At 36.6% G+C, this 372,304-nt stretch carries 304 protein-coding genes and 3 tRNA genes; 143 read left to right on the forward strand and 164 right to left on the reverse strand.

What is annotated here, in order from left to right:
• Positions 1 to 186: 186 nt before the first annotated feature.
• From ABJH90_RS14065 to ABJH90_RS14085, 5 genes are all read left to right on the forward strand, one after another.
• Complete coding sequence (locus tag ABJH90_RS14065; RefSeq protein ID WP_348140412.1) at positions 187 to 846, forward strand: DUF6090 family protein; 660 nt, start codon at positions 187 to 189, stop codon at positions 844 to 846.
• Between the two features lie 336 nt (positions 847 to 1,182).
• Entirely contained in the window at positions 1,183 to 2,007 is an 825-nt protein-coding gene (locus ABJH90_RS14070; protein WP_348140414.1) for a hypothetical protein, read from the forward strand.
• Positions 2,008 to 2,566: 559 nt separating this feature from the next.
• Positions 2,567 to 3,388 (forward strand): DUF6090 family protein, encoded by an 822-nt coding sequence (locus ABJH90_RS14075; protein ID WP_348140416.1) that lies wholly within the window; start codon positions 2,567 to 2,569, stop codon positions 3,386 to 3,388.
• Between the two features lie 212 nt (positions 3,389 to 3,600).
• A complete protein-coding gene (locus tag ABJH90_RS14080; protein WP_348140418.1) occupies positions 3,601 to 4,338 on the forward strand; it encodes a DUF6090 family protein in 738 nt (245 codons plus the stop codon).
• Between the two features lie 122 nt (positions 4,339 to 4,460).
• Positions 4,461 to 4,697: a hypothetical protein gene (locus ABJH90_RS14085; protein WP_348140420.1), complete on the forward strand. Its 237-nt coding sequence runs from the start codon at positions 4,461 to 4,463 to the stop codon at positions 4,695 to 4,697.
• Positions 4,698 to 4,790: 93 nt separating this feature from the next.
• Here ABJH90_RS14085 and ABJH90_RS14090 read toward each other — a convergent pair whose 3' ends face one another.
• From ABJH90_RS14090 to ABJH90_RS14100, 3 genes are all read right to left on the reverse strand, one after another.
• A complete protein-coding gene (locus tag ABJH90_RS14090) occupies positions 4,791 to 5,309 on the reverse strand; it encodes a hypothetical protein (protein WP_348140422.1) in 519 nt (172 codons plus the stop codon).
• Between the two features lie 623 nt (positions 5,310 to 5,932).
• Positions 5,933 to 7,450 (reverse strand): hypothetical protein, encoded by a 1,518-nt coding sequence (locus ABJH90_RS14095; RefSeq protein WP_348140424.1) that lies wholly within the window; start codon positions 7,448 to 7,450, stop codon positions 5,933 to 5,935.
• Between the two features lie 550 nt (positions 7,451 to 8,000).
• Positions 8,001 to 9,455 carry a hypothetical protein gene (locus ABJH90_RS14100; protein WP_348140426.1) on the reverse strand — a complete coding sequence of 485 codons (1,455 nt, stop codon included), beginning with the start codon at positions 9,453 to 9,455 and terminating at the stop codon, positions 8,001 to 8,003.
• Between the two features lie 379 nt (positions 9,456 to 9,834).
• On the opposite strand from ABJH90_RS14100, the gene ABJH90_RS14105 reads away from it, so the two are divergent.
• From ABJH90_RS14105 to ABJH90_RS14135, 7 genes are all read left to right on the forward strand, one after another.
• Positions 9,835 to 10,041, forward strand: coding sequence for a hypothetical protein (locus ABJH90_RS14105; RefSeq protein ID WP_348140428.1), 207 nt, complete (start codon positions 9,835 to 9,837; stop codon positions 10,039 to 10,041).
• A gap of 91 nt (positions 10,042 to 10,132) precedes the next feature.
• Positions 10,133 to 10,648 carry a hypothetical protein gene (locus tag ABJH90_RS14110; protein ID WP_348140430.1) on the forward strand — a complete coding sequence of 172 codons (516 nt, stop codon included), beginning with the start codon at positions 10,133 to 10,135 and terminating at the stop codon, positions 10,646 to 10,648.
• A gap of 397 nt (positions 10,649 to 11,045) precedes the next feature.
• Positions 11,046 to 11,831 (forward strand): DUF6090 family protein, encoded by a 786-nt coding sequence (locus tag ABJH90_RS14115; RefSeq protein ID WP_348140432.1) that lies wholly within the window; start codon positions 11,046 to 11,048, stop codon positions 11,829 to 11,831.
• A gap of 96 nt (positions 11,832 to 11,927) precedes the next feature.
• Positions 11,928 to 12,680: a DUF6090 family protein gene (locus tag ABJH90_RS14120; protein ID WP_348140434.1), complete on the forward strand. Its 753-nt coding sequence runs from the start codon at positions 11,928 to 11,930 to the stop codon at positions 12,678 to 12,680.
• Positions 12,670 to 12,807, forward strand: a complete 138-nt coding sequence (locus ABJH90_RS14125; RefSeq protein WP_348141004.1) for a hypothetical protein — start codon at positions 12,670 to 12,672, stop codon at positions 12,805 to 12,807. Before ABJH90_RS14120 ends, ABJH90_RS14125 begins: the two co-directional genes overlap by 11 nt.
• A 94-nt stretch (positions 12,808 to 12,901) precedes the next feature.
• Positions 12,902 to 13,384, forward strand: coding sequence for a hypothetical protein (locus ABJH90_RS14130; protein ID WP_348140436.1), 483 nt, complete (start codon positions 12,902 to 12,904; stop codon positions 13,382 to 13,384).
• Positions 13,385 to 13,578: 194 nt separating this feature from the next.
• Positions 13,579 to 14,373, forward strand: coding sequence for a DUF6090 family protein (locus tag ABJH90_RS14135; RefSeq protein WP_348140438.1), 795 nt, complete (start codon positions 13,579 to 13,581; stop codon positions 14,371 to 14,373).
• A 171-nt stretch (positions 14,374 to 14,544) separates the two neighbouring features.
• Here ABJH90_RS14135 and ABJH90_RS14140 read toward each other — a convergent pair whose 3' ends face one another.
• Positions 14,545 to 15,978, reverse strand: a complete 1,434-nt coding sequence (locus tag ABJH90_RS14140) for a right-handed parallel beta-helix repeat-containing protein (protein WP_348140440.1) — start codon at positions 15,976 to 15,978, stop codon at positions 14,545 to 14,547.
• 636 nt (positions 15,979 to 16,614) lie between these two features.
• Between ABJH90_RS14140 and ABJH90_RS14145 the strand changes: the two genes are divergently transcribed.
• The 7 genes from ABJH90_RS14145 (at position 16,615) to ABJH90_RS14175 (ending at position 23,627) form a co-directional block, all read left to right on the forward strand.
• A complete protein-coding gene (locus ABJH90_RS14145; RefSeq protein ID WP_348140442.1) occupies positions 16,615 to 17,019 on the forward strand; it encodes a DUF6694 family lipoprotein in 405 nt (134 codons plus the stop codon).
• Positions 17,020 to 17,305: 286 nt separating this feature from the next.
• Positions 17,306 to 17,989: a DUF6090 family protein gene (locus tag ABJH90_RS14150; protein ID WP_348140444.1), complete on the forward strand. Its 684-nt coding sequence runs from the start codon at positions 17,306 to 17,308 to the stop codon at positions 17,987 to 17,989.
• A gap of 59 nt (positions 17,990 to 18,048) precedes the next feature.
• Positions 18,049 to 19,035 (forward strand): alpha/beta hydrolase, encoded by a 987-nt coding sequence (locus tag ABJH90_RS14155; RefSeq protein WP_348140446.1) that lies wholly within the window; start codon positions 18,049 to 18,051, stop codon positions 19,033 to 19,035.
• A 193-nt stretch (positions 19,036 to 19,228) separates the two neighbouring features.
• Complete coding sequence (locus ABJH90_RS14160) at positions 19,229 to 20,161, forward strand: alpha/beta hydrolase (RefSeq protein WP_348140448.1); 933 nt, start codon at positions 19,229 to 19,231, stop codon at positions 20,159 to 20,161.
• A gap of 198 nt (positions 20,162 to 20,359) precedes the next feature.
• Positions 20,360 to 20,824 (forward strand): (2Fe-2S)-binding protein, encoded by a 465-nt coding sequence (locus ABJH90_RS14165; RefSeq protein WP_348140450.1) that lies wholly within the window; start codon positions 20,360 to 20,362, stop codon positions 20,822 to 20,824.
• Between the two features lie 98 nt (positions 20,825 to 20,922).
• A complete protein-coding gene (locus tag ABJH90_RS14170) occupies positions 20,923 to 23,010 on the forward strand; it encodes a molybdopterin cofactor-binding domain-containing protein (protein ID WP_348140452.1) in 2,088 nt (695 codons plus the stop codon).
• Between the two features lie 137 nt (positions 23,011 to 23,147).
• Positions 23,148 to 23,627: a cupin domain-containing protein gene (locus ABJH90_RS14175; RefSeq protein WP_348140454.1), complete on the forward strand. Its 480-nt coding sequence runs from the start codon at positions 23,148 to 23,150 to the stop codon at positions 23,625 to 23,627.
• Between the two features lie 55 nt (positions 23,628 to 23,682).
• Here ABJH90_RS14175 and ABJH90_RS14180 read toward each other — a convergent pair whose 3' ends face one another.
• The gene (locus ABJH90_RS14180; protein WP_348140456.1) at positions 23,683 to 24,042 is read right to left on the reverse strand and encodes a hypothetical protein; all 360 of its coding nucleotides are present in this window, start codon (positions 24,040 to 24,042) and stop codon (positions 23,683 to 23,685) included.
• Between the two features lie 669 nt (positions 24,043 to 24,711).
• Here ABJH90_RS14180 and ABJH90_RS14185 point away from each other — a divergent pair.
• Positions 24,712 to 25,449, forward strand: a complete 738-nt coding sequence (locus ABJH90_RS14185) for a DUF6090 family protein (RefSeq protein WP_348140458.1) — start codon at positions 24,712 to 24,714, stop codon at positions 25,447 to 25,449.
• A gap of 324 nt (positions 25,450 to 25,773) precedes the next feature.
• On the opposite strand, the gene ABJH90_RS14190 is transcribed toward ABJH90_RS14185, so the two are convergent.
• A tRNA-Asn gene (locus ABJH90_RS14190) sits at positions 25,774 to 25,847 on the reverse strand.
• 297 nt (positions 25,848 to 26,144) lie between these two features.
• A complete protein-coding gene (gene rseP, locus ABJH90_RS14195; protein ID WP_348140460.1) occupies positions 26,145 to 27,497 on the reverse strand; it encodes an RIP metalloprotease RseP in 1,353 nt (450 codons plus the stop codon).
• 162 nt (positions 27,498 to 27,659) lie between these two features.
• Between rseP and ABJH90_RS14200 the strand changes: the two genes are divergently transcribed.
• The 3 genes from ABJH90_RS14200 (at position 27,660) to feoB (ending at position 30,933) form a co-directional block, all read left to right on the forward strand.
• Positions 27,660 to 28,334: an SCO family protein gene (locus ABJH90_RS14200; RefSeq protein ID WP_348140462.1), complete on the forward strand. Its 675-nt coding sequence runs from the start codon at positions 27,660 to 27,662 to the stop codon at positions 28,332 to 28,334.
• Between the two features lie 131 nt (positions 28,335 to 28,465).
• Positions 28,466 to 28,711: a FeoA family protein gene (locus ABJH90_RS14205; RefSeq protein ID WP_348140465.1), complete on the forward strand. Its 246-nt coding sequence runs from the start codon at positions 28,466 to 28,468 to the stop codon at positions 28,709 to 28,711.
• Positions 28,708 to 30,933: a ferrous iron transport protein B gene (feoB, locus tag ABJH90_RS14210; RefSeq protein ID WP_348140467.1), complete on the forward strand. Its 2,226-nt coding sequence runs from the start codon at positions 28,708 to 28,710 to the stop codon at positions 30,931 to 30,933. The genes ABJH90_RS14205 and feoB overlap by 4 nt, the downstream gene beginning before the upstream one ends.
• 153 nt (positions 30,934 to 31,086) lie before the next feature.
• On the opposite strand, the gene ABJH90_RS14215 is transcribed toward feoB, so the two are convergent.
• From ABJH90_RS14215 to ABJH90_RS14230, 4 genes are all read right to left on the reverse strand, one after another.
• Positions 31,087 to 31,479, reverse strand: a complete 393-nt coding sequence (locus tag ABJH90_RS14215) for a DUF423 domain-containing protein (protein ID WP_348140469.1) — start codon at positions 31,477 to 31,479, stop codon at positions 31,087 to 31,089.
• Positions 31,480 to 31,654: 175 nt separating this feature from the next.
• Positions 31,655 to 32,062 (reverse strand): DUF2141 domain-containing protein, encoded by a 408-nt coding sequence (locus ABJH90_RS14220; protein ID WP_348140471.1) that lies wholly within the window; start codon positions 32,060 to 32,062, stop codon positions 31,655 to 31,657.
• A 38-nt stretch (positions 32,063 to 32,100) separates the two neighbouring features.
• Positions 32,101 to 32,541, reverse strand: coding sequence for a hypothetical protein (locus ABJH90_RS14225; protein WP_348140473.1), 441 nt, complete (start codon positions 32,539 to 32,541; stop codon positions 32,101 to 32,103).
• A gap of 3 nt (positions 32,542 to 32,544) precedes the next feature.
• Positions 32,545 to 34,590 (reverse strand): S9 family peptidase, encoded by a 2,046-nt coding sequence (locus ABJH90_RS14230; protein ID WP_348140475.1) that lies wholly within the window; start codon positions 34,588 to 34,590, stop codon positions 32,545 to 32,547.
• 220 nt (positions 34,591 to 34,810) lie between these two features.
• Here ABJH90_RS14230 and ppk2 (ABJH90_RS14235) point away from each other — a divergent pair, with 220 nt between their 5' ends.
• From ppk2 (ABJH90_RS14235) to ABJH90_RS14255, 5 genes are all read left to right on the forward strand, one after another.
• Complete coding sequence (ppk2, locus tag ABJH90_RS14235; RefSeq protein WP_348140477.1) at positions 34,811 to 35,656, forward strand: polyphosphate kinase 2; 846 nt, start codon at positions 34,811 to 34,813, stop codon at positions 35,654 to 35,656.
• Between the two features lie 3 nt (positions 35,657 to 35,659).
• On the forward strand, positions 35,660 to 36,469 hold the full coding sequence (ppk2, locus tag ABJH90_RS14240; RefSeq protein ID WP_348140479.1) for a polyphosphate kinase 2: 810 nt from the start codon (positions 35,660 to 35,662) through the stop codon (positions 36,467 to 36,469).
• Between the two features lie 39 nt (positions 36,470 to 36,508).
• A complete protein-coding gene (locus ABJH90_RS14245; protein WP_348140481.1) occupies positions 36,509 to 36,913 on the forward strand; it encodes a hypothetical protein in 405 nt (134 codons plus the stop codon).
• A 79-nt stretch (positions 36,914 to 36,992) separates the two neighbouring features.
• On the forward strand, positions 36,993 to 41,330 hold the full coding sequence (locus tag ABJH90_RS14250; RefSeq protein ID WP_348140483.1) for a CusA/CzcA family heavy metal efflux RND transporter: 4,338 nt from the start codon (positions 36,993 to 36,995) through the stop codon (positions 41,328 to 41,330).
• 10 nt (positions 41,331 to 41,340) lie between these two features.
• Positions 41,341 to 42,486, forward strand: coding sequence for an efflux RND transporter periplasmic adaptor subunit (locus ABJH90_RS14255; protein ID WP_348140485.1), 1,146 nt, complete (start codon positions 41,341 to 41,343; stop codon positions 42,484 to 42,486).
• Between the two features lie 32 nt (positions 42,487 to 42,518).
• Here ABJH90_RS14255 and ABJH90_RS14260 read toward each other — a convergent pair whose 3' ends face one another.
• On the reverse strand, positions 42,519 to 43,334 hold the full coding sequence (locus ABJH90_RS14260) for a ZIP family metal transporter (protein ID WP_348140994.1): 816 nt from the start codon (positions 43,332 to 43,334) through the stop codon (positions 42,519 to 42,521).
• Entirely contained in the window at positions 43,334 to 43,993 is a 660-nt protein-coding gene (locus ABJH90_RS14265; RefSeq protein ID WP_348140487.1) for a metal-dependent transcriptional regulator, read from the reverse strand. The genes ABJH90_RS14260 and ABJH90_RS14265 overlap by 1 nt, the downstream gene beginning before the upstream one ends.
• A 77-nt stretch (positions 43,994 to 44,070) precedes the next feature.
• On the opposite strand from ABJH90_RS14265, the gene ABJH90_RS14270 reads away from it, so the two are divergent.
• Both ABJH90_RS14270 and ABJH90_RS14275 read left to right on the forward strand, forming a co-directional pair.
• Positions 44,071 to 46,374, forward strand: a complete 2,304-nt coding sequence (locus ABJH90_RS14270) for a TonB-dependent receptor (RefSeq protein ID WP_348140489.1) — start codon at positions 44,071 to 44,073, stop codon at positions 46,372 to 46,374.
• 36 nt (positions 46,375 to 46,410) lie between these two features.
• Positions 46,411 to 47,571, forward strand: a complete 1,161-nt coding sequence (locus tag ABJH90_RS14275; protein WP_348140491.1) for a lycopene cyclase family protein — start codon at positions 46,411 to 46,413, stop codon at positions 47,569 to 47,571.
• On the opposite strand, the gene ABJH90_RS14280 is transcribed toward ABJH90_RS14275, so the two are convergent.
• On the reverse strand, positions 47,568 to 48,542 hold the full coding sequence (locus tag ABJH90_RS14280; RefSeq protein ID WP_348140493.1) for a polyprenyl synthetase family protein: 975 nt from the start codon (positions 48,540 to 48,542) through the stop codon (positions 47,568 to 47,570). The two genes, ABJH90_RS14275 and ABJH90_RS14280, sit on opposite strands and share 4 nt — an antisense overlap.
• Before the next feature lie 167 nt (positions 48,543 to 48,709).
• Between ABJH90_RS14280 and ABJH90_RS14285 the strand changes: the two genes are divergently transcribed.
• The 4 genes from ABJH90_RS14285 to ABJH90_RS14300 are packed head-to-tail and all read left to right on the forward strand — an operon-like array spanning position 48,710 to position 55,357.
• A complete protein-coding gene (locus tag ABJH90_RS14285) occupies positions 48,710 to 49,315 on the forward strand; it encodes a TetR/AcrR family transcriptional regulator (protein WP_348140495.1) in 606 nt (201 codons plus the stop codon).
• Positions 49,316 to 50,650: a TolC family protein gene (locus ABJH90_RS14290; RefSeq protein WP_348140497.1), complete on the forward strand. Its 1,335-nt coding sequence runs from the start codon at positions 49,316 to 49,318 to the stop codon at positions 50,648 to 50,650.
• A 26-nt stretch (positions 50,651 to 50,676) separates the two neighbouring features.
• Positions 50,677 to 51,846: an efflux RND transporter periplasmic adaptor subunit gene (locus ABJH90_RS14295; RefSeq protein ID WP_348140499.1), complete on the forward strand. Its 1,170-nt coding sequence runs from the start codon at positions 50,677 to 50,679 to the stop codon at positions 51,844 to 51,846.
• Between the two features lie 4 nt (positions 51,847 to 51,850).
• Positions 51,851 to 55,357: an efflux RND transporter permease subunit gene (locus tag ABJH90_RS14300; protein ID WP_348140501.1), complete on the forward strand. Its 3,507-nt coding sequence runs from the start codon at positions 51,851 to 51,853 to the stop codon at positions 55,355 to 55,357.
• A gap of 76 nt (positions 55,358 to 55,433) precedes the next feature.
• Here the strand turns inward: ABJH90_RS14300 and ABJH90_RS14305 are convergent, their stop codons facing one another.
• Together ABJH90_RS14305 and ABJH90_RS14310 are read right to left on the reverse strand one after the other, a co-directional pair.
• On the reverse strand, positions 55,434 to 56,765 hold the full coding sequence (locus tag ABJH90_RS14305; protein WP_348140503.1) for a RagB/SusD family nutrient uptake outer membrane protein: 1,332 nt from the start codon (positions 56,763 to 56,765) through the stop codon (positions 55,434 to 55,436).
• 10 nt (positions 56,766 to 56,775) lie between these two features.
• Complete coding sequence (locus ABJH90_RS14310) at positions 56,776 to 59,724, reverse strand: SusC/RagA family TonB-linked outer membrane protein (protein ID WP_348140505.1); 2,949 nt, start codon at positions 59,722 to 59,724, stop codon at positions 56,776 to 56,778.
• Between the two features lie 193 nt (positions 59,725 to 59,917).
• Here ABJH90_RS14310 and aspS point away from each other — a divergent pair, with 193 nt between their 5' ends.
• The 4 genes from aspS (at position 59,918) to ABJH90_RS14330 (ending at position 64,062) form a co-directional block, all read left to right on the forward strand.
• Positions 59,918 to 61,672: an aspartate--tRNA ligase gene (gene aspS / locus ABJH90_RS14315; RefSeq protein ID WP_348140508.1), complete on the forward strand. Its 1,755-nt coding sequence runs from the start codon at positions 59,918 to 59,920 to the stop codon at positions 61,670 to 61,672.
• 55 nt (positions 61,673 to 61,727) lie between these two features.
• Positions 61,728 to 63,524: a chloride channel protein gene (locus ABJH90_RS14320; protein ID WP_348140510.1), complete on the forward strand. Its 1,797-nt coding sequence runs from the start codon at positions 61,728 to 61,730 to the stop codon at positions 63,522 to 63,524.
• Entirely contained in the window at positions 63,514 to 63,777 is a 264-nt protein-coding gene (locus ABJH90_RS14325) for a hypothetical protein (RefSeq protein WP_348140512.1), read from the forward strand. Before ABJH90_RS14320 ends, ABJH90_RS14325 begins: the two co-directional genes overlap by 11 nt.
• Positions 63,778 to 63,867: 90 nt before the next feature.
• Positions 63,868 to 64,062 (forward strand): cold-shock protein, encoded by a 195-nt coding sequence (locus ABJH90_RS14330; protein ID WP_299159973.1) that lies wholly within the window; start codon positions 63,868 to 63,870, stop codon positions 64,060 to 64,062.
• A 59-nt stretch (positions 64,063 to 64,121) separates the two neighbouring features.
• On the opposite strand, the gene ABJH90_RS14335 is transcribed toward ABJH90_RS14330, so the two are convergent.
• Positions 64,122 to 64,571 (reverse strand): nucleoside deaminase, encoded by a 450-nt coding sequence (locus ABJH90_RS14335; protein WP_348140996.1) that lies wholly within the window; start codon positions 64,569 to 64,571, stop codon positions 64,122 to 64,124.
• A gap of 74 nt (positions 64,572 to 64,645) precedes the next feature.
• On the opposite strand from ABJH90_RS14335, the gene ABJH90_RS14340 reads away from it, so the two are divergent.
• Positions 64,646 to 66,415, forward strand: coding sequence for a 1-deoxy-D-xylulose-5-phosphate synthase (locus tag ABJH90_RS14340; RefSeq protein ID WP_348140514.1), 1,770 nt, complete (start codon positions 64,646 to 64,648; stop codon positions 66,413 to 66,415).
• Between the two features lies 1 nt (position 66,416).
• The gene (locus ABJH90_RS14345; RefSeq protein ID WP_348140516.1) at positions 66,417 to 67,511 is read left to right on the forward strand and encodes a DUF3078 domain-containing protein; all 1,095 of its coding nucleotides are present in this window, start codon (positions 66,417 to 66,419) and stop codon (positions 67,509 to 67,511) included.
• On the opposite strand, the gene dgt is transcribed toward ABJH90_RS14345, so the two are convergent.
• Complete coding sequence (gene dgt, locus ABJH90_RS14350; RefSeq protein WP_348140518.1) at positions 67,508 to 68,851, reverse strand: dGTP triphosphohydrolase; 1,344 nt, start codon at positions 68,849 to 68,851, stop codon at positions 67,508 to 67,510. The genes ABJH90_RS14345 and dgt overlap by 4 nt on opposite strands.
• A 195-nt stretch (positions 68,852 to 69,046) precedes the next feature.
• On the opposite strand from dgt, the gene ABJH90_RS14355 reads away from it, so the two are divergent.
• Together ABJH90_RS14355 and ABJH90_RS14360 are read left to right on the forward strand one after the other, a co-directional pair.
• Entirely contained in the window at positions 69,047 to 70,249 is a 1,203-nt protein-coding gene (locus ABJH90_RS14355) for a porin (protein ID WP_348140520.1), read from the forward strand.
• A gap of 76 nt (positions 70,250 to 70,325) precedes the next feature.
• Positions 70,326 to 72,614: an inorganic phosphate transporter gene (locus ABJH90_RS14360; protein ID WP_348140522.1), complete on the forward strand. Its 2,289-nt coding sequence runs from the start codon at positions 70,326 to 70,328 to the stop codon at positions 72,612 to 72,614.
• 68 nt (positions 72,615 to 72,682) lie between these two features.
• Here the strand turns inward: ABJH90_RS14360 and ABJH90_RS14365 are convergent, their stop codons facing one another.
• Positions 72,683 to 74,467: a Na/Pi cotransporter family protein gene (locus ABJH90_RS14365; RefSeq protein WP_348140524.1), complete on the reverse strand. Its 1,785-nt coding sequence runs from the start codon at positions 74,465 to 74,467 to the stop codon at positions 72,683 to 72,685.
• A 101-nt stretch (positions 74,468 to 74,568) separates the two neighbouring features.
• Between ABJH90_RS14365 and ABJH90_RS14370 the strand changes: the two genes are divergently transcribed.
• The 4 genes from ABJH90_RS14370 to ABJH90_RS14385 all read left to right on the forward strand — a co-directional run bounded on the left by ABJH90_RS14370 (position 74,569) and on the right by ABJH90_RS14385 (position 77,704).
• On the forward strand, positions 74,569 to 75,294 hold the full coding sequence (locus tag ABJH90_RS14370; RefSeq protein ID WP_348140526.1) for a DUF6503 family protein: 726 nt from the start codon (positions 74,569 to 74,571) through the stop codon (positions 75,292 to 75,294).
• A gap of 82 nt (positions 75,295 to 75,376) precedes the next feature.
• Positions 75,377 to 76,351 (forward strand): CAP domain-containing protein, encoded by a 975-nt coding sequence (locus ABJH90_RS14375; RefSeq protein ID WP_348140528.1) that lies wholly within the window; start codon positions 75,377 to 75,379, stop codon positions 76,349 to 76,351.
• Positions 76,352 to 76,449: 98 nt separating this feature from the next.
• Positions 76,450 to 76,956, forward strand: coding sequence for a nicotinate-nucleotide adenylyltransferase (locus ABJH90_RS14380; RefSeq protein ID WP_348140530.1), 507 nt, complete (start codon positions 76,450 to 76,452; stop codon positions 76,954 to 76,956).
• A 241-nt stretch (positions 76,957 to 77,197) separates the two neighbouring features.
• Positions 77,198 to 77,704, forward strand: coding sequence for a nicotinate-nucleotide adenylyltransferase (locus tag ABJH90_RS14385; protein ID WP_348140532.1), 507 nt, complete (start codon positions 77,198 to 77,200; stop codon positions 77,702 to 77,704).
• 93 nt (positions 77,705 to 77,797) lie between these two features.
• Here the strand turns inward: ABJH90_RS14385 and nadD are convergent, their stop codons facing one another.
• The 5 genes from nadD to ABJH90_RS14410 form a co-directional block, all read right to left on the reverse strand.
• Positions 77,798 to 78,382, reverse strand: coding sequence for a nicotinate (nicotinamide) nucleotide adenylyltransferase (gene nadD / locus ABJH90_RS14390; RefSeq protein ID WP_348140534.1), 585 nt, complete (start codon positions 78,380 to 78,382; stop codon positions 77,798 to 77,800).
• Positions 78,383 to 78,464: 82 nt separating this feature from the next.
• Positions 78,465 to 79,046: a guanylate kinase gene (gmk, locus tag ABJH90_RS14395; protein ID WP_348140536.1), complete on the reverse strand. Its 582-nt coding sequence runs from the start codon at positions 79,044 to 79,046 to the stop codon at positions 78,465 to 78,467.
• Entirely contained in the window at positions 79,046 to 79,903 is an 858-nt protein-coding gene (locus ABJH90_RS14400; protein ID WP_348140538.1) for a YicC/YloC family endoribonuclease, read from the reverse strand. Before ABJH90_RS14400 ends, gmk begins: the two co-directional genes overlap by 1 nt.
• A 68-nt stretch (positions 79,904 to 79,971) precedes the next feature.
• Complete coding sequence (locus tag ABJH90_RS14405; RefSeq protein ID WP_348140540.1) at positions 79,972 to 80,784, reverse strand: DUF1080 domain-containing protein; 813 nt, start codon at positions 80,782 to 80,784, stop codon at positions 79,972 to 79,974.
• Positions 80,785 to 80,943: 159 nt separating this feature from the next.
• Positions 80,944 to 81,996 (reverse strand): sugar phosphate isomerase/epimerase, encoded by a 1,053-nt coding sequence (locus tag ABJH90_RS14410; RefSeq protein ID WP_348140542.1) that lies wholly within the window; start codon positions 81,994 to 81,996, stop codon positions 80,944 to 80,946.
• A 150-nt stretch (positions 81,997 to 82,146) separates the two neighbouring features.
• On the opposite strand from ABJH90_RS14410, the gene ABJH90_RS14415 reads away from it, so the two are divergent.
• The 3 genes from ABJH90_RS14415 (at position 82,147) to ABJH90_RS14425 (ending at position 87,613) form a co-directional block, all read left to right on the forward strand.
• The gene (locus ABJH90_RS14415; RefSeq protein WP_348140544.1) at positions 82,147 to 83,850 is read left to right on the forward strand and encodes a GMC family oxidoreductase; all 1,704 of its coding nucleotides are present in this window, start codon (positions 82,147 to 82,149) and stop codon (positions 83,848 to 83,850) included.
• Between the two features lie 18 nt (positions 83,851 to 83,868).
• A complete protein-coding gene (locus tag ABJH90_RS14420) occupies positions 83,869 to 84,333 on the forward strand; it encodes an ASCH domain-containing protein (RefSeq protein ID WP_348140546.1) in 465 nt (154 codons plus the stop codon).
• 67 nt (positions 84,334 to 84,400) lie between these two features.
• On the forward strand, positions 84,401 to 87,613 hold the full coding sequence (locus tag ABJH90_RS14425; protein WP_348140548.1) for a glycoside hydrolase family 2 TIM barrel-domain containing protein: 3,213 nt from the start codon (positions 84,401 to 84,403) through the stop codon (positions 87,611 to 87,613).
• 31 nt (positions 87,614 to 87,644) lie between these two features.
• On the opposite strand, the gene ABJH90_RS14430 is transcribed toward ABJH90_RS14425, so the two are convergent.
• The 4 genes from ABJH90_RS14430 to ABJH90_RS14445 form a co-directional block, all read right to left on the reverse strand.
• Complete coding sequence (locus ABJH90_RS14430) at positions 87,645 to 88,781, reverse strand: Gfo/Idh/MocA family oxidoreductase (RefSeq protein WP_348140550.1); 1,137 nt, start codon at positions 88,779 to 88,781, stop codon at positions 87,645 to 87,647.
• A gap of 128 nt (positions 88,782 to 88,909) precedes the next feature.
• Positions 88,910 to 90,139, reverse strand: a complete 1,230-nt coding sequence (locus tag ABJH90_RS14435) for a nucleoside permease (protein ID WP_348140552.1) — start codon at positions 90,137 to 90,139, stop codon at positions 88,910 to 88,912.
• An 11-nt stretch (positions 90,140 to 90,150) separates the two neighbouring features.
• Complete coding sequence (locus ABJH90_RS14440) at positions 90,151 to 90,594, reverse strand: DinB family protein (RefSeq protein WP_348140554.1); 444 nt, start codon at positions 90,592 to 90,594, stop codon at positions 90,151 to 90,153.
• Between the two features lie 16 nt (positions 90,595 to 90,610).
• The gene (locus ABJH90_RS14445; RefSeq protein ID WP_348140556.1) at positions 90,611 to 91,615 is read right to left on the reverse strand and encodes a sugar phosphate isomerase/epimerase family protein; all 1,005 of its coding nucleotides are present in this window, start codon (positions 91,613 to 91,615) and stop codon (positions 90,611 to 90,613) included.
• A 236-nt stretch (positions 91,616 to 91,851) separates the two neighbouring features.
• Here ABJH90_RS14445 and ABJH90_RS14450 point away from each other — a divergent pair, with 236 nt between their 5' ends.
• From ABJH90_RS14450 to ABJH90_RS14460, 3 genes are all read left to right on the forward strand, one after another.
• Positions 91,852 to 93,570, forward strand: coding sequence for a GMC family oxidoreductase (locus ABJH90_RS14450; RefSeq protein WP_348140558.1), 1,719 nt, complete (start codon positions 91,852 to 91,854; stop codon positions 93,568 to 93,570).
• Positions 93,570 to 94,217 (forward strand): gluconate 2-dehydrogenase subunit 3 family protein, encoded by a 648-nt coding sequence (locus ABJH90_RS14455; protein ID WP_348140560.1) that lies wholly within the window; start codon positions 93,570 to 93,572, stop codon positions 94,215 to 94,217. Before ABJH90_RS14450 ends, ABJH90_RS14455 begins: the two co-directional genes overlap by 1 nt.
• 63 nt (positions 94,218 to 94,280) lie before the next feature.
• Entirely contained in the window at positions 94,281 to 95,147 is an 867-nt protein-coding gene (locus ABJH90_RS14460; RefSeq protein ID WP_348140998.1) for a TIM barrel protein, read from the forward strand.
• A gap of 594 nt (positions 95,148 to 95,741) precedes the next feature.
• On the opposite strand, the gene ABJH90_RS14465 is transcribed toward ABJH90_RS14460, so the two are convergent.
• From ABJH90_RS14465 to ABJH90_RS14480, 4 genes are all read right to left on the reverse strand, one after another.
• Positions 95,742 to 98,219: a ribonucleoside-diphosphate reductase subunit alpha gene (locus tag ABJH90_RS14465; protein ID WP_348140562.1), complete on the reverse strand. Its 2,478-nt coding sequence runs from the start codon at positions 98,217 to 98,219 to the stop codon at positions 95,742 to 95,744.
• A gap of 115 nt (positions 98,220 to 98,334) precedes the next feature.
• Positions 98,335 to 99,321, reverse strand: a complete 987-nt coding sequence (locus ABJH90_RS14470) for a ribonucleotide-diphosphate reductase subunit beta (RefSeq protein ID WP_348140564.1) — start codon at positions 99,319 to 99,321, stop codon at positions 98,335 to 98,337.
• 836 nt (positions 99,322 to 100,157) lie between these two features.
• Positions 100,158 to 100,706 (reverse strand): hypothetical protein, encoded by a 549-nt coding sequence (locus ABJH90_RS14475; protein WP_348140565.1) that lies wholly within the window; start codon positions 100,704 to 100,706, stop codon positions 100,158 to 100,160.
• Between the two features lie 19 nt (positions 100,707 to 100,725).
• On the reverse strand, positions 100,726 to 100,899 hold the full coding sequence (locus tag ABJH90_RS14480) for a hypothetical protein (protein WP_348140567.1): 174 nt from the start codon (positions 100,897 to 100,899) through the stop codon (positions 100,726 to 100,728).
• 370 nt (positions 100,900 to 101,269) lie between these two features.
• Between ABJH90_RS14480 and ABJH90_RS14485 the strand changes: the two genes are divergently transcribed.
• Both ABJH90_RS14485 and ABJH90_RS14490 read left to right on the forward strand, forming a co-directional pair.
• On the forward strand, positions 101,270 to 102,004 hold the full coding sequence (locus ABJH90_RS14485) for a LytTR family DNA-binding domain-containing protein (protein WP_348140569.1): 735 nt from the start codon (positions 101,270 to 101,272) through the stop codon (positions 102,002 to 102,004).
• A gap of 24 nt (positions 102,005 to 102,028) precedes the next feature.
• The gene (locus tag ABJH90_RS14490) at positions 102,029 to 103,990 is read left to right on the forward strand and encodes a tetratricopeptide repeat protein (RefSeq protein ID WP_348140571.1); all 1,962 of its coding nucleotides are present in this window, start codon (positions 102,029 to 102,031) and stop codon (positions 103,988 to 103,990) included.
• On the opposite strand, the gene ABJH90_RS14495 is transcribed toward ABJH90_RS14490, so the two are convergent.
• Complete coding sequence (locus tag ABJH90_RS14495; protein ID WP_348140573.1) at positions 103,983 to 104,552, reverse strand: DUF3109 family protein; 570 nt, start codon at positions 104,550 to 104,552, stop codon at positions 103,983 to 103,985. The genes ABJH90_RS14490 and ABJH90_RS14495 overlap by 8 nt on opposite strands.
• A 123-nt stretch (positions 104,553 to 104,675) precedes the next feature.
• Here ABJH90_RS14495 and ABJH90_RS14500 point away from each other — a divergent pair, with 123 nt between their 5' ends.
• Positions 104,676 to 105,248 (forward strand): MarC family protein, encoded by a 573-nt coding sequence (locus ABJH90_RS14500; RefSeq protein WP_348140575.1) that lies wholly within the window; start codon positions 104,676 to 104,678, stop codon positions 105,246 to 105,248.
• A gap of 46 nt (positions 105,249 to 105,294) precedes the next feature.
• On the forward strand, positions 105,295 to 105,498 hold the full coding sequence (locus ABJH90_RS14505; RefSeq protein ID WP_348140577.1) for a hypothetical protein: 204 nt from the start codon (positions 105,295 to 105,297) through the stop codon (positions 105,496 to 105,498).
• On the opposite strand, the gene ABJH90_RS14510 is transcribed toward ABJH90_RS14505, so the two are convergent.
• The 4 genes from ABJH90_RS14510 to ABJH90_RS14525 form a co-directional block, all read right to left on the reverse strand.
• The gene (locus ABJH90_RS14510) at positions 105,495 to 107,117 is read right to left on the reverse strand and encodes a S41 family peptidase (RefSeq protein ID WP_348140579.1); all 1,623 of its coding nucleotides are present in this window, start codon (positions 107,115 to 107,117) and stop codon (positions 105,495 to 105,497) included. The genes ABJH90_RS14505 and ABJH90_RS14510 overlap by 4 nt on opposite strands.
• Before the next feature lie 16 nt (positions 107,118 to 107,133).
• Positions 107,134 to 107,571 carry a dCMP deaminase family protein gene (locus ABJH90_RS14515; RefSeq protein ID WP_348140581.1) on the reverse strand — a complete coding sequence of 146 codons (438 nt, stop codon included), beginning with the start codon at positions 107,569 to 107,571 and terminating at the stop codon, positions 107,134 to 107,136.
• A gap of 183 nt (positions 107,572 to 107,754) precedes the next feature.
• Positions 107,755 to 108,339, reverse strand: a complete 585-nt coding sequence (locus ABJH90_RS14520) for a HupE/UreJ family protein (protein ID WP_348140583.1) — start codon at positions 108,337 to 108,339, stop codon at positions 107,755 to 107,757.
• A 79-nt stretch (positions 108,340 to 108,418) separates the two neighbouring features.
• Complete coding sequence (locus tag ABJH90_RS14525) at positions 108,419 to 109,150, reverse strand: TerB family tellurite resistance protein (RefSeq protein WP_348140585.1); 732 nt, start codon at positions 109,148 to 109,150, stop codon at positions 108,419 to 108,421.
• Positions 109,151 to 109,279: 129 nt separating this feature from the next.
• Between ABJH90_RS14525 and ABJH90_RS14530 the strand changes: the two genes are divergently transcribed.
• From ABJH90_RS14530 to ABJH90_RS14540, 3 genes are all read left to right on the forward strand, one after another.
• Positions 109,280 to 109,690: a BrxA/BrxB family bacilliredoxin gene (locus tag ABJH90_RS14530; RefSeq protein ID WP_348140587.1), complete on the forward strand. Its 411-nt coding sequence runs from the start codon at positions 109,280 to 109,282 to the stop codon at positions 109,688 to 109,690.
• A 150-nt stretch (positions 109,691 to 109,840) separates the two neighbouring features.
• Positions 109,841 to 110,575: a lysophospholipid acyltransferase family protein gene (locus ABJH90_RS14535; RefSeq protein ID WP_348140589.1), complete on the forward strand. Its 735-nt coding sequence runs from the start codon at positions 109,841 to 109,843 to the stop codon at positions 110,573 to 110,575.
• The gene (locus tag ABJH90_RS14540; RefSeq protein ID WP_348140591.1) at positions 110,575 to 111,234 is read left to right on the forward strand and encodes an HD domain-containing protein; all 660 of its coding nucleotides are present in this window, start codon (positions 110,575 to 110,577) and stop codon (positions 111,232 to 111,234) included. Before ABJH90_RS14535 ends, ABJH90_RS14540 begins: the two co-directional genes overlap by 1 nt.
• Positions 111,235 to 111,434: 200 nt before the next feature.
• Here the strand turns inward: ABJH90_RS14540 and ABJH90_RS14545 are convergent, their stop codons facing one another.
• The 7 genes from ABJH90_RS14545 to ABJH90_RS14575 all read right to left on the reverse strand — a co-directional run bounded on the left by ABJH90_RS14545 (position 111,435) and on the right by ABJH90_RS14575 (position 123,314).
• On the reverse strand, positions 111,435 to 112,511 hold the full coding sequence (locus ABJH90_RS14545) for a PA0069 family radical SAM protein (protein ID WP_348140593.1): 1,077 nt from the start codon (positions 112,509 to 112,511) through the stop codon (positions 111,435 to 111,437).
• A 47-nt stretch (positions 112,512 to 112,558) separates the two neighbouring features.
• On the reverse strand, positions 112,559 to 114,109 hold the full coding sequence (locus tag ABJH90_RS14550) for a hypothetical protein (protein WP_348140595.1): 1,551 nt from the start codon (positions 114,107 to 114,109) through the stop codon (positions 112,559 to 112,561).
• 24 nt (positions 114,110 to 114,133) lie between these two features.
• Positions 114,134 to 114,916 carry an enoyl-CoA hydratase-related protein gene (locus tag ABJH90_RS14555; protein WP_348140597.1) on the reverse strand — a complete coding sequence of 261 codons (783 nt, stop codon included), beginning with the start codon at positions 114,914 to 114,916 and terminating at the stop codon, positions 114,134 to 114,136.
• A 14-nt stretch (positions 114,917 to 114,930) separates the two neighbouring features.
• Positions 114,931 to 116,346 (reverse strand): ATP-binding protein, encoded by a 1,416-nt coding sequence (locus ABJH90_RS14560; RefSeq protein ID WP_348140599.1) that lies wholly within the window; start codon positions 116,344 to 116,346, stop codon positions 114,931 to 114,933.
• A gap of 117 nt (positions 116,347 to 116,463) precedes the next feature.
• Entirely contained in the window at positions 116,464 to 117,015 is a 552-nt protein-coding gene (locus ABJH90_RS14565) for a CopD family protein (RefSeq protein ID WP_348140601.1), read from the reverse strand.
• Positions 117,015 to 120,149: a glycosyl hydrolase gene (locus ABJH90_RS14570; RefSeq protein ID WP_348140603.1), complete on the reverse strand. Its 3,135-nt coding sequence runs from the start codon at positions 120,147 to 120,149 to the stop codon at positions 117,015 to 117,017. The genes ABJH90_RS14565 and ABJH90_RS14570 overlap by 1 nt, the downstream gene beginning before the upstream one ends.
• 27 nt (positions 120,150 to 120,176) lie before the next feature.
• A complete protein-coding gene (locus ABJH90_RS14575) occupies positions 120,177 to 123,314 on the reverse strand; it encodes a glycosyl hydrolase (protein WP_348140605.1) in 3,138 nt (1,045 codons plus the stop codon).
• Between the two features lie 289 nt (positions 123,315 to 123,603).
• Between ABJH90_RS14575 and ABJH90_RS14580 the strand changes: the two genes are divergently transcribed.
• Both ABJH90_RS14580 and ABJH90_RS14585 read left to right on the forward strand, forming a co-directional pair.
• Positions 123,604 to 124,491, forward strand: a complete 888-nt coding sequence (locus ABJH90_RS14580) for a bestrophin family ion channel (protein WP_348140607.1) — start codon at positions 123,604 to 123,606, stop codon at positions 124,489 to 124,491.
• A gap of 34 nt (positions 124,492 to 124,525) precedes the next feature.
• Positions 124,526 to 125,995 (forward strand): glycoside hydrolase family 30 beta sandwich domain-containing protein, encoded by a 1,470-nt coding sequence (locus tag ABJH90_RS14585; RefSeq protein ID WP_348140609.1) that lies wholly within the window; start codon positions 124,526 to 124,528, stop codon positions 125,993 to 125,995.
• A 6-nt stretch (positions 125,996 to 126,001) separates the two neighbouring features.
• Here the strand turns inward: ABJH90_RS14585 and ABJH90_RS14590 are convergent, their stop codons facing one another.
• Positions 126,002 to 127,378 carry an MATE family efflux transporter gene (locus ABJH90_RS14590; protein ID WP_348140611.1) on the reverse strand — a complete coding sequence of 459 codons (1,377 nt, stop codon included), beginning with the start codon at positions 127,376 to 127,378 and terminating at the stop codon, positions 126,002 to 126,004.
• Positions 127,379 to 127,466: 88 nt separating this feature from the next.
• The gene (gene hemH, locus ABJH90_RS14595; protein ID WP_348140613.1) at positions 127,467 to 128,498 is read right to left on the reverse strand and encodes a ferrochelatase; all 1,032 of its coding nucleotides are present in this window, start codon (positions 128,496 to 128,498) and stop codon (positions 127,467 to 127,469) included.
• Between the two features lie 210 nt (positions 128,499 to 128,708).
• Here hemH and ABJH90_RS14600 point away from each other — a divergent pair, with 210 nt between their 5' ends.
• Both ABJH90_RS14600 and ABJH90_RS14605 read left to right on the forward strand, forming a co-directional pair.
• The gene (locus ABJH90_RS14600) at positions 128,709 to 132,233 is read left to right on the forward strand and encodes a TraB/GumN family protein (RefSeq protein ID WP_348140615.1); all 3,525 of its coding nucleotides are present in this window, start codon (positions 128,709 to 128,711) and stop codon (positions 132,231 to 132,233) included.
• Between the two features lie 30 nt (positions 132,234 to 132,263).
• Positions 132,264 to 133,100 carry an N-acetylmuramoyl-L-alanine amidase-like domain-containing protein gene (locus ABJH90_RS14605; protein WP_348140617.1) on the forward strand — a complete coding sequence of 279 codons (837 nt, stop codon included), beginning with the start codon at positions 132,264 to 132,266 and terminating at the stop codon, positions 133,098 to 133,100.
• A gap of 164 nt (positions 133,101 to 133,264) precedes the next feature.
• Here the strand turns inward: ABJH90_RS14605 and ABJH90_RS14610 are convergent, their stop codons facing one another.
• Both ABJH90_RS14610 and ABJH90_RS14615 read right to left on the reverse strand, forming a co-directional pair.
• Positions 133,265 to 134,032 carry a ThuA domain-containing protein gene (locus ABJH90_RS14610; protein WP_348140619.1) on the reverse strand — a complete coding sequence of 256 codons (768 nt, stop codon included), beginning with the start codon at positions 134,030 to 134,032 and terminating at the stop codon, positions 133,265 to 133,267.
• Between the two features lie 51 nt (positions 134,033 to 134,083).
• Complete coding sequence (locus ABJH90_RS14615; RefSeq protein ID WP_348140621.1) at positions 134,084 to 134,986, reverse strand: AraC family transcriptional regulator; 903 nt, start codon at positions 134,984 to 134,986, stop codon at positions 134,084 to 134,086.
• A gap of 187 nt (positions 134,987 to 135,173) precedes the next feature.
• On the opposite strand from ABJH90_RS14615, the gene hemA reads away from it, so the two are divergent.
• From hemA to ABJH90_RS14670, 11 genes are read left to right on the forward strand one after another with little or no spacing between them, the layout of a single operon-like run.
• Positions 135,174 to 136,430, forward strand: coding sequence for a glutamyl-tRNA reductase (hemA, locus tag ABJH90_RS14620; protein WP_348140623.1), 1,257 nt, complete (start codon positions 135,174 to 135,176; stop codon positions 136,428 to 136,430).
• A complete protein-coding gene (gene hemC, locus ABJH90_RS14625) occupies positions 136,427 to 137,341 on the forward strand; it encodes a hydroxymethylbilane synthase (RefSeq protein ID WP_348140625.1) in 915 nt (304 codons plus the stop codon). The genes hemA and hemC overlap by 4 nt, the downstream gene beginning before the upstream one ends.
• Positions 137,338 to 138,018, forward strand: coding sequence for a uroporphyrinogen-III synthase (locus ABJH90_RS14630; RefSeq protein ID WP_348140627.1), 681 nt, complete (start codon positions 137,338 to 137,340; stop codon positions 138,016 to 138,018). Before hemC ends, ABJH90_RS14630 begins: the two co-directional genes overlap by 4 nt.
• A gap of 1 nt (position 138,019) precedes the next feature.
• The gene (gene hemE / locus ABJH90_RS14635; RefSeq protein WP_348140629.1) at positions 138,020 to 139,048 is read left to right on the forward strand and encodes a uroporphyrinogen decarboxylase; all 1,029 of its coding nucleotides are present in this window, start codon (positions 138,020 to 138,022) and stop codon (positions 139,046 to 139,048) included.
• 39 nt (positions 139,049 to 139,087) lie between these two features.
• A complete protein-coding gene (locus ABJH90_RS14640; protein ID WP_348140631.1) occupies positions 139,088 to 139,627 on the forward strand; it encodes a GNAT family N-acetyltransferase in 540 nt (179 codons plus the stop codon).
• The gene (gene hemF / locus ABJH90_RS14645) at positions 139,617 to 140,519 is read left to right on the forward strand and encodes an oxygen-dependent coproporphyrinogen oxidase (RefSeq protein ID WP_348140633.1); all 903 of its coding nucleotides are present in this window, start codon (positions 139,617 to 139,619) and stop codon (positions 140,517 to 140,519) included. The genes ABJH90_RS14640 and hemF overlap by 11 nt, the downstream gene beginning before the upstream one ends.
• A 39-nt stretch (positions 140,520 to 140,558) precedes the next feature.
• Positions 140,559 to 141,347: a PhzF family phenazine biosynthesis protein gene (locus ABJH90_RS14650; protein ID WP_348140635.1), complete on the forward strand. Its 789-nt coding sequence runs from the start codon at positions 140,559 to 140,561 to the stop codon at positions 141,345 to 141,347.
• A gap of 41 nt (positions 141,348 to 141,388) precedes the next feature.
• A complete protein-coding gene (hemB, locus tag ABJH90_RS14655; protein ID WP_348140637.1) occupies positions 141,389 to 142,378 on the forward strand; it encodes a porphobilinogen synthase in 990 nt (329 codons plus the stop codon).
• 32 nt (positions 142,379 to 142,410) lie between these two features.
• The gene (locus tag ABJH90_RS14660) at positions 142,411 to 143,754 is read left to right on the forward strand and encodes a serine hydrolase (RefSeq protein WP_348140639.1); all 1,344 of its coding nucleotides are present in this window, start codon (positions 142,411 to 142,413) and stop codon (positions 143,752 to 143,754) included.
• Between the two features lie 54 nt (positions 143,755 to 143,808).
• A complete protein-coding gene (locus ABJH90_RS14665; RefSeq protein ID WP_348140640.1) occupies positions 143,809 to 144,912 on the forward strand; it encodes a hemolysin family protein in 1,104 nt (367 codons plus the stop codon).
• Positions 144,913 to 144,915: 3 nt separating this feature from the next.
• On the forward strand, positions 144,916 to 145,389 hold the full coding sequence (locus ABJH90_RS14670) for a methylated-DNA--[protein]-cysteine S-methyltransferase (protein ID WP_348140642.1): 474 nt from the start codon (positions 144,916 to 144,918) through the stop codon (positions 145,387 to 145,389).
• Positions 145,390 to 145,548: 159 nt separating this feature from the next.
• Here ABJH90_RS14670 and ABJH90_RS14675 read toward each other — a convergent pair whose 3' ends face one another.
• The gene (locus tag ABJH90_RS14675) at positions 145,549 to 146,685 is read right to left on the reverse strand and encodes a hypothetical protein (protein ID WP_348140644.1); all 1,137 of its coding nucleotides are present in this window, start codon (positions 146,683 to 146,685) and stop codon (positions 145,549 to 145,551) included.
• Positions 146,686 to 146,792: 107 nt separating this feature from the next.
• Positions 146,793 to 146,990 (reverse strand): hypothetical protein, encoded by a 198-nt coding sequence (locus ABJH90_RS14680; protein ID WP_348140646.1) that lies wholly within the window; start codon positions 146,988 to 146,990, stop codon positions 146,793 to 146,795.
• Between the two features lie 257 nt (positions 146,991 to 147,247).
• On the opposite strand from ABJH90_RS14680, the gene ABJH90_RS14685 reads away from it, so the two are divergent.
• Complete coding sequence (locus ABJH90_RS14685; protein WP_348140648.1) at positions 147,248 to 147,961, forward strand: 3'-5' exonuclease; 714 nt, start codon at positions 147,248 to 147,250, stop codon at positions 147,959 to 147,961.
• Between the two features lie 29 nt (positions 147,962 to 147,990).
• Here ABJH90_RS14685 and ABJH90_RS14690 read toward each other — a convergent pair whose 3' ends face one another.
• On the reverse strand, positions 147,991 to 148,962 hold the full coding sequence (locus tag ABJH90_RS14690) for an endonuclease/exonuclease/phosphatase family protein (RefSeq protein WP_348140650.1): 972 nt from the start codon (positions 148,960 to 148,962) through the stop codon (positions 147,991 to 147,993).
• A 76-nt stretch (positions 148,963 to 149,038) separates the two neighbouring features.
• Between ABJH90_RS14690 and hflX the strand changes: the two genes are divergently transcribed.
• Entirely contained in the window at positions 149,039 to 150,250 is a 1,212-nt protein-coding gene (hflX, locus tag ABJH90_RS14695) for a GTPase HflX (protein ID WP_348140652.1), read from the forward strand.
• A 763-nt stretch (positions 150,251 to 151,013) separates the two neighbouring features.
• Here hflX and ABJH90_RS14700 read toward each other — a convergent pair.
• From ABJH90_RS14700 to ABJH90_RS14750, 11 genes are all read right to left on the reverse strand, one after another.
• A complete protein-coding gene (locus ABJH90_RS14700) occupies positions 151,014 to 151,940 on the reverse strand; it encodes a DUF3078 domain-containing protein (RefSeq protein ID WP_348140654.1) in 927 nt (308 codons plus the stop codon).
• Between the two features lie 66 nt (positions 151,941 to 152,006).
• Positions 152,007 to 152,510, reverse strand: a complete 504-nt coding sequence (locus ABJH90_RS14705; protein ID WP_348140656.1) for a DUF2480 family protein — start codon at positions 152,508 to 152,510, stop codon at positions 152,007 to 152,009.
• A gap of 29 nt (positions 152,511 to 152,539) precedes the next feature.
• Positions 152,540 to 152,866, reverse strand: a complete 327-nt coding sequence (locus tag ABJH90_RS14710) for a DUF59 domain-containing protein (RefSeq protein WP_348140658.1) — start codon at positions 152,864 to 152,866, stop codon at positions 152,540 to 152,542.
• Positions 152,867 to 152,884: 18 nt separating this feature from the next.
• Positions 152,885 to 153,307, reverse strand: coding sequence for a SufE family protein (locus tag ABJH90_RS14715; protein ID WP_348140660.1), 423 nt, complete (start codon positions 153,305 to 153,307; stop codon positions 152,885 to 152,887).
• Positions 153,308 to 153,381: 74 nt separating this feature from the next.
• Positions 153,382 to 154,608 carry a cysteine desulfurase gene (locus tag ABJH90_RS14720; protein WP_348140662.1) on the reverse strand — a complete coding sequence of 409 codons (1,227 nt, stop codon included), beginning with the start codon at positions 154,606 to 154,608 and terminating at the stop codon, positions 153,382 to 153,384.
• Positions 154,609 to 154,640: 32 nt separating this feature from the next.
• Positions 154,641 to 155,957, reverse strand: coding sequence for a Fe-S cluster assembly protein SufD (gene sufD / locus ABJH90_RS14725; RefSeq protein WP_348140664.1), 1,317 nt, complete (start codon positions 155,955 to 155,957; stop codon positions 154,641 to 154,643).
• Between the two features lie 70 nt (positions 155,958 to 156,027).
• Positions 156,028 to 156,780: a Fe-S cluster assembly ATPase SufC gene (gene sufC, locus ABJH90_RS14730; RefSeq protein WP_348140666.1), complete on the reverse strand. Its 753-nt coding sequence runs from the start codon at positions 156,778 to 156,780 to the stop codon at positions 156,028 to 156,030.
• 120 nt (positions 156,781 to 156,900) lie between these two features.
• A complete protein-coding gene (gene sufB / locus ABJH90_RS14735; protein WP_348140668.1) occupies positions 156,901 to 158,346 on the reverse strand; it encodes a Fe-S cluster assembly protein SufB in 1,446 nt (481 codons plus the stop codon).
• 34 nt (positions 158,347 to 158,380) lie between these two features.
• Entirely contained in the window at positions 158,381 to 158,710 is a 330-nt protein-coding gene (locus tag ABJH90_RS14740) for an iron-sulfur cluster assembly accessory protein (RefSeq protein ID WP_297704416.1), read from the reverse strand.
• Positions 158,711 to 158,909: 199 nt separating this feature from the next.
• Positions 158,910 to 160,256, reverse strand: coding sequence for a hypothetical protein (locus tag ABJH90_RS14745; protein ID WP_348140670.1), 1,347 nt, complete (start codon positions 160,254 to 160,256; stop codon positions 158,910 to 158,912).
• 7 nt (positions 160,257 to 160,263) lie between these two features.
• Positions 160,264 to 161,505: a choice-of-anchor B family protein gene (locus ABJH90_RS14750; protein WP_348140672.1), complete on the reverse strand. Its 1,242-nt coding sequence runs from the start codon at positions 161,503 to 161,505 to the stop codon at positions 160,264 to 160,266.
• 70 nt (positions 161,506 to 161,575) lie between these two features.
• Between ABJH90_RS14750 and thiL the strand changes: the two genes are divergently transcribed.
• Entirely contained in the window at positions 161,576 to 162,625 is a 1,050-nt protein-coding gene (thiL, locus tag ABJH90_RS14755; protein WP_348140674.1) for a thiamine-phosphate kinase, read from the forward strand.
• On the opposite strand, the gene ABJH90_RS14760 is transcribed toward thiL, so the two are convergent.
• Positions 162,626 to 162,844, reverse strand: a complete 219-nt coding sequence (locus ABJH90_RS14760) for a hypothetical protein (protein WP_297796787.1) — start codon at positions 162,842 to 162,844, stop codon at positions 162,626 to 162,628. It lies immediately after the preceding gene.
• Between the two features lie 263 nt (positions 162,845 to 163,107).
• On the opposite strand from ABJH90_RS14760, the gene brnQ reads away from it, so the two are divergent.
• On the forward strand, positions 163,108 to 164,397 hold the full coding sequence (gene brnQ, locus ABJH90_RS14765) for a branched-chain amino acid transport system II carrier protein (RefSeq protein ID WP_348140676.1): 1,290 nt from the start codon (positions 163,108 to 163,110) through the stop codon (positions 164,395 to 164,397).
• A gap of 49 nt (positions 164,398 to 164,446) precedes the next feature.
• Here the strand turns inward: brnQ and ABJH90_RS14770 are convergent, their stop codons facing one another.
• Positions 164,447 to 165,739, reverse strand: coding sequence for an aminopeptidase P family protein (locus tag ABJH90_RS14770; protein WP_348140678.1), 1,293 nt, complete (start codon positions 165,737 to 165,739; stop codon positions 164,447 to 164,449).
• Positions 165,740 to 165,927: 188 nt separating this feature from the next.
• Between ABJH90_RS14770 and ABJH90_RS14775 the strand changes: the two genes are divergently transcribed.
• The 6 genes from ABJH90_RS14775 to ABJH90_RS14800 all read left to right on the forward strand — a co-directional run bounded on the left by ABJH90_RS14775 (position 165,928) and on the right by ABJH90_RS14800 (position 174,067).
• Entirely contained in the window at positions 165,928 to 168,777 is a 2,850-nt protein-coding gene (locus tag ABJH90_RS14775) for a glycosyl hydrolase (protein WP_348140680.1), read from the forward strand.
• An 11-nt stretch (positions 168,778 to 168,788) separates the two neighbouring features.
• Complete coding sequence (locus tag ABJH90_RS14780; protein ID WP_348140682.1) at positions 168,789 to 169,193, forward strand: DUF2721 domain-containing protein; 405 nt, start codon at positions 168,789 to 168,791, stop codon at positions 169,191 to 169,193.
• A gap of 184 nt (positions 169,194 to 169,377) precedes the next feature.
• Positions 169,378 to 170,046 (forward strand): succinate dehydrogenase cytochrome b subunit, encoded by a 669-nt coding sequence (locus ABJH90_RS14785; RefSeq protein WP_348140684.1) that lies wholly within the window; start codon positions 169,378 to 169,380, stop codon positions 170,044 to 170,046.
• Positions 170,047 to 170,048: 2 nt separating this feature from the next.
• The gene (locus ABJH90_RS14790) at positions 170,049 to 172,052 is read left to right on the forward strand and encodes a fumarate reductase/succinate dehydrogenase flavoprotein subunit (protein WP_348140685.1); all 2,004 of its coding nucleotides are present in this window, start codon (positions 170,049 to 170,051) and stop codon (positions 172,050 to 172,052) included.
• Between the two features lie 6 nt (positions 172,053 to 172,058).
• Complete coding sequence (locus ABJH90_RS14795) at positions 172,059 to 172,805, forward strand: succinate dehydrogenase/fumarate reductase iron-sulfur subunit (protein WP_348140687.1); 747 nt, start codon at positions 172,059 to 172,061, stop codon at positions 172,803 to 172,805.
• 104 nt (positions 172,806 to 172,909) lie between these two features.
• Positions 172,910 to 174,067, forward strand: a complete 1,158-nt coding sequence (locus tag ABJH90_RS14800) for a methionine aminotransferase (RefSeq protein WP_348140689.1) — start codon at positions 172,910 to 172,912, stop codon at positions 174,065 to 174,067.
• 40 nt (positions 174,068 to 174,107) lie between these two features.
• Here the strand turns inward: ABJH90_RS14800 and ABJH90_RS14805 are convergent, their stop codons facing one another.
• The 8 genes from ABJH90_RS14805 to ABJH90_RS14840 form a co-directional block, all read right to left on the reverse strand.
• A complete protein-coding gene (locus tag ABJH90_RS14805; RefSeq protein ID WP_348140691.1) occupies positions 174,108 to 175,265 on the reverse strand; it encodes a serine hydrolase in 1,158 nt (385 codons plus the stop codon).
• Positions 175,266 to 175,276: 11 nt separating this feature from the next.
• Positions 175,277 to 175,807, reverse strand: a complete 531-nt coding sequence (locus ABJH90_RS14810; protein WP_348140693.1) for a GNAT family N-acetyltransferase — start codon at positions 175,805 to 175,807, stop codon at positions 175,277 to 175,279.
• A gap of 350 nt (positions 175,808 to 176,157) precedes the next feature.
• Positions 176,158 to 176,811, reverse strand: coding sequence for a 3-oxoacid CoA-transferase subunit B (locus ABJH90_RS14815; RefSeq protein WP_348140695.1), 654 nt, complete (start codon positions 176,809 to 176,811; stop codon positions 176,158 to 176,160).
• Positions 176,812 to 176,831: 20 nt separating this feature from the next.
• A complete protein-coding gene (locus ABJH90_RS14820) occupies positions 176,832 to 177,533 on the reverse strand; it encodes a CoA transferase subunit A (RefSeq protein ID WP_348140697.1) in 702 nt (233 codons plus the stop codon).
• 128 nt (positions 177,534 to 177,661) lie between these two features.
• Positions 177,662 to 180,004: a transglycosylase domain-containing protein gene (locus ABJH90_RS14825; protein WP_348140699.1), complete on the reverse strand. Its 2,343-nt coding sequence runs from the start codon at positions 180,002 to 180,004 to the stop codon at positions 177,662 to 177,664.
• Between the two features lie 3 nt (positions 180,005 to 180,007).
• The gene (locus ABJH90_RS14830) at positions 180,008 to 180,490 is read right to left on the reverse strand and encodes a gliding motility lipoprotein GldH (protein WP_348140701.1); all 483 of its coding nucleotides are present in this window, start codon (positions 180,488 to 180,490) and stop codon (positions 180,008 to 180,010) included.
• Complete coding sequence (ricT, locus tag ABJH90_RS14835; protein ID WP_348140702.1) at positions 180,483 to 181,646, reverse strand: regulatory iron-sulfur-containing complex subunit RicT; 1,164 nt, start codon at positions 181,644 to 181,646, stop codon at positions 180,483 to 180,485. Before ricT ends, ABJH90_RS14830 begins: the two co-directional genes overlap by 8 nt.
• Before the next feature lie 215 nt (positions 181,647 to 181,861).
• A complete protein-coding gene (locus tag ABJH90_RS14840; RefSeq protein ID WP_348140704.1) occupies positions 181,862 to 182,893 on the reverse strand; it encodes a rhodanese-related sulfurtransferase in 1,032 nt (343 codons plus the stop codon).
• A 383-nt stretch (positions 182,894 to 183,276) separates the two neighbouring features.
• Between ABJH90_RS14840 and recA the strand changes: the two genes are divergently transcribed.
• From recA to ABJH90_RS14860, 4 genes are all read left to right on the forward strand, one after another.
• Positions 183,277 to 184,284 (forward strand): recombinase RecA, encoded by a 1,008-nt coding sequence (gene recA, locus ABJH90_RS14845; protein ID WP_348140706.1) that lies wholly within the window; start codon positions 183,277 to 183,279, stop codon positions 184,282 to 184,284.
• A gap of 91 nt (positions 184,285 to 184,375) precedes the next feature.
• A complete protein-coding gene (locus ABJH90_RS14850; protein WP_348140708.1) occupies positions 184,376 to 184,792 on the forward strand; it encodes a hypothetical protein in 417 nt (138 codons plus the stop codon).
• A gap of 35 nt (positions 184,793 to 184,827) precedes the next feature.
• Complete coding sequence (locus tag ABJH90_RS14855) at positions 184,828 to 185,358, forward strand: sigma-70 family RNA polymerase sigma factor (RefSeq protein ID WP_348140709.1); 531 nt, start codon at positions 184,828 to 184,830, stop codon at positions 185,356 to 185,358.
• An 11-nt stretch (positions 185,359 to 185,369) separates the two neighbouring features.
• Positions 185,370 to 186,932, forward strand: coding sequence for a hypothetical protein (locus ABJH90_RS14860; RefSeq protein WP_348140711.1), 1,563 nt, complete (start codon positions 185,370 to 185,372; stop codon positions 186,930 to 186,932).
• 127 nt (positions 186,933 to 187,059) lie between these two features.
• Here the strand turns inward: ABJH90_RS14860 and ABJH90_RS14865 are convergent, their stop codons facing one another.
• The gene (locus ABJH90_RS14865) at positions 187,060 to 187,800 is read right to left on the reverse strand and encodes a lysophospholipid acyltransferase family protein (protein ID WP_348140713.1); all 741 of its coding nucleotides are present in this window, start codon (positions 187,798 to 187,800) and stop codon (positions 187,060 to 187,062) included.
• Between the two features lie 69 nt (positions 187,801 to 187,869).
• Between ABJH90_RS14865 and trpS the strand changes: the two genes are divergently transcribed.
• Complete coding sequence (trpS, locus tag ABJH90_RS14870; protein WP_348140715.1) at positions 187,870 to 188,838, forward strand: tryptophan--tRNA ligase; 969 nt, start codon at positions 187,870 to 187,872, stop codon at positions 188,836 to 188,838.
• Positions 188,839 to 188,997: 159 nt separating this feature from the next.
• Here trpS and dprA read toward each other — a convergent pair whose 3' ends face one another.
• Positions 188,998 to 190,101: a DNA-processing protein DprA gene (dprA, locus tag ABJH90_RS14875; protein ID WP_348140717.1), complete on the reverse strand. Its 1,104-nt coding sequence runs from the start codon at positions 190,099 to 190,101 to the stop codon at positions 188,998 to 189,000.
• Positions 190,102 to 190,206: 105 nt separating this feature from the next.
• On the opposite strand from dprA, the gene ABJH90_RS14880 reads away from it, so the two are divergent.
• Positions 190,207 to 191,151, forward strand: a complete 945-nt coding sequence (locus ABJH90_RS14880) for an SPOR domain-containing protein (RefSeq protein WP_348140719.1) — start codon at positions 190,207 to 190,209, stop codon at positions 191,149 to 191,151.
• A gap of 51 nt (positions 191,152 to 191,202) precedes the next feature.
• The gene (locus tag ABJH90_RS14885; RefSeq protein WP_348140721.1) at positions 191,203 to 191,718 is read left to right on the forward strand and encodes an acyl-CoA thioesterase; all 516 of its coding nucleotides are present in this window, start codon (positions 191,203 to 191,205) and stop codon (positions 191,716 to 191,718) included.
• A gap of 21 nt (positions 191,719 to 191,739) precedes the next feature.
• Here ABJH90_RS14885 and ABJH90_RS14890 read toward each other — a convergent pair whose 3' ends face one another.
• The 19 genes from ABJH90_RS14890 to ABJH90_RS14980 all read right to left on the reverse strand — a co-directional run bounded on the left by ABJH90_RS14890 (position 191,740) and on the right by ABJH90_RS14980 (position 209,449).
• Entirely contained in the window at positions 191,740 to 192,576 is an 837-nt protein-coding gene (locus ABJH90_RS14890) for an aldo/keto reductase (protein WP_348140723.1), read from the reverse strand.
• A 13-nt stretch (positions 192,577 to 192,589) separates the two neighbouring features.
• Entirely contained in the window at positions 192,590 to 193,819 is a 1,230-nt protein-coding gene (locus tag ABJH90_RS14895) for a peptidoglycan DD-metalloendopeptidase family protein (RefSeq protein ID WP_348140725.1), read from the reverse strand.
• A 1-nt stretch (position 193,820) separates the two neighbouring features.
• Positions 193,821 to 194,606 carry a DUF4292 domain-containing protein gene (locus tag ABJH90_RS14900; protein WP_348140727.1) on the reverse strand — a complete coding sequence of 262 codons (786 nt, stop codon included), beginning with the start codon at positions 194,604 to 194,606 and terminating at the stop codon, positions 193,821 to 193,823.
• A 4-nt stretch (positions 194,607 to 194,610) separates the two neighbouring features.
• A complete protein-coding gene (locus ABJH90_RS14905; RefSeq protein WP_348140729.1) occupies positions 194,611 to 195,528 on the reverse strand; it encodes a hypothetical protein in 918 nt (305 codons plus the stop codon).
• Between the two features lie 38 nt (positions 195,529 to 195,566).
• The gene (dut, locus tag ABJH90_RS14910) at positions 195,567 to 196,001 is read right to left on the reverse strand and encodes a dUTP diphosphatase (RefSeq protein ID WP_348140731.1); all 435 of its coding nucleotides are present in this window, start codon (positions 195,999 to 196,001) and stop codon (positions 195,567 to 195,569) included.
• Between the two features lie 13 nt (positions 196,002 to 196,014).
• On the reverse strand, positions 196,015 to 197,487 hold the full coding sequence (locus tag ABJH90_RS14915; protein WP_348140733.1) for an oligosaccharide flippase family protein: 1,473 nt from the start codon (positions 197,485 to 197,487) through the stop codon (positions 196,015 to 196,017).
• Positions 197,488 to 197,553: 66 nt separating this feature from the next.
• Positions 197,554 to 198,066, reverse strand: a complete 513-nt coding sequence (locus ABJH90_RS14920; RefSeq protein ID WP_348140735.1) for a hypothetical protein — start codon at positions 198,064 to 198,066, stop codon at positions 197,554 to 197,556.
• Positions 198,067 to 198,217: 151 nt separating this feature from the next.
• Positions 198,218 to 199,078: an ATP synthase F1 subunit gamma gene (gene atpG / locus ABJH90_RS14925; protein WP_348140737.1), complete on the reverse strand. Its 861-nt coding sequence runs from the start codon at positions 199,076 to 199,078 to the stop codon at positions 198,218 to 198,220.
• 23 nt (positions 199,079 to 199,101) lie between these two features.
• Positions 199,102 to 200,682 carry a F0F1 ATP synthase subunit alpha gene (gene atpA / locus ABJH90_RS14930; RefSeq protein ID WP_348140739.1) on the reverse strand — a complete coding sequence of 527 codons (1,581 nt, stop codon included), beginning with the start codon at positions 200,680 to 200,682 and terminating at the stop codon, positions 199,102 to 199,104.
• A 60-nt stretch (positions 200,683 to 200,742) separates the two neighbouring features.
• Positions 200,743 to 201,282, reverse strand: coding sequence for an ATP synthase F1 subunit delta (gene atpH, locus ABJH90_RS14935; RefSeq protein WP_348140741.1), 540 nt, complete (start codon positions 201,280 to 201,282; stop codon positions 200,743 to 200,745).
• 6 nt (positions 201,283 to 201,288) lie between these two features.
• On the reverse strand, positions 201,289 to 201,789 hold the full coding sequence (locus tag ABJH90_RS14940) for a F0F1 ATP synthase subunit B (RefSeq protein ID WP_348140742.1): 501 nt from the start codon (positions 201,787 to 201,789) through the stop codon (positions 201,289 to 201,291).
• Between the two features lie 78 nt (positions 201,790 to 201,867).
• Positions 201,868 to 202,068, reverse strand: coding sequence for an ATP synthase F0 subunit C (gene atpE / locus ABJH90_RS14945; protein ID WP_019670925.1), 201 nt, complete (start codon positions 202,066 to 202,068; stop codon positions 201,868 to 201,870).
• Between the two features lie 31 nt (positions 202,069 to 202,099).
• Positions 202,100 to 203,212 (reverse strand): F0F1 ATP synthase subunit A, encoded by a 1,113-nt coding sequence (gene atpB, locus ABJH90_RS14950; protein ID WP_348140744.1) that lies wholly within the window; start codon positions 203,210 to 203,212, stop codon positions 202,100 to 202,102.
• A 111-nt stretch (positions 203,213 to 203,323) separates the two neighbouring features.
• Positions 203,324 to 203,716, reverse strand: coding sequence for a hypothetical protein (locus tag ABJH90_RS14955; protein WP_348140746.1), 393 nt, complete (start codon positions 203,714 to 203,716; stop codon positions 203,324 to 203,326).
• Between the two features lies 1 nt (position 203,717).
• Positions 203,718 to 203,933, reverse strand: coding sequence for an AtpZ/AtpI family protein (locus ABJH90_RS14960; RefSeq protein WP_348140748.1), 216 nt, complete (start codon positions 203,931 to 203,933; stop codon positions 203,718 to 203,720).
• Between the two features lie 97 nt (positions 203,934 to 204,030).
• A complete protein-coding gene (locus ABJH90_RS14965) occupies positions 204,031 to 204,522 on the reverse strand; it encodes a polymer-forming cytoskeletal protein (protein ID WP_348140750.1) in 492 nt (163 codons plus the stop codon).
• 5 nt (positions 204,523 to 204,527) lie between these two features.
• Positions 204,528 to 207,089, reverse strand: coding sequence for a hypothetical protein (locus tag ABJH90_RS14970; RefSeq protein WP_348140752.1), 2,562 nt, complete (start codon positions 207,087 to 207,089; stop codon positions 204,528 to 204,530).
• 175 nt (positions 207,090 to 207,264) lie between these two features.
• Positions 207,265 to 207,960, reverse strand: coding sequence for an ABC transporter ATP-binding protein (locus ABJH90_RS14975; RefSeq protein WP_348140754.1), 696 nt, complete (start codon positions 207,958 to 207,960; stop codon positions 207,265 to 207,267).
• A gap of 16 nt (positions 207,961 to 207,976) precedes the next feature.
• Positions 207,977 to 209,449: a DUF5687 family protein gene (locus ABJH90_RS14980; RefSeq protein ID WP_348140756.1), complete on the reverse strand. Its 1,473-nt coding sequence runs from the start codon at positions 209,447 to 209,449 to the stop codon at positions 207,977 to 207,979.
• 122 nt (positions 209,450 to 209,571) lie between these two features.
• On the opposite strand from ABJH90_RS14980, the gene ABJH90_RS14985 reads away from it, so the two are divergent.
• Entirely contained in the window at positions 209,572 to 210,621 is a 1,050-nt protein-coding gene (locus ABJH90_RS14985; RefSeq protein ID WP_348140758.1) for a ferredoxin--NADP reductase, read from the forward strand.
• Between the two features lie 733 nt (positions 210,622 to 211,354).
• A complete protein-coding gene (locus tag ABJH90_RS14990; RefSeq protein ID WP_348140760.1) occupies positions 211,355 to 211,972 on the forward strand; it encodes a TetR/AcrR family transcriptional regulator in 618 nt (205 codons plus the stop codon).
• A gap of 4 nt (positions 211,973 to 211,976) precedes the next feature.
• Here the strand turns inward: ABJH90_RS14990 and ABJH90_RS14995 are convergent, their stop codons facing one another.
• The 3 genes from ABJH90_RS14995 to ABJH90_RS15005 are packed head-to-tail and all read right to left on the reverse strand — an operon-like array spanning position 211,977 to position 214,578.
• Positions 211,977 to 213,026, reverse strand: coding sequence for a glycosyltransferase family 9 protein (locus tag ABJH90_RS14995; protein ID WP_348140762.1), 1,050 nt, complete (start codon positions 213,024 to 213,026; stop codon positions 211,977 to 211,979).
• Positions 213,013 to 213,615, reverse strand: coding sequence for a DUF4254 domain-containing protein (locus ABJH90_RS15000; protein ID WP_348140764.1), 603 nt, complete (start codon positions 213,613 to 213,615; stop codon positions 213,013 to 213,015). Before ABJH90_RS15000 ends, ABJH90_RS14995 begins: the two co-directional genes overlap by 14 nt.
• A gap of 30 nt (positions 213,616 to 213,645) precedes the next feature.
• Positions 213,646 to 214,578, reverse strand: a complete 933-nt coding sequence (locus ABJH90_RS15005) for a DUF6427 family protein (RefSeq protein WP_348140766.1) — start codon at positions 214,576 to 214,578, stop codon at positions 213,646 to 213,648.
• A 39-nt stretch (positions 214,579 to 214,617) separates the two neighbouring features.
• Here ABJH90_RS15005 and ABJH90_RS15010 point away from each other — a divergent pair, with 39 nt between their 5' ends.
• Positions 214,618 to 214,839: a uracil phosphoribosyltransferase gene (locus ABJH90_RS15010; RefSeq protein ID WP_348140768.1), complete on the forward strand. Its 222-nt coding sequence runs from the start codon at positions 214,618 to 214,620 to the stop codon at positions 214,837 to 214,839.
• Between the two features lie 64 nt (positions 214,840 to 214,903).
• Here the strand turns inward: ABJH90_RS15010 and purD are convergent, their stop codons facing one another.
• From purD to ABJH90_RS15110, 20 genes are all read right to left on the reverse strand, one after another.
• Complete coding sequence (gene purD / locus ABJH90_RS15015) at positions 214,904 to 216,175, reverse strand: phosphoribosylamine--glycine ligase (protein ID WP_348140770.1); 1,272 nt, start codon at positions 216,173 to 216,175, stop codon at positions 214,904 to 214,906.
• Between the two features lie 52 nt (positions 216,176 to 216,227).
• Positions 216,228 to 217,199 (reverse strand): UDP-glucuronic acid decarboxylase family protein, encoded by a 972-nt coding sequence (locus ABJH90_RS15020; RefSeq protein ID WP_348140772.1) that lies wholly within the window; start codon positions 217,197 to 217,199, stop codon positions 216,228 to 216,230.
• A gap of 31 nt (positions 217,200 to 217,230) precedes the next feature.
• The gene (locus ABJH90_RS15025) at positions 217,231 to 218,583 is read right to left on the reverse strand and encodes an exopolysaccharide biosynthesis polyprenyl glycosylphosphotransferase (RefSeq protein ID WP_348140774.1); all 1,353 of its coding nucleotides are present in this window, start codon (positions 218,581 to 218,583) and stop codon (positions 217,231 to 217,233) included.
• Between the two features lie 133 nt (positions 218,584 to 218,716).
• On the reverse strand, positions 218,717 to 219,412 hold the full coding sequence (locus ABJH90_RS15030) for a WecB/TagA/CpsF family glycosyltransferase (RefSeq protein WP_348319833.1): 696 nt from the start codon (positions 219,410 to 219,412) through the stop codon (positions 218,717 to 218,719).
• A 52-nt stretch (positions 219,413 to 219,464) separates the two neighbouring features.
• A complete protein-coding gene (locus tag ABJH90_RS15035; protein WP_348140778.1) occupies positions 219,465 to 220,661 on the reverse strand; it encodes an O-antigen ligase family protein in 1,197 nt (398 codons plus the stop codon).
• A complete protein-coding gene (locus tag ABJH90_RS15040) occupies positions 220,639 to 221,250 on the reverse strand; it encodes an O-antigen ligase family protein (RefSeq protein WP_348140780.1) in 612 nt (203 codons plus the stop codon). Before ABJH90_RS15040 ends, ABJH90_RS15035 begins: the two co-directional genes overlap by 23 nt.
• 494 nt (positions 221,251 to 221,744) lie before the next feature.
• Positions 221,745 to 222,608, reverse strand: a complete 864-nt coding sequence (locus ABJH90_RS15045; RefSeq protein WP_348140782.1) for a glycosyltransferase family 2 protein — start codon at positions 222,606 to 222,608, stop codon at positions 221,745 to 221,747.
• Positions 222,601 to 223,083: a hypothetical protein gene (locus tag ABJH90_RS15050; protein WP_348140784.1), complete on the reverse strand. Its 483-nt coding sequence runs from the start codon at positions 223,081 to 223,083 to the stop codon at positions 222,601 to 222,603. Before ABJH90_RS15050 ends, ABJH90_RS15045 begins: the two co-directional genes overlap by 8 nt.
• Entirely contained in the window at positions 223,076 to 224,014 is a 939-nt protein-coding gene (locus ABJH90_RS15055; RefSeq protein WP_348140786.1) for a sulfotransferase domain-containing protein, read from the reverse strand. Before ABJH90_RS15055 ends, ABJH90_RS15050 begins: the two co-directional genes overlap by 8 nt.
• A gap of 12 nt (positions 224,015 to 224,026) precedes the next feature.
• Positions 224,027 to 225,325, reverse strand: a complete 1,299-nt coding sequence (locus ABJH90_RS15060) for a flippase (protein WP_348140788.1) — start codon at positions 225,323 to 225,325, stop codon at positions 224,027 to 224,029.
• Between the two features lie 33 nt (positions 225,326 to 225,358).
• Positions 225,359 to 226,846 carry a hypothetical protein gene (locus ABJH90_RS15065; protein ID WP_348140790.1) on the reverse strand — a complete coding sequence of 496 codons (1,488 nt, stop codon included), beginning with the start codon at positions 226,844 to 226,846 and terminating at the stop codon, positions 225,359 to 225,361.
• Position 226,847: 1 nt separating this feature from the next.
• The gene (locus ABJH90_RS15070; protein WP_348140792.1) at positions 226,848 to 228,317 is read right to left on the reverse strand and encodes an MBOAT family O-acyltransferase; all 1,470 of its coding nucleotides are present in this window, start codon (positions 228,315 to 228,317) and stop codon (positions 226,848 to 226,850) included.
• A gap of 321 nt (positions 228,318 to 228,638) precedes the next feature.
• On the reverse strand, positions 228,639 to 229,418 hold the full coding sequence (rfbD, locus tag ABJH90_RS15075; RefSeq protein ID WP_348140794.1) for a dTDP-4-dehydrorhamnose reductase: 780 nt from the start codon (positions 229,416 to 229,418) through the stop codon (positions 228,639 to 228,641).
• On the reverse strand, positions 229,415 to 229,960 hold the full coding sequence (gene rfbC / locus ABJH90_RS15080) for a dTDP-4-dehydrorhamnose 3,5-epimerase (RefSeq protein WP_348140796.1): 546 nt from the start codon (positions 229,958 to 229,960) through the stop codon (positions 229,415 to 229,417). Before rfbC ends, rfbD begins: the two co-directional genes overlap by 4 nt.
• A 27-nt stretch (positions 229,961 to 229,987) precedes the next feature.
• Positions 229,988 to 230,842 carry a glucose-1-phosphate thymidylyltransferase RfbA gene (rfbA, locus tag ABJH90_RS15085; protein ID WP_348140798.1) on the reverse strand — a complete coding sequence of 285 codons (855 nt, stop codon included), beginning with the start codon at positions 230,840 to 230,842 and terminating at the stop codon, positions 229,988 to 229,990.
• A gap of 11 nt (positions 230,843 to 230,853) precedes the next feature.
• A complete protein-coding gene (gene rfbB, locus ABJH90_RS15090; protein WP_348141000.1) occupies positions 230,854 to 231,918 on the reverse strand; it encodes a dTDP-glucose 4,6-dehydratase in 1,065 nt (354 codons plus the stop codon).
• Positions 231,919 to 231,996: 78 nt separating this feature from the next.
• The gene (locus tag ABJH90_RS15095; RefSeq protein ID WP_348140800.1) at positions 231,997 to 232,992 is read right to left on the reverse strand and encodes a hypothetical protein; all 996 of its coding nucleotides are present in this window, start codon (positions 232,990 to 232,992) and stop codon (positions 231,997 to 231,999) included.
• Between the two features lie 6 nt (positions 232,993 to 232,998).
• A complete protein-coding gene (locus ABJH90_RS15100) occupies positions 232,999 to 234,684 on the reverse strand; it encodes a hypothetical protein (RefSeq protein WP_348140802.1) in 1,686 nt (561 codons plus the stop codon).
• 107 nt (positions 234,685 to 234,791) lie between these two features.
• Positions 234,792 to 236,288 carry a GH3 auxin-responsive promoter family protein gene (locus ABJH90_RS15105; protein WP_348140804.1) on the reverse strand — a complete coding sequence of 499 codons (1,497 nt, stop codon included), beginning with the start codon at positions 236,286 to 236,288 and terminating at the stop codon, positions 234,792 to 234,794.
• Between the two features lie 5 nt (positions 236,289 to 236,293).
• The gene (locus tag ABJH90_RS15110; protein WP_348140806.1) at positions 236,294 to 237,163 is read right to left on the reverse strand and encodes a M23 family metallopeptidase; all 870 of its coding nucleotides are present in this window, start codon (positions 237,161 to 237,163) and stop codon (positions 236,294 to 236,296) included.
• Positions 237,164 to 237,363: 200 nt separating this feature from the next.
• Here ABJH90_RS15110 and ABJH90_RS15115 point away from each other — a divergent pair, with 200 nt between their 5' ends.
• The 4 genes from ABJH90_RS15115 (at position 237,364) to ABJH90_RS15130 (ending at position 241,638) form a co-directional block, all read left to right on the forward strand.
• Entirely contained in the window at positions 237,364 to 237,549 is a 186-nt protein-coding gene (locus ABJH90_RS15115) for a twin-arginine translocase TatA/TatE family subunit (protein WP_348140808.1), read from the forward strand.
• A 388-nt stretch (positions 237,550 to 237,937) separates the two neighbouring features.
• Complete coding sequence (locus tag ABJH90_RS15120; protein WP_348140810.1) at positions 237,938 to 240,841, forward strand: OmpA family protein; 2,904 nt, start codon at positions 237,938 to 237,940, stop codon at positions 240,839 to 240,841.
• A gap of 212 nt (positions 240,842 to 241,053) precedes the next feature.
• Positions 241,054 to 241,224, forward strand: a complete 171-nt coding sequence (locus tag ABJH90_RS15125) for a DUF6747 family protein (protein WP_348140812.1) — start codon at positions 241,054 to 241,056, stop codon at positions 241,222 to 241,224.
• A gap of 243 nt (positions 241,225 to 241,467) precedes the next feature.
• Complete coding sequence (locus ABJH90_RS15130) at positions 241,468 to 241,638, forward strand: DUF6747 family protein (RefSeq protein WP_348140814.1); 171 nt, start codon at positions 241,468 to 241,470, stop codon at positions 241,636 to 241,638.
• An 81-nt stretch (positions 241,639 to 241,719) separates the two neighbouring features.
• On the opposite strand, the gene ABJH90_RS15135 is transcribed toward ABJH90_RS15130, so the two are convergent.
• The 3 genes from ABJH90_RS15135 to ABJH90_RS15145 all read right to left on the reverse strand — a co-directional run bounded on the left by ABJH90_RS15135 (position 241,720) and on the right by ABJH90_RS15145 (position 245,656).
• Positions 241,720 to 242,700, reverse strand: coding sequence for a DUF4837 family protein (locus ABJH90_RS15135; RefSeq protein WP_348140816.1), 981 nt, complete (start codon positions 242,698 to 242,700; stop codon positions 241,720 to 241,722).
• Between the two features lie 10 nt (positions 242,701 to 242,710).
• Positions 242,711 to 244,345: a LysM peptidoglycan-binding domain-containing protein gene (locus ABJH90_RS15140; RefSeq protein WP_348140818.1), complete on the reverse strand. Its 1,635-nt coding sequence runs from the start codon at positions 244,343 to 244,345 to the stop codon at positions 242,711 to 242,713.
• A gap of 117 nt (positions 244,346 to 244,462) precedes the next feature.
• Positions 244,463 to 245,656, reverse strand: a complete 1,194-nt coding sequence (locus ABJH90_RS15145; protein WP_348140819.1) for a phosphoglycerate kinase — start codon at positions 245,654 to 245,656, stop codon at positions 244,463 to 244,465.
• 107 nt (positions 245,657 to 245,763) lie between these two features.
• On the opposite strand from ABJH90_RS15145, the gene ABJH90_RS15150 reads away from it, so the two are divergent.
• A complete protein-coding gene (locus ABJH90_RS15150) occupies positions 245,764 to 246,921 on the forward strand; it encodes a DNA polymerase III subunit delta' (protein ID WP_348140821.1) in 1,158 nt (385 codons plus the stop codon).
• A gap of 48 nt (positions 246,922 to 246,969) precedes the next feature.
• Positions 246,970 to 247,368 (forward strand): DoxX family protein, encoded by a 399-nt coding sequence (locus ABJH90_RS15155; protein WP_348140823.1) that lies wholly within the window; start codon positions 246,970 to 246,972, stop codon positions 247,366 to 247,368.
• A 93-nt stretch (positions 247,369 to 247,461) separates the two neighbouring features.
• Here the strand turns inward: ABJH90_RS15155 and ABJH90_RS15160 are convergent, their stop codons facing one another.
• From ABJH90_RS15160 to ABJH90_RS15180, 5 genes are all read right to left on the reverse strand, one after another.
• Entirely contained in the window at positions 247,462 to 247,968 is a 507-nt protein-coding gene (locus tag ABJH90_RS15160; protein ID WP_348140825.1) for an OmpH family outer membrane protein, read from the reverse strand.
• A gap of 277 nt (positions 247,969 to 248,245) precedes the next feature.
• The gene (locus ABJH90_RS15165) at positions 248,246 to 249,073 is read right to left on the reverse strand and encodes a class I SAM-dependent methyltransferase (RefSeq protein WP_348140827.1); all 828 of its coding nucleotides are present in this window, start codon (positions 249,071 to 249,073) and stop codon (positions 248,246 to 248,248) included.
• A gap of 243 nt (positions 249,074 to 249,316) precedes the next feature.
• Positions 249,317 to 251,185: a tRNA uridine-5-carboxymethylaminomethyl(34) synthesis enzyme MnmG gene (mnmG, locus tag ABJH90_RS15170; RefSeq protein WP_348140829.1), complete on the reverse strand. Its 1,869-nt coding sequence runs from the start codon at positions 251,183 to 251,185 to the stop codon at positions 249,317 to 249,319.
• A gap of 7 nt (positions 251,186 to 251,192) precedes the next feature.
• Positions 251,193 to 251,612, reverse strand: coding sequence for an rRNA maturation RNase YbeY (gene ybeY, locus ABJH90_RS15175; RefSeq protein WP_348140831.1), 420 nt, complete (start codon positions 251,610 to 251,612; stop codon positions 251,193 to 251,195).
• The gene (locus ABJH90_RS15180) at positions 251,605 to 255,036 is read right to left on the reverse strand and encodes a hypothetical protein (RefSeq protein WP_348140833.1); all 3,432 of its coding nucleotides are present in this window, start codon (positions 255,034 to 255,036) and stop codon (positions 251,605 to 251,607) included. Before ABJH90_RS15180 ends, ybeY begins: the two co-directional genes overlap by 8 nt.
• Positions 255,037 to 255,109: 73 nt before the next feature.
• On the opposite strand from ABJH90_RS15180, the gene ABJH90_RS15185 reads away from it, so the two are divergent.
• The 3 genes from ABJH90_RS15185 (at position 255,110) to ABJH90_RS15195 (ending at position 258,727) form a co-directional block, all read left to right on the forward strand.
• The gene (locus ABJH90_RS15185; protein WP_348140835.1) at positions 255,110 to 256,159 is read left to right on the forward strand and encodes an alkane 1-monooxygenase; all 1,050 of its coding nucleotides are present in this window, start codon (positions 255,110 to 255,112) and stop codon (positions 256,157 to 256,159) included.
• A 53-nt stretch (positions 256,160 to 256,212) separates the two neighbouring features.
• Positions 256,213 to 257,736 (forward strand): glutamate--tRNA ligase, encoded by a 1,524-nt coding sequence (gene gltX, locus ABJH90_RS15190; RefSeq protein WP_348140837.1) that lies wholly within the window; start codon positions 256,213 to 256,215, stop codon positions 257,734 to 257,736.
• A gap of 70 nt (positions 257,737 to 257,806) precedes the next feature.
• The gene (locus tag ABJH90_RS15195) at positions 257,807 to 258,727 is read left to right on the forward strand and encodes an SPFH domain-containing protein (protein WP_348140839.1); all 921 of its coding nucleotides are present in this window, start codon (positions 257,807 to 257,809) and stop codon (positions 258,725 to 258,727) included.
• A gap of 260 nt (positions 258,728 to 258,987) precedes the next feature.
• Here ABJH90_RS15195 and ABJH90_RS15200 read toward each other — a convergent pair whose 3' ends face one another.
• Entirely contained in the window at positions 258,988 to 260,682 is a 1,695-nt protein-coding gene (locus ABJH90_RS15200) for a glutamine--tRNA ligase/YqeY domain fusion protein (protein ID WP_348140841.1), read from the reverse strand.
• A 286-nt stretch (positions 260,683 to 260,968) separates the two neighbouring features.
• Between ABJH90_RS15200 and ABJH90_RS15205 the strand changes: the two genes are divergently transcribed.
• The 6 genes from ABJH90_RS15205 (at position 260,969) to ABJH90_RS15230 (ending at position 280,363) form a co-directional block, all read left to right on the forward strand.
• Positions 260,969 to 263,224, forward strand: a complete 2,256-nt coding sequence (locus ABJH90_RS15205) for a gliding motility-associated C-terminal domain-containing protein (protein WP_348140843.1) — start codon at positions 260,969 to 260,971, stop codon at positions 263,222 to 263,224.
• Between the two features lie 8 nt (positions 263,225 to 263,232).
• The gene (locus tag ABJH90_RS15210) at positions 263,233 to 265,242 is read left to right on the forward strand and encodes a type IX secretion system membrane protein PorP/SprF (RefSeq protein WP_348140845.1); all 2,010 of its coding nucleotides are present in this window, start codon (positions 263,233 to 263,235) and stop codon (positions 265,240 to 265,242) included.
• The gene (locus ABJH90_RS15215) at positions 265,243 to 278,877 is read left to right on the forward strand and encodes a T9SS type B sorting domain-containing protein (RefSeq protein WP_348140847.1); all 13,635 of its coding nucleotides are present in this window, start codon (positions 265,243 to 265,245) and stop codon (positions 278,875 to 278,877) included.
• A gap of 20 nt (positions 278,878 to 278,897) precedes the next feature.
• A complete protein-coding gene (locus ABJH90_RS15220) occupies positions 278,898 to 279,839 on the forward strand; it encodes a type IX secretion system membrane protein PorP/SprF (RefSeq protein ID WP_348140849.1) in 942 nt (313 codons plus the stop codon).
• A 45-nt stretch (positions 279,840 to 279,884) separates the two neighbouring features.
• Entirely contained in the window at positions 279,885 to 280,244 is a 360-nt protein-coding gene (gene folB / locus ABJH90_RS15225; RefSeq protein ID WP_348140851.1) for a dihydroneopterin aldolase, read from the forward strand.
• Between the two features lie 45 nt (positions 280,245 to 280,289).
• Positions 280,290 to 280,363: transfer RNA gene (locus tag ABJH90_RS15230), tRNA-Cys, on the forward strand.
• A 42-nt stretch (positions 280,364 to 280,405) separates the two neighbouring features.
• Here ABJH90_RS15230 and ABJH90_RS15235 read toward each other — a convergent pair.
• The 3 genes from ABJH90_RS15235 to rnr are packed head-to-tail and all read right to left on the reverse strand — an operon-like array spanning position 280,406 to position 284,016.
• Positions 280,406 to 281,071: a LysE family translocator gene (locus ABJH90_RS15235; protein WP_348140853.1), complete on the reverse strand. Its 666-nt coding sequence runs from the start codon at positions 281,069 to 281,071 to the stop codon at positions 280,406 to 280,408.
• Positions 281,072 to 281,088: 17 nt separating this feature from the next.
• Positions 281,089 to 281,769: a head GIN domain-containing protein gene (locus ABJH90_RS15240; RefSeq protein WP_348140855.1), complete on the reverse strand. Its 681-nt coding sequence runs from the start codon at positions 281,767 to 281,769 to the stop codon at positions 281,089 to 281,091.
• 57 nt (positions 281,770 to 281,826) lie between these two features.
• Complete coding sequence (rnr, locus tag ABJH90_RS15245; protein ID WP_348140857.1) at positions 281,827 to 284,016, reverse strand: ribonuclease R; 2,190 nt, start codon at positions 284,014 to 284,016, stop codon at positions 281,827 to 281,829.
• A 614-nt stretch (positions 284,017 to 284,630) separates the two neighbouring features.
• Here rnr and rpiB point away from each other — a divergent pair.
• From rpiB to ABJH90_RS15260, 3 genes are read left to right on the forward strand one after another with little or no spacing between them, the layout of a single operon-like run.
• Entirely contained in the window at positions 284,631 to 285,062 is a 432-nt protein-coding gene (gene rpiB / locus ABJH90_RS15250) for a ribose 5-phosphate isomerase B (protein ID WP_348140859.1), read from the forward strand.
• A 9-nt stretch (positions 285,063 to 285,071) separates the two neighbouring features.
• Positions 285,072 to 285,995 carry a cation diffusion facilitator family transporter gene (locus tag ABJH90_RS15255; RefSeq protein ID WP_348140861.1) on the forward strand — a complete coding sequence of 308 codons (924 nt, stop codon included), beginning with the start codon at positions 285,072 to 285,074 and terminating at the stop codon, positions 285,993 to 285,995.
• 3 nt (positions 285,996 to 285,998) lie between these two features.
• Positions 285,999 to 286,439, forward strand: coding sequence for a GNAT family N-acetyltransferase (locus tag ABJH90_RS15260; protein WP_348140863.1), 441 nt, complete (start codon positions 285,999 to 286,001; stop codon positions 286,437 to 286,439).
• A 42-nt stretch (positions 286,440 to 286,481) separates the two neighbouring features.
• Here the strand turns inward: ABJH90_RS15260 and ABJH90_RS15265 are convergent, their stop codons facing one another.
• From ABJH90_RS15265 to rnpA, 11 genes are all read right to left on the reverse strand, one after another.
• Positions 286,482 to 287,999: a hypothetical protein gene (locus tag ABJH90_RS15265; protein WP_348140865.1), complete on the reverse strand. Its 1,518-nt coding sequence runs from the start codon at positions 287,997 to 287,999 to the stop codon at positions 286,482 to 286,484.
• Between the two features lie 123 nt (positions 288,000 to 288,122).
• Complete coding sequence (locus ABJH90_RS15270) at positions 288,123 to 289,601, reverse strand: acyl-CoA synthetase (protein WP_348140867.1); 1,479 nt, start codon at positions 289,599 to 289,601, stop codon at positions 288,123 to 288,125.
• 54 nt (positions 289,602 to 289,655) lie between these two features.
• Entirely contained in the window at positions 289,656 to 290,717 is a 1,062-nt protein-coding gene (locus tag ABJH90_RS15275; protein WP_348140869.1) for a Gfo/Idh/MocA family oxidoreductase, read from the reverse strand.
• A gap of 116 nt (positions 290,718 to 290,833) precedes the next feature.
• The gene (locus tag ABJH90_RS15280; RefSeq protein WP_348140871.1) at positions 290,834 to 292,942 is read right to left on the reverse strand and encodes a PQQ-binding-like beta-propeller repeat protein; all 2,109 of its coding nucleotides are present in this window, start codon (positions 292,940 to 292,942) and stop codon (positions 290,834 to 290,836) included.
• An 85-nt stretch (positions 292,943 to 293,027) separates the two neighbouring features.
• Complete coding sequence (locus ABJH90_RS15285; RefSeq protein ID WP_348140873.1) at positions 293,028 to 293,888, reverse strand: fructosamine kinase family protein; 861 nt, start codon at positions 293,886 to 293,888, stop codon at positions 293,028 to 293,030.
• A gap of 35 nt (positions 293,889 to 293,923) precedes the next feature.
• Positions 293,924 to 295,567, reverse strand: a complete 1,644-nt coding sequence (glgP, locus tag ABJH90_RS15290) for an alpha-glucan family phosphorylase (protein ID WP_348140875.1) — start codon at positions 295,565 to 295,567, stop codon at positions 293,924 to 293,926.
• An 89-nt stretch (positions 295,568 to 295,656) separates the two neighbouring features.
• Positions 295,657 to 296,439 (reverse strand): SDR family NAD(P)-dependent oxidoreductase, encoded by a 783-nt coding sequence (locus ABJH90_RS15295; protein ID WP_348140877.1) that lies wholly within the window; start codon positions 296,437 to 296,439, stop codon positions 295,657 to 295,659.
• The gene (locus tag ABJH90_RS15300; RefSeq protein WP_348140879.1) at positions 296,436 to 297,317 is read right to left on the reverse strand and encodes an SMP-30/gluconolactonase/LRE family protein; all 882 of its coding nucleotides are present in this window, start codon (positions 297,315 to 297,317) and stop codon (positions 296,436 to 296,438) included. Before ABJH90_RS15300 ends, ABJH90_RS15295 begins: the two co-directional genes overlap by 4 nt.
• Positions 297,318 to 297,330: 13 nt before the next feature.
• A complete protein-coding gene (locus ABJH90_RS15305) occupies positions 297,331 to 298,176 on the reverse strand; it encodes a fumarylacetoacetate hydrolase family protein (RefSeq protein WP_348140881.1) in 846 nt (281 codons plus the stop codon).
• Positions 298,177 to 298,449: 273 nt separating this feature from the next.
• Positions 298,450 to 300,078, reverse strand: coding sequence for a S41 family peptidase (locus tag ABJH90_RS15310; protein WP_348140883.1), 1,629 nt, complete (start codon positions 300,076 to 300,078; stop codon positions 298,450 to 298,452).
• On the reverse strand, positions 300,059 to 300,448 hold the full coding sequence (rnpA, locus tag ABJH90_RS15315; RefSeq protein ID WP_348140885.1) for a ribonuclease P protein component: 390 nt from the start codon (positions 300,446 to 300,448) through the stop codon (positions 300,059 to 300,061). Before rnpA ends, ABJH90_RS15310 begins: the two co-directional genes overlap by 20 nt.
• A gap of 128 nt (positions 300,449 to 300,576) precedes the next feature.
• Here rnpA and ABJH90_RS15320 point away from each other — a divergent pair, with 128 nt between their 5' ends.
• Positions 300,577 to 302,427 carry a CBS domain-containing protein gene (locus ABJH90_RS15320; protein ID WP_348140887.1) on the forward strand — a complete coding sequence of 617 codons (1,851 nt, stop codon included), beginning with the start codon at positions 300,577 to 300,579 and terminating at the stop codon, positions 302,425 to 302,427.
• 3 nt (positions 302,428 to 302,430) lie between these two features.
• Positions 302,431 to 303,636, forward strand: a complete 1,206-nt coding sequence (locus ABJH90_RS15325; protein ID WP_348140889.1) for a succinylglutamate desuccinylase/aspartoacylase family protein — start codon at positions 302,431 to 302,433, stop codon at positions 303,634 to 303,636.
• Positions 303,637 to 303,673: 37 nt separating this feature from the next.
• Here ABJH90_RS15325 and ABJH90_RS15330 read toward each other — a convergent pair whose 3' ends face one another.
• The 6 genes from ABJH90_RS15330 to ABJH90_RS15355 form a co-directional block, all read right to left on the reverse strand.
• The gene (locus tag ABJH90_RS15330) at positions 303,674 to 305,539 is read right to left on the reverse strand and encodes a M1 family metallopeptidase (RefSeq protein WP_348140891.1); all 1,866 of its coding nucleotides are present in this window, start codon (positions 305,537 to 305,539) and stop codon (positions 303,674 to 303,676) included.
• Positions 305,540 to 305,551: 12 nt separating this feature from the next.
• On the reverse strand, positions 305,552 to 307,180 hold the full coding sequence (locus ABJH90_RS15335) for a S8 family peptidase (protein WP_348140893.1): 1,629 nt from the start codon (positions 307,178 to 307,180) through the stop codon (positions 305,552 to 305,554).
• A gap of 13 nt (positions 307,181 to 307,193) precedes the next feature.
• Positions 307,194 to 308,090: an SMP-30/gluconolactonase/LRE family protein gene (locus ABJH90_RS15340; RefSeq protein WP_348140895.1), complete on the reverse strand. Its 897-nt coding sequence runs from the start codon at positions 308,088 to 308,090 to the stop codon at positions 307,194 to 307,196.
• Complete coding sequence (locus ABJH90_RS15345) at positions 308,074 to 308,934, reverse strand: MBL fold metallo-hydrolase (protein ID WP_348140897.1); 861 nt, start codon at positions 308,932 to 308,934, stop codon at positions 308,074 to 308,076. The genes ABJH90_RS15340 and ABJH90_RS15345 overlap by 17 nt, the downstream gene beginning before the upstream one ends.
• A gap of 73 nt (positions 308,935 to 309,007) precedes the next feature.
• The gene (locus ABJH90_RS15350) at positions 309,008 to 311,233 is read right to left on the reverse strand and encodes a SulP family inorganic anion transporter (protein WP_348140899.1); all 2,226 of its coding nucleotides are present in this window, start codon (positions 311,231 to 311,233) and stop codon (positions 309,008 to 309,010) included.
• On the reverse strand, positions 311,230 to 312,093 hold the full coding sequence (locus tag ABJH90_RS15355) for a universal stress protein (RefSeq protein ID WP_348140901.1): 864 nt from the start codon (positions 312,091 to 312,093) through the stop codon (positions 311,230 to 311,232). The genes ABJH90_RS15350 and ABJH90_RS15355 overlap by 4 nt, the downstream gene beginning before the upstream one ends.
• A gap of 185 nt (positions 312,094 to 312,278) precedes the next feature.
• On the opposite strand from ABJH90_RS15355, the gene ABJH90_RS15360 reads away from it, so the two are divergent.
• On the forward strand, positions 312,279 to 314,114 hold the full coding sequence (locus tag ABJH90_RS15360) for a sodium:proton antiporter (RefSeq protein WP_348319839.1): 1,836 nt from the start codon (positions 312,279 to 312,281) through the stop codon (positions 314,112 to 314,114).
• 24 nt (positions 314,115 to 314,138) lie between these two features.
• Here ABJH90_RS15360 and lepA read toward each other — a convergent pair whose 3' ends face one another.
• Both lepA and ABJH90_RS15370 read right to left on the reverse strand, forming a co-directional pair.
• Positions 314,139 to 315,935 (reverse strand): translation elongation factor 4, encoded by a 1,797-nt coding sequence (lepA, locus tag ABJH90_RS15365; protein WP_348140905.1) that lies wholly within the window; start codon positions 315,933 to 315,935, stop codon positions 314,139 to 314,141.
• A gap of 52 nt (positions 315,936 to 315,987) precedes the next feature.
• Positions 315,988 to 317,094 (reverse strand): hypothetical protein, encoded by a 1,107-nt coding sequence (locus tag ABJH90_RS15370; protein ID WP_348140907.1) that lies wholly within the window; start codon positions 317,092 to 317,094, stop codon positions 315,988 to 315,990.
• A gap of 38 nt (positions 317,095 to 317,132) precedes the next feature.
• Between ABJH90_RS15370 and ABJH90_RS15375 the strand changes: the two genes are divergently transcribed.
• The 3 genes from ABJH90_RS15375 to dusB all read left to right on the forward strand — a co-directional run bounded on the left by ABJH90_RS15375 (position 317,133) and on the right by dusB (position 321,949).
• A complete protein-coding gene (locus ABJH90_RS15375; RefSeq protein WP_348140909.1) occupies positions 317,133 to 318,356 on the forward strand; it encodes a M28 family peptidase in 1,224 nt (407 codons plus the stop codon).
• A 135-nt stretch (positions 318,357 to 318,491) separates the two neighbouring features.
• Positions 318,492 to 320,903 carry an outer membrane beta-barrel family protein gene (locus ABJH90_RS15380; protein ID WP_348140911.1) on the forward strand — a complete coding sequence of 804 codons (2,412 nt, stop codon included), beginning with the start codon at positions 318,492 to 318,494 and terminating at the stop codon, positions 320,901 to 320,903.
• Positions 320,904 to 320,956: 53 nt separating this feature from the next.
• Positions 320,957 to 321,949, forward strand: coding sequence for a tRNA dihydrouridine synthase DusB (gene dusB, locus ABJH90_RS15385; protein ID WP_348140913.1), 993 nt, complete (start codon positions 320,957 to 320,959; stop codon positions 321,947 to 321,949).
• Here the strand turns inward: dusB and ABJH90_RS15390 are convergent, their stop codons facing one another.
• Together ABJH90_RS15390 and rbfA are read right to left on the reverse strand one after the other, a co-directional pair.
• Positions 321,950 to 323,155 (reverse strand): FtsX-like permease family protein, encoded by a 1,206-nt coding sequence (locus tag ABJH90_RS15390; RefSeq protein ID WP_348140915.1) that lies wholly within the window; start codon positions 323,153 to 323,155, stop codon positions 321,950 to 321,952.
• 164 nt (positions 323,156 to 323,319) lie between these two features.
• The gene (rbfA, locus tag ABJH90_RS15395; protein ID WP_348140917.1) at positions 323,320 to 323,712 is read right to left on the reverse strand and encodes a 30S ribosome-binding factor RbfA; all 393 of its coding nucleotides are present in this window, start codon (positions 323,710 to 323,712) and stop codon (positions 323,320 to 323,322) included.
• Between the two features lie 60 nt (positions 323,713 to 323,772).
• Between rbfA and mce the strand changes: the two genes are divergently transcribed.
• A complete protein-coding gene (mce, locus tag ABJH90_RS15400) occupies positions 323,773 to 324,174 on the forward strand; it encodes a methylmalonyl-CoA epimerase (RefSeq protein ID WP_348140919.1) in 402 nt (133 codons plus the stop codon).
• Positions 324,175 to 324,884: 710 nt separating this feature from the next.
• On the opposite strand, the gene ABJH90_RS15405 is transcribed toward mce, so the two are convergent.
• The 3 genes from ABJH90_RS15405 to ABJH90_RS15415 form a co-directional block, all read right to left on the reverse strand.
• The gene (locus tag ABJH90_RS15405; RefSeq protein ID WP_348140921.1) at positions 324,885 to 325,403 is read right to left on the reverse strand and encodes a hypothetical protein; all 519 of its coding nucleotides are present in this window, start codon (positions 325,401 to 325,403) and stop codon (positions 324,885 to 324,887) included.
• 54 nt (positions 325,404 to 325,457) lie between these two features.
• Complete coding sequence (locus tag ABJH90_RS15410) at positions 325,458 to 325,817, reverse strand: DUF779 domain-containing protein (protein ID WP_348140923.1); 360 nt, start codon at positions 325,815 to 325,817, stop codon at positions 325,458 to 325,460.
• 64 nt (positions 325,818 to 325,881) lie between these two features.
• Entirely contained in the window at positions 325,882 to 327,381 is a 1,500-nt protein-coding gene (locus ABJH90_RS15415) for an aldehyde dehydrogenase family protein (RefSeq protein ID WP_348140925.1), read from the reverse strand.
• A gap of 490 nt (positions 327,382 to 327,871) precedes the next feature.
• On the opposite strand from ABJH90_RS15415, the gene ABJH90_RS15420 reads away from it, so the two are divergent.
• From ABJH90_RS15420 to ABJH90_RS15485, 14 genes are all read left to right on the forward strand, one after another.
• Complete coding sequence (locus tag ABJH90_RS15420) at positions 327,872 to 328,102, forward strand: hypothetical protein (protein WP_348140927.1); 231 nt, start codon at positions 327,872 to 327,874, stop codon at positions 328,100 to 328,102.
• A 267-nt stretch (positions 328,103 to 328,369) separates the two neighbouring features.
• Positions 328,370 to 329,632: a phage integrase SAM-like domain-containing protein gene (locus ABJH90_RS15425; protein ID WP_348140929.1), complete on the forward strand. Its 1,263-nt coding sequence runs from the start codon at positions 328,370 to 328,372 to the stop codon at positions 329,630 to 329,632.
• A gap of 60 nt (positions 329,633 to 329,692) precedes the next feature.
• Positions 329,693 to 330,574: a hypothetical protein gene (locus tag ABJH90_RS15430; RefSeq protein ID WP_348140931.1), complete on the forward strand. Its 882-nt coding sequence runs from the start codon at positions 329,693 to 329,695 to the stop codon at positions 330,572 to 330,574.
• A 68-nt stretch (positions 330,575 to 330,642) separates the two neighbouring features.
• Positions 330,643 to 330,927, forward strand: a complete 285-nt coding sequence (locus tag ABJH90_RS15435) for a helix-turn-helix domain-containing protein (protein WP_348140933.1) — start codon at positions 330,643 to 330,645, stop codon at positions 330,925 to 330,927.
• Between the two features lie 5 nt (positions 330,928 to 330,932).
• Positions 330,933 to 333,176: a VapE domain-containing protein gene (locus tag ABJH90_RS15440; RefSeq protein WP_348140935.1), complete on the forward strand. Its 2,244-nt coding sequence runs from the start codon at positions 330,933 to 330,935 to the stop codon at positions 333,174 to 333,176.
• Between the two features lie 1,071 nt (positions 333,177 to 334,247).
• Complete coding sequence (locus tag ABJH90_RS15445) at positions 334,248 to 335,210, forward strand: hypothetical protein (protein ID WP_348140936.1); 963 nt, start codon at positions 334,248 to 334,250, stop codon at positions 335,208 to 335,210.
• Between the two features lie 12 nt (positions 335,211 to 335,222).
• The gene (locus tag ABJH90_RS15450; protein WP_348140938.1) at positions 335,223 to 336,518 is read left to right on the forward strand and encodes a patatin-like phospholipase family protein; all 1,296 of its coding nucleotides are present in this window, start codon (positions 335,223 to 335,225) and stop codon (positions 336,516 to 336,518) included.
• Between the two features lies 1 nt (position 336,519).
• The gene (locus tag ABJH90_RS15455) at positions 336,520 to 337,506 is read left to right on the forward strand and encodes a hypothetical protein (RefSeq protein WP_348140940.1); all 987 of its coding nucleotides are present in this window, start codon (positions 336,520 to 336,522) and stop codon (positions 337,504 to 337,506) included.
• Positions 337,503 to 339,623, forward strand: a complete 2,121-nt coding sequence (locus tag ABJH90_RS15460; RefSeq protein WP_348140942.1) for a class I SAM-dependent DNA methyltransferase — start codon at positions 337,503 to 337,505, stop codon at positions 339,621 to 339,623. Before ABJH90_RS15455 ends, ABJH90_RS15460 begins: the two co-directional genes overlap by 4 nt.
• A 4-nt stretch (positions 339,624 to 339,627) precedes the next feature.
• Positions 339,628 to 340,920 carry a restriction endonuclease subunit S gene (locus ABJH90_RS15465; protein WP_348140944.1) on the forward strand — a complete coding sequence of 431 codons (1,293 nt, stop codon included), beginning with the start codon at positions 339,628 to 339,630 and terminating at the stop codon, positions 340,918 to 340,920.
• Positions 340,921 to 340,922: 2 nt separating this feature from the next.
• Positions 340,923 to 344,921 carry an AAA family ATPase gene (locus ABJH90_RS15470; RefSeq protein WP_348140946.1) on the forward strand — a complete coding sequence of 1,333 codons (3,999 nt, stop codon included), beginning with the start codon at positions 340,923 to 340,925 and terminating at the stop codon, positions 344,919 to 344,921.
• 1 nt (position 344,922) lies between these two features.
• The gene (locus ABJH90_RS15475; protein ID WP_348140948.1) at positions 344,923 to 348,210 is read left to right on the forward strand and encodes a type I restriction endonuclease subunit R; all 3,288 of its coding nucleotides are present in this window, start codon (positions 344,923 to 344,925) and stop codon (positions 348,208 to 348,210) included.
• A gap of 95 nt (positions 348,211 to 348,305) precedes the next feature.
• Positions 348,306 to 348,467, forward strand: a complete 162-nt coding sequence (locus ABJH90_RS15480) for a hypothetical protein (RefSeq protein WP_348140950.1) — start codon at positions 348,306 to 348,308, stop codon at positions 348,465 to 348,467.
• A gap of 103 nt (positions 348,468 to 348,570) precedes the next feature.
• Positions 348,571 to 348,756, forward strand: a complete 186-nt coding sequence (locus ABJH90_RS15485) for a hypothetical protein (protein ID WP_348141002.1) — start codon at positions 348,571 to 348,573, stop codon at positions 348,754 to 348,756.
• Positions 348,757 to 348,913: 157 nt separating this feature from the next.
• On the opposite strand, the gene ABJH90_RS15490 is transcribed toward ABJH90_RS15485, so the two are convergent.
• From ABJH90_RS15490 to ABJH90_RS15515, 6 genes are all read right to left on the reverse strand, one after another.
• Positions 348,914 to 349,300 (reverse strand): hypothetical protein, encoded by a 387-nt coding sequence (locus tag ABJH90_RS15490; protein WP_348140952.1) that lies wholly within the window; start codon positions 349,298 to 349,300, stop codon positions 348,914 to 348,916.
• A gap of 101 nt (positions 349,301 to 349,401) precedes the next feature.
• A complete protein-coding gene (locus ABJH90_RS15495) occupies positions 349,402 to 350,526 on the reverse strand; it encodes a hypothetical protein (RefSeq protein WP_348338116.1) in 1,125 nt (374 codons plus the stop codon).
• A 23-nt stretch (positions 350,527 to 350,549) separates the two neighbouring features.
• Entirely contained in the window at positions 350,550 to 351,935 is a 1,386-nt protein-coding gene (locus ABJH90_RS15500; protein ID WP_348140956.1) for a phospholipase D-like domain-containing protein, read from the reverse strand.
• Between the two features lie 382 nt (positions 351,936 to 352,317).
• A tRNA-Ile gene (locus ABJH90_RS15505) sits at positions 352,318 to 352,391 on the reverse strand.
• 220 nt (positions 352,392 to 352,611) lie between these two features.
• Entirely contained in the window at positions 352,612 to 353,388 is a 777-nt protein-coding gene (locus tag ABJH90_RS15510; protein WP_348140958.1) for a DUF6090 family protein, read from the reverse strand.
• A 231-nt stretch (positions 353,389 to 353,619) separates the two neighbouring features.
• The gene (locus tag ABJH90_RS15515; RefSeq protein WP_348140960.1) at positions 353,620 to 354,489 is read right to left on the reverse strand and encodes a DUF1080 domain-containing protein; all 870 of its coding nucleotides are present in this window, start codon (positions 354,487 to 354,489) and stop codon (positions 353,620 to 353,622) included.
• Positions 354,490 to 354,993: 504 nt separating this feature from the next.
• On the opposite strand from ABJH90_RS15515, the gene ABJH90_RS15520 reads away from it, so the two are divergent.
• On the forward strand, positions 354,994 to 356,265 hold the full coding sequence (locus ABJH90_RS15520) for a hypothetical protein (RefSeq protein ID WP_348140962.1): 1,272 nt from the start codon (positions 354,994 to 354,996) through the stop codon (positions 356,263 to 356,265).
• A gap of 296 nt (positions 356,266 to 356,561) precedes the next feature.
• Here ABJH90_RS15520 and ABJH90_RS15525 read toward each other — a convergent pair whose 3' ends face one another.
• Together ABJH90_RS15525 and ABJH90_RS15530 are read right to left on the reverse strand one after the other, a co-directional pair.
• On the reverse strand, positions 356,562 to 357,641 hold the full coding sequence (locus ABJH90_RS15525; RefSeq protein ID WP_348140964.1) for a hypothetical protein: 1,080 nt from the start codon (positions 357,639 to 357,641) through the stop codon (positions 356,562 to 356,564).
• Between the two features lie 134 nt (positions 357,642 to 357,775).
• Entirely contained in the window at positions 357,776 to 358,066 is a 291-nt protein-coding gene (locus ABJH90_RS15530; RefSeq protein WP_348140966.1) for a DUF2892 domain-containing protein, read from the reverse strand.
• A 445-nt stretch (positions 358,067 to 358,511) separates the two neighbouring features.
• Between ABJH90_RS15530 and ABJH90_RS15535 the strand changes: the two genes are divergently transcribed.
• Both ABJH90_RS15535 and ABJH90_RS15540 read left to right on the forward strand, forming a co-directional pair.
• Positions 358,512 to 358,718 (forward strand): hypothetical protein, encoded by a 207-nt coding sequence (locus ABJH90_RS15535; RefSeq protein WP_348140968.1) that lies wholly within the window; start codon positions 358,512 to 358,514, stop codon positions 358,716 to 358,718.
• Positions 358,719 to 358,804: 86 nt separating this feature from the next.
• Positions 358,805 to 359,572 (forward strand): HNH endonuclease, encoded by a 768-nt coding sequence (locus tag ABJH90_RS15540; protein WP_348140970.1) that lies wholly within the window; start codon positions 358,805 to 358,807, stop codon positions 359,570 to 359,572.
• Positions 359,573 to 360,047: 475 nt separating this feature from the next.
• Here ABJH90_RS15540 and ABJH90_RS15545 read toward each other — a convergent pair whose 3' ends face one another.
• Together ABJH90_RS15545 and ABJH90_RS15550 are read right to left on the reverse strand one after the other, a co-directional pair.
• A complete protein-coding gene (locus ABJH90_RS15545; protein WP_348140972.1) occupies positions 360,048 to 360,638 on the reverse strand; it encodes a hypothetical protein in 591 nt (196 codons plus the stop codon).
• 3 nt (positions 360,639 to 360,641) lie between these two features.
• Positions 360,642 to 361,538, reverse strand: coding sequence for a nucleotidyltransferase (locus ABJH90_RS15550; protein WP_348140974.1), 897 nt, complete (start codon positions 361,536 to 361,538; stop codon positions 360,642 to 360,644).
• Positions 361,539 to 362,060: 522 nt separating this feature from the next.
• Here ABJH90_RS15550 and ABJH90_RS15555 point away from each other — a divergent pair.
• The 4 genes from ABJH90_RS15555 to ABJH90_RS15570 all read left to right on the forward strand — a co-directional run bounded on the left by ABJH90_RS15555 (position 362,061) and on the right by ABJH90_RS15570 (position 364,974).
• On the forward strand, positions 362,061 to 362,585 hold the full coding sequence (locus ABJH90_RS15555) for a hypothetical protein (RefSeq protein ID WP_348140976.1): 525 nt from the start codon (positions 362,061 to 362,063) through the stop codon (positions 362,583 to 362,585).
• 103 nt (positions 362,586 to 362,688) lie between these two features.
• On the forward strand, positions 362,689 to 363,765 hold the full coding sequence (locus tag ABJH90_RS15560) for a nuclease-related domain-containing protein (RefSeq protein ID WP_348140978.1): 1,077 nt from the start codon (positions 362,689 to 362,691) through the stop codon (positions 363,763 to 363,765).
• Positions 363,766 to 364,115: 350 nt separating this feature from the next.
• A complete protein-coding gene (locus ABJH90_RS15565) occupies positions 364,116 to 364,382 on the forward strand; it encodes a hypothetical protein (RefSeq protein WP_348140980.1) in 267 nt (88 codons plus the stop codon).
• Positions 364,375 to 364,974 carry a hypothetical protein gene (locus tag ABJH90_RS15570; RefSeq protein ID WP_348140982.1) on the forward strand — a complete coding sequence of 200 codons (600 nt, stop codon included), beginning with the start codon at positions 364,375 to 364,377 and terminating at the stop codon, positions 364,972 to 364,974. The genes ABJH90_RS15565 and ABJH90_RS15570 overlap by 8 nt, the downstream gene beginning before the upstream one ends.
• A 429-nt stretch (positions 364,975 to 365,403) precedes the next feature.
• Here the strand turns inward: ABJH90_RS15570 and ABJH90_RS15575 are convergent, their stop codons facing one another.
• A complete protein-coding gene (locus ABJH90_RS15575; protein WP_348140984.1) occupies positions 365,404 to 367,362 on the reverse strand; it encodes a tetratricopeptide repeat protein in 1,959 nt (652 codons plus the stop codon).
• 666 nt (positions 367,363 to 368,028) lie between these two features.
• Between ABJH90_RS15575 and ABJH90_RS15580 the strand changes: the two genes are divergently transcribed.
• The 3 genes from ABJH90_RS15580 (at position 368,029) to ABJH90_RS15590 (ending at position 370,776) form a co-directional block, all read left to right on the forward strand.
• Positions 368,029 to 368,454, forward strand: coding sequence for a VOC family protein (locus ABJH90_RS15580; RefSeq protein WP_348140986.1), 426 nt, complete (start codon positions 368,029 to 368,031; stop codon positions 368,452 to 368,454).
• Between the two features lie 148 nt (positions 368,455 to 368,602).
• Positions 368,603 to 369,181 (forward strand): gluconate 2-dehydrogenase subunit 3 family protein, encoded by a 579-nt coding sequence (locus ABJH90_RS15585; protein WP_348140988.1) that lies wholly within the window; start codon positions 368,603 to 368,605, stop codon positions 369,179 to 369,181.
• Between the two features lie 5 nt (positions 369,182 to 369,186).
• On the forward strand, positions 369,187 to 370,776 hold the full coding sequence (locus ABJH90_RS15590) for a GMC family oxidoreductase (protein ID WP_348140990.1): 1,590 nt from the start codon (positions 369,187 to 369,189) through the stop codon (positions 370,774 to 370,776).
• An 835-nt stretch (positions 370,777 to 371,611) separates the two neighbouring features.
• On the opposite strand, the gene ABJH90_RS15595 is transcribed toward ABJH90_RS15590, so the two are convergent.
• Positions 371,612 to 372,082 (reverse strand): DUF6090 family protein, encoded by a 471-nt coding sequence (locus tag ABJH90_RS15595; RefSeq protein WP_348140992.1) that lies wholly within the window; start codon positions 372,080 to 372,082, stop codon positions 371,612 to 371,614.
• Positions 372,083 to 372,304: the final 222 nt, after the last annotated feature.

Genomic DNA, 372,304 nt, shown 5'->3' on the forward strand with positions numbered 1-372,304 from the left:
GAAATAAAAGATGATTTACACATGTCAGAGGAGGGATATATAGAAATGGGTAAACGTTTTGCCAACGCATCAATCCAGGTAATTAAAAGTGACAAGCAATAACAAAGGAAAACATACTAAACGATGATCAACTTTTTTAGAAAAATCCGCAAACAACTCGCAGACGATAACAAGCCTTTAAAATACATGAGGTATGCTATTGGGGAGATTGTATTGGTGGTAGTTGGGATATTGATTGCACTTCAAGTGAATAATTGGAATGAACTTCGAAAAGCCAATAAAAATGAAATTAAGTTATTGGTTGAAATAAAAAATTCATTATACACTAACAAGGCGGCAATAAAATATAGAGTCGAGGAATACAAAATATTGAATGCTAAAGGGAGATTATTAGAGAGGCACTTGAGGGCAAAATTAGCTTATAGTGACACATTACCTCGATACTTGTTATTACCCCTGTACAGTTTTTCTTACGGTTTTTCGTATTCAGAATACGAGAATTTAAAAAGTGAAGGATTTAATAACATAACTAATGACTCAATAAGATTGAACATTATAAAACTTTACGATGAAGAATTTGGATGGCATTCAGACCAAGAAATTAAAATATCTAATATATTGGCCAATAGTATAACACCCCAACTTTTAAAAGGCTTTCAGTTATCTTCAAGAGGATTGGAGCCTAATGATTATCAACAAGTATTAAATTCATCAGAATACTCTAATACACTTTCATTCATAATGTATATGGCAAATTATTTTAAAAACAGGTGTGAAGTTACCATCAAAGAAGTAGATCTTTTAATAAATGCAATTGAAATAGAAATAGAAAAAAGAAAAAAATAACAAAAGGCTGAAAAGTTTACCACCCACAAAAACATCTGTCATGGTATGGTGCGAACAATGGTATCAGGAAAAATGCCCTTAAAATAAATCATTATCATGTCATTGTTTTGGAAAATCCTTCAAAACGAAGATTTTGTATGAAATGGGGCCTTTACTTTATTCCGTTCGAATAACCGATCATTTCACAGCACTTCCCACAGATGAGGATAGAATTAAACGGTAAGTAATAAATTATGATATAGGATTACTTACTTGGTAAGTCAATAGTTTACAAATCATTAGAATAAAATATTTCAGTACCTTGTTAAGGGAATCACCAACCAACCACTACTACACATGATCAACTTCTTTAGAAAAATCCGCAAGAAACTGGCAGACGATAACAAGCCTTTGAAATACATGAGGTATGCTATCGGGGAGATTGTATTGGTGGTAGTTGGGATATTGATTGCACTACAGGTTAATAAACATCAGGACCATTTAGAAGCCCGCTCCAGGGAATGTGAATACATTAAAGGACTCATTACGGATCTGACTACAGAAAAGATGTTCTTAGAGTCCTATTTAGAGTTTGACCAGGAAGTAATCAATAATGCCGAGGCCATCCTTCAGGGATATTATGACAGAGCTGGTTTTACGATTGACACCATCTTTTCTAAGCGCCTAAGTATATTAAACAACCGGAGTACATTTCGAAAACATAATAGCACCTACAGGGAGCTGTTGGCAACGGGAGGGTTAAACCTACTTTTGGATCAGACATTGAAACAACAAATAATGCTTTATTTTCAAACGGTCGACCAGTATGAGACCGTCATTCGGCAAAACAATGAATACATAGATAACCATTTTGCCCCATTAGCATTACAGGTAGGTACGCATTATGTGCCAAACCATCAGTTAAAATGGAGTCAGAAAATTTTGGAAAAAGGGTACATCAAACCAATATTCAACAAACCCGCTGATTTTGAATTTACTTTTTTCAAACATATCACAAATTATTTAAATGATCCGATCCAGGAACTGGAGTTAGTAAACCAGATTCAATATAGGTACCGCATTAGCGCCGTACACCTTTCTATAGTAGATGAACTTTTGGATAGTAACCTGGTATTGCTGGAGGACCTCAAAAAGGCCATAAACTACTGTGATCGAGACTAGGTCCTTTTAGATGTAATATTCCATTGAAAAGTAAAAGAAGATGTTAAAGAGGAAGAATGTATTAATAATCCATCTTTTTCAAGTTCTGATAGTTCAGATATAACCTATAGTTCCCCCGCTAGCGGGAGCATCAGGTCTTTTATAAATTCCAAATCCCCCAGCTAGCACTAGTTTTCCGCTTGTGTTTCACATTATTTAAGCCGAACCTTGTCATCCAAAATGTAATGAAGGAGGGCTTGTCATCCAAAATGTAATGAAGGACGAAACAAGAACCAGAAGGCAAATCTCAAATTACAAGCACCAAATAACAAAGTATCCTTTAGTGCGGGTAGAAATTGAGATTTGCGATTTGGAATTTCAATCTTTTGCTCTCCTTGTTGGAAGAGCAAAGCGATCTAACGCAGCCTTGCCGTCCACAATAAAATAATGGCAGTATGACTTTAAAGATGAACAGTAGGTTACTGTTTTTTCCCAAGGCAGGTTCTTAGATATAGTAATCGGTTTAAAACTTTTCCAGATAATTCCTTACCTTAGGAAGAACAACCAACTTTTACTTCTAATGATTGGCTTCTTCAGAAAAATCCGTAAAAAATTAGCCGATGACAACAGGCCTTTGAAATACCTAATATATGCACTTGGCGAGATAGTACTTGTTGTAATTGGTATTTTAATTGCTTTACAAATAAACAATTGGGATATAAAAAAAAATCAACAAGAAAAAATTAAAGAATATGCCAAATTATATATTCAAGATTTAGAAGAGGATATTTTAACAATCGAGACCAATTGGAAGATGATGATAAATGTTTCTAATAAAATTGATAGTCTTGCTCAATCTGTTCAAAATAAAAAAATAGAAGAAATTTCAAATATTGATTTTCTATGCATGACATGGAATATATTATATAGACCATATAAGTGGAATAGGTCGACTATTGATCAAATGAAAAGTTCTGGAAGTCTACAGTATATTGAAGATGTTTCAATTTCAAAAAAAATTAGAGAATATGAAGCTTTTACTTATCATATAGATGGGGATTATTTAAATGACAAAGCTAAATCTGAACATGCGCTAAACCTAATTTCACAAGTAGTCAATAGTAATTATATTAATATTATAGAGTTGCGAAAAAATGTCCTTGTAAAAATTAATAATCCAGATTTGAATGAATTTCATTTATATTCAGAACCAGAATATCTTAAATCTAAAACTTATAATTTGAGGTTAATTACTAATGATATAAAAGATATTGATAAAGTAATTAATAGTCTCATTAGACTTCAGGTGTATTATGATATTAGATGTAACGTTGAACTGCCTGAATTAACCTCTGATGCAGAAGAATTAATTACTTTATTGAAGGAAACATATTTAGAATAAGAAATATTAATAATCCAAAAAAACAAAGGCTAACAATATATCCTATGAAAAATCATAGTTTTCGGGACGAAATCATAGCCGAGCCATTCCCCAACCACTAAAACATCTGTCACTCTATCAAATGTGGTGGTCTTAAAATTCTACATGATTAGACTAATTTGAAGTCGCTTGTAATAATTCCCTATCTTAGGAAGAACAACCAACCACCACTTATGATTAACTTCTTCCGTAAAATTCGTAAAAAACTAGCTGATGATAATAAGCCATTAAAATATGCGCGTTATGCTATAGGTGAGATTGTATTGGTGGTGGTTGGTATTTTAATAGCAGTTCAATTAAACAACCTAAATGAATATAGAAAACAAAAACTAGTTGAAATTGACATTTTAGATGGAATTAGAAACGATATTCTAAAAGACACAATCGATTTAAACTTTAATATTCGTCAATACAAAATTCTCATAACAAACGATAGTTTACTGCTTAATCTTTTAATTAACAAAAAAGTAAAAAGTAAAAATCTTGTAAGAAATTTAAATTTTAGCATTAATAATGACTATAGAATATTATTGCACGATTCCCATTTTCAAGAAGGCATACAAAAGGGTTTGTCCATTATTTCTAATGAATCCCTAAGGGACGAAATTAATAGACTCTACCAATTCGAATATGCGGGATTAAAAATGGCAGAAAATAATTTGGAAGTTTTTGACCATGGTAAACTTTTGAGACATGAAATAGGACAATATTTTGGGTATGATTCTACCGGAATAATCATGAGTAAAACAGCATATGAAAAATTGTTATCTAATAATAATTCACTTTACTACATTGAAAAAGGAAGAGAATCTAAAGCAACTTTATTAAAAATTCATGAGACTACTTTAGAATTTGCATTAAAAATTGCAGACAGGATTAAAAAAGAGGTTGCCAGTTTAAAAGAAAAATAACCAAAGGTTAACAAAGACCAACCACTACTACTTCTGTTGCTCTCTATAATGTGGAGGGCTTTTTTTAAATGCTCTTTCTTATCCTGCATTATAGTTGCACTGTACATAATTAATTTAGGACAATGACTCTCTACGAATACAAAATGCTATCAGAAGATGAGCAGTACGACACAGTATTCTCTAAAGGTAAGTTCCTGGATATTGTTATAGAAGGTAATTCTAAGTACGTTCTGTATGCAATAGATATGTTCTTTGTTGAGGTTATTTGGGATATAGAACAGGATGAAATAATAGGAAAAGGAGTATTCAAAGAAGGAAGTAGTCTGGACAAGTACAGTAATGTTCCGAAGGAGATTTAATTAGTCTTTTTTTATATACCTCATTAAACCTAAGTTGAGAAATGAAGACACTTATTTGTTTTGATATGATGCTATTATTCTAGTTATATAATTTTACTTTTTAGAACTAAGAATTTCATAACCATCTAATTCTTCAAGTGAATTATTTTGACCAATAATTTTTTGATTTTTTGATTTTCTGTAGTCTACCCAAATTTTATGTAGTCTAAAAATTGTCCTGTAATATTCACCATATGAAGCCAGTTCCGATTTTTGGACATATTCATGATGTACCAGGCTAAAAAAAGTATATCCAAAACTATTATTGACCGTATCAAATGATATTACATTTTTATCTAACAGATAGTAGATGGACTCATAGAACCCCAGTAAACTGACTATCTTATTTTTGTCTTTCTTGTTGAGGTTTTTATCTCTTATTTCATATGGATTGATTTTGCTGAAAAGCTGACTATGACTCCTAAATTGCTCAAAAATTTCTACAATAAATTGCGCATCATTTATTTCCTTGTTTTTCTTTAGTTGATACCAAATTGCAATAAGACCAATTATGGCTGCTATCCCACCTAATATGGTAAAAAGTTGTCCCAAATAATTAATATCTATCCGCATTGAAGTTCTATTTTAGTGTTTCTTAGGAATTATTCTTCAGAACATTTGTTTTACTTCTGTAACAAATGCAGACAACTAATGTATGAATTAATACCTCGAAATCATATAAGATCTATTTGAGGCCATCCAAATTTGTTCAATTATACTATGGGATGTAAAGAGGTGTATTTATTGGGATACCCTAAATTCGTAATATCAAGGTATTCCTTTATATCATAGAGCTTCTTTAGGCCTTCCTGAAATTGGTTAGAGAATAAAATAGTAAGAGGAGCATTGATAATGAAGGAGTTACAGAAATGTAGCTCCTTTTTTTGTGCCTAATGTTTACAACTACGTTTACAACGATGCTTATTTCCTCCTCTTTTTAGTGCATATTTACTTAAAATGAACATTTAATGTGATATGGATTTCTTATACCTGTGTTATCTGGTGTGATAAAATCTAGCAAAGCGATTTATCCACAATAAAAAACTCCCCAAAAATTGAGGAGTCTTTATTACAAAATAAAAGATTTAGTATCAACAAACTTTTGAATATGCAATTATATTATCCCTAATGCAATAATCTGTATATGGTTTGAAGATAATTGTTTCAATTGGACTTGTCATCCATTTGGTCTATGTTCATTGATCTGTGTTACCTCTGATGCTCATTATCGCATTCTTTAAGTCAATCTTCTGCCTCATCGCAGCCTTGACTGTCTGACCCAGATTTGATCCACCCTGGTTGTTCACGCCAGTTAGTGTATTACCTGTACCGTCATCAACAACGTTGTTATTAAGGTTCCCGCTTCCTACAACAGTGCAATTGCTCGTGCCAGAGCCAAGCCATATCGGTGCTATCCCTGGCAACCAATCCCAGTGTTGTGTGTCCCAACCATTCAAGTTATTGCCAACTACCGTCAAACCGTTATTTCCACCAATTTCCCAAAAATCAACTCCCAAATACATCGCCGCAGGGCCTCTGCCTGTGAATGTATTGTTAGTGATAACAGGATTGCTCGCACCATTCATGAAGAGTGGTCCCCAGAGCGCATTGTCCTCGCTGTGAATCTTATTATGCGAGAGGACAATGGTATTAGTGCTGCCTTCATCCCATATCTCGAAACCAGCAAAAATTGATCCTGGCGGATGATCTACGACCTCACAATGACTGGCAGAGAGTATGCCAGAATAGTTCCCATCGTAAGACACCCCTGGACAACGAGTCGCATTCAAACGTGATACTTTGAACGATGTATTTACGTTATTAACAAACCACCCGCCAATTGTGCTGAGACCTATTAGATTGACTCTTTCTACTGTGACTGTTGAGTTCAGTTGGTCAAATATCGCAAGTTTAGAATAACCATTTTCGGTGATAAAATCTGAATCTGAAACTCTTATCGTACCAGTATTTTCACTATATGTGAAATCCCGGTAATATCTGTTTCCCTCGACTCTGCCTCCCTGGCCACCAGCTATGAAAATAGGATCTGCCACCCTATTTACTTCACCATCACCAATCACAGCAATATCTAGGACTTCCACATCTCTAAAGGCCGGCAAGGCTATAAACTCTTTCACAGCAGGATCCGGATATGTTACTGCATACCTTGTATCTATGAATATACCATGCCAGGAACCGAATAGATTAGCGCTATCTTCTAGGTAAAATTCTGGAATTTCCCCTGTTACTACCAAGGTGAACCCTTCCAGGGTTAAATGGACCTTGTCTGCCATCGTTGCCCCTCTGTCTTTTAGATTGAATTCAAAAGCTACAGCCCATAAAGCTAATCCGGCATTCTCAAAACCATGTTCAATGACTTTAATGGTTGTGGCGTCCTTTCCAGCTCCTTTGAATGTTCCGACGAAGTCCCAAGGAGCGATAGTTCGTTCAATAAAGAATGTGCCTGGAGTCATTTTGACAGTACTGCCATCGCCTGCTGTCGTAGCCTGTTCAAATGCTGCCATGATACTATTTGCATCCGTGATTCCAGTTTCATCTCCGCTGGGTGTAATAGTGAAAACCTGTCCATTATTAGCTTTAAGAGTAGTCCCAATAATGTAATCTTCCTGATAAGAGGCAGGGTCGGTAACCTCCTCTTTTTCACAGGATAAAAAAGCAAAAATTAGTACGAGTAAAAGAGTTAGCTTTTTCATTTTGATAGTCATTTAGTTAGTAATTAAAGAAGAGTTGAAAGGGGATGGTGTTCAGCGGGTTTATGAATAAATAATCACTGCCTGTGCTTAAAGCGCTTTAAATTAGCTCTTTATACCAATTCCTGTCAATGACGTACATCATGTAGATGGTAAAAAGAAAGCCTAGAAGGAATAGGGTTATGTTTCTGTGCGTCGTTCTTTGAACATTGTGGTAGAATCTACTAAAAAAGCAACCAGATATGTTGTTTTTGAACCCAATAAGGAACAGAAGGAGATAGCCTGCATAAATACAGTAATGTTCCCAAGGAGATTTAACTAACAATATTCTGCCCCTCCCCCCCTCAATGGTACATACAGCAAATGTGAATATATGCACACAATTTTTTCCCGTTTTGACTTTCACCTTGGGATTAAGAAGCATGATTTAAGCCGATTTAAGAGTATTACTGAACTAAAAGACAACTAATCTTGTTTAAGGAAGATTTTTCAAATTAATCTTTTATAATTATGCCTTTGTAAAGATTAACTATTAAATGGTGTTATTCCCTGTCTATTCACAATTGAACGGACATTCATTCAGAACCACATTATTAACTCCAAAATCCCCTATAAGACCTTTGCCACAGAAAAAAAAGTCCGAAGTTTCTGAACTAAAGGATATATCATAACATATATCAAACGAACATACAGATTTGAAACCAGAGAAATTATTACATGCGACTGTAACGCCAGAAATAGATGAGGTTCCTGTCCATCTATTTATCGAAATCCCTTTTCCCCCAGTTCCTTTTATATGGTTATTAGAAATAACTATATCATGACCATAAGCATTCTCACCAAACTTAAACCATAGGGCTTGGCGAGAGAGAAAAGTCGTAGAATCATTATTTATCCTAATTTGATTATTGTCAATAAATAATGACCCTTGTTCATCAAAAATTAACAAATCGATAACCGCTTGTTCTCCATACAAGTTGTTATTTATTACATCGACTTTATAATTATTATTAAATGGTCCTAATAAAAGAGAAGTCCTGCGCCCATTTGTAGAAATCTCGTTATTAGATATTATCCCTGATTGATCAACAAAAAATAATCCTCCCCCAGAACCTGTCGCTGGAGTGTAATTAAGATTAGCTTTTATAATATTATTATCTACCAAAGTATTTGCAGGATTATTTACCAAAAATATATAGCCACCATACCTTATAAATTCATTATTAGTAATCTCTATGGAATTATTTACTCCAACTAAACTAATAGGATTTTGAAGAATATTGTCAAAAAAACAATTTTCGACTAGAATGCTCCCAAGACCTCCATGAATCGACTTGATAGCTGCACCATTTTTAAAATTGATATTTTCAAATGATACACTAGGTCTATCTTCGATGTAAAATGCGATTGATTGGTTTACACCACTAACTATTTCATTTCTCAAGGCTCCATTAATGGTCGTTTTAAAATTTCCTGTATTTTCTCCTATGTAGGAAATATTGCCCCCCTGCCCCATAGAAGCTCCTAATATTCGGACATTGGCAGGAAATCCACCGCCTTGGACTATTTCATCTGAAAACTTAAATGCCGTACGTTGCATATTTAAATTTCTAGATTTTAAAATTATCGTGGCATCCACACCTAGTAATCCTAAAGAGTCTGTTACATGTTGAATATTTATTTCATCAATGGGTACTTCACCAGTTGGATAAACTTCAACAACTGTCTTACCAGATTTTTCACTCAAATCGGATCGATGTTTGATATATTTAGAATCGATGTTTTTAACAATTTTACTTTGATTGGATTTATTATGTGAGTTGATAATTTTAGCGATTTCTAATTCCTCAGAAACCAAACTTTGTACTATCTCTTGGCGGTCAGAAACTAGTGATTGATTACTTTCGATTTCATTTGATTGAACATGTGTTTCCTTTTCGCATGAAAATAGAATCGCTAATAAAAGGCCAAACAATAAAAAAAGGTTACGACTTATCTTGGTTTCCATATCCCTGGGTTTTAAGATTGTTAAATATTATAATGGTCACAAAGAAGAGGGACTAACTGCAATTATTCTTTATAAGATACCAATTCTACTTGATTAATTGGTTGATAATAGGATGAATGTCAATATATTATGTGCAAATACCCCGTTTTATTTATCAGGCATACAAAATTGTTCTTTGATGCCCCTAAATGTCAAATTCTATAACTGCACATATACGCACACAATTTTTTCCCGTTTTGACTTTCACCTTGGGATTAAGAAGCATGATTTAAGTAACTTTCCATATTACCAATCAACTCAATGCATCATAGCATCGGAAAAGGTACATCCACAATATTTAATAATTCATTACCTTAGGAAGAACAACCAACCAATTCCTATGATCGGTTTCTTTAGAAAAATTCGTAAACAACTCGCAGACGATAACAAGCCTTTAAAATACATGAGGTATGCCATTGGAGAGATTGTACTGGTAGTAGTTAGAAAGGTCAAAAAACTGGTTAATAAGACAAGGACAATTACGAAAATAATATTGGGCATAACTGTGTCGTTATTGTTGGAAAAACACAAAAAAAGCAATTTTTAACTGCATTTGAAAATATACTCTAGACCAACCTGGAATGGCGAGAAGTCCCTCATATCAACTTACATATACTGTATTTTATTATATTCATAGAATGGAAAACTTCACACTAAAAAAAGGTTACAGGTTAATAGAAAGGACCATTCAACAAGCTCTTGGATGGACGTACGAAGACTACCATGAACAATTCCTTAAAGATACGGCAGATACGTCCTGGCTAAGAGAAAAGGACTGGTTTTGGGGTCTGCTCAATAGACTTGTCATAGAGACCAAAGGCAATCCAATGGTTCACCATCATCAGGCGGTTTTTGTCAACCTATTTGAAGGGAAGCCAGGTACTCCCTATGACAAACTATGCATTGAAGCAGGTTTACTTAATGATATAGTACAGCAAAAAGATGTGTCTATTGCACTTGTCACAGAAATTGTCACAAATGGTGCCCGTGGATGTAGTTATGCCCTAAAGGTTCATGGTAAGAAATACCCCATTGACATTAACAACCTCAACCCAGCAGAGCTGGCAGGAGAGAAATGTACCTGGGACAGGTGTCTTTGCTTCTATTCGGTTTTACCCAAGCGAGACCAGGACGGTGACCTTATTTGGAAGTAGTTTTGCAGGTTCTATGAGCTAGATTAAAAGACCAAGTTGGATGAGATTTGGGTTTTAGTTATTACATTTAAATAAATTAAGGAAGGAATTAATCAATCTTTTTCAACTTGAAAGCACTACTCAAATATTCAGTTATCTGATTTAAAACTGAATCATTAATGATTTTTTTTTGATTCTTCGGACAAACCGTAGAAAGATTAAGGGTTTCCAAACTATATATATAAAATTATCCCCGAGATTTAGGACAATGACCCTCTACGAATACAAAATGCTATCAGAAGATGACCAATGGAATACAGTATTTGCCAAAGGCATGTTTATGGATAAAGTAATCGGTTTAAAACTTTAATAGATTATTCACTATCTTGGATAGGTAACCACCAACCACTTCCTTTTAATGATCAACTTCTTCAGAAAAATCCGCAAGAAACTCGCTGACGATAACAAATTCTTCAAATACTCCAGATATGCCATTGGGGAGATTTTTCTTGTGGTAATTGGTATTCTGATTGCTTTGAGTATCAATAATTGGAATAATAATAGGTTAAAAAAGGAACAATTAAACACATTTCTCGTAAGACTTACCGAGGACCTCCAATCTGATAAGTTAACGCTTAATGGAAAAAGTAATTATTACCAAAAGCGTACTTCGAGACACAACCACATAATAAAAATATGTGGATTTGATCCCGTAAATATTACGGAGTATTTTCAAATAGAGAAGGAAACTGAAATAAACGATTGGCAATGGCAAGGACCATATCCTGAAGATTTTGATATTCAATTTTTTGTGAATATAATTACATACAGTGGTCATGTTCTTCTTTTTAAATCAAATAACAGCACGGTAATTGAAATGAAAAACACCGGGATTTATTCAGAAATTAAGAATGCTAACTTAAAGAAAGAATTAGATGCATATTATAATGAAATTGTGGATTTTGATACAAATCATATTGATCTGGCCAAAAATTGGTTACACACCATGATAGATGAAGGGTTATATCCACAGGACATAAGTAAAATGGACGACCCTAAAGAATTGCTTACCAAAAACCCCAGAAGAGTTAGTATACTAAAATATTTAATCCAAGAATACAGTTGGAAATCTTTTTATAGCCGACAACTCGCTCAGAGGATCGATTCAATAATCCCAAAACTGGAAAAAGAAATTAATAGGTAATCTTAGCGGCCTTATAAGTTAAATATGATTCGACTGATTTAAAGTCGCTTATAATAATTCCTTACCTTAGGAATAACAACCAGTCACTTCCTTCCAATGATCAACTTCTTCCGTAGAATCCGTAAAAAACTAGCTGATGACAACAAGCCTTTAAAATATGCCCGTTATGCTATTGGGGAGATTTTACTTGTGGTTATTGGGATATTGATTGCTTTAAGTATTAATAATTGGAATGAGCAAAGAAAAGACCAGATTAAAGAAAAAGCGACCCTTTATAAATTTCTGCAAGATTTAAAATCAGATTCAACATATTACCAAGTTAATTTAGGCAAGATTTTATCTATTGACTCTTTGCATAAAGAATTATATCTCGTTGGGTTTAAAGAAAAAGAAGTTATAGAACATTCCAATCCAAGCTATATAAGACGGTCTCTTGTTTATGACCCTTTGGCCAAAGAGAATGATCCTAACATTGCTAATAAAATTAACAATGATAAAATTAGGGGGGAGATCCAAATTTATTTTAGAAGTATGAGTTCAGTTACGGAAGCTGAAAAAGAACATGAAAGTGTTGTTTTTAAAATCCGTGACTTTATAAGGCGTCATAAAATGCATGATGTTCAATACTGGTTTGATAGTAGAAAGTTAGAAGCTTCAAGTGGAAGAGAAGCTGAAAAATTAATTAATGAATCTAATTTAGTTATGTTGTCTAAAAATGAGGATTTTCAGCAGTTGCTTTTTGAATCTTCATTAAAGTCAAACGAAATGAAACAAACATTTACAAAACTCATTGGCGATAATACAAGACTCATAACTAAGATTAAAAAATATTTAGACGATGATGATTAAGTTCTTTAGTAAAATACGCTATAACCTTATGAATCAAAACAAAACAGGCAAATACCTTAAATACGCCATTGGTGAAATTGTACTTGTGGTTATAGGGATTTTAATCGCATTGAGCATTAAAAATTGAAATGAAGGTAAAAAATAGCGAAAGGCTAACAACATACATAAGTCATTAAAATGGCTCATAAACTGGGCCATTAGGCTCAATTTAATAAACACTAATGATGAAATTTGATCGTTCAAATCGATGGCTAGTTCTAGCTGCCAATTTTGCAGTAGTAATGGGTATTATATTATTGGTTATTGAACTAAATCAAAACCAAAAAATGATGAAATCACAGGTTAGAAATGATCTGTCGGCTAAAATCGTTGACATAATGATTCAAATTGCGGCCGATGATGATCTTGTAAACATCAGGATAAAGGGAGATGCTGGAGATTCACTTAAACTTGAAGAAGTTCAGCGATACGAACACCTATGCTTGGCCTTTTTTAGATATTGGGAAAATGTACATTATCAATATAGAAATGGCCTGTACGATGAAGGGGAATTTGAATACCAAATGAAAACAATAATGGGTGCTTATACAAATTCAGGAATGAGAGATGTTTGGTGCGATAAACAATATCTGTTTGCTAAGGAGTTTAGAGAGGACGTAAATGAGAGAATGAAAAGATTAGGTTATCAATGTGAACAATTTTAGAATAGATAACTAAACATAGCCTAACAATAAATAAACGCCATTTAAAACGGTCGTATATCAAGGTCGTTAGCCTTCATTATGACCAACCATATTTAAATGATAAAATTCTTTAGAGGGCCGAACGGAAAGCAAAGGTCTGGTAGACCTTTGATAGTGAGGAGCCAGCTGAAGCGAGGGCATTAAACAAAAAAAGCATGATCAAATTTTTTAGGCGTATTCGGCAACAATTATTAACTGAAAGTAAGTTCGGTAAATATCTTCTTTATGCCATTGGAGAGATTGTGCTTGTCGTAATAGGGATTTTGATTGCATTGCAATTAAATAATCTGAATGAACGTAATAAATCTGAAGCTAAGGAAATCGAAATTCTTAATGATTTTAAAGCAAGTCTTGAGGTAGACTTATTAAATATCAATCGAGCAATAAAACGTGGAGAACAGACAAAGGCCTCGATGGAAATAATATTAACTCATTTAGAGACTAATTTACCCTATTCAGATTCCCTAAAATATCATTTTGGGGAAACTAATGACACCTGGACGGCTCAAATTAACAGAAGCGTGTTCGAATCATTAAAATCAGAAGGCTTAACTCTCATTTCGAACAAAGGATTAAGACAGCGATTAGTACGGCTTTATGACGAACTGATAATAGGACAAAAAGAGCGAAATAATAGATATAGAGATTTGGTAGATGAAGGTTCGGCAAAAATTCTCATTACAAGATTTGATGAGATGTGGAAAAGTAATTATGAGAGTTGGGTAGTAGAAAATGACTTTGCCGATGAAAATTTTACAACGGATGGTTTAATAGGCGAAATGACGCCTATTAATTATGAAAAACTTAAAAATGACCAAGAGTATCTTTACTTTTTAAAAAGTCTTAAAAACAGGAGATTTTGGCATATGGAAATAGAAAATATAAGTGTCAAAAAAGCTATCATAAGTTTATTGAAAAATATTGAGGTCGAATTAGAGAAAATAAAATAACGAAAGGCTAACAACATATATAAGCAATTAAAACAGCTCATATACAAGACCATTATACCAAAAATGAAAAATCTTTGGACAAGTACAGTAATGTTCCGAAGGAGATATAAAAAACTCCCCAAAATATGAGGAGCCTTTAAATACTTAATTTTTCAACGACCTTTTAAGTCTTCATTGTCTTTTCGTACGATTCATCATCTCTTCCCTGGTCTCTACCTCTTGTCTCATGGCATCTCTCACATCCTTCCCTATATTCAGTCGAATATTGTTTACACCATTAAAGATATTGTTCTTTGGAACCAAGTTAGCAAATTCTTCAGGTGGAATCAATTCACCATATCCAGGTACAGTTAACGGATTGCCATCCTCATCAGAGAGAGGGTTATGATTTAAGTCATAAGCTGGTTCATCAAAGATGTTCGTATGGTTGTTTCCGCCAACAACAAGGGAGTTAACTACGAAAGGCCCGAGCCAAATACGGGCTGTACCCAAACCCCATGGATCGGGAACGATCTCCCAACCAGCCAAATGATTTTGAATTAATGTCATACTACCGGGATTCCAACCAAATGCATTTAATTTTATTGGAGCAGCCCCTTTTCCAGTAATTGTATTGTTGTTAATCACCGCAGTTTCCACACCATCAGTGAAAATTGGCCCCCACGTCCAATAATTCCCAACTTCATTGTAGTGGAAGCTATTGTCAGAGATAACAGCGGAGACCATACTGTTGCTTCCCCACAACTCCACACCCGCATACCATGGGGGGTTATAGCCTTTTAAATTAATAACGCTGTTGGTCAACTTAACATTTGAAACCGTGTTCTCCTGAGCTCTGAAATAAATACCCGTCGATTCATTTGTCTCAATGTGGGATACATTTAGTGTAGTACTACCACAACCCGCAACCGCAACACCACTCGTATAATAGAGCCGGGCAAAGGGGTTACGATAAGTCCTAAGATAAATGTTAGTAAACGTCACTTTTTCCGCCTGACTGCCACCAATATTTATTATTGGGTCGGCAAGGTTTAAGAATGCGCTACCGTACACAGAGTTCTCAAAATCGCAGCCGGTAATATTATGGATGCCACCTCCGTCACCATTCTGGACGAAAAGGTACCTCATATCTGTATCTGGTGGGCTTTGCCAATCTCCATGGTGATTCAGCACCCCTTTGAAATGGACATTCTTGATGTCTGTTCCGACTAGTTCATTTAGCCCATATTCTTGTGACCCTGCTTCGATGTAAGCATAAAGCCCACTAACACCGCCAGGGTGAAAATAGGGATCTCTGTCAACAAGGTCTAACTCGGATTCAAATGTCAAGTCTTTCACGCCTAAGTACTCCTGAGCAAACATGAGGAGATCGGCGTAATCAATCAACCAACTTTTCTCTTTAATTTGTAGAGGCTCAAAACTCACGCCCTCCGGACCTCTTACGCCTTTCAGGATCGTAACACCTTTGCCCGCTCCCTGGATAGTCCCATTAAATAGAGCTCTACTAAAGGAAGGATGTGTCGGATTAGATAGATTCTGTCTTCCTATAGTACCATGTATCTTGAATGTACCAGGGCCCAGATAAAGAGTTCCGCCGTTATTCAAACTTGAGTGCTGAAGAGCTGCTTGTAGATTTTCAGTGTCTAGGGTTGAATTTCCTGTTGGTATAAGCGGGTTATTAATGTCATGCGGATGGTTATTAAGATCATTATTTTTAGATGATACTTGGTATTGTTTACTTTTTAAAGTTTCGGTAATTTCATCTTTCTGGCAATTTTGCATCATAAATGCAAACCCAATTAGTAGTGCAAATAAGCACCATTGATATAGTTTAATTTTCATAACAGTGTATTTTTAGTGGTTAAATTATCAAGCTATGGTTCAATTTATTGGACAATAAATGAAGTAGTTGAGTAATAGTTGCATAAGGTAACACCCAGACCGTATTTTGTCAATGATATTTATCAGTTTAAAATTCTATAAGCTTATTTAAATCTGCAATCATTAACAGCCTTATACTCATATCAATATGATAAAAATCATTGAAATTTAGTTTTCTGTTTATTACTATGACATTAAATGACTAAGATCCTTTACTAGCAAAATTTTTGAATTGTTCAACAAACTAAATGCTATTTCTCAATGCAATAAATAACTCTTGACATAACAATTCTTCGTTAAGGCACTAATCAGGAATTGACATTATTTTCAAGGCGATATTCTAAACTCAAAAATCATCTTATGAAATACAACTATTTTTATGTACTCATATTATTGTTACTTTTTATTTCGTGCGCTAAAAAGATAGACAGCACTAGTGATGAAAGTTATCAAACCTCAATTGAGAATCTTAAAAAGTCTTTAAGTGATGAAGAAAAAATTAAGTTTGAGGAATCCTTGCAAAAGATAGCCCTGGAAAACGTAGAATCTTTAGCTGATTTGTCTAATGCGGAAAAATTTATTGAAGATGTAAGAACTAAGTTGGATGGGATGTCTTATGAAGATGTAATTAAAGAGGGTGAGAGAATCCAAAAAATCATTGATGAAAAAAATAGGGAACAGGCAAAACTGGAAATAGAGGAACTTTATGAAAAAATGGATAGTTCCACAAAGGATGTATTATTTGAAGTACGGCTATTTTATTAATTACTTCGAAAGTTTGTTGACAAAATCGAAAACGTTGATTAATCACATCGATGAGGAACTTGCTGAAGGTAAATAATTAACTACCTAAGTAAGGTAACCGCCAATAACTACTACTGCTGTCACTCTCTACAATGTGGTTGAAGATATAGTGTAAGCTTGGAGGTTGGAAGTACGAGGTTCGCATTTCGTACTTCGTATCTAGCGCATAATACTTCTTTGCACTGACGGTAAAACCTCATAAATTAATTCACTACCTTATAGAGGATCAACCAAGTATTCTAGTTATATGATTGGCTTCTTCCGTAAAATTCGCAAACAACTCGCTGATGATAACAAGCCTTTAAAGTATGCCCGTTATGCCATTGGAGAAATTGCATTGGTGGTTGTAGGTATCTTGATTGCTTTGAGTATTAATAATTGGAATGAAGAAAGAAAAGAGAAAGATATTATTGAAAATTTTCTCGGTCGTGTAAGACTAGATCTTGCTGGTGATAAGGCGGAGCTTGTCAGAATAATAAATATCCAGAAAGGTAACAAACAGAATATTGAGTTTTTGCTTAAGTCGTTAGAAATTGGATCTCAAACAGACAAAATCATACTTGACTCCATGTTCATCTCAATTTATAATGGGAATCCCACTTTTTTTCCTGTCGTCGGAACCTATCATTCTGCTCTTTCATCAGGAACTTTAAGACTGATACGAAACGATATATTACTTACTAAAATAGTCAGTCTATATGACTCCTATAATAGACTCGATTATAATGGTAAGACTCTGGACAATAAATGGTACAAGATGAATGAGAAGTACAAATTTGAGCTGAGGACTAAACAACTAAAATCCATGTCAATAAATGAAATCACTGAACTCAAGGATGATCTAAATTGGTATTATATTACAGTTAAATTCTACATTGATCGATGTACTCAAACACTTGAATTGATTAATGAAATGTTGGAGCAAGAATAAAAAACGACCACAAACAAGGTCGTTGTAACCAATTAAAAAATTAAGACAATAACTCAGGCATGAAATATTTCCTTCTTTTAAATTTATTGATTTGGACGAGCTTCAGCTTCGCTCAGACAGATTTACAATTGGTCAACATTGGTGACTTCACAACAACTGATGGGAATGTCATAAAAGATTGTAAAGTTGGGTATAAGACCGTAGGAAAGTTAAACCCTGATAAGAACAACGTCGTTTTAATACCTACTTGGTTTGGTGAATCAAGTGAGAACATAGTTAGTTCAGGAGCGTTATACAATGTATTGGATACAACTGGATTATATGTTATAATAGTTGATGCCTTAACAGCTGGAATTTCTTCTTCGCCATCAATCACAGCTAATTTTCCAAAAGTTTCAATCCGAGATATGGTTAATTCTCAACATGATTTACTTGTCAATCACCTAAAAATTGATCATGTGTATGCTGTTATGAGTTTTTCCATGGGTGCTATGCAAACATTTGAATGGCTGGTTGCATATCCTGAATTTATGGATAAAGCAATTCCAATGCTTGGCACCCCAAAACAATCGTTTTATGATATTTTATTATGGCAAACACAGGCAGATTTAATCAATGAAGCAGGCATAGATGAAGAGGATATCAACCTTGCCATGAAAAGAGCTTACGACATTTTTAATATAAATATACGTACACCATCTTTCTTCGTAAGTACTAAAAGCCTAGACAGTCTTGACGTGTACAAAAATGAAATACATTCTAATATGATAAGCTCAAAAGATTACTTGGCTCAAGTGAATGCTATGATTCAGCATGATATATACAAAAGTTCTAAAAGTAATCCTGATACTATAAAAAATGTGGTGAAAGCCGATGTACTTATAATAATCAATCTGCATGACCATGCGGTAAATCCTACAAGTTCAATTGCTTTTTCAAAAGTATTGGGTTGCAGATTAGTTGAACTTACAAGTGACTATGGTCATACATCTTTTTTTTATGAAAGTAAAAAAGTCAAAAAAGCAGTATCAGATTTTTTAGAATAATGATGAATGTTTTTTACATAAAGAACTGGTTACAACAAAAGATAAAAATGCATTAAAACGCATTTTATCAAAGACATTGTAAGCAACCGTGACAAAGACCTATTAATCATTGTTGCTCAAATGTTATTTATATTCAATAGTTCTAAATATAATACTTATGAAGTTTCAATTATTTAAAATAAAACCCTTCGTTATGAAAAAAAATCTATTCTCATCAGGTGTTTTATTACTGATGCTATTTTGTTTGTGCACATGTGGTAACCGCAAGTCAAAGGAAGACAAAGACCATGTTATCTCAGAATTGAAAACCGTATTTATCAATGGTGAAAGTATTCATTACATTGACAAGGGGAAAGGAGATCCCATAATATTAGTTCATGGGGGATTGGGAGATTACCGAACCTGGGGTGCACAAATGGATACGTTTGCCCAAAACCACCGAGCAATTGCTTACAGTCGGCGCTTTGCTTATCCCAACAACCAAATAATAGGCGATTCATCAGATTATTCGGGTATTTCTCATGAAAAAGACCTTGCTGAATTAGTAAAATCGCTTAACCTGGGGCCGGTTCATCTTGTGGGACACTCTGGGGGTGGCCGCGTAGCGTTACTAACTACCTTGGATCATCCTGAACTAGTGCGCAGCCTCACACTTGGGGAACCAGCTCTCATGTCGATGCTGGAGAATGTTCCAGGTGGTGACACAATGCCGAATAAACTTGGAAAAGCTTGGGAGCTTATGACTGAAGAATTTAAAAACAACAACAACGAAAAAGCGGTAACAATATTTATTGGTGCGGTAACAGATGATAGCTTGTATTTCTCGAAGCTTCCTAAACGGGACCAGAAAATTATGATGGATAATACGCTAGATTTCAGGGAATCTCCTATTAGAAAAAGTTCCCGTCGGAGCATTACCTGTGATGATCTCAAGAAAATAAAAGCACCTGTATTATTGTTGAAAGGGGATATATCACCTTTGTTTTTAACTTCTATGGTGGATGAATTGGATCGATGTTTAAGGGATAAGGAACTTGTGACACTTCCCAACACTTCGCATGGATTGCCATTTGAAAATCCGGCTGAGTTTAATAAAATAGTACTTGGGTATATAAATAAGCATTAATGCGGATTGACTTCTGGATTTAATATAGGCAGCTTACAACATTATATATAAGTCATTCCGGCAGAATTATTTTGTTAATTTTGATAGCGGACTGCCGGCACGCCTTATATACCAGCGTTAGACTTCATTTTAGTACACTATTGCTCGAGATTTGTTATCTTAGATAAGATTTTATTAAACCTATTTACCATATGGCATATGGGCAAATTCACCTTTAACATTAACCGTCGTAATTATACCGTAGATGTTGACCCTCAAATGCCCCTCCTTTGGGTAATCAGGGATTACATCGGGTTGACTGGCACCAAATATGGCTGCGGTATTGCACAATGTGGAGCCTGTGTGGTTCATGTTGATGGCAAGCCGATACGCTCCTGCGTCCAACCAGCGGCCCGTGTTTCGGGTAAAAAGATCACTACGATTGAAGGCATTTCTGAGAATAATGATCACCCGGTGCAAAACGCCTGGATTGATGCCCAGGTTCCGCAATGCGGCTACTGCCATTCCGGTCAGATAATGACCGCGGTAGCCTTACTTGATGATAATCCTAATCCGAGTGAGGAAGAGATCAACACCGCCATGAGTGGCGTTTTGTGTCGTTGTGGCACCTATCCACGCATAAAAAAAGCTTTGAACATCCTCCTCAAAAGAAGTAAGTCATGATGGATAAGCCAGACCCCCAAACCATTTCCCGCTGGATGGAACCCGGGTATTTCACCAGGAGGGATTTCATCAAGCTCAGCACTATTTCCGGTGCGTTTTTGGCGTTGGGGATCATTCCTGGTTGCAATAATAACAGACCAGGCGTTATTAACCTCATCAATTATGACCCACCAAAATATCAGGGAACCCAGCTGAACCCTTTTATTTTTATTGACTCATCTGGACAAGTCACGCTGGTCAGTCACCGGCCGGATGTGGGTAACGGGGTATACCAGGCCATGCCCATGTTGTTGGCCGAAGAACTGGAGGTGGATATGAATGATGTAAACGTTATTCAGGCCAACACCGACAAAATCCTATACGGAGGCCAGAGTATTGGAGGAAGCAATAGTATTCGGCGTTCATGGCTGCCATCCAGGCAGATGGGTGCAGCAGCACGGGAAATGCTAATCACCTGTGCCGCGGAAAAGTGGGGAGTAAAAAAAGAGGAATGTTTTGCCTCAAGAGGTAGGGTAGTACATCGGCCCACTAAAAGAAAGGCCCACTACGGAGAATTAGTGGCGGCGGCAAGCAAATTAAGCCCACCGGAAGACCCGCCATTAAAGGCGATCAAAGACTTCAAGGTCATCGGTAAAAGCCTGCAACGAAAGGAAATTCCTTCCAAAACCAATGGTTCGGCCATTTACGGACTGGACTTAAGGATAGATGGCATGCTATATGCCTCAATTGAGCGCTCTTCGGTATTCCACGGAAAGGTAAGAACCTTCAATGCTGAAGAAGTCCTCGCCATTCCTGCAGTGAGGCATGTGGTCAAGACGGAGATGGTGGTCTCAATGAAAATCAGGGAAGGTGTGGCTGTGGTAGCTGATAATTACTGGGCTGCACTGCAGGGTAGAAAGGCCCTCAAAGTGGAGTGGGAGAATGGGGAGGCGGAAAGTTGGGACACCGACAGGATCGTGGCCCAATACAAAGAAGACACAATGCAGGAAGGGCAAAATCATCAAAGGGCTGGCAATTTCAATAAAGCCTTTAACATAGCGGCCCGTACAATGGAAGCGGAATATGAATTGCCTATGCAGTCACATGCTCCAATCGAACCACTCAATGTCGTTGCTGATGTACGACATGATAGCTGTACTGTCTGGGGTCCCATTCAGGCACCAAACTGGGTCCGTGAGGATCTGGCGGCCTTTCTACAGTTGTCCTTGGAAAAAGTAAAGGTACACCCCACCACCATCGGTGGCGGTTTTGGTCGCAAATTGTACACGGATTTTCCCAATGAAGCCGCTTTTCTCTCCCAAAAGATCAAGGCGCCGGTGAAAGTGATATGGACCAGAGAGGACGAGATGACCCAGGGCCCGTTCCGGCCAGGTTCGATAAACGTGCTTAAATGTGGTTTTGATGCCACCTCTCATTTGTCGGCCTTCGGTCACAAAGTTGTAACCACCGATTATTACGCACCGAAACATAATAAATACATTTTGGATGGGGTCATTACCCATGCCTATGATTTTCCCAACCTCTCGTATGACGCTGTAAATTCAAAAGTTCCGATTCCCTATATTTGGATGCGGGGGGTCTGGTGCTCCACCAATGGCTTCGCCCATGAGTGCTTTATAGATGAAGTGGCCCATGAATTGGGACTAGACCCATTGGATTTTCGGCTTGAACACCTCAGGCACGCTTCCAGGTTCACAGCTGTTCTTGAAGAGTTATCCAAGCTGACCGGATGGAGAACCGCTAAAAAACAAAATACAGGGAAGGGTATCGCAATCCTCAGGTTACGTGATAGTATAGTGGGCCATGTTGCCGAATTGTCTCACGATGAGAATAGTAGAATAGCAATTGACAAAATTACGGCAGTGGTAGATTGCGGAATTGTGGTCAATCCCGACATTGTAAAGCAACAAATCGAAGGCGCTATTGTGATGGGATTGTCTACGTCCTTCAAAAACGAGATTACCATATCCGAGGGAAAGGTGGAACAGAATAATTTTGATACTTATCACCTTATGCGTTATGATGAATGTCCGGAGATTGAGGTGCATATCATGCCCAGTGAGGAAGATCCCGGAGGTGTTGGAGAGGTAGGCATGCCAGGGGCAGCGCCGGCTGTAGCCAATGCCTTTTTTGATCTGACAGGCGAAAGAATCAGAAAATTACCGTTTGATCTAAATCCAGTTTAGAACAATAGAATTGAAACGAAGGCTAACAAAAAATAAACAGCATTAAAACGCATTTTACACTAAACGTTGCAAGTAATTCTAACCCATAATATATTATTATATATATTAATTAACTTGATACCTTAAAATCCAACAAAATGAAAACTACTAGAATTAAACAATGCACAAAAAACATGATTACACTTGCCTTTGTTTTTTTAGCAATTGGTTTGAATGCTCAAAGTAATGGTCTTTCTGACACAGAAACTTCTTTTTCCACAACTATTGATAATAAAGATTTGAAATGGTTACCTGCTCCAGATTTCTTTCCAGATTGTTCCTTTACAATACTTCATGGCGATATGTCTAAACCTAATTTAGATTTTTTCTTTAAAATAGAACCTAATACCGAAGTTGTGAATCATACACATAATTCACCTGAACGCATGATTTTAATTTCAGGAGATTTGGAAGTGCAATACCAAGGAGAAAAACCTATAGTATTAAAAGCCGGCTCTTATGCTTATGGTCCTGCAGGAAAGCCGCATAAAGCAAAATGTCTAGATAATGGCCCTTGTGTTTTATTTGTCGCTATGGTAGACCCTTTTGATGCAGTTCCTATTACAAAAAAAGAATAAGATAGTTTGTAAAATCACTATCATTAATAAAGCAACTACTTATCCTCTCTTTAAATCAACTTTTGATTCCCAATAAATATTTGATCAACCACACAACATAAAGAATAATAGATATTGGAATGCATGAAATTACTATAATGATCGACAATAATGCACGAAATAAATCACCATGCTTATCAAAAAATATCTCTTCAGGGTCTGCTTCAAATGCCAGTTGGCAATGGTTAGGACCATCTATTGGCCAGAACGTAAAATTGATTACCTGTTCAAGCGTTTTCCAGAACCATTTCGTAAAACTTCTGTTGACCTGAGAGAAATAACCAACCCTGGCAGAAATTGTATTGTCGGGATTCCCACCACAAATTGCATTACCCAGTTGATCTACTGAGACCAAGACGTTATGAAAATAGCCCATTGTTCTTTTCCGTTGTATTCTCGCATAGGTCTAAATCGAAAATAATATACAAGGACATTAATGTACAAAAATCAGTTATGTGTTAACTATGTGAAAACCATAGAATTATTAAGGTTTTTATTAAGATTATAATCTATTCATTTTATATCTTGATAGACTGAAATAGTGTCTTTCAATCGAACATTATTGGTTCCTCCTCAGATTGTTGAAATATTTAGCGAAATCAGGCTAATTGATTTTCTAACAAAAAACAAACATATTATGATTGTCAGGGTAGGTACGTTCAATTTAAACAACCCCTCTTTCAATTCTTGTGTAGGGAGGTTTTCTATCAACTCAGTAAGCCTCTTATTTAACACTTTCATACTCCTTAAAAAAGCCTAAACTTAATTTTTTGAAAAGGTTAAAAAGCCCCCCTGGGTCTAAATAATCGAGTTTTCTTTTAAGGGGGTAATGCTTGATATTATGTTGACCATTCCAATCACATGATTGTATAACATAGTGTACATTTTAAGCCGTTTTAAGGCCCTTTCTCAGTTATATGATAAAATACGCACATAACTACTTTATAAGGCATATGGGGCTCTATATAACCATAGTTATCCAGCAAATTGATTGCCTATTCTATAATTCATTACCTTAGAAAGGACAACCAACTTCTTCCTTACAATGATCAACTTCTTTCGTAAAATCCGCAAACAACTGGCTGATGATAACAAGCCTTTAAAGTACGCCCGTTATGCCATTGGAGAAATTGCACTTGTTGTAATTGGAATTTTGATTGCTTTGAGTATTAATAATTGGAATCAGTTCCGGAGCGAAAGAAAATTGGAATTGAAGGTTTTAAAAGATCTGAGGGCAGAAATAATTACAAATAATCATAAAATCAATGATGCAATAGTACGGAAAGAAGTCCTTTATAAACCCCTTGCAAAATATATGAAATTAATGGATGAAGGCAAGGTTGAATATATTGATTTTCTTGAAATTCATAAAAAAAACTTCTTCTCTGGTCAAATTAAGCCATCCTTTGGAGTGATTAATTCATTTATTTCATCGGGTGATGTCAATTTAATTTCTAATGACTCTTTGAAGTATATGCTTACGGATTGGAAAGATTATATAGCACGATTCACGGCAATTGAATTTGCTTCTTTTAACGGACACAGAAGATTTAACGAGTATTTTGACAAGCGCTTCCCTGCTTTGGAGAATAAGTATCACAATTTATCTTCTGAAGATCTGAGAAATAGATTTGAGAAAATCTATAATGATGTTGAATATGGTAACAGATTGCTAGTGGTTCGAGAACATTTTGAAAAAATAATAAACTTTGGACAAAACACAAATGTGCATATTGACGGCATGATTAAACTTATCGATAAGGAAATTGTAAAGTTAGATTGAACCAATCCCGACTATCTATCAATAAATACAAGAATACAAAACACTATCAGAAGATGAGCAATGGGACACTGTATTCTCAAAAGGTAAGTTCCTGGATATTGTTTTAGAAGGTAATTCTAAGTATGTTCTATACGCCCTAGACAAGTTCTTTGTTGAGGTGGAGTGGAACATCGATACAGACGAGATAGTTTGTAAGGGAGAGTTTAAATACGGTGATAGCCTAGATAGGTATAGTAAGTCCCTTAAATTGGATTTGTGTTACAATTGTGTAACAAGTATAAAACAAAAAAGGATTACATTTCTGTAACCCTTTGATTATCAATGCTCCCCCTCTTGGACTCGAACCAAGGACCCTCTGATTAACAGTCAGATGCTCTAACCAACTGAGCTAAGGAGGAATATTTACTTATATTTATTTTTTAATTTAGAAATCAATTCAGGATATTCCTTTAAATTCTGAACTAAGTAAATAAACATAATGCAAATCAAAAAAATTATGAACGTCTCCCGAAACTCTAACCTCCCGATAGCTATCGGGATGAGCTAAGGAGGAATATGTTTATTTTAAAGTCTTTTTTTTGACTTAAATCTCTTTGTTTTAGTGGGCAAGCCCTCCGTAGCAACACCCCGTGGTGCAAAGGAGGGTGCAAATATAATAGTTTCTTTCAAATAGCCCAACAAAAAAAAACGGTTTTCTACTTAGAGAGCCATTTATATATATCATTGCCATTGGCAAATAACAATAGTGCGATTAATAGAAAGAATCCAATCATTTGCGCGTATTCTAAAAACTTATCACTGGGCTTTCTGCCCGTTACCATCTCATACAATAAAAAGGTAACATGACCCCCATCTAAAGCGGGGATAGGCAAAATATTCATAAAAGCCAAAATGATGGATATCAAGGCCGTAGTTGACCAAAATGCCGGCCAGTTCCAGGTATCCGGAAACATACCCCCAATAGCAGCAAAACCTCCAACGCCCTTATAGGCTCCTGTTTCCGGGTTGAATATTTTCTTAAGCTGCTTTACATAACTGGTAAGTGTTGTAACCCCTTTATCAATTCCGGCGGGGATTGATTCTGCAAAGGTATATTTCCTGGTCTCTAACCTAAAATAGCCCATCTTCTCCATCTGGTCAAAGGGCAGGGCCCCCGTAGTAACTCCAATAGTGGCTGAGTCACTAATTACAACAGGTATCTGTTCTTCGCGCCCATCCCGACTAACTATAAGATCTACTTTTTGACCTGTATAACGCTCTATGGCAGGTTTGGCTTCATCAAAATAGGTTATTCTTTGATCTCCAATACTAACTATTTGGTCCTTTACTTGTAATCCAGAATCCTTGTTCGCTGATTCATCGGGTATGCCACCTACAATAAAAGGCAGCCTCGGGCTAATAAATCTTATTTTATCCTCGTCTTCCAATAATGTGGCTATGAAATCTACCGGAATCTCTTTTTCTATAGTGGTTCCATCTCTTTCAATAGTGATCGTATTCCCATTTATAATTTCCCCCAGTAAACTATCAAAATTTTTCACTTCTTCGCCATCAATGGCTACAATCTGATCTCCTGTTTGCACTCCTAGTTCATCACCAATATTCTTTTCGGTTACCCAAATGCCATCCTTTAAACTATTCATGGGTATGTATTGGTCACCATAAGAATAGGCCATTCCAATATAGATGATAACTGCCAGAATAAAGTTTACCGTAACACCTCCAAGCATGATAATGAGTCGCTGCCAGGCCGGTTTAGACCTGAACTCCCAGGACTTAGGTTCTTCAGCCATTTGGGCCGTATCCATGCTCTCATCAATCATGCCGGCTATCTTAACATAACCTCCCAGTGGCAGCCATCCGATCCCATAAACAGTTTCTCCAATTTTCTTCTTAAAAAGGGAAAATTTAATATCAAAGAAAAGATAAAATTTCTCTACCCGCGTCTTGAATATTTTAGCCGGGATAAAATGCCCTAACTCATGAAGGACGATTAAAAGTGAAAGACTCAGAAAAAACTGTATGGTCTTTATTAGTATAGGACTCATCTATAGGTTTTATAAGTAAAGCGCACAAAAGTACACTTTTACAAGGTCTTATAAAAAGAAACTATGGCCCCGGGCAGAGATTTAAGAAAGTTTTAGCAGCAAACCCATATCAAAGTTTTTGAATGCTAGCATTTGCTGCTGTACCTTAGCAAAAAATGGCGAATGCTTTCTTTCTTTAGTAAATACAAATTTTTTGGAATCGTGCTCCTTATGCTTTCTATGATTATCATTTATTTGTTTTACAATGCATTGCAACCTAAAAATGTTCTCCCAATTTATCAACCCGCAGATTTTAATTCGGAATTGGTAGATAGTACCCTGGTACATGTAAAAAAATACCACACCATCGCCAACTTTTCGCTTACCAACCAAAATGGCGAAACCATAACGCAGGATTTTTATAGAAATAAAATATATGTGGCCGACTTCTTCTTTACCACCTGCCCTACTATATGCCCGGTAATGACGGAAAATATGGTCTATTTACAGTCGCAGATCGCAAATGATAATGATGTGCTGTTATTATCGCATTCAGTTACACCAGATATAGATTCTGTTGCACAACTTAAAAAATACTCTTTAGAAAAAGGGGTTATAGACAAAAAGTGGAATTTGGTGACCGGGGAGAAAAAACAAATTTATGAACTTGCGAGAAAGTCTTATCTGGCGGTAAAAGATGATGGTGACGGTGGCCCATTTGATATGATACATACAGAAAATTTTATTTTGATCGATAAAGAGCGTAGAATAAGAGGTACTTATGATGGCACCAAGAAAGAGGAAATGGAAAAATTACTGCAGGATCTGGAAGTTTTAAAAATGTCTTACCTTAACTGAAGTGTCAATTCGCGCTGAAACAAATCTTCTCAATGGAAGAAATTTCATGTTTTTCTTTTTTTGACATTTGCCCTGATACCTCATCTTTTTCCATTATTTTTGTCCTTACTTATAATGAATCTAAATAAAAATTGATTACAACCGTTGCACATTTAAAGCGTGGTGAAAGGGGAATTATTAAAGAATTTACCAGGGGTATGCTGCCTATTAAATTACTGGAACTAGGGTGCCTTCCCGGAAATGAGGTAGAATTGATTCAAATAGCTCCTTTAAAGGATCCTTTGTACATAAATGTCAATGGATCTCATATTGCTATCAGAAGATCCATTGCCCTTCAAATAGAGTTGGATCTCATTGAAGATAAAGCCACACTATGAGCAAAAATATTAATGTAGCGCTTATAGGCAATCCAAATACAGGAAAGACCTCCGTTTTTAATCAATTAACCGGTCTTAATCAAAAAGTAGGTAATTACCCGGGGATTACTGTTGAGAAAAAAGAAGGTGTCTGTAAATTACCACGAGGCGTTAAAGCTCATATTCTGGACCTGCCTGGCACTTATAGTCTAAATACGACTTCCCTGGACGAAAGTGTTGTAGTAGAATTACTTCTTAACAAGAACGACAGGGATTTCCCCGATGTGGCAGTGGTTATAAGTGATGTTGAAAATTTAAAGAGAAATCTGCTTGTTTTCACTCAAATAAAAGACCTAAATATCCCCACAATTTTGGTCATCAATATGTCTGACCGGATGCCTAAAAAGGGTATTACCCTGGATGTATCTATCCTTGAAGAAAAATTAAATACCAAAATAGCTCTTGTAAGTACAAGGCAAGGTACCGGGATAGAGCGAATTCGCCAGTTGATTGCCGATTATAAAAATTTGTCTGTCAGACCCAATATCGATTCCACAGTAATAGCGCCGGAATATTTTGAAAGATTGCAACGGACATTTCCTAATGAAAATCTTTACAAATTATGGCTTGTAATTACACAGGACGTCAATTTTATGCCTATTGAGAAAAAGGCGGTACAAGATACATCTTCATTTACAACCAAGACTAAGGCAGAATTGAAAAGACTGCAGCAAAAGGAGACCATTCTCCGGTATCAATTTATAAACGGCGTATTAAAAGAGACCTATAAAGTAGACAGGAATGCCGCCAAGGGATTCAGAGCTACTGTCGATAGGATCTTAACTCATAAGATATTTGGTTACTTAATTTTCCTTGTCATTTTATTGACCATTTTTCAGGCAATTTACGATTGGAGTAGTATTCCAATGGATTTTATTGACGAGCAGTTCGCTGCCGCGAGCAATTGGATAAAAACTACCATGCCGCCGGGAATGTTCACTAATCTTTTAGCCGAAGGTATTCTTGCCGGTATTGGAGGAATAGTGATTTTTATCCCTCAGATCGCCTTTTTATTTCTGTTTATTGCGCTATTGGAGGAGTCTGGCTATATGAGCCGGGTAGTATTCCTTATGGACCGTATAATGCGGCCATTTGGTTTAAGTGGGAAAAGTGTGGTTCCTTTAATTTCCGGTACGGCCTGTGCAATTCCCGCCGTGATGGCCACTCGTAATATTGAAAACTGGAAGGAACGTCTTATTACCATTTTAGTAACCCCTTTTGTGACCTGTTCTGCCAGGCTCCCGGTATATCTCATCATTATTGCACTGGTTATTCCCGAAGGTAGAATTGTAGGTCTGAGTTATCAGGCACTCACACTAACATTGCTGTACTTAATAGGGTTTGGAGCCGCAATTGTATCTGCTATGATCCTCAACAAAGTTCTCAACATAAAGAGCAGCTCATTTTTTATGGTAGAAATGCCTAGTTATAAGTTGCCTCTTTTAAAGAATGTGGCTTATACGGTTATTGAAAAGACCAAAAGTTTTGTGTACGGTGCGGGTAAAATTATCCTTGCAATTTCAATAATCTTGTGGTTTTTGGGTTCCAATGGGTACTCCTACAACTTTAAAAATGCCGATGAGATAATTAATGAGAAAATTGATGCTGAAGGTTTAACCAGGTTCAATACTACCAGCATTCAAAATGAATTGAGTGACTATGAATCGTTTTTAAGGGATAGCACAACCCAAATTACTAATAACGCATTAAGGGATTCATTAAGTCAAAAGGAACTAAATCTTTTTCAAAAAGCACGTAAACAGGAAATTGCAGGCTTCAAACTTGAAAATTCTTATATAGGGAATATTGGTAAAGCAATTGAACCAGCAGTAGCACCTTTAGGCTACGACTGGAAGATTGGTATTGCAGTACTCACTTCTTTTGCGGCACGGGAAGTTTTTGTCGGAACTTTGGCTACTATCTATAGTGTGGGCAACGACGAGGAGGATACTATTAAACACAGGATGGCTATGGAAATAAATCCCGCTACCAAAAAACCCTTATTTGATCTGGCTTCCGGTATTTCATTGCTCCTTTTTTATGCCTTTGCTATGCAGTGCATGAGTACGCTAGCCATTGTAAAACGCGAGACTAATAGCTGGCGATGGCCTATGGCTCAATTAGTATTTATGAGCGTTTTTGCGTATATTGTAGCTTTAATTGCCTATCAGGTTTTGAAATAAAATGAGTGTAATACAACCCATATTGGTTTATCTGACTTTAGCCATTGCCATATTTTATATAGCGAAGAAGTACTTCCTGCCTAAGCGTTTATTTTCTTCCAAAAAAACGACTAAAGGTTTATGTGAACAGGGTAATTGCGGATGCCATTAAGATTAAACCATATTGGCAATAAAAGAATAAAAAAGCAAACCCCAACCTATTATCAAAAGTAATCCTCCCAAAGGAGTAATAGGCCCTAAAAATTTCAAGGATTTCCCTTTTGACGCGCCAATAGATAGTGCATATATGCTAAAGGAAAAAAGGAAAGTGCCTAATATAAAGCAGTAGGCCATATTTTTCTCCAAAGTTGTGGTAAAACCCAGGTTGAAACCCAGAATAAGCAAAAGAATGGCATGATACATCTGGTACTTTACACCTGTATCAAAACTTTTGAGCTGTGCTTCCGAGAGAGATTTCTTTAAGGCATGGGCACCAAATGCACCAAAAACCACAGCAAGCAATCCCAGTAAAGCACCTAGTAATTGAACAATTAGTATAGTCTCCATATAATTTTTAAATATACAGATAGTCCGGGAATACTTCAAAGGGTTATTTATTCAATAAATGAAAAAAATATTCTCCTTTTCTATTTTTTATTTTAGTCTCGTCCTTGTGTGATTGCGCTAATAGAACTGTGGTTTCACACTAATTGGCCTGAAAAGAAATATGAAGTAAATTTTATTAAAGAGATACCTGAATTTCTTTATCTCCCTCTACTTTGAATGAGCATTCACTGTATTTTGGAGGCCCGAATGTTTTCATCTTACCAATAGAAAAACAAATTGGTTCTTTTGGAATTCCAATCCAGTTAGTATCTAATTCGTCATCACCATCTTCATCATGAAAAATTGCTAACGCATATTCCCCATCAGGTAAATCATCAATTATTACCCATGTATTCCCCAATTGTGCTTTACTGCTACCCCCCGAAAACATTTTATCTGAATCCAAAAAACTATCCGAACTGTCGTATACTGCAACAAGTACACTGCCGTTATTGCTTTTAACCCCAGTTACGTCTACCGAAAGTTTGTTCTGAGAAAACAACATAAAAGGCAAAAGCAGTAGATTTAAGAAAAGTAATTTCATTAGAATAAATTATTTGTTTTGTACTAGAAAACTCTGATTTACTGAATTAATTGTATCTCTTGGGTATCTATTTTTTCTTCGAGGTAAAGATATAATTCTTTTGTTTTAACAGAATCAGACAAATTAATAAAAAGCAGAAGGGAATCGTTGTATGTTAATCTGATCTTTTGATGGTGTAAGTTGTCTACATAAACATAAACAAGTTTTTCTTCATTCAGAGAATCTTTAAAAATTCCTTTTTCCTTTTCCCATGCCGAAAAACCATTTTTACGATCCAAAGAGGGAATTTTGCTTACCATTGATACTTCATTCATGGTCTTAAATGGTAACTCCATATAATACACCCCGGATAAAATCTCGATTCTATCCGCTTTCTTCCATATCCAATTTTTATAGTGTGCCAAAAAGCTTAATAAACAGACAATTATAGTTAGGACTATAAGTATATTCCAAAACCAATGCCTTTTTTTGCCTTTCATAACCTATTCATTTTCAGTTTCTTGCCTGTATTTCTCAAACCATGCCAGGGTATTTGCAATTTTTGTAATTAAATTACTGGGCTTATTTGCAATACCATGACCAGCACCGGGGATCTCCACCAACACGGTTTCTATTTTCCTTAATTTTAAGGCGTGATAGAGCTGCTTGGCTTCACTTGGAGGTGTTCTTAAATCTTCCATTCCTACCATTACCATTGTTGGGGTTTCTATATTACCAACGAGAGACAAGGGAGAAAATTTCCAGTAACCTTCAAAATTTTCCCAGGGCTGTCCGGGATATCGAGAATTGGCATACCCGAAGTAATTATCCGCAACAAGTGTCTTGCTTATCCAGTTCATCACCGGTTTGGCAACTACGGCAGCCTTGAACCTGTTGTTTTTACCTATTATCCAAGCCGTCATTATACCACCGGCACTTCCCCCGGTAACATACAGTTGATCTTCATGAGCAATTCCCTTTTTGATACAATAATCTACCCCATCCATGACATCACTATAATCGTCACCCGGATAATTATTGTATAAGAGATTGCCAAATTCTTCACCATAACTTGTACTTCCCCTGGCATTGGGATAAAAAACTATATAACCCGCCGCTGCATATAGCTGCATCTCTGCAGAAAACCTGTCACCATAATTAAGAACTGGTCCTCCATGATTTTCAATCAGAAACGGATATTTTTTGTTCTTGTCAAAATGCGGCGGATAGACCACCCAGCCTTGTAGTTCTCTTTCATCCACAGAGGAGTTGTACCAAACTTCTTCAACACTTCCCAAAGCCCTATAGTCAAAAAGTGCCTTATTCAGAGATGTAATCCTGGTTGTTCTTTTAGACTTCGCATTCATTACTGCAAGCTCGGCCGGGTAATCAGGTCTGCTATGTGTATAGGCGATGGCGCCATTCTTGGAAACGCTGAAAGATCCACCGGCATAAGGTCGCCCAATTGAAGTACCTCCCAGGTTATCTGCCAGTTTTGAAATCTCTCCGTCCAATGAAATATAACCAACCTTGGTGTTTCCCTTATCATCATATGAAATATAGAGACCCGTATTCTTTTCATCCCAAATCATACTGTTAATACTCCTATCCAAAGTTGCAGATAAAACTCTACTATTCGTACCGTCATTATTCATGATTTGCAATTTTCGAACCTGATACGTTTGTACTTTATCCTCGTATCCCAAATATGCAATATACCTGCCATTCGGGGATACAATTGGATTATTATCTGGCCCCTTCCTTTCTGTTAAAGCCTTTATGCCGCCCGTTGCAACCTCCACTTCATAAATCTCACTGTTCCGAAAATCATATTCCCAGTTCTTCGTTCTGTTTCCAGAAAAAAATATTTTAACCCCATCTGCAGACCATGAAAGCTTTCCTCTATGGTGATAATCATCTGAAGTAATCTGTCTAACTGCTCCGCCATGAGACGGAATTACAAAGATGTGATTAAAGCCCGGTTTTATATAGCCCCGTCCATCTGCCTCATGATATAGCCGATCTGTAATTCTTGGTTTTTCAGCCCACTTCGCCCCTTCCGGTTTCTTGGGGATTTTTGCAATTACCGGAGGATCTTTTTCAACATTCATAGAAAATGCCAATTGGTCGCCCTTGGGTGACCATGTTAATGAACTTGGGCTAAATGGAAGTTGACTAATTTTTGCCAGCTTACCACTATCCAACCAATACATATAAATCTCAGAACCTTCACTGGTTGTACTAATAAATGCTATCCTATCTCCACTTGGAGACCATCGGGGACTGTGTTCACTCCCTTCCCGAGAGCTAAGTTTTTGATGTCCCGAGCCATCAGAATTAATAATCCAAAGGTTACCATCAGCCTTATCTTTCATAATATCAAAACCCATCCTTCTATAAATTATCCGGGAACTATTTGGTGCTATTTGTGGATCAGAAACATATTCAAGTTTAAATACATCCAAATAGCTAAATTTTTGTTTTTGCGTGTAAACTTGGGATCCTATCAATAATAAAATAATAACATAAAATAACTTCTTGTGAATCATAGTACTGGAATTTGAAATAAGCATTAAACTTAAACATTAACATGTGGCAAAGCAATATAAATGCTTCCATTTATTTCTGGAATCAATCTGTAAGAAAAACAGTCCTAAAAGTGATAAAATTTTAGGTCAAAATTAGTATCTTTATAGTTACGTCAAAATTTTAAGAGGCAACCAACCCTTTTGCTTTTATATTAATTCCTATACTTAATACTAGTGCCCAATGTTTTTACCTGAAGATCTAACAAGTGTTAAAAAGAGAAAGGATTTGATTTCTATTGCTGGGCAAAAAGGCATGGATATTTCTAAGGTAATTAACGCACTTCGGTATGAGGAAGAACTGAGGCTTTTACAGATAGAATTAGTAAACTTACAGCGTTGGGTAATTAAAAAAAAACTGAGAGTCGCCATACTTTTTGAAGGCAGGGATGCAGCAGGAAAAGGAGGTGCTATTAAACGTTTTACCGAACACCTTAATCCAAGATCAATGAGAGTTGTTGCGCTTTCTAAACCCACCGACGTAGAACAGGGACAATGGTATTTTAGGAGATATATTAAAGAGCTTCCAAATCCCGGAGAGATTGTTTTTTTCGACAGGAGTTGGTACAACAGGGCAGTGGTTGAACCCGTTATGGGATTTTGCAATAAACATGATTACGAACAATTTATGGTCCAGGTTCCGGGATTTGAACATATGCTTTATGAAGATGGTGTTCAACTCGTTAAGTTTTGGTTTTCTATTTCTAAAAAAGAGCAAAAAAAACGGATAGAAAGTCGGTTATTAAATCCTTTAAAAAAATGGAAATTCAGTCCGGTGGATAAAAAAGGACAGGCCTTGTGGGATAAATACAGCTATTATAAAGAACAAATGTTCTCCAAAACGCATACCACATTCAGCCCTTGGATTATAGTAAAAGCCAATAACAAAAAAACTGCCCGTCTTGAGAGTATCCGTTATGTACTTTCCAGGTTTGATTATACGAGAAAAACAAAACACAAAACAAGCATATTACCGGATCCTAACATAATTCTCAGGTATTACAGGCATATTGAACAAATTGATATATAGAAAATGACTACTAAGGACACCAAACATATTCAACTTAGTGAAGATGAAATTTCATTGCTTAACTCCCCCAATGGATTGAAAAATCTATTATCTGATAAAAAGACTAATATTGAAAAATCCTTGCGATTAACGAAGCACGAACTGAAAATCAAAGAGCTTCAGACAGAGCTAATAAAACTTCAAAATTGGGTAATATCAAAAAATAAGAAAATAGTAGTAATATTTGAAGGCCGCGATGCAGCGGGAAAAGGCGGAGCAATAAGAAGAATCACGGCATATATTAATCCCAGGCAATACAGGATCATTGCCTTACCCAAACCAACTGTTGAAGAAAGAGGGCAATGGTATTTTCAGCGCTATGTAAACAAACTACCAAAACCTGGTGAAATGGTCTTTTTTGATCGAAGCTGGTATAACCGTGCTGTTGTTGAGCCAGTAAATGGTTTTTGCACAAAGCCGCAGTACCAAAGTTTTATGCAGCAGGTAAATAGTTTTGAAAGAATGATCATGGATTCTGACACTTATTTAATAAAATTCTATTTTTCAATTACCAAAGAGCAACAAGCATTTCGGTTTAAGGAAATTAAATCCGATCCGCTAAAAAAGTGGAAAATGACCGCGGTAGACGAAAAAGCGCAGGAGTTGTGGGACGAATACACTGCTTTTAAGGTAAAAATGTTTGAGCATACAGATTTAAAAGATTCTCCATGGATAATTATAGATGCCAACAAAAAAACAGATGCGAGAATTAAAGCCTTAAGTTATATAATAGATACTATCCCTTATGAAATTGTAGAGGAAGAGGAGGTTTAATTAGAATATTTTAGATTATCGTATCTTTACTTAAGGATTATGATGGTAAAACTAGTTTCCATATCGGCTTCTTTCCTTATTCTGATACAGAGTTTGAACATTTGTATCAGAGATTTAGTTGATCTTAGTGAATTTATAGAACATGCCACATTTCATTCTGAGAAATATGGAGATAACTTGTTTGTCTTTATCTCCAAGCATTATGGTGAGCTTGAAGCAGATCACAATAAAAAACATCAGGAAGAAAAACAAGAACACGAAGAATTGCCATTTCAGCACCAATCCCATATGGCGTTGCTTTCCGCTTTCATGTTAAAGGATTTACAAGCATATCAAATTAAACCAGTTGACGATTTGGTAGGTTCAGACACAAATTTCTTTTATCAGGCTTCATATTCTAATTGCGAGAAAGAAGCCCCTTTCCAACCCCCCCGCGCGGTATAATTCATCTTGGTTTATTTTTTTCGCAGGCATAATTTTCATTACCAATTATGCATGATTATCAATCATTATTCCATGGATTATGTTATCACGTATTATAGAATTCAGTATTAAGAAGAAGTTTATTATCCTCTTATTCACCCTAATTTTAATTGGATTTGGGCTGTATTCCCTAACCCAGATATCCATTGGTGCCGTTCCGGATGTTACTAATAATCAGGTTCAGGTAATTACCACTTCGAGAAGTCTTTCTACCCAAGACATGGAGCAGTTTATTACCTATCCTGTCGAGCTTGAAATGGCGAATTTACCCGGTGTCCTGGAAATCAGGTCTATTTCTAAATTTGGGTTATCGGTTGTGACCATTGTCTTTGAAGATAAAATGGGAACATATCTGCCCCGTCAGTTAATTGCCGAAAAGATTCAATCAGCCTCAGAGAAAATCCCTGAAGGTTTCGGTAGCCCGGAAATGGGGCCAATTACTACGGGACTAGGAGAAATCTATCAGTATATCCTTGATGTAAAACCGGGATATAAAGGAAAATATTCGACTGCAGACTTAAGAACTATTCAGGACTGGGTGGTAAAAAGACAACTCTCGGGTATTCCCGGGGTTGTTGAAGTTAATACCTGGGGAGGCTTTTTAAAACAATATGAAGTTGCAATTAGTACGGAAAAACTAAACGCGATGGAAATCACCGCAAAAGAGGTTATTAGTGCCCTGGAATTGAACAATAGTGTTACAGGTGGTGGTTATATCGAAAAAGTAAATCAGGCTTATTTTATTCGTGGTGAAGGCTTAGCCACTTCTTTGGAAGACATTGAAAACATTGTAGTGAAAAATGAGAATTCAGTCCCAATCTATATAAAAGATGTGGCTAAAGTTGGTTTCGGAAGTGCCACACGTTTTGGAGCTATCACAGCCAATGGTGAGGGTGAAAAGGTTTTGGGGCAGGTAATGATGCTTAAAGATGCAAACTCCAAACAGGTAATTGATGCCGTTAAAGAACGAGTTTCTTCAATCTCAAAAACATTACCTGAAGGGGTACAAATCAACGCCTTCCTGGATAGAAGTGAGCTTATAAATAAAACAACCTTTACGGTGACTGAAAATTTGATTTTTGGCTGTCTGATCGTAATTTTTGTTGTGGTCCTGCTATTGGGCAATTTACGTTCAGGTTTAGTGGTAGCCTCCGTAATTCCGCTCAGTTTACTTTTTGCTATTTTTATGATGTACCTTTTTAATGTAGACGCAAATTTGATGAGCTTAGGCGCCATCGACTTTGGAATAATTATAGATGGGGCTGTAATTATAGTTGAATTCATTGCATTTCAAATCACTGGAAAACGCGATGAGATGAGTAAATTATCTCGTTCTGAAAAATTAAAATTCACAGATAAAATAACTTACCAAGGGGCGTCTAAGATGATGAACTCCGCAATTTTTGGTCAGTTTATCATCCTGATCGTTTTTATACCAATTCTTTCTCTCAGCGGAGTTGAAGGTAAAATGTTTCGGCCAATGGCGTTAGCTTTTAGTTTCGCCCTTATTGGTGCAATGATCTTATGTTTTACCTATGTTCCGGTAGTATCATCATTGTTTCTGAAATCTTCAGATCCTTCTAAAAAGAACATTTCATTTTATATAATGCGATGGCTCAATGAATCTTTTGCCCCTACAATCCACTGGGCATTTAAAAGAAAAAAAATAGTATTAGGTCTTGCGGCGATGGTTTTATTAGTGACAATACCCTTTTTTGTTTCTCTGGGAGGTGAATTTGTTCCCACATTGGATGAAGGTGATTTTGTAATACAACCTGTTTTAAAAACCGGGACATCACTCAGTAAAACAGTAGAAACGACAACCCAAATAGAGCAAATTCTGATGAATAATTTTCCTGAAGTAAAGCAGGTAGTAACTAGAATTGGCGCAGCGGAAGTTCCAACCGACCCAATGTCTATGGAAGAAAGTGATGTCATTATAATTTTAAATTCAAAAAAAGAATGGGTATCGGCTGATTCTAAGGATGAACTGGCTAATAAATTCAAAGAGGCACTTTCAATACTACCCGGCATAGAAGTAGAATTTACTCAGCCCATTGAAATGAGGTTTAATGAATTAATAACAGGTGTTAAGGCAGATATTGCCATAAAAATCTTTGGTGAAGATTTGGAAATTCTTAGCAAAATAGGCAATCAAATAAAATCGTTAATTGAAAATGTGAACGGGGCTGCTGATATAACTGTCGAAAAAATTGTTGGCCTTCCTCAAATGAACGTCAGATACAACCGTGAAAAAATTGCACGTTATGGCCTGAATATCAAGGAACTGAATGATATGATTGCCATGGGATTTGCCGGGAAAAAAGTGGGTAGTGTTTACGAAGGCGAAAAGCGGTTTGATTTAGTGGTTCGCCTCAATAATGAAAACAGACAGGATATTGACAATCTTAAGAATTTATTTGTTGATCTCCCTTCCAATGGTAAGATTCCCCTGAGTGAGCTTGCTGAAATCTCCTATCAAAAAGGAGCTGCCAAAATATCTCGGGATGACACCAAAAGGAGAATCGTGGTAGGCATTAATGTCCGTAACCGCGATTTACAGTCGGTGGTAGATGATGTCCAAAACTTAATAACTGACCATATAACGCTACCTGCCGGATATTCCATAAGTTATGGCGGGCAATTTGAAAATCTGCAAAGTGCGAAATCAAGATTAATGGTGGCGGTACCTATTGCTCTGGCATTAATTTTTGTCTTGCTTTATCTGGCTTTTAAATCCATTAAAGAAACGTTGATGATTTTTACGGCGATTCCCCTGTCTGCTGTTGGTGGGGTACTTTTATTATGGATGAGAGACTTACCCTTTAGTATTTCTGCAGGGGTAGGTTTTATTGCCCTTTTTGGTATTGCCGTTCTCAATGGTATTGTATTAATAGAACATTTTAAAGAATTAAAACTAGAAAAATTTGAAAGCATGGAAGCGCTAATTATTCAGGGCACAAAAGACCGGTTAAGGGCTGTATTACTAACTGCATCTGCAGCCGCATTGGGGTTCCTGCCAATGGCAATATCCACAAATGTTGGAGCTGAAGTACAACGTCCTTTAGCAACCGTTGTGATAGGCGGCCTGGTAAGTGCCACCTTTTTGACACTAATTGTGCTCCCGGTATTATATAGCATATTTAATAAACCAGGAAAACTTGAACTAAAAAGACTTCTAAAAAAGAATAATTCTAATGCGCTTCTTATCGCAGCAATACTTTTTACACCTGTTTTAAGTGCACAGGAAAGTGGTTTAAGCCTTGACGGATTAATGGCAATTGCATTGGAAAACAATGCAGGCCTCAAAGCAGATTCATTAAAGGTTAACGAGTCTGACGCCATGATATCGAGTGCTTTCAGCTTTGACAAGACTCGGGTTTATTACGAGTATGACGAAAATAACCTTGCCTTCAATGGTGAACCCATAAACGTTTTTGGCGTGCAACAGGATTTTCTTTTCCCAACAGTTTATTTCTCGAAAAAGAAAGTAAATAAGGCCGGTTATAATTTAGAATCCAGTGCGTATGAAATCCAAAAGAAAAGATTGAAAAAGGAGGTCACAGCCAGATTTTATGACTATCAATATGCAAAAGAGAAGGAATTTATTTATAAACAAATAGATAGTCTTTTTAGAGATTTTGCGACTATCGCCGAACGCCGTTTTGAACTTGGAGAAACCAATTACCTGGAAAAAATAACCACTCAGTCCAGACAAAAACAGATCCAAATTAAATTAGATGAAGCCGAACAAGATGTTGTCTTGGCCTATGTAAATTTAACTAAAATAGTACAGGTTGAGGACAGCATTAATATTAGAATGGCCGCACAAAAGAAGGTTACATTGAGCCCTGTAGGGTTGGAAAATAGTATAGAATTAGAATATTATTCTAATAGAGTAAATCTTTTTGATAATCAACGTAAATATGAAAAACAACTTTTATTACCTGATCTGAGTTTGAGCTATTTTCTGGGATCAAACAGCAATCTGAATCAAAATTTATATGGCTATTATCTGGGTCTTAAAATTCCATTGTTGTTTTTTGGTCAATCTTCCAAAATTAAGGCATCCTCCATTGCCCGTGATATTGCAGTTGAACAATCAAAGGAGTATGAAGTTCAATTAAATAATGAATATATGGCCCTTAATGCCAAATTAATTAAGCAGGAAAAGGCCTTAAAATATTATGAAGAAGAGGGCACAGTTATATCTGATGAAATTTTAAAAACGGCTACCCTGAGTTTCAAAAATGGTGAAATCAACTATTTCCAGTATATCCTTAGTCTTGAAAATGCCTATGAGATTAAACTGGATTACTTAAATAGTCTTAATGAATACAATCAAACCGTTATTGCCATTAACTATCTAACTTATTAAAAACTAAGTCATGAAACGTATTTTATATTATTTCATTCAATTCATATTTGTAATCAGTATTTTGAACTGTAAAAATGTAGAGCCTGTACATAGAACAGACGTTCAGGAGGATCTAAATCCTGAAGATACCGTTATTGAACTTTCTAATAAACAATTTGAAGAAAACGCCATGACAATGGGTAGTCTGGAAGAAAAATCTTTCCCTGAATTGGTTCAGGCCAATGGATTAATTGATGTGCCTCCGGCTAACAGAGCAGTAGTGAGTGCAACTATGGGCGGTTATATTAAAAATACGCATTTATTAATCGGAGATCGGGTAACCAAAGGGCAAGCATTGGTAACTATTGAAAATCCGGATTTTGTATCATTGCAACAAGAATATTTAGAGATAAAGGAACAATTGACCTATTTGAAATCTGAATATGAGCGCCAACAAATATTGATTAAAGAAAACATTTCATCACAAAAAAGTTTTTTAAAAGCTGAAAGCGACTATAAAAAAGCAGAAGCGACTTACAAGGGGCTTCGAAAACAATTAGATCTGCTCAAAATTTCCCCTTCAGATGTTGAAAAGGGGCTTATAAGTACTACCTCCACATTAAATGCCCCCATTAGTGGCAGCATTACCGAGGTTAATGTATCTCTGGGGATGTATGTTTCGCCTGCAACACCTATCATTGAAATTGTAGATAATGACCATATCCATTTAGAATTGTCTGTTTTTGAAAAAGATATAATGAAGCTTCATAAAGGACAGGAAATTACCTTTGAAATACCGGAAGCATCATCCGAAGTATATGCTGCAGAGGTCTATTTAATAAGCACATCCATAGAAGAAAACAGAACGGTAAAAGTACATGGTCATCTTAAAGATCTTGAAAAGCATAATTTTCTGACAGGAATGTTCGTCCACGCAACTATAATTATTTCAGATAATGTGGCCATGAGTATTCCTTCGGAGGCAATTGTATCCAGTGAGGGCACATCATACCTCCTATTACTGGAATCTAAAAAAGAAGAAGTGTATAATTTTAAACCGGTTAAAGTTGAAATAGGAGATGTATATAATGGCTACACCTCCATAAAGAATGCAAATGCCTTTCCTGCCGATTCAAAGTTTTTAACGAAGGGTGCATTTACATTAATGGGCGAATGATGAAAAGCATAAAAAATTTATAGAAGCGTAAATTAACTTAATCCCACATCTAAGGCCATCATAATAATAAAGCCTCCAATAAAGCCCATTGTGGCTATATCGGTGTATTTGTCCTGCTGTGTCTCAGGGATTACCTCTTCCACAACCACAAAGATCATGGCTCCGGCCGCAAACGATAAGGCATAAGGGAGAATTGGTTCGAAAGTAAGAACTGCCCATGCGCCCAAAACTGCAGCTATGGGCTCTACCATAGCAGATGCTTGTCCGTAAGTAAAACTTTTAAGTCGACTCAGCCCTTGCCTTCTTAAAGGCATAGCCACTGCAAAACCTTCGGGAAAATTTTGCAGGCCAATACCAAGTGCCAAAGCTACTGCTCCACCTATATTGGCTCCTTCAAAACCGGCGGCAACTCCTCCAAAGAGTACCCCAACGGCAAGTCCTTCCGGAATATTATGCAAGGTTATGGCCAGGGTAAGCAGCGTTGTTCTGTGCCAGGGTGTTTTTATTCCTTCACTCTCTTTAAAATTAATATGTATGTGTGGTAAAATCTTGTCCAATCCATAAATAAAAACTGCACCAAGTAAAAATCCCACCGCCGCCGGTATAACCTTAACAAAACCTTCGCCAGGGCTCATTTCTATACCGGGAGCCAGAAGACTCCAAAAACTGGCAGCTACCATAACGCCTCCGGTAAAGCCCAGCATTCCATCAAGTACGGCCCTGTTCATAGTCTTAAAAAAAAAGACCAGACCGGCACCTAATGCTGTAAGAGCCCACGTAAAAAGGGTTGCGTAAAAGGCAGCTAGAATAGGATTGATTGATTCAAAATAACTAATGACATTCTCTATCATAACTTGATCTTTTTAACGTATAAGTTAGAAGCTATTTGCTGGGAAAGATGTAATTCTCTTTTGTCAATAAGAATGCGTAATGAATTATCAAACTCTTCTTTTTCCACAATCTTTATTTTATTTCCAAGCGCTATATTGTTTTTATCGAGGAACCTCAAGAACACAGCAGATGAATCTTTTACACCTACACATATTGCCGAGGAACCTATGGGAATTTGACTTAATAGTTGATTATCATGCTCCATAAACTCCCCATTTTTACCGGGAATTGGATCTCCGTGCGGATCAAATTTTGGAAAACTTAGTAATTCATCAAGCTTATCAATTAGTTTTTCACTTTCAATATGCTCTAGTTGTTCAGCTATTTCATGTACTTCATCCCAGGTGAAATCTAATTTTTCTACTAAAAATACTTCCCATAATCGATGTTTTCTTATAATCGATAAGGCAGTCTTAGTGCCAAGGGTTGTCAGTGATACCCCCTGATACTTTTTGTAATGCACCAGTCCCTTTTCTGATAATTTTTTCATCATATCGGTTACTGACGAAGGTTTGGTTTCCATCTTTTCTGCCACGGCATTGGTTGAAATAACTTCTACCCCTTCACTACCAAGATGGAATATGGCCTTAATATAATTCTCTTCAGAATGGGTCATAAAAAACATTTTAACAAAAATACATTTTTATTTGTAAAAACATATTTTTAGATTTGTCTAAATTATAAATTTGGCATATGAAATATATTGCCATGCATTTTTCTTTAAGGATAGTCCTATTAGTCATAGCAAGTATAATGGGGATATCCAATATGTACTCTCAGCGGAATACTATAAAAGGTATTATTTTAGAGGGGAATTTACCTGTGCCTTTTGCCAATATATACCTTCAGGGAACAAATTTTGGCACATCTTCAGATAGGAATGGTGAGTTTACTATAAATAATATTCCCGATGGCTCCTATAAAATCAAAGCTTCTTCCATGGGGTATACCAACTTTTACCAAAAAGTAAATTTGGCTAATAATGAAGTGCTGGTGCTTAACATATTGCTTGAAAATTCATCAGAGCAATTAGATGAAACGGTGGTTACAGGCACTTTAAAACCAGTAAAAAGATTGGAAAGTCCTGTGCCCGTGGAAGTTTATAAACCTGCATTCTTTAAAAAAAATCCTGCTCCCAGTATTTTTGAATCCCTACAAAACGTGAATGGCGTACGACCCCAGATTAACTGCAATGTCTGCAATACGGGAGATATCCACATTAACGGCCTCGAAGGGCCATATACACTTGTTTTAATTGACGGAATGCCTATTGTAAGCGGTTTAGGAACCGTTTATGGCCTTTCTGGAATACCCAATTCCCTTATAGAACAAATTGAAATTGTTAAAGGACCCGCTTCCACCTTATATGGGAGCGAAGCCGTAGGCGGACTTATTAATATAATTACTAAAAATACACTAAGTGCTCCCACATTTGCCGCAGACAATTTTATGAGTGGCTGGGGTGAGTACAACCTGGATATTGGATCCAAAATTGAAATTGGAAATAATTCCAACTTATTGTTAGGCTTAAACTATTTCAAATACGACAACCCAATCGATGACAATGGAGATAATTTCACAGATCTAACTCTTCAGGATCGCATATCTTTCTTCCAAAAATGGAGTTTAAATAGGGAGTATAACCGAATTTTTTCATTGGCTGGCCGGTTTTTTTATGAAGACAGATGGGGAGGTGAAATGCAATGGACACCTGAATTCAGAGGCGGAGACGAAATATATGGTGAAAGCATCTACACAAGAAGGTGGGAAATACTGGGAAAGTATCAGTTGCCTCTAAAAGAAAATATCCTGCTTTCTGTTTCTTATAACGACCATAGTCAAAATTCTGTGTACGGTACAGTTCCTTATCTAGCAGATCAGCGTATTGGTTTTGGGCAATTAACCTGGGATAAGGTTTTGGCAAAGCACGATCTCCTATTTGGAAGCGCAATAAAATACAATTATTATGATGACAATACCCCTGCAACTTCCGGATTAGCCAGGAATGAAGCAGACATAGTTTGGATCCCCAGTCTTTTTGTTCAGGATGAGATAAATTTTTCCAAAAAACATTCCTTACTAACAGGTATTCGTTATGATTATGATAAAAGACACGGTTCAATTTTCACTCCAAGATTAGCCTATAAATGGAAATTTACAGATAACGATATAATCCGATTAAATGCTGGCACCGGATTCCGCGTCGTAAATCTTTTTACTGAGGAACACGCTGCTCTAACCGGTGCCAGGGAGGTAATCATTGCCGAAGAACTAAAACCAGAACGCTCGGTAAATATTAATTTCAACTATCTTAAAAAAATATATAGCAACGATGGGACATATATCGGTTTGGATGCCTCAGCTTTTTATACTTATTTCAACAATGTTATTCTTCCCGATTATGATACAGATCCCGATTTAATAATCTACAAAAATTTAGATGGTAAATCAGTTTCCAAAGGGATAAGTGCAAATTTGGATCTGGCATTCCCAGCCGGATTGAAAATACTTTTAGGAGCTACGTTTATGGACGTAAGTAACACACAAAACGGTATCACCCAACGGCAAATCCTAACCGAAAGCTTTAGCGGAACCTGGAGCATATCTTACGCCTTCAGAGCTCTAAATCTTATTTTTGATTACACAGGGAATTTATATGGGCCAATGCGTTTGCCTCTTTTGAGCGAGCTCGATCCCAGACAAGAATATTCTCCCACCTGGAGTATTCAAAATATTCAATTTACTTATTCCGGTGTGAAAGATTTTGAATTTTATGGAGGTATAAAAAACTTACTGGACTGGACTCCTAATAGGGGCAATCCATTTATTATAGCAAGGGCCAATGACCCCTTCGATAAAAATGTTCAATTCGACAATTCAGGTAACGCCATCCCTACAGCAGACAACCCATATGGCCTTACTTTCGACCCTACCTATGTGTATGGCCCTAATCAAGGAATGAGAGGATTTATAGGAATGCGCTACCGTTTGAATTAAAGGACAGGGTTACTTAAGTTGTTATTTGTACTTTTGATGTTTTTCATATTTGTGCAGACAGAATACGACTATATTATAATTGGTGCTGGTGCAGCTGGTTTAATGCTAGCTGAAGCCCTTGGAAACGATCCTTATTTTAAGGACAAAACTGTTTTATTAGTCGACAAGGATGCTAAAAAAACCAATGATCGCACATGGTGCTTTTGGGAAAAATGTGCAGGTGATTTTGATCAAATTATCAATAAAAGCTGGAGCCAAATTCAATTTGAAGGGGAAAACTATGAGGCAAATCATGAGATAGCTCCTTATACCTATAAGATGTTGCGTGGGCTCGATTTTTATAGCAACTATTTGAATCGCATTCAGGCTTATGAAAATATTACATTTTCACAAGCTCTGGTTACCGGAATAGTCGATCATAAAAGCCATGTGCAGGTAACTACTGAAAATGGAAATTACTGCGCTGAACAAGTATTCAATAGTATTTTTGATTATAAGTCGCTTTATCAACAAACCAAATACCCTGTTTTACAACAGCACTTTATCGGATGGTTTATTAAATCTGATAAGCCTGTTTTTAATCCGGAAAAGGCCACTTTTATGGATTTTTCAGTCCCTCAAAAAGGCAACACCCGGTTTATGTATGTTTTGCCATTTTCAGAAACCGAGGGTTTGGTTGAGTATACTCTGTTTTCTGCCGATACGTTGCCCGAAGAAGAGTATGAAAATGCCATTAAAAATTATATTAAAGAAAAACTTAATTGTACCCAATACGAGATAATAGAAAAAGAAAGGGGAAATATTCCAATGACCTGCTATAATTTTTCTGGACACAACAGCCCGAATATTTTACAGATAGGTATAGCAGGCGGCTGGGCGAAGGCCAGCACAGGGTATACCTTTATGAGCACAAACAAGAAAATCAAAGAGCTATTGGCTTTTCTTAAAAAAAACAAACCTCTAAATTCCTTTACTACCAAAAACCGTTATTGGTATTATGATTTGCTTTTATTAGATATCCTCTATAAAGATAACAGCAAGGGAAGGCATATTTTTGAGTCTCTTTTTAAGGGTAGCAGACCCCAACTCATTTTTAAATTTTTAGACGAGGATACCAATATAAAAGAAGATCTTCAGATTATTTCAAGTTGTCCCAAATCCTATTTTACTAAAGCACTATTTAACAGGTTATTCTAAACCTCCCTGTTCATGAGCTTATTGCCAAACTCTTTTAATATTTCCTTCTTATTTTCAGGAGTTTCTATAGATTCCAGTAATTGGAAGGCTTGCTTTGTATAGTGCTTAATCTCCTTTTTAATTAATTCTGCTGCACCACTCTGTATATAAATTGCCTTTACGGTTTCTATTTTGTCTTTCGGGTTAGCTGGTTTAATTGAAAAAAGATCTTTCAATTCATTTATTTGGTCTTCTGTACCTATTTCGATTGACTTAAGATAAAGAAATGTTTTTTTGTTTTCAATTATGTCCCCGCCAACCTGTTTTCCAAAAGTCTCGGGATCACCAAAGGCATCCAGATAATCATCCTGTAGTTGAAAGGCTATTCCAAGGTTAATTCCATAATCATAAATTGCATCCTGAGAATTCAATGAAGCATTGGAAATAATAGCACCCATTTTCAAGGCGGCAGCAACCAATACAGCCGTTTTATAGGTTATCATTTTAAGATAATCCGGGATGGTAACATCCTCACATGCTTCAAAGTCCATATCATATTGCTGTCCTTCACAAACTTCAATCGCCGTTTTACTAAAGACTTTTAATAATGATTTAAACAACTCTGGAGGATAGTTTTCAAAATATTGATAAGAGTTAATTAGCATCACGTCTCCAGACAAAATGCCAGTATTAATATCCCACTTTTTATGCACTGTCTTTTCTCCTCTTCTTAGAGGTGCAGCATCCATAATATCATCATGTACCAATGAAAAGTTATGAAAAATCTCAATAGCCAGGGCAGCATCCATGGCTTCCTCATAATTTCCGCCAAAAACATCAGTGCTGATAAGAGTTAATATTGGCCTGAGTCTCTTACCTCCTAAATCCATAATATATGTTATTGGTTCATATAAATTAAGCGGGGCTTTGGATATTAGCTTCTTCTCCAGATAGTTATTAAAACCACTCCTGAAAAATTCGATGTCTAGCATTTCTGGTTTTTTTCCAAAAATACATTAAATGCTGGCATTGAAGCATATTTATGTAAACTTCCTGTTAAGAAAAAATGACTTTAAGCGGAGGGTTTGTTAAAAAAATGTAAAACTTTGGAAACTTTTTATGTTTTTATAGTTTCCTATATATATATTTGACCCTGATTATGAAAGAAAAAATATTAACTAAAGCAACGGATCTCTTTTTAAATCTTGGATTTAAGAGCGTAACTATGGACGACCTTGCTCAGGCAATGGGTATTTCCAAAAAAACCATTTATTCCAATTTTGAAAATAAAACTAAGTTGGTGGAAGCCTGTACAATGCATGTATTTGATTCAGTTTCCTGTGGAATTGATGAAATATGTTTACTTAAAAAGAACCCAATTGAAGAGCTCTATGAGATTAAAAGACTGGTGATGCAGCATTTAAATGATGAGAAAACCTCTCCTCAATATCAGCTTCAAAAATACTATCCCAGAATTTTTAGTACCCTTCGAAATAAACAATTTGATATGATGCATGATTGTGTTGTAAATAATGTGAAGAAAGGTATTGATGAAGGGATTTACAGGGATAATCTGAACATAGAATTTGTCGCAAGAATTTACTTTTCAGGAGTCTCCAGCATCAAGGATAGTCGCCTTTTCCCCGTGGCCAAATTTCCGGTGGTAAATCTCATGGACGACTATTTGGAATATCATCTCCGGGGAATTGTCACACCTAAAGGAAGAAAAATACTAAACAACATAATCAACTCAAATCAGGATTAAATGAAAGTTCAATTTTTAACATTCTTAGCATTCATATCTGTTAGTTGGTCTTTTTGCCAGGAACGGCCCAATATCTTTTCATTGGAAGAGGCCATCACTTATGCGTTGGAATATAACTACAGTGTTATTAATGCTGATAGAGAGATATTAGATGCTCGAAAACAAAAATGGGAGGTTATTGCTACCGGCTTACCTCAAATTGACGGTGATATTAGCTACCAAAATCAATTAAAACAACCAGTATCACTTATCCCCGGTGAATTTGTGGGGGGAGAACCGGGATCTTTTCTCCCTGTCGTATTTGGACAACAAAATCAGGTAAATGCCACTGCCACCCTTCGTCAGCAAATATTTGATGGCTCTTATATTGTAGGCGTGCAGGCCACCGAAGCCTTTCTTAGATATAGTCAAAACAACAAGGAGAAAACAGATCTGGAAATAAGGAAAGCTGTCATAGAGGCATATGGTAATGTTTTGCTAGCCCAGGAAACAGTTGCTATCCTGGAGAACAATAAGGCAACCCTGGACAAAAATCTCTTTGAAACTGAAAAACTCTTTGAAAACGGCCTTGGAGATGAAGAAAGTGTTGAACAATTACAAATTACCTTGTCATCCATTATTAGCGCATTAAAAAATGCAATCCGATTTGAAGATATTACCCTGCAAATGTTGAATTTAATAATGGGGCTTCCTATTGAAAACCAAACGGAATTAACTGAAAATCTGGATGATCTGGTATTAAAACAAATTGATTTTAACCTCCTGGATTCACAATTCTTTATGGAAAATAATGTAGATTATAAGTTAGTCGCCAACCTAAATGAACAAAGGTATTATGAACTAAAGCTGGCGAAAAGTAAAGCTTTGCCGTCACTTAATGCATTTGTAAATTATGGAACATCTGCTTTTAGCAATACTTTTAGTTTTTTTGGAAATGAACAACAATGGTATGGATCATCTATTTTGGGTTTCGATTTGAAAATTCCCATTTTCAGTTCGCTCAATAGAAGTGCAACTACCCAAAGAGCTAAAATTGCCTATGACCAGGCAAAAACGCAACTGACGGAAACCGAAGAACAGATAAGGCTTCAACTTGAGCGGGCTAAAAGCGACTACATTTTCTCTATTGAGGACTATGAAACTACCAAAAACAATCTCAATCTTGCAGAGCGCATTGAAAAGAAAAACCAAACAAAATATTTTGAAGGCCTGGCTACCAGTTTTGAATTAAGACAGGCACAAATACAACTTTATACCGCACAGCAGGATTATCTGGAGTCTATGGTAGAAGTTATCAATAGAAAAACAGAATTGGAAACCGTTCTTAACAATTAAACCATCAACTTACAAACTCAAATAAAATGAAAAATATTTTTTTAATACTTCTTATTTCAATGGTTTTCGCAGCATGTGGAAATGGAACTGTCCAATCCGTTGAAACCTTGATAACTGAGGGGGATTTAGAGGCAATTAAATTAAAAAAACAAGAACTAACTGAAAAACAAAAAATATTGAACGCAGAACTTAGACTTCTGGATTCTGTCATCAATTTGAAGGATAGTAATTCAAAATTAGCCTTGGTGTCAACCTTCAAAACAGATGAGCAAGCTTTTCAACATTATCTGGATCTGCAAGGGAATGTCATGACCAAACAGAACGTATTGATCTATCCTGAAATGACGGGAACTTTGCTTAAGGTATATGTGAAAGAAGGTCAAAAGGTCAATAAAGGTCAGCTTTTAGCTACCATTGATGACGGTGGAATGAGTAGTCAACTCGAACAATTAAAAACCCAGGCTGCACTTGCTAAAACTACATTTGAACGCCAAAAAAGACTTTGGGAGCAAAAAATTGGATCTGAAATTCAATATCTGCAGGCTGAAACAAATTATCTGGCAGTTGAGAATTCTGTTAAACAAGCGCAAAGTCAGTTGTCAAAGGCAAATGTAAGAGCTCCTTTTTCGGGAATTATTGATGATGTTATTCAGGAACAGGGAACCGTTGTTTCCCCTGGTAGTGGACAAGCAGTGTTTCGTATTGTAAACCTTTCGGACATGTATATTGAAGTGGATGTTCCAGAAAGTTATTTAAAAGGAGTAACTGTAGGCAAGGAGGTAAAGGTCTATTTCCCTGTACTGGGCGACAGCATTACTTCCGTAATACGGCAAACTGGTAATTTCATAAATCCAACTAACAGATCCTTTCGAGTGGAAATAGCAGTGCCTAATAAAAAGAGAAATATAAAGCCAAATCTTACAGCTCGGGTACAGATAAACAATTACAGTAGTGACAATGCGATTCTAATTCCACAGAGTGTGATTTCTGAAAATGCCCAAGGGGAACAATATGTTTATCTCGCCACAGAGGCTGATTCTAATGACATGGCAATAGCAAAAAAACAGATTATAAATACAGGTCAATCGCAGGGAGACTTCGTAGAAGTATTAGCCGGAATTACACCTGGCTCACAAGTAATATTGGAAGGCGCACGCAATGTCAGGGAAAACCAGCAAGTAAAAATAATTCGATAGTCTTATGAGCAAACAACATAAAAACACAAATAAGGAATTTAGATTGTCTTCCTGGGCTATCGATAACCCATCGGTCATTTACGTAATGATTGGCATCTTTTTATTCATTGGATTGTCTTCTTATTTTTCAATGCCGAGAGAAGATTTTCCTGAAGTAAAAGAAACCAAAATTTATATTAGTAGTGTTTACCCTGGAAATACAGCAGAAGATATAGAGCGGCTGCTTACGGATCCTCTGGAAGACAGGCTAAAAAATGTGAGTAATCTGGTGGAAATCACATCTACTTCACAAGAAGATTATTCAATGATCGTAGTAGAATTTGATGAAGATATTTCTGTTGAAAATGCTAAACAAAAAGTAAAGGACGAAGTTGATAGTGAAAAGGCCGGAGAAGACTGGCCTATTTTCAATGGAGCTAAAGTAGAGCCTGACGTTTTTGACCTTAACATATCTGAATCATATCCTATTATGAATGTCAACCTGAAAGGGGATTATCCTGTTGATAAATTAAAGGAATTTGGAGAGTATCTCGAAGATGAAATAGAAGATTTACCAGAGATTAAAGGTGTAGATATCAGGGGGGCTCAGGAAAAAGAAGTAGAAGTAGCTGTTGATATTTATAAAATGATGGCGGCCAAGGTTAGTTTTGATGATGTTATACAAGCCATAAATAATGGGAACATGACCATGTCTGCAGGGAATTTAAATACCAGTGGACAGCGCCGTACAATTCGAATTTTAGGCGAAATTGAAGATCCAAGTGAACTTGAAAGCTTTGTTGTTAAATCGGAAAAAAATGCAGCTGTTTATTTAAAGGATATTGCTGTGGTTTCATTCAAGGAAGAAGAGAAAACCACCTATGCCAGAGAACGAGGTAGTAGTGTTGTTATGCTTGATATTAAAAAACGTGCGGGTAAAAACGCAATCACTGCCGCAGAGGAGATCAAAGGAATTGTGAAGAATGCAAGAGAGAACTATTTTCCTCCTGACCTGGATGTAAGTATTGCCAATGATTCCTCGAGCCGAACTTTAAATCAGGTTGATGACCTGGTTAACAATATAATTTTTGGGATCATATTGGTGGTCACCGTTTTAATGTTCTTTTTAGGTTTTCGCAACGCCTTGTTTGTTGGTTTTGCAATCCCTATGTCTATGTTCATGTCTTTTATGGTCCTGTCGGCCTTGGGATATACGCTGAATACAATGATATTATTTGGACTTATTATGGGACTGGGAATGTTGGTGGACAACGGTATTGTGGTTGTTGAAAATGTCTACCGGCTCATGGAAGCAGAGGGAATGTCTCGTACTGAAGCTGCCAAAAAAGGTGTTGGAGAAATAGCATTTCCCATAATTATTTCTACTGTCACCACAGTTGCTGCCTTCGTACCACTAGGGCTTTGGCCCGGTATTATGGGTGAGTTTATGATCTTCTTCCCAATTACACTATCCGTGGTTCTTGGCTCTTCATTATTCGTGGCCATTTTTATGAACTCTATGCTGGTGTCCCAGTTTATGGAGGTCGGAGATAAAGAACTTACATTAAAGCAACTTGTACGCCTTAGTATTATTCTGGGCGGGTTTGGGCTCTTTATTCTCATTTTCGGTGGAACCATGCGCGGATTGGGTTCATTAATGATTGTAGTGGGAATATTATTCTGGTTTTACAAATACGGACTTAAAAAAGCCGCTTTAAAATTTCAGGAAAAATATTTATCCCGATTTGAAAATTGGTACGAGAATCGTTTGAGGAGTGCTCTAAAGGGAAGAAATGTATACACTTACTTTGGTTTTACGGTGTTGTTGTTGATAACAGCCTTTATTGCTTTTGGCATCTCGCTTGGAAGCGGTCGAACAAAAGTGGAATTTTTTCCGGACAACACCCCTAACGAGATTTATGTTTATATAGAGTACCCTCAAGGTACGGCTATTGAAAAAACCAATGAAATAACAAAAAATATCGAAAAAAGAGTTTATGCCATCGCCGATGATGCAAAATATATGGATGGTGAAAATAATTTTCTGGTGGCATCCAGTGTTTCGCAGGTGGGAAAGGGTGCTGAAAACCCATTTACTGAGGGGGGCTCAGCTGCAGAAATGCCCCACAGGGGTAAAATTACCATTTCTATGAAAGAGTACAAGTTCAGAGGTGGCAGAGATACAGAAGCACTTCGCAAAGAGATTCAGGATGGTTTAAAAGATATATACCCCGGGATTGCCATTTCTGTAGAAAAAGACCAGGTTGCTCCCCCATCGGGCTATCCGATAAATATTGAAATCGAAGGGAAGGATTATGATGTTTTAATAAATACCGCAGAGCAAATGCGAAATTTCCTCAATACAAAAAATATTGAAGGAATAGAAGAGTTAAAGATAGATGTCAATACCGGAAAACCCAGTATGCAGGTAACTGTAGATAGGGCAAAAGCCGGTGAACTCGGCGTGTCCGTAGGACAGGTTGGCATGCAGTTAAGGCGTTCACTCTTTGGAGACAAAGCCGGTATTTATAAAGAAGGTGGTGAAGATTATGATATTAATGTTCGCTTTAATAAAGACCTTAGATATAATACCAGTGCTCTGTTCAATCAGAATGTAATTTTCAGGGACCAGGCAACAGGCCAGATAAAAGAAATTCCTGTTTCGGCCGTGGCATCTCAGAGAAATACATCTAGTTTTAGTGCGATAAAACACAAGGACACAAAACGTGTTGTGACACTATATTCGGGACTTAGACCAGGATTTACTGATGCCGGAGCAATTGTAGCCGAGATAAAAAAGGAAATGGAAGAATATACAGGAATTCCAGCCAATGTAAAGATAGATTATACCGGGCAGATTGAGGAGCAGAATAAACAGATGAATTTTTTAGTTGGTGCCTTCTTTTCAGGACTTGGTTTAATAATGTTAATTCTTGTATTCCAATTCGGAGGCGTCTCTAAACCAACCATTATAATGACGGCTATTTTCCTGAGTTTTATTGGCGTTTTTGGCGGATTAATGATAACGGGCTGGCCTTTTGTAATAATGATGACCATGATGGGTATTATATCTTTAGCAGGTATTGTGGTCAATAATGGCGTTGTTCTCTTAGATTATACCCAAATACTTATAGATCGAAAAAAGGTTTCTCTGGGCATGACAGATAAGGAATTATTAACAAGAGATCAAGTCACAGAATTAATTGTAAAAGGCGGGAAGGCCAGAATGCGGCCTGTATTGCTCACTGCAATTACCACAGTTCTTGGGTTAATTCCCTTAGCCATTGGCCTTAATATTGATTTCTTTTCGTTATTTACAAACTTTGATCCTAAGATCTACATAGGGGGAGATAACGTAATATTTTGGGGACCTCTAGCGTGGACGGTTATTTTTGGACTAATTGTAGCTACCTTCCTTACACTAATAATAGTACCGGTTCTTTTTAATATAGTTTATAGAATTAAGATTAAACTCAAAGGAGGAGCCAAAAAGACACCTTTAAAAAAGAAAGATTTAGAGATAGCTGCATAGACCTTTATAGGGTATTCTTCAATAAAAAACCCCGCAAAATGCGGGGTTTTATGCTTTAGTCGATCTGAACTAACAACTATTCATTTTCAGAAAGTGGTACAGGTAAAACATTATATACCTGATCTCCTGCCCTATCTATAGGCAAAGTGCTGGACAATCCGTAACGTCTAAGATCGAACATTCTATGGTTTTCAGACCACAATGAATATCTTCTTTGATTCAATAGTTCTGTAGTTAGAGCATCAGCTGTTTGTGCTCCCGCATAATTTGGGAGAGATGCAGAAGTACGAATCGTATTTAAAGCGTCTTCAGCATCCTGCAGATTATTTGCCAAAATGCTTGCTTCTGCATATAGCAGTATCAACTCCTCGTTCCGAAGGATTTCAACATCTGATACATTAGTAGCATATAAACGCGTTTCATGTGTTCCTGTAAGCCCATCCTGGGTGCTGGGATCTGGTCGGGGTGCAGCCTTGGATGCTACACGGGTATCCCCTGCTTCAGCTTCATTAATCCAACTATCATGTACAATAATCTGATCCCCGTTGTTCACATTTTCTGGGGTAGATGGAACCCTGAACACAGGATTTGCCTGGTCTCCCCCACCCAAGCCAAAAATATGGTTGGGACCCAGATCTAAAGCACCGCCAAGATCAAAATAAGACCCGGTAAGTGCGGTTAATGCAGATGTCCCATCACCAGCATATACAGCAGCCAAAGCGGCTACCGCTCTGTTAAATTGAGTAAAAGTAGCCGGAGTATCAAATCCGCTAAAACCACTACTTAATGGAAAGGCAAAACTACCGCCTGTACTTGAAAGATTTCCCTGGGCCTCGTCTAACAAAGCACGGATTTGTGCTAATGCCTCGTTAAAATCTAATATTGGGCCTAGATTATCGGGGTCGGCTACATCTAATCTGGCCCTGTCATAGGATTTTAAAATCTGGATTAATTCATAGGCCTGCATTGTTTTTGCAAACCCAATATATCCATTAGATTCTGCGTCTGTAACAAATTCGGTATTAGAGGCAGCTTCTATCAATAAATTCGCATTCTTTGTGGCACGGTAATTACCATTCCATTGTTGCGTACTGTAAAATGAATTGTTGTCTAAGGGGATACCGTCTTTTCCCAAAAGATCTCCTGTATTTCGGGGATCGGCATCAAATAAATACAATTCACGCGCCATAGTACCACTGGCAGTTACTTCTGTTCCCAACCCATTCCTGATAGTAGATTCTATTCCTACTACCAGTTCGTTCAATTGTCCTTTTGAAGCATTTTGTTGTACTCCACTGACACTCGGTCCGTCAGGATCTTGTACTTCATCTATTGTGCATGAGTATACTATTACTAAAATAGAAAAGGTCCATGCTAACGTAGTTATCTTTTTGATAATATTTTTCATCGTCAATTTTTTAAAAGTTAACATTCAGGTGAAAGTAGAATTGCCTTGAACTGGGAAAGGGAGTTACCTCTATTCCACTGGAAAGTCCGGCACCACCATTAACGGACACTTCAGGATCATAACTACTATAATCTGTTATGGTAAAAATATTTCTGCCTGAGAACCCAAATTTTACCCCCTCCACGGTTTCACCAAAAATATTGTTCACAGTTTGAGTTGGCAATCTATAATAGATTGCGGCTTCCCTCAAGCGTACATAACCTGCCGGTTCTACAAATCGCAATGCATTAGCAGGTGTGGCTAATCGCGCCTGACCTTCAGCAGTTTCCAAATCCGGGGTCACGCCTCCCAAATCTGTCAGGAAAGTAGAAAGGTTGAGATTCTCACCACCTTGTTTCCATTGAAGAAGAAACAATACATCAAACTGTTTAAACAATGTCAGGTTGTTACTGAATGCCATCTGAAAATCTGGCTCAACATTTCCAACTTGTGTTTGAACACCATCAATATTTCCAACCAATTGGGTTACCGGTTTTCCTTCTTCTATAAAGAAGGTTCCTAAACCAAGTCCAAAACCTGCCCCAGGCTGGGGAAAGGCTGGCACATCTAAACGAGTAATTTCAGATCGGTTTAGATAAAATAGCACCCCTGTATTCCATCTAACGTTCTGATTGCTCAGTACATCCCATTTTAAGCCCAATTCTACCCCTTTATTCCTAAGATCCGCCAGGTTCGTGGTTTCCTGAGTAAATCCTGTTGAGGCAGGGAGTGCTCTGGTAAGAATTAAATCCTTAACTTGTTTATTGTAATATGTGGCCTCAAAAGTAATACGATTTTGGAACAGGCCTAGATCAAATCCCATTTCAATTTCCTTAGCGGTTTCCGGTTCAACATCCGGGTCCCCCTTAGCTGCTAAACCCTCACCAGAGATTCCAACAGATTGTCCAATATTACCGCCAATATTATTTGCTCCAAAACTGGTAAAAGTGGCTCCAAAACCTGCCGGATTACCAGTTTCTCCATAAGCAATTCTAAGCTTTAATTGACTTATATCCTCAACGCCCCAAAAATCAAAATTATTAAAGTTTACGGCCAAAGACGCTTTTGGAAAGCCATAGAATTTATTTGGATCCCCGTTCCTGCTTGATTTATCCATACGATATCCCAAAGTGGCAATAAACTGATCCTTATAATTTCCTTCCACCTGGGCAAAGAAACCGAAGTCTTCCTCTTCTGTCCTATTCTGATCTATAACCTGGTTGACGGATTGATCCACACTTGTTTGACCCGCTGCAAGCAGTGAGCCTCTGCTATTAACCAAATTAGACTCCTGGCTCAGATACGTTAAACCTGCCTGAGAAGTTAAACCTAAGTCCCCTCCCATAGCATCATGATCCCATACGGCAATGGCTTGTGTATTAAATTGTGTAAAGTTATTCTTACCTACAGCGACAAAACCACCTTGACCACCAATTTGAGCCTGATGTGTTTCGGGGACATAAACATTAGTCTCGTTAGCCAAATAATCAAATCCACCGCTTAAAACTAATTTTACACGGTTTACATCGGTCGTTAAAATATTAGTATTTAAGGCCAGTCCCTGAACTATGCGATTGTTAGTATCATCATTTCTTGCATTGTCTCTTACAAAAATTGGATTCCCCGGATAATTGGGATTATTTGGATAGTTACCATTGGCATCAGGAAACAAATTATTCCATGGCCGGGTGAACGCCAAAGTATAACCATAACTAAGTCCGCCTTCGTTTTCATTACCGGTAAAACTTCGACTGGAATTACTTCTGGTGAAATTGGTAGTAGTGGTAAAATCAAAAACATCAGAAATTCTGTGTTCTAAATTTGTACGAAGTGAAAGACGGTCAAAGCCGGTATTTTTGATAATACCATCCTCGTCTCTATAAGCACCTCCTACATAGAACTTGGTTTTTTCATTTCCCCCTGTCGCATTCAACCTTGTTTCTGTAATAAAACCTGTTTCACCATAGATAATGTCTTCAAAATTATAAAGGCTGCCCCGTTCGGCAATTGTTGCGTCAAATTTGGCCCTTTCGCCGGCATCAAATGTCGCTTCCACAGAATCTCCGGTCCAGGGTCTTATTCCCAGAGGATTAGCAATTTTATTGCTGCCTAAATCCTGGCTAAAACTTATTTTTGTTTTCCCACTTTTACCTCGTTTTGTAGTAATTATGATTACCCCGGCATTTCCTCTTTGTCCATAGATTGCAGCGGCAGAAGATCCTTTTAAAACTTCGACGTTCTGAATATCGTTTGGATCCAGATCTGCTAAACGGTTGCTGGAATTTTCTTCATTCTCCCTGTTTGCACCTGAGGCAAACCTTAAACCGGAGGGCACCTCCACATTGTTATAGTAAACACCGTCAACTATAATAAGAGGCTGGTTGTTTCCATTGATAGAAGAAACACCCCTAAGCCTTAAGGCAAATCCACCACCGGGAGCTCCGGAGGATGCTGTAATATTCACCCCTGGCACTTTGCCATATAAGGCCCCGTCTACCGTAGACTGGCTTGTTGTGCCCACCAATTCCTGCGTGGAAACTGTGGAAACGGCATTCGCCAAATTTTCTCGTTTTACTGAGGTTGCTAAACCGGTAATAACTACCTCGTCCAGACCAGTAGCTGATTCTGCTAAAGTGACATTCAGTGTTGTTGCATCCGTTATCCTAATTTCTCTGGTTTCGAACCCCAAAGAGGAAAAAACCAAGGTTGCCGGAAAATTGTTGACAGTAATTTCATAATTCCCATCAAAATCGCTCGTAGTTCCTGTTGTGGTACCTTTTATTACAACGTTTACCCCTGGTAAGGGAGTACCATCCAATTCATCCTGGATATATCCACGGACAGTTGCCTGCGAAAACGCCAAAAACGGCAGCGCAAGAAAAAGCCACAGAAATACCTTTTTAAGTAGAGTTTTTTTCATGTTCAGTGGTGTTTAGTATTAGCTATTATTCTTTCAAGGTAGTAAAGAAAAGGTGTTTATAAAATTTTTTTTAAGTTTTTTTTAACAAACCTATCTTTAGAAAAATGCATAATATACCAGAAAACACGACCTAATGATATGGGGGTGCAAGCATATCTTCTTACATTTGCGGCTGTAATACAAGGCACTTAAAATGTATAGAAGTCATACTTGTGGTGAATTAAGATCATCACACATAAATAAGGAAGTCACTTTGTCTGGTTGGGTGCAAAAAACAAGAGACAAAGGGTTTGTGGTCTGGGCAGATCTACGGGATCGATATGGCATTACCCAACTGGTATTTGATGAAGAGCGAAGTGATCCTGAAATATTAGAAAAAGCCAGGGTTTTAGGTCGCGAATTTGTATTACAGGTACAGGGTACTGTAATTGAACGATCTTCTAAAAATTCCAATATCCCTACAGGAGAAATTGAAATATTGGTTACAAAACTTCAGGTATTAAACGAATCCTTATTACCTCCATTTACAATTGAAGACAAAACTGATGGAGGTGAGGACCTGAGAATGAAATATCGCTATCTGGATATTCGAAGAAATCCGGTCAAAGAAAATCTAATTTTTCGTAGTAAAGTTACGATCGAAGTGAGAAATTATCTTTCCAAACAAGGGTTTATCGAAGTGGAAACTCCTTATTTAATAAAATCAACTCCGGAAGGGGCACGCGATTTTGTAGTTCCAAGCAGGATGAATGAAGGACAATTCTATGCCTTGCCACAATCTCCTCAGACCTTTAAACAACTACTAATGGTAGGTGGGTTGGATAAATATTTTCAGATAGTAAAATGCTTTAGAGATGAAGATTTGCGCGCTGACCGACAACCAGAATTCACACAAATAGATTGTGAAATGGCCTTTGTAGAACAGGATGATATACTACTGACTTTTGAAGGACTTGCCAGACATCTGCTTCTTGAAATTAACGGAGTAGAGACAGGGGAATTCCCCAGGCTGACTTATGACGAAGCGATGAAAAGATTTGGCAATGACAAACCGGACATCCGTTTTGGTATGGAATTTGGCGAATTAAACGAAGTAGCCAAGCACAAAGATTTTAATGTATTTAATTCCTCTGAGTTGGTTGTTGGAATTGCCGTACCCGGAGCCGCATCCTATTCGAGAAAAGAAATAGATCAACTCATAGATTGGATGCGCCGGCCACAGGTGGGAGCAAAAGGTATGGTGTATGTAAAATGCAATGAGGATGGTAGTTATAAATCGTCTGTTGACAAATTTTATGGGCAGGAAGACCTATCTGCATGGGCCAAAATAACAGGGGCTAAAGCAGGGGATCTTATTTGTATTCTTTCTGGAAACATAACCGAAACCAGAACTCAATTAAGTATTTTACGAATGGAAATGGCAGAACGTCTGGGACTTAGAAATCCAAAAGAATTTGCTCCGTTATGGGTTGTCGATTTTCCATTACTGGAATTAGATGATGAAACAGGTAACTACCACGCAATGCATCACCCATTTACTTCTCCCAAACCAGGACAGTTAGAATTGCTGGAAACGGATCCGGCTGCGGTAAGAGCTAATGCATATGATTTGGTATTAAATGGAAATGAAATTGGAGGTGGATCAATCAGAATACACAACAAAGAAATCCAGTCAACCATGTTCAGGCATCTTGGTTTTACAAAGGAAGAGGCAAAGGCCCAGTTTGGATTTTTAATGGATGCTTTTCAATATGGCGCTCCTCCACATGGAGGAATTGCGTTTGGACTAGACAGGCTAGTGGCCATTCTTGGAGGTCAAGAAACTATAAGAGATTTTATTGCATTTCCAAAAAATAATAGCGGAAGGGATGTCATGATTGATGCGCCTGCATTTATTGATGAAGCACAATTGAAGGAACTGAATTTAAAATTAGATATTCAATCTTAATTCCAAACTCATATAAAAGCGGCATTTTTAATACCTTTAAACGTATAATCAAATAATGCCCAACCGAATCACAATCTTATTTACCAGGTTTCTTAAATGGAGGTACAAACATATCTCCAATAAAACCTTTACCCAGCTAATGAGCGTTGTTGTTGGGTTTTTAGCCGGGCTTGCTGCGGTTACACTTAAAAACATAACCTACTTTTTAGAGTCTCTTTTAGAAACAGGTATAGTCTTTTCCAACAACCAATTATATTTTGTAACCCCAATTATTGGCCTTACTCTGGTTTATCTGTACGTAAAATTTGTTCATAAGGAAAAGTTGGAGCACGCTATTTCATCTGTTCTTTTTGCTTTGTCAAAAAAGAAAGGGATAATTAGTGCAAAGAAAATATTTTTGCCTTTGGTAACTGCCCCTTTAACGGTTGGTTTTGGGGGTTCTGTTGGGCTTTTAGGCCCTGCCGTCGCTTCAGGAGCGGCAATAAGCTCTAATGTTGCCAGATTATTACATATTAATGCCAAAACAAGATCTCTTCTTATTGCCTGTGCCTCAGCCGGAGCTATTTCCTCTATTTTCCAATCCCCGATAGCAGCCATTATTTTTGCCGTAGAAGTTTTTAGTCTAGACCTAACTATGATCTCTATGCTTCCCCTATTGTTAGCCTCTATTTCAGGGGTTCTTACTTCCTATTTCTTTCTTGGTGATGAATCTTTGTTTAGTTTTTCTATAACAGAAAAATTTGAAATAAAAGACACTTTTTTCTATATTTTTTTGGGAGTAGGTACGGCTATTTCCTCTATTTATTTTACAAAAATGTATTTTGCCATACTTGCCTTTTTTGAAAGATTCAAGAGTCCAAAATATAAACTTTTAGTTGGTGGATTGGCCATTGGTATTATGCTCTATTTTATTCCTCCGCTTTATGGTGAAGGGTTTGGTTTTATTAATAATCTTTTGGACGGAGAACATATAGCCGCACTGGGTAAAACACCTTTTGACAACTACACCAATAATATCTGGGTAGTAATAGCCCTTCTTTTCGGGATTACAATTTTCAAAGCTGTTGCAATGACCACAACTTTTGCTGCAGGAGGTTCGGGAGGTATATTTATTCCCACTATGGTCATGGGAAGTGCTTTGGGAAATGTGGTAGCTAAGGTCATCAATAATTTGGGATTTGGGCTTTATGTGAATGAAAGCAACTTTACTCTAATTGGTATGGCCGGGCTTATAGCCGGAGTGCTACACGCACCTTTAACCGCTATCTTCTTAATTGCTGAAATAACAGGTGGTTACGAACTTTTTGTGCCGCTGATGATTACTTCCGCAATTTCCTTTCTTCTAACTAAAAATGCAATTGATTATACCATTTATACGCGTGAATTGGCCAAACAAGGTGCTCTTATCACGCATAATAAAGATCAAGCCGTACTTACTTTAATGCATCTCGATGAGATTATAGAACAGGATTTTAAGACCATTAGACAGGAAATGACTCTTGGTGAATTGGTTTATCAGACAGTTGCAAAATCTACACGAAATATATTTCCAGTTATTGATGCAAATGATGCTCTTGTTGGTATAGTTTCATTGGATGACATTCGGGAATTTATGTTTGACACCTCCATCTATGAGAAAATAAAGGTTGAATCCATTATGCACAACGCCCCTGAATTAATCTTTTATGAAACAGATTCAATGCGCGAAGTAATGCGGAAATTTCAGGATAGTAGTGCCTGGAACCTTCCGGTAATAAAAGATGACAAATATTTAGGTTTCATCTCCAAATCCAAGTTGTTAACTGCTTATAGAAGGAAGTTGATTAATTTTACTCAGGAAGATGCCAATTAAACTCAAACACATCGTATTTTTAATCGTTCTAGCGTCACTGGGAGCAATAATATATGGTTTTTCTCTGGAAGAAGAACATTCTCAGGTAGCCAATAAATATATTGGATTTGGTACTGTAGGGCTTTTTTTAATAGCAATGCCCCTATTTCTTATAAAGGAGAGTAAAAATAGAAAAGTAAAGGACTATATGCTTACAGAAGAAAATATTCGGAAAATGCAAGGTAAAGGTCCTAAAAAGTCTGAAAATCAATAAATTTGGTCGAATTTTACCTTTTCTTTAAAGAGGTCTGCCCAAAAAATCATACTTTCGTATGGTAATTTTTTTATTTTAATACTTATTTTAATGACAGGAACTGTAAAATTTTTCAATGAATCCAAGGGATACGGGTTCATTACCAACGACGACACCGGGAAGGACATCTTTGTTCATGCCACAGCATTGAACGGAGTGGAATTAAACGAAGGCGACAAAGTAGAATACGAAGAAGAAGAAGGAAGAAAGGGCATGGTTGCGGCACAAGTGCAAGTAATCGGATAACAATATTTTATTTTGAATTATTACAATCCCTGATGATATATCAGGGATTTTTTTTGACCCTAATTTAAACCGCGTTTCTGAATAAAAAATTGTTTTAAAATTTCTGAACATTCCTCTTCTAAAATACCCCCTGAGATAGTAGCTTTTGGATGTAATTGCCCTCCTAAAGCAGAAAAACCCCTTTGAGGATCATAAGCTCCAAATACAATCTTTGGAATTTGACTCCAAAAAAGTGCGCCAGCACACATTTGACATGGTTCCAGAGTTACATATAAGGTACAATCATGTAAATATTTGCCTCCTAAAAAGTTAGCGGCAGCGGTAATTGCCTGCATTTCTGCGTGCGCGGTTACATCATTAAGTTGTTCTGTCAAATTATGTGCACGGGCAATTATTCTATCCTGTACCACAATTACCGCCCCAATAGGAACTTCATCCTTCTCAAAAGCTGTTTCTGCCTCCTGCAATGCCCTTTTCATAAAATAAGCATCATCAAATTTAATATCAATTGCCATAATACTGCAATATTATGAATAGATGTGATTATTACAAAAAATGAATTATAGTACATTTGCTACTTCGTATGAAACTATTGAATACAATTAATTATCCTTCTGATCTTCGCAAATTAAAAGCGAGTGAATTACCTCTTCTTGCAAAGGAATTAAGGGAATTTATTATAGATATAGTAGCTGTCAAAGAAGGGCATTTGGGAGCAAGTCTGGGTGTAGTTGAATTAACACTGGCTATTCACTATGTATTCAATACGCCTTCTGACAAACTAATTTGGGATGTTGGTCACCAGGCATATGGTCACAAAATCATCACTGGACGCAAAGAGGTCTTTGATACTAACAGGCAACTGGGGGGAATAAGTGGGTTTCCTAGCAGAAGTGAAAGTGAGTATGATCCGTTTGGTACCGGTCACAGTTCTACCTCAATCTCTGCAATTCTTGGAATGGCGATTGCATCAAAATTAAATGGAGATGATAAAAGACAACATATTGCTGTTATTGGTGATGCGTCTATTGCAAGCGGGATGGCATTTGAAGGATTAAATCATGCCGGGGTTACAGATACTAATGTCCTTATTGTACTTAATGACAATGCTATTGGTATCGACCCTAGTGTAGGTGCTCTTAAAAAATATCTGACCAATGTAAAAAAGGGCACAGCAAAAGATGAAAATATTTTTGAATGCCTGAACTTTGATTACACCGGGCCCATTGATGGTCATGACTTCAATATCTTGATAAAAGAGTTAGAACGATTGAAAACAGTAAAAGGCCCTAAATTACTTCATGTTATTACCACCAAAGGAAAGGGTTTAAAAAAAGCAGAAGAAAATCAGGTTACCTATCATGCTCCCGGAAAATTCAATAATCAAACAGGTGATTTAATAACAACTCAGGCCGAAGATCACCCTCCTAAATACCAGGACGTATTTGGTCAGACACTTGTTGAACTGGCTTTAAAAAATGATAAAATTATTGGTATAACACCTGCAATGCCCACCGGGAGTTCTTTAAAGTTTATGATGGAGCAGATTCCGGAAAGAGCTTTTGATGTTGGTATCGCTGAGCAACATGCGGTTACTATGGCCGCAGGAATGGCTGCTGAAGGATTACTGCCATTTTGCGCCATTTATTCTACATTTTTACAAAGGGCTTACGATCAGGTAATTCACGATGTAGCTTTACAGAATCTTCCGGTGGCCTTCTTTCTGGACAGATCGGGATTAGTCGGACAAGATGGTGCTACTCATCATGGAGTTTATGATCTGGCCTATTTACGCTGTATCCCAAATCTCATTATCTTTTCACCATTGAATGAGCCGGAACTCCGCAATATAATGTATACCGTTCAAAAAGGTCTTTCCGGACCTATTGCTATTCGCTATCCAAGGGGACGTGCAACAACAAATCATTGGAAACAACCTTTTCAAAAAATGAAAATCGGTGTCGGAGAAGAGTTGATAAAAGGAAATAAGATTGCAGTACTATCCATAGGACACATCGGGAACACAATTTCCACGCTTATTAAGGGCCTGAATATGCCGGGAAAAATTGGCCACTATAATATGCGGTTTGTTAAGCCCCTGGATGAGAAATTATTGCGTTTTATTTTTGATACCTATGAACATATCATAACAGTAGAAGATGGTTGTAAAATAGGAGGATTTGGCAGTGCCGTAGTAGAATTTGGAAATTCTTTAAATAACCCCCTTCCTATTTCAGTCTTTGGAATAGATGATGTTTTCATTGAACACGGCACAGTAGATCAACTACATATAAAGTCACATATTGATGCCTTGTCGATTAAAAAATGTATCAAAGAATTATTGGAATTATAGTATGACAAGAAGATTAGTTTTATTTGGGTTGTTGTTATACTCCTCTTATGCATACCTTCAGGACAGCATTCCCGCGCAAACAGCCATTGATACCACAAAAATTGATACCATTGTCATTAGGGCCACCCAATACAAAGTTAAGGCTGTGCCCAGAGGGGTGCGTTTTATTAATCCTGTTATTTCCTTTAATCAGACCAAAGTACTACTTGAACCCTATAAACCCTTCAAAATCCCTTCCTTTTGGACAAAGAAAAATGAATTGGGATTAAATATAAATCAAGTGGCTTTTGTTAATTGGAATGCAGGTGGTGAAAATGCAGTTTCCGGTACAACTAGTTTGGAATTTGTAAGAAACTACAAATTTAGGCACATAAAATGGAATAATGAGTTAATCCTCAAATTTGGTATTAATGCTCAGGAAGGCAGGGAGGTAAGGAAAACGGAGGATGTTATCAGGCTTACCTCTACTTTTGGCTATCGGAAGGATACCTTAAACAAATGGTATTATACAATAAATACGAGATTTAATACCCAATTTGCAGACGGTTTTAATTACCCGGACACAGACAATCCCATCTCCAGATTTATGGCTCCGGGTTATTTATACTTTGGAGGAGGCCCTTCCTTCGTTCCTGACGGTAAAAATTTTATCCTATATTTATCTCCGACAACGTTTAAATCAACTTTCGTTCTAGACCAAACACTTGCCAATCAGGGCGCTTTTGGAGTTAGAAGAGCAGAATATGATTCAGAAGGGAATATCATAAGAGAAGGTAATAAAAAGTTTATTGAATTCGGGGTCCTGGTTACGAATACCTGGGAGAAAGAGATAACAACCAATATAATTATGAAGCATCGTCTAGGTCTATTCACAGATTATATCAGGCGTTTTGGGAACATTGATGTCGATTGGGAATTGAATTTTACATTTAAGGTGAACAGTTTGTTTGAAGCTAATTTGGGAACCCATGTTATTTATGATGATGATATTCGTTTTGACCAGGTAATTTCAGACACTGGCAATATAATTGACCCGGGAGTCCCCAAAATCCAGTTCAGACAGGTTTTGGCAATTGGATTAGCCTATAATTTTTAAAGTTGTTTCCCGCTTATTTTATTATGTATGTGCACTGCTGCACCATCCGAGAGACTAGCCACATAACAACATGCATTTAACAAAACCGAATAGAAGGAGCCTTCAGTATTTCTGTAGGCATGTGGCAAGGTTTCTATTAGTAGCTTATCATAGTTGGTGGGCTTTCCTTCTTTCTGTCTGACCAGAGCTCCGGTATAAACCTCCAAAATATCAGAGATGATCTTATATCCTGCAATTTCCTTTTCTATCACTCCCGGGGAACGATATATTTTATTTATACTTAACTGAATTATATCTTCAATCTGAGCCTTGTAATGGCTACGATCCAGCAGGGCGATATCAAAGTCCCCTTCGAGAATAGCTTCCTCGCTTTCAATAAAAATGGATACCGCATCACTTATCAGGGTATTAATAGCTAATGCCCTCAGATAGCTGAGCCTGTCGGCCATAATAGTCAATGAATTATACTTTTTGGTGTTAATCGTGTCTTTAACAAGTTTTATCAAATACTCCAAAGCATACTCTTCCGAGATCAATCCCAGGTTAATCCCATCTTCAAAATCAATTATCGTATAACAAATATCATCGGCGGCTTCAACCAAATAAGTCAGTGGATGTCTTGAATAGGCAATGTCAGCCCCTTCACTTGTACGATGAAGTCCCAATTCCTCGGCCACCTCTTTAAAGAACTCCTTTTCTGACTGAAAAAACCCAAATTTTTTATCTGCAATATGAGTAGTTGGTTTTTTCGGTAAAGATTCCTTTGGATATTTCATAAAGGCCCCTAAAGTGGCATAACTCAATCGGAGTCCGCCAAGGACCCCCTCCCGTGATTCGGTGAGTAGCTTAAAACCATTTGCATTGCCTTCAAAATCAATAATATCCTGGTACTCCTTCGGTGATAAAACCGATTCGTACTTTTTACCTTTGCCATGTTTAAAGAATTCTCCTATCGCCTTTTCTCCACTATGACCAAATGGTGGATTCCCAATATCATGAGCCAGGGCTGCCGCAGCTACTATTGCCCCAAAATCTCCAAATTTATATCCGAGCTCATCTTTTAAGGATGGATGGTTTTTTAATATTTTTTCACCGGCAATCCTTCCAAGGCTTCGGCCTACTACCGAAACTTCAAGACTATGTGTTAAGCGGGTATGGACAAAATCTGTCTTTGAAAGGGGAATTACCTGAGTCTTGTCTTGGAGACTCCTGAAAGCGCTGGAAAAAATCACCCTGTCATAATCAACCTCAAATCCTAAACGGGTCTCGTTTTGCTCATATCTAAGCCTTTTATGAGTATCGCCAAAACGCCTTAAAGAGAGAAGTTGTTCCCAGTTCATAAGTCTTAAATTAGGCTGGAAAGATACAGTTTTTTATAGGCGATTAAGCACCTAAATATTCAATTTTTCATTGATTTATGAACCCTAACAACTGCCTTTGGCCAAGGCATTTTTTTTATACCCTAATTTAATGTTGAGTTAACATTTGATTAACAGTGATGTAAGTTCTTTGTAAGCGACAAAAACTAATAAGAAATGAAATCAAAGTTACTATCCTTTACGTTTATTGTATTCATGTTTTTTACGGCAATATCACAAGAAACCAATGCACCTATCTTTGGTAAGGGTATTTTAAATTTAGTAGGTAAGGACAGCACCTGGAGTATGAAAGTTGGTGCCCGAGCTCAAATTTTAACCAGAGTATCTTTAATTAAAGGGCCAGACGGTCTGACAGATTCCCAAGGAAGTTTTTCTATACGCAGAGCACGTGTAAAATTGGATGGATTTATGTTAAGTCCTAGACTTAAATATAAAATAGAATTGAGTTTATCCAACAGAGATGTTGCGGGCCTCACAGAAAATAATGAGGTTGAAACTCTTATTCTTCGCGACGTAGTTATTAAGTGGAATTTTTATCGAAATTTCGAATTCTGGGCTGGCCTTACCAAACTCCCTGGCAATGTAGAACGTGTAATATCCTCAGGAAATTTGCAATTGGTAAACAGGTCACTTTTGAATGCGGGTTTTAATATTGATCGTGATTTGGGCATACAGATAAGACATCATCATAATTTATCGGATACTTTTCTAATGCGAGAAAAACTTGCTATCTCACAGGGAGAAGGAAGGAATGTAGTACTTGGCAATTATGGTGGTTTACAATATACCGGAAGGCTGGAATTCCTGCCATTAGGCAATTTCAAAAACAAAGGAGATTATGTAGGGGCCGATCTTGAAAGGGAACAGACTCCTAAATTGATGGTCGGGGTAACTTATGATATTAATGATCGTGCTGTTAAAACCAGAAGTAATCAGGGAATATTTATGCAAAATGATGTTGGGTTTTATAAAACAACTATAAGTACCTTATTTGTAGATGCAATGTTCAAATACAAAGGATTCTCGTTTATGGGAGAATATGCTAACAGAGACGCAAAAGATCCTATAGCTAAAAACTCTGACGGCACCGAGACGGGCGATGTTGTTAGGGTTGGAAATGGAGTAAACCTACAGGCAGGTTATCTATTACCCAAGAATTGGGAGATAGCCGCAAGATATTCAGATATTAATTTTGATCAGGAAATCACAGGCAGGAATCTTGTAGATCAATATACATTAGGACTTTCAAAGTATATCGTAGGTCATAAATTAAAAGTGCAGTCAGATTTTAGTTACCTTTCAGAACGGGGCGGAGTGGATTCGGTATTGGGAAGATTACAGTTGGAATTCCATTTTTGATATAAATAATAACCTTTAGATAACACGTTAAAAAATCTTACTTTAGATATTTACGAATTAATATTTCTCGAATATTATGGATAATATTTACTTAATAATGATAATTGCCTTGGCAGCTTTGGCCATTGCAGATTTGGTAGTTGGTGTAAGTAACGATGCCGTAAACTTTTTAAATTCAGCTATTGGTTCCAAGGCCATCTCCTTTAGAACTATTATGATTGTAGCAAGTTTGGGTATTGCCTGTGGAGCGATATTTTCAAGTGGGATGATGGAAGTTGCCAGGAAGGGAATTTTTAACCCTGGAGAGTTCTACTTTAATGAGATTATGTTCATTTTCATGGCCGTTATGATAACGGATATCCTGTTATTGGATTTCTTTAATACACTGGGGATGCCTACATCCACTACGGTTTCTATTGTATTTGAATTGTTAGGTGCTGCGGTAGCCATGTCTATGATAAAAATAGGTGCAGACGGCGGAAGTTTTTCAGATATCGTAAATTACATTAATACATCTAAAGCCTTTCAGATAATTATGGGAATATTGTTATCTGTTGTGGTCGCATTTTCAATAGGGGCCTTAGTCCAGTGGGTTTCACGTCTTTTGTTGTCATTTGATTTTGAAAAAAAATCCAAGTGGGTTGGTGCAATATTTGGTGGGGTAGCTTTATCTGCGATTACGTATTTCATATTCATGAAAGGTATTAAAGGAACTCCTTATGCCGGTCAAACCTTTGATCTTATCGGGGGAGTCAAAATTTCAGAATTCCTTGAAAATCAGGTGTTCTCAATTATAGTTGTGAGTTTTATTTTCTGGTCCTTTTTATCTTATATTTTGATAAAGTTGGCGAAAATAAATATTTACAAATTGATTATTGGTGTTGGAACATTCGCATTGGCGCTGGCTTTTGCAGGTAATGATCTTGTAAACTTTATAGGTGTACCTATTGCTGCATATCAGTCTTATGAAGCATGGACAGCTTCCGGAGCAGCTGCAACTGAATTTAGTATGGAAGTATTAGCCTCAAAAGTTCCTACACCTACAGTATTACTTTTTATTTCAGGTATGATAATGGTCGTCACGCTATGGTTTTCAAAAAAAGCCCGATATGTGGCAGATACTGAGATTAATCTCGCAAGAGAGGGAGAAGCCAGAGAACGGTTTAAACCTAATAATTTGTCGAGAGGTCTAGTAAGGTTTACCATATTAGCATCCAGATATACGGAAACGGTATTGCCAAATTCCCTGCTTGAAAGAATTAACAAGCAATTTAAAAAACGTACTCTTGCCCTGTCAAAAGGGAAAATACATGAATATGCCGCTTTTGATATGGTTAGAGCTGCTGTAAATCTTATGGTTGCAGGAATCCTGATTTCAATTGCCACTTCCTATAAATTACCCTTATCTACTACCTATGTAACCTTTATGGTAGCTATGGGAACCTCGCTTGCAGATCGTGCATGGGGTAGCGAAAGTGCAGTTTACAGGGTAGCAGGGGTATTGAATGTGATCGGTGGTTGGTTTGCAACAGCCATTATTGCATTCCTGGCTGCTGGCACAATCCTGGCGATTATTAGTTTTGGTAAAGGAGCTGCAATTGCGGTATTATTATTCGTCGCTATATTATTATTGGCTAGAAACTACATTTCCTATAAAAGAAAAGCTAAAGCAATTCGCGCTGAAGACAGATTGATAAGATCAGAAAGCAGTTCCATACAGGGTGTAATTGAAGAAAGTGCTCAAAATATTTCTAACGTTCTAAAAAGAAGCAGTAAACTATACAGAAATAGTATAGATGGTTTGGCCAAACAAAACCTGGACATCTTAAAAAAGAATAAGAAAAATGTGGTTAAATTATCTTCAGAAATAGATGACTTACGAGATAATTTATTTTACTTCATCAAAAAACTTGATGAGAGTAGTATAGAGGCAAGTAATTTTTATATAAATATTTTGGGCTATTTAACAGATATTGCACAATCTCTTGAATACATTACAAAAATAACCCATAAACATGTAAACAATAATCACAAAAAATTAAAGTACAATCAGGTTAAAGAACTCACTGAAATAAATCATGAACTGGATTCGCTTCTTGGCCGTTCCAAAAAGGCATTTGACAATCGTTCTTTTGAAGAAATAGGACAAATATTAGACAGAAAGGAAGAATTATATAAAATTGTTTCTCTTAAAGTTGAAAAACAAGTGCAAAGAACCCGATCTGAAGAATCCAGTCCCAAAAACACCACCTTATATTTTTCATTGCTTTTAGAAACGAAAGATTTGATGACGGCCACTATTAATCTGCTCGAATTATATTATGAGATGTACGATCGTAGTGTGGATTTTGCCGAGGCAGACTAGCAATCGAATATAAATCAAAAAATGCAGCTTTTAATTGTCCTCTCGAATCCAATTTTTGGTGCATTTTCCTATGTTAGGACTAACGCGTCCTTCTCTTTTTTGTCTGTATCCTTGGTCTCGTCTGAAGACGTTTCAGAATGTCCATAGAGTATTTCGGCAACTTCGATAAGTTCTTTTATAAGACTGTTCAGATTATCAGTATCATTCACAAGAGAAGAAGCCATATCTGTTGTTATTAAGTCTTTTCTAATTAGCCTGTCAATTTCCAGATTGCTTTTATGTATATTCTCTTTCGCTTGTCGTCTTAACTCAAGTAGCTTTTGATGATATTTCTCTTTTTCTTTTTCCGTACGGAATAAATAGATAACCCGTAATACTTTAACAACCTTTTGCCGGAACGTATTATACACTTTTTTGATGTTTTTATTATCCGAAGCTAAATATTTGGAAACATTATTTCCCAATTCAAGCACATCGCGAATTATTTCAACCATTTTCCTATTAGCCACTTTAAGTTCCATAATTTGATTGTTTTGTGCATCAGTTAATTTCAGGTTACTTTGGGCATGTACGGCAAACTTTATTATTTCTCCATAAATAGTTTTTACTTTTCTCAAATACAATGCCCGTACATCCGTTTTAAAATCCTTCGTAGATTTTTTGACCACAGTTTTCGGTTTAACATCTGATATTATATCTTCCCGGTGAATATTTAACGCATGTGCCACGATTTCAAAAATGGCATTCTTATATAAGTATTTGGTTTCCTTAATAAGAGAGGCAATTGCAGTTTCCGGATAAAGAAGCATTTTCCTATCCAAATATTTTGGTTCTTCAATGGCCTTTTCCGGATCAAGTTTCTCTGGAACCATTTTTTCTACCAATCGGGCAATGGGTTTAATAAACCAAACCAATAAAAATGTATTCAGAACATTGAATACCGTATGGAATAAGGAAATAGCAACTGGTACAGCCGCAGCACTTACAAATGGAGATGCAGAGCCCAATTTCTGTACCATCCAGCTTATTAACTGTAAAAATGGATAGAACAAAGCCAGCATCCAGATTACACCCAAAACATTAAATATAAAATGGGCCCTTGCCGTTCTTTTTGCCTGGTAATTGCCTACAATTGCCGCAATATTTGCCGTTATGGTCGTGCCAATATTCTCTCCCAAGACCATGGCTGCTGCCATCTCAAAAGGGATCCAGCCCTGTGCGGTCATAATCAGTGTTAGTGCCATTGTAGCACTGGAAGATTGGATGATGAGGGTAAGAATGGTGCCAATTAATAAAAAAAGAATTACCGACAAAAATCCCGCATTCGTGTACCTTGAAAGAAATTCCAGGATTTGGGGATTATCATTAATATTAGGCATGGCTTCCTTTAAAAACTGTAATCCAATAAACAAAATGGCAAATCCTATGATAAATCCTCCCCAATTTTTTGTATTCTCTTTCTTTGAAAACGTAAATAAAAACCCAAAACCCACTAAAGGGAGGGCTATGGCACTCATGCTTACCTTAAAACCCAGGAGTGTTATCAACCATGCCGTAATGGTAGTACCTATATTGGCTCCCATAATTACACTTATGGCCTCAGGCAAGGTTAGTAAAGAAGCATTTGAAAAGCTTACCACCATAAGCGTAGTGGCGGAGGAAGATTGTATTACAGATGTAATGAGAAACCCGGTTGCTATACCTAAAAACCTGTTAGAAGTCATGGCTGCAAGAATAGACCGCATTTTATTCCCGGCCAGCCTTAACAAGGCATCGCTCATTACTTTCATCCCAAAGAGGAATAACCCCAGGGAGCCGATCAATTGTAAAATATCTGTAAAACCAAATTCCATATATCTACAGCTTGTCTATTTTTTAAATTTAAGTAAACTAATAGTTAATTCTAGTTAAATTTAAGATATTGTAATTCTTTGTAATAAGAAAATAATAAATCATGACAAAAGCTTTCTTAGTGTTATTGTGCACTTTGAGTACAACTATTCAATTTGGGCAGGATCTTGCTCCTAATCAACTGCTTAACAAAGCGATTGCCTATCACGATCCACAAGGAAATTGGGATAATTTTAAAGGGCAACTTTTCATTACTATGGAGACCCCTAATAGCAGCGATAGGTTAAGTGAGATAACCATTGATCTGCCTCAACAATATTTTAAATTAGTCGCTAAAAAAGACAACATAATTACAGAGCAAATAATAAATAAGGGAAATTGCAAACTGTTACTTAATGGTTCTGAAACCATATCCGAGGATGAAACTAAAAAACACAGATTAACATGTGAACGTGGCCAGACTATGAAGAACTATTACACCTATTTATACGGACTTCCAATGAAATTAAAAAACCCGGGAACCTTGTTAGATCCAAAAGTATACCGGAAAACATTTAAAGGCAAAATCTATGAAGTGATTAAGGTAACCTATGACGAAGCTGTAGGGAAAGACACCTGGTATTTCTATTTTGATCCGGCAACTTATGCCCTCGAAGTCTATCAGTTTTACCACGATGAAGAAAAAAATGATGGTGAATACATAATTCTTAGTGGTCTGGAAGATATTAACGGGATTAAAATTCCAAAAACAAGGGCATGGTACTACAATAAAGATGATAAATATTTAGGTACGGATATCCTTACTAAAACATCTACATTAATTGAATAAATAAGATGCTTGTTCCGTTCATCGAAAAATAAATACCATTTTGGTAGTGACTGCGTTATTTGGAAAGCAATAAGTCATTACTATGAAATTCCCCTCTTCTTTGTCGGCCTATTATTTCCTGTTTGGTTTTAGCTTGCTCTTCTTTATAGCTTCATGCAGTGTAGACGCATTAGAGCAAGATGGCATCCAACAGATAGAAACCGAGCAAGAAGTACCAATTGACAATGTTGCCCGCTTAGAGGCAAAAAATCTTTATTCTGATTATTACCTGGCTTCTCAAACCTCCGGATCAGACAGTTCATGGACTGGCGACGAGCCTGCCTGTAACCCAGGAAACGTTCCGGAACTCACCAGGGCTAAAATACTGCAGCGACTAGATTACTACAGAAAGGCGGTAGGTTTAAATAATATAATTTCAGAGAACATGTCGAAAAGTGATAAAGCCCAATTGGCAGCTTTAATTATGAATGCTAATGATCAGCTAGACCACGACCCACCTTCATCATGGAAATGTTACACTACTGAAGGTAAAGAAGGTGCAGGGAATTCACTTCTGACCATGACAAAAAATGCGGAGGCTATTGATTCCTATATTAGAGACCAGGGTGCAGATAATGGCCCCGTAGGCCATAGGAGATGGTTGTTATGGCCTCGATTACAAGAAATAGGTATTGGCAACACAAATAGGTCCAATGCCGTATGGGTACTGGGAAATTCAGGTACTCCGCCGTCTGACGCCCCTGAATTTGTCTCGTGGCCACCTGAGGGATATGTCCCAAATCGACTTGTTTTTCCAAGATGGTCATTCTCAATTGCTGGGGCAAATTTCTCTTCTACCACAATTTCAATGCAGGATGCAAATAGCAATACTATAAATCTTCAAATTGAGGCATTAAGCAATTCTTACGGAGACCCTACCGTTGTTTGGATACCTGAAAACATAAATACCAATGTGACTGCCGATACCTCCTATACAATTACCCTTAAAGATGTGGCGATTAACGGGGTATTAATGGATTATTCCTACCAGGTTACCGTATTTGATCCCAATAATTGAACTGACCAAGATCATTTCATAAGAATATAAGCTTTTATACTTTTAACCAGAGTTACGCCACAAAGCGTAAAATTTATCAACATCTAAAATCTGGAATTATGAAAAAATTTATTCTAAGTTTATTGGTCATTGGCCTAGCTAGCCAGGTATATTCACAAATTACCAAAGTAGAAGAGCTATCTGAAGTTGTAGTTACAGCAGTAAATTACAAGTATTTAAATCAAACCGATAACAAAGTGGCAGCAGTACCTGTTCAAATGCTGCAACGTAAAGTTGCCGCCTATGACGTAACAACAAAGGATTATTACCAGGATGATTATGATTTCTATACCGTAGAATTCTATATCCCCGATGGTAAAATAGTAGCCGCTTATGATACTGATGGCAAGATTTTAAGGACCATTGAAAAATTTGATAACATAAAACTACCAACCGCTGTTTCTAAAGCATTGTTAGAGCGTTTCCCAAACTGGGATATAGTAAGTGATGTTTATCGGGTTACCTATTCAGATAAAAAGGGTGCCAAAAAGCATTATAAACTCAAATTGAAAAATGGGGATAAAACAATGAGGGTTAAGGTAAACGAAGATGGTGAGTTTCTGTAGATAGTAGCTTAACTCATTCTGATTATGGTTGCCAATATAAGGTAACTGTAATCCCGAAATAAAAGGTTCTGTCCCGGATATGGATTGAATCTTTTATTTTTGGCAGTTTTCTAGAGCAATTCAAATACCAAAGCAAATTCTAACCGATAGAATTCATTTTAAGAGAATAAGAGAGCGCATATCTTCATTACAATAGAACCAAAATGAAGTTGCTATTTAATAACATTTAAAATCTAATATCATGAAAAAATTTATTTTAAGCTTATTGGCTATAGGTCTATTTAGCTTCGTGTATTCGCAAGAAGCTAAGTTAGAGGAGCTATCTGAAGTTGTAGTTGAAGCTGTGAATTACAAGTATTTAAATACAACAGATAACAAAGCAGCGGCAGTGCCTGTTAAAATGTTGGAACGTAAGGCGGCTGCTTATGATGTAACTACCAAGGATTATTATCAGGACAATTATGATTATTACTCTGTTTCATTTGTAATTCCAGATGGGAAATTAGTTGCTGTTTATGGTCCCGATGGTAAAATTCTAAGAACCATTGAAAAATTCACTAACATTCAATTACCGGACGCCGTAAGAACGGCGCTACAGGATAGATTCCCAAGTTGGGAAATTGTCAAGGATGTTTATCGAATTAGATATGAGGATAGAAAAGGTGCCTTAAAAAATTATAAGGTTAAGTTACAAAATGGGGATAAAACAATGAGAGTGATGATGAGTGAAGAAGGAGAATTTCTATAATTCTTGCTGCATTAGTAGTTAAAGTTTACCCCTGATGTTGCTAAGTTGGAAGGGCTCGGTGTCTTGAACATCGGGCCTTTCTTATATTTGTTATTATCTATAAAAATTCATGTCATCCAAATAAGTCCATACCGCATCTGGTACCATTGGTCTTATATTCTTACCCAACTTATGTTGTTTGCGAATAAATGTAGACGAGATTTCCATAATGGGTGCATTTACCGAATGAATTCTTGGATGCCCTCTAAATTGGTGATCCGAAGATCCATCAGAAATTCGGGGATAAACATAGATGTCATGATTTTCCAATATCACTTCAAAATTTTTCCACTTATGGAATCCCTTTAAATTATCCTCTCCCATTATCAGGCAAAATTGGTTGTCATTTCCAAACTTCTCTCCTAAATGAACCAACGTATTTATGGTATAATTTGGTTGAGGTAAATCAAATTCTATTTTGCTTGCCTTAAGTTTAGGATAATTATTTACTGCTTCAAACACCATTTGGTAGCGATGGTTATTATCCAGTAAGGTCTTCTTAACTTTAAAAGGACTCTGTGGTGTTATCACAAACCATACCTCATCCAAATCAGAAAACTCAACCAAGTAATTGGCAATTATTAAATGTCCAATATGTATTGGGTTAAATGTCCCGAAATAAAGACCAATTTTTTTCATTAAGAATGGCTATATTCTATTTGTATTATTATATAACAGGAGAATTTGTCTAACCCATGACACGGCCTTTTCCGGGCCGGAGCTACTTTCTCTCTATCCCAATAAAATTTGCAACTAAATTATATGCCTCATTAAGTGCAGTATCCAAATCGTAGTTTTTTATTACTTTATCAAACTGCGGAGAGGTAGCTAATTCCACCGAAGCTTTTGCAATACGCATATTAATTTTATCCTCACTCTCTGTACTGCGCTTCTTAAGTCTTATTTTTAGTTCGTCTACACTTGGTGGTTTTACAAATACTGCCAGCGTCTTATTGGGATATTTCTTTTTAATCCGTAAGCCACCTGCAACATCAATGTCAAATATTACATTCTTACCTTCCGCCCATAAACGCTCCACTTCACTTTTTAATGTCCCATAAAAATTATCTCGATATACTTCCTCCCATTCCAGGAAATCATCATTTTTTATATGACTTTTAAATTCATTTATAGATATAAAATAGTAGTTTACCCCATGTTCTTCTGCACCCCTTTTTGGTCTTGAAGTGGCGGAAACGGAAAATGCCAGATTTAGTTCCTCCTGCTTCAACAAATGTTCCACAATCGTTGTTTTACCGCTTCCTGAAGGAGCGGCAAAAATAATAAGTTTACCTCCCTTCATTAAAGTACATTGAGCATTTGTTCTTTGATCTTTTCCAACTCGTCCTTCATTTGTACTACCAGCTGTTGCATAGGCGCGTAATTAGCCTTCGAACCTATTGTATTTATTTCCCGCCCAATTTCCTGACTGATAAAACCCAGTTTTTTACCATTGGAATCAGCAGATTTCATTGTCTCAATAAAATAGTCTAAATGGTTATCCAATCGCACTTTCTCTTCTGTAATATCATATTTTTCCAGGTAATAAATCAGTTCTTGTTCAAAACGGTTAGCGTCTACTTCAGTCTTTAGATCGGCTACCGCCTTTTCCAATCGCTCACGAATTGTGGATAACCTATCCGGGTCCATTTGAACTACATTTTTCAAAAGGCCTTTTATGGAAGAGATTCTCGCCATAAAATCTTTTTCAAGCACTAGGCCTTCTTCCGACCGAAAATCATTTATCTCTTTTAAAGCATTCTCCAATGTATCCTGTATGATTTTATATTCGGAGTCATCAATATCTTCCCGATCGGTTTTAAGAGCATCAGGCAATCTTAGAGCCATTTCCATTAATCTTATGTCATCCCCTTCTGCGATTGACCTAAGCTGTTTCATATATTGTCTTAATACGCCTTCATTTACTACTGAGGTGGTTTCGTTTCCAGTAATTTCCACGTATAAACCAAAATCTATTTTTCCCCTGATCAACGAGCTTGCAATTGTCTTTCTCAGTTGCAATTCTTTTTCCCGATAGGCCGAAGGCATGCGGGCATTGATATCCAGGCTTTTACTGTTAAGGGATTTTAATTCAATGGTGATTTTTTTAGATGGAAGCTGCACCATATGCTTCCCGAACCCCGTCATGGATTGGATCATAAATTGTCTTTAATTTTCGTAAAGGTACTAAAATCTCAAAGTGAATTTTTAGTGTACAGGCAATTTTACTATAATTCCCTAATCCATATATTTCTGAAGCTAACACGGCTATTATCGCCATGATCCTGAAGCATCAAGGGCCCTTTGCCGTGAGACGGATTTTTTGGCCATCCTGTGTAAGGAGTAGTTCCTTTAATCTCTACATGATCCTGTACAAGTACCCCATTGTGAATTACTGTAATGGTTCCAGATTTAATTTTACCCCCTTCTGAATTAAACTCGGGGGCGCGATAGATAATATCATAGGTATTCCATTCCCCGGTAGGCACAGAAGCTTTCGCCAGAGGCACATGTTGTTTGTAAATTGAGCCTACCTGGCCATTTACATAAGTGTCATTATCATTATTATCTAAAACCTGAACTTCGTACAGGCCCGATAAAAATATCCCACTATTTCCACGGTTCTGGCCATCCCTTTGCACTTCAGCTGGAGACTTCCATTCAATATGTAACTGCACATCCCCAAATTTTTTTTTGGTCTGTATATTACCTGTTGTATCTTTTACTGTCATACTGCCATCATCATTCAGATGCCAAACTACAGCAGAACTATCATTAACCATCTCCCATTTATCAAAATCGCTACCATCAAAAAGAATAATAGCATCACTAGGGGCCCCGTTATTTCCTTTTGGGTTTACTGTGGGTGGAACGGGTTCATAGAATTCTGTCTGCTCCGGTTCTGTAGGTTCTTCCCCCATGTATTCCTTGTAGACTATTACCTCATCAGTAGTGTCTTCATGAAGCCTTGGCGCATCATGAGATCTCTCTTTACAACCTATAGTCAAAAGTATAAGTAACAACAAATAGTATCGATTCATAATTATAGTTCTTTTATCTTAATATTTCTATAGCCTATACTTATCATTTCGCCATGATCCTGCAATGCGATCTTCCCGCTTTGGTGCTTTCTCCTTACAACCGATTAAAAGGCGGGTAAATAAAATGATACTTAGTATATTTTTCTTATTCGTATTGTTTTAAATTCCCAATATTTTTTTGAGCATTTCTTTATCAACAGCACCCCCCGCAAAATCATCGAATGTTTTTTCCGTAGCTTCAATGATATGATCCTGTATAAAGATAGCTCCTTCACGGGCTCCCTGTTCCGGGCTTTTTATACAGCATTCCCATTCCATCACCGCCCATACATCACATCCGTACTGGGTAAGTTTCGAAAAAATGGTTTTGAAATCGATCTGTCCGTCTCCAAGAGAACGGTACCGACCTGCACGTTCGCCCCAATCATTATAGCCTCCAAAAGCTCCTTTTTTACCGGTGGGGTTAAATTCAGAATCCTTAACATGAAAAGATTTAATAAATTCGTGATAATGGTCTATATAGGTAATATAATCTAGTTGTTGTAACACAAAATGGCTGGGGTCATAAAGTATATTTACCCTCTTATGATTCCCTGTCGCCTTCAGGAATCGCTCAAAAGTATCCCCGTCGTGAAGGTCTTCTCCGGGGTGAATTTCATAACATACATCAACCCCTTCCTCATCATAATGATCCAATATTGGCAGCCATCTTTTTGCCAGTTCTTCAAATCCCATTTCCACCAATCCGGGTGGTCGCTGAGGCCATGGATGCCATGTGTGCCATAATAAAGCTCCGGAAAATGTGGCATGCGCACTTATTCCTAATCTTCGACTTGCGGTAGCCGCCTTTTTAACAACATCTATTGCCCATTCCGTACGCGCTTTTGGATTATTTTTTACAGCATCCGGAGCAAAATTATCAAACATAAGATCATAAGCGGGGTTTACAGCCACCAACTGCCCTTGCAAGTGAGTAGACAGTTCAGTAATCTCTAATCCGTAGGAATTAATGGTCCCCTTTAGTTCATCGCAGTAGGTCTGACTTTCAGCTGCCTTGTCCAAATCAATTAAAAAGTTTTCCCAGGTGGGTATTTGAACCCCTTTATATCCTAAGTCGGACGCCCATTTACACATGCCGTCCAGCGAATTAAACGGGGCTTTACTATCTACGAATTGTGCTAAAAAAACAGCGGGTCCTTTAATTGTTTTCATGGTATGTTTCTTATTTGTTAATCAAATTTGCATTTTATTAAGTTTCAAAAATTAAATCCTATATTTAATGGGTAAAAATTCAACTATTATTTCTTCACTTGGGAAGTGTTAAATATAGCGATTACATCAGAATTAATGTAAAAATATAGCATGAATCAGAAGGAGAAATATGACGCCATTGTTGTAGGTACCGGTATAAGCGGAGGATGGGCTGCCAAAGAATTATGTGAAAAAGGTCTAAAAACTCTGGTCCTTGAACGAGGACACATGGTAAAGCATATTAAAGATTATCCCACCATGAATATGGACACATGGGACCTTCCTAACAATAATGAGTTATCCAGAGAAGACCGGAAAAAATATCACAAGCAACGGAGAGTAAACTGGGCACCTAAAGAAGATGTAAAACATTTTTTTGTGAACGATTTGGAGCATCCTTATGTGGAGACAAAACGTTTTGACTGGATTCGTGGTTACCATGTAGGAGGACGTTCTTTAACATGGGGGCGTCAGAGTTACCGATGGAGTGATCTTGACTTCGATGCCAATCTAAAAGAAAACATTGGGGTAGACTGGCCGGTGCGTTACAAGGATATCGCTCCGTGGTATGATAAAGTAGAAGAGTATATAGGGGTTAGTGGAGAAAAATTGGATTTAAGCCATCTCCCCGATGGTAAGTTTCATCCACCAATGGCTCTAATGTGCCCCGAGGAAGATCTAAAAAATATACTATCTGAGAAATTCGATGATGGCCGGTTACTCACAATAGGGCGTGTGGCGAATATTACTGATAAAGAGGGTAATATAGAAGGTAGAACTCCCTGCCTGTTTAGAAACAGATGTTGGCGTGGATGCCCTTTCGGTGGCTATTTCAGTAGTAATTCTTCTACTCTACCCGCTGCCGAACGAACAGGAAACATGACCTTACGGCCAAATTCTATCGTTTATGAAATTATCTATGACGATAATACCAAAAGAGCAACAGGAGTCAGGGTTATTGACAGTGAGACTCATGAAAATTTTGAATTTGAAGCAAAGGTGATCTTCTTATGTGCCTCTTCAATGGCCTCAGTGGGAATTCTTCTGCAATCGAAATCAGAACGTTTTCCAAATGGCATAGGTAATAATCATGACCAATTAGGCAGAAATATAATGGACCATCACTATCAATTAGGTGCTTCTGCTAAAGTAGAAGGACATCTGGATAAATATTATAAAGGCAGGCGACCAAATGGGTTTTATATTCCGCGCTTTGTAAATATGGATGCAAAGACCTCAAAGAAAGAATACCTGAGGGGTTTTGGTTACCAGGGAGGAGCCAGTAGAGAGGACTGGACGGCTTCGGTAGCAGAACTCAATTACGGTAAAAAACTAAAAGAGGCAGTATTAAAGCCCGGAAATTGGGAAATCGGTGCTACCGGATTTGGCGAAATGCTCCCCTACCATGACAACAGAGTTACTTTGAGTAAAACCGAAAAAGATCAGTGGGGATTACCACAATTAGACTTTGATGTTGAATTTAAAGAAAATGAATATAAAATGCGGGAAGATATTATCAAACAGATTACGGAAATGTTTAATGCTGCAGGGTTTAAAGACATAAAACCTTATGAAAGAAGTACCGGCCCGGGTCTTGGCATACATGAAATGGGTGGGGCGCGCATGGGATGGAATCCAAGAACGTCTGTGGTTAATAAACATAATCAGGTTCATGACGTGCCTAATATTTATGTGACAGATGGTGCGTTTATGACATCTGCCAGCTGTGTTAATCCATCGCTTACTTATATGGCTTTTACCGCCAGGGCAGTCCATCATGCGGCAAAAGAGATAAATGGAGATAAATTTTCTTAAACCAAAAGTGTATATAGTATGAAAAATGCATCAGCTAGAAATTTATGGGGAGACTATTTAGATAATCACCTTGAGTACGCATTTTCACATGAACCCAAAGTAACACATATTGGTGAAAATGAAAAAGAAGTAAAGGAAACACTTAATTTAATCCTATCAGGAAAAAAAAGAGCTACTTCTCATTCCTTATTAGGGCTTCAATATAGAAAAGAACCGCTTCCCAAGATTGGAGATTTTACCGTACTCACAGATTGGAAAGGAAATGCCAAATGTGTTTTAAGAACAGTGGCCGTTCGGCTTAAACCATTCTTTAGTATTAGGGAATCTTATTCAAAAATTGAAGGTGAAGGTGATTCTTCCATAGCATACTGGAAAAATAAACACTGGGATTTTTATACCAGAGAACTGGAAACTTATGGACGAGTCCCAAGAGAAAGTATGATCGTTGTATGTGAATATTTTGAAAAAGTATTTGAAAGATAGACAACTACGTCTTTCTTCTTAGAAGTTTGTTTATCTTGGAGAATCCATTTTTTAAACGAACACATTCATGCACATTTTAGAGTCCAATAAGAAAAGTTATAGGTTTTCTGCAACTCTAATAGGTCTCTTCCTTTTCTTGGTTACAAACGCCCAGGTCCCAAAATGGGAAAATGCTGAATGGGAGAATCCTGAAATATTTCAAATTAATCGAGAAGCGCCAACAGCTTCTTTTTACCGGTATGAATCCGTTAAGAAGGCACTGGAAAATGAAAGTTGGGAGAACTCTGCTTTTTATCAATCTTTAAATGGAAATTGGGATTTCAAATATGTTGAAAGTGTTCCTGAAAGGCCTATTGATTTTTTTAATTCTGATTTTGATACTTCCGCCTGGGACAAAATCTCTGTTCCCTCTAACTGGGAACTGGAAGGATATGGTATTCCTATATATACCAATATAGTTTATCCGTTCCCCAAAAACCCTCCTTATATTCCCCATGATGAAAATCCTGTAGGAAGCTACAAACGTAATTTTGAAATTCCCCAAAATTGGACCGGAAAAAACATATATCTACACTTTGAAGGTGTAAGTGGCGCTACATTCGTTTGGATAAATGGAAAAGAGGTCGGTTATAGTGAAGGCAGTAAAACACCTGCTGAATTTGATATTACGCAATACATTCAAAATGGGAAAAATTCGCTGGCTGTCCAGGTATTGCGCTGGTCTGACGCCAGCTATATGGAAGATCAAGATTTTTGGCGTCTCAGTGGTATAGACCGTAATGTTTACCTATATGCCACAAATAGAACAACCCTTAAAGACTATAGGGCCATTGCGGATTTAGAAAATAACTATACTGATGGTAAGCTCAACCTTAATTTACAGATCAATACTTCTGACAAAAAAGCCAAAGGATATCAAATACAGCTAAAGTTATTAGATGGTGATACCGAAATCTATGAAGAAACAAAAAAAATTGACCTTACAGAAGGGAACAATACACTAAACTTTGCTAAGAAGATACCATATATAAAAACTTGGTGCGCTGAAAAACCTTACCTCTACACCTTATTATTTGTAGTCAAGAATAAAAAAGGAATGGTTACCGAAGCTATAAGTTCAAAAATAGGTTTCCGAAAAGTAGAAATTAAAAACAACCAATTTTTGGTCAATGGCCAACCTGTACTTATCAAAGGAGTAAACTTACACGATCATGATGAAGAAACGGGACACGTTATTAGTGAAGAACTTACACTAAAAGACATGGAAGTGATGAAACGTAATAATATAAATGCGATTCGTTGTAGTCACTATCCCAAGAACCCATTCTTTTACAGGATGGCGGATAAATATGGATTTTATATTGTAGATGAAGCCAATATAGAAATCCACGGAATGGGTACTACCAATCAAGGCCTTGATAGAAACGAAGCGGCCAAAAAAATTCACCCAGGCTATAGACCGGAATGGAAAGCCATGCACCTGGACCGTACTATTCGCATGTTCGAGCGTGATAAAAACTATACCTCCATTGTTATTTGGTCCCTGGGAAATGAAGCGGGTAATGGTCAAAACCTTGAGGCCACCTACGCTTGGTTAAAAGCCCATGACTCTACAAGACCAGTGCAATATGAAGGTGCAACAAAGTATGCGAATTCTGATATACAGGCACCTATGTACGCCACGATAGAAACGAGCATAGCCTATGCCGAAAACAATCCAAAACGTCCCTTTATACAATGTGAATATGTGCATGCGATGGGGAATAGCGTTGGCAACTTTCAGGATTATTGGGATGCCATAGAAAAGTATGATGTATTACAAGGCGGATTTATATGGGATTGGGTAGATCAAGGCCTCAAAACCAAAAATGAGGATGGCGTTGAATTTTACGCTTTTGGTGGGGATCTTGGTGGACAAGATCTTCAAAACGATGATAATTTTTGCTTAAATGGAATCGTAAACCCCAATCGGTCTGCACATCCCTCCTTATATGAGGTGAAAAAAGTTTACCAATACGTGAAATTTGACTCTAAAAATCCAAAATCAGGGAAAATTAGCCTGACCAATAAATATGATTTTACAAATCTCTCGGAATACGATTTTTCCTGGAGGTTGATGGAAAATGGAATTCAGATAGCTAAGGGCAACCTACCTGAGGTAGATATAGTTCCTTATGCATCAAAAGAAATACAGCTGGAACTTCCTGAACTTCCAAACACAAAATCAGAATATTTTTTAAACATTTTTGCCACAACCAAAACAGCTACCCCTTTAATCCCCGAGCATTTTTTAATAGCCTATGAACAATTTCAATTAACCGATTACACACCCGCTATTTTTGAGAATAATATAGAAGGATTATCAGTAAGGAAAGAAAATAACACAATCAAAGTCTTTGGAAATGGATTTGAAATTGGCTTCAACAGCGCTGATGGTACCCTTGTTACATTGGATTACGGTCAAGGTAACATTATTAAAAATGGACAGCGCGTAAATTTCTGGCGTGCACCGACCGACAATGATTTTGGCTACAAGATGCCCATGAAACTAAAAAAGTGGAAGGAAGCTACCGATAATCAAAAACTAGTCGCTTTACAGCTGAACCCCAATGGAGGGAACAAAGTAATGGATGTAGTAAAATTGACCGACAATCCTTTTAAGGTCAAAAATGAATTACAGTTGATCGCTACCTATGCATTGCCCTCAGTTGAAGGGCAAGCAGCTATAACATATAGTATCAACTACAAAGGGGAAATATTGATAAGTACTCAGCTAACGGGTATTGATGAAACCCTTCCCATTTTACCGCGATTTGGCAATAATTTTGTTATCGATAACGCCTATGAAAATGTAACTTGGTATGGCAGAGGAGCCCATGAAAACTACCAGGACCGAAAAACTTCGGCCTTAGTGGGATTGTACGAGGCAAAAGTCGAAGATTTATATTATGAATATATTCGTCCACAAGAAAATGGTAATCGCACCGATGTGCGCACACTTTCTTTTACCAATGACAACGGAAAGGGAATTTTAATTACGGCCCCTACTACTTTTGGGTTTAGCGCACATCACCAATACAATTCGGATTTTGATGAAGGAGAAGAGAAACAGCAACGCCACACATTTGATATTCCAAAACGAGATCTGATAAACATCAATATAGACCAAAGCCAAATGGGAGTTGGGGGAGATAATAGTTGGGGGCTAATGCCACATAAAGAATATCAAATACCTGCTGCCAATCTATCGTTCATATATATGATACGGCCAATACAATAAAAGAAAAAGCTATATTATGGTGTAGTAATGATTATTCCATATTCACCCAAACATTACCCTCTTTATTAGATTCAACAGTGGCTTCAATAAAATTTAACCCCCGAACACCATCTAACATAGTTGGGAATTCGCCATCATTATAATCTTCTCCACGAATAGCCCGGGCAGCTCCTAAATAAATATTAGCCATAGAATCGAAAATTCCTTCAGGATGTCCTGGTGGTAATTTTGTTCCATCAAGAGATAGCTTAGAATTATATTCATGACCCGGCTTATATATTTGGGTTGGTTCTGTATCACTCAACTTATAGAGAAAATTAGGTCTTTCCTGTTCCCATACAAAAGCGGCTTTATCACCATAAATTCTAATTGCCAATCCGTTTTCTTCACCAGTGGCAACCTGACTTCCCCTAATGACACCCTTAACATGTTCTCCCATCCGCAATAATACAGTACCGTCTACATCCATTTTGTTATCATCATAGAGGTAATTGAAATCAGACAAAAGAGAGTTTACTCTTAAACCTGTAGTGTATTCAATAAGATTAAAAGCATGCACTCCTATGTCTCCCATACATGAGCTTATTCCTGCCTTTTTTGGATCCAGTCTCCAGACAGTTGAGCGTTTTTCTTTGTCGTGGATAATGGTATTAATCCATCCCTGATAGTATCTGGCATCCACTTTATGAATCTTGCCTAAAGCCCCTTCCTTGATCATCTCACGCATTTGACGCACCATAGGATAGCCTGTGTATGTATGTGTTACAGCAAAAACCGTCCCCGCCTTTTTATGAGCCTCCTGTAAAATTTTTGCTTCTTCCAAAGTAGTCGTCATTGGTTTTTCGCAGATCACATTAAATCCGTTGTCCAATAGTTTCTTAGCCATTGGAAAATGCAGGAAATTTGGCGTAAGAATCGAACAAACCTGTATTCTTTCTTCTTTAGGCAGTTTTAATTCCTCCTCAATAAGGGTGTCAAAATCCTTATAGATCCTATTTGTTGGAACATCAATTTCTTTTGCAAATTCCATGTTCAATTCAAAAACGGGATTAAAAACTGCGCCCACTATTTGGTAATTATCATTTATTTGTGAAGCTACTCTGTGTAATACCCCAATGAGAGAATCTCCTCCTCCGCCTATTATTCCTAATCTAATTTTTTTTGCCATTTTATTTTATCATTTTTATAGTTCTCAACTCCTTATTCACTATTAAACCTATATAAAACACACCATTTTCTCCGGAACCATAATATCTTGCATAAACCGATATAACTGGTTCAATTTATATAAAATATCTAAGATTTATAGGCAATTCTCTCGTTTTTAAACAAGAACGCAAACAATATAGAAACGCCAAGTGCAAATGCTGCAGGAAACATCCAGATCATTTCCCAATTATGTGAGACATCTTGCAGAGTAAAATAATCCGTTATTCTTCCCGCTATCCAGAAACCCATTAACATCCCAACTCCATACGTAGCCAGGGTAATCAATCCCTGGGCTGCACTTTTATATTTTGGCCCCGCTTTACTATCGGTATATATCTGACCGGACACAAAAAAGAAATCATAACAAATCCCATGTAAAGCAATCCCGAGAAGGAGAAGGAATGAAAATTCTCCGGCGCTTCCGTAAGCAAAACAGATATAGCGAACCGTCCATGCCAACATGGCTACAATCATTGTATTTTTAAAGCCAAACCTTTTAAAAAAGTATGGTAAAAGAAGTATAAACAGAATCTCTGATATTTGACCAATGGTCATTTTACCTGCCGGGTTTGAGACCCCAATTTCTCCCAGGAATTGTCCGGCATGCTGATAGTAAAATGCCAAAGGAATACAAATTAATACGGAAGCCAGAAAAAACACTAAAAAATTTCTGTCTTTCAAAAGGTTTAAGGCTTCCAAGCCAACAATATCCGCTATCCTAATTTTTCTTTTTCCTGTTATTGAAGGAGGTGTTTTTGGTAGTGTAAAACTAAAAAATCCCAATATACCGGATGCTACTGCAGTCATTAAGAAAGTATTTCTAAGATAGCCATTGGCTAAACCTTCCATAGAGTCCCAATGAAACAAATAACTAATAGCTAAACCAGCTGCAATCCAACCTAAGGTTCCAAAAACGCGAACAAAGGAGAACTGTTTTGCCGGGTTATCCATCTGATTAAAGGAAACTGAATTAACCAGGGCTAAGGTTGGCATGTACAATATCATGTAACCTAAAATATAAGGGTAAAACCCGCTAAAATTTGTTGCATTAGCCATCTGAACCATTAAAATTGCCCCAATAAGATGAAGTACTCCTAAAATCTTTTCTGCATTAAAATAGCGATCTGCAATGAGTCCGATAATAAATGGAGCAATAATTGCACCCCAGGATTGTGTAGAATAAGCCATGGCAATTTCAGGATCACTTGCCTCCAAACTATTAGGTAAATAAATACCCATAGTAACATACCAACTACCCCAAATAAAAAACTCCAAGAACATCATTACTGAAAGTTGAACCTGAATCTTTTTATTCATTAAGTTTTCCGCTAGCGTTTATAAAAAATATAGTCCAATGAGAGAGGTTCCAGTTCATTATCCCTAAAATTCATTGCCATTTGAGACCTGTGATGTGTAGAATGGTTTATAATATGAAATAATATATCCTGTAAGGTACTTGTGAAAAGCCTTCCTTCTTCATTATCAAAGTCTATCCTTACTTCAAAATCTGTTGCATTCGTGGTTATTTCAAAAGAACTTCGCTGGTTTTCGTAATGAATATCCCCCCAATTTTTAATAGGGTGAATCTGCCAAATCTTATAATCAGCAGGTTTTCCAAGAATTCTTGCGTTCCATATATTATGTGCATTAAGGATATGGCTGAATAACAATATGCTTTTCTCCGGGACCTTATCGAGCTTAATGCACTCCTCGATAAGCTTTTTATTGCAATAAAAATTGTAATCAAAAAGTTGATTAAAAAAAACTTTCATAGGCCATTATGAATGGTTAGGTAACTTCTTTAGATGCTTTAAGCAGTAAATCTCTTGTGGCTATTATCCCTTCTTCTTCGGTTAATTCACTTCCCTCGTATTCCACACCAACATAACCCGTATAACCTGCATCCTTAACAATTTGCAGCATATGAACATAGTCTATTTCAGTCTCATTTCCATTTGCATCAAAATCGTGTGATTTAGCGCTAACTGCCTTGGCATGCACCATTAGTTCCTTTACTCCTTTATAAATATCGTAATTCTCTGCACAGCCAGCAGTGTAATCTTTAGGGTCTTTTCTTTTTATACAGAAATTACCAAAATCAGGTAAGGTGCCACAATTTGACATATTAACCTTGGTCATCACCTCCGTTAGCATAGCGGCATTTGATGAAAGTCCTCCGTGATTTTCCACAAGTATATTTATATTTTTAGTCTTTGCATATGTCGAAAGCTGGGAAAGACCGTCAATTGAATTGGCTTTCCATTCAATTGGATCGGTGCTCCCCGCGAGATTTACTCTAATTGAGTGGCAACCCATAGAGGCGGCAGCATCAACCCACTTATAATGATTTTCAACAGCTTTTTTACGTTCTTCGGGGTCAGAAGTTGCCAGGTCTCCTTGTCCATCGATCATTATCAAGACATTCTTTAAACCGTGTTTTTCAGCTTCTGCGTTAGATTTATCAACAAAAGATTGCATAGCCTCCTTTGAATAATTAGCAGGCTTTAACTCTTTGTCATATAGCTGGCTTACATACTCCAATCCTTCAAATCCCCAATTCTTTGCTTTTGCAGCAAAAGTATAGGGATCAACACCGTCATTATGGATCATGTTGTGAATAGACCATTGTGCCAGGGATAATTTAAAAAAAGGGGCTGTGGTCTTGAAGGCATCTTTTTCAACATTATCTTCTTCTTTTACAACTTTCTTTTCATCCTTGCAGGAATAAATTCCAAGTAGAGAAAAGCCTATACCGGCCTGGGTGCTGTTTCTAATGAATCTTCTTCTTTTCATAAGTCCTTTTATTTTGGATAGCTAACAGTTTTTAGTATCCTTTGGTTAGTACTATTTTTAATATGAAATTCAATAGTTTGATTCGTAATAACTGTTGATCAACCCGTATTGAATAAACTTTTTTATATTCTCAGCTCACATAGTTTTTTAATGCAGACTCCATGAGTTAATATGCCATTAAATGTAGAAAATTAATTTTATATTTGATACTTTTAGCGAGTAAACAATAGTACTAGATGAGTAAATTTTATTACAATGAAGAACAGGACTCGTATGATGCGATTGTTGTAGGAACTGGTATTAGCGGTGGTTGGGCAGCAAAAGAATTGTGTGAGAAAGGACTAAAGACACTGGTTCTGGAACGAGGGCGAATGGTGAAGCATCGTGAAGACTATCCTACCGCAAATATGGATACCTGGGACTTTCCAAATAACGGGGAACTGCCCCCGGAAGAAGCAGGGAAACAGTTAAAACAAGGGCGTACAGGATATACCGTTAAAGCTCAACATAATTTTTGGTTCGTCAATGACATAGAACATCCCTATAATGAAACTAAACGATTCGACTGGATGCGTGGCTACCACGTGGGTGGGAGATCGTTACTCTGGGGGCGGCATAGCTACCGCTGGAGTGATCTGGATTTTGAAGCTAATAAAAATGATGGCCTTGCCGTAGACTGGCCGGTCCGATATAAGGATATAGCACCTTGGTATAGTAAAGTTGAAACTTATATAGGAGTAACAGGGGAAAGTTTAGGACTTCCACAATTGCCAGACAGTGAGTTTGAGCCCATGATGGAACTGAACTGCATAGAACAACATGTACGTGAAGGGGTAGCCGATAATTTTGGAGGTCGTGTGATCACCGCTGGTCGAGTGGCCCATATTAATAGTGCTAAACAATTTGACGGGGACGGAAGAACCCGTTGTCAATTTAGAAACAGATGTATCCGGGGATGCCCTTTTGGCGCCTATTTTAGTAGTAACTCATCTACCTTACCGGCAGCAGAAGCCACTGGAAATATGACCCTAAGACCCGATTCTATTGTTCATGAAGTTATGTACGATCCTGATACCAAAAAAGCAACCGGCGTAAAAGTTATAGACAGGGTTACCAAAGAAACCTTTGAATTTAAGGCAAAGGTGATATTCCTCTGTGCATCTGCCATAGCATCCACATCAATTTTGATGCAATCAAAATCGGATCGGTTCCCCAACGGAATGGGCAATGATTCCGATCAGTTAGGCAGAAATATTATGGACCATCATCTGGGGGTAGGCGCCGCAGGAAAATATGATGGTTATGAGGACAAATTTTACAAGGGAAGAAAACCCAATGGTATCTATGTGCCGCGTTTCAGGAATATTGGCGGGGATTCTAATATGAAAGAATTTATACGCGGATATGGTTATCAGGGAAGTGGCAGCAGGGGTAATTGGGAAGATGCCGTTTCCGAATTATCGCATGGAAAAGACCTTAAAGAGGCTATCTTAAAACCAGGTGGCTGGACCTTTGGGATGGGTGGTTTTGGCGAAGTATTGCCCTATGAAGATAATCGTATGACACTAGATTATAACAAATTGGATGGTTGGGGATTGCCAACGGTAACATTTGATGCAGAGTTGAAAGAAAACGAGTTGAAGATGCGGGAAGACATGAAAGAACAGGCATATGAAATGCTAACAAAATCAGGGCTCCGAGACGTTAAAGCTTATGACAGGCAAGGGGCTCTTGGATTAGGTATCCACGAAATGGGAACTGCACGGATGGGTAGAGATCCCAAAACCTCCGTCCTTAATGGGTACAATCAGGTACATGACGTTAAAAATGTATATGTGACAGATGGGGCATTTATGACCTCAGCCTCCTGTGTAAACCCTTCATTGACTTATATGGCATTTACGGCAAGAGCTGCTAACCATGCTGCCGAACAACTTAAAAAAGGATTATTATAATGGATAGAAGAGTAGCGTTAAAAAATATGGGACTTGCCTTGGGTTATACAGTAGCTACCCCAACATTATTAGGCCTGGTTCAAGGATGTAAGGATACGAATACCATTGACTGGAAACCTGATTTTTTTACCAAAGAACAGGGAAACGTACTTTACAATTTAGTAGATATCATCCTCCCCAAAACGGATACGCCATCGGCCTCTGAAGTGAACGTACATGTATTCATAGATCGTTTTACGAACGAGGTAATGGAAGATGGACAACAAGCGATGATTAAAGTGTCTTTTGAAAAATTCATTGAGACGGCCTTAGAGGAATCCGGCAAAAAGAAAGTAAATGATTTAACTTCTGAAGACCTGGAACCCGTCTTAGTAGCTGCCCTGCAAATCAGGGAAGAAGATGAGATAAAGAATTCGGAACTGACTATTAAAAATACTTCGGCATTGGCTAAAGGAGAAAATGAGGCGTTGGCTGATGAAGTGGTCAGCTATTCCTTTTCAAAGAATCTACGCGATATGACGATTTGGGGCTATAAAACTTCTGAATACGTTGGAGAGGAAGTGCTTGCATACTTGCCAGTACCGGGAGAATATATCGGATGTGGTGATGTTAATGAACTCACAGGGGGAAAAGATTGGTCCCTATAACTTAACAAATTGAAAAGAAGAAGTTTTATAATTAAATCGGCTTGTGCTGCAAGTACCCTTTCCCTGACAGGGTTTTCTGCTTTAGGTTCTATTTCTAAAGCACCTTTAAAGCATGCCTTTCATCTGAAATATGCCCCACATCTTGGAATGTTTAAACATAGTGCTGGTGAAGACCCAATTGCACAACTTAATTTCATGGCAGAAGAGGGTTTCACTGCTTTTGAGGACAATGGAATGATGCAACGCTCGGTTGCTTTACAGGAAAAAATGGCCAATACCATGGCAGTCCGTAACATTGAAATGGGTGTTTTTGTAGCTCATAAAATTTATTGGACAGAACCAAATCTGGCATCAGGGGATAATGAGAAACGAGAAGAGTTCTTAGATTATATAAAGAAAGCCATTATTGTGGCCAAGCGTGTAAATGCGAAATGGATGACTGTAGTCCCCGGTCATGTGGATCTCAGATTATCCATGGGTTACCAAACAGCGAATGTCATTGAATCGCTTAAACAAGCCAGTGCCCTATTAGAGCCACATAATTTAACTATGGTCCTGGAACCATTGAATTTCAGAAACCACCCCGGCCTATTTCTTACAGGTTCTCCCCAGGCTTATGAAATCTGCAAGGCAGTAAATTCTCCCTCATGCAAAATACTTTTTGATATTTATCATCAACAAATCCAGGAAGGAAATCTGATCCCTAATATTGAGGCCTGCTGGGATGAAATTGCTTATTTTCAAATTGGGGATAACCCTGGTAGAAATGAACCTACTACGGGGGAAATAAATTATAAAAACGTTTTTAAATTCATTCATCAAAAAGGGTATAACGGGGTTATGGGGATGGAACACGGAAATTCTCTGCCCAATAAAGAAGGTGAATTAGCTGTCATAAATGCCTATAAAACGGTGGATGCTTTTATGTAAACTTCCCTGCTTTTTTGATATTTCCATAAGCTATACTTTTAGGGCAAGTCTCATTAATCCTATGAATATGTAAATTGGTTGCTATTTGGGAATGAAGTTGTTGATTTTAACATTTTTTATGTGTTTTTTTTTCAATTTGATAATCTGAATGCCATTTTAATGCGTATATAAGATTGTTAGAAGTTTTATTATTCCCCTAGCAATGGACAACTATTTTATCCTTTTAGTAATTTACACAGCATTGATTCTTATTTCGTACAATGTTGTGAGACCTATTTTCAAAAAATAGAATAAAAAACCTTTTTATTATTTTAAAACTAAGGTTTTATAGGAGTCCTTACCCCCAAATTTAAAATCTCTCATTGCATTAAATCTGTTATCTTGTTATCTAAACAGGTACTACTGACTGTTCTTAAACGGATAGTCGATTTATTCTGTATATAGGTAATTCCAATCCATAAAAAAACACCTGTTGATAGGTCTTAGAAATGGGGTAGACCTACCCGAGGTGTCTTTTAATCAATAAACACTATTTACACTATAACTGAAACGGTATAGTATACTCAGCCAATTGCATTTCAGTATAGGTTACGTTCATGAACCGCACATCAGACAATCATCATCTGCTTGTCCTTCCTTGGAGCGTGCGATCAATTCCTTCATTTCAGCTTGTGACATTGGTTCTACATCTGTTTCCTGTTGCTTTACAGGGGTGGTTTCAACCGGTAATATCACTGCAGCTTCTGGCGTTGCAGCGGCAACTTCCGCCTCCGCAGCTACGCTAATTGGGATCTCTTTTTTCTTGGTGTTATCCAGAGTAAACTTAATAGCATCTACCGCAGCCTTCGTGCGCAGGTAATACATTCCTGTTTTAAGACCACTCTTCCAGGCATAAAAATGCATAGAAGTAAGTTTTCCATAATTAGCATTCTCCATAAAGAGGTTTAAGGATTGGCTTTGGTCTATGAAATACCCTCGTTGCCTGGACATATCAATAATGTCTTTCATACTCAATTCCCAAACAGTTTTATAAAGCTCTTTAATATTCTCCGGAATATTATCAATATGTTGAATGGAACCATTGGCACGCATCAATTCCTGTTTGAGATTCTCATTCCATAATCCCAGTTTAACAAGATCCTCCAACAGATGCTTGTTCACCACAATAAATTCACCCGAAAGTACTCTTCGAGTATAAATATTAGACGTATAGGGTTCAAAGCATTCATTATTGCCCAAGATCTGTGAAGTAGAAGCTGTAGGCATTGGCGCAACTAAAAGAGAATTACGCACCCCGTGCTTTTCTATTTTCTTTCGCAAATTATCCCAATCCCATCTGCCGGATAATTCATCGTCATTAATACCCCAAAGGTTATGTTGAAATTGACCCTGGGAAATAGGTGATCCCTCATATGTTGAATAAGCTCCCTCCTCTTTTGCCTGTTCCATAGAAGCAGTAACGGCGGCATAGTAAAGAGTTTCAAAAATATCCTGATTTAGTTGCTTGGCTTCATCACTTGTAAAAGGTAAGCGTAACATTATAAAAGCATCTGCCAAACCCTGTACCCCCAAACCTATAGGCCGGTGGCGCATATTTGAATTTCTGGCCTCTTCAACCGGGTAATAGTTTCGATCTATTACTCTATTGAGGTTTTTGGTTACTCGTTTGGTAACTTTAAAGAGTTCCTTATGATCAAATTCCCCATTTTTTATAAACATTGGTAATGCAATAGATGCGAGATTACAAACCGCAACTTCATCAGGTGAAGTATATTCCAATATTTCTGTGCACAAATTGGAAGAACGGATTGTACCCAAATTCTTTTGATTGCTCTTCCTGTTCGCGGCATCTTTATACAACATATATGGGGTTCCGGTCTCTATCTGTGATTCCAGAATTTTCTCCCATAATTCACGTGCCCTGATAGTTTTTCGGCCTTTTCCTGCCGCTTCATAACCAGTGTATAATGTTTCAAATTCCTCACTGTGATTGGTGAATAAGCCAGGGCATTCATTAGGGCACATTAATGTCCATTCCGCATCGGCTTCCACTCTTTTCATAAAAAGATCAGGTACCCACATAGCATAGAAAAGGTCTCTTGCCCTCATTTCCTCTTTCCCGTGATTTTTTTTAAGGTCTAAAAAATCAAAAATATCCGCATGCCATGGTTCAACATATATTGCAAAACTCCCTTTGCGCTTTCCCCCTCCCTGATCAACATAACGGGCTGTATCGTTAAACACCTGCAACATGGGTACAATACCGTTAGATGTACCATTTGTTCCGGCAATATAAGATCCTGTTGCTCGTACATTGTGTATTGACAACCCTATACCACCCGCAGATTGAGAAATTTTAGCGGTCTGCTTCAGCGTATCATAAATACCATCTATACTGTCATCTTTCATTGCCAGTAAGAAACATGAAGACATTTGTGGCTTAGGAGTACCTGAATTGAATAATGTAGGAGTTGCATGTGTAAAGTACTTCTTAGACATGAGTTCATAAGTCTCTATTGCCGATTCCAAATCATTAAGATGAATACCTACGGCCACACGCATTAGCATATGTTGTGGTCTTTCTGCTATTTTCCCATTTAATTTTAGGAGGTAAGAGCGTTCCAGAGTTTTAAAGCCAAAATAATCATACCCAAAATCTCTATTGTAAATTATAGTTGAATCTAACTTATCGGCATTTTCAGAAATAACCTTAAAGACTTCATCAGATAATAAAGGGGCTTCTTTTCCGGTTCTGGGATTTACATATTCATATAAATCCTTCATTGTTTCATAAAAAGACTTTTTTGTGTTCTTATGTAAATTAGAGACAGAAATTCGGGCAGCCAATTTAGCGTAATCCGGGTGTGCTGTAGTTAATGTGGCTGCAATTTCCGCCGCCAGATTATCAAGTTCGGATGTGGTTACACCATCATATAGACCTTCAATTACCCTCATGGCAACTTTTACAGGATCTACCAGGTCGTTAAGACCATAACAAAGCTTACGTACTCTGGCCGTGATCTTATCGAACATCATCGGCTCTTTTCTTCCATCTCTTTTTACTACATACATGTGGTTCTAATTGTTTTAAGTGCTATGTTGGTTATTGAAAGCTTATATAAGCGAAATACTATTTAAATGATATAAAACCCTTGTGGAAATAGGGTAAAATTCGGTGTTCTATACTTTAGAAATCAGCATCGAAACTGATCTTTTGAGCATCTACGTCTTTATCTTTGTTAAGAACACCAGCCTTTTGATATTCGGAAACACGTTTCTCAAAGAAGTTGGTTTTCCCCTGCAGAGAAATCATATCCATAAAATCAAACGGATTGGTAGCGTTGTAAACCTTATCACATTCTAATTCAACCAATAACCTATCGGTTACAAATTCCAGATACTGCGTCATGAGTTTCGCATTCATGCCAATAAGGCTAACAGGAAGTGATTCAGTAATAAACTCCCGTTCAATATTTAAGGCATCTACAAGTATTTCTGTGATTCGTTTTTTTGGAACCTTATTAACCAGGTGTTTATTGTGAAGATGTACGGCATAATCACAATGCATTCCCTCATCTCTCGATATCAGTTCATTAGAGAAAGTAAGACCCGGCATTAAACCTCTCTTCTTTAACCAGAAGATAGAACAAAAAGCCCCGGAAAAAAAGATTCCTTCAACTGCCGCAAAAGCAATTAATCTCTCTGCAAAGCTTGGTGAATCAATCCATTTTAAAGCCCAATCTGCCTTTTTCTTTATGGCTGGAAAATTTTCTATTGCTTTAAACAAAATTCCTTTTTCCTTTTCATCTTTAACATAGGTATCTATCAATAAGGAATAAGTTTCAGAATGGATATTTTCCATCATAATCTGAAATCCATAAAAGAATTTAGCTTCCGAATATTGTACTTCATTCACAAAATTCTCCGCAAGATTTTCATTTACTATTCCATCTGAAGCTGCAAAAAATGCCAGGATATGCTTAATGAAATACTTCTCATCATCACTCAGTTTATTGTTCCAGTCTGTTAAGTCTTCGTGAAGATCTATCTCCTCTGCAGTCCAAAAACAAGCCTCACATTTTTTGTACCATTCCCACAAATCATGGTGTTGTATGGGAAATATCACAAATCTATCGTCGTTTTCCTGTAAAATGGGCTCAAGGGCTGCAGTCATGTTTTTTATTTTTATTAGTGTTAATGTAGGATGGAATTTCCTAAGTGTTGGGGCTAACAAAGATTCAAAAATGTTATCAAATTGTAAAGGAGGTTTTATTAAATACTACCCAAAGTTTTTAACACCGTATGTTGAAATCTAGGTTCGCCAGTGATGTTTGCTGCCTTTTTAGAAAAGTAAATTTTAGGAAAAAATTATGTCATTATGGGGCGGAAAAAATTAAACCAAAAAGTATAATAAAACATACTTCTTGGTTTATTAAATAAGTCAACTAAAACATTAATGATTTAATCCCTTGCTGTTAAGCTAACTACAAAAAATGAAGGGTTTTAATTTAGCTCAGAAGTAATTTGGTATTACTAATAGCTCATTTATACCATTGGCCCCTCGATATAAATATCTTTGTTGTAAAAATGAAAAGATTTTGCATTATCCAGCTTTTTTCAAAAAATTAAGCCTCCTGCTAGGACAATACAAGGTAAAAAGCAGACTAGCAAATTAATACTTACAAAAAATACCGCCAAACCGTACGACTCAATAGATGTTTAAAATTTAATTACCGCTTGGGTCTGCTGATCTAGGTAGTTCCCCCGAAACCTAAAAATCGAGCAAATTTCATGACCAACATGATTGGTATGGTTATCCAATTAGCAATTACATCTATGGTCCTGCATTTAAGCAGCGGTATTTCTATAAAGATATACCTACCTCGAGTCGTACATAATGGTTTGACAGTTTTATTAATACTTAAAAACTAAAACTGCTATTATTCTTCAATGAACTTAATTTCGATATGCAAATTTATTTCTATAAAATCAAATAATTAGCACCAAATGCTATTTTTTTAAGGCAATGAAATTACCTGTAATTTCAAAGCTCCCTTCATTAGGATTTTCAAAAACCACATCTATACTGCCTTTTAATTTTTTGTCATCAAGATTATCAATAGTAATGCTACCATTTTTTGTGAAAAATGGTAATTCCCCGAATTCATTTATGTTGGCAAAACCAAAAACCCCATCAAAATAATTAAGGAAACCTCCAATATTCTCAGAGATTTTATGCCGGCCATGGCCTATTTTCATTGATTGGTATTGTTTAGAAAGAAAAAATTCCAGTGAATGCCCGGGAACCTCCTGATTATCATTTAGGGTTAATTTTAAAATGGTATACTCTTTCCCTTTTGGAGAACACTTTTTTGTAGTTTCAAAATTTATTATCCCCTCAAGTTTTAACTGCCTTTCCCCCGCAATATTTAGCACATAACTGCCCGCTGCTAACATCTTCTTATCAGGCTTTTCTTCAATTGAACTACTGGAAGTGAAAATTAAGGCCAAAATAACCCATAGACCAAGCTTGAGGGATTTGATTACAATATGTGGCATGGTAGTTACTTTTATGTTTTTACTCCGTACATAATTCTGCTATTTCGGCCTGTTCTTCAGCCAAAAGATGATCAATATTATTTCCGGCAAGTGCAACCTCATCTACAAGTACTGAGCGTTCATTATTATCCGTTAAAACTGCAAGCAGTATAACTAAGATTAAAAGGGTGAAAAATATAACACATTTTTTCATTAGTGCTCTTTACTTTACAAGTGTGCAATAGTACTCGTTTATGAAATATTTACTAAAGCCAAAGTATGCGTTAACAAACAACCCACACAGTCAATTTGTATAATTGGTATGGAATTATGTATAAATTGCCTTACAAATACCATTTTTAAATAACTTTTTTTGACCTTTCTGTTGTGAATTTGTTATAAATCTAACATTCTGTTTTTTCCTTAAAAAAACAAAGATTATAGTCGTCTAAAATTTTCCTAAGAATGCAATCTTTAAGTGTTTTAGGGCTGGTCATACGCCTATTTAATCTATCTATACAAATTTCAACAAGTCTTACTAGTAGTACTCCTAATTTTGTAACTTACAAGAATATACTAAGGTAATGTTGCAAGCTGTTATTGTAGATGATGAAAAAAAAGCACTTCAAAGTCTTTCATGGGAATTGGAGAATTTCAGCGATGAAATAAATGTTGTTGCTTCCTTTACCGATCCCTTTGAAGCATTAAGTTATCTTAGCCATAACACCCCGGACTGCTTGTTTTTAGATATTGAAATGCCCACCATGGACGGGTTTCAATTCATTCAAAAATTAAGTAATAAGGATTTTCCTGTCGTGATTACTACGGCCTACAATCAATATGCCATAAAAGCACTTAAGAATGAGGCTATTGATTATCTTTTAAAACCTATTGATACGGACGACTTAAAAGATACTATTGTAAAAATTAAAAAGTTTAATGCGAAAAATTATACTTCTGATAGATTGGAAAAAATTCTACTGAATTTTAATTCTAATGAAAAGCATAAAAAAATTACTTTTAATACCGACGGGAAATTAGTATTCCTGGAAAGTGAGCAGATCTTATATGCCGAATCTGACGGCAATTACAGTACTATTTACCTTGCAGATGGACACAAGATAGTACTTACTAAAAAGTTAAAAGAAGTTAATGAACTTCTGCCCAGCGATACCTTTTTCAGGATTCATAACTCCTATATAATTAATCTTACAAAAATTAAGGAGTTTCTCAAAACTGATGGATATGTTGTGCTTCAATCCGATCATAAAATACCCGTTTCCCGTCAAAAAAAGTCTGATTTTTTGGATTTGTTATAATCAATTGGAGAATTACTTATGTTAATGAGCTTTAAAATCCCCTATATACCTTCCTTTTTTGCTAATTATTCTTTGCTTTTTTGTGTTATTATCATACTTCTTATAGATGAGGCCAATGCGCAGGGTTACTCCAAAAGTTTCAAAGAAACAACTGAAAGTCTTATCTCCAAGGCCCCAGAGACTTACAATGATTTGGAGATTGAGCTTAAGACAGTCCGACGCGATACTAGTTTAATGCGCTATTTTGCCAATGCTTCAGCTAAGGAAAATTACCTTATAGGTAAGTCCTATGCATTTAATCAATTGGGCATATCTTACAGGGATTACGCGCTCTATGAAAAATCCGTTAAACTGCACCAAATGGCTTTAGAAGCTGCCGAAGTAAGTAACAATACAGAATTTCAAATTTACAGTTTAACCATGCTAAGTGCCGTATATAGGCAAACGGAGGCTATACCCTCAGCCTTAGACTGTGCCCAGAAGGCTATAGGACTAGCGGAGTATATGGAAAGGCCTAATGAGGATATAAAAAGGAGCTTAAATTTTTCTTTGAACAGCATAGGCCATATATATAGAACTTTAGGTCAATATGATCTTGCTGTTGGCAATTTCAAGAAATCAATAAAGCTTGAGGCCGAATTGGGTAATACCCTGGGGCTTGCCATGAATTATATAGCTATTGGAGAATGCCTTGAGGCTCAAAGTAAGCTGGAAGAAGCATTACAAAATTATGAAAAATCTTCAGTCTTCAACGAAAATATTGGTTCAAAAAGAGTTAGCGTCCTGTCAAATCTTGGAATTGCACATGTATACGTTCATCAGGGCAAAAACAAGGAAGCGCTTAAAATTTTTGAATCCATTCTTGGGGCATCCGAAGAGCTGGGAGATATGAAAATCATCTCTGAAGTTTATTTAAATATAGGTTGGGCTCAGATGCAAAATAATCAGTTTGATGATGCTCAATACAATTTAAATAAAGGGTTAGAAATAGCTAAGGAATATAATCTGCTTAGTTCCATGGAAGAGGCCTACTCGTACTTATCCGATTTATGGGAATATCAAGATGATTTCAAAAAATCTAAAGAATTCTTTATAGAGGCAGAAAGAATGGAAGCAAGAATATCAAATGATCGCAATAAGCTCTATGTAGCCGATATAATCTCCCGTTCTGAGACGGAAAAAAAGAACAATCAGATAGAAGTACTTGCAAAAGAGAACGAAATTATAAACTTAAAGCTTCGAAGAAATCAAAATACCTTATTGATTGGCACTTTATTATTCGCTTTATTTACGCTAATGCTATATATTTTGTACAGACAAAGCCAGCTTAAAAAAGATAAGAAGGTGCTCACCCTGGAGCAATCTATTCTTCGCAGCCAGATGAATCCTCATTTTTTATTTAATTCACTAAACTCAATAAAGCTCTATATCATAAACAATGAAAAAAAGAACGCTGTCCATTACCTAAATAAGTTTTCAAAATTAGTGCGTAAAATACTTGAGGCCTCTTCACTTAAGGAAATACCTTTGGCTGAAGAGTTAGAAACGGTAGAATTGTATATGACAATTGAAAATATTCGTTTTTCCAATGAAATACAGTTTAAAATAATCATAGATGAAGGTAATGATCCCCATATAGTTAAAATTCCTTCTCTTATTCTTCAACCCTTTTTAGAAAACGCTCTATGGCATGGTCTCTCTTCAAAAGATGGTGACAAATCCATTTTATTATATATAAGTAAAGGGAAAAACGGTTATATAGATATTTCTATAACCGATAATGGAGTGGGAAGAGAAGTTGCCGAAAAGCTCAAAGAAAGTAAGGTTCTAAAAAGAAAATCAGTCGGGATCGATATTACCAAAGAACGTTTAGCTAATTTTTCCAAGGATTATAAAAATACGTTTGAGATGGAAATTGTGGACCTTTATGATAAGCAGGAAGCAGCCTGTGGAACTAAGGTAATTTTACATATTCCTATTATTTAGAATTATTCACGGCTATTTTTTCCAATTCCTGATACCATTCTTTGCCAAATTTTCTAATCAGTGCCTCTTTTACAAACTTATAAATGGGGATTTTCAATTCTTCTCCCAAAGAACATGCCGGATCGCAGATTTCCCATTTATGATAATTAACTGCTGTAAGCTGCTCATATTCTGTAATTCTTACCGGATATAAATGACAGGAGACAGGTTTTCTCCATTTTGTCGCTCCATTGTTATAAGCTTCTTCCAGGCCACATTTTGCGATCCCTTTTTCTGAGTAAATTACATATGCACATTCTTCTTTATTAATCAAAGGTGTTTCCCATTCGCCATCTGCACCCTTTATAAAGGCTCCTTGTTCTTCTATGGCTGAAACTCCTTCAGCCGTAAGGAAAGGCTTAACATCAGCATAAATATCAACTAAAATTTCAGTCTCCTTATCTTCCAATGGAGCTCCCGCCTCGCCGTCTACACAGCAGGCGCCCTTGCATGCAGATAAATTACATACAAATTCCTTTTCCAAAATTTCGTCAGAGATAATGGCTTTACCAATTTCAAACATCGTGTAGCATTAAGCTCGTAAAGATACTTTATTGAGTTTTACAACCATAAAATATTTGGCCTTCCGTGATCTAAAAACCTTTGGTATACGTAAATTTGCCAGCTTATTTAATTTGATGGTCCAATGAATTTTAACTTAAGAGAAATAGCCTCGGCAAGTATGATCCTTTTTGCTGTAATAGATATAGTAGGCAGTGTCCCTATAATTATCAGTCTTCGAAATAAAGTTGGGCATATACAATCCGGGAAGGCTACCATTGTTGCAGCGATTATTATGATAGCCTTTTTATTTATTGGTGAAGAAATTCTAAAGCTAATAGGGATAGATGTAAATTCGTTTGCGGTGGCGGGTGCCTTTGTTTTGTTCTTTTTAGCTATTGAAATGATTTTGGGGATAGTACTTTATAAAGATGATGCCCCTGAAAGTGCTTCAATAGTTCCCATTGCCTTTCCTCTTATTGCCGGTGCAGGTACTATGACTGCTCTTCTTTCTTTAAGAGCAGAATTTCGTGTAGAGAACATTATTGTTGCTATTATTATAAATATTATTTTTGTATATATAGTTTTAAAATCGTCAAAGTCAATTGAAAGGGTACTTGGAAATAACGGGATTAATATAATCCGGAAAGTCTTTGGAGTAATTTTATTAGCAATAGCAGTTAAGCTATTTACTTCAAATATTAACCAACTTTTTTAGAATAGATTGTTGAGAGAAAAGAGCGTAAAAAACCAGAAAAACTAAAATGAATAAAACATTCAGCATTGTATTAATAATCCTGGCACTTGTACTTATTACTTACAATGTTACGCTTATTGATTTTGATGAGCCCCTGAAAGGAAATAGTATTGTGGCTTTAATAGGGATTGTGGCGTCTCTATGCGCTATTTTACTGTTAATAATATATCTTACTTCCAAAAAAATTCAGAAAAAAATAGAGGATAATTAATTGCTAAATTCAATCTGCTCTTTTCCTTTTTCTTGGATTGTGGGTCGATCCAATTCCAGAACTTTTTGTAGCATACTGTCTGAAGTTGACTTTATCTTTGCGTTAAGGTTTGAGGTAAATAACTGCTCAGCTAAAGCACCTTTCAAATAGAGTTTTATCTTATCCTCAAAATCATAGAAATTTATTTTAATGTTTCGATCTATTGAGTAGTCTACGAACTTCTCAAAAGCTATGTCATCCATATTAAAATCCCGGACAAATTCTGCTTCGGTATAATTGGAATATCTATTTCTGTCTTCCTCTAAATGCTCAAATATAAACCTGGACATAAAACCAAGACTCTCCAGGCTTTCAACAGCTTCTTCTTCATTAGTACCAATTGGCACGAAAATATCAGGAATTATGCCTCCCCCTCCATAAACCACTTTACCCTTAGGAGTGGTGAACTTTAAAGAATCTGCTACTTTGATACTATCTACAGAAATCAGCTCGCCGTTATGATAGCGATCTGTAAATTTTTGATAATAGTCTTTATTCCCATTTTTATAAGTCTTTTGAATAGAACGACCTGTAGGCGTGTAATATCTCGATACGGTCAGGCGCACAGCTGAGCCGTCGCCCAGTTCCATTTCACGTTGAACCAATCCTTTACCGAAAGATCTGCGGCCAATTATTGTTCCTATATCATTGTCCTGCAAGGCTCCTGCAATTATTTCACTGGCAGAGGCAGAGCGTTCATTAATTAAAACATAGACTGGTTTATCCTCAAAACTGCCCTTTTTTGTAGCAAAAGTTTTATCTATTTTCCCTTTTTTGTTTTTTGTATATAGGATTAACTTACCATCCTGTAAAAATTCGTCAGCCAACTGTTCTGCAATTCCCAGATAACCTCCAGGATTATCCCTTAAATCAAGAGTTAGCTTTTTTGCGCCTTGACGCTGCAATATTCGCAGTGCCATATTAAATTCTTTATAGGTAGATTCGGCAAACCTATTTATTTTAATATATCCCATTTCAGGGGTAAGCATATAATATGCGTGAACGCTTTTTATTGGTATCCGGTCTCGTTTAAGATTTACCTTAAACAGTTTATTCTCTGATTTACGATAAACCTGAAGTTGAACTGCCGAACCATTTAGTCCTTTCAATCTATCTACAATAACGTCACTTGGTAATCTCTTGCCATAAAGGGTATCTGTGCCTGCCATCAGTATTCGGTCTCCTGCCTTAATACCTTTTAGGAAACTAGGACCCTTTTCTACAGTTCGTATTACAGTGATAGTATCCTTATACATATAAAAATTTATCCCTATGCCAACAAAATCCCCCTTCATATTTTCAGCTACCCGGGTCATTTCACTTTTGGGAATATAAACAGAATGAGGATCCAATTTATCCAGAATGTTATTTACAGTAATATCTACTATACTATCTGTATTAATATCATCAACATACTCATAATCAATATAATCTATAAGTCTGTTAAGCTTATCTTTTTTAGAATTAGTTGTAAATAATTTCTCTGGTGTATCGTTAAAATGAAGTTTCCCACCCACAAAGATTCCAAGCGACAAAGCCAGGGCTACGATTGTTGGCCATATATAATAATGCTTCTTCATTTAGTTCAATAATAATTTAAACAGCGCTTTCAATTGTAGGGAGGTGCTGCAATTCGACCCCTGCTCTTTTTAGAAATTCTAATCCTGAATTATCTTTATACTCAATTTGATATACCACACGTTTTATGCCAGATTGGTGAATAAGCTTACTGCATTCCCGACAGGGCGATAGCGTTATATACAGAGTGGCACCTTCACATGACTGAGTTGAAGCGGCCACCTTGGAAAGGGCATTTGCTTCGGCATGTAGAACATACCATTTGGTATATCCTTCATCGTCCTCACAAAAATTTTCAAATCCGGTAGGTGTGCCATTATACCCATCCGAGATAATCATCCTCTTCTTAACCACAATAGCTCCGACCTGTTTGCGCTTACAATAGGATAATTTACCCCATTCATGAGCCATTCTCAAATAAGCTTTGTCGTATTTTTCCTGTTTACTTTGTTTCACCAAACAGAATCTTTGTATGCCCCATGTTAGTTCTGGTAAAGTACTAAGATACCTGCTTTGGAAAAGTTCCACAACCTTAAACGGTTAATTTTTAATTAAAACCGTTGTCTGGTATATAAAACCATGGAAAATGTGCCTTTTACACTTTCTACAGTTAAAAGGACAAAATAAACTGGATATCTGCTACCACGGCCAGCTATTTATCAGCATAGGTATGGTAAATAAAACAATTGCCGAAGAAATAAGTACTGTGAATACTGATCGCTTCATACCGAACTTATTTTGCATTATAAAGGCCAGCGTTAGTATTGAAAAAATTATTATGATCTGGGAAATTTCTATTCCGCTGGCAAAACCCAACAAAGGCCCAATTTTTTCCTCTTCTTCACTCACCAACATATTGAAATAATTAGAAAATCCAAATCCATGTATTATGCCAAAAAAAGTTGTGGCAAATTCAAGTAGGTATGTCTTGTTTTTCCCTGGGACAAAAAAAACCTGCGCTATATTAAAAAAGGCAGTCAACAAGATGGTTAACGGAATTAAGAATTCAATTAATTCTACATCAACATTAATAATGTCATAGGCAGAGAATATTAGGGAAAGGCAATGAGCGATGGTAAATAATGTAGCTAAAACAACTACTTTCTTCCAATGCTTAAAAGTAAAAGGAGCCGTAAGGGCAGATAGAAATAATACATGATCATAAGCTCCCAAATCCAAAACATGGTTAATTCCAAGTTTGCAATAAAACCAAAAATCATACATGCAAAATTCTTTTAAAAATAATTGGGTTTAAAATAAAAAGATGGTCTTATTCAGGCAATTCCGTCATTCTGCTTAAGCACTATATCCCCCTTTCATTCTGAATCTGCTCATAGGCTCTCTGAACTTCCTTGAACTTTTCCTCTGCACCTTTTTTAATGGCCTCATTGTCTGTGATCACCTTATCCGGATGATACTTTTTCGCCATTTTGCGATACGCCTTTTTAACTTCATCGTCTGAAACCCCTTTTTCTATTTCTAATATTTTATAAGCATTGTCCGCAGATTTGATAAACATAGCCTTTATGCTTTCAAAATCTTGCCTTCCAACCCTGAGGTATCCAGCTATTTCCTTTATTTTTTCAATCTCGAGATTGCTTACGGCCCCATCGGCTTGTGCTATCCCAAAAAGAAAATGCAACAATTGTAATCGCACCTCATAGCGTGTTCTCTGATTCAGGTATGTACAGATGCGCTGAGCCGATATCTCTCTGCTTTTTATAACCTCATTAAATGTCCTAAAAATTGCATTGGCTTTTTCCTTTCCATATGTGCTGAGAAAATATTGCCTTACATAGTCCAGTTCACGTTGACTCACTTGTCCATCTGCCTTAATAACAATAGAACACAATGAAAGAAGATTTAGTTCAAAGTCTGCAGGCGACACCTTTTGTCTCGTGTAATCGCTGAAGACATTTCTTGGACGGGAACCGCGACTAACACTATCTATAAAACTTCCAATCAAAAAACCCAGAACAGCACCCCGAAAACCGTAAAGAAAATAACCCAAAATTGCGGCGAACCACTTAATCATAACAGCAATAAAATTTGCGCAAATATAAAATAATATGGATGAATACCTTACTTAAAGAATGGTTAAGCTTTGTGATTAGGTTATTTCAATTTCACTATCTTTGCCATTAATTCAAGTAAAAAAATGCTTATGTATCCTGAAGAATTAGTTAAACCAATGAGAGCAGACCTGTCGTCAGTCGGGTTTGAAGAATTATATACAGCAGATGAAGTTGAAAATGCCATAAAACAACAGGGTACTACCCTGGTAGTGGTTAATTCTGTATGTGGCTGTGCTGCTGCGAATGCCAGGCCTGCTGCAAAATTAAGCCTGGAAAATGAAAAAAAGCCAGATCATCTTATCACTGTTTTTGCGGGGGTAGATACCGAGGCCGTAGATGCAGCTAGAAATCTTATGATTCCATTTCCTCCTTCATCACCTAGTATGGCCTTATTTAAAAATGGTGAATTGGTACATATGATTGAAAGGCACCATATTGAAGGAAGACCTGCAGAATTAATTTCTGAGAATTTAATGGAAGCTTACGAGGAATTCTGCTAAAATTAGAAGGGTCAATTATTACAATTTCCCTCGGTTTTATTGAAGATTTCATTTGTGTTCATAAAACTTGATTTGACCTAAAAACTTTTTAGTTTGTATAAAAATTTGTAAAAAACCGCATCTATAGGAGCGGTTTTTTATTTTTGTGTCATGCAAAAAATATTGGCTTATCCGCTTACAGTATTATATTTTATCTTTTTTGGAATAGTCCTGCTTGTTTTTCATCCTATTCAATGGGTTTGCCTTAATCTATTTGGATATAATGCCCATAAAAAAAGTGTATGTATCCTCAATTTATTATTATTAAGGTGCACCCATGTTCTCGGGACCAGGTATACTTTTACCAATCCCTTCAAAATTCCTAAAGACAGGCCTCTTATTATTGTTTCGAACCACCAAAGCATGAATGATATCCCGCCTATAATATGGTATATGCGCGCACATCACCCTAAATTTGTGAGCAAAATAGAACTGGGGAAAGGCATTCCCAGCGTTTCCTATAATCTTAGACATGGTGGATCTGTACTTATCGATAGAAAGGATGCTAAACAAGCCCTTATGGAAATATCTAAACTTGGCCGTTATATAGAAAAATACAACAGAAGCGCGGTCATTTTTCCTGAAGGTACAAGAAGCCGGAACGGACATCCAAAAAAATTCCAAACAACGGGCTTAAAAATTCTTATGAAACAAGCGCCCTCTGCATTAATAGTTCCTATAAGTATCAATAATTCATGGAAAATGCTTCGTTACGGAAAATTTCCATACGGGATTGGATCACATTTAAACTTTAAGGTTCATCAGCCGCTCAATAATAGTGGAAATCCAGATGAGTTGATTGAAAAAGTAGAACAAGCAATAACCAGTGGTGTAACTTCTTTTTAATGAATCGGAAAGCAATTTTAGAAAAGACCAAAAACTTTGTCAAACTAAGATTTAAAGGGGCTGAGGGAGGTCATGATTGGCATCATACAAAAAGGGTTTTGGCAAATTCTATTCATATAGCTAAAAAAGAAAATGCTAATTTATTTGTGGTTCAGTTGGCGGCACTTTTACATGATATTGCAGATTCTAAGTTTTATAAAGGGGACGAAACTCTGGGGCCAAAAATAGCTTCTGAATTCTTGAAAGAACACAATGTGGATCAATTAAGCAGGGAGCACATCATAAAAATTATAGAGAATGTATCATTTAAAAATAGTCTGTCCAACACAGGTAAGTCCTTTAATTCTATTGAACTACAGATAGTACAGGATGCGGACAGATTAGATGCGATTGGGGCCATAGGCATTGCACGGGCGTTTAACTATGGTGGTTTTAAAAACAGGGAACTCTATAATCCTGAAATTACCCCAAATTTGACGATGAGCAAGGAAGAGTATAAGAAGTCCAGTGCACCTACAATCAATCACTTTTATGAAAAACTACTACTTTTAAAAGAAAAGATGAATACGTCTACCGGTAAAAAACTCGCAGAAAAACGGCACGACTTTATGCTCAGTTACCTGGACCAATTCTATCAGGAATGGGAAGGTTTAAAATAACATAGTCTTCATTTAAGTTCATACTTTTATCTGAAATAACCCAACACCTTCACACTACAAGGATACGTCTTGTTTTTTCGCATATTAAAACCTTGTTTTAAAATCATACTCCACTGTGAAAAGAAGAATATTTGTCAAAAAAGTAGCTTCATCTTCTACTGCTTCTAATCCCCAAAAACTCCAGAAAATTACATAAAAGTTTAATTGAACAGCTTCCATTGGCCGTGCTTATATTCTTCGTGTAATTCCCTGTTTAATTTGGGAAATGATTTTCCTTTATAATATCTCAATTTAGCCAATTTGGCCATTTCCTGTATTTGGAGGGCAATATTGCCTTCTCCCTTACTTCGCAAACCAAATCTGCTGTCATTTAATGTTCCCCCATGGCATGATGCTATAAGGCTCAATACCCTTTCTGCCCTGTCAGGCATGACTTTCCTGATCCAATCTGTAAAAATAAGACCAATGGCACCATTCAATCTTACTATAGTATAAGCAAAAGAAGAGGCGCCATGTTCAGCAGCAACTTTTGCTAAATTTATAATTTCATGACTATTTATTGCCGGAATAATTGGTGCCAGCATGGCATTAACCGGGATTTTGTTTTCAGCTAGAGTGGCAATTGTTTCAAGACGCTTTTTAATAGTAGTTGTCCTGGGCTCTAAAATTCTTCGGGTATTTTCCGAAAGTGAAGTAATTGAGATGTTTACTCCAACCAGTCCGTGATAATTCAATTCCTTTAACAAGTCCATATCCCTTAAGATCAAAGAATTCTTGGTAATGATGCCTACAGGATGGCGGTACCTTAAAAATACCTCCAGGCAAGCTCTTGTAATTTTAAATTCCTGCTCTGCGGGTTGGTAACAATCTGTATTTCCCGAAAGCACAATGGTGGCAGCCTTCCATTTAGCACTTTTTAGTTTGGTCTCAAGAAGCCTTGCAGCATCTTTCTTTACCAAAATCTTTTGTTCAAAATCTAAACCCGCGCTTAAGCCCCAATATTCGTGCGTATTTCTGGCATAGCAATAGATACAACCATGTTCACAGCCCTGATAAGGATTCATCGAGTATTCCATCCCGACGTCCGGACTGGTAACTTTATTTACAATTGTTTTAGGGAAAACAGGCAAGTATTGTGTTTTCCTTTGTGTGCCCTCTTCACCTTCTTTTCTGCAAAATTCAAGAAAATCTTGCTGTATTTCGTGTATGTGTTTAAGAAATTTGTTTGGAGTATTTTGCTGTGCTCCTCTTCCTTTAATAAAATTGTTATGTTTCAATATGTGGATTTATTCCAAATTTATGGAATATTTCCTATTGAAGCAATTTAATTAATAGAGACATTCACTAATTGTTTTTTGGTTCCTCTTTTAGCATAAAACAAAACCGCGTTATCATTGAAGTCCATTAGAGGTTTTGAAACCATAAGCGGCAAGCGAGCTTCTTTATCATCAATAATTTTTTCATAACTCATTTTACCATGTTTGTCTAATTGGATTACAAAGACATTTCTATTCCGACTATAGCCCTGTTTAAAAATTATACGTTCATTATTGAGTAATTGAGGGTTTTCAGCCGAGCTACTTATAAAAAAGTAAGTGTTATCATTTTTGGTATAGGAACAATAAGATGCATAGGCCCCGTCACCCTGTGTTACTTCAGATTTATTAATATTTCTTGCCCAAAGCATTTCACCTTTTAGATTGATCTTCGCACTCACTATATCATTATGATGATAACGTTCCACCCGTAGTCTGCCTCCACTAGAATTTGCCTGTACACTTGATGTAACAAAATACTCCTCTGCATTAAAGAGTATTTCGTCATCCCGTGTAAAGCTTACATTTTTAAATACCAGGTTCTTTACATGCTCTGCGTCCTCCTTTCCAAACTTGTCTGACATAAACTGATTTGAAAAAGGATTGTATTTCCTTATTTGGACTTCTAGTGTTATAGGGTCTAATTTAAAATAACCCAACCCATTATACCTGTTATCCTTTCGATCAGCATAAAACCCAACACAAATAAGATTCCCTTTTCGAAGAATAGGTTTTAGTGCTTCAGAGTATTTACCAGAACTGTCAAAGTTTTGTGTAATGGCGCCTTGTTTTGACAGCATAATAAGTTCATACTGAAATTTACGTTCCAAGGCAGCAATTCTTTTCTTCTTAAAATAAGCCTTTCCAATAATGTATGCACGTTCCATGTTTGGGGAGACTACTATATTTTCAAAAGCATAATTCTTATCTTCTATTTCTTTAGAAAAATCTTGTTCGAATATCTTTTTAAGCGAAGCATTAAATAAATAAATATTGTGTTTATTAATCTTTCCCTTCTTAAAATGTGTGCTAATTATAAATGCGCTTTTATCATCGTTAAATAAGGCAGTTGTAGTAAAACCAGACGAAAAATTTCTATTGTAATAGTTGCGGTCATATGGTTGTTTTACCTGATCTGACCGAATTGAGAGTAACTTCTCCTGGGTAAAATTAAAATCTGATATTGGACTTCGGTGAACTATATAATCATATGACATAGTTTCCAAATTATAATCCAAAAACAGTAAATATAATTGTCCGTTTTTTAAGTAACCCTCTATAAGATCAGGTCCCTTTAATTTATAATTATATTCTGAGACCAGTTCAAGATCTTTATTATAATGCTCTATAAAATAACCCTTAGGTTTCAGGATCATTCCCGTATAGTACGATCTTACCAAAACAGTTCCACCAGTTCCATCCTCAGAAATGGAGACTAAATTGGAATACTTATATCTGTCGTTATACTTTTCTCCAAAATCATAGGAAATAGGCATGTTTTGCGCGTAGATAAAGCTTGCAGTAAAAACTGCAAAAAATATGATAAAACGAATTTTCATGATAGATAATGAATTTTAAGCTCATCAGGTTCCGGGAAATTCTGCTTTTCTTTTTTCTAAAAAGGCAGTAGTGCCTTCTTTAAAATCGGCTGTTCCAAAACAGCTTCCAAATGCATTTATCTCGGTTTCAAACCCTTTCGCATTACTCTTAAAACCCGCATTTACGGCTTTTATTGCATAAGAAATTGCAACAGGAGAGTTATTCGTTATTCTGCCTGCTATTTTAAGACATAGTGGTAAAAGTTCTTCTTGAGGAACCACATAATTTACCAGACCATAGGATAAGGCTTTTTCTGCGTCAATCATTCCGGCTGAAAGTATGAGTTCCATCGCTCTGCCTTTTCCAATTAATTGGGGTAAGCGTTGCGTTCCACCATAACCCGGAATCACCCCAAGAGAAACTTCAGGCAGGCCCATTTTGGCATTATTACTGGCTATTCTGAAATGACAGGCCATGGCTAATTCAAGTCCGCCGCCAAGCGCAAAACCGTTTATAGCCGCGATGACTGGAGTAGATAAGTTCTCTACAAGGTTAAAAAGAGCCTGCTGCCCTTTTGTTGCAAGTTCTTTGCCTTCCTTTACGGTATAGTTTGAGAACTCTGAAATATCCGCCCCGGCTACAAACGCCTTTTCACCACTCCCGGTGATTATAATGGCTCGTATCATCTTATTCTTGCCCAGAGTCTTAAATGCTTTACTTAAGTCCTTGATCGTTGCTCTGTTTAACGCATTTAATTTTTTTGGCCTGTTAATAATAATTGTAGCAACGCTACTTTTAATCTCTATCAGGATATTTTCAAATTTCATATTTGATTATTTTATTAATTTTTTGCTCCTTTTGGAAACATAACAGTGAATACGGTTCCTTTACCAGGCTGAGAAGTAAAATCAATAGTTCCGTTATAAGTTTCAACAATATTCTTCACCATGCCAAGACCTAAGCCCATCCCACTGGTTTTAGTTGTAAACTTGGGTTCAAACACTTTATCTTTAAAGCCATCCTGAATTCCAATACCATTGTCCGCCACAGATATTTTTACTTTATCTCCCTGTGAAACCACCGAAACTAATATTCTTGGTGATTCTACTTCTGGAACGGCTTGTATTGCATTCTTCACCAAATTGGTAATTACACGTACCAATTGGGTGCGGTCTAGCTTGGCAATAATTTCCTCTTCATCTGCCATAAAATGAATGTATTTTTCATTAAAAATGTCCAATGCCAGTTTAACTATTTTTACGACATTTAAATTTTCATTCTGTTGAGCAGGCATTTCCGCAAAGCTTGAAAAAGCGGAAGCAATACTGCTCATGGTATCTATTTGTTGAATCAAAGTCCTGGAATATTCCTTTACTTTGGTTTGTACATCAGGATCTTCAGGATTAAATTTTCTTTCAAAACTTTGAACACTTAATCGCATAGGAGTAAGTGGATTTTTAATTTCGTGAGCTACCTGCTTGGCCATCTCGCGCCAAGCCTGTTCTCTTTCACTCCGCGCTAGTTTGGCCGCGCTTATTTCTAATTCATCAATCATATCATTATATGAATTAATAAGTTTACCTATTTCGTGACCTGGATTTTCAATAAGGATTTTTTCATTTCTTTTCGTTAGGTCCGTTTGTGTAATCTTATCAGAAATGGTTTGTAATGAACGGGTTATGTATTTTGAAATAAAATAAGCAAGTACAATGGCAATGAGCAACATAAAAAGATAGACGACAGATAGCCGAATTAAGAACTCCCTAAGTTCCATGTCGTTAAGAGTGTTATCCTCAAAATATGGCAAATTTAATATGCCAATTGGTTTAAATTTATCATCGTTTATGTAGGTATATGAAGCCTGATATTTATCCCCCGCAGCAGTATCGTCGAGTATATAACGCTTGTCCACTGTATTAGATAACATATTAATTATTTCCGCTCCCAAGTGAAGAGATATGGAATCATTTCTGAATCTAGGTTTTGAGCTCTTGATTAAATTCCCCTGAAGGTCATAAATATTGAAATTAACATTTTGGACATCAGCAATCCGATAAATTTCATCTTTAAATATCAGCGCTAGATTTTCTGTAGTTACCGGGTAAGTGGTTTCCTGTAAAGTATAAGCTATGCTTTGTTTTATCTGACCCTCCTTCCGTTCCAAACGGACCTGGTGATAATCTTTAGATTGCTCCCTATATTGGTATATAGTAACCCCAGCTATTAATACTGATGCTATAACCACCAGTAAAATCATAGCGACAAAAATTTGGGATCTAAGGGATAACTTTTTAAGCAAGGACTCCTGATTTGAGTTTAAAGATAGCAATAATCAAGCCAAAGCAGCCTATCAAATTCTTCAAATTCAAGTAGATTAAGCGGTGGGATTCTTGTCTCTAATTCTCTTGTACAAACGAATACCAAGCATCAGAAGAATACCAAGGACAATAATCCCCAATACACCAAATATCCAATTGAAAGTACCCTTTAATATGACCAAAAAAGTAACCGCAAAAAGTATCACAGTAGCGCCTTCATTCCAAATACGCATAAAATTTGAAGTATACTTTATTTCATCTCGCTGTAATTGAAGGTATATTAAATGTGTTTTCCAGTGATAAGCAATTAGCAATACTACAAAGAACAATTTAATAAGCATCCATGGTTGATCTAACCAGGCTGGTATTAACAATAGCAACCAGATGGCAAATATTGTACACAAAAAAGCTGAAGGCCACGTAATTATATACCATAACCGTTTTGTCATAAGCTTAAGTTGATCAGAAAGTATTTCCTTATCAGGAGAAGGCTTATCGGCTGCTTCAATATGATAAATGAACAATCGGGGTATATAAAATAAGCCTGCAAACCATGTTACAACAAATATCAGATGCAATGCTTTTATATAATTGTAGTATTCCCCCATTATTTCCTATATCTAATTGCCCCTATACCAGCTTCCCATAATTTATTATTAAAATCCGGAAGTTCTTTCTCTAAAAATTCATCTCCACGGATTTTCAACTGCTCCCATTCTTTGTCCAATTCATTTTTGCGAAGCCTGCATGATGTATTAACTCTAGGTATTGTACTGTTAGTTTCGTTTATTAGAAATAAATACTCTGCTGTAAATTTATTTGGAAAGTTTTCCACATCGTCATAGGCCTTGGATTTACGTTGTATCATATCTTCATCCCATGCGTTCAATTTCTTATAGAGAGTCATCCCAGCCTTCCTAAGAGTATTATCTTCAAGGTTATTTATGATATCTTTAAGTTGCGTCTTAGCACTAAATAGAGTATTTATCAATAAGTGCATTTGGGTAACATTTAGTTCCATTTCCGTCATAAATGCATCGTAAGCGGCATATTGACCCTCCTGAGTTTCGAAACCTGGTGTTTCAAGAATTTTAGCTGTGGTACTTGCTGTTTTTTCTCCTTGTTGTAATTTTAAAGTATAGCTTCCGGGCGGTACCTTATGCCCCCTGAAGTTAGCTTCAATATATACATCAGGGATACCCGGAATTATCGGATAAAGCATGTCCCATACAAATCTGTTTAGTCCTATTTCTGTAGAAAGAAGGGGGGCCGGAGGTGGTCCTCCACCGTTATGCTTTTTATAATTTGGATCTTTTTTAGAACTAAACTTTCGAATAAGCATTCCCTTGTCGTTAAGAATTTCCAGAGAAATTTCCGTAGAATCAGAGCTCTTGGGTAATTCATAATACAGTACCACCCCATTAGCGGGGTTGACTCCGGAAAAAGGATTCGTTCCTTTAAAACTATCCGAACTCTTATTTAAAGGGCTTTGCCAGGAACCATTATAAGCATCCTCAGGCTGCATTATTTTTAAATCCCCATTTTGAGTTTTGTGCTGGCCAAGTGCGCCGAGGTCATCTAAAATCCAAAAAGATCTTCCTGAAGTGGCTACGATCAAATCGCCCTGATGTACCATCAGATCCGTAATAGGTGTTATGGGTAAATTTAGCTGAAACGGCTCCCATAAGGTTCCTCCATTCCAGGAAATATAGATCCCTTTTTCTGTGCCGGCATAAAGAAGATTTTTACGTGAAGCATCTTCCCGAACAACTCTGGTAAAGGAACCGTAAGGTATTCCGGAACTAATATTTGTCCAGCTTTTACCATAATCATTGGTTTTGTATAATGCAGGAGTGTAATCATTAAACTTATATCGGGTAGTTGCTATGTAAGCAGTAGCCGGGTCATGTGGAGAAACTTCAATAGCATTAACCAAACATTCTTTTAGACCCCTGGGCGTAACGTTTTCCCAGGTACCCCCACCATCCTTTGTTAAATGAACAAGCCCATCATCACTCCCTGTCCATAATACTCCCTTTTCATGGGGCGATTCAATAATATGAGCTATTGTTCCATAATTTTCAGCACCTACTGCCTCAACGGTATAAGGACCTCCTCCTTTACCCTGTTTGTCGTCCATATTGCGTGTTAGGTCTGGAGATATTTCCTCCCAGTTGAGCCCTTTATCCCTTGTTCGTAAAACCAATTGGGCACAATGATAAAAAGTGTCGGGTTCATGTTGAGATTTTATTATTGGGGCACTCCAGTTATATAGGTATTTCATATCCCTAGCAGCTCTACCTAAATACTGAATAGGGGCTGCCATTATTTTTGTTTCTGACTTGGTATCCATATCAAGTATTTCGATAGTCCCTAAATAATTGCCCCCCATAACGTACCTGGGATTATCAGGATTAAATGCCAGAAAAGCACTTTCACCACCAGCTGCATAAGTCCAATCGCGTTCAGAAATTTCCCCCCGGCCTAATGAAAGACTGGCAATTTTTACAGAGGAATTGTCTTGTTGCCCGCCATAGATGTTATACGGAAAAAGCCTGTCAGCATTTATACGGTAGATCTGAGCGGTAGGCATAATATCCTGAGTTGACCATGATTTTCCATGATCAAAAGTTATAGCAGCTCCCCCATCGTTGGCTATAACCATGTTTTTTGAATTATCGGGATTAATCCAGAGATCATGGTAATCTCCATGAGTACCCGTGATCAATTCCCATGTTTTACCTCCGTCAATAGATCGTAAAGCCTGAGCGCTCATGACATAAACCGTATTTTCATCATTAGGATCCGGAAACACTTCAATATAATACCAGGCTCGTTGCACCAATCTGTTATCACCACTTACCATCGTCCAGGAATTTCCGGCATTCTCAGACACAAACAATCCTCCTTTATCTTGCTCAGAATCACTTTCAATTAATGCATAAACCTTATTAGAATTGGCCGGGCTTACGCCGATAGCCATCTTACCTTTTTCGGCAGGCAGGCCTTCATGTATTTCGAACCAATTTTCTCCTCCATCAACAGATTTATACAGCCCGCTTCCAGGCCCCCCACTAATAACTATATTTGGTTTCCTTTGATGCTGCCACATTGCGGCGTAAAGCACCTCAGGTGTATTGGGATCCATCGAGAGTTCTGAACATCCGGTAAGTGTATTTACAAATAATACTTTCTCCCAGCTATCTCCGCCATCAGTAGATTTATAAATTCCGCGTTCTTCATTAGGTGCATAAAGTGCTCCCTGAGCGGCGACATATACAATATCCGGATTGTTAGGGTGAATTACAATACGTGAGATATGCTGAGTTTTACTCAACCCCATCTTATTCCATGTTTTCCCTGCATCCGTAGATTTATAAACTCCATCTCCATACGAGGTCATAACACCTCTTGGTGCGTGTTCACCCATACCACAGTAAACAACATTTGGGTCAGAGGCCGAGACAGCAACTGCACCTACAGAACCAGTTTCAAAAAACCCATCAGAAATATTCTCCCAACGTTGACCGGCATCGGAAGTCTTCCAAAGACCGCCTCCTGTAGTACCCATATAATAAGTTAAAGGATCTCCTATAACTCCAACCGAAGTAACGGACCTTCCTCCACGAAATGGTCCTATATTGCGATACTTAAGTGGTTCAAAATAAGTCTCTGCATCCTGAGCAAGGCCCAGGCTAACAGTGAATACAAGAACAAGTCCGACATAAATTTGTTTCATCATAATAGTATTGGTTCTTTTTATAAAGTTCTATTCTTCTATAAACAAGTAATTCAGGTTTAAATCATTAAACGCTTTATTAAATTCTTTGATTTCTTTATCAACCATTCTGTTAAATGCGCTGAGTTGTGCGTTGATCTTTGCGGTTAATTCATTTTTTACAGCAATATCCTGCTCAGTTGGGGGGAAGTCATCTATAGAGACCAAACTATTCAAATGTGCCAGCTTGTTAGTGAGCCGGATTGGAAAGTTCAAAGGATCCTGTCCACTGCGGTTTTTAGTTTGATATAGCGCCTTTTCAATCTCTTCAAATCCCTTTTTCATTTCCTTAGCTTTTTCCACTAAATCCTCAGTTGTGGAATTTCCTTTATACTGTTTCATAAAAGCATCTAATTGGGAAGTGATTTTACGTATCTTTTTAATGGATTGATGTGCATTATCAACTGTAGAATTTATATCGCTGATAAAATCGTATTGCTTTTGCATATCATCTACTGAAACTTCAGCTCTGGGATCAGCCAAAACGGAAAAAGTTTCGGATATACTTGTGCCATTTCTGTTTAAATATACTTTATAGGATCCCGGTACTGCCTTTGCCCCCGCCAGATTGGCCCACCATAATATCATACCATCCAGTTTTTCTGCGCCTTTGCCCCGTGTATCCCAAACATGGGTATTTCCTTTATTTTTAACTTTTAACTTTTTATCCTTTTTTTCACTATAAGTGCTAAAATTAGCCAGAGTATCGCCAGACATAGACATGTAAGTTATTGAAATGCTATCTTTCTTATCCCAGTCATTTAGATAAAAATGAGTCACTACGCCCCCCGGATGGTTTTGTCCTTCTGTTTTTGAAGGTTTACTGGCTGCCTGCCCTTTGGTCCTGTAGGCGGCTTTAGGTTTATAAAGTATTGTAGCGGCATTTTTTTTCGCAGTATCAAGTTGATGAAGCACCGTAAGATCATCAATTATCCATAAACTGCGCCCCTGGGTTGCTACAATAAGATTATCATCCTTGATAGTAAGATCCGTTACAGGAACTATAGGTAAATTAAGTTGAAAAGCCTGCCAGTTTTGCCCATCATTAAAACTAATATACATCCCGGTTTCTGTTCCCGCATATAGGAGACCCTTTCTTTTTGGGTCTTCCCGAAGAACTCGCGTAAAATGTTCGTTATTTATACCGTTCGTTATTTTTATCCAGGTTTTTCCAAAATCATTGGTCTTGTACAAGTACGGTTCAAAGTCGCCCAACTTATAGCGCGTAGCTGCTACATAACAAGTGCCCTCATCAAAAGCAGACGGCTCAATACTGTTTATCATACTCCATTCGGGCATGCCGGAAGGTGTGACATTTTCCCAACTTTCACCCCCGTTGCGTGATACATGAATAAGTCCGTCATCACTCCCCACCCAAAGCAGACCTTCTTTTAGTGGACTTTCATTTGCTGCAAAAATGGTACAATAATACTCCACTCCGGTATTGTCCTGTGTAATTGGTCCGCCGCTAGATAGAAGTTTATCAGGATCATTTCTGGTTAAATCCCCACTCAATAGTTTCCAGCTCTGTCCCTCGTTCTCACTCACATGTACGTGATTGGAAAAGGTATATAATTTCTTTGGATTATGTTTGCTAAAAATAATAGGGAAATTCCATTGAAAACGGTATTTCATTCCTTCAGCTCCATATCCCATTGGATTATCGGGCCAAACATTCACTCCGCGAACAGTTCCGGTCTTGTGATTTACCCTTGTTAAAAATCCTCCGTAGCTTCCTCCGTAAACAATATCATTGTTTAAAGGGTCTACAGCAATGTGTGCTGATTCACCTCCGGCCGTTTCTTCCCAATCATCTTCACTAATACTTCCACCATCACTGCGATGTTTAATACGTATTGTCGAATTATCCTGTTGCGCAGCATAGATTCGAAAAGGAAAATCATTATCGGTTGTAACCCTGTAAAACTGAGCTGTAGGTTGATTGTAATACGTACTCCAGGTTTCACCTCCATCATAAGAAATCTGAGCTCCTCCATCATCTCCAATTATCATACGTTTAGAATTTTCAGGCGCGATCCACAAATCGTGATGATCCCCATGGGGTGCATTGAAGGTGTTAAAAGACTTTCCGCCGTCTGTAGATTTATGGTAACGTACATTCAAAACATACACAACATCTTCATCCTCCGTATCGGCATATAATCGGGTATAATACCAAGCTCTTTGTCTTAGCTTTCTTTCACTGTTAACCTGTGTCCATATTTTACCGCCGTCTTCACTTCTATAAAGACCACCTTTTTCCTTTTGTTCAACAATGGCCCATACGCGTTCAGAATTTTTAGGTGATACGGTTACACCAATAATTCCCAAAGTATCTGTTGGGAACCCTTCGTTTTTTGAAATTTCACTCCAGGTTTCTCCACTATCTGTGCTTTTCCATAAAGCAGAGCCATCTCCACCGCTGCTTAGGCTGTAAGGCGTCCTTTTTGCCCTCCATGTAGATGTATACAAAATTCGCGGATTGTTAGGATCCATAACCAGGTCAACCGCTCCTGCTTGTTCATTTACAAAAAGGGTGTTACGCCAGGTAGTACCCCCATCTGTACTCTTGTAAATACCACGGTCCCGAGTTGGTTTATAAATATTTCCTAATACTGCAGCATACAAAATATCCGGGTTATCTGGATGTATTCGAATACGAGGTACATGTCTGCTTTTTTTCAGACCTGCGGACTTCCATGTCTTACCTGCGTCCTCAGTTTTCCAGACACCATAACCAGAAGATACATTCCCCCGTAAAGTTTTTTCACCACCGCCAACGTAAATTACGTTGGGATCACTTTTCGCGACTTCCACTGCACCTATACTGCCTCCAAAAAACCCATCTGAAATATTTTCCCAACTCCTGCCACCATCTGTTGTTTTCCAAACACCCCCTCCTGCAGCTCCAAAATAAAAAAGATTGGGTTCTCCCGGAACTCCGGTTACGGCCGCAGATCGTCCACCGCGAAAAGGGCCTGCCAATCTATATTCAAGGCTTGAATATAATGCTTCAGGGTATTCAATTTGGGTATTAGAATTAGCACGCCTTTTTTGAGCGTAGGTTAGAGAGATAAAAGAAAAAACAGCCAAAATTAAAAGTCCGGCTTTAACAGTATTCATCTTCATATTATTCTTATTTGAATTAGTCTGGCTAAATGTAGGAAAAAAGTAGCGAATTTAGAATGGAATATCCGAGTAGATGATTCTATTTGATCAAACCAATTATATTTACTTTTTAGGTGTTGAATGGACCTAATTAGAAGCGTTTTGAACGCTTCGTGCAGAAATATTCCCTAATTTTACTATTGAGAATTTATTGGAAAATTCAACAAATAAAGCAAGCTAATCTAAATACCATATGCTCGTGTTTCCTAGATTAAGAAAGAAAACAAGAATACCTATAAAGAAATAATCAATGATATTAGAAAAGAGAATACCATTAAAATATTGGTTTAAAGAAATAAAATGGGACCTGCTCATTGTAAGTGTCTTTTCGGTAATTATTTATTTTATTAAGCTTTATTTAATTGACCTGGATATTCCATTAAGTATAGGGGCATTTTTAGGAACAGCTATTGCCTTATTATTATCTTTTAAACTTTCGCAATCCTACGATCGTTGGTGGGAAGCCCGAAAAATTTGGGGTGCTATAGTTAATGATTCAAGGACTTTAGTGATACAGCTAAAACAGTTCTGTAAAGAATCCGATAACAGTATTGTGAAAACTATGGCGTATAGACAAATTGCTTGGTGTTACACACTAGGGCGGCATTTGCGAAAACAGGATGTGCTTGGTAATTTGGAAGACTTTATTTCTGAGGATGAAATAATATTTATAAAGCAAAAAAATCATGTCCCTCTGACTTTACTGGACCATCATGGGCAAAATGTAAGATCCCTCCATAGGGAAAATTTACTCAATGATTTCCAACAAATACAGTTAGATTCTACCATTTTGAAATTTACGGCCTCTATGGGCATGGCTGAGCGAATAAAAAATACAGTGTTTCCCAGAACGTACAGAAATGTTCTACACTTTTTTATTTATATTTTTTTGTTATTGTTATCATTGGCACTTGAAAATATCTATGGGTTTTTGGAGATTCCATTGTTAGTTTTAATTTCCATTCCTTTTTTTATGCTCGAGAAAATTGCATTTGTCATTCAGGACCCTTTCGAAAATAAACCTACAGATACGGCTATGACCAGCATTGCACGTAACATTGAGATCAATATTAAGGAGCTTCTAGGGGAAAAAGAATTTCCTGAGCCTTTAAAGAATAGTGGGTTTTATATTATGTGAATGTATTCTAATTCTCTTATAAAATGTAAGTCATATGTTTTTATACTTATTTAAAAAGTTAGCCCAACCAATTAATTTTCTTAGTCAAAAGTATTCTATAATTGGAATTTTTGTTGTTCTAGGTGTTCTCTTAAGCTGTAAGGAACAGTCTGGTTTAAAAGATACCGTATCAACAGCAAAAATATATCTCACCTCACTCGACCAATCCCAATTATTAAACGAGGTCGAAATTAAGAAGAGTGATATCTCAGTAACCACTTCTGTAGGATCGACAATTAACCTGGACCCTTCTGTCTCTTACCAGATAATGGATGGTTTCGGATATACGCTTACTGGTGGTAGCGCAATGCATTTACAAAAGATGACTGCCCTCTCCAGAAGCAAGATAATAGAAGAACTTTTTGGTAAAGGTGCTAAAAGTATTGGTGTGAGTTATTTAAGAGTAAGTATTGGCGCCTCGGATCTGGACGAATATCCCTGGTCCTACAACGACCTCTCATCAGGTAAATCCGATCCTGATCTCGAACATTTTACAATGGCCTACGATACACTTTATCTGATACCAACTTTAAAGGAAATACTTAAAACATCACCCCAAATAAAAATTATGGGCTCGCCCTGGTCGCCTCCCGCATGGATGAAAGATAATAAAGATACACGGGGTGGCAGCCTGATAAAAGAATACTATCCTGCCTATGCCAATTATTTTGTAAAATACATAAAAGCAATGGAAGCTGAAGGTATCCCAATTGATGCTATTACTGTTCAAAATGAACCTTTGCATCCGGGTAATAATCCAAGCTTATTAATGCTAGCTAAGGATCAGGGAGAATTTGTAAAAAATCATTTGGGTCCTGCTTTTAAAAAAAATGGAATTAAAACTAAAATAATCCTGTATGACCATAATGCAGACAGGCCAGACTATCCTATTTCTATCCTGGACGATCCAGAAACTGCACAATATGTAGACGGTTCAGCATTTCATTTATATGGAGGCACTATAGATGCCCTCTCCAAAGTTCATAATGCACATCCTGAGAAACATCTCTATTTTACTGAACAATGGATAGGTGCTCCCGGTAATTTTGAAGAGAATCTTAGTTGGCATATAGAAAATCTTATTATTGGAGCACCCAGGAATTGGAGCCGAAACGTATTACAATGGAATCTTGCAGCTGATGAAAATCAACAACCTCATACAGATCGAGGTGGCTGTACCCGTTGTCTTGGAGCTATTACTATAAAAGGTGATAGTATCATTAGAAATCCGGGCTACTATATTATTGCCCATGCTTCAAAATTTGTGCCTCCTGGTTCTGTTAGAATAAATTCTAACCAGGAGGAGAATTTACTTAATGTGGCCTATAGCACTCCAGAAAATAAAACAGTAGTAATTTTACAAAATAAGAAAAATGAGACTATTACTGTTGAGCTCAATAAAGAAGAAGAAAAGTTAATAATCACTTTAGGCAGTAAGGACATAGCTACATTGGTTTGGGAATAATAAATCTCAGACTAGTACCTTTTTTACTTCTTTTCTTAAATAAAATCCGGTAACCAGTGTAGCTAATACATCCGCAATTGGGAATGAAATCCAAACACCCAATTCGCCTAAATAATTTGGTAAAGTCAGGATTAAAGGAATGAAGAAGAATCCCTGCCTGGTTAATGTAAGTAGTAAAGCGGGAACCGCTTTCCCGACAGCCTGAAAGTATGCGGCCCCTATTAGTTGCAGGGCAATAACAGGTGTCGCGGCAAAAACCCATCGCATTGCAGAAGGAGCATGTTCCAATACAAAGGCATTTGTTGCAATTTCAAGGGCTGGCATATTTGGCTTATCACTTAAAAATAAAGATGTGATCTCTGCAGGAAAAATCATAAGGACCACAAAGACCAGAGTAGCTAAAATGGCAGCGTAGATGATAGCTGTTTTAATTGACTCCCTTACCCTATCATATTTCTGTGCCCCATAATTATAGCCTGCAATAGGAAGGAATCCCTGGGTAACACCAAATACAGGGAATAGTGCAAACATTAGCATTCTTGCAATAATGGCATAGACAGCTACCATTGGTTCTCCTCCCAGGGCAAATAAAATATTGTTCATAAGCAAATATGTGATACTTGTTACCGCCTGCCGCGAGAGGGTAACAAATCCCAGACTTCCTATTTCTCGTAAAATATCTTTATCTAATCCGAAATGTGACCAATTAATTTTTAATTCAGAGTTTTTTGATCTGAAGAAATAAAAAATATAGGCAAAACACATAAAATAACTAGTCGTAGTTGCCCAGGCTGCACCCGCCATTCCCCAATCAAAGACATAAATGAATATGTAGTCTAATAAGAGGTTGCCTATTGATGGAATAATCATAGCAATCATAGCAAACTTAGGTTTCCCTTCAGCGCGAATAACTGTATTGCCCATCATACAAAGAGCTAAAAAAGGTACTCCGTATAAAACTATGATATAATAAATCTTTGCCGGATCAAATATGGCCCCCTTACCCCCAAATGCAGGAATTAAACTATCTACATAGTAGAGACCTAAAACCACCATAGCAATGGTGACCAATAAAGTTAGCGTAATCTGATTCCCAAAGGTTTTAAGTGCCTTCTCTTTATGATCTGCGCCAAGAGCGCGAGAAATAATACTGCTTCCCCCAATCCCAATTGCCATTCCCAATGCCGCAATAAAAAATGAAACTGGTAGAACTACATTAATGGCCGCTATAGCAATAGAACCAATCCAGTTACCGACGAATATAGTATCTACCAATATATTGAGGGACATCACAAGAATGCCTATCGAAGCGGGTACTGCTTGTCTAATAAGGAGTTTTCCAATGGGTTCCGTCCCTAATTGATCTGCGGAGACTTTCGCCATTATTGTGCACTAATTATGAAATTAAACATATACTGTTTAGATGATTTCATCCTTTACAAGTCCAATGATAATAAATGAATGCCAGGCATTAAACCGGAAGTATTTCATTTTCATGCCAATTATTTATCCATTCCGCCATTAGAGCCACCCAGGAATCACTTTCATTTAAGCAAGGAATATGAATATAGTCCTCACCGCCCGCTTCCATGAATTGTTCTTTGCCTTCCATAGCAATTTCTTCAAGAGTCTCGAGGCAATCACTTACAAAAGCAGGTGTAATCACGGCTAGCTTCTTAATTCCGGCTTTCGCCAGACGTTCAAATTCAAAATCTGTATAGGGTTTTAACCATGGATCACCGGCTAAACGCGATTGGAAAGAAGAACTCACTTTGTCTTCGTTCAGATTTAACTCCGCCTTTACTAATTCTGTGGTATCATAACACTGATGTCTATAACACGTATTGTGTGCAACCGAGTTTATCTGGCAACAACTTCCATCTATTTTACAATGGAATTTAGTTGGATCTGACTTTCTTATGTGTCGTTCCGGAATACCGTGATAAGAAAATAATATATGATCATAATCAAAGTTCTCTAGTCCCTTCAAAATTCGTTCAGAAAGTACTTTTATGTAATCCGGATTTTTATAAAACGCCGGTAAGGTAGTAATTCTTAGTTCCGGATAATTCGCCTGCTGTTCCTGCATTGTTTTAACTACAACAGTCTCATAGGAAGACATGGCATAGTGAGGGTAAAGCGGTACCAGTAATATTTCACTCACTCCTTTGTCTTTTAATTCCTTTAAGGCATTCTTAATACTCATTGAACCATAGCGCATCCCGAGGGCAACAGGAAGTTCTGTTTGCTGCCGGACTTTTGATGCAAAGCGTTCTGAAATTACTATTAAAGGAGATCCTTCTTCCCACCATATCTTAGCATATGCCCTTGCCGATTTCTTTGGACGTGTTTGGAGAATAATTCCTCGAACAATCAGGTTACGCAGCCAATTTGGTACATCAATCACGCGCTCATCCATCAAAAACTCGTCCAGATATGGTTTTACTTCTTTTGCAGTAGGACCATCAGGAGATCCTAAATTCACTAGTAATACACCCTTCATAATTCTTTTTTAAGCTACTTTTTTTAACAATGCAAAAATACTACTTGGAATGAAACTCCGTTAAAATATGGTGAATACTTTTCTGATGTCCTTATAAGTAATCCCTATTGAGCTAACCACTCCAAGCGGGAATTAGTTAAAAATTGCACTGGAATCAGAAAATATTTTTACCTCGTAATAATTACACGGGGATCCAAACAAACCAAAATAATGCGCTTAACCTTTGTAATCATTTGCTTTGCTTTATCACTGATGGGTTATTCCCAGTCGGAGAAAAGCTTACTATGGGAAATATCCGGTAACGGCTTAGAAACATCTTCCTATTTATACGGTACCATGCACGTTAGTAAAAAGATTGCTTTCCGATTAGACGATGTCTTTTATGAAGCCCTTGATAAAAGTGAAGTAGTCGCTCTCGAATCTGATCCTGAAACCTGGTTGGAAAGTGAAGAACGTTTTGGTTCAAGTTCTCAGAAAGAAGGATATGGTTTCACCACCAAAGGATTTTATACACATTCCTTCGCTTTGCAGCATCCACGAAAAAAAGATCTTGCATCTTACCTGGCATTTGAAGAAAGGTTAGTAAACAGTATCCTTTACAGAACCAATGAATATTCACAAAATTTTGAGGAGGACACCTATTTGGATATGTTCATCTATCAGGCAGGAAGTCGGTTTAACAAGCCTATCCTTGCGCTGGAGAAACTGGAGGAGTCAGCAGCACTGGTAGGAAGGGCTGGCCTGAATTCTATGAAAATGAAACCGGATGAATGGCTTCAAAAACGAATGCAACAACAAGATCTGATGTTTTTAATGCAGGATGCATATAGAGAGCGTAATTTAAGCTTATTAGATTCTATTGATAAAGCGATGTATACTGATCATTATCTAAAAAATATGCTCTATATCCGCAATGAGAACATGGCGAGAAGTTTAGATTCTGCAATGCAAAAAGCCAAAGTTTTTGCAGGAATTGGAGCAGCTCATTTACCAGGTGTGCATGGTGTAATTGCATTATTACAAGAAAAAGGATATGTTGTACAACCCCTTGTTTCTGAAGCTACGGAAAAAGGTCAAAAACTCAAAGACAAATTCGTTAAGAAAATAAGGGAACATTCTTATAACACTTTTGGGCCAGATGATAATTTCTTTACCATTTCACTCCCCAATAAATTATATCCAATTTCCGAAAGAATTACTACGGTTTACGTTTCACCAGATTTGGCAAATGGAAGTTATTTAATGGTAAACAGGATACCCACATATGCCAGTTTGAAAGCGGGAGGAGATTACACTTTGGGGGATATTGAACAATTATTATTTGAAAACATACCAGGAACCATTTTAAGTAAAACACCTATTATAAACAAGAGGTATAAAGGCCTGGATATTAGAAACAAATTAAAGAATGGTGATCATCAGCGATACCAAATTTACATAACCCCGCTGGAGATACTTATTTTTAAAATGGGAGGAGAAGGTGATTACGTCATTAATTATTCCGATATAATATTTAATAGCCTCAAGTTTAAGGCACCTAATGAAGGGAGTAAGCTCATTTCTTCAGTTTACAAGGACTTTGAGATATCCATGCCAGGACTTCATAAATTTACAAACGCATCAAGAGGAGGTAGTCGCAGCATTGAAGGATATGACCACGTAACCAATTCTTATTATTTCCTTAAGAAGACTACCCTTAACGATCTAAATTTTATTGAGGAAGACACATTTGAACTTAAACAAATTCAAAAACGAATATACCAGGACCTTAAGCTTAAACCAAAATACAATTCTTTTGAAAATAAATCTCTTACTTCCAAAGCTGTTTGGGATTCAGTAACGGGTCAGAATTTATATCTGAAAACAATAATAAAAAGGGGCGATTATTATTTGCTAGGCGCGCGTACCAACAGTGAAATAAACGCAAAGGATTTCTTTAAATCTTTTAAGATTAGAGAAGTATCTTATCCCGAAACATTCAAAAAGGTGGTCGATACTGCTATGCATTTTAGTACGGTTACATCTATAGATCCTCCGAAATTTGTTGAAAACAGCAATTACCAGTTCAGTAATAAGAAAAAAACAAAAGCATATAGTCCCTATTCCAAAAAGACAATTTATCAAAACAAAAATAATGAGGCAATTGAGATAGAGATAACAAAATCACATGACTATCTCACCTTTTCCAATATCGATTCTATTTGGGTTTTACGGAAAAAACAATATTCTGATAAACAATTTAATATTCAAAATGAGGAAACCAAAACATCAGGTGATGGTTACCACGAATTACAATTCGTAATAACCGATACTGCCAGTACAAGGGGTATTCTAATTAAAAATATCATTCGGGGTGGATTATTCTACCAGTTAAAGGCAGTAGTCGATACCATTTCAGAACCCAGTCCGTTTGTAAGTGCCTTTTTTGACAATTTTAAACCGGAAGGCGAGCCTATAGGAAGAGATCTTCTTGAAGATAAAACAGCAGATTTCTTTGCTGCACTAAGAGAAAATGACAGTATAGTCATAAAAGGTTATAGATATCTTTTGTTTGATGAACGCCATATAGATTCATTAACCTACTATATTTCACAATACTCCTTTGATGAGGACAAAAAGCATATACAATCTTACCTCATAAACAAATTAGGAGAATTGCAGCATCAAAAGGTTATTCCCTTCATGAAGGATTTATATGCCAAATCATATAATAATTCTAGTGCCCAAATTAAAATTCTGCAGTCCATTGCCAGGAAAAAAACTGAAGCCTCCGCGAGTCTATTGCTTGATCTTATGTCACAAGATTTGCCTCTGGTTTCTAATACGGCGGAGATCAAGAGTATTTTTAAACCGTATGAAGACAGTTTGGAATTAGCAAAAAGATTATATCCCGAGTTGCTTGAATACAGTTCAATTACCGAATACAAAGCGCCTATTTTTTCACTTCTGGCACAGCTAAAAAAAGAAGATCTCGTAAAACCCGCGCAATATAAAAAATACAGAGGCCGGCTTTTAAATGATGCTAAAATTCTCTTGAAAAGGCATCTCGGTGAACAAAATAACAATCAATTAAAAACAAGGCAGGCAAACTATATCAGGCTCAGAAATAATAAAATCCTGGAAGATTATGTTGTTTTACTATATCCCTTTTCCGAAGAAAAAGAAATGGGTCAATTTTTTAACAGACTCCTTTTAGTAAAAGATCCACAAATTCGAAGCACCTATGTTACACAGCTTGCATTAGATGAGAAAAGTATACCTGCTGCAGTGATCAATTCTATGGCCTATGATATTAATAGCAGGCTTTTGTTGTATACCAAGTTAATACACCAAGGGAAATCTGACATTTTTCCACATCAATACAGTTCTGAACAATCCTTGGCTGAAGCCCTCATTTATAAGGACAGAAGATTTGACAGTAATAAAGATAAGGTTATATACCTAGGTGACAGGTCTGTTAATTATATGAGTAACCCCTATACCGCGTATTATTTTAAGACACAAAATAGCCAGGATTATCATAAGAATTTTAAAGTCCATATTGTGGTATTTGCAGATGACACCCTCTTCAATTCAGTTCCATACTATATTAATGACGGATTGCGGATGGCAGATACGGATACTGAGGAGGAGGCAATCAACTTTGTGACTGAAACCTTTTTATTAAAAGATCGAAAAAGGGCTATAGCTTACAGGCCAAACCAGTATCGTGGTTATGGAAGTTTTGGCTTCTAAATTGTACTTTTGTTTTATATGCAAATGGACATGAAATTATTTTCTTTATTTTTTTTCTTTTTATTATCTCTTACTATTAGTGCCCAACAGCTTATTTGTACAGATCAAGACAAAAAAGCATTTGATATTAAGATTAGAGAAATTCAAAATTTAAAACAATCAGATTTTGGCAATACAATGGTCGCCGTTGGTGAAACATTTCTAGGAACCCCTTATGTAGCCAAAACATTGGAAGTAGGAGAATCTGAATCTTTGGTTATAAATTTACAAGGGATGGATTGTACTACCTATGTGGAGAATGTTTTGGCCTTTAGTACTTTGTTAATTGAGGATAAAATGAATTTTGATTCATTCGCCAATACTCTTGAAAACATTAGATATAAAGATGGTGAATTAGATGGTTATGCTTCCCGATTACATTATTTTTCTGAATGGATCGTTAACAACCAAAAGAAAAGATTGTTGGAAGATATAACTTCAGAAATAGGGGGCACGGAAATAAAGAAAGACATTAATTTTATGAGTACTCACAGGGATTTGTATCCCTTCTTGCAGGACGAAGAAAATTTCAAAAAAATTAAGGCTACAGAAAACTATCTTAACCACCAATCTATTTGCATTTTGCCCCAGGATCAGATTGAAGCTAATGAAAATAAAATAATGAATGGCGATATTATTGCTCTAACCACTTCTATTACAGGGCTTGATATCACCCATACAGGTATTGCCATTAGAGAAAAAGATGGCCGCATTCACTTACTGCATGCTTCTTCTTCAGGAAAGGTTGAAGTATCTGAATTACCATTAGTAGAATATTTGAAAAAGATTAAAAAAAATACCGGGATAATGGTTGCAAGGCCATTATAAATATTGTGGTTCAGAGATCCGGAACCACAGCTTTGTAACTAGTCCTATTTACTAATGTATTCTTAGTAGATTACTATGGGTACCAAACCCAAAATATAATTATAATTCCTTAGATCCTTAACTATTCAAAAAACTGATTATTGGGTTCTTCAAAAGAATGTTGTTTACCTCCCCAGACAATAATTTATTCCTCCCACTAAGTGTTTCTGAAAGTCGGGTTCGTCATAAGACTCCTCGGTATGGCCTCCACCGGTATAAAAAACGCGACCTCCATCAAATTCATGATACCATGCAATGGGATGGTTATCTCCGTTTGTGCCTCCTTCATATGAAGTTTCATCCAAGTAGATAAGCACCTCCATATCCGGATTTATATTTTTATAATTATACCATTCATCATTGCGCTCCCAAGTATCATTTAAATGAGAAGTAGATAAATGCTGTCTGTTTACGACGTTCATTTTGGCCACTCTTACATTGGGGTCATTTGGATGGCTGGTAAAATATGCCCCTACCAACTTACCATACCATGGCCAGTCATATTCAGTGTCACTGGCGGCGTGAATTCCCATGTAATTACCTCCATTGTTAATATAATTCTTAAATGCCTGCTCCTGATCCGCGCCCAATACGTCCATAGTTGTACTTAAGAAAAGAATCAAATCATATTTTTTTAAATTGGTGTCATTAAATTGTAATGAATCTTCAGTTTGTGTAATTGAAAAACTGTTCTCTTTCCCTAAAATTTTGAGCGTTTCTACTCCTTTTTCAATAGACTTGTGCCTATAGCCCATGGTTTTTGTAAATACAAGGATTTGAGCCATTTCTTCTTTTTTGACTTCAATATTTTCTTCTTGCATTTGCGGTTGAGAAGATCCTGTAAATGAGATGCAAAAAAGCAAAAAGGCAATAAATTTTACGTGTGTTTTCATAAGTGTTTTTTATAGATGTTTAAAGATCGAGAATTCTTCCGAATGATACTACTAATTCCCTAATGACATTAAATATTTCTTTGGGGTTGTCCCGTATTTCTTCTTAAAAGATGAGATAAAATGACTAGAAGTACTATATCCTATCCTATGTCCTACTTCGTTTACATTATACTCGCCAGATTCTAGCATTTTACGTGCGAAATCCATTTTATAGTCGAATAAAAAACTGAATACTGGTTCTCCATACACTTGCTTAAAACCCTCCTTTAGTTTTTTAAGTGAGAGGCCAATCTCTTCCGATAACTGTGTCAGGGTAGGCGGTTCTGCCATACGGCTTATCATGATTTCTTTAGCCTGTTTTATTCGTTTTATATTATCCTCATCCACCAAAAAGGGGCATTGTTCTAAATCTGCATCTTCACTTTTGTTGAAATACAACGAAATTAATTCATATACTTTGGCTTTAACATAAAGTGCCTTAATTGAAGGATGGAGATTATAATTAATTATTTGGCTAAGTATAATTGCAATTGCAGGAGTAACCCCTTCCTGGGAATAATATTTTTTTTCCTTATTCTCATTGCTCAAAAAGGGAATATAGTCCGCTTCTTTTGAAAAAAGAGAATGAAACCTTCGGATGGTCATAATAACTGATACCATCCATGACATGGGATTAAGTTCCAAATTTAACGGGAGGTCTAACTGCGTATTATACAACAGTAAAGAATTCTCTTCGGACACCTCCAAGGCATAATGGCTATCATTAAAAATAAATTTTCCATTCCCTTTTAAACAAAAGTGGAATTGAATAAAGCTGCTATCAATATCCCGGGTAACTTTTTGAATCTCAGGGCCTTCATTTTGAATTTTTAACACATAAAAATCATCATCAATCAAGACTTCGGCAAAAGAACCTTGAGCGATATTTTTGGAATCTGTTTGATGTGAATTCATACTTATTCTATTTAGAAACATTCTAAATAGAATGTTTATCAACAGCTGTTAGGGCTATAAAAGTACAGGTTTTTCACGTATTTCTGATAAATTGGCTATAAAAAAACTTAAAGCGATATATATTGTACCTCCAGCGTTATTTTTATTAAGTGGATGCCGCTATTTTTGTGAGCTATATTGATAATGCATGAAGAGGTATCATATCTCCAAACATAATTCTTTTTATACCGTTGGGTTGAGTTATAAAAATGCCGACGCCGTATTAAGAGGGAAATTTAGCTTGGACCAGGAAGCAGCCGATGCGCTTTTAATGGAAGCGAAGGTAATTGGTGTTGATGGACTTCTTATTACTTCCACTTGTAATCGGACAGAATTGCACGGCTTTGCACAGCACCCCTTTCAGTTAATTAAATTACTTTGTGATCATTCACAGGGAACGGTAGAAGAATTTCAGGAAGTGGCCTATGTATTAAAAAATTATGAGGCAATTAACCATTTGTTTCTTGTAGGAACAGGATTAGACAGCCAGATTCTGGGCGACTTTGAAATAATAAGTCAATTAAAACGCAGCTTTTACCACTCCAAAAAACATGATCTTACAAATCACTTTTTGGAACGCCTGATTAATTCGGTCATTCAAGCCAGTAAGCGAATTAAAAATGAAACAGAAATCTCAACCGGGGCTACCTCAGTAGCCTTTGCTTCTGTTCAGTATATTCTAAAAAACGTTTCCAATATTGCAGAAAAGAATATTTTACTTTTTGGTACGGGTAAAATAGGCAGAAATACTTGTGAAAACCTTGTCAAACATACAAATCATTCTCATATAACCCTTATTAACCGAACCAAGGATAAAGCCGAAAAAATTGCGGGAAAGTTTAATCTTGTAGTAAAAGATCATGGAGATTTGCAAACAGAAATCCGTAATGCAGATGTCCTAATTGTGGCTACCGGAGCTAATTCTCCTACTATCTCGAAAGAACTTATTTATACCAACAAACCACTGTTGATCCTGGATTTGTCAATTCCGAAAAATGTTGCAGATAATGTATTAGAATTAAAAGATGTATCTGTATTACACCTGGATCATCTATCTCAAATAACAGATGAAACTCTTGAACGCAGAAAACAATTTATTCCTCAAGCCGAATCTATTATAGATGAAGTGAAATCAGATTTTAGCCAGTGGCTGGAAACCAGAAAATTTGCTCCGGTTATAAAAGCGCTTAAAAAGAAACTAAAATCAATGAAAGAAGAAGAACTGGATTTTCAGTCTAAAAAGCTCTCTGATTTCAATTCAGAACATGCCGATATCATAACCGAAAGAATCATACAGAAGATTACTAAACAGTTTGCCAACCATCTAAAGGAATCTGAAAATGATGCTGATGATAGTTTGCAACTAATACAAAAAGTCTTTCAACTAGAATTAAACTCCCGATGAATAAGGTCATTCGTATTGGTACCCGCGATAGTGAACTAGCACTATGGCAGGCAAATGACGTAAAGAAAAAACTTGACAAGCTGGGGTATTCCACACAATTAATACCTGTAAAATCGGATGGGGATCTGGAGTTGAATCAACCGCTTTATTCCATGGGTATTACAGGAATTTTTACAAAAACTTTGGATGTAGCAATGCTTACTGATAAAATTGATATTGCTGTACATTCAATGAAAGATGTACCTACCATTTTCCCAAAGGGCATTGTGCAGGCAGCCGTTCTGAAACGTGCAAACTACAGGGATATATTGGTACACAAAGGTCTGGATTTTCTAAATACCGAAGGAATTATTGCTACTGGCAGTTTAAGAAGAAAATCACAATGGTTACATCGCTATCCGCTTCATGAGGTTGTTGGTCTACGAGGAAATGTAAACACCCGATTGAAAAAACTAGAAGATAATTCCTGGGATGCTGCAATTTTTGCGGCGGCCGGCCTTGAACGATTAAATAAAGTTCCGGAAAACTATACGGAACTTCAATGGATGGTACCGGCACCTGCTCAAGGTGTTATGATGATTGCAGCCAAAAAGGAAGATCAGTTTTGTATTGAGTCGCTTACCTCTTTAAATCATAAAACCACAGAACTCTGCTCGCAGGTTGAACGTGAGTTTTTAAAGGAATTAGAAGGTGGCTGTACGGCACCAATAGGCGCTTTAGCTATTATTGAAAACGACTTTTTACTTTTTAAGGGTATATTATTGTCTCTTGATGGGCAACACACTGTTAGCATTGAGAAGAAAATTAGATCAGCAGATGCGGCAGATTTTGGTAAATCCTGCGCGCAAGAAGTCCTATTTAACGGGGGGAAGGAATTGATGCGGGATATAAAAATCCGGATGAGCCAATGAAAAATATACTTTCTACAAAACTCCTCACTCCTGATCAAAAAACAATTCTTAATGACGCTGGGATTCTATTTCAGGAATACGAAGCCATAAAAATCGATTTCCAAGAATTTCAGTTAGCCGGCGATTTTGATTATTACATTTTTACCAGTCAGAACGCGGTTAGGGCATTTATAAATCATAATTCCAATTTTCATAAAAAAAAGGAATTGGGAAGGGAGTGCTTTTGTGTAGGGGTTAAGACTAAGTTACTTTTAGAAGAAAACGGCTATAAAGTGGTAAAAATGACCCATAATGCGGCTGAATTAGGCCGTTTTATAGCAAAAAGCCATAAAAATGGATCATTTTTATTCTTTTGCGGAAATAGAAGAAATGATGACTTACCTGATATTTTGACAAAGGATAAGATTCATTTTGAGGAAATTGTAGTATACAAAACGGAATTAACACCTTTGCATTTTTCAGAATCCTATGATGGCATATTGTTTTTTAGTCCAAGCGGGGTAAAGAGTTTTATTTTGGCTAATGAGGTGGGTAATAGTACCGTATTCTGCATAGGAAATACCACTGCAGAAGAGGCTTTTTTATATACTGATTCTATAATAGTTGCAGATATTCCAGTTGTAGAAGATCTGTTGAAAAAGGTCGCATTGCATTATAATTTGAGCATTAAGAAATAATATGAGTATAAAAAACGATTTATTTTTAAGAGCATTACAAGGTGAAACTGTCGAGCGTCCCCCTGTTTGGATGATGAGGCAGGCAGGTAGATACCTGCCCGAATTTCTGGAGATTAAGGAAAAATATGATTTCTTCACTAGATGTCAGACCCCGGAATTAGCTTCTGAAATTACAGTCCAACCTATTCGTCGATTTGGAATGGATGCCGCCATCCTTTTTAGCGATATTCTTGTTATACCTCAAGCTATGCAAATTGAAGTGCAAATGAAACCCGATTTTGGACCCTATTTGCCCAAGCCTATTCGCTCTCAAAAAGATGTGGATCGCGTTTTAGTACCCGATGTTAATGAAGAATTGAATTATGTAATGCAGGCTATTGCCGCAACTAAGGAGAAATTGCAAAATGAGATTCCTCTAATTGGTTTCGCAGGTTCTCCATGGACTATTTTATGTTATTGCGTACAGGGGCAAGGCAGTAAAACCTTTGATAAAGCCAAAGAATTCTGTTTTACACAACCAACAGCTGCTCATAACTTATTGCAGAAAATTACTGACACCACTATCTCCTATTTGAAAGCCAAAGTAAAAGCAGGCGTAAATGCAGTTCAGATATTCGATTCATGGGGTGGCATGCTTTCACCCGATGACTACAAAGAATTTTCATGGTATTATATCCAGCAGATTATAGATGCCCTAAAGGAGGAAACGCAGGTAATTGTCTTTGGCAAAGGTTGTTGGTTTGCATTAGGCGATATGGCGAAATCCGGTGCAGCTGCACTTGGAGTGGATTGGACTTGTTCGGCCCGAAATGCCAGATATTTGACAGGAGGGAAAATAACCCTCCAGGGAAATTTTGATCCTTCCCGCCTATTGTCTCCCCCTGAGGTCATTAAAAAAATGGTCACCCAAATGATTAATGATTTTGGAAAGGATAAATATGTAGTTAATTTGGGCCATGGGATTTTGCCCAATGTCCCTGTGGAAAATGCCAAGGCTTTTATTGATGCCGTTAAAGCATATGGGCAATAGCACAAATTTATTCAACACTTAGATGGAACCTATTAATGGATGTCGGATAGCTTTTTAAATAAACCATTTATTGTTGAGCCATTAGTAACGGAAGATGCTTCTAGTTTACATAGGTTAATGACGTCAAATAAAAAGGATTTTCAACGCTTTTTCCCGATTACACTATCCCAAAATGAGACTATTGAGGCCTCTGAAAAGTATATTCTTAGTAAAAGTGAAGCTTTAAGATCAAAATCAGAGTATACTTTTGGTATAAAAACAGATAATGCTGTTGTGGGTTTGATTATCTTAAAAAAAGTGAATTGGGAACTTAGGCGGGGTGAAATAGCCTATTGTATTGATAAAATATATCAAGGTAAAGGTTGGATTACCCGAGTCGTAAAAGAAATCAGTGCTTTTGCATTCACTGATCTCGGCTTAAAAACCCTGGAAATTATTGTATACAGGGAAAATAAAGCCAGTGTTAGAGTAGCTGAAAAATGCGGGTTTGAATGGAAAAAAACATTTTTAAAAGGCTATACACCCCGAAATGAAGAACCCATTGATATGGAATTATATGAAAGATCATATGAAAAATAAATTCTACAGTTACATTGAAGAACTTCAAGACACAATTACTTCCAGATTAGAAGAAATAGATGGTTCTGCTAAATTTCGTGAAGATATTTGGAAACGTCCGGAAGGTGGTGGAGGCAGGACCAGAGTAATAGAAGATGGTTCGGTTTTTGAAAAGGGTGGAGTAAACATTTCTGCTGTTCATGGTGCACTTCCTAAAAGTATGCAAACCTATTTTGGTGTAAAGGATGCAGATTTTTATGCTTGCGGTCTAAGTCTGGTGCTCCACCCGGGAAATCCGATGGTTCCAACTGTGCACGCCAACTGGCGCTATTTTGAAATGTATGATAAAAAGGGTGCATTGGTAGATCAATGGTTTGGGGGAGGTCTCGATCTTACACCATATTATTTATTTGAGGAAGATGTTAAGCACTTTCATTCAGTTTGTAAATCATCTTGTGATACCCATGATCCAAATTTTTATAAAATCTACAAAAAGAAATGTGATGAATATTTCTGGAACAGTCATCGTGGAGAAGCACGAGGAGTAGGAGGTTTATTTTTTGATTACTGCAAAGTTTCCGATAATATGAGCATTGAGGATTGGTATAACTTTGTCACCGAGGTTGGAGATAGGTTCCTGGAAGCATATATACCAATTGTTATAAAAAGAAAGCCTCTCGGATATAGCAATAAACAAAGGGATTGGCAAGAAATTCGCCGAGGTCGTTATGTTGAATTTAATCTGGTTCATGACAAGGGTACACTTTTTGGATTAAAGACTAATGGCCGTATTGAAAGTATTCTTATGAGCTTACCCCCACATGTTCAATGGCAGTATGACCATCATCCGGAAAAAGGTAGTGAGGAGGCCAGATTAATTAAAGTATTAGAGAATCCAAAATCATGGATTTGACATCTTTTAATTGTAATTTAGAAGCCAAGCCCTCTAAAAATGCTACAAAAAATATTTCAAATAGATGCCTTTACAGATCGGTTATATTCCGGTAATCCTGCTGCTGTTTGCATCTTGGAAAACTGGATAGAAGATAGCATAATGCAAAAAATTGCCATGGAAAATAATCTTGCTGAAACCGCCTTTGCCGTTAAAGAAGGTTCTCAATATATTATTAGATGGTTTACACCTGAGTTGGAAGTAGATTTGTGCGGGCATGCAACATTGGCAACTGCTTTCGTCCTATTTAACAATTATAATCTGAATGACTCTTATATTGAATTTTTTTCGCCTAGAAGCGGAAAACTGTTGGTAGAAAAAGGTGAAAATGAATTATTAATACTGGACTTCCCTACAGATGAAATTAAATCTATAAAACCAATCCAGGCTCTTGTCGAAGCAATTGGTAAGACTCCGGTGTGCACGCTAAAAGGAAAGACCGACTATCTCCTTATTTATAATTCACAGAAAGACATTGAACAATTGAACCCAAATTTCTTTCTTCTTAATCAACTAGATGCCCGAGGGGTAATTGTTTCCGCCCCTGGAGAGAGTGTAGATTTTGTATCGCGTTTTTTTGCTCCCCAATGCGGAGTCAATGAAGATCCTGTTACCGGTTCAGCCCATACCAGCCTAATACCCTATTGGTCTAAGGTTCTCGGGAAATCTGAGCTTGCAGCCAAACAGTTATCTAAAAGAGGGGGTGATATTTATTGCGAATTCCTTGACAAACGGGTTAAAATTGCAGGGAGGGCGGTTCCATATTTAAAAGGTGAGATTATTATTTAGAATATATTCATTTCTGTTACCTTTAACTTAAAATAAAACCAATGTATCCACTTCGAAGAAATAGAAGATTACGAGCAAACAATGCGGTCAGACATTTGGTTCGTGAAACAATTTTAACCCCTAGTGATTTTTTAGTTCCATTATTTGTTGTTGAAGGCCATGGAATTAAGGAAGAAATTCCTTCAATGCCCAATTATTATAGATTGAGCCTAGATAACTTGGGTAAAGAAGTAAAAGAACTCTGGAAAATGGGCCTATGTGCTGTTCTGCTTTTTGTAAAAGTGCCCGAATCACTAAAGGATAATAAAGGAACAGAAGCTCTAAATGAACATGGTTTAATGCAGCGTGCAATTAACTCGGTAAAAAGCGCTTGTCCTGATATGCTGGTTATGACAGATGTTGCACTTGACCCTTATTCATCATATGGGCATGATGGAATTGTGGCTAATGGCCAGATTCTTAATGATGAGACAAGTGAGATATTGGCACAAATGAGTATTTCACATGCAGAGGCAGGTGCAGACTTTGTAGCTCCCAGCGATATGATGGACGGTAGGATACAAATTATCAGAGAAGCTTTGGAGGATGAGGAATTAACCAATACAGGAATCATGTCTTATTGCGCCAAGTATGCAAGTGGATTTTATGGCCCATTCCGTGATGCTTTGGAATCAGCTCCTGTAGACAAGGCCAATGTTCCTGCAGATAAGCAGACCTACCAGATGGATCCGGCCAATAGGATAGAAGCTATTAAAGAAGCCCATATGGATGTTGACGAGGGTGCTGACATTATTATGGTAAAACCGGGAATTTGTTATCTGGACATTGTAAGAGAAATAAAAGATGAAGTAGAAGTGCCCGTGGCAGTATACCAGGTTTCGGGAGAATATTCAATGCTTAAGGCTGCCGCAGAAAAAGGTTGGCTGGATCATGATGCCGTTATGATGGAACAATTGATCTCAATAAAACGGGCCGGTGCAGATATCATTGCCAGCTATTTTGCAAGAGAAGCAGTAAAACTAATGGGCTAGTAATCTTACTAGCCTCACTTTACCATAGTTCTATGGGAAGATTTCCTATATCTTATTATCAATTTTATTTTTTAATACTATTTGGTATATTATCTTTTTTGTCTTATGCACAGGATAGTTCTAGAGAAAATTCTGGCAATCAATTCGACCAAATAACTAATAGGTTTATACCAATAGATCTGATTTCAGAGGAAACGGACCATAAAGTTGATTCTATTATTATTAATGGCATAAAGAGCCAAGCTTTTCCCGGTGCCCAGATTTTAGTTGCGAAAAAAGGTGAAATCATATTTCATAAAACTTATGGTTTTTATACTTACGACAGTATTCAACCAGTAGCCCTGAATGCCATCTATGACCTTGCATCAGTAACAAAAATTACAGGCCCCTTGCTTGCTTTAATGAAACTATATGACGAAGGAAAACTTGATCTGGATATGCCTTTTAGTCGCTATTGGAAACCCTGGAAACATATAAAAAACAAAAATGAACTAAGCCTTCGCGAGATACTTTCACATCAGGCTGGATTGAAGCCTTATATAGTTTTTCTAAATGAAGTTCAAAAAAATGGGCGAACAAAACGAAAATTTGTCCATTCCGAGCCTTCGCCAAGATTTCAAAATCAGGCTTATGAGAATCTTTATGTAAAAAATAAGTTTATTTCAAAAATGCACAGGAAAATTAATAGATCCAAGGTGAGTGAAGATAAAATTTATCTATATTCCGGGCTGGCATTTTTAATATTTCCGCAGCTCGTTTCACAACTTAGCGGCGAGTCTTACGAGTATTACTTACAAAAAAACTTCTATCTGCCAATGGGGGCTGCTACACTTGGGTTTAAGCCCAAAACAAAGAAATATCCTAATGCTATTGTCCCAACCGAAATGGATACTGTTTTCAGGAAAGGTATTGTAAAAGGTTGGGTTCACGATGAAAATGCCGCTCTTATGGGAGGAATCTCTGGTAATGCAGGCCTTTTTGGGACAGCCAGAGACCTGTTTATATTAATGCAGATGTATCAGAATTACGGTATTTATGATGGCCACAGGTATCTTTCCGAAGCTACCCTAAAAGAATTTACAAAAGTACAGTATTCTGAGAATGACAACAGGCGTGGTCTTGGTTTTGACAAGCCCCTCCTAAATAATAGGGAATTGCCCATATCCGAGGCCTATCCGGCGATGGATGCAAGCATGGATAGCTTTGGACATAGCGGTTTTACAGGAACCTTTATATGGGCCGACCCAATAAACCAATTGGTATTTATTTTCTTATCTAATAGGGTTTACCCCACTCGCGACAATCGAAATTTATACGAGTTGAATATCCGAACACAATTACATCAGTTGTTTTATGAGGATGAGGGGCATCAATAAATAATCAAAATAGTAAATCATATTATTAGTATTTTAGTGTTCTAATCAATATTTATGGAATTATTACTTTTTTATGCTTCTGTGTCTATCTTTTTTTCTTTTTTGTGTTCCATTTTAGAAGCAGTTTTATTAAGTGTAACGCCAACTTTTATTAATGTTAAGAAAAAAGAAGGGAAGCATTATGCTGTTACACTGGAAGAATTGAAAAAAGATGTGGACCAACCACTTATAGCTATCCTTACGCTAAATACAATTGCACATACTGTTGGTGCAATACTGGTAGGCGTTCAGGCTAAGGTAGCATATCAGGAAATATATGGGAGCACTACCCGTAGCCTTTTTGGTATCGCATATACTGAAGAAGTCATGGTAGGAGTTGTATCTACGATCATGACGATACTAATACTTGTACTCTCAGAGATCATACCAAAAACAATTGGTGCTACCTATTGGAAAAAACTAGCCAATTTTACAGCAAAGGCTCTAAGAATAATGGTTCTGGCCTTAAAATGGACCGGCTTACTATGGGTGCTTCAGTTATTTACGCGACTTATTGGTAAAAAAGAAGTTCATGGCAGTGTCCTGAGCAGAGAAGATTTCACTGCAATGGCAGATATTGCTCATGAAGAAGGTGTTTTTCAGGAATCAGAATCGAAAGTGATTAAAAATCTTCTGAAATTTGATGAAATCTATGCAAAGGACGTCATGACACCTCGTGCTGTCATGAAGTTAGCCGAAGAATCTATGTCTATCAAAGACTTTTTTGAGGAAAACCCAAAACTACGGTTCTCGAGGATTCCTATATATGGCGAGAGCGTAGACATAATTACCGGTTATGTTCTTAAAGACAATGTTTTAGAAGAGATTATCCATGAAAACGGAGATATTCCTTTATCAGAAATTAAAAGGGACTTGTTAGTTACTAAAAGGAATACCCCTATACCACAACTATTTGAAACTTTGATTGCGAAAAGAGAGCATATTGCTCTGGTTGTCGATGAATATGGCTCCGTTAGTGGGCTAGTTACCATGGAGGATGTCATAGAAACCTTATTAGGGCTCGAAATAATGGATGAAAGCGATAATGTTGAAGATTTGCAGCATCTGGCCAGGAAAAAGTGGGAAGACAGAGCTAAAAAAACGGGTATAATTGAATAAAAAATGGCTACTGCATATATTAGTACCCCTTTGGGGAGTGCAAAACTTGAAGGAGATGAAAATGGGCTTACCTCTGTTACCGTGCTCGAAAGAGATGAATCCGAAAGCAAAATAATCCCTGAAGTCCTCGTGGATGCGTCATATCAACTAAATGAGTACTTTAAAGGTGAACGACAGAATTTTAACCTCTTGATAAATCCGGAAGGTACCGAATTTCAAAAAAAGGTTTGGACCTCATTATTAGAAATACCTTACGGAAAAACCATGTCTTATTTGGAACTTTCAAAGAAACTTGGTGATGTAAAAGCTATTCGCGCGGTTGCTTCAGCTAATGGAAAAAACCCTTTATGGATAATTATCCCCTGCCACAGGGTAATTGGTTCTGATGGTTCATTAACAGGTTATGCCGGTGGTTTGCACCGCAAAAAATGGCTGTTAAACCACGAGAGTCCCTCCAGGCAACAATCCTTATTCTAATTCTCCAAACCAGTTGGTTTGTATAAGCATAATTCCAAAATCGAAATTGGTGCTAATAGGATTTTTGTCGTAGATTTTATTCCTATTATCTACTTAAGTAAAAAAAAGGGTTTATTGCAATGATTATTAAACAAACCAGATAGTTGGTTCCCTACTTTTTTAATTTTCAACAAAACGAGTCGGTGCAAATTCCAAATTAGTGTTTCTCAATAACCCACCTTCTTCGGAAATAACAATTATTCCGCCTTCCAGGATTTCTTCATCTACTAACTTGGCGTAACCCATGAGAAATGTATTGCTTATTTCATTATAGTCAAAAGCTGTAAGTTCAATATCCAATCCAACCTCATCCTGAACTTGTTGTACAATGGACGGCATATCAATTACTCTATTTTCTTTTGTAATAAAATCATAAGTGGCCGGCCCAAAAGGGATATTGGAAGGCTGTGCATAAAGATTGAGATAATATAGTTTCTCATTTACGATACTGGCCTCAGACTGAATAGGCCCGGCAAAGAAATACCTGTTTATTGAGAAGAGGTCTTCCTGTATTACTTCCAAGGTCCGTAAATCATAAAGCGTTAATTCATAATCAGACGCCGAATTCCCACTGATAATAATCAACTCTCCTTCTTTATTAATCAAAATACTTGGTACCGATTTTCCAAAATCAAAAGTTCTTATTAAATCATTACTTTCAGTATCTAAGACAGAAAGTTTATAGTTGGACTGCTGATCCAGAAAAGTAATTAATAGCCGGTCATCATAATATAAAGGTTCAAAAACATCATTTACGTTAAATTCCACAATTAAATCTATCTCCTGATCAGTAGCCAGATTAATAGTCCTTATTCCATAATTTGCAGATCCTACAGGGCTGAAATATCCCAGAAAAAGTTTATTTTCCGAATTAGCTCCCCAGATAACTGATCTATCATTTGATATGGTATAAAACTCATTTAGAAAAGTACTCTGCCCAGTTACATAATTTCTTTGTACTGCAGAAAAACTGCTGGCTGCATAGCTGAAAAAAGTGAGAAGGTCTGAAACCTGTCTCAAAGTAAGGTACTCTCTGTTAATATTGCTTTCTGTCGTTAGGTTGAATAACTCACCTTCATCAAGAGTTCCATCGTAGTTAAACTGAAAAACACTTTGAAAATTCTCCCCTATTACCGTGTAATTGGGCATTTGAACTTCAGAAACCATATCGGATTGGTTGTCGTCATTGGCACAACTCAGAAAAAGTATACCAATAATACAGAGGTGGAGAACCCACCGGAACCTATAAAATTTCATGCAGCTTTTTTTTTAAAGATACATAATATCTAGTAGGTTGAGGATAACAGTAAAAGCAAGTTGATTACCAATATGATTTACAGTCAGGATTGGGGTTACGGTTAAAATTAATTATTGGAAATTGCGTCATCTGCTTTGATGTCTTGCGAAACACCTAAAACATTCTCTTCCCCTGGTGTAATAATATCCAAATCACCTTCATTGTCTGAGTCATCATTAGTGCAGGATACAACAAAACAAAGAGAAAATACAAAAGCCAGTGAAAGCAGCTTTTTAGTAACATTTATATAGAATTGCGGTTTCATATCAATAATGATTTGTAATACTATTTAGGGATATTAAAACGTTTTTATGTTCTTTTTATTGAATGTTGGGATTGTAATTCGATGAACTGCAACCATTTTGCAATAACAACTCCTATCTTGGATCAAACTGCTAAGCAAGGAAGGATTACAGGTTCTGAATATTGTTGTTATCTTTAGTTGAATAGAACCAAAGAGCAACAATTTTATATAAGGGTGTATTCAATTTGAAATTGAAGTTAATTTAATAGTTATTTGGGATGATACAGAAACTAAATCTTGAACATATCCTTTTTTTAGACATCGAAACTGTTCCTGAAGTAGCCGAATATGCTCAATTAGATGATTACAAGAAAGAGCTATGGGAACACAAATCACAGTATCAACGCAAAGATGAGTTGACTGCTGAAGAATTTTATGAAAGGGCAGGGATATGGGCAGAATTTGGTAAAATAATATGTATCTCAGTAGGGTATTTTTCATTTAAAGATGATGTTCGTAATTTCAGGGTTACTACATTTAAGGGTGATGAAGTAAAGATTTTAAAAGACTTTATACGATTGCTAAACGAACATTATAGCCGTCCAAAAAACCTGCTTTGTGCACATAATGGTAAGGAATTTGATTTTCCGTATATAGCGCGCAGATTAATTATTAAGGGAATGTCACTCCCATATAAGTTAGATCTTTTTGGTAAAAAACCCTGGGAAGTGCCTCATTTAGATACAATGGAGCTATGGAAATTTGGAGATTTCAAGCATTACACCTCCTTAAAACTTATGGCCAATGTTCTGGGTATTCCCTCTCCCAAAGAAGATATTGATGGTAGTATGGTCAGAGCTGTTTATTATGAAGAAGGTGATTTGGATCGCATTGTAGCTTATTGTGAATTAGATGTTATCACTTTAGCACAAGTCTTTCTAAGATTGCGAAATGAGCAGTTGTTGCGGGAGGATGAAATCATTCATGTTTAGAATTCTTTTTTAAATATCCCCAATCAGTATTAATTGAATTTTAATTGAATATAAACAGGGAAGTGGTCACTGTATCCTCCTTTATACTTTTGCCCTACATACGTTCTAAATGGGTTTCCAGCATATTTGCCATCCCATTCTTTAAGCTGATGGTCGTCAAAAATATTAGCATGCGCAAAACTATGGGTGCCTTTTTCATAATTGAAAAAACTATGAGAGACCAGAATCTGATCAAAAAGTGACCAGGTTCTTCTATAGTTTGCACTACCTCTTTCCGGAGTCCATAGTTTTTCCAATGGATTGTACAGCAATTTAGATTCTACCAAAGTCTGAACACTCTGGGCATCCGGACCATCATTAAAATCTCCCATGACAATATAATTTGGATTTGAATAATTTTTTTCAATTCCAGTCATATAATCCCTAATGGTCTCGGCAGCTTTAATTCTTTTGTAATCCGTTTCTACATCTCCATTTCTGCGTGATGGCCAGTGATTAACAAAAACATGAATTTCCTCTCCGTTCAAAACACCGTGAATATAGAGTATGTCTCTGGTGGTGTCTCTTTCACCTTCAGGATTGAAAATCAGCAAAGGAATAGGTGTCGAATGTAAGACCCTAAAATTCGATTTCAAAAATACCAAAGCCGTATCTATTCCTCTTTCATCCGGAGAATCATAATGAACGTAATCGTAATCCTCATTTTTTAAAGCCCCGGTGGAAATCAGGTCCTTAATAACCTCTTTGTTCTCAACCTCTGCTATACCCACAAGTACTGGTGGTTTGTTAGTGGATTTAATCCCTATTCTGGAAATGGTATTGGCAAGTTTGAGTAACTTCTTTTTATACCGCCTTTTGGTCCATTTTTTCTTTCCCTTTGGGGTAAAATCTATATCAAGTGTATTTTGATCATCTCCTACATCAAAAAGATTCTCCAGGTTATAGAAGGCGATGGTATGAACATTTTTGAGTTTATTTCTTTTCAGAAATGAAAAAATCATGAATTTTTTATTTGGTTTCCAAAATTACGAAAATCACTTGGTTCCAATTACTTAGATTTGCACTATAATTTATCAGATGTTAGAGAAGCAGAATACAGAATATGAAAAAGCAATTCTGGTGGGTGTTATTAACAGACAGCAGAATGAAAAGAAAGTACAGGAATATCTTGATGAACTGGAATTTCTTACTTATACAGCAGGCGGCGAAGTATTGAAACGTTTTGTTCAACGAGTCGATGTACCCAACCCAAAAACATTTATTGGCAGTGGTAAAATTCAGGAAATAGAGGCATATGTAGACGAAAACGAAATTGGGTCTGTCATATTTGATGATGAGCTTTCAGCCGTTCAGCAGCGTAATATTGAGAAAATACTGCGTTGTAAAATTCTGGACAGAACAGGATTAATACTTGACATTTTTGCACAAAGAGCCAAAACCAGCTATGCCCGTACACAAGTAGAGCTCGCGCAATATGAATATTTATTACCTCGGCTGACCGGATTATGGACGCATCTTGAAAGGCAAAGAGGAGGTATTGGAATGAGAGGTCCTGGAGAAACGGAAATTGAAACAGACCGTCGGATAGTCAGAGATAGAATAGCGCTTCTAAAAAAGAAATTAACCAAAATTGACCGCCAAATGGGTACCCAACGCGGAAACCGTGGAGCCCTGGTGCGTGTAGCCTTGGTAGGGTATACCAATGTAGGCAAATCAACACTTATGAACGTTATAAGTAAAAGTCAGGTTTTTGCTGAAGACAAATTGTTTGCCACGCTAGACACAACTGTTAGAAAAGTGGTGCTGGGAAATTTACCCTTTTTGTTAAGCGATACCGTTGGGTTTATACGTAAACTACCTACACAATTAGTAGAGAGTTTTAAAAGTACCTTAGATGAGGTTAGAGAAGCAGATCTTTTGCTTCATATCGTAGATATTTCACATCCGAATTTTGAAGATCATATTAATTCTGTGAATCAAATATTGAACGAGATTGACTCTTCTGATAAGAAAACAATAATGGTCTTTAACAAAATTGATCTTTACGAGCAGGAAATTTTAGAAGATGATGATTTGGTGACGGTAAGGAGTTCTAAGCACTTTACAATTGAAGAATGGAAACATACCTGGATGCAACAATTGGGTGAAAATGCAATCTTTATTTCTGCTCTGAAAAAGGAGAATCTGGAGGAGTTCCGTAAAAAAGTATACAATGCGGTAAGGGAAATACATATTTCGCGATTCCCCTATAATAATTTCCTCTATCCTGAACACCTGGATGGATATTAATTAAAGTCTATTACTTTTTAGATTATCCATCTGAAATTGTAAGTGAATTATGCCTCTGCAAATCATAGGCATCAAGTCATTCATCTGACAACTGATACACTTCGTATTTTTCACAACAATATAACTCTACTTCACAACAATAATTTAGAAATTCTAAAGAAGCGAACTACATTTACATTGTAATTAAGTGTTAGTGTTTAACCCCAAATCAAAGCATAACTTAATTTAAGTGTTATTCTTCCCGATGTTAATCGGGATGATCGAAACCCAAATCGGCACTTAACCAAAGTATTAGATTAACAAACCAAGTTTTACAAACCTACTTTTCTAACAAAGCCCCGACGGAAACGCCGGGGTTTTTTTGTTTATTAATAGTATGAGTATTAATATCCTGGAAATAACAATCAAAAACTTTCGTCTATATACTCTAAAAGTCTAAATAATTAATGCCGTAAGATTCTTTCATTAAAAGTTTAAAATGCATTTCACCGAAGTAAATAAACCACTCATATTTTTCACAACATTCAGAGATGGATTCACAACATATTTTATGATCAAAAGTTTGTTCAACCTATCTTTACGTAGTAATTAAGTGATAGTGTTCAACCCCAAATCTAACCCTGAACTTAATTTAAAGTGCTCGATTCCCCAAATCGACTCTTAACCAAAATACTAATTGACAAACCAAATTTTACCAACCTACTTAACTAAAAAACCCCGACAGATCTGCCGGGGTTTTTTAGTTGTGAATATTCAGACCGTGTTAAAACTTATAGCTTAACCCTATCGTATAGTATGTCTGAAGGTCGTTATCGATATTATCAAAAGTAGCAGTTGGGTCTCCTAATGTAGTAAGGGCATAGTTAAGAGCCTCTTGTTTATTATCCCTCAGACCAAAATCAAATCCAATTCCTATCATTTTCCATAAGGTATAACTGAAGGAGTTCGTCCAGGTCCAGTTAGACAAATTAGAACTCTCATAACTTTGGAACATAGACAGGTTTGTTTTAAAATTGATTGCACCTAAGTCTTTACTGTAATCAGCAACGATCTTTGCTCCCAAAGAGGACTCGAAAATTGAGTCTCCACTGCTAAAAACAAAGTTGTAGTTTAATGGATGGATCACTATAAAAAGATCTTTAGCAGGAGTCCAGGTCGCACCCACACCAAGATCCAGATACCCCGGATCGTTAAAGTTACTTAAAATGGTAGTTCTGTATTCTACAAGGCCTGAGATAGCAAATTTTTCGCTTAATTTTCGTCCGTATAATGATGAAATATTAAATATATCTGTCGCCTGTCTAAAGCCATCTCGATCATCAGGATCATCCTTATCATCAAATTTTACCCAATTAAGATTTAGAGTTAGTGCACTCCTCCAGAAGTATTTACTTTCGTTCCTATTGGCAAAACCATTAACTGTAAACCCTAATGTTCCTGCTGAATTATTAGGGGTCTCTTGAGCATACCAATTATTGAATCCGGAAAAACTACCTCCAATTGTACCAAATGCCCCAACTTTCCATCCGGGTAGCGCATCTATCTGAGCCTGAATAGCATCTGCCCTACCTTGAATTGCGGCTATAGAGTCAGTTTTGCTGGCCTTCGCTGCTTGCAATTCCTCCTTAGTTTGTGAAAAGGAATATACGGTACTGGCTAACATAGCCAGTATCAACAATATTTTTTTCATAATGTCTAGATTTTATTTAGAAGGGCAAATGTAAGGATTATTGGGAAAATTTAACATAAATGAATTCTATTTCCTTTTATACAAAGGCACGGAAGAACAAGCCTCTCCATACATGATACTTTTAGCTACTGGTTGAAGCTTAATGGTAGCCCATAGATAGGCATTTGGTGGAATCGGTTTATTGCTACAGCCCTTAATTATTACAGGTTTATCTTTAAAGTCGGAGACTTCAAGATTTTCAATTATTGATTGAAAAACAGTTGTTTCCAGATCTTCCAAAGAGCCTAAAACCACTTTCTTTACATAGGGCTGCAATTTTGTGGAGATTAGCATAAAAGCCCATCCTGGTATTATGGCATCTGAAGAGCAGTTAAGAGCGACATAGGCATCTTTATATTGCTCCCAATTATGCGAAGCTATTTGGTTCCTAAATTCCTTCTCTTTAAGTATAAGACTCTCAAACAGCCAGTCCTTTATGTCTATTTGTAACCTGCTCCCTTGAGGATAGTATTCTTCCAAATCAAGGGTTACCAGTTTACTTTGGGCTACACGATTAACTATTTCAGACATACTTCAGAAGATTTACTTTAAGTACTAAATTAAAGAAGTCCCAACTCCAGTTTGGCTTCTTCGCTCATTAGATCCTGGGTCCAGGGAGGATCAAAGGTAATTTCAACTTCCGCATCTTTAACAAGATCCAGAGATTTTACCCTTTCTTCTACCTCAACAGGCAAAGTTTCGGCCACTGGGCAGTTGGGTGAGGTAAGCGTCATCAATATTTTTACATCCTTGTCCTCATTGACAAAAACATCATAGATTAATCCCAATTCATAAATATCTACTGGAATCTCAGGATCATAAATTGTCTTGAGAACAGTCACTATTTTCTCGCCAAGTTCTCGCGTATTTACCGCTGCTTCACTCATATCTATCGGATTAATTATTTAATTCAATTGTGTTTGGTATGCAATGGCATATAATTTCAATTGCTTTATCATACTTACCAACCCATTCGCCCGGGTTGGAGATAAATGATCTTTAAGACCTATTTTATCAATAAAATCTGTATTTGCCCCTATAATATCTATCGGTTTTTGATTACTAAAGACTCTAATTAAAATTGCAATAATACCTTTAGTAATAATAGCATCACTATCGGCTGTAAAAACAAGTTTGTCCTCCTCCAGTTCTGCATGCACCCAAACCTTACTCTGGCAACCTTTGATTATATTGTCTTCTGTTTTATACTGCTCTTCAATTAATGGAAGTGATTTCCCTAATTCTATCATATATTCATAGCGCTGCATCCAGTCATCAAACATGGAAAACTCTTCTACAATTTCATTTTGAATTTCTTCAATACTCATAAAAAGGATTTCGGCTAAAATACAATAAGTATTAGTGGTTTTCAACAGTTTGGGAAAATGATAACACGCTCTGTCTAGGTTAGCATTTGCTTAGCCTTTTTTATTCCTTCCACAAGAATGTCCACTTCCTCTTTAGTATTATAAAAGCTAAAACTTGCCCTAATAGTTCCTGGAATCTTATAGTAATCCATAATTGGTTGCGCACAGTGATGCCCTGTTCTTACTGCGATTCCTAATTTATCCAGAATCGTACCTATGTCATATGGATGAATGCCTTCTAGATTAAAGGAAATGACTGATGTTTTATGCCTGGAAGTTCCGTATATCTTTAGCCCCTTGATCGAAGTAAGTTCCTTAGTGGCATATTCCAGGAGCTCTTTTTCATAACTGGCTATTGCCCGGTAACCCAAAGAATTTATATAATCGAGCGCTGCTCCAAAAGCTATTCCACCACATATATTTGGAGTCCCCGCCTCAAACTTGTGAGGCAGATTAGCATAAGTTGTTTTTTCAAAGGTGACCTCTGCTATCATCTCTCCTCCACCCTGATATGGTGGTAATTTCGTGAGCCATTCTTCCTTTCCATATAAAATACCTACCCCAGTTGGTCCACAAATTTTATGTGCAGAAATTGTGTAAAAATCAACATTCAACTTTTGAACATCTATTTTAATATGGGGAGCTGCCTGAGCACCATCAATAAGAACTGCTGCTCCGACTTTATGTGCCAATAAAATAATTTGTTCTATTGGATTTATTGTGCCCAAAGCATTAGACACATGATTACAAACCACCAATTTAGTACACTTCGAAAGCAGCCTATTGTATTCCTCCATAATGATGTCGCCCTCATGGTTCATTGGAATTACTTTTAAGATAGCGCCTGTTCGATCACATAGCATTTGCCAAGGAACTATATTGGAATGGTGTTCCATGGCAGATACCAGTATCTCATCTCCTTTTTTTAGAAATGATGTAAAACCATTAGCCACCAGGTTAATGCTGTCTGTAGTTCCTGAAGTAAAAATAATTTCATGTGGTTCGGCCGCATTTATATGTTTTTGAACCTTTATACGTGCATTTTCATAAGCATCTGTAGCCTCCTGAGATAAGGTATGCACCCCTCTGTGAATGTTAGCATTATAACGAGAATAATAATCTACAATACTATTTATGACTTGTTTTGGTGTCTGTGAAGTAGCCGCATTATCCAGGTAAACTAATGGATATCCATTAACTTTCCTTTTGAGAATAGGAAAATCCTTGCGAATAGTTTCAATATCCAATTTGGTTATAATCATAAGACCAGAGCTATTTATAGCTAAACTAAATATTAAAGGTCAAATCCCAGCTGAACACCTAATTTCTTGGCAATCAGCCTATTAATTCTCATTTTTAATTCAGGAATTCGAACACTTTCCAACACATTATTGGCAAACGCATACATCAAGAGTGCCGCAGCTTCTTTTTTTGGTATTCCTCTGGTTTGCAGATAAAAGAGTGCCTCTTCATCTAATTGTCCAATAGTGCAACCATGAGAACATTTTACATCATCTGCAAAGATCTCCAGTTGTGGTTTAGTATTGATAGTAGCCTTGTCGCTTATCAAAATATTATTGTTCTGTTGAAAAGCATTGGTCTTTTGAGCAATCTTATCCACTATAATTTTGCCATTGAATACCCCTATAGACTTTTCTCCATAAATTCCTTTGTAATCCTGATGGCTTTCGCAATTAGGTTCTCTGTGATGTACCAGGGTATGATGATCTACATGCTGTTTTTCACCGAGTATAGTTACCCCTTTCATGGTAGAATCAATATATTCTCCATTCTGGTAATAATTAAGATTATTCCTGGTTAACTTTCCACCAAAGGAAAAGGTATGAACTTTCACTACACTATTGCTCTTTTGAGAAATGTAGGTATTATCTATTAAGGATGCATTTTTAACGTCGTTTTGAACTTTGTAATAATCTACAATAGCATTCTTTGCAGCAAAAATCTCAGTAACACAATTTGTTAATACTTCATTGGAAGTAAGACTTTGATGCCGCTCAATAATCTGAAGTTCGGCATTTTCTTCTGCAATAATTAAATTGCGCGGTTGCAGTAACAATGCAGCTTCATTACCCGTGGCAAAATGCAATATTTCTATTGGCTTTTTGGGCATTTTATTTTTGGGGATATAAATATAAGCCCCCTCTTTACTAAATGCTGTATTTAGTGTTGTTAGTGATTCATCTTTTGAGGCTACCTTATTAAAGTAAACATCTATTATCTGCTTATACATTGGTTTGCTCAGGGCGGCACTCATAAGGCATATATCTACCCCGTCATGTGTGGTTTCAGAAAGGAATGAACTATATACACCATCAATGAATACTATCTTATAAGTATCTATCTCATGCAGAAAATACCGCTTAACATCCTTGTATTCCAGGGCATTTATCTGTTTTGGAAAGATGCTGAAATCTATCTTTTGTAAACTGTTTAAAGAGGTGTATTTCCAGGCCTCCTGTTTTCTGTCAGGAAAACCTTTAAGTTCGAAGTTCTTAATTGCCTCCGAGCGTATATCATGAACCGGATGATCCACATCTACATTGTTCTCAAATGCCAGGAACGAAGAAACCAGTTTATCCTTTAAATCCATAATTTTGTTTTCTGTTTATTGTCATTATAAAACAATTCGCTTTCAAATAATCAATTGATTCAACTGAATATTAAACAACCGATTCATTTTTTAACCAATCGTAGCCCTTATCCTCCAATTCCAATGCTAATTCTTTGGTGCCTGATTTTACAATTTTACCGTCGTGTATAACATGTACAAAATCTGGAATAATATATTCCAACAATCGCTGGTAATGAGTAATAACTATAATAGCGTTGTCTTTGCCCCTAAGTTTATTCACCCCATTGGCTACAATTCGCAAGGCATCAATATCCAGACCGGAATCTGTTTCATCCAAAATAGCGAGTTTTGGTTCTAACATTGCCATTTGAAAAATTTCATTTCGTTTTTTTTCTCCACCTGAAAATCCTTCATTTAAAGAGCGAGATAAAAACTTTCTGTCAATTTCCAGCAACTCGGATTTCTCACGGATAAGTTTCAACATTTGGTTAGCAGGCATGTCTTCTAATCCGCGTGCTTTCCTGGACTCATTTATTGCTGTTTTCATAAAATTGGTTACGGAAACCCCAGGTATCTCAACAGGGTACTGAAACGAAAGAAAAATTCCTTTGTGCGCTCTTTCTTCAGGAGAAGTATCTTCCAGATCTACACCATCCAATTCTATATTCCCTTCTGTAATTTCAAATTCTTCTTTTCCGGCAATTACTGAGGCAAGGGTGCTTTTCCCCGAACCATTAGGGCCCATAATAGCATGTACCTCTCCTGCCTTTACTTCCAGGTTTATTCCGTTTAATATTTCATTACCTTCTACACCTGCGTGCAGATTATTTACTTTTAACATACTCTCTTTAGTTTAAATATTCAGGTGCTTTTGGCATTTTATTAAAGTCGTCCTTTTGATGTTCCAAATATACCTTAGCCCTCTTTTCCTTAGCCAAAGTTTCAAATTTTTTCATAGTAATTAACCTACTGAACCTTCAAGGCTGATTTCCAATAATTTTTGGGCTTCAACGGCAAATTCCATGGGAAGTTTGTTAAGTACTTCCTTGCTAAAACCGTTTACAATTAGGGCAATAGCTTTTTCCGTTTCTATTCCTCTCTGATTGCAATAAAAAATCTGATCTTCTCCTATTTTACTGGTAGTGGCTTCGTGTTCAATCTGTGCCGTTTTATTCTTTACTTCTATATATGGGAAAGTATGTGCCCCACAGTCATTTCCCATCAGCAAAGAGTCACATTGCGAAAAATTCCTGGCATTCTTGGCCCTGCTGTTCACCTGTACCAATCCTCTGTAGCTGTTTTGTGACTTCCCGGCGGAAATCCCTTTAGAAATAATGGTGCTTTTGGTGTTTTTCCCTAAATGGATCATTTTAGTTCCCGTATCTGCCTGCTGATAATTATTTGTTACTGCGATGGAATAGAATTCACCTATAGAATTATCTCCTTTTAAAACACAGGATGGGTACTTCCAGGTAATAGCTGATCCGGTTTCTACCTGTGTCCAGGAAATCTTGGCGTTTTTCTCACACAACCCTCTTTTTGTAACAAAATTATATACTCCTCCTTTACCTTCTTTATCACCAGGGAACCAGTTTTGAACCGTGGAATATTTTATTTCCGCATTATCCAGTGCGATAAGTTCCACCACGGCAGCGTGTAATTGGTTTTCATCTCTCGATGGTGCCGTACAACCTTCCAGATAACTCACATAACTTCCCTCATCAGCAATAACCAGAGTGCGTTCAAATTGTCCGGTGCCAGCCTGATTTATTCTAAAATAAGTCGACAATTCCATAGGACATCTTACCCCTTTTGGGATGTAACAAAAAGATCCGTCAGAGAATACTGCAGAATTTAAGGCGGCATAGAAATTATCTTTTTGTGGTACTACAGTACCGAGGTGCTTTTTAACTAATTCCGGATGTTCTTTTATTGCTTCGGAAATAGAGCAAAAGATAATTCCTTTTTCTGCCAGTGTTTTTTTGAAAGTAGTTGCAACAGAAACTGAATCCATAACAATATCCACTGCTACACCGGCAAGTTTTTTCTGTTCATCCAGGGAAATTCCCAGTTTTTTAAATGTATCCAATAATTCAGGATCTACTTCGTCTAAACTTTCGTACTTCGGTTTTTTATTAGGTGCCGAATAATATGAAATATTTTGAAAATCAGGTTTTTTATAGTGGATATTAGCCCATTCGGGCTCTATCATTTCCTTCCAGGCACGGAAAGCTTCCAGGCGCCAGGAAGTCATCCACTCCGGTTCCTCCTTCTTTTTAGAAATAGCGATAACAATATCTTCATTTAACCCTTTTGGAAAGGTGTCAGACTCAATATCGGTATAGAAACCATATTCATATTCTTTGGTTTCCAGTTCTTTTTTTAATTCTTCTTCGGTATATGCCATAGGCCACTAAATCCCTCACAGGGACCCCATATATTTATAATGAAAAACTCTCACCACAGCCACATGTGCGCTGTGCATTAGGATTATTAAAAACGAATCCCTTACCATTGAGCCCTCCGGAATACTCCAGAGTTGTGCCCACCAGATAGAGAAAACTCTTCTTATCTACTATGATGCGTACAGCATTATCTTCAAAAACCTTATCGGCCTCATCAACTTTATTGTCAAAATTTAATTCATAGGATAAACCGCTGCAACCTCCACTTTTCACACCAACCCTAACAAAATCCTTTTCAGCATCAAAACCTTCCTCTGTCATGAGTAAGGTAACCCGCTGTTTTGCTGTTTCTGATACTTTAATCATCTTTTATCCTTATTTGGTATTATTCTAAATAGTTTACAAATATAGGGTATAGTTAGGGTTTTATCATAATTACTAACATTATAATAACGTATAAAACCATAGAGGTTATCTATTGACTTTTAGATAAACAGGTGAAACGGATAGATAAAAAAGGATGATTATAGCCAGGCTTTTGAGGTGAGCCTTTAACCGATAATTTTTATTTGATTTTTATAATTACAAGGTCTGAAAGTCCTTTATTTATGAGGTTTGGGAAATCATCACTGGAACTTTCACCAACCAGAAGTATACTCTTATCAAGATTTTCAACCGCATCAAAACCATAATCCAGATTTGACCCTCCAAAAGTGCCCTGCCAGATCAAATTTCCATCAGGGTCTGTTTTTATGAGCCAAATGTCGTTTTCTCCCTGATTTTCTTCAGCATCCCCATCAATACTTTTTGAATTTCCGGTAATAATAAATCCACCGTCGTATGTAGTACTTACCCCCTGGGCGGCATCGAACTGCGAACCTCCAAAGGTTTTTTCCCATAACAGCTTACCGTTATCATCTATTTTTATAAGCCACACATCAGATTCTCCATGATTTATCGAAATATCCTTATCAGTGCTAAACGTGTTCCCGGTAACCACATAACCCCCATCATATGTTTTGGCAATATCATAAGCGACTTCAATGCCCGAACCACCAAAGGAACGCTCCCATATTAATTCGCCTGCAGCTGTTAATTTAATCACCCAAAAGTCGTAGCTGCCCTTGGTATTTGAAATATCATAATCATCACTTTCAGAAAACCCTGCCATTACAAAACTCCCATCGTCCGCTTCAATAACCGCATGCGCTCTATCATTGTTGGTGCCTCCGTAGTAACTCCTCCATTCTAAATTGCCATTGGCATCTATCTTGGTTCCCCAAAATTCCCCCACACCATGTCTGGTAAGATAATCACCCTTGTAATAAGTGCCATCGTCAAGGGCGGCTGTAATATCCAAAAAACCTGCGAAGAAAAATCCTCCATCAGCAGTTTGTAATAAATCATATGAATGATCATGGCCCGAAAATCCAAAACTTTTTTCCCATTCAATAACCCCTGATTCATCCAGTTTTAAAATCCAGTTATCATGGAATCCTTCGTTCTTACTTCCATCCCCATCATCGCTCATGGCGTAACCCGTAACGGCATAGCCACCATCTGAGGTCTGGATTATTGACTGCCCACGGTCATCCTTACTACCCCCATAAGTATTACTCCATGCTACATCTCCTTCCTCGTCTAACTTTAAAACCCAATAGTCATTTACTGGAATAGACTTGTCTGCAAGATCTCCATCGGTACTTTTTGAATAACCGAGAATTGCATATCCGCCATCGTTCGTATGAATTACTGATTGTGCCGTTTCTTCGTCTGTGCCGCCGAAACTCTTTACCCAATCAATCTCACCCAAAAACACGGCCTGGTCATAGCCGTTATCCTTAATTACAGAATCGTCATCTGAACATGAAAAGAAAAACAGCGCTATGGCTACTATTATAATGTTTTTCACAACTATTCTAATTTGACTTTTTAATAACAAAGAGACCGGAATTGATATCATTCACAATAATCTTTTCACTTTCAAAATAAGGATAAACACTCCATACGCCTTCAAAAGCGGCAGTGTTATTAGTCGGATAGGAATCAAAAAAACCTTCTTCTACAATACTTTGCCCGTCTATGCCTGAAATATCAAGAATTCGGACCCCAGCAGTATAATTTGCGAGATAAAAAATATCTCCTTTTACATAGCCGTTATGATCAATTGCAGCAGTTTCTCCTAAATATGTTGTGTGTAAGATTGGATTGTCAAGATCAGAAAGATCAAAGACCAGGGTACGCGAATCAAAACCAAGTTGGATCTCATCTAATTCATCTCCCAAAATAAAATAGCGTTGGTCTTCAGAAAACCACCCCTGATGTGTATATCCTATATTAGTGTATTGAAAAGTACTGATCTGCATGGGATTATCTTTGTCTGTGATATCCACAATAGCAACTTGATTTTCATTCGCCCCTATGAAAATTTCCTGTCCGGTATAATCAGCGTCAGGGCCATTATAGCTAACAACCTGTGCATCATGCGAGTACCCGTTGGCACCATAACCCCCTGCAGCGATAGGGTTTTTGGGGTCCTGAATATTAATGAAGTGTGCTCCTCCGTTAAAAGTTTCAGTACCAACCGCATACGCATATCCGCTTACTTCATTGATAACAATATTATGCGCATTTCCAAAACCAGTATAGCGGGTATCTGCCACAAAAGTTTCCGGAGCATTCACAACATTTCTCAATTTGGTTAAATCAAAAACCTGCATCCCATGACCGCCGGCCTCCGAGACAATAAATGCATGGTCCTGGTAAACTTTTATGTCTCTCCAGGAACTGGATACAGTTGCTGAAGGTAATTTTCCAAGATAAATTAGTTGTTCAGTATCCGTTATATCAACAAAAGCAGTTCCATTATTCACTCCAACCAAAGCGTATTCCTTCCCGGTAGTGATGTCTGTCCAACCCCAAATGTCATTTGCTGAAGAAGCACTGAAATCTGCCAGGGAAATCCGACCCAGAAAATCATAACCATTACACGGATAAATACCTGCCATACCATTATTACATGGCATAAAACCTGTTTGCGGGTTTTCAACAATATCATCATCCATCATCATGGAATCACCATCATCAGCGGAAGAATCATCGCTATTAGAGCAACCTGCCAGAAATAGCAGGCATGGGAAAAGTAGGAGTGTTTTTTTCATTGGGCAAAAAATAATAATTCTTTTTCGCTATAAAGATAATATATTATTCGCATCCGCTTATTTTTGTACCATGCTTGAAGATAAGAACCAGGAGAAAACCTCACTAGAACAATTGGGTGAATTTGGATTGATAGATCATCTGACCAAGAACTTTAAATTGCAACATAAATCATCTATTAAGGGAATTGGTGATGATGCCGCAGTGCTTGACCTAGCAGACAGAAAGACTCTTGTCTCCACAGATTTATTAATTGAGGGTATTCATTTTGATCTCAGCTATATGCCGCTAAAACACTTGGGGTATAAAGCTGTAATAGTTAATTTATCTGATATTTATGCGATGAATGCAACAGCTACTCAGATTACTGTGTCTGTAGCGGTCTCCAATCGATTTCCTTTGGAGGCTTTGGAAGAATTCTACAAGGGTATTGCACTGGCATGTGAGCTTTACAAAATAGATCTGGTTGGGGGAGATACTACCTCTTCTACTACAGGAATGATCATAAGTATCACGGCAATAGGAGAGGCAGCCCAGGAAGATATTGTTTATAGGAGTGAAGCAAAACCAAATGATCTCCTGGTGGTTAGTGGTGACCTGGGAGCTGCATATATGGGGTTGCAGGTTTTAAAACGTGAAAAGGAAGTATTTAAGGTTAATCCAAATAATCAGCCAGATCTGTCTGTATATAGTTATATTATTGAACGGCAATTAAAGCCAGAGGCCAGAAAAGATATCGTTGAGTTATTAAAAAAACTGAATATTCAACCTACCTCTATGATTGATATTAGTGATGGGCTTTCTTCTGAAATTCTTCATTTGTGTAAACAGAGTGATGTTGGATGTAATCTTTATGAAGATAAAATTCCATTAGATCCAACAGTAATTTCAGCATGTGAAGAATTTAAACTGGATAGCACTTTGGTTGCTTTAAGCGGGGGGGAAGATTATGAGTTGTTGTTCACTATTGATCAAAAAAAATTCCCGGAATTAAAGGGCAATCCTAACTTTACTGTTGTGGGGCACATAACAGATAAGAATGAAGGTGCACACTTAATATCCAGGAATAATTCTAAAATTCCACTTACCGCTCAGGGGTGGAATTCATTTGCCAAAGCATAATTAAGCTACTTGTTGGGTAGTCCTATGTCTTTTTTGGTATAAGTCTTCCAAGGTATCATTGATCTCCTGAAGTTCAGGTGTTAAAACGGAAAGATTTCCGCTTACATCTGTTGTGACTTCTTTGCCACAGTGAACACACTTATATTCTTTTATGTGCAAGGTTACTTTCTTGGATACGGAATAGTGGTGGCCAAAAATATTACAAAATATTTTTTTCATAATGTAGGTTTTAGGTCTGCATTGGTAGGGTTTGGGGATCCTTAATATGCATTAATAAACTTTCAGTAAAAGTTAATGAGATTTAAAATTCAAATAACTTAATTTCAGAACGCATCTACCTCGCATTTTATTGAGTATCCCCTATAAATTTTATGCTTTTTTCGATGAACGTCTCTTTTTACGACCAATTGTAAGTTTATGAGGATGAATTTTGTTTTAGATTTAGTCCTTTTTTCATTTATCTTTCACGTTTTATAAATTCTATGATTAGAATAAAGGAGACGCTGGTAACAGCTTTTGCGCTTTTCTCACTTTTCTTTGGGGCAGGAAATCTTATTTTACCTCCTCAACTCGGATTTAAAGCCGGGGAATTATGGTGGCTTGTTGCTTTTGGGTTTGCTGTCTCAGCCGTTTTAATCCCAATATTTGGAATACTGGGTCATGCCAAACTGCAGGGAACAATGTTTGATTTTGCTTCTAAGGTATCATCTTCTTTTAGCTTGATTTTTTGCTTTATTATTTATGGTGTATCAATATCCTTACCTTCACCAAGAACGGCTTCCGTCACCCACGAAATTGGTATTGCTCCTTTACTTGATAATTCCAGTCTAAGTACAAGTATTGTATATTTTGTTTTAGTATTCATTTTTGTTATGAACCGCTCAAAAATATTGGACATAATAGGGAAATACTTAACCCCTGCAATTATTCTAATCCTCTTATCTATTATGGGCATAACACTATTTTCATTCCCATTAGATTTTGGAACGAACACTTTTAACAATCCTGTTATAGAAGGAATTTTGGAAGGTTACCAGACCTTTGATGCTATCGGTGCCATTGTAGTGGGAGGGGTTATTATAACTTCTATTAACCTTAAGAATAAAGAAGCTTCTTATGAGAGTAAAAAAGCTTTGATTTTCAGGGCCGGTTGGCTGGCGGGATTTGGTTTAATAATGATATATGCCGGATTAATTTTTACAGGAGCGGTGATGCATGGACATTTTGATCCAGCAATTTCACGTACTTCACTTATCACCGGAATAAGTAAAATTACTCTGGGTTCTAACGCTAACTTATTTTTTGGCATATTAGTAAGCCTGGCTTGTTTTACGACTGCGGTAGGAATTGTAGTAGGTACGGCAGATTTTGTAAAATCGCGTTTTCCAAAATCAAACAAAGCATATTTGATTACTGCTCTGATCAGTTGTTTTCTTGGAGTGTTAATGGGGCAATTTAATGTAGATTATATCATCGCCATTGCATTGCCAATTCTAATGTTTGTTTATCCAATTACAATTGTTTTAATCCTCCTCAATGTGATTCCTGAAAAATTTGGTTCCCCAAAAGTTTTCAGAACGGTTGTATTCACGACTATCCTTTTTAGTGTCCCTGATTTTTTAGGAAGTATTGGTTTAGGCAATGAAATAGAATCCATTACAAGATGGATTCCCCTTAGTAAATTAAGTATGGGCTGGGTATTACCTGCTTTGGTTGTTTTCATTTTTGCCAATATCAGGGAAAGAGGATTGTCCAAAACTTCCGGTTTTTAGTTCATATCGCTATCCCCTATTTGAGATAATCTGAAACTAGTTTTTTCCATTACTTATTCATAAGATTTTCAATCTCTTCAACTTCAATCGGGATATTTCGCATTAGATTAAATGGAGCTTCTTTTTCTGTAATAACTACATCATCTTCCAAACGGATACCCATCTTCTCATCTGGAATATAAATCCCTGGCTCTACAGTAAAGACCATATTCGATTTCATTGGTGCTTTTAATTCTCCATAATCATGCGTGTCTAATCCCATATGGTGACTCGTGCCGTGCATGAAGTATTTTTTATAAGCGGGCCAATCCTTATTCTCATTTTGTATATCGGCTTTATCAAGTAATCCCAAACCAACAAGTTCAGAAGTCATTATTTTGCCAACCTCTTTATGATAGTCTGCCCATAAAGTCCCGGGGACTAACATATTCGTAGCTTCATTTTTGACCCGAAGTACCGCTTCATATACCTGGCGCTGCCTATCAGTAAATTTACCATTTACAGGAATGGTCCGGGTCATATCACTTGCGTAATTTGCATATTCAGCTCCTACATCCATCAGGATTAGGTCGCCATCTTTACATTGATTGTTGTTTTCTATGTAATGCAAAACGTTTGCATTATTGCCTGAAGCTATTATTGGAGTATAAGCAAATCCTTTAGAACGATTACGTATAAATTCGTGAAGATATTCAGCTTCCAATTCATACTCCCAAATACCAGGTTTCAAAAAATTTAATACGCGACGGAAACCCTTTTCTGTTATATCGCACGCAAGCTGGATAAGTTTAATTTCCTCAGCCTCCTTTACGCCCCTTATCTGTTGTAAAATGGGATTGCTCTTTGCTACACGGTGCGCTGGAAAATCATTCTTACATTTTAAAATAAAACGGTCCTCCCTGGTTTGAGTCTCTACAGACTGTCTATAGTGTTCATTGGTATTAAAATAAACACATTCAGCTTCGGTCATCAGACCAAAAAATACCTTGTCAAAATCTGATAACCAATGTACAGATTCTATACCCGATACGGCAGTTGCCTGGTCCTTATCTAACTTCGCTCCTTCCCAGATTGCTATGTGTTCGTTAGTTTCCCTAACAAATAATATCTCCCTGCTTTTTTTATCAATCGCATCTGGAAAAAGCAAAAGGATGGATTCTTCCTGATCTACACCACTGAGGTATAAAATATCTCTATGCTGTTGAAAGGGCATGGTGCTGTCAGCGCTAATTGGGTAGATGTCGTTGGAATTAAAAATCGCAATACTCTTTGGCTTCATTTGAGCCATGAATTTTTCCCGATTCTTTTTAAACAGTCCGCTATTTATTTGTTCATATTTCATAAAAGAAAGTACTTTTCTCAAAAATAAGCATAAGCATGTTTACTTCAAAAAGGTAGACCATATTAAGAAGTATGCAGACTCGAATAATTCCTCAGTAAATCATTAAATGAACGGAAATCTATTATTATATTCTTGTCCGCACAACCACAAATTCATATTTTCACACACCAATATTTATTTTCAAACCGATGAAATATAATCTGCCACTAATTGCATTTTTTACTTTTTTTATAAGTATCGTTCAATCCATAACAGGTCAATCCAATAATATAGAGGAAGCCCTGATGCTCAAAAAGCAAATGGAGGCTAATTCTCTGGTTAAAAATATTCCTTTCTCAAGTATTGGCCCTACAATAATGAGTGGAAGAGTTGTAGATATTGATGTAAATCCTGATGATCCTACCGAATTTTATGTTGCCTATGCCTCGGGCGGCCTTTGGTATACAAATAATAACGGCACCACATTTTCACCTGTAATGGATAATTCCGCCACACAAAATATTGGGGATATCGCAATAGATTGGGGTTCCGGGACCATATGGGTAGGAACTGGTGAGAACAATGCTTCACGTTCCTCCTATGCCGGTATCGGTCTCCTGAAATCTACTGATAAGGGCAAATCCTGGGAAAACAAAGGGCTTTCAGATTCCCAGCATATCGGCAGGATTGTGATAAATCCCAATAACCCCAACGAATTGGTTGTGGGTGTAACCGGCAATTTGTACACTAACAATCAGGAGCGTGGAATTTATAAAACTTCAGATGGAGGTTCCAGCTGGGAAAAGACCCTTTTTATAAATGACGCCACAGGCATTATCGACCTGGCTTTTGTCCCTGGAAATTTTAATATTATTTATGCGGCTGCCTGGGAAAAAGATCGAAAAGCCTGGAATTTTAAAGGTAACGGTAGTGGTTCTGGAATTTATAAGAGTATAGATGGTGGCTCTGGCTGGACCAAGATAAGTGGTGGGAACAGTGGATTCCCTTCCGGCGAAAATGTTGGGCGTATTGGATTGGCGGTATATGATGAGAATACTTTGTACGCAGTCCTGGACAGTCAATTTCGAAGAACAAAGACGGAAATTGATCCTGAAGAATCTGACGGACTCACTAAAGATCAATTTAAAAGCATGAGTGTCGAAACTTTTTTAAAATTGGATAATAAGGAACTTGATAAGTACCTGAAAAGAAACGGGTTTCAGGAAAAATACAAGGCTGAGAATGTAAAACAACTTATTAAAAGTGGTACGGCAAAACCTCAGGATCTTGCCAGCTACCTTGAAAATGCGAATTCCTTACTATTTGATACCCCGGTTGTGGGGGCTGAGGTATATAAAAGCGAAGATGGAGGGTTAACCTGGAAAAAAAGAAATGAAAAATACCTTGATGATCTTTTTTACAGCTATGGATATTATTTTGCACAGATCAGAGTAGCTGCCACTGATAAAAATAAGATTTATTTGGGAGGTGTTCCTATAATAAAGTCTGACGATGGTGGTAAAACCTTCACTTCAATTAATGGGGAAAATGTACATGCAGACCATCACGCACTTTGGGTAAATCCTCAAAAACCTGGACACCTAATTAATGGAAACGATGGTGGAGTAAATATCTCATATGATGACGGAGCTAATTGGATCAAAAATAATACCCCTGCCGTAGGTCAGTTCTACGCTATTAATATTGACAATGAGAAACCTTATAATGTATATGGCGGGCTTCAGGATAATGGTGTGTGGAGAGGAGCCCACAATTCTGTGGAGAATAGCGAATGGCGGCAGAAAGGACGTTATCCCTGGAAAATGATTCTGGGTGGTGACGGAATGCAAGTCCAGATAGATAAAAGGAATTCAGATATTGTTTACACCGGATTTCAGTTTGGTAATTATTATCGCCTTAATTTAAATGCAGATAAAACCACTCGTATACAACCCAAACATGACTTAGGTGAGCAGCCTTACCGCTTTAACTGGCAGACACCAATACTGCTGTCTGCACATAATCAGGATATTCTTTACCTGGGGAGTAATAAAATTCACCGTTCACTAAATCAGGGCGACGCCTGGGAAGTTATTTCAGACGACCTTACGCTGGGAGGGAAAAAAGGGAATGTGGCATATGGTACTTTAACAACAATCAGTGAATCTCCCTTAAAATTTGGTTTGATTTACACTGGCAGTGATGACGGTCTCGTGCATCTATCTAAAAACAATGGCGGCAACTGGGATTTGATATCAAGTGAGCTACCACAAAATCTCTGGGTCAGCAGGGTCGCTGCCTCCAAACATAAAAAAGAACGGATATACGTTACCCTTAATGGTTACCGCAATGATGATTTTACACCTTATGTTTATATGAGCAATGACTACGGTAATTCATGGAAAAATATTGCTTCCAAGCTTCCGGCTTCACCAATAAATGTAATAATTGAAGATCCCGAAAATGAAAATCTCTTATTTATAGGTACAGACAACGGACTATACCTGTCAGTTAATCAAGGTAATTCCTGGGAACTATTTCAAAACGGAATTCCCAATGTTGCTGTACACGATTTGGTAATTCAACCAGAAGCTAAAGACCTTTTGGTAGGGACCCATGGTAGAAGTATCTATAAGGCAAATATTTCGTGTTTACAGGAAATGAACGAGAAAATCCTCACCAAGGAATTGCATGTTTTTAAGCCAGATAACTTAAAACACTCTCAAAGATGGGGTAATCCTTATAGCTCCTGGTCAAAACCAAATACTCCCGGATTGGACATAATATTTTATTCGAAAAAATCATCGAATTACTCAGCAAAAGTTTTTTCTTCAGATAAAACGCTTGTGAGTGAGTCCGAGTTTAAGGCAGACAAAGGTTTAAATATTATGTCTTTTGATGTCTCATTTTCCAAGAAAGGCAAACTGGATTATTTGAAAAAAAATAAGGTGAAACTTAAAACGGCCAAAGATGGTAAAACCTATTTACCTATTGGTGCCTATGAGGTAGAAATTTCCTCGGCTGCAGCCAGTCAAAAAATTAATTTTAAAATTGAATAACCCTAATTAATATGCAATTAACACTAAGTATCCCGGCACTTTTATTTCCAGCCATTTCGCTAAGTATGTTGGCTTATAATGCCCGATATTTGGCAATAGCAGCACTCATTCGTCAATTACATAAACAATATCAGGAAAAGGCATCCCGCGTCTTGGGAATACAGGTGCGTCAATTAGAAAGACGACTTAAAATTATAAAGAACATGCAGGCTGTTGCAATACTGAGTTTCCTGTTCAGCGCCATTACTATGTTTCTCATCTACATAGAACAAGATTTCTGGGCCAACCTCATCTTTGGTATTAGTCTTCTTGCTCTTATGATTTCTTTAGTTTTATCCTTGGTTGAGGTACAACTCTCTACAAACTCCCTTACGACCCAGTTGGCAGATATGGGAGATAAAAATGAGAAAGAATAATATTAATCATAATCCATAAATTCATTTTAGTCCTAGTTATTCTGGGTTTATGGCGGTTTTCTCAATGAAAGTGAATCAAACTCTTTGTGTTTGCTTAAAATCAATCTAAATACCATTCTAATAGGTCTGGAAATTTGTTAATGATTTACTCTTGACTTAAATTTGGTCAACTAAACTTTAACTAATGAGTTCACTGATTAAATCGTCCATAGCCCGGAAAGTGGTAATGGCACTTTCGGGTCTTTTTTTGGTATTGTTTTTGGCACTTCATGTAACCATTAATTTAACCTCTGTAATTTCCCCCGACACTTTTAACCAATGGTCCCATTTTATGGGCTATAATGGACTGGTACAATACATAATGCAGCCAGTGTTAATTATTGGTGTTATTGTACATTTTGTAATGGGAATAGTTCTTGAGTTTCAAAATATGCAGGCACGGTCAATTAAATACACCAAATACAAAGGAGCTGCCAACGCTCCATGGGTTTCACGTAACATGATAATAACTGGTCTGGTTATCCTTGCTTTTCTGGGGTTACACTTTTATGACTTTTGGATTCATGAAATGACCTACAAATATATAGAGGCCAGCCCTGAAGACCCTACACGTTATTATACGGAAACTGTTGAGAAATTTGCTCCCATATGGAGAACTGTTCTTTATATTGTTTCTTTCGGATTACTCAGCCTTCATTTATGGCATGGCTTTGCCTCATCTTTTCAAAGTATGGGTTTAAACAATAAATACACCCCATCTATTAAATCATTTACCAAAATCTATGCGGTAGTAATTCCTTTGGTATTTGTCTTTATTGCTATATATCATCATCTTAACCCTATAACTCATTAATTATGGGCATTCTTGATTCAAAAATTCCATCGGGGCCTTTGGCTGAGAAATGGACAAAATATAAAAATGAAATAGATTTAGTAAATCCTGCTAATAAGCGTAATATTGATATTATCGTTGTAGGTACTGGTCTGGCCGGCGGTTCTGCTGCCGCTTCTTTCGCAGAATTGGGATACAATGTTAAAACATTTTGTTACCAGGATTCACCGAGAAGGGCACACTCAATTGCCGCGCAGGGTGGAATAAATGCTTCTAAAAATTATCAAGGCGACGGTGACAGCGATTACAGACTATTTTATGATACAGTAAAAGGTGGTGACTATAGGTCGCGCGAAGCTAATGTTTATCGTTTGGCCGAAGTGTCTGGTAATATTATTGACCAATGCGTTTCCCAGGGTGTGCCATTTGCCCGTGATTATGGCGGACTATTAGATAACAGATCCTTCGGTGGAGTTTTAGTTTCCAGAACCTTTTATGCCAAAGGACAAACAGGGCAACAATTATTATTAGGGGCATATGCCGCGATGAACCGGCAGATACATCGTGGAAAGATTAAGTCACATACAAGGCATGAAATGCTGGATTTGGTAATTGTGGATGGAAAAGCAAGAGGAATTATTACTAGAAATCTCATTACAGGTGAAATTGACCGTCATTCTGCACATGCAGTTGTAATAGCTACCGGGGGATACGGCAATTTATTTTTTCTCTCTACCTATGCCATGGGTGCTAATGTAATGGCCGCCTGGCGTACACATCGCAGAGGTGCTTTTATGTCTAACCCGTGTTTTACACAAATTCATCCAACTTGTATTCCGGTATCAGGAGAACATCAATCCAAACTTACCTTAATGTCGGAATCTTTAAGGAACGATGGCCGAATATGGGTGCCAAAAAGATTAGAAGATGCTCAGGCAATTCGAGAAGGTAAATTAAAGCCTACGCAATTAAAAGAAGAAGACAGGGATTACTATTTAGAACGCAGATACCCGGCTTTTGGGAATCTTGTACCACGGGATGTTGCTTCAAGGGCTGCGAAAGAACGTTGTGATGCGGGATATGGAGTAAATAAAACTGGAGAAGCGGTATATCTGGATTTTGATGCTGCAATAATGCGATATGGAAGTGAAAAAGCACTCACATCTGGCCTTAAAAATGCGGACGATGCCCATATAAGAAAACTTGGAGAAGAGGTTGTTGAAGCGAAATATGGAAATCTATTCCAGATGTATGAAAAAATTGTGGATGAAAATCCATACAAGACCCCAATGATGATTTATCCTGCGGTACATTATACGATGGGAGGTCTATGGGTTGATTACAATTTGCAGACTACCATTCCCGGATGTTATGCAGCAGGAGAGGCCAATTTCAGTGATCATGGAGCAAACAGGCTTGGAGCATCCGCGTTAATGCAAGGTTTGGCTGATGGTTACTTTGTTTTACCATATACTATTGGTGATTTCTTAGCCGACGATATCCGTACAGGCCCTATACCAACAGATTCTGTAGAATTTGATAAGACCGAGAAAGACGTTTTGGATAAGATCAATAAATTAATGTCCGCTAAGGGAACTCATTCTGTTGATTATTATCACAAAAAGCTTGGTAAAATCATGTGGAATAAATGTGGTATGTCTCGTAATGCTAAAGGATTAAAAGAAGCCGTTGAAGAAATTGCTGCTTTAAGGAAGGATTTTTGGGAAAATGTAAAAGTACCTGGAGCTGCAGATGACAAAAATCAGGAATTAGAAAAAGCAGGTCGTGTGTCAGATTTCCTGGAACTTGGGGAACTTTTTGCCATGGATGCCTTGGAACGTAAAGAGTCTTGTGGGGGTCACTTTAGAGAAGAATATCAAACTCCTGAAGGGGAAGCTTTACGTGACGACGAAAATTTCAAGTTTGTGTCGGCCTGGGAATATAAAGGAGAGCCAAAAGACGCCAAATTGCATAAAGAGAATTTGATTTATGAAAACATTGAATTAAAGACTCGTTCCTATAAATAATAAGCTATGAAGATTTATCTTAAAATATGGCGTCAAAAAGATGCTTCCTCAAAAGGAAAAATAGTAGACTACACCATGAATGGTGTTGAAGGCGATATGTCCTTCCTGGAAATGCTGGATATATTAAACGAAGATTTAATTTCGAAAGGCGAGGTGCCTATTGAGTTTGATCATGATTGCCGAGAAGGTATTTGCGGGACATGCTCTCTTCAAATTAATGGACGTCCGCATGGTCCGGACAGACTTATCACAGTATGTCAACTCCACATGCGAAGTTTTAAAGATGGGGATACCATAGTAATCGAACCTTTTAGAGCTAAAGCCTTTCCGGTAATCAAAGATTTGATTGTGGATAGAAATGCATTTGAACGTATTCAACAGGCTGGTGGTTTTATTTCTGTAAACACTTCGGGTAATACAGTTGATGCGAATAATATCCCTATTAGGAAAGAGAACGCCGATAAAGCTTTTAATGCGGCGGCGTGTATTGGTTGTGGAGCATGTGTTGCGGCTTGTAAAAATGCCAGCGCTATGCTATTCACTTCAGCCAAAGTATCACAGTTTGCCTTATTACCACAAGGACGAATTGAAGCAGCAGAACGCGTACAGAACATGGTACGCCAGATGGATCTGGAAGGTTTTGGAAATTGCACAAATACTGGTGCCTGTGAGATAGAATGCCCAAAAGGTATTTCTTTGGAGAATATTGCCAGAATGAATAGAGAGTATTTAGGTGCCTCCATAAAAGGTTAATAGAAAATTGTACATATTTCTAAAATCCCGGGTAGTATTATCCGGGATTTTTAATTGCAATATCTCCAACTCTTTTTTGCTATTTTTACCATAACTATAATGCTATGAAGTCGTCTGCACACAATATTACTTCCAAATTGCCAAAGCTGCCTGAATCTATATTTACTACCATGAGCAGGCTCTCAAAAGAGCACAATGCTATTAACATATCACAGGGTTTTCCCAATTTTGAACCAGATCCTGTTCTTATTCAATTGGTTGCAAAAGCAATGAAAGACGGTTATAATCAATATGCTCCTTTAGGTGGTATCTATTCTCTTAAAGAGGTAATTGCTGAAAAGATTGCGCTTTTATATGGAACTAATTACCATCCACAGTCTGAAATAACCATTACAGTAGGAGCAACACAGGCTATTTTTACCGCTATTTCAGCAATGGTTTGGCCAAATGACGAAGTTATTGTTCTTAAACCGGCCTATGATTGTTATGAACCAGCTATTAAAGCAAATGGTGGTATTCCTGTATTAATTCAATTAACGGGCAAGGACTATTCCATAGATTGGGATGTATTTAAAGCACATCTTAATGACAAAACCAGGATGGTCATTATTAATACACCACATAATCCCAGCGGGATGGTATTTTCAAGTTCCGATATGTTAATGCTCCAAAGTTGCCTAAAAGACACAAATATCATTTTGTTAAGTGATGAAGTTTACGAGCATATAGTATTTGATAGTAACTCCCATGAGAGTGCTTCCAAATACCCGGATTTGGCATCACGAAGTTTTGTTTGTGCCTCATTTGGTAAAACTTTTCATGCAACCGGTTGGAAAATGGGTTATTGCGCGGCACCGGCAGAACTAATGAAAGAATTCCAGAAAATTCATGAGTTCAATGTGTTTTGTGTAAATCATCCATTTCAGCGAGCACTGGCTGAATATCTGAAGCAACCAGCTCACTATTTGGAATTAGGTCCATTTTATCAGGAAAAGCGTGATTTGTTTTTATCTGCAATCAAAAACTCAAGATTCAAATTTAGTCCTACTCAGGGGACATATTTTCAACTATTGGATTTTTCAGAAATCAGTAATGAAAGTGATATTGCTTTTACCGAAAGACTCGCTAAAGAATCCGGTATTGCCTGTATCCCAATTTCAGTTTTTAATAAAGATCTTGTAGATAATAAACAGATTCGGATTTGTTTTGCAAAAACCACGGAAACGCTCTTAAAGGCGGCTGAAATCATCATAACAATCTAGCTGATCCCTTATCAAATTATCTTTGGTCTATACATTTATTCTATTCCATTGCATCCTGAAGTAGGCCCATTAAACTTGCAATTTTCGAGGGTTCCAGCCATCTTGTGATCACTACCAGGTTATTAGCCCTGTCAATAACAATAAAATTCCCGCCAAAACCGGCGGCATAGTAGATGTCTTCTGAAAGTGCCTCCCAATGGCGATCTCCTTTATTGTTAAGCCACCACATATGACCATAGTTAGGATTTGGTGCCGAAGGTGTGGTTGCTTCTTTTATCCAGGCCTCGCTAAGAAGTTGTTCTGAGTTCCATTTTCCATTATTTAGAAATAGTAAACCAAAACGGGCCATGTCCTCAGCGCTTATAAAAATTCCTGCTCCTGAATGACCACCCCCTGTAACAGATTTCATTTTTATTCCGTCAATCACTGTCCAGGCGTTGTCGTAGCCAAACCAGCGCCATGTAGTTGAAGCTCCAATTTTATCCATTACATACTCTTTGAGTACTACAGGAACAGGTTTTCGCCAAACGTGAGTTAATGCATAAGCCAGCACATTTACACGCACATCATTATATTCCATAACCGTGCCGGGTTCATTGAGTTCTCTAAATTTCCAATCATTTAAGCCTCCCTCTTTTGGCGGCCTGTCTGCCCAGTCCTTGCCTCCCCATAACTCACCAGACCAATCTGAATTTTGTTGTAGTAAATGCTTCCAGCTAATTTTGCTGTTGTGTTCCCCTGCAAATGTGCCATCCCAGATATAGGAGGAAACTTTATCATCTGTACTTTCAATTAGATGATTATCTACAGCAAGACCTGCAACGGTAGACAAAAAACTTTTAGTCACACTAAAAGTCATGTCAACACGTTTAATATCTCCCCATTTTTGAACAATGTAACCGTTTTTCAATATTATACCTGCCGGACCACCTCGTTTTTTAGTAGGTCCTAAAATTTGATGAAATGGTTCTCGTTCAAATCCTTTTAAAATTGCAATCCGCAAATCTCTTGACCCCGAATATTCATTGTTTTTTGCAAAATCTACTGCTTCATTGAGTTTCTTTTCATTAAAATTAAAAGTAGATGGCGACCTTTCCTGCCATTTAGCATTTCTTTCAGGAAAATAATAAGCTTGCTGACCAATAGCAGGATTTATTGAAAATATTAAGATAGCGAGGACAAGAGTTTTTATATACATTGTTTATATTATTATTTTTTCAAGTTAGTCAAATTCAGCTTCATTAGCCAGTCCATTTGTTTATCTCTGCCTATATAATAAGGATGTCTTCCAAACTTTATAAATCCATTCTTTTCATAAAATCTAATGGCATTGCCGTTTTTCTCCCACACTCCGAGCCATAAGTAGCTCTTATTTTTTTTGGTTGCAATATCTTTAATATGATTTAGCATCCAATGTCCAATTTGGTTTCCCTGAAATGTACTTTTTACGTAAATCCTTTCTAATTCAATTGCATTTTCATCCCTTATATCACTTTGTGCTTCATTTTCATTTAATTTGAAATATCCCAAAACCTCATTTTTCGATAAAACCAAATAAAAAGATGTCTGTGGGTCTACCATTTCGCATAAAAACTGTTCTTTAGAAAAAGCCTTTTTCATATAAGCTTTAAAATCATCAGGGTTATTGTCCTCTGCAAAGGCATCAATAAATGTCTTTCTGGAAATCGAAATAAGTCTATCTAAATCGGAATTAGTACATTTTGATAAATGAAGTTTCATACCGGAGTGAAATATCATCTAAAATAAAAAAAGGAGTAAAACATATTGCTTTACTCCTTTAAATATTTTGTGATTATGTGCTAAAACATAAACAGTTTTCTGGTCAACATTACTATACCGCTAAAAAAGTCGTTTCGGTATACCTGGATTTCTTCTTCAATAGGTCTGTGGTTAATTTGTGCGTCCATAACTTTTGGAATTTTAATAAAATAAGATTTGGGGTTTAATAAATAAAGTATAAAGATAATGTGTGAGACTCAAGCTTCTAAAAATATGTTGTGAAGTATCTCTAAATTGTTGTGAAAAAAGTAACTGATTTCTATTTATCGATAAAGTGTTTATTATGATCGTTAAACGGTCATCTCCGGAATATCCCCTTCAACAATTAATGTCCCTTCTGTTGCCTTTTTTATAGTATCAACTGTTACACCGGGAGCCCTTTCGAGTAATTGGAATCCCTTTGAAGTAACCTCCAGAACCCCAAGATTGGTAACCACTTTTTTTACACAACCAACACCGGTAAGGGGTAGCGAACATTTTTTTAACAGTTTTGATTCTCCTGCTTTATTTGTATGCATCATGGCCACAATTATATTCTCTGCAGATGCAACAAGATCCATTGCTCCGCCCATACCCTTTACCATTTTTCCGGGTATTTTCCAATTAGCAATATCTCCATTTTCAGCAACTTCCATAGCTCCAAGAATAGTAAGATCAACGTGTTTTCCACGGATCATTCCAAAGCTAGTTGCAGAGTCAAAAAAAGAAGCTCCAGGTAAGGTGGTAATGGTTTGCTTGCCCGCATTAATTATATCCGCATCTTCTTCACCTTCATAGGGAAATGGACCCATCCCTAAAACGCCATTTTCACTTTGAAATTCCACACTAATATCATCATTGACATAATTAGCCACAAGGGTTGGAATACCAATTCCAAGATTGACATAATATCCATCTTTTACTTCCCTTGCAATTCTTTTTGCGATACCAATTTTATCCAGCATAATATGATCCTTAAATAGTATTAGTTCTTAGATCGCACAGTTCGTTGTTCTATTCTCTTCTCATAGTGTTCTCCCTGGAAGATTCGTTGTACAAATATACCGGGGATATGTATTTCATTTGGATCAAGACCCCCGGCAGGTACTAGTTCTTCAACTTCTGCTACTGTTATCTTAGCGCCACCACACATACAAGGATTAAAATTTCGTGCAGTCCCTTTGAAAATCAAATTCCCGGCTTCATCACCCTTCCAGGCCTTAACGAATGAAAAGTCAGCATCATATGCGTGTTCAAGAACATACATTTTGCCATTAAATTCTCGTGTTTCTTTGCCTTCTGCTACTTCTGTCCCGTAACCTGCAGGTGTATAAAACGCTGGAAAACCACTTTGCGCTGCCCTGCACTTCTCAGCAAGGGTTCCTTGAGGTGTTAATTCAACATCTAATTCCCCACTTAACATCTGCCGTTCAAATTCGTCATTTTCACCAACATATGAGGAGATCATTTTTTTGATCTGATGTTTCTGCAGTAATAAGCCCAGACCAAAATCATCAACCCCTGCATTATTGCTAATACAGGTAATATCATTTACTCCCAGGCGAACAAGCTCCGAAATTGCATTTTCAGGTATCCCACATAGCCCAAAACCGCCCAGCATAAAGGTCATTCCGTCTTCCACTCCTAGTAACGCGTCCTTTACATTGGCCACTGTTTTACGTATCATAAGTACTAAATAAGATAATTATAAATATTATTTCCTATAACTACTAAAATACATTTTTAAATAAAAAAATCCCGCTAAAAAGCGGGATTAGTTTAATTCGTTAAATCTTTTAAAATAAAAAATTATTACTAAAAATCGAGATCGTCAAGGTCATCTTCAAGATTATCTTTTCCCGGGGTTTCTTCATTTTCTTTCGAGCAGTCCACATTAATAGTAAGTTCTTCGGGTTTTGGAAATTCCTCCATAGAAATTCCCAATTCCTCATTTGCATAATTACTTTTCATATATAAAGCCCATATAGGTAATGCCATCGAAGCTCCCTGACCATAAGATATAGTCTTAAAATGTGTAGCCCTATCTTCGCCACCAACCCATACACCGGTCACCAGATTGGGCACCATTCCCATAAACCAACCATCACTTTGGTTCTGTGTTGTTCCTGTTTTACCGGCAATGGGATTTGTGAATTCATAAGGATACCCGGTGATAATTTCTTTATATACCGTTTGGTCTTTATTGCCGGAATGCCTTAATCTTGTTCCTGAGCCACCTTGTGTGACCCCTTCCATTAAATTCACCATTGCATAAGCCACTTCTTTACTAAGCACATCCTTAGTTTCCGGAACGTATTCATAGAGAACTGTACCATTCTTATCTTCTATTCGGGTTACCATTACCGGTTTTACATAAACACCCTGATTTACAAAAGTTCCATAAGCACCTACCATTTCATATACATTAAAATCCGGGGTCCCTAAGGCAATTGAAGGTACTTCAAGAATTTCCCCCGTTAAACCGAGATCTTTTACAATAGCTACAACAGGTTTAGGTCCTACTCTGTCAATTAACTGAGCGGTAACCGAATTTACCGAGTTGGCAAGCCCGCGTTTTAAAGTATACATCTTTCCGGAATATTTTCCATCAGCATTCTTGGGGCACCATGGTTCAGGGTTTCCGTGTTTCCCTGCTTCAATACAATACTGACTATCCGGAAGTGAATCACAGGGTGATAATCTTAATTGATCAATCGCGGCAGCATAAACGAATGGTTTAAACGTTGAGCCGGCCTGTCTTGCTCCCTGAATTACATTGTCATATTGAAAGTGTTTATAGTTAAGTCCACCTACCCAGGCCCTAACATGTCCTGTTTGTGGTTCCATCGACATCATTGCAGCCCTTAAAAAGGTTTTATAATACCTTATGGAGTCTAATGGAGTCATAATCGTATCCTTCTCCCGTATGTCACTATTCCAATCAAATACTGTCATTTCGGTTTTTTCCGTAAATGATGCCCTGATCTCTTTTTCAGATACACCATTGGCCTTCATGATACGCCAGCGTTCCGAAGTTCTCATGGCACGCTCAATGATTCCGTTTGTCTCTTCAGAATTCAGCTCCAAAAACGGGGCCGTTGCATTTCTATCTGGCGTATTTTGATGGAAAAACTCTTTTTGAAGTCGTTTCATATGTTCCATCACGGCATCCTCGGCGTTTTTCTGCATTCGGTAATCGACGGTGGTATAAACTTTAAGCCCGTCTAAATAAATATTCCACCGATCTCTTTCGCCTTCTTCTGCAGGTTTGGGATTTTTATCAATCCAATCGTTAAGAAATCTTTGTAAATACATTCTAAAATAGGTGGCGAGGCCATCCCGATGAGATTCCGGGGTGAAATTTATGTCCATTTTTAAGGCCCGTAATGAATCGCTTTCCTTTTCTGAAATAAAATCATATTTCTCCATTTGACCCAATACGGTGTTGCGTCGATTCAATACTAATTCTTCTCTTCTCATGGGATTATATAACGAAGAATTTTTTAGCATCCCAACCAGTACAGCAGACTCCTCAGTCTTTAACTCAATGGGTTCTTTTCCAAAATAAATTCTTGATGCGGAGCGTATTCCGTCCGCATTATTGATAAAATCATAGGTGTTTAAATACATGGCAATAATCTCTTCTTTTGTGTATTGCCTTTCCAGACGTATTGCTATAACCCATTCCTTAACTTTTTGGATAATTCTGCCAGGGACACCGCCAGATATCCTTTTAGTAAAAAGTAGTTTGGATAATTGTTGCGAAATAGTACTTGCCCCGCCTCGTTTTCCAAGGAATACTATTGCTCTTATTGTACCTATAGCATCTATTCCTGAATGCTCGTAATATCTTGCATCTTCTGTTGCAACCAGAGCCTGAACCAAATTCTCCGGCAATTCATCATAGGACACGGGAGTTCTGTTATCATCTAAATAAAACTTTCCAAGGGTTTGACCATCTGAAGAGATGATCTCGGTGGCCAAATTTGTCTGTGGATTCTCCAGTCGTTCAAAAGTTGGCATTTCTCCCAAAGCTCCCCAGGAAGCCAAAAGAAATATTAAAAATATCAAAAAAAGGCCTGAAGCAAACAGAATCCAAAACCATTTAATAAACTTAGAAAAGTTGGAAGAAACCTTCTTTTTCCGGGCTTTTGCCATAACTTATTTACGCTTTTCAATTAAGAAACCAACATCAGTGATGCCTTCTAGTTCCATGATCCCATCTGCGTTGCCATTTTTGCGCATAGCATGGGAAATTTGTAAAGTATATACGCCCTTAACGGGAAAAATGATGTTTTCCTTATACCAAAGTTTATTTTCTTTAATACTTCCATATCCTTTCCCTAGCCATTTACCATCCGGCATAGCCATCTCATACTCCATGGTATCCCTTTGTATATCACCATTAGGGTATTTCAAATCTGCTATTAAAAATAGATTACTGTAAGGGAAAGATTCATCATTTCTTATAGAAATAAAAATGTCATTCGCGCTAATCGTGTCATTTTCTGTGAAGCTAAATTCCTTAGCGTCGCTTTTAGACCATATTCCGCCGGGATTTGCCTGAAATTCAGAATGAGTCAGCTTATCATTACATGCCAAAATCAATAAAATCGAAATTGAAAAGAAAATTCTTTTAGGCATTTTTGGCAGGTCTTTTTCTGTTATTCCTTCTTTTTTTATTCTTGTTCCCCTTGTTTCTTCGTTTTGGGCGGTCAAACCTTGTAAGGCTGTCCTGCCCTACAACATTTTCAAAAATCAACTTTTCTTCTTCAATATTTTCAACCGCAAACTCCTCAAGGCTGGCTACTGGTTTTTTTGCTTTATTCTTATCCAGTATCTCCTGAACTTGCTCTTTGGTCAGTACATGCCAGTTAGAGGCGTCTTCTTTATAGGAGAACCATAGCAACCCTTTAAAAATGTCTGTTTTTTGACAAAAAGCTACTCCTTTTTCAGTGAATAATTTGCTTTCCTGAGAAGGGAAATCTTCCAATGCCTCTAAATATAGATCCAGTTCATAGTTCAAACAACACTTTAGCTTACCACATTGGCCTGCTAATTTTTGCGGATTAAGTGAAAGTTGTTGATACCTTGCTGCAGAAGTACTTACTGAACGGAAATCCGACAACCAGGTAGAGCAGCACAATTCCCTTCCGCAGGAACCAATGCCTCCTAAACGTTGTGCTTCTTGTCTATAACCAATTTGTCTCATTTCAATGCGAATGCCAAAGGCCTTCGCCATATCCTTAATCAATTGTCTAAAATCAACGCGTTCTTCTGCTGTATAGTAGAAAGTAGCTTTAGATCCATCTCCCTGAAATTCAACATCAGAGATCTTCATCTGTAATTTTAGCAAAATAGCCATTTCACGGGCACGCTTTTTTATCTCTTCCTCCTTGTCCCGGCACCTCTGCCATTTGTCAATATCCTTTTGAGTTGCTTTGCGATACACTTTAGGGATTTCCTCTTCAGAATCGGAAACTTTTTTTCGCTTCATCTGCACCTTTACTAATTCTCCGATTAAGGTTACAAGACCAATGTCATGACCAGATTTAGCCTGTGTTGCCACAATATCACCAATGGATAAGGACAGATTTTCTGTGTTCCTGAAAAACTCTTTCCTGCTATTTTTAAACCGAATTTCAACACAATCAAATGGCTGAGAACCACTTGGCAGGGACATATTGGAAAGCCAGTCAAAGACGGTCAATTTATTGCAGCTATCTGTGCCGCATGTTCCATTATCTTTGCATCCACGTGGCTGCCCATCCTTGCCGGTTGAACAAGTGTTACAACCCATATTTTATATCTTGGTTTAGCAAAAACAAAAGTTGGATTTGCCAAAATAGGTTCATAAATAATTATTGAAGGTAAAGATAGTACTTTTTTACTGTGATGGAAAGCGGTAATTATTGTGCAAAATAATCGATCTTCTTATTCTAAGGTGATGTAATAAGGTCTAGATAATGAACTCCAAAAACTTCTAAAATTAATGCCCCTTAACTATGAACAGCTTTACTTTTTAAATTTTAATACGTCCGATCTTCCTTTTTTGAAAATTTTATTACTAACCTCTTTTCCTTTTCTAAGCCTTTTCTGCTCTTCAAAAGGAAGTTCATGAATTTCTTTGCAATGGTCTGAACAACAATTGTTCATTTTAGCCGCACATGCCTCACATTGAATGAAAAGTAGATGGCAAGCTTCATTAGCACAGTTAACATGGGTATCAAATGATTTACCGCATTGATGACATTGGGCTATGATATCTTCTGTTATTCGCTCACCTCTCCTGTGATCAAATACAAAATTCTTTCCAAGAAATTTATTTTCAAGATTCTTCTGTCTAACCTGACGGGTATATTCTATAATTCCTCCTTCAAGCTGAAATACATTTTTGAACCCTTTATGTTTATAGTAGGCACTCGCCTTTTCACATCGGATACCTCCAGTGCAATACATTACCAGGTTCTTGTTTTCCTTGTAGTCTGATAAATCTTTTTCTATTATATCCAATGAGTCTCTAAAAGTATCAACATCTGGTGTGATTGCATTTTTAAAATGTCCAATTTCACTTTCATAGTGATTTCGCATATCAACCAAAACTGTATTTGGGTCGTCAATCAATTCATTAAAATGTGTGGCATCAAGATGTATCCCTTTGTTCGTTACATCGAAAGTGGCATCATTCAAACCATCCGCGACAATTTTTTTCCGAACCTTAATCTTGAGTTTTAAAAAGGACTTATTATACTGTTCTATGGCTATATTCAGTCGAACATTTTCAAGAAATATGATGCTGTCCAAATGTGAATTGAATTTCTTAAAATTATCGGCCGGCACAGACAATTGGGCGTTAATGCCTTCTGGAGCTACATAAATTCTTCCCAGGACATCAAGTTCGCTCCAATGAATGAATAAGTGATTCCTAAATAATTTTGGATTGAGAATATGTGCGTACTTGTAAAAAGAAATAGTCAGACGTTCCTGCCCGGCCTCTTCAATAAGAGTTTCCCTTTCTTTAGCACTTAATGTATTGTACAGTTGCATGCTATACCAACTTATTAAGTTTAAGAATGTATTAGAATGCAAAATTAAACATATTCCGCTTTAGCACAAGAGAAAAACCAATTGATTTTGAGGCTAATAGTCATATCTGGGAGGTTACTCATGCCCGTATTAAATAAAAAAAAAGAGTCTTGAAAATTCAAGACTCTTTAAGGACCACTCCTTGGTAATTTTCTTTTTCACAGATTAACCTGATAGGATGCGGTCACCATTGGCCCAAAGTTCCTTGGAACCATGGAATATTTTGTGTTTAAGTACGAACACTTAACTGGGAGATGCGGGAATACTAAAAAGGTTGCTTTTGACATTGTTATATGAAAAAAGAAATGGTAATTTAGCTCTCCTAATTTTATAGAAAATCACAAATGGCTAACGATAAAGAAGCGAAACTTAAGGCATTAAAACTAACATTAGATAAACTGGACAAAACCTATGGCAAGGGGGCCGTTATGAAAATGGGAGACTATGTTGTTGAGGATGTAGAAGTTATACCTTCAGGTTCGCTCGGCTTGGATATTGCCCTCGGAGTAGGTGGATATCCTCGGGGAAGAGTTGTAGAAATATACGGCCCGGAATCTTCCGGAAAAACCACGCTCGCTTTGCATGCAATAGCCGAGGCTCAAAAAAACGGTGGTATTGCGGCATTTATTGATGCAGAACATGCATTTGATAGATTTTACGCCAAAAATTTAGGTGTCGATATTGATAACCTTATCATTTCACAACCAGATCATGGGGAACAGGGTCTAGAAATTGCAGATAACCTAATTCGCTCAGGGGCAATAGATATAGTTATCATAGATTCGGTAGCAGCATTAACGCCAAAAAGTGAAATTGAAGGTGAGATGGGAGATTCTAAAATGGGTTTACATGCCAGATTAATGTCGCAGGCTCTTCGAAAATTAACAGGCTCTATAAGTAAAACACATTGTACTGTAGTCTTCATTAATCAGTTAAGGGAAAAAATAGGTGTAATGTTTGGAAATCCTGAAACCACTACTGGGGGTAACGCTCTAAAGTTCTATGCCTCTGTAAGATTGGATATTCGCAGATCTACGCAAATAAAAGATTCAGAAGGCGCTGTACTGGGTAATAAAACAAGGGTGAAGGTTGTCAAAAATAAAGTGGCTTCTCCTTTTAAAACTGCAGAGTTTGACATAATGTACGGTGAAGGAATATCTAAGGTTGGTGAAATTCTGGATCTTGGAGTGCAGTATGAAATTATCAAAAAAAGTGGATCCTGGTTCAGTTACGGAGACACAAAACTTGGACAGGGAAGAGATGCAGTAAAATCGCTTTTGCAAGATAATCCAGAACTCCTGGAAGAATTAGAAGGTAAAATAAAAGAAGCCATTAGCACTGTAAAGGCATAGTTTAAACAGGCTCATTTTCTTTATTATTCGGTTTTCTAAGCAACCATTAGCTGATATTATCATCTTGTACTATAGATTTTAATAGCTGATTATGAAAAGAATAGTTTCCCTGATTTTCGTAGTATTCGCATTTGTTTTGTCTTCTTGTAGTTTGAGCGATGACCAACCTAATTATTACTTTATTCCATTACAAGTTGTAAGTGCCGAATTACCTGTATCATTTAGTTTGCATGAGAAATATGAAATTAACGTAACTTATGTGTTGCCTAATGGATGTGTTTCTTTTGAAGGTTTTGAAGTAAGCCCCATTGCAGAAACAACGAGAAATGTAGTTCCTATAGGATCGCAGTTTGATGATCCGGAATGTGTAGATGGAATGGCCGAAGTAGAAGGTTCATTTAACTTTATCTGTCTTTATACAGATACCTACCTCTTTAGGTTTTGGACGGGTGAAGATGAAAACGGCGACCAGGAATATTTGGAAATAGAAGTTCCTGTAACCCAATAATCTACTATTTTAGGTCTGTTAATCTAACCAATATTTTGAGTCTGAAAGAACTCATACATAATTGTAAAAGAGGAGATAGAAGTGCGCAGGAACAATTGTATAGAAATTATGCAAAAATATTGTTCGGTATCTGTCTGAAATATTCGCGCAATAAAACGGAGGCTGAAGATAATCTGCACGATAGCTTTATGACCATATTCGATAAGATTGGTCAGTATAAGTTTAAAGGTTCTTTTGAAGGTTGGATAAAGCGGATTACTGTAAATACCGTACTTCAGAAATATAGAAAAGAGGAATATCTGAAAGTAGTAACAGATAATGTCGCAGAAGATTCCGAGGTTGATTCAGAATATTTGGACATTGAACTCCGCACCCTCCTGCGTTATATACAGGAACTTCCTAATAAATATAGACTCACCTTTAATATGTATGTCCTTGATGGGTTTACGCACAAAGAGATAAGTGAACAATTAGGAACATCAGAAGGGACTTCAAAATCAAATCTGGCCAGGGCCAGGATGATTTTAAAAGAAAAAATAAAGAAAGAAAACAAAAATATTGCTTAATTACCTAAGCCATGAAAAAAGAAAACATTGATAAATTGTACCAGGAGAAGTTGAAAAACTTCAACGAGGTTCCGGACGAAAAAGTTTGGAATGCAATTTCGAACTCTCTGGATAAAAAGAAAAAGTCGCGCCCAATTATTCCTATTTGGTGGAAATTGGGGGGAGTAGCGGCAATTTTTGCCCTATTGTTGTACGTTTTTATCCCTTTTGAAAACGATCAAAATACGGATCAAATAATTACTGATGTTGAAAGTGCTCCTTCTTTGGATAATTCAAGGGCAGATGATGTTGAAACTCTTTTGCCGGCAGACAATAATGAAGAAGATAATAATGTGGTAAACTCTTCTGAGGTAACAAAAGATTCAGGAAATCCAAAACCTGTTCGTGGGGCTGATATGTTCAAAAATAGAACGCAAGATATTGAGGCCGCAATTACTACGTCATCTGAGACTTCAAATTCAAAGACAGAACGAAATACCGATAATTTTCAAACTACAGACCCTGAAACGGAAATTACATCTGTTCGTTCAGAAAATACCCCAAACGAGCTTACGGAAAATGAAGTAACCGAAATAATTAAGGAACAGCGGAATCCTGAAAATGACAATTCTGAAATTGCCGCCAATATCAATTCACCGGTCAAAGACCCTGTGGTTGCAGTTCAAGAGAAAACTAATTCTGATGATCTCGAAAACGATACTCCTTTAAAAGAAGCCGCTATCGCCGCTGGAGCGAGCAATTTGGTGAAGGAAAAAGAGCAGGAAAATCCAAAATCTGATATGGGTAAAAAGTCTATTTTCGATGAAATTGAGAAATCTCAGGAAACTGAAGTGGCCCAAAATAATGGTAATAAATGGTCTGTTGGGCCCAGTATTGCACCGGTTTATTTTGATTCATTTGGGAATGGTTCACCAATACATTCAAATTTTGTGTCGAATTCCAAAAGCGGTAATGTTAATTTTAGTTACGGATTGATGGTTTCGTATGATATTAGTAAAAAGTTGAGTATCCGCTCAGGGCTGCACAAAGTAGATTATGGTTATGATACAAATGAAATATCTTTTTCGGCCTCACTTACCGCATCCACTAACGATCAAATAAACAATATAAATTATGCGCCCACTTCAAAAAATTTGGTTGTAAGGAATATTGAGGACAATAAAATATCAGAGCAGGCAAGTAGCCTGGAATTTGCAGTGCAGAGCCCTGCCCGGGACGGCAGAATGATTCAGGATTTTGGTTATTTAGAATTGCCCTTAGAGATAAATTATGCCTTGCTTGACCGTAAATTTGGGATAAACGTTATAGGTGGGTTAAGCTCGCTTTTTCTTGTGGATAATTCAGTCGTTCTTGAGGCAAATGGAAATACGGTTGAGATGGGTGAGGCAAATAATATTAATGATGTCAATTTAAGTACAAATATTGGTTTTGGTTTGAATTATAAGTTTTCACCCACCTTACAATTAAACCTGGAACCTATGTTTAAATATCAATTAAACACATTTACAGAAACATCGGGCAATTTTCAACCATTCTCTATAGGGATTTATACAGGTCTGAATTTTAAATTTTAGTACCTCTACTGATTGATACTTTTATCAACTGTATATTTGAAATGGGAATATTACTTCAGCAGCCTAAATATATATGCTCTATACTTTTAAACCGTTTGGTATATAATTTATAATCCATTATTCCCTGTTAGCAGGATTCGCTTAGCTCCTTTAGAATAACGGTTCTAACTTGTTCCCGTAATTCCGATTTTTGATTTTCTATTAATCCTTCGGTTTTGAAAAAGGAATGAACCTTCACTCTGGCAATCCCCGGACCTCCGCTATAAAATGTGAATGGAAAACGGTTTTTGTTGTCATAAAAAGTAATTGGAACTACGGGGATATTATGGGCTATTGCCATTTTAAAGGCACCATCCTTAAATTCATCGAGTATTATATTCTCCTCAGGTACACCGCCTTCGGGAAAAATACAAATACTGAGGCCTTGATTTAATCTTTTCTGTGCTCTTCTATATACAGCTGTCCTGCTTCTGCTGTCTTCCCTGTCAACCAGAATACAAACACGCTTATAAAAAAATCCAAAAACAGGAATGTTAACCAACTCTTTTTTACCTACAAAGACAAATGGGTTCTTACTTGTTTTTAACATCATCATAATATCCAGCATACTGGTATGATTTGCTACCAACATATAGCTTTGACCCTTTTCTAACCTTTGCTCGCAAGATATTCTTGGAAAACAAAACATCCCATAAATAATAGTATTTGCCCATAAATTACGTGCCAGCCAAAAAAATTGCGGATAAGTCCTTTCTGAAAGGGTTGTTAAGAGAAGCAGAGGGGAAAAAACAAAAATTGGAAGACTAACGAGGATATAAAACCAAATACGATAGAGAATGTGCCCTAAATTTTGCAGAGGTAAGCGCATAAATCAAAAATAACAATTTTAGCAGGGTAATCGTATTTCTTTTACTTTTGCTTCTGTAATTTAAAATTAATGGCAAGAATATTAACTGGTATACAAAGTACAGGAGTTCCACACTTAGGAAATATACTCGGAGCGATTATACCTGCAATCAATATGGCAAAAGATCGTAAAAATGATTCTTTTCTGTTTATTGCTGATATGCATTCGCTTACTCAAATAAAAAATGGCGATGAGCTGAGACATAACACCTACGCAACTGCTGCCACCTGGTTAGCATTCGGGCTCGATGTAGAAAGTACGGTGTTTTACAGACAGAGTGATGTACCGCAAGTAACACAATTGGCATGGTATTTAAGCTGTTTTTATCCTTATCAACGTCTTACCTTAGCCCATTCATTCAAAGACAAAGCGGACAGGCTTGAAGATATTAACGCAGGGTTATTTACCTATCCCATGTTAATGGCTGCAGATATTTTGCTATATGATGCTAATATTGTCCCAGTTGGTAAAGATCAGTTACAACATATAGAAATGACACGAGATGTTGCATCGCGTTTCCAGACGCAAATGGGTGAGACTTTTACAATGCCGGAGGCTCAGGTCCAAAAAGATACCATGTATATTCCAGGGACAGATGGGGCGAAAATGAGCAAAAGTAAGGGTAATCTCATAAATATTTTTCAGCCCGACAAAAAACTGCGTAAACAGGTGATGAGTATTGTAACGGACAGCAAATCTCTTGAAGAACCCAAAGACCCGGAAACGGATACCACTTTTTCATTATACCAAATTTTAGCTTCTGATGCCCAGATTTCTAAAATGCGGTCTAATTACTTAAATGGAAATTATGGCTATGGGCATGCCAAACAAGCTTTGTACGAATTAATAATTGAAAAATTTAAATCTCCCCGAGATAAATTCAATTATTATATGAATCATCTCAATGAGGTGGATGACGCTTTATCAATAGGTGCTGAAAAAGCTAAAAAAGTAGCCGATACAGTTCTGGAAAGAGTTAGGAATAAAGTAGGATACTAAAATTTTGTTAACCAACTACCTGGTTTGTAACTAAGCTTTTTACTCAAAGAGCAAAAGTTAATCTGCAGTTTTATTAGTGTATTTTATCGATGAACACCCTAAATAGGTGTCTTCAGCGTCATAAATCCAGCACAAACAAACTACCTGGTCTGATTTAAACTAAATAGCTTCATACTTTTTCCCGGGTAAAGGCCGTATCATTCCTTTCATTTCCATGTTCAAAAGACTGGATACTGTCTTAAATACAGGTAATTGACATTCCAGGGCAATTTGATCTAACAATTGACGCCCGTCTTTCTGTAAGAAAGAGTAGATTATCCTTTCATTATCATCTAATTCTACAAAAAGTTGCTTTTGCACAGCGACAGTTTTATGGTCTTCCAATTGCCAATCCATTAAATAAATCAGATCTGCCGCTGAGGTTAGCATATGTGCCTTTTGACCCTTAATAAGATTATTACATCCTAAACTATATTTATCTTTTGCTCGCCCGGGTACAGCAAATACATCACGATTATAGCTGTTTGCGATATCTGCAGTTATAAGACTGCCTCCCTTTTCTGCAGATTCGATAACGATTGTAGCCTCGCTTATCCCTGCAATAATTCTATTTCTTTTTAGAAAATTTTCCCGATCGGGGTTACTTGAACTCCAAAATTCAGTCAAAAAACCTCCGTTTTTAGTAATATCTTCAACATATTTAAGGTGTGCTTTTGGATATATTTGATTTAGTCCATGCGCCACGCAGGAAATGGTCTGAAGTCCGTTTTTTAAAGCTGCTCGCTGTGCGCAAATATCAATTCCATATGCAAAGCCACTTATTATAACAGGATCTAAGGGCGCTATATCCTCAATAAATTTTTCACAGAAAGCCCTGCCATAACTCGTGCTATTCCGAGTTCCCACTATACTTATGAGTTTTTTATTCTCAAGCTTAATGTTGCCCTTTTTAAAGAGTAAGATTGGACCATCTAAGCAGTGTTTTAGATAGGCAGGATAATTGGCATCCATAAAGTATGAATAGGATATCCCATTTTTAAGAATAAATTCATATTCTACTTCTGCCGCATAAAGATGTTTTTTGTTGTGTAATCCGCCTAAGGCCACAGATCCAATTCCTGCAATTTTTTCAAGTTGTTTCCTTTTATCCGTAAAAACCGCAATTGGACTGCCACAATGAGCTACCAGCTTTTTAGCCGTAATATCGCCGATATGAGGGATATTTTGCAATCTTAGAACTGCAATTAACTCATCCTTAGTCATTTATAAATATTTTCAAGTTATTCACAAATTACATAAAATATTATGTTAATAAAAAATTCTTTCCTCTAGTTTGAAGCCCTCAAATTTTTCTTCATCTTTGTGTTTATGGGAATTGAGCATTACATTCAAGAACTTTTATACCGATACAACTGCGTTGTAGTTCCTGATTTTGGTGCTTTTCTAACGCAAATGAAATCTGCGGTACTTCTAAAGTCAACAAATACCTTTTACCCTCCATCAAAACGAATATCATTCAATGAACAATTGTCCTCAAATGATGGTTTATTGGTTTCATACATGGCCAATGCGGAAAACAAGTCATATGAGGAGATATTAAAGCAAACCCTGGATGTTACCAAAGCCTGGAGAAAAGAATTACATGCAGGAGAAAGGCTAAAAATATCGTCTATAGGTGAATTATGGTTAAACAGGGAAGGTAAATTACAATTTCAACCGTCAAATGAGGTAAATTACCTTACCTCTTCTTTTGGTCTTTCATCTTTTGTGTCTCCAGGGGTTACACGTGAAAATCTTAAGGAACAAGTAGTTGAGTTAGAAGAAAAGATACCCTTTATTATTACGCCAGAACAACGGGAAAGAAATTCTTTCAGGCCCTATTTTAAATATGCTGCCATAATATTACTAGCCCTAGCAACGGGTATGACAGCTTATAGGTTTTATGGTGAAACACTTAACAAAAAGCAACTCGTTCTGGAGGAAGCACAAACCCTTGTGTCTAAAAATATTCAGGAAGCAACATTCTTTAACTCAAAACCACTTGAATTGCCTGAACTTAAACTCCACGTGACTAAGAAAAGTAAGGGTAATCACCACATAATTGCAGGGGCATTTAGAATTCGGGAAAATGCTGATAAGAAAGTTACACAATTGCGTAACAAAGGCTATAACGCAACATATCTTGGCGTTAATAGTTATGGTTTACATCAGGTTACTTTCGGCAGTTACGAAAATCCGGAAGAAGCTTTAATCTTTCTAAAGAAAGTAAAGCGTACAGAATCACAAGACGCCTGGATGTTGTCTACAAAATAGTTTCTTTCTTTTTCTTCAATGCAATTGCTGCGTATCTTTGAAAAAAAAATTATGCAGCCAAAAACACCCAATGATTCAAGAACAATAATGACGGATATGGTTTTGCCCAGCGAAACTAATCCATTGAATAATCTTTTTGGTGGTGAGCTATTAGCGCGTATGGACAGGGCTGCCAGTATAGCTGCAAGAAGACACAGCCGCCGCATTACAGTTACAGCATCTGTTAATCACGTAGCGTTTAACCGTTCTGTTCCACTGGGCAGTGTGGTTACGGTTGAGGCTAAAATATCCCGGACCTTTAGAACTTCAATGGAAGTTTATATTGATGTCTGGATGGAAGATAGATTTAGCGGGGAAAGCACCAAAGCCAATGAAGCCATTTATACTTTTGTTGCAGTGGACGAAACTGGAAAACCAACTGAAGTGCCGCCTATAACCCCCGAAACAGCGCTGGAATCTGAACGTTTTGAGGGCGCATTGAGAAGAAAACAACTTAGTTTGGTCCTGGCTGGTAAAATGAAACCAAATGAGGCTACTGAACTCAGGGCATTATTCATGAAAGAATAAATTCATTCTGAGCTTTATTATTTAGAAATCGAAATTGTCAGGATCCGGGCCATACCGTTGATCCCTATTCAGACTGTCCAAACTAGCCATATCTTCTGAAGTTAACTCAAAATCGAAAATATCAGCATTTGCCAAAATTCTATCCCGCTTAGATGATTTAGGAATAGTAATAACTCCTTTTTGCAAATCCCAGCGCAAGACTATTTGAGCAATAGTCTTATCGTATTTATTTGCAAGTTCTTTAAAGATGTCTATTCCGAAAATCCTGCCTTGCATCATTGGAGACCAGGCTTCATATTGAATATTTTTATCTGAACAAAAGTCTATAAGGTTTTGTTGCACCAAATATGGATGAAATTCCATCTGATTTACCATAGGAACTATCTTTGCTGTGCCCATTAAATCCTCCAGGTGATGTTGCATAAAGTTACTTACTCCTATTGCTCTAATTCGTTTCTGCCTATAAAGATGTTCCATAGCTTTCCAGGTGTCCTTATATTTTCCCGCAACCGGCCAATGTACCAAATAAAGATCTAAATATTCTAATTCAAGTCTGTTAAGGCTTTTGTCAAAAGCCTTAAGCGTATTATCATAGCCCTGGTCTGAATTCCAAACTTTACTCACAACAAAAATATCTTCCCTGGGCACATTACTTTCCTTTATTCCCACGCCTACCCCTTCTTCGTTATTATATATAGATGCAGTATCTATATGACGATATCCGGTCTCTAATGCCCATTTTACTGCGTTTATTACTTCATCCCCGTCTTCAGAAAGATAAACCCCCAAACCGAAATACGGCATTTTAACTCCATTGTGCAATGTAAAAGTCCCCTTAATATCAGTTATTGATCCCATATCCTATTTATTATTAAAGTCGGTAAATCCACTCCTCAGGATTTAATCTTGTAGCATCCTTGTAGAGGTAAAATTTTAGTTGAGTCAGACCATTATACCGATTAGTATATATCTTCCCCAGCTCTTCTTTTAAGCTTACTTTATCGCCCTTTTTTACATACAAGTCAGAAAGATTGTAATAGGTGCTTATGAAGTTCCCGTGTTTGATCTGAACGCCTTTATTACCTCCCGGTACGGACAAAATTGCAATTACTTCCCCTTCAAAAACGGCTCGGGCAATAGCGCCTTCATCCGTTGCGATAATTACTCCATTACTCTGATGTTTAATCCCGGGATATACAGCATCTTTGTATATGCCAAAACCTTGTTGTTTAATCCCCTTTTCAACCGGCCAGATAAGTTTTCCTTTGTTTGCGGAAAAATTATTTGCCACCAGGGTCGCTTCCGGTGTTAAAACAAACTTATTTGATCTTGCACTTTTTCCCGCCTTCTTATTCGAGGCAACTATAGCGCTTCGGATTAATCGTTCTATTTGTTGATCAATTTTTCGCGCTTCCTGTTTTTTCTTCTTAATCGCGGAGGCATAATTACTCTCATTTTGCCGAATTGACTTTAATAGATTTTTTTGAGCTTTTATCTCATTAAGTAATTCCCCTTTAGCCTTTAAATTCTGGGCCAACAAAACCTCCTTGTCTTTTCGTTGGTTAGTTAAATCATTATTTAGTTGAGTAAGTTCTTCTGTTTTCCTGACAATATCCTCCCCCTGTTCTTTTCTAAACTGAGTATATTGTTTCATATATTGTAATCTTTTAAAGGCCTGAAAAAAATCTTCCGAAGACAAGAGAAACATTAGCCTGCTTTGCTGGGATCTATTCCGATATGATTTTTGGATCATTATGGCATATTCTTCTTTCAAGGCATCTAAATCTTCCCGAAGCTTGGAAATATTTCGAATATTGGCATTTATTTGCCTGTTAAGAAGGTTAGCTTGCTGATTAGTAACACGGATCAATTGCTGCCTAACGTTAATCTTCTGATCCAGCACCTCCATTTGATCCAGAACAGTTCCTTTTTGTTTTTTTTCTGCAAATAACAGTCTGTTTATATCCTCAATTTCCTTTTGCAGCTGTTCTCTCCTGGTTTCCAGGGCTTTTTGCTCATTGGTTTGCCCATATGCATTTGAACCCAGTAGCGCTAAAATAACAAATAGTATATATGCAGGATATTGCTTTGCAATTCTCATTTTACTTCAAAACTATTTCTTCAAATCCTTTTGGTATTTTATAGGGAAAATTCAATGTTCTATTCAATTCAATATTTCTAAATTGTATGGCAATATTGGTGATTTGGTCAATATCAATTGCTGTGATCTGAATAGCCTCAGGTAAGATTCTGTTATTTTTTTCCTGATACGATTTGTAATAAATCTCTAATAGTCTCTTATTCCAGGGTTGAGATAACTGCTGTGTAGCGATTTTAAAATTCTTTGGTTCAATTAAGAATAGAGTTTTGAACAGATCACCCATATTTTTAGGCTTAAGCTCGTAATATTCCTCCGTAGCAAGAGAAATATATTTCTCTGTCCGTAAATCAAATAATGCCTCCCCTAGTAATAAATTCTGTACTTTGTTAAAATCTAAGTCGGTTCCCAATAGCTTGCTCAAATAAGTGAAGTCTCCATCAAAATACTCATTTTGAAGTTTATTATAGAAAGTTACTCTTTTAGGGGTGATTAATGCCTTTACAACGCCCAGAGGGGCACTCATCCAAATTGCTTTCCCTTTTTCAATTCTTAGGCTCACATTAAAACTTTGAACGGCTCCACCATCAGTATACTGAACTTTCATCCTCCCGCTTATAGTCTTGAACTCTAATTGGTTTTTATAATGATTTTTGATAATTGCCTTGGTGGTAAGCCTTTCATCCACTTTGCCTGCTGAAACTACCTTACTTGATTTGCAAGAGAAAGAAAGCATTGCCAAAACGGTAATTATGATCCATCTATTCCAACTATAGGTATTATATTTCATTAGATCAGGAGCCAGATTTGATTTTACTAAGATACATATTTGCCTTTGATGAGTTTCCTAAAATTGTATATGCATTGGCTAACTCTCTGTATATATTATTACCAAGTTCAATATCGTCGATAAGAAAATCCAAAGCATTTTCCAATTCACTTATTGCTTCTTTCTGTTTTCCATTTCTATTTAGGCCCATCCCTTTTGCGTAATAAAAATAAGGCTGGGATGGAAATTCCTCCAAAGCCGCATCTGCTTTGATAATTAAGGAAGTATAATTCTTAATACGTATTAATTCACCTATTTCTTCCTTAAACTTCAAAAGAGGGTTCAGGTCCGTACTTTGGGCAGAAGGAGCTTGTTTTATTTCATCAACACTCTTAGGGCTATCCAAAGAATCTTTGATCTTACGTGAAAGTGTTTCCTTAAACGAAGAGTCTTTCAATTCTTTCAAAATATCTAAAGACTCCTGATAACTCTTTCTTTGGAAGTAAATCAGGGCCAGGTTTTTTTTAAGTTTACTATTGTCAAAAGAAATTTGCTCTTTAATTATCTCTATGTTATTACCCTGTTTTTGCAAAATCTCCACTACGACATCTAAATACCAAAAGTTATCAGGTTCTGAATTTAATGCATCTATCCCGTATTGCTGAGCCACTACATATTGCTTATTTGCTAAATATGATTTAGCTAGCTCAAAGTCAACAACATTGTATGTGCTATCCAGGTTTTTACATTTAAGAAAAAGGTTAATGGCCTTATCATAGTTCTCAATCCCTTTTTGCATTAATGCTTCAAAAAATGTTTCCTGAAATTCGTCTGTATAATCTTCCAAAAATACTTCAGAGCTTTCTTCTTCCTGGGCATAACTCAGCTGAGAGAAAATAAATATTCCCGAAATATAAATAACCCATTTAAGCCCAAACTTCATATTATACGACTACATAAATCCAAACCAATAAAGGCTTTTTATTTTATTCCTGTACTTCCAAAACCACCTTCACCTCTGGAGGTTTCAGTTAAAATTTCTGTTTCTAGCCATTCAACCCGTTCATGTGCTGAGATCACTAATTGTGCTATGCGTTCTCCATTGACAATGGTAAATTCTTCTTTGGATAAATTCACAAGAATCACGCCAATCTCTCCTCTGTAATCTGCATCTATTGTCCCTGGCGCATTAAGCACTGTTATTCCTTTTTTAGCCGCCAAACCGCTTCGCGGTCTTACTTGTGCTTCATATCCGACAGGAATTTCCAAAAATAATCCGGTTTTAACCACAGCCCTTTCTAGTGGTTGTAACGTAATTGATTCAGATATATTGGCCCGGAGATCCATCCCGGCCGAAGCTGGCGATTCATATTCCGGGATAGAGTGATCTGATTTATTGATAATTTTTACTTTCATTTTATCTGTTATTTTATTTGCCCTTTATACCTCTCAAAAATATTCTTTTAAGTGTTTCATTTTCCATTTTATAGAGTAAGATTAAAAATACTAAAAGCAAGGCACTACCTATTATCAAATTTCTGTCGAACACATAAAAAGAAAGCATTGCAAACAGGATTGATAATCCTAAGTAAAAAGTTATTTTTCTAAAGTTATATGGAATGGGATAGTACTTTTTGCCTAAGAAATAAGAGATTAGCATCATGCTTCCATAGGCCGCCAGGGTAGCAAATGCCGAAGCATAGTACCCCCAGTCTGGAATAAATAAATAATTAACCCCAATTGTAATTAATGCCCCTACAACAGAAATATAAGCGCCGAATTGCGTTCTGTCTGTCACTTTATACCAAACTGAAAGATTGTGGTAAATCCCCAGGCAAAAGCTCGCTAATACTATCACCGGTACTATGGGCATAGCCTCCCAATATGCCTGGTCCTGAATAAAAATAACCTTTAAAACATCTGCAAATACCACAACCGTTAATAATATTACACTTCCCAGGACAACAAAATAATTTGTGATTTGGGCATAGGCACGCTGGGGATGTTCAGAAGAGGAATGGCTAAAGAAAAAAGGTTCTATCCCAAGACGAAATGCCGTGGCAAAAAGAGTCATAAAAAGCGCCAGTTTATAACAAGCAGAATATTTACCCATTTCACTCTTAGCAATATCCTGTGGTAATAAATCCGCAAGCAATATTCTATCAAAAACCTCATTTATTGTAAAAGCAATTCCGGCAATCATTACGGGCATTCCATACTTTAACATCTTAAGCCATAGTGCTTTGTCAAAAGTTATGGGCCTTTTAGTATAAAGATTACCCATCATAATTAAGGTAATTCCGCTAGCTATTAAATTAGAAATTAATATGTATGATATTTCAAAATCAGGTATGTATATGGCATTCAATAAGCTTTCTGGATTCGCATTGGACAGACCCGGAAGCAAAAGGAGGAAAAAGATATTCAACCCCAAATTCACAACCACATTCACCGTTTTCACCATCGCGTAGCGCATGGGTCTTTCATTTGCCCGAAGCCATGCAAAAGGAATGATCGCAAGTGCATCCAGGGCCAGAATAAATATGACATACTTAATATAGCGCTGTTCTACATTTAACAACTCAGCCATTTGGTTTTGCAACAACAAGGCCAGAATCGTAAATAATAAGGTGCTAACTCCCAAAGAAATTAATGAAGTGGTAACCACTTTATTTTTATCATCTTCACCATTGAAGAACCTAAAAAAGGCAGTTTCCATGCCATAAGCCAGGATCACATTAAAGATTGCAAACCATGAAAAAATTAATGTCACCTCTCCATATGATCCCGGGGGCATAACTTTGGTATAAATAGGAACCAAAATAAAGGACAGCATACGAGGCAACACAGTAGCCAAACCATAAATGAATGTTTGCTTAAAAAGTTTTTTAACTAAACTCAATGGCTTTTAGATTTGGGCTTAAAATTAAGTATTTAAACCCATGGAACAAAGTCTGTCGTTTGGCGTTCACTGATATATAAGCGAAGGTTTCTTCTTTATTCCCGTGATTTTAAAATAGGCTACTTTACTATTTTGCGGATCTTCTGTGATAATTTTATAACTAACAACTGCTTCATCTTTGTCCAAATCAAATGGAAAATCTGCATTTTCTCTTTTTATTGAACCAGGTGGTTGATTACCTACTTCCTCTTTAGGATCTGAATGCATTATAATGTCTGGTTTTTTGTCCTCTCTAGTGTCTTTATAATTGCAGATAATCTTCATGTTTTCTCCTTTCTCTTTTATCTCTGCTTCCAATACATGTCCCTTGAAAAACACTTCTAAAAATTCTATTTCATTACCGGCCCCTACATCAACTGATAATTGCAAAATAAAACCCGTGCCACTTTCTTCCCTGCCACCTGCATATTGCTGGTATGAAGGATTATTTATGCTGAAAGGGGGGTCAGTAGTTAATTTCTTTTGAGAGGAACATCCGTAAAGGCTAAAAACAGCAAGTATTATTAATGTGTTTTTCATAATTCTCTTTTATTTAAGCTTTCGTAAAGATATAAAACCAAATTTGGTGCCAAAAAAGTTAGGTCAGCATCTATGTTAATCTTGCCAATAAATAATCCCGCTTAAAGCGGGATTATTATAGTTTATTCAATTAATAAAAACTGATAAATAGCTAATTGTTCAATGCTTCCGCTCCACCTACTATTTCAAGGATTTCACTGGTAATAGCGGCCTGACGAGCCTGATTATAAGTCAATTTTAACTGATCTCTTAATTCAGTGGCATTATCAGTGGCCTTATGCATTGCGGTCATCCTTGCTCCATGTTCACTTGCAAATGAATCTCTTATTGACTTGAACAACTGCGTTTTTAACGACTTAGGAATAAGTTCTTCTACTATAGCTGCTTTTGTGGGCTCAAAAATATAGTCCGTTGAGGTATTTGAATCCTGTTCCATAGGCAATATTGGCAAGAATTGCTCAGTGGTGACTATTTGTGTAGCCGCATTTTTGAATTTATTATATACTATTTCAATTTTGTCAAAGGACTCATCAGTATATAATTGCATTAATTCTTCAGCTATTTCTGCTGCATTATCAAAAGTAAGTTCATCATAGATTTTGCTATGGTCAGAAACAACATCATGTCTTTTGCCAATAAGGTCGTGTGCCTTCTTCCCTATTGTTATAAAATGAACTTTCTTACCCGCATAATTGTCTTTATGCATTGATAGGCAGTGTTTAATTATATTTGAATTAAATGCCCCACACAGTCCTCTGTTAGACGTAATTGCTACAATAAGAACATTATTCACATCTCTCTGGTCTGTATATTTACTTCCAGTATCACTATCTATACTTCCACTAAAATTTTGCAGCAATTCTGTAAGCTTATTGGCATAGGGGCGCATGGCAGTAATGGCGTCCTGAGCTTTTTTTAGCTTGGCAGCAGACACCATTTTCATGGCGCTTGTTATCTGCATGGTAGAGGATACCGATACTATTCTATTCCGTATTTCCTTTAAATTTGCCATTTTTTAAATTGTGAACTCAGAGATTAGTCTTGATATTTACCCACCAGATCTTTACAAACAGAAGTCAAGGTATCTATTACCTCATCGGTTAATTTACCGGCTTTCAAAGTATCTAATACATCTCGGTGTTTAGCATTTAGAAATTCTAAATAGTCTTTTTCAAACTCCTTCACTTTGTTAACCGGGACATCTCTTAATAGGTTTTTAGAGCCAGCATAAATAATAGCCACCTGATCTTCAACTGTAAAAGGGTCTGCTTGAGCCTGCTTTAAAATTTCCACATTACGCCTACCCTTTTCAATTACATTTAAAGTAGCTGCATCCAGGTCAGATCCAAATTTTGAAAATGCTTCCAATTCCCTGAATTGTGCCTGATCCAGTTTTAATGTCCCTGCTACTTTTTTCATAGACTTAATCTGAGCATTACCTCCAACCCGCGATACAGATATCCCCACATTAATCGCCGGGCGTACTCCTTGATTAAACAAATCCTGCTCCAGAAATATTTGCCCGTCTGTTATGGAAATAACATTGGTAGGAATATATGCTGATACGTCACCTGCCTGAGTTTCAATAATTGGTAAGGCCGTTAAAGATCCACCCCCTTTTACCATAGGCTTCAAAACTTCTGGTAAATCATTCATGTTCTGCGCTATAGCATCATCATCTATCACTTTGGCAGCCCGCTCTAACAATCTTGAATGTAAATAGAAAACATCCCCAGGATAAGCTTCACGTCCCGGAGGTCTTCTTAACAAAAGTGATACTTCACGATATGCCACGGCCTGTTTAGAAAGATCATCATAAATAATTAATGCAGGTCGGCCTGTATCTCTAAAATATTCACCAATAGCTGCACCTGCAAAAGGTGCATACACTTGCATTGGAGCCGGTTCAGAAGCATTAGCTGCTACAATAGTTGTATAAGCCAAAGCGCCTTTGTCCTCCAGGGTCTTTGCAATAGCAGCAATAGTTGAGGCTTTTTGCCCAATTGCTACATAAATACAGTAGACAGGTTCTCCGGCATCATAAAATTCTTTCTGATTTATAATAGTGTCTATACAAACGGTTGTTTTACCTGTTTGACGATCGCCAATAACCAATTCGCGCTGACCTCTTCCTACTGGTATCATAGCATCTACCGCTTTAACACCAGTTTGTAATGGTTCATATACAGGCTGGCGGAAAATAACCCCTGGAGCTTTTCGTTCCAGTGGCATTTCATAAAGTTCTCCGGAAATGGCTCCTTTTCCATCGATTGGATTGCCAAGAGTGTTTACAACCCGACCTACAATGCCTTCTCCCACTTTTATGGAAGCAATACGCTGGGTACGTTTTACAACAGCACCTTCCTTAATTTCTCTTGAGGGTGCCAATAGTACAACTCCAACATTATCTTCTTCAAGATTCAGAACAATACCTTCCAAACCACCTTCAAATTCAACTAATTCACCATATTCAGCATTAGATAGACCATATACCCTGGCTATCCCATCACCCACTTGTAATACGGTACCTATCTCATCTAATGAAGCTTTAGCTTCAAATCCAGATAATTGTTTTTTTAATATTGCAGATACTTCTGCGGCTTTTACTCCTGCCATTTTATTTCAGATCTAAGATGATAAAAAGGAATTAACTCCTTTTACATTCGTAATTTCTATTTAAATACTATTTGTAAATTCTCTCTTTAAATTATTTAATTTATTGGAGATACTCGCATTATATTGTAAATCCCCGATTCGCAATATAAAACCTCCTATTATACTTGCATCTATTATATTTTCCAAGGTGACTTTATTACTCGTTATTTTCTCAACTTGTGCAAGAATCTTCTTTTCCAAGGATGGCGTTAAAGGCACCGCGGTAGTGACTAAAGCTACATTCTCTCCCTTTAAATTATCATTAAGCCTAATATATTTTTTGGCAACTTCATTTAATAAGCCTATCCGTTTTTTTGAGACAAGTAAAGAGAAGAGTTCCTTGGTCAAATCATTGACATTCTTAAAAATCTCCTTTAGAACTTGATTTTTTGATGAGCCCTCAAGAATTGGGCTTTGCAGCATTTCTTTGAGCTCATCGCTATCAGAAATGGTTTGCACTATATTACGCATATCCTCATCAATTGAGTCCATAACTTTTTTCTCAATTGCAAAGTTTAAAGTAGCTTTTGCGTAACGTAGGGCTGCTCTTGATTCGCTCATTATAACTTAATTCAATTTAATATCACCAAGCATGTCATCAACCAGCTTCAACTGCTTTTCTTTATTGGACAATTGCTCTTTGATCACTTTTTCGGCAATTTCAACAGAGAGTTGGGCAACCTGGTTTTTTATATCTGCAACGGCAGCTTTTTTCTCGCTTTCAATAGTGGCTTGTGCCTGTTTTATTAATTTATCCCCTTCAGCTTGAGCCAGATCCTTAGCATCAGTGACAATTTTGTCTTTTATTTCCCTTGCTTCTTTTAAGAGGGTTTCGCGTTCCGCCCTGGCTTCCTTTAATAATTTCTCATTATCTGCAGTTAAATTCTGCATTTCCTTTTTAGCTTCTTCCGCAGAAGCCAATGCATTTTTAATTCCCTCTTCGCGGTCATTTATTGCATTCAGAATTGGATTCCATGCATATTTCCATAATAAAAATACCAATGCCACAAACAGCAAAGTTTGCCAAAAGAACAAGCCTAACGAAAAATCTTCTATTAATTTCTCCATACCTATTAAATCTTAATCGTTCAATTTTTGAATTAAACTAATGGTGGTAACCAACCGTTACCACCATTAGTTATCTTTCTAGTTTTCTGCAGTTGCAAAAAGTGCAGCAAAACCAATACCTTCAATAAGCGCTGCAACAATAAGCATCGCTGTTTGAATTTTTCCGTAAGCTTCAGGTTGACGCGCAATCGCTTCCATAGCCTGGCCACCGATTCTTCCGATACCCACTCCTACACCGATTACAATTAATCCTGCACCTACAATTCTTGGAATTGTCATAGTATATATAATTAAAAATTAAACATTCAAATTAATGTGCCTCTGCATGCTCATGTTCCTCAGAAGCAAAACCAAAATACAATGCCGACAACATTGTAAAAATATATGCCTGTAATAAGGCCACCAGAATTTCAATTAATGAAATGGCAAATGCAAGTCCAAAGGACAACGAACTGCCAATCCAATTTTTAAAAAGGAACATTAGTCCAATTAAGCTCATAATAACAATATGTCCTGCCTGCATGTTGGCATATAGACGTATTAATAATGAAAATGGTTTTATAAATATTCCTAAAACTTCAATCGGAATTAATATAACATATAAAGGAATTTTAGCGTACCATGGCATTGAATCTCCCAGTGGATCAAATAAGTGTTTCCAGTAGGTCTTTGTCCCTGTTAAATTGGTAATCAAAAAAGTCAGAATTGCCAATGCAGTTGTTATTGCAATATTACCCGTTACGTTAACCCCTAAGGGTGTGAGGCCAAACATATTCAAAAACCAAATAAAGAAGAAAATAGTAAGTAGAAAAGGCATATATTTCTTATACTTTCTTTCTCCTATTGTGGCAATTGCAATATCATCTCGTATATATAAAATTATTGGTTCAAAAAACCTTCCCACACCTTTGGCGATTCCTCCATTTTTAGAATACGATTTGGCTAATCCTCCAAATAAAAGAAGCATTAAAAAGCCCGTAATCACTATCATCATGACACTTTTGGTTATCGAAAAATCTAAAGGTTTTATATTGGAAGCATGGTGTTCAGCATCATAATTAATAGTCCCAGTCTCGTCTGTTTTATAAATTTTACCGTGATATAATTTGTAATGATTATCTCCTGAGGTGGCTACTTCTTCTCCATGATGGAATTTGGAAGATGAAAAAAGTACCAGACCATTATCCCAAAGAATAACAGGTAATGGAAATCCAACATGATGTTGCTCTCCCTCACTATCGGAATAGGAAAACAAGGAGAAATCATGAGAATCCTTAAGGTGGTGTTGTATATACTCGTCTATTTCTGTTTTCAGGTCGGTTTTGGATTCTTCTTCACTTATCTCCGCTGCCTTTGCGAATATCGTCACACTGAAGAATATTGTGAAAACCAGAAAGAATTTTACCAAAAGAGGATTTCGCATATCACTTATAAAAATGGGTCTCTAAAAATCCGTGCAAATGTAAGCTATTCTCTTAAAAAGAAAAAAGCATTTAGAATTTTATTTTTCCCCTGAAAACAGGTGATAGCGATTCTATTGATGATCAATTTCCCGCATTAGTTTGATTAGTGCAAAAGTCTCTATGAGCAGACATGTAAAATACGGTATAAAAAAAATGAAAAATTCAACTTTTGTGAGCTTACCATCCAACATAAAAATTGGATCAAAAATCAGGAAGTAGATAACGAATTTTAAAGTGCTTCCGAACATAAATAAAAATCCGAGATTTTTATTTTTCTTTTCAGAAAAATAGAGCAGCGCCGAGTATATCCCCAAAGCCATTGCAAAGTTTATCAAATAGCCCAGGAGCAGGAGGCGATAATCCAAATCCAGGTTTCGAGCGAACAAAAATCCGGCGTGTAGTATGCCAACAATCAAAAGCGTACCAAGTAGCAGGCCCGAAAAAGTGATAATTTTTTTATTCAAATCAGGAGTTCAATTTTTTGGTTTGCTGTATTACCAAATACATTGAAATGGCAACTGCAAATAAAGTAAGAATTATGGTATAAGTATTATTTTCGTTCTGATACTTCAAATCGAGCCATTGGCCTAACCTGGCTCCTAAATATATAATAACTCCCATTTGAACGGCTATTCCGGTAAGACTTAGCCAGTATTTAACTTCCTTTTTCCCTTTCGCCATTTTAATTGAAATATCTATAAGACTATTGCAAGCACAAAAGACCTAAGCGTTTCTAGAAGTTTAGGCTGGGCTCAATGGAAAACAAAAAATGGGGCGATCAGGAAACCTTAGCTGGTTCACTTTTACTGCCAGATCCACTAGCAACACCAGATTTATAGCTCGCGCCTGAACCTGAATCCGTCGAACTTGCTGTTGCAGTCTTAATTGTGTCATTCGAACTTATTCCTCCTTTACCCTTCATTGTACATGATGCATTAAATGTAGCACCTGGTTCAACTGCCAGTTTAGCAACAGTTACTGTACCTTCAATAACGGCAGATGCCTTTAGCGCCAATAAATTTGACACTTGCAGTTCCCCGTTAAAACTTCCTTCAATATCGGCATTTACACATTCTACTTTGCCGTGAATGTAGCCGCCTTTGCCAATTACAACCTTTCCGGAGGTTTTTACGTTACCATCTAGTTTACCATCTATCCTAAAGTCGGCTTCGGATATTATGTCGCCTTTTATTTTCGTATTCTTTTCAATTCTGTTGGGTTGTCCGCCTATTTCGTTCATAGTTCTAGGTTTTTTGTTATCAGAAAACATCTTGTTTATGGTTTTGGGGTTAAAACTTGATTTTTATATTCTTGTAAGTTTTTATGTATTTGAATGATTTTATAGTTGGAAGATAAAATTACAAAATTCTCATTAGCAATTCGGTAATCCTTGTTTTTATTTAGGAGTTCTACATAACCTAAAGCGTAGTCTTTTGATTTAAATCCATGAACAACTATAAATTCCATCTCCAGGTTATAAATATCTTTAGAAACGAGATTATTATACTTTAAATCCCCGATAGATTTCTCCAATACTTTTTTTAGTGCCAACGCCTTATCGTCATTCTGTCTTTTAAATGGAAATATGACTTTCCAATTAGCCGTTCCTTTTGATTCAATTTCTAATGAGAAGTCCTTTGGCTCCAATTTGGGTAACTGTTCGGCAATCATTTGTTGTGCCTTTTTACCTTCAGGATTATTCGGATAATTCAGTGCTACATAATTGAGGGCTTCCTTAAAATCGTCATAGCCTTGAAGTCTGCCTATGGCACTGGCCTTTAGCATCTCAAATTTTGGCACGATAGGATCTCCGGTATACAAATTTATGTTGGCTTCGGCGCCTGTTATAACAGTTAAATAATCTTGATTTTCATATAGTTTATAAAGTTGAGCGTATTTGGCATCAGGACTATCTTCTGAGCCTGCTAAAACTGCTTTTGGATTTACTAAAATTTCAGCATACCGCGAATCGGGAAAGCTTTGGATAATATTTTGTTTCATACTTTCGGCAAGTGGACTGCCAGATTCCTCATATATCTTGTACAAGTTATACATGGATGGAAGTACCAGGCGTTCTTCTGGCTCTGACTTCAAAACAGTCTCCAATTTGCCTGCAGCCAAAAGGTTTTCCTTAAATTTCTCCTTATAAATTAATCCCAACTGGTAGTTTGCAAAATTTCTTTCCAATTTAAGACTATCTATAACTGCAATATCGGTGGGTATCTGATCCAAATAATATTCTACTGAATATTTCTGTTCTTCCGTCATTTCTTCTCCAGCGTCAATACCACCATCAGCAATGAGCGGATCCCTTATGCCTTCTGTAAGTTGCTTTGTATTTCTATTGCTCCAACGCCAGTCATCTTCCAATACCCGGTCTCCCCATCTGGTTTTAAAGTCGTTTTTTCCATACCCCAGGCTAGTAATATTGTAAAAGTAAAATTTACCTTTATTCTGTTTCCCGCCCTTTGTTTCTGCAAAAGCTGCAAAACCAGCATTAGCCTGGTTTTCCTTTTTTAATGCGGCTTCTTCCTCAGCCAACTTCAATTTGGCAATATAATTTTCGAAAAATGCTAATTGATCTATTTTTGGAAGATTATAAAGCGTTATTACGCTGTCGGCATATTGAACCACATCTTCATACTTAATAACATCTTCCAGATTATCTAATTTTTTCTTAATAGCCCTGAATTTTTTTGTATTCTCAGGTAAGTTAGACAGAACACTATCATAATAATTCCCTGCAATTTTGTAGTCATTTCCATCGAAATTGTACTCTGCAAGATTTTCATAATTAAGCGCATTCAACTGTGGTGAATTTTGTGTTGCTCTTAAAGACTTATTATAATATACAATTCCCAGGCTGTCTGACCCAGTAGCCATATAATATTCAGCCTTCTGATTGTATATCTTATCTAAAAATGGTCTGTTTTCTCTATTTTCTTCAAGATTAACCAGCTCTTCAAGTAACTCTTCCTTATTCTCCTCAGTTATTTCCGTATTTTGAATTTGATGTAAATGCGCATTAATCATATACACCCGGGGGGATTTTCTATTTAATTCGATGATCTTTCCAAATGCATAATTTGCACTATCTCTATGTCCTAACTGATTAAATAGTTGTCCAATAATAAAATAATACCTCCCTTTCTCTGGTTGCTTTTTGGTATATGCAGAAGCTATTTTAAGTTCCTGAATGGCGGTATCGGGGGCTTTCAAGTTTATATAAGCCTGTGCCATCATTGCATGAGTGTCTGCGTATTCCTGATCGCTAAGTTGTTCGAACTTCAAGAGGCGCCTTAAATTTTTTAGCGCTAGTTCCTCGTTATTCAGTCTAATATTTGTTTTTTCTCTCCAAATTGTAGCTTCATTCAGCTTATCACTTTGGGTATATTTTCTTAAAATATAATTAAACGCCTCAATTGCTGGTATATACCGCTGGTCGAAGTATCTGGCTTTACCCAAAAGCAGAAAAGCCTCATCTGTTTGTGGGTTGCGCTCTTCATCTTTTATGTCCATACTATGCTTTTGAATAGCCTTGGTGGCTTTTTCCTCAGCAATAATAAAGTTTGGATTGTTGTTTTCAGAATCGAGTCTTATTTCATCCTTTACCTGCAAGCGTTCAACAGGTAAAACTTCCCAATAATTATCCAGATAAGACATATTGAGAGTCTCTCTCCCTTCGTCAAATGCAATATTGCCATTGTACAAGACATTGTACTTGGTATTCATCGCATGCCAATTGCGGTTTACAAAAGTGTCTTTCTTGGTAGAACAAGCGTTAAAAAGTATGCCCCCAAGAACACCAGCCAGAATAAATTTTAAACGTAGCTTCAAAATTGTTGGTATTCTATGTAATCTAAACTTAAAAACATTGAGATTATTATGCCACAGGACTTGAAAAGACAGGAATAATATGGATCCGGGTCTAAAATGTTACAACGGAATTGTATTTAACCAAAAGGGTTCTCTGAAAGAAAAGAAAAAAAACATCATGAAAGATGCAATAATCTTAGCCTCCAAAAAACAACTCAAGTTCTTTTAAGGTCTCTGTTGAGGTCTGAATATCTTTGACTATTTCTCCCTTATTTAATACCACAATACGTTCACAAACTTCTGTTACATGGATGAGGTCATGACTGGAAACTAATACTGTAACTTCCCTATCCTGACCCAGTTTTTTGATAATTGCTTTGAGTCTTATCTGAGTAGTGGGATCTAAATTCGCAAAAGGCTCATCCAATATGATAACCTGGGGTTCTCCAATAAAAGAAGCTACTATCCCCACCTTTTTTTGATTCCCTTTTGACAAATCGCGTAAATACTTTTTCTGGCCCAAAATCTCCCCATGAAAGAAGTCCTCAAAGTTGGCTAAAAGTTCATTAACATCTGTTTTAGATTGTCCTCTTAACTCTCCAATGAAATAGAAATACTCTTCAGGAGTAAGGTATCCAATTAAAAATGTTTCGTCTATAAATGCCGAGGTAAATGGTTTCCATGCTTCACTTATATTTACTTGTACCTCATTGTTAATTACTTTACCGGTTGTGGGCTGAATTAGGTCTAAAAGCAAGCTGAAGAAAGTAGTTTTGCCCGCACCATTATTGCCAACCAGGCCGAAACTTTGGCCTTTGGGTATATCCAAGCTTTCAATATTTAATACCGTTTGATCTCCGTAGATTTTGGTAAGGTTTTGTGAGTAAATCATTTCAATATATAATTTATCAGGCTTTCTGTTTATAAGCCAAAAGGGTTTTATATTTTTCTTTTTTATATATGTTTTCAATCTTTTTGAATACCACATTCTTAAAGGCAAAGCCTAATATCCCGGTTAGGGCAACAAATATGTATCCTGCCGTTGGATTAATCAAGTAATGGCCTAACCCATATATGGCTAAGGGCAATAATAATTTTGGTAATGTCAGAAGAAGTGTTTTTACATTAAAGGCTTGCTTATCTCCAAAAGCTTTTTTGTTAGAAGTCAAATCAATTGGAGTTTTAATATATGCCCCACCCCATAAAACCAGATAAGAGTTTACCCCAATATTGTAAATTGCACCAACAATAATTGCCAAATAAGCATCCCAGCCAAAATAAAGATAGAATACAGATAAGATTGTGCTAATTATAGTGGCAATTATAATCAGATACCATTTAGAAGAAAGATATTCTTTGTATTGTATGTTTTGACTCATCATAAGAGGATAATATGAACTATCCCAGCTTGGTACGAACTGACCAAAACTAAAGAGGAAGCCTCCGGAAACAAAGATGCCTGCAAAAATCTTCCAAACAGGGTTCTCATAAGCCTCAATGCTATTTGTAAAAAACAATAGCCCATAAAAAAGGAATATAAAACTCATGATTACTGTGGTTTTAGACCGTTTATTCCTCTTTATTAGTTTAATATCGTTTTTAAGAAAAGTTCCTAAGTTTCCAAATCGATTTAACCAGGTATAATCTTCAGATTTTGCAATATCGTGTTTAGTGGCTAAACCGGCATCCAGATACATATTCCTTTTAAAATAGTTAAAAGCCCCATAATACAGCCCAATTAAGGCTCCCCAGGAAATTAAAGAAGTCCAGGGAAGTTCATAAAACAAATTAAAAATGGGAGAAGTGTAACCCGTGATATCAAACCATTCATAATACTGACAAATAGCCAAAATTGCCAAAATTGCCACTAAAGGATAAAAAACGCTATCCTTATTATTCATCATGATATTGATGAAATTATTACAATAAAATAGGGCCATGATTCCCAAATGCCAACCTATGACCCCTGCGGGATTATATCCTTCAATAATAAGAACGATGGAAAATGGTACAAAGAAAAAAGCGTGAGCCCAATTAAAAAAAGAAAAAATAGTCTTTCCAAGGGAGTATGAAACCACCTGGCTTTTTTTAAAGGGTAGATAAAGCAAAGGTTTGATGTTCAAAATAGGCATCTTTTGTAGCATATAGCGAATATAGATGTCCATCACCAGGTAATAAATAATATATTTATTTACAAACTTCAGTGGATCTCCCAGCCCATTTTTCTCAATAATAAAATAGGATCCAACCCCTAATGCGAGAAATATGGCAATAAAATACAAGGCCCCAAAAATCATTAAAATCTTAAATGCCACATTTGTTTTAAAAGAAGCTGCCCTGAAGAATGATTTCCATTGCAGCTTAAAAAAGTGTTTGAACATGAAGGCTGGTGTTTTTTTGTTCAGAAAGTTAGTTGGTTAAATTTGTCCTTTGTTACAAAGAGAAGCTAATTTCTCACTATAAATCCAAAGCATTCCTTAATTTTGCAAAAATTTTTTTACTGATGAGTGATTTTTATTCCCTGACTATAGACAAGATATCCCGATTAACCCCGAATTCGGTTGCCGTAAGTTTCGTTATCCCTGAAGAGCTGGAAAATAAATTTGCTTTTGAGGCCGGCCAGTATATTACAATTAAGCACAAAGTAGACGGAGAAGAAGTTAGGCGTGCATATTCTATTTCCTCAAGTCCTAAAGACAAACAAATTACCATAGGTATTAAAAAAGTACCCGAAGGGCGCTTTTCCACATATGCCAATACATCACTCCAAGAAGGAGACCAATTACTGGTTATGCCTCCTGAGGGGCGCTTTGTTTATAAAACTTCTAATAAAAAGGGAAATATCTGTGCTTTTGCCTCAGGAAGTGGAATTACACCTATTATGAGTATTGCCAGAACTGTTTTGGAAAGTCATCCTGAAAATACTTTTGTATTGGTATATGGTAATCAAAATAAATCCGAAGCCATGTTCCACAACGAGATATTAGAACTCGCAAATACCTATAAAGATCGGTTTACTGTGCAGTTTGTATACAGCAGGGCCCGTGAAGAGGATTCACTGTTTGGAAGAATTGATACCTCTGTTATAAATTTTATTCTTAAAAATAAATTTAAAGAAATCCATTTCAACACATTCTACCTTTGTGGTCCTGAGGCAATGATAAACCTTAGCTGCGATACATTAAAAGCAAATGGAATAGCTGAGGATTCCATTTATTTTGAACTCTTTACTACCAGCGAAAATGAAGAATCTGAAACCGTAAATCTTGAAGGTAAAACAACCGTAGAAGTTTTATTGGATGATGAAGTATACTCCTTTAGTATGGATAAAAAATCTTCTGTCTTAGATGCAGTCCTGGATGAAGATATAGATGCCCCATATTCTTGTCAGGGAGGTGTTTGCAGTACATGTATTGCAAGAATTACCGAAGGCGAGGCTAAAATGGACAAAAACCAGATTCTTACGGATAGCGAAATTTCAGAAGGGCTAATTCTTACCTGCCAGGCTCATCCGGTAACGGCTACCTTGAAGATAGACTATGACGATGTTTAATTTAATAGCTGTAGTTGTTAACACTTTTCAATAAACCATAGGCTGGTCTATAGTTATTTAGGTGTTATGAATTTTCAATATCATCATTAATAACTGAAATGAAGGGTCCTGATACTTGTCAAGACTACTTGTTAGTTATTTTCTATCTGAAAGCAAGCCTAGAATATAAATAGGGTCGCTTTTTTATTTAAAAATCACATAAGACAAACCCGCTTTTTAGAAACTATGTAGTTTGTTTTAATTGTTTTTTTTGAATAGCTGTTCAAAAAAATGCGTTTAATCCTCAAGAGCTAACCATAAATCTAATTTTACAAATTATTAACTCCATTTTTCTATGACTATTATAAACTAAACGGTTTGTTCGGTTCATTTTAGGTTGCAGGTAATCTTGAAGTGATCTTAAAGAGAATATCAACCTCCAAAAATACCCTATTCGGGAATAGTTCCTTAAAAATCACTAGTCCAAATCGATAGATTATTGCTTATTTATTGGTCGCTTTTTTTAGTTTTTAAAACAAAAAAAGGTCTAAACAACAAATAAAATACCGTTGGTCGATATTTTTTACCGACTAAGTGGTCGGTAAAAATCAGGGCAGGTAATGCCGTTTATCGGAAATTTAACATTTTAACGAATTTTTAAAGTCATACATCCTTTAATATTCACCTTCCTGGGGTTTCAAGGGTTCTTTGTTTATAGACTTAACGGTCTGTTTAACCCTTAAACCCAAATCTAATGGATAAGAATTTAAAACGCATGGCCACCATGCACCGGATGCAAGTTGCTGGATTAGAGTTGTTTTATAAGAATGGCTATTATAATACCAGTATAGATGATATTTTAAAGTCCCTTTCTCTTTCTAAAGGAGCCTTTTACTATCATTTTCAATCTAAAGAAGATTTTTTCGTAAGTATTGTTCAAAACTTAATTGTTCGTAAAGTATATAGTATGCTTATTGAACCAATAGAAGGTAAGGAAAATCCCTTCCCTGTCATTGAAAAATGTTTTGAAAATGCCTTGGAAACAGCAGAGCATAATGATATGGACTACGGTTTTATACTGAGTAATTTTATTTCAGAATTTAACCGAAGAAATACTGTTATTTCTAATTACTTAATGGATATTTATAAAGTTTGGGAAGTTAATTTAATTACCTTACTTCAAAAAGGAAAGTCTGATGGTTATGTAGATAGACATGTAGACAGCGAAGGTGTTGCAACATATTTAATTTCCTCATACATGGGTGTAAGAACTTTAATGGTGCAGGGTAATTGCAGAAATTTGCGATACAAATACATGCAACAATTGAGGCAATATTTCAATTCATTAACTCAAAAGGAGGCCGTACAATAAAAAACTACCTGGTGTCAAGTAGGGCGGAAATCCGGTTAATAATAGTTTCAGGTACTATTGTGGACATGACATTATCATATCCCTCGGGCATATTGTTTCCATAAATGGAAGTTGGAATTAATGGATACTTTGTTCTGTCTGAGAGAAGATTGTTTTCTGGTGCCTGACGAAAAGGAGAAAAACCGGCATAAGGATGTGTAACTCCCCATAAGGTAACAGTAGGCACATTAAATAGTGCAGCCAGATGGCCATTCCCGCTATCCATTGACACCATGAGGTCCAAATTGGAGATTAAAGCCAATTCTTCCTCGAAAGATAGGATATCAATAGTGTTTATACAATTTTTACACGTATCTGACCATTGTTGCAATTGTTTCTTTTCTAATTTCCCGCCTCCAAAAAAAATAATTTTATACTTATTGGTATTATTTAGTGATAAAATAATTTCTTGCATGAGACTATGAGGATAGGTTTTACCTGGGTAAGCAGCAAAAGGAGCGATGCCCACCCACTTTAGGTTATCTGGGCCGACCAATTCAAGTACTCTTTCAGGTAATACTCGTTTTGATAGAGTTTTTGCGCTTTCCAGAGTTATTGGGAATCCAAGTTTATAAAAAACATCGGCATAGCGTTGGAAAGTAGTTTTTAAAGGCTTGAAGACCTTATTTTTATACGCAGTCAATGCCCTTTTCTCTTTTCTGCCCTTATCAATTTGTATAACAGGAATGTTGCTTGACATAAAGAACCCCTTCAAAATGGAACTTCTTAGCACATTGTGAAGATCGGCCACGGCATCAATTCCCAGTGTCTTCAATTCCTTAAATAATCTCCACAAGCCCATAATTCCTTTATGATTACCATCAACGTCAGCTTCATAGACATGAACATTTGATAATGTGCTAAACAATGGGCTAAAAAAGGCTCTTGTAAGTACTGTAATTTGTAAATCGGGATGTTGTGCAGTAAGTGCGCTTATAACAGGAACAGTCATTGCCACATCTCCCATGGCCGACAAACGAATAACTAAAAGGTGTTTGTATTTATTTTTGCCCACGCAAAACCGGATTTAACTCCTCATCATTGTACATTTTCATTTGCCTGTAGGTCTTCATAAAAATGACACCTCGTTCAATATCAGAAAGCAATTGATCGATTGCCGTAGACAAGTCTTCTTTTTGTTCAAGTAACACTTTTAACTTCTGACCACATTTTTTAAGGTGTTCCTCAGATGCATCAGTTCGTGCGGCCTCTTCCTGCATGTGATAGATTTTTAGCGCCAAAATTGAAAGGCGATCAATGGCCCAGGCCGGACTTTCGGTATTGATTCTGGCATCCGGAATTGTTTGTACCGACTGATATTTATTTAAAAAATAACTATCAATATATTCCACTAAATCAGTTCTGTCCTGATTGCTGGCGTCTATTTTTCGCTTTAATTGCAATGCTTTTACAGGATCTATTTCAGGATCTCTTATTATATCCTCATAATGCCATTGAACCGTGTCAATCCAATTCTTTCTATATAGGAGGTGGTCAATATCCGCTTCAGGATATGGGTTATTAAATGGCTGATTCACATCATCCTTTATGTGATAATTATTAATACTTTCTTCAAATATCCTAAAGGCTGAATTACTGAACATAGTGGCTTAAATTTGATACAAATATACCCATTATTTCAGAATCATTTCTGTCAATAAAACTAGAAAGGGGGTTACTATGGAAACTATAAGAACTATTTCCTTAAGAGTAGCTCTTTTGATTAATTCGACATATTTCGCGAGAAAAATAGCTCCCGGAAAAAAGGTAATTAACACCGGATAAGTATCATTTGTTGTTTTGAAAAAAGTAACTATCAACCCAAGGGCAAGTGAGATGGCGATAAGACGCATAGTTATTATTTTACCCACACCTAATTTGCCCATTTTAATAAATGCCAAAGCCGCGGTTATAATAGTTATTATCGCATAAATAGCAAGTTTGGTGCTATTCATCCAATATGCTAATATGTCGACCTTGAAGGAAAATTGATAATGATTCTTCAAAAAGTTCAGATTATCAGTTATAATCAGAAAACACAACACGATAATTCCTATAGCCAAAATGCCAGTCAGAGGAACTAACCAATTTTTAATATTCTTGGGCTCGTAGAAATAAATAGCAATGCAGACCAAAATGAGATATATAATTGCCCAATCGTAAAAAAGGCTTGCAATAAGGGTCCAGATTGTAGCATCAAATATCTTGAGTTTAATATTCTTCAAAGATTTTAGACTAATAAGCCTTCTTATCGCCAATAAGAGGAAGAAACTACAAAACACACCATTGTCATCAAGTAAAACTTCAGGAAAAACAACAATTAATAAAGCATAATAAAGAATGGCAAATGAATTTGTTGCCGTAATTTGATTTCGTTTTACAATAAAATCAACTATAAAAACACTAAATAACAGAACCCCCAGGACAACAAATTTAATCACCAGTTGTTCTGGTTCATAGTGGTTCTCGTATAGTACAAAATGGACAAACCAATAGAATAAGAACAAAAAACCAAGAAGAAGAATAAAGTTTATCGGTTTTGTTTTTCCAAAAATGCCTGATATCATCCTGGGTTTTTATATTTTTGTAATGTAAATATAACCAAGATGAGAGCATTTTTTGAGGGCATAGAAGATTTATTCGTAAATGTACTTTTCTGGCCTTATGATTTTTTTCGATTTATTTCTAACTGGTGGACCTCCAATACTGTAAACTGGATATTTGTAATACTGGGAGCAATAGCAATGATATATTGGCTAATGCAGCTGAAAAAGTTTGACGATAGCGGAGAAGAGGATAAAAGTATTACTTCCCATTCGTACTTATAACAACCAATTTTAGGGTTTATTTGATTGCGTTAATAAAATCATTAACCCTGATAACTGTTGATTTTTAAAGATCAAATCCCAGATCTTTTCTGTAGTACATATTATCAAAGTGAATTTTATCAATATTTTGATAAGATTTTCTAAGTCCCTCCCTAAAATCTCTCCCAAAGGAGGTAATAGCGATAACCCGGCCGCCATTAGTCAGGATTTTTTGATCTTTAAGTTGGGTTCCTGCATGGAAGACAATGGACTCATCTACCTGGTCTATCCCTCTAATTTCTATCCCCTTTTTATAAGCCTGTGGGTAACCTCCTGAAACCAACATGACAGTGGTAGCCGTTCTTTCATCAATTTCCAGTTCAATGGAATTCAGTTTGCCATTGGCTACTGCATTAAACAATTCAACCAGGTCGTTTTTAATTCTTGGAATTACAACTTCAGTTTCGGGATCTCCAAGTCGCACATTATACTCAATGACAAAAGGATCCTCTCCCACTTTTATTAAACCAATAAAAATAAATCCTTTGTATGGCAAATCGTCACTATGTAAACCTTTTATGGTTGGTTTAATAATGCGTTTATGTACTTTTTCTAAGAATTCCTGGGAAACAAAAGGAACGGGTGAAATGGCTCCCATGCCTCCTGTATTTAATCCAGTGTCTCCCTCTCCAATGCGCTTATAATCTTTAGCCATTGGTAAAATTTTATAATTTTCTCCATCAGTTAAGACAAAACAACTAAGTTCTATTCCGGATAAAAACTCTTCTATTACTACCACTGAGCTTGCAGCGCCAAACTTTGCACTGATAAGCATATCCCGAAGCTCGTTTTTAGCTTCCTCCAGGTCATGAAGTATTAGGACGCCCTTACCGGCAGCCAGGCCATCAGCTTTAAGAACATAGGGTGGCTTTAGAGATTCCAAAAAAAGGAGTCCTTCTTTAAAGTTATCAGAGGTAAAACTCTTGTAAGAAGCTGTTGGAATTTTATGCCTCATCATAAATTTTTTGGCATACTCCTTACTTCCTTCCAGGGTAGCCGCCATTTTTCTTGGACCAATCACAGAAATGTGCTTTAGAGAAGCTTCCTGAAGAAAAAAATCATGTATTCCATTCACCAAGGGATCCTCGGGCCCGACAATAACCATGTCTATCCCCTCCTTTTGCACAAGTGACTTTATTGCTTCAAAATCATTCACATTTATCGGAACATTACTTGCTATAGCGTCAGTTCCAGCATTTCCCGGAGCGACAAATAATTTATTTAATTTGGGGCTTTGCTTGAGTTTCCATGCAAGGGTATGCTCTCTGCCTCCCCCGCCAATGATAAGTATATTCATAGGTTAAAAGTATAGCTAAAGTAAATGTGTGCTAAATTATCATTCATATTATTTAAGAAAATTCGCGATGTTCCTTATTTTTTAATTCTTCAGGAGATAAGGAACTAAAGTATTCATAGACTCTTTTTAAGCCTTCAGATCTCTCCACTTTAGGCTCCCAGTTTAAAATTTTCCTGGCCCGGGTAATATCTGGTTGTCGCTGCGTAGGATCATCTTTAGGTAGTGGTTTATGAATTATTTTTTGATCGGTTCCCGTTAGTTTTATGATTTCCTGAGCGAACTCCATAATTGTGGTCTCATGCGGATTTCCAATATTGATAGGATCTGTATAATCGCTCATAAGTAATTTATAGATCCCCTCAACCTGATCATCTATATAGCAAAAAGAACGGGTTTGCTTGCCATCTCCAAAAACGGTAAGATCCTCGCCCCGCAGTGCCTGTCCCATAAAGGCAGGGACCACACGACCGTCGTTCAATCGCATTCTTGAGCCATAGGTGTTAAATATCCTAACAATCCGGGTATCAACGCCGTGAAAGCGATGGTAAGCCATAGTGATGGATTCCATAAAACGTTTTGCTTCATCGTAAACACCTCTGGGACCAACAGGACTGACATTGCCAAAATAATCTTCATTTTGAGGATGTACCAATGGATCTCCATATACTTCAGAGGTAGAGGCAACAAGAATAGTGGCGTTCTTTTCTTTTGCCAACCCAAGAAGATTAAGGGTTCCTAATGAGCCTACTTTTAATGTTTCAATTGGAATTTTCAGGTAGTCTATTGGGCTTGCAGGAGAAGCAAAGTGCAAAATATAATCCAATTTACCAGGAATATGAACAAAAGTTGTTACATCATGATGGTAAAACTCAAATTGTTCCAGAGGAAATAAATGTTCAATATTTTTTAGGTCTCCTGTAATAAGATTATCCATGGCAATTACATAGTAACCTTCTTTGATAAACCGGTCACATAAATGCGATCCCAAAAATCCTGCAGCGCCGGTAATTAATACTTTTTTCATTATTTTATTTTATTAATTACTATTTTCCATATTAATACGCCTTCTCTTCTCCTGAAATTCCATTTAATACAGTTTGAATGATAATTTTAATATCCAGAAAAAAAGACCAGTTCTCAATGTAAAAAATATCAAATTTTATTCTGTTCAGGATGTCACTATCTTTTTCTATTTCTCCCCTATAGCCGCGAACTTGTGCTAATCCCGTAATACCGGGCTTAACGAAATGACGCAACATGTATTTATTCACTCTGTTAGCATATTCATCTGTATGTTTTATCATATGCGGGCGAGGTCCTACCACAGACATATTTCCAAAAAGCACATTATAAAATTGGGGTAATTCATCAATACTGGTCTTCCTCAGAAACTTTCCAATCTTAGTCACCCGCATATCATTCTTCCCCGCTTGTTTCATATCAGCCGATGTGTTCAGTGCCATTGATCTGAATTTGAAACAGGTAAATTCCTTATTGTCATAACCAGTTCTTTTTTGCACAAAAAAGACCGGCCCTCTTGATTCCAGAGTAATTATTAACGCTAAAATAGGTGCAATCCAAATTAAGATTCCAAAAATTACTATTAAGGAAAATACGATATCAAAAATTCTTTTTATTAAGGCGTTGATAGGATTGTGTAAGGGAATATCACGTAAAGAAAGTATGGGGAGGTAATCGTAATATTCAAACTTCAGTTTTTTCGAAAAGATATTTTTATTGTCAGGTAAAAATTTAAGTGTTTTTAGATTATTGTCCGCAAAGTCAATAAAATCTGAAAGCTCCTCGTTTTTTAATTCTGAAACCGAGCAGTATATTTCATCTATATTTTGCTCTACAATATAAAGGAAACAAGCGTGTATATCAAAGTTGGTTTCTCTGGGGCAAAATTGCTTCTTAAATTCATAGCCATATTCAGTTCTTTCGTTAAAAACATTTATAAGCTGTTCTGTTTTTTTGTTCTTCCCAATAACTACAACATTTCTTGTATTTCCTTTGATTTTTTGGCGATATTTCAACAAAAGGAAATATCCAATAAACTTAATGGTAGATATTGTAAGGAATACAAAAACCGCATATTTGGCCAAGGCTAACCTACTCATATTGGGTTGTTTAAAAAACCCAATAAATGCATATAATATTAAAAAGAAGAAGAAAAACTGTCTGAAAAGTAAAATTAAAATTTGAGTTACCTTAGTATATCTGTATATGACATAAAATTTCGTGATAAGTGCTATAATAATCCAAGCCAATGAAATATAGGCATGAAAACGTATTGGGCTTTGTAAATTAATCGGCAATAAATATGCAAAAATATTTATTATCAATAAATCTATTCCATATGAAATGGGAGAAATTAAACCTGAATATCGGTGTTGGTTACCAAACATTAATTATAAGCTGTACAATTGTGATATAATCTAAGTATAAAGATAATTTTAAAAATTAAAAAACAGATAAAACCGAATTAATGATTAAAATTCAGCTAGTTAAATATAAAATTGAATTGGAATATTTTTTGAGTTAATTTTTTGAAAAGACTTCTTTAAATACCATTACTATAAACTTACTGTTCCCTACCAAATAACGTTTCCACATACGCTTAGGTTCTTGGGTAAAGCGATAAAACCATTCCAGTCCTAACTTTTGCATCCATGAGGGTGCTCGTTTTACCTTCCCCGAAACCACATCAAAACTACCGCCAACCCCCATAACAAAATTTACTTTTGCTAATAAGGTTTTGTTCTCGTATAGAAAATTTTCCTTAGTAGGAGAACTTATGGCTACAAATAGAATATTGGCCTTGCTCTCGGCTATCTCTTTGGCTATAGTTTGCTCCTCTTCTTTCTCAAAATAGCCATTTCTATATCCAGCTATAATACTTGATGAATATTTTTTGGAATAGATTTCCACTATTTTTTTTACTGTTTCTTCTTTAGCTCCAAAAAAGAATATCTTGTAATTCTTTCTAAAAGCTAAACTTACTAAATTGTCCATCAAGTCTATCCCTGCAACCCTCTCTTTTAATGGTTTTCCTAACAACCTTGAAGCCCAAACTACTGACTGCCCATCTGCATTTATCAAATCGCTCTCATTAACACTTTGGCGTAATTGCAAATCCTTTTGCATCATCACAATTTTACCTGCATTTACTACCACATGATGAATTTGTTTAGCTGATTCAATTGATTCCTCAATTTTCTCAAGCGATTCTTTCATGCTTAAATTATCAATATTGGTATTAAGTATCTTTATCCTCTGCATTTAGAAACTATCTTTTCTCCGTTTTACTCTCACTAATGAGGCTATAAATAAGTAAGTTGCTGAAAAAAGTGTAGAAAGTAATCCCCTTATGAACATCCAAAATAGATTCAGTTAACCCCACCCCAAAAATGACGCCTATAAAAGCAAACAACAAAACATCTCTTTTCATAATTGAAATGTAGGCAGGAAAGATAAAAATTGAAATAATACAAATACTACCACCTAAAAATCCATTTCTTGCCAAATTGCTTAATATTTGATTATGAGGGTTATATCTATATTTATATCCCATTGTGAAGTTCATCCTTTTGTATTCCAGGACCAACTCATCGGTCAAATCCCCAGTGCCAGTTCCAAATAATGGGCTTCTTTTTATTATTTTAGTAGAAGCCTCTAACATTCCAAAGCGAGATGAAATGCTTTCGTAATTATCCTTGTCAAAGCCAATTTTATTGATTTCTTCAATCTGTTTAAATTTCTGTTTCAAGCCCGGTGAAGAAAATAATGCTGTCAAAGTTATAATGACAGTTGCGAACACCAAAAATATTCTCTTCGTTCTTGATTCCACTAATAATAATATTGAAATTACTAAGGAAACAAATGACAATAAAAACACAATTCTAGAGGCTGTTAAAATAGATGATATAATAAAGAAAATTGCAAAAACCGCTAAAAGTTTCGATTTGTTTTTTTTATATGTCAAAATACTAATCCAAAAGGCAAGCAAATTAAACATTCCAAGGTAAGTCGAATGATAGATTTCATTTTGTACTATCATATAAAACCTCTCTCCAAAATTAAAATAGTAAATAAATAAATAGGTTAGGTATAGATCAATAATTACTACAAAAATCAAAAAAGAATTAAATACAAGCGACTTTTTCACAAATTTTCCCAAGCTTAAAAATATAACAGGAAATGCAATGAAGCTTAAGTTTCTTGTAATAAAGCTTAGACCTGAACTTAAATTTTGGGTGTTAAATAATCCTAACGAATATATCAGTAAAGGAACCGTTAAGACTAAAACAAAATACTTGTTTGGAATAGTTCTCAGGCCATTATAAAACAAATGACACAAGGCTATTACCAATAGGCCTATAATGACCATACTGCTGTAATTTAACTTTACAGGTAGAATGGTAAATCCCAAAAAAAGGATTACTAAAATATTAGTTGATATCTTAAGTATTTCTCTTATACTCATAAATCCAAATCATTAAAAACGCCAGATTAAAAGGAAAATTTACAATGGCATTGCCAAAGAATAGTGGGATAATTATTAGAATAATTAAATTAAAGTTTTTGTTAGTTAAGTAATAAACTCGCATAATTAATCCCATAAATAAAATCAGTCCTAAAATCCCATATTCGACAAATATTTTTAGAAAATCATTATGGGGATCTTTATACATAAATTCGTAAGGCATATTGCCTTTTGTTAATGAATCAACACCTAAACCAAAGAAAATTTTATACAGAGGTTCTGCTAAAAATGAGATCATAATTTCTAACCAGTATACAATTCTCCAAATAAATGACCCGTAACCACCAGCTTTAAAAGATTCTGCACGTTCTTTTAAAAAGTCCCAATTCAAATAATTAATTGTGTCTATTTGACTTGAGATTTTTTCGGAAAAATTTAAAACCAGAATAGTCAAACCAATGAAAACAAATAATAGTATAAGCTTTTTTACAGAAGAAATCTTTTTTGATTGGATCAAACTATATGCCCATAAGCTGAGCAGCACCAGCATAGCACCTGAAGATTTTGTGAGAATCAGGGAAACAAACAATAGGGCAAGAAATAAATACCTCCACCTAGAAGTAAAAGGCTTATAGAACAACAAAAAATAAATACACATGACCAGGATATAAGCCAAATGATTCGCGTGACTGAATATGTTTTGATATCTACCCAATTCTAAAAATTGGTAAATCCCTATGGGAATACACAAAGCGAAATATACTATTAACACCTTAAAACTTTTGGCAATATCACCCTTGCCAAAATGGGATATCATAATTGCAAACATTAAGTAACTTACATAGCGGGCAATTCCCTTAATTGAATAGACTTCAAAAGAAAGGTATAATACAGAGTGCAAAAGAAAAAAAGCGATTACCGTTGCGACCAAACCAAAATATAGTTTGATTACACCATTTAATTCCATTTTGGAATTTCTAAAATATGATAAATAAAAAAGTGTGGTTATGGGTATTAAAACATAGAGTGCCTGATGAAATACTGCCGCAAAAAGAAAACATATAATTATATAAATTACTTTCACTATTCAAATTTCCTAATTATCTTATTATATAAATAAAATTTAAAGTACTTCTTAAGTTTCTCATCTTCAATTTGGGGTTTTTGATGAAGCATACTTTTAAAATAGCCGGCAAAATATTCAAATCCCATCTTAAATTCTCCTTTCATCGCTGCAAAATAAAAAGCCTTTAAGATTACGTAAATTAACGTGTGTCCCCTATAATAAGCATGATATCCCTTGTTATAAGAATTCGCAATCCTTACATTCACTTCTCTTGAGGTTACTCTGGCACTCTTGATAGTTTCTGTCTTCCACCCTTTCAAATGAGCCCGGGCTAAGGAAACTGTATCAGCGGTGTGTGCAATTTGATAGCCAGATTCCTCCAGACATTTTTTTTTCCAAACTCTGCATCCTCCGCGTACAAAATTTTTATTGGCAATATGCAATTTTCCTTCCTGGGTATAAATTAAACCACTGGTGATACCAATCTCGGTATGATCATTTAAAAACTTTGTGAGCTTTTCATAGTATTCTTTTTCCGGAAAAATATCACTATCTAATATACCTATAAAATCAAGAGAGTTATACAAATCTAGTTCCTCTAAATAATTCATCCCGGTTTTGATAATTGTTGCATACTTTTTTCCAACCCTGTAAGATGTATCATCAAAGTTTAAATTAACCACCTTGAAAAGTTCAACATTTTTAACCGATTCTATTTTTTCAAGATATTCTTTGCTTCCGTCAGTACTATCGTTTTCGACAATAATAAGACATGTGATAGGTATTGTTTGACTTTCAATATGACTTATGAATCTGTCAATATTACCCATTTCATCTTTCAGAGGAGTTATTAAAGCTATAGCGTTAGAACTTTTAGTCATTATATGTAATTATGTTATTTATTTTAAGAAGTTCTCCAACAATCTGTTTCCCGGGATCGTTGGTTTGATAAAAAAATAGATCCATTTGTTTTATCTTATCCTGAGGCACGTCTATTACTCTAACCAGATAATTATATTCATTTACGGTGATGAGTTGTGGTTTAAAATCAAAATTTTTCTTTAATATCTTTTTGCCTTGTTTAATTTGAATTTTGACTCCCAGTATATGATCATTTAGAAAATCCTGATTAACAGGTCCATCAAGTTTTAGGACTAAAGTTTTCTTATTTTCCTTTTGATCTCTTATTATGCCTATTTCCTTTACTTTAATATTCCCTCCAAAGGAAAAATTAACTTCTTTTTTATTGCTAAGTATGTCCAAACCACGTTCAAGGTATAACTCAGTCTTTGTTTTTAGTTTACAAGAGCTTAGAATTAAAAAAATAACTAACACATGCAAACTATACTTAGGCATTTTTCCAATTTTTGATTTCATCCCTTTGAAGAAGATCATATAAGCTATCTATCTCACTGGAATAGAATTCAATTAATTTCTTTTTAGTATCTAAATCTAATTCTTGTCTCACCAGGGCTCTTTCCATGATTTTGTTGCTGAAATACTTTCGAATACGTTGAGGTAAAACTTTCTTTACTTTCTTTAAAGACTGCGCATTAACATTAATTTCCCAAAGTTTACCAAATATATTATTCTTAGGAACACCAGACGGATTATAAATTCGATTTGTGTCTATTTTGAAGTTGGGTATTCCTATAAAACTACTAAGGTCGTTAATTAACTCCTGAGGAGAATTCTTTAAATCTTCCTGTAAGTATATTTTTACATCATTAAAATACTCCTGATAACTTTCAATCTGTTTTGTGTAAAATCCAAAATCTAGATAATTATAATAAAAACTCCAGTTATTTGTCAATCTTCTTTTTACAGTTTCTTCGTCAATAGCCTCTAAAAATTTTAAATCTTCATTGAAATTTTTCCGATTATGCCAATATTGAGACCATGCCCTTTCTACTGGGTTTCTAAGGATAATAACAATCTTAATGTCCTTAGCTTTCTCACCATAAATTTTCTTAATATTTTTTATTGCAATTTCATGTTTATATAAATAGGAAGTTGATGCGTCACCTATTTTTTGATTGTTTTTAACCTTGCTAAGATCTCCCGCATACTCCTCTAAATTTGAGACAATAGTGGGCAAGTAACTAGGGCTTTGAAAATTAGGAGGGTTATTATAGAAGGTGAAAAAATGAGATTCTTTTTCTCTTGGAAAAAGAACATTTCTACTGCTTTCTAAATGGTAATACATAGATGTTGTTCCACTTTTTGCAGCACCTACAATCAAAAAATCGGGTAAATTAACCTCCTTGTTTTCAAATGTTAATTTCATTTATTTAATTTTTTAAAATGGGGAATAGTAACTTTTAATTTTGAGTTTACGTTTAAGATAAACAGCACCTATTATATTCCAACTCGAGATGCTGACAACGGTAGCAATTGCTGCCCCAAGGATACCATAAATTGGCACTAAAGTGAAATTTAGCGTGATGTTTAAAATTAAGGCTATCAGAACAATGTTTTGATAAACTTTTTGGTGTCCTGTCATTTGCATAATGACCCCAACAGATCCTGACATACTATTAATCAATTGACCTACGCATAATATAATCAAAATACCAGCCCCAGAGATGAATTCAGCACCAAAAATGCCCAAAATCCATTCACGACATATAAGAATAGCCGATACGATGGCCAGAGTGGAAAAAAAGTTCAATCGTGTTGTAAAATGAATCAATTTATGAAACTGTTTTTGATTTCCATCATTATGACTACTTGCCAGTTTGGGCGCTAAAATTGAATTAATTGCTTGTAAAGTAAAGCTGGTTAAAGTAGCTACTTTAAGTGCAACATTATAGATTCCAATCTTGTCTACAGATTCATAGATTCCCAACACAAAAGTATCTGACCAACCTAACAGAACTAAAATGGTTGAGGACAGCATCATTGGCAATGCTTCTCTGAGAAACACCCACGAATTTTTAGCAGAATCAAAAGAAATTTTCTGAAAGCTCTGTACAGAAAGATATAAAGACAGAACAAACAAAGTGCTGATGCCAAAAAAATGAGCCTTAATGGCGTTTATTGGAGAGTCCGTAATTGCCCACAAGATCAAAAAAAACAGAACAGTAAAAAAAAATCTGCCCGGATTGTTAAGAAAAGCAAACCATTTATTATTTTTTCTGGCCCTTAATAATCCTGCGCATACCAGTGTGCCAGACCATACAGGTATTGCTAGTACAGTCCAAATAAAATAAGGTTCTAACTGAGGTTTTCCAAATATATCATAAATGATATAATCCTTGAGTAAAAATACTACAATGGCAATTATTGATGATCCTAAGAAAGATTTCAATAATACCTTATAAAATAACCCAGTATCATTAAGATTCGCATCGGAAGAGTAGTATCTAACTAAATTAACATCGAGGCCAAACCTTCCCATAATACCTCCAAACAAGAATATTGAAAAACATAGTGATATTAAACCTAATGTTGCAGCACCGTAATATTTAGCTACTAAAAAAGTAAACAAGTACCCCATGAATAGGCCTATGGTTCTTATGGACAAAAAAGAAAATCCTTTTAAAAGGATTTCTTTACTATCAACATCATTAAGAGCGTTCTGAACTTTCTTTTTCATACCCTATTCTTATTTGGCACCTCTGTATTGTCCTTAATTTGAAATTTTAACCCCCACTGTCTTTTGGAAAATTGTTGGTCGAGATTCCTTTAATTCCAGGTGGTCAATTTTCAGAACCTGAGTTGCCGGGATGGTATCACCAACCAATATCTTCAGGTCATTAATCTCCGTAAATGGGCAATCTGCCAGTACAACTTTAAATTCCTTTCCTTTATACCTAAATCCTGTGTAAGTGCTATTCTGTTTCATCTCGGGTAGGAATGCCCTCTGCGCATATTTATTTCCAATAATCCTGTTGCTTACAGATGGCGGGATATTTCGGGTTTCATATAAAGGCATCTCATATACAAGATTAAACTGAATGTCTTTTAGGCTATCCCCTGCCAATACAATTTCTAACCTTTCATACGCATCCTTGAAGACGGCAATTTCATGAATCCCTGTTTTCTTCCTAATACCATTATTCACTATCCTTTTATGCCCAAGAGCATATTCAAAACTAGTGTCGATATGGTAATATCTGTTCGCCATCAGCTTTTCATCCTTAACGGTTTGAGGGTCCTCCAGGGCTTCATAATGCTCTTTTATATAGTTAGCAAGATGTTCTGACACCTTTAAGGCGCCACTGCTATTCAGGTGGCTAATATCGGCAAAATCATAGAGGTGCAGATTTAATTCGTCCCATAGGTCATTGTAATCTATATAAGCAACCCCTTTTTCCTTACAATGGGCTTTGATCAATTCCAGATACGTATAGTATTTGTTATTCATATACCTCCTGTGGATAGGAGCGCTCACAAAAATCAAAGGAACATTCTTTTCTTTAAAAAGCCCGATTACATTATCGATTACTTCCTTCTGTCCTTCGCTCAGTTTTTGACTTTGAATGATTTGAGGGGTAGCAAATGTCTCCTTGCCACTGGTGTTCTTTACCCAACTTTTCTTGTCAAAGTACATTTGGGTCTTAAAGCCCTGGTAGTAGTCATCATTCCTTTTTAGAAAGAACCCCGGCATAAAGAACCGATCTTTCCAAAGTGCGTGTTCCCTTATTGCAGGAAACACATTTAATACGTTTTGTCTTCCGTATAATCTATTATGTACTTCAATCTTGCCTAAAGAGATGTCCATATAGTCCAGCGTACTGTACTGAAAAGATGCCACGCGTTCATTAAATGGAGGTTCCATAATGGTGGATTGGAAAATATCAACCACACCCAACCTGATATTTCTCTTGGTAATTGCCTCCTCAATGACGGGAAGCGTAACCATTAAATTTTGTACAGGCGCCCCGTAATTGAAGGACTTCGCTTTGATTTCATTTTCAAATACCCTCGGGTCAAACGCGGTATATGCATGTGAAGACCCAAAAAAAGCAATGGCAATGTCCTCCCGGTCACTCCGATGTTCCTTACTTTTTATCGATTGCAGATTTTCCTTGTTCAGGAAAAACCTACTGGAAAACGCAATAAGTCCAAGGACTAAAACCGAAAAAAATATAGCCTTAACAAAAAACTTGAGCATCCTAAAATTGAAAATAAATGAATTCCGTTGGAGCCATATCCCCGTAGACTCCAAATACGAGAATAACAAACACAATGCAAACATACACAAAGTATCTAAAAACCATGTTTTGAGAGGACAACCATTGCAAGGCCGCTTTCTTTTTATGAAAGATATCAAATAACAATAATACAGCAATAGCCACAATGGCAACCCAAAATTCTACCTTATCCAACCCTAGCTTAAACAAACCGCCATAGTAAAGACCTTCATAGTTGTCTACAAGGGAATTTGAAATGATAGAAAAGGCATCTTTCAGGCTGTTCGCCCTGAAAAAGACCCAGGATATACACACGATAAGAAAAGTAATCCCTGCGAATACCAGTTTGTTGGAAAAGCTATCCCTTTTTACCCTAAGCGTATTATAGGTATAGGTCCTAAGGGGAATTAATGCCTTTTCAAGCATAATGATCAACCCATGGATGGCGCCCCAAATTATAAAGGTCATGGCCGCCCCATGCCAGAGGCCACTGATCAAGAAAACGGCAAATAGGTTAAAATATGTCCTTACTTCCCCTTTCCTGTTGCCCCCTAAAGGGATATACACGTAATCCCTGAACCAGGTGGACAATGAAATATGCCACCTGCGCCAAAACTCCGTGATGGATTTAGAGAAATACGGGCTGTCAAAATTCTTCATGAGATCAAAGCCCATGGTGCGGCCAATCCCTATGGCAATGTCCGAATAGCCAGAAAAATCACAATAAATTTGAAAGGCGAAAAATACAGTCGCCACTATGGTTTCATACCCGTGGTACTCCGAAGGATTATTGTACACCTGATTGACCAGGATAGCGACACGGTCTGCAATCACCATTTTCTTGAACAACCCAAAAGCCATTAACAGCAAGCCGCTTTTTACCAACTCATAGTTAAACCTGTAGGTTTTGTAAAACTGGGGTAATAAATGCGACGCCCTTTCAATGGGGCCGGCTACCAATTGGGGGAAAAAGGCCACAAATGTAAAAAAAGACAGTATGTCTTTGGTTGGTTTAAGTTGATTCCTGTATATGTCTATGGTATAGCTCAATGTTTGAAAGGTGTAAAAGCTAATGCCTACTGGCAATACGATATTCAAGGTGCTGACTTCTATGGATTTGCCGAACAAGCTGAAGGAATCTACAAAGGTTTCTATAAAAAAGTTGGTGTATTTGAAGTAGCATAAAAAGCCCAGGTTCACCAATAAGCTAAGCCCTAGCAATAATTTCCTGCGTTTGTAATTGTTGGTTTGAGGCAATTGATAGCCCACCACGTAATCTACCAAGGAGCTGATGACAATCAAAAACAAAAAACGCCAATCCCACCAACCGTAAAAAAAGTAACTTGCAGCTAGCAAGAAAATGTTTCTAGCCGTTTTATTTTTTGCGACTATCCAATAAAAGGCAAAGACCAGTGGAAAAAATATGGCAAAATCCAGAGAGTTAAATAGCATATGTTACTGTTAAGCAGGTCCAAATTCCTTATAGAATTCCTGTTTGGTTCTCCGGAGGTAATTCAGCATAAAGGGTTGCGTGGTCGAAAATCCTTTTAAAAAGTTTTCATTACTGTCAACATCGCTAAAAATGTTTTTTTCTTTATTTGTCAAAACAATAATTACTAATTAGTTCATTACTCCGCAAAAATCAAGAATAATCTTGTCCAGGGCAGGTTTTAACTCTTTAAACTCCTTATGAGCAATTAGTTAAGTAATAATCTCAGCTCGCATGGTGGCTTCTGGCTCTGTTCCAAATGTATTTAGTCTATATCTCGATATTTAACTGGTTTTTAGAACACTATTTCGTGGCCTTGCCGCAAAAGTACGATAATTCTTAGCTTTTTCAATTTTGCTGGTTGCCTCCAGATTGTTTTCTTTTAATATCATTTTTGCGAAATCATACCACGTCATAGCTTTCCCATCTGTAAAATGATAAATGCCATATTCTGTATTCTGAGAAGCAATCAAATTCAAAATATATTTTGCCAAATTATTTGCATTCGTTGGACATCCCGTTTGTTCATCTGTAATATATAGGACCTTCTCTGTTTGGGCTTTATTTAAAATAGTTTTATAAAAATTGTTCCCATACTCAGAATAAAGCCACGAGGTCCTGATAATGTAATATTTATCTAAAATTTCTTGGATAGAACTTTCCCCAGCTAACTTTGACTTTCCGTATTGATTAATCGGGTTAGGAGTATCCTTAATTGTATAGCCCTCCTCTTTTTCACCATCAAAAACATAATCTGTAGATATATGTATTAAAACTACATCGTGTTTTTTGCAGGCCAACGAAAGATTTTTAACCGCAAGTGCATTAAGTTCAAATGCTGGTGCAGGTGTTTTTTCTGCCTGCTCTACATTGGTATAGGCTGCACAATTAATGCAGTAGTTGTAATTCTCAGATTGAAATACTTTATTTATATTTTTGGTGTCGGTAATATCCAATCCTTTGGAGTCCAAGAATTTAAATTCCAAAAAATCAAAATTATTAGCGATTTTCTGTAAACATTTTCCCAATTGCCCTTCAGAACCTGTTACCAAAACACTTATCATAATCGCAGATTTTGATATAGGGGCAGAACTTTGTCTTTTTCTGATAGAATTAATTGGTCTTTTGGAAATTCCCAGTCAATTCCAAGATCCGGGTCATCATATATTATTCCCCCTTCTGATTCTTTATTATAATACTGATCACATTTATAAACAAATACCGTATTATCATCAACTGCCAAAAAACCATGTGCAAGTCCTTTTGGAATAAACAGCATTTTTTTATTCAATTCTGATAATCTAATTTTTAAGTATTTACCAAAAGAACTACTTTCTTTCCTAATATCAACGACTACATCTATAACTTCTCCTCTTGTTACACGAACTAGTTTACTTTGTGCAGCAGGCCCCGTTTGGAAATGCAAACCCCTTAATACGCCCTTAGAAGAAATAGAATGGTTGTCCTGAACAAAATCTATAGACATTCCTAGATAATCCTCCAAAGCCCTTTTATTATAAGATTCAAAAAAAGCCCCTCTATTATCTTTAAAAATAGTTGGTTCTAAAACTATACAGCCTTCAATATTAGTATTTGTAATTGTCAATTTTGATGGTTTTTTTGCCTTATAATATTAAACCTGCATCAAATATTCCCCATATCCACTTTTCAATAGAGGCTGTGCTAATTTATGCAGTTGTTCCTTTGAAATATACCCCTGTTCATGAGCTACTTCCTCAACTGCAGCACTTTTTACCTCTTTTCGTTCTTCTATTACCTCAACAAACTGTGCTGCCTGCATCAAAGATTGAAATGTTCCGGTATCTAGCCAAGCGGTTCCTCTGTCCAAAATACTTACACGTAATTTTCGTCTTTTCAGATACACTTTATTGACGTCCGTTATTTCCAATTCGCCTCTTGCGCTCAAAAGAATACTCTTGGCAATATCCACTACGTCGTTGTCATAAAAATATATGCCAGGTACAGCATGGTTAGATTTAGGCTCCGAAGGTTTTTCTTCGATACTGATAGCCTTACCTTCTGAATTAAATTCGACTACTCCATAACGCTCCGGATCATGTACTCGATACGCATATATGATTCCTCCATCCGGATCATTATTAGATTGTAACAACTTTGCCAATCCAGAACCATAAAAGATATTATCTCCTAGAATCAGTGCCACTTTTTCCTGCCCAATAAAATCTGCTCCTATAATAAAAGCTTCGGCAAGGCCGTTAGGCATTTCTTGTACCGCATAGGAAAAAGAACATCCATATTTCTTACCGTCCCCTAATAATTCCTTAAAAAGCGGTAGATCTTTAGGGGTAGAAATTATTAAAATTTCTTGAATTCCCGCATACATAAGAGTAGATAAGGGGTAATAAATCATTGGTTTATCGTAAATAGGCATGAGTTGCTTACTAACTGATAAAGTCAATGGATGTAATCGCGTTCCAGAACCTCCCGCTAAAGTTATTCCTTTCATTTGCTTATAAGTTATTGGGAGACATTTCTTTGCTTATACATTTTTTCATAATACTCCATATAGTCCCCGGAAGTAACATGATCCAGCCATTCCTGGTTTTTCAGATACCAATCAATAGTTAATTCCAGGCCTTCCTCAAAAGTTACTGATGGTTTCCATCCAAGTTCATTGTTTATTTTTCTGGCATCTATGGCATATCTTAAATCATGTCCCGGCCTATCTTTTACGTAAGTAATTAGTTTTTCTGAAGTTCCGTCCGGCCTGTTTAATTTTTGATCCATCAACTTGCAAAGAAGTTTAACTAACTCAATATTTTGCCATTCATTAAAACCTCCAATGTTGTACGTCTCCCGGTTTTTACCTTTATGGAAAACCAGGTCGATTGCTGCAGCATGATCTTTTACAAATAACCAATCACGGGTGTATTTTCCATCCCCATAAACAGGCAAAGGCCTATTCTCAATGATGTTATTGATGAAAAGAGGAATGAGTTTTTCAGGAAAATGATTTGGGCCGTAATTGTTAGAGCAATTGGTGATCACATAATGCAGCCCATAGGTTTCTCCATATGCCCTTACAAAGTGGTCTGAACTCGCCTTTGACGCAGAATAAGGCGAATTAGGATCGTATGGTGTGTTTTCGGTAAATAAGCCTTCCGAGCCTAAAGACCCGTATACTTCATCTGTGCTAATATGATAAAAACGTCTGTTGTTTTTCTTATCCTTCCAAAGATCCCTGGAGGCATTTAATAAATTTACGGTGCCTATAATATTAGTGCGAACAAAAGCCAAAGGATCCGTTATGGAACGATCTACATGAGATTCCGCCGCCAGGTGTATCACACCGTCAAACTTGTATTTGTCAAAGATCTTTTTTATAAATTGTTCATCCAGAATGTCTCCTTTCAGAAAGGAGTAATTGGGATAGTCTTCCACATCCTTGAGGTTTTCCAAATTCCCGGCATATGTTAATGCGTCTAAATTATAAATATTGTAGTGTGGATATCCTTTTACAAATCTACGAACAACATGTGAGCCAATAAATCCAGCCCCGCCTGTTATTAATAAATTCATAATTTTAAGTTTTTAATTTTGGAACCTGGTTAAGAGTTTTAATCAATATATATGCATATCTACCCGAATAGCGTCTACTAATTATTGAATTTCTTTTGCCTTTTTGTTGAGAAATTTGATTATATCGATCAAAAAGAAAATAGCAATAAAAATTAGTGGAAGTAGAACTATCCTTTTTCCAAAAAAGGAATTTTGTTCCAATTGTGGCTCTCCAAAGTAAATGATACTAATAGCGTTTTTTTGTTCCTGCAGTTCTATTTTTTTTCTTTCTATGTCCCGAATAAGATTGCTTTTCAATCGAAAGAGTTCAGTTATATTCGATTGTTTCTCATTGTCTACTATAATTCGCTGTTCAACAAATGGACTTTCTGTACTGGCCATTTTATCCGAATATCTGGTAATTAATTCATCTATCTGGACCAAGAGGCTTTCATCTTGCCTTATTCGTGTTTGTGCATTTTCCTGATTTATTTTGATCAATTCACTATAGTAATTATTAGAATTGATATACTCCACAACCTTCTGTGTAAATACTGGTCCGTTCTTTGGATCTTTATAGGTAAATGTAATTCTATGTTCGAGAGAACTCTTACTTAGGAATTCAGATCTAATAATGTCGGAAAAAAATTCTTCATCCTTAAATTTCTCCAGAAGCTCCAAATATTCAAGATTGTCATCAGAGCTGGTTTCGCCCACGATTTGATCTATCGTAATATCATAGCCCTTTAAGTCTGTCGATATAAAGCCGATTTTATTAAAAAAAGTAGTATCCCCAGCCTTTATTTTGGCCTGAATTTCTTTCACTACATCATATAAATAATCCTTACTTTCCAAATTGGGTTTTACAATCACCTCTGTTTTAAGCTTATCAGTCACGATTTGATTTAACCCAAATCCAAGAATTGCGCCAGCTACAGCCAAACCAAATAAAATCAGGAAGTTCTTCTTAATATAGAGGAAACTGCGCAAAAACCAATTGAACAAATTCTTAAAACCTCTACCAATCATATTAAATAATTGCCCCAAATCTATTTCATCATTTGACGAGGTATCATTAGTTGTTTGATTATCAGCCATATTTAGTTAGGAATTAAAAATTTGCTTTAGAATTTTGTCTGTTATAAGGTAGGTAGGTTTTACACCGGTAGTTCCCAGGCCTCCTGAGGCCAGCGTACTTCCAGATTCTAACGGATTATCTGACGCGTAATATGCATATCTTACTTTGACTTTTTCCCTGATGCTTTTCCTAATCTTGGAGGCAGCCTGAATGGCTTTTTGATAGTGCACCCCTTCCATCTCCAGCCCAATAGCATGCCAGGTTGACTCGTGAAAAAATCTAAGAATATCCTTATTTTGCAGGGAAGTTCCTAATACAGTTACCATGGTCCCCTGAAGAACTTTTAAGCCATTCCCTTCAAAATCGTTGGCGCTAAGTTCATTGTTAAAGGGGTAGTTATCCGCTGTACCTTCAAAAATATGGGCAGAAGGAATCATTAAATCTCCTTTACCCCCCTCAAGAATACCTGCTTTCCCCATTATTGAAATTGAAGCCACGTCTAAAAAAATGTTTTCACCATTTTCTAAAACATAAGGTTTTAGAAGTTCATCTATAGTTTCGTATGCCTGCTCCCCAAAGGCATAATCCATTACAAATATAACAGGTTTTTTGTCATCAGGAAGGTCTGTATTAAGTTCATAGCAACTGGCGTCCTGACCCAATTTCGCCATATCAAATATCTGAACATCAATATTCGTTCCTGAGCTGTCTTCCAAAGTAATCATACCGTTACGTTTTGCTGTGGCAATTACTTTATTGCGTAAAGCAATATTATCGGTGGAACTTAGAGCTTCATAAATCTCAAGGGATCCGTTTGAAGGAAACTCTTTGCTAAGCGCTTTTCTGGCATATAAAGAATTTACCACGCTATGCATATTGGCACTAATAATATGAATTGGTCTTTTTAGTAAATTGTATTTTTTTAAGGTTTTCTTTATGGTTTTGGCCCATATTTCACCGTGAATATGATGTCCCAGTCTATCCCTTAACATACTGCTAAACGTAATCACTCTTTTCTCGCCACCTGTTTCTTCCTCAATAGATAACTTACCTAACCAGTACAGAATCTTCAAAAACCGTTCAGGCTCTTTCTTTGTTGCCAGTTTTTCATATACTTCCAATACCTCAACAAATGATCTTCCCAGGATGTTTGCAGTATGAATTAATGCAGTTTCTTTTTCCTCCTGAGTAAGTTTAGTTTTGGTAGCTGCTTTTTCCAATTTTTTCCAATCACGAATAGTCTTATTTGTGTCTTCAATTAATACTCGTTGGCATATCTTATCGGCTTCTATATACAAAAAAGTAAGATGCGTAAGGATGTCATAAATATCTGAGCGACCTCTTGTAATCTCAACATTCATCTGCTCATTATCTATTCGATAGCAGTTTCTTCTCCTCTTGGGGGGGATAATTGGCTTAAAGTGAGATTTTCCATAACCTTCATCTGAGGTAAGATTAATATATCTGCACTGCTCTATTCCGGAAGGTAATCGTTCCAATACATAAACAAGCCCATTAAGTTCGGCCTTCTCTTCAGCAAGTGAACCATAAATCTCCGGATGTAAGGATAAAAGGGCATTTCTCAAAGTTTCTCCCGAAACCCCGGTAGGTTTATAAAAGCCTCTGTTGAATAAATGACGCATAGTAATATACATCCGCTCAATAGCATTTGTAGACTCCTGTGCTCTGGTATTATCTTTAATTATCTCCATAGACTTTAGCAAAATTACATTTAAAATTTTATGATTTAACTGGGTCTATGAAATTAAGTCTAATCGTGTGGTTAAAGCACTTCTTCCTAAAACCAAAATTACTGTTCTTATTCTTGCTGTAATGCTAACTTTTCTGCCACTGACCTATCATTAGAAAGGCGTTGTACTTTATTTTGACCTCCTAATTTTCCGATAGATTTCATAAACTTTTGAAAACCACCTTTTTTAATGGAAGTTACCTTTAATCGCTGAAGTATTTTACCATCAATAAGGTCAAAATAATAACTATTTTGTTCTTGTAGGGATGTATCAAGAGTCTCAATAAATTTAGACAGATCTGAAGGTTTTCGTTCAAATTCGATAAACCACTCGTGGTATGGAAGTTCATCCTCTTCAGGTGTAATTTGCGGTGCTACAGTAAACTCGTTGATAGAAGCATCACATGCATCAACGGCCTTTTGCATTGCAACTTCAACCTCTTTTGCAATAACATGTTCCCCAAAAGCAGATATAAAGTGTTTTATGCGACCGGTAACGACAATTTTATAAGGCTTTATTGAAATAAACCGAACGGTATCTCCAAGGTTGTACCCCCATAGACCTGCATTGGTAGAAATTATCATTACATAGTTCGTATTTAATTCTACCTCACCAATCGTAAGCCTTTTTGGCTGATCATCAAAAAATTCATCAGCCTTAACAAATTCATAGAAGATGCCTGAGTCCAGCAATAACAACATTCCCTCTTCCTTTTGCGTGTTCTGATACGCAAAAAATCCCTCACTCGCCGGAAATAATTCAATGCTATCTACTCTGCGGCCTATAAGCTCTTCAAACTTCGCCCTATAAGGTTCATAATTGACTCCTCCATAAATAAATAGTTTAAAATTTTTGAACAGGATTCCTACATTTTTTTCGCTTGTAGATTTTAATTTTTCAAAATACATCTGAACCCATGAAGGTATGCCCGCAATCAATGTCATATCTTCATTTATTGTTTCCTCAACAATCTTTTCTACCTTGGTTTCCCAGTCCTCAATACAATTTGTTTCCCAGCTGGGTAAGCGGTTTTTTTGAAGGTAGTTGGGCACATAATGCGCAGAAATGCCTGATAATCTTCCCAGTTTAATCCCGTTCTTTTCTTGTAATACGGGACTTCCCTGTAGAAATATCCACTTTCCATCAACAAAATCAGAATTTCCGGTTTCATGGATATAATTCAGTATTGCATTCCTTGAGGCAAGAACCTGTTCTTTAATAGATTCGGAAGTAATAGGAATATATTTGGCGCCTGAGGTGGTTCCTGACGTTTTTGCAAAATAGATCGGCTTTCCGGGCCAAAGAACATTTTCCTTGCCCGCCACAGCTTGATCTACATACTCCCTCAAAGCTTCATAATCTCTTATTGGGACTTCATTTATAAATTCGGAGTGGCTATTTATTTGTTTAAAATTATGATCAATTCCAAATTTGGTGTTTTGAGCCTTTCGTATGATATGTTTGAAGACCTTTTCCTGACTTTTTAAAGGTTCCCTGGCCCACCTGGCCGTCTTACTGGCTATGTATTTTGCAAAAATTCTGGCGGCTAAAGATTTAAATGACATCTTTCCTAGTTAAAATCAATATAATCAGCCGGGTTTACCGGATTACCTTTGTTCCATAGCTCAAAATGTAAATGAGGTCCGGTAGTTAATTCTCCGGTGTTTCCCACAGAGGCAATAACCTCTCCGGCCCTAACAAAGTCTCCCTGGTTCTTGTTCAACGAGCCGTTGTGTTTATAGACTGAAAGTATTCCGTTTTTATGCTCCATAATTATGACATAACCTGTTTCAGTTGTCCATTCTGAAAAAATTACTGTTCCAGCAGCTACTGCTTTGACGGGAGTATCTTTAAGAGCAACTATATCTACAGCATAGTGCTTGTTTTGAGCATCATATTCCTGAGAAATTGTGCCGCTTACAGGTGAAAACAGCACAAGGCCCTCACCTTCTTTATTGCTTTCAAAAAGATTGTACTTATCCTCTAATGCCACTTCTGCTCTCAGAATGGAGTCCTCTCTGATAGGAGAAAGATCAACAGTGGAGGGATCAATTTTAAATTGTTCAAAAAGGGAGTCTCTATTAATTTGATTGTTTTCAATATCCCCTCGCAGGACCATACGGATATTATTTAAATACTTATTGGTATAATTTAATACTGTAATCAGAGAATCTGTCTTATATGTTAATTCCGTTGCCTGTCTTTTTAGCTTAGTCGAAGAATAACCAGGTATATATTCTCTTAAAGGAGTAAACGCAATGAGTAAAGTTGTTAGTCCGATAAGCCCGATAATAAACAGGGATCCGGTAACAAATACATTGAGTCTGCTAAGCTTAAAAGAAATCTTTTCCTCAAAAGTACTTTCGTTAAGTATCACCAGTCGATACTTATGAAGAAGCTTTCTCCGAATTTCTTTTCTCTTTTTTCCTTTTTTAGCCATAAAACACAAAGATAAACTTCGATTTGAATTAAGCAGTAAATACCTTTTAAATTTATAGTCTTCTACATTTCAGACTACGTTTAATTTACGGATTGGAAACATTTTTTGACTTTTACAATTTAAAATAGATCTTCCCGTTACTATTAACAATAATATAAGTACTTTTTTAGTACCTTTGTAATCCATTAAATTATAAAATTATGGTATCATTAATGACCTTTTTAGCAATAGGTCCCTGGCAAATAGCCATAATCGTCATGGTTGTTTTACTTTTATTCGGGGGCAAAAAAATACCTGAATTAATGAGAGGTTTGGGGAGTGGAATTAAAGAATTTAAAGATGCCTCTAAAGAAGACGATCAACTTGAGGAGAAAAAAGAAGAATAATTAAGAAATTTCTTAATAGATAAAAGGTGCCAGTCATGGCACCTTTTTTTATGGATATGAAAAGATTATATCTTCATATTATACCTGTCGTTTTATTTATATATTCCCTTTTTTAATGGCCTAACAGACAATTTCAACCAAGGTTTCAGGCCGTTTTGTAGTACTTTCCACACAGAATATAATAGATATTCCACCTTTCTTTTTATCGATGAAATACATAAGTTGATCGTACACGACAAAAAACATCTCTTTCACAACAAAAAATAAATAAGGAGTATTAATACGTCTAATTTCGTCGTTAAATCAATCATGTTGGTGAAACTCTGCCTAAACATTTAAAACACAATGTCAAAGAGCGGATATTCATATTTCCCAAGCTATTGAACTAATGAATACAAAATTAATACAGCTTCTTCTTGCCAGTCTATTTCTAACAACAATTGGGGTAAGTGCGCATTGGAATGAATCTATAAACGAAATTATATCGGCAGATGTAATAACTTATCATAATAGAAACTTTGAGGTTACCAATGGTGATGTTAAGACTTCAACACCCAATACTGATGTTGATTTTAAACGAATGGCCAGAGAATATGGCATCCCTACAAGATTAGTCAAAGATTTTTCAGCAGCAAAAAACGGATATTACATTATAGCCGGAGTTTACGGAGATCGGGCTAACGCCAATAAATTTGTTCAAAAATTGAGGCTAAAGCAACTAAGTCCTGTTATCATTACGCATCCTGTTAGTAAATTAAACTATGTTTCCCTGGCCCAGCATGAGAATTGGAAAGAAGCCATTAACTCATGTTCCACAGCAATGAATGGGAAATATAAGTCAGAGGTTTGGATTATGAATGTTCAGGGAAGTAATTCGGAACACATCGTAAAGAAGTTAGATGTTGAGCGCAACGAATTAAAAGAAAACTCACTTAATACATCAAAAGAATTTATTAAGGCGGCAAAGGAAAATAAAATTGCGGCCCGAATAGTCCCCGGATTCAAGGGTTTAAAGAATGGCTATTATATAGTTGCAGGTGTTTTTGGAGATGTTAACAATGTAAAATCTTTCCAGGAAAAGCTAAATAAAGAAAATTTGGTTTCCAAAGTAGCAACTCACCCCGAAAGTGAGTTAAACTATGTATATATCAAAGAATCTAAAGACTGGGAAGAGGCAATAAATGCCTGTAAGTCTAATCTAGATGGAAACTATAATGATAAATTATGGATCATGAATGTCTTTGATCCAAATGAAGTAGCAACTGCAAATGATTCGCATACCTCAGAGAATAAGAAACCTGTTTCAGAATTCTCCAATAAAGTCAATCTGGAGTATATTAATCCTCTTGCGCCTTCTCGAATACTAAAAAAGGGGTCTTCTATTTTTACTAATGATAAACTGCTTCAAAAGGCAGATTTATACTTTAGTAAAATGTGGTATGCCGAAGCTGCCGAACTTTACGAGCAAGTATTGGAACAAGCTCCTAATATTCAATCTTTTAAAATAATAGAAAAAGCCGGGGATTCACATTATTATAATACTAATATGGAAAGAGCTTATTACTGGTATGATAAGCTGTATACTAGTTATAAGAATGAGATGTCTGCAGAGAATATCTTTAAATATGCCAATTCTTCAAAGGGTACCGGGAAGTATGCCCGAGCCAAACGTTTGATGCGATTATATGATAAAGAAATGAAAAAAGGAAATTCGCGTGCATTGGAAGATTTATCAAGGGCAACTCACAATGAAATTGTTTTAGATAATATATTAAATACAGAGGAAACAATTAACATCGCGAATTTGTCAATAAATACTGAATATTCAGATTTCTCCCCGATGTTCTATAATGATGACAAGATGGTATTTTCGTCGGCTATGGATTCTTCTTTTTTTAATACCAGACGGTATAAATGGAACAATCAACCCTATCTTGATCTATATGTCGCTAAAATTAATAAGGAATCACAGGAAGTTAAGGATGCTATTAAATTTTCAAAAAAGATAAATACCAAATATCATGAAGCATCCGTCACATTTTCCCAGGACAATCAAACGATGTATTTCACTAGAAATAATTATGGCAAAAAATTAAAACGAGACAAAAACGGAAATAATAATTTGAAAATATACATGTCCAAAAAAATAGATGGTGAATGGACTGAAGGGAAAGAACTCCCATTTAATAGCGATGATTTTTCTACGGGCCATCCTGCCCTTAGCCATGATGGAAAGCAACTGTATTTTGTTTCTGATATGCCCGGAAGTATGGGGATGACCGATATTTTTGTAGTTGATGTACTTGGTGATGGTCAATTTTCCGAACCCAGAAATCTTGGTCCGGAAATTAACACCGAACGAAAGGAGATGTTCCCTTTTATTAACGAAAAGAAACTGTATTTTTCTTCAGATGGACATGTTGGCTTGGGGGGGCTGGACATATACGAGGTTGCTTATGATGACGAAGCAGGTTTTCTGGAGGTAAGGAACTTAGGACAGCCGGTAAACAGTAAAAAAGATGACTTCTCGTATATCGTAGATGAAGAAACCCAAAAAGGCTTTTTTGCATCAAATAGAAGGGGTGGTAAAGGGGATGACGATATTTATTCATTTCAAAGATTAATTCCTGAAGAAGCAAACGAAAACGCAATTGCAGGGGTTGTAACTGAATTAGTCACCGGAGAAGTAATGCCCGAAGCATTGGTAATGCTTTTAGATGAAAATAATATTAAGCTAAAAGAAGTAGTTACCGGTGAAGATGGAAGTTTTGTGTTCGAGGATCTTGAAAGCTCTACAAAATATATCCTCAAAACCGTTAAAGACGCTTATTTTATTGATGAGCAATCTATACTTACTAACGAGAATGAGTTGGTGCAGGCCGATGTATCAATGAAAAAACTTAAAGAGCTAATTATTCTGGAAGATGGGATCAAAAAGTTAAAAATAGATATGATCTTCTTCGATTTTGACAAGTTTTATATCAGAAAAGATGCTGCGAATGAACTGGATAAACTTGTTGAGGTAATGAATGAGCATAAAACCATGGTTATTAAAATTGAATCCCACACAGATTCCAGGGGTAAAAGAGCATATAATAAATATTTGTCAGATAAAAGGGCAAAATCTACACGGGAATATCTGATCTCACAGGGAATTTCTCCCGATCGCATAGAAAGCGCTATAGGATATGGAGAAGAAAGATTACTCAACGAATGTGATGGTACGGTTAGGTGCAGTTCAGCAAAGCATCAGCTCAACAGGCGTTCAGAGTTCATAATTGTAAAGATGTAGTAGTATAAAGTAGGAATAATTAATTCCAAAGACGGCTGTTTATAGATACTCACTCGAATTCTTAAAACCTCTGTTTTTCCTTTAAGGGTTCTCTTTAATCAATTGATTTTCACAACCCTATGTGGCATTTTCACAACAAAGCTACTTGCTAAAATACGTATTAAAAGAAAATTTAGTTATAAATATAATCTTACATCTTAAAAGTCCAGCCTATGAAACATATTTTACTTTTTAAAGAAATTTATACTGAGGCCTTCAAAAATCTCGGCCATGTAATAATAAAAAATTATTTCAAAGTATTTTCCTGGTTTTGTTTTATCTCTTTTATCATTGTGCTTTACGCATTTTTGTTTAGAGTAGCTACGGGATTTGCATTCGATTAACACCAAGCAACCTAAATACCAAAGAGCGCCCTTAGCCGGGCGCTCTTTTATTTTCTATAACTTCCTCAGACTCTTCAATAAAGGCGGCGCTTCATGCATTTAAACGCCTATTTCATGCCTTTCAAAGATACTGGAAAGCAAGGCTGTTCTTACGCCAAATATTTATGCTCTTTAACCGATTTATATACCATACTTAATCATTAAGGAGATCTTTGTCTTAACTAACGTCATAAAATACACTATATGGAAAAAATATTACTCTTCAGAGAGATATATGTAGAAGCTTTCAGAAACTGGACTAACATGTTTTTAAAAAAATACTTTAAGGTATTTTCCTGGTTCTGCTTTGCCTTGCTACTTATCACTATTTATGCATTTGTATTCAGAGTTGCTACCGGTTTTGCATTTGATTAATTCAAAGAAATACAATATACCTAAAAGGCCCTGAAAAGATTATTTTCAGGGCCTTTTTTAAAATATATGTCTTTTTGTTTTCTATTTAAATTGAACTGTTTTTAAGATGGCTTCAAGTTCAAACATATAATCCCTCTTGTTCGTCGCAGGGGCAAAAGTAAAGCCTTCCAGGATTAATTTTCTGTTATTTTCCTTGTCATTAATAATATAGGTCAAAAAAGGCCCTGCCATAGGATAATTTTGAATTTCCCAGATCCCTCTCGCTTCAGCTGCTTTTTTTCCTGAAATCTCCGCTGGGAAAACATAAGGAGCAAATGCCTTCTCCGTGACCATATAGGTAGTTTTATTAGGTATATCTGGTCCTGGAATATACTTTTTACCAATAGAATCCCTCATTTTTACAATATCTCCAACGAAAGTAGAATCATTTTCAAAACTGTCCCAGGGCATAGAGTACACAATGATATTCATAGTTCCTTTGGGAATTTCACGGTCTATCCAAACAAAATTATCTTCTTCTTTACCCACCTTATAAATTGATGGCAGCCTAAGTGAAATGTCAAATTTGGACTGTAATATTGTATCTTTATTAAGAGAGCGTAAAAATCTTTTTTGGGCCTCTTTCATTTCTGTATTTTTAAAAGACGTAATGATTTTATCAGCCCCCGAATCCAGATTATTAATGAGTTCATCTTCCGTTCTCCCTTTAATTACACCGACCTTTTGAGGTGTTGCGTACAAATCGGTTTTTATATGTGCCAGATCCAGGCTGTCTAAACTAACGTATAAAACGGAACGTCTATGACGTGTCATACCCGTAAATACTTGAAGGGGCATGTGTTCTATAGAAAATTGAGGTTCATTCCAGGTAAGTCCAACTATAGGTGCCGCAAAATGTTCTCTTACTTTATCGCCCACCTTACCTTCCCAAAGCTGGTTATCCATTACAACAGCCAGCGAATTGATTGCGCCAACCGAAACAGGTTTATATGTCTTTTTATTTTTGTCGTTACAAGAAACCAGTAAAAAAAGAGAGATAAATAGCGTTCCAAAGTATTTCATATAATTCATTTTAGGATGAACAATCACACAGTTTCAATTTTGTGCCTGGCTGTAGATTGTTACCGCTAATACCGTTCCATTGTCGTAATTTTTCAATAGTAATTCCGGGATATTTTCTGGAGATAGTCCATAATGAATCGCCTTCTCTTACCGTGTGAACTTTAGAATCGCCCGAAAAACTAACTGCGGGAGTAGATTTTATAGATGCTTTTTTACTTGAAGAAGCTACGGTTACCGGCTTTCTGGGATATATGGTGAGTCGTTGACCTACTCTTAAATTATTACTTCTAAGGCCATTCCATCGCTTAATTTGGCTAACACCAACACCATAACGTTCAGCTATCCTACCCAGGTAATCCCCGCTTCTTACCCTATATCGTATTCTGTCCTCAGCTGTAACCAATTTCGGTAAGGCGCTTTCTTTGCTTTTATTCTCTTTTTCTGCGAATGCATAAATAGCTGCCTCGTTGGCTACAAATTTACCAATAGCATCTTTTGGGAGACGTAAGAAATATTCTTTGCCTTTTATTCTGGGAATAATATCTAGTTTGTATGAAGGATTCAGAACTTTTAACTCTTCATTACTTACGCCTACCAGTTTTGAAATTTGATCAAAAGTTATAAGGTTTTTAACATGCACTGTATCAGTTTCAAAATAAGGCCGTTCCGCCTTATTTAACTTAATTCCATGTTCGCTGGCATACTCGAACAAATACATAGTAGCTAAAAATGCCGGTACATACCCTGCGGTTTCTCTGGGAAGATTTCTTCTTATATTCCAATAATTAGTATAACCACCCGATCTCCTAATAGCTTTGTTTACATTCCCGGGGCCTGAATTGTACGCAGCCAAAGCTAAATCCCAGTCTCCAAAGGTTTCATAAAGTTTAGAAAGATATTTACATGCCGCTGCAGTTGATTTAATGGGGTCGCTACGTTCATCTACATAACTACTTACATCCAATCCATACATCTTACCTGTGCTATACATAAATTGCCAAAGACCAGTAGCACCTACTCTTGACTTTGCCCTTGGGTTTAAAGCGGATTCCACGATTGCCAGATACTTAATTTCCAAAGGAATATTGTAATTGTCCAATTCCTGCTCAAACATGGGAAAATAAAATTGACTTGCTGTAATCATGCGCTCCATAAATTCATGTCTCCGCAACAAAAAAGACTGAATTACTCTTTCCAGTGAAGGATTATATGCTATGTTAAATGGTGTTTTCTGATTAAGTAATTCTAACCGTTCTTTTAAGACATCAGTATCAATGGTAAGTTGTTTTAAGGAGTCGGTTTCCATGTTTGAGACATAATTATACATGTCATCATAAAGGCTTGCGTTTTCATATAGTTCCTTCATCCATAAACTGTCATATTTGGCAGCCTTAGAATTATCCTTAAGATTGTAGCCTTCACTTATCCCTGCAGATTCGATTGAATTGTCCTTTTTTGTCAGGGTTTCCTTGAATACAGCTTCAAGGTAAATTGGTTTTTGGATTATTTCAACCTTTTCTTTATCCGATTTATTTATTGAGGATGTGGCCTCCGAAATAGGGGTTGTGTCTTGTTTTTGTGCCAATAGTGGCCCAATAAAAACAAGAAGAAAAATATAAAGAATGATTTCTCTAATTGCGGTCATAAATCTGATTTTTTACCGAAGGGTGTAAGCGAAAATCGTATTTTTTTATGAAACATTAAAATATTGCTTCTTAAACTATTTTTAAAAAACAAAAATACCTGTTAATCGATAACGCCTTTATGCTCCTAATATTGCCGCAATTCCAGGTAGAGATTTGCCTTCCAGGCTTTCCAACATAGCGCCTCCACCAGTAGATACATAGCTTACTTTATCTTCAAACCCAAATTGCTTAACGGCAGCCACTGAATCTCCTCCTCCAACTAATGAAAATGCTCCATTTCTCGTTGCTTCGTCAATAAAATTACCAACAGATATGGTGCCTTCCGCAAAGCTCTCCATTTCAAAAACACCTACAGGACCATTCCATAGTATTGTTCTGGAGGAAAGTATAACTTCTTTAAATAGCTCTAAAGTCTTTGGTCCGGCATCCAAACCCTGCCAGCCATCCGGGATATCATCAACAGCCACAATTTTTGTGTTTGCATTGTTATTGAAGTCATCAGCTGCTATGACATCTACCGGGAGATGAACCTGGACTCCCAGTTCCTTAGCTTTTTGGAGTATGGAAAGTGCAAGATCCATTTTATCATCTTCACATATGGAATTACCAACTTTACCCCCTTGTGCTTTAATAAAAGTATAGGTCATCCCGCCCCCAATAATCAAGTGATTTATTTTGCTCAGGATATTTTCAATAATAGTAATTTTAGAGGAGACCTTAGCTCCCCCAAGTATTGCTGTTACCGGTTTTTCTCCCGTTTTCATAACCTTATCTATGGCCTTGATTTCTTTTGCCAGCAGGTATCCAAAACATTTTTTATCAGGAAAAAAACCTGCCACTATAGTCGTAGATGCATGAGCTCTATGGGCTGTGCCAAAAGCATCATTGACAAAAATATCTCCTAAGTGTCCCAATTGTTCTGCAAAAGTTGCGTCTCCTTGTTCTTCTTCAGAATAAAAGCGAAGATTTTCCAGTAAAAGCACTTCTCCGTTTTGCAATTCTGCAACCGCTCTTTCAGTCTTTTCACCTACGCAATCATCTACAAACTTCACCTGAACACCTAAGACTTCTGATACTTTATCGCAAATATGGGATAATGATAATGCAGAATTTCTCTCTCCTTTAGGTCTCCCAAGATGACTCATAAGTACTGCACTGCCACCGTCTTCCAAGATTTTAATTATTGTTGGTTTGGCTGCCTCAATTCGATTCGCATCCGTTACATTAAAATCTCCATCTAATGGAACATTAAAATCTACCCGTACTAAAGCTTTTTTATTTTCAAAATTAAAATCATCTACTGTTTTCATTCGGAATAATTGTTTTGAGAATGGCAAATGTAAAGATTATTACAATTCAGTTAAAGGCGGCTCCATTAATTTATTGTTAGATAATCAAATGTCATATATTTGAAGGGATGTTATTTAAGGATATTTTAGGGCTTTCACATATTAAAAATCATCTTTGGTCAAGTGCTGATGCGGGGCGCATACCACACGCTCAATTATTTATAGGCCCTGAGGGTTGCGGAACACTTGTAACCGCTCTTGCTTATGCTCAATATTTATTGTGTAAGAATTCAGGTGGTGAGAACATACCAATTGAAGATTCATGCAACCTGAAATGTACTTCTTTATCTCATCCGGATTTTCACTTCGCATTTCCCGTATCCAATTCAGAGAAAATAAAATCGCATGCTGTAAGTAATAATTATTTACACGAATGGCGGCAATTTATAAAAGAACAACCTTATGGTAATCTTTTTGATTGGTACCAACTTATTGGTATTGAAAAAAAACAAGGGCATATTGGAGTTGACGAAGCTCATGATATTGTAAAGAAACTATCCTTAAAATCCTATGAAGGTGGATATAAAATAATGGTTCTTTGGATGGCTGAGACTATGAATATCGCCGCTTCAAATAAACTACTAAAATTAATTGAAGAGCCTCCGGATAAAACTGTATTCATATTTATTGCAGAAGACGAAGAACAGATACTGCAAACGATACGTTCCAGATGTCAGACATTACATTTTCCGCCATTATCTGAAGATGCAATTGCTGTTGCATTGATAGAAAAAGGGCTAACGAGAGAAGAAGCGTTAAGAGTTGCCCATGAAGCGAATGGAAATTTTAACAAAGCCATGGATCTTATGAACAAAGATTCTGAAGAATTAATTTTTGAAAAGTGGTTTGTTCAATGGGTACGCAGTGCGTTTAAAGCAAAAGGGAATAAAGCGGCAATTCACGAATTAATTCTCTGGAGTGAAGAGGTAGCCAAAACCGGAAGAGAAACTCAGAAAAAATTTTTAAAGTATTGTTTAGCTGTAATGAGACAGGCCATGCTGTTGAATTATAATGTCAAAGATTTGGTCTATATGCGCATTCATATTGACGGCTTTCAGCTTGAGAAATTTGCCCCTTATATTCATGAAAGAAATATTTTATCTATAGTAAACGAATTGGAAGAAGCCATATATCATATAGAGCGCAATGGAAATTCAAAAATTATATTGACGGATCTATCCATAAGACTAACTCGTCTATTACATAAACCGGCGGCCTATTCATAATATTCTATTCCAATTACTTGATAATAAACCTGTTATAAAATATATATTATGGAAAACATGCTGAATAATGCGGCCACTATTTTAATCTTACTATTCCTGATAATTACTTTTTTACAAAGCGGTATTGACAAAATAATTGATTGGAAGGGAAATCTAGGTTGGTTGCAAGGGCATTTTAAGGATACGCCACTAAAGAACCTGGTTCCACTACTGCTGGCGACCATACTTCTTACAGAAATGATTTCAGCCACTTTATGCGCTATAGGGTTATATCAATTAATTTTTATCGGAGAAGACACCATTGCACTTTATGGGGCAATCTTGTCGTGTATATCCTTGCTTATGCTACTATTTGGACAAAGAATCGCTAAAGATTATGATGGGGCAAGAACCATTGCAATTTATTTTATTCCGGCAATTTTCCTTGTTTTTCTACTACAGCCTTAGATCAAAATCAAAATTGATACATCAGATTAGCCGATCATTTGGCTTTAAAGAAAGCTTCTTATAAGAGTTGCATTGGCAAACAAAGACCAGATATCAGTTCTTGTACTTCTCGTTCAAGATTTTCAAAACGTCCTGCGTAAGATCCTTGGTATCAGTACCATATAGCACACTACCACCAACTCCGCCGCTTAAGATATACGTAAAGCCATTACTTTTTCCATAGCCATTAATCTCCTTCTTTACTTTACTTATCAAACTATCCATTTCTACCTGACCTTCGGATTGTATCTGTTGTTCTTCCTGCTGTAATTGTTGGCCCATAAACTGACCCCTTTGTTGCAACAAACCATACTCTTCCTGGGCTTGAGTTTGGGGCATGCTTTGAGCTTTAGTCTGAAAAGCCTGTGCTTCTAATTGAAATGCCTGAGAAATACTATCTCTTCTTTTATTTAGTGCTTCTGCTTTAATCTTATATCTGGCTTCTATATCAATTTTTTCCTGATAACCATCCATCAATTTTACGTTATCAACAAAGCCAATTTTATTTTGCTCACAAGCTGCTGCTACGATTATAAAAATCGCTAAAACTATTTTCTTCATGTGGTCCTTAAATTTAGTTCGGCAAAAATAGTAAAGGTTTTTGTAATGTTTTGAATTTTATTCAATAATTAGTCTGGCTGCTCTTTAAAGAGAATCTATGCTGTTTATTTGTCTTTTAAATCTACAATAGATATTGTTTATGTAATTTCATGTTTACATGCATATTGTCTATTATTGCTGACGTTATTTAGCTTCTTATAATTGATAAATTACAAGAACTTTAGGTAAAATATACTGCGTTGAAGAATATGACCTTAAAACGCTTTAAAACGCTTTTTCATCCCTTTTTGAGAATATAAAGAAGAGATGAATATTCTTTTGTTCTCCACGCGCTTATATTTGATTTGAGTCCAACCAAAAATGCTTTTAAAAAATTTCCCTTACCGTGTTTATATTTTTCGGAAAGCAGAGAGACGTAGAAGGAATCGAATATCATGGGCCTGGTTTCCACTATCCTCATCCCATTTTGAGTAAACAGCTTTTTAATAGACAATTGTGAGAAATGGGAAAGATGTCTGGGAACATCATAAGCGGCCCAATATTCTCTATAATATTTAGCATCATAAGATTGGAAATTTGGAACTGCAAGGATCAAAGCACCATCTTCATTTAGTAGAGATACAATTTTGTTTATCTGTAAATCCAAATTCGGTAAATGTTCAAGAACATGCCACAGTGTGATTACCTGAAAACTTTTTTTCTCCAAAAGATCAATGTTTGCTTTTAGGTCCAAACTCTTATTAATTGCCAAGTCCCTCGCCATTTTATTGGGTTCAATTCCAAATGTTTCCCAGCCATTATACTTTGCGGATTCAAGGAAAGAACCAGTGCCCGCACCAATATCCAATAGTGTTTTATCTGAAGTGGTATATTTATTAATTAGTCTAACTTTTTTCCTAAGGTTGCGCCTTTTAATATATTGATAGAGTTTCTCAACTAAAGTTTTTGAGGAATCTGTGTGTGAAATATATGCTTCACTATTATAATAATTCTCCAGGTCCCTCGGCTCCGGGTGTGTTCGTAACATATTCAATTCCGTGTCTAATAATAGTTCGAATTCTTCACCGGAAACCGAAAAATCTTTGGTCTTTAAAAATCTCTTCATTTTTAATAAGTATCGCCTAGAATGTCTTTTTGCTTTTCGAAGATAGTTTAAAACACTGTCTTGAAAAAACGAAATTATTTTGTGTATCTCCCTTAAGAATCGAATACTTTACAGCTTTTAAGTACTCTGTTCTTAATTTTAAAAGTGAATTCCAATCATTGCTGTAGTAGCAGAAACCGAACTCCCGTATTTTAGATGCCGAATGGTATAGTTCATTTTTGTTCCACGTGGAACAGTCATTCTTTATCTTCCCATATATACGAGCAAGACACTTATGTCGCTTGGAGAAACTCCGCTTATTCTGGAAGCTTGTGAAATTGTTGCAGGTTGTATACTTAATAGTTTTTCCCTGGCCTCAAAAGAAAGGGATTTTAACTTATTATAATCGAAGTTATCCGGAATTTTGATGTTTTCTAATCTTTGAAGTTTGTCTGCATTATTTTTTTCTTTAGCAATATATCCTGCATATTTTACCTGGATTTCAGCTTGCTCCAATACTTCTCTATTTAAGTCATTGCTATTTACATAATTCGAAACCTTTTCCAGTTTTAACATATGAGACATCGTTACTCCCGGTCTGGAAAACACCTTAAACATTTTATCAGACTGCTTTACAGGCGCAGAATCCACATCTTCCAAAATTGGATTAATCTGTGCCGGATTAAAACTTGTATTTTTGAAAAAGTCAATAAAATCATTGGATTTCTTTTCTTTTTCTCGCATTGCATAAAGACGCTCTTCTTTTGCAAGTCCTATTTCATAACTTTTTGGGGTAAGCCTGAGATCTGCATTATCCTGTCGTAATAAGGTTCTGTATTCTGCCCTTGATGTAAACATCCTATAAGGTTCTTCTGTGCCTTTAGTTATCAGATCATCTATTAAAACCCCTATATAAGCTTCATCTCTTTTTAAAATAAAGGGATCACTTTCATTTATTTTTAAATGTGCATTTATGCCGGCCATTATCCCTTGTGAAGCTGCTTCTTCATATCCAGTGGTACCATTAATCTGCCCGGCAAAATATAGGTTTTGTACAAGCTTGGTCTCTAAGGTATGTTTCAATTGAGTGGGAGGAAAATAATCATACTCTATTGCATAACCAGGTCTGAAGAACTTTACCCCTTCAAAGCCAACCACAGATCTTAACGCCTTGTATTGTATATCTTCAGGTAGCGAAGTAGAAAAGCCATTCACATAGACCTCCACTGTATGCCATCCCTCCGGCTCGACAAAAATCTGATGACTGTCTTTATCCGCGAATCGATTAATTTTATCCTCAATAGATGGACAATATCTTGGGCCGATACTTTTAATTCTACCATTAAACATTGGCGATCTATCAAAGCCCTCTTTTAATAATTCATGTACCTCGGCATTGGTATGGGTCATATGGCAATCACGTTGTTCCTTTAATGTAAAGGATTCCAAAAATGAAAATTTTTCCGGATTCAAATCTCCCGGCTGTAGTATCATCTTAGAATAATCTAAAGATCTTCCATCTACTCTGGGTGGGGTACCTGTTTTCATTCGGCCGCTTTCAAACCCAAAATCAGTTAGTTGCTCTGTAATACCTGTCGCTGATTTTTCACCAGCTCTGCCTCCACCAAATTGCTTATCCCCGATATGTATAAGCCCATTTAAAAATGTACCATTAGTAAGTACTACAGCCTTAGAATTAATATCCACCCCCAATGAAGTTCTAACTCCTACAACCCTATCGCCCTCAACTAGCAATCCATTAACCATTTCCTGGTAAAAATCGATCAGGGGTGTTTTCTCTAAAGCTAGTCTCCATTCTTCCGCAAAACGCATTCTGTCATTTTGCGCTCTAGGGCTCCACATTGCAGGGCCCTTAGATTTGTTCAACATCTTAAATTGAATAGCTGATTTGTCCGTAACAATTCCGCTATAACCGCCAAGGGCATCAATCTCTCTAACAATTTGACCTTTAGCGATTCCGCCCATAGCCGGATTACAGGACATTTGTCCAATAGTCTGGAGGTTCATTGTTACCAGTAATGTTTTTGAACCTAAATTCGCCGCCGCCGCCGCCGCTTCAGCTCCAGCGTGACCACCCCCTACAACAATTACATCATAACTCTTTTCAAACATTTCTCTATTATTGTTTCACGTGGAACATATACATTTTTTCATCCTCCTTAGTGCTCATTTCTTCCTTCTCATTTTTGCCTTTATCCTTATAGCCCAACAAGTGTAATACCCCATGAGCCATAACCCTTAGCAATTCCCTATTAAAATCTTCTTTGAATTTTACTGCATTATCTCTAACCCTGTCTATCGAAATATAGATTTCTCCAGATATTACTTTCTGTTCGGAATAATCGAACGTAATAATATCTGTAAACGAATTATGTTTTAAGTACTTCTGATTTAATTTAAGCAAATAGTTATCAGAACAAAAAATATAGCTTAAATCTCCTAAAACCGCCTTCTCGCTTCTAATAATATTAATAATCCAATTGGTATAATTCTCCGCGTCCTCTAAACTAAACTCTGTTTCATAATGAAAATTAATCATCGTTTCTAAAATAACTTCTTACTCTTTCCTGATAATTTTGCCGCAAAGGTAATGCTTGCCTGTTTAAAACTTCTATTTCATTTTTATAATTCTTAAGAATATCAGGCCTGGTTAGTACCGGATTTTGGAATTGTTTGGTATTGGTTTGACTCTCCCTTTCCTCTTTTCTACCCTGTTTCAGAGCAGCATTTTCCAGTTTTAACAATTGATGTTCAATAAAATTCATCCTATCCTTTGTTCTTTGGGTTACTCCATTTTCCAGAAGGTCGTTTTCAAAATCCTCCATTTGCTTTATGAGTTTCTTTGCAAGCGCCCTGTCACCCGCATCCATCATGTCCTGCAATTGCTTTTCCAGTTGTTGCTTTAGATATTCCTGTTCCTTATAAATCTCATAAATTTCCTTCATTTCCTCCTCACTTATACCTCCTTCACCTTCCCCGCCATTTTCCCCATGTTTACTTTTATCACCCTTTTTTCTTTTGCCTTCTTTAGTATCCCCCATTTGGCCCTTATCACCTTCTTCGCCTTTGCTCTTATCGCCCTGTTCCCCTTCTTGTCCATTTTGACCCGGCTTTTGGCCCTCAGCTCCCCCTTTTCCGCTTTCTCCCATTTCACCCATTTTTTCTTTAAGCTCACCCTGACCCTTAATTATGTCTGGTAGTTGAAATCCATCATTTGGATTCCCCGATCCAGATCCCGCCTTCATGCTTTGCTGCATATTATCAAGGAGGTCAGCCAAAAAATCGGCTAAGCTATTTGAGGCATTTAAAACATACTGTTCATATGCCGCGCCCTGATAAATCCTATTGTCCGCAATACTCTCCAGTGATTTGTCTATATTATAATAAACTTCCGTTATTTGTTCATTTACAAACTCGGATAGTTCAGCCCTTCTTAAAGACAGAGCAAACAAACTATCATCTATATGCTCAAACAAATTTCGCAATTCCTTCTGTTTTCTTACGCTACCAGAATAATTTGACATATCAAAGTCTGAGCCTTCTAACTGATCATATAATTTCTCCTGTTTAAAAGAAAAAGTTACCAAATTGTCCAAAATCTGTCGTAACATTTCAGCGTCTTCGGTAATAGTCGATTCCCCACTCGAAGAACCTGATGCACTCAATTCTTCACTCATTTCCTGCATCTTTTGAGAAGCAGCCTTTTGCTTTTGTTTGGCTTTGTTCGCAGATTTGTTTTGATCGCCATCATTGGCAGATGGTTCATCACCTTTATGTTTATTCAGCTCTTCCAAAGCCTCTCCCTGATCATCTTTAATTCCCTCTTCTTTATTATTATCAATTTTCAGATCAAGCGGCTTTTTAAGGTCTTTATTGTCCTTTTTAAGCTCCTCAAGCTCCTTTGTCAGATCTTTGAACTGTTCATTCATTTTCTTCTGCAAGTCAGAAGTTGACTCATCAATTTCTATATTGGATAGCGCTTCTTGCTTTACAGCCAATTTCTCTAAATCCCTGGCCAATTGCGCAGCCTTTTCCGTTACATAATAGCGCTTTGTTAATTCCAGTAATTGTTCTAAATTTCTTTTGCTGTTTTGTTGTTTCTTGCCCAGTTCCTCCAATCTCTTTGATAATTCTTCTTTGTCTATTTTGTCAGCTACCTTATTGAGTTCTTCCAGCAATTTTTCATTCTTTTTTGCCTCTATTTCCTGGCGCTCAAGGCGCTCCATCAGCATTTTGCTGAGCTTATCCTCTTTGTCGGATGATTTAAGATTATCCTTTAATTGTTTACTGAACTTCTGCATTAATTGCTCCTGATTCTGTTGTTTTTTTAAGAACTCTTTTACCTGCATCTGATCATTGAAATTGAGGCTATTCTTTTCTTTTTGTTCCCTATTTATTTCTTTTAGCGATTGTTCCTGTGCTTTAAACTTCTCTAAAGAATTATCCATATTCTTAATTATGGCTTGTTGAGCTTCTAATTCTTTGTTATACAATTCATTACCGTCCATTATCTTTGTTGTAAACAATTGTGTTTTAGAAGTCTTTCCGCTGTGAATTGCATCATTGTCTACTGCTTCAAAATAGTAAGTATAAGCTCGTCCTTCTTCAAGACTTAATCCGGTAGGAAAAGTGTAATAAAACTGATTGTAATTTGCATTAGGAGTCCCCAGGCTCATAATCTGTTTCTCTTCTTTATTATTATCCGGGTAACAAATTAATTTAATTGATCTAACTTCATAATCATCTGAAGCTTCTCCAATGAAATAGGCCGTGTTAGGGCTTAACGAATCCATAACCCTATTTACAGAAATTGAAGGATAAGCATCCTTAATCACACGGAACTGATAATCGAGCTTTTCATAATTCGCAACATTCTTATTTGAAGTAGCTAAAGCGTAATAAAATTCCTTATAAATAGTCTTACTAAGTGAAAATATATTTTGTTCATTATCGAATGTAATAGTAGTGTCATTACTAATTAAAACAATTTCATCCGTATTAAGTCCTTCAAGTTTCCAGCTCACTCTTGTTCCTTCCGGAAAGCTTGCGTTTCCAGTACCTTTAAGAATATCCGAAGGTATTTTAGTATATGCCGGATAATCCAGGGTAATCTCGAAGAATTGTATCGCTGGTGTTTTCAAAGATTTTAATTCATAAGTCCTGGAATCAACCTCATTAGCCTTAAAAAAGAATTTTGTTGTAATTAAAGGTGCCGTAAAAGTATATTCATATAGATCATCAGCCTTTTGAAGCAATATCTCCTTTCCATTCACAACTATATAAACTTCAGTTGGCTTGACCTTCCCTTCAGTTGCTACCTGAACTGTAAAGCTGCTGTCTTCCAAAACCTGCAAATCCCCCGATAGTAATTTGAAAACAAAAGGAGCAGGTGGTTCATAAGCCGTATCATAATTTATAACCCGTTCATAAGAGCCAAAAAATGAGTTAAAATTTCCTGAAATCCATAGCACAAGTAATGACAAAACAGGAATCGTCACATATTTTAGGTATTTAAAGCTTTCTTTAAGGTCTATAGCTCTAGTAAAAGGCACCATTTTTAAATTGTCTGAACGTTGTTGTATGCTTGCCAATAAAAGTTCAGACCTGTCATTGTCTTCAGCTAAATCGAGCAAATTGTATAATTTATCCCCTATTTCCCCAAAGTGTTTGCCGATTAATAAAGAAGCTTCTTTATTACTTATTCCTTTTTTGAGTTTTAATAAATAAGAAATTGGAATTGCTATATAACGATACAATAAGAATGCCTCAACTACCAAAAACAGTAATAATAGAATAAAACGACCCTCTGAATTAAGCCAGAAAAAGTATTCTATTCCAAGTGTTACTATAAAATATAGCACACCAAAAGCTAAAAAAAGTAAGCTCCCTTTTATTAGCATTTTTGTATAATACTTACGGCTAAACTTATTCAGTTTGTCCAATATGTTGTTATAACTACTCAATTTCTACTATATTTAATACCAAGATACCTGTTAAACTAGATTTTTGCCTCAAATATTTGTTAAAAAGTAGTGAATGAAAGATTTAAAGTACCTTGCGGCTTTTACCATTCCAATCTCGGCCTTTATTGGAATTTACATTAAGGGCTACTGGAGTTTTATCACTCCGGTATACGCATTTGTGTTGATCCCCGCTTTAGAGTTGTTACTTCCTGTAAATACAACAAACTTTGAAGGAAAGGAAAGAGAAGCTAAACTAAAGAATAAACTTTTTGACTGGTTACTTTATTTAAATATTCCTTTAGTTTTTGGGCTCTTTTATTATTCATTAAATGAACTTGCTGCCAGCTCGATCGCCACCTATGAATTAATAGGAATTATTATATCCATGGGGATTGTTCTGGGAACCAACGGCATTAATGTAGCACATGAATTAGGTCATCGAGCAAATGTTTATGAACGTTTTTTGGGAAAGCTATTACTTCTTCCGTCTTTATATATGCATTTCTACATTGAACATAACTATGGGCATCATCTTCACGCGGCAACAAAGGAAGATCCTGCCACAGCAAAATACAACCAATCGGTATATTCCTTTTGGTTAACTTCCGTTACACGACAATACATAAATGCCTGGGTTATTCAGGGAAAATTGCTGCAATCCCAAAACAGACGTAAATTCTCATTATATAATGATATGTTGTGGTATACCATAATTCAGATTGGACACTTATGTTTTATCTACTACTTTTTTGGTCCTTCAATTTTAATATATGCAGTCCTGGCTGCTTTAGTTGGCTTTCTACTGCTTGAAACAGTTAATTATATAGAACATTATGGCTTGATTAGAAAAAAACTACCCTCAGGCCGATATGAAAGAGTTCGGGAGGTTCATTCCTGGAACAGTAATCACGTAATTGGCCGCATCATTTTATATGAATTGACGAGACATAGCGACCACCACTATAAATCATCCAAAAAATATCAGATATTGGATTATCATGATAGTTCACCCCAGATGCCCTTTGGTTATCCAACTTCAATGGTCCTGTCATTTCTACCTCCACTATGGTTCAGAGTAATGAATCAAAGAATTCCTGATGAAATGAAAGAAGCAAGCTTATAATTTATTTTATTGTGCTTTTTTAACAACTATCTTTGTCGCCAAACTTTATTTAAATGACTGAAAAAGTTCGTGTTCGATTTGCGCCAAGTCCAACGGGTCCACTACACATAGGCGGGGTTAGAACTGCCCTGTATAATTATCTTTTTGCTAAACAAAACAATGGAGATTTCATTCTCCGAATAGAAGATACCGATCAAAATCGTTATGTAGAAGGCGCAGAGAAATATATCATAGATGCATTAAACTGGTGCGGTATACCTTTTGACGAAGGTCCGGGAAAAGAATTAGGCCATGGCCCATACAGACAAAGCGAACGCAAATCACTTTACAAAAAATATGCAGATCAACTCATTACTAGCGGAAAGGCTTATTATGCCTTTGACTCGGCTCAGAGTCTTGATGCTCACCGGAAAGACCATGAGAGCAAGGGTAAAACGTTTATTTATAATTGGCATAATCGTTTAAAGCTGGATAATTCATTATCAATCAAGCCTGAAGAACTCCAAACCAGGCTGGCTAATGAAGAAAATTACGTTATCCGTTTTTATAACCCACAGGATGAAGTATTGCATTTAACTGACATGATCAGGGGAGATATACAGATTGACACCAACATATTAGATGATAAAGTGTTATTCAAAAGCGATGGTATGCCCACATATCATCTGGCTAATATTGTAGACGATCATCTTATGGAAATAAGTCATGTTATCCGCGGCGAAGAATGGTTACCTTCTTTGGCTCTGCACACACAATTATATGATGCTTTCGGGTGGCAGGCTCCTGAATTTGCACATCTGCCATTAATCATGAAACCAGAAGGAAAAGGTAAATTGAGCAAACGCGATGGGGAAAAAGGCGGGTTTCCTATATTTCCCCTATCATGGGGAGATTCCACAGGGTATAAAGAAGCGGGTTACTTTCCGGAAGCAGTGGTCAACTTTCTTGCCCTTTTGGGATGGAATCCCGGCACTGAACAGGAACTTTTTAAATTGGATGAGTTGATTAAAGCTTTCGAACTGAGTCGGGTACATAAATCGGGCGCCAGATTTGACCCTGAAAAAACCAAATGGTACAATCACTATTATCTTCAAGTACAAGATGATGTGGTTTTACTAAACTCCTTTAAAACTATTCTTGCTGAAAAACTCAATCATGGACCCGTCTTTAACCTTAATCTTGTAAATAACGATGATTACATTGCCAGGGTAATTTCTTTGATAAAAGAACGCGCATCTTTTGTGTCAGACTTTTGGGAACTGGGCAGCTACTTTTTCCAGACACCAAATTCTTATAACGAAAAGGTGGTTAAAAAGCAATGGAAAGAAAATACACCTAACATTTTAAACAACATAGCTTCCCTTTTGGAATCCCTTGAAGATTTTTCCTCTCCTGAACTTGAAGAAATGGTTAAAAATTGGATTGGGAAAGAGCAATTATCATTCGGACAGGTTATGGCTCCTTTAAGATTAGTTATGGTCGGGGATTTAAAAGGCCCCCATTTATTTGATATTATGGCATTGATTGGCAAGATAGAAACTCTAAAAAGAATTAGAATAGCTTTGGAGAAATTGTAACAAATGGGTAAAAAACCCGACATATCTTCTACATCACTCAAATATTATTCACTAACCTAATTTATACACTATGGGCAATTTACTTCTTATACCTATTGTTTTTATAGGCTTCCTTATTCTTATGGCTTCATTTTTCATTGTTAAACAGCAAACTGCCGTGGTTATCGAACGATTTGGACGATTTCACAGCATCCGAAATTCAGGCTTACAGATGAAAATACCTATGGTAGATCGTATCGCGGCTCGTCTGGGTCTTAAAATACAGCAGTTAGATGTTATTGTGGAAACCAAAACTTTGGACGATGTATTCGTAAAATTGAAAGTTTCAGTGCAATATGTAGTAATTAAAGAAAAAGTATATGAGGCTTTCTATAAGTTAGAATATCCTCATGATCAAATTACCTCTTATGTTTTTGATGTTGTTAGGGCAGAGGTTCCTAAAATGAAATTAGACGATGTCTTTGTAAAAAAAGATGATATTGCTATAGCAGTAAAAACTGAATTACAAGATGCCATGCTAGATTATGGCTATGATATTATAAAAACTTTGGTAACCGATATTGACCCGGATGCTCAGGTAAAAGAGGCTATGAACAGAATTAATGCTTCAGAACGTGAAAAGATAGCTGCACAGTTTGAAGGAGACGCTGCTAGAATATTAATAGTTGAAAAAGCCAAAGCTGAAGCTGAAAGTAAGCGTTTACAAGGCCAGGGTATTGCAGATCAAAGGCGCGAAATTGCAAGAGGTTTGGAAGAGTCTGTTGAAGTTTTAAATAAAGTGGGTATAAATTCACAGGAAGCCTCAGCTCTAATTGTTGTAACCCAGCATTATGATACACTTCAATCTATTGGTGAAGAAACCAATACCAATCTTATATTGCTGCCAAATTCACCACAGGCAGGAAGTGACATGTTGAATAATATGGTAGCTTCTTTTACTGCAAGTAATATGATAGGTGAATCCATGAAGAAACAAAATCCTAAAAAATAAACAAAGAAGAAAATATTGAGACTTTTTAAAGCTCCTGCCCGAAACAAATCTGTCAGGAGTTTTTCTTTTGAAGTTATTTTCTGAAAATCGCTGTTTTTATATCACCAATAAACAGTAAAACCTCCATAGGTTCTTTCTGCAAGCGTATTTAAGGCTTGGGCCTTATGAGGTATTTGCTAAATGTTAGAAGTCCTTAAAATGGCTGAAACTTCACCAATTAATATAAATAATACCAATCGTAATATTTAAATAGATAAGTATTACTTATTCTGCGGTTTTTGCTCTATTTTGGCCCATGTATCACGAAGGGTTACGGTTCTGTTAAATACCAATTTTTCTTGTGTAGAATCTTCATCCACATTAAAATATCCTAATCTCTGAAATTGAAAACGGTCATTAATGTTCGCCTCCTTCAGACTAGGTTCCACATAACCAGTAATAATCTCCAACGAATTTGGATTAATGAATTCAAGAAAATCTTTATCCTTATGAGCGTCGGGTGTTTCATCTGTAAAGAGTCTATCATACAATCTCACTTCAACCGGTATGGCGTGTTTAATTGAGACCCAATGTAAGGTGCCTTTTACTTTTCGCAAACTTTCCTCGCTTCCACTTCCGCTCTTGCTTTTAGGGTCATATGTACATTGAACTTCTAAAATATTTCCATCTGCATCCTTAGTACAACTCTCCGCTTTTATGATATAGGCATTCTTAAGACGAACTTCGCCGCCTAGTTTTAATCTAAAAAATTTTCTGTTAGCCTCTTCCCTGAAATCCTCCTTTTCAATATATAGCTCTTTAGAAAAAGGAAGTTGGCGAAAACCTGCTGATTCATCTCCCGGATTGTTTTCTGCCTTGAGCCATTCTTCTTCGCTGTCCGGATAATTGGTTATTACCACTTTTAAAGGATTTAGAACAGCCATTACCCTGGGGGCAATTTTGTTGAGATGTTCTCTAATGTGAAATTCCAAAAGTGAAACATCCACAACATTTTCGCGCTTAGCTATCCCGATGGTGTCAGCAAAATTCCTGATAGACTCCGGTGTAAAACCTCTTCTGCGCAACCCTGATATGGTAGGCATTCTTGGATCATCCCAACCATTTACCAGACCTTTCTCTACTAATTGAAGCAATTTACGCTTACTTACAACAGTATGGCTTAAGTTCCTTCGGGCGAATTCTCGTTGTTTTGGTCTTATTTTCTTTGGATCAGTTACGTTGTCCAGAAACCAATCATACAATTCTCTGTGTGGAGCAAACTCAAGAGTACATAGTGAGTGAGTTACCTGCTCTATATAATCACTCTCCCCATGCGTCCAGTCATACATAGGATAAATACACCAATCGGTATTTGTTCTGTGATGCGCTCGTTTCAGGATGCGATACATAATGGGGTCCCGCATTAGCATATTGGGCGCAGACATATCTATTTTAGCCCTAAGAACATGAGTTCCTTCCTCATAAAGACCGTCTTTCATTCCTTCAAAAAGTTCAATGTTTTCCGCAACAGACCTGTCCCTATATGGGCTATTGACTCCCGGTTCTGTGGGAGTGCCTTTTTGTTTGGCCATTTCTTCAGATGATTGACTGTCTACATAGGCTTTACCCTGTTTTATAAGCTCAAGCGCCCAATCAAATAAAGATTGAAAATAATCAGAGGCATAACGTTCAGTATCCCATTCAAATCCCATCCACTTTACATCTTGTTTGATGGCGTCTACATACTCTTGTTCTTCTTTTATGGGATTAGTGTCGTCAAACCTCAGGTTTACAGGTGCATTATATCGCAGGCCAAGGCCAAAATTAAGGCAAATTGAGCTTGCGTGGCCTATGTGTAAGTAGCCATTTGGTTCCGGTGGAAACCGAAATCTTAACGCATTAGAAGGAAACCCATTAGCCAGGTCTTCTTCAATAATATGTTCTATAAAATTAAGTGATTTAGGTGATTCACTCATGAATTCAATTTTGAAGCACAAATGTAGGAAAAATGAGGGTATGACAACTAATAAATGATCCTCACCATACAATAACCCGATTTCACAACATATTTAAAAGGTGCTACAACATTAAATTCCTATCAAGGTAATTAAATGACATATTTGTTGTTAAATACACTGGTAATTTCGAGTAAAACTTTAACAACGCATGTAAAACGAAAAAAACAACGAACGCCCATACGGTTTGCCAAAACCCAAATCCAGTAAGAGGTAAAACTGTAGTTCCCCCAAAACTACACTACTTATGAGAGCAAAACTATCCTTTAAAATCAAGTATTTCTTTTTGACCATACTGCTGTTAGGATGCATGCAACTCAGTGCACAGGTTTTAAATGGCCCTGTTGCCGCACCTAACCAAACACCACCTCCCGGAAGTTCTCCCTGGGACAAGGCGTGTGCCTCCAGTTCTTTTAACGACTACTGGGTCAATTTCACATGGAGCCCTCCCTTAGTTAACGGTGATAATGAATTTATTCTTGAACTCTCAGATGCGAGTGGGAGTTTTGCAAGTCCGGTAGAACTTGCCCGAGATGCTACCAAAAACACGAATTTTGACTTCTACATCCAATTTTCACTCCCAACAGATACAAGAGGTGAAGGTTATAGAATGCGTGTTAGAAGTACCAGTCCGGCTGTTATTGGAGCAGCATCTGTTGCATATCCAATGTATTATATCGATGTAAATTCCGGTCTTACAATTAGACAGCAAGGCAATGCCGACTTTGGAGACGGTACAGCTGAAGTCTGCAACGGCAACTCCATTACCCTGGAGGTTTATAATCTTCCTAATGCAAATACCTATCAGTATAACTGGTATAGAAGCGGATCGCCTTTAGCTGAAAAAAGCGAATCCATAACGGTTTCACAGGCAGGAATGTATAATGTAGAAATTGATTATGGCTCATGTTCCGGATCTGGTAATACCCTTTCAAACATTATTGATGTAACAACAGGGGCTAGTTTAGGAATAGCTATTAACACTCCAACTAAAACTGATTTATGTTCCGGTGAAACTGAAAATCTTGAGGCGAACATAAATAATCCCAGTTTAACGTATACCTGGTATAAAGATAGCGCAGTTATTCCTTCATCTGATAATTATATTTATACTGTAGATGCCTCTGTACCGGGGTTTGAAGGAGATTATCAGGTCGAAATTTTTGGTCCAGGAGCCTGTGTGGAAAGATCCTCAGCAGTGACCATCACTAATGCCGGAAATTTTACAGTAACCAGAAATAATCCTGCCAACGTAGTAGTTTTACCAGGACAAAACGAAACATTAAGTGTAACAACTGACGCTTCTTCTCCCGCTTATCAATGGTATAGAGATGGTAGCCCCGTATCGGGTGCTACAAGCAACAGCTTGTCCGTAAGTGAAACAGAAACCGGTATATATTTTGCCCGTGTTTCCTTAAGTGGAGGACCTTGTTCTTCAACCTCAATAGATTCTGAAACGACTACAGTAGTTACTCCAGCTTCATTTGAGATTGTAATTGATTACGCTTCTGCTTATACGGCATGTGCGAACAATAGTATTGTCCTTGATGTAACAACTATTAATGCAATAGACTCAGGAGGAGGGGTGACTGATGTAACTGCTTCTCTTATCTCTGCATTTACATACCAATGGAAAAAAGACGGTAGTCCTGTAAGCGGGGAAACCTCAGCAAGCTTAAGTTTAACTGACATTACTGAAAATGGTAATTATGAAGTAGACGGCAATATTACTACCTATAACGCAACTTCAAACTCCCTGGCTGTTCAGTTATTGGTAAATGAGACTTTATCTATTAGCAGTACCGGTCTTATTAGTTGTGGTCCTGCAGAACCAATTACAATAACCACCACCACGAATTTGTCTGGTGAATCTTTTGATTGGTTTAAAGATGGTGTAAATCTAAATACTACCGATATAGCTCTGACGGTTACTGAACCAGGAACATACCAATTGGTACTAGATAGAAATGGTTGTCCACTTCCTTCCAATGAAATCGCTATATCTGGTCTGGATCCTGCTTTGATAACTCTAGATCCTTCCGGCACAATTGTATTTCCGGAAAATAGCTCCAGAATAGTTACCGCAAGTGGTGGTGACTCATACAGATGGTATGATTCTAATAATACTGAAATGAGTAATTCCTCTTCAGTAACATTTACAGAGGAAGGTTCTTATGTTCTTATAGCAACTATAGGGAATTGTGAAGTAAGCCGGAATGTAACGGTAGAATATCTTGACAACTTTAAAATACCCAATGTTATAACCGTCAATGGCGACGGAATAAATGATCAGTGGATTATTCCTAATTCCTACTCCAATAAGGCGGAAGTGAATGTAATCATTTTCAATAGCGCAGGTAAGGAAGTATTAAATGAATTCAATTATCAAAACAACTGGCCTGAAACTTCAATGTCTTTTGCCAAGCAAAACATGGTCTTTTTCTATAAGATTAAAGACTCTGATGAAGTTTTAAAACAAGGCACCATAACCATTATTCGTTAAAGAGTAAAATGAAATTTAAACTAGCATACCTGTTATTGTTCATCATGGCGCTTACCAAAGTAAGTGCGCAGGAAGATAATCCTTTTATCTCTTATGATGTGCCTTCCCAGAACCTATTAAAGTTTAATCGGTTTCTGATAAATCCGACTTTCTCAACGGTTCGTGAGGACTTGTCATATATAAATCTTTTGCACAGAAACCAATCGGTATCTTTTGATGATAATAATCAGTTATATTTCCTTAGTTACAGTGGTAGGATTAACGATAGATCCGGACTGGGGTTAAGTCTATACACGCAGAGGGAAGGGGTTGTTAGTAATTACGGAGTATTAGCCAATTATGCTTATGGTGTGAAATTAAGTGATAAAAGTAATTTCACCTTTGGAGCAAATTTATCGTATTACAGTAGTGGCCTGGATCAAAACAGAGCTAATCCTATTGAAATAGATCCGCTGCTGAGTGGTTTTCAGGATAGTTCTCTACTTTCCTTTCAACCAGGATTTAACATTTCATATAACCAGTTTGATTTCGGTGTGTTTGCCGAAAACCTATTTGATTATAACCTGAAAACAAGTGAATCTATTACAGACTTTGAGGACAAAACCTTCTCAGCTCACTTACAGTATACCTATGAGTTAGAAAATAACGCAGGAGTATTTGAAAATTCTCGTTTGATGCCATTGGCCCGGGTAAGACAAGTTGGCCAGGAAGATATTGTTTTAGGCGGTAATATTATTTTCGACCTGCCTAAACTAGGTTGGGTGCAGGCCGGATATGATAGTTATTATGGAGCTTCAGCCGGAATTGGTTTTAACCTTGGAAAAAGACTTTCTCTTGGATATACCATGGAGAAAGGTCTAGCTAATAGTCTTGACAACTTTGGTACTACCCATGAAATTTCTTTTGCTTACTCTTTCACACCTAACCTTACTGAAGACAGGGTAATGTTAGAAGAAAGCGAAGAAGCAATCGCAAATATTGAAGAAGAACAAGAGGCAATAGAAGAATCTCTCGCTTCCGATGAGGAGGAGATTACAGAACTCAAGCGTCGTCTGGCCGAAAATGATGCGATTCTTGCTGAACTGATGTTCAGACAGGACTCTATGGAGACAAATCGCGAAAAAGATCTTGAAAGAAGATTTGAAATGGTTATGCGCATGGTGCGTAATGAAACCAATGGGGAGCGACCTGATCTTGAAGAAAAGGCCAGGGAAATGTATTTTCTTAATAATGACAAAACAGCGCTTGTCGAAAATGTTGAGAAGCGAAGTCCTGCTGAGTACAAGCCTATAGTCAAGAAGAAAACTCAGGCAGACGTATTTATTCAGGAAGCTAAACGGAACAATGTCAAGGGCCAAAAATTCAGAGATCTGGATGGTGTGGAAAATGGATACTATGTGGTTGCGAATGTTTACAAGGGCGAACACTACCTGAATAAATTCATAGACAATCTTAATAATCAGGGCTTAGACGCTGATTATATCGACAATCCTAAAAACGGATTAAAGTATGTATATCTAAAGAGATACGATACCTGGAAGGAGGCACTGGCCGCACACAAATCCGGAATAAATGGAACCTATAGCGGCGAGCTATGGGTGATGAATGTAGAAAATCGTTATACCAACGAGGCTTATGCTGAAAATTCGAATAAAGTTCGTGAGAAATCGTCCGAATATGACACTGATGTTCTTCAAAAGAATGTTGTTGTCAGGGATAATGTAACAGGTAGCGAGCCAAAGTCGAAAAGTCAATTTATTAAAGGTATTGCATCTGCTTATTACATAATAGCAAATGTATTTGCAAATCCTAAAAATGCCAATCGTTTCGTAAAATTATTAAACTCCCAGGGCCTTAGTGCCAGCTACTTTATAAATCCCGAAAATAACTATCGGTATGTTTATTTAAAGCGACACGAATCCTGGAACAATGCTCTCATATCTTACTACTCTAAACTAAATGACGCATATGATGACAAAATGTGGATCATGCGCGTCACACCAAACTTAATAACCTAGATGAAACCAACCTTTGCTAAAAATATTCTTTTTGCCTGTGTGGTGTTATTTTCCTATATAGGTATTTCACAAGAATTCAACAATTTTGAAGTTAGGTATCAGAATAACCTTAGGGGTGACCTGACTTTCATAGCCAACAATATTGTTAACCGAAATGGAGGTACGGGTAATACAGAACCGAATGATCCGTATAATTCTACCGGAAACTCTTCCACCTACAATGACTGGCTGAACATGCAGTATATTGACGTGGATAGTGATGCTTCTACTTTTAGTTCCAGTAGAGCAACCTTTAACTTTCCACAAGCCAACTGTAATTTAATTCGTTATGCAGGCCTTTACTGGTCAGCTACTTATCCAAGTGCTCAGGCCGGTCAGGCTTTAGGCACAGGGAGGCAAAACGATTTTAACCAGGTAAAACTAATGGTTCCCGGAGGTGCGTATATTGATGTCACCGCAGATGAGGTTTTATTTGACGGATTCACCAGCGGAGATCCTTCCGTTACGCAAAATAGTCCATATGCCTGTTATGCAGATGTAACATCGCTTATAACCCCTTTGGCAGATCCTTCAGGGGATTATACCGTTGCAAATATTCGTTCTGTAGTAGGATCGTTATCTCCTGGTGGAGGTGCAGCCGGTGGCTGGACGCTGATTATTGTTTATGAGAACCCCACATTATCAGGAAAATTAATTACAACCTTCGATGGATTTGCCCGGGTAAGAAGTGCTAATCCTACTGTGGATATCAACTATAGCGGGTTTAACACCATTCCCGTTGGCCCTGTAAGGGCAACCTTGGGAGCCGCTGCATTAGAAGGTGATAATAGAATTACTGGTGATAGAATGCGAATCAGAGCGGCCAGTAATCCTGGATTTACGACTATTAGCAATGCAGTAAACCCCGCGAATAACTTTTTCAATAGTAATATTACTCTAGATGGCGCTATTACCAATAACCGTAATCCTAACAGTGTAAATACTTTGGGTTATGATACGGATATCTTTCTTTTGAATAATCCGTTAAATTCTGTGATCCCCAACGCCGAAACTGATGCCACTTTTAGATTTACATCAAGTGGAGATCAATATTATCCTTTCTTTAACTCCTTTAATGTTGAGATAATAGAACCCAATATTGTTGTAGAGAAGACAGTAGAAGATATTGCGGGTAACGATATTACCGGTTTAGGTGTAAACTTAGGGCAGTTATTAGACTATGTCCTTGGCTTTCAAAATATTGGTAATGATGACGCTGCCAATTATGTCTTAAGAGATGTATTGCCAACAAATGTGACTGTAATAGAATCGGACCTTGTCTTGCCTCCTGGAGTAACCTATGTTTACGATCCTGTGGCTCATGCAATATCCTTCAGTATCCCACCAAATCTGATTGAGGAAGGGGATCCACTTTCTGAAATTAGACTTAGGGTGAAAGTTGCCGAAAACTGTTTTGATTTTGTAGATGCCTGTACAGATTTAATAGCAAATCAGGCTTACTCTACCTATCAAGGCGTAATCAATACTGCACAGATAACGGACGACCCCAGTGTGTCTGACTTTGATAATTGTGGTTTTGTTACCCCAGGTGCTACGAACTTTTTATTGGATGATCTAGAAAGTTGTGATTACAACAGAACCGTTCAGCTTTGTGGTGATGATTTACTCCTTGATGCCGGTGACAATTTTGATTCTTATGTCTGGTATAAAGATGAGAATCTGGATGGTTTAATTGACCCGGGTGATACTTTGTTAAACGACGGAGACCCTGATGGTGATCCTAGTACGCTTCTTATTACTGAGGTTGGTATTTATATTGTAGATAAAATAGTTGCTGATCCTTGTAAAGGATTTCAGGAAATTATAACAGTGGAATTGTTTGGAACTACCCAGATAAACCCTATAGTTACCTTAATAAATGATCCCACAAATACTGTGGAGGGAGAGGTGGTTACCTGCCCTAATGACGGAGATTTATTACCAAAAATATTCCTGTGTGGGTTGAACGACACCGAACTCATTCAAATTAATATTCCCGATGCAGATAGCATTGAATGGGAGCAGCTTGATGAAGCAAGTTGTGGTGCTTCGGTTGCAGATTGCGCCAATAAGGATTCCGGATGTTCGTGGAACAATGTAGGAACGGGGAACAATTTCGTTGCTACAGATGCCGGTCAATACAGGCTGATTATCAATTATCAAAACGGATGTTTTAGTAGGTTTTACTTTAATATCTTCAAAAATCCGCTTGATCCACAATATAACGTTACAGATCTTATTTGCCTTTCACCAGGAAACATTACCGTAACAAATATGCCTGTTGATTACGAATATCAACTTCTGGATGCCACTAGTGGGGCCATTCTTGTGCCATATAGCGCGTTAAATGGTCCTAGTTTTACAATTAACTCAAATGGTGCATATACAGTAGAAATGCGTCAGCAAGGAGTAGTAGATGGTTGTATTTTCAGATTGGAAGATATAGGTGTGCTTAGCCGTAATTTTCAAGTAGACATTACAACTGAAAATACGGACTGTAATGGTCTGGGCGAGATATCTATTTCCGTTTTAGATGTAGAGCCGCAATATTATTATGAAATATCACAAGGCGGTACAACCGTAGATACACATGGGCCAACTGTAGATAATAACTATACCTTTCTAAATCTTAATCCCGGCACCTATGATGTAGATGTAACTACAGATGATGGATGTTCCTATAATGAACAAGTCATTATTGTTGATGAATCTGACCTGGATCTCGAAGCCAGGGTTTCGCAACATATTAGTTGTAAAGAAGGAAATATTCTAATGGAATCTACTGGAGGCAAGACACCACATACATATGCTATATGGTCCTTTGTAGATGAATTAGGGAATACGGTTACTTCATACCCAACTCCCGGAGACATCCCCCCGTCTGAATTTCAGACTAGTCAGATCTTTGATGTTTTAATACCAGGTGACTATACATTTGTTGTTGTTGATCGAAACAACTGTTTTGCTATTTCAAATACTGTAACTATTGTTCTGGTTCCTTCAGTAACCTATGACCCAACTACAGTTATAGATGAAACTTGTTATGGTGCTTCTGATGGCTCAATTTCATTTAATATAACAAATAGTAACGGATATCAATTAACTTTTTTCCTTATTGATTCTAGTGGTGTTGAGATAGCCAGTAATTCTTCTGGTATTTTCAATGGACTGCCCCAAGGGGATTATACGGTTAGGCTAAATCAGCGTAAAGGAAGTGCCTCTTGCGATTTCTTTGAAGATTATACAATCTCAGGGCCAGTAAATGGTTTATCCGCTTCTGCTGTTTTAGTTCAAAATTATACCTGTATACAATTAGGAGTTATTGAAGCACAGGGAGTTACTGGTGGTTTTGCTCCTTATGAATATAGCATTGATGGAGTGAATTTTGTATCCGGAGCTGGTGCAGAAACTTTTTCTAACCTCACAGATGGTACCTATAACATTACGGTAAGAGATGCCAATGGTTGTGTTTTTATAACCAATCCTGTGACGATTGATCCCCTGAATGAACCCAGCGACTTGACTTTCACAGCCTCAACGCCTACGTGTCCAGCGCTTACATCTGATATTACTGTCTCCGTAGTTGACGGAAATACCCCTTTTGTTTTTGAAATTATAGCACCTGCGGCAATTCCGGCAACCTCAACTTCCGGTAATTCTGCAGACTTTGATGGCCTCACGCCAGACACTTATACCCTCAGGGTTACAGATGATAAAGGTTGTGTTTATGAAGAAAGTTATACGATTGCTCCCGTAACTCCTATTGGGGTTGTAGGACAGTTGATAAGCAATATTTCCTGCCTTGGTGATACAGATGGAGAGGTCTTATACACCGTTTCCGGCTTCGCCACTTCATACGACTATACTGTAACCGGACCATCTGCATTTAGTGGTTTAGGAGAAACAAGCGCAACAATATCCCTGCCTAATCTGGCTGCGGGAACTTATGATATTACAGTAACAGATAACGATACAAACTGTACAGACACAGCAAGTGTCACGGTAAGCGCCCCAGCCGCGGCCCTTGTGTTATCGGCTAGTGAAACTCAGCCCACTTGTACAGACCCAGGTAGTGTAATACTTACTGCGGTTGATGGTTGGGGAGGTTATAATTATTCTTTAACCTATCCTGATACAGTTACAATTGTGACTAATGCAACTGGCGCTTTCGCTGGTCTTGTCCAATTAGGAACATATATTGCATCGGTAACTGATGCGAATGGTTGTGTTGTTACTACAACATTTGATTTGAATGTCGCATTACCGCCTGTATTAGCTATTGTACCAAATGATGTTTGTTATGATGACCTAACTGGTTTAACATTAACAGCAAATGTAACATCTGGTGGTGACGGCAACTTTGAATACCGAATTAACGGAGGCTTATATGATACAAACAATGTATTTGCAGGTTTAGGTCCAGGTACTTACACCATTGACGTAATTGATGGAAACAACTGTACTGGTACAGATACAATAACCATAAATCCGGAATTAACAGTGACTGCTTCTGCAGCTAATATAACCGCCTGTGGAACTACAACAGATGTAACTGTGAGTGCAGCCGGTGGTGATGGTAATTTTGTTTTTGCTATTGTTGCCGATGGAGTACCTCCAATTCCAGGAGATTTCGGGATTGTAAACCCTATAACTGTTACAGGTGCCGGGGACTATGATGTATACGTACGTGATAACAATGGAAATGTAGCATTTTGTGAAGCCATGTCCGACATAACTATTGTACAGGATGCGCCTATAATAATTACCCCAACATCAACTCCTACCATATGTTTTGGAGATAGCAATGGAACTATTACTATAGTTGCTGCTGATGGAATGGGTCCATATGAATACAGCATAGATAATGGAACAACCTACCAGGCAACAGGAAATTTTGTAAACCTTCCCGCAGGTACATATCCTATAAGGGTAAGAGATGCGAACAATTGTGAAGAGACCGCTTCAATAGATGTCATTGAGCCTGCTCAATTAGTTGCAGAAGCTGTTCAAACACAGCCATATACCTGTCTTCAATTAGGTGAAATAACGGTAGGAAGTATAACCCCAACAACGGGAGGTTCGGGAGATTATCAATATAGTCTTAATGGAGGTTCCTGGACGGCATCTACGCCTGGCGGAACAACCTTTACGGGTCTTATAGATGGTACCTATTCAATTAGGGTAAGGGATGCAAATGCGGTTTCCTGTTCTATAACGATCCCGGATGTTATAATAGCCCCTTTACCTGTTGAGCCAATTTTAAGTACGACCGTCACATACAATTGCGATGGTACAGGAAATATTACGGTATTACCTAATGATCCTTCTTATATGTACAGCATAGACGGAGGAGCGCTGCAAGCTTCTAATGTCTTTAATAATGTGGCCATTGGCAGTCATCCCATTACGGTAGATTATGGGAGTGGATGTACGGTGGATACGGCTGCTATTATAGTGGCTGGAAATGCCTTTGACGCAAACATTACTAATTTTACCAATCTAAGTTGCAACGGTTCGGCTGATGGTACTATTACTTTTGAAGTTGAAAACTTCGACCTTATAAATGGGTTTGAATACTCTGTAAATGGAGGTGCTTTTTCAGCTCCACAAACAGTTTCTCCTGTAACCGCTACTAGTTTAAGTGCCGGGGCACATACTATTGAAGTTAGAGATTTTCTAGATAATTCTTGTGCTGTTACACTTTCTGAAACCCTGACTGAACCAGCTCCTTTAGTTGCTTCTGCAAGTATTACAGTGGAGTTTACTTGTAACAATACGGGAGCTACGATAACTGCCAGTGCAATTGGAGGAACGCCAAGTTATGAATATCAATTAGAAGATAATGTGGGTGGCATAATTACGGCTTATCAGGCCGGTGTTGATTTCGTAAGTGTTCCTGCCGGAGATTATATCGTAAGAGTAAGAGATACAAATAATTGCGAAGATCCAATAGATGCACCTATTACGGTAGTTGCACCTGTGAATCCAACATTTACAACCACGCCAACAGCATGTTACAGTGGTGCTAACGACGGAACAATCCTTGTAGATGTAACTTCACTTCCGGGTAACGGAGGATTTCAATTCAGTATCAATAGTGGTCCATGGCTAACGCCTACACCATCTACTGCAACAAGCTATACATTTGGCAACCTTTCATCAGGTAATTATACTATAGATGTTAAAGATTCTTATGGATGTATAGGTGTACAACAAAATGTAACTATTAATCCAAGGCTGGCAGCCAACGCAGTTTTAACCACAGACCTTACTTGTTTGGCCCCTGCATCTATTACTATAAATGCTAGTGGTGGTTCCGGTACATATTCCTATGAATGGTCTAATGATGCAGGTGTAACTTATTTTAACACCAATTTCGTTGGGAATGTCTTTAGTTCTAACACAGCGGGTACCTATGTTTTCCGAGTAACCGACACAACAGCACCTGCTGCATGTATTGTAACCACTAATTCGGTTATTATCAGCCCTGCAGATACTCCTGTAATTACAACAGTAACACCAACACATATTCTTTGTAATGGAGATAGTACGGGAATGCTAGACGTAGTTATAGATACTTCTATTGGCAGCCCTCCATATGTAATAGAGGTTATAGAAACTATTTCAACAACAAATTATGGAACCCAGACAACGGGTCTTCCTGCTGGTGACTATGAAGTTACTATCACGGACGCGAAGGGGTGTGTTTCTCTTCCTTTTGCGGTAACTATAAATGAACCAAACGCTATTGTTTATAATATTAATTTGATCCCTATTACCTGTAACCCGTTAACGGGAACAGATCCGGGGTCTATTACTGTAGAAAACCTTACTGGAGGTACAGCAGAATACACCTATTACTTAACAGGTAATAACGGCTATTCTGCATCTTATTTAACAACTGCCGGAGGTGAAGATCATACCTTTGCTATCCTTGAATTTGGTATTTACGAAGTTGATGTAGTTGACGCTAATGGTTGTTCTTTAAGAACCACAAATATTATTGCGTCGCCTCCAAATGATTTGGATATTGATGTGTCAACCCTAACCGCAAGTTGCGCGGCAGGTGGTACAGCTATTGTTACAGTATCATCTGCTGTAGGTAGTGGTAATTATGAGTTTGCAATTTTAGATAGTTATATCATTCCTTATTCGGCTTCTTATCAGGCTCCGGATGTTGTTGGTGGAGATACTTCTACATTTACGTCGCTTATACCAGGGGTAACTTACACCTTTGTGGTTCATGATTTGACGACTAATTGCTATTATTTTGAAACGGCTGCTGCGCCAATAAGCTCCCCTTCAAACATGACCATATCCTCCCTGGTTGAGGCTAATGTCACTTGTACAGGAGCGGCTGATGGTAATGTGAGTTTTACTTTTGATAATTTTGATGTTGGTGCCACACAAGTGGACTATGAGATTTTTAATGCACAGTCTAATGTTAGCACTACTTTTACCGGTTCTGCAGCAGTAAATCCGCCTGCTGGGCCAGTAAGCATATCTAATTTCGCAACCTTACCTCCGGGTATATATTATGTTTTATTAACGGAGGTTAATGGGGCATTTGCCGGCTGTTCAATTGGTTCTTCTAATTTTACCATTGACGAATCGTCTAACGTTTTGGCCGTTACAGCAGCATCTCCAATAAATGACAATTGTAATGTAAATGCCGGAGTTATTACCGCGACACCTCAGTTTGGTACCGCACCATATGAATTCCAATACTTGCTTAATACGGCTCCAGCCCCAACTGCGGCTTCTCCTGGATGGACAACAAGCACTACGGCGAATGTAGAATCCGGAGATTATATTGTTTACGTGAAAGATGCTTACGATTGTATACAATTCGACCCTGTTACCGTGGCCTTAGATGCAACACCAGATATTTCACTGGCAATAGTAGATGAATGTGTTGCAGAAGGAATGTTTGAGATTCTGGTCACTCTTGATGCTCCCAGTATAGCACCATACCAGTTGAGCATTAATGGAGGGCCATTCCAAAATATAGTTTTTGATGGCAGTAACCAATATCTCGTTTCTGGATTAAATTCGGGTGCCGCCCAAAACATAGAAGTTCGCGACGTAAATGGTTGTGCAGATGCCGAACCATTTACGATAATACCTCCTCTGGAATTTACAGTGATGCAAACTACATTGCTGGATTGTGAACCCGGAGCTGCAGCCAATGCAGAACTTACGATTGAAGTAACATCGGGCTCAGGTAATTATGAAATTGAAATAGATGGCCCTGGTGCTATTGACCTGGCCCGTGTTGCCCTACCAGGCAATCCATATATTTGGACTGGAGCCAGTGGTGCTGGATCTTATGTTGTTAGTGTTTATGACATTGGCACTTCCCCGCCTAATTGTCCGCAAAGTATTACGGTAGATGTCCCTGCCGCTATACTTCCAATATTTTCGGAAATACACACCAATGTTACATGTAACGGAGGGGCAGATGGTTCGATAACATTGATTGAAATAGACAATGGTAATAATCCATTGACTTATACCTTAACTCCTATGCCTGTTGGTGTGGTTTTAAATGACAAAACCTTCGAAAACGTTCCTGCCGGAACCTATGATGTAAGGGGAACAGGGGTTAATGATTGTTTTACAGATATCTTTTCAATTACCATTACAGAGCCGGCCATTATGAGTGTACCTGCTCCAATAGTTGTTGAATTTGGTTGTACTTCAGGTAATAATCCAAATAATGCTACTATTACAGTAGATGATGCCTCAATTACTGGTGGAAGCGGAGTTTATGCAATTTATGAATTCATAAATGACCAGGGAACTCCAGCACCAGGGGATGATGTAGTGGTTCAAACAGGATCAAACACTACCTATATAGAAACTGATGTTAATGGCGGTAGTTATACTATTAATGTCTATGACAGCAATGGATGTCTTGGTTCTACAACCGCAATAATTTTACCATACGATGAATTACTGACGGCTAGTGCAGCGATTACTAATGCAATAACATGTAATCCGGGTATGGATGGTGAAATTACCATAACAGTAATATCCACTACGAACGATCCGGCCAAATTTGAATACAGTATCGACAACGGCGCTACTTACCAGGCCTCAAATGTGTTTAGTGGCTTGGATATTGGTGCCTATAATTTCTTAATAAGGCATGTTGACACTGGTTGTATTTTAACTGCTTCTGAGACTATAATGGATCCTAATACCTTTGATATAGTAGTTACTAAATTACAGGATGTCATTTGTTTTGGTACTGAAACAGGAGAAGTCACTCTGGAATTAACCGATGCAACTTACGTAGGGCCTTTTGATTGGACCATCTATGATACCAATGGTACTCCTGCAAACCTTGCAGACGATATTCCTGTGAAAAACGGAACAAGCCCAACAAACGGACCAACTGCTGTAATTACTTTATTTGCAGGCGATTATATCGTGGAAGTTATTCAAAACAACCATCCTAATTGTACAAATACTCAATTATTCAATATTGCCGGTCCACCGGCAGCAATTACCGCCAATACCAATGTAACACCAATTACATGTCTTGGTAATGACGGAATCATTGAAATTATTGATGTTCAAGGTGGATGGGGTGGCTATTCCTACTATGTAGGCACAGTTGCGCCAACCGGTCCAGGTGATTACCTAGCCAGTCCAAGGTTTGAAAACCTTGTGGTTGGTACCTATGAAGCGTGGGTAATTGATTCAAGTGGTTGTGAGGAGATGATCCAGAATAATATTGTCCTTGCAGACCCTGCTCCAATTACGGCTATTTTGCAGATTAATCAGGAAAACTGTACCAATCTTCAGGGAGAAATTGAAGTAGTAGGAACAGCTGGCGGTCAAGGAAGTAATTATACCTATCAATTGATCAAAGACGGAGCCCCTTTTGGTGCGCCACAAACTTCAGTCGTATTCTCCGGTCTTGGTGCTGGTTCTTACGAAGTTCAAATTACGGATCAGTGGTCTTGTACCGCAACTATAGGTCCGGAAGTACTCTATGAGGAAATGTCCTTAATAAGTACCGTGGTAAAACCAATTGATTGTACTGTAACCCCAGATGGAGAAATTACAATTACAGTTACCGGAGGTTCTGCCAATCTTAATTATACAGTGACATTCCCGGATCTGATTACATCGGCAGTCAATAATACAGGTGTATTCACGGGATTAAATCAGGCTGGAACCTATTCTTTTGTAGTAACCGATTTGAACACTACTAATCCGGTTTGTACAAAAAATATAACGCAGGAATTAGATGCACCAACTCCTGTTACATTTGACCCACATACCGTGGTAGATGTCTCTTGTAATGGACTGAGTGATGGTAGTATTACCATAAACCTTGCGCCGGTTGCTCCGGGGGTAAATGATAACCCAATCTATACATATAACCTATATGATTCCTTCTCTGTTCTCATAAGTGGTCCGCAAACAAGTCCTGTTTTTAACGGCTTGCCTGCTGGTTCCTACGAAGTAGAAGCAATCTCAGAAAGAGGATGTTCGTTGAGAGAAGTTGTTGTTATAAACGAACCATCTGTGTTAACAGTATCTGCGGTAACTACAGCATTTAGCTGTAATCCAAATAATACTGTGAATACAGCTACAATTACTGCAACAGTAGGCGCAGGAACAGGAACGAGTCCGTATTTATACAGTATAGATAACATCAATTTCCAGACATCAAACATATTTGATATTGTAGATAATGCCGCTGTTCAAAATATCACTGTTTATGCGAGAGATGCAAACGGTTGTACAGCTATGGATGCAGTAGTCATTGATCCTTTAAATGTGTTTACGGTAATGGTTTCTCAGGATGCTGCAATCTCTTGCGCCGGTCCGGAAGAAATAACAATCTCCGTTACAGATGATGGCAATCCGGCCAATTCGTATACATACGAATTGCTACCATTAGGCAATCCTAATGGCGTTTTAACAGCAACACCCTCAAACACTACAGCAGAATTTGATTTAACTGCAGTAGGAAGCTATACCTTCAGAATTACTGATACCGCAACAGGATGTTATGTAGATACTGCGCCTTATACGATAGCCCCATATGATCTGATAGACGCAATAGCAACTGCTACATTACCTGTGGTGTGTTTCGGAGATACAAATGGAGCTCTTGAAGTAAATGTAACCGGCTATACTGGTGCCTATAGTTATGAAGTGTTTACCGCTGCTGGTGTTAGCACTGGAATAACAGGTTTAGGAGATACGACGACAAATCCTTTAACTATTTCAGGTCTTTCCGGTGGAAACTATTTTGTAAGGATAACTGAAACTGTGGCACCTTTATGTGTTGAGGATTCCAATATTATCACGATTGTTTCACCAGATATGCCTCTTACTGCAACAGTAGGTGAGGTATCTAATGTAACCTGTTACAATGATCAGGGTGAAATCTTGGTAGATCCTGAAGGAGGCTATGCGCCTTATGATATAGTATTGACAAATACAACAACCGCTGCGGTATATACCATAGCTGATGTAAATAGTTACCTGTTTACCGGGCTTTCGGCTGGCAATTATACCATTGCTATTACAGATGATGGTGGTTGTATTCTTAATGATACCGAAATTTTGGTTCAGCCAGTTCCGATCACGGCAGACATTACTGCAACACCTACTACACTAGTTTGTTATGGTGATACGAATGCCACGGTTACAGCTATAAATGTAATCGGAGGACAAGGTATCTATCAATATCAATTGAATTATTATGATCCAACCGGAACTGTTATAGATTTTAGTAGTGGTGGACAAACCACTCCAGTGTTCAACAACATTGGTGCTGGAATATACAGCATTACCGTTTCTGATGGATGGAATTGCGATGTGGAGACAATTCAGGTTGCTATTACTGAACCAACAGATGTTGCTGGTTCATTAATTCAACTGGTTCCTCTTACATGTACAAACATGGCGGAAATTGAATTGACGGCTACAGGAGGAACTGCACCATATGAATATAGCACGGATGGCTTAGCTTATTTGTCAATGTCGGGAGGTAATACTCATGTATTTACTGTTCCGGCCGGGGTATATCAATATTATGTGCGTGATTCTTTTGGTTGTGAAGCAACTATTTCCAATCAGGTATCTATAGATGCTATAATCCCATTGTCTATCGTCATAGATGATAGCGCTGCGATCATAAATTGTACGGGCGAAGCGACGGCAACAATTATAGCACAAGCATTTGGAGGTTTAGGCAGCTATTCTTACGAATTGTTTGGCGACGCCGCTTTAACTAATCTAATTTCCGGACCACAAGCAAGTGGAACCTTCTCTATGCTAATTGCCGGCAGTTATTATGTTCGAGTGACAAGCATGGATTGTATTGAGGTTTCAAATGAGATAATTATCACCGAACCTATGCCTCTCCAAATAGACAGGCAAGAATTCACAGATGTTACATGTGCGGGACAAAATGATGGAACGATAACAGTTGAAGTTTCTGGAGGTACCGGTACCATACAATACGCCATTACGCCAAACTTGAATCAATTTGATACTGAAAATACTTTTGTTGATCTTGAACCGGGAGTTTACGATGTAATTGCCCAGGATGAAAACGGGTGCTTTATACCATTCCAGTTCACTATTACAGAGCCAGCACCTCTAGACGTTACTTATACCGCCTTAGCTGAGGTGTGTCTGGGAAGTGAAGATGGTTCAATTACGTTAAATATCTCGGGAGGTACTGCACCATATAGTACGGCATTTAATTCTAATAATCCTGCAGATTATGTATTAGGTCAAACTTCATTCGCAGGTCTGGCTGCCGGTACCTATGTTATATTTGTGCGTGATGCTCAGGATTGTGAAATTAACGTAATTGTTGTAATTGATCCGGGTGTTAACTTAAATGCTATTGTAGAACCGGTTTATGAATGTACAGATATTCTTCCTGAAAATTATGTAAATATTACTCTGGAAGACCCATCGGTTCTCGGTTCTGTTATGTATGCTTTAGATTCTACAGACCCGGCAGATATGCAATTGAATCCGGATTTTAGAAACATTGGTCCCGGAACTCATTTTATTGCAATTTCACACGCCAATGGTTGTGTACAAACTGCTGATTTTGAAATTATGGCTTTTGAACCATTAACTCTGGTTCTGGAACAACAGAATCTTAATGAGATAACAGCAATAGCAGGAGGCGGACTAGAAGATTATACATTCTATTTCAACGATGATAATAATGGTACGGATAACACCTATTATATAACAGAAACCGGCACCTATACAGTTACGGTAATAGATGAAAATGGGTGTGAAGTATCCGCACAAATATTCATGGAGTTTATTGATATAGAAATCCCCAATTTCTTTACCCCAGATGGTGATGGCATGAATGATTATTGGATTCCTGATAACATTGAAGGCTACCCCGAAATACTAATAAAAATATATGATCGTTATGGTAGGGTAGTCGCCGAGGAAACGATAGTTCCGAATGGATGGGATGGCATATATCATGGAAATGAGTTGCCTACAGGAGATTATTGGTATGTTATCAAGTTGAATGGGGAACGTGATGAAAGAGAATTTGTAGGACATTTCACCCTTTATAGATAAAGAACTTAACCTAAAGAATTATGAGCAAGAGATTGCTGTCTTTAATAATATTACTTTGTGCATTCACAACGAGTGCTCAAGAGCTTACGCTTCCGCAGTTATCGCAGTATTTAGCAGATAACCCCTTTGTTATATCACCAACCTATGCGGGAATAGGTGATTATATTAAAGTGAGAATAAATGGTCTGACGCAGTGGGTAGGAATAGAAGATGCTCCAGACACTCAGTCTTTGGCCGCTGACGGCAGGGTGGGTAACCGCTCAGGAGTGGGTATGATTCTTTATAATGATAGTAACGGAGAAACAAAACAAAGAGGGGCAAGGCTGTCTTTTGCACACCACTTGACTTTGGACAGGTATGAAGATGAATTTCTTTCATTTGGTCTTTCATACAATTTCAATCAGTTTAGGATAGATATTGAAAATTTTGATGGTCTGGACCCTAGTGTTACTGATGACCGTTCTACAACCAATCACAATTTTGATGTTGGTATTTTGTATAGAAAAGATAAATTTTATGCCAGTCTAAACGCTTCTAACCTTTTAGATAAAGACCTTTCTAAGTTTAATCCAATATCAGAGCCTAACGAATTAAGGAATTATTATCTGTATACCGGTTATAGATTCAGTAAGAAAAAAAGCAACTTTGAAATAGAGCCTTCTGTTTTCTTTCAGTGGTTTGAAAGTGACGGACGATCCGTAACCGATTTGAATGCAAAATTCAGGTGGTATGATTTTGAAGATTATTACTACGCCGGTGTAACCTATCGTTTTCTAAATGATCAGGTGGGAAGCCCATTATATATAGCGCCATTAGTTGGACTTAAGAAAAGTAATTTTTATTTCGGATACTCCTACCAGATTATATTGAATGAAATACTCGGTTTTAGTACGGGTACCCATGTAGTTACAATTGGGGTAGATCTCTTCCAGGGTATTAGCAATTGCAGGTGTACTTATTAAAAAATCTCAAGTGTTTAGGTTAAGTTTGCAAAAACTTAATAAGACGTGGGTAAAATTACAGTACGTAATATCAGGGTGTATGCCTATCACGGGTGCTTAGAGGAAGAAAGTATTATTGGCAGTGACTACCTTGTTACTGTCGAAGTCTTCTCGGACTTACAAAAAGCAACCGTTTCGGATGATTTAGCAGATACTGTGGATTATGTGTTCATTAACAGAATAGTTAAGGAAGAAATGCGAATCAGTTCAAAACTTCTTGAGCATGTAGCAAAAAGAATATTAGATCGCGTTTTTGATGAATTGAAAAGTGTTGCGAAGGCGGTGATTTCAGTTTCTAAAATAAATCCACCTATTGACGGGGATGTAGAAATGGTAACTGTAACTCTTAAGGAAAAGAGGGTTTAAGTTTTTTTCTTAGTTGGAAAAAATAGTACCTTTGCGCCTTTAAATGGCATCGTGGCCGAGTGGCTAGGCGCAGCTCTGCAAAAGCTTGTACAACGGTTCGAATCCGTTCGATGCCTCCAAAAACCTCTCAATTAATGGGAGGTTTTTCTTTTAGGCACTTGTTACTCTCTTATATATTCAATTCCCTGCTCTATGTTTAATTTGTCTTTTGGCAGAAAACCTTTAACAATAAGTACAAGTCCGCATATAACCAGTATTACTCCCAGGACCTTTTTCACCAAACGAATCCTTTCTGTGGTAAGCTTACGCCGAAGTTGCTTGGCCAGTAATATTTTGAAGATGTCTACAATGAAATATGCTCCAAGCATAGTTGAAAAGAACACAATAATTCTATCGGATTTATTGTCAAGGCTTGGGCCCACAATTATAATAACACCCAGCCAAAATACAAGCACTCCGATATTAATAAAGTTGAGCAGGAAACCTTTAATAAAAAGACTTAAGTAACCGCCTTTTCTCGGTTTTATATCCTGTTTTCCTTTTATATAATCCCTGTTAAAAAAAGTGGTAAGGCCGTAAATTAGTAGAATTACACCGCCAAACACATAAAGGCCTGGCTGATTGCTTAAATTTTCAAGTAATTGAAAACTACTGAAATATGCAATGGTAAGAAAAATTATGTCAGCCAGAATAACGCCCAGATCAAAGAATAAGCCCGCCCTAAATCCTTTTGTTGCGCTAGTTTCCAGAAGTACAAAAAAAACAGGCCCAATCATAAAGGCTAATAAAAAACCTAGGGGTATCGCTGCCTGAATATCTTCTATCATTAAACTATAGAATTCCTTTACATTCTTGTTACTTTACCTCCAAAAACAGTTTTTTCGTCCATTTTTGTCGGATCACCAAAAACTAACACTTCTCCTCCGGCTTTTACGGTCGCCTTTACATAATCTGAAGCGAAAATCTCGGCGTTGGATCCTGCATTCACATTTACTGTGGTAAATTTTGTTTTAAACTCCTTTCCTAAATAAGAACCGCCCGTGTTGATTGCTACATCCTGTACATCCGATGTTCCTGAGGTGGCTATAACTCCTCCTGAAACAGATCTGATTAACATCTGTTCCACCTCTGCTTTTATTTTTAACTCACCTCCCTCCTGAGCTTTTAATTCAATTACTTCCTGACTAATCATATCTTCCGAAGCAATTCTTGCGTCTTCATTAACGTCAATTACCAGTAAATTTTGTGAATAATAAAGATTTACAAATGTCCTGTATCCACTAAAAATCTTGGTTATCTCCATCCGTATTTTAAGAACTCCATCAGTATTTACAAAATTAACCTTATCTGTATTTGCTCCGGTAATTACGGCCTTGTCTTCATTTGATTTTATCAGGTTCACAGATAAGCCATCATAAGCTTTAACCTCTGTGAATTTCGTCAAATTTATATTGATTTTTTCATCCTGAGGTCTTAGCGTCAGCATAAAAAACAGGAAGAAAACAAAGAGTATTACTTGTTTCATCATGTTGGTTTTAGTGTTTATCCTATGAAAATAAACAAATTCTATTCCAAAAATTATTTATTCCTCAGGTTTGCCTAAAAGTGAGAAATCTAAATGGCGTTTTACTAAATCTGTGCTTTTTACCATTACCCTCACCATATCTCCAAGCTGGTACTTTTTATGGGTACGTTCACCAATTATAGCATATTCCCTTTCATCAAAGGTATAATAATCATCCTTTATATCTCGTATTCGCACCATGCCTTCACATTTATTTTCAATTATTTCAACATAAATTCCCCATTCTGTAACTCCCGAAATAACCCCTGTAAATTCTTGATCTTTATGCTCTTGCATAAACTTTATCTGCATATACTTAATAGAATCGCGTTCCGCATTCGCCGCCAAACCTTCCATATCTGAAGAGTGCTTACACAGTTCCTCATAAATTTCCTTTTTGGGAGATTGACCACCGTCTAAATAATGCTGCAACAATCTGTGCACCAATACATCGGGGTATCGCCTAATAGGTGACGTAAAATGTGAATAAAAATCAAAAGCCAAACCGTAATGTCCAATATTGTCTGTGCTGTAAATTGCTTTACTCATGCTTCGAATAGCTAAAGTGTCTACAAGATTTTGTTCTTTCTTACCTTTAACATCCTCCAGAAGCTTATTTAAAGAACTGCTAACAGCTTTTTTATCCTTTAAGTTAAGCTTATGTCCAAAACGATAAATAATACTGTTTAGTGCCATTAACTTTTCTTCATCTGGCTGATCGTGTATTCTGTATACAAATGTTTTTATTGGTTTTTGTTTACCAATAAACTCTGCTACTTTCCGATTTGCCAGTAACATGAACTCCTCAATTAACTTATTTGAGTCTTTTGCTTCCTTAAAATAAACACCTTGCGGTTCGTTTTCGGAGTTAAGATTGAATTTAACTTCCACTTTATCGAATGAAATCGCTCCGGATTCCATCCTTTTTTTCCTCATTTTTTTAGCTAAACGATTTAAAGTATTAATTGCATAAACAGTATCCTCATCTACAGTATAAGCTTTGTTTCGTATTGAAACCGATTCAGGAATTGATTTTTCGCCGGTTTCCAGGATATATTGGGCCTCCTCATATGCAAATCGTTCGTTTGAATTTATTACTGTACGCCCAAACCATTGATTTTTGATTGAACAATCGTCATCCATTTCAAAAATAGCAGAGAATGTATATTTATCCTCATGTGGCCGCAATGAACAGGCATTATTAGATAATACTTCTGGCAACATTGGTACAACCCGATCTACGAGATAAACAGAAGTTGCTCTCTCGTAAGCTTCTTCTTCTAATACGGTATCTGGTTTTAGATAATGAGAAACATCGGCAATATGGATACCAATTGAGAAATTACCGTTTTCTAAAGTTTCAAACGATAGGGCATCATCAAAATCTTTTGCATCCTTAGGATCTATAGTGAATGTAAGAAGTTCTCTTAAATCTTTTCTCTTTAAAATTTCTTCTTGTTTTATTGAAGTATCTAAGGTATTTGCATAATTTTCTACTTCTGCCGGAAATTCAGAAGGCAATCCATATTCAGCTAATATGGCATGAATTTCAGTATGGTGTTCACCTGGTTTCCCAAGTATTTCAATTATTTTACCTAAAGGAGATTCGGTATTATCAGGCCATTCAATAATTTCTACAAGTACCTTTTCCCCATTCTTCGCTTTACCTATGTTCTCCTGAGGTACAAAGATGTCTGTATACATTCTTATATCTGTTGGTCTTATAAATGCGAATGTCTTTTGTAAATCTACTATACCAACAAATCTTTTCTTTTTTCGTTCCAGAATCTTCTTAATTTCTCCTTCTGGTTTTTTATTACTTTTTTTATTGAATATATCTACTTCAACAATATCACCATGAAAAGCTCTGTTAATTCTATTATAAGGTACAAAAACGTCATTCTCTAACTCATCTACAACAACATAAGCATTTCCTCTCGCTGTAATATCTACCTTTCCCTGATAATAATTTCCATTTGTGATTGCCTGGTATTTACCTCTTGAATTTTCAAGTATTCGTTTTGCATTTTTTAATTCACCCAATCTTCTAATTAACAAATTTCTGCTTTCAGTATCAATAAGTTCCAGCTTTGAAGCAACTTGTTTATAATTAAAACTCTTTGATGGCTCCTTTTCCAGGACTGTGAATATACCCTTTGTAATTTCATTTTTTTTGTGGCTTTTTGCCCGTTTCTTCTTCTTCGACATTAATATCTTTTATTTGCCCGGAAAAGTACGAATTATAATCCATAGCTTTCTATTCAATAAATTACATTTAGGTTAACAGACTTAGTAACTAACATATCAACAGTTATCAATTAAATAATTATTTGTTTTATTAATTTATCTAAAAAATGATGTTTATGATTGTTTGTTAGTAGCACTCATAAAAGATTTAAAGAATTGTTGCTATAAACAAGTAAAAGAGTTTATTGACAATTTATATATTACTATATAAGCTAACAATCAATAACTTAAGTTTTTTATGAACGACTATTAATAACTGGTTTCAACATAGAACTACTTACAAGTAATTTCTTATTTATTGTTAACTACTGTACTATTTCGTTTAATATCTTTCCGTTAATTAATAAAAACAAGATTTTTTAAATATCAACAGGTTTTGTAAAGCATTTTTTTGAGCAGATTAAAAAAAATTATATTTATTTCTTATCCTCTGGTTATTAACAAATCGCTAAAATAAACACTAAGCTCTTAACCAAACAGTTACACTTTTTTATAAATTACTATGTTAACAATATTAAGAATTAGGTATACCAATGGTATTTGTAACTTTGTATTAATTGTAATACCCTTATACTATGAAAATATCAATTGGTAATGATCATGCCGGTACGGAATATAAGCTGGCAATCGTAGGTCTTCTTAAATCGATGAGTATAGAAGTAATCAATCACGGTACGGATGGCTCAGATAGTGTAGATTATCCTGATTTTATACATCCTGTTGCGGCTGATGTTGAAAATAAGAGAGCAGACTCAGGAATTATTATTTGTGGTAGTGGTAATGGGGCAAGTATGACCGCTAATAAACATCAGGGTATTAGGGCCGCACTTTGTTGGAACAGAGAAATAGTAGAATTAGCAAGGGAGCACAACAACGCAAACATCTTAAGTCTTCCTGCCCGTTTTATTTCACTTAATCAGGCTTTAGATATGGTAAAAACTTTTCTTAATACAGAATTTGAGGGTGGGAGACACGAAAGAAGGGTTGATAAGATACCTTGTTCCTAAAGAAATTACATGGGCCATTCACATTCTCATAATCACTCACATTCCCATAACCATCCCGATTTAAAAGGAAGAAATCTGCTTATTACTATATTACTCAATATAGTAATAACTCTTGCCCAGGTTGTTGGAGGAATTATATCAGGAAGCCTCGCTTTGTTATCTGACGCCCTCCACAATTTTAGCGATGTCTTATCCTTAATTATAAGTTATGCGGCCACATTATTATCAAGAAAAAAAGCCTCTGTAAACAAAACTTTTGGCTATAAGAGAGCCGAAATAATTGCAGCTTTTGTAAATTCTTCAACCTTAATTGTTGTTGCAATAATATTAGTAAAAGAGGCGATCGAAAGATTTGTAAACCCCATTGAAATTGAATCGAATTTGGTTATTTGGCTGGCATTGTTAGGAATTGCAGCAAATGGATTTAGTGTTCTTTTAATTAAGAAAGACGCAGATGTAAACATGAACATGAAATCTGCATACCTTCATTTATTTACTGATATGATGGCTTCTGTTGCTGTTCTAATAGGTGGGTTGTTGATGAAGTTTTATGAGCTATATTGGGTAGATCCTGTTCTAACTATCACAATTGCACTTTACCTTATTTATATGGGTTATGACCTTTTGAAATCTTCTACCAGAGTTTTAATGCTTTTTACCCCGAATACCATAGAAGTTCAACAAATAGTATCAGCGATCACTAAAATACAAGCTGTAAAAAACGTACACCATGTGCATATCTGGCAGCTAAATGAGGACGAGGTACACCTGGAAGCGCATGTCGATTTTGATGAGGACATTAACCTGTCAAAATTTGATCAAATCCTGGAAAAAATTGAAGAAGAAGTCTATCATAAATTTGGAATTAACCATTTGAATATACAGCCTGAATTTGGCAAATGCGATAGTAAAAAAGTTATAGAACAGGATTAATAGATGGATATTCAAACAAAATCTTTTCAAGACCTGACCAATCAGGAACTCTATCAGATTCTTCAATTACGGGCTGAGGTTTTTGTAGTGGAGCAGAATTGTGTATATCAGGATATGGATGGAAAAGACTTCAAAGCTTTGCATGTAATGGGATTAAACAAAAATGAACTAGTTGCTTATACCCGTATTTTCAAAGGAGGCGATTATATGGATCACGCGAGCATAGGCCGTGTGGTGGTGGGGAAATCCGGCAGGCAAGGAGGATATGGAAAGGAAATAATGCTGGCCTCAATAAAAGCCATTAAGGATAATTTTAGAGAGACCACCATTCATCTTTCAGCGCAGAGTTATTTGCAGAAATTCTATAATGACCTGGGTTTCACAGCTGTTGGAGAAACGTATTTGGAAGATGATATCCCACATGTTCTTATGGTAAAAGAATAGTCTGATTTCTATACAAACAATCTTATTATTTCAATAAATGCTTTAGTCAAAAACATTAGCCAGGTGCTTTTGGTCCGGCCTTCGTTTTTTACTTAACAAACTAACAAGAATATAAGTTATCAGCGCAAACAAAAAAGCCGGGATAATTTCGTGTATATCTTCCAGAGCCGGATACCTAAACCTAAACCCGAATCGCCAAATAATATTCACCAACATACCTACAACCATTGAAGCCAGGGCGCCGAGGTCTGTACCCCATTTAAAATAGAGACCACCAAAAATTGCAGGGAAGAAACTCGCCGCAAAAACAGCCCCTGCAAATGCAGTTAATTCTACTATTCCCGCCATTGGATATAAGGTAAGAACATAAACCACAAGACAATAAATCCCCATAAACCACTTGGTCCTGGGTATAATTTTATTAACCGGCATTGGTTTGACCACATGCCATATATCATTTACAAAAGCAGTACCTATAATAATGATAACAGAGGCCAAAGAAGACATACCTGCGGCGAATAATCCGGCAACACAAATACCACTAACAAGTTTGTTATCAAACTTATTCAGCATAAAACCAATTACTTCATCAGTATTATTAATGAGATAATTCGCTTCCTCAACAGTGGTCATCCCATGTACCAAAGCACCCAACCCCATTACGCATATGAGCGAAACACCTAAAAAAACAGGAGTCCATATCATCGCGAAGCGCATACTTTTTGCGTTATTGATGGAGTAAAACCGAATAAGATTTTTAGGTTCAGAAATCTGTTTCATCCCAATTGAGAGCCCAATTCCAAGGATATAAAGAAAGGACACCAATTTACCGAAAACCACAAGACCATTACCTATGGGTTTCCCAGAGCTCGTAAGGTGTTCTGTAAAGGTGATGCTATCTAAAACATTATCAACACCACCTAAATAAATAAAAGGGATCATCAACATTAATATAGCTACACCAAACATAATAATTCCCTGAATGGCATCAGTCCATAAAACACTGTACATTCCGCCCCAAATGGTATATACACAGGTAATAAAAATAATTGCAAAAGCACCATATTCATATGGAACATCTAAAACAGAAGTAAGAACATGAGCACAACCTTTGGCGATACCTACCATATACCATATTGTCGCAAAAAGTATTATGAATGCAGACAATACACGAATGCTCTTTGCTAAATTGCTTTTATAGCGTAAGTGAAAATAATCAGGAATTGTAAAGGACTTTAAACGAGCAGTTTGATATCTCATTCTGGGCCCTAAAAGCTGCCAGGAAATTACACAAAAGAACGTCCATATTAGCCCCATCCAAGCCCATGAGAGCCCATATTGAAATGAAATACCAGCCTGGCCAATATAAGTGTTTGTGCTTGCTGAGGTAGAGAAAAAAGCCAGAGAAATAACCCAACCCGGAATTTCCCTTTTAGCAACGAAATAACCCTCTACCCCCCGCCTTGCTTTCTTCTTAAAATGCCATCCGATATACAGGCAGCCCGCAACATAAATTGCAGTAAGGAAGAGTGTAATATAATGCTCTTTTAAATAGTCCATTATATTGGCGGGTTATCATCCTTATTCCGGTCAACTTTAATATCTCTTTTCATAACCAGAATGGTATTTATAATAACCAATAAGACGATACCTACATAAGGAAACCAGGTTAAAAAATCCATATTAAAAAAGGGGTTTAAGTTCATTTTTGGTTACTTTACCTAAAACATTTCTCGGGAGTTTATCTTGAAGGATATATTTGCGGGGAATTTTATAAGCAGGCAACCTGGTTTTAAGCCATTTAGAAATTTCGTCAAAATCCAGGGACTTTTTATTTGATACCAAACAAGCTGCAACTATCTCTCCCCACTCTTCGTCTTCTACTCCAATTACGGCAGAATCATTTATGTCATTATGCATTCTTAGGACGTCTTCAATTTCCAAAGCAGAGATCTTATACCCACCAGATTTAATTATATCTACACTATCACGGCCTAAAATTTTGTACATCCCATTATGAAACATAGCAACATCGCCGGTTATAAACCAACCATCTTCAGTAAAGGCTTTTCTTGTAGCCTCTTCCTTTTGCCAGTATTCTCTAAACACGCAAGGCCCTTTGATTTGTATTTCACCAGGCACATCTTCATCAACTATATTATTATCCTTATCTACCAGGCGCAGCTCTACCCCGGGTAAGGGAAGTCCAACATAGCCCGGACGTCTCTCCGACCGATATGAATTAGAAAGCCCCATCCCAATTTCTGTCATCCCATAACGCTCCAGGAGAGTTTGCCCGGTAATAGATTTCCACTTAATTAAAACAGGAACAGGTAAGGCAGCAGACCCTGAAACCATAAGCCGTAACTTAGATGCTGCTTCAGACATTTCCATTTGATTTTCTTTATTTTGACTTTCCCAAAACGCAATTAATTTATAGTAAATGGTAGGGACGGCCATAAAAAGGGTCATCTTTCCTGATAAAAGTACTCGCCAAACTTTCTCAGCGTCGAATTTGGTATGAAACTCACAACACGCACCACTCCAAAGCGCGCAACTCAATACATTGATAATACCATGAACATGGTGTAAAGGCAGAATATTTAGAATATAATCTTCTTTTTCCCATTCCCAGGCATTTACAAGCGTAGTAATCTGTGATTGTATAATACCATGAGTGGTTACCACGCCTTTGGGCTTATTTGTGGTGCCACTTGTATACAACATCATAGCCCTTCTATTGGGTAATAAATCCGGAAGAGCCGAAGATTTCTCTTTAAAGATCTCCATTAGAGGAATTATGAACAGGTCTGCGTTTGCTTTAAGCGGCTCAAGAACATCCTGGAAATCTTTATGTACCAGTATAACTTTGGCGCCGGAATCTTTTATGACATACTCCATTGCCGGCAATGGGTGTTGTACACATAAAGGCACAGCAATTCCACCCGCAGCCCATATTCCCCATTGTACAGCCGTATATTCAAAAGACGGAGGCACCAAAAAAGCTATCCTGGCTTCATTTAAATCTGGTGAATTATTTAAAAGATTGGCAGCGACAACTGAGGATTGGACCAACAATTGCTGGTAAGTGTAATTGTTACCATGAGAAACAACAGCAGTTCTGTCTTTATATAATTTGGCTTTTTGGAAAAGATCTATCATGGTTTTAAAAATTGTCCGGAATCAATTAATCCAGAAAAAGATGATTCATAGAACTTACAGATGAACTGTCTCGCCAGTTCTAAAAGATTTATCAGCAGCAAGTACAATTTTTAAACTGTTAACAGCATCGGATAAATGATTGGTCATATCAAGATCTTTTTGAATCGATCTTAAGAAATATTCTTGTTCCAACAAACAAAGCCCATCGTGATCCGGTTCATCTTCAGTGCTGACCAACATGTCTTTTTTAATAAATTTTCCATTTGCATCCAGCTCACTAAAATGTAAAATTAAACCACCCGTTTTGGTATGACCTTCAACATCATCTGAATCACCCTTTTTTTCATCAGCAATTGAAACACAACCTTTAGGCCCGATAACATCTTTTACAAAAAATGCTGTCTCACTTATCATAGGCCCCCAACCAGCTTCATACCAGCCAACGGAACCGTCATCAAAACGCACCTGTAGCTGCCCGTAATTATACATATCAGCAGCTATCTCTTCGGTTAATCGGGCTCCAATGGCACTTACACTTACGGGTTGTGCCCCTGTCATTAAACACATAATATCAACGTAATGCACCCCGCAATCAACAATTGGCGACATTGAATGCATTAATTGTTTATGGGTATACCACTTTTCTTCAGAGCTTTGTTGGTTAAGGTTCATGCGCATTACCAAGGGCTTACCAAGAGTTTGTGCTGTTTCCACAAATTTCGTCCAGGCCGGGTGAACCCTTAAAATATAACCAACGACTAATTTTTTCCTTTTCTCTTTAGCCAAATCAACAAGCTCTTGAGCCTCCTTTTCCGTTAAAGCAATGGGTTTTTCCACGAAAACATGAAGCCCGGCCTCCAGGCTTTTCCTAACATAGGCTGCGTGAGTATCGGGATAAGTACTTATGGCTACTGCATCTGCATTGGTAGTCTCCAAAGCCTCTTTAAAATCACCAAATTTAGGCAAGCCCCCCAATTCCTTAGATAGACGTTCTCGACTTTCTGGTTTTCTACTAACCAAACCTACAATTTCAAAACCTGGTAATTTGTGGTAAGCACGAGCGTGACTGGTGCCCATATTTCCACAACCCACAACAAGGATTCTAATTTTTTCCATATTCAGTTTGTTTAACACAAAGGTTTAAAAATAGCATACTTTTTATATATCTAAAACCAGTCCCCTTAAATTTAATTTAGGGAACATAAGCCATCACCATATAAAAATGGGCTAGACTAATCTAAAGAAAACGCTACTATCTGATTTCCTTTTTCTGTACCCAATTTTTCCCCTCCACAGGCAATAGCAATATACTGTTTCCCATTGACCTGATACATTGCCGGCGTTGCAAAAGCCGCAGCAGGCAATTTATATTCCCAAAGAACCTTTCCGTTATGTTTGTCGAACACCCTGAAGTAACCATCTTTAGAGGCCCCTATAAATAACAGGCCATTTTCTGTAACTACGGCACCGCCATAATTTTCTGTTCCGGTTGTTGGATATCCCTGTTCTTTTAATTCGGGAGTTTCACCGAAAGGTACGGACCAGATAAATTCTCCTGAATTGAGATCAATAGCATGGAGAGTTCCCCAAGGAGGCGAAATAGCCGGAAGACCATCACTAGTCAAAAACTTATTGTATCCCTTATGTTTATATGGAATTTCTTCTGACACAGAAAGGTTGGATCCTACCTCTTTTTTGTCGTTTTCATCCATCAGAAAACTAATAAGACCTTCTTTTTCGCTTGATGTTAATTGTGGAAAACCGGTCATCATACCTTTTCCAAGTTTAATTTGTTTAAGTAATTCCTCTTTGCTTAATTTATTGCTAATATTTATCAGAGAGGGGAATCCGCTTGCAGCCATTCCGCTCCTGTCTTTTTGATGACAAACAGCGCAGTATTTTTGATAAACACTTTCTCCATAGGAAAGATTTTCGAGCTCAGGTTTGTTTTCTTCCATTTGCAATATCCAGGGCATTTCATTTGAATTAACATATAAAATACCATCTTTGGGATCAGCCGAAGCACCTCCCCATTCGGCTGCACCATCATATCCTGGGAAAAGTAAAACCGGTTTGAGGCTGGGCGGGGCATAAATACGCTTATCCGCAGCACTTAATATAGCCTTGAGCTCTTCCTGGTTTTTAGCATAGGGGCTGACATCATTTTCTGTCAATTCTGAAGATTGACGCGCAAAAGGCTTAGGAGATGCCGGAAATGGCTGCGTTTCCCAGGCTTTTTCTCCTTTTAGGGTAGAGGCAGGGACAGGCGCTTCATTGATCTCAAACAAGGGCTTACCGGTTTCTCTGTGAAAAACATATACATAACCCTGTTTTGTAACCTGGGCTACAGCCGGGATTTTTTTACCATTTCTGGTAATGGTGATTAAATTAGGAGGCGCCGGCGCGTCTCTATCCCAAATATCGTGATGTGTTAATTGAAAGTGCCATAGACGCCTGCCCGTTTTAGCATCCAAAGCCAGCAAGCAATTGGCAAATAAATTACTTCCTTTTCGTATTCCCCCGTAAAAATCCGGAGCAGCAGAACCTGTGGGTACGTAAATAACACCCCTGGCTTCATCAACCGCCATCCCGGCCCAATTATTTGCCGCTCCAACCAAGGGGTTTGTATCCTCCCAGGTTTCATTGCCGGCCTCCCCCGGGAGAGGAATGGCATGAAAAACCCATTCAAGTTTTCCTGTTTTAATATTAAAAGCCATAATATTCCCGGGTGCAGCGCCTACATCCTCAGAAACCCTAAGAGGCATAATAATCAGGTCTTCAAAAATAGTCCCCGGCGTATTTGATATAACAAACTTATCTTTTGCCGTTTCTGGCATACCTATATGCATATCAACCTTGCCATTAACTCCAAACTCTGTAATGGGTTTTCCGGTGATGGCATTTAAAGCAAATAATTCAGGGCCTTTTGTGAACAGAATTCGTTTATCTTCTCCTTCCTCCCAATAGGAAACTCCACGGCTTGTTGAATGCCATACTTGCAAAGAATCACCATATCGCCATATTTCTTTGCCGGTTTCAGCCTGGAGAGCAACTACCCTAAGAGCCGCCGTAACACCATATAAAATAGTATCTACAACTATAGGGTTCATTTGCATCTGTCCATAATCCGGGGCCTCGTATTGCCAGGCAATTTTCAGGCGGCCTACATTTTCTTTTGTTATTTGGGAAAGGGCGGAAAAGTGATTTCTGTCAGGACCACCTAAATAAGAAGACCAGGTAGTGTATTTTGATTTCCCTTTAACAGGCTCTTCAGAATTTTGACAACCAGAAACAAATAAGGTTATAAAAAAAACAATATAATAGTAATTCCTTAAATACATTCTTCTATACTTTACTGTTTTTAAAAGTATTAAAAGAATCTAAATTTAGCTAGCTATATTTTGACATAAGCCAATACAGGTTTTATCAGAAATACTCTTGCAGGATTTCTTTTACTGATTTGTAATAAGACGCTCCAAACAAATTTAAATGGACTAGTAAATAGTATAATTGATAGATTGCCATACGATTAGACTCATCTGGTTGAGAAGGATTAATATCAAAATAAGCAGAATAGAAAGAAGCACCAAAACCACCAAAAAGACGTGACATTGACAAATCTATTTCGCTATGTCCAAAATAAACAGCCGGATCTATAAGATAGGGCACACCATTTTCAGCAATTAAGTAATTTCCACTCCATAAATCGCCATGCAACAAGGATGGATTAACATCGGGACAATAGGAATTGATAACAGCTCGAAGTTTCCCAACACCGGGGACATCATCTTTAGTTAATAATTTTTGATTTATAGCAGCTTGAAATTGCGGACTTAATCGCTCTTTTATGTAAAATGTAACCCAATTGTCATGTTTTTGGTTGGACTGTGGTAAATTCCCAATAAAATTTGGACTATCCCACCCATAATAATCGGAACTGCTTTGATGCATTGCCGCTAGTTGAGCGCCAAAAACCTCCAAATCCTTAGATTCAGGGCTTTTGGAGGGGACATACTCCATTAACAAACAAGCTCCTTCTTCTAACTCATTAACTGCGTAAACAACAGGGGTTTTTAAGGTTTTGGTTTTAGTAATTGCTTCCAAACCATCCGCTTCTGCTTCAAACATGGACCTGGCTGTCGAAGAACTATTTAATTTGCAAAAAACACGATCAGAATCTGTATATAGCAAAAAAGCCCTGGAAATATCACCACCTGAAACAGGCACACAGTTTTTGATTTTGGCTCCAAGGAGCAAACCAATAGTATCCTTAAGCTCGGGTTTCATTTTTCTTAATTAAAAAGACTCTCAGGCATTCTCTTTTATTTATAAAGAATTTTATAATACTCATCAGCCATTCTGCGGCTTGTAAAGGCCGGCACAACCCCATCAATTCCTTTAAAAACCATTTCCTGCCATTTCTTGGGATTCCCGTAAAACGTCGGAAGAACGTGCTGTTCCAGAGTATTATAGAGATTATCGCTGTCAAATTTATCCTGTTCCCAGGCAGGAGATTTATAATCCGCTTCGGGAAGAACAAATGAATTTTCTCCATCTACAGCAAATTCCGGGATCCAGCCATCATTAATGGTTAAGTTTATTGAGCCATTCATGGCAGCAGTCATTCCACTGGTTCCAGAAGCTTCCCGGGTAATTCTTGGAGTATTCAACCATACATCGGAACCTGTTTTAAGTTTTCGAGAAAGCTCCATTTCATATCCGATAAGGACTGCCATATTCGGTTTATATTTTGTATAATTTACTAAGTGATTAAACATGTCTATAGAATAATAATCTGTAGGATATGGTTTCCCTGCCCAAATAATCTGAACCGGATAGTTTAATGAAGACGCAAGTTTTTCAAAACGCTCAAGATCATATAATAATAGGTCTGCCCGTTTATATTGAGCAAACCTTCTTGCCCAGACTAAAGTAAGAACATTGGGATCAAAAAGTTTCCCCGTCTGATCTAACACAACATCAAAAAGCTGGGATTTTAATTCCAGCTTTCGCTTTTTAAAGGCCTTTTCATTAAGAGCCTTCCAGGCCTTAGCAAGAACACTATCCTGCCAAAAACGCTGGTTTTGGGAATTGGTTATCGGGATAATTTTACTTGTTCCCTCAAAACTATTCCACATATTGTTGGCTACAACCGCATGGAGCTTAGAAACAGCATTAGCCCTTTTAGCCATCCTGAGTGCAGCTACCGTATAGTTTAGCATATCATCATTAACCACTTCTTTTTGCAACTCTTCTTCTGTAAGTGTTCTTCCAAAGAAACCACAACTATTCAGCAGATGCCCATTTCGCTCCGTGTTACCAGCTTTTTCAGGAGTATGCGTGGTAAAAAACATTTGATTTTTATTAATTCCATTATTGCGCAGGTAATAAAATGCAGGTAAAGCATGCCCTTCGTTTAAATGATATATGTCTGCCCCCCCTAATTCCTGAACAACCTTAGCGCCTCCAACGCCAAGCACAATATTTTGCGAGATGCGTGTTAATGTATTGTTGTCATATAAATGATCCGTAATTGTCTTAGACAAATGATCATTACCGGGGACATCTGTGGTTAGCAGATAGATAGGCACAGAGCGAAACACTTCGGGTTTAAGAACATATGCCCGCACTTTAACGGAAGGGTTATCGTGAATTTTTACCTCTACTTCTATTCCGGAATCTTCAAGGAAATTATAGTGTTTTTCAATAAAACTGGTTTGTAAGGTCTGATCGGTGTTTCGGCCCTGGTCATAATACCCATATTTCCAAAGCATTCCTATTCCTATCATATTCTGCTTCAATTCCATTGCTGAAATCATATGAGACCCCGCAAGATAACCCAGGCCTCCGGAATAGATTTTAAGCGCCTGATGAATTCCAAATTCCATACTAAAATAGGCTGCTCTTTTTTTATATTTTGTGTCGGTTTTATAAGGATGATACCATGTATTGTATTTACTTGACATAAAAAGGTGTTTTTTAAGAAGCCACTAATTTAAAATAATAGAAATGAATCAGGTCTGAAAGAATCTTTTTTTTGGTATTATGGCATAAACTAATCCAGGTCTTCAGGATAACGGCCAATTGCGGTCCAGCCACCATCTACAACCAAGGTTTGGCCATTTATATGTGCTGCTCCTTCTGAAAGCAGAAAAAGACAGGCTTCCGCTACGTCATTTGGTTTTCCAACTATACCTCTTGGGATAAGCTTACCCCAGGTTCCGGCATAGTCTGGTTCTTCCTCTTTTGTACGTTCTGTAAGGGTTGCACCAGGGGCAATAGCATTAACTGTAATTTGATGAGGCGCAAGGGCAAGCACCAGGCTTTTAGCCATCATTTGCAAGGCAGCTTTGGTCATGGAATAGGCTGTTAAATCGGGATATCCTTTGATACCTGTAATGGAGGACATTAGAATTACACGACCCCCATCCCCTTGTATTTTCATGATTTCTCCGGTTTTTTGCACCAGGAAAAAAGCACCTTTTAAATTAAGGCCTATTACTTTGTCGAATTCATGTGGCTTAAATTTAAAGAAATCACCAAATAAGGTAATCCCGGCATTTGGAATAACAAAATCTATTCTAGCAAACCTTTCCAAGGTAAAAAGAATAAGTTTGTCGATTACCTCGACATCCCCGGCATCGCCTATAAAAACAGAACAACTATCAGGAAATTTTTTTTCCAGACTTATCAATGTATTTTCTACTACCTTTTTGTCAACCTCATTTAAAACTACTTTTGCGCCATTTTTGAGTAATAATTCGGCTATGGCATAACCTATACCCATGCCAGCTCCGGTTATGATTGCAACTTTTTCCTTTATTCCTGCGTAAATCATAGATTGCCTTTAAAACAATTAACTTTAAAACCACCAATTTTTGCTTTATAACTAAAGAGCCCTCCGCTTTGCGGATATAACTTAAGGTTATCTTCAGACATGCCGCTTCGGGCTGTTGTTATATATAAAGTTTTCAAGTCTTTTCCTCCAAAACAACAAGAAGTGACATGGGGTGCATCAACAACAATTCTCTCTTCAACTTCAGCCGTTTTTGGGTTCCAACGTCTCACACAACCACCACCCCAATGAGCAATCCATAGCATTCCTTCCTGGTCTATTGTCATTCCATCTGCTCCACCATAGGATTTGGGGATTTTGAACAGGGTTCTACGATTGGAAATTTCACCGGCCAAAACATCAAAATCATATTCCCATACCTCATAAACAGCGGTATCAATATAATAAAATTTAGTCTTATCCGGGGACCATGACATTCCATTAGATATTGAAGTGTCTTTAATTTGTAAAGTGACCTGTAAATCTTTATCTACCTTAAACAGGTTACCATAGCGAGGCTTAAGATTTTTATGCATGGTTCCTATCCAGAAGTTGCCATTGGAATCACATTTACCATCGTTAAACCTTAAATTTTGATCGGAGTTTTCCAGGATAGCCAGGCGTTTGAGCTCATTAGTCTGGTAATTAAAGGAAGTCATTCCGGTCTCCGTTGCTAAAAGTAACTTTCCCGCACTAACCGGAATTACCGCACCTATCATTTCATCAAAAACCCATTTAGAATTCTTAGCAGTATTTAAGTCGTGCCGATGAAGGATACCGGCTTCGATATCAACCCAAAATAGTTGCTCAGATTCATGATCCCAAAAAGGACCTTCTCCAAGAGTTGCCTTTGCATCATAAACAAGATTTGCTTTCTGCACTCTCTAAATAGATTTAAATCATGTTTTGCTTTTGTGTCCCAAGCCCTTCAATGCCTAACTCAACCAAATCTCCTTTTGCAAGGTAAGAAGGCGGATCTAAACCTATACCAACTCCGGCAGGCGTTCCTGTAGAAATCAAGTCGCCAGCTTCAAGAAGCATAAATTGGGACAGGTAATAAATAATAAATGCAGGTCTAAAGATCATAAACGAGGTATTGCCATTTTGCCTTAAATCCCCATTTACAGACAGCGTCATCTTTAAATTATCGAGATCTCCTAATTCATCAGGAGTTGCCAGGTAGGGGCCAACCGGACTAAATCCAGGGCATGATTTACCCTTGATCCACTGCCCTCCTTTTTCCAATTGAAATGATCTTTCAGACAAATCATTTATAACGCAATATCCAGCAATAGCTTCGGCGGCCTCTGCCTCATTTTTAAGGTAGAGTACATTTTTATTCAGAACCACCCCGAGCTCTACTTCATAATCTGTTTTGGTAGAATTTTTTGGAATAGCTACGTCATCATACGGGCCACTTAAGGTATTGGTAGCTTTACCAAAAATTATTGGTTCTTCGGGAATCGCCATATTAGATTCTGCAGCGTGTTCAGAATAATTAAGACCTATACACATAATCATTCCGGGCCTGCTGATACATGGCGCATGTCTTACAGTATCAGGAATCTCCTCTAAGTGAGCCACATTAGATTCCAGGTACTTCTCAAGTCTTTGTAAACCACTATTTTGAAAAAAATTCCTGTCCCAATCCCTGAATTCTTTTGAACAGTCTAATCTTTTGCCCTGATATAGAACACCGGGTTTTTCATTTTCTTTTTCACCAAAGCGTATTAGTTTCATAGTTGGGTTTTTGGTATGATTGGTTTCGTATCAATAGTATTCAGTTTTTCAAGAGATCAAAACTAAAAAAGCAAACTTAAACTTATATATCCTTCTTAGCAGGTTTTATGACCAATTGACACTAGCCTAAATCATTTGCCTGAACCAGAAAAAAGAGACAATAACAAGGTAAGTGGAAATTTTTAAAAAACAAGACAAAAAACTCCTGAGATTAATATTCTATTTAGTCTGTGAAGATGACCAGGTTTGAGAAATCTAAGCCGGGACAGGTCTCTATCTTAAAATGGCCTGGTATTTTGTATTATCATCCATCAGGCTGGCAGCGGTTAATATGGCCTCGTCATTTTTTAAATAATACTGATAAAGGCCTTCTCTATAAAAATAGCGCTTGATAATTTCGTCCTGAAGATTTATCTGAATTTCCTTTTGATACGTTTCGAGAGCGTTGAGTTTACGGTTATTAATTTCTGCTAACAGGTTTTTGTAGCTATCCTGGATATCTGCGCCAAATATGGCCTTATCATCACCGGTAATTGCTTCTTTTAGAGCCTTTTCTGTGTTTGTTTCAAATTTAAAATTGCTCTGCGAAACATATTTTCTAAAATCTTCATAGTCAGAAGGATTAAAGCTAAAGTCGTCAATACTTGCAATGTTATTTTGATAATAATAATTGGTAGCGAAATCAAAAACAACACTATTGCTTAAAAGAGCTTTGGTTAGCGCATTGGTTTTTAGTGAAGTTATTTCAATATCCGGCATTACCCCTCCGCCGTCTTCAACTTTTCTGCCATTTCTTGTCTTAAACTCATTAAATTTTGTGGTTTTTACAGCGTTCCCTTTTTCATCTCTGTTCCAATAATCCAAAGATTGAATGCAACGTCCGGAAGGTGTATAATATCTGGAGATAGTAACTTTTAATTGGGTACCATAGGTAAGCCGGAGAGGTCGCTGAACCAGTCCCTTGCCAAAACTTCGCGCCCCAATAATTACTGCGCGATCCAAGTCTTGCAGACTTCCTGAAACAATTTCACTGGCCGATGCACTTCCGCCATTTACCAGGACAACCAATGAGATGTCTTCATCTACAGGTTGATTTTTGGTTTTGTACTCACGGTTGAATTTTTTTACTTTGGATTTGGTAGTTACTATTAATTCGCCTTTGGCCACAAAGAGATTTGTAACATTAATAGCTTCAGATAAGAGCCCTCCGGGATTTCCTCTAAGATCTAAAATAATTTGTTCAGCACCTTTCCCTTTTAAATCGCGAAGAGCCGCCTTTGTCTGAGAAGATGCCTTTGCATTAAATTTGGAAAGCACTATGTACCCTGTATTTTCATTTACCATGTTGTAATAGGGCACGGCATCAACTTCTATAGCCTCTCTTTCAATTGTGGTCGTATTTGTTTTACCTTGTCTTTGATAGGTTACTTCAACTTTGGTATTGTTTGCTCCTTTTAATAATTCACTTGCATCATCTTTAAAATCTGAAATGGATATGTCTCCAATTTTAATGATTTCATCTCCGGCTTTTAAACCTGCTTTATCTGCCGGATAGCCTTTATATGGCTCAATAATTACCAGTGCGCTATCATATGAACGGACCAAAGACCCTATGCCGGAATATTTTCCCGCATTATTTATTTTATAAGCCTCAACGTCCTGTTCATTTAAGAATTTAGTATATGGGTCCAGATCATCCAACATATTCTTTATGGCGGTATCCATAAGTTCTGCAGGGTTGGTTTCATCTACATAATTCATGTTTAATTCCTTAAAAAGAGTGGTAAAAATTTCTATTTGTTTAGCAATTTCAAAAAAATCACTTTTAAAACTACTTCCAACGATAAGCATGACAACCGCCAGCGTCGGTATCAGTACTTTTTTACTTAATAGGGTTTTCATTAGTTACTTTTATTAAAAATTGTTTGAGAATTACCTGCATTTTCTTATCTACTTCTTCGTATTCAGGCATATCTTTTCCAAGGTATAAAAATAGAAACGCAAAGCTTCCCTCGATGTTGTTAAAAATTTGCTCTTTGTTCAGCCTGTAGCTTTCCCTTAACAGTCTTTTAATACGATTTCTTTTTACTGCACTTTTAAAATTTCTTTTGGGCACGGTAAATCCACATTGAACTTTTACTTTGGCGGGGACTTTCATATCCAAATAGATTAATTTTAAGGGATAGCTGGTAATAGATTTTCCTTCTTCAAAAATGCCATGAATAAGGCTCTCGCTTTTTAATTTTTCTTTTTTTGGAAATTTTGAAGACATAATGCCGCTAAATTAAACAATAAAAACCATGCCCTGGCAGTATGATAATTATCATATTTTTCCCTGTGCTAGGATTTTATCTTGCATTGGATTATATTTCAAGATTATACGCCTAAATACCACTTATTATGGGGGAATTGAATGTAAAGAAGCTCACCAGGAACGAGGATAAAGTTGGTTATATTGATCAATTGCTTACTGATATTGAAGCACTTGAATATATGCTGGAAACCGGAATGTTTAAAAAGAGGCCCGTTCGAATTGGCGCAGAGCAGGAATTCTGTCTGGTTGATGAAAACTGGGAACCTACTGATAAAGCGGATAAAATCCTCAAAGACATAAATGACCCACACTTTACTTCCGAGTTAACGCTTTATAACCTGGAGATCAATTTAGATCCTCTCATATTGAATGATCAATGTTTTTCTGTGCTGCACAAACAATTAAAAGAATTGCTTGAGAAAGCCAAATCAAGTGCAGCAAAACACGGCACCAAAATTATTCTAACCGGAATTTTGCCTACCGTAGACACGAAGTTTTTAGAAAATTCATATATGACCCCTTTAAAGCGCTATAAGGTTTTAAACGAAGCGATTAAAGACATCAGGAAAGAGGATATTGAGCTACATATAAAAGGGGTAGATGAGGTTAACCTTCATCACAACACCATACTGTATGAAGGCTGTAATACAAGCTTTCAATCACATCTTCAAATTGACGCGGATAATTTTGCAGACACCTATAATTGGGCCCAAGCTATTGCAGGTCCGGTACTTTCTGTATGTACCAATTCTCCCTTGCTACTTGGTCAGGAATTATGGCAAGAAACGCGAATTGCCTTGTTTACCCAAAGTGTTGATACCAGGGCGAGCACCTTCATACTAAATGAAAAGGAAGCCAGAGTAGGTTTTGGAAATGATTGGGTTACAGGATCTGTAGCAGATTTTTATAAAGATGCTGTTATCAGATTTAGAAGCCTTATAACTACCGACTTTGATACCGATAGTATGACCTTGCTTAAAAGTGGGCAAACACCAAAATTAAGAGCATTAGGGCTTCACAATGGGACCATTTATAAGTGGAACAGGCTTTGTTACGGGGTAACAGACAACGTACCTCACGTTAGGATTGAGAATAGATATATGCCATCGGGCCCTACCACAAATGATGAAATTGCAAATATGATGCTATGGGTAGGGGTAATGATGGGACGGCCAAAAGCATTTGAGGAAATTCATAAGAAAATGAATTTTAAAGATGTAAAGGGCAATTTCTTCAACGCCGCCAGGTATGGAATGGCCGCTCAGTTTCAGTGGGACGGAAAATTGATTAGCAGCCAGGAATTACTACTTGATCATTTTTTGCCAATGGCTTTCAGAGGACTTTATAGCATGGGTGTTGAACCAAGAGACGCAGAACGTTATTTGTCCATTATTGAAAATAGAATTCGTTCAAATAATGGTTCTCAATGGATGGTAAAATCATTCCGAAAACTCCAAGAAAAACATAAAATACCGGATGCGGTTAAGATATTGGTAGCCACGATGTACGAGCGACGGGAAAAGCACTATACTGTAGATATTTGGCAATTACCCAGGGGAGATGAATTTGAGATTCCTGAAGGTCACCTTAAAGTGAAAGATCGCATGAACAGAAAAACGATTTCCGCTCAGGAGAATGACAGTGCAGAATTAGTTTTAAAAATGATGCTTTGGAAAAATATCCACCATGCGCCAATATTAGACAATAATCTGGACCTAAGTGGGTTATTAACATGGACAGATGTACAAAATTATATGGACAACCCGGCTAAACTTAAAAAAAGTATTAGTTCGCTAATGACCAGGGATTTGATTACAGCAACCCCTGAAACACCTTTAAAAGAGGCCAAAGAACTTATGAGTTCTAATAATATTAATTGTTTACCTGTGGTTGAAGGAAAAAAATTAATTGGAATTATAACAACCAATGATTTATAGTTCATGGATGAAATCCAGGCTAAGGCTACAGAAAGACTAAAAACCGAAAGAATAATAGGCCACCTCTCTGGCAAGGAAATGGGCCCTACCCTGGTCTTTTTTGGAGGAATACATGGAAATGAACCTTCTGGTGTTGAAGCTCTGGAAGAAGTATTCAGGCAATTGAAGTCCGGCGAGGAGCATATAAAAGGATCGGTTTTTGGAATTAAGGGCAATTTACCTGCTCTGGTCGAAAAGAAACGTTTTTTAGACCATGATCTAAATCGAATTTGGACACATTCGGGGATAGATGAGATTGAACAAAGAAGCGAGCCAGAACGTTCAGTTGAAGAAAAAGAATTATCTGAAATACATCAACTGATTTCAGATATATTTGCGACTCACGCACCCCCCTACTACTTCATTGATTTTCATACCACCTCGAGCCCTACTTTGCCATTTATCACAATAAATGACGCCTTAATAAACCGGGAATTTGCTCGTTTATTTCCTGTGCCCATAATCCTGGGGATAGAAGAATATCTGGAAGGACCGTTATTAAACTATATAAATGAGAAAGGATATGTTTCCCTGGGATTTGAATCCGGGCAGCACTTCACGGAAGAGGCTGTAACAAATACAATTTCCTTTATCTGGTTGGCAATGATTTATTGTGGAGTGCTTACTAAAGAACAAGTACCTGACTATAAAAATTATCACGAAGAACTCAAGTTGGCGGCAAAAGGGAATAATATTTTCTATGAGATAATTCACAGACATCGTATTACTTCGTCTGATAACTTTGAAATGTTACCCGGTTTTCGCAGCTTTGAAAAATTACAGAAAGGCATAACAATGGCTAATCATAATGGGGAACAGATTACTGCGTATAAAGACACCATAGTGTTCATGCCTCTCTATCAGGCTCAGGGTGAAGAAGGATTTTTTCTTATTCGCAAAATACCCGGATGGGTATTATCATTTTCAGCATTTTTGCGCAGAATAAAATTTGATTCTTTTCTGGCATTACTTCCCGGAGTTTCATGGTCAAATGGGACTCGTGATAAGCTCATGGTAAATTTAAAAGTAGCCATGTTCTTTAGTAAACCTTTTTTTCACCTTTTAGGGTATAGGAACAGAATGGTAGATGAAACCCATTTAATATTGAATAACAGGGAAAGGGCCGCCAAAAATGAGATGTACAAAGACTCCTTTTGGTATAAAAAGTAATTGTTTTTTTGAATTTATTCTGAGCCTGAATGCTTAATTACTCAGAAGCTTGCCAAATATTGTTTTCAAGGTTTATATCGGCCATTAACTGCGAAGGATCAATTACCACTGCTTTGATTGTATTAATGGGTTTATCTATCACAAACTCAAATGTAGGATACGCCCAGGGCCAATCTGGTAATATTGTTCTCTCAATATTTGGATAAGGATTATCTTTTTGCCCTCTCATAATACGTAATGGAGTATAGAAAGTTTCTCTTGTTCCATCCTCATAAACCAAAAGAAGGTCAATTGGCATTGGCATAAGGCCTTTTCTTTCCAGGATTATTTTGGTTTTATTACTTTCGGCTTGAACTTCTTTTATTCCATAATCAATGGTATTTGTAGTTTCTGTCCAATCGGTAAGATACCAGCCTAACTCTATTCCAGAAACCTTCTCAGCCGTTCTTTTTACATCATTTGGGATGGGATGTTTAAACTTATAGTTATCGTAATAGGATCTTAATGTTTCCATTAACTTATCCTGCCCTATGACATACCCCAATTGGGATAAAAATATTGAACCTTTGTTATAAGCTGAAATGCCATAGGCTGCATTAATCTTATATCTGTCGGCATGAGTTGCCTGGGGTTGCTCTTTCCCTGATTGTGCTAACGAGTAATAGCTGTTATACGCACTTTCAAAAGGATTGTCTTTCTCTTGCTTCATCACTTCATTCATGCATAAACTCGAAATGAATTGCGTAAAGCCTTCGTCCATCCATTCGTGTTTTAATTCATTTGTAGCCAATACATGCTGAAACCAGGAGTGCGCCATTTCATGAATTGTAACGCCTACAAGGCTTTCAAACTTTCTCTCCCCGGTAATAAGCGTAGCCATGGCATATTCCATACCGCCATCGCCACCCTGTATTACTGAATACTGATCATAGGGATATTTACCAATATTCTCGTTGAAAAAGTTCATTGCTTCTGCAGTCTTTGGCTGTAAATTTTTCCAGTTTTCAAGCAGCTCCGGCTTATTTTTATAAAAGAAATGCAGGGTAGGCCCGTTTTCCATTTTTAGTGAATCATGAATATATTCAGGGTCGGCAGCCCACATAAAATCATGCACCATAGGAGCTTTAAAGTGCCAGGTAAGCGTTTTACCCCGAGGTTTTTTAACTTTACTGCCGTGCGCTTCGTAGCCATGACCAATTTCCTGAGGGTTTTGTAAATAGCCACTTCCCCCTACTATATAATTTTTATCTAGTGTAAGTTTAACATCAAAATCAGCCCAGACTCCGTGAAACTCCCTGCTGATATAAGGGTCCGCATGCCAACCCTCAAAATCATATTCGGCTAATTTAGGATACCATTGGCTCATAGATAGCGCCACACCTTCAGAATTATTCCTTCCGGAACGTCTAATTTGCAGAGGAACCTGTCCCTCAAATTTCATATCAAATGTGCTTTTACCTCCTGCAGGAATCGGTTTTACCAATTGTACTTCAAGTACTGTACCCTCAAGACTGAAAGAAACATCCTCACCGTCCTGAGTCAGTGATGAAGCTCTTAAATAACCTATCTCATCGGGATTGAGATTAGCAATCCGACTTTGGCCCTCTACAAACATTCTCCCATCAGGATCCTGAATATTTTGCAATCTAATATCCATTTCGCTCCCGGGCTGAAATGCGTTAAAGTACATGTGAAAATAAACTCTGTTTAAATCATCAGGTGAATTGTTTGTATAAACCAAAGTTTGAGTCCCTGTATATTGATAGTTTTCAACATTCATGACCACTTCCATTTTATAGTCAGCATGTTGTTGCCAATATGAATGATTTGTTTGAGCCTGCAGACTTCCTAAGCCTGCGAACAGGACAAAACTGAATATGAGGAATTTATTCTTTAAAACCATTTAATATAAAAATTATAAGCTTTTAGACATGTTACTCGCCATTATTAAGGCATTATAGGCGTTGACCATCTTTCCCGATTTAGAAACCTGATCAAAAGGTTTAGATTTTTCTGCATCTCCGGACAAAACAATTGAAGTACTGGAACTCAATCCGGATTCAATTAAGATACGTTTCACATCAGCAGCCTTAAGTTTTGGGTAATAGGAGCGAATTAGTGCTGCGATTCCTGAAACCATTGGTGCAGCCATTGAAGTACCGCCTTGAAACTCGTAATTGTTTTCAGGCATTGTTGAATAGATATGTCCGCCGGGCGCGAAAACATCAACATTCATTTTTCCATAGTTAGAAAATGAAGCAACCATTTCTGAACCGTATTTATCATTTAGGGCACCTATGGTGATAAGATTGTCTGCTATTTCAGTACCGTTAATATCGGCATGATCATTTGGAAAGTTTGTATTATTGGGATCATCCAGGTCCAGGCCATCGTTGCCAGCGGCATGCACAATAAGCACGTCATTGTCTGCGGCGTATTTTATAGCGTCATAAACCCAATCTGAATTCAGAGAATAGGATTTACCAAAACTTGCATTGATAATTTGAGCCCCGTTATCAACAGCATATCGGATTCCAAGGGCGATATCTTTATCGTATTCATCACCGTTGGGTACTGCCCGGATGCTCATTATTTCCACATTGTTAGCAACTCCGTTTACTCCCTGCCCATTGTTGCGTTCGGCGGCAATAATGCCGGCAACGTGTGTTCCATGACTTTCATCTTTTACCCTATTTTTAGGATTTCCGTTACCATAACCCAAATCCATAAGGTCATAAGGATCATCACCAACTATTTTCCTGCCGTCAAAATCCACATTCAAATGGTAATTTATACGTGCTGAAAAATAGGTGATCCCTTCGTTAAGTTGTTTAAAAACGTCAGGGATACTATCAGCAAAATTATACATCTGCTTAATTCCTGTAATATATTGAAGCAAGGCCTGATCTTCTGTTTTAATGGCAAAAACATCTTTTTTGGAATAGTCATTTTTTCCCAAATGTTTTTTTATAGCGGCATCTGCCTCTTTTACAGAACTTAGAATTTGTTCATAACGCTCTTTGTTTTGCTTTGCTTCTGAAAACTCTGTCTGTAGTTCGGCTTTAGCTTTTTCCTGAATAGCAGTATCGCCCATTTTAAGCTTAATGATTCTTGTATATTCTAATTGTTCATCATAAGCTTCACCTAAAAAGTTATATCCGTGTATGTCATCAATGTAACCATTATTATCATCGTCTAAACCGTTACCGGCGCGCTCACCTTTATTGGTCCAGATAACTTCATCAAGATCTTCATGATCCAGGTCAATACCCGAATCCAATACGGCAACGATAACTTTTTTACCTTTTTTATTTTTAATAATATCATTATAAGCTTTGTTGAGGCTGATACCTGGAATGGTATCCGAAATTAAATCTGCGTGCCCCCATGATTTATTCTCTGCATCTGTGAGTTCGGATATTTTTAGCGGTGTGGTATCAATATTTTCAAGTGGGGTCAATACCAGAGCTGTACTGCCGCATCCGGCAAGAAAAACCACAACAAGGCTCGTATAAAAAGCCGATTTTAAATGTTTAAGAGTCATATTAAATTTATATTTAGTGATGTATTTTATTATAATAACTTCCGGGCGATAAAGCTACAAATGTTTCAAGACAACCTCTGTCTGCCATTGTAACATAACAATTAAGTCCTTTTTCCCCACCAAAGGCAATGTTAGAGGGCTTCTTGCCCTTTAATAGCACCTCTTTCAGAACCTTGCCTTCCGGAGATACAATAGCTACAGTACCTTTGTCATAACGTGTGAGATACAGATTTCCCTGCATATCACATCGCATTCCATCCAGTCCAAAATCTGCAAAGTTTATGAATTTCTTTTTGTTGATTAGCTTTCCGTTCTCCTGAATATCATATTTCCAAATCACCCTCTGTACAGATTCATTCACATAAAGGGTTTTATTGTCAGGACTAACTTCTATTCCATTGGTCGTTCCCATTCCTTCTTCCAATAACAAAATTTCTCTTTCAGGGGTAACCATCCAGAGCTTACCCGAGCTTTCAGCCCAATTAGGATCACTGAGGTAAATAACCCCTCCGGGGCCAATGGCAAGGTCATTGGGTTGATTCATAGTTGAATCCTGTGCCCATACTTCAGGGATTTTGGTGCCTTTTTTAATTCTGTATACTTTATGACCCAAATAATCTGCGATAAACATATTCCCATCAAGATCAAAACGTATGCCATTGCCAATACTGCCTTCCGGTAAACTAATAAAAATTTCACCTTCCCCATCTTTATTTACCTTACCAATGGTACCCTCCTTAGCGAAATTTACGGCAAAAAGGTCTCCATTTTCGTTTACGGCAGGCCCTTCAATGCCGGCTGTGAAAGCAAACTCTGCTGTAAAATCTTCGCTCCGCGGTTCCTTCTCTTTACAGCTGCAAAGAGGATAAATAAAAAACAGAATTAGAAAGGACTTAACTAAAAATTTCATTGAATGTGTAGCTTTTATTAAGTCTGATTCCCTTTTCGGTATGTGCAACGGTGCATACTTCATTATGCGCATCGTGCTCCATGAACAAATAAAAATTATTGTCTGCAGCGGTGTTTAAGAAAGTTGCCTTTTCCTTAAGCGTTAGCAAGGGTCTTGTATCGTAGCCCATGATATATGGTACCGGAATATGTCCCGCTGTTGGCAGTAAATCTGCCATAAAAACCAGGGTCTTGCCTTTATAAATGATATGGGGTAACATCTGTTTGTCTGTATGCCCGTCGACAAACAAAATTCCAAACCCCAACTCCGAGTTTTTTATATAGGGTTGTTCTGCCTGATCTATAAATTTTAACTGGCCGCTTTCTTCCATTGGGAACAGATTTTCCTTAAGAAAAGAAGCCTTTTCCCTTGGATTGGGACGGGTGGCCCAATTCCAGTGGTCTTTGTTAGTCCAGTAATTCGCATTTTTAAAGGCAGGTTCATATCCTGTATGATCCTTATTCCATTGAACACTGCCTCCACAGTGGTCAAAATGAAGATGGGTCATAAATACATCGGTAATGTCATCCCGGACAAACCCCTCTTTTTTCAGGGAAGCATCCATGGAATGATTTCCCCATCTGAAGTAATAGCTAAAAAATTTCTCTGATTGTTTATTCCCCATGCCGGTATCAATAAGAATGAGCCGGTTGCCATCTTCTATAAGAAGGCTTCTGGCGGCAATATCTATCATATTATTGCTATCTGCCGGATTGGTTTTATTCCACAATGATTTGGGTACTACACCAAACATTGCGCCTCCATCCAATTTAAAATTTCCGGTTTCAATGGGATATAAGATCATTCATGTATTCTGAGTCGGCTGCAAAATAACAAAACCGCTAGTGATAATCCTTACTATTAGGAGTTTTTAACAATCAGTGAGAAATCTTTTTGTGCTGAACCAGGTCATGTAGCTGCTGGCCAAAATAGATCATTCTTTTCGTTTCCTGAACACTCAGCAGGCGTTCATTTTTTAATATAAGCAAAGAAGAACCATTAGATTCGATATGATAATAAGGATGGCTTTCAAGAAACAATACCATTTCATCTGTGAAGAGCTCGTGGATAGCGTTTTTGTTTTCTCCACTGAGGTTAAAACGCCTGTTGAAATCCGGATGGTTTTCGATGGTTATATCTTTGAATCCGGCCAGGGAATAAATTAATTGCAATAAACCTTCTTTATCCAGGGTAAATACCGGGATATCAACATCTAACTTAATATGCATCATAGTGGTTTTAACCACTTCCTTAGCGATAAAAGCACCCTCTGCCCATTCGAGATCAAAGACACTACAGTCATTTTCAGCATCTTTTAAAAGGTTGTAGAAATAATCAATCTCGCGCGTATGAAAAAAGATAAAATCTTCTAAAAAAGAAGTATTGGTGTTCCTTTTGGCTATATATTTCCAGCCATAATCCTTAGCTGCTACCTCGAGATCTTTTTGTCTTTTTGTAAAATACCGTTCAATGGGTTTTAGGGCTGCCACTGGTAATATTTTGCGAATAGCAAAGGGATGAAAGGAATCGGCATCATGTTTATCCAAACCTATGACTTCAATGCTTCCCCCTTTTTTATCAAAAGTGGCACGATAATTTTCCAGACCTTCCAGGACAGTATGATCAACAAAACTGCACATGGAAAAATCCAGTACCACGTCTTCGCTTTCCGGCACATCGTCTAGTTTATCCTTTAGTTTATGAAAATTCAGGAAACTGCAGAAGTATTTTACACTCACATAAAAACTCCCTTCATCCTCTTCCTTGAAAAGAAGAATATTGGGTTTAAACAAATGGCTAAGGAACAGGGAAATGCTTTTATTTAAAACCATGTGAATAATGATCGTAACCAAAATTCCGACACCTATTCCCGTAATAAGGTTTGTAAATATGGTTGTAAATAAAGTGGTTAAAAAAATTACAATTTGCTCATTCCCTATCCTGGCAATTTTTCTGAATGATTCAGGATCGGCCAATTTATATCCGGTATACACCAATATGGCTGCCAATGCCGCCAGGGGTATCCGCTTAAGCTGTTCCTGAAAAAGGAGTACAAAACCAACCAAAAACAGGGAATGGAAGAAATTTGCAGATCTGTTCGTAGCGCCGTTATTTACATTAACCGAACTTCTGGCAATTACGGTTACCACATTCAGACCACCCAATAACCCACTAATGGTTGTGGCCAGCCCTAGTGCTTTCAGGTCTTTATTGACATTCGACCTCCTGTTTAGCGGATCAAGTTTGTCTACAGCCTTAATACTTAACAGAGATTCTATGCTCGCTATAAGGGTAATTGCAAAGACGGCAAGGATAAATTCCTTCTGCAAGATCTTAGTAAAATCAGGAAACGCAAGATTAGACAGCACATCATCAGGAATGGATACCAAATAATCAACCCCAATAGGATAGGGTTTCCCAAGAAGTGTATAGCAATAACTTAAACCGACAGATAGGATCAAAATCCACATGGGCGCAGGGATTAGCTGAAAGAATTTATTCCTGATTTTAGAATAAAAGACCATGATCAACAGACTAACAATTCCTATTACTGACGCAAAAAGCATATTAAGGTCTGCAGTATTAATCAAATCCAGCAAGTCATTTGGAATTGTAAGCAATAACTCTATAATTGTTCCTCTCGAATTGTTATGGCCCACCATAATATGAAATTGCTTGGCCAGAATACCTATTCCAATAGCGGCAAGCATTCCTTGTATAGCTGAAGCCGGAAAAAAATCGGCCAAACGCCCCATTTTTAAAAACCCAAGAAGGAGCATCAATATGCCCGAGAATACTATCGCTGCCAAAGTGAATAAATAGCCCTGGTACAAATCACCCTCACCGAGGATAGTAATTGCCCCTAATAATACAATGACCAGGCCATTACCGGGCCCGGCAATGGTAACCTTAGAACCTCCCAGCAGCGCAACTATAATTCCTCCTGCTACAGCCGCGATTATCCCTGAAATAGGAGGAGCCTCACTTGCCAAAGCCAATCCCAGACCGAGAGGAAGCGCAATAAGCGACACTACAAAACCCGAAAAAATGTTTTTGGGCAGCGATTTAATAAAAATGCCGGTATGGTTGGTTTTAGCGTTCAATTTTTTTTGCGAATAATCAATAAATCAGTGGGTAAATCAGATAAAATATATTCCAGGTCATGAGGAAAAATACGATCTAACAGACCTGTTTTTTTAGGAGCATTCATTACCAGCAAATCTGCCCGTACTACTTCTGCATAATGACCTATGGAATAACCGCGTTTCCCAAAAATACTTTGTGTTTTTACCTTTATGTTTTTTAAGAAATTTTCCGGCAGGCTTTTCAGGATTTTGCGTACCCTGGAATCTTCCCTCAGTTTTAGTCTCTCCTTCATGATAGTAGCTTTCTTTAGCGATCGGTCATCTTCAACGGTAACATGAATTTCTTGCTGCCTGATCTCTTCTACTATAGTAATCTGTTGTGTCCCTAAAGTTTTAGCTACATAGAAGGCATCCAAAATAGCTACGGGTGTTTCCGGCGCATCCAGTCCATTAACCACAATATGCTTGCAGGGCGTACGTTTTGCCGTGGGTTTTATAAGCAACAAAACCGAACAATTAACTTTGCGGGTCAAATTTCTGGCTATACTTCCTACATAAAATTGATACATATTTTCGTGTTGAAGTGCACCAAGTACCAATAAATCAATATTGTATTTTGTACAGGCCTCTAAAATTACAGAAACGGGCTTTCCTTGTTCCCACTGAATTTCTATGGCATCATCCGGAAAATCAATTTTCTTCAACAGCGCATTCAGAATACCCAATTTTTCCTCCGTTTTTTCCCCAACATGAAGTAAAATTAATTTGGCATTAAAATAATGCGCAAGACGGGTGGTTTCCAGAAGGTTAATTTCCAGAGTGGGCGAAAAAGCGAAACCGAATAGAATTCTCTTAAAAGGATGGGGATGCGTTTCCATTACTTTTATTTTGGTTCAATATAACACATATATACCTATTATGATCAGTTAAATAAAATTCCAAATAATCGCCTGCTGATAATATGTTCAAGACTTTTGTGCATGTATCAATTGAAATTCTATTTCTTGATCTCTTACCAATCGGTATTCATTTTAATCACTATTTTTAACACCAAAGGAAAAAGATGGTAGAACTTGCCGGAATAATAATATTAGGGATCATTGCACAGTGGTTTGCATGGCGCTTAAAATTGCCGGCCATCCTACCCCTAATCTTAATTGGTCTTCTTGTAGGGCCTATTGCCACTCTGTATACCGAAGATGGTTCTAAATTAATAGAACCTGTTTGGAATGGGGAAAAAGGGCTTTTCCCGGGGGAAGGACTTTACTATTTTCTTTCTCTTGCCATAAGTATTATTTTATTTGAAGGAGGCTTAACACTTAAGCGCTCCGAGATTAGAAATGTTGGCCCTGTAATTACCAAACTAATTACCGTGGGCACATTGGTTACTTTTTTTGGAGGAGGCCTTGTAACCCATTTTATTTTCGGTCTTAGCTGGAAGATTTCGTTTTTATTTGCAGCCCTGATTATTGTAACCGGCCCTACCGTTATTACTCCAATCTTAAGAAATATTCCCTTAAAAAAGGATGTTTCAGCGGTATTGAAATGGGAGGGTATATTAATTGATCCTATTGGCGCACTGGTAGCAGTTCTAGTTTTTGAATTTATTAGTGTTGGTGAGGGACAGGAGTATACAAAAACAGCATTGATAGACTTTGGTAAGATTTTGCTTTTTGGAACTACTTTCGGCTTCACATTTGCCCATGCACTGGCCTTTATTATCAGAAAAAAATATGTGCCTCACTATTTATCAAACGTAGTCTCTCTCTCTGTGGTCCTTTTAGTATTTGTGGAATCGGATATTCTGGCTCACGAATCTGGCCTTCTCGCCGTTGTGGTCATGGGAATGGTTATGGGGAATATGGACCTGCCTAACCTTAAAGAGCTTCTGTATTTTAAAGAATCCCTGAGCGTATTGCTAATCTCCATTCTTTTTATCCTGCTGGCAGCAAATATCAACATAAGTGATATGGAGTTGATTTACAACTGGAAGACGGCTGTATTATTTTTTATAGTTGTACTCCTAATAAGGCCTATTGGAGTCTTTTTAAGTACCAGAGGCTCTAGTTTAAAATTGAACGAAAAACTCTTTATAAGCTGGGTAGGGCCCAGGGGTATTGTAGCCGCGGGTATCGCCTCTCTTTTTGGCTCCAAATTGCTTCAAAAGGGCGAACCAGGCGCAGAGTATATTACCCCTCTGGTCTTTATGATCGTGTTGGGGACAGTTCTTTTAAATGCTACTACGGCCAGGAATTTTGCTAAAATTGTGGGGGTATTTTTAAAACACTCCGAAGGAATTCTTATTATTGGCGCCTCAAAAATGTCAAGACTAATTGCCAATTACCTTAAGCAAAATAACAGACATGTAGTTTTGATAGATGCTAACCGTGCCAATATAGATCAGGCCAAAAAACTTGGGATAGAGGCAATGGTGGCCGATGTATATTCAGACACCCTTACAGACAATATTGAGCTTAATGATATGGGCTATTTAATGGCACTTACGGGCAGTACCGAAATCAATAAATACGCTATAGACAGGTTTAAGAATCAGTTTGGAGAAAATGGGTCTTTCAGACTGGTCAGTGCAGATGAGATGAACGATCCGGAAAATAATCCGAAATCAGGTCTTTTTTCTCATACTGATGATTATATAAAGCTGATGGAAGTCACAAGGCGCTATCCGGCGATTCACGAAATAGACCTAAAGAATGCTGAACATTACGAAAAATTGATTGAGATTACCAAAGAAGATGACGAGATTATCCCCGTATTTATAAAATCTCCCGACGGGAGAGTATCGATCATATCCTCATTCAATGAAGGCTTTGATTCAATTTCAGACGGATCTAAACTGGTCTATTTGGGCAAAATGTTCGATTTGGATAAAATACACTAGATAAAATCGCACAATCAAAATGGGCTAATCATTCAATTTGAGTACTGCCATAAACGCCTGCTGTGGAATTTCAACATTACCTACCTGGCGCATGCGTTTTTTACCCTTTTTTTGTTTTTCTAAAAGTTTTCGTTTCCTGGAGATATCGCCACCATAACATTTGGCGGTTACATCCTTTCGCAGCGCTTTTATTGTTTCTCTGGAAATAATTTTAGCACCAATAGCAGCTTGTATAGGAATATCAAACTGTTGTCTTGGAATTAATTCCTTCAACTTTTCACACATTCTTTTGCCTATATAATGGGCATTATCAAAATGTACAAGAGCCGACAAAGCATCAACAGGCTGAGCATTCAGCAAAATATCAACACGAACCAGTTTAGATACGCGCATACCAATAGGAGAATAATCAAAGGAGGCGTAGCCTTTAGAAACTGTTTTAAGCCTGTCGTAAAAATCAAATACGATCTCTGCAAGGGGCATGTCAAAATTTAATTCAACCCGCTCCGTAGTCAGATAAGTCTGATTGGTAATCTGCCCTCTTTTATCAATACAAAGAGACATCACATTTCCTACAAAATCTGACTTCGTAATTATTGTGGCTTTTATATAAGGTTCTTCAACTCTCGATACGGTAGAAGGATCCGGAAGGTCGCTCGGGTTATTAACAATCAATGGAACATCCGGATTTTTTGTAGTAAAGGCATGATAACTAACGTTTGGCACCGTGGTGATTACCGTCATATCAAATTCGCGTTCTAAACGCTCCTGAATAATCTCCATATGCAGCATTCCAAGAAAACCACATCGAAAACCGAAACCGAGGGCCGCACTACTTTCCGGAACAAACACTAAAGATGCATCATTGAGCTGCAATTTTTCCATAGAGGAACGAAGTTCTTCGTAATCCTCTGTATCTACAGGGTAAATACCGGCAAATACCATTGGTTTTACATCTTCAAAACCTGCAATAGCGTTTTTGGTTGGATTTACCGCATCAGTAATGGTATCCCCAACTTTTACTTCCCTGGCATCCTTTATTCCGGTAATCACGTAGCCTACATCTCCCGCTTTAATACTGGGCTTAGGTTCCTGGGAAAGTTTCAGAGTGCCTACTTCATCGGCAAAATAAGTTTTATCTGTTGCAACAAACTTAATTTTCTGACCTTTTTTGATAACGCCATTAATAACCTTGAAATAGGTCTCAACCCCCCTGAATGAATTATAAACGGAATCAAAAACCAGGGCTTGTAGGGGTTCATCTACATTCCCTTCCGGAGGAGGAATACGATCAATAATAGCAGTTAAAATATCTTTAATACCAATGCCTGTTTTAGCACTGGCCGGGATTACCTCTTCAGCTTTACACCCTAATAATTCTACAATATCATCTGTTACTTCTTCCGGACTGGCACTAGGCAAATCCACCTTATTTAAAACCGGAATAATTTCGAGATCATTTTCCAGAGCCAGATAAAGGTTAGAAATGGTTTGCGCCTGTATGCTCTGGGCTGCATCAACCACTAAAAGAGCTCCTTCGCATGCCGCTATTGAGCGCGACACTTCATAGGAGAAATCCACATGACCGGGAGTGTCTATTAAATTAAGAACATAAGCCTCTCCTTCATGTTCGTATTCCATCTGAACAGCATGACTCTTAATGGTAATTCCACGCTCACGTTCCAGATCCATATTATCCAGAAGCTGTTCTTTTTTTTCACGTTCCGTTACAGAACCTGTAAAATCTAACAGCCTGTCTGCCAAAGTACTCTTGCCATGGTCTATATGGGCTATAATACAGAAATTACGAATGTGTTTCATTTTCTTACTCCGGCTATTTCAAATTGGCTGCAAAGATACAGTTTTCTATTTCTTAATCCTGCCACTCGGCAATAAACAAATTCGTGTCGCGGGTTCCGCCGTTATTGCGGTTACTTGAAAAAGCCAGGAATTTGCCATTATTGGAAAATACCGGGAACGCATCAAAAGTTTTTCCATGTGTAACCCGTTCCAGATTCTTCCCATCTATATCAATAAGATAGAGATTAAAAGGGAAACCTTTTTCGGCTTCAAAATTACTTGAAAACAGAATCTTTTCTCCTGACGGATGAAAGAAGGGACTCCAGTTGGCATTACCAAGAAAAGTTAACTGCTTTAAATCACTGCCGTCCGCATTACATATAAAAAGTTCCATTTCTGTGGGTTGCACCAATCCCTGAGCAAGTAATTCTTTATATTCTTTTATTGCTTCCTCCGTTTTTGGCCTTGAAGCCCGGAAGATGATTTTTGTGCCGTCAGGAGAGAAAAAGGCACCTCCGTCATAACCCAATTCATCTGTTATTTGCAGAACTTCTGTACCATCTAAATTCATGGTATACAATTCAAGATCCCCGCTTCTTGTAGAGGTGAACACTATTTTGTCTCCCTTTGGAGAAACAGTAGCTTCTGCATCATAACCCGGCTCGTTGGTAAGTTGAGTAACAATATTGCCCTGTAGATCGGCCACAAATATGTCGAAGGAATCATATACGGGCCAAACGTATTTCCCGTTTTTGCGCAAGGGTACTTCAGGGCACTCTTTGTTGACTAAATGCGTGGAAGCATACACAAAACGCTCATTATCGGGAAGAAAATAGGCACAGGTGGTACGCCCCAGTCCTGTACTTATCACAGGAGGTTTGCTATCCTTAAAAGTCTCCTCAAAATTCATCAGAAACATCTGGTCGCACTGCATCCCCCAGGCAGAATTATTAGATTGAAAAACCAGTTTACTATCGTCAAAACTCCAATAAGCTTCGGCGTTGTCCCCTCCATAAGTAACCTGGCGAATAGATTTAAAGTGCTTTTCTTCTTTATAAATTAAGGTGTCTGACCCTGCCATGACAGAGACGGGTTTTTCATTTTCCGGCAGTACTTTTTTGGATTCGTTTTTACAACCAAAAAAGGTCAATAAAATGAAGAAGGACACAAAAGTTTTCATAGGATGCTTAATTTTGAACAAATTTAGGAGCAAAACGGATGAAAAAAATAATTCTCAGCGTATTTTTTATACTAGCCTGCGGATGCAAAACCGAACCACCCAAACCAGCCTCAATGGAAGAAGAGGTTGAAGTCCTTGCAAGCGATGAATTTAAAGGCAGGGAAACCGGAACTGAAGAAGAACTCAAGGCTGCAGAATATATAATGGGACAGATGGCTGAAATGGAACTTGACCCTAAAGGAAATGCAGGGACATATTACCAGACTTTTACATTTAAGCCAAAGACTGACCCGCATCAGCAAATAGGTTTTCAAGAGGCTGGCGACAGCACAATAACCGGGACTAATGTCATTGGTTTTATAGATAATAAATCTTCAAATACCGTGGTGATTGGCGCTCATTATGACCATTTGGGCACTGGAGGCGAAGGCTCGTTACACAGGGGCGAACCAGAAGTACATAATGGTGCGGATGATAACGCCAGCGGAGTGGCGGTACTCCTTGATTTGGCATATAAGATCAAAGGCACGAAACTTTCTAAAAACTATCTGTTTATTACTTTTTCCGGTGAGGAAATGGGACTATTAGGCTCTAATTTTTTTACAAAAAACCCAACCCTTGATCTGGAAGGGGTTTCTTATATGCTTAACCTGGACATGGTGGGCAGACTGCGGGAAGACAAAACACTTTCAGTTAGCGGCACCGGAACTTCGCCAATCTGGCCCCAGGTATTGAATTCCTCTAATCCCGGGTTTAAATTGGTATTACAAGAATCGGGCGTAGGCCCATCTGACCATACCTCTTTCTATCTGCAAGACATTCCGGTCTTACATTTTTTTACAGGACAGCATGAAGATTATCACAAGCCAACGGATGATGCAGAGAAATTGAATTATGAGGGGATGCGACTGATTAGTTCGTATTTGTTAAGCCTAGTTAAGGAGTTGGATGACGACAAGAAACTGGCTTTCAGAAAAACTAAGAACGAAAGTGAAGAAGTGCCTAGATTCAAAGTAACGCTTGGTGTAATGCCCGATTATCTATTTGACGGGAAAGGCATGCGCATTGATGGGATAAGCGAAGACAAACCAGCACAAAAAGCAGGTTTACAGAAAGGAGATATTGTCATCCAATTGGGTGACAGCATTGTTGTGGATATGATGAGCTATATGCGCGCCCTGTCCGCTTTTGAACCTGGCGACACAACCTCGGTGCTGGTATTGCGCAATGACCAAACCCTTAAGGCGCCAATCACATTCTAAAACAGACCCAAAGACTATAAGAATTTTGCAAAATAGTCAGGGGAAAACCAATAAGATAATTAGAAACAAACGCGGCCTTTTACCTATATAAAGTAAATTATTTTATAGCTTTACGGACTAACCTACCAATATATTGTGAGATTCCCCGTACTATTCTTCTTAGGAATATTACCCTTAGCCATGGCCAGCCAGACCTTTGAGGTAACCGGATCTGTGAAAGATTCCGAAGGGAAACCACTTCCATTTGCAAACGTGATACTCCTGAAAGCATTGGATAATACCCAGGTTAATGGAATTTCAGCGGATGAAGAGGGGCGCTTTACCCTGAAAGGCATCCCTGAAGACGTATACTATTTGCAGGCAAATTACTTCGGGTATAAATCTACCCTGGTTGCATTGGAAATAAAAAGGAACATACAAATTGGGGCTCTTGTGTTGGAGCCTGACAGCGAATGGCTGAATGAGGTGGTCGTAACAGGCCAGAAACCTACGGTAGAACGAAAGGCCGACCGGATTATTTTTAATGTTGAAAACACAGTACTTGGCGATGGCAGTTCCTGGGATATTCTCCGTAATGCCCCGGGGGTCGTAATCGTGCAGAACAGTTTGGAGATACGAGGACAACAAGCGACAGTTTATCTCAATGATCGTAAAATTCAATTATCCCCAACCGAAATCCAGGATTTTTTAAAAGGGCTTTCAGGTGACATGATTTCCTCTGTAGAGGTGATCCCAAACCCTCCGGCGAGTTATGAAGCTGCAGATGGATCCATTCTCAATATCCGCACTAAAGAGAATGTAGTACCAGGCTACAAGGGAAACGTCAGAGGACAATATACACAGGCTTTTTATGCCAAATACAGCCTGGGAACCAGTCATTATTACAAAAATGACAAAGTTGGTATTTTTGCAAATTATGTGATTAATCCAAGAAGAGAGATTAAAGAAGCAGACAGCTATATTAATTTTATTAATGATCAGGGTGATCGTTTTGCCGAATGGAATACGGTATTAGATCAAACTACCCGTTCACAAGACCAGCAAGTGAATTTGATTCTGGATTATAAACCAGGCGAGCGTGATCTGCTAAATTTCACATCCAACCTTAGCTTTTCCCCAAATAAAAAATTTGTAAATAAGCTTGATACCGAAATGAGAGACGGTTCAGGAGTGCTCGATTCCACACTCCAAACCAATAGCGCTATTGAAGACGACCGTAAGAACCTTTCCTTTGACCTCAATTACAATCGCAGCCTGAAGAAAGAAGGCGCCACATTAAAGGCGAATGCGCACTATACGTATTCTGAAATATCTCGCCTGCAACAGGGATCCAGTGATTATTTTGATCCCTCCGGGGCCTTTATAAGAAACTTTACTTTTGCAACGGACGCCCTTCAGGACATCAATATTTTTACCGGCCAGGTAGATTTTTATACGCCTGTAACATCCGGCAGTTTTGAAGCCGGACTAAAAGGTTCATGGATTAATTCTAAAAGCGGGATTGATTATTTTGATGTAAATAACAATGAGCCCCCCTTTGATATTGCCTTATCCGACAACTTTAAATACAAGGAAGGCGTAGTTGCCGGCTATGCCAGTTATTCACAGGATTGGGAGAAATGGTTTTTAAAGCTTGGCCTGAGGGCGGAACAAACCAATGTAGAATCGAATTCAGAAACCCTGCTAGAGATCAATACACAAAACTACTTTAAGCTATTTCCGTCCCTGTACCTTACCCGGAAACTTAGTGAAGATAATAGCCTTACGTTTGATTATAGCAGGAAACTTACCAGGCCTAAATATTCAGACCTGAACCCATTCCGGTATTTTCTAAACGAGAATAATTACTTTGAAGGGAACCCGAACTTAGTTCCTAATTTCAGCCATAACTTTAATTTAAATTTATCCATCAAGGAAACCTATTTCATAGACCTTTATTACAGAGATAACGGACGTTATATAAGTAGATTAAGCTTCCAGGACAATGAAAATCAGACCTTGAGACAGATCAAACAGAATGTACAGAAGAGCACCTCGTACGGCCTGGATTTTACTATTTCTACTTCTATTACCCCATTTTGGGTTCTATATTTTTATAACTCCGTTTTTTATGAAGACGAGACTTTTTTGGCTGAGGAAAGTACGATTGAAACCTATACCAACCGGGTGACTGGCTATTACGGGTACCTCAATAACTCTTTTACACTCTCTAAAGACAGGAGTTTTACCGGGGAAGCTTCTTTAAGGTATTTAAGCGGGTTTCTGTTTGGTTCCTATAAGGTATCCGAAAGCATTGTGCTGAATGTTGGATTGCGTAAATCTTTATGGGATAACAGGGCTGTGATTTCCCTTTTAGCAGAAGACCTCTTCAACAGGGCCAATGCCGTGTTTACTACGCGCTACGCCAATCAGGATAATTCTTTTTTAGAGAACACGGAAACGCAGTTTATACGCCTGGGCTTTACCTATAACCTGGGGAATTACCGACTTAGTAAAACGGATCGCAGCATAAAGAAAAGCGAGTTACAAAGACTTGATAACGAATAAATTCCCTTTAATACCATCTTTATTTTTAATTTTGTCGCGCTAAAAGATACCAGATGCCAAAAATTGGTGATATCGTTCTTCCGGAATTTCCCTTGTTACTCGCGCCCATGGAGGATGTGAGTGACCCTCCTTTTCGGGCGCTATGTAAGGAGCAGGGGGCAGATTTGGTGTATACCGAGTTTATCTCATCGGAAGGCCTTATACGCGATGCCGCCAAAAGTGTTATGAAGCTCGATATCTATGAGAAAGAACGTCCGGTAGGGATACAAATTTTTGGTGCAAACCTGGAATCCATGTTGCGTTCGGTGGAGATCGTGGAGAAATCTAAACCAGATATCATCGACATAAACTTTGGCTGTCCGGTAAAAAAAGTAGTAAGTAAAGGGGCAGGCGCGGGGATCTTAAAAGATATTGATTTAATGGTTTCCCTTACCGAGGCTATGGTTAAGCATACCCACTTGCCTGTTACCGTAAAAACCAGGCTGGGCTGGGACCACAACAGCATTAAAATTGTTGAGGTGGCAGAACGGCTTCAGGATGTGGGTTGTAAGGCTATTTCTATTCACGGCAGGACACGGGCCCAGATGTATAAGGGTGAGGCAGACTGGAAACCTATTGCCGAGGTAAAGAACAATCCAAGAATGCATATTCCGGTTTTTGGAAATGGCGATGTAGATACACCCGAAGCAGCCAGGCGCATGCGTGATGAATACGGACTTGATGGGGCTATGATTGGCCGCGCAAGTATTGGTTACCCCTGGTTCTTTAAGGAAGTTAAACACTACCTGAAAACAGGCTCACTGCTTGCACCTCCTACTATGGAAGAACGGGTACAGGCTGCCCGCAGGCATTTGCAGATGGCAATTGACTGGAAAGGGGAGAAGCTGGGTGTTTTTGAAACCCGAAGGCACTACACCAATTATTTTAAGGGAATACCCGACTTTAAGGAATACCGGATGAAAATGGTCACCAGTGATGATGCCCCGGATGTTTTTGCCGCCTTTGATGAAGTGCAGGAGAAATTTGGCAACTATCAGTTTGTGTAATCAGGCAAGTAGCTTTTTGGTAACCCTGCTGCTGGCAATTTTAGAAGCAATAATGCCCAGGACCACAATAGTAGCAAGAACAATCAACACATTCATTAGTTTGTATTCTACAGGATAGGCCAAAGAGGGTGTTATTTTTAACCAACCTAATGCCAGTTGCGACCAAATAAGAAAGGAGGCCAGTAACAAACCTATTATTCCACCAAAGCTCGTTACCAGAACTCCCTGGACAAAATAGATACGGCGTAGCTCCCTGATTGTAGCTCCCAGATTATAGAGGGTTTTGGAATTCTGCTGTTTGTCCAGAATCATCATGATAATTGCACCCACTACATTAAATAAGGCAATGATTAAAACCAGCGTAAAGATCAGGTAGGTGGCCAGGTTTTCGGTATTGAGCATGCGATACAGTGCATTGTTGAGTTGGCGTCTGTTTCTTAATATTATTTTATCGCCAAGTACAGCTGTGATCTGGTTTCGGACTTCGGGTACATCTGCCAGTGGGTCGAGCCCAAAATTTATTCCGGAGATCTGGGTATTGTCTTTTTCCAGGATTACCTGGGCCAGGGCTAGTTGTGTAAAAACGTATTTTTTATCCAGGTTTTCTTCAATAGCATAAACACCGCTTACCACTACCGGCATATCGTTATAGGGTTTTGCACCAAAGTTCTGTTGATTGAGCGATCCTTTTCCCGGTTTAGGCGCCAGTATCCTCAGCGGATCCCGATAATCGTTTATGGTAAGGCCAAGCAAACTGGCAATACCAAGGCCCACAACGGTCTGTTGGTTCTTTAGAGCCCAGTTGCCCCAATAGATAGCGCTATCTACTTGTGTAGCTATCCTATAGGCTGTATCCACGCCTTTTATATAAGCCACACAACTTTTTTGCTTGTGTGTAAGATATACCTGCTCTTCCAACTCCTTTGAATAGGAAACTATACCGGCTATCTCCAAAAGCTTTTGTTCTTCTTCAGGGCCAAGGGTAAAAAATTTCCCGCTTTGTGCGGTAGCTTTTAAATCGGGATCAAAAATGTTGCTAAAGGAAATACTAAACGTTTTAAGTCCGGAAAAGCCAGATAACACAATAAAAAGAGCAGCAGATCCGATGACGATCACCAGGAAGGTTATAAAATTTATAATGTTAACAGCATTCTGGCTGCTTTTAGAGCGAACGTATCTTTTTGCTATATAGAAGGGAAAATTCAAGTTAAGTGATTATTTGAAATTTAATTCATTGCTTTTTTGTGATTCCTTTTGCGTACTACGTTGTTAAAATTTTAAACCATAGCCCTGCTATCCTTAAAAATTTTGCCTGGTATTCCATCAAAAGTAATCTATAAAAACTCCAACAACAAAACTCCAAACAATCACTAGGATTTTTTTCTTCTTGGCAGCAGATCCGGGTTGGTAATGGGGTTTTCATCTCCTTTCAGAGATTTATCTATGTTCTCAATATAGTCTAGTGAATCATCAAGAAAGAAAGACAATTCGGGCATCCGCCTTAGTTGGTGTTTGGTAAGTTGGGCCAGCTGGTGCTTAATAAGCGGCTGGTTAGATTTTATGCCTTCCAAAAGCTCATCTGCTTTTTTTGTAGGGAAGATGCTCACATAAACCTTGGCAATAGAGAGGTCTGTAGTAACATACACTTTGGAGACAGAAATCAGGGTTCCCTGCATGCCGCCGTCCGTTGCTGCACGCTGTAAGATTTCGGCAAGATCTTTTTGAATGACCCCGGCAATTTTTTTCTGTCGCTGTGTTTCCATAGGGCAAAAATACGTACTTTAGGGGTTACTAAAAAACAATCGCAAACAAGTTGAGTATCAATGAATAAAATAGAGCATATTGGCATAGCGGTAAAGGATCTTGAGGGGTCTAAAGAACTCTTTGAAAAACTTTTTGGCGGCGAGCAATACAAGGTAGAGGAAGTGGCCTCAGAAGGGGTAAAGACGTCGTTTTTTCAAGTGGGCCCCAATAAGATAGAATTGCTGGAAGCCACCAGGGAAGACAGCCCTATTGCAAAGTATATTGAAAGAAAAGGGGAGGGGATACACCATATTGCTTTTGAGGTAGATGATATTGAAGAAGAAATTGAGCGTTTAAAAGGGGAGGGCTTTATAGTCTTAAATGAAACCCCTAAAAAGGGGGCAGATAATAAGCTGGTAGCATTTCTGCACCCAAAGAGCAGCAATGGCGTTTTGGTAGAGCTATGTCAGGAGAGGAAATAAGTTGCAAGCATCAAATTCCAAGCACCATCCCGATAGTTCCTTCTCCATAGTATTACGAAGGAGAAGCTATCGGGACCAAATTCCAAGTACCAAATTCCAAAGCCAATAACCTGGAGTTGCCCATTAATTTAATCCCCATACCCGAAGGTTCTCAAAAATTTCCTGGAACCTTCTTGATGTTTTGGTTCGTTTTACATCAAGGTAAAATGAACATAAGAACATATTACACCTCAGATTTACTGAAGGGATTTCAGCGCCCATTTGCAGTGAGGAGCCATCTTGCTCTGCCATAGCGGTTACGCGAAGGCGTGGCCGGTGCGTTGGCATAGTGAGGCAAATCCCCTTTTACATTTATTCATCCTAAACGCAGCAAAGGTGTTTAGGTTGAGCTTCGCCAGGAGAGGGAATAAGATACAAGTACCAAATTCCATCCCGATAGTTCCTTCTCCATAGTATTACGAAGGAGAAGCTATCGGGACCAAATTCCAAATTCCAAAATCCAAAATCCAAAATCCAAACTCCAAATCCCAAACCTGCCTACTGGTTTAAGTGCCGTAGGCATGTTTACATACCGAAGGAATGCGGGCAGGCAAGCTTCAAACCTACATTAGCGGGAATGACAACGAGAAACTATTCCCTCTTCGAAGGGGGTTAGGTGGATGTAAAAACCAAATTCCAAGCGCTTTTGCGATTATCGGCTTTTGCGTTGGCTATTCCAATTTGACATTGAAAGCCCCGCTTAATTCAACATTTACACCTTCCGGGGCCATATCTTCATGGAAAATACCTGAAAAACCTCCTATAAGCTTCGCATTGTCTTTATCGATCTTGTCAATTTGGATATAACCCCCGCCTTCTTCCTTATAGTTACTAAAACCGACGAAATTGTCACCACCATCTTTAGAAATGTCGATCGCAGCCTGCATTTCCATTGAAAAAACATGTTTGCCTTCGGTCAAACTCTCAAGGATCAACATGATGCTGATGTTATTATTCCCATTTATCTCAATGACGAATTGACTGTTTTCAAAGTCATTAATAGCAAATGCACCGCCTTCATCGACTTCAACAACATAGGTTCCGGAAAAAGAACTACCGTCACCGATGGTGAAAGAGCAGACTTCATCTCCGGTCAATTCTTGCGCATGGGTCCAAACAAGGGGCCAAAGGAAAATGATCAATACGAAAGGTAAAAGAAAAAGGATTTGAATTTTTTTACGTCTTTTCATGATATTACTTTTTATGGCTAAGACCTATAATTTTTTGTTCTACTTTAAAAATCGTTATTTGTTTAGTTCAGCATTTTCTTCATCAGTTAATAACCTTGAGTGTATAATAAACCGTACACCAAGTGGTATTTCAAGGGAAAAACTTGAGCCTCTTCCTTCCGTTATATCAACCGTTAAATGGGTGTGTTTCCAATATTCAAATTGGTCTTGGTTCATATAATAATTTACACCATCTAATTGCCCAAGTAATATATCGCTATCGTCTAAATACATATCACCTTCTTCAAAAATCATTGGTGCTGAACCATCACAGCAACCTCCACTTTGGTGAAATATTAATTCTCCGTGCTTTTCCTTGAGTTGATTTAAGACTTCTATTGCCTTATCTGTTATTGCAACTCTTTTATATTCCATAATTAGGATTCATTGAAAAAGGCTGACTGAAATTTCAGTCAGCCCTGTTACTATTAATTATCCACTAAAAGAAACCTAATTTGTTCTTATCATAGGAAATCAACATATTTTTAGTTTGACGATAATGATTCATCATCATTAAATGATTTTCCCGTCCAAACCCTGATTTTTTATAGCCACCAAATGGCGCGTGAGCAGGGTATGCGTGATAACAATTCACCCAAACCCTACCTGCTTTTATTGCTCTTGGTATTTGATATAATTGATGTGCATCCCTTGTCCAAACTCCTGCTCCTAATCCATATAGCGTATCATTCGCAATTTCCAATGCCTCTGCTTCATCTTTAAATTTAGTTACAGAAAGTACTGGTCCAAAAATTTCTTCTTGGAATATCCGCATTTTATTATGTCCTTCTAATATTGTTGGTTGTATATAAAATCCGTTAGCGAATTCTTCCTCTAATTTACAAGCTTCTCCACCAGTAAGGACTTTTGCTCCTTCTTCCTTACCTATTTTAATATAAGAAAGAATTTTTTCGAACTGGTCGTTTGATGCTTGGGCACCTACCATTGTATTGCTGTCGTAAGGATTGGCTTGAACAATAGCTTTTGTTCTTGCAACAACTCTTTTCATAAAAGCATCATAAATATCTTCTTGTACTAATAATCTTGATGGACAAGTACAAACCTCTCCTTGATTAAAAGCAAATAGAACCGCACCTTCAATTGCCTTATCCAAAAACGCATCATCTTCATCCATTACAGAACTAAAGAATATATTTGGTGATTTACCACCTAATTCCATTGTTACAGGATTTAAGTTTTTCGATGCGTATTGCATAATTAATTGACCTGTTGTAGTTTCTCCTGTAAAAGCTACTTTAGAAACACCTGAATGTGATGCTAATGGTTTTCCTGCTTCTGGTCCAAATCCTTGAATAATATTGATTACTCCTGGTGGAAATACTTCCCCAATTTTTTCTAATAATAAAGTTGCGGTTGATGGTGTTTGTTCTGCTGGTTTTAATATTACACAATTTCCTGCTGCTAATGCCGGGGGTAATTTCCAGGACAACATTAATAGCGGAAAATTCCAGGGAATAATCTGGGCAACCACACCAAGTGGTTCTTTAATATTCATTGAGAGTGTATTAGCATCCAATTCAGTTGCCGAACCTTCTTCTGCTCTAATAACCGCTGCAAAATATCGCCAATGATCTACACTTAAAGGAATATCTGCATTTAGAGTTTCTCTAATTGGTTTACCATTATCACAAGTTTCTACCAATGCAAATTCTTCTAGATTTGCCTCAATAATGTCTGCTACCTTATTAAGCATTCCTGCTCTTTCTGCCGTGGAAGTATCTCCCCAGGCAGCTTTAGCTGCATTGGCCGCTGCCACTGCATTATCTACGTCTTCTTTTTGAGAACGTGGATATTTTGCAATAAGTGAATTGTCAATTGGTGATGTATTGTCAAAATACTGTCCTCCAACTGGTGCTACGAATTTTCCATTGATGAAATTTTCGTACTTGTCTTTAAATTTTGGTTTTGAATATCCCATTTTTTAATTGATTTTAATGCGCAAACCCCTACTCTTTTAAAGATTTTCGGTTTCCTCTATTTATTCCTTAATGAGTGCCAACTTGTATATAAATGCAAAAAATTGCATCTATTTCGCTTATAGCACTAGAAGGTTATGGCAGGTAGAAAAGGGGTATAGTAAGGTAGTGTTAAAAACCGGGATGTTTACTGATATTTATCATAGAAATTGCCCATCGCTAATCGCCTTTCGCCTTTCGCTAGTCGCTGATCGGAAAAGGCAGCAACCGAGTGGCAAGGTAACAAATAGGGCTTCATCCTGAAAGTTACCTGGGTTCATCCCGCCCTAAGCGGGATGGACCAGAGAAGTCCCGCTTTTGCAAATAGGGCCGAACGCCCACAGAAGCTCCGGTGGAGCTTTTGTAGTGAGGAGCCACCTTGCTCTGCCATAGCGGCTACGCGAAGGCGTGGTTGGCGCGTTGGTGATGTAAAATTTAGCTGTTTAATTCTTTTTGAAAGCCACCTGGGTTCATCCCGCCCTAAGCGGGATGGACCAGAGAAGTACCGCTTTTGCAAACCTGCCTGACGGGATAATCTACGTCACTTTTAAGCAGATTGTTTCAATAGAAGGTATGAACTCGAATCACCTGGGTTCAATTCCTACGGAATTGGACCAGAGAATGCCCACTCCTGCAAATAGCAAACAACGTTTTGCTTCGCAAATCGCTTTTTTTCATTCCTGATCGTAAGCTCAAGCGAGCTTGGCTTCCTCCCGGAATGAAAAAACCCGTGCATTTTTGCACGGGTTTTCTGCTTGACGTGGTCCCACCTGGACCATTATAACGCAAAAGTGTACTCTACACAAACATCCTGTTTTATTGCTAAAAACATTGTAAAATCAATAGTTACAACAATTTATTAATGTTTTACGTTTTTGTTTAATTTGATTTAAATTGTTCTAGTTTTGATTTTACCGTACATTTACCGTACAAATTTAAACTACATTTCTTTTGGCTTCAGTAAATTTTTTGTACAGATCAACTCGTGATAAAGGATGTTTAGTTTTAAGACTGCTCTATCGCTTTGAAAATAAAGATCATGTATTAGGAGCAAAAACTAAAATAAAGGTTTCACAAAACTATTGGAAAAATCAACATAATTCTAAAAGAACTAGAGACATTGATGTAATAAACATAAAGGGAAAAGTAAATGCAGAGCTCCTTGATTTGAAAAATCATGTTTTAAGCGCTTTCAATGTCAATGATCCTGAAGCGGTAGATAAAAACTGGTTGAAAAATATCATAAGTGACTTTTATAATCCTCCTTCTGCAATAGAAAAACTTCCGAATGGCTTGATTGATTATATCGACCGGTATATAGAGCTAAAAGAAAATGAAGTCGCAAAAAGTACTATAAAAAAATGCAATGTAATAAAGCATTTAATTGAACGGTTTGAACAGAACTCTAATAAGAAGTTGCTGATTTCTGATGTTGACACCTCTTTCAAATTAGAATTTGAAAAATATTGTATAAAACATAATTATGCTACCAATACAATTGCAAGGGCCTTAAGGTTTATCAAGACAGTAAGTAAACACGCACATTCAAATGGAATTGAAACGAGCTATCAACTGGACAATATTAAAATCAAATATCAAAAAAGTTCATTTATCTATCTAACATTTGATGATCTTGAAAAAATAGAGAATTCCCGAGATTTACCGGAATATTTGGCGAATGCCAAGGATTGGTTAATAATAAGTTGTTATTTGGGACAAAGAGTATCAGACTTCATGTACTTTAAAAAAGAAATGATTAAATATGAAAAAAACAACGATAATATTATAAAACCATTTATTGATTTTACTCAAAAGAAAACTGGCAAAATTATGTCAATTCCTATTCACCTAAAGGTGATTGAAATACTGAATAAACGGGGTGGTAATTTCCCTAGGGAGATATCTGATCAAAAATATAACGACTATATAAAAAAAGTATGTAAGCTGGCTGGATTGACTGATATAGTAAAAGGTACTAAGAAACAGGAGTTGTCTCCTAACTCAAAAATATATCGAAACGAGTCGAAAATGTACGAAAAATGGGAATTAGTAACCTCTCATATTGGAAGGCGTTCATTTGCCTCCAATTTCAATGGTAAAATTCCTAGAACTTATCTGACCTATATGACAGGTCATAGTACAGAAAAAAGCTTTTTAAATTATATTGGCAAAAGTAATAACGATCTTGGTTTAGAACTATCAGCCTACTTTTAAATTATATGGATAGCCTTTGTTATTTTTTACGAGATCCCATCACAACTTAATATCCCAATTATGGATTTAGAAAGAATCTTACAATATCAAAAAACAATTTCTCCTAAAAGTGAATTTAAAGTTATTTCCAATAAAAGCGATTCAAAAGGTTTTCCAAATAAGTTTTACTATCCCAATGTTATTAACCACTGGCATGATCAGCGATTATTTGAATTGGGTGAAAACAATAGTTTAAAGGGTAGAAAAAAGCTTCTTAAATGGTTTCTTCTGCGGTGTAAACTTTTGTTGAATCATACAATGGAATTGTATATACTAGTTTATCAAAATGATAAAACTGATAGCAATAAAATATTCCATGCAGAACTAAAATTGAAAAAGATTTTGAAGAATATAGCTTCTATCGAAGAGAGTATTGAACAGAATTATATTACAGGTGAATATGATAGCGCTATTAAAATTCAGGAATATTGTCGTATAATTTATAAAGAGGTTTTAAAAGTAATAAATGATCAACTATATATTAAAATTCTTGAAAGTCCTATGAAATCAGAAATAGAACAGGCGGATTTTATTATATCCGAATCAATTGATATTGAAAAAATAACATTAATACAAAAAGAAAATAACACACTATCGAAAACTCGTCGAATAATTGATAACCCTAATACCACCATTTTTAAAGATGGAATTTCCTTTCAAATTTTTAATGATATTCACAAGGAATATAGTAAAGACAAGAAGCATTTTAAAGCCAACTATAGTTTTCTATTTCTTGCAATGAATAAAGATGGTTTCTTAGTATGTAATGGTCCAGGCTGGATAGGTTTTCTAGCGAATAATTATGATATAGTAATTGATAAAATTGACTATAGACAAAGTGGGTTAAATTCTAAGTCTCCTTTTTATAATTCCATAAAAAGCTCAAGAATAGCTCAAGAATAGCCCAAAGACGATCCATTGGTTCTTAAGGCAATTAAGGAATTTTGTTGTAAACATTTAATGATGCAACAATGAATAATTCCATTTTACTTCATGATCTCACCCACGAACAGTTAGGCAATTTAATTGATGAGAAATTAAAAGCTCAATTAGAACAACTTAAAAAACTACTCGATCAGCTACAAGATAGCGATGTACTCTTGTCGCGAGCAGAAACTTGCAAATTTCTAAAGATAGACAGCTCAACCCTATGGGCATGGACTAATAAAGGAAAAGTAACAGCCTACGGCATTGGTAACCGAAGATATTATAAGCGAACTGAACTCATAGAAAGCATTAAACCTTTAAATAAATAATGGCTATGAGTGCACTTGATTTGAACAATATTAGAATAAACTTTTTCAAAAACATTCATTCTTCATCGGTAAATGAAGAGTTGTTTCTTCTTGAATACCTTGATAATATAAAAGAAGGGTTCTGGCAAGATATAGTTCTTGATATAAGAAGGGGCAAAATGTCAAAAAAGAATGCTCCTGGAGTAACCATTTCAGGTGTTTTTAAAGAAGCCAGAAAGGATGAAAATTTGAAAAAACATTCGTCTATTATTGCAATTGACATTGATAAACTTGACAATCCACAATTGGATTTTGAGAGAATTGTCAAAAAACTTAAAGCTGACAAATATTGTTTTGCTGTACATAATTCAATTGGCGGCTTTGGCTTAGTATTATACGTTAAAATAGACCCCCTAAGACATCGTGATTCTTACTTTGCTATTGAAAAATACTTAGCGGAGAATTATAAAATAATTACAGATTCTACTTGTCAAAATGAATCACGTCTGCGTTTTGTTAGTTATGATCCTGGATTATTTCTAAATAAAGAAAGTGCCCTATGGGAAAAATATTTAGCACAGGAAAAATTACCTCCTAAAGTGAGCCACCCAATTGCTTTTCACAAGGACGACATAGATTATATTATGACCCAAATAAATGAAAGAGGGATAAATATGGCAGACGAGTATCTTGACTGGGTAAAATTGGGTTTTGCAATTGCTTCTGAATATGGTGAAAGTGGTAGGGATTATTTTCATGTCATTTCGGGGCAAAGCACTAAATACAACAGCAAAGATTGTGATAAGCAATATGATAACTCAATAAGAAGTTATAGCCCTTCCCATGGAGTACGAGGAGGTATAACGATTGCAACTTTTTTTTGGTATTGCCAACAATTCCAAATCGACATTAAGACACCTAAGACAATAGAGATTGAAAATCTTGGATTTGACTATATGAAAAATTCAATTTCAAAGAAAGGGGGTGCTATGAGTACAGAATTAATTCAGGAAGCCCAAATATATTTGGAAAATGAGCACGGGATTACTAAAGAACGTTCAAAGTCTATTCTGGAAAAGATCAATATTAAAAATATCACAAAGTCAAACAAAAGAACAAATGATCTTGAAAATTTCCTTCGCAAATATGATCTAAAACATAACGAGGTGACAAGTAGAGTTGAGCTTAAAGGTGTGGCAATTACCGATAGAGACATAAATACAATTTATGTCGATGCAATGAAAGTTCTGGGCTATGATATTTCAAAAGCTAAAATATATGATTTCATAAATTCTAAGTTTGTGCAATCATTTAATCCTTTTAATGATTTTTTCGAGGAGCACAAACATTTAAAAGCTGATGGAAATTTCTCGGAATTATTGGAATGCTTTTACTATGAGAAGCCGAAAATTCCTTTAAATGAAATGAGCCAGGACGAACGGGATTCGGATTATTTGGAAGTCTTTATGGAAAGATGGCTTGTGGGAATGATTTCGGCAATGCACGGCACATATTCACTTTTGATTTTAGTTTTAAATGGTCCCCAAGGCTCTGGGAAGAGCAAATTCTTTAGAGGCTTATTACCCGAGAAATTAAGTCCGTATTATGCGGAAAGTAAATTAGATTCTGGAAAGGATGATGAGATTTTGATGACAAACTCAATTTTAATAATGGATGATGAATTTTCAGGGAAATCAAAAGGCGAAGCAAAAAAATTGAAGGAGATTAGTTCCAGGGAATTTTTTACAATCCGTAAGCCTTATGGAAGGACTTCGGAAAAATTACGCAGATATGCTGTTTTATGTGGTACCTCCAATGACGAAAAGATCTTAAACGATCCAACAGGCAATCGTAGATTGATTCCTGTCAATGTGAAAAAAATAGATATTAAACGCTTTGAAGCCATTAATAAAAATGAACTTTTCATGGAGCTTTATAGATTATGGTTGCAATTAGGAGATGGATGGATGTTAAAAAAGGAGGAAATAGATTATCTCAATAAAGCTACATGGAAAAATGAGCAACCCTCTTATGAAGAAGAAATGATCATGAAGTATTTTGAACCTGCTGAAAATGAACAAGAAGCAACTCTATTAACGGCTTCCGACATCAAAAACAAGATCGAAACGGGAAGTAAGGAAAAAATATACGTTAATAAATTGGGTGCCTCTCTCAAAAAATTGGGTTTCAAGCAAATTAGAAAAACTTCTAAAAGATGCTATCTAGTAAAAGAAAAAGAAATTAATGAACCGATAATTAGGGATTTCTAAAATGACGATAAAGTACAATTAGTTGTATCACTCTTATTCTCATTACCCGGTTATGTAAAATATGGGTTTTGAAGCTATTCATAGCAGGTATGACACTATGACAATACATTTTACCAACTTTCTCTGAAGAATGCTATAGCTTAATCGGTGAAGGTATTTTTAATATCATAATAATTAGTAATTATACTGTCACTACTGTCATAACATACAGTAACCCATATATAATTGAATTTAATATCATGACAGTAACTTTAGTTAAGATGTCATAGTACTGTCGTAAACGTCACAGAATAAATTCTAAGTTTTGGAGATAAACGGATTGTCATTCCAATACAAAATAATAAATTATTTAATCTCTTACGACATAATAAGGTAATAGCTATTTTGTGGTGGTCGATAGAAACCAGTTTTATACATGATCAATTTGCTTTAAAATCTCAAAAAAACCCAATAAAAAACTATTCAATATTTTGTAAACTTTTTAAGATATTATTCTTGTGTAGAACAATATTATATGACTCCAAACAGATAGTCCGGCAGACCGGGTCTGTGTAGCTCCTAAGTCATTTTAGATAACAACTTAAGATAAATAAATTGATTGTATATCGATAGGTTTGAGCTATAATATTCATTATGTAAAATAGCAACGTAACTTGTTGATTATTAGCTGTTATGGCCTTGTGCTAATACGTAATTTGCTAAATAATCAGGAAAAAATAGTTATTCCTAAGAATAACATAATTCAAAAACCTTATAAAGACCCCCCGCCCCCTCAAAAAACTAACAAGAATTAAATGACTTTATACCCCTGTAAATAATTTTTTTGAAATGTAAATTGAAAAAAGGTGATTTTTTTCTTGTCTATTTTAATTATAATATCTCATTTTGAGAACCCTAATAACTTCGGTTTATATTAGAATAATATTCCTACTGCTTATTTAAATATTTTCTTCTTAATGTTCTAAATTTACTATCCAATTTAGATTATTTTTAATTATACCGTTAAAATAATATGATCAATTCACTGAATAGCTCAAGGTATATGGCCTAAATCTCACAATAATAATAAAAATGAAGAAACTAGTAATTTTTAATGTTGGAGGGGCATTGTCCTGCTATGCAGAATTTAATGATAAAAAAATAGTAATTGACCTTGGTACTGGAGTTGGATTTTCACCAACGAAAGACTTTTTATATCCGTTAACTAATAGAAAACCATTTGCATATGGTTTTGACGATTTAAATAGACAGAAATTTGTAATAAATCAATTATTTTTAAGCCACTTAGATCGAGACCATATCGCAGATTACGTAAACTTTCGTAAAGATTTTTATGGTTTTTTTATGACTTGCCCAAACGATAATGGCCAACAGCAAAATGTGTTTAAGATTAACCGAAATTTACTTGGTGTCGAAAGTGAATGCAGAAATTTTGTTTTGGAAGATATGGCTAGAAGAACTACAAAAATTCAATATAACCCTGTAATGTCACCAGAAAATCCCTTGGTTTCAATAGTTGATGAAATTTCTTTGTTTTATATTAATCCAGGTGTTTGTGAATCTTATGAAAATTTAAGAACTGGTTATTCAAATAATTTAAGTCTAGTACTTTTCATAAAAGTTGGTAATAAGACTGTATTACTTCCAGGGGATATTTTAAAAGAAGGAATGAAGTACTTAATAGATAACGAACCTGAATTTAAGAGTCTTTTGGAATTGGAAGGTGTTGACTATTTGGTGGCTCCACATCATGGACTACAAACATCTTTTTCCGAGTATTTATTCCAAACAATGAAGGGGAATAGAACAAGGTTAAATATTATTTCTGAAAAAGTTAGAGTGGCTACCTCAAATGAAAATCGCACAGAAGTTGATAGTAGATATTACAGTTCTGACTATAGCACGGGAGAAAATTCACTAGTTAAGAAAGCCGTAAAAACATCTTTAGGCCATATAGTTATAGATTTTGACGAACAAGAAACAGAGATAAGGCAATATGCAGATAATGTAGATGTAGTGAATGAGTTTTTATGATTAGACCTTTAAATGAAAAAAGATAAAAAAATAGGCCTGAGTTTATCAGGAGGAGGATATAGGGCCACGGTTTATCATTTGGGAACACTAAGAAAGCTAAAGGAACTAGACCTTTTGCAGCATATTGATGTTATATCGACAAATTCTGGTGGATCTATTACAGGAGCACTTTATGGTTTGTATGGACAAGATTTTGACAAGTTTGAAATTTTTTTGCTTAGAGGAGTTAAAAAGAGTGTGATTAAACAAATTCTGATGTCACGTTTTTTTCTAATTCCGGCATTAATAATTTTCTTACTCCTTTTGAGCATGGTTGGTTTGCTCTTTACTGGTGTTTCTTGGATAGTTCTGATTATGCTGATAGCAATTATAATTGTTATTTTATATTTTCAATTTGATTTGTTTCCTTTTAGCAAGATAATTCAACAGGCGTATGATAAGTTCTTTTTTCATGGTAAGACACTGTCGAGTATAAAAGACAAGGTTAAATTAGCAATTAACTCTACAAATGCGGAGACAGGTACACTCTTCACATTTTCTAAACAAAAAATGAATGACTCATCATATAGATATCCAAAAGACGGAGGCAAACCTATTTATTTCGACCACGACAATTTTCCAATTTCTAGAGCAGTAGCCGCTTCGACTTGTGTCCCCTTTATTTTTACACCTGTGAAAATTTCTCAAAGCTTTTTCACTAATAAAAAAGATTATGAAAGAGTCAAGCCTAGATTAGTAGATGGAGGAGTATATGATAATCAAGGTGTACATAAATTGGCACAAAAGAATAGTGAATATGCTTGTGATATTATCATAGTCAGTGACGCAGGAAACAGTTTGCCTTTTAAGAATACCTATAAAAATGTATTACCATTATTAATTAGGGTGAGTGATATTTTTATGAACAGAATTAAAAATTTTCAAATGATACATTTAATATTTAATCCCAATAATTTAGAAGAAGTTGCATACCAATCTTTAGGTTGGAATATTGAGAAGTCAATACCTGCATTTATTGAAAATATTCGTAAAGGTAATTTATCAAAGGCGGTTGTTAGAAGTCACGGAATAAAAGAGGAACATATTGAAGCTAGAGATTGGTCGAAAATAGAATCCTTATTAAAACAGAGTATAGATTACGACTTGATAATTAGTGAATCTAATACAGAACAAGAACTAACCATTGCTCGAGGAGTTTCTACTAATTTAAAAGCATTAACTGATGTACAAATTAACACTTTGACAAAACATGCGGAAGTACTCACGGAAATTCAAATAAAACTATATTGTCCAACACTATTCAAGTAAAATGGAATTAAAACCTAAATACACACGTTTTCGAGCATATCAACTAGGTCAACCAGGCTCTTTATTCTCATATTACGACGGCACTGGATTTACTTTGATTGAAGCTTTTATTACTAAAGACTGCATTCCATCGTTAAAGGAAGAATTTAAAAAATGCAATTTAGGTAAAAAAGGTTATATTGATTGTTTGCACATTACTAGCTGGGACAGAGATCATTGTGAAAGAAAATCACTAGAGATAATTCTTAATCAACTTAAACCAAAGCGTGTTGAATGCCCAGGTTATAATCCTGATTCAGCAAAACAAAATCAAGTTGATTGCTTCAATTTGATTAAGGATTATTACAAAAAAAATTCACAGACCGAACCAAAGGTAAGAGTTTTCCCCTTTTTGGCTAATTTGATTTCAGCATTAGACTCGGCCAAAAAATGGAATTATTCTAATATCCTTTATAATAATCCAAAGAATAATATCCAACCAAATGACAATTCCTCTGTTAAACTTTTTAGAACAGGTTGCTTTTCGGTTTTAAGTTTGGGAGACATTGATTCCAAGGCTAATAAAGATTATCTTTTGAAGTTAAGGTCCATCAAAAATGAAGTTGATGTATTATTATTGGCTCATCATGGATCAAATAACGAGGTTAATACAAAAGAATTTTTTGAGATAATAAATCCCACCTTATGTGTTTGTTCATCAAATTATGACAATCAATTCGATCATCCTATTCAAAGTGTCAGAAACACTTTATTGGCATTAAATATTCCTTTAAAAACATCAAAGAATGGAGATGTTATTATCGAAACCACTGGAGATGATAAAAGTAATTTTAGCGTTCAAGACTTACAATCAAGCAATACTGTTCAACGAGGTTCAAAAATTAATTATAAAAGCAAAAGAGCTAAGCAACATGAAAAAGAAAAGAAAAAATCTGAAGAGGATTTAATTGAAGCCATTAGAAGAGCATTAGAAAGAGGAGACTTATGACCCACCAACAACTTAAACAACTAGAAGCCAACCTTTGGGATTCAGCCAATGCCTTACGGGCTTATGGCGGACTAAAAGCCGCAGATTATGCCGTACCTGTTTTAGGTCTGATCTTCCTAAAGTTTGCCGAAAATAAATACAGCCAACACGAACCGGAAATATTAGAAACCTATCAAAAAGAGAGAGGCACGAGAATGGAGCGTACCATTCAGCAAGTAGCCTTATCAAAATGTGGATTCTATCTTCCAGATAATGCTAGGTATGATTACTTATTACAATTAGCAGGTGACAAAAGAGCAGAGGCTTTACGAGATGCCATGAAGGGTATCGAGAAGTATCAAGACGCCAAGTTTCAAGATGTGTTGCCTACAGAAGCTTATTTTGATATTGAAAAGAAAAAGGACGATATCTTACCGCAACTGCTCAAGACCTTTTCCGATATACCAAAGGATGCCAGTAGTGATATATTTGGAAAAATCTACGAGTATTTCCTAGGGAAATTTGCCATGAGCGAAGGCCAAAAAGGTGGTGAGTTCTTTACACCAACTTCCGTGGTACGATTTATTGTTGAGGTGATTGAGCCTTACAAGGGTAAAATCTACGATCCAGCATGTGGTTCTGGTGGTATGTTTGTACAATCGGCTGACTTTATCGCGCATGAAGGACATGACCTCAATGATATCTATGTTTATGGACAAGAATTTATGGGCGAAACCGTTCGTTTGGCAAAAATGAACTTGCTCGTACACAATCTACGTGGTGAAATTAGTGAGGTGAACTCTTATGAAAGCGACCCTTATAAAAGTTATGGAAAGTTCGACTTTGTCATGGCTAATCCGCCATTTAATGTAAAATCTGTAAAGGAAAGTACCGTTAAAAATGATGAGCGTTTTTACAAATACGGTTTACCCAAAACCAAAGGTAAGAGCGATAAAATCTCGGATGCTAACTATTTATGGATTTCCCTCTTTGCTAATTCTTTAAATGAAAACGGACGTGCAGGATTTGTAATGGCTAACTCTGCGTCTGATGCCCGTCATGCTGAATATGACATCCGCAAAAAAATTGTAAACACTGGTATTGTAGATTGTATGGTAAGCATGCCTACCAATATGTTCTTAACCGTAACCTTACCTGCGACACTTTGGTTTTTTGATAAGCAAAAAGTGCATACAGACCGTAAAGATAAAATCTTGTTTTTAGATGCACGAAATGTATATCGCCAAATTGACCGCGCACATAGAGAATGGACTGCAGAGCAGCAACAAAATTTAGCAACTATTGTTCGCTTATATCGTGGTGAAACCGAATGCTATTTAGAATTAATAGCCTCTTACATTAAGGAAGCACAGGAAGCATGCGCCAATATTGCACCTAACCAAGAGACGCTAGAGCAGCAATTAGATGCTTTGGTGCAAAGCTTAAAGACCTACGTTAAGGAAACTATAGACGAAAAGCGCTCACCCGGAAAAAAGAAAGCTCTTGCAGAGGCAGATTTCTTTAATGCGTTGAAAGGCTTTAAACGTACCCAAGCGAATACAGAAGGTTTAGATGATGTTAGGGCTAATGGGCTCACTACAGAAGTAGCTTTAGATAATGAAAGCCAATTAAAAACTGGCAAGCAGTTAGAGCAACGGGTAGAGCTAACGAAACGCAAGACTGATGCTTTAAAACAAGATTGTAATACCATCCTCAATCTCAATAAAATAGCGGACAAAAGTTTAAAACTAAAAAGTGACAAAGTTTGGACTAACAACAACTTATCTAAAGGTGACAAACATTTAGAAGAAGCCTTACAAGTATACCTTGAAGCCGCAGAAAAAATGAAATATTGGTTTAGTAATGTCAATTGGTTACAAAGCCGTTTCCCAGATGCTAAATATGAAGATGTGACTGGTTTGTGTAAAATGGCTGATAAAACTGAGTATGTTGAGGAACAGGATTATTCCTTAAATTCTGGGCGTTATGTTGGTGTTGATATGAGCTCTGAGGATATCACAGAAACAGAATTTAGAAATAGTATTTACGAGCAGACTTCATTGTTAAAAACTTTAATTAAAGAATCAAATGAGACTGAAAATCAGATTTTTATTGCATTAGAGAAATTATTGAATTAACATGATGTCTGAAAGAATTCCTGTATCACTATTAATAGATAATAACCAACTTTATATAGGAGATGGATATAGAGCTAAAAATTCTGAATTAGATTTAGAAGGATTTCCTTTTGCCAGGGCTGGAAATTTGAATAATGGGTTTCAATTTGAAGACGCAGATTGTATCCCGTATGATGATGTAAAAAAGGTTGGAGTAAAAAAGAGTCGTGTTGGTGATGTCGCTTTTACCTCAAAAGGTACGATAGGTCGTTTCGGTTTTGTGAAATCGAATACTCAAAAATTTGTTTATTCACCTCAGATATGTTTTTGGAGATCTCTTGATCAAAATATTCTTGATTCTACATATCTATATTACTGGATGAATAGTTACTTGTTTTTAAACCAGGTTGCTATGGTTTCTGGACAGACAGATATGGCTTTATATGTAAATCTTAGGGATCAACGCAAAATGTCAATTGATCTACCCGACCTTTCAACCCAAAATAAAATAGCATCAATCCTATCAACCTACGATGATTTAATAGAAAACAACAACCAACGCATCAAGTTATTAGAAGGCATGGCCGAGGAAATCTACAAAGAGTGGTTTGTGCGGTTTCGTTTTCCAGGCTATATAAAAACAACATTCTTCGATAAAGATGGCAGTAAAGTACCTCATGGCACGAAAGACGCTGTACCTGAAGGTTGGGATAAGAAATCAATAAAAGAGATTGTCGATAACATTAAGGAAAAATATAATGAAAAGGAACATTCTAATCTAGGGATATTTGACCTATCAAGAATGCCAAGAAAAAGTCTCTCAATTCCAGAATTTGGAGCTTCAGATGAATTAGAATCGTCCAGAATTATATTTGAAGAAAATGACATCTTATTTGGATCAATTAGGTCCTATTTTCATAAAGTAAGCTCAGCTAACAAAAAGGGAATTACAAATGTCTCTGTTTTAGTTTTTAGAGTAAAAAAAGAGATTTACAGGAGTTATGCACTTTTTACTTTTTTTAATACTCATTTTATAAAGTGGTCTATTAATTTTAGTAATGGGACTAAAATGCCTACTATTTCTTGGAATGAAGTTCAAAATTATTCAATAAATAAACCACCAGAAGACTTATTAGAATCATTTGAAGAAAAGGTTTTTCCAATGGTTAAGGAAATACACTTACTATCTGATAAGAATCAAGTTCTTCAAGACACAAGAGATTTATTATTGCCACCCTTAATTAGCGGTAAGTTATCTGTAGAAGAAATAGACAATCTTAATATGGCAACAGAGCACAAGCAAAATACTAATCAATAACTATGGCCAACTACGATATAAACGACCCAACAGATATCGCAATAATGGAGGACTACTTCAATGATTATTCATTTGAAGATTGGTCTTCGTTTTTAGATTTTGTATATTCAAAAGAACATAAATCTAGTTTTAAACCTAGTCATAGAAGTCTACTGTCTACGGCAAAAAGAAAAGTAGGTAGAGGAAAAATACTAAGCGCTAAACAACTGTCTATAATATTATGGGTTGTAGAAAGAATTGAAGAGTTAAAGTCTGATGATAAAAAGGATGATAAAGCTTCAGAATTGCTACATTCCAATAATTACAAAATACCCTTAAAGCATATTACACTTCGTGTAGCATGGCACGATAATAAGTGGAATGGCGCTATTTGTAAAGACCCGGAAAATAATACCTATTGTAACGGTTTTCATTCGCTATTGTCAGAACGTATAAGAAGACGTAAAGATGAAAGTTTAGAACAAGAAATTCTGAATAAAGGCAAGGCATTAAAAGACATTGATTACTTACCACCATGTTTCTGGTCCATTAACCTATTTGGCAATGATCCTATAAAAGCGAAACATGATAACCCTGCAGCACCTAAACTTGTTAAAATTGAAGAAAATCTACCGGCAAGGTCCATGTATAGCTGGCCTTTTGCCGTATCGTTTACCAGAACCAAAAAGGAACAGTCAGAAAGTGGAGCCTATCCTAAAAACCTAGAGGAAACACGTATTCCCAGATTCAATGCTAAAGTTTACGAAGGTAAGAGTATTGCTTTTATGTATGCCAAGTTCAGTAACCCGATAACTGAAGAAGAACAGCAATATCTAGTTGTAGGAGCAGGGATTGTAGATAGAAAACAAAAAGTATCTGATATTCCCCACTTTGGTCCTGAAGAAGAAATAGAAAAAATTAAGAGCAGACCACAGAGCAATTATAAGTATAAGAATTTCCCAAGTATGAATTGGGCGATGCAATTTAGTTTTGAGAAGTATTCAACGGTTCGCATGCCCTATCATGAATATCTCGATGAAGCCGAAAAACTGGATGACGAGGCAAAAGATGGATTTTTAGACAATATTAAAGTCGCAATATCAGAGCCAGAATTAGAATGGTGTTTTAAATATGTAGCCATGGATATTGGGGATGATGAAACCATTTATGTCCTTACCAAAATGCGAAAAGCATTAATGACCTGTAGAGATGATGGTGTTGTATCACGTGAAGACATGCAAGAGTGTATTGATAAAGTTGAAGAACTTTTGCAACTAGCTTGGGCAGCTCGCTCATATTTTCCTGGGTTTACTGCTATTAGTCGCGTATTGTTAAATCAAACCAACGAACCTAAATTTCCGTTGGAGGAATTTTATGAAGATTATAAATTAGAAGAGGATACAAGTGAGGATAAATTGTTGTCTATTCTAAAAAACCCTTCTACTCATAGTATTTCAAAAAAGCATAGTAGGCAAATTAATGAATTAAAGGACCGATTAGAGCAACGCAATTTTACATTAAAGCAATTTTTAGCATTGAGTATGCTTAATTTAAAGCCTTTTCAATTTGAACGCGTATTAAAAGGTAAATTGAAATTACCTGATACTTGGTTCAGAGAATTTGATGATGTAAAACGATCACATAAAGTTACCGAAATCATAGAAAATCCATATTTGCTCTATGAAGATTATGACTACTGGTCAGAGTCTCACGACGATGTTTATGGCGAAGAGTTAGATGCACCAATTGATTTATTTAAAATAGATATAGCGTATTTCCCAGACACACGTGTTGTGCCCAGAACAAACTTACAACGCAACATGAAGTTTGTGGATAAACGTAGAATACGTGCATTGATATTAAGATATTTAAAAACGCTACAAAACACGGGTGATTGCTTCACGACAGCAGAGAACCTTCAAAAGGTCATTACAAACTATCCGTTGTATTACGAGATAGGTGAAGACTTTGTAGTGCCAGAGAATTTCTTTTATCCTCTGTTTCCAGATTATGCCAATCACTTTCAGGAGGAACCTAAAAAGCTGGTTTTAGTTGAAGCTAATGATACCATGTATTATTACTTATCAGAAGTATACGATGCAGAAAAATATATTGAAAAGAGTGTATCTGAGTTATTAAATGCTTCAACGAATTCAGAACGGTTTCCAAATCTAGAGGAATACATTGAGGACTCAAAAGTAAAGCTAAAAAGAAAAATAGGAGATGATTTTAATGCAGAGGTATTTGCTGAAGAACGACATGATTTATTCAAGAATATCTTTGAGAATAAGTTATTCGTTGTTGCTGGTAGTGCAGGAAGTGGTAAATCTTATGAAGTTCTAAAAATCATCAAATATTTAGAAGAGCAAGAAAATCAAAAGTACCTCTTGTTAGCACCAACAGGTAAAGCAGCTTTGCGCTTAAGTTCAGATAAGGATTTTAATAATATAGAAGCATTTACTATCGATAAGTTTATTAATGATGTTCATAATAGAAAAATAAAACCTCAGGCAATAAGGGAGTTTAAAAATGTCATTGTAGATGAATCTTCAATGGTAGATTTATTGAAATTTGAAAAACTATTAAGGATATTCAACTTTAACGAACCATATTTTAAACGTTTCATATTAATTGGAGATCCAAATCAGTTGCCGGCTATTGGTTACGGTAGAGTTTTAGCTGATTTAATAAGCTATTTAAGCACAAATAATAAGTACCACAATAACTTTATACAATTAGAAACCAACTGTCGTTCTGAACTTGTAGAAAATGATGTTCTTAGATTAGCTGAAGCTTTTAAGGTTAATGTCAAAGACGATATTGATAAGGATTTAAAGCTTAAATTTCAAAATAGGAAAACTGAAATATCTAACGGATTTAGAGCACAATATTGGTCAAATAAAGAAGAATTATACGAGCAAATTAAACAAGAGTTTAAGCTGCTTACAAAAGATTTTGATGGAGACTTAAATGGAAAGTTGAATCAAGTTTTGGGGCTGTCTAAAGATGGTGATATTTTAGATAATCGAATTGATATAGAGAATTTTCAAATTCTTTCACCATATCATTCACAATATTCAGGAGCAAGCAAGATTAATGATTATATACAATCAGATTTTAAAAAGAACTTGGATTTTGAGCTAAGAAAAAATGTCTATAAAGAATCAGACAAGTTATTACGAACCAAAAATTATTATGAGAAAAAAAAATTAGTGCTCTCTAACGGTACGCTTGGTTTTATAAAAAAGGAAAAACAAGAGAAGTTTTTCTATGATGCACATGAAGGTTTAGTAGATAAGGCATTTTATGACATTCGAGGATTTGAACAAGAATTTTTTGAATTGGCTTATGCAATTACTATACATAAATCGCAAGGGAGCGGTTTTAATCATTTGTTTTTAGTATTACCAGCACGCTATGGTTTATTATCTAAAGAGTTAATCTATACAGCTCTTACAAGAACTAAAAAGTCTATCACACTTTTTATTCAAAGTGAAGAAAATGAAAAGAAGAGCGTGTTTGATAGAGCATTAGAACGGTCTTTTTCAGCCTCTCGTAAGACAAGTTTGTTATTAGACAAACCTTATAAGTTTTACGATTTAGAACCAGAACCAGGAATTTATGTGGAATCACGTATAGAGTTGTTGATCTATCATGTTTTAATGAAAAAACGCGATGAACTGGGTATTGATAACTTCAATTTTGCTTATGAAGAAAAACCGATAAAAAATGGAAATGAAGTTAATATTAAGACTGATTTTACGATTTATACTAACAATAAGGTTTGGTATTGGGAGCATTTAGGGCTATTAAATCAAAGAAAATATGCTTGGACTTGGAAAGAACTAAAAACAAAAAGATATCAGGAAGCTGGAATTTGGGATTATATCATTACCACGGATGAAAGAAACGGCATTAGTCCTATTAAAATAGAAGAGTTAATAGAATTAATAATAAAAGATGAGGTGGGCACTGAAGATAAGTACAATCAGTATTCTAAACATCATTATTATTTAAGATAATATGGCATTTTTAAACGAATCACATATAGAAGAAGCTGATATTCAATTTTTTGATATGATTTTAGGCTACCAGCATATTAGTGCTTGGGAGAAAAAATTAATTGGAAGGGAAACGTTAAAAGGTGTCGTACTAAAAGATCGCTTACAATCTAAATTGGTAGAGTTAAATAAAGATCTACCGCAAAGTTGTATCAGGGAAGCCGTAGATGAATTATGTAAAAGTCGAGCAACCTTAACACCAACCATGGCCAATAAGGAGATTTATAACCTTATAAGAAATGGTGTGCCAGTAGCTTACTTAAATTCTCTAGGACGAGAAGAAAATGATTACATCAATGTAATTGATTTTGAAAATGAAGCCAATAATGATTTTTTGGTGGTGTCTCAGTTGAGTATTGAATATTTACAAACCGAAAATATTACCAGAAGACCGGATTTAATTTTATATGTCAATGGTTTGCCTTTGGTGATGATTGAGCTTAAAAATGCAACAGAGAAAGTTAAATCTGGTTATGATACGAACTTAAGGCGTTACAAAAGAGATATCCCGCAATTGTTCTGGTATAATTGTTTTGTATGTATTTCAAATGGTATTCAAACAAGAGTTGGTGCATTTAATGCACCTTGGGAACATTTCTTTTCGTGGGTAAAATTAGAGGATACAGCAATTTCAAATGATCAGAAATCGAGATTAGAAGTAGAAGCAGAAAGTGCCTTAACGAATAAGCGATTAAGTTTGAAACTATTTGGTGAAGGGTTGTGCCACAAAGAAAAATTGCTTGATTATTTTGAAAACTTTGTACTATATCACAAGAACAAAGTAAAAATTATAGCAAAGAACCATCAATATTTAGGTGTTAATAATGCCATTGAATCACTAAAATATAAAGAAGGTAAAAAAGGGAAGTTAGGTGTCTTTTGGCACACGCAAGGATCTGGAAAATCATATTCGATGATTTTCTTCTCAGAAAAAATAAATAGAAAAATAGATGGCAATTGGTCTTTCCTAATAGTGACTGATAGGACAGATTTAGACGATCAGATTTATCGTAATTTTCAAGAGACACAGGTTATTATTGAAACCAAAGACCAGAAAGCAAATTACTATAGGCCAAGTAGCCGTAACAGTCTAAGAGATTATTTACAGTCAAACCGCTCGTTTGTATTTGCTCTTATACATAAATTCGGTATTGAAAAAGGAAAAACCTATCCACAATTAACAGATCGTGATAATTGGATTGTAATTGTAGATGAGGCCCATAGGACGCAATACAAGGGTTTTGGTGAAAATATGCGTATTGCTCTACCAAATGCACAATATATCGCATTTACAGGCACTCCACTTTTACGAAGTGAATTAACAAAAGATTGGTTTGGGTCCTATGTGTCTGAGTATAATTTTGCTCAAAGTATAGAGGATGGTGCTACAGTACCTTTGTACTATAAAAAAAGTGTTCCTAGAGTTGAACAAGTCAATGAAGAATTGGTTGGCGATGCTGCAGCGATTTTAGAGAATGAGAATCTGACAGAAGAACAAAAGCAAAAACTAGATAAAGAATACTCAACACTTCTTCAGGTTGTAAGACGCGAGGATCGTCTACAAGAAATAGCTAAGCATATTGTACAGCATTATCCATATCGCTTAAATGTTAAAAACGATGACAATGAGCGTAAGCCGATGAAGGCTATGGTGGTCTGCATTGATAAGTTCACGGCAGTTAGAATGTTTGAACTGGTCCAGCATGCTCAAAAAGAAGAAATAAAAGATTTAAGAAAGAAAATTGCCAGAGAGAAAGACCTAGAAATAAAAACTCGCTATAAGGAGGCAATTGCCTTTATGGAAGAAACGCGGATGTCTGCGGTTATAAGTCAGGAAGGCTCTGATAAGGAAGAAAAGGAAAATTTTGAAAAAGGAGGGTTAAATATTACGCCACACAGAAAATTGATGGATTATCCAGATGAAGATGGTCGCAATATTGAGGACTATTTTAAAGACCCAAACAATACCTATAGAATCGTGTTTGTTACAGCAATGTGGTTAACTGGTTTCGACGCACCAAGTGTGTCTACATTGTATTTAGATAAGCCACTTCAAAACCATACGTTGATGCAGGCTATTGCCAGAGCCAATCGAGTGATTGAGGGGAAGAAAAATGGATTGGTAGTCGATTATTTTGGGGTTTTTAGAAATCTAAAAAGAGCATTAGCAGATTATGCTGAAGGTTCTAAAGGAAAGGATAAGGCTGAGGGTGATGAGGAGTTTCCTGTTAAGGAGTTTGAAGAACTTTTAGAACTTCTGGAGCAATCTATAGCCGAAGCAAAAAGCTATTGTAAAGAATTAGGAGTTGATTTAGATGCTATTCTGAATCTTGGTGAGAGAGGGTTTAAAGAAATTGAGTTATTTGAAGAATATGCCAATATAATTCTTGCAAAAGATGAGTATAAAAAACAATTAGGATTATACGTTAATACTATCGTAAGTCTATATGATTCGGCCAAACCTGAAATATATGGTTATCCTAAAATTAAAAGGGATCGAGATGTTTTTGAATACTTAAGAAAAGTTGTAGACAGACATGTAGATCAGGATGAAGCTATTGAAAGAGCCAAAAAACAACTAGACGAATTGTTAGACACTAGTGTTGTTGGTAAAGGAGACTTAAAGGATCAAACCTATGAGTATATAATTGATAATTCTAAGCAGATTGATTTAAGTAAATTAGATTTTAATAAATTAAGAGCCGAGTTTCCAGAGAAGAAACATAAAAATATTCAGTTTGCCGATTTAAGGGAATTGATGGAAGTCAAACTGAAGCAAATGTTAGCTCAAAACAAAACTAGAGGGACTTTTTTAGAACGTTTTGAACGTATTATAGAAGACTATAATTCTGGAAGTTTGTCAATTGAAGAGGCTTATGAAGAATTAGTGAAGCAGGCAGAAGATCTATCGGAAGAGCAGGAGAGAGCAGCTAAGTATGGAATGACAGAAGCCCAACAAGAACTATTTGATTTACTTAAGAAAGAGAAGTTAACCAAGGAAGAGGAGAAAAACGTGAAGCTCGCAGCAACTGATTTGTTAAGGATTTTGTTCGACGCAGAGAATAAAATTTTAATTCAAGAATGGCACAAAGAAAAAGCCACCCAAGAAATGGTCAGGCAAGAAATTAAAAAAATATTAAACGAAGACTTACCTCAATCCTATAATCGAGAAATTTTTGCAGAAAAAACTGAAATAATTTTTCAACATTTTTATGAATTAGCAGAACGCGGGCTCGGGTTTGCTGCTTAATTTACGGAACGTTGATTCAAGAAAAAATTCAAATTATTTGTAGGTAATTTAAATAACTCTCAAAATATTAATTATCTATAAAACACTTTTCTAATATGAATAAAAAGATCCTGTATGTAGACATGGACAATGTGCTGGTAGATTTCCCAGCTGGAATTGCTCAACTCGATGATAAAACCCTTAAAAAATACCATGGTAATTATGATGAGGTACCCGGTATTTTTAATCTAATGCCACCTATTCAGCAGGCCATATAAAGCTATGCCCATCTCAGCGAATGGTTCGGCCTATATCCTCTCTACTGCCCCTTGAGTAAACCAAAGCGCCTGGAGCGATAAACTCAAATGGGTTAAGGAATACCTGGGCGACCCTGCTTACAAACGGCTTATCCTGTCGCATAACAAACACCTGAATTGGGGCGATTTCCTCATTGATGACTGTCCTAACAATGGCACTGAAAACTTCCGAGGAGAATGGATTCATTTTGGCGAAGAACTTTTCCCAGATTGGCAGGCAATGATGGATTATCTGGTAGATAAAAAATAGTGAATTTGTTAATGGTTACGTATTTGAGGGAGAATCATCAACTAAAAGGATAGGAATACTGAATACAAAAATTAACAACGTACATGACTTAGTCTTAGAGTGTGATGAGGTTCTTAAATGGAATGAACTAAAGTTTGAAAAAACTTAAGAATATTGCTCATTTACCAGCTCTTCTTTCCCAACTTTCAAAAAAATCATCTGGTATAGGATTATTTCTGCACTCTTCAACTGTATAAATTTTTTCTCCTTCATCTGTTTCGCCATCATAGGCTATCACATATCTGATTATAAATTCTCTTGTTTCCGGATGATGAAAACTGTAAGCCTTTCCTGTAGGGTAGCAAAATTTGCATTCTGAGTCTTGTACATTTAGATTAGTGACACCTTTATTCTTAATTTCTTTAAACAACCTATCCATCCTTTGGATTAACTCTCTTTTATATTGATGGGAATAATATGCTTCTTCATCCATTTCTTCAAGGATGTTGCTGTCCAGCTTACAGAATGATTGAATAACTATGGTTTCAAGTTGCTGAAGTGTCATTTACATTGTTTTAGTTATTACCAAATTATTTCAAATTGTATTGTATATAGTGTAATGTAATTTTAGGGGGAATTACACGAAAAAATCACTATTCCTTGGGGCTATATTTTATTCATTACTTCATCAATAACCCCGTCATTAAGGAAGGGTTTTAAAATTTGAGTATATATTCCAATGTTAGTGCTTAAAAGATGCCAATCCCATTTGTCTGCATATTTATCAATTAATTCAATGGACCAAGGAAGCGTTTTTTTATTGCTTAAAGCATACCAATTCCATTTGTCTGTATTTTTATCAATTAATTGATTAGACCAAGGAAGCGCTTCGTTGGAACTTAGAACATACCAATCCCATTTGTCTGCATATTTATCTATCAATTCAATAGACCAAGGAAGGGTTATGTTCCTGCTTAAAGATTCAAAATTCCATTTGTCCACATATTTATCAATCAATTCAGTAGACCAAGGAAGCCCTTTGTTATGGCCTAAATTATACCAAGCCCATTTGTCTGCATATTTATCAATTAATTCAATGGACCAAGGAAGGGTAATGCTCCCGCTTAACCATCTCCATTCCCATTTGTTTTCATATTTATCAATAAATTCAGTAGACCAAGGAAGCCTTTCGTTTTGGCTTAAAGCATGCCAATTCCATTTGTCTGCATATTTATCTATCAATTCAATAGACCAAGGAAGGGTTATGTTCTCGCTTAAACTGACCCATTCCCATTTGTTTTCATATTTATCAATTAATTCAGTAGACCAAGGAAGCCCTTTGTTATGGCTTAGATGCCCAAATGACAAATAGTCTTCATATTTTTTAAGTAATTCTAAAGACCAAGGAACGATATTGTTCATGCTTAAAGCATACCAATTCCATTTGTCTATATATTTATCAATAAATTCAATAGACCAAGGAAGGGTTTTGCTCATGCTTAAAGTGTTCCAAGCCCATTTGTCTCTATATTTATCAATTAATTCAGTAGACCAAGGAAGGGTTTTGTTCATGCTTAACCATTTCCAATCCAATTTGTCAGAGTGCTTTTCAATAGAATAGGCTGATAGTGAATGACAATAAGCCAACATCCTGCTGGTGAAATCTAAGTTGTTAATCAAAAATCTAATTACTTCCTGCTCTCTACTTATTGCTATCAGCTTCGATGTAATGGCTATTTGATTATTTACAAGTTGAAGTGACGACGATATTTTTTGAAGCTGTTTGGACATCTACAATAGTTATTATCTTAACATTAAGAACTGGTTTCTAATTGCCTAAGCTGTTTTTCCAGGGCTTCTTTTGTCTTTTCAAAATAAATATCCCAATTTTCAATCTCTTGTATAGTGACATAAGTTGGGGTAGCTTTTATAGCCCTAATTTCTTTTTCCAGTTCTTTCATAATTAGCCGCAACCGTTGTGCTTCGGCTTTTAATTTATTCTTTTCAGCGTATTTTTCTGATCTGGATATAAAGGGTTTCTTGTTTTCTAACATATTTAAGATTTCGTTTACCCTGTCAAGATCATTTTGAGCATATGCTTCTTGTAATTCAATAAAAATACTCTGGGCATGTTCTTTTAACTCTTCGGCAACTCTATCAGGGTGACACATCAATGATGCCTTCCTGAATTTTTTTTTCAACTGATTCTCCTGATCATGTGTTAAATCAAATAATATTTTATTCTTGGTTTCTTCAAACTGTTTATGATACTCTTCGTAATCGCGCTTGGCTTCTTCAAATTCTTTATTTTTTTGTTCACTTTCATTTTTTTTGGCAGCGGTGAGATCTTTTCTGATTTTCAATATTTTTTTTACTAAATCCCCCAATATTTTATTATGCAATACTCCGAAATCAAGGATAAGTTTTTCAACTTCTGATTTTTCAATACTTAATGCCGAAAGTTCCATCTCTAAAGCCTTAATTTCAAGTCGTAATGCAAAGATTTCTGGATCATCAAACAAAATAATTTGTTGATATTGGTTGGCAAATCTGTCTATTGATTGAATAGCAGAAGAGTATTCTTTATTGTCCAAATTAAGAAGTATATTGGCTATGTCCCCATTAGTGCCAAAGGGTCGAAGTTTATTTAATTGAATAGTTACATCTTCAAAATCCTCTAACATTATAAAGTTTTTGATTACACCAAGACGTTTTAGCAATTTGCTAATATCCAAAATGACTTTATCGCTTGCTGCTGCACTTGCGCCACAATATTCTTTAGTTATTTTACCAAATTGACTAATGAATTGAATCGCCAAACTTTCATTGTCTTTTGTAACGGTTATATTTTCTTTGTTTGATTGCGCCCTAAAACTCCAATTATATGAACCTGTAATAACTGTATGCCTATCAATTACACAAAACTTATGATGCATTAACTGATCACCCTCTTCATAGGGATAAGCAAATACACTAGCATTATCCATAGAATTTAACTGACCAAAATTCAATTTTCCTTTATTGATGTCATCATCAAGATAGAGCAGATTTACTTTTACATTCAATGCTTTTTCTATAAGGCAATTAAGTAACTCTTGATCTGTAAACCACGCTACAGCAACAAATATTGATTCATTAGCCCTTCGGAGTTCATGAGTGATGATTTCTTTTATATTTTCAAAATGGGCTTCTACTTGCATTAATTAAATTAAGGTAAAATAAAATTTAAGCTCACGTGTCTTCAAATTCATCATTATCAATGATAAAAAAGACTAAGGATTTTAAATATGAATATTATGAATAATTTATATTAATCTATACTAATTGCCAGATAGGACTCTCTATGAGTTTAAAATATACTCTAAAGATAGCCAATGGATGCCATTTAGCTCAGAGGTAAGTACCGGGATATTTATGAGGGGGGCTTAGATTCTCAAAATTTTAGACAAAAACTTTTAGCTATTCTAGAATTAAACTATAAAAATTTGAGCGTTAACAAGGTCCGGCCATACAAATATCGTACATTTTTTAAACGAAAAATCCGTAAACATCTTTTTAACAATGTGTTACGGATTCTTTAAGTGGTCCCACCTGGGCTCGAACCAGGGACCCCCTGATTATGAGTCAGGTGCTCTAACCAACTGAGCTATAGGACCGGTTAATACCAAATTTTGGACTGCAATATTACTACTTATTTTCCTTTACTGCAACTTCTTTCGAGGAAGAAAAGTGACTGTACACCCTCCCTGCTGCCTTTGGAGGGCTGGTTTACTTCACAAAGAATGATACAATGAAGAAGCAACGAAAAGATCAATTAGTATTTAAAAGAAAAAGGGGCGATTGTAGGCATAATAAAGTCAATCAGCCACCATATGACTAGAGTTTGATTTCATTATCTATCATTCCAATAAGTTTTCTGGCATGAAGGGTGAGTTCCTTGGTTTCAGTATTTGTAATTTGTAAATGTGAGGCTCTCATTCGTAAATGGTTCAAAAACTCCCTGTCTTTTAGTAAGCCCTCACGGTCACTTTTCAGTGGAATATCTGAATATTCTTCTTCCCTTATTCCTGTGCCGAAGAATGATGTAGAAAAGTTCTGGTCAATGACATCCTGGATGAGAATGTATTTAGCCACTACAGGGTAATAATTATTTTGAAACAATGTCATGGCATACGTTTCTTCTTCAATCATGTCATTAATTGATCCCGGCCAGGAGATCAGGAAATTCCTGATAGAATCATTCTGGATAAGGCTGATCTTACCTGAAGAAAATAATTGATCAATTGTGCCTAGTATGTTATTGAAAGTAGGCCGGTAAAAGGTTACCCCTATCAGACTATCTAACTCTTTATTTTTAAAATCCATAGAGTTGGTTAATTTAAAAATGCTTTTAGTGGAAGAAAGCATCTTTTCTCTTATTTGATTTAAATGATCAAATTCCGCGATTGTATTTTCTATATCATTCTTGACACTATTTAAAATCTCGATTTCCTCCTTTCGTTCCAATCGTTTGTAGTTCCAATTGTTAATACTCAACGCTATCAATATCCCAATCACTACCAAAAGTATCTCTCCAATGGCATACCTCATGTATTTTAAAGGCTTGTTATCATCAGCAAGTTGTTTGCGGATCTTACGGAAGAAGTTAATCATGGAAAGGAAGTGGTTGGTTGTTCTATCCCCTAATTTACTGAATTAATCTAAGAGACTATAAATCAGTGTAAAACAAATAGGAAATGGACCGCCACATTGTATACCATTACAGAAGCAGTGGTGGTTGGTCCTAATGAAATCTAACAGTTAGTATATAAAGCGAAGCGGCCCGAAGGGTGATATGATTTCATATACTATGTTAATGAGTGTTTTTCTGGATTATTATATAATTCACTTGAATTCTTCAGGAATTTCTGCTAATTGTCTGATATAAATATCTTTATAATAGACCTCAGCACCTTCCGATTGCAGAATTATTCTTCCTGAATTAAGAGGTTTCTGACTGCTTCCAATTCTTGAATTAAATAAACGCATTACGACTTTTCCATTGACAATATGTATGCTATTGCCATCCATTACAATCAACTCGATATCATTCCATTGGCCATGAGGTTTTTCAGCATCTAAAGCTTTGAACACCCTTCGTTTTGCAAGACTATCCTGAATTGCTGTTTCTAAAATTTCCGCATAATGGTATTTCCTCAAATCGGCACCTTCTTTATAAATATAGTACTTGTCTTTATATGGAATACTTGGGATATCTATCTCTACATCTCCTACAGGCCAGTAATCTCCCATATCGCCTTGTTGTATTTGTAGTTCTTGAGACCCCATCCAATAATTAGCCGAACCAGGTTCTCCAAAACCGTGGTAAAGCAACCCACTATCACGCGGGCCATTTTCTCTTGGGGGATACATTTTTTCACCCCATTTCATTTTAAGCTTCAAATGGTAATTGTTGAACACTTTCTCTGTAAAAATCATCCCCCACGCTTCACCCGTAATTCGAATGGCATTTTTTTCATCCACCTTGCTCACTGTTATAACATGAAGTGGATCATTGTCAAGTCCGTAAGGTTCAACAGTATTTCCCAGGCTATCTACATCTGAATTGTATTGAGTTCCCAAATAGGTGTGCCAATCAGCAAAATCTTGTCCATTCCAAAGAGAAGTCCATGAAGCTTCAGAATCCACTTTCTTATTATTTGTATTGCAAGAAATAAAGGAAATCAATAAAAATACTGGCAGTAATTTTTTCATTTAATTTGTCTTGATATGGGCTAAATTCTAATTATTTAAATACTCCTTGACAATGGGATATAGTTATTGATGAACTCCCGTTAATGTAAACTAATAAAGTTTATTTCGAGTTTACCCTAACTACTGGTTGTTCTTCCTAAGGTAAGGAATTATTAGGGTATTTGAGTATGAAATTCACCCAGGAGTACTATCGGAAGATTGTGCAGAGAAGGGTTAGTGAAGAGATGAAAAGGATATCAAAAAAACTGAAATAATAAGTATCAAGTTCTGGATAAATGTTGTTTTAATAAGCAATCTAATATCACGATTTCTACCAAAACGAATCAACCTTATTGATTACGGAAGCATGATTTAAGTATCTTGATAAAAAGTCATGAATGATATTCTTATCCCGAAATTACGATAAAGAGGTATCTTAGTACTCATACAACGAGTTATGCGAAAGCGATTTACTGTTCAGCGTGAAGTCGCCGTAATAAGTAATTCTAATAATATATAGAAGTGATGAGTAAAAATCGTAAAAGCACCACACCTGAATTTATAGAAAAAGCAATAAAAATACATGGTAATAAATTTGATTATTCCAAAGTAGAATATACTGGTAGCCACAATAAAGTTTGTATAACATGCCCAGAGCATGGTGAGTTTTATCAGAAGCCAACAAATCACCTATCAGGAAATGGATGTAAAAAATGTGCTTATCAATACAGTCATGGGAAGTATAGATTAACTTCTTTAGAAACATTTCTTAAAAAAGCTAAGGAAATACATGGTAGTAAATACGTCTATTCTAAAGTAGTATGGAAAAATACATACACTAAAATTACTATTATATGCCCTATTCATGGGGAGTTTACGCAAGTACCACAAAATCATATTAGATTAAAATGTGGGTGTAGAAAATGTGGTAGAGAAATAGTTAAATCTAAACTTAATAAATACAATACTGAATATTTTCTAAAACACGCCGAAAAGGTTCATGGAAATAAATATGACTATTCTAAGACCCAATGTTTTAATGCTACTGATAAATTAGAAATTAATTGTCCTACTCATGAAAAATTTAAACAAATTGCAAATCAACATTTACAAGGTTGTGGCTGTCCGAGATGTCATTTTGACCAAATGGCAAAAGATAGAGCAATGGGTGCCGAACTTTTTATTAATAAAGCAAAAGAGTTATTTGGGGATAACTATAATTACTCAAAAGTTGAATACATAAACGGGCAGAAGAATGTTTGTCTCATTTGTCCAGAACATGGTGAGTTTGAGGTTACACCAAATAATCATTTATCTAAGAAAAGTGGTTGTCCTACTTGCAATGAATCTAAATTAGAAAGAGAGCTAGCATCTATTTTGGATGAACAAAATATAATATATGAAAGACAGAAAAGGTTCAAATGGTTAGGGAGGCAATCATTGGACTTTTATCTACCTGAATACAACATTGCAATTGAATGCCAAGGGATTCAACATTTTAAACCAGTTGATTTTGGTGGAAAAGGCAAAAAATCGGCAAATCGTTTATTTGAAAAGACTAAAAAAAGAGATGATAGAAAACTCAAAAAATGCCTAGCTCATAATCTAGAAATGATTCATGTTATAGACAATGAAGAATATCTTGATAATAAATATCATTTTGATATTGTAGAACCCTTTTCAGGTAATGTAAGTTATACTACTACGTGTATAAATCATTTTGAGAATTACATAACCCATGTAGTTGATATATCACACTTCTTGGGGTTAGAAATGATGAAGAGCAAAAGAATTTGATAATGTTTTTCAAATGTTTGAAAACATAATTCCAAAAGCAATGGGAAACGATGTTACAATAAATCATCAACAAATACCAGTTCTTTGTTGAGGTTATTTGGGACAATGAAAAAGATGAGATTATAGGCATAGGACAGTTCAAAGAAGGAGATAGCCTGGATAAGTATAGTTATGTTCCTAAGATAATCTAGTTAATTTGATGTACAAGGAATGTTTGGATGGTCAGGTATCCTCTCTCACGTAATTAAAGAAATGGCCGAAATATAATCAACACAAACATTTTTTCTTCAATTTTGCTATAACTTTGAAGTAAAAGTTTCAATCCTGCTGGTTAGGGTAGGTCCAATGGTATTTTCTGCCAACCCAATGAAAATTCCAATTACAAATGCAAGACTTTCATAACCTTTTTCCCCTATGTAACCTGTACTAAATGTCTCTCCAATTGCAACATTTAAAAAGTTTGTGATGAACATGAAATAAAAACTCAGGCCTATCAAAACCAATACGATCATTCTCAACATTGGACTAACAAACCCATCATTTAATGTTCTTAGATCTTCAAAATTCAATTCTTTCTTGCGTACTGCAAATGACAACCAAGTGCCGATACATGATCCGATGATCAAATATATACCATTTTTAAATATACTTTCATCATCCATTTTAATATTGAAGATATTCGGAAGAATTAACAAAATGAAACATACCAAAGAGACACTAATGCCAGAAATACCTAAATAAACCAAATAGGTGCGTTTGATTTCACGGCCCTTCTGAAGAATAATCTCTGATTTAAATTGTTCTAACTGCTGACGGGCTAATTCAAAAAGTGTCGATGCAGCACCAATTTCCGCAATCCCAACCAATGATTCCATGTGAATTGTAAGTCTTGCTTTATCTTTTTCATCTTTATAGAGCTCCTTTAGGGCCTCCTGAACTTCATGCACATTGCGAATAAAGGCACCTATTTCAACAGGTACGGGGGCTTCGGGAAATCTCATTTGAAATTCAATATCAATTTTAGCATCATGAAATTCGATGTCATAATAAATAACCGCTTCTGGTATTATTGAGGATTTTTGATCAAGAGTATCGACATCTAGTTGGTCGCTTGTTTCACTATTTTGTTCCTTTTCTTCTATAATCGAGCTCCATTGATCCTTACTAAGTTTTTGCTTCTTTTTGAATTTGAGGTTTGTATTTTCCTTGATAGTATCATTTTTCAAAAGAGTATTCAATTTATTAATGTCAATTGTGGGACTTTCTAATTCATCTATGAACTCCTTTTGTATATCATTAAGAGATTCATTTGCATTTAGCCTCACTTTCAATGACGAAATGAGCTGTTTTAATACCAGTATATCTTCTTCTTTCATCTATTACATATCTAACTAAATGTGTTGCTTGAAGGAGGTCAAAAAGACGTTTTACAAAAATGTTCTTAAGGAATCATATTCATTTTATAATAATGTTAAGCCCACATTTCTATCGCTTATCATAAGACTTGCATTTATTTTTTTTTTGGCCAACCTCTCCCCGGACCCACCGATCTTATAGAAGCTTTCTTTTGCTCTTTAGGAGGTTTCTTTTGCTCTGTCTGTTTTACAGTACAAGTACTTATTCCAAAAGGTTTGTACAATGGACAGAAGCCTACAAAACCGGTCAGCACAAAAACGCCTGCCAATACCATTAGAACTATCGCTAGTGTGCCACCTATTAGTTCTGCAAGCACAAGCACTACTATAATTGCAGCTACAATAAAACGAATTATTCTATCTAAAGACCCCATATTTTTTTTCATGATAGCAAATGTTAATTAGAGAAATTTTTTACTAGCCAGATTATCTTAATGTGAATAGTTCTATTTGTCTTTATTTGTAGTTTTAAATGTATCAAGATACAATATTATCCCATTATTATTGATATTTCTCAAGACCTTTATGTTTCTTGTTGAGGTCATTTGGGACAATGAAAAGGATGAGATTATAGGTAAAGGAGTATTCAAAGAAGGAAATAGCCTGGATAGGGATTCTAATGTTCCTAAGGAGATTTAAATATTATCATTGTATCTAAAAGTAGGAAAACGACTTTTACTTAAACTATGTTTACTCCATTTATTATGTTGCATAGTTTTTAGGAAAAAACACAAAAGAAGGGGTTTAAGAACATGAGATAAGTCAGGTTATTCCTTTAGCGGTTTACTTACTTTCGTTCTAGTTCTCCCCTAACAACTAAAACCAATCTTTATGAGTAAGAAACCAACAATGCGAGAGAAGTTTAATAAGGAGTATGGAGAGATGGACAGCACAGAAATCCAGAAGGAGCTACTATACCAAGCCTTTAGGAGTAATAGCATAGCTGAGAAGACCAACGACAATGTAAGAGGTCTTTATACATGGCTTGTAGTAGTACCTATTATAGTAGGAATCATTCTGGGCATTGTATTAGCCTAATTTTATAACTTAGTCCAATCATCGTAGCTTAAATTTCAGAATTGAGAGTGATTTTTAATATAATTTTTTTGGATACTAACCAAGATATGGGATACTTTGTCCTAATATTGATGGCTGGGTTTTTTGTTATAGGCTTTATATGGTTTGAACTTATAGAAAAGCCAAAAGAGAATCGAGAAAAAAGGCAACTGGAAAAAAGATTAAGCGAATTGCAGAAGGCAGTGGATTTGGAAAATCAACAACAACTATCGCAACTAATATCTGAAAAATCCCCTATTCTAAGCTCAAAAGCAGATTTACAGGAAAAAGTCCATACCCTATCCAAGAATACTCCTTCTTGTAAAAAGTGTGGGGAGGATATATTCACTATTTGGGAAATTAATAATTCCACTTTAACAATTAGATGCAATGGGTGTAAAAAGAAATTTATTATCAGAAATGATGATATAAAAAATGGCTTCGTTAAAGAATTTAATACAATCTATAATTCGTTTTTAGATTTATTAGATAACTACAATCCTTATTTGGATGAATATCAAAACCATTCTTATGATTTTTCATCATTAAGAAGTGATTTTCCCAAATGTCGGGCAATTATTTTTGAAAGCAATGGAGAAGAATTAGAGGCTATCATCGATAGTATTCCAAGTGATGAACCTTCTAGAAGAATATCAGACAAAGTAAAGGATAATGTTTGGCGGAGAGATGAAGGAAAGTGCGTTAAATGCGGTTCAAATGAAAAACTTGAATTTGACCATATAATTCCTTTTTCTAAAGGTGGTTCAAACGGATATAGAAATATTCAATTACTTTGTGAGAATTGTAATAGAACCAAATCTAACAACATAGGATAGGCTTAATGCTAAAGTATTAGAAAAATTAGAGCAAATTTTGTATGCCATTATGTCAAAATCTTGAATTATTCTCAATAAATGAGTTAATTTACTGAACCCTCCCTCTGGAAAGCCCCGTAAACATTGAAAATATATTGTGCTATAAGTTTTATTATGTCAAATAGACTGTTAAATATCACTATTTTATACATACTTATTTAGGCAATAATAAAGATGATTAAAGTGATGCGCTTTACCCAGTTAATACTTAAGTTTCAATGAAGGCTATTATGTTTAAGAATTACTATTTTCTAGCCTATTAAGTTTAGTTATATAAAAAAATGAGGGTTTAAGTATTCTGTCTATTCTATTATTAAATACTTTATCTGATTACTAAGTAAATGCTATAAAAGTTTAAATAATTGTAAGGCAATTAATTACTATTATTATCTACTATAATCTCTTTTTATATTATTTACTATGATCTAGTATTATTTTATTTGTTCTTTTTTCTTTTCAACTCAATTTCACCAGTTGTCTCTCTTGAAGTCCAGTATTCACCTGACATTTTTGAAACCTTAAATCCATCGAAATTTAGCAGTACAGAGCCGTAATGTATTGCACTTCTATCTCGAATACCTGCTTTAGGCGTATTTAGATAAGAATAGAATAGTTGCTGATATCCTCTGTCTTTATCAATATTAAAGGATGAGCTAATACTGTGACTAATACTCTCTTCGGTTTTTATTTTGACAATTATGTTGAAAAAATCTTGTTTAATATCTATTTCCATTGGTATTGGTTTAGAAGTTCCACCTTCCCAATTTGATTTAATTTTCCCTTTCCATTTGCCTGATAGATTAGGTGTTTGAACTAACCAAGGGTAAAATATTCTCCACTTCCAAGCCCAAAATATAAATATTGTCCAAATGCCAATATTAATTGAAATGGTTGTTGAAATATGTGTTAGAGCTTTATTTAAGTCTAGGCTTTCAAGGTCTTGAGTTATCAAAAAAATAACTATATATATTGCAAAGACAAGGCCAATTATAGTCAGGGCAAATATTCTAATGTTGTGTTTTACCATTTTTTAAAACTCTAAATAATTCCAAAGTTGAACCATATATTCATTTACATCTTTTCTAGACCACTTTCTATTTGGTCGAAACAAATAAAGCAATTCTGAAACTTCTCCCCATTCATTACAACTATCTACCTCCTTTGTATTCTCGTATAAATAGATAATTGATTGTCTTAATCTTTCTGTCCAAGTTTCATAATTATTCATTATTCTATTTGGGATATTCCAAACTAAACATTCTAATAGAAATGAGGTAATATTATCACTTACCGTTTCTCCATCTTCGAGCATTTTATATCGAAGTTTTCTATGCAATCGTGTCAATCTTTTGAATCTACGATAAGTGTTATTGTTTTTGGCAATTCCGTTTTCTATGTGTTGCTTTGGGTAGTTTATAACTTGTTTATAGGAATCAGACCAAAATTTAGCACCAAGCACATAACTTCCATCTTTTGAATACCTACGGTAGTTCCAAGTAGGGACAACATCTGTTTCAATTCTACTTGTATTTGCTATTATAGTAATACACTTGTCCTTTCTAATAACATCACTTCGTCCAAATTTTGCAACCAGAGCGTTTTCTACATCGTCCTTAAATTCTGAATAAGAATAAGTAGAGTTTGATAGCCTGTCTAAACTAACATCTTTTTCTTCTGTGTTTGGTGGTAAATTGAACATAAATCCACCAGTATATTGTACATTGATGTCTATATCGCTATTTAGTCTTACGTTAGTATTATTTGCATAAGAACCTTGACCAAAAGTTTCTGTAGATTTAGTTTTTAGCTTTTCATCCGAACTAATTGCATCTCGAACCATTCTTTCAGAGCGTTCAAGTTTACTTTGCTCAGAATTACTTGGTGGCTTAGTCCAATTAGTTAAAGTTTGTTCGGTGAATTTTGCCATTATTTTTGGTCTTTTTCAAATGTTGCCTAACTGGTTATATCAACACTAAAAACATTCTTTCTCTTTTCTGTTCTCTGGACGAAGAGGACTATCTTTCTTTTTATCATTTAATAATTATCAAAGGTATATTTAATGTCCCCTTTCAATTATGACTTATATCATTCTTATCAATGAGACAAACGTTGATCTTTACCAACTGTAACATGGATTAAGAAATTTAAAATTAATGCTTCGCAATTGAAGAAGCCTGGATGGAAACCATAAAAAATCTATGGTTTTTAAATAGAAGTTAACCATTGAAGATAAGTATCTTCCATTTCCCAAATCTACCCTGAGTAAAACTTCCTAAAAAGGGCAGTTAATCTATTTAGTACTAGCATATATCGAATAAATAAGAGTTTGGGATTAGTCTCTGTGTGGGTGTATAGAATTAGTGTTATTTTTGCGGATTAATTAGCTTGTATACAAGTGTTTCTAATAAACATTACCACAATGAAAAATATATTTTTAGGTTTCATAATTATGTTCTCATTACAATCGTTTGCGCAGAACGATTTCAGAAAAATGAATTGGGGAGATTCTGCAACTCAATTAAAAACTAAATATCCTGATGTTAATTGGGAGACTGAAACTGATGGTAAAACTCGAATCTACTTTACCGACGATTATGTCGGCGGCTTAAAGGCGACGATTGCCTATTATTTTGTTGAAAATAAATTTCAAATTGGGGCTTATATATTTATAGAAAAACATAGTGCTAATAATCTGTATTACGAAGATTTCGTCTCTATTTCAACTTTTCTTAAGAAAAAGTATGATATGGAACTGAATGAAAGTTGGAATAATACTTCGTGGAAAGGTGATGATGATAGTATTGGATATGCATTAGCAATGGGCCATGTTGAAATAGAAGAGGCATATGAAGACGAACAGAAAGCTATTAGTCATTCAATTTCTGGTGATGGTTTCTTGATATCACATACTTTGCGTTATGCTAGTATGGATTATGTAAAGTCAAAAAGAGAATCTAGTCTAGATGATTTTTAGAATAGAATCATAATTGCGCGGAGACTCATAGCGTACGGGAATAAGTAATATTTTGATTCGCCTTTGCGTTGATAATTACAGAACGTTGTAGCAATATTGCTTTATGGCCCTAGTTTACGGACAAATAGAATCCTTAAAACAAATACGAAGAACCTTAGATGAAAAGGGGATCAGTAGATTTAACTCTCTAGGTGACCTCAATAAATTCATTAAAAACTGCGATAATGAAAAAGAGGAAATTTTCTTTAGAATTGAACATTATTTTGATCTGGAACTAGACATACTCCAAGTAGAGGGCACTATCCTCCAACGAAATTATGATACGTTAAAAAATAGGGCGGAAACAAAACTCAAAAGCAGAATACGCAACCTAAGAAAGAAGTGCGAAGGGCTAACAACTATCCAGGCGAATAATGCTATTATGGAATTAGCTTACTGGTATCAACTACAATTCTTATTAGGGGTAAAGTTTATACTTGAAAAGAGTTTTAATTTTATCATTAGGATTCAGATTCACAGATCAAGAAAAAGTCTGAAAGCAATAAAGGAAAAGATAAATACCCTAGCGGCGAATAGGCATTCCATTATTTCTACCCGTTGCGAATCGAAGTTTAATAAATTTGAATATGTAAAGAAAGTGGTCACTGATCTAAATCCCCTAATTGCCGGAGCAATAGGTGAAAACTTAGTACAGAAAGAACTAAAAAAGTTATCAGATACCTATGTACTGTTTAATGACTTTTCACTTGCCTTCGAAAAACCTATTTATAATAGAAAGAAAAATGACCGCATATACAGTATTCAGATAGATCATCTTCTAGTCACCAAAGCTGGGATCTTTATAATAGAGACCAAAAACTGGAGTAAGAAATCTATTGCGCGTTTAGATATGAGATCTCCAATTAGGCAAATACGTCGCAGCAGTTATGCTCTTTTTGTCATTCTAAATAGTAGCGAGCAAGGTGCAAGCCGTATTCTTAAAAGACATCATTGGGGGGATAGGAAATTTCCGATAAGGAGTATTGTCGCAATGATTAACAACAAGCCCAAGGAGGAATTTAAGTATGTAACCATAAAAAAATTGAGAGAGCTAAATAGCTATATAGATTCTTTTGATTCCATATTTGATGATTCTGAGGTTAAAATGATTTCAAATTATCTAAATAAGATTAAGAGCTAATTTTTTAAAAAGCCACACAATTCGGAAACCCATTAAGTTGGCTAGTTGACAAGTAGTTGGATTATAGGGTGTTAGGCGCCCTAGTCCGATGCTGCGTTCAATTAACTATTATAAAAATTAGCTTCATATTTTATTCATCTTACCTTCTTTCGATTTGTGTAATCTTAGATAAAGCTCCTTTGACAATTCCAAGGTACTGTGATCAATTAAATCAGATTTCTTGCTATTTATCAACTTTTAGATTATATTGGTTAAGGAATAAATTTAGCTTTACTACACAACATTCGAATATAGGGTATCTTTTTGGAATAAAGTTTCAAATTTACATTGCCCAAGAAAGATTATTAGTAATGGAAAACACCCAGTCCAAAGTAGACCAATTAACAAGAGATGCATTTAGCATTTTGATAATTGTATTTTTATTAGGATGTATTGTAGGCTTTTTCATTTCCATTATATCCTCTACCATGACTACTGGTTTATTTTCTATTGGTGGAATAATTGCTGTTTTTTGGGTGTATATCAAATGGGATATTATAAAAAGAACCCGCATTAAGCCATCAAAGGTCGATGAGATATCGGACCTTATTAAAGCAGATACAAATTCAAATGGATAAGAATAAAATCGCAGGTGTTTTATTAGTATTATTTATAATTATTATGAGCGCTGCCCTGATCTCGACTTGGAATCAAAGGAAGAGGCTACAATTAAAAACAGAAAAACTAGAAGTCAGTCTTGCAGAGGTAAGCGCAGCTAAAGATCAAATAGAGGAACAAAAAACAATCTTTGAAAATTTTTACAATGATTGTAAAAATGATAACAATGAAGCAGACTTGTGGAAAATAGCCAATGCTACTAATACGCTTTTTGCTTACAGTAATTATGCTCAAATTTCCAATCCAGAGGGAGCTAAACTCAAAGAATTGAATAATGCTGTGGATAATCTTCTTAGCAAAAAAGGTTATGTTCAGTATATTGAAACTAATGGCAATAAACTGTTTGCCCAAGTTAATCTTTCTTTAGAAGGTGAATTCGTAAGATTTATAACAGATAAAGCTGTAAGGGATGGTGCGATAGGTATTAAAAATTGCGGATCGCCAAATCAGAAAAAAACTGGTGATATAATTTTGAAAGGTAAAACAGTTAAAATAATTAAATTGTGTGAAGCCACAAGCAGTAAAAATGTATGGGCATATATCGCTTTTTAGAAACCACCATATTTTTCACCTTTTTCTGGCTTCAACACAACGCATTCTACAGAGCATATCTTTATTAATTGTAAGAAGAAGTATCCTTTTTTTTTGGCAGCAAGGAGGATTAGCGGTAACTAGTAAAGGCCTACAATTCGGAACCCCATTAAGTTGGCAAGCGCCAAATTTTATGGTTTTATATAAATAGCTGTTTAGAACCTTAGACTGTTTAAATTCCAAATGGCAAGCACCAAATCCCAAATGCTTTATCCGTAGGTTAACTGACTGTGCCGAAACGGTGATTCAGGAGTTTTTTGAACACTTTGTAGTGCTTATGTCCACCTTGCTCGACTTCGTAGATAAAACCCCAGTTTGGCTTGCTTATTTAACAGCTAATCGACCTTCACAAGAGTTGAAAGAGGGTTGTCTGGATGAGGTTTGTCAGAATTAAGCAACATGTTTTAGACTCACAAAATACATTTCCAATTCTCCCTTTCCCTTAACCCGGATTTTACCTCTTTTCTCAAAGGTGAAATAAGGATCATCTTTAATTATGTCATACGTATGTTGAGAAATGTTTACTTTGTCTATCTCTCCATTGCTTTCCATCCTCGAAGCGGTATTCACAGTATCACCCCAAATATCATATTGAAATTTCTTAACACCCACGATACCAGCTACTACTGGCCCAGTATGAATGCCAATCCGCATCTCAAAAATAGTTTCTTTTTTGGCTTGTTTTTCTACAATTCTATTAGCCACAAATGATTCCATTTCTATGGCAGCTAAGATAGCATTACGAACAGAATCCTCGGAAGGTACAGGTAATCCACCAGCAGCCATATAGGCATCACCAATAGTCTTTATTTTTTCTATTCTATATTTTTCACATATTTGATCAAAGGCCCTGAAACAATCATTCAACTCACCTATTAACTCCTCGGCCGATAATTTTGCAGATTTTCTGGTAAAGCCTTCAAAGTCAGCGAATAAAACAGATACCATATCAAAAGTCCTGGCATCCGCACTTCCTTTTAATTTTAGCTCTTCGGCTATTTCAGCGGGCAGAATGTTAAGCAATAAACTTTCCGAACGGTCTTTTTCTTTTTCGATTACAGCCTTGGATTTTTTTACATAACGCCATCTAATATAATATCCACCAGCAACAAAGAGAAAGAACAAACCAGCTCCAATGGCCAGATTTTTATTTCTGTCTTTTTTTAGCAATTCAGCTCGGTGGGCCATTTCTAATTTTAGATCCTTCTCAACCTGATTAATGCTATCTGCCTGCACCTGGATGGCAAACTCCATCTGCTGTAATTTTACGTCAATTTTTTTTGTTTGCAAACTATCATCAAGTACCTGCATTTGTTCAAGGTAAACCAACGCTTTACTACCATTGCCTTGAGCCTTGTAAGCATCGTAAAGACATTTGCACGATTCTTTTTGCTGATGAATATTATTTGAGTTCTTAAAATGATCAAATCCTTTTTTGCAATAGGAGATAGCTTTTATATAGTTGCCCATTTTTAGGTAAAAAGCACCTAAATAGGACATGGTCCAAGCCATCGCATCTTTATCTCCGATTTCCTCTTGGATTTTTAAACCTTGTTGATAATAACTCAGTGCTTTGGGATAGTCATCTTGATCAGCATTAATTTGACCAATATTTATCAATCTCAATGCAATCATGACCGTATCTCCGATTTCCTCGCTAATCCTTAATGCTCTTTGCAAATTGTCCAGTGCTTTGGGATAGTCGCCCTGATTTTTATAATTAAGGGCAATATTGGTTAAGGCATCAGCGATCCAAACTTTATCTTCCTTTTCCTCTACGATTTTTAAGAATCTTTGTAAATAGTCATGTGCTTTGGGAAAGTTGCCCTGAGCTGAATAAATATGAGCAATTGTCACCAACATCCAACCAATTTCATCTTTATCTCCAATTTCCTCACGGATCTTTAAGGCTCTTTGATAGTAGTCCAGAGCTTTGGGAAAATCTTCCTGATGTTCATAAATATGGGCAATAAAAATTAAGAACCAAACTACTCCATTTTTATCTCCGATTTCCTGACTAATTTTTAGGCCCATCTGATAGTGGGCCATCGCTTCGGGATATTCACTTTTGTCGAAATAAGCCAACCCCTGATAATTCAAGGCTCTAGCCATCCCTCTTTGGTAATCCTCTTTACCTGAATATTGAAACAGCCCATGCGCCAAAATCAAAACGCTGTCAGACGGGGAATGAGGATAGCACTCGACAATGTACTCTTTAAAGGCATTTGACCTGATCGAATCATGCAGGGTACTATCTTCCAAAACACCATATAAGGAGTCAAGTCTAGTTTGGGCACCAGCATAACTGAAGATGAAAACAAGGAATATAAAAACGTAATTGCTTTGCATAATATTTGATAATAATGCACATCCTGAAGCACTGAATTGTAACCCTTTTAGAGCAATGAAATTAAATTGTAAAAAAGGACTTTATTCACAAAAATATTTTGCCTACTTGAAAATTTTGAAGATGCTAATTCTTAATGGTTAAAACGATGAAGTTAAACGCCAGATTTTACTTGTGAAATGACTAACATCAGTTTATGAGGATTTCTATACTCTTTTCACATCTAGGATCGATACTCCTATTGACCGAGAATTTCAAATCCTCTAGTTTATTTTTTGCTTTTTCCAGACTCATACAAGTCCAGGCCCAATTCCCATATGCTTTGTCTGTAGGATAACTGACCGTGCCGAAACGGTGATTCAGGCGTTTTTTAAATACTTCGTAGTGCTTATGTATCCACTCTTATGATTTCAACCAAACTGAATTATGATAAGGGGATAAAGAACCCAAAAAGGAACCCTTATCCGGAAAGTTTTAAGGATATGTGAGTATATTAGTATACATATTAACTAGTTGGCAGTAATACTAGAAAACACTAGAATAACATTTTACCAAAAAGAGCTTAACAATTGTCAATTCCGCCATTAATTAATAATAGCAACTTTCGAGAAGCAAATTAATTATCTAATTGACATTTTTGGGTTTGAACTCAAATTTCAAAAAAACAAATGAAAACAACAACATTTCTAACATTTGTAGGTGATCAATGCGGAAAGGCTGAAGTAGCGATAAAATTCTACACTTCTATCTTTCCGAATTCGGAAATTAAAAGCATAATAAAATACCAGGAAGGAGAGGCTGGAGGGACACCGGAGCTTATCAAATATGGAGTATTTACATTAAATGGTACAGAGTACATGGTTTCCGAAAGTAATTTTAATCACGCTTGGTCATTTACACCAGGGGTATCACTGTTCGTTGAATGTAACTCTGAAAATGAGATACAAACCTTATTCGAAAAACTTTCTTCAAATGGAGGCAAGATAATGGTCCCTCTCGATAACTACGATTCAGGGGATTACGGCTTTGGTAAAAAATTCGGATGGTGTGAAGATAAATATGGTATTTCATGGCAACTTAATCTTACAGAATAAATTCGAATTATAATATAGGCCGTCCTACTTAAAGGGATAAACGAAATGGAAAATAAAAAATAACTACTGCCAGCAATGTATATGAAATTATAGCTAGGGGTACTACGCTTCATATACGAGCCCGTTTAGGCACCATAAAAAACAGTTTATGAATAATAAAAATAAATGGTCGAGAAGAAGATTCAGCAAAGCGGTAATTTCCGCACAACTTCTATTGGCTTCCGGAGCTTTAACACTTCCATTAGCATGTGCTAAAACCAAAAAGAGTGAAAGTGATTCCGCTTTAGACAGCTCACAACAGGAGACTTTAAAATTTGCAATGGATGAAATTATTCCTGCTAATGAAAAAATGCCTTCGGCTTCCGATATTGGAAGTGTCACATATGTCTTAAACATTTTAGAAAAGTTGCCTGATTTATCTCCCTTGTTTCAAAGCTTAACAGATAAAATTGAAGTTTATAGTTTACAAAATTCGAATTCTATTTTTTCAGATTTAAATAAGGAAGCACGTATTAATCTTTTGGTCAATTTTGAACAAACTGAACCAGAATTATTTAAGGTATTAAAAGACTTCACTTATGAAAGTTATTATACCAGTGAAAAAGTATATGAATTGATAAAATATGAACCATATCCAACAGGAACATTAGGGCCCAAGATGGAACCTTTTGATGAGAAACTTTTAAATCGAGTAAAAGAAACACCTTCTATGTATACTAAAATATAAATGTTATGAAAAATGAAGATATCGATGTTTTAGTTATTGGTGCAGGTGCTGCGGGTGCTGCTTTAACCTGGAGTCTTTCCGAAAAAGGAGTTAAACTTGTTTGTCTTGAACAAGGTGGTTGGATTGACCCTTCAACATTACCCTCGTTAAAACCAGATTATGAAACGCAATTAACAAGAGAAGGTGATTTTAATTTAAGCCCTAATTTAAGAAATCGCAAAGAAGATTATCCTGTAACAACAGCTGGCGAAAATCCTCCATCTATAATGATGTTCAATGCAGTTGGTGGAACTACGATACATTGGCAAGGTATTTTCCCCCGCTTCCACCCATCCGATTTTAAAGTAAAAACACTCGATGGTGTTGCTGATGATTGGCCAATATCCTATTGGGATTTAGAGCCATATTATGATTTTAATGATAAAATGATCGGGGTTTCAGGAGTCTCTGGTGATCCAGCAAATCCACCACGGTCAAAACGACAAACGCCTCCTCTACCATTGGGTAAGATGGGAAATACACTGGTAAAAGGTTTCGAAAAATTAGGTTGGCATTGGTGGGTAAATGATCATGGCATTATCTCAAAACAATATAAAAACAGAGTAGGCTGTATGTTGCATGGGAAATGTATGTTTGGTTGTCCAATGGGGGCAAAAGCCACAACAGATCGCACCTATTGGCCACTGGCTCTTGAGAATGGCGCCGAGATTAGAACATGGTCAAGAGTGAGAGAAATAACCGTAGATCGAACAGGAAAAGCGAAAGGAGCTATTTATTTTGATAAAGATGGAAACATACAAGAAATTAAGGCCAAAGTTATTGTTGTATGTTGCAATGGTATAGGAACACCTCGCTTATTACTAAATTCTAAATCGAGTTTATTCCCTGATGGGTTAGGGAATTCAAATGGTTTGGTTGGTAAAAATTTCATGGTGCATCCTGCCTTATTTATCAATGGTATTTTTGAAGATGTTATGGATGGTCATATAGGTCCTATGGGAAGTCCATTGTTTAGCCATGAGTTTTATGAAACAAATAAAAATCGTGGATTTGATAGAGGTTATATGTTATATGGTGAGCGGACTTTTGGACCTTTAAGTCAGGCTGGAGATGTACCTTGGGGAGAAGAACATCATGAGGTATTTAGTGAGATATTTCCACATCAAGTTGGTCTTACTGTATTAGCAGACGACTTACCTGAAGAAACCAATACAGTTGAATTGGACAAGGAAATTGTAGATTCAAATGGTATTGCTGCCGCTAAGGCCACTTATTCACTTTCAGAAAATTCAAAAAAAATGCTCAATCATGCAACTAATAAGGCAGCAGAAGTTCTGGAAGCATCAGGCGCAAAAAGAGTCATAGTTCCTCCTCCTACAAATATGTCACACTTAATGGGTACTGCAAGAATGGGCGCAAATGAAAAAAAATCTGTAGTTGACAAAAACAACAAAGTACATAGCGTTCCAAATTTATTTGTTGTAGATGGAAGTTCGTTTACAACAGGCGCAGGTGTCAATCCAACATCAACAATTATGGCATTGGCATTACGGGCGGCCGACAAAATTTGGGAAAAACGAAATGAATGGAAATAATTCTATAAAACAGTGCCTAACAATGTATATAAACCATTTTATGCTTACGCCGTCCGCGTGACGCCGAAGCTTTAGCGGAGGGACAAGCTTTTCAGCCTTCGTAGCCAAACTACTTCGGCGAAACAAGCCAGCATAGGTGCTAATAGCTTATATACCAATCGTTATAGACAATTTAAATGAGAACTCTACTCTTTTTAATGATATGCCTATTCCTCTTTCCAATTAATGGGAATACCCAAAATTTCAAAAATATAGTGGCCTTTGGCGACAGTTTCACAGATAATGGCTACATAAATGGTCATTTCTCAGGGTTTAAGATTGTGCAAAGATCGCAAGCGCCAAATTTTATGGTTTTATATAAATAGCTGTTTAGAACCTTAGATTGTTTAAATTCCAAATGGCAAGCACCAAATCCCAAAGGCCTTATTTGTAGGATAACTGACTGTGCCGAAACGTTGATTCAGGCGTTTTTTAAATACTTCGTAGTGTCTATGTCCACCTTGTTCGACTTCGTGTATAAAACCCCAGTCTTTATTTGAAAATACTATTCAAGCCTTTTTATTTCTATACTAATATCATTAATTAATCTTTTAATTTCACTGTTAAGTGTATTGTAGCCTAGGTTATTTTGCCATTCTATTGTACTTAAAATTGTTTTCAACATCGCAATAAAATCTTCATCATTCTTTAGAGAGTTGTAATCTCGTGGTATCATTTTTCCGTGTACCCACTGTCCAATTGTGGAGTCTATTTTGTGCCCTTCATTTTTATCGAAACGTTTTAAAAATTCCTGATTTATGAAATTATTATCCAGAAATTGATGAGTCTCAGATGATTACATAAGTCGATTATAGGTGTATTCATACATAAACGTAATTGAATGTCGTAAACTGTCATTAGAAATTAAATTTAATCCTTGAGATTTCAAGCTTTCATACCCACTTCTATTAAAATAAGGTTTGATAGGTACAAATGAAACAGCGAAGTCGTTGCTTAACGAATCATTATAAAGCAAATCATTTTGAAAATGATAAAGAATATTACCAATGGCTTTTTGGGATGTTTCATGTAAATAATTTACTACTGAAATCTCAATTAGATCGCCCTTCATACATTGCCGAATCTCTTTCAATATTTTGATTTCATCATTTCTTGTTTTTACATCTTCATTCCAATTATTGACACTCAAAGCAATCAATATCCCAATCACCACCAGAAGTATCTCACCAATAGCATACCTCATGTATTTCAGCGGCTTGTTATCATTAGAGAGTTGTTTACGGATTCGCCTAAAAAAATTAATCATAGTTTCTGCTTTAAACGCCAGCGCGGCAGGCTGGCTCGTTCACTAAAAATGTCTACAAGACATTTTCTTAACGTTCCGCCCTCTAAAAAAGTTGATCATCGTTTAGTATGTTTTCCTTTGTTATTGCTTGTCACTTTTAATTACCTGGATTGATGCGTTGGCAAAACGTTTACCCATTTCTATATATCCCTCCTCTGACATGTGTAAATCATCTTTTATTTC

The organism is Eudoraea sp. (genome assembly GCF_039969275.1).
Lineage (GTDB): Bacteria > Bacteroidota > Bacteroidia > Flavobacteriales > Flavobacteriaceae > Eudoraea.

What these genes read in the sequence shown, in the direction of transcription:
- ABJH90_RS14065 (WP_348140412.1), top strand. Translation starts at nt 187, where the DNA reads ATGAGGTATGCTATTGGGGAGATTGTATTGGTGGTAGTTGGGATATTG.
- ABJH90_RS14070 (WP_348140414.1), top strand. Translation starts at nt 1,183, where the DNA reads ATGATCAACTTCTTTAGAAAAATCCGCAAGAAACTGGCAGACGATAAC.
- ABJH90_RS14075 (WP_348140416.1), top strand. Translation starts at nt 2,567, where the DNA reads ATGATTGGCTTCTTCAGAAAAATCCGTAAAAAATTAGCCGATGACAAC.
- ABJH90_RS14080 (WP_348140418.1), top strand. Translation starts at nt 3,601, where the DNA reads ATGATTAACTTCTTCCGTAAAATTCGTAAAAAACTAGCTGATGATAAT.
- ABJH90_RS14085 (WP_348140420.1), top strand. Translation starts at nt 4,461, where the DNA reads ATGACTCTCTACGAATACAAAATGCTATCAGAAGATGAGCAGTACGAC.
- ABJH90_RS14090 (WP_348140422.1), bottom strand. Translation starts at nt 5,309, where the DNA reads ATGCGGATAGATATTAATTATTTGGGACAACTTTTTACCATATTAGGT.
- ABJH90_RS14095 (WP_348140424.1), bottom strand. Translation starts at nt 7,450, where the DNA reads ATGAAAAAGCTAACTCTTTTACTCGTACTAATTTTTGCTTTTTTATCC.
- ABJH90_RS14100 (WP_348140426.1), bottom strand. Translation starts at nt 9,455, where the DNA reads ATGGAAACCAAGATAAGTCGTAACCTTTTTTTATTGTTTGGCCTTTTA.
- ABJH90_RS14105 (WP_348140428.1), top strand. Translation starts at nt 9,835, where the DNA reads ATGATCGGTTTCTTTAGAAAAATTCGTAAACAACTCGCAGACGATAAC.
- ABJH90_RS14110 (WP_348140430.1), top strand. Translation starts at nt 10,133, where the DNA reads ATGGAAAACTTCACACTAAAAAAAGGTTACAGGTTAATAGAAAGGACC.
- ABJH90_RS14115 (WP_348140432.1), top strand. Translation starts at nt 11,046, where the DNA reads ATGATCAACTTCTTCAGAAAAATCCGCAAGAAACTCGCTGACGATAAC.
- ABJH90_RS14120 (WP_348140434.1), top strand. Translation starts at nt 11,928, where the DNA reads ATGATCAACTTCTTCCGTAGAATCCGTAAAAAACTAGCTGATGACAAC.
- ABJH90_RS14125 (WP_348141004.1), top strand. Translation starts at nt 12,670, where the DNA reads ATGATGATTAAGTTCTTTAGTAAAATACGCTATAACCTTATGAATCAA.
- ABJH90_RS14130 (WP_348140436.1), top strand. Translation starts at nt 12,902, where the DNA reads ATGATGAAATTTGATCGTTCAAATCGATGGCTAGTTCTAGCTGCCAAT.
- ABJH90_RS14135 (WP_348140438.1), top strand. Translation starts at nt 13,579, where the DNA reads ATGATCAAATTTTTTAGGCGTATTCGGCAACAATTATTAACTGAAAGT.
- ABJH90_RS14145 (WP_348140442.1), top strand. Translation starts at nt 16,615, where the DNA reads ATGAAATACAACTATTTTTATGTACTCATATTATTGTTACTTTTTATT.
- ABJH90_RS14150 (WP_348140444.1), top strand. Translation starts at nt 17,306, where the DNA reads ATGATTGGCTTCTTCCGTAAAATTCGCAAACAACTCGCTGATGATAAC.
- ABJH90_RS14155 (WP_348140446.1), top strand. Translation starts at nt 18,049, where the DNA reads ATGAAATATTTCCTTCTTTTAAATTTATTGATTTGGACGAGCTTCAGC.
- ABJH90_RS14160 (WP_348140448.1), top strand. Translation starts at nt 19,229, where the DNA reads ATGAAAAAAAATCTATTCTCATCAGGTGTTTTATTACTGATGCTATTT.
- ABJH90_RS14165 (WP_348140450.1), top strand. Translation starts at nt 20,360, where the DNA reads ATGGGCAAATTCACCTTTAACATTAACCGTCGTAATTATACCGTAGAT.
- ABJH90_RS14175 (WP_348140454.1), top strand. Translation starts at nt 23,148, where the DNA reads ATGAAAACTACTAGAATTAAACAATGCACAAAAAACATGATTACACTT.
- ABJH90_RS14180 (WP_348140456.1), bottom strand. Translation starts at nt 24,042, where the DNA reads ATGGGCTATTTTCATAACGTCTTGGTCTCAGTAGATCAACTGGGTAAT.
- ABJH90_RS14185 (WP_348140458.1), top strand. Translation starts at nt 24,712, where the DNA reads ATGATCAACTTCTTTCGTAAAATCCGCAAACAACTGGCTGATGATAAC.
- rseP (WP_348140460.1), bottom strand. Translation starts at nt 27,497, where the DNA reads ATGAGTCCTATACTAATAAAGACCATACAGTTTTTTCTGAGTCTTTCA.
- ABJH90_RS14200 (WP_348140462.1), top strand. Translation starts at nt 27,660, where the DNA reads ATGCTTTCTTTCTTTAGTAAATACAAATTTTTTGGAATCGTGCTCCTT.
- feoB (WP_348140467.1), top strand. Translation starts at nt 28,708, where the DNA reads ATGAGCAAAAATATTAATGTAGCGCTTATAGGCAATCCAAATACAGGA.
- ABJH90_RS14215 (WP_348140469.1), bottom strand. Translation starts at nt 31,479, where the DNA reads ATGGAGACTATACTAATTGTTCAATTACTAGGTGCTTTACTGGGATTG.
- ABJH90_RS14220 (WP_348140471.1), bottom strand. Translation starts at nt 32,062, where the DNA reads ATGAAATTACTTTTCTTAAATCTACTGCTTTTGCCTTTTATGTTGTTT.
- ABJH90_RS14225 (WP_348140473.1), bottom strand. Translation starts at nt 32,541, where the DNA reads ATGAAAGGCAAAAAAAGGCATTGGTTTTGGAATATACTTATAGTCCTA.
- ABJH90_RS14230 (WP_348140475.1), bottom strand. Translation starts at nt 34,590, where the DNA reads ATGATTCACAAGAAGTTATTTTATGTTATTATTTTATTATTGATAGGA.
- ppk2 (WP_348140477.1), top strand. Translation starts at nt 34,811, where the DNA reads ATGTTTTTACCTGAAGATCTAACAAGTGTTAAAAAGAGAAAGGATTTG.
- ppk2 (WP_348140479.1), top strand. Translation starts at nt 35,660, where the DNA reads ATGACTACTAAGGACACCAAACATATTCAACTTAGTGAAGATGAAATT.
- ABJH90_RS14245 (WP_348140481.1), top strand. Translation starts at nt 36,509, where the DNA reads ATGATGGTAAAACTAGTTTCCATATCGGCTTCTTTCCTTATTCTGATA.
- ABJH90_RS14250 (WP_348140483.1), top strand. Translation starts at nt 36,993, where the DNA reads ATGTTATCACGTATTATAGAATTCAGTATTAAGAAGAAGTTTATTATC.
- ABJH90_RS14255 (WP_348140485.1), top strand. Translation starts at nt 41,341, where the DNA reads ATGAAACGTATTTTATATTATTTCATTCAATTCATATTTGTAATCAGT.
- ABJH90_RS14265 (WP_348140487.1), bottom strand. Translation starts at nt 43,993, where the DNA reads ATGACCCATTCTGAAGAGAATTATATTAAGGCCATATTCCATCTTGGT.
- ABJH90_RS14270 (WP_348140489.1), top strand. Translation starts at nt 44,071, where the DNA reads ATGAAATATATTGCCATGCATTTTTCTTTAAGGATAGTCCTATTAGTC.
- ABJH90_RS14275 (WP_348140491.1), top strand. Translation starts at nt 46,411, where the DNA reads ATGTTTTTCATATTTGTGCAGACAGAATACGACTATATTATAATTGGT.
- ABJH90_RS14280 (WP_348140493.1), bottom strand. Translation starts at nt 48,542, where the DNA reads ATGCTAGACATCGAATTTTTCAGGAGTGGTTTTAATAACTATCTGGAG.
- ABJH90_RS14285 (WP_348140495.1), top strand. Translation starts at nt 48,710, where the DNA reads ATGAAAGAAAAAATATTAACTAAAGCAACGGATCTCTTTTTAAATCTT.
- ABJH90_RS14290 (WP_348140497.1), top strand. Translation starts at nt 49,316, where the DNA reads ATGAAAGTTCAATTTTTAACATTCTTAGCATTCATATCTGTTAGTTGG.
- ABJH90_RS14295 (WP_348140499.1), top strand. Translation starts at nt 50,677, where the DNA reads ATGAAAAATATTTTTTTAATACTTCTTATTTCAATGGTTTTCGCAGCA.
- ABJH90_RS14300 (WP_348140501.1), top strand. Translation starts at nt 51,851, where the DNA reads ATGAGCAAACAACATAAAAACACAAATAAGGAATTTAGATTGTCTTCC.
- ABJH90_RS14305 (WP_348140503.1), bottom strand. Translation starts at nt 56,765, where the DNA reads ATGAAAAATATTATCAAAAAGATAACTACGTTAGCATGGACCTTTTCT.
- ABJH90_RS14310 (WP_348140505.1), bottom strand. Translation starts at nt 59,724, where the DNA reads ATGAAAAAAACTCTACTTAAAAAGGTATTTCTGTGGCTTTTTCTTGCG.
- aspS (WP_348140508.1), top strand. Translation starts at nt 59,918, where the DNA reads ATGTATAGAAGTCATACTTGTGGTGAATTAAGATCATCACACATAAAT.
- ABJH90_RS14320 (WP_348140510.1), top strand. Translation starts at nt 61,728, where the DNA reads ATGCCCAACCGAATCACAATCTTATTTACCAGGTTTCTTAAATGGAGG.
- ABJH90_RS14325 (WP_348140512.1), top strand. Translation starts at nt 63,514, where the DNA reads ATGCCAATTAAACTCAAACACATCGTATTTTTAATCGTTCTAGCGTCA.
- ABJH90_RS14330 (WP_299159973.1), top strand. Translation starts at nt 63,868, where the DNA reads ATGACAGGAACTGTAAAATTTTTCAATGAATCCAAGGGATACGGGTTC.
- ABJH90_RS14340 (WP_348140514.1), top strand. Translation starts at nt 64,646, where the DNA reads ATGAAACTATTGAATACAATTAATTATCCTTCTGATCTTCGCAAATTA.
- ABJH90_RS14345 (WP_348140516.1), top strand. Translation starts at nt 66,417, where the DNA reads ATGACAAGAAGATTAGTTTTATTTGGGTTGTTGTTATACTCCTCTTAT.
- dgt (WP_348140518.1), bottom strand. Translation starts at nt 68,851, where the DNA reads ATGAACTGGGAACAACTTCTCTCTTTAAGGCGTTTTGGCGATACTCAT.
- ABJH90_RS14355 (WP_348140520.1), top strand. Translation starts at nt 69,047, where the DNA reads ATGAAATCAAAGTTACTATCCTTTACGTTTATTGTATTCATGTTTTTT.
- ABJH90_RS14360 (WP_348140522.1), top strand. Translation starts at nt 70,326, where the DNA reads ATGGATAATATTTACTTAATAATGATAATTGCCTTGGCAGCTTTGGCC.
- ABJH90_RS14365 (WP_348140524.1), bottom strand. Translation starts at nt 74,467, where the DNA reads ATGGAATTTGGTTTTACAGATATTTTACAATTGATCGGCTCCCTGGGG.
- ABJH90_RS14370 (WP_348140526.1), top strand. Translation starts at nt 74,569, where the DNA reads ATGACAAAAGCTTTCTTAGTGTTATTGTGCACTTTGAGTACAACTATT.
- ABJH90_RS14375 (WP_348140528.1), top strand. Translation starts at nt 75,377, where the DNA reads ATGAAATTCCCCTCTTCTTTGTCGGCCTATTATTTCCTGTTTGGTTTT.
- ABJH90_RS14380 (WP_348140530.1), top strand. Translation starts at nt 76,450, where the DNA reads ATGAAAAAATTTATTCTAAGTTTATTGGTCATTGGCCTAGCTAGCCAG.
- ABJH90_RS14385 (WP_348140532.1), top strand. Translation starts at nt 77,198, where the DNA reads ATGAAAAAATTTATTTTAAGCTTATTGGCTATAGGTCTATTTAGCTTC.
- nadD (WP_348140534.1), bottom strand. Translation starts at nt 78,382, where the DNA reads ATGAAAAAAATTGGTCTTTATTTCGGGACATTTAACCCAATACATATT.
- gmk (WP_348140536.1), bottom strand. Translation starts at nt 79,046, where the DNA reads ATGAAGGGAGGTAAACTTATTATTTTTGCCGCTCCTTCAGGAAGCGGT.
- ABJH90_RS14400 (WP_348140538.1), bottom strand. Translation starts at nt 79,903, where the DNA reads ATGATCCAATCCATGACGGGGTTCGGGAAGCATATGGTGCAGCTTCCA.
- ABJH90_RS14405 (WP_348140540.1), bottom strand. Translation starts at nt 80,784, where the DNA reads ATGAATCGATACTATTTGTTGTTACTTATACTTTTGACTATAGGTTGT.
- ABJH90_RS14410 (WP_348140542.1), bottom strand. Translation starts at nt 81,996, where the DNA reads ATGAAAACAATTAAAGGACCCGCTGTTTTTTTAGCACAATTCGTAGAT.
- ABJH90_RS14415 (WP_348140544.1), top strand. Translation starts at nt 82,147, where the DNA reads ATGAATCAGAAGGAGAAATATGACGCCATTGTTGTAGGTACCGGTATA.
- ABJH90_RS14420 (WP_348140546.1), top strand. Translation starts at nt 83,869, where the DNA reads ATGAAAAATGCATCAGCTAGAAATTTATGGGGAGACTATTTAGATAAT.
- ABJH90_RS14425 (WP_348140548.1), top strand. Translation starts at nt 84,401, where the DNA reads ATGCACATTTTAGAGTCCAATAAGAAAAGTTATAGGTTTTCTGCAACT.
- ABJH90_RS14430 (WP_348140550.1), bottom strand. Translation starts at nt 88,781, where the DNA reads ATGGCAAAAAAAATTAGATTAGGAATAATAGGCGGAGGAGGAGATTCT.
- ABJH90_RS14435 (WP_348140552.1), bottom strand. Translation starts at nt 90,139, where the DNA reads ATGAATAAAAAGATTCAGGTTCAACTTTCAGTAATGATGTTCTTGGAG.
- ABJH90_RS14440 (WP_348140554.1), bottom strand. Translation starts at nt 90,594, where the DNA reads ATGAAAGTTTTTTTTAATCAACTTTTTGATTACAATTTTTATTGCAAT.
- ABJH90_RS14445 (WP_348140556.1), bottom strand. Translation starts at nt 91,615, where the DNA reads ATGAAAAGAAGAAGATTCATTAGAAACAGCACCCAGGCCGGTATAGGC.
- ABJH90_RS14450 (WP_348140558.1), top strand. Translation starts at nt 91,852, where the DNA reads ATGAGTAAATTTTATTACAATGAAGAACAGGACTCGTATGATGCGATT.
- ABJH90_RS14455 (WP_348140560.1), top strand. Translation starts at nt 93,570, where the DNA reads ATGGATAGAAGAGTAGCGTTAAAAAATATGGGACTTGCCTTGGGTTAT.
- ABJH90_RS14465 (WP_348140562.1), bottom strand. Translation starts at nt 98,219, where the DNA reads ATGTATGTAGTAAAAAGAGATGGAAGAAAAGAGCCGATGATGTTCGAT.
- ABJH90_RS14470 (WP_348140564.1), bottom strand. Translation starts at nt 99,321, where the DNA reads ATGACTGCAGCCCTTGAGCCCATTTTACAGGAAAACGACGATAGATTT.
- ABJH90_RS14475 (WP_348140565.1), bottom strand. Translation starts at nt 100,706, where the DNA reads ATGCCACATATTGTAATCAAATCCCTCAAGCTTGGTCTATGGGTTATT.
- ABJH90_RS14480 (WP_348140567.1), bottom strand. Translation starts at nt 100,899, where the DNA reads ATGAAAAAATGTGTTATATTTTTCACCCTTTTAATCTTAGTTATACTG.
- ABJH90_RS14485 (WP_348140569.1), top strand. Translation starts at nt 101,270, where the DNA reads ATGTTGCAAGCTGTTATTGTAGATGATGAAAAAAAAGCACTTCAAAGT.
- ABJH90_RS14490 (WP_348140571.1), top strand. Translation starts at nt 102,029, where the DNA reads ATGAGCTTTAAAATCCCCTATATACCTTCCTTTTTTGCTAATTATTCT.
- ABJH90_RS14495 (WP_348140573.1), bottom strand. Translation starts at nt 104,552, where the DNA reads ATGTTTGAAATTGGTAAAGCCATTATCTCTGACGAAATTTTGGAAAAG.
- ABJH90_RS14500 (WP_348140575.1), top strand. Translation starts at nt 104,676, where the DNA reads ATGAATTTTAACTTAAGAGAAATAGCCTCGGCAAGTATGATCCTTTTT.
- ABJH90_RS14505 (WP_348140577.1), top strand. Translation starts at nt 105,295, where the DNA reads ATGAATAAAACATTCAGCATTGTATTAATAATCCTGGCACTTGTACTT.
- ABJH90_RS14510 (WP_348140579.1), bottom strand. Translation starts at nt 107,117, where the DNA reads ATGAAGAAGCATTATTATATATGGCCAACAATCGTAGCCCTGGCTTTG.
- ABJH90_RS14520 (WP_348140583.1), bottom strand. Translation starts at nt 108,339, where the DNA reads ATGTATGATTTTTGGTTTTATTGCAAACTTGGAATTAACCATGTTTTG.
- ABJH90_RS14525 (WP_348140585.1), bottom strand. Translation starts at nt 109,150, where the DNA reads ATGATTAAGTGGTTCGCCGCAATTTTGGGTTATTTTCTTTACGGTTTT.
- ABJH90_RS14530 (WP_348140587.1), top strand. Translation starts at nt 109,280, where the DNA reads ATGTATCCTGAAGAATTAGTTAAACCAATGAGAGCAGACCTGTCGTCA.
- ABJH90_RS14535 (WP_348140589.1), top strand. Translation starts at nt 109,841, where the DNA reads ATGCAAAAAATATTGGCTTATCCGCTTACAGTATTATATTTTATCTTT.
- ABJH90_RS14540 (WP_348140591.1), top strand. Translation starts at nt 110,575, where the DNA reads ATGAATCGGAAAGCAATTTTAGAAAAGACCAAAAACTTTGTCAAACTA.
- ABJH90_RS14550 (WP_348140595.1), bottom strand. Translation starts at nt 114,109, where the DNA reads ATGAAAATTCGTTTTATCATATTTTTTGCAGTTTTTACTGCAAGCTTT.
- ABJH90_RS14555 (WP_348140597.1), bottom strand. Translation starts at nt 114,916, where the DNA reads ATGAAATTTGAAAATATCCTGATAGAGATTAAAAGTAGCGTTGCTACA.
- ABJH90_RS14560 (WP_348140599.1), bottom strand. Translation starts at nt 116,346, where the DNA reads ATGATTTTACTGGTGGTTATAGCATCAGTATTAATAGCTGGGGTTACT.
- ABJH90_RS14565 (WP_348140601.1), bottom strand. Translation starts at nt 117,015, where the DNA reads ATGGGGGAATACTACAATTATATAAAAGCATTGCATCTGATATTTGTT.
- ABJH90_RS14570 (WP_348140603.1), bottom strand. Translation starts at nt 120,149, where the DNA reads ATGATGAAACAAATTTATGTCGGACTTGTTCTTGTATTCACTGTTAGC.
- ABJH90_RS14575 (WP_348140605.1), bottom strand. Translation starts at nt 123,314, where the DNA reads ATGAAGATGAATACTGTTAAAGCCGGACTTTTAATTTTGGCTGTTTTT.
- ABJH90_RS14580 (WP_348140607.1), top strand. Translation starts at nt 123,604, where the DNA reads ATGATATTAGAAAAGAGAATACCATTAAAATATTGGTTTAAAGAAATA.
- ABJH90_RS14585 (WP_348140609.1), top strand. Translation starts at nt 124,526, where the DNA reads ATGTTTTTATACTTATTTAAAAAGTTAGCCCAACCAATTAATTTTCTT.
- ABJH90_RS14590 (WP_348140611.1), bottom strand. Translation starts at nt 127,378, where the DNA reads ATGGCGAAAGTCTCCGCAGATCAATTAGGGACGGAACCCATTGGAAAA.
- hemH (WP_348140613.1), bottom strand. Translation starts at nt 128,498, where the DNA reads ATGAAGGGTGTATTACTAGTGAATTTAGGATCTCCTGATGGTCCTACT.
- ABJH90_RS14600 (WP_348140615.1), top strand. Translation starts at nt 128,709, where the DNA reads ATGCGCTTAACCTTTGTAATCATTTGCTTTGCTTTATCACTGATGGGT.
- ABJH90_RS14605 (WP_348140617.1), top strand. Translation starts at nt 132,264, where the DNA reads ATGAAATTATTTTCTTTATTTTTTTTCTTTTTATTATCTCTTACTATT.
- ABJH90_RS14610 (WP_348140619.1), bottom strand. Translation starts at nt 134,032, where the DNA reads ATGAAAACACACGTAAAATTTATTGCCTTTTTGCTTTTTTGCATCTCA.
- ABJH90_RS14615 (WP_348140621.1), bottom strand. Translation starts at nt 134,986, where the DNA reads ATGAATTCACATCAAACAGATTCCAAAAATATCGCTCAAGGTTCTTTT.
- hemA (WP_348140623.1), top strand. Translation starts at nt 135,174, where the DNA reads ATGAAGAGGTATCATATCTCCAAACATAATTCTTTTTATACCGTTGGG.
- hemC (WP_348140625.1), top strand. Translation starts at nt 136,427, where the DNA reads ATGAATAAGGTCATTCGTATTGGTACCCGCGATAGTGAACTAGCACTA.
- ABJH90_RS14630 (WP_348140627.1), top strand. Translation starts at nt 137,338, where the DNA reads ATGAAAAATATACTTTCTACAAAACTCCTCACTCCTGATCAAAAAACA.
- hemE (WP_348140629.1), top strand. Translation starts at nt 138,020, where the DNA reads ATGAGTATAAAAAACGATTTATTTTTAAGAGCATTACAAGGTGAAACT.
- ABJH90_RS14640 (WP_348140631.1), top strand. Translation starts at nt 139,088, where the DNA reads ATGTCGGATAGCTTTTTAAATAAACCATTTATTGTTGAGCCATTAGTA.
- hemF (WP_348140633.1), top strand. Translation starts at nt 139,617, where the DNA reads ATGAAAAATAAATTCTACAGTTACATTGAAGAACTTCAAGACACAATT.
- ABJH90_RS14650 (WP_348140635.1), top strand. Translation starts at nt 140,559, where the DNA reads ATGCTACAAAAAATATTTCAAATAGATGCCTTTACAGATCGGTTATAT.
- hemB (WP_348140637.1), top strand. Translation starts at nt 141,389, where the DNA reads ATGTATCCACTTCGAAGAAATAGAAGATTACGAGCAAACAATGCGGTC.
- ABJH90_RS14660 (WP_348140639.1), top strand. Translation starts at nt 142,411, where the DNA reads ATGGGAAGATTTCCTATATCTTATTATCAATTTTATTTTTTAATACTA.
- ABJH90_RS14665 (WP_348140640.1), top strand. Translation starts at nt 143,809, where the DNA reads ATGGAATTATTACTTTTTTATGCTTCTGTGTCTATCTTTTTTTCTTTT.
- ABJH90_RS14670 (WP_348140642.1), top strand. Translation starts at nt 144,916, where the DNA reads ATGGCTACTGCATATATTAGTACCCCTTTGGGGAGTGCAAAACTTGAA.
- ABJH90_RS14675 (WP_348140644.1), bottom strand. Translation starts at nt 146,685, where the DNA reads ATGAAATTTTATAGGTTCCGGTGGGTTCTCCACCTCTGTATTATTGGT.
- ABJH90_RS14680 (WP_348140646.1), bottom strand. Translation starts at nt 146,990, where the DNA reads ATGAAACCGCAATTCTATATAAATGTTACTAAAAAGCTGCTTTCACTG.
- ABJH90_RS14685 (WP_348140648.1), top strand. Translation starts at nt 147,248, where the DNA reads ATGATACAGAAACTAAATCTTGAACATATCCTTTTTTTAGACATCGAA.
- ABJH90_RS14690 (WP_348140650.1), bottom strand. Translation starts at nt 148,962, where the DNA reads ATGATTTTTTCATTTCTGAAAAGAAATAAACTCAAAAATGTTCATACC.
- hflX (WP_348140652.1), top strand. Translation starts at nt 149,039, where the DNA reads ATGTTAGAGAAGCAGAATACAGAATATGAAAAAGCAATTCTGGTGGGT.
- ABJH90_RS14700 (WP_348140654.1), bottom strand. Translation starts at nt 151,940, where the DNA reads ATGAAAAAAATATTGTTGATACTGGCTATGTTAGCCAGTACCGTATAT.
- ABJH90_RS14705 (WP_348140656.1), bottom strand. Translation starts at nt 152,510, where the DNA reads ATGTCTGAAATAGTTAATCGTGTAGCCCAAAGTAAACTGGTAACCCTT.
- ABJH90_RS14710 (WP_348140658.1), bottom strand. Translation starts at nt 152,866, where the DNA reads ATGAGTGAAGCAGCGGTAAATACGCGAGAACTTGGCGAGAAAATAGTG.
- ABJH90_RS14715 (WP_348140660.1), bottom strand. Translation starts at nt 153,307, where the DNA reads ATGAGTATTGAAGAAATTCAAAATGAAATTGTAGAAGAGTTTTCCATG.
- ABJH90_RS14720 (WP_348140662.1), bottom strand. Translation starts at nt 154,608, where the DNA reads ATGATTATAACCAAATTGGATATTGAAACTATTCGCAAGGATTTTCCT.
- sufD (WP_348140664.1), bottom strand. Translation starts at nt 155,957, where the DNA reads ATGGATTTAAAGGATAAACTGGTTTCTTCGTTCCTGGCATTTGAGAAC.
- sufC (WP_348140666.1), bottom strand. Translation starts at nt 156,780, where the DNA reads ATGTTAAAAGTAAATAATCTGCACGCAGGTGTAGAAGGTAATGAAATA.
- sufB (WP_348140668.1), bottom strand. Translation starts at nt 158,346, where the DNA reads ATGGCATATACCGAAGAAGAATTAAAAAAAGAACTGGAAACCAAAGAA.
- ABJH90_RS14740 (WP_297704416.1), bottom strand. Translation starts at nt 158,710, where the DNA reads ATGATTAAAGTATCAGAAACAGCAAAACAGCGGGTTACCTTACTCATG.
- ABJH90_RS14750 (WP_348140672.1), bottom strand. Translation starts at nt 161,505, where the DNA reads ATGAAAAAAACACTCCTACTTTTCCCATGCCTGCTATTTCTGGCAGGT.
- thiL (WP_348140674.1), top strand. Translation starts at nt 161,576, where the DNA reads ATGCTTGAAGATAAGAACCAGGAGAAAACCTCACTAGAACAATTGGGT.
- ABJH90_RS14760 (WP_297796787.1), bottom strand. Translation starts at nt 162,844, where the DNA reads ATGAAAAAAATATTTTGTAATATTTTTGGCCACCACTATTCCGTATCC.
- brnQ (WP_348140676.1), top strand. Translation starts at nt 163,108, where the DNA reads ATGATTAGAATAAAGGAGACGCTGGTAACAGCTTTTGCGCTTTTCTCA.
- ABJH90_RS14770 (WP_348140678.1), bottom strand. Translation starts at nt 165,739, where the DNA reads ATGAAATATGAACAAATAAATAGCGGACTGTTTAAAAAGAATCGGGAA.
- ABJH90_RS14775 (WP_348140680.1), top strand. Translation starts at nt 165,928, where the DNA reads ATGAAATATAATCTGCCACTAATTGCATTTTTTACTTTTTTTATAAGT.
- ABJH90_RS14780 (WP_348140682.1), top strand. Translation starts at nt 168,789, where the DNA reads ATGCAATTAACACTAAGTATCCCGGCACTTTTATTTCCAGCCATTTCG.
- ABJH90_RS14785 (WP_348140684.1), top strand. Translation starts at nt 169,378, where the DNA reads ATGAGTTCACTGATTAAATCGTCCATAGCCCGGAAAGTGGTAATGGCA.
- ABJH90_RS14790 (WP_348140685.1), top strand. Translation starts at nt 170,049, where the DNA reads ATGGGCATTCTTGATTCAAAAATTCCATCGGGGCCTTTGGCTGAGAAA.
- ABJH90_RS14795 (WP_348140687.1), top strand. Translation starts at nt 172,059, where the DNA reads ATGAAGATTTATCTTAAAATATGGCGTCAAAAAGATGCTTCCTCAAAA.
- ABJH90_RS14800 (WP_348140689.1), top strand. Translation starts at nt 172,910, where the DNA reads ATGAAGTCGTCTGCACACAATATTACTTCCAAATTGCCAAAGCTGCCT.
- ABJH90_RS14805 (WP_348140691.1), bottom strand. Translation starts at nt 175,265, where the DNA reads ATGTATATAAAAACTCTTGTCCTCGCTATCTTAATATTTTCAATAAAT.
- ABJH90_RS14810 (WP_348140693.1), bottom strand. Translation starts at nt 175,807, where the DNA reads ATGAAACTTCATTTATCAAAATGTACTAATTCCGATTTAGATAGACTT.
- ABJH90_RS14815 (WP_348140695.1), bottom strand. Translation starts at nt 176,811, where the DNA reads ATGCTGGATAAAATTGGTATCGCAAAAAGAATTGCAAGGGAAGTAAAA.
- ABJH90_RS14820 (WP_348140697.1), bottom strand. Translation starts at nt 177,533, where the DNA reads ATGATACGTAAAACAGTGGCCAATGTAAAGGACGCGTTACTAGGAGTG.
- ABJH90_RS14825 (WP_348140699.1), bottom strand. Translation starts at nt 180,004, where the DNA reads ATGGCAAAAGCCCGGAAAAAGAAGGTTTCTTCCAACTTTTCTAAGTTT.
- ABJH90_RS14830 (WP_348140701.1), bottom strand. Translation starts at nt 180,490, where the DNA reads ATGCCTAAAAGAATTTTCTTTTCAATTTCGATTTTATTGATTTTGGCA.
- ricT (WP_348140702.1), bottom strand. Translation starts at nt 181,646, where the DNA reads ATGGGTTGTAACACTTGTTCAACCGGCAAGGATGGGCAGCCACGTGGA.
- ABJH90_RS14840 (WP_348140704.1), bottom strand. Translation starts at nt 182,893, where the DNA reads ATGCAACTGTACAATACATTAAGTGCTAAAGAAAGGGAAACTCTTATT.
- recA (WP_348140706.1), top strand. Translation starts at nt 183,277, where the DNA reads ATGGCTAACGATAAAGAAGCGAAACTTAAGGCATTAAAACTAACATTA.
- ABJH90_RS14850 (WP_348140708.1), top strand. Translation starts at nt 184,376, where the DNA reads ATGAAAAGAATAGTTTCCCTGATTTTCGTAGTATTCGCATTTGTTTTG.
- ABJH90_RS14860 (WP_348140711.1), top strand. Translation starts at nt 185,370, where the DNA reads ATGAAAAAAGAAAACATTGATAAATTGTACCAGGAGAAGTTGAAAAAC.
- ABJH90_RS14865 (WP_348140713.1), bottom strand. Translation starts at nt 187,800, where the DNA reads ATGCGCTTACCTCTGCAAAATTTAGGGCACATTCTCTATCGTATTTGG.
- trpS (WP_348140715.1), top strand. Translation starts at nt 187,870, where the DNA reads ATGGCAAGAATATTAACTGGTATACAAAGTACAGGAGTTCCACACTTA.
- dprA (WP_348140717.1), bottom strand. Translation starts at nt 190,101, where the DNA reads ATGACTAAGGATGAGTTAATTGCAGTTCTAAGATTGCAAAATATCCCT.
- ABJH90_RS14880 (WP_348140719.1), top strand. Translation starts at nt 190,207, where the DNA reads ATGGGAATTGAGCATTACATTCAAGAACTTTTATACCGATACAACTGC.
- ABJH90_RS14885 (WP_348140721.1), top strand. Translation starts at nt 191,203, where the DNA reads ATGCAGCCAAAAACACCCAATGATTCAAGAACAATAATGACGGATATG.
- ABJH90_RS14890 (WP_348140723.1), bottom strand. Translation starts at nt 192,576, where the DNA reads ATGGGATCAATAACTGATATTAAGGGGACTTTTACATTGCACAATGGA.
- ABJH90_RS14895 (WP_348140725.1), bottom strand. Translation starts at nt 193,819, where the DNA reads ATGAGAATTGCAAAGCAATATCCTGCATATATACTATTTGTTATTTTA.
- ABJH90_RS14900 (WP_348140727.1), bottom strand. Translation starts at nt 194,606, where the DNA reads ATGAAATATAATACCTATAGTTGGAATAGATGGATCATAATTACCGTT.
- ABJH90_RS14905 (WP_348140729.1), bottom strand. Translation starts at nt 195,528, where the DNA reads ATGAAGTTTGGGCTTAAATGGGTTATTTATATTTCGGGAATATTTATT.
- dut (WP_348140731.1), bottom strand. Translation starts at nt 196,001, where the DNA reads ATGAAAGTAAAAATTATCAATAAATCAGATCACTCTATCCCGGAATAT.
- ABJH90_RS14920 (WP_348140735.1), bottom strand. Translation starts at nt 198,066, where the DNA reads ATGAAAAACACATTAATAATACTTGCTGTTTTTAGCCTTTACGGATGT.
- atpG (WP_348140737.1), bottom strand. Translation starts at nt 199,078, where the DNA reads ATGGCAAATTTAAAGGAAATACGGAATAGAATAGTATCGGTATCCTCT.
- atpA (WP_348140739.1), bottom strand. Translation starts at nt 200,682, where the DNA reads ATGGCAGGAGTAAAAGCCGCAGAAGTATCTGCAATATTAAAAAAACAA.
- atpH (WP_348140741.1), bottom strand. Translation starts at nt 201,282, where the DNA reads ATGAGCGAATCAAGAGCAGCCCTACGTTACGCAAAAGCTACTTTAAAC.
- ABJH90_RS14940 (WP_348140742.1), bottom strand. Translation starts at nt 201,789, where the DNA reads ATGGAGAAATTAATAGAAGATTTTTCGTTAGGCTTGTTCTTTTGGCAA.
- atpE (WP_019670925.1), bottom strand. Translation starts at nt 202,068, where the DNA reads ATGACAATTCCAAGAATTGTAGGTGCAGGATTAATTGTAATCGGTGTA.
- atpB (WP_348140744.1), bottom strand. Translation starts at nt 203,212, where the DNA reads ATGCGAAATCCTCTTTTGGTAAAATTCTTTCTGGTTTTCACAATATTC.
- ABJH90_RS14960 (WP_348140748.1), bottom strand. Translation starts at nt 203,933, where the DNA reads ATGGCGAAAGGGAAAAAGGAAGTTAAATACTGGCTAAGTCTTACCGGA.
- ABJH90_RS14965 (WP_348140750.1), bottom strand. Translation starts at nt 204,522, where the DNA reads ATGTTTTCTGATAACAAAAAACCTAGAACTATGAACGAAATAGGCGGA.
- ABJH90_RS14975 (WP_348140754.1), bottom strand. Translation starts at nt 207,960, where the DNA reads ATGATTTACTCACAAAACCTTACCAAAATCTACGGAGATCAAACGGTA.
- ABJH90_RS14980 (WP_348140756.1), bottom strand. Translation starts at nt 209,449, where the DNA reads ATGTTCAAACACTTTTTTAAGCTGCAATGGAAATCATTCTTCAGGGCA.
- ABJH90_RS14985 (WP_348140758.1), top strand. Translation starts at nt 209,572, where the DNA reads ATGAGTGATTTTTATTCCCTGACTATAGACAAGATATCCCGATTAACC.
- ABJH90_RS14990 (WP_348140760.1), top strand. Translation starts at nt 211,355, where the DNA reads ATGGATAAGAATTTAAAACGCATGGCCACCATGCACCGGATGCAAGTT.
- ABJH90_RS15000 (WP_348140764.1), bottom strand. Translation starts at nt 213,615, where the DNA reads ATGTTCAGTAATTCAGCCTTTAGGATATTTGAAGAAAGTATTAATAAT.
- ABJH90_RS15005 (WP_348140766.1), bottom strand. Translation starts at nt 214,578, where the DNA reads ATGATATCAGGCATTTTTGGAAAAACAAAACCGATAAACTTTATTCTT.
- ABJH90_RS15010 (WP_348140768.1), top strand. Translation starts at nt 214,618, where the DNA reads ATGAGAGCATTTTTTGAGGGCATAGAAGATTTATTCGTAAATGTACTT.
- purD (WP_348140770.1), bottom strand. Translation starts at nt 216,175, where the DNA reads ATGAATATACTTATCATTGGCGGGGGAGGCAGAGAGCATACCCTTGCA.
- ABJH90_RS15020 (WP_348140772.1), bottom strand. Translation starts at nt 217,199, where the DNA reads ATGAAAAAAGTATTAATTACCGGCGCTGCAGGATTTTTGGGATCGCAT.
- ABJH90_RS15025 (WP_348140774.1), bottom strand. Translation starts at nt 218,583, where the DNA reads ATGTTTGGTAACCAACACCGATATTCAGGTTTAATTTCTCCCATTTCA.
- ABJH90_RS15030 (WP_348319833.1), bottom strand. Translation starts at nt 219,412, where the DNA reads ATGAAAGAATCGCTTGAGAAAATTGAGGAATCAATTGAATCAGCTAAA.
- ABJH90_RS15035 (WP_348140778.1), bottom strand. Translation starts at nt 220,661, where the DNA reads ATGAGTATAAGAGAAATACTTAAGATATCAACTAATATTTTAGTAATC.
- ABJH90_RS15045 (WP_348140782.1), bottom strand. Translation starts at nt 222,608, where the DNA reads ATGACTAAAAGTTCTAACGCTATAGCTTTAATAACTCCTCTGAAAGAT.
- ABJH90_RS15050 (WP_348140784.1), bottom strand. Translation starts at nt 223,083, where the DNA reads ATGCCTAAGTATAGTTTGCATGTGTTAGTTATTTTTTTAATTCTAAGC.
- ABJH90_RS15055 (WP_348140786.1), bottom strand. Translation starts at nt 224,014, where the DNA reads ATGAAATTAACATTTGAAAACAAGGAGGTTAATTTACCCGATTTTTTG.
- ABJH90_RS15060 (WP_348140788.1), bottom strand. Translation starts at nt 225,325, where the DNA reads ATGAAAAAGAAAGTTCAGAACGCTCTTAATGATGTTGATAGTAAAGAA.
- ABJH90_RS15065 (WP_348140790.1), bottom strand. Translation starts at nt 226,846, where the DNA reads ATGCTCAAGTTTTTTGTTAAGGCTATATTTTTTTCGGTTTTAGTCCTT.
- ABJH90_RS15070 (WP_348140792.1), bottom strand. Translation starts at nt 228,317, where the DNA reads ATGCTATTTAACTCTCTGGATTTTGCCATATTTTTTCCACTGGTCTTT.
- rfbD (WP_348140794.1), bottom strand. Translation starts at nt 229,418, where the DNA reads ATGATAAGTGTTTTGGTAACAGGTTCTGAAGGGCAATTGGGAAAATGT.
- rfbA (WP_348140798.1), bottom strand. Translation starts at nt 230,842, where the DNA reads ATGAAAGGAATAACTTTAGCGGGAGGTTCTGGAACGCGATTACATCCA.
- ABJH90_RS15095 (WP_348140800.1), bottom strand. Translation starts at nt 232,992, where the DNA reads ATGGCTGATAATCAAACAACTAATGATACCTCGTCAAATGATGAAATA.
- ABJH90_RS15100 (WP_348140802.1), bottom strand. Translation starts at nt 234,684, where the DNA reads ATGGAGATAATTAAAGATAATACCAGAGCACAGGAGTCTACAAATGCT.
- ABJH90_RS15105 (WP_348140804.1), bottom strand. Translation starts at nt 236,288, where the DNA reads ATGTCATTTAAATCTTTAGCCGCCAGAATTTTTGCAAAATACATAGCC.
- ABJH90_RS15110 (WP_348140806.1), bottom strand. Translation starts at nt 237,163, where the DNA reads ATGGCTAAAAAAGGAAAAAAGAGAAAAGAAATTCGGAGAAAGCTTCTT.
- ABJH90_RS15115 (WP_348140808.1), top strand. Translation starts at nt 237,364, where the DNA reads ATGGTATCATTAATGACCTTTTTAGCAATAGGTCCCTGGCAAATAGCC.
- ABJH90_RS15120 (WP_348140810.1), top strand. Translation starts at nt 237,938, where the DNA reads ATGAATACAAAATTAATACAGCTTCTTCTTGCCAGTCTATTTCTAACA.
- ABJH90_RS15125 (WP_348140812.1), top strand. Translation starts at nt 241,054, where the DNA reads ATGAAACATATTTTACTTTTTAAAGAAATTTATACTGAGGCCTTCAAA.
- ABJH90_RS15130 (WP_348140814.1), top strand. Translation starts at nt 241,468, where the DNA reads ATGGAAAAAATATTACTCTTCAGAGAGATATATGTAGAAGCTTTCAGA.
- ABJH90_RS15135 (WP_348140816.1), bottom strand. Translation starts at nt 242,700, where the DNA reads ATGAAATACTTTGGAACGCTATTTATCTCTCTTTTTTTACTGGTTTCT.
- ABJH90_RS15140 (WP_348140818.1), bottom strand. Translation starts at nt 244,345, where the DNA reads ATGACCGCAATTAGAGAAATCATTCTTTATATTTTTCTTCTTGTTTTT.
- ABJH90_RS15145 (WP_348140819.1), bottom strand. Translation starts at nt 245,656, where the DNA reads ATGAAAACAGTAGATGATTTTAATTTTGAAAATAAAAAAGCTTTAGTA.
- ABJH90_RS15150 (WP_348140821.1), top strand. Translation starts at nt 245,764, where the DNA reads ATGTTATTTAAGGATATTTTAGGGCTTTCACATATTAAAAATCATCTT.
- ABJH90_RS15155 (WP_348140823.1), top strand. Translation starts at nt 246,970, where the DNA reads ATGGAAAACATGCTGAATAATGCGGCCACTATTTTAATCTTACTATTC.
- ABJH90_RS15160 (WP_348140825.1), bottom strand. Translation starts at nt 247,968, where the DNA reads ATGAAGAAAATAGTTTTAGCGATTTTTATAATCGTAGCAGCAGCTTGT.
- ABJH90_RS15165 (WP_348140827.1), bottom strand. Translation starts at nt 249,073, where the DNA reads ATGAAGAGATTTTTAAAGACCAAAGATTTTTCGGTTTCCGGTGAAGAA.
- mnmG (WP_348140829.1), bottom strand. Translation starts at nt 251,185, where the DNA reads ATGTTTGAAAAGAGTTATGATGTAATTGTTGTAGGGGGTGGTCACGCT.
- ybeY (WP_348140831.1), bottom strand. Translation starts at nt 251,612, where the DNA reads ATGATTAATTTTCATTATGAAACAGAGTTTAGTTTAGAGGACGCGGAG.
- ABJH90_RS15185 (WP_348140835.1), top strand. Translation starts at nt 255,110, where the DNA reads ATGAAAGATTTAAAGTACCTTGCGGCTTTTACCATTCCAATCTCGGCC.
- gltX (WP_348140837.1), top strand. Translation starts at nt 256,213, where the DNA reads ATGACTGAAAAAGTTCGTGTTCGATTTGCGCCAAGTCCAACGGGTCCA.
- ABJH90_RS15195 (WP_348140839.1), top strand. Translation starts at nt 257,807, where the DNA reads ATGGGCAATTTACTTCTTATACCTATTGTTTTTATAGGCTTCCTTATT.
- ABJH90_RS15200 (WP_348140841.1), bottom strand. Translation starts at nt 260,682, where the DNA reads ATGAGTGAATCACCTAAATCACTTAATTTTATAGAACATATTATTGAA.
- ABJH90_RS15205 (WP_348140843.1), top strand. Translation starts at nt 260,969, where the DNA reads ATGAGAGCAAAACTATCCTTTAAAATCAAGTATTTCTTTTTGACCATA.
- ABJH90_RS15210 (WP_348140845.1), top strand. Translation starts at nt 263,233, where the DNA reads ATGAAATTTAAACTAGCATACCTGTTATTGTTCATCATGGCGCTTACC.
- ABJH90_RS15215 (WP_348140847.1), top strand. Translation starts at nt 265,243, where the DNA reads ATGAAACCAACCTTTGCTAAAAATATTCTTTTTGCCTGTGTGGTGTTA.
- ABJH90_RS15220 (WP_348140849.1), top strand. Translation starts at nt 278,898, where the DNA reads ATGAGCAAGAGATTGCTGTCTTTAATAATATTACTTTGTGCATTCACA.
- ABJH90_RS15235 (WP_348140853.1), bottom strand. Translation starts at nt 281,071, where the DNA reads ATGATAGAAGATATTCAGGCAGCGATACCCCTAGGTTTTTTATTAGCC.
- ABJH90_RS15240 (WP_348140855.1), bottom strand. Translation starts at nt 281,769, where the DNA reads ATGAAACAAGTAATACTCTTTGTTTTCTTCCTGTTTTTTATGCTGACG.
- rnr (WP_348140857.1), bottom strand. Translation starts at nt 284,016, where the DNA reads ATGTCGAAGAAGAAGAAACGGGCAAAAAGCCACAAAAAAAATGAAATT.
- rpiB (WP_348140859.1), top strand. Translation starts at nt 284,631, where the DNA reads ATGAAAATATCAATTGGTAATGATCATGCCGGTACGGAATATAAGCTG.
- ABJH90_RS15255 (WP_348140861.1), top strand. Translation starts at nt 285,072, where the DNA reads ATGGGCCATTCACATTCTCATAATCACTCACATTCCCATAACCATCCC.
- ABJH90_RS15260 (WP_348140863.1), top strand. Translation starts at nt 285,999, where the DNA reads ATGGATATTCAAACAAAATCTTTTCAAGACCTGACCAATCAGGAACTC.
- ABJH90_RS15265 (WP_348140865.1), bottom strand. Translation starts at nt 287,999, where the DNA reads ATGGACTATTTAAAAGAGCATTATATTACACTCTTCCTTACTGCAATT.
- ABJH90_RS15270 (WP_348140867.1), bottom strand. Translation starts at nt 289,601, where the DNA reads ATGATAGATCTTTTCCAAAAAGCCAAATTATATAAAGACAGAACTGCT.
- ABJH90_RS15275 (WP_348140869.1), bottom strand. Translation starts at nt 290,717, where the DNA reads ATGGAAAAAATTAGAATCCTTGTTGTGGGTTGTGGAAATATGGGCACC.
- ABJH90_RS15280 (WP_348140871.1), bottom strand. Translation starts at nt 292,942, where the DNA reads ATGTATTTAAGGAATTACTATTATATTGTTTTTTTTATAACCTTATTT.
- ABJH90_RS15285 (WP_348140873.1), bottom strand. Translation starts at nt 293,888, where the DNA reads ATGAAACCCGAGCTTAAGGATACTATTGGTTTGCTCCTTGGAGCCAAA.
- glgP (WP_348140875.1), bottom strand. Translation starts at nt 295,567, where the DNA reads ATGTCAAGTAAATACAATACATGGTATCATCCTTATAAAACCGACACA.
- ABJH90_RS15295 (WP_348140877.1), bottom strand. Translation starts at nt 296,439, where the DNA reads ATGATTTACGCAGGAATAAAGGAAAAAGTTGCAATCATAACCGGAGCT.
- ABJH90_RS15305 (WP_348140881.1), bottom strand. Translation starts at nt 298,176, where the DNA reads ATGAAACTAATACGCTTTGGTGAAAAAGAAAATGAAAAACCCGGTGTT.
- ABJH90_RS15310 (WP_348140883.1), bottom strand. Translation starts at nt 300,078, where the DNA reads ATGAAAACCCTATTAAGTAAAAAAGTACTGATACCGACGCTGGCGGTT.
- rnpA (WP_348140885.1), bottom strand. Translation starts at nt 300,448, where the DNA reads ATGTCTTCAAAATTTCCAAAAAAAGAAAAATTAAAAAGCGAGAGCCTT.
- ABJH90_RS15320 (WP_348140887.1), top strand. Translation starts at nt 300,577, where the DNA reads ATGGGGGAATTGAATGTAAAGAAGCTCACCAGGAACGAGGATAAAGTT.
- ABJH90_RS15325 (WP_348140889.1), top strand. Translation starts at nt 302,431, where the DNA reads ATGGATGAAATCCAGGCTAAGGCTACAGAAAGACTAAAAACCGAAAGA.
- ABJH90_RS15330 (WP_348140891.1), bottom strand. Translation starts at nt 305,539, where the DNA reads ATGGTTTTAAAGAATAAATTCCTCATATTCAGTTTTGTCCTGTTCGCA.
- ABJH90_RS15335 (WP_348140893.1), bottom strand. Translation starts at nt 307,180, where the DNA reads ATGACTCTTAAACATTTAAAATCGGCTTTTTATACGAGCCTTGTTGTG.
- ABJH90_RS15340 (WP_348140895.1), bottom strand. Translation starts at nt 308,090, where the DNA reads ATGAAATTTTTAGTTAAGTCCTTTCTAATTCTGTTTTTTATTTATCCT.
- ABJH90_RS15345 (WP_348140897.1), bottom strand. Translation starts at nt 308,934, where the DNA reads ATGATCTTATATCCCATTGAAACCGGAAATTTTAAATTGGATGGAGGC.
- ABJH90_RS15355 (WP_348140901.1), bottom strand. Translation starts at nt 312,093, where the DNA reads ATGGAAACGCATCCCCATCCTTTTAAGAGAATTCTATTCGGTTTCGCT.
- ABJH90_RS15360 (WP_348319839.1), top strand. Translation starts at nt 312,279, where the DNA reads ATGGTAGAACTTGCCGGAATAATAATATTAGGGATCATTGCACAGTGG.
- lepA (WP_348140905.1), bottom strand. Translation starts at nt 315,935, where the DNA reads ATGAAACACATTCGTAATTTCTGTATTATAGCCCATATAGACCATGGC.
- ABJH90_RS15370 (WP_348140907.1), bottom strand. Translation starts at nt 317,094, where the DNA reads ATGAAAACTTTTGTGTCCTTCTTCATTTTATTGACCTTTTTTGGTTGT.
- ABJH90_RS15375 (WP_348140909.1), top strand. Translation starts at nt 317,133, where the DNA reads ATGAAAAAAATAATTCTCAGCGTATTTTTTATACTAGCCTGCGGATGC.
- dusB (WP_348140913.1), top strand. Translation starts at nt 320,957, where the DNA reads ATGCCAAAAATTGGTGATATCGTTCTTCCGGAATTTCCCTTGTTACTC.
- rbfA (WP_348140917.1), bottom strand. Translation starts at nt 323,712, where the DNA reads ATGGAAACACAGCGACAGAAAAAAATTGCCGGGGTCATTCAAAAAGAT.
- mce (WP_348140919.1), top strand. Translation starts at nt 323,773, where the DNA reads ATGAATAAAATAGAGCATATTGGCATAGCGGTAAAGGATCTTGAGGGG.
- ABJH90_RS15405 (WP_348140921.1), bottom strand. Translation starts at nt 325,403, where the DNA reads ATGAAAAGACGTAAAAAAATTCAAATCCTTTTTCTTTTACCTTTCGTA.
- ABJH90_RS15410 (WP_348140923.1), bottom strand. Translation starts at nt 325,817, where the DNA reads ATGGAATATAAAAGAGTTGCAATAACAGATAAGGCAATAGAAGTCTTA.
- ABJH90_RS15415 (WP_348140925.1), bottom strand. Translation starts at nt 327,381, where the DNA reads ATGGGATATTCAAAACCAAAATTTAAAGACAAGTACGAAAATTTCATC.
- ABJH90_RS15430 (WP_348140931.1), top strand. Translation starts at nt 329,693, where the DNA reads ATGGATTTAGAAAGAATCTTACAATATCAAAAAACAATTTCTCCTAAA.
- ABJH90_RS15435 (WP_348140933.1), top strand. Translation starts at nt 330,643, where the DNA reads ATGAATAATTCCATTTTACTTCATGATCTCACCCACGAACAGTTAGGC.
- ABJH90_RS15440 (WP_348140935.1), top strand. Translation starts at nt 330,933, where the DNA reads ATGAGTGCACTTGATTTGAACAATATTAGAATAAACTTTTTCAAAAAC.
- ABJH90_RS15445 (WP_348140936.1), top strand. Translation starts at nt 334,248, where the DNA reads ATGAAGAAACTAGTAATTTTTAATGTTGGAGGGGCATTGTCCTGCTAT.
- ABJH90_RS15450 (WP_348140938.1), top strand. Translation starts at nt 335,223, where the DNA reads ATGAAAAAAGATAAAAAAATAGGCCTGAGTTTATCAGGAGGAGGATAT.
- ABJH90_RS15455 (WP_348140940.1), top strand. Translation starts at nt 336,520, where the DNA reads ATGGAATTAAAACCTAAATACACACGTTTTCGAGCATATCAACTAGGT.
- ABJH90_RS15460 (WP_348140942.1), top strand. Translation starts at nt 337,503, where the DNA reads ATGACCCACCAACAACTTAAACAACTAGAAGCCAACCTTTGGGATTCA.
- ABJH90_RS15465 (WP_348140944.1), top strand. Translation starts at nt 339,628, where the DNA reads ATGTCTGAAAGAATTCCTGTATCACTATTAATAGATAATAACCAACTT.
- ABJH90_RS15470 (WP_348140946.1), top strand. Translation starts at nt 340,923, where the DNA reads ATGGCCAACTACGATATAAACGACCCAACAGATATCGCAATAATGGAG.
- ABJH90_RS15475 (WP_348140948.1), top strand. Translation starts at nt 344,923, where the DNA reads ATGGCATTTTTAAACGAATCACATATAGAAGAAGCTGATATTCAATTT.
- ABJH90_RS15480 (WP_348140950.1), top strand. Translation starts at nt 348,306, where the DNA reads ATGAATAAAAAGATCCTGTATGTAGACATGGACAATGTGCTGGTAGAT.
- ABJH90_RS15490 (WP_348140952.1), bottom strand. Translation starts at nt 349,300, where the DNA reads ATGACACTTCAGCAACTTGAAACCATAGTTATTCAATCATTCTGTAAG.
- ABJH90_RS15495 (WP_348338116.1), bottom strand. Translation starts at nt 350,526, where the DNA reads ATGTCCAAACAGCTTCAAAAAATATCGTCGTCACTTCAACTTGTAAAT.
- ABJH90_RS15500 (WP_348140956.1), bottom strand. Translation starts at nt 351,935, where the DNA reads ATGCAAGTAGAAGCCCATTTTGAAAATATAAAAGAAATCATCACTCAT.
- ABJH90_RS15510 (WP_348140958.1), bottom strand. Translation starts at nt 353,388, where the DNA reads ATGATTAACTTCTTCCGTAAGATCCGCAAACAACTTGCTGATGATAAC.
- ABJH90_RS15515 (WP_348140960.1), bottom strand. Translation starts at nt 354,489, where the DNA reads ATGAAAAAATTACTGCCAGTATTTTTATTGATTTCCTTTATTTCTTGC.
- ABJH90_RS15520 (WP_348140962.1), top strand. Translation starts at nt 354,994, where the DNA reads ATGAGTAAAAATCGTAAAAGCACCACACCTGAATTTATAGAAAAAGCA.
- ABJH90_RS15525 (WP_348140964.1), bottom strand. Translation starts at nt 357,641, where the DNA reads ATGAAAGAAGAAGATATACTGGTATTAAAACAGCTCATTTCGTCATTG.
- ABJH90_RS15530 (WP_348140966.1), bottom strand. Translation starts at nt 358,066, where the DNA reads ATGAAAAAAAATATGGGGTCTTTAGATAGAATAATTCGTTTTATTGTA.
- ABJH90_RS15535 (WP_348140968.1), top strand. Translation starts at nt 358,512, where the DNA reads ATGAGTAAGAAACCAACAATGCGAGAGAAGTTTAATAAGGAGTATGGA.
- ABJH90_RS15540 (WP_348140970.1), top strand. Translation starts at nt 358,805, where the DNA reads ATGGGATACTTTGTCCTAATATTGATGGCTGGGTTTTTTGTTATAGGC.
- ABJH90_RS15545 (WP_348140972.1), bottom strand. Translation starts at nt 360,638, where the DNA reads ATGGTAAAACACAACATTAGAATATTTGCCCTGACTATAATTGGCCTT.
- ABJH90_RS15550 (WP_348140974.1), bottom strand. Translation starts at nt 361,538, where the DNA reads ATGGCAAAATTCACCGAACAAACTTTAACTAATTGGACTAAGCCACCA.
- ABJH90_RS15555 (WP_348140976.1), top strand. Translation starts at nt 362,061, where the DNA reads ATGTTCTCATTACAATCGTTTGCGCAGAACGATTTCAGAAAAATGAAT.
- ABJH90_RS15560 (WP_348140978.1), top strand. Translation starts at nt 362,689, where the DNA reads ATGGCCCTAGTTTACGGACAAATAGAATCCTTAAAACAAATACGAAGA.
- ABJH90_RS15565 (WP_348140980.1), top strand. Translation starts at nt 364,116, where the DNA reads ATGGAAAACACCCAGTCCAAAGTAGACCAATTAACAAGAGATGCATTT.
- ABJH90_RS15570 (WP_348140982.1), top strand. Translation starts at nt 364,375, where the DNA reads ATGGATAAGAATAAAATCGCAGGTGTTTTATTAGTATTATTTATAATT.
- ABJH90_RS15575 (WP_348140984.1), bottom strand. Translation starts at nt 367,362, where the DNA reads ATGCAAAGCAATTACGTTTTTATATTCCTTGTTTTCATCTTCAGTTAT.
- ABJH90_RS15580 (WP_348140986.1), top strand. Translation starts at nt 368,029, where the DNA reads ATGAAAACAACAACATTTCTAACATTTGTAGGTGATCAATGCGGAAAG.
- ABJH90_RS15585 (WP_348140988.1), top strand. Translation starts at nt 368,603, where the DNA reads ATGAATAATAAAAATAAATGGTCGAGAAGAAGATTCAGCAAAGCGGTA.
- ABJH90_RS15590 (WP_348140990.1), top strand. Translation starts at nt 369,187, where the DNA reads ATGAAAAATGAAGATATCGATGTTTTAGTTATTGGTGCAGGTGCTGCG.
- ABJH90_RS15595 (WP_348140992.1), bottom strand. Translation starts at nt 372,082, where the DNA reads ATGATTAATTTTTTTAGGCGAATCCGTAAACAACTCTCTAATGATAAC.